This window comes from Streptomyces sp. 891-h (assembly GCF_022760275.1).
Classification (GTDB): domain Bacteria; phylum Actinomycetota; class Actinomycetes; order Streptomycetales; family Streptomycetaceae; genus Streptomyces; species Streptomyces spirodelae.
This window is the reverse complement of the sequence record NZ_CP050693.1, coordinates 2,522,055-2,974,456: the sequence shown is the minus strand read 5'-3', so window position 1 is coordinate 2,974,456 and position 452,402 is coordinate 2,522,055. Positions and strand designations below refer to the sequence as shown.

Sequence of the window (452,402 nt, the reverse complement as noted above, 5' to 3'; positions counted from 1 at the left end):
CCAGGTACCGCTGTGGTTCATGTGGGATGGGCGGGCAGTATGGATGTGCACCAGTGCCACTTCCGCGACTGCGCGAAACGTGCGCGAGGAGCCGCGCGTGCGCCTGGCGCTGCCGGACACCCTCGACGTGGTGCTTCTCCAGGGTGAGGCGGAATGCTTCCCGGACCAGGACGTGCCCGCAGACGCGGCCGAGGCGTTCGCCGCCAAGTTCGGGTGGGACCCGCGCGCGGAGGAAAGTTCCTTTCTGTATGTGCGCGTGGCTCCTAAGACCGTGCGCGCTTGGCGCGGTGAACCGGAACTACGCGGCAGAGTCATCATGCGCGATGGGACGTGGCTTGAATAGCGGCCGCCGCTGACCGACACCCCTCCCAACACCTGCGAGATCACGATCTACGGCTGGCTGGAGTACTAGCTGTATGAGGCCATGAGGTTGGTGACGCTTGCGTGGAGTCGGGAGGCCGGGGGCTGGTTCCCGGCGGCAGTGTGGGGCTGCTCGACCAGGCCGTCCCTCACCTGCAATAGACGAGCTCGCGCCTCGTCCAGCGAGAAGCACACGGGGAAGGCCCACTGACGCATCAGGCATAGGGCAGGGTGATGGGCAGGGACGTAGGCTCAGCGTGCGTGCCCTGCTGCTCTCTCCCCGTCGGTCATCCGCCCTGACCCTTGATCTTCCAGTGCGCAGAGGAGTCGGTCTCCTCGCGGAGCGAGTTTAGTTCGGCGTCACTCAGCGTGAACGGCGCGGCGCAGACCACCAGGAACTCAACTTTTTGCTCGTCGCTCCACTCATTCCAAACTGCAAGGTTGCTCACGTAGTCCCGAATCAGGGATCGCTCGTGTTCGCGCCCTTGCCAGCCTCGCCACTTGTCCCACCGTGCGGCCCGACCAATGTCTCCCTCCTCCCTGCTTGCCTCGATCAGAGAGCGCAAAATGCGTTCATGGGCGGCAGCCAAATGCGGACTTCCGAAGAACGGCTCTGGGGGTACATCGTCGAATTTCAGGCGAGTCAGCGCTGCAGACAGAACTTCCAGCTCCGTCAGGGAGAGCTCAATCTTCACTTTGCTCCTTGGCCACTCGAACTGATCGGAGCCTGTGTGTCATGACTTGGAAGAGGCGGTCTCACGTGCTCGGGCGTCTCCCGCCATTCCTACGCGAACCCGTCAGGAAAGTGCTCGTAGTAGTGGTCGATCCCTAACAGTGGCACTGTGCTAAAAGTGTCGATCGTTAGGTGGTGGACCCGCCTGCTTGAGGGTCGCTTCCGGGCAGGCCGTGAAGCGCGAGAACTGCTTGACGTTGCTGCTCTACTGTTCCTACTGACGCAAAGGGTGCGGGATCGAGAATATAGACTTCTTCCTGAGAAACCGCTCGAGTATGGGGATCGAAGGTGTATGCGTACAGGCCGTCGCGCATCTGGATTTGCGACCCACTCAACGTGACGTCTTTTCTTCCCCCCTGGCAGCACAGCAGTAGGCCTTCTTTTTCCAGATCCTCCCTCGCAAGAGCAAGACATCGAAAGAAATTTCCAGCTTCGTACTCCTTTCTCCTTCCGTCTTCTCTCGTGCACGCTAGACGATGCGGGTGCATGCCCAGCAGTTCGATTCGTAGGGATTCGGTCACGCCTGAACTGTTCTGGGTCGCCAGTGTGACGCTGTTCATCAATTCGCTCCCTTGTAGTTGGGGTTCGGGTGCCATGTATGGGATCGATACCACGCCCCGACTACGTCCTCTGCGTCAATTTTCCGAGGAAAGGCGTCTTGTTCGCGGAGGAGTTGATTCCTTGGTCCGGTGCCTCACAGGACGTCTCCAACTATGCAGGGTGCGATCCCGTCAGGAAGGCGTGGGGGGGGGGGCGAGATCGTCGCCGCTGCCTTTATTGGATGAGCCCTCTTTCCATGTAGTTCAGCGCCTCTTCGAAATCGATCAAGCGGCAGTGGCCAGTGCTCATGTCTACTTCGATAGGGGTGTTTCCGCCCAACTTCTGCCTTTCATCTCTGTGGTCCAGGTAGGCAATTGAGTCGTAATGTACAACAAATCTGGTGCCGTCGATGAAGGCTGCATCCGGGTCGATGCGGAGTTCACCCTCCTTCCCCCACTCCTTGCTTTTCTCTTCGAGGAACCTGCGAGCCTTGGAAAGGGTCGATTCTCTGTTCAGCATGTCAATTTGTTCTCATCAACCAGTAGTGCCGCCACGTTGAGACATGGCGCGTAGCTGACCCCGTTTGCCCGCCAAGGAAAACTATGTTATGCCATCGTTCACGACGTTGAATTGGTGGCCGACTCCTCGATTCGGCCGCGCGCTGACGACCCCGGGCTTCATTGCTGGCTTACTGCTCATGGCAAGAGAGGCAGTAAATTGAGCCACGACTGGATGTCCGCTTCATCCGAGCCGGGCTGATCGCGGAGCGTGCTCCGTATTCCTTCGAGGTGGAGGTACGAGCGGTCGTGCGGCGTTCCTCATGTCGAAGTCTCGCGAAGGGTCACGCCCTTCTGGAGAAGGCCAAGGGGGTCAGTTCCTGACAGGAGGATCTTCGCCCCGTGCGGCGGGTCAAAAAAGTCTACGTGCTGCCCATATCGGTCGATCCACTCGAGCTTCATTACAAGGCGAACCGAGCTGGCGGCCGACTCCTCTTCGAGAGTGAAGTGCTGCCCAACCCGCGGGGCTCCTCCCACGCAGCGGACCACACAAACGCATTCGTTGTTTGACCGTGATTCGACTGAGACGATTTGGATTAGTCCGGCACCCTGGCTATCCATGCTTGTATGCCTCTCGGAGGAATTGGGTTGTCTGTTCCGGGGTCAGTTTGGGTATGTCCCACTCCAAGGCGTCGGTGATTCCCTGATAGGAATTCACCTTCGGTACATGGATTCCCATGTCTGCGAGAATCTCACGCGCAGTATTGGCAGGCAGGGTGACGGTGGCGCGCTTTGCGAGTTCGGAAGCTGGTAGCTCTACCCCGACCTCGGCTTCCGCTCTGATGTACCCAGGATAGTTCGGCACGCCGTCGAGCGCGCTGCGTGGGATCAATTGGACTACAGCATCACCGTATTGCTCGGAATGCCTCGCAAACGCTGTAGCTACCCCGGGATCTGTTGATGTCGGCGTGACGCCGCTGGCTTGTGTACCGCTGCTCGCATCGTAACCGCGGGTGGTGCCACGAAAGAGGTGCTCTTCCTCCGGGCATCCGGACGGCGCCAGCCCCAGCGGGTCAATGACCGAGAGCGGGTTGGGAACATAGCCGACCGGATTCGGCGAGGGGGGCAATCCCAGGGGATCCGGAGTGGCATAGCGGCCGATTCCCGGGTCGTAGTACCGGAAGTAGTTGTAGTGGAGGCCCGTTTCGGGGTCGTGGTACTGGCCGGGGAAGCGGAGGGGGGTGTAGGTGGTGCTGGTGGTGGGCCAGGTGGTGGTGCCCCAGAGGGTGGAGCGGGTTCGCCAGGCGATGTCGCCCTGCTCGGAGACCAGTTCGGTGGGTCTGCCGACGAGGTCGGTGACGATCGCGTAGAAGCGGGAGTCGATTTCCTGTTGGGTTGATGCGTTGGTGAGGCGTTCGGTCTGGGTCAGGGGCGTGAAGCCCTTGTGGTCCCAGGTGAGGGTGACCGGGTGGGGGAGGTTCGGGGCGACCGTTGTCTGCTCGATGAGGATCGGGCCGTCCCAGGTGAACGTGACGGTTTCCGCCGGCTCATCGCCTGCCATGCGGTGTTTGGCCACCCGGCGACCCAAGGGGTCGTACTCGTAGCGCCACACCGTTCCGTCCGGAGTGGTGACCTCGGTGAGGCGGTCTTCGGCGTCCCAGGTATAGCGCCAGGTGTCCGGCTTCTTCGAGAGGCGCGATTTCTGGCGGAGGGTGATGCGGCCCGCTTCGTCGTGTTCATAGCGGACCTTGCCGGCCGAGGTGATCCGCGTGCCCTCGTACGTACGCGGGCCGATCGCCTCCGCAGAAGCGTGGGTGGTGGGCCACGACGCTTCCGTCTGGTTGCCCGCCTCGTCGTAGGCGTAGCGCTCCGTCCAGCCGCGGGCGTGGACCGCTGTGACGCGGCCGATCGTGTCCAGGTCGAAGGTGGCCCGGCCCGACAGCAGGTCGTCGACCTCCGTGAGATAGCCGTCGGGGCGGTACGTGTATGCGCGGTGCTGGACGGTCGCTTGCGTGGCGGTGAGCGACTGGGTCTGCAAGCGGCCTGCCGGGTCCCATACGTGAGCCAGGGTGAGGCCGTCGGCGCCGATACGGCGTTCCGTTTCGCGGCCTGCGGCGTCGTGGGTGAAGTCCAGTGTGTGACCGGAGGCCGTCAGCGAGATGCGGTTGCCCGCCACGTCGTAGGTGCTGGTGGAGATGGCGCCTGTAGGGGTGACGCGGCGGGTGCGGCGGCCCAGGGCGTCGTAGGTGTGGGTGAGGGCGCGGCCGTTGACCAGTTCCGTTTTGACGCGGCCGAGCTTGTCCCGTTGGTAGCGGAGGTCGGCGTCGGGGCCGATGGCCTCCAAGAGGCGGCCTGCCGGGTCGTAGGCGTATGTCGTCACCGCACCCGCAGCGTTCTTGCGCGCGGTGCGGCCGAGGGCGTCGCGCTCGTAGGTGATCTCGTCGCCAAGGGGCGTGACGCGGCGGACGAGTTCCCCGGCCGCGTTCAGCTCGTACCGCTGCGTACGGTCGTCGAAGTCCGTCTCCCCGACGAGGCGGCCTGCGGGGTCGTAGGTGTAATCCCAGGTGAGGCCCTGGGGATTGGTGACCTTCGTCAGGCGGAGTTGCGCGTCGTACGCGAACTCGTAGCGCACGCCGTCCGGGCCCGTACGGGCCTCCAGCATGTCGAAGTGGGTGTGCTGGTAGCGGGTCTCGCCGCCCGCGGCGTCGATGTGGCGGGTGCAGTTGCCCTCGCCGTCCCACTCCCAGCGTTCCGTCGCCCCGTCCGGGGTGGTGCGGGAGGTCAGCCAACCCTCGGTCGTCCAGGCCAGTGTCGTCACCGCGCCCAGCGGGTCGATCAGGCGCACCGGGCGGCCGAAGCCGTCGCGCTCGTAGCGGGTGACGCCGCCCAAGGGGTCGGTGATCTCGATCGGGAGGCCTGCCGCGTTGCAGCGGACTCGGGTTGTCGCGCCGAGGGCGTCCGTCACCGTCGACAGGTGGCCCCGGCCGTCGTAGGCGTAGCGGGTTGTGTTCCCTGCCGGGTCGGTGAGCGACGTGCGGTTGCCGTACTCGTCCCACTCATGGCGCCACACCGCCCCGTCGGGGTCGGTCGTGGTGACGGGGAGGCCCAGTTCGTTGCGGGTGGTCGCGGCTGTTGTGCCGTCGGGGCGGCGGACCGCAGCCAGGCGGCCCTCCTCGTCGTACGTGAACGTGGTGGTGCGGCCGAGGGCGTCGGTGTGGGAGAGCGGCCGGTTGCAGGCGTCTCGCTCGGTGGTGGTGCGGTGGCCGAGGGGGTCGATCTGGCCGACGGTCTGGCCCCGCTCGTCGAACAGGTGACGTGTCGCGTGTCCGGCGGCCGTTGACACCGTCGTCACTCTGTGGCCCGTGGCTTCGTCGACGCCGTCGTAGTCGATGCGGACCTGCAGGTGGCCCGCGGTGCCGCCTTCGGCGATGACGCGGTGCAGGTTGTCGTGGACGTAGTCGTAGCGGCGGTCGTTGGTGTCGGTCCAGGACACGACGCGCTGTTCGTCGTCGTATGCGAAGCGGAGGGGGAGATCGGAGGAGTTGGTGACCTCGGTCAGGTTGCCGTCGGCGTAGGCGTAGCGCATCACCGTGGTGTCGCCGTCCGCCCCCGCGAGAGTGAGGGCAGTCACGCGGTCGCCCTCGACGGCGAGCTCCACCACGTAGCCGCCGCTGTGGACGAGATGGGACGGCGTGCCCGTCTCCCCGTCGTACTCGAAGGTGATGCTGTGGCCGTTGCGGTCGGTGAGCTGCTCGATCCGGGCCGCGCCGTCGTCCGAAGCGCCGCCCTCCGGGGGCGCGAAGTGCCGCACCCACCCCGTGTCCGGCTCCGTCAGGGTGTAGCCGCCGTCCGGTGTGCGCTCCAGCGGCATCCGGGCGTCGCCCGACGACGGCAGGGTGGGGACGCCGGGGGCCGGGTGGGGGAACGTCAGCAGGCGGCCGTCCTCGGCGACGAAGACGACGCCCTCCGCGTCGATCTCCAGCCGTTGGTCCACGGTTGAGGTCCACGAGGGCCCGAACCAGTGTCCGAGGCGGTAGCCGGACTCGACATGGCGGGTGAAGACGAGAGGGAGCGCGCCCGGCAGTTCGAGGTCGGTCTGGGCCAGGAACATCCGACCGGTCGCCAGGTCGATGGGGTCCGTGTCACCGGTGCAGCGGCGATTCGGTGGGGTGTCCGACCCGCCCTTGCCTTTCCTCTTGAGCGCGTCCCGCACGCGGGACACCATCTTTCCGGCCTTTGCCCCCTTCGTCGCCGCGCCCACCCCCTTGGTGCCCAGCAGCTCCGGGATGAGGCGGCCCAGGCCCTCGGCGGGGTCCTTTTTGAAGGCGTCCACCATGGCTTTGCCGGTGCCGATGGGGTCGTTGGCGGCGCGCATGATGCCGGTGACGGTGGAGTTGAGGTTGGTGACGTACTCGGCGGGGTGGGTGATGTTGTAGGGGTCGGTGGGGTTGACGCTGCGCACGAAGCTGACCAGCCCCGCCGTGCCTTTGACGATGCCGCCGGAGACGTGGACGGCGTCCAGCTTCAGGCCCTCCAGGCCGTCGCCGGCCTGGTCCCAGTAGTCGGGCTTGGGCGGGGCCGCGTCGCGGGCGGCCTTGACGGCTGTCTGGGCGACACCGGCAGCCGTGTCGCGCTGTGAGCGGGCCCGGGAGAGCTGTTCCTGGGCCTCGTCCTTCTTGTCGTCCTTGTATTTGGCGACCGCCTCACGGGCCTGCGACTGGGCGCGCTCCACCGTGTGGGCGAAGTCCTCAAGAGCGCCTGCCGCCTTCTCGCAGGCGTCGGCCGCCTTGATCCACTTGGCCGGTTCCAGGCCGACCTTCTCCCAGAACGCGTCGGCGGCCTTGCCCTTCAACGTGCCTTCGGGCAGCTTCTTCAGGCCCTTGGCGACGTTGTCGAAGGCGGTCTTGAAGTCCTTGAGGTGCTTGGCCGTGGAACGGATCTTGCTGGGGCTGCCGAAGACCAGCTTCTTGGGGTCCTCGGTCTCGTCCAGCTGGAACTCGGCCGTCTCGGCGCCCATGCGGTTGGCGACCGAGCGGGATTTGTCCCGTACCCAGTCGCCGCCGGACTCCCAGCCGGCGTCGTCCATACGGTCGGCGGTCCAGTTGCCGAACCCCTCGACGCCGTCACCGACCTTCTCGGTCAGTTCCTCGGCCTTGTCCTCCCACGAGTCCGGGACCAGATCCCAGCCCATCAGCCCTGGCCCCCCTCGGCCCCCTCATGTCCTTGTTGCTGTGCCGCCGCGCGCTCTTCCGGTGACGGGCCGAACCACTTGTCCCGCTGGGCCTCGACCTGCTCGTCACTCATTCCGGTGGCGCTCTGCGCCATGTCCATGTACATGCCGCCCCGGCCCTTGGTGGTGAGCTCGCGGCCGGTGTCCTGCCAGTCCTGCTTGATGTCCTGACCGGCCTTCTGCCAGGACTCGGAGCTGTAGTCCGGCGCGTCCGGCTTCACGATGTCGCCCCAGCCCTGCTTGGTGATCTCCTCCTCGGTGGCGTGCGGGTTGCCCACCAGTGAGTTCAGGCCGACCTTCAGCGACCCGGCCGCGTACTGGTCCTCCTCGTAGGCCATGCCCGCCGACAGGCCGAGCTTCTGGGCCAGCGCGTTGGCGTTCTGCACCAGGGCCCGTACGCCCCACTCCCACTTCTCGCAGAAGTCCTCGAAGTCGACGGACAGGCCGTGGTGGCCCATCTCCATCCCGGTCAGGGACAGCTCCTCGAAGCCGGCGCCCTGGAGCGACGATGTCGCCGAGCTGCCCGACTCCTTCAGTTCGTTGATGGCGCCTTTGAGTCCCTTCTCGATCAGATCGAGGGACTCCTTGTTCCATTTGATGCCGTCCGCGCTCTTGCCGTCACCCATCAGGCGTCCTCCCCCCGCCCGGTGCCGTGCGCGGCCCCGGTGCCGTGCACGGCCACCTCGTCCGGGACGATTCCGGGCGCTGGCGGGAAGAGCATGGAGCCGTCCTGGTCCGCGATGTCGACGGCGACGCCCGTCGGTCCGTCGAACTCGGGCACGACGGCGTCCAGCAGCCGGGCGCCCAGTACAGAGGCGTACTCCCACTCCTCGCCGGGGTCGCCGCCCCCGGCCTCGCGGGCGAACCGCGCCAGCGCCGCCTCGTCCGTGAACGCGAGAATCCAGCGGACCCCGCCGAAGCTGCGCGTCAGCAGGCGATCCCCCGCCAGCTGCGGCACCAGCACCGCCGCCCGCCGGAACTCGCCCAGCAGCGCGCCGGGGTCCCCGTCCCCCGCACGCATCGCGGCAATCTCTTCCCGAAGCTCCATCCCCGGTCCCCCCTCGTGGTGCGCGATTCCCTCGTTACCGACCGGTCTTTTCACTGAAGCAGGACCCGGGGTCGTCACGCAACGCCACGCAGCGGCGGCGGTACGTGATCTTTCTCTTATTTGCGCACGTCAACCCGGGTGTCTGTGATAGGGGAGTGGGGGGCAGATATCCGCACATCGGTCCGTGCGCGTGAGCGTCCCATGTGCTAGTGGCCCGATTGGCGAGCGCTCTCACCTCTATGGCACACTGTCCAGGTTGCTCGGTTGAGTGCCGATGCTGCGCGCCTCCCGCCGGGAGGACCGGAAGCGAGTCCCAGGTATTCGTCGCCCCTCATCAGGGGCGGAAGTACGGGAATCTTCCGGGAAGCGTAGGAGGGGCTTCCAGCCAGGCACCCGGTGGGTTTCCTCCCCCGGCTCCTCCTCTCACGGAACCCCTGAGGTCCGCCACGGCCCTGAGGGGGCGCACTTTTGCGCGTCCGCATCCGTATGAGAAGGAAGCCGACACGCCCGACCGCGTGGGTCGAGTAGAGGGCTGGGGGCTGTGAGGCCAACGGGGTACCAGAGCGTTACGAGAGACAGGACTACGAAGTAGCCATGGCGGGACAGAAGATCCGCATCAGGCTCAAGGCCTACGACCACGAGGTCATCGACAACTCGGCGAAGAAGATCGTCGAGACGGTGACGCGTACTGGCGCGTCGGTCGCCGGCCCGGTGCCGCTGCCCACAGAGAAGAACGTGTACTGCGTCATCAAGTCGCCGCACAAGTACAAGGACTCGCGCGAGCACTTCGAGATGCGCACGCACAAGCGTCTGATCGACATCCTCGACCCGACCCCCAAGACCGTTGACTCGCTGATGCGCCTGGACCTTCCGGCCGGCGTCGACATCGAGATCAAGCTCTGAGGGGTGTCGTAGAGATGGCTAAGCAGATCAAGGGCGTCCTGGGCGAGAAGCTCGGCATGACCCAGGTCTGGGACGACAACAACCGCGTTGTCCCCGTGACCGTCGTCAAGGCCGGGCCGAACGTCGTGACCCAGGTCCGCACCGCAGACAAGGACGGCTACGAGGCCGTCCAGATCGCCTTCGGCGAGATCGACCCGCGCAAGGTGAACAAGCCCCTCAAGGGCCACTTCGCCAAGGCCGACGTCACCCCCCGCCGCCACCTGGTGGAGATCCGCACCTCCGACGCGTCCGAGTACACCCCGGGCCAGGAGCTGAACGCGGACACCTTCGAGGCCGGCGTCAAGGTGGATGTGACCGGCAAGTCGAAGGGCAAGGGCTTCGCCGGTGGCATGAAGCGCCACGGCTTCCACGGCGGCAAGGCCTCGCACGGTGCCCACCGTGTGCACCGCAAGCCGGGCGCCATCGGTGGCTGCGCCACCCCGGGCCGTGTCTTCAAGGGCACCCGCATGGCCGGCCGGATGGGCAACGAGCGGGTCACCACCCAGAACCTGACCGTCCACGCCGTTGACGCGGAGAAGGGCCTGCTGCTCATCAAGGGCGCAGTCCCCGGTCCGAACGGCGGCCTCGTCCTGGTCCGTACCGCGGCCAAGGGGGCCTGAGGAACCGATGAGCACCATTGACATCCTTTCGCCGGCCGGCGACAAGACCGGGACCGTCGAGCTCCCCGCGGAGATCTTCGACGCGCAGGTCAGCGTTCCGCTGATCCACCAGGTCGTCGTCGCCCAGCTGGCCGCGGCCCGCCAGGGCACGCACAAGACCAAGACCCGCGGCGAGGTCCGCGGCGGTGGCAAGAAGCCGTACCGCCAGAAGGGCACAGGCCGCGCCCGCCAGGGCTCGACCCGTGCGCCGCAGTTCGCCGGCGGTGGCGTCGTGCACGGCCCCGTGCCGCGCGACTACTCGCAGCGGACCCCGAAGAAGATGAAGGCCGCCGCGCTCCGCGGTGCCCTCTCCGACCGGGCCCGCCACGGCCGCGTCCACGTCGTCTCCGGCGTGGTCGAGGGCGACATCTCGACCAAGGCCGCGAAGAACCTGTTCGGCAAGATCAGCGAGCGGAAGAACCTGCTGCTCGTCGCCGAGCGCACCGACGAGGCCGCCTGGCTGTCCGCCCGCAACCTGCCCCAGGTGCACATCCTGGAGCCGGGCCAGCTCAACACCTACGACGTGCTCGTCTCGGACGACGTGGTCTTCACCCGGGCCGCGCTCGAGTCCTTCGTTGCTGGCCCGCAGGCCCACACCGAAGGGAGCGACGCCTGATGGCTACGCGACACCCGAGCATTGCCTCCAAGGCAGCGAAGGCCGCGAAGGCCGCCCGCGTCGCCAAGGCCGCCCGCAGGGCTGCCGACGGTCCGGGCCCGGTCGCGCCGGCCGACCCGAGCAAGACCTTCTCGGACCCGCGCGACCTGCTGCTGCGGCCGGTCGTCTCGGAGAAGAGCTACGCGCTGCTGGATGAGAACAAGTACACGTTCATCGTCGACCCGCGTGCGAACAAGACCCAGATCAAGCAGGCCGTCGAAGAGGTCTTCTCGGTCAAGGTCGCCGGGGTCAACACGATCAACCGCCAGGGCAAGCGCAAGCGCACCCGCACCGGTTACGGCAAGCGCGCCGACACCAAGCGCGCCATCGTGACCCTTGTCGAGGGCGACCGTATCGACATCTTCGGCGGCCCGGCCTCCTGACGGGGGCCAGGTCGTTCAGAAGTCCTGAATCTTCCGAGGACTGAGAAATGGGTATCCGCAAGTACAAGCCGACGACTCCGGGCCGTCGCGGCTCATCCGTCGCCGACTTCGTCGAGATCACGCGGGACACGCCGGAGAAGTCGCTGGTCCGCCCGCTGCACAGCAAGGGCGGCCGTAACAACGCCGGTCGTGTGACTGCACGCCACCAGGGCGGTGGCCACAAGCGCGCCTACCGTGTGATCGACTTCCGTCGGCACGACAAGGACGGCGTGCCGGCGAAGGTCGCGCACATCGAGTACGACCCGAACCGCACCGCGCGTATCGCGCTGCTGCACTACGTGGACGGCGAGAAGCGCTACATCCTCGCCCCCCGTGGCATCCAGCAGGGCGACCGCGTCGAGAACGGCCAGGGCGCCGACATCAAGCCGGGCAACAACCTGCCGCTGCGCTACATCCCCGTCGGTACCACGATCCACGCGATCGAGCTGAAGCCGGGCGGCGGCGCCAAGTTCGCCCGCTCCGCCGGTGCCTCGGTGCAGCTGCTGGCGAAGGAGGGCCGGATGGCCCACCTGCGTATGCCGTCCGGTGAGATCCGGCTGGTCGACGTCCGCTGCCGCGCCACCGTCGGCGAGGTCGGCAACGCCGAGCAGTCGAACATCAACTGGGGCAAGGCCGGCCGTATGCGCTGGAAGGGCGTCCGCCCGACCGTCCGCGGTGTGGTCATGAACCCGATCGACCACCCGCACGGTGGTGGTGAGGGTCGTACCTCCGGTGGCCGCCACCCGGTCTCGCCGTGGGGTCAGAAGGAGGGGCGTACGCGCTCGCCGAAGAAGGCCAGCAACAAGTACATCGTCCGCCGCCGCAAGACGAACAAGAAGCGCTAGGAGGCGGGTTTAGATGCCGCGCAGTCTCAAGAAGGGGCCCTTCGTCGACGACCACCTCGCCAAGAAGGTGGACAGCCAGAACGACGCGGGCACCAAGAACGTCATCAAGACCTGGTCTCGCCGCTCGATGATCGTCCCGGCCATGCTGGGCCACACGATCGCGGTGCACGACGGCCGCAAGCACGTCCCGGTGTTCGTCACCGAGTCGATGGTCGGCCACAAGCTCGGCGAGTTCGCGCCGACCCGCACCTTCCGCGGCCACGTCAAGGACGACCGCAAGTCGCGTCGTCGCTGACGGGCGGGGTGTGTAGATCATGACTGACACCGAAGGGACAACCATGGAAGCCAGGGCCTCAGCGCGCTATGTGCGCGTCACGCCCATGAAGGCCCGCCGGGTGGTGGACCTTGTTCGTGGCATGAACGCCACGGAGGCTCAGGCGGTCCTGCGTTTCGCCCCGCAGGCCGCGAGCGTGCCGGTGGGCAAGGTGCTCGACAGCGCCATCGCCAACGCCGCGCACAACTACGACCACACGGACGTCGACAGCCTCTACATCTCCGAGGCCTACGTCGACGAGGGCCCGACCCTGAAGCGGTTCCGGCCGCGCGCCCAGGGCCGCGCCTACCGGATCCGTAAGCGGACGAGCCACATCACCGTGGTCGTGAGCAGCAAGGAAGGAACCCGGTAATGGGCCAGAAGGTAAACCCGCACGGGTTCCGGCTCGGTGTGACCACCGACTTCAAGTCGCGCTGGTACGCCGACAAGCTCTACAAGGACTACGTCAAGGAAGACGTCTCGATCCGCCGCATGCTCACCCAGGGCATGGAGCGGGCGGGCATCTCCAAGGTGGAGATCGAGCGCACGCGTGACCGCGTCCGCGTCGACGTCCACACCGCCCGTCCGGGCATCGTCATCGGCCGCCGCGGCGCCGAGGCGGACCGGCTGCGCGGCAACCTGGAGAAGCTCACCGGCAAGCAGATCCAGTTCAACATCCTCGAGGTGAAGAACCCCGAGACGGACGCGCAGCTCGTGGCCCAGGCGGTCGCCGAGCAGCTCTCCTCCCGGGTCTCCTTCCGCCGCGCCATGCGCAAGAGCATGCAGACGGCGATGAAGGCCGGTGCCAAGGGCATCAAGATCCAGTGCGGCGGCCGTCTCGGCGGTGCCGAGATGTCGCGCTCGGAGTTCTACCGCGAGGGCCGGGTTCCGCTGCACACGCTGCGCGCCAATGTCGACTACGGCTTCTTCGAGGCCCGTACGACCTTCGGCCGCATCGGCGTGAAGGTGTGGATCTACAAGGGCGACGTCAAGAACATCGCCGAGGTGCGCGCCGAGAACGCCGCGGCCCGCGCGGGCAACCGCCCGTCGCGTGGTGGCAACGACCGTCCCCGTGGTCGGGGCGGCGAGCGCCGCGGCCGCAAGCCGCAGCAGGGCCAGGGTGGCGGCGAGACTCCGAAGCCGGAGTCCGTGCAGCCCGCCGGTGCCGCTGCCGAGCCGAGCGCTTCAGGAAAGGAGAGCTGACCCATGCTGATCCCGCGCAGGGTCAAGCACCGTAAGCAGCATCACCCGAAGCGCACGGGTATGGCCAAGGGCGGTACCGAGGTCGCGTTCGGTGAGTTCGGCATCCAGGCTGTGACCGGTGCCTACGTGACGAACCGGCAGATCGAGGCAGCTCGTATCTCCATGACCCGTCACATCAAGCGTGGCGGCAAGGTGTGGATCAACATCTACCCGGACCGTCCGCTGACCAAGAAGCCCGCCGAGACCCGCATGGGTTCCGGTAAGGGTTCGCCCGAGTGGTGGGTCGCGAACGTCAAGCCGGGGCGCGTGATGTTCGAGCTGTCCTACCCGAACGAGAAGATTGCTCGTGAGGCGCTCACCCGCGCTGCTCACAAGCTTCCGATGAAGTGCCGCATCGTGCGGCGCGAGGCAGGTGACGCGTGATGGCGGCCGGAACCAAGGCGTCCGAGCTGCGCGAGCTGGGTGACGAGGAGCTTGTCTCCAAGCTCCGCGAAGCCAAGGAAGAGCTGTTCAACCTCCGCTTCCAGGCGGCGACCGGGCAGCTCGAGAACCACGGCCGGCTCAAGGCCGTCCGCAAGGACATCGCCCGGATCTACACCCTGATGCGTGAGCGTGAGCTGGGCATCGAGACGGTGGAGAGCGCCTGATGAGCGAGACGAATGTGACCCAGAAGAACACTGAGCGCGGCTTCCGCAAGACCCGCCAGGGTCTTGTCGTCAGCGACAAGATGGACAAGACCGTCGTCGTCGCCGTCGAGGACCGCGTCACGCACGCGCTGTACGGCAAGGTCATCCGCCGTACCAACAAGCTCAAGGCGCACGACGAGCAGAACGCTGCCGGTGTCGGCGACCGCGTCCTCCTGATGGAGACCCGGCCGCTGTCCGCCACCAAGCGCTGGCGCATCGTCGAGATCCTCGAGAAGGCCAAGTAACTCCTTCGAGCCCGTCCTGGGCTCAAAGGTTCGTTCCGCCAGGCTCGGCAGGGATCGCGAGATCCCTGCCGGGAACCGGCAGACATACAGGAGATAGACGTGATCCAGCAGGAGTCCCGGCTTCGCGTCGCCGACAACACGGGTGCGAAGGAGATCCTCACCATCCGTGTCCTCGGCGGCTCGGGCCGGCGCTACGCGGGCATCGGTGACGTCGTCGTCGCTACCGTCAAGGACGCGATCCCCGGCGGGAACGTGAAGAAGGGCGACATCGTCAAGGCCGTCATCGTGCGCACCGTCAAGGAGCGCCGCCGCCCGGACGGCTCGTACATCCGGTTCGACGAAAACGCCGCCGTCATCCTCAAGAACGACGGCGACCCTCGCGGCACCCGCATCTTCGGTCCCGTGGGCCGCGAGCTGCGCGAGAAGAAGTTCATGAAGATCATCTCGCTCGCGCCGGAGGTGCTGTGACCATGAAGATCAAGAAGGGCGACCTGGTTCAGGTCATCACCGGCAAGGACAAGGGCAAGCAGGGCAAGGTCATCGTGGCCTACCCCCGCGAGGACCGCGTCCTGGTCGAGGGTGTCAACCGGGTCAAGAAGCACACGAAGGCCGGTCAGACGGCCCGCGGTTCGAAGACCGGCGGCATCGTGACGACCGAGGCCCCCATCCACGTCAGCAACGTATCGCTGGTCGTGGAGAAGGACGGCAAGAAGGTCGTGACCCGCGTCGGGTACCGCTTCGACGACGAAGGCAACAAGATCCGCGTTGCCAAGCGGACCGGTGAGGACATCTGATGACTGCCACCACCACTGAGGCCCCCCGCCTCAAGCAGCGCTACCGCGCCGAGATCCAGGGCAAGCTGCAGGACGAGTTCGCCTACGACAACGTCATGCGGATCCCCGGCCTGACCAAGATCGTGGTCAACATGGGTGTGGGCGACGCCGCCCGCGACTCCAAGCTGATCGAGGGTGCCATCAAGGACCTCGCCACGATCACCGGCCAGAAGCCCGCCGTCACCAAGGCCCGCAAGTCCATCGCGCAGTTCAAGCTGCGTGAGGGTCAGCCGATCGGCGCCCACGTGACGCTGCGCGGCGACCGGATGTGGGAGTTCCTGGACCGCCTACTGTCCCTCGCGCTGCCGCGCATCCGCGACTTCCGCGGACTGTCGCCCAAGCAGTTCGACGGCCGGGGCAACTACACCTTCGGTCTCACGGAGCAGGTCATGTTCCACGAGATCGACCAGGACAAGATCGACCGGGTCCGGGGCATGGACATCACCGTGGTCACCACGGCGACCACCGACGACGAGGGCCGGGCCCTGCTTCGTCACCTCGGCTTCCCGTTCAAGGAGAACTGATCATGGCGAAGAAGGCTCTGATCTCGAAGGCCAGCCGGAAGCCGAAGTTCTCGGTGCGTGCTTACACACGCTGCCAGCGCTGCGGCCGTCCGCACTCCGTCTACCGCAAGTTCGGCCTGTGCCGCGTGTGCCTTCGCCAGATGGCGCACCGTGGCGAGCTGCCGGGCGTGACCAAGAGCTCCTGGTAATCCCTTAGGGGACCAGCTGGGACTCTCGGTAAGCTGAAAAGTCGCTTACTACGCCGTAGGTCCCCCGCGACGCACCCGTCCTGTCGTCGGCCACTCGGCCGGCGGATGGGGAGAGGGACGACGCATACAGGGAAACCCCGGCGAGAGAGGCCGAAGGCCATCACATGACCATGACCGATCCCATCGCAGACATGCTGACGCGTCTGCGTAACGCGAACTCGGCGTACCACGACACCGTGGAGATGCCGCACAGCAAGATCAAGTCGCACATCGCGGAGATCCTCCAGCAGGAGGGTTACATCACCGGCTGGAAGACCGAGGACGCCAAGGTCGGCAAGAACCTCGTTCTCGAGCTGAAGTTCGGCCCGAACCGCGAGCGCTCGATCGCCGGCATCAAGCGGATCTCGAAGCCGGGTCTGCGGGTCTACGCAAAGTCCACCAACCTGCCGAAGGTGCTCGGCGGCCTGGGCGTGGCGATCATCTCCACGTCGCACGGTCTCCTCACCGACAAGCAGGCCAGCAAGAAGGGTGTGGGCGGGGAAGTCCTCGCCTACGTCTGGTAACGGAAGGGAACGGAGGTAAAGCAATGTCGCGTATCGGCAAGCTCCCCATCCAGGTTCCCGCCGGTGTGGACGTCACCATCGATGGCCAGACGGTCGCGGTGAAGGGCCCCAAGGGCTCTCTCTCGCACACCGTTGCCGCGCCCATCGAGATCGCCAAGGGCGAGGACGGCGCGCTCGTCGTCACCCGTCCGAACGACGAGAGCCGGAACAGGGCCCTGCACGGTCTGTCCCGCACGCTGGTGGCGAACATGATCACTGGCGTGACCCAGGGGTTCACCAAGGACCTCGAGATCAGCGGTGTCGGCTACCGGGTCCAGGCCAAGGGCTCCAACCTGGAGTTCTCGCTGGGCTACAGCCACCCGATCCTGGTGGAGGCGCCCGAGGGCATCTCCTTCAAGGTCGAGTCCCCGACCAAGTTCACGGTCGAGGGCATCGACAAGCAGCGGGTCGGCGAGGTCGCCGCGAAGATTCGCAAGCTGCGCAGGCCCGACCCCTACAAGGCCAAGGGCGTGAAGTACGCGGGCGAGGTCATCCGCCGCAAGGTCGGAAAGGCTGGTAAGTAAGCCATGGCATACGGCGTGAAGATCGCCAAGGGCGACGCCTACAAGCGCACCGCCACCAAGCGCCGTCACATCCGTATCCGCAAGAAGGTCTCGGGCACCCCCGAGCGCCCCCGTCTTGTGGTGACGCGCACCAACCGTGGTATCACCGCACAGGTGATCGACGACATCGCGGGCCACACGCTGGCCTCCGCCTCGCACCTGGACGGTTCGGTCCGCGGCGGCGAGGGTGACAAGAGCGCCCAGGCCAAGCAGGTCGGCGCCCTGGTCGCCGAGCGCGCCAAGGCCGCGGGCATCGAGGCCGTCGTGTTCGACCGCGGTGGCAACAAGTACGCAGGGCGGATTGCCGCTCTGGCTGACGCCGCCCGCGAGGCCGGGCTCAAGTTCTGAGCCCCGGTTCCGTGAGCTAGCGGACAAAGAGAGAGGTAATTCCAATGGCTGGACCCCAGCGCCGCGGTGGCGGCGCCGGTGGCGGCGAGCGGCGGGACCGTAAGGGCCGGGACGGCGGCGCTGCCGCCGAGAAGACCGCGTACGTTGAGCGCGTTGTCGCGATCAACCGCGTCGCCAAGGTTGTGAAGGGTGGTCGTCGCTTCAGCTTCACCGCGCTGGTCGTGGTGGGCGACGGTGACGGCACCGTCGGTGTCGGATACGGCAAGGCCAAGGAGGTGCCGGCCGCCATCGCCAAGGGCGTTGAGGAGGCCAAGAAGCACTTCTTCAAGGTCCCGCGTATCCAGGGCACCATTCCGCACCCGATCCAGGGTGAGGAAGCAGCGGGTGTCGTGCTGCTCAAGCCGGCCTCGCCCGGTACCGGTGTGATCGCCGGTGGCCCGGTGCGTGCCGTGCTGGAGTGCGCGGGCATCCACGACGTGCTCAGCAAGTCGCTCGGCTCGTCGAACCCGATCAACATCGTGCACGCCACGGTGGCCGCCCTCCGTGGCCTGCAGCGCCCGGAGGAGATCGCGGCCCGTCGTGGTCTGCCGCTCGAGGACGTGGCACCCGCCGCTCTGCTGCGGGCGCGTGCAGGGGTGAGCGCGTAATGGCTCGCCTGAAGATCACGCAGACCCGTTCCGTTATCGGGACCAAGCAGAACCACCGTGACACGCTGCGGACCCTCGGTCTCAAGCGCGTCAACGATGTGACCGTCCGCGAGGCCAGCGACATCGTTCGCGGTCAGGTGCACACCGTGCGCCACCTCGTGACGGTCGAGGAGGTCGACTGAGATGGCTGACTCTCAGGGCGAAAACCCGCTGAAGGTCCACAACCTCCGTCCTGCCCCCGGCGCCAAGACCGCCAAGACCCGCGTGGGTCGTGGTGAGGCGTCCAAGGGCAAGACCGCGGGTCGTGGCACCAAGGGCACCAAGGCCCGGTACCAGGTTCCGGAGCGCTTCGAGGGCGGGCAGATGCCGCTGCACATGCGGCTGCCCAAGCTCAAGGGCTTCAACAACCCAGCGCACAAGCAGTTCCAGGTCGTCAACCTGGAGAAGCTGGCCGCGCTCTACCCCGAGGGTGGCGAGGTCACGGTGGCCGACCTGGTCGGCAAGGGCGCTGTGCGCAAGAACGAGCTGGTCAAGGTGCTCGGTGACGGCGACATCTCGGTGGCGCTGACGGTGACCGTCGACAAGGTCTCCGGCTCCGCCAAGGAGAAGATCACCGCTGCCGGCGGCACCGTCACCGAACTTCTCTGAGTTCGTTGACCAGGTGAACGACAGGCCGGGGATGTCCCAACGGGACATCCCCGGCTGGTCGTTTGCACAGTTGGTCGTTTCTCGGTGGTGCACCGGCCGGTAAGGTGGCACCACGTTGATAACTGTCGATCCTCAAGACCGTCACCTCTCGCGCCAGTAGATCGCGGGGGGCGCAGGAGGCACCGTGCTCACCGCGTTCGCCCGGGCGTTCCAGACGCCCGACCTGCGCAAGAAGCTGCTCTTCACGCTCGGCATCATGGTGCTCTTCCGTATCGGAGCGCACGTTCCCGTGCCGGGCGTCAGCTACGAGAACGTCCAAGCCTGTATGGACGAGGCCAAGGGCGCGCAGGGCCTGTTCGGCCTGGTCAACATGTTCAGCGGTGGCGCGCTGCTGCAGATCACCATCTTCGCGCTCGGGATCATGCCGTACATCACGGCGAGCATCATCCTGCAACTTCTTGTCGTGGTCATTCCGCGGCTGGAGGCGCTGAAGAAGGAGGGGCAGGCCGGACAGGCGAAGATCACGCAGTACACGCGTTATCTGACCATCGCCCTCGCCATCCTCCAGGCCACCGGCCTGGTCGCCACCGCGCGCAGCGGCACCCTCTTCCAGAACTGCAGCGTCGGCAGCCAGATCATCCCCGACCAGTCCATCTTCGCCACCTCCGTGATGGTCATCACGATGACCGCCGGTACCGGTCTGATCATGTGGCTGGGTGAGCTGATCACCGACCGCGGTATCGGCAACGGCATGTCCATCCTGATGTTCGTCTCCATCGCGGCCGGCTTCCCCGGCGCGCTGTGGGCCATCAAGAAGCAGGGCAAGCTGGCCGACGGCTGGATCGAGTTCGGCGCCGTCATCCTCTGCGGACTGGCGATGGTCGCGCTCGTGGTCTTCGTCGAGCAGGCCCAGCGCCGTATTCCGGTGCAGTACGCGAAGCGGATGATCGGCCGTCGGAGTTACGGCGGAACCTCGACCTACATTCCGCTCAAGGTCAATCAGGCGGGTGTGATTCCCGTCATCTTCGCCTCGTCGCTGCTCTACATTCCCGCCCTGATTGTCCAGTTCAGTGGTTCCCAGGCGGGCTGGGCGCAGTGGATTCAGGCCCACTTCGTGAAGGGTGACCATCCTCTTTACATTGCGACCTACTTCCTGCTGATCGTCTTCTTCGCGTTCTTCTACGTGGCCATCTCCTTCAACCCCGAAGAAGTTGCCGACAACATGAAGAAGTATGGTGGCTTCATCCCGGGCATCCGGGCTGGTCGTCCCACCGCGGAGTACCTGAGCTACGTGCTGAACCGCATCACGTGGCCCGGCTCTCTGTACCTGGGTCTGATCGCACTGGTGCCGACCGTCGCGCTGATCATGTTCAACGCCAACCAGAACTTCCCGTTCGGCGGCACGAGCATTCTGATCATCGTGGGCGTCGGTCTCGAGACCGTGAAGCAGATCGAGAGCCAGCTTCAGCAGCGCCATTACGAAGGGTTCCTCCGCTGATGCGTATCGTCCTCGTCGGGCCGCCTGGTGCGGGCAAGGGAACACAGGCGGCGTTCCTCGCCAAGAACCTCGCGATCCCTCACATCGCCACCGGCGACCTCTTCCGCGCCAACATCAGCCAGGGCACCCCGCTCGGCCAGAAGGCGCAGGAGTACATGCGGGCCGGCCAGCTGGTACCCGACGAGGTCACCATCGGGATGGCCAAGAGCCGCATGGAGGAGCCGGACGCGGCAGCGGGTTTCCTGCTGGACGGCTTCCCGAGGAACATCGCGCAGGCCCAGGCGCTGGACGGCTACCTGGACGAGACCGGCCAGAAGCTGGACGCGGTCCTCGACCTGGAGGTCCCCGAGGACGAGGTCGTCAAGCGGATCGCGGGTCGCCGCATCTGCCGCAACGACAGCAGCCACGTCTTCCACGTCGAGTACAGCCCCGCCAAGCGGGAGGGTGTCTGCGACGTGTGCGGCGGGGAGCTCTACCAGCGCGAGGACGACCGCGAGGAGACCGTGCGCAAGCGGCTGGAGGTCTACCACAGTGAGACCGAGCCGATCATCGACCACTACAAGGCGCAGGGTCTGGTGACCACGATCTCCGCGCTGGGCGCGGTGAGCGAGGTCACGGAGCGCGCGATGACCGCGCTTTCGGCGGAGTAGGCGAACGTAGGGGCTCGGGCGCTGTGTGATGCGGCCGGACCCTGTGGCGCGGTGGCTGCTCGCCGTCACGGCCGTTCAAACTCTTCGAGGAGGGGCCGGGCTGACGCCCGGCCCCTCCTCGCGCATCGTCAGGGCCCGTGCCCCGTCGGGGTCGCGCCCCGTCAGGGGCGCGGGGAACTGCGCGAACGGCCAGAGCGAAGGCCGCAGCCCGCCGACGGCAGACAGGGGCAGCCTCTGACCGGAAGGCGCCCGCGTCAGGCCTCAGCGGCAGCGCGTCCGCAGGGGCTGGCAAACTGGTGAAGGCAATCATTCAGCGGCGAAGCCCGAGCGGCCGGCGGAGAGACAGAGGACGGCATGGTGGAGATCAAGACCCCGGAGCAGATCGCGAAGATGCGCGAGGCGGGGCTGGTCGTCGCCGCCATGCACGAGGCCTGCGCACAGGCCGCAGTGCCCGGCGCGACGACCAAGGACCTGGACGAGGTCGCGGCGAAGGTGCTGGCCGACCACGGCGCGAAGCCGAACTTCCTCGGATACGGCGGCTTCCCCGGCAACATCTGCACGTCGGTCAACGATGTCGTCGTCCACGGCATCCCCAGCAAGGACACCGTGCTCAAGGCCGGTGATCTGCTCTCCATCGACGCCGGCGCCATCATCGACGGCTGGCACGGCGACGCCGCGCTGACCGTCTTCGTCGGCGAGGGCCATTCGGCGGAGCTGCACGAGCTCAGCCGGGTGACGCAGGAGTCGATGTGGGCCGGGATCGCCGCCATGCGCAAGGGCAACAGGCTGGTCGACATCTCCAAGGCCATCGAGAGCTACATCCGCCGCCAGCCGCGCCCGGCGGGCGGCAAGTACGGGATCATCGAGGACTACGGCGGCCACGGCATCGGCTCCCAGATGCACATGGACCCGCACCTGCTGAACTACGTCGAGCGGCGGCGCGGCAGGGGCCCGAAGCTGGTGCCCGGGATGTGCCTGGCCATCGAGCCGATGGTGAGCCTGGGCACACCTCGCACGCATGTTCTGTCGGACGACTGGACGGTCAAGACGAACGACGGCACCTGGTCCTCACACTGGGAGCACTCCGTCGCACTGACCGAGCAGGGCCCGCTGGTGCTGACCGCACGGGACGGCGGCCGCGCCAAGCTGGCCGAGCTCGGCATCGAGGCGGCGCCCGACCCGCTGGGCTGAGCCGGCGGGCACCGGTCGCTTCCAGCCCGGTGGATTAACCCCCTCGCACGACGGGGAGACTCCCCGATTCGTCTATTCGGGGAGCGGTGTCGTAGACTGGCTCGTCGGCCCAGGTGTACCCGTATGCCACTCGGTGAAGCCAGGGCCTCCCAGGTAGCCGATCCCGGAAGGTGAAGCGCTCAAGCATGGCCAAAAAACAAGGGGCCATCGAGATCGAGGGCACCGTCGTCGAGTCTCTCCCGAACGCGATGTTCAAGGTTGAGCTCCAGAACGGGCACCAGGTCCTCGCGCACATCAGCGGCAAGATGCGGATGCACTACATCCGTATCCTTCCCGACGACCGGGTCGTGGTGGAGCTCTCTCCCTACGACCTGACGCGCGGACGGATCGTCTACCGCTACAAGTAGATCGACAGATCGTGCCGGCTTCCCGCTCCCGTGGGGAGAAGGCCAGACCCGGAGAACCTCACACCATGAAGGTCAAGCCGAGCGTCAAGAAGATCTGCGACAAGTGCAAGGTGATCCGCCGCCACGGCCGGGTCATGGTCATTTGCGACAACCTGCGCCACAAGCAGCGCCAGGGCTGAGTAACGACCTGCCTTTCGCAGTTCCTTCGCGCGACGCGAGCAACAGTTGTATAAGCAGGGCCCGACACCGCTGACGGTGTCGATACCCCCGGTCGGAGGCCGGGGACCCTCGGCCTCGTTCTTCGAGGCGACGGGAACGGCACTGCTGCAGACCTCCGACGGAATCAACAGGAGCCAATCCATGGCACGCCTCGCTGGCGTCGACCTCCCGCGCGAGAAGCGCGTCGAGGTCGCCCTCACCTACGTCTTCGGCATCGGCCGCACCCTTGCCCAGCAGACCCTGCGCGAGACCGGGGTCAACCCGGACACCCGCGTGCGGGACCTGGGCGAAGAGGAGATGGTCAAGCTCCGCGAGTACGTGGACAACAACCTTCGGGTCGAGGGTGACCTCCGCCGTGAGATCCAGGCCGACATCCGCCGCAAGGTGGAGATCGGCTGCTACGAGGGTCTGCGCCACCGGCGCGGCCTCCCGGTCCACGGCCAGCGCACCAAGACCAACGCTCGCACCCGTAAGGGCCCGCGTCGCGCCATCGCCGGCAAGAAGAAGCCGGGCAAGAAGTAGTCCACACCGGACACGCTGCAAGCGGTCCGCGTAGTAGGACCGACCACCTCACGGGAGTTATCTCTATATGCCTCCGAAGGGCCGTACGGCCGGCGCCAAGAAGGTGCGCCGCAAGGAGAAGAAGAACGTCGCCCACGGGCACGCTCACATCAAGAGCACGTTCAACAACACCATCGTCTCGATCACAGACCCCACCGGCAATGTGATCTCCTGGGCCTCCGCCGGCCACGTCGGCTTCAAGGGCTCGCGGAAGTCGACGCCGTTCGCCGCGCAGATGGCCGCCGAGAACGCGGCGCGCCGCGCGCAGGAGCACGGCATGCGGAAGGTGGACGTCTTCGTCAAGGGTCCCGGCTCCGGCCGTGAGACCGCGATCCGCTCCCTCCAGGCCACCGGCCTCGAGGTCGGCTCCATCCAGGACGTCACCCCCACCCCGCACAACGGCTGCCGCCCGCCGAAGCGTCGCCGGGTCTGAAACTGAAGTAGGAGATCACAGAACTATGGCGCGTTACACCGGGGCCGACTGCAAGCGTTGCCGTCGGGAGAAGCAGAAGCTCTTCCTCAAGGGAGCTAAGTGCGAGAGCGCGAAGTGCCCGATCGAGATCCGTCCTTACCCCCCGGGTGAGCACGGACGCGGGCGCACCAAGGACTCCGAGTACCTGCTGCAGAAGCGCGAGAAGCAGAAGGCCGCCCGTATCTACGGCGTGCTGGAGAAGCAGTTCCGCGGGTACTTCAACGAGGCCAACCGCCAGCAGGGCAAGACGGGTGAGAACCTGCTGCGCATTCTGGAGACCCGTCTGGACAACGTCGTGTACCGGGCCGGCTTCGCCAAGTCCCGTGACCACGCACGTCAGCTGGTCAAGCACGGCCACATCGCGCTGAACGGTCGCAAGACCGACATCCCCTCGGCGCGGGTGTCCGTCAACGACATCGTCGAGGTCCGCGAGTCCTCCCGTAACCTGACCCCCTTCCAGGTGGCGGCTGCGGAGGCCGGCGAGAAGACGGTCCCGGCCTGGCTGGAGGCCATCCCGTCGAAGCTGCGGATCCTCGTCCACTCGATGCCCGAGCGCCAGGTGATCGACACCCAGGTGCAGGAGCAGCTGATCGTCGAGCTGTACTCGAAGTAATCGGGTTCGGCTTGTGGCTCCGGCACCTGGCCTGTGGCTGCGCCGTGTGCGTGGCTTGGGGTCCGGGGATCATTCCCCGGGGGGTTGCAGCATCGACACCCAGGTGCAGGAGCAGCTGATCGTCGAGCTGTACTCGAAGTAATCGAGACAGTTGATCGTCGGGCTGTGCTCGGAATGATCGAGCACTGCTCGTAAGGGGTGCGGGGCGGTCTCGGCTGTGTTTCGGCCGGGCCGCCCGTACCCTTGCAGTACCGGCATCAAATAGCGGTTGCCGAAAACTGGAGGAACACATCTCATGCTGATCGCTCAGCGCCCTTCCCTGACCGAAGAGGTCGTCGACGAGTTCCGCTCCCGGTTCGTGATCGAACCGCTGGAGCCGGGGTTCGGCTACACCCTCGGTAACTCCCTGCGTCGTACGCTCCTCTCCTCGATCCCGGGCGCTGCTGTGACCAGCATCCGGATCGACGGTGTCCTGCACGAGTTCTCGACCGTGCCGGGCGTCAAGGAGGACGTCACCGACCTGATCCTCAACATCAAGTCCCTCGTCGTCTCCTCGGAGCACGACGAGCCGGTCGTGATGTACCTGCGCAAGCAGGGCCCCGGCCTGGTCACCGCAGCGGACATCGCGCCGCCGGCCGGTGTCGAGGTGCACAACCCCGACCTGGTCCTGGCCACCCTGAACGGCAAGGGCAAGCTGGAGATGGAGCTGACCGTCGAGCGCGGTCGCGGCTACGTCTCCGCCGTGCAGAACAAGCAGGTGGGCCAGGAGATCGGCCGGATTCCGGTCGACTCCATCTACTCGCCGGTTCTCAAGGTCACCTACAAGGTCGAGGCGACCCGTGTCGAGCAGCGCACCGACTTCGACAAGCTGATCGTCGACGTCGAGACCAAGCAGGCCATGCGGCCGCGCGACGCCATGGCGTCCGCCGGTAAGACGCTGGTCGAGCTGTTCGGTCTGGCGCGCGAGCTCAACGTCGACGCCGAGGGCATCGACATGGGCCCGTCGCCGACGGACGCCGCGCTCGCGGCGGACCTGGCGCTGCCGATCGAGGAGCTGGAGCTCACCGTTCGCTCGTACAACTGCCTCAAGCGTGAGGGCATCCACTCCGTGGGTGAGCTCGTGGCGCGCTCCGAGGCGGACCTGCTGGACATCCGCAACTTCGGTGCGAAGTCCATCGACGAGGTCAAGGCGAAGCTCGCCGGTATGGGCCTGGCGCTGAAGGACTCGCCTCCCGGGTTCGACCCGACGGCTGCGGCGGACGCCTTCGGCGCCGACGACGACGCCGATGCCGGGTTCGTGGAGACCGAGCAGTACTGAGGGGCTGCCCCTTGATGCTGTGGGGGGAGCTGCGGGCCGGTTGTGGCTGAGCGCGCAGTTCCCCGCGCCCCTGACGGGGCGCACCCTCGCTCCTGAGACGGGGCGCGGAACCGTACCCCCGGTACCTGATACGGCCGGGACTGCCGCCGGTGCCTGATACGGCCGGTGCAGGAACAACAAAGGAGAGACACCATGCCGAAGCCCACCAAGGGTCCCCGTCTGGGCGGCAGCGCCGCGCACCAGAAGGCGATGCTGGGCAACCTGGCGACCGCGCTGTTCGAGCACGGCCGCATCACGACGACCGAGGCGAAGGCCCGCCGCCTGCGTCCGGTCGCCGAGCGCCTGATCACCAAGGCGAAGAAGGGCGACCTTCACAACCGCCGTCAGGTCATGCGCACGATCCTGGACAAGGGCGTCGTCCACACGCTCTTCACCGAGATCGGCCCGCGGTACGAGAACCGTCCCGGTGGCTACACCCGCATCACCAAGATCGGCCCGCGTCGTGGCGACAACGCCCCGATGGCGGTCATCGAGCTGGTGGAGCCGCTGACGGTGCAGCAGCAGGCGGTCGGCGAGGCCGAGGCCGCGACCAAGCGTTCCGCGAAGGACGCCGCTGGTGACGAGGCCGTCGCCGAGCTGAAGAAGGAGTCGGCCGAGGAGTCCGCGGAGCCCGCCGAGGGCGAGTCCAAGGAAGCCTGAACCGGCAGACTGAGCGGGCCCGCCCCATCGGGGTGGGCCCGCTTTCGCTTTGGAGGGTGTCGCATGGTGCGGATTCGGCTGGACCTGGCCTATGACGGGCGGGAGTTTTCCGGGTGGGCGCGGCAGCGCGGACAGCGGACGGTCCAGGGGGAGATCGAGGACGCGCTGCGTGTCGTGCTGCGGCAGAGCGAGACGCCCGAGCTGACCGTCGCCGGGCGTACCGACGCCGGGGTGCACGCGCGGGGGCAGGTCGCCCACGTCGATCTGCCGGCCGAGGTGTGGGCCGAACACGGTGAGCACCTGCTGCGCCGTCTCGCGGGGCGGCTGCCGATGGATGTCCGGGTGTGGCGGCTGAGCGAGGCCCCGCCCCACTTCGACGCGCGCTTCTCGGCGGTCTGGCGCAGCTACGCGTACCGCGTCACCGACCATCCGGGCGGCGCCGACCCGCTGCTGCGCGGACATGTGCTGTGGCACAACTGGCCGCTGGACGTCGACGCCATGAACGAGGCGGCCCGCGGGCTGCTGGGGGAGCACGACTTCGCGGCGTACTGCAAGAAGCGCGAGGGAGCGACGACGATCCGTACGCTCCAGCGGCTGGAGTGGGTGCGCCGCCCCGACGGGGTGCTGGAGGCGACGGTGCAGGCGGACGCGTTCTGCCACAACATGGTCCGCTCCCTGGTGGGCGCCATGCTCTTCGTCGGCGACGGCCACCGCCCGCCGGAGTGGCCCGCGAAGGTGCTGGCCGCGGGCGTACGGGACTCGGCCGTCCATGTCGTACGCCCCCACGGCCTCACCTTGGAGGAGGTCGCCTACCCGCCGGACTCGGAGCTGGAGGCACGCAACCTGGCCTCCCGCAACAAGCGGACGCTGCCGGGCGTGGCGGGCTGCTGCTGAGAAGCTCCGGTCCCTGCCTCGCCCTGCTCCGGTCCTGCCTCAGTTGTCCTTCGCGGCCGCCTCCGACTGCTCCTTGCCGCGTTTGAGAACCCGCGCGTAGGCGTAGTTGGAGCCGTCCAGCGCGGCCTGCTGGGCCTTCTTGTCGCTCGCGCCCGAGGGCTGCCCGTTGGTGCGGCCCGCGATGGTGAAGTACGCGTACCGGCCCAGGGAGTTCGCCGTGGTGCGGCAGGTGACCGTGCGGCAGAAGTCGGGGACGCCGCCGCCGGGGAGCGCCACCAGGTTGGGCTGGTACTCCTTCTTCACCTTCTCGGCGGTCCTGGCGTCCTTGAAGACGGCGATACCGACCGTGACGGCGAGGCCCTTGTTCGTGTAGGTGGCGCGGTAGAGCGCCGTGCAGTTGTTACGCGTCAGTACGGGGCCCAGGCCCGCGTGGGCGGCCTCCGCGCAGTTCTTGCTGGTGTCCGTCTTGGCCAGCTTGTAGGGGTGGCCGTTGATGGTGACGCGCTCGGTGGGGTACAGCGTCTTCGCGCTGAGCGGCGCCTTGTCCCGCTTGACGTCCGAGATGAAGTCCCGGGGCGGCGGCGGGGGCGGCGGCTCGTCCTTGAAGGTGGGCTCGGGCGCGTCACCGCTCGGGGAGACGTCCTTGGCCGGGGGCAGCGAGTCCGAGGGCTTGTCGGAGGCGCCCGAGGAGCCGTCCTCGTTGACGACGGCCACCGCGACGATGCCCGCGATGGCGGCGGTGGCCAGCGCCCCGCCACCCGCCATCAGCCAGCGGCGGCGCCGGGCACGGCTGCGCTCGGCCTGCTCGGCGAGGGCCGCCCAGTCGGGGCCCGCACCACCGGGACCCGCGGAGTTCCAGCCCTCGGGGTTCCCTCCGGAGTTCCACCCGGGTCCGCCTTGGGACCCCCACCCGGGTCCCCCCTGCCCAAAGCTCATGAGCGCATCTTATTGCGCCTCGTACACGGTCTGCCCAGGCGTGGTCGGAACGTGACAATCGTGGGTACGGGCCGCCTCCGGGCGGGGGGCGTTTTGACCCTTGAGGGTGCGGGTCGGTACTCTACTGGTTCGTTGTGTGTATTGGCTTGCCTGTTCTCACGTGGGGGGCTATACACCGGCCTACCGGTCGATGACCAGCGATCAGCATGCGGATGCGTCACCGCATGCGATCTTGCCTGTCGTGATCTGCCTGGTTGGCCCTGTCAGGACCCAATCACTGAAGAAGCGAAGGCTACGACCGTGCGTACGTACAGCCCCAAGCCTGGCGACATTCAGCGCCAGTGGCACGTCATCGACGCCCAGGACGTCGTCCTCGGCCGTCTGGCCTCCCAGGCCGCCACCCTGCTGCGCGGTAAGCACAAGCCCGTGTACGCGCCTCACATCGACACCGGTGACTTCGTCATCATCATCAACGCCGACAAGGTGCACCTCTCGGGCAACAAGCGCATCCAGAAGATGGCCTACCGGCACTCCGGCTACCCGGGTGGTCTGCGGTCCGTCCGCTACGACGAGCTGCTGGAGAAGAACCCGGAGAAGGCCGTGGAGAAGGCCGTCAAGGGCATGCTCCCCAAGAACTCCCTGGGCCGTCAGATGCTCTCGAAGCTGAAGGTCTACGCGGGCGACCAGCACCCCCACGGTGCGCAGCAGCCCGTGCCGTTCGAGATCAGCCAGGTCGCGCAGTAAGTCCGGCCACCCCCTACGACTGAAGAGAAGCTGAGGAGAATCGTGGCCGAGACCACCGCTGAGACCCCCGTCGAGGGTGTCGAGGAGTACACGACCGAGACCCCCGAGGCCCCGGAGGAGTACACCTCCGAGTCCCTCGCCTCCCGGTTCGGCGACCCGCAGCCGGCCGCCGGCACCGGTCGCCGCAAGAACGCCATCGCCCGCGTCCGGATCATCCCGGGCTCGGGGCAGTGGAAGATCAACGGTCGCACCCTTGAGGGCTACTTCCCCAACAAGGTGCACCAGCAGGAAGTCAACGAGCCGTTCAAGGTCCTGGAGCTGGACGACCGCTACGACGTGGTCGCCCGTATCTCCGGCGGCGGCATCTCGGGTCAGGCCGGCGCCCTGCGCCTCGGTGTGGCCCGCGCGCTGAACGAGGCGGACGTGGACAACAACCGCGGCCCGCTCAAGAAGGCCGGCTTCCTCACGCGTGACGCCCGCGCGGTCGAGCGCAAGAAGGCCGGTCTCAAGAAGGCCCGCAAGGGCACGCAGTACAGCAAGCGCTGACCCGGCGCTCGCTGGAGCGAAAGACTGCATCCCGGATGCCCCGTCGGCACCTCACCTCGGTGCCGGCGGGGCATCGGTCGTTCGGGCCGTACGCCGTAGGAGTCGTACGGCACACGGCCCGACACCCGGTCTTGTGACGGCGGCGCACCCGCCGTCAGGCTGACAACGGGGCGTATACCTGGTGTGCCGGGCCTGATCAGGCCCGCCCGGTGAATGCCCGGAGAACGCCCCCAGAACTCGGAGGAACGACTGTGGCACGACTCTTCGGTACCGACGGTGTACGTGGTGTCGCCAATGAAGGGCTGACGGCCGAGCTGGCGCTCGGGCTGTCCGTCGCGGCGGCCCATGTGCTGACCGAGGCGAAGGCGGGAGCGGACGGCGGCCCTGAGGCGGCCGCCGACGGCGCCCGGCCGGTCGCCGTCGTCGGGCGGGACCCGCGGGCCTCCGGTGAGTTCCTGGAGGCCGCCGTCGTCGCCGGACTGGCCAGTGCCGGGGTGGACGTGCTGCGGGTCGGCGTGCTCCCGACACCCGCCGTCGCCTATCTGACCGGCTCCCTCGGTGCCGACCTGGGCGTGATGCTCTCGGCCAGCCACAACCCGATGCCCGACAACGGCATCAAGTTCTTCGCACGCGGCGGCCACAAGCTCGCCGACGAGCTGGAGGACCGGATCGAGGCCCTCCACCGCGAGCACGCCGCCGGTGAACCCTGGGCGCGGCCCACCGGGGCCGGGGTCGGCCGGGTCAGGGACTACGACGAGGGCTTCGACAACTACGTCGCCCACCTGGTCGGGGTGCTGCCGAACCGGCTCGACGGGCTGAAGGTCGTCATCGACGGGGCGCACGGCGCCGCGTCCCGTGTCTCGCCGGAGGCCTTCGCGCGCGCCGGTGCCGATGTGATCACCATCGGCACCGACCCCGACGGCCTCAACATCAACGACGACTGCGGCTCCACCCACATCGACGGGCTGCGCGACGCCGTCGTACGGCACGGCGCGGACCTCGGCGTCGCACACGACGGCGACGCCGACCGCTGCCTGGCCGTCGACGCCGACGGGCACGAGATCGACGGCGACCAGATCCTCGCCGTCCTCGCGTTCGCCATGAAGGAGGCGGGACAGCTCCGCAAGGACACCGTCGTCGCGACGGTGATGTCCAACCTCGGCTTCAAGCTGGCGCTGGAGCAGGCGGGCGTGGAACTGGTGCAGACCGCGGTCGGGGACCGCTATGTGCTGGAGGAGATGAAGCGCGGCGGCTTCTCGCTCGGCGGCGAGCAGTCAGGGCACGTGATCGTCCTGGACCACGCCACCACCGGCGACGGAACCCTGACAGGTCTGATGCTGGCCGCGCGCGTCGCCGCCACCGGGAAGCCGCTGGCTCAGCTGGCCGCGGTGATGGAGCGGCTTCCGCAGGTGCTGGTGAACGTGCCGGACGTGGACAAGTCGCGGGTGGGCACGGCGCCCGAGCTGATCTCCGCCGTCGCGGAGGCGGAGCGGGAGCTGGGGGAGACCGGGCGGGTGCTGCTGCGCTCCTCCGGGACCGAGCCGCTGGTGCGGGTGATGGTGGAGGCCGCCGACATCGAGCACGCGCGGGCCGTGGCCGGACGGCTGGCGGATGTGGTGAAGCGCGCGCTGGGATGACGCCGGTGCCGGCCGCCGCTACAGCTTCCTGAGTGAGAGCCGTCGAACCTTGTGGTCCGGGCCCTTGTGGAGCTGGAGGGTGGCCCGGCCACGGGTGGGCGCTATGTTCTGGCGGAGGTTGGGCTCGTTGATGGTGCGCCAGGTGGTGCGCGCGTAGTCGAGGGCCTCCTCCTCCGAGACCGCTGTGAAGCGGTGGAAGTAGGAACGCGGGTCCTGGAAGGCGGTTTCGCGCAGCTTGCGGAACCGCTCCAGGTACCAGCGCTCGACGTCGGCCGTACGGGCGTCCACGTACACCGAGAAGTCGAAGTAGTCGGCGACGGCCAGCCGGGTGCGGCCGTCCTTGCCGGGCAACGCGGGCTGGAGGACGTTGAGGCCCTCGACGATGAGGATGTCCGGCTGGTGCACGGTCAGCCGCTCGCCGGGCATGATGTCGTAGACCAGGTGCGAGTAGACCGGCGCCGTCACCTCCGGCTTGCCGGCCTTGACGTCGGCGACGAAGCGGGTGAGGGCTCGCCGGTCGTACGACTCGGGGAAGCCCTTGCGGGACATCAGACCGCGCCGCTCCAGCTCCGCCTTGGGCAGCAGGAAACCGTCCGTCGTCACCCTCTCCACCCGCGGGTGCTCCGGCCACCGGGCGAGGAGGGCCTGCAGCAGCCGGGAGACGGTGGACTTGCCGACGGCGACGCTGCCCGCGACGCCGATCACGAACGGGGTGCCGCGCTGTGGCGCGTTCCGGCCCGCGCGGTGCGGGTCCTCGAGAAAGGTGTTGAGCGCTCGGCGCAGCTCGTGCGTGGCTCCGACGTAGAGGTTCAGCAGCCGGGACAGCGGCAGGTAGATGTCCCGCACCTCGTCCAGGTCGATGACGTCACCGAGCCCCCGCAGGGCCTCCACCTCCGCAGCCGTCAGCGGGAGAGGGGTGCGCTCGCGCAGGGCGCTCCACTCCGAGCGGCCGAGGTCGACGTAGGGCTTCGTGGACACGGGGCCATTCTGCGCGGGCGCCCGGCAGCGCTCACCTCCGGGGCGGTCGACACCGGTGCTGTGCGTGCGGACGATCCACGGACAAGCCACGGACAAACGGTGTACGAGATGTGCCCACAGAAGCTATGTTCCGTTCCATGTCCTCCCCCCTGAGCCGCATACGCCGCCCCCGCATCACCCGGCGCACCTCCGGAACCGACCCGCTGGGCCCCGCGGGCCACGTCTACAGCGATCTGACCGACGGGCTCCCGGACGAGGATCTGACCGAGGACCTGACGGACTCCCTGGAGCTGTACGTCATGGGCAGCAAGCCACGCTGCGAGGAGTCGGAGTACCTGGAGCTCATGGAGGACGCCATAGAACGGATGGCGCGGGGTGAGTGAGCGAGTGAGCACGCGGGGAGCGCCCTGACGTGCGCGTACCCTCGGTCCGTCGATGACTGTCGATGACAACGGGCGACGGGACGAGGTGCGGAAGTGGGACAGCGGTGATCATCGGGGTGGGAATCGACGTCGCGGAGATCGACCGCTTCGCCGCCTCCCTGGCGCGGACACCCAGCCTGGCCGACCGGCTCTTCATCGACCGGGAGCTGTGGCTGCCCAGCGGCGAGCGGCGCGGAATCGCGTCCCTCGCGGCACGGTTCGCCGCCAAGGAGGCGCTGGCCAAGGCGCTGGGCGCCCCCGGCGGACTGCGGTGGACCGACGCCGAGGTGTGCACAGCGGATTCGGGACAGCCGTATCTGCGGGTACGCGGCACCGTGGCGGAGCGCGCCGCCGAGTTGGGGGTGCGCGGATGGCATGTGTCCCTCTCGCACGACGCGGGGGTCGCCTCGGCGGTCGTCGTGGCGGAGGGCTGAGCCCCGGGACGCGGCCCGGTGGGGCGGACGCCACACTGGGGGCATGAGGACTGGTTACGGCGTGGAGACCGTGCGTGCCGCCGAGCGGGCGCTGATGGCCCGGCTTCCGGAGGGCGCGCTGATGCGGCGCGCCGCCGCCGGGCTGGCGGCGGCGTGCGGACAGCTGCTGGGACGTATTTACGGGTCCCGCGTGGTGCTGCTCGTCGGCAGCGGCGACAACGGCGGGGACGCGCTCTACGCGGGTGCCCGGCTGGCCAGGCGCGGCGCCGGGGTGACGGCTGTGCTGCTGACGCCCGAACGCGCGCACGAGGGCGGGCTGGCCGCGCTGCGTGCCGCCGGAGGGCGCGTACGGGTGGCCCCGGGCGCCGTGGTCGAAGGCGCCGCCGAGCCGGTCGGCGACCTCATCGCACGTGCCGACCTGGTGGTGGACGGCATCGTCGGCATCGGCGGCAAGGGCGGACTGCGGCCCGCCGCCGTGGAGTTGGCCGACCTGGTACGGGACGCCGGGGTGCCGGTCGTCGCCGTCGACCTGCCCAGCGGGGTGGACGCCGACACCGGCGAGGTGCCGGGACCCGCGCTGCCCGCCGAGGCGACCGTCACCTTCGGCGCGTACAAGCCGGGGCTGCTGATCGACCCGGCCCGGGAGCACGCGGGAGCCGTCCGACTGATCGACATCGGGCTCGGACCGCACCTGCCGGGGACACCCGACGTGGAAGCCCTGCAGCACGCCGACGCGGCGCGTCTGCTGCCGAGGCCGAAGGCGGAGAGCGACAAGTACCGGCGCGGTGTCGTCGGTGTCGTGGCGGGCTCCGGGCGCTATCCGGGAGCCGCCGTGCTGGCCGTCTCCGGCGCGCTGCGCAGCGGTGCCGGTGCGGTGCGGTACGTGGGGCCCGGCGCGGAGGCGGTGATCGCCCGCTATCCGGAGACCCTCGTCTCCGAGGGGCCGCCCGGACACGCCGGGCGGGTGCAGGCATGGGCCGTCGGGCCGGGACTGGGCGACGAACCGGCGGCACGGCAGGCCGTCGACGAGGTGGTGGCCTCCGAGGTGCCGCTGCTCGTGGACGCGGACGGGCTGCGGCTGATGGACCTGGAGGCCGTACGCGCCCGGACGGCCCCCACCCTGCTGACCCCGCACGCCGGTGAGGCGGCCGCGCTGCTCGGCGTGGCACGCGAACAGGTCGAGGCGGGGCGCCTGGCGGCGGTACGGGACCTGGCGGAGCGGACGGGGGCCACCGTGCTGCTCAAGGGCTCCACGACGCTGATCGCCGAGCCGACAGCGCCCGGGGCCACGCCTTCCCCCGTACGAGTGAACGCCACCGGCACCGGCTGGCTGGCCACGGCGGGCAGCGGCGACGTCCTCACCGGACTGGCCGGCGGCCTCCTGGCGGCCGGCCTGTCCGCCCGCGACGCCGCTTCGGCCGCCGCCTACCTCCACGGCCTCGCCGGCCGCCTGGCCCCTGACCCGCCCGCCGCGATGGACGTCGCATCAGCCCTGGCCACGGCCTGGCAGGACGTGATGCGCGGCGAGTAGGGGGGACGGGACGCGCCCCGTCAAGGGCGCGGGGAACTGCGCGAGCAACCACCCACAACCCGCAGCCGCCGGACATGGCGCAGGGGCAGGACATCAGGCGCCCCCAGGGACATCAGGCGCCCCCGCAGGAACGTCAAACGCCCCCACTCACATCGACGGCTCCGGCGAAGCCGGAACAAGCGGTTTGCCGAACCAATGGTCGGCGTAGGGCGAATCGTTGAACGGCGCGATTTCCTCGTAGCCGAGCCGCGCGTACAACCGCCTGGCCTCCACCAGATCGTCCCGGGTGTCCAGCCGCACGGCCGTCGCGCCCATGCCGAGCGCGGCGTGCTCAGCGGTGTTGACCAGCAACTTGCCGAGGCCGCTCCGGCGCGCGTGCGGGGCGACCCAGACCCGGCGGATCTCGGCCGTCGTCCCGGTCACCATGAGGACGGCGACACAGCCACCGACGGCGCCGACGCCGCCGTCGCCATGGTCGCGGGCCAGCATGAAGACACCCTTGGGCGGAACGAGTCCGTCGTCCGGCTCCCCGGCCAGCGCGGCGTCGATCTCCTGCTCGGTCGCCGGGCGCCCGTAGTAGCGGCCGGCTATCTCGCGGATGTACGCGCGGACGGTGGCGACCGCGTCGGGGCTGTCGATGGGCTCTGGTCGGATGATCCACGTCACGCCAGTCATTGTCCGAACGCCCGCAACCGGTTTTCCGCCGACTGTCAGTGGCCGATGTCACACTCCGGTGCATGGCTGAGAAGAGCGCCGCGAGTACGAAGAGCACCATGAGCAGCAAGGGCACCAAGAGCACCAAGGCCACCATCAGCCGTACGCCGACCATCTTCGCCCCCGAGTGGCAGGGCGACACCCGGGAAGCGCTGCCCCTGGTGGGCGACGAGCGGGAACTGCTGACCCGACATCTCGACTGGCATCGCGAGACGCTGCTGCTCAAATGCGAGGGCGTGCCGCCCGAGGAGCTCTCGCAGCGCAAGGTCCCACCCTCGGGGTTGAGCCTGCACGGGCTCGTACGGCACCTCGCGGCGGTGGAGCGCTGGTGGTTCCGTATCCAGCTCGCGGGCGAGCAGGTGCCGTTGCTGTACTACACGGAGGACGATCCCGACCAGGACTTCGACTCCCTGGACGGTGACCCGGCCGAGGCGCTGGACGGATGGCGCGCCGAGTGCGAGCGCTCCCGCGGGATCGTCGCGGCGATGGGCCTGGACGCGACGGGAACACACGCCCGCACCGGCCGCCCCGTGTCGGTGCGCCGGGTGCTCATCCACATGGTCGCGGAGTACGCCCGGCACTGCGGCCACGCGGACCTGCTGCGCGAGCGCATCGACGGGGCGACCGGCCGCTGACGGACTCCCCGGGATCGGCACCTGCGACACTGAACCGGTGAACGACGTGTACCAGCACCCTGGCGGCGACATCCGGGCCCAGGACCACGGCCGGGCGCGCGCCGAGATCGACCTCGGCGCGCTGCGGGACAACGTGCGGACGCTGCGCGGGTACGCGCCGCGCGCCGAGTTGATGGCCGTCGTCAAGGCGGACGCGTACGGGCACGGAGCGGTGCCCTGCGCCCGGGCCGCGCGGCAGGCGGGGGCGAGCTGGCTTGGCACCGCCACCCCCCAGGAGGCGATCGCGCTGCGGGATGCCGGGGACCGCGGCCGGCTGATGTGCTGGCTGTGGACGCCGGGCGGCCCCTGGCGGGAGGCGATCGAACGGGACATCGACGTCTCGGCGAGCGGCACCTGGGCGCTGGACGAGATCGTGGCGGCGGCCCGCACCACCGGGCGCACCGCACGGGTGCACCTGAAGGCCGACACCGGGCTCGGCCGCAACGGCTGCCAGCCCGCCGACTGGCCGGGGCTGGTGGCTGCCGCGCGCGCCGCCGAGGCCGAGGGCGCGGTGCGGGTCACCGGCGTCTGGTCGCACTTCGCCTGCGCCGACGAACCGGGCCACCCCGCCAACGCCGCGCAGCTCGACGCCTTCCGGGAGGCCCTCGCCGTCGCCGAGCGCGCCGGGCTCGACCCCGAGGTGCGGCACCACGCCAACTCGCCGGCGACGCTCACCCTGCCCGAGTCCCACTTCGACCTGGTCAGGCCCGGCGTCTCCGTCTACGGCCTCTCCCCGTCCCCCGAGGTCGGCACGGCGGACAGCCTCGGGCTGCGCCCGGTGATGACGCTCAGCGCCTCGCTCGCGCTGGCCAAGCGCGTGCCCCGCGGCCATGGAGTGAGCTACGGACACGCCTACACCACCCCGGGCGAGACGACGCTCGGGCTGGTGCCCGTCGGATACGCCGACGGGCTGCCCAGGCACGCGTCCGGCACCGGTTCCGTGCTGGTGGCGGGCAAGTGGCGGACGGTCGCGGGGCGGGTGGCCATGGACCAGTTCGTCGTCGACCTCGGCGGCGACAGCGCTGCGGCGGGCGACCGCGTCGTCCTCTTCGGCCCCGGCGACCAGGGCGAGCCCACCGCCGAGGACTGGGCTCGCGCGGCGGGCACCATCTCCTACGAGATCGTCACCCGGATCAGTCCCCGGGTCCCGCGGGTATACGCCAAGGAGCAGGCCGACGGCTGAGCCGCCGCACCGGGGCACGGCGCTCGACCGCCGGGGCCGGTGACGGACAGGCGAGACCGGGCGGACGGGACAGACGGGGGCGGTCATGAGCGAGGACAGCAGGGCGCAGCGGGCGGCGGACGCACTGGAGGCCGCCGGCGCCGCACAGGCGGCCCGGAGCGCGTGGCGCACGGCGGCGGCAGCGGGGGAGTACGCGCAGGGTCCGCGCGCAGCGGGCGGTGCGGGCTGGCCGCGCCGGGCGGGGGTCGCGGGCGCCGCCCTCGGTGTCGTGGCGGCCGGCGTCGCGCTGGAACGCCTCACCGTGCACCGGACCGTACGCCGCAAGGCCCGGGTGGCGCTGGATGCCGCAGGCCCCTACGGCACGCTGCGCGGCACCTCGGGCCGGGCGCGTGCCGAGGACGGCACGGAGCTGTACTACGAGGTCGACGAGCCCGCCGACCACCCGCTCGGCTGCACGGACACCGAGGCGGCGGCCGCCGCCTCCGGTGACGGCCTGGGCGGTCCGGAAGTCGGCCCCGTACCCCTCCCGGAGGCTTCGCCTTGGCAGGGAAACCCCGACGACGAGGGCCCGGGCCGGCTCGCCGGGCGCTGGGCGCGGCTGCTGGGGCTGCTGCGGGGCCGCGGCACGAGCGACGCCGCGCCGCTGACCGTCGTCTTCTCGCACGGCTACTGCCTCAACCAGGACGTGTGGCACTTCCAGCGGGCCGCGCTGCGCGGCGCGGTCCGGTGCGTCTACTGGGACCAGCGCAGCCATGGCCGCTCCGGCCGGGCACCCGCCGGAGAGCCCGTCTCCATCGATCTGCTGGGCCGCGATCTGAAGGCCGTGCTCGACGCCGCCGCGCCCGAGGGCCCGGTGGTGCTGGTGGGGCATTCGATGGGCGGTATGACGCTGATGGCGCTGGCCGAGCAGTACCCGGAGTACGTCGCCGAGCGCGTCGCGGGCGTCGCCCTGCTGGGCACCAGCGCGGGGGGCCTCACCGAGGTGACATACGGCCTGCCGGCCGCCGGGGTGCGGGCCGTGCGTCGGGTGGTGCCCGGGGTGCTGCGGGCGCTGGCGTCCCAGTCCGAGCTGGTCGAGCGCGGGCGCCGGGTCACCGCCGACCTGTTCGCGGGCGTGGTGAAGCGCTACTCGTTCGGCAGCCCGCGCGAGGTGGACCCGGGGGTGGCCCGATTCGCCGAACGCCTCATCGAGTCGGTCCCGGTGGACGTGGTCGCGGAGTTCTACCCCGCCTTCGCCGAGCACGAGAAGAGCGGCGCGGTGCCCGCCTTCGACGGGCGCCCCTCCCTGGTGCTGGCCGGCGACCGGGACCTGATGACGCCGAGCGAGCACAGCGAGCGGATCGCGGCCGCGCTGCCCGACGCCGCGTTCGTGATCCTGGAGGCGACCGGTCACCTGGCCATGCTGGAGCGTCCCGAGCCGGTCAACGAGCACCTGGCCCGGCTGCTGACGCGTACCATCCGGACCCATGGAAGCACCGCACCACCAGCATCCTGTCCCGCCTCCTCAGGCTCGCTCCGGCGACCCTTCGGGCGGTGAGAGCGGCACCGGCGGCCCGCCGGACGCCCCCGCCGAGGGTGCCCGCGAGGTCACCGTCACCGTGCCCACCGCCGAGGCCATGCGCGCACTCGGCACCCGGCTCGCCGGGCTGCTGCGCGCCGGGGACCTCGTCCTTCTGACGGGTGAACTCGGCGCCGGGAAAACGACCCTGACGCGCGGCCTCGGGGAGGGCCTGGGCGTGCGCGGCGCGGTCACCTCGCCCACCTTCGTCATCGCGCGCGTCCATCCCTCGCTGACCGAAGGCCCGCCGCTGGTGCACGTGGACGCCTACCGGCTCGGCGGCGGCCTGGAGGAGATGGAGGACCTCGACCTGGACGTCTCGCTGCCCGAGTCGGTGGTCGTCGTGGAGTGGGGCGAGGGCAGGGTCGAGGAGCTGACGGAGGAGAGGCTGCACGTGGTCATCTCCCGTACGACGGGCGAGGGCGCCGAGGAGGGCGCCGACGACGTGCGGACCGTCACGTTCCTGGGAGTGGGGGAGCGCTGGGAGCGGGCGGACCTCGAAGCCCTCGGCTGACCGCGCGCCCCGCTGTTGCGACACGGTTCCGACATGGTGTCGGCAAGATGTTGCGCGGTCGGTGCGGGCCGTGGTCCCATGGGAGGTGAGAGCACGGTTAGGTATGCCTAAGTGCCGCCGTGCCGACGCCCCTGGAGGAGCCATGACCGCACAGCAGCAGCGAGCACCGCGGGTGCCGCACGCGCCCGCGCGGGATGAGGCGGCGTCCGCCGGCGGCCACCCCGCCACGTATGAGGGCACGCCGCCCATGAGCCAGCTGCTCGCATCCTGCGCCGCCGCGGCGGCCGTCTCTCGGCCCCCGCGAGACGAGCCCGACCCCGACTGACCCGTACCGGGCGCCCCGAAGGGGCGCGGGGAACTGCGCGAGCAAGCGCAACGCACCCGCAGCCTGCGACGGCGGGACAGGGGCACCCCCTCATCGGCACGAGGGGGCCTCAGTCAGCGGACGACCACCACACGCGTACCGATCGGCGCGTGCAACCACAGCGCCTCGCCGTCCTCCCGCTTCTCACGGATGCCGCCCGTCTTACGGGCGGCATCCGGCGTGGGCGTGGAGCCGTCCAACGCGGCGCTGAAGCCGATCGTCACGCCGTCGACGCCGGCGAACCGCACGACGTTCTCGACGGGGACGCCGTCCGAGCCGGTCACATGGGATGAGCGCGAGGTGACCTTGTAGGTGCCCGGCTCAGGGGTGACCGAGCTGGGGGAGACCGTGTAGGTCCTGGTGACCTTGGAATCCTTGTCGACCAGCCACACCCGCTGCCGCTTGAGCGAGTAGACGACGCGGTGGCCCTGGCCCGAGGCGTCGGGCAGCGCGGTCTCCTTCTGGGCGGGCTCGCGGTTCTTCCCGTCCGAGCTGCCGGGGGAGGGCTTGGCCGTCTTCCCCGTCGAGGGCTTCTCGGCGTGCTCCTGCGCGGCCGAGGCCTGGTACGCGAAGAAACCGATCACGGCGAGGGCCGCCGTCGTCAGCCCGGCGACGACCACTCCGGCGCTGCCGCCACTGCTCCGTGCCACCGTGCGCTGCCACCTCTCGTGCCCGCCGCGAATGCTGACTGTCCGGCCTGTGGTTGACGGTAGCAGGAGAGAGGCGGGTGGCCGGGGGGAGGCGGGAGGGGGAACTTGGAGTAACAGCCGCGCTTGTGTTCGCATAAGGCGATGACCCCCCACGGTTCATCGACAAACTCCACAACCCCCATACCGAAGGTTCCCCACCCCCACAGCCCGGCCAATCCGTACGAGGAACTGGCCGCGCTCGCCCCGCCGGACGAGGCCGCCCCGCCGCACGGCGCCGCCCCGCCGCAGGGCCCCGGCCCGAACCCGTACGAGGCGCTGGGGGACGGCGCGTCCGAGGAGCCATACGACAGCGGGCTGCGCGGCCTGGGTATCCGCTCGGACTACGACGAGCCCGCCTACGAGGACCGGATGCCGTATCTGCGCGCCGTGCGCAGGCGCCGCCGCTCCAGGCTGTCGCGCACCGTCAAGCTCGGCATCGCCTGCTGCGCCCTGCTGGCCTTCCTCGGGGTGGGGGACCGGTGGGCCGCGCTCTACGCCGAGGGGAAGGCGGCCGAGAAGGTGCAGGACTCGCTGCACCTGCACGCCCGTCCGGAGGTGCACATCAACGGCTTCCCCTTCCTCACCCAGGTGGCGAAGGGGCGCCTGGACCACGTGGAAGTAGCCGTCCCGGACGTGCCCGCGGGCCGGGTCTCGGTCGCCCAGGTCAGCGGCACCGTCAACGACGTCAGGATCGTCGGCGACGCGCCCTCCGCCATCCGGGGCGCCGTGCTCGGCCGGATGAAGGGCGACGTCCTGCTCGACTTCGACGACCTCGACCGCGAACTGGGCACCTCCCAGGTGAAGTTCACCGCGGGCGGTGAGCACACCGTGCGGGCCGCCGGTGAGCTGCCCGTCGCGGGCAGCAAGGTCAAGGTGCGCGCCCGCGCCCACCTCGAACGCACCGGCGACCACAGCGTGGGCACCACGGTGGACGACATGCGGCTGGTCGTCCCCGAGATGTTCAGCTTCACGCCCGGTACCGGCAAGCAGGCGGGCCTGCGGCTGTCCCGCCCCTTGGCCGAGCGCGTTCAGCACGACCGCGAGAAGGCGCGGGCGCTGTTCGGGGTGCGCTCCATCGCCCGGCGGTTCGGTATGACGCCCGAGCACGCGCGGCAGGTGCGAAGCAGCGACCGGGAGCTGCGCCGGGTGACCGGGACCCCGCGCTTCACGGAGAAGGTGATGCGGGTCAACCTCCTCGACGCTGTCGTCCAGCACCCGCAGGTGCTGAAGAAGATGGGAATCGACCCGGCGCTGGTCGAGGCGCTCAAGAAGATCGAGGAGCCGAAACTCGCCGACAAGCTCGCGCTCCACGTCGAGCTGCCCGAGATGCCGGGAGATGTCAGGCTGCGCGGCGTCTCCGTTGCCGACCAGGGCATCCGCGCCGAGGTCACCGGCGTCAACGTGCCGTTCGGCCGGGCGGCCCAGAAGGAGGGCAAGGCGGCGGGAAAGTGACCGACCCGGCCGCCCCGACGTGCGGCGGCGTCCAGCAGGGGGCCGAGCGGACCGCGCGGGCGCCGTAGGCTGGTCGGGTGTTGATGCTCGCACTGGATACCGCTACACCCGCCGTCACCGTCGCGCTCCACGACGCGGACGGCGACCGTACGCTCGCCGCCGCCCACAAGATCGACGCCCGTCGGCACGGCGAACTGCTGCTGCCCTGTGTCGACGCGGTGCTCACCGAGGCCGGGCGGAAACTCACCGAGGTCACGGACGTGGTGGTCGGCGTCGGCCCCGGCCCCTACACCGGGCTGCGGGTCGGCCTGGCGACGGCCGAGGCGTTCGCGGCGGCGCTCGGCCAGCGGGTGCACGGGGTGTGCACGCTGGACGGTATCGCCTTCGCCTCCGGGCTGACGGAGCCGTTCGTCGTCGCGACGGACGCCCGCCGCAAGGAGGTCTACTGGGCCCGGTACGCCGATGCGCGCACCCGGATCACCGAGCCGGCCGTCGACCGGCCGGCGGAGCTCGCCGCCCGCGACGAGGAAATCGCCGCCCTCCCGGCCGTGGGCGCGGGCGCGGTGCTGTACGACTCCGTCTTCGGCGGCGCACGGCCCGACCTGCCCACCGACCAGTCGGCCACGTCCCTCGCCCGACTCGCCACCGAACGGCTCGCACGCGGCGAGGAACTCCTGCCGCCCCGACCGCTGTACCTACGGCGACCGGACGCGCGCGTGCCCGCCGGCTACAAGGTGGTCACCCCGAAGTGAGCACTGCGGACGATCCGTCGCACCGCGGGGTGCCGAACGGCGAGCTCCAGCACGGCGAGGTCCCGCACGGCGGAGCGCCGCACGGCGGGGCGCCGCACGGCGGGGCGCCGCGTCGCCGGGGCCCCGGCGACGGCGTCACGCTGCGCGAGATGCGCTGGTGGGACATCGAGCCCGTGCTCGCGCTCGAGCAGCGGCTCTTTCCCGAGGACGCCTGGTCGGCCGGGATGTTCTGGTCCGAGCTGGCCCACGCGCGGGGCCCGGACGCAACCCGCCGCTATCTGGTCGCCGAGGAGCCGGACGGCTCCCTGGTCGGCTACGGCGGCCTCGCGGCCGTCGGCGGTACCGGCGACATCCAGACCATCGGCGTACTGCCCACCCACCGGGGCACCGGCCTCGGCTCCCGGCTGCTGCGCGCGCTGCTGCGGGCCGCGACCGACTTCGAGTGCGCGGAGGTGCTGCTGGAGGTGCGGGTGGACAACGCCCCGGCGCAGCGCCTCTACGAGCGCTTCGGCTTCGTGCCCATCGGTATCCGCCGCGGCTACTACCAGCCCGCGAACGTCGACGCGCTGGTGATGCGGCTGGCCGACCCGGCCTCGTACGCGGCCGCCGCCGACACCCCGGGGGACCTCCCCGCGAACACCCTTCCGCACACGCACCAAGGATCGAAGAGCCATGGCTGACGAACCGCTCGTTCTCGGCATCGAGACCTCCTGCGACGAGACCGGCGTCGGAATCGTGCGCGGCCACACGCTGCTGGCCGACGCCGTCGCCTCCAGCGTGGACACCCACGCGCGGTTCGGCGGTGTCGTCCCGGAGATCGCCAGCCGGGCGCACCTGGAGGCGATGGTCCCGACGATCGAACGCGCGCTGAAGGAGGCCGGGGTGGCCGCCTCCGACCTCGACGGCATCGCCGTCACCGCGGGGCCCGGACTCGCCGGTGCGCTGCTCGTCGGCGTCTCGGCGGCCAAGGCGTACGCCTACGCGCTGGGCAAGCCGCTCTACGGCGTCAACCACCTCGCCTCGCACATCTGCGTCGACCAGCTCGAACACGGTGCCCTGCCCGAGCCGACGATGGCGCTCCTCGTCTCCGGCGGCCACTCCTCGCTGCTGCTGGCCCCCGACATCACCGCCGACGTACGGCCCCTGGGCTCCACCATCGACGACGCGGCGGGCGAGGCCTTCGACAAGGTCGCCCGCGTACTGAACCTCGGCTTCCCCGGCGGCCCTGTCATCGACAAGTACGCCAAGCAGGGCGACCCCGAGGCCATCGCCTTCCCGCGCGGGCTGACGGGCCCGCGCGACGCCCCGTACGACTTCTCCTTCTCCGGCCTCAAGACCGCCGTGGCCCGCTGGATCGAGGCCAAGCGGAACGCGGGCGAGGAGGTGCCCGTCGCTCATGTCGCCGCCTCGTTCCAGGAGGCCGTCACCGATGTGCTCACCCGCAAGGCCGTCCGCGCCTGCCGCGACGAGGGCGTCGACCACCTGATGATCGGCGGCGGCGTCGCCGCCAACTCCCGGCTCCGCGCCATGGCCGAGGAGCGCTGCGCCGCCGCGGGCATCACCCTGCGGGTGCCCCGCCCCAAGCTGTGCACCGACAACGGAGCCATGGTCGCGGCACTCGGCGCCGAAATGGTGGCCCGCAACCGCGCCGCCTCCGCCTGGGACCTGCCGGCCGACTCCTCCCTGCCGGTGACCGAACCCCACGTGCCCGACCCCTCGGCGCCCGCGCACCCCACGGCCCACTCCCACTCCCACGATCACGTCCACGAGCTGAGCAGGAAGAACCTCTACACCTGATGCCGACCGTCGCACTGATGTGGGAGGCCAAGGCCGCTCCTGGCCGCGCGCCCGAACTGCTGTCCTGGGCCCGCGACCAGCACCTGCCCCCGTCCCCGGTTCCCTGTGAACGCCGCGAACACTTCACGGCACCCGGCGACCGGGTCCTCGTCATCACCTGGTGGCGGGGCGACTACGACACCGCCGTTCCCGAACTCCCGGACCCACCCCCAGCGCTGACCGCCCGCCCGGTGCACCGATGGCGCTTCGAGCGGGTGCACGGCTGAGGCGGATGTGGTGACGGTGGGTGAGGGGGCAGGATGGGGGCGTTGAGGTTGTAGTCGGGTACGGGGGGCCGGGATGGGCGGGGTCGTCGCGGCGGGTCGTGTGCGGTGGTGGGCGCGTTTCGGTGCGGTGCTGCTGGTCGCGGTGGTCGCGCTCGGCGGGGGCGCCGGGGCGGGCGTGGCGGCCGACGACGCGGATTCCCCTGCCGGCTACCTCGCCGCGCAGTTGCGCAAGAGTCCCGTCTACCTCTCGGACCAGCTTCCGCGTACCAACCCGCTCTCGGCCCGGCCCGCCTTCGTGAAGGAGGCGAAGCGGACCGGGGTGCCGACCTATGTGCTGGTGCTGCCCGGCTCCGGGGTCCGGTACGGGGACGGGCTGCTGGCGGCGGTGCACGACCGGCTCGGCAAGGACGGGCTCTATCTGCAGTTCGGCGGGGACGGCGGGAGACCCGAGGTGGCGACGTTCGGGGTGGACGTGCCCGCGCGGGCCGCCGCCTCCGCGACGACGTACGAACTGCCCTACGACGCGGGCACGCTGGAGACCTTCCGGCACTTCGTCGACGTTCTGCGCTCCGGGCAGGCGACCGAGCGGGCGGAGCGGGGCGGGGAGGCCGGCGAGGAGCCGGACAAGCTGTACACCAGCCGCACCGACCGCGCCAACCAGAGCTTTCTGACCGGCATCCTGCTGACCGGCGTACCGCTGCTGATCGTGGCCGTCGGCTGGTACACGCGCCGGTGGCGCGGCGGCAAGGGGCCGGGACTGCGGCTGCTGGTGCCGGTCGCCGCCGCCACAGCGCTGGCGATCGGCGTCGGTGCTCCGCTGGTCTTCGACGACACCCGCTCGGACGGCGACCCGGTGCCCACCGCCGCCGATATGCGGGCCAGGACCGACCGGCTGGCCCGCGCGATGCGCTCCGGCCCCGTCCATGTCGACCCGCTGGCGGCCGGGCTGTTGAGCCGCGGCGAGCTGGGCCGGCTGCGAAAGCGCGCCGAGCGGCTCGATGTGCCCGTACACCTCGCGGTCGTCCCCCTCGACACGGCGGACGAGTCGGCCGGCGACGGAGAACTGCTCGCCAAGAAGCTGCACAGCCGCCTGGGTTCGCGCGGTGACGGCGTCTACGTGATCGCGGACGCCGCCGCCGACGGCGAGCTGGAGATCGTCAACTACGGCGCCAAGGTGGACAGCGCGGCGCTCTACGACGCCACGGAAGACCTGCGCTTCGGTACGGACGAGGAGAGTCACGGGGCGAGTGACGAGGAGAGCGGCGAGGAGAGCGACGACGGTGGCGGTCGGCTGTTCTCGCGGCTGGACGAGGCGCTGCGAATCATCGACCGACTGCCCTCGGCGCCGCCCGGCGATCCATACCTGGACCCGCTGGCCCCGGACGACCCGGTCACGGAGGACGAACTGCCCGCCCTCTACTCCGGGGATCTCGTGCCCGGCACTCTCATGGGCGCAGTGGCAGCGCCGGCCGCGCTGGGAGTGACGGCGGCCGGACTGGGCATCGCCCGGCGCACCGGTCTGGGCAAGGCGTCGGCCGCCGCCCGCCGGGCCCCCGGTGGAGCGGGTCGGGGTGCGGCCTCCGGCGGCGGTACGGCCCCCCAGACCCCCGCCCGCCCCTCGACCGGCTGGCTGCGCAGAACCGCGCGGCGGGAACTGGACGAGCTGAACGACGAGTTCGAGCGGCTGTCCGACACGCTCCCGGACGCGGCACGCACCCGCGTGTGGGACTGTCTCGACGCCGCGACCCTCCTCCTCGACCAGGAGGGCGACAACAGGGTGGACGCCGACGCCGACGCGCCCACCCTCGCCGCCGGACTCGCCCTCATCCGCGCCGGCCGCGGGGCCCTCGACGACGGCCGCCACCACCGGGGAAGCGGCACCGGGCGCGTCCGGCTGTGCACACTCAACCCGCTCCACGGGCCCGCGACCGCCACCGGCAAGCTGAAGCTGCCCGGTGAGACCAGCGGGGCCCGGTCGCGTCCCGTCTGCGCCGGGTGCCGTGCCGCGCTCCACGTACGCGGCACCGCCTCGCCCAGCACGCGGGCAGCGCGGACCGCGGACGTCGTCGGGGCGCGTCTGCTGTGTCTGCGCGCCCCCGGCGCCGCCCGGTCCGCGCCGTACGAGCCCTACCACCGGGTTCCGGGCCCACTGGAGGCCCCGCAGGGCGTCGGCGGGGGCCAGGGGCCGACCACTGAAGAGATCGTCCGTCGTGTACGGGAGCAGCTAGGTGTCCACTGAGCTTCGCGCCACACCCGGCGCCCCCTCCGCCCGCCCCGCCCGTCCCGCTCGACTGGCGGCAGCCGTACTCGCGCTCGTCCTCGCCGCGCTCGCCCTGGCGCTCGGTACGGCGGGCCGCGCCGCTGCCGCCGACGACAGCCCCGCGCAGCGGATCGCCGACGGGCTCCGCGAGTCACCCGTCTACGTCGACCCGTCGTACGAGCAGGCGTTCCCGACCGACCAGCAGCGCCGGCTGGCGAAGAAGATCAAGGCGTCGGGCCTGCCGGTACGGGTCGTCGTCGTCCCGTTCGTCTCCGGGGACGCCTGGGACGGCGACCCGGAGAAGATGGTCGACGTCGTGCACCCCCGGATGGGCGAGGGGTCGGACAAGGAAGCCGTCTATATGACCCTCAGCAGGACCGAGGGCTTCCTGAACGGCTACGAGTTCCCCCGCAACGGCAAACACGAGGCATTCTGGGGCGTCGCGGCAGTGGGCCACCAGGAGGACATGAAGGGCAAGAGCCTCTACGCGAAGTTCTCCCGGGCGCTGGAGATCGTGAAATCCGGCGACGGCGACAAGGTGTACGAGAAAGCCACCAAGGATCTGCACGGCGACCGCCCCTCGTCGGGCGGCGGGCTGTCCCCGGTGCTGCTCACCGTGCTGATCGCCGCGGCGGCGGCCGTGCTCCTCGCCGCCGTACTGGGCTACCGCACCGTGCGCACCCACCGCGCCCGCACCTCGGCCCGCGCGCCGTTCACCTCGCCGCGCTCCGTCTTCGCGACCGCGCGCAAGACGGGCGTACGCGACCTGCGCAAGCGCGCCCAGCGCGAACTCCTCGCGTACAACAAGGAACTTCTCGCCCACGAGCCGAGCGAGGACGGCGCCGACAGCGACCTGCTCCAGCTCTCCCTCGACGCCTACGCCGCCGCAGGCAAGGTGCTGGACGAGGCACAGGACATACCCGACCTGGCCGGTGTCCTCGCGCTCATCCACGAGGGACGGGGCGCGCTGCACCGGTCCGAGCCGTCCGCGTCGGCCTCCGCGCTGCCGCTGTGCTTCTTCCACCCGCTGCACGGCCCCGCCGCCAAGCGGGTCACCTGGCGCCCGCTGGGCCGCCGCGAGTCGCTGGACGTGTCGGCCTGCGCCGACTGCGCCGCCGCTGTGGCCGCACGCCGCGCGCCGGAAGTCCTCACCCAGGCCCACGGGGACGTCCGCCAGGCCCACGGTGACGTTCGCATCCCGTACTTCGAAGTCCCGCCTGAGTCCAGCCTGTGGGCCGCCACCGGCTACGGCTCCCTCACCGCGGAAACCCTGACCGAACGAGTGATGCGCGGCGACTTCACCAGGACCTCGCGCAGGCCCTGATCCGGGTCAGCGCAGCGGGTGGCCCAGCAGCATGCTGGGCGCGCCCGCGACGCGGGTCAGGAACACGGTGCAGGAGCCGCTCGCCGCCTTCGGGTCCAGCTTCAGCTTCCGCCGCAGCTCCTCGGGCTCCACCGCCGAGCCGCGCTTCTTGACGGTGACGACGCCGACGCCGCGCTCCCGCAGCAGCGCGCGCAGCTTCTTGACGTTGAACGGCATGACGTCGGTGATCTCGTACCCGGTCGCGTACGGCGTGGAGTGCGCGGCGTCCGCCGTCACATAGGCGATCGTCGCGTCGATCAGCCGCCCCGCCACCTGCTCGGCCAGCTCGGCGACCAGGTGGGCGCGGATCACCGCGCCGTCCGGCTCGTAGAGGTAGCGGCCCACCTCGCCCACCTCGGGGTCGGGCAGCCCGCGCCCGGCCAGCGTGTCCCCGGCGGGCAGGAGGGTCGCCCGTACCCCGCCCGGGTCCACCCGGCCGGGGCCGAACCACAGCACCGCCTCCTTGACGTCCCCGCCGTACGAGACCCACTCGGCCTCCGCCTGCTCCGGCACCGCCTCGTGCGGAATACCCGGCGCCACCTTCAGCGCGGCCAACGGCGCCGCACCGGCCGTCTCCACGGCCCAGCTCAGCGGCGGGGAGTACGCCTCCGGGTCGAACACCCGGCCCCGCCCGGTACGGCGTGCCGGGTCGGCGAAGACCGCGTCGTAGCCGTCGGTGGCCACCTCGGTGACATCCGCGCAGCGCACCTCGACGAGACCGCCGAGCCCCAGCGCCTCGGCGTTGGCGCGGGCCACCGCGCACGTCACCGGCGAGCGGTCGACGGCCAGCACCCGGATGCCCTCCCGGGCGAGCGCCAGCGCGTCGGCGCCGATGCCGCAGCACAGGTCGACGGCGCTGCGGACGCCGAGCCGCCGCATCCGCCGGGCCCGGTGCGCCGCCACCGGGGTGCGGGTGGCCTGTTCGAGCCCGTCAGCGGTGAAGTACAGCTCGTGCGCCTCGGCGGGGCCGAACTTGGCCTCGGCGCGGCCGCGCAGCCGGCTCTGCGCCAGCGCCGCCGAGACGAGCGCGGGCTCGTACCGCTGCCGCAGCCGTGTCGCCACGGCCAGCTCCTGCGCCGGCTCGACACCCCGCACCTGGCGCAACAGCGCCTGCCCCTCGTCGGAGAGCAACCGCGCGAAAACCTCACCATCCACCCACCCATTGTCCCGCCCCACCAGAAGCGCCCCGCCAGGGGCGCCCCGTCAGGGGCGCGGGGAACTGCGCGATCAACCACAACGAAGGCGCGCCCGGCAAACGCCCGCAACCCCAACGGCGAATCCCCGCAGAAAACCGGGAGAGGGGGCGCCCCCTCACATCGCCACAAGCCGGTGCGGCTAGCACTCCGCTTGACCGAGTGCTAAGCCAGGCATAATCTCAACCTTGGCACTCTCCCCGTGGGAGTGCCAGCAGTACGCGACGGGCAGATCCGGCACCCGCGACGACGGATCTACCAGGTCGCCACCCCAGACATAAGACCCCGTTTTGAGATCTCCGAAGGGGGAGGTCGGATCGTGACGACCGCCAGCTCCAAGGTTGCCATCAAGCCGCTCGAGGACCGCATCGTGGTCCAGCCGCTCGACGCCGAGGAGACCACGGCCTCTGGCCTGGTCATCCCGGACACCGCCAAGGAGAAGCCCCAGGAGGGCACCGTCCTGGCCGTGGGCCCGGGTCGCTTCGAGGACGGCAACCGCCTGCCGCTCGACGTGTCCGTCGGCGACATCGTGCTGTACAGCAAGTACGGCGGCACCGAGGTGAAGTACAGCGGCGAGGAGTACCTCGTCCTCTCGGCCCGCGACGTTCTCGCGATCGTCGAGAAGTAACGGCGAGAAGCAGTACGGACTACGGACGCAGCCGCGCTCTCTCCAGCTTCCCAGCGGCAGCGTGCAGTCGAAACGCGCCCTGGTGCCCGCTCCTCGTGCGAGGTAGCAGGGACCAGGGCGCGGCTCGTACGGGCCGATACGCGCGCGTACGAGACGTGCGAGACGTGTGAGAGGACACAACAGCTTCCATGGCGAAGATCCTGAAGTTCGACGAGGACGCCCGTCGCGCCCTTGAGCGCGGTGTCAACAACCTCGCCGACACCGTGAAGGTGACCATCGGCCCCAAGGGCCGCAACGTCGTCATCGACAAGAAGTTCGGCGCCCCCACCATCACCAACGACGGCGTCACGATCGCCCGTGAGGTGGAGGTCGAGGACCCCTACGAGAACCTGGGCGCCCAGCTCCTGAAGGAGGTGGCGACCAAGACCAACGACATCGCGGGTGACGGCACCACCACCGCCACGGTGCTGGCTCAGGCGCTGGTCCGTGAGGGGCTGCGCAACGTCGCCGCCGGTGCCTCCCCGGCCGCCCTGAAGAAGGGCATCGACGCCGCCGTCAGCGCCGTCTCGGACGAGCTGGTCTCCACGGCCCGCCCGATCGACTCCAAGGAGGACATCGCCTCCGTCGCCGCCCTGTCCGCGCAGGACAAGCAGGTCGGTGAGCTGATCGCCGAGGCGATGGACAAGGTCGGCAAGGACGGCGTCATCACCGTCGAGGAGTCCCAGACCTTCGGCCTGGAGCTGGACTTCACCGAGGGCATGGCCTTCGACAAGGGCTACCTCTCGCCCTACTTCGTCACCGACCAGGAGCGGATGGAGGCCGTCCTCGACGACCCCTACATCCTGATCCACCAGGGCAAGATCAGCTCCATCCAGGACCTGCTGCCGCTGCTCGAGAAGATCATGCAGGCGGGTGGCTCCAGGCCGCTGCTGATCATCGCCGAGGACGTGGAGGGCGAGGCCCTCTCCACCCTCGTCGTCAACAAGATCCGCGGCACCTTCAACGCCGTCGCCGTCAAGGCGCCCGGCTTCGGTGACCGCCGCAAGGCCATGCTCGGCGACATGGCGACGCTGACCGGCGCCACCGTCATCGCCGAGGAGGTCGGCCTCAAGCTCGACCAGGCCGGTCTCGACGTGCTGGGCTCGGCCCGCCGCGTCACCGTCACCAAGGACGACACCACGATCGTCGACGGCGCCGGCAAGGCCGAGGACGTGCAGGGCCGCGTCGCCCAGATCAAGGCGGAGATCGAGACCACCGACTCCGACTGGGACCGCGAGAAGCTCCAGGAGCGCCTGGCCAAGCTGGCCGGCGGCGTGTGCGTCATCCGCGTCGGCGCCGCCACCGAGGTGGAGCTGAAGGAGAAGAAGCACCGCCTGGAGGACGCGATCTCCGCGACCCGCGCGGCCGTCGAGGAGGGCATCGTCTCCGGCGGTGGCTCCGCGCTCGTGCACGCGGCCAAGGTCCTGGAAGGCAGCCTCGGCAAGGAGGGCGACGAGGCGACCGGTGTCGCCACCGTCCGCCGCGCCGCCGTCGAGCCGCTGCGCTGGATCGCCGAGAACGCGGGCCTGGAGGGCTACGTCATCACCGCCAAGGTCGCGGAGCTGGAGGCCGGCCAGGGCTTCAACGCCGCCACCAGCGAGTACGGCGACCTGATCAAGGCCGGCGTCATCGACCCGGTCAAGGTGACGCGCTCCGCGCTGGAGAACGCCGCCTCGATCGCCTCGCTGCTGCTGACGACCGAGACGCTGGTCGTCGAGAAGCCGGCCGAGGAAGAAGAGTCCGCCGCGGGCCACGGCCACGGCCACGGTCACGCCCACTGAGGCACCTGGTCTCCTGGCGAGGGCGCACTCCACTGCGGGGTGCGCCCTCTCTGCTGCGCGGGGTGCGGTTCCCTACTTCGGGCCGTACTTCCGCCCCGTCGTCGACGAAGCCCGCGCCAGCACCCCGCGCGGCAGCAGCTTCGAAGCCCCCAGCAGCGCCTTGTAGCGCGGGTCCGGCACGGACAACGTGCGCCCCCGCGCAAGGTCCCGCAGTGCCGTCTCGACCACCTGGTCGGCATCCAGCCACATCCACTTGGGGATGTCCCCGGAGTCCATCCCGGCCCGCTCGTGGAACTCCGTACGGACGAATCCGGGGCACAGCGCCAGCAGCCGTACGCCCCGGCCGGCGAGGTCCTTCGCCGCTCCCTGGGTGAACTGGGTGACCCACGCCTTGGAGGCGCCGTACGTCCCGCGAGGGAAGAACGCGGCGACGGACGCGACGTTGACGACCCCGCCGCGTCCCCGTTCGCACATGGACTCCGTGGCGGCGGACGTCAGCCGCAGCACCGCTTCACAGTGCACCTTGAGCATCTTCAGCTCGTCGGCGAGGGGTACTTCCAGATAGCGGCCCTTGTTGCCGAACCCTGCGTTGTTGACCAGCAGATCGACCGGGTGTTCGCGGTCCTTCAGCCGGTCCTCGACGGCGGTGATGCCCTTCTCCGTCGCCAGGTCGGCGGTGACGACGTCGGCCTCAACGCCGTGCCGGTCGTGCAGTTCGGTCGCCTCGCGCCAGAGCCGGTCGGTGTCCCGTGCGACGAGCACGAGGTGGTAGCCGCGGCCCGCGAGCCGCCGGGCGAAGGCGGCGCCGATGCCGGCGGTGGCTCCCGTGATGAGTGCAGTGGTCATGCGGGCCACGCTATCGGCCTGCGCCGAGCCCGGACGCTCGTGCAAGCCCCGGACCCGGCAGTGGGCGTGGCACCACGTCAGGTGTGGCGAGCCGTCAGCTCCCGATACGCCGCAGCGCCTTCTCCCGTGCCTTGGGGTCCAATGCCTCGCCGGCCGCGAGGACACGCGGCAGCAGTTCGGGCTCCAGGGTCAGCGAGCGGAACAGCAGGCTGACCGAGACCTCGTGGTCCGGGCGGTGGACGACGGAGACCGGGTCGCCCGCGCGCACCTCGCCGGGCTCGACGACCCGCAGATACGCACCGGGCATGCGCCGGTTCATGAACCGCTTCATCCAGCCCTGTTCGCCGAGCCAGCCCGCGAACGTCCGGCAGGGGATGCGCATGGAGCAGACCTCCAGCAGCGGCCCGGTGCCGGGGGCGCCGAGCTGCCAGCGCTCGCCGATGAGGGCGTCGTCGACGGGGACGTCACGCGTGGTGAGGTTCTCCCCGAAGACCCCGTTGGGCAGCTTCCGGCCCAGCTCGCCCTCCCAGAAGTCGAGCTCTTCGCGGGCGAAGGCGTAGACCGCCTGCTCCTCCCCGCCGTGGTGGCGCAGATCGCCGATGGTGTCCCCGGCCAGCCCGCTGCCGCCGGTGCCGCGCGGTCCTGGCGCGGCGACGGCCACGGGGCCTTCGGTCGGCTGTTTGTCGATGCCGGTCCACTGGCCCTCGGCGTCGGTGTGCTCGGAGCGGTGGGGCTTGGCGAGGTTCACGGAAAGCAGCTGCATGTGCCGAGGCTATCGACGGCTTCCCCAAGCCGCTAACCGGAATTTCCGCCCGGTACCCAAGGCAGCCTTATGCTCGGTGTCATGATCGAGCCCCGTCATCTGCGTGTCCTGCGCGCGGTCGCCACCACCGGTTCCTTCTCGGCGGCGGCCCGCGAGCTGGGCTGCACCCAGCCCGCCGTCAGTCAGCAGATGAAGGCGCTGGAGGCCACCACCGGCACCCCGCTGCTGGTGCGTGCCGGACGGGAGATGCGGCTGACGGAGGCGGGGGAGGCGCTGGTACGGCACGCCACGGGGATTCTGGCGGGTCTGGCGGCGGCCGAGGAGGAGGTCGCGGCGTTGGCCGGGCTGCGCGCGGGGCGGGTGCGGCTGGTGTCCTTCCCGAGCGGGAGTTCGACCCTGGTGCCCACCGCTGTCGCGGCGATGCGGGCCGACCACCCGGGCACCCGGGTCTCGCTGGTGGAGGCCGAGCCGCCGCGCTCGGTGGAGATGCTGCAGGCCGGGGACTGCGAGATCGCGCTGGCCTTCCGCTACGAGGCGGCGCCCTGGGGGCACCTCCCGGCCGAAGGCCGGGGGAGGGAGGACCTGGTGGTACGGCCGCTGCTGACCGACCGGCTGGTGGGGCTGGTACCCGAGGGTCATCCGTTCGCGGACGCCGAGGAGGTCGACATCGGCACGCTGGCCGAGGAGCCCTGGGTCGCGGGGTGCCCGCGCTGCCGCCAGCACCTCGTGCAGGTGTGCGAGGCGGCGGGGTTCACGCCGCGGATCGACTTCGCGACCGACGACTACCCGGCGGTGGTGGGCCTGGTCGGCGCGGGCCTGGGGGTCGCCGTCCTGCCGGAGCTGGCCGTGGAGTCCGTACGGCCGCGGGGGACGCGGGCCGTGCGGGTTGTCCCCGCGGTGCAGCGCGAAGTGGTGGCCCTCACCTTGCCGGACCTCGCCCAGGTGCCGGCCGTCGCCGCAATGCTGGACCGCCTGGCGGCGGCCGCCCGCCGATGAGGCTGCTCGCCGCCGATGAGGGGCTGCCCCTGTTCGCTGTTTGCGGGCTGCGGGTGAGTTGTGGCTGTGGGGGCACCTCCCGGCCGGAGGCTGGGGGAGCAGTTCCCCGCGCCCCTGAGGGGCAGTCCCTCCCGCTGTGCTTGGGAGGTCTGCGCCTGGGGGCACCTCCCGGCCGGAGGCTGGGGAGCAGGGCTGGCAAGCGCAGCCCCCACGCCGGGTGCGCGGGGTGGGTGGACCAGCCCTAGTCCTCAGGGGGCGGGTCCGCCGTGTGGTGGGCGGTCACCAGGCGATTGCGGGCGCGGCCCAACAACTCTTCGCGCTCATCCTCGGTGAGCCCGCCCCAAACCCCGTAGGGCTCCCGCACCTGGAGCGCGTGCGCCGCGCACTCGGAGCGCACCGGGCAGCGCATGCACACCTCCTTGGCCGACGCCTCACGCGCACTGCGGGCGGCGCCGCGTTCCCCCTCGGGGTGGAAGAACAGCGAACTGTCCACCCCGCGGCAGGCTGCCAGAAGCTGCCAGTCCCACAGATCCGCGTTGGGGCCGGGAAGGCGGGAGAAGTCTGCCATCGCGTTTCTCCTGAGTGCTGCTGGGGTGATCTGACACTCGTGCGTAAATATGACTCTTTCGCGAATCTAGCGATCGATCTCACAAAACGGAAGGAATGCATCTGAATAGGGCACTTCGGGATGGAAGGGGCGTTGGGTCGAGGAAAGCCAGGATGTTGCTGCTCCGTGTGCGAGTGCTCACGTAGAGTGCTGATGTCGGTGACCGGAAGCCGTAACTCTTTCGGGTGACCGTCGTTGAGAGAGCGAAAGCGATTGGCTCGGAACCGGCCGGGCATGCACGTCCGAGGCCGTCAATCGCGCAGGTGACGATTCTCAAAGCAGCCTGGAGGCTCAAGGTGATGCGCATCAGCAGCGGAGGGCGGCCATGACATCCGTCCTCGTATGCGACGACTCCCCGCTCGCCCGAGAGGCCCTGCGCCGCGCGGTCGCGACCGTGCCCGGCGTCGAGCGTGTGACGACGGCGGCCAACGGCGAGGAAGTCCTCCGCCGCTGGGGCGCCGACCGGTCCGACCTGATCCTGATGGACGTGAGGATGCCCGGCCTGGGCGGAGTGGAGACCGTCCGCCGGCTGCTCTCCGCCGACCCCGGCGCCCGCATCATCATGCTGACGGTGGCCGAGGACCTCGACGGCGTCGCCCTGGCCGTCGCGGCAGGCGCCCGCGGCTATCTGCACAAGGACGCGTCCCGGGCCGAACTGCGCGCGACCGTCACCCAGGCCCTGGCCGACCCCACCTGGCGGCTCGCCCCGCGCCGGCTGCGCTCGGCCGAGATGGGCGCGGCGCCGACGCTGACAGCGCGCGAGATCCAGGTGCTGGAAGGCATGAGCCACGGCCGCTCCAACGCGGAGATCGGACGTGAGTTGTTTCTCTCCGAGGACACGGTCAAGACGCACGCCAGGCGGCTGTTCAAAAAACTCGGCGCCTCGGACCGCGCGCACGCGGTGGCGCTCGGCTTCCGCTGGGGTCTCGTCCGCTGACCAGGTTCGGGGCGCCCGTCAGGGGGCACTCCCCCAGCTGCTGCCGGGGGAACCCCCGCCCAGCCGGAGGCTGGGGGACGGCGGCCCGCAGCCTCGCCGGACTCCCGCTCGCCCGCCCGCTCGTCCGCGCCCGGCGCCGGTCGCAGACGGGTGGGACGGCGGCCCTCGGCCGGGTCGGGGTCCCCGCGGATTCCCCCGCGGCAGCCGGGAAATCTCGCGCGTGCCGCATGCTTGTTGTATGGAGTTCCTCGGGGACCGGTCGGTCAGGCGTGAGGGGAGGGCGTGGACATGAGGGCCAGTGCGCCTGCTCATAACGCTTCGGCTCACATCTACGAGCGCGGTGCGGCGAACCGCGCGGCATCGGTGCACCATGGACCGATGCGCGACGAGGAGAACGGGCCACAGCCCGCGGCCGCGGACGCGGCCGAGGTCGCGAAGGTCAGCAAGCTCGTCCAACGGGCGGTCGAGGGCGACCGCCAGGCCACGCACGATCTGCTCGCCCACGTTCATCCACTGGCTCTGCGCTACTGCCGTACCCGGCTGACGAGACTGCCGGGTGACGCGCGTCACTTCGTCGACGACCTCGCGCAGGAAGTCTGTATCGCGGTGCTCTGTGCCCTGCCGCGCTACCGCGACACCGGAAAGCCGTTCGAGGCGTTCGTCGTCGCCATCGCCCAGCACAAGGTCGCCGATCTGCAGCGGGCCGCCATGCGCGGGCCCGGTTCCACCGCCGTGCCCTCGGACGAGATGCCCGAGCGGCCCGACGACTCCCTCGGCCCTGAGGAGCGGGCGCTGCTCTCCAGCGACGCCGAGTGGGCCAAGAAACTGCTGGCCAACCTGCCCGAACACCAGCGCGAGCTGGTGCTGCTGCGGGTCGCCGTGGGGCTGACGGCCGAGGAGACCGGGCAGATGCTGGGAATGTCACCCGGAGCCGTCCGCGTTGCCCAGCACCGGGCGCTCAGCAGGCTGCGGGCCTTGGCCGAGCAGTAGTTCTCCGGCGTCGCGGGTGCCCGGAGGGGTTGTCCACAGGCGGTCCGGCGCACCTCGCCGGGCCGATAGCATGGACATCCGGCAGGGGCAAGGATTGGGAAAGGTGTCATGACTGAGAACGTCGACGGAGTGCCCGCGAAATTCGCCACTCTGGGCCTGACATACGACGATGTCCTGCTGCTGCCGGGCGAGTCGGACATGGCCCCGCAGGACATCGACACCGCCTCGTACGTCTCGCGCAACGTACGGGTCAACGTGCCGCTGCTGTCCGCCGCCATGGACAAGGTCACCGAGGGCCGGATGGCCATCGCGATGGCACGCCAGGGCGGGGTGGGCGTGCTGCACCGCAATCTGTCGATCGAGGACCAGGCCAACCAGGTCGACCAGGTCAAGCGGTCCGAGTCCGGCATGGTCACCGACCCCATCACCATCCGCCCCGACGCCACGCTGCAGGAGGCCGACGCGCTGTGCGGCCGGTTCCGCATCAGCGGCGTCCCGGTCACCGACCCGGCGGGCAAGCTGCTCGGCATCGTCACCAACCGCGACATGGCCTTCGAGCTGGACCGCAGCCGCCAGGTGCGGGACGTCATGACGCCGATGCCGCTGGTCACCGGCGAGGTCGGGATCTCGCGCGACGAGGCCATGGAGCTGCTGCGCCGCCACAAGATCGAGAAGCTGCCGCTGGTGGACGGCTCCGGCACCCTCAAGGGCCTCATCACCGTCAAGGACTTCGTCAAGGCCGAGCAGTACCCCAACGCCGCCAAGGACTCCGAGGGCCGGCTGGTCGTCGGCGCCGCCGTCGGCGTCGCGGGTGACGCCTACGACCGGGCACAGGCGCTGATCGAGGCGGGCGTCGACTTCATCGTCGTCGACACCGCGCACGGCCACTCGCGGCTCGTCGGAGACATGGTCGCCAAGATCAAGTCGAACCACCCGGGCGTCGACGTCGTCGGCGGCAACGTCGCCACCCGCGACGGCGCCAAGGCGCTGATCGACGCCGGGGTCGACGGCGTCAAGGTCGGCGTGGGCCCCGGCTCCATCTGCACCACCCGCGTCGTGGCCGGCATCGGCGTCCCGCAGGTCACCGCCATCTACGAGGCGTCGCTGGCAGCCCAGGAGGCGGGCGTGCCCGTCATCGGTGACGGCGGCCTCCAGTACAGCGGTGACATCGCCAAGGCCCTGGTCGCAGGCGCCGACACGGTCATGCTGGGCAGCCTGCTGGCGGGCTGCGAGGAGTCCCCTGGCGAGCTGCTGTTCATCAACGGCAAGCAGTTCAAGTCCTACCGCGGCATGGGCTCGCTCGGCGCGATGCAGACCCGCGGCGACGCCAAGTCCTACTCCAAGGACCGCTACTTCCAGGAGGGCGTCAGCGGCGACGACAAGCTGATCCCCGAGGGCGTCGAGGGCCAGGTCGCCTACCGCGGTCCGCTCTCCGCCGTCGTCCACCAGCTCGTCGGCGGCCTCAAGCAGTCGATGTTCTACGTCGGTGGCCGTACCGTCCCCGAGATGAAGGCCCGCGGCCGCTTCGTCCGCATCACCTCGGCCGGGCTCAAGGAGAGCCACCCGCACGATGTGCAGATGACGACGGAGGCGCCGAACTATTCGCGCCGCTGACCCCTCCGGGAGGGACGGCGACGAGGCGGCCCTCGCCCGTCGCCGGGTGCGGCGTGTCGGCGATACTGGTCGCGGCACACCAGAGTGAGAGGCAGTAGACGTGACTGAGATCGAGATCGGGCGCGGTAAGCGCGGGCGGCAGGCGTACGCCTTCGACGACATCGCCGTGGTGCCCAGCAGGCGCACCCGTGACCCGAAGGAGGTCTCGATCGCCTGGCAGATCGACGCCTACCGCTTCGAGCTGCCGTTCCTCGCAGCCCCCATGGACTCGGTCGTCTCGCCCGCCGCCGCCATCCGCATCGGAGAGCTCGGCGGCCTCGGTGTCCTCAACCTCGAGGGCCTGTGGACCCGCTACGAGGACCCCGAGCCGCTGCTGGCCGAGATCGCCGAACTCGACGAGGCCACCGCCAACCGCCGGATGCAGGAGATCTACGCCGAGCCGATCAAGGAAGAGCTGATCGGCCAGCGCATCAAGGAGGTCCGCGACTCCGGCGTGGTGACGGCCGCTGCGCTGTCGCCGCAACGTACGGCGCAGTTCTCCAAGGCCGTGGTGGACGCGGGCGTGGATCTGTTCGTGATCCGCGGCACGACGGTCTCTGCCGAGCACGTCTCCAGCGCGGCCGAGCCGCTGAACCTCAAGCAGTTCATCTACGAGCTGGACGTGCCGGTCATCGTGGGCGGCTGCGCCACGTACACCGCCGCGCTGCACCTGATGCGGACCGGCGCGGCCGGGGTGCTGGTCGGCTTCGGTGGGGGTGCCGCCCACACGACGCGGAACGTGCTGGGCATCCAGGTGCCGATGGCGACCGCCGTCGCGGATGTCGCCGCGGCGCGGCGGGACTACATGGACGAGTCCGGCGGCCGGTACGTCCATGTCATCGCCGACGGTGGCGTGGGCTGGTCCGGCGACCTCCCCAAGGCGATCGCCTGCGGCGCCGACGCCGTGATGATGGGCTCGCCCCTCGCGCGGGCCAGTGACGCTCCCGGGAGGGGGCACCACTGGGGCATGGAAGCCGTGCATCTCGATGTGCCGCGGGGCAGGGTGGTCGACCTCGGCGCGGTCGGCACCATGGAGGAGGTCCTCCTGGGGCCCTCCCACACCCCTGATGGGTCGATGAACTTCTTCGGGGCGCTGCGGCGGGCGATGGCCACCACGGGGTACTCCGATTTGAAGGAGTTCCAACGCGTAGAGGTAACCATCGCTCGCTCCCGTTGATCCCCGTCCCCATTGGCTGAGGGCCCATTCTTGGGCCCCCTCCCGTTCATGGGGGCTCCGCCCCCAAACCCCCGGGTCTCGCCGGACGGGCGTTGGGGGGCGGAGCCCCCCGACACGACCTGTCGGCGTAAGCCGGGACAGAAACGGGGCGTGCGTCCACAACCAGGGGCACCCCGCAGGGAGGGGGCGCCAAGGGAGGTGGCCCAGAGGGCGGAGCCCTCATAGGCGGTGGGCCGACCCGGAGGGGCTGGCTCCACGGGTGTCGAGCAGCAACTGCGCCTTCGCCGCAAGCCCCTGCAGGTCGTACACCCGATGGTTCTGCAACAGCAGAGTGAGGTCAGCCGCTGCGGCGGCTTCATAGAGGGAGTCCGCGCGGGGCACAGGCTGCCCCGCGACACGCCACTGCGGCACATAAGGATCGTGGTAGCTCAACTGCGCGCCCAGCTCCTTGAGGCGCCCGGCGACCTCACGGGCCGGCGCCCCCTCCTGACTGGCGAGGTCGGGCTTGTAGGTGACCCCCAACAAGAGAATCCGCGCCCCGCGCGCGGACTTGCCGTGCTCATTGAGCAGCACGGCCGCGCGCTGTGAAACATAGCGCGGCATCCGCTCGTTGACTTCCTGCGCGAGCTCCACCATGCGGAGCGGATAGCCCAGCGAACGGCTGTGGTAGGAGAGGTAGTTGGGGTCGACGGGGACACCCGGTCCGCCCACGCCCGGCCCCGGCCGGAAGGACTGGAAGCCGAAGGGCTTCGTCTCGGCGCACCGCACCACGTCCCACAGGTCGATGCCCAGGTCGTGGCAGAAGACCGCCATCTCGTTCATCAGCGCGATATTGATGTGCCGGTAGTTGGTCTCCAGCAGCTTGGTCGTCTCGGCCTCCCGCGGCCCCCGGGCCCGTACGACCTTGGTGAGCCGCCCGTAGAACGCGGCGGCCGCCTCCGTGCAGGCGGGGGTGAGGCCGCCGATCACCTTGGGGATGGCGGCGTAACCGTAGGCGCGGTTGCCGGGGTCGACCCGGGTGGGGGAGTAGGCGAGGTGGAAGTCCTGCCCGGCGCGCAGCCCGGAGCCCTCTTCCAGGAGCGGCCGTACGACGTCCTCGGTGCAGCCGGGGTAGACGCTGGATTCGACGATCACGGTGGTGCGCGGCCGCAGCCGGGCGGCGAGGGTACGCGCGGCGGTGCGCACAGCGCTCATATCGGGGGTGCGGTTGGGACCGAGCGAGGTGGGCGCGCAGATCACGGCGGTACGCACCCGGCCGAGGACGGCCGGGTCGCTGCTGGCGCTGAACCCCTTGGCGAGCATCCGCCGCACCTCGGCGGCGGTCAGCGGCGCGTCACCCGGTGGGCGGCCCGCGCCGATGTCGGCGACGGTCCCGTGGTCGGGGTCGTACCCGAGGGTGCTGATTCCGTTCGCCGTCGCTGCCTGGGCGAGCGGCAGCCCCGAATGGGCGAGTCCCAGCACGGCGAGATCTGCGGGCATGACAGCGGTCTTCCCTTCCCCTTATCGTCCCGGTTCCGTCCCCGGGCAGCACCGGGAGTGGCGAGCGGCGCGCATTAAGGTTAAGAGCCCATATGACAGATAAGTCGGATTGCGCGCTCAGCAGGGCCGACGGTCAGCCAAAGTCGCGGGAATGGGGGACCATCGACAGGGGGACCACGTGGGCGGTGTCCGAGATCTGACGGCGACAACCTGACAGCGAGCACCAGCGAGCAAGAGCGAGCAAAGCGAGAAACCGCGAGCACCAGCCGAGCACCCTGGGAGGCAGCAGTGAGGACAGCGGCACTGGGACCGGATCAGCGCGCGAACGCACTGGCGAGGATGGCCGAGACCGAACTGGACGTGCTGGTGGTCGGCGGCGGCATCGTCGGCGCGGGCACAGCGCTGGACGCGGTCACCCGCGGTCTGTCCACCGGCATCGTCGAGGCGCGCGACTGGGCCTCGGGCACCTCCAGTCGCTCCAGCAAGCTCATCCACGGCGGTCTGCGCTATCTGGAGATGCTGGACTTCGCACTGGTGCGCGAAGCACTCAAGGAGCGCGGACTGCTGCTGGAGCGGCTGGCGCCGCACCTGGTCAAGCCGGTGCCGTTTCTCTACCCGCTGCAGCACCGCGCCTGGGAGCGGCTGTACGCGGGCACGGGCGTGGCGATGTACGACGTCATGTCGGTCTCCTCCGGGCACGGCCGCGGGCTGCCGAGGCACCGTCACCTGTCCCGGCGTCACGCGCTCCAGGTGGCACCCGCGTTGCGGAAGGACGCACTCGTGGGCGCGCTGCAGTACTACGACGCACAGGTGGACGACGCGCGGTTCGTCGCCACGCTGGTGCGCACGGCGGCGGAGTACGGGGCGCTCGCGGCCAACCGCGCGCGGGTGGTCGGCTTCCTGCGGGAGGGTGAACGGGTCGTCGGGGCGCGCATCGAGGACCTGGAGCAGGGCGGCGAGTTCGAGGTGCGGGCTCGTCAGGTCGTCAACGCGACGGGCGTGTGGACGGACGACACCCAGGGGCTGATCGCGGAGCGCGGCCAGTTCCACGTACGAGCCTCCAAGGGCATCCACCTGGTGGTGCCGAAGGACCGCATCAACTCCACGACAGGGCTGATCCTCCGCACGGAGAAGAGCGTGCTGTTCGTCATCCCGTGGGGACGGCACTGGATCATCGGCACCACGGACACCGACTGGGACCTGGACAAGGCGCATCCGGCCGCCTCCAGCGCCGACATCGACTATCTGCTCGACCACGTCAACTCGGTGCTGGCCGTGCCGCTGACGCGGGACGACGTGGAGGGCGTCTACGCGGGGCTGCGGCCGCTGCTGGCGGGCGAGTCGGAGGCGACGAGCAAGCTGTCGCGCGAGCACACGGTCGCCCACCCGGTGCCGGGCCTGGTCGTCATCGCGGGCGGCAAGTACACGACGTACCGGGTGATGGCCAAGGACGCGGTGGACGAGGCGGTGCACGCGCTCGACCACCGGGTCGCCGACTGCGTCACCGAGGAGGTGCGGCTCGCCGGGGCCGAGGGCTACCACGCGCTGTGGAACGGCCGCGCCCGGCTCGCTCAGCGCGCCGGGCTGCACGTGGCGCGGGTCGAGCATCTGCTGGGCCGCTACGGCTCGATGACCGAAGAGGTGCTGGATCTGGTCGAGAAGGACCCCAAGCTGGGCGAGCCGCTGCCCGCGGCCGACGACTACCTCAAGGCCGAGGTCGTCTACGCCTGTACGCACGAGGGCGCCCGTCATCTGGACGACGTCCTCACCCGTCGGACACGCATCTCCATCGAGACGTTCGACCGGGGCGTACGCAGCGCGCGCGAGTGTGCCGAACTGATGGCGCCGGTGCTGGGCTGGGACTCGGATCAGATGGACCGGGAGGTCGAGCACTACGAGAAGCGGGTCGAGGCCGAGCGGGAGTCGCAGTTGCAGCCCGACGACCAGACGGCGGACGCGGCCCGGTTGGGAGCGCCCGACATCGTGCCGGTGTAGCCCCCTGAGGTGGGACCCCGCACAGTCGGGGTCCGGCCGTGGGTCCCCCGTTGGACTGGTCGTCCGGGCACGGGCTGTTGGGCGTGTGAACCCCGGTGAGAAGTGGTGGCGCTGTGGTGTAACCGTGCTGCCCCCGTACACGTCTTGTCAGAGCGATGGTTCACAATGAAGGCTCTGCCGGGGGCGGGCTCTCACCGCAGAGGGGACACAAGGGGATTCATGAGCGAGGACGCGGGACGGCTGGTAGGCGGCCGCTATCGGCTCGGGGGTGTCCTCGGGCGTGGCGGTATGGGCACCGTCTGGCGTGGCGAGGACGAAGTCCTGGGCCGGCGTGTCGCGGTGAAGGAGCTTCGGTTCCCCTCCAGTGTCGACGAGGAGGAGAAGCAGCGGCTCATCACCCGCACCCTGCGTGAAGCCAAGGCCATCGCCAGGATTCGCAGCGGCAGCGCGGTCACTGTCTTCGATGTCGTCAACGAGGACAGCCGCCCGTGGATCGTCATGGAACTGGTCGAGGGCCGCTCGCTCGCCGACAAGATCAAGACCGACGGCCCGCTGGACCCGCAGCGCGCCGCCGAGGTCGGCCTCGCCATCCTCGATGTGCTCCGCGCCGCGCACCGCGAGGGCATCCTGCACCGCGATGTGAAGCCCTCCAACGTGCTGCTGGAGGACGGTACGGGCCGGGTCGTCCTCACCGACTTCGGCATCGCCAAGGTCGAGGGCGACCCGTCGGTCACCTCCACCGGCATGCTCGTCGGCGCCCCTTCCTACATCTCGCCCGAGCGTGCGCGCGGCAAGCCGCCAGGGCCGCCGGCCGATCTGTGGTCGCTGGGCGGCCTGCTGTTCGCCGCCGTCGAGGGCCGTCCCCCCTACGACAAGGGCTCCGCCATCTCGACGCTGACCGCCGTGATGACCGAGCCCGTTCCCTACCCCGAACACGCGGGCGAGCTGAGCGAGGTCATCTCCGGACTGCTGGTCAAGGACCCGGAGAAGCGCCTCGACGTCAACGGTGCCCGGCTGCTGCTGGAGCCGGTCGCAGGTGGCCACAAGAGCCCGTCGGGACGGGCCGCCCGGGAGGCGGACGGTCCGGCGGAGCGCACGTCGATACTGCCTCCGGTGCCCTCCTCGCCCTCCGGCTCCTCGTCTTCGTCGGACCCGTCGGCCCCGTCGTCCTCGGGCAGCGGCGGTTCCCGCGCCGGCGGCCCCGCCTACAGTTCAGGCACCACCGGCGGCAGGCGCAAGCGGCGCTCCGAGGGCAGCGGTTCGGGCGAGCGGCTGCGCGGCGCCTTCAAGTCCGTGCGCAACGCGGCGGGCGCCGGTGGCGCCGCCGCGGGTACCGGCGCGGCCGGTACGCCGGGCCGTACGGGCACCGGCTCCGGCACGGGCCCGGGTTCCGGCTCCACCGGGCGACGCGAGGGCTCAGGCGGCGCGGCCTCCGGCACCGCACGCTCCGGCCCCAGGCACGGCGGCGGCTCCTCGGGCGGGGCCGCCTCCTCCGCGCGTGCCTCCTCGGTGCCGCCCGCGCCTGCGAGCCCGCCCAGCCCCGCAGGACCGCCCGCTTCCTCGCCGGGCCGGCACTCGGGCCGCAAGAGCGACGGCGCGAGCGGGTACGGCAGCGGCCAGGGCGCCCGTACGAGCAGCGGAACGGCGGCCGACAGCGGCGTGGCACCGGGCAGCGGCGCCCCCAGCGGCGGCGGGACGACGCCCGGGTCCGGTTCCGGCACCGGCGGCCCCGACGCCGGTGGCTCCGGCGGCGGCCCGCTGCCGGGCACCGGCAGTGGCGGCCGGGCGCTGCCCCCCGAGAGCGGCGGCAGCGGCGCGATCACCTCGCTGCGCGACCTGCGGGAGCTGCCCGAGCTGCGCAAGGGCCTCTCGCGGCGGACGCTGGCCATCGCGGCAGCGGCTCTGCTCGCCGTGATCCTCGTCATCGTCCTGATCGTGGTGAACCTCGGCGGCGAGGGCGGTGACTCGTCCAAGGGCGGCTCGGGCGGGACCGGGACCAGCGCCGAGGGGCAGGGCGGTGACCGGGAGGCCGAGGAGGCCGGCACGGCAGGCCAGTCGGACGGCAAGTCCGGCCAGGACGGGGACGGAGAGGCGGCGGACAAGGCCGACGACGGGAAGCCGGGCGACGCCAAGGGCGACTCCGCGCTGCCGGACGGCTATGCCAAGGTCTCCGACGGCCGGTTCCACTTCTCCGTCGCGCTGCCCGAGGGGTGGAAGCGCGCCGGAATAGCGGGCAAGAACTCCGGACGCAAGTACGCGGCGCCCGGCGGCGGTTATCCGCGTATCCAGATCGACCACACCAGCAGCCCCGGCCCCGACGCGGCCGCCGCCTGGCACCAGTTGGAGTCCGCCGTCAAGCGCTCCAGCCCCGGGTACAAGTCGCTGGGCATCAAGAAGGTCGAATGGCGCGGCTATCCGACCGTCGCCGACTGGCACTTCGTGCGCAAGGAGAACGGCAAGAAGGTCCGTGTCGTCAACCGGGGCTTCAAGGTCGACGGCAAGAACGGTTACGCCGTACTCATCACCTGCCGGGCCGACGCCTGGCAGGACAAGGCGTGCGTGACCCTCCGGAAGACCGCGTTCAAGACGTTCCGGCCGCGCGCCTGACAGACCTTCGGCGTCGGCGGGTTCGACGCCGGTAGTGGTGTGTCGTTGTCGGCGTCGGCAACGGCGTCGGTGCGTGATGCATCCGCCGGGCACGCCCCCGGCGCACACGGATCAGGCCCGCGCCCCTCGGTGCACGGACCGGACGAGCGTGCCGTACGCGTGCGTCGGCAGGCGGCACCGGGCGGCCGAGGCGCGGTGACGTAGCCCGTTCCCGGACGTATCGTGAGGGACGCGGACCGTGGCTATCCGCAAGGGGATGTGAAGAGCACGGTATTGGCGGTCTCGTGCGCGGTGGGGAGGGCGTCGTGGAGGAGAACGCGGAGTACGCGGGCCGACTGCTGGCCGATCGCTACCGCCTGCCCCTGCCGCCTGCCGACGCGTACGAACTGGTCGAGTCACTGGCGTTGGACGTGGCCAGCGGACAGGAGGTCTTCGTCCGGCAGGTGCCGCTGCCCGAGGTCGTCGAAGCGGAGGTGATCGGGGCCGAGGCAGCCGACGACGGCTACGGCCCCGGTTACGGCAACGGCTACGGCCACGCAGCCCCCGCACGGGGCGCGGGCGGAGGGCCGCGCGGCGCATCCGGGCGCATGAACCGTGGGCCCGCCGACCCCGCCGTGCGCAGAGCGATGGAGGCGGCCGTCGCCGCGGCGCAGTTGCCCGACCATCCACGGCTCGACCAGGTCTTCGACGTCTTCGTGGAGGACGACGGGCTGTGGATAGTGAGCGAACTGGTCCCCGCCCGCCCCCTCGCCAGCCTGCTGGCGGAGCGGCCACTGGGCGCGCACCGCGCCGCCGAGATCGCCGCCGATCTGCTCGCCGCGCTCCGCATCGTGCACGCGCACGGCTGGACCCACCGCAATGTGACCGCCCGTACCGTCCTCATCTGCGAGGACGGGCACGCCGTGCTGACCGGGCTGGCGGTCGGGGCCGCCGAGGAGGCGCTGTGCGGCTACGACCCGCTGCCCCCGCCCCCGCTCGACGGCTCCGCGACTGGAGCCGAGGCGGGCCACGGGGCCGCCGACCAGGACGGCCCCGGAGCCGCGGGCGGTCCGGCACCCGTCCCGGCACCCCGGCCGTCAGGGACGCCGACACCGAAACCGTCGCCCGAACAGCCACAGCAGGACCATCCGGCGCCCGCGACCTGGACCGGGCACCGGCTGCCCGAAGGCTTCACGGCACGCGAAGGCGACTCGTATCCCCCACAGCGGGACCGGCGGCACCAGCGGGACGAGGGGCACGGCGGGGGCGGCAGCCGGTACGGCGGCACGGAGAGCCGGTACGGGGATGTGGAGCGCCCCCGGGGCATCTTCGGCTTCGAGGGCATCGACCCCGAGGAGGACGTACGCGGACCGCGCGGGCAGGGCTTCCGAGGGCGGGACGAGCCCTCGGAGGACCTCTCCGCGCGGGCGGCGCGGCGCGGCGCCATCGCCGCTTACCGTGAGGGCGCCCAGCGCGCGGCGGCCGACTCCCGGGACGCCGGGCGGCGCGCCGGGGACGGCAGCGACGGCGCGGAAGCGGACGGGAGCGCGCGGCGGCCGCCCGTCACCGACTGGTGGTCGACGGGGGCCGGCGGCAGCACGGCCGGGCAGGACACCGAGGCCCGGCGCGGTCCCACCCACGCCCTCGACGACGACGTGCGGTGGCTGCCGTCCGACGAGGACGAGGTGCTGCCCGACGCGCTGACCGACGGCGGCGTACGCGAGGTCGAGCGCGGCGACATCTACGGCCCGCACGCGACCGGCCCCTACGGCACCCCACCGTCACCCCCGTCACACCACCGGCAGCCCGACAGCGCGTACGCCGAGGAGCTCGCCGAGGAGCCCGGCACGTCGTACGGCACCGGGACCGGCATCGAGGCAACAGGCGAGCCCACTGGCCAACTGCCAGGCGAACCGCCCGTCGAGCCGGACGGCGGACCCTGGGGCGGCCTCGAGGCGTCGCCCGGCCGCTACCGTGGCCCGGCCACGGCGCTGGCGGCGGAGCGCGCACGGCACGCCCGGATGACGGTGGTCGGCCCGGTCACCGAACGCTGGGCGCCGGAGCAGGCCGGACCGGTGTACGAGAACTGGCGGCTGGCCCCGCCCGTCGGCCCGGCCGCCGACCTGTGGGCGCTGGGCGTCCTGCTCTTCCGCGCGGTGCAGGGGCACGCCCCCTACCCCGAGGACAGCGCGGCAGAACTGGTGCAGATGGTGTGCGCCGAGCCGCCCGCGTTCGCCGAGGACTGCGGGCCGCTGCGCCCGGTGGTCGAGTCGCTGATGCGTCAGGACCCCACCGAGCGGCCTGACTTCGAGGAGCTGCGGGGCTGGCTGCGTTCGATCATCCGTTCGGCTCCGGAGCCGGACGTCGGGCTGCGTACCGTCACGGCGCCGCTCACCCTGGACGCGGGCGGCCCGGCCGATCCGCGCCGGCTGCCGATCCTGCGGCGGCGCGGCGAACTGGTGCGCAGGCGCCGAAGGGCCCGGCGGGCGGCCGCCGTCGACCAGCCGCCCCGCCGTGAGCGGGAGCAGCCCCCGGCCGAGCACGCGCCGGAGCCGGTGCGGCGGCACCGCAGCCCGGAGCGGAGCGGCGGTCCGCGGCGGCTGGGCCTGCTGGTGCTGGCGCTGATACTGCTCGGGATGGCGGCGGCGGTGGCGTTCGTCGCCCTGTTCCTGCCGGACAACGACGGAGGGAAGGGCGCCCAGAAGGGTTCGGTCGCGGTGCCGGAGGAGCACAGGTCCCGGCCGGGGTCCGAGCGGACGGGCGAGGGCGAGACCGGCGGCAGGTCCGACAGCGCGTCGGGCGGAAAGTCGGACGACAAGTCCGACGACAAGTCCGGCGGCAAGAGCGACAGCGACTCCGACGGCGGAGACGACGGGAACGACGGGAGCGGCGCCCGGAACGACCAGGGCCCCGAGGCTCCCAAGGGCTACCGGATCGCCCGCGACCCCGCCGGGTTCCGGATCGCCGTGCCGAAGGAGTGGGACCGCCGCTCGGCCAACGCACGCGGCCAGGTGCGCTTCAACGGCGGCGAGGTCGAGATGGTCGTCGTCAAGGGCCGGGACCGCACGGCCAAGTTCGGTGAGGACCCGATGGCCTACCAGAGCGAGGACGAGCCGGAGCTGTCCGCCTACCGTGCCTCCGACTGGGCGAGCACCGGCGGGCTGCGCCGTATCGACGTGGGGGACACGGCGATGGCCGAGGGCACCTTCAGCTGGCGCGAGGACGGCGGGCGCCAGGTGTACGCGCGCAACCGGGCGATGATCCTGGACGGGCGCTACCACGTGCTGCTCGTCCTCGGCTCCAAGAGCCACAAGGCGGAGATCGACCGGCACTTCGAGGCCGTCGCCGACACCTACCGTGTGACCCGGGCGCGCTGACGTCACAGCTGTGTGAACTCACTGGAAACCGCGCTGCTCAGTGCGTAAGGGTTGGGGCCATGAGCAACGAGGGGGACCGGTTGGACGAGTCGACGACCAGCTATGGACTGCAGCCGCCACGTCAGCCGGACCCGGCGGGGCTGCCCGGAGCGCGGCTCTCCTCCCCTCGTTCGTACGAGCCGACCGAGATCGCGCCCCCGGCCGCCGCCCCCGGCGGGGACCCGGGCACCGGACGGCTGATCGGCGGCCGCTACCGCCTCATGGCACGGCTGGGGCACGGCGGTATGGGCACCGTGTGGCGGGCGCACGACGAGGTGGTGGACCGGGATGTGGCGGTCAAGGAGCCACGGCTGCCCGACCATCTGTCCGAGCGTGAGCGCGAGACGATGTACACGCGGATGCGGCGCGAGGCGCGTACGGCCGCGCGGATCGACCACCCCTCCGTCGTCACCATCCATGACGTGGCGGTGGAGGACGAACAGCCGTGGATCGTCATGGAACTCGTGCAGGGGCGCTCACTGGCCGATGTGCTCGCCGAGGGCACCATCGATGTGCGTGAGGCCGCCAGGATCGGGCTCGCGGTGGCCGGGGCGCTGGACGCCGCGCACGAGAAGGGCGTGCTGCACCGTGACGTGAAGCCGGACAACGTCATGCTGGGCCGCTACGACCGGGTGGTGCTCACCGACTTCGGCATCGCCAAGGTCCAGGGCGAGCAGGGGCTCACGGAGACCGGCGCGTTCGTCGGTTCGCCGGAGTTCGTGGCGCCCGAGCGGGTGCTGGGCCAGCGGCCGGGACCGGAGTCGGACCTGTGGTCGCTCGGCGTCGTGCTGTACGCGGCTGTCGAGGGCGTGTCGCCGTTCCGCCGTTCCAACTCTCCCGCCACTCTCCAGGCGGTGCTCTCGGCCGAACCGCAGCGTCCGGCGCGCGCCTTGAGCGGCTCGGGTGCCTTCGGGATGCTGCTCACCCGGCTGCTCAGCAAGGAGCCTGCGCTGCGCCCGGATGCTGCCGAGGTCCGGCAGACGCTCGCCGATGTGGCCCGTCCGCCGCAGCAGTCGCCCCGGCCGGTGCCGGGCCCGGGCGGCGGCAACGGCCTCGCCCGTCTGCTGCGCGGCTTCGGCGGCAGGCTGCGGAGCAGCCGTCCCTGGCAGTTCGGCACGGGCGGCGCGGTGGTCGCCGCTGCGGCCGCGCTGGCGCTGTTCTTCGTCCACACCGCCGACCGGGCGCCGGAGGGCTATACGACGAAGAACGAGGACAAGCGGGTGCGGGCGTCTCTCGCTGTGCCGGAGGACTACAAGCGCAGCGCGAACGAGGACGAGGTGACCTTCATCGACCCCGGGAACGTCATCTCCCTCAAGCTGAGCCGCAGCAGCAAGGACATCAAGGAGAGCTCCCTGCTGGAGGCCAACTCCTGGAAGGGCTACTACGAGGAGGGGGCCAAGGAGGACGGCTACCGGGAGACGATGGAAGAGGTGGTCTCCCGGGTCACCGAGGCCAAGCAGCAGGGCAAGGAAGCGGCCGAGATCTCCACCGGCTACCGTCCTCGCGCCGACATCGGCGAGGACAAGGAGCCGAAGAAGTTCCGGCACGAGTTGGTGTACGTCAACAAGGACGGCGTCCGCTGGCGGCTGTATGTGGACATGCCCGCGGCGGGCAAGACCCGGAAGGACGGCGAGGCCGTCTACCAGGAGGCGAAGAAGTCCCTCAAGATCAACGATCTGTAGGCCGGGCTCCCGTGCGGGGAATCCGCCAGCAATCACTGGCAGATTCCGTGAAAAGGGGTTACCGCTGGGTATACGAGCCCGCTTCCGCAGTCGTACGCTCACTCGCATGACGGACTCGAAGGCTCCCCACGCGGGCTCGAAGGACAGCAACCCGGTCGCCCCCGCCCCCGCCGAGGCCCGGACGGCGGCCGACGTCGTCACCCCGGCGCTCGTCACCGAGCTGGCCAAGGGCGTGGTGGGCAGCGGCAGGACCAGCAGCCGTTCACCCCTCACCGGAAAGGTGCTGGCCGAGCTGCCCGAGTCCACCCCCGAGGACGTCGCCACCGCCTTCGAGAGGGCCCGCGCGGCGCAGCGGGCCTGGGCCGCCACCCCCGTGCGGCAGCGTGCCGCGGTCCTGCTGCGCTTCCACGATCTCGTGCTGTCCCGCCAGTCGGAGGTCCTGGACCTCATCCAGCTGGAGACCGGCAAGGCGCGGCTGCACGCGCACGAGGAGGTGCAGGCGGTCGCCGTCGCGGCGCGGCACTACGGGCGCAGGGCCGCCGCATATCTGCGGCCCAAGCGGCACACCGGCGCGATACCCGTACTGACCAAGGTCACCGAACTGCGCCACCCGCGCGGCGTCATCGGCCAGATCGCACCCTGGAACTACCCCTTCGAGCTGTCCGTCGGCGACGCGCTGCCCGCCTTCGTCGCGGGCAACGCCGTGGTGATGAAGCCCGACACCCAGACCGCGCTGACCGCCCTGTGGGCACGGCGACTGCTGGTCGAGGCCGGGCTGCCCGCCGACGTGTGGCAGGTCGTACTCGGCGAGGGGCCGGTGATCGGGCCGGAGGTCGCCGACCGCGGCGACTACATCTCCTTCACCGGCTCCACCCGCACCGGACGGGAGGTCGCCCAGCGCGCCGCCGCCCGCCTGGTCGGCAGCTCACTGGAGCTGGGCGGCAAGAACGCGATGCTCGTCCTGGAGGACGCCGACCTCGACAAGGCCGCGGCGGGCGCGGTGCGCGGCGCCTTCTCCTCCGCCGGGCAGCTGTGCATCTCCATCGAGCGCCTGTACGTCCACGAGTCCGTCGCCGACGCCTTCCTGGAGCGCTTCGTGGCCCGCGCCCGCGCCATGCGGCTGGGCGCCTCGCTGGCCTACGGCGCCGACATGGGCTCCCTGGTCTCCGAGCGGCAGCTGGAGACCGTCGAACAGCATGTGAAGGACGCCGTCGCCAAGGGCGCCACCGTACTGACGGGCGGCAGGGCGCGCCCCGACATCGGCCCGCTGTTCTACGAGCCCACCGTGCTGGAGGGCGTCGAGCCCGCGATGACCGTCTGCGGCGAGGAGACCTTCGGGCCCGTCGTCTCCGTCTACCGCTTCTCCGACGTCGACGAGGCCGTCGAACTGGCCAACGCCACCGCCTACGGCCTCAACTCCAGCGTCTGGAGCGGCAACGGCCGCCGGGCACGGCAGCTCGCCGCCCGGCTGCGCACCGGCACCGTCAACGTGAACGAGGGGTATGCCTCCGCTTACGGCAGCGCCCAGGCCCCCATGGGCGGCATGGGCGACTCGGGCCTCGGCCGCCGGCACGGCTCCGAGGGCATTCTCAAGTACACCGAGCCGCAGACGGTGGCGCACCAGCGGGTGCTGCCCATGGCTCCGTCGCTGGGCATGAGCGATGAGGGGTACGCCGCGTTCATGTCCCGCTCCCTCAAGGCGCTGAAGGTGCTCCGCTTCCGGTGAGGGGGTGCCCCTGGCCGTTGTCGCGGGGCGTGGGCCGTATGTGGCTGGTTGCGCCCACGCGGCGGAGCCGCATATCAGACCCAGCCCCGCGCCCCTTGGGGCGCTCCCGTCACCGTGGAACCGGAGGTATTCGTGACCCAGGAACGTTTCGACTACGACGTGCTCGTCGTCGGCTCCGGCTTCGGCGGCGCCGTCTCGGCGCTGCGGCTGACCGAGAAGGGCTACCGGGTGGGCGTGCTGGAGGCCGGGCGGCGCTTCACCCGTGAGGAGCTGCCCAAGAACTCCTGGGACCTGAAGAACTTCCTGTGGGCGCCCTCGCTCGGCCTCTACGGCATCCAGCGCATCCACCTGCTCGCCAATGTCATGATCCTGGCAGGCGCCGGGGTGGGCGGCGGCTCGCTGAACTACGCCAACACCCTGTACGTGCCCCCCAAGCCGTTCTTCGAGGACCGCCAGTGGGGCCACATCACCGACTGGCAGGCCGAACTCGCGCCCTACTACGAGCAGGCCAAACGGATGCTCGGCGTCCGGATCAACCCCACCACCACGCCCTCCGACGTCCATCTGAAGGCCGCCGCCGAGCGCCTCGGCTACGGCGACACCTTCCACCTCGCACCCGTCGGGGTCTTCTTCGGCGACGGTGACGACGCCGACGGCACCGTGCGGGCAGCCGCGGGCGAGACCGTCCCCGACCCCTACTTCGGCGGCGCGGGCCCGGACCGTACGGCCTGCGTGGAGTGCGGCGAGTGCATGACCGGCTGCCGCCGAGGCGCCAAGAACACCCTCAACGAGAACTACCTCCACCTCGCGGAGCGGGCCGGGGCCGAGATCCGCCCCCTGACCACCGTCGTCGGCATCCGGGAGCACACCCCGGGTACCGAAGAGGACGGTTACGACGTGCTGACCGTACGCACCGACAAACGGCGGGCGAAGCCGCACGTCCGGCGCGCCCGGCACGTCGTACTGGCCGCGGGCACCTACGGCACCCAGAAACTGCTGCACCGCATCAAGGAAGCCGGCACCCTCCCCGGGCTCTCGTCCCGCCTGGGGGAGCTGACGCGCACCAACTCCGAAGCGCTGGTCGGCGCGCAGACCGTGCCGCGCCGGTACCGCAAGAAGTGGGGCAAGGAAGCCGAGCTCGACTTCACCAAGGGCGTCGCCATCACCTCCTCGGTGCACCCCGACGCCAACACCCACATCGAGCCCGTCCGCTACGGCAAGGGCTCCAACTCCATGAGCGCGCTGACCACACTGCAGGTACGGCAGAACACGGTGCTGCCGCGCGCGCTCGCCCACGTGCTGACCTGCCTGCGCCACCCCACGCTCTTCCTGCGCTCGCTGTCCGCGCGCAAGTGGTCCGAGCGCATCATCATCGGCCTGGTCATGCAGACCCTCGACAACTCGCTGACCACCTACCGCAAGGACAAGGGCCTCGGCAAAGGGATGCTCACCGCGCGCCAGGGACACGGCGCGCCCAACCCGGTGCACATCCCCGAGAGCGCCGAGGCGGCGAGCGCGCTCGCCGAGGAGATCAACGGCTTCGCCGGCACCAACGTGGGCGAGCTGATGGGCACCCCGCTCACCGCGCACTTCCTCGGCGGCTGCCCCATCAGCGACAGCCCCGAGCGCGGGGTCATCGACCCGTACCACCGGCTGTACGGGCACCCGGGCATCTCCGTCGTGGACGGCTCGGCGGTCTCGGCCAACCTCGGCGTCAACCCGTCCCTCACCATCACGGCGCAGGCCGAACGTGCCATGGCGTTCTGGCCGAACCGCGGCGAGGAGGACCCGCGCCCGGCGCAGGGCGCCGCCTATCAGCGGCTGGACCCTGTCGCGCCCGCCAGGCCCGCCGTCCCCGAAGGTGCCTTCGGAGCGCTGCGGCTGCCGATCGTGCCGGTGCCGAAGGTTCCGGCGCGGGACTGACCGGCCGTGGGGTGGTAAGGGCACGCGACGAAGGGCCCCGGGCGCCGGCCGGGTGGGTGGCGGCAGCCGCGGGGCCCTCGGGTCAGCACCGGCGTCAGGGCAGCGCCTGTGCTGAGGGCGGCGCCGGGGGAAGCGCCGCCGGATTGGTCGAACCAATGGCAGAAAGTTGCCACGGTCCACCAACTGGCCTTGTGGTCAGGTGGCTTGGTTTCGTCGGTTCCCTGCATCGTGCTGGATACGTCACATCCCGCGCAACCGTTCCGACGGAGAGGGACTTCAGGTTCTCGCGAAGATCCCGTGTGGGTTCGGTGTGCGGGAGCCTCGGGAGAGCCGCGGAGCGGCCGGCCCAGAGCGTCCCCGGGACCGGCCGCTGTCGTGACCGGGCTGCTGTCCCCTGCCGTCCGGTCACAGCACCGGAGCGAGGTCCCACGACGCCCGGCGTCTCCCCTCCCGGGGAGGACGGGCGTCTCATCGCTCCGGTGACGCCGCCCCGCTCGCCGCCGGGCGCCCGGCGGAGATCAGGGACACCGGGTCCAACGAAGGCCCTGCGGGGCGGTCACGCGCCGTACGGGTGAGGCCCTCTCTCCTGTGCCGGTGAGTGGCTGCCCCTTCTTGTCCGTCGCGGGCTGCGGGCACGCTGTGGCCGGTCGCGCAGTTCCCCGCGCCCCTGAATCGCTGCCCCGCGAAGCTTGGGCAGTCTGCGCCTTGGGGGTACCTCCCGGACGGAGTCTGGGGGAGCAGGGCCGGCAGGCGCAGCCCCCACGCCGGGTGCGTGGAATGGGACCTGCCCTAATGGCCCCGGCACAGCCGCAACAGCGTCAGCGCAAGATCACGACCCGGGGCGCCGAGCGCGGCGCTGTAGTGGTCGAGGATCTTCATCTCGCGGGCCAACTGGACGCGCCGCCCGCCAATGCTCTCCGACAGCTCCATCCGCTCGCGCACCAGCGCGATCAGACGGGCGTCGAGCGCGTCGATCCGCTCCCGCATCGCCGCTTCCGTACCGGTGCTGGTGCTGGTGCTCGTGGTGCTCATCCGGCGTGTACTCCTCGACTCGCGGAGCCCACGGGCCCGGCGGCCCGGACACGCATCGCGGATGCACAAGCGCCCCGGGCCTGACCGGCCCGGGGCGCCTGGGGAAGTTCGTATGTGGCTTCTCTCACACGAAACGACGACCATGGCAGCCGGCCGGGCCGGTGCCATAGGTAAACCACGTGTTCCGCATGAGCATGCGCCCCAGTATGCCACCCGCCCGCGGCGGGGTGGGCCCCGCACGGGCACCGTTATCATCGGAGGTGAATCCCCGCTTCACCGCCGAAAGGCATCAGCTTCGTGGCTTCCAACCCGTCCGAGAGCAGCCCTCCGGACACCGTTCTCGTCGTCGACTTCGGCGCGCAGTACGCCCAGCTCATCGCGCGCCGCGTGCGCGAGGCGCGGGTGTACAGCGAGATCGTGCCGTCGACCATGCCGGCCGCCGAGATGCTCGCCAAGAATCCGAAGGCGATCATCCTCTCCGGCGGTCCCTCTTCCGTGTACGCGGAGGGCGCGCCCTCCCTCGACCGTGCGGTCTTCGAGGCCGGCGTCCCGGTCCTCGGCATCTGCTACGGCTTCCAGCTGATGGCCACCACGCTCGGCGGCAAGGTGGACAACACGGGCGGCCGGGAGTACGGCCGTACGCAGCTGACCGTCTCCAAGCCGTCCTCGGCGCTCTTCGAGGGCACACCGGACGAGCAGCAGGTGTGGATGTCGCACGGCGACGCCTGCTCGGCCGCGCCCGAGGGCTTCACCGTCACCGCGTCCACGGACCTGGTGCCGGTGGCGGCTTTCGAGAACGAGGAGCGGAAGCTGTACGGCATCCAGCACCACCCCGAGGTGATGCACTCCACATACGGCCAGCAGGTACTGGAGCACTTCCTGTACCGGGGCGCGGGGCTGGCCCCCTCGTGGACGACGGCGAGCATCGTCGACGAGCAGGTGGCGGCGATCCGCGCGCAGGTCGGCAGCAAGCGCGCCATCTGCGGACTGTCCGGCGGGGTGGACTCGGCGGTGGCGGCGGCCCTCGTGCAGCGCGCCATCGGTGATCAGCTCACCTGCGTGTACGTCGACCACGGGCTGATGCGCAAGGGCGAGACCGAGCAGGTCGAGAAGGACTTCGTGGCGGCGACCGGCGTCCAGCTCAAGGTCGTGGACGCGGCCGACCGCTTCATCGACGCGCTGGCCGGGGTGTCGGACCCGGAGCAGAAGCGCAAGATCATCGGCCGGGAGTTCATCCGGGTCTTCGAGCAGGCGCAGGCCGAGATCGTCGCCGAGGCGCCGAGCGACGAGCCGGTGGCCTTCCTGGTCCAGGGCACCCTCTACCCGGACGTGGTGGAGTCGGGCGGCGGCACCGGCGCGGCCAACATCAAGTCGCACCACAATGTGGGCGGGCTCCCCGAGGACCTCGAGTTCGAGTTGGTCGAACCGCTGCGCAAGCTGTTCAAGGACGAGGTGCGGATGGTCGGGCAGGAGCTCGGGCTGCCGGACGAGATCGTCCACCGCCAGCCGTTCCCGGGCCCGGGGCTGGGCATCCGGATCGTCGGCGAGGTCACCCGCGAGCGGCTGGATCTGCTGCGCGAGGCGGACGCCATCGCCCGCGAGGAGCTGACGGCCGCGGGCCTCGACCGGGACATCTGGCAGTGCCCGGTGGTGCTGCTCGCCGACGTGCGCAGCGTCGGTGTGCAGGGCGACGCGCGGACCTACGGTCACCCGGTGGTGCTGCGTCCGGTCTCCTCCGAGGACGCGATGACGGCCGACTGGTCGCGGCTGCCCTACGACGTGCTCGCCCGGATCTCGACGCGGATCACCAACGAGGTCTCCGAGGTCAACCGCGTCACGCTGGATGTGACCAGCAAGCCCCCGGGGACCATCGAGTGGGAGTGAGCCCCCGCCACGTGCGGCGCTCCGCCCGCTGAAGTACCCCTGTGTGCCCCGCGCTCGGTGCCGAGCGTGGGGCACACGTGTGTTCGGGTGCGGGGTGGGGCTGGGATACGGTGCCGGGGTGTCGGATGCGGAGGAACGACAGCCGGACGGGCCCGAGTCCCAGCCGGAGAGCGAGGACGAGCGGCGGGAGCGGTGGCGCCTGCTCCAGGAGCAGGCCGACCGGCGTCGGCGCCGTACGAGGATCGCCGTATGGTGCGGCCTCGGTGTGCTGGTACTGGGCGGGATCGGCTGGGCGCTCGAGCCCGCGGTCCAGGACAAGATGATCACGGCCGACGCCTGCGACGGCGCGCTGCCCGACGGCAGCATGGATACGCTGCGCGCCACGACCGGCGACTCCGACAGGCACCTGGGCGAGTCCGAGTCCGAGACCGACACCGATCTGGGGCGCTACTCCTGCGAGGTGACCGACGAGGAGGGCCACCGCGCCCTCGAAGTCCGCGTCTACAGCCGCCGCGACGACATCGACCGCCTGCTGGTACGGGAGTTCCAGGACAACGGAAGTCACCCGTGGTCCGCGCTGCCCGGCGGGCTGCCGGGCTTCGAGTCCCGGATGGCGGGTGTGATGCTGATGCCCGAGTGCCCTGGTCGGGGCAAGGACGCGGCAGGCCACCCCGGTCGGCTCCTGGTGGACGTGCTGGCCGGACACCTCTCCCAGCCGCACCAGTTGGTACGGGCCGGTGCGGCGGTCGCCGACAAGGCGGCCGAGAAGCTCGGCTGCGACGCGGACCCGCTGCCCGTCCCGCCGAAGGAGATCGAGGAGAAGGCACCCCGCGGGCTGCCGCCCTCCCGCGCGGCCGGTACGGCCTGTGCGGCGCTCGCCCGCGGTCCCTTCCGTGGCGCGGGCTGGACGGTGGACCTCAGAATCCCGGAGAAGGGCGCCGCTCCGCTGACCAGTTGTGTGGTGCGGCCGTCGGGGACCGACGAGGACGGGGAACCGCACGAACCGGTGGTCCGGCTCTACGGCCTGTACGGGGAAGGGGCGCAGCGGGTGATGTACGGCCGGGCCGGTCGAGTCGGCGCGCGCTCGGACAGCTCGCGGGTCCAGCCGTGGCTCACCGACAGCAGCGCCTGGGCCATGGCGCGGTGCGGCGGCCGGCCTGCGGGCTTCGAACTCCAGGTCAGCCGCCCGGACAAGGACTCCGACGAGTCGGAGGGTGAGGTGCTGGACAGCAAGGAGCTGGACCGGGAGGGGATGCGCGCGATGCTCGCCTCCTTCGCCGAGAAGGAGAGCGCCGCACGCGGCTGTACGGGGCTGCGGCTCCCCGCCGCGGACTGACCGGGCCCGACCAGGACCGACCCGGCCACGGGCTACAGCAGGTTGAGGGCGTTGGCGTACCGCGTGTCCATATCGGTACGGAGCCGTTCGACCGTCCCCGCGGGTATGTGGCGCTTCCGCGCCCACGCGTCGAACACCGTGAAGAGCTGGACCCTGCCGTCCATCAGCCGTTCTACGGCCCGTTTTCCGCTGCCTGCCGAGGCGTCGGGCCGGCGCTGTGCGAGCGTGGCGTCCGAGGGCCGGGTGCGTACCCGGTGGTCGGCAGGGTGGTAGAGGCCCCGGGTGTGCTCGAGCACAGCGCCGTCGAAGGCCGCCAGTGAGGGCGCGAGCGCGAACCCGTCCTTGACGGCGGCGGTGCGGGCGCCCATGAGTTCGGCGACGAAGGTGGCGCTGCGTTCGAGCTCCGTCTCGGTGGCCATCACGCCCTCCTTCGGCTCTTCCCCGGGCTCCTGCGCCTTGTCGGTCAGCCGCTCCAGGTACCAGGCGAAGCGGGCGCGTTCGGCGTCGTACAGCGTGGCGAACGCGCGTGGTGAGGCGGCCACCCGGCGCAGCACCTTCTCCGTCGTGCTGATCCCGGGGAAGACGGCATGGACGTCGCGCCCGGAGGGGAAGGGCGTGGCCCAGTTGCCGCTGTCGTCACCGTACTCGGCTTCCTCGTCGGTCGCCGTGGGGTGCTCCCAGTCCGACGGCGCCCCGCCCAGCACCGCCCTGCTGGTGTCCTGGATGTACGAGGCGAACATCTGGGCCAGATAGGGGCTCAGGCCCAGCGCGAAGTCCGGCTGGTAGCCGTCGCGGCCCCTGCCGAGCGCATCCACGACGGCGTACGCGACGAGGGCCTGGCGCTCGGTGTGCGGACGGGCGGGCTCGGCCTGGTCCTCGGCGGTGCGGCCGGTCGTCGCCGCGACCAGCACGCGGCCCGCGAGTTGGGTGCCCTCAGGGCCCTCGCACAGCGGGGCGCCGGTGACGCCCAGCAGCCGCCTGACCGGCTCGGTGCCTGCGTGGGTGACAACCTTCCCCGGATCGAGGGCTTTTGTGGCGCGCTCCGGGTCGCGGGCCAGTGCGCGGGCGGAGGCGGGCGCCTTGCGGCACGCTTCCGGATCGTCCCCGTCCAGCACCAGCCAGGGCACCAGAAAGGCGACGAGAGCGAGCGCCAGTACGCCGCCCACGACGAGGAACAGAACGCGCCGTGGGGCGTCGGCGCCGCGTATCCGGCCGAGGAGAGACACCGGGCGAGGGTACCCGTCCGTGCGGGGACCGCGGAGCGGGGCCGTCCGTCCGTCGCTGTCGGTCCGTTGCGGCCGGCGGCTCAGCGTTCCCAGGCGCGGGTCATTGCGGCGGCCTCGCCGCGGGTGGTCACGCCCAGCTTGGCCAGGATGTTGGAGACGTGGAACTTCACCGTCGACTCGCTGATGCCGAGCGCTCCGGCGATCTCCCGGTTGCGGCGCCCGAGAGCGACCTGTTCCAGTACGTGCAGCTCGCGCGGGTGGAGTGCGTTCAGCCCCTCCGGTGTGGCTTCGCCGGGGCGTTGGGGCTGCTGCAGCGCGGGGACGAGCGGCAGGGTGACAGTCACCGTCGTTCCCCAGTCCGGCACCGGGTCCACGTGCAGGGTGCCGCCGAGTGCCGCGACGCGTTCGGTGACGTTCGCGGTGACGGCTTCCCCGGCGCGCAGCCGCCCCGGGCCGTCGTCCCGCACGGCCGCCCGCAGCTCCCCGTCCTCCAGCCACCACCCCACATGCACCCGGCCCACCCCGTCCTGCTCCAGCAGGGCCAGGGTGGCGGCCCGTACGGCGGCGCGAGCGGTGTGCGCGGTGTCGGACGGGATGGAGCGCGTGCTGCCCGGCGCGCGCAGCACGAGCCGCGCCGTGTGGTGCCGGAACAGCGGCCGCAACTCGCGTGCCGCGCGGTGGAAGGCGTCGTCGGCCGGTTCCTCACTCAGCTCCCGGTTCCAGTACGGCGCCCGCCGCAGCACCGCCAGCGCCTCGACGGCCAGTTCGGTGGCCGTGGCGCGTGCCGCGGCGTCGTCGAGCGCGGGCGCACGCAGCGCGGCCAGTACGCCGGTGAGCGCCGCACCGTGTGCTTCCGCCAGCTCCGCGAGTGCGGTGGCCCGCGCCGCGGCGGCCGCACGGGAGACGGCGGTACGCTCCGGATATGCCTCGGCGTTGAGTTGGTAGGTGTAGGCGGTCACCAGGTCCCAGACCCGCTGGACAATGCTCAGCACCTCCGCCGACACGGCGGCCGGTTCGGCACCGAGACCGGTGAGGGCCAGCAGCGCGCCGCCCTTTCCCGGCGGGGACGAGGCGATGCCGAGCACAGCCCGGGGGGCGCCCGCCAGCACCGCCTCGCCCTGCCACGGCGTGCCCACGGGCACCCGGACGGCGAGCTGCCCGAGTTCGGCCGAGGTGATCCGCGACGCGAGCGCACTGTCCGTGCCGGCGGCCTGCCTCGGCGCGTACGCGCTCACCTCGCTGAGCTGCGCGGCGGCGGTGTGCGGCACCAGTACGCGCAGCGCGCGCGAGGTCCGCTGGAGCAGCTGGGGCAGCGGCGCGGCCACGATCTCCGTCACCCGGTCCAGCGCGTCCGCGCTGCTCGTCCAGCGGCGTTCACTCCTCGAGCGGCGTTCCACCCGGCCCACGGTACGGCGGCGCCGGGCCAGGTGTGCCTGGTCGTGAGGAGAGGTGCCGACCGGCCGTCCGACGGGTCCGGCGGCGGCGCGGCCCGGCACACAGTGGTGCGGCGCCGTCCGCCCGACGGTGCGGAACCGTCCTTACGACCAGGGAGCACCCACCGCATGCCCTTCACCACACACGCCATGGCCTTCGACCGCTTCGGCGCCGCCGACGTCCTCGCCCCGCGTGAGGTCGAACTGCCCGACCCCGGGCCCGGCCAGGTCCGTATCGCCGTACGGACGGCCGGGGTCAACCCACTGGACTGCAAGATCCGCAGCGGCGCGATGCAGGAGCTGTTCCCGCTGCCGCTGCCGCACGTGCCCGGACTGGAGGCGGCGGGCGTGGTCGAGTCCGTCGGCCCGGAAGTCGACGAACTGGCTGTCGGGGACGAGGTGTTCGGCTGGACGACCACCGGCAGCTACGCAGGACACGCGCTGGCCGAGGCGGGCCGTGTGGCCCGTCGCCCGTACCGGCTCGGCTGGGCCGAGGCCGCAGCCGTGCCGACCGCGGCCGAGACCGCGCTGCGCTGCTTCCGGCTGCTGGACCTCAAGCCGGGCGAGACCCTGCTGGTGCACGCTGCGGCCGGCGGCGTCGGCACGCTCGCCCTCCAGTTCGCGGCAGCTCGCGGAATCCGGGTCATCGGCACCGCGAGTGAGCGCAACCACGCCTACGTACGAGAGTTGGGCGCCGTGCCCGTCGCCTACGGAGAGGGGCTGGCTGAAAGGGTGCGGGCCGTCGCGCCGCAGGGGGTGGACGCGGCGCTCGACGGTGCGGGGCGAGGGGGCGCCATCGAGGCGTCCATCGAGCTGACGGGCGGCACCGAGCGCGTCGTCAACATGACGCACCCGGCCGAGGCGGCCCGGCACGGCGTGCTCTTCGCTGACGGCGATGCGAGCTCCGACGCCGCGGGTGCGCTGGCCGAGGCGAGTTCGCTGCACGTGGCGGACGGGCTCCGGCTTCCGGTGCACCGCCTCTACCCGCTGGCGGAGGCCGCCGAAGCGATGCGGGAGAGCGAAGCCGGCCATGTGCGGGGGAAGTTGGTGCTGGTGGTCCGGTGATCCGCGAAGGTCTCCCCGGGGAGTCGGTGATGTTGCGTGTGTGCTGCCAGATGTAGTACTTCTTATACATGAGCGAGCACGTACACAACAGGCTGGCGGTCGTCCGGGCGGAGCGGAAGGTCTCCCGGCAGGCGCTGGCCGAAGCGGTGGGCGCGCACTATCAGACGATCGGCTACATCGAGCGCGGGCAGTACAACCCGAGTCTCGATCTGGCGCTGCGCATAGCCGCCTACTTCCGGCTGCCCGTGGAGGCCCTGTTCTCCCTGGAGCCGTTCCGCCCGCTCACCGACGAGGTGTACGGCACGGGAGGCGCCGGCACCGCACGCACCACGGGGAGGACCACCACATGACCACCAGCACGAGCACCAGCCCCGGCCCCGGGCCCCTCGCGGCCGCCACCCGCTACGACAGGTGGCTGTTCAAGACGATGAACGACGCGCGCACCAAGCGATACCACGCGACCCGCGCCGCGCGGCGCCGCATCGTGCTGGCGCACATGGCGACCACCGCCGCAGGGCTGGCGGCCATGGTGGGCGCCTCCGCATGGGCCTCTCCCTGGCTGCTGGCGGCGCTGCCGGTGGCTCTCCTCGCCTGGGTCCCGCTCACCGGCTTCCTCAACTCCATGACCCGGGGGCTGCTGGAACTGCGGGTCCGAGTGCTGGACGAGCGGCAGGTGGCCGAGCGCGGCGAGGTGCACGCGAGGGCCCACCGGGCCGTTTCCTGGGTGCTGACCGCCGCGCTGCTCGGCTTCTACGTCGCCTGGCTCGCGGGCGCCACCGTCGCGGACCTGGCCGTTCCGCTCGCCGCCGCCGGGCTGTTCGTCTGGGCGCTGCACCGTCTGCTGCCGCTGTGGATCGCGGCCCTGCGGGTGCGGGACGAGCCGGAGGACGACGAGGTGGAGGCGCCGCCCGTCGCCTGAACGGGCCTCAGGTGAGCGGAAGACGCCTCCGTCAGGCGGAAGTGACTGTTCGTATCGCGCAAGCGGTGCGCCGTTCGAGGGGACTCCGGAAGCTGGGTGCGCGTGGCTTCCGGAGTCCTTCTTGTGCCGGTGCTAACCAGAAATCATGCGATCCGATAGTCATATTGTTTCGCGCAGGGCTCTGCTGTGCGTCGGTCTCGGTGTCGGTACGGCGACGGTCATGGGCGTCGGCGTGGGTTTCCTCACCCACCAGGGCACCGCCGGCGGCGCGGACCCCGGACTCCCGCACGGGGCCGGTGACGGTCCGGCCACCGCCTCGGCCTCCGCCTCGGCGCCCGCTGCCGGGGGTGCGGCACCCGGCAAGCGATCGGCGGGAAGAGCGCCCTCGCTGCGCCGAGCGACCCCCGACAGCTATCGGCTGCGCCCTCTCGCGGGCGAGACGTCCATGGGCGAGCCGGCCGCACACCCACCGGTGCGCACCCACGCCGAGACCCGGCTGCCCTCTCTGCACGGCCGCCACGTCATGGCCCTGACCTTCGACGACGGGCCGCACCCCGAACACACGCCCAGGCTGCTCGAAGTGCTGCGCCGCCACGGGGTGCAGGCCACGTTCTTCGTCGTCGGCCAGAACGCCGCCGCCTTCCCCGGGCTGCTGCACGCCATCGCCGCCGACGGCCATGTGGTGGGGAACCACTCCTACACCCACCGCCAACTGCCCCGGCTGCCCTCCACCGAGGTCCGCAGCGAACTGAGCCGCACCAGCGAACTGATCGACCGCGTCGTCGGAACCCCGCCCCGCTGGTGCCGCGCCCCCTACGGCGACTGGCACCCGCCCTCCCTGAAGATCTGCTCGGACCTGGGCATGGAGCCCATGGGCTGGTCCCTGGACACCCGCGACTGGGCCCGTCCTGGCACCGCCAGCATCGTGCGCGCCGTGACCGAGGACGCCTTCCCCGGCGCCATCGTCCTCCAGCACGACGGCGGTGGCCCCCGCCAGCAGACCGTCGCCGCGGTCGACCGCTACCTCCCCCTGCTGCAGGAACGCGGCTTCACCTGCGTACGGCCCCAACTGTGAACCCGCCGGGACCGTGCGCCGCTTGGGGCCGGTTACACCAGTCGCCGCGCCGTCGCCCAGCGGGTCAGCTCGTGGCGGTTGGACAGCTGGAGCTTGCGCAGCACCGCCGAGACGTGGGACTCCACCGTCTTGACGGAGATGAACAGCTGCTTGGCGACCTCCTTGTAGGCGTAGCCGCGCGCGATCAGGCGCAGCACCTCGCGTTCACGCTGGGTGAGGCGGTCCATGTCCTCGTCGACCGGCGGGGCGTCCGTGGAGGCGAAGGCGTCCAGCACGAAGCCGGCCAGCCGCGGGGAGAAGACCGCGTCGCCGTCCGAGACCCGGAAGATCGCGCCGACCAGGTCGTCGCCGGTGATGGTCTTGGTGACATAGCCCCGCGCGCCGCCCCGGATGACGCCGATCACGTCCTCGGCGGCGTCCGAGACGGACAGCGCCAGGAACCGCACCGGCTGCTCGGCGTCGCCCATCAGCGGGGCGCTGCGGCGCAGCACCTCCACGCCGCCGCCGCCCGGGAGGTGGACGTCCAGCAGCACGACATCGGGGCGGGTCGCCTCGATCACCGTCATCGCCTGGTCGACATCGCCCGCCTCGCCGACGACGTCCACGCCCGTCTCGTCCGTACGGCCGATCTCCGCCTGTACGCCCGCGCGGAACATCCGGTGGTCGTCCACCAGGACCACCCGGACCCGGCGGCGGCCGTCGGTGGCGTCACTGCCCTGGGGGGTGACGCCGCTCTGCGGGCCGCTGCCGCCGTCGCCCTGCTGCTCGTTCCCCGTCGCCTCGTCGGTCACGACTCCGCCGCCCTCTCCATCTCCAGTTCGACCTCTGTGCCCTCGCCCGGTGCGGTGCGCAGCCGCGCCGTGCCGCCGTTGCGCCGCATCCGCCCGACGATGGACTCGCGTACGCCCATCCTGTCCTCCGGAACGGCCTCCGGGTCGAAGCCCGGACCGCGGTCCCGTACGGAGATGAAGACGGTACGCCCCTCCACCTCGGCGAAGACCTGCACGGCGCCGCCCTCGCCACCGTACTTGGCGGCGTTGACCATCGCCTCGCGCGCGGCCTGAAGCTGGGCGCCCAGCGCCTCGTCGAGCGGACAGTCGCCCACGCAGACCACCTCGACGGGCACCCCGTGGTGGTCCTCGACCTCGGCGGCAGCAGCCCTGACGCCCTCGGCGAGGGTCTCGGGCTCGTCCTCCTCCTCGGCCGCCTTCCCCGCGGCGTCGGCGGGCTTGTACAGCCAGGCGCGCAGCTCCCGCTCCTGGGCGCGCGCGAGCCGGGCCACCTCGCGGGGCTTCTCGGCGTTGCGCTGGATCAGCGTGAGGGTGTGCAGCACCGAGTCGTGGACGTGCGCGGCCACTTCGGCCCGCTCCTGCGCGCGAATGCGCATCAGCCGTTCCTCGGACAGGTCCTGCATCATCCGTACGAGATAGGGGCCCGCCATCAGCGCGATGCCGACCAGCACCGCGAGCGCGGCCTGGAGCACCGAGCCCAGATGGCTGACCGAGCCCTGGACGACGACGATGCCCGTCACGCCGACCGCGACCAGCGCGACCCCCGCCGCGCTGCGGGCTATCGGCAGCAGCCGGGTGCGGCGGCCGACCTCCGCCCAGTGGGCGCGCCGCGAGTTGTCCGCCTGCCGCCACACCAGCGCGACACCGACGCCGATCAGGACGACGGGCCACAGATAGGTGTTGGCGGCGCCGAACTGGAGGTTGTCCGCCATCACCACCACGGCGGCGATCAGGGCCAGAACGGCGAAGATCTGGCCCTTCTCCGGCTTCCGGAGGAACCGGCGGCGCAACCCGTCCCGGTCCGTGACCACCTCCGTCAGCCCGGCAGCCCCGGCCCGGTGCCCGGCACCCACCCCGCCCGTACCGAGCGGCACCACGAACCAGAACGCCGCGTACAGCAGCACCCCCAGGCCGTTGGCCAGGCTGAGCGCGATGAGGACGATCCGCACCCAGGAGACGGGCAGCCCCAGGTGCCCCGCGAGCCCGCGCGCCACCCCGCCGAGCATCCGGCCCTCCGCGCTGCGGTACAGCTTGCGCAGAGGCGGTTCTTCCAGGGGCTCCGAGGAGACGGGACGGGGTCCGGTTCCGTGCGGGGCCGACTCGGGGGCGGGCGAGGCGGGCGCTGTCATGCTCCGATCGTCACACGGCTCGGGCCGCCGGACATCAGGGTTCGGCCCTGAGCCACCCCCGAAGCGGCCTCCGGGCCGCGCGCCGGATCTCAGGGATCGCTCGGGGTAGGCCCCCGATGCCTCGCCGTGCCAGGGGCGCGACCATAGGGGCCATGAGCGAGGAGGAGCAGCACGCGGCGGAGCCCGGCCACGGCCACGGCCACGGTCGCGGTCCCAGCCGTGGTCCCGGCGGCGGTCCGGGCGGTTCCGGCGGCCCGGGCGGTCCCGGCGGTCGGGGCGCGGAAGGCGGCAGCGGTCAGGCTTCCTCCTGGGGCGCGCACAATCCGGTGCCCGAACCCCGGCGGGGCCGGCTGCGGCGGAGCCGCAAGCACAAGGTCGCGGGCGGTGTGTGCGGAGGTCTGGGGCGGTACTTCGACCTCGATCCCGTGCTCTTCCGGGTGCCGCTGGTGGTGCTGTCCGTCGTCGGGGGACTGGGGCTCATCTTCTACGGGTTCGCCTGGCTGCTCATCCCCGCCGAGGGGGAGACACAGAACGAGGGGCGGCTGCTGCTGTCCGGCCGGGTGGAGGGCAGCGCACTCTCGGCGATCCTGATCGCGCTCGTCGGCTGCGGCCTCTTCCTCGCCTCGCTCGGCAGCCGCAGCGTGCCCTTCTCGGTGATGCTGATCGGCGCGGTGGCGGGCGCTGCCTACTGGTCGCAGCACCGGCGCCAGGTCGAGGCCGCCGGTGCCGAGGGCGCGCAGATCGACCCGGCGACGGCGCACGCGGTCGCGGACGCGCCCCCCGAGGCGCAGGCACCGCCCGTTCCCGTACCCGCCTCCTGGTGGCGTGAGCCGCTCACCAAGGACGCCGGGGCCACCAAGGGGAGCGGCGGCCCTGCCTGGGGGCGGCCAGGAGCCGCGACCGGCTACCTGTGGGGCCCCGAGGACGCCCTCCCGTACGCGGCGCCGCCCAGCGCCCACGAGCGCCCCGGCGGATACGGCCCGCCCAGGGCCCCCGTTCCCGCCGGAGCACCGGGCGGAGGTCCGCCGGCCCGCAGCGGCTCCGGAGGCTCGCTGGGCGGCCTCACCTTCCTGCTGGCGCTGCTGACCGGCGGCGTCACCACGGCCGTCTCCTGGAACATCAACCCGCTGGCCACCACCCTCACCCTCGCGCTGGCGTGCATGCTCGCCGTCTTCGGCCTCGGGCTCGCCCTCAGCGCGTTCGTCGGCCGTACGGGGCCGGGCACCATCGTCTGCGTCGTCCTGACAGCCGGGCTGCTGGCGGGCGCCGCAGCGCTGCCGAAGGACATCACGACGCACTTCCGCGACACCCGCTGGGTGCCGGCGTCGGTCGGCGAGGTCAAGCCGCGCTACGCGCTCGGCTCCGGCTCCGGAGAACTCGACCTGCGCGGGACGGGTCTGAAGGCGGGCCAGACGCTGCGTACCGAGACCCGGGTGGGCGCGGGCGAGATGAAGGTGGTGGTACCCGAGGACGCGCTGGTCAAGGTGAGCGCCGACGTCGACATGGGGGACATGCGGTTCCCCAAGACACTGGACGGCGACGGGGAGGTCGTCTTCGACCAGGCCAGCGGCCTGGGGACGAAGCGGAAGCTGACCCTGCGGCCGTTCGGCGGCAAGAAGGCGAAGGGCACCATCGTGGTGAAGCTCAGCGTGGGTGCTGGCCGCACCGAGATCGTACGGGAGCTGCCCTCGGGCGAGCGGTCCGACAACCAGTCGCTGCCGGGCGACGGACCGACCCCGACCCCGAGCCCGACCCCGACCCCGAGCCGGCCTCCGAGTCCGAGCACGGCACCGAGTACGGCACCGTCCACTCAGGAGGGAGGGACCCGATGAGGCACCGTTTCGAACCCTCCAGGCTGCTGCTCGGACTCGCCATGACCGCGGTCGCGGTGGTCTACCTGCTGGACGCGGCGGGCGAGGCGGAGGTCCCGTTCTGGGTGCTGCTGGTGGTGGTGCCGGTCTCGCTGGTGCTGGCCGGACTGACGGCACTGGCGACGTTCCTGGTCCGGCGCTCGGTCGCCCGGCGGCGCGAACTGCGGGGGTGAGGGTGCCGTGGCGGCGCGGGTGTCGCGGTGCCCGTCACAGTCGGCTAGCCGAAGATCTGCTGGCCTCTGCGGCGCCTGCGTACCGCCAGCAGCGCGTCCAGCGAGAACATCGGCGCTCCTGCCATCACCAGGGGCAGCCACGCCATCAGGTACGGCAGGTCGTTGCCGTAGTAGTACGGATCGCTGGACCAGCTCACCGTCATCCACAGGCAGAAGGAGAGCAGCGCGCCACCGGCCGCCGCCAGCCGGGCCCACAGTCCGCACAGCGTGCCGAGCCCCACGGCGATCTCGCCGACCGCGATGGCCGCGCCGAACCCCTGCGGGCTCCGCTGCGCCAGTTCGACCATCCATGTGGCCCCTGCCCCGTCGTGCACGGCAGCCAGCGTCCCGGCGAAGGAACCCGGCCCCTTCGCGGTGAGGAAACCTGGATCGGTGAGCTTGTCGATGCCCGCGTAGAGGAAGGTGATCCCGAGGAAGAGCCGCAGCGGGAGCAGCGCGTAGCGGGCCGCCGTACCGCGTATCCCGGCGGGTGCCCCGGCGACCGGCCCGGGATAGGCGCTGACGGCTTTGGGTCCGTCGTCGGCACGACCACCCGCCGGCCCTGTCACAGACATCCGTCGCTCCCGCCTTCCGCAAACGCGTTCGGTGTGCGGAGGCGATTCTTCCCCCAGTTCCCACCCGGCTGGCAAGTGCCCATCGGCCCCGTCGGAAATGCCGGTTCCAGCCCTGCTGTCACGGGCCTGCTCGGTACTCGGGGAGCCGGGCACGTCGGGCCCGCGGGCGCGCGGTCAGCGCCCCTACTCGACCACGTCGATGGGGTAGCGGTTGGTCTCCACACCCGCGGCGGTGACCACTTGGACCTCCACCCGGCCCGGCTCGACCTCCACCGGCACCGGAACCGTCAGCGCGGTGTCCGAGGGGCTGGTGAAACCGCCGGGTACGGGGATGAGGGGAGCGTGCACATGGACGGCGCCGATCCGGACGACCATCCGGGCCAGCCGGTCGGGCGCGGTGGCGCCGGGAGGCACGAAACCGGCGCCGCGGATCTCGATGTCGTCGCCGGTACGGATCGGGGAGTGCAGATCGCCCATCTCGCGCGCACGGACCACCGACAGCACCACGGGGCGGCCGCCCTCGGCGTACTTACCCGCCAGGTACGTCGCCGCCGAGACGACGACCAGCAGAGCCAGCCCCCAGGGCAGGTCGGGCAACTGGTCGGGCTGCCGGGCCAGCCGGACCGCGGCGAAGACCACCGCGACCGCGCTGATGAGCACGTACTGCACATCGGAGAACGCGCCACGGCCCGCGTCGTCCGTCAGCAGATCGGCGGCGTGCGGACGGTCGGCACGCACCTTCTGCAGCCGCCTGCCCTGCACCCGTACGGCCACCGTACGGCGCACCACGACGGCCACCGCACAGGTCAGCGCGAGCACCGTCACCACGCCCGCGCCGCGCGACAGATCCAGCCCCGCCAGCAGCGCCCGGCGCTCGTCGGGACCGGACGCCGTCGCCAGCTCCACGGCCAGGACCAGTACGGAGAAGACCGACAGCAGCACCCACCCGGCGGCCACCGTACGGGAGGTGGACAACCTGTTGTCCTCCCCGATGACGGGCGCCAGGACGCCACCGCGCGCCCGGTGCAGCCAGGCCGCGAGCGACAGCAGTGCGCCCGAGACGAAAGCCGCCACCAGTCCGGCCGTCCGCCCGCTCGACCAGCCGCCGGCGAGTGCGCACAGCAACTGCACCAGCAGCAGCACGCCGACAGCGGCCCATACGGCGAGCAGAGTGCGCCGCCACAGCCGCGCGACCCACACCTCGCCCTCCTCACGGCTGCGGTCGGCCACAGCCCGCGCAGCCTGGGTCAGCTCGTCGGAGACCCACTGGCGCGAGGCACCCGCTGAGTGCGCCAGTCCCACGGGGACGCCCTGGCCGGTGGCCAGTTCGTCCCTGCGCCGCACGAAAGCGGCCAGCGCCTTGCGGTACCCCTCCCGGGCGCTGTTGGGACAGTTCTCGCACTGGCAGGGCGACTTGGCGCCGCTGTCGGCGGGAGGGGAGTCGCTGTTGGTGGGGCGGCTGGTGGGAGAGGGTGGCGTGGGGGAGGGAGATGTGGGTGCGGTGGCGTGGGTGGAGGGAGTAGTGGCCGGGTCGGGGTGGTGCGGGGTGCGGCCGGCGGCGGGCGCGCTGGATCGTGCGCCGGGCACTCGGCCCGCGCTCGCGCCGGGGGCGGCGCCCGTTCCGGGGGAGGTGCCCTTCCCAGGGGCGGCGCTCTTCTCAGGGGTGGCGCTCTTCCCGGGAGAGGTGCTCTTCCCGGGTGCGGCACCTGGGGAGGGGATTCTCCCCCGTGCCGAGGGCCTTCCGGGGGTGGTTGACTGCTCCGCGCCGGGGCGCGTCCCCGGCGCAGTGCTCTCCCGGGGGACGGCACCCTTCCCGCCTGTGGCGCCCTTCTTCGGGACGGCGCCCGGGCCCGACGGGGTGCCCTTCCCCGGTTCGGGGCCCGTGCCGGACGTGCGGCGCGTGCCCTGCGTGCCGTCCGGCCCGTCCTCGTCGCCCGGGCCCCTCGAGCCGTCCTGAGCCGCATCCACGGCCACTGCGCAACCCCGCCTCTCAACTTCCATGGGATGGAAGGGGATTGTGCCTTACGTGAGCAGGTATCAGCTCAGCAGGGCGGACTCGTCCCGGGTGATCCTGAGGGAGAGAGGTTGATGGGTCGGCCATGTCGTACCTGAGCAGCGCCGTACGGCTGTGAGTGAAGGGGGCAACGCTCCGCCGCGCGCTGGGCACTTGTGAGTGAACGGCGAACGCGACTCGGTTGACGCTTCGGTGCCGCGCAGGCGTGCCGTTCTCACGCCGGGCGGACAGCCCCGGCGAAGGGCATCTGGTCGATGGGTGCGACCCGCACAGCGGTGCCGGGCCGGGGGGCGTGGATCATGCGGCCGCCTCCGATGTACAGGCCGACGTGGCTGACGCTGTCATAGAAGAAGACCAGATCGCCGGGGGCGAGGTCGCCACGTGAGACGCGCTTGCCCGCGTGGATCTGGCTGTAGGTGGTGCGCGGCAGTGAGACACCGGCCGCCTTCCAGGCGGCCTGGGTCAGCCCGGAACAGTCGTACCCGGAAGGACCCGTACCGCCCCACACGTACGGCTTGCCCAGTGCGCTGCGGGCGAAGGCGACCGCACGGGCGGACCGCCAGGTCGCCGGCTGCCCGGCCGTGGGCGCCGCGGGGCCTGCGCCGTGGTCCGCGCGCTCCTGTGACGTATGGCTCCGTGCCGCGTGACCGCGCCGGGGGGCAGCCTCTCGCGCAGTGGTGCGGTCCCGGTCCCCGTTGCGCGTGGGGTGGTGCTCGTCGAGGACGGCGGCGCGCTGCTTCGGCGTCAGCCTGTTGAGCAGGCGCTGCGCCTGGCCGAGCTTGCTCTGGACAGCGCGCTTGTGGCGGCGTGCCCTCCCCGCCGACTTTTCCAGCTCCGCGGAGACGTCCGCCGCCTCCTTGCGCACCTGTGCGAGCTGTCGGGTCCGTGCGGCGGTACGTTTCACCGCTGCCGCCTGAAGGTCCCCGGCGCGTTCGACGGTGGCGGCGCGGTCCAGGTAGTCCGAGGGGTGTGAGGAGAGTGCGAGCCGTACGGCGGGATCGATGCCGGTGCCGTCGCGGTACTGCGCCGCCGCGTAGGTCCCGAGTGCGTCCCGGGAGGCGTTGAGCTTCTCCTGGCGGCGTGCCGCCTCGTCGCGGAGCGATTCCAGCTCCCGCTGGGCCGCCCGCGCCTTGTCCCGCGCGCCGTTGTACGCCTCGGTGGCACGCTCGGCGTCCCGGTGCAGCCGGTCGACCTCGGCTTCCACGTCCGCTGTCCGGTCCGCAGTCCGGTCTGCAGTCCTGTCCGCTCTCTCGTTCGCCGACCTGTCCGCTGTGTCCGGTTGCGGGCGCGGCTGTGCGTGGCCGGAGCCCTGGAAGGAGGTGACGCCCGCCGTGCCCGCCAGTACGAGCGTGAAAGCGGCGCGGGCGAAAGGGACGGCGAGAGGGTAGGGCTTGGGCTTGCGGTGCGAGGCCATGGGCGGCCGTCACTCCCTTACTTGCGCTTGCTGATCGGTGCTTGCTGGTCCGATGCGTGCTGATCTGGTTGTGATCTCCACGAGCGCGGTGTTGTGCACATCACACCTGTCCCGGCGGCCGGGGTGGCCGCGCCGACCGGCAGGGCGCGGCCACCTGGCGAGGACGCTAGGCGAAGCGGTGACGGCCGGACGCGGGAATGATCACAAGTGAGCCCTTTCGGCGCGAAGCTGCCCGGATCGGCGCGCCTGACCGCGCAACGCGGGGGGCGTATGCGCAAGCACTGACCGGTACCGCGAGAGCCACCGCCAGGAAGCCGGGGGTGTGCTAAAGGCCCCGAAAACGCCCGGATACGCTCGCGCCATGGACGTTCTCATCAATGCTTTCGTCGGTCTGCACATCATCGGGATAGCCGCGCTGCTGGGCGGTTTCCTCACGCAGATGAAGGCGATGGGCAAGGGCGAGGCCCGGATCAGCCCCAGCATGCTGCACGGGGCGCTGACCATGCTGGTCACCGGCGTGGCACTGGTCGGGCTCAACCAGGCCGACGACAGCGCGGTGAACAACGTCAAGATCGGTCTGAAGCTGGCGCTGCTCGTGGTCGTCCTCGGTATCACCTATGTGAAGCGGGACGAGGAACGGCTGAGCGCCCCCCTCTTCGGCACCGTGGGACTGCTGACGACGGCGAACATCTTCATCGCCGTGCTCTGGGTCTGAGCCCCCGGCTCCCCGCGCCCTTGCCGGGCCGCCGTTCCCCGGCGCCCTCTCCGGCGGGCGGCCGGTTTTCCACAGGGCCTCCGGGGTGCCGGTGCGGCGGCCTAGACTCGTACGACGATGAGCAGCCTCTTCGACGACAGCTTCCTGGCGGACCTCGACGGTATGGCACCCGAGGCGGACGCGCCCCCGCCGCCCGACCCCGAGGGCTCCGCAGACCCGGGCCCCACGGAGGAGATCCCGGACGACCTGTTCGCGGGCACCTTCGCGGGCGGAGCGGGCGGTGCCGCGGGCACCGGCGGGCGTGACGCGTATCACCGCGACGGCGCACCCCGCTCCGTCGTCGACCCCGCCGCGCTGCTGGAGGGGATGAACGAGCAACAGCGGGACGCCGTCCTGCACGCGGGCTCCCCGCTGCTCATCGTCGCCGGCGCCGGCTCGGGCAAGACACGGGTGCTCACCCACCGCATCGCCTATCTGCTGGGCGCCCGCAGTGTGCACCCGGGCCAGATCCTCGCCATCACCTTCACCAACAAGGCGGCGGGCGAGATGAAGGAGCGCGTCGCCGAGCTGGTGGGGCCGCGCGCGCAGTCGATGTGGGTCTCCACCTTCCACAGCGCGTGCGTACGCATCCTTCGCCGCGAGAGCAAGAAGCTGGGCTTCACCTCGTCGTTCTCGATCTACGACGCCGCCGACTCCAAGCGCCTGATGGCCCTGGTCTGCCGCGATCTGGACCTGGACCCCAAGCGCTTCCCGCCCAAGTCGTTCAGCGCCAAGATCTCCAACCTCAAGAACGAGCTGATCGACGAGGAGGACTTCGCGGGGCAGGCGAGCGACGGTTTTGAGAAGACCCTCGCCGAGGCGTACGCCATGTACCAGGCGCGGCTGCGCGAGGCCAACGCGCTGGACTTCGACGACCTGATCATGACGACGGTCCATCTGCTCCAGGCGTTCCCCGACGTGGCCGAGCACTACCGCCGCCGCTTCCGGCACGTCCTCGTCGACGAGTACCAGGACACCAACCACGCGCAGTACCAGCTGGTGCGCGAGCTGGTCGGCCCCGCGGAGGACCAGGCCGAGCTGTGCGTCGTCGGCGACGCCGACCAGTCGATCTATGCCTTCCGCGGCGCCACCATCCGCAACATCCTCCAGTTCGAGGAGGACTACCCGAACGCGACCACGATCCTGCTGGAGCAGAACTACCGCTCCACGCAGACGATCCTGTCCGCCGCCAACGCCGTCATCGAGCGCAACGCCGACCGCCGCCCCAAGAACCTGTGGACCCAGGCGGGCTCGGGGCCCAGGATCACCGGCTATGTCGCCGACACCGAGCACGACGAGGCGCAGTTCGTCGCCGACGAGATCGACCGCCTCAGCGACGGGGAACACCACAAGGACGAGGAGGCGGGGGCCCAGGAGAAGGTCCGCCCCGGCGACATCGCCGTCTTCTACCGCACCAACGCCCAGTCCCGGGTCTTCGAAGAGGTCTTCATCCGCGTCGGCCTGCCGTACAAGGTCGTCGGCGGCGTGCGCTTCTACGAGCGCCGTGAGGTCCGCGACATCCTGGCCTATCTGCGGGTGCTGGCCAATCCGGAGGACGCGGTGCCGCTGCGCCGCATCCTGAACGTGCCCAAGCGGGGCATCGGCGATCGCGCCGAGGCCATGATCGAGGCGCTCGCCCTCCGCGAGAAGATCACCTTCCCGCAGGCGCTCGCCCGTGTGGACGAGGCGTACGGCATGGCCGCGCGCTCCCTCAACGCCGTCAAGCGGTTCAACGCGCTGATGGAGGAGCTGCGCACCGTCGTGGAGTCCGGCGCGGGGCCCGCCACGGTGCTGGAGGCGGTGCTGGAGCAGACCGGCTATCTGGCCGAGCTGCAGGCCTCCACCGACCCGCAGGACGAGACGCGAATCGAGAACCTCCAGGAACTCGCCGCCGTCGCACTGGAGTTCGAGCAGGAGCGCGGCGAGGCCGAGTCCCCCGGCACCCTCGCCGACTTCCTCGAACAGGTCGCCCTGGTCGCCGACTCCGACCAGATCCCCGAGGAGGGCGAGGACGAGGGCGTCGTCACGCTCATGACCCTGCACACCGCCAAGGGCCTCGAGTTCCCCGTGGTCTTCCTGACGGGCATGGAGGACGGCGTCTTCCCGCACATGCGCGCCCTGGGCCAGACCAAGGAGCTCGAGGAGGAGCGACGGCTCGCCTACGTCGGCATCACCCGCGCCCGGGAACGGCTCTATCTCACCCGGGCCGGGATGCGCAGTGCCTGGGGCCAGCCCTCCTACAACCCGCCCTCCCGCTTCCTGGAGGAGATCCCGGCCGAGTACATCGACTGGAAGCGCACGGGCAGCGGTGGCGGCGCCATGGGCGGTGCGGGCTCGGCCGGCACCGGGATCGGTGCGTCCCTCTCCTCGTCCGCGAGCGCCTCGGCCCGGCGCGGGGGGCCGTCGGGCTTCGCGACGCGCCGCGCGGGCGACCGGCCGGTCGTCTCCCTCCAGGTCGGCGACCGCGTCACCCACGACAGCTTCGGGCTCGGCACGGTGCAGGCGGTCAAGGGCAGCGGCGACAACGCCGAGGCGACGATCGACTTCGGTGGCGAGAAGCCCAAGCGGCTGCTGCTGCGCTATGCGCCGGTGGAGAAGCTGTGAGACGGCCGTCCATCCGGCCGGCCGTCCCGCTGTTGTGAGCTTCGGCTGATGCTGGGCCTCGGCTGATGTCGGGCCTCAGCTGAGGCCGGGTCTCAGCTGAGGCCGGGTCTCAGCTGATGTTGAGGCCCTTGCTCTGCAGCCACGGGATCGGGTCCACCGCCGAGCCGCCGCCCGGGTGCACCTCGAAGTGCAGGTGCGGCCCCGTGGAGTTGCCGGAGTTGCCGGAGTAGGCGATCACATCGCCCGCCTTGACCTCGCCCGAGCGGATCTTGTTGCTGCTCAGGTGGCAGTACCAGGTCTGGGTGCCGTCCTTCGCCGTCACGACGGCCATGTTCCCGTACGACACATCGTGCTTCGTGGTCACCGTGCCGTCCGTGGCCGCCATGACCGGGGTGCCGTAGCTGACGGGGAAGTCGATCCCGGTGTGGATCGACATCCAGTTGACGCCTGCCTGGCCGTAGCGCGCGCTGAGAGTGTGGTCCTTGACGGGGATCACGAACTTGGGGCGCATGGCCTCCTTGCGCGCCGCCTCCCTGGCCTTGCGCTCCTTCTCGGCCTCCTGGCGCTGCTTGAGGTCGATGCGCTCCTGGGTGCGGCTGGCGCGGTCGGCGAAGTCGTCGGCGTCGGCGGAGAGGCTCTGGAGCTGGGTGTCCAGCTTGCTGTTGACGCTCGACGGCTTGACGGGCGCGGCGTCCGGCGCGGCGACGGTGGTGGTGTCCTTGTCCTTGCCGTCGTCGCCCATCACACTCGCCGCGGCTGCGCCCGCGACACCCATGACGGCGACGGACGGAACCGCCACGGTCATCAAGGCCCGGCGGCGGGGGCGGGGTTTGGGGGAGCGGCGGCGTCCGCGTCCGTGCGGGCCGCCGACGGTGCCGAGGGCGGCGGGTGCGCCGGCTTCGTCGGGGCCGTCCCATTCGCTGTCCGGTGCGGACGCCTCGTGGGACGCGGGAGCGTCGTGGGGCGCGGGCGCCCCGGCGAAGTCGGCAGCCGCGGGGTCGAAGCCGTGCTCGTCCTGCGTGAGGGCGGAGAAGTCCCACTGGGCGGTGGTGTCCTGATCCTGGCCGTGCCCTGGGCGCTGGCCGTGCCCGCCCGGATCGCTGTAGCTGTCGAGGCCCTCGTAGCTCTCGTGGCCCTCGTAACCACCCTGGCCTTCGTAGGCGTCCTGGTCTTCGTAGACGCCCTGGCTGTCGTAGACGCCCTGGCTGGCGTAGGCGCCGTGACCTTCGTAGGCGTGGCCTTCATACGGGGCATAGCCGCCGGAGTCGGGCAGGCTGCCGTGCTGCGGGGCGTAACCGTCGTACGGGGAGGCGGTCTGCGCGTGCGCGTCATAGGCGGCGTGCTCGTAACCGCCGTAGCCGTCCTGACCGGCGTAGCCGTCCTGACTCTCGTAGCCGTACGCCGCGCCCTGGCCGTCCGTCGTCCAGCCGGCCGTCTCCGTCCCGGCCGTCTCCCAGCCGCCGGTGCCCCAGGTGGTCGAGTCCCAGCCGCCGGCCTCCTGCACCCCGAACGTCCACTGGCCGGTGCCGTCGTCCGCCGTGGGGAGTCCGGGCCCGTTCTGCGCGGGGACGTGCGGGGCGGCCGCCATGGCGTCGGGTGCGTAACTCCCGGTGCCCCAGGCGGTGGTGGCCTCCCAGGAAGCAGTCGGGTAGCTGCCGGTGTCGGTGCCGGGGAGGGTCCCGAAGAGGGGATCGTCGTCGCCGTAGGTGGTGTACGAACCATCGGCGTAGGAGCCGCCGGAGGTGTCGTAACCGCCGGTGGGGTACCCGTCGTACGAGCCGGCCTGGTAGCCGTCCTCGCTGTAAGCGCCGTACGCCGACTGCCCGTAGTCCGCGTTGTAGGAGCCGTACGAGAAGCCGGAACCGGGGTCGTCGGGATCGGGGACTCCCGACGGATGACGGTCGTTCACCACCAACTTCTCTTTCGCCTAGGCGACAGGGGCGGAGCAGTGCGGTGACTGTACCCGGCGGTATGCGACGGCGACAATCTTCGGGAGGTTTTAGCGGCGCAGGAAAAGGGCAATCGGCCGCCTTTCGGCGGACTACGGACTGGTAGCAGAGGTTGAGTTCGAAATTAGTTCGAAAGAGTGAGTCTCTCGGACGGAGCCGTCCGCCGTACCGGTGCCCGGCGTGACGCAGCCGGGCTCCAAGTGCCGTACGTCCCCAACTCCGCGCGGACTCGGGCAGAAACGCCGGAGTCCACCGGCAGCGCCATATGCCCGGCACCTCGCTCATCTCCCAGTGGAAACGCACAGGTCGGAACCGTCGCGCCAGTCTGCTCCGGTGTTTCCCGCGGGAAGATCGAGCACCGGAGAAGAAGATCAGCGCTTCCGGGTGGTCGGGGCGAGACGGCGGAGCGAGAGCGTTTCCACTGGGCGGTCCCGCCCTCCCGGCCTCCGACCGTGGCGCGGTTGGGCGCGTCCGGCGCGTGATGGCGTGCGACGGGGGGGCGCGTACGGGCCGGGCGCCGGGCGCGCACGTGAGGCCGGCGCCGCGTGTCGGGGCCTGGGCGCCCCGGGCAAGGGCGGCCCCGCGTGTGATTTCCCCCTCGCTTACCAGCACGGGACGGGACGGGTGCGGGATGCTGGAGATAACGTGCGTTCACACCCCGTGGCCCGTCCCGGCCCAGTGGTCGTCCTAGAGGGAGGCAGTGATGGATGTGACCGGTCCGATCCGCGTGGTGGTCGCCAAGCCGGGCCTCGACGGCCATGACCGCGGTGCCAAGGTCATCGCCCGTGCCCTGCGCGACGCCGGCATGGAGGTCATCTACACCGGTCTGCACCAGACGCCGGAGCAGGTCGTGGACACCGCCATCCAGGAGGATGCGCACGCCATCGGCCTCTCCATCCTCTCCGGCGCGCACAACACTCTCTTCGCCCGAGTGCTGGAGCTGCTGCGCGAGCGGGACGCCGCCGACATCAAGGTCTTCGGCGGCGGGATCATCCCTGAGGCGGACATCCCCCTGCTCAAGGAGCAGGGCGTGGCCGAGATCTTCACACCGGGCGCCAGCACCAGCGAGGTCGTCGACTGGATCCGCACCCACGTGGGCCCGGTGGCGGCCTGAGCCGCCACCCCCCCACCGCCGCCTCTCCCGTGGGGTGCGCCAGCGCCGGCGCCCACCTTGGCTCGCGTGTCGCCCCTTCGGCTCGCGTCACGCTTCTCCCGTCTGCGGTTCCCCCTCTCTCCGCTCGCCCCGTAGTTCCGCCAGCATCGAGGAGCGCAGCCGCAAGGTGGCGACCAGCCGCTGGAACGACTCCGCCCAGTAAGCGCCGGCGCCCGGCGACTCGCCCTCCTTCTCGTCGGGCACAGCAGCCAGTGGCGCGAGCCGCTCCGCGTCGGACGGGTCCAGACAGCGCTCGGCGAGCCCCATCACCCCGCTGAAGCTCCATGGGTAGCTGCCCGCGTCCCGTGCGATCTCCAGCGCGTCCACCACAGCGCGCCCCAGCGGCAGCGACCACGGCACGCCGCACACCCCGAGGATGCGGAACGCCTCCGACAGCCCGTGCGCGGCTATGAAGCGCGCCGCCCACTCGCCGCGCTCCTCCTCGGGCAGCACCGACAGCAGCTTGGCAGGGTCGCCCGGACCTTCGGAGAACGGCTCGGTGGGCTCCCCGATGAGGGCGCGCGCCCACTCCACATCCCGCTGGCGCACGGCCGCACCGCACCACGCCGCGTGCAGATCCTCCCGCCAGCCGTCGGCGACCGGCAGCGCCACGATCCGGGCCGGAGGGAGCCCGTCGAACTGCTCGCTCCACACCCGCAGCGGCGTCGCCTCCACCAACTGGACCAGCCACCAGGCCCGTTCCCCGCGGCCCGAGGGCGGTCGGGGCACGACACCGTCGCGCTGCATATCGGCATCGCACTCGTGCGGCGCCTCCACCGCGATGCCGCCCCGGCCGCCCATCCGGTCAGGGCCCACACAGGCACGGGCGCGCTTCGCCATCCGGGCGGCCAGCGCCGACCCGGGCAGCGCCGCCAGCAGCTCGGCCGCGGTCGCCCGTACGGTGCGGCTGCGGTCGGTCAGCGCCCGCTCCAGGAACGGCTCGTCGGCGGGACCGAGTCCCAGACGCAGCGAGTCCAGGAACATCAGCCTGTCCTCGGCCCGCTCGGTCTGCCAAGTGGAGGACAGCAGCGCCAGCGCCACCTGCGGGTCCCGCTGCCGCTGGGCCGTCAGCAGCGCCACCCGCTCGGCGAACAGCCCCTCCTGCCACAGCTGTTCGGCCTCCTCGGGGCGCTCGTCCGGCACCTGTCGGCGGACCCCGTCCCGCAGCGCGAACTTCCAGTCGGCGTTGTACCGCGCCAGCCACAGCGCCCGCGGACCGGCGAATGCCAGCGTCTCGGCCCGCAGATCGGTACGGGCCCGCGCCGCGTCCAGCAAAGCGGGCAGCAGCGCGGCGGGCGCCCGATAGCCCTGGGAGTTCGCCTCCGCGAGCCACTGCGGCAGCAGCTCTCCCAGGTCCGGACCCGAACCCCGGCGCCCGGCTGCGGCGCCCGACGGACTCGCCCCACCCAGCGCCCGGTCCGCCAGCAGCGTCGCCAGTCGCCGTTCGGCCGCCGCGGGCAGCGGCTTCCGCCCGTCCTGAGGCGCGGGCTCGGGCCGCTGCCGGGGGACGGCCGGCCGGGCACCGGCGCGCCGCCGGACCGTCTCGGCCGCCGCCGCGTCCAGCAGCGCCGTCACGCTTCCGCCCGGTGGACGCCGCCGCTCGGCTCCCAACAGCGCGGCAGCCACCAACTCCCCCCACCCTCCGACCCCACGGCCGCCCCCTTCGGCCGCTGCCACCGGTGGCTCGCCGCCGGGTATGCGCTGCTCTGCAACCGTCTCAGCCGTCACATCCGCCCCTCTCATTGCCGCCCCGCCTCTTCGCCTTCGGTCCGGGCCGCCGCTGTCACAGCGGGACGGCCTTGCCCTCGCTCCAAGCCGTGTACGGGCTGAAGCCGCGGTGCCCGCATTCGCCGAAGACCGTGACCGGACCGTCCCCGGAGATCGCCAGCAGCCTCCACAGCGCGGCCGTGCCGGTGCCCGGCGCCACCGGAAGGGCGGTCTCCTCGTCCGCTGCCGCGAGCTGCCACCCCTCCCCGCTGCCTCCTCCCGGCCGGCTCGCGGTGCTGCCCCCGGTTCCGCCGCCGGCGCGGCCCCCCACGCCGCGCTGCGGCCCCGCACTGCCGCCGGACGGGCCGGAGTCGGACGGCGGGACGGGTATCACGTCCCGCAGCACGCACGGCCACCCCTCCAGCCACGGGTCGTCTCGGAGCGCCCCCGCATAGGCGTCCAGGGCCTGCGGAATGCTGTGGCCCGGCGGCCGGAAGCCGAGCAGCGGAGCGTCGTGCCGTTCCCCGAGAGCCGCCCGCAGCGGGCTGGCGCCCGGGTAGTAGGCCAGCTCCGCGTCCAGCGTCGCGCCCACCGGCAGCGCCAGTTCCGGAGGGCGGCCGCCGACGCCGAAGGAGAGCAGCAGCGCCGGACGCCCCGTGGCACGGCCGTGCAGCCAGATGCGGCGGGCCGTCAGACGCCCCTCGTCGGTGTCCGACTGGGCCAGCACCAGCCACTCGTCGCGTACCAACCCCTGTTCGTCCGCCAGCAGTTCGGCCGCTTCCACCGTCAGACCCACCCGCGATCTGACCGTCTCGGCGAGCGGGCCGGGCAGTTCGTCGGCCCGCATCCAGCCGCGCGCCAGCAGATGGAGCAGTGCGCACTCCTCCAGCAGCCGTTCCGGCCAGCCTGCTCCCGAGCCGGGGACGGCACCCAGCTCCCGTATCCGGTTGGCCAGCCCGGGGGCCTGGGCGTCGACCATGCGGGCCGCCATCTCCTCCCACGGCGCGTACCCCGACTGCTCCGTACCGGCGAGACCGCCGCGCAGCAGGTCGGCCAGCCGCTGCTCCAACTCCTCGGCACCCGCCGTGATCCGTGCCGCGCGCTGCTCGGCGCGGCGGCGCGCTGCCTCGGCCCGCGACCGCGCGTCCCCCTCCTCGCCCTCCGCCGCTTCGGCTCCGGCCGCCCCCTCTCCGCCGTCCCGCGCCCCCGTCTCGCCGCCTGCGCGGCCCGCGCTCCTACCGCCCCCGGAGGCGGCCTCTCCACCCGGGCTCCTGCCCGCCTTCTTCTCCGCGCGCTGCCTGCGGCCGCTCAGCCAGCCCTCCGCCCACTGAGGAGGCTCGCCCTGCTCGGCGACGGCCGCCTCGTCGCCGGCCCACAGCAGAAGCAGGCCGAGAGCGTGCTTGCACGGGAACTTTCTGCTGGGGCACGAGCACTTGTAACCGATCCCCTGGCCCCCGTCGAGGTCCACCACCGTCTGGTACGGCTTGCTCCCGCTGCCCTTGCACAGCCCCCAGACCGCGCCGCCGCCCGACCCCGCCTCCGTCCAGGGGCCGGGCGCCGACAGCTTGCTCCCCGCGCGACGTGACGCCACGTCAGGCGCCAGCGCCATTACCTGCTCCGCTGTCCAGCGGACCGCCTGTCCACCCATGCCGAAAACGGTAGGCGGCGCCACTGACAACCAGCCCCCAACTGCCCATCTATGCAGGTCAGGGCGATTGTCAGTGGCGGCATGCAGAGTAGTTCACGGATCGGCCGAGGCGCTGCGGCGCGGGGGTTCCTTCCTTGGCCATCCCCTTGTCTTTTTCCGTACGAGAGCCCTGCGTTGAGGGGGAGTTGTGACCGAGAGCCATGTCGCAGACCCGGCCGCCGAGTCCGCCGCACAGCCGGCGCCAGGCACGCCTGCCGCGGCCGCTCCTGCAACCGCGCTGCGGCCGCACGCCGAGGACGCCTTCGCCGACGAGCTGACGGCCCTCGCCGAGGCCGACGACCGGCCGCGCCCCGCGCGCTGGCGGCTGTCCCCATGGGCGGTCGCGACGTATCTGCTCGGCGGCGAGCTGCCCGGGGGCAAGGTCATCACGCCCAAGTACGTGGGTCCGCGCCGCATCATCGAGGTCGCGGTCAGCACGCTGGCCACCGACCGCGCCCTGCTGCTGCTCGGTGTCCCCGGTACGGCGAAGACCTGGGTATCGGAGCACCTGGCCGCGGCCGTCAGCGGGGATTCGACGCTGCTCGTGCAGGGCACGGCGGGCACAGCGGAGGAGGCGATCCGTTACGGATGGAACTACGCGCAGCTGCTTGCGCAGGGGCCCAGCCGTGCGGCGCTGGTGCCGAGCCCGGTGATGCGCGCGATGGCCGAGGGCATGACGGCCCGGGTCGAGGAGCTGACCCGTATCCCGGCCGATGTGCAGGACACGCTGATCACCGTGCTCTCGGAGAAGACCCTCCCGATTCCCGAGCTGGGCGAGGAGGTCCAGGCGGTCAGCGGTTTCAACCTGATCGCGACGGCCAACGACCGGGACCGCGGGGTCAACGAGCTGTCCAGCGCGCTGCGCCGCCGCTTCAACACCGTGGTGCTCCCGCTGCCCGAGACGGCGGAGGCCGAGGTGGAGATCGTGGCGCGCCGGGTGGGGCAGCTCGGCAAGTCCCTCGACCTGCCGCCGGCGCCCGAGGGGTTCGACGAGATCCGCCGGGTGGTCACCGTCTTCCGCGAGCTGCGCGAAGGCGTCACCGACGACGGCCGTACGAAGCTGAAGTCACCCTCCGGCACGCTGTCGACGGCCGAGGCCATCTCCGTCGTCACCGGCGGCCTCGCACTGGCCGCGCACTTCGGTGACGGGGTGCTGCGCGCCGGGGATGTGGCGGCGGGCATTCTCGGCGCCGTCGTCCGCGACCCGTCCTCGGACCAGGTGGTGTGGCAGGAGTACCTCGAGGCGGTCGTCCGGGAGCGCGAGGGCTGGAAGGACTTCTACCGCGCCTGCCGAGAGGTGTCCGCATGACGGCTGTCCAAGAGGGCTCGGCAGGCCCGCCGGCGGGAGGGGACGCCGGGACCCCACACGTCCGGGAGCGCGCGGCAGGCCCGCTGCTGCTGGGGGTGCGGCACCACGGCCCCGGCTCGGCGCGCGCGGTCGCCGCCGTGCTGGAGGCGTACGAGCCGCGTGTCGTACTGATCGAGGGCCCGCCCGAGGGCGACGCGGTGGCCGAGCTGGCCGGGAGCGAGGAGATGGTCCCGCCGGTGGCGCTGCTGGCGCACGCCGTCAACGAGCCGGGGAAGGCCGCGTTCTGGCCGCTTGCCGAGTTCTCCCCGGAGTGGGTGGCGCTCCGCTGGGCGGTGCGGCGCGGCGTCCCGGTCCGCTTCATCGACCTGCCCGCCGCGCACACGCTCGCCCTGAGCGACGCGGACGAGCAGGTGTCCGGAAGCGGGGAGGAAAAGCCACAGGGAGAGGGGGAGGAGACGGTCCCCGGCGGCACCGACGGGGGTGGTGCCGCCGGGGACGTCGATCCAGCCTCCACATACCGGACGCGAGGGAGCGGGGACGGCGTGCGGCTCGACCCGCTGGCGGCGCTCGCGGAGGCGGCGGGATACGACGATCCTGAGCGCTGGTGGGAGGACGCCGTCGAACACCGCGGCGGCGGCCGGGGCGAGAGCCGGGAGGCCCGCCCCGCCGACCCCTACGAACCGTTCGCGGCGCTCGGTGAGGCCATGGCCGAGCTGCGGGCCGTGCACGGGGAGGGCGGCCATGAGCGGGACCTCGTCCGGGAGGCCCATATGCGGCTGCGGCTGCGCGAGGCACGAAAGGAGTTCGGGGACGCGGTGACGGCCGTGGTCTGCGGCGCCTGGCACGTCCCGGCACTCACCGAGACGACGACGGTGACCGCCGACCGGCAGGCGCTCAAGGGGCTCCCCAAGGTGAAGACGGAGGTCACCTGGGTTCCCTGGACACACCGGCGGCTGGCCCGTCGGTCCGGCTACGGCGCCGGAATAGCCTCCCCCGGGTGGTACGGGCACCTCTTCGCAGCGCCGGACCGGCCCGTGGAGCGGTGGATGACGAAGGTGGCCGGTCTGCTGCGGGCGCAGGACCACTCCGTCTCCTCGGCGCACCTCATCGAAGCGGTCCGGCTGTCCGAGACGCTGGCCGCGATGCGCGGCCGCCCCCTGGCGGGGCTGACCGAGACGACCGACGCCATACGGGCCGTGCTGTGCGAGGGCTCCGATGTGCCGCTGGAGCTCATCCGGGAAGAGCTGGTGGTCGGCGACGTACTGGGGGAGGTGCCCGAGGGGGCTCCCGCGGTGCCGCTCCAGCGCGACCTGGCACGGCAGCAGCGCGCCGTGCGGCTGAAGCCGGCCGCCGCGGAGCGCGAGCTGGATCTGGACCTGCGCAAGGAGACGGACGCGGCGCGCAGCCGTCTGCTGCACCGGCTCCGGCTGCTGGGCATCGGCTGGGGCGAGCCGGCCGGAGCCCGGAGCGGCAGCACCGGCACCTTCCGCGAGAGCTGGCGGCTGCGCTGGGAGCCGGAGCTGTCCGTACGGGTGGCCGAGGCCGGCATCTGGGGCACGACCGTCCGTGAGGCAGCCACGGCCAAGGCCCGTGCCCAGGCGACGGAGCAAGGCGGCGGCACCCTCGCCGAGGTGACGGCGCTGGCCGAGCTGTGCCTGCTGGCCCAACTGCCGGAGGCGCTCCCCGTGGTGATGCGGGTGCTGGCCGACCGGGCAGCACTGGAATCGGACGTCGGACACTTGGCGCAGGCCCTGCCCGCGCTGGTGCGCACGCTGCGCTACGGCGATGTGCGGGGCACCGACGCGGGGGCGCTGGCCGAGGTCGCCGGAGGGATGGCCGAGCGGGTCTGCGTCGGACTCCCGCCCGCCTGTGCGGGGCTGGACGACGAGGGGGCCCGCGAGATGCGGCGCCACCTGGACGCGGCACACCAGGCGGTGAACCTGCCCGCCCGGGACGACAAGGACGACACCGGTGCGGAGGGGGCGCGGCCGGAGTCGGCGGGACGGCCGTCGGGAGGGCTGCTGAGCAGATGGCGAGGAGTGCTGCGCACGCTCGCCGGACGGGACCGGATACCCGGCCTGCTGCGCGGCCGCTGCGCCCGACTGCTGCTGGACGACGGCCAGCTGGCGGACGACGAGGCCGAGCGGCTGATGAGCCTCGTGCTGTCACCCGGTACACCGCCGGGGGAGGCAGCGGCGTGGATCGAGGGCTTCCTCGCGGGCGGCGGGATGCTGCTGGTGCACGACGAACGGCTGCTCGCGCTCGTCGACCGCTGGCTGACGGAGGTCCCCGGCGAGGCGTTCACGGATGTGCTTCCGCTGCTGCGGCGGACGTTCGCGGAGTACGAGGCCGGGGTGCGGCGGACCCTGGGGGAACTGGTGCGGCGCGGCCCTGTGCGCGACGGCGACCGGCGGGGGAGCGGCGCCGGGGACGGGGTGCCCGGATTCGGGGCCGGCCTCGACAGAGAGCGGGCCGACGCAGTGCTGGAGACGGTGCGGCTGCTGCTCGGCGGGGCGCGGCGCGACGAGAGCGAGGGGGTGCGCGTATGACGGCCCAGGACATGGACGCGGAGGCCGCAGGCACGGAGACCACCGGGGCCGGGGTGGCGGAGGAGGAGCGGCTGCGCCGCTGGCGGCTGGTGCTGGGCGGCGGTGCGGCGGACGGCACCGGCTGCCTGCTGGGCGGCACCGACAGCGGGATGGACCGCACCCTGGAGGCCCTCTACGGGGACGGCGGGCCCGGCGGCAGGGGCACCGGCGGAGCCCAGGGCGGTGGCGGCAGCAGTGGTGGCGGCGGGCTCGGTGCCTCGGCGCCGCACGTCTCGCGCTGGCTGGGTGACATCCGCACCTACTTCCCCAGCTCCGTCGTGCAGGTGATGCAGCGGGACGCGATCGACCGGCTCGGGCTCTCCGCGTTGCTGCTGGAGCCGGAGATGCTGGAGGCGGTCGAGCCGGATGTGCACCTGGTGGGCACTCTGCTCTCGCTCAACAAGGCGATGCCGGAGACCAGCAGGGAGACGGCGCGGGCCGTGGTGCGCAAGGTGGTCGCCGAACTGGAGAAGCGGCTGGCCTCCAGGACGCGCTCGACCCTCACCGGCGCGCTCGACCGCTCCGCGAAGGTCAACCGGCCCCGGCACCGGGACATCGACTGGGACCGGACCATCCGCGCCAACCTCAAGAACTATCTGCCCGACCACGGCACGATCGTTCCCGAGCGGCTGATCGGATACGGGCGGGCGGCGCAGGCGGTCAAGAAGGACGTCATCCTGTGCATCGACCAGTCCGGTTCGATGGCGTCCTCCGTGGTCTACGCCTCCGTCTTCGGCGCGGTGCTGGCCTCCATGCGCACGCTCGACACCCGGCTCGTCGTCTTCGACACCAGCGTGGTGGATCTGACGGACGACCTGGACGACCCCGTCGACGTGCTCTTCGGCACCCAGCTGGGCGGTGGCACGGACATCAACCGGGCGCTGGCCTACTGCCAGTCCCGGATCAGCCGCCCCGCCGAGACGGTCGTCGTACTGATCAGCGATCTGTACGAGGGCGGGATACGGCAGGAGATGCTCAAGCGGGTCGCCGCGATGAAGGGGGCCGGTGTTCAGTTCGTCACCCTCCTCGCCCTGTCCGACGAAGGCGCGCCCTCCTACGACCGCGACCACGCGGCCGCGCTCGCCGCGATGGGCGCCCCCGCGTTCGCCTGCACCCCCGACCACTTCCCGGAGGTGATGGCAGCGGCAATCGAAAAGCGCCCCTTGCCGGTCCCGGACTGAGCCGGCCACCCGCCGTGAGAGGCGCGGGCCACCCCGCATCAGAAAACGACCGGCCGCGCTGTGACCGTTGTCACCGCGTATGTGTGAGGTGCGATTTAGGCAGCGCACGCACGCAGGGCTAACCTGCAAGGCGGACATGCCGCGCGACCCGTGGACGCCGCGGCCCTGCGGCACGCCCACGCTGACAACGACCGCGAGACCACTGATTAAGGGGACGGACGCGCGTGGACCTGTTCGAGTACCAGGCGAGGGACCTCTTCGCCAAGCATGACGTACCGGTGCTGGCCGGTGAAGTCATCGAGACACCTGAGGCGGCGCGCGAGCTGACCGAGCGGCTCGGCGGCAGGGCTGTCGTCAAGGCGCAGGTCAAGACCGGCGGCCGCGGCAAGGCCGGTGGCGTCAAGCTGGCCTCCGACCCGGCGGACGCGGTCGAGAAGGCCGGCCAGATCCTGGGCATGGACATCAAGGGCCACACGGTCCACAAGGTGATGCTCGCCCAGACCGCGGACATCCAGGAGGAGTACTACGTCTCCTTCCTGCTGGACCGCACCAACCGCACCTTCCTGGCGATGGCCTCCGTCGAGGGCGGCGTGGAGATCGAGGAGGTCGCGGCCACCAAGCCCGAGGCGCTGGCCAAGATCCCGGTCGACGCCATCGAGGGCGTGACCGAGGCGAAGGCCCGCGAGATCGCCGAGGCCGCCAAGTTCCCGGCCGAGCTGATCGACCAGATCAGCAACGTGCTGGTGAAGCTCTGGGACGTCTTCGTCAAGGAGGACGCCCTCCTCGTCGAGGTCAACCCGCTGGTCAAGACCGCCGACGGCAAGGTCATCGCGCTGGACGGCAAGGTGTCGCTGGACGCCAACGCCGACTTCCGCCAGCCCGAGCACGAGGCGCTGGAGGACAAGGCGGCGGCCAACCCGCTGGAGGCGGCGGCCAAGGCCAAGAACCTCAACTACGTCAAGCTGGACGGCCAGGTCGGCATCATCGGCAACGGCGCGGGTCTGGTCATGTCCACCCTCGACGTGGTGGCGTACGCGGGCGAGGCGCACAACAACGTCAAGCCCGCCAACTTCCTCGACATCGGTGGCGGCGCCTCCGCCGAGGTGATGGCCAACGGCCTGGAGATCATCCTCGGGGACCCCGACGTCAAGTCGGTCTTCGTGAACGTCTTCGGCGGCATCACCGCCTGCGACGCGGTCGCCAACGGCATCGTGCAGGCGCTCGAGCTGCTCAAGTCCAAGGGCGAGGACGTCAACAAGCCGCTGGTCGTCCGCCTCGACGGCAACAACGCCGAGCTGGGCCGCAAGATCCTGACCGACGCGGCGCACCCGCTCGTGCAGCAGGTGGACACCATGGACGGCGCGGCCGACAAGGCCGCCGAGCTGGCCGCCAAGTAAGCCCGGACGAGACCGAACGAGGACATCGACACACCATGGCTATCTTCCTCACCAAGGAGAGCAAGGTCATCGTCCAGGGGATGACCGGCTCGGAGGGCCAGAAGCACACCAAGCGGATGCTGGCCTCCGGCACCAACATCGTCGGCGGTGTGAACCCGCGCAAGGCGGGCACGACCGTTGACTTCGACGGCACCGAGGTGCCCGTCTTCGGCGGCGTCAAGGAGGCCATGGAGGCCACCGGCGCCGACGTCACCGTGATCTTCGTCCCGCCGAAGTTCACCAAGGACGCCGTGATCGAGGCGATCGACGCCGGGATCGGCCTCGCCGTCGTGATCACCGAGGGCATCGCAGTCCACGACACCGCCTACTTCTGGGACTACGCCACCCAGAAGGGGAACAAGACGCGGATCGTCGGCCCGAACTGCCCGGGTCTGATCACCCCCGGCCAGTCGAACGCCGGCATCATCCCGTCCGACATCACCAAGCCGGGCCGCATCGGTCTGGTCTCCAAGTCGGGCACGCTGACCTACCAGATGATGTACGAGCTGCGCGACATCGGCTTCTCGACCTGCGTCGGCATCGGCGGTGACCCGGTCATCGGCACCACGCACATCGACGCCCTCAAGGCGTTCGAGGCCGACCCGGACACCGACCTGATCGTCATGATCGGTGAGATCGGCGGTGACGCGGAGGAGCGTGCGGCCGACTTCATCAAGGAGAACGTGACCAAGCCGGTCGTCGGCTACGTCGCGGGCTTCACCGCTCCGGAGGGCAAGACGATGGGCCACGCGGGCGCCATCGTCTCCGGCTCCTCCGGCACCGCGCAGGCGAAGAAGGAGGCCCTCGAGGCCGCGGGCGTGAAGGTCGGCAAGACCCCGTCCGAGACCGCACGGCTCGCGCGGGAGCGCCTCAGCGCGTGACGCGTGGCCGCGCGCCGGCACCTGGCGCCTGGTGCCTGGTGCCTGATGCCTGATGCCTGGCGCCTGAGTGGGCGTTCGCGCGGCGGCTGATCGTCCGACGGGCCCGTACCCTCCGGGGGCGGGCCCGTCAGCCGTTCGGGGCGCGGTACCCGGGCGGCTGGAAGTCGCGCAGATTGCCGCGCTCGTTGGTGGAGCGGAGCTGGGGCAGGTAGGCCTGGCCGGGGCCGCCGGCCGGTTTCCGGTACGTACGTCCGGCCTTGCTCGCGTCACTCGTACGAGTGGTGACGGGGCCCTCACGCGTTCCCGAGACTGTGCCCGTTCCCGAGACTGTGCCCGTTCGCGGGGCCATGCCTGGTCCCGGGGCCGTGCCCGGGAACAGTCCCGCATCGGCGTTCGGTGCGCCCGGCAGCGTGGCGGGCGCGAAGGTGCGTGACGGTGCCCGGACGGGCTTGTCCGCCGGGCCGTCGCCGGTCTCGGCCGTCAGGAGCGTGAAAGCCGTCGCCGTCGCCACCGTCGCCGTCAGACCGATCGAGGCGCGGGTCCACAGCCGCGTCGTACGGAGGCTGCTGCGGCGCACCAGCTGTGGCGGCATCGGGCGTACCGGCTGCGCGGCGGCGAGCTCGCGCAGCGCGTGCGCCAGTACCGCACCGCACTGTCGCCGTGGTGCCCGCGCCAGCCGTGGCCAGCACTCCTCGAGTGCCGCCCGCCCGTGCGTGACCCGGCCTGCCGCTGCCTCGGTGCTGCACTCCACCTCGGCGGCCGTCTCCTGCAACGTCAGTCCCAGCCCGTAGTGCAGCAGCAGCGCGGCGCGGTAGCTGCGCGGCAGTCCCAGGAACGCCGCCAGCACCGTCCGGTGCTCCGGTGCGCCCCGGTACGTCTGCGGCCTGCGGTGCCGAGGGTGGAACTGGTGCCAGGGGGAGAGCGCGTACTCGTACACCGTCGCTCGCACCGTGCGCGTGGGCTCGCTCTCCGCCAGGACCTTCGGCCAGTGCTGCCATGCCTGGTGGAACGCCCAGCGAACGGCTCGTTCGGCCACTCGACGGTGCCCGCTCAGCACAAACGCCTGCCGGGTGAGCGCCCGCGCCTGCCACCGGTAGAGCTCGTCGAAGGCCTCGACCGGGTCGTCGGGGAGCGCCGTGCGCCGCCTGGCCGAACCCACGAAGTCCTCGACCGGACCTGGCACCGCTTCCACGACCTCGACCTGCGGCTCCGGCTCACCGGGCGGGGCGGGCGCCGGCACCCGTGGCGCCGGGCCGGAGCCCGGCTGCCCTTCGCTGCGCGGGGTCGGCGCGAGGGCCGCCGCGCCTTCGCCGTCCTGCGCTGCTTCCGCCTCTCCCGCCACATCTGCCGGGTCTGCCACGTCGGCCGCGTCAGGCACGTCTGCTGGGTCCGCCATGTCCGCCAGGGCAGGCGCGTCCAGCACATCCAAACCCTGCGACGCGGCAGAGGCATCCGACACATCAGCTCCGTCAGCCTTCGCTGCCGCGTCAGCCTCCTCCGCCTCGCCCGACGGGGTCTCATCCGGCACCGCTTCCGAGCCCGCGCCCGGCGCGGGCGCCGTTTCCGGTGCCGTTTCCGGTGCTGTGTCCGGTGCGGCCGCTGCCTCCGGCTCTTTCAGCGCGCTCGGCCCGCCCGACGACGCGTCCGGTGCCTCTTCCGCCTCGGAAGAGGCCTGGGCGGAAGGGCCGTCAGAAGCTGCGGGGGCACGGCGCTTCGCCGCACTCGCGGCCGCGTCGGCAGAGGCGGAAGAAAGTTGCATAGCCCATAGCTTGTGCGACACAGCGACAAAATGCCTGCTACTAGGGCAAAACGGGTGTTCTTGGCAGCATGGCGCCGTGAGCCAAGTGACGCACCGCGGTCCGTCGTTGTCCTCGGGCCGTGGCCACCCCCGCCCCCTGCCCCTCACCAGCGGCTGGTTGCTGGGCGGCGCCGTGGCCGCCGGGCTCGGGCTCGGCGCGTTCGCCGTCGTCGTCCTGCTGCTGTGGACCGTCTCGCCGTACCCCGACAGCGGGGCCGGCGGAGCCCTGCGTACGGCGGCGGACCTGTGGTTGCTGGCACACGGCACGCATCTCGTACGGCACGAGACGCTGTCCGGTGCCGCGGCACCCGTAGGGGTGACGCCGTTGCTGCTGACGGCGGTACCCGTGTGGCTGCTGTGGCGCGCTACGCGGGAAGGGCTGGACGCACGGCTCACCGCGGACGACGACGAGTACGGGCCGCTCGCCGTCGCGGGCTGGGTCTCGGGCGGCTATCTCCTCGTCACCGCAGCGGCGGTCGCCTACGCGTCGGACAGCCCGATCGAGGCCGATCCCGTCAGCACGATGTGGCGACTGCCGCTGTTCGTCGTCGGGGTGACCGGGCTGTGCGCGGCCCACGGCGCGCCGAACCGTTCGGGGGCGACTGCCGCCTCGGCGGCTGCGCTCACCGCCCGGCTGCCGGAGGCTGCCCGGACCGGGCTCAGGGCACTGCTCGGACACCTCACCCGGGACCGCGCCGCCGTCGCCGTCCAGGCGGCCGGTGCGGCGACAGTGGTCCTGTGCGCCGGGGGAGCCACGCTGCTCGCGGGCTCCCTCCTGTGGAACGTGCAGGCGGTGTTCAGTGCGTTTCCGGAGCTCACGAACAGCGTCTCGGGTCATCTCGGCGTCCTGCTGCTCACGGTTGCGCTGCTGCCCAACGCGGTGCTCTGGGCCACGTCGTACGGTCTAGGGCCCGGCTTCACGCTGGGTGCCGACAGCGTCGCCGCTCCGGCCGCCACGACGGCCATGCCGCAGTTGCCCCCGTTCCCGCTGCTGGCCACCGTTCCGGATGAGGGCACAGGCGGTGCTTTCGGATGGTGCCTGGCGGGCGTGGTCCCGCTGCTGGGCGGCCTGATCTGCGGCTGGTGGGTGGGCCGCTCGGAGGTGGCCGTCGGCGCCGGACCGGGCACAGCCCCCAGCAGGACCGGCAGCCGGCGCGCCGTCGTCGTGGCGGTGCCGCTCGCCGCGGTGCTGTGCGGCGCCGTGCTGGCGCTGCTCACCGCGTGCGCCAGCGGCCCGCTCGGCAACGAGGCACTCGCGCACCTGGGCCCCTGCTGGTGGCAGACCGGCGCCGCCGCGTGCGGGTGGCTGCTCGTCGTCGGCCTGCCGACCGCGCTGTGGGTCCGGTGGTGGACGCGGCGCAACGCGCATCGGTCGGCGCTCTTCGCCGCGCTGATGGCGGCGGTGGCGGCACCGACCGAGGAGGAGAGCGGCCCCGACGCCGCCTGGCACACGGACGAGGCCCGCCGTGAGCGCTGGACCGCGATGAAGGCGGCTTCCGGTGGCCTGATGCCCGCCTTCGAGCCGACCGCCCCGGCGGACGACGGGCCCGAGGCGGAGTCCGGGCCCGAGGCGGAGTCCGGGCCCGAGTCCGAGCCCGCCGCCGCTTCCGGCACCGAGCCCGCTTCCCAGCCCGACTTCGAGCCCGAGCCCGAGCCCGAGCCCGAACCCAAGCCCGAGCCCGAGCCCGGACCCGAGCCCGGACCTGGGCCCGAGCCCTCGTCCCCATCCGGTTCCGGACCCGCCCCGCAAGCGGACCCGGAACCCGCCCCCGAACCGGGCCCGGAGCCCGGCCCCGACGCCGACCTCAGCCGCGACCCCGACCTCAGCCCCGAGCCCGAACCCGACCCCGCGAACGTCAGCTCCTAGACAGGCGGCAGGAAGAACCCCGGAACGGCGCCCCCCGCAGCCCCAACGGCCCCGGCAACCTCAGTGCTCTCAGCGGCCCCGGCCGCAACGTCAGCTCAGCGGTCTTCCAGGAACGGCCGCAGGTCCTCGGGCAGGTGCCTCTTGCAGTCGTCGCGGGAGGACTGGGTCAGCGCGTCGTTCTGGCAGGTGAAGAAGTCGCTGTAGACGAATTGGAGCGCGAACGTCGCCGCCACGATCGTCAGCGTCAGACCGGCGGTGACCAGCCCGCCGATGGCCGCTGTCCGCTTGGCCTTGTCCGCCTGCGCCGGTGTCACGGCGAGCGGGATCGGGGGCCGGCCGTCGCCCGCCCCTTCGCGGGTGTCGGCGGCGTCCTCCCCCTCGGTGGCGCGGGAGGTGCCCGCGACGTCCTCCGCGGTCGCGGCTGCCCCACGGCGTCCGCGTTTGCCGCTTTTGCTCCCCTTCTCCCTCACGGACTTGGGCAGCTTGCCGCGCAGCGCGTTGATGCCCCAGTACAGCGAGAGCGCTCCGAGCAGCAGGGCGACCTGCGGCACGCTCAGCAGGGCGAAGAAGAGGCCCCAGATACCGGCGTGCAGGGAGTAGCGGGCGTGCCGTTGAAGGGGGTCGGTGGGGTCCCAGCGCATGCCGCGTGTGCCACCGGGTCCGGCCGCCGGTCCGCCAGGCCCACCCGGGCCGCCCGGGCCCTGGCCGCCGCCGCCCGGTCCCGCGCCACCGCCGTTGCCGCCGCCCGGTCCGCCGCCGAAGCCGCCACCGTGCCGCCCCGGCTGGCGGCTGCTCCACTGGCTGCCCCATGCCGACGGCTGCTGCTCGCCGTCCGAGGAGCCGGAATCATCGCCTCCGCCGTCCCCGGCGCTCTTCCCGTCGCCGTTGCCGCCGTCGCCCCCGCCGTTCCCGCTCCCGCTCCCGTGCGCGTTCCCGTCGGGGCTGCCGCCACCGCTGCCGGACGCCCCGCCCGGTCCTCCCGGCCCATCCGACCGGGACGAACCTGACGAATCACGCGAACCGGACGGCCCGAACACCCGCGGCTCCCACGGCTGGTCCGGCTGCCCCTCCGGCGGTGGCGCGAAGGGGTTGTCCTCGCGGGAGGAGCTGTCGGATGCGGCCGCACGGCGGCGTCGGTCGGTCATCTGGTGTGTGTCTTCCTCGTCGCTTCCGCGTCGCTTCCACGGCCCTGCGGCCCCCCAGCCCCCGCAGGAGCCCGAGGAGACCGTGTCCCTGACGCTACCTTCCGCGTGCGCCCCCGTCCCGTGGGGGCGGTTTCGAGTGCCGGTATCGTTGCCGACGGTCGGACGCTTCGTAGAGTTCCCCGGAATCCTCGGGTCCACGTACTTGTACGACCACACAATTCCGTCTCCCCCGAGAGAGAGCCCCGTCGTGGACGCGCAGTCCTTCCGTCCCGTCGCCCCCGTGCGCCTTGTCGTCCTGGTGTCCGGTTCCGGCACGAACCTCCAGGCGCTGATCGACGCCGCTGCCGACCCGGCGCTCGACACCCCGTACGAGATCGTCGCCGTCGGGGCCGACCGGAGCGGTGTCGAGGGGCTGGCGCGGGCCGAGCGGGCCGGGATCCCGACGTATGTGTGCCGGGTCAAGGACTACGGCAGCCGCGCGGAGTGGGACGCGGCGCTCGCCGAGGCGACGGCCGCCCACGCGCCGGACCTGGTGGTCTCCGCGGGCTTCATGAAGGTGGTCGGCAGCAGCTTCCTGGCGCGGTTCGGCGGGCGGTTCCTCAACACCCACCCCGCGCTGCTCCCCAGTTTTCCCGGTGCTCACGGCGTACGCGACGCGCTCGCGTACGGCGCGAAAGTGACCGGGTGCACCGTCCACTTCGTCGACGACGGCGTCGACACCGGACCCGTCATCGCGCAGCGCGCCGTCGAGGTCAAGGACGAGGACTACAACGACGAGGGTGTCGCCCTGCACGAGCGGATCAAGGAAGTCGAGCGACGGCTGCTCGTCGAGGTCGTGGTGCACATCGCACGCCACGGCTACACGCTCGAGGGGCCGAACATGAGAAGGGTACGACTGGGTCATGAGTGAGAGTGCTGCGCTGGGCGCCAAGCGGCCGATCCGCCGCGCGCTGGTCAGTGTGTTCGACAAGACGGGGCTCGAGGAGCTGGCGCGAGGGCTGCACGCCGCCGGTGTGCAGCTCGTCTCGACCGGTTCGACGGCGAAGCGCATCGCGGACGCCGGGGTTCCGGTCACCCCCGTCGAGGAGCTGACCGGCTTCCCCGAGTGCCTGGACGGGCGGGTCAAGACGCTGCACCCGCGCGTGCACGCGGGCATCCTCGCCGACCAGCGGCTCGAGGCACACCGCGAGCAGCTGGGCGAGCTGGGTGTCGAGCCGTTCGAGCTGGTCGTCGTCAACCTCTACCCGTTCGCGGAGACCGTCGCCTCCGGCGCCTCCGACGACGAGTGCGTGGAGCAGATCGACATCGGCGGCCCCTCCATGGTGCGCGCCGCTGCCAAGAACCACCCGTCCGTGGCGGTCGTGGTCAACCCCGACCGTTACGGCGAGGTGCTCAAGGCAGTCGAGAACGGCGGCTTCGACCTGGCGGCCCGCAAGCGGCTGGCGGGCGAGGCCTTCCAGCACACCGCCGCCTACGACGTGGCGGTGGCGGGCTGGTTCGCCACGTACGCCGAGAGCGACGCCGGGACCGGCGCCGAGGCCGGCTCGGCGGGGACGGGCGAATCCGCGGCCTCGTCGCAGTTCCCCTCCTTCCTCGGCACCACCTACGAGCGCAAGAACGTACTGCGCTACGGCGAGAACCCGCACCAGCCCGCCGCGCTCTACACCACGGGCGGCGGCGGTCTGGCCGAGGCGGAGCAGTTGCACGGCAAGGAGATGTCGTACAACAACTACGTCGACACCGATGCCGCGCGCCGTGCCGCCTACGACCACACCGAGCCGTGTGTCGCCGTCATCAAGCACACCAACCCCTGCGGCATCGCGGTCGGCGCCGACGTGGCCGAGGCGCACCGCAAGGCGCACGCCTGCGACCCGCTGTCCGCGTACGGCGGCGTGATCGCCGTCAACCGGCCGGTGTCCCTGGCGATGGCCGAGCAGGTCGCGGAGATCTTCACCGAGGTCATCGTCGCCCCCGGCTACGAGGACGGCGCGGTCGAGGCCCTCTCCCGGAAGAAGAACATCCGTGTGCTGCGCTGCCCCGAGGCGCCCACCGCACCGGCCGAGTTCCGTCCCATCGACGGCGGCGGTCTCGCGCAGGCCAAGGACGCCTTCCAGGCGGCGGGCGACGACCCGGCGAACTGGACGCTGGCGGCCGGCGAGGCCCTGTCCGACGACGAGCTCGCCGAACTGTCCTTCGCCTGGCGGGCCTGCCGCGCCGTGAAGTCCAACGCGATCCTGCTCGGCAAGGACCGCGCCACCGTCGGCGTCGGCATGGGGCAGGTCAACCGCGTCGACTCGGCCCGGCTCGCCGTTCAGCGGGCCGGTGCGGAGCGGGCACGCGGCTCGTACGCGGCCTCAGACGCGTTCTTCCCCTTCCCCGACGGCCTGGAGGTGCTGGCCGAGGCGGGCGTGCGCGCCGTGGTGCAGCCGGGCGGCTCGGTCCGGGACGAGCAGACCGTCGAGGCCGCCAACAAGGCGGGCGTGACGATGTATCTGACGGGGACGCGGCACTTCTTCCACTGAGCGCTGCGCGATGTCGCTACGGCACACGACGTCGCTACGGCACACAAGGACGGGCCCCTCATGTGAACCGTGAGGGGCCCGTTCCCGTTCTCGGCAGTGCCGACGGTCAGTACTGCGGCCGATTGAACCACTGGCCGGCGGCGCTCATCGAGCAGAAGACGATGGTCAGCACCGCGGTTGCCAGCCACAGCAGGCACATGAAGATGGTCCCGGCGACGTCGCTGTCCCCGCTGCCCATCGCGCCGAAGACGGCCACCAGCGGAATCAGCGCATTGAGCGAGCCCGCGATGATGGCGGTGACACGGGTGCCGATACGCCCCTTGCCGAACATGGCGGCCGGCACGATGTGCAGCGCCGCCATGCCGCCGAAGATCAGGAGCCCCACCAGCGCTCCGCCGAGCGCCGCGCTCCCCACGGAGTCCGCGACAGGGACGTCGTCGAGCGCGTCGTTCGCAGCCAAGCCGACCGTGAGCACAATGAACGCGAGCAGCGCCCACAGCGCTCCCGCGATGAACAGCAGCACGCGCGCGGTGACGACCACCCCCGGCATGCTGACGGTGGGCCGCATGGGGCCGCCCGGTCCTGCCGGGTACGCGGGTATGCCGCCGGGGTAGCCGTAGTTCGGCTGACCGGCGCCCTGCTGCGGGTAACCGTAGGGGGCGCCCGGGGCGCCGGGAGCGCCCTGCTGCGGTGCCGCATACGGGTTGTTCGGTTGCTGGCCGGGGGGCGGCGGGTAGCTCACGGGCTGTTTCCTCCGACGGTGTTGAGGAGCGGATGGGGCCGAGTGACTCCGGAGAATCACGGCCTGCCCTCAGCAATGTCGCTTCCCCCGGTCACGGCGCCGCACCGTCGGCCCTCCCTGCACTGCCCGACGCCGTTCACCCATGTTGATGGTCCGACTGTCAGGCTGTCCAGCCACGTTTCCCGGCTGTGGACAACCCACAACGCTCGGTCAACCCCTCGCGGAACCGTTCCGGACGGCTCTGACGTGCGCTTTCAGACCAGTTGCCCCTCCAGCACGGTCAGATGCCCTTCCTGTACGAGGTCGAACCGGAGCGCGAACCGCACCAGTGCCTCGCGGACGGTGTCCGGATCGTCCGGGGTGCGCAGCCGAAGCTTCAGCCGCAGGTAGTCGATGTTCCAGGCGACGGCAGCCGGGGAGACGTCGGGCCATACGGGGCGCAGCCGCTCAGTGAGCTCCGCGATGTCGGGCACCTGGGCGGGTGTCGCCTCCCCAGTGCGCAGACTCGCCTCGCACAGTGCCGCCAGAACGAGGAAGTAATGACAGGTGTGGTCGAGGGGGTAAGGGCGGGGGAACGGGTCGAAGGTCCAGTCCTCCGCGCCGTGTGCCCCTTCGGTGGCCGCACCGTCGCCGCCGATGCCCGTGCCCGCACCGGCGCTTGCGCCAGCGCCCGTGCCCTCGGCGAGCGCCCCGCCGAGCGGTGAGCCGCCCGGTGTGAGGTAGTCGTGGCGCGGCGCCAGTACGTCGAAACCGCAGCCGGGTCTGGACTCACCGGCGCACAGGTGCACGCGCGCGAACTCGAAGGGGACCGGCGCGTCGGCACGGCCGGGCGCGACCCTGATGTGCTCCCCCGCGCCCTCGGGATTCTCCACGATGTAGGTCTGGTCGCTGCTGAAGTTGGTCAGTATCCAGAAGGCACCGGTCGCCGTGATCTCCCCGGCCGCACACGCGACGGCGGGGTGGGAGATGGCCAGGCCGTTGCCTGCCGGTGCCGTGCGGCCGAAGCGCAGCGTATGGCCCGGCTCCAGCCGGTACTGCTCCTCGGGTCCCCGGCACCCGTCCGGGACGATGATCACGCTGAACACGCCCGGCACGCTACTGACTCTCCGTGCCTGTGCACAACGGAGCGTAGGGGTAGCAGAGAGGCACATGAACCGACCTTTGCCGTCCCGTTGCCAACGCGACGCCACGCGGGTGACACGGGCTCGCACAGCAGCCTGAGCGGATCGCACAGCAGCACCGGTCGCACCGGCCCGCGCCGGCGCGACCACAACAGCGCCCGGCGCGGTCCGGTGCGACCCCGCGCAGCCCCGGAGCGGCGCGGACGGTGCCCAAACGCCCCCGAACGGTGCCCGAGCCTCACTCGGTGCCGCTCGACGGAGCCCCGGAAGAAGTCGGCCACCCGCACCTGAGTGGAGAGCAGGGGCCCCGATCCGCGAGGATGGGCGTATGACCGCCCAGATTCTCGATGGCAAGGCCACCGCCGCCGCGATCAAGTCCGACCTCACCACGCGTGTCGAGGCGCTCAAGGCGAAGGGCATCACGCCCGGCCTGGGCACGCTGCTCGTCGGCGAGGACGTCGGCTCCCAGAAGTACGTCGCGGGCAAGCACCGCGACAGTCGGCAGATCGGCATCAACTCCATCCAGCGCGAGCTGCTCGCCACGGCGACGCAGGAGGAGATCGAGGCGGTCGTCCGCGAGCTGAACGAGGACCCGGCCTGCACCGGCTACATCGTCCAGCTCCCGCTCCCCAAGGGCATCGACGTCAACCGGGTGCTGGAGCTGATGGACCCGGCCAAGGACGCCGACGGCCTCCACCCGACCAACCTGGGCCGCCTGGTCCTCAACAAGCCCGCACCGCTGCCGTGCACCCCGCAGGGCATGCTCGTACTGCTGCGCCGGTACGGCGTCGAGTTGAACGGTGCGCACGTGGTGGTCGTCGGACGGGGTGTGACGGCTGGCCGTCCGCTGCCGTTGCTGCTGACCCGGCGCAGCGAGAACGCGACCGTGACGCAGTGCCACACCGGTACCCGCGATCTTCCGGGGGTGCTGCGGCAGGCGGACATCGTCGTCGCCGCCGCCGGTGTTCCCCACCTGATCAAGCCGGAGGACATCCGTCCGGGCGCCGCCGTGCTCGACGTGGGTGTCAGCCGGGACGAGAGCGGCAAGATCGTGGGCGATGTGCACCCGGGTGTCGCCGAGGTGGCCGGCTGGCTCAGCCCCAACCCGGGCGGCGTCGGACCGATGACGCGGGCCCAACTGCTGGTCAACGTGGTGGAGGCGGCCGAGGCCCAGGCGGCCGAGGCGGCCCGCTGAGCGCGGTCAGAGGGAGTGCCGTGAGGGACGAGGGTGACCGCGCCGAGACCGGCCCGGACCGCGACGACGGCGACCGCGCCGACGGCGACCGTGACCGTGCCCGTACGGGTGACCGGGGCGGCGAGGCGGGCGGCGCGGAGGACGGCGCCACGGCGGCTGCCACAGACGGTGACGTGAAGGGAGACTCCGCGATGGCCACGCAGGAGGCCGCACCACCGCGCAAGGCGTCGCGGCGCTTTCCGGTGCTGACCAGGGACACAGCGCGACCCGAGGGCGGGGGCCGCGCGATAGGAGGCGACCGCCCGGCACCCTACCGGCAGTGGCCGCTTCTGGTGGTGTCCGCCGGGGTGCTGGCCGGACTGCTGGTGACGGTCGCCCAGTTCCGCGCGGGCACCCTCATCATCGGCCTGTCGTTGCTGGGCGGTGCGGTGCTGCGCTGGGGCAAGCCCTCGGTCGGCATGCTGGCGGTGCGCTCGCGCTTCACCGACATGATCACCTATGGCGTACTCGGCCTCGCCATCGTGCTGTTGGCCATGATGGCGCAGCCGAGCCCGTGGCTCACGATCCCGTTCTTGGACACCATCGTGCACTTCACAGTGCGCTGACCTGCGCCTCGACGCCAGCACGCACTGCTGCGGCAGCTGTCGAAACAGCGCCGTGAAACTGTTGCGACAGTGCTGCGAAATGGGCGGCGGCCCGCCTTCCACCCGGAGGGCGGGCCCTTCCATGAGCGTTGGTGCGGGGTACGTAACCGTTGGTGTCCGGATGGGCTGGCAGACTAGGGGGCGTTTGCGCGGACGAGCACCCAAAGGCCGTGGCGCGACACGGGGGAAGGGAACAGTGAGAGCGCACTCGCGGACAAGGGGGAGGCTATGCCTCGTTGGAGGTCGCTACCGGAGGATCTGGACCCGCAGATCCGGGAGTTCGCGAGCCAGCTACGCCGGCTCGTCGACCGCAGCGGGCTGAGCGTCGCCACCATCGCGGACCGGACCGGGTACAGCAAATCCTCATGGGAGCGTTATCTGAACGGCCGTCTGTTGCCCCCGCGCGGCGCCACTCAGGCGCTCGCCGAGGTGACCGGGACGGACGTGCGGCATCTGGGCACCATGTGGGAGCTGGCCGAACGGGCGTGGAGCCGCAGCGAGATGCGGCACGACACCACCCTGGAGGCGATCCAGATCGCCCAGGCGCGCGCCGCGCTGAACGAGGAGCCCGAGGAGACCCGCGAAAAGGGACGCAGGCGGCGCAAGGGCAAGAGCACACCCGAAGGCGGCGAACCCCAGGGCGGCGCCCCCGGAGCGGCAGCGTCCGGCAGCGGCACGCCCGTCGCCGAGGGCGGCGGCCCCACCGTGCCGCACCAGGGCGCTCCGGAGGGTCGGACCGTGCCCTCCCAGCGGGCCGACCCGGAACAGGGCGTCCCGGAGGACGGCGATGTGGGCACCGCCATCCTGCGCAAGGACGCCATCCGCGCGGCGGGCGACGCCGCGACCGCGCGCGAGCGACGCCACCGGTCCGACGCGACCGAATGGGGCACCCCGGCGCCGGGCCTCGGCAAACCGGGGTCGACCGACCGGCCCGCCACCACCGGCCATCAGGGCACCACCGGCCACCCGGGCGCCACCGGCCACCCGGGCGCCGCCGTGGGCGGCCCGGAGAGCGACCGTACGGGCAGCGGCAAGGGCACGGGCAAGGGCACGGGCAAGGGCGGGGGCGGCCGCCGGAAGGTGACGGTCCTGCTGGCATCCCTCGTGGCCGTTCTCGTCGTCGCGGCGGGCGCCGTGCTCTTCTTCGACCTCGACGGCGGCAAGGAGAAATCCGCCGAGCCGAAACCCAGCCCGACCCGGAAGAGCTCGCCCCTCCCCGCGGGAGTGAAGTGCTCGGGCAAGAGCTGCTCTGGCAAGGACCCGGAGGCCATGGGGTGCGGCGGCAAGCACGTCGCCACCAGCAGCTCCGCCTGGGTGGGCACCAGCTTCGTCGAAGTGCGGTACAGCAAGGTGTGCAAGGCGTCCTGGGGACGGATCACCCGGGCGAGGACCGGTGACGCGCTGCGTATCACCGGACCGGGCGGGCAGGCGGAGAGCGACAAGGTGGCGACGACGAACGACGCCTACACAAAAATGGTCTCCGTAGCGGCCCCGGACGAGGCGCGCGCCTGTGCCACGCTGGCGGCGGGTGGCAAGGGCTGCACCGTTCCCGGCAAGAAGGCGCGGTGAGCGGGTCCGGGGTGACGTGAGCGGACCCGGGGGTGAGGCGGGCGCGGTGTCGGATAGCCTGGCCGGTGGGTCTCTTGACGTAGAGAGACTTCCGGCCACCCGCCAGCCACGTCGTCAAGTACTACGGAGAACGCATGACCCGCACTCCCGTGAACGTCACCGTCACCGGCGCCGCAGGCCAGATCGGCTACGCGCTGCTGTTCCGTATCGCCTCCGGCCAGCTGCTGGGCGCCGACGTGCCGGTCAGGCTGCGTCTGCTGGAGATCACCCCGGCTCTGAAGGCGGCCGAGGGCACCGCCATGGAGCTGGACGACTGCGCCTTCCCGCTGCTCCAGGGCATCGAGATCACCGACGACCCGAACGTCGCCTTCGACGGTGCCAACGTGGCGCTGCTCGTCGGCGCCCGGCCCCGCACCAAGGGCATGGAGCGCGGCGACCTGCTGGAGGCCAACGGCGGCATCTTCAAGCCGCAGGGCAAGGCGATCAACGACCACGCGGCTGACGACATCAAGGTGCTGGTCGTCGGCAACCCGGCCAACACCAACGCGCTGATCGCCCAGTCGGCGGCGCCGGACGTTCCTGCTGAGCGGTTCACCGCCATGACCCGCCTCGACCACAACCGCGCGCTCACCCAGCTCGCGAAGAAGACCGGCACCTCCGTCGCCGACATCAAGAAGCTGACGATCTGGGGCAACCACTCCGCCACGCAGTACCCGGACATCTTCCACGCCGAGGTCGGCGGCAAGAACGCCGCACAGGTCGTCAACGACGAGAAGTGGCTGGCCGACGAGTTCATTCCGACCGTCGCCAAGCGCGGTGCCGCCATCATCGAGGCGCGCGGCGCCTCCTCCGCCGCGTCCGCCGCGAACGCCGCCATCGACCACGTGCACACCTGGGTCAACGGCACCCCCGAGGGCGACTGGACCTCCATGGGCATCCCCTCGGACGGCTCCTACGGCGTACCGGAGGGCATCATCTCCTCCTTCCCGGTGACCACGAAGGACGGCAAGTACGAGATCGTCCAGGGCCTGGAGATCAACGAGTTCTCCCGCACCCGTATCGACGCCTCCGTCAAGGAGCTCACCGACGAGCGTGACGCGGTCCGCGGTCTCGGCCTCGTCTGAGAACCGACCGCGCCGGCTCCAGGTCGGCCGGTTCCCGGCCCTGTGAGCCCCCGTGCGCCCCGAGGGCCCGTACGGATCAGCTGATCCGTACGGGCCCTCGGGCGTTTCCGGGCGGGTGCGGCCGATCCCGGGCGGCGCGTGGGGTCAGTCCTCGTCACCGCCGTCCTCGTCGGCCATCGCGTCCTCGTAGGCGCGCAAGGTGGCGACGATCAGCGCGCGCTCGGCGGGCGAGAGCTCGGTCAGCACCTGGCGCCAGGCGCCGGCGCCGCGGGCGAGCCACCGCGAGATGGTGGGGCGGTGGGCCTCGGTGATGCTCACGATGCGACGGCGCCGGTCGTTCTCGTCCTCGTGCCGCTCCAGCACGCCCTTCCGGCTCAGCTCGCCCACCAGCAGGCTGACCGTGGTGGGGGCGACCTCCAACCGGGCGGCCAGGTCGTTGACGGTCATCGGGCCGTCGAAGAGAAGGAACGAGAGCAGGGAGAGATGGCGCGGGGCCAGCGCGAGCGCCTGCAGCTCCTCGGGTACCGGGATGCGCTTGACCCGGCCGACGATGCGCGGCATGAGCAGCAGGAGCGCGCGTACGGCGTCGTCCTCGGCGAGCTCATCCTGCCGGGTCGGCTGCGCCTTCGGGGCCGCGTGGCCCTGCTGTTCTTGGGGGCTCAGGGGCTTCTCCAGTCCCAGTAGCTCCTCCACTCCCTGCTGCTCCTCGTCTCTCTGTTGTCCCTTCTCCTTCCCCCGTCTCTCTCGGTGACCGTCCATTGACATGGCGGCGGGCCTCCTATTAGCTTTGGAACCAAAGATGCTTTGTGACTAAAGGTGAATCGGTCGCGATGTTAGCGATCCGGCTGTTCACCTTGCCGATTGGGTGGTGGCCATGCCGCACTTCGAGGTGCAGATTCATGAGGAAGCCCTGGGTGGGGAGGATTCCCCCGTCAGTGGGCAATTGATCAAAGAGCTGACAGAAGCCGCACTGACGGTGTATCCCGAGTCGTTCCGGAAACTGGTCGGGGTCGAGATCTTCGGCGTACCCAGCGGGAGGTGGGGCGTGGGCGGCAAGATCACGGATGAGCTCGCACCGATCGTGACCTTGCGCTCACGGGAGGGGCTCTTCCACCATCCCGACTTCGTCGGAGCGCCCGCCCGACTGATATCCGCGATCACCGACGCCGTCGTCGCTGTTCTCGGAGAGAGCGTGCGGGAGCGGGTGACGGTCCGGCTGCTGGGGGTTCCGACGGGCCGCTCGGGCGTCGGCGGCGAGCCGGCCTGATCAGGCGGCGCCGGCCGTTCCCGGGGACGAGGTCCTGCCGCCCTGCCCCTGCTCGGAGCCCGATGGAGAGGGCCGAGGTCACTGCCAGGGACAGCGCGGCGACCGAGGCCATGGCGGTGGCCGGGGACCTGAGTTCCGCGACGGCGCCCGCAAGTGCGGCACCCACCCCTTGCAGGGCCAGCATCCCCGACGCATGCAGGCCCAGCGCATGGCCGCTGAGCTCCTCCGGGGTCAGCTCCATCAACCGCTCCTGGAGCAGCAGACTGGCGCCGAAGCCGACGGACGCCAGCATCACCAGCCCCGCCGCCAAGGGCAGTGAGGGACGCAGTACGAAGAGGAGATAGGGGGAGGCCAGCAGAGCAAGCATCGGTACGGCCAGCCGCCTCCGCCAGCGAGGTGGCACAAAGCGGCCGACGACGGTGTCCCCGGCCAGCATGCCCGCCGCTCCGCAGGTGAAGAGGAGCCCGGCCTCTCGCGGGGCGAACGGTACGAAGAGGGACTCGCAACCGACCACCAGACCGTTGGGCACCCACAGCCCCAGATAGACCAACCGTCGGGAGGGGGACGACCACAGCAGAGAGTTGGTCCGCCAGGTCTGCGCCACCGAGGGCCTGCCCGTGGCCCGGGGCGGGCGCTCTCCGAGACCGAGCCGTGCGACGGCCGCACCCGTCAGATACAGCACGGCACCGATCAGCAGGGTGCCGCGCGCGGAGAGAACGGCGACAAGGACACCACCGAGCGCATAGCCGCAGATCTGCATGACGCCGTTGGACATATTGAGCACCGAACGACCGAGGAGATATCCGTCCTTGCGAAGGACCTCGTTGAGAAGCCCATAGCGCACCCCGCCCGCCAGCGAGGCGAACACACCGAGGACGAGCAGCACGGAGAACGAAGCGGCGACGGGCAGACCCGGTACGGCCTGCACAGCCGTACCCAGGGCGAACGTCAGAAGCAGCACGCTCATCGCAGCGCGCGGCCGCAGCCGGTCGGCAGCCGACAACAGGGTCGCAGCCCCGAGGAGTTGAGCCAGCGACGGCCCGAACATGGCAAGGGAGGACAGCAGCGGGGACCCGGTAGCGGCGTAGATGAGCGTGCCCAACGCCAGACCGCTCACCGTCTGCCCCGCCACCTGGAAGGTGCTGGTGAGAAAGAGAGGAGTGAACTCGGGCGCCCGGAAGAGCTCGCGATAGGTGTGCATGGCGGGGAGTCTCGGCCGGAACGAGCCAGCCGGTTACTGTTTCGCCCCAGCTCGAAAGGTCGCCGCAGCGCGACGCGGAACGCCGCGTTGGGCCTGAGCCGAACGCCGCGTTGGGCCTGAGTGGGTTTCCTTGGGCCCGCTGTCAGCTTGGGGCCCGGTTGCGGACCCGAGCGAGCCGGAAGCGTGGCCATGCGCCCGGACCAGCTCGGGCTGGTGCGGCCCATAGCTCGTGGCCGTGGCGGGGACCAGGCCTGTGGCGGAGTCGGACGAGGGCACGCGCCCCGGGGGCAAGATGGACATCGGGGTGAGAAGGAGCGCGCAGCGTGGGGTGGTGGCAGGTCAGTGCAGACACCTTGGCGGGCAGCCGGTTCGTGGTCTCGCCGCTCGCGGAGACGATCGCCGGTCTCAAGGTGCTGGAACGGGGGAGCGCCGCCCATCCCGGGGAACGCGCCTGGCTCGACGCGCATCGGCCCGCCTATCGCGCCCGCCAGGAGGCCGACCCGGTCACCGCGCAGCTGATACGGGCGGCTCTCGGTCCCACCTGGAACGCCGACTTCCTCACGCCCACGCCGGACCCCGAAGCGTACGACTCCGCCGGCCCCTCCTTCGAAGAGGAGGTCGCCCGGGTGCGGGATGCGCCGCCGGAGGCGGCCCGCGCCGATCTGTTGGTGTCGCTGGGCAGCAAGGGCCCGCTGCCCGCCCCGCTGCGCCGGGACGACTTGCCAGGGCGGATGGCGGACACCCTGGAGTGGGTGTGGCGGGAGACGGTGCGGCCGTACTGGGCGCGGCGGCGCCGGATCATCGAGGCCGATGTGGTGGCCCGTACGGCGCAGCTGAGCCGGGGTGGCTGGGCCGCCGCGCTCGACGACATGCGGCCGGGCATGCGCTGGCTCGGCGAGAGCAGGCTCCAGATCAACACCCGCACCTACCCGCCGCGCGAACTGGCGGGGGCACGGCTGATGTTCGTCCCGGTGACGCCGCATACGGGGTGGGTGTCCTGGGAGGCCGCCGTCGACCGGCCGTCCCGCTACGCCGTGGTGTACCCGTGCGCGGGAGCCCTCGCGGGGGCGCTCGGGGAGGCGGAAGGGGTGCCGGTGTCCGAGGCGTTGGGGGCCCTGCTCGGGCGTGCGCGGGCCACCGTGCTGGTGCTCCTCGACTCCCCGAAGAGCACCAGCCAACTCGTCGCGCTGACCGGTCAGGGGCTGGGCTCGGTGGGCCACCACCTCCGCGTCCTGCGGGAGGCGCGGCTGATACAGCGCCGCCGTGCGGGCCGTTCCGTCCTCTACTACCGCACCCCGGCCGGCGACTGCCTGCTCCGTGCCGTTCAGCGATGACCGGCGGTGGAGCGAGGGTCGGGCCGCAGCCAGGCAACCGTCACCGCGCCGAGCACCGCGAGCACCACTGCCGCGACGCGGAACCCGGCGGCCATGCCCGTGGTGAAGCCGCCGGTGTGGGAGGCCATCACGGTGCCCATCGCGGCGACGCCGAGTGCGCTGCCGAACTCCCTTGCCGCACCGTTGAGTCCGGAGCCGAGGCCCGCGCGGTCGGCGGGCAGGGAGCTGAGGACGGACAGGGAGAGCGGCGGCATCGACAGACCCATGCCGACGGCCATCACCAGCAGGACGGCGGCGTAGGGGAGATAGGGAGTGGAGCCGTCGACCAGTGAGAGCAGACCCAGTCCGACCGTCAGGGCGGCGAGCCCCGTCGCCACCATCGGGCGGGCGCCGAACCGGCGGGAGAGCCGGGGGCTGAGCCGGGAGAAGACCAGCATCCCGACGGCGACGGGTCCGACGGCGAGCCCGGCGACGGCGGGGGAGTAGCCCTTGGCGTACTGCAGATACTGGGCGTTGACGAAGAACAGCGCGAACAGCCCGAAGAAGGTGGCGCCTATCCCCAGTACCCCGGCCCGCAGCGGGCGGGCCAGGAACAGCCGCGGGTCCACCAGTGGGCGCGCCGAGCGCAGCCCGTGTCCGACGAACGCGCCCAGCAGGAGGGCGGCCAGTGCGAAGGAGACGAGGACCAGCGGTGAGCCCCAGCCGTGGCCGGGGCCCTCGATGAGGGCGGTGAGCAGCGCGAGCGAGCCGAGCACCAGCAGGGCGGTGCCCAGCGGGTCGGCGGGGCCCGCCGGGGCTCCGGCCGTACGGGGGGTCAGGCGCGCGGTCAGTGCGAGCAGGAGCAGCGCGGCAGGGGCTGTGACCCAGAACAGCCCCTGCCAGGGCAGGTATTGCAGGACGAGGCCGCCGCCGAGGTTGCCCAGCATGCCGGCGGCACCGGTCGCGCCCGTCCAGACGGCCACGGCGTGTGCCCGGCGCTCGGGCGGTGCGGTGCGGACCGCGAGGGAGAGGGACGCGGGCATCACCAGCGCGGCGCCCGCGCCGGCCAGGGCCCGGCCGGCGATGAGTACGGCGACGTTCGGTGCGAGCGCCGCCAGCAGACAGCCGGCGGCGAAGACGGCGAGACCGGCGAGCAGGGCGCCCTTGGGGCCGCGCCGGTCGCCCAGCGCCCCGGCGGGGATGAGGAGTCCGGCGAAGACGAGGACGTAGGAGTCGACGATCCACAGCAGTTGCGCCGAGGTGGGGTGCAGGTCTCCGGAACTGAGCTTGGGCAGCGCCAGGTTCACGGCGGCCACCAGAGCCACAGCGAGTACGACGCACGCCGACATCAGCCCGAGCACGGTCGCGTGCCGCGGGGCGTGGGAGCTGAGCGGCGGCGCCGTCTCGGGCTGGAGCGCTGCATCGGACGCGGTATCAGGCATGGGTGTATCCCCCGGGCGGTGAACGAAAAGACAGATGAACGAAAGACGGCTGAACGGAAGACCAGCGAGCGAGAGACGGGTGCCGGAGAACAGGTGCGGCGGAGCCCGGCGAGTGCTTGTACGGTAGGCGGGCCAGCTGGGTTAATTCAATTGCAACCTCTGCAAGGGGAAGTTGCTCCGCATGCAATCGACGTCCTCGTTGGACCTGAATCTGCTGATCGCCCTCGACGCGCTGCTCACCGAGGGCAGCGTCACCGACGCCGCGCAGCGCCTGCACCTGTCCACACCCGCGATGAGCCGGACCCTGGCCCGTATTCGGCGGGCGCTGGACGATCCGGTGCTGGTCCGCGCCGGGCGGCACATGGTGCCCACGCCACGGGCGCTGGAGCTCGCCGGGGAGGTGCGGGAGATCGTGGAGCGCGCCACGGCCGTCTTCACCCCGGGAGCGGGTACGGGCTCCGCCTTCGACCCGGCGACGCTGGAGCGCACCTTCACGCTGATCGCCGACGACGCGCTGCTGACCGGTATCGGGATGCGGCTGCTGGAACGGGTGCGGGCGCAGGCGCCGGGCGTCTCACTGCGGCTGCTCCCGGAGGGACCGGGGGAGCCGACCGCGCTGCGGGAGGGCGTCGCCGATCTGGAGCTGGGCGTGGTGAACGCGCCGGCGCCGGAGACGCGGGTCGAGCACGTCTTCACCGACACCAACGTCGGCGTCGTCCGCCGGGGGCATCCGCTGCTGGACGGGGAGATCACCCCGGAGCGGTTCGCCGCGGCGGACCATGTGACGGCGTCGCGCCGGGGCAGGATGCACGGCCCGATCGACGAGCTGCTGGCGGAGCGCGGGCTGCGGCGCCGGGTGGTCGCCTCCGTGCCGACGCTGGCCGCCACGCTGCTGGTGGTGGCGCAGACCGACCTGGTGGGCCGTACCGGGCTGCGGCTGGGCGCCGGACTGGTGGAGCGGCTGGACCTGGTCACCTTCCGGATTCCGCTGGAGCTGCCGGCGCTCCCCATCGCGCAGGCGTGGCACCCCCGCTACGAGAAGGACGCCGCGCACTGCTGGCTGCGCCGATGTGTGCGGGAGGTCGTTCGGGGCCTCGGCCCCTGTGACCCCCCGCCCGAGGCGCCAACCTGAGGCCACCTGAGGCCCCCGCCTGACGGGGCGCCGCCCCCTACACCGACTCCGACGGCGGCTCGCCCTGGCCCGAGTCCCCGCCCTGGCCGCCGCCGAAGTGGCGCCGGAGCTGGTCGACGGTGACCGTGCGGTCCTTGGGCGGGGTGGCGCGGGAGACGGGGCGGTCGAAGTGGCCGAGGTCGATCCGGTCGTGGTTGCTGCCCGCCCTGCGCTCCAGGCGCAGCGGGTAGGGCTTGCCCTCGGCCGAGACGTGCATGGTGACGCGGGCCTTCTTCTGGGCGCGGGTGACGAGGACGGAGCGGTGGCCCTGCACGCTGCTCTCGTGCCCTCGTTTCCAGCGCGGCCCCGGGGTGTCGCGCACTCCGGATGCGGCGCGGAAGGCGTCCAGGTCGCAGGCGGTGGTCAGGCCCTTGCCGCCGAGGTCGTCGTCCTTGGCGCTGCCCTTGATGTAGCGGCCCTTGAACTTCTGGGCGGCCTCCGCGCCCTGCTGGGGGCCGAGCTGGGCTTTCCAGAAGGCTGCATCGGGCTTGAGCCAGACGGTGTCGCCGTGTTTGATGAGCCGAACGGACCCTCTGCCTGGTACCGAGATTTTTCCGGAACAGTTCGCCTTTTCGTCCAGGGTGAGATGAATCCTCAGGTCGGGCGCCTTCATTCTGAGCCGGAGGGAGTGTGCGGAATTCAGCTCGTCGGACGCTTTCTCCGCTATTTCCTCTCCTGACAACTCTGCGATATCAGGGCCGTCACGCTGGGTTGCCGTGGGGGTGGCATGAGCCGGGGCCAGGAGCCCGCCGGAGGCCGTCGCCGCAGCGCATACGGCTACGAGCAGTGAGGTGCGGTGCTGCTTTCGCATCGATGGCTCCGATCCGCCGAGAGGGAAGGCGGGTGGCCGTGTGGCGGCACACCGATCTCCCAAATATGGACAAAGACGTACTCACCGTACGTTCCGTCGGGGGGTGGCGCACTTCGGCCAGTGATGAAGCCCACTTGTCATCGGTTTTTGGACATGAGACCGGGGGAACGGGGCAGGGTTCACGACTGCCATCTGCCCAGGGCTGTGGCAAAAGCCCCCAACGGGGGCACGGGGGCCACCCCGGAGAAAGCAGTAAGTAACGGAAGGCAGTACCGAAGGTGTCCGTTCTGGAGAGCATTCACATTGACGGCGAGTGGCGCACGGCCGCAGCCGGCGGTACGCGGGACGTGCTGGACCCCGCGGACGCCACCACGCTCGCCGTTGTCGCCGAGGGCGACACAGCGGACACCGACGCGGCCGTCGCCGCAGCGCGTCGCGCGTTCGACGAGGGCCCTTGGCGGCACACCCCCACCGCCGAGCGTGCCGCGCTGCTGCGCCGGGTCGCCGACCTCCTCCAGCGCGACCGCGAGGAGATCGCACTGACCGAGTCCCGGGACACCGGAAAGACCCTCGAAGAGGGCCGGGTGGACGTGGACGACGTCACCAATGCGTTCCGCTACTTCGCCGACCTGGTGATGAACGAGTCCGGCGGCCGGGTCGTGGACGCGGGCAGCGCCGATGTGCACAGCGTGGTCGTGCACGAGCCCGTCGGTGTCTGCGCCATGATCACCCCCTGGAACTACCCCCTGCTCCAGGCCAGCTGGAAGGTCGCCCCGGCGCTCGCCGCCGGCAACAGCTTCGTGATCAAGCCGAGCGAGATCACCCCGCTGTCCACCGTCCACCTGGTGAAGCTGCTGGTGGAGGCCGGTCTCCCGGCGGGCGTCGCCAACCTCGTCACCGGCGCCGGCGCCCCGGTCGGTGCCCGGCTGTCCGAGCACCCCGACGTCGACCTGGTCTCCTTCACCGGCGGGCTGGTCAGCGGCACCAAGGTTGCGCAGGCCGCGGCGCCCACCGTGAAGAAGGTCGCCCTGGAACTCGGCGGCAAGAACCCCAATGTCGTCTTCGCCGACGCCTGCGCCACCGAGGAGGGCTTCGACACCGCCGTCGACCAGGCCCTGAACGCCGCGTTCATCCACAGCGGCCAGGTGTGCTCGGCCGGTGCCCGGCTGATCATCGAGGAGTCCGTCAAGGAACGCTTCGTGGCCGAGCTGGTCTCCCGCGCCCAGCGCATCAAGCTCGGGCGCGGCACCGAGGAGGGCGTCGAGTGCGGTCCGCTCGTCTCCCAGCAGCAGCTGGAGAAGACGGAGGGCTATGTCGCCTCGGCGCTGGAGGAGGGCGCCCGGCTGCGGTGCGGCGGCGAGCGCCCGAAGCCGTCCGAGGTACGGCCCGAGGGCGGCTACTTCTACGCGCCGACCGTGCTGGACGACTGCCACCGCGGGATGCGGGTCATCCGCGAGGAGACCTTTGGCCCAATCTTGACGGTAGAGAGCTTCAGCACCGAGGACGAAGCTGTAACCCTGGCCAACGACACCGAGTACGGCCTCGCGGGCGCCGTCTTCTCCGGCGACACCGCACGCGCGCGCAGGGTTGCCGCGCGGCTGCGCCACGGCACGGTGTGGATCAACGACTTCCACCCGTACCTGCCGCAGGCCGAGTGGGGAGGCTTCGGCAAGTCCGGCGTCGGCCGGGAGCTGGGCCCCCACGGTCTGGCCGAGTACCGCGAGACCAAGCACGTGTACGAGAACCTGCGCCCGGCACCGGTCCGCTGGTTCGGCGGCTGAGCCGACGGAGCGAAGGAGACCGGCAACCGGCCACACCCACCTCGCAGACACCCGAACAGGGCGCCGCGGCGGCTCGTCCCCGAGCCGCCGGGGCGCACCCGTACCAACCGCCAGCCCCCTCCCCGGAAGTTCCCAAGGAGCAGTACCCCTATGTCCAGCTATGACTACGTGATCGTCGGAGGTGGGACGGCCGGCTCGGTGATCGCCTCCCGGCTCGCCGAGGACCCGGACGTCACCGTCGCCCTGATCGAAGGCGGTCCCTCGGACGTCGACCGGCCCGAGGTGCTCACCCTCCGTAAGTGGCTGGGCCTGCTGGGCGGTGAGCTCGACTACGAGTACACGACCACCGAACAGCCCCGCGGGAACTCGCACATCCTGCACAGCCGCGCCAAGGTGCTCGGCGGCTGCTCGTCGCACAACACCCTCATCTCCTTCAAGCCGCTGCCCTCGGACTGGGACGAGTGGGAGGCGGCCGGGGCCACCGGCTGGGGCGCCGAGGCCATGGAGCCCTACTTCGGCAAGCTGCGCAACAACGTCGTCCGCGTCGCCAAGAAGGACCAGAACGCGATCGCGCAGGACTGGATCGACGCCGCCAAGGAGGCCCTCGACATCCCCGAGGTGGTCGGCTTCAACGACCAGCCCTTCGAGGAGGGCGTCGGCTTCTTCGACCTGTCCTACCACCCGGAGAACAACAAGCGGTCCTCCGCCTCGGTCGCCTATCTGCACCCGCACATGGAGGCCGGTGACCGCCCCAACCTGCACATCCTGCTGGAGACCTGGGCCTTCAAGCTGGAGCTGGGCGGCGAGGACGGCAAGACCGTCACCGGTGTGCACGTACGCGGCAAGGACGGCACCGAGCAGCTGCTGACCGCGGGCCGTGAGGTGCTGGTGTGCGCCGGTGCCGTCGACACGCCGCGGCTGCTGATGCACTCGGGCATCGGCCCGAAGGAGGACCTGGAGGCGCTGGGCATCCCCGTTCTCCACGACCTGCCGGGCGTCGGCGAGAACCTCATCGACCACCCCGAGTCGGTGATCGTGTGGGAGACCAACGGGCCGATCCCGGACAACTCCGCGATGGACTCGGACGCGGGCCTGTTCGTCAAGCGGGACCCGGACCACAAGGGCCCCGACCTGATGTTCCACTTCTACCAGATCCCCTTCACCGACAACCCCGAGCGACTGGGGTACGAACGCCCCGAGTACGGCGTGTCGATGACGCCCAACATCCCCAAGTCCCGCAGCCGCGGCCGGGTGTACCTGACCTCAGCCGACCCCGAGGTCAAGCCGGCGCTGGACTTCAAGTACTTCGAGGACGAGGACGACTACGACGGCAGGACCCTGGTGGACGGCATCAAGCTCGCCCGCAAGGTCGCCCAGGCCGAACCGTTCGCCAAGTGGCTCAAGCGGGAGGTCTTCCCCGGCCCCGAGGTGACGGACGACGAGGAGATCAGCGAGCTGGTGCGCAAGGCCGCGCACACCGTCTACCACCCGGCGGGCACCTGCCGGATGGGTGCCGAGGACGACGCGCTCGCCGTCGTCGACCCGCGGCTGCGCGTGCGCGGCCTGTCGGGCATCCGCATCGCGGACGCCTCCGTCTTCCCGACCATGCCCGCCGTCAACCCGATGATCGGCGTGCTGATGCTCGGCGAGAAGGCGGTCGATCTCATCCGACCCACTGTGTCCGACAACCGAGCTACTACGGCACCGGGAGGTGTTGCGTGATGTCCGAGGCCGCTGAAACCACCGCCACCGCCGAGAACGAGGACGCGCAGACGAACGTGAAGGCGAACGACAACGACAGCCAGACGGGTCCCGTCTTCTCGGTCCGCAACCTGTGGAAGGTCTTCGGGCCCAAGGCGGACCGGGTACCGGGCGACCCGGAGCACGCCGCGCTCTCGCAGACCGAGCTGCGCGAGAAGACGGGCTGCACCGCCGCTGTCCGCGACGTCTCCTTCGACGTGCACAAGGGCGAGGTCTTCGTCGTCATGGGCCTGTCGGGCTCCGGAAAGTCCACCCTGGTGCGCTGCCTGACCCGGCTGATCGAACCCACAGCGGGCACGCTGGAGTTCAACGGCGAGGACGTCATCTCCATGGGCAAGGACGCCCTGCGCGAGCTGCGCCGGCACCGCGCCTCCATGGTGTTCCAGAACTTCGGCCTGCTGCCGCACCGCAGCGTGCTGGACAACGTGGCCTACGGCCTGGAGATCCAGGGCATGGCCAAGGCCGTACGCCGTGAGCGCGCCGCCGAGATGGTGGCCAAGGTCGGCCTGGAGGGCCTGGGCGAGCGCCGCCCCGGGCAGCTGTCCGGCGGCCAGCAGCAGCGCGTCGGTCTCGCCCGCGCGCTCGCCGTCGACCCGCAGGTCCTGCTCTTCGACGAGCCGTTCAGCGCGCTGGACCCGCTGATCCGCCGCGACATGCAGGAGGAGGTCATCCGGCTGCACCGCGAGGAGGGCCGCACGATGGTCTTCATCACCCACGACCTGTCCGAGGCGCTGCGCCTCGGCGACCGCATCGCGCTGATGCGGGACGGCGAGATCGTCCAGCTGGGGACCCCCGAGGAGATCGTCGCCAACCCGGCCGACGACTACGTACGTGACTTCGTCCGCGACGTCCCGCGCGAGCAGGTCATCTCGGTGCGCCGTGCCATGCGCCCCGCGGACGCAGCCGAGGCCACGACGGGCACCGAGATCGCCCCCGAGACGCTCGTCTCGGACGCGATCGCGACCGTCGCGCGCACCGGCGAGCACTGCCGCGTCGTCGAGGACGGCCGGATGCTCGGCGTCGTCGACCACGCGAGCCTGCTGACCGTCGTGGCCGGTCTCGACAAGGACTCCGCCGGCGAGGACGGCATGGAACGGGAGGTGGCCGCCGTATGAGCACGGCAAGCTGGAGGAGCACCACACGCCACGGCGCCGCGCAGGCGGCCCATACCGGCGGGGGGCTGATATGAGTTCCCCGACCCTCACCAAGGACGAGACCACTCAGTCCTCGCCGCCGAGCAGCGGCTCGTCCGGGCCCCGGACCACACCCGAGGCACCCTCGGCGCTCGCCCGCTTCGCGGCGAACCCCAAGGCCGTCGCGCTGGTCGTCGCCGCACTCGTGGTGATCGTCAGCGGGCTGGTCTCCGGCGACGGCACCTGGCCGCACTCGCTGACCGCCGATGTGAAGTCGCCGCTGAACGACCTGGACAACTGGCTGGTCGACAACCGCGACACGCACTGGATCTTCCTGTACTTCCTGCTGCACCTCAGCAACACCGCGCAGGTCTGCTACGACACGCTGCTGAGTCTGCTGGAGTCGATGAGCTACGTCGGCGTCATCGTCGTCGGCACGCTGATCGCCTGGGCCGCCGGCGGGGCCGACCTGTCCCGGCGTGCGCTGCGCACCGGCGGCACGGCACTCGCGGTCTTCGTGGTGTGCGGTGTGCTGGACGTGTGGGAGCCGACGATGGAGACGCTGGCGCTGATGATCGTCGCCGTCGTCTTCGCCGCGCTCCTGGGCGCCCTGCTGGGTCTGGCCTCCGGGCTCTCGGACCGCTGCGAGAAGATTCTGCGGCCCGTCTTCGACACCATGCAGGTGATGCCGGCGTTCGCCTACCTGCTGCCGCTCATCCTGATGTTCGACATCGGCGTCCCCTCCGCGCTCATCGCGACGGTGATCTACGCGGCCCCGCCGATGGCCCGCCTCACCTCGCTCGGCCTGCGCCAGGCCGACCCGACCGCGCTGGAGGCCGCCACCTCGCTGGGCGCCGATGCCCGGCAGCGGCTGCTGACGGCACGGCTGCCGCTGGCCCGCAAGCAGATGATGCTGGGCCTCAACCAGACGATCATGATGTGTCTGTCCATGGTCGTGCTGGCATCCCTCATCGGCGCCGGCGGCCTGGGTTCCGAGGTCTACCAGGCGCTCGGCGCTCTGAAGATCGGCGACGCGCTGGTCGCGGGCATCGCCGTGGTCCTGCTGGCCGTGGTGCTGGACCGTACGACGGCCGCTGCCGGTGAGCGGCTCGACGACGTCGCCACCTCGGGCGTCTCGCGCACCGTGGAGCGGCTGCGGCTGGCCGTCTGGGGCGGCATCGTCGCGCTGATCGGCGTCTTCGCGGCCGTCGGCACCGCCATCGCCGGAAACGAGTGGCCCGAGGGCTGGGTCGTCGACTTCTCCAACTCCGTGGACACCGCCGTCGACTGGTTCACCGACCACCTCGGCTCCGGCATCCCCGTCCTCGGCGGCACCATCACCTGGGCCCAGGGCTTCACCGAGTACATCCTCAACCCGCTGCGCAGCGGCCTGCTGGCCACCCCCTGGTGGGCGCTGGCCCTGCTGGTCGCCGTCATCGGGTGGATCGTCGGCACCTGGCGCGCCGCGCTGACCGGCGTGGTCTGCCTGGCGCTCATCGGCTGGATGCGGCTGTGGGACGTGGCCATGGACACCCTCTCGCAGGTGCTCTCGGGCCTCATCCTGACGATCGTCGTCGGCGTGCTGGTCGGCATCCTGTGCGCACGGGTGCAGCGGGTGGACCGGATCATGCGGCCGGTGCTGGACACCATGCAGACGATGCCGCAGTTCGTCTACCTGATCCCCGTGATCGCGCTGGTCGGCCAGAACCGCACCGGCGGCATCCTCGCCGCGGTCATCTACGCGGCTCCGGCGGTCATCCGCATCACCGCGCAGGGGCTGCGCACCGTCGACCCGGCGGCGATGGAGGCCTCCACCTCCCTCGGTGCCACCGGCAAGCAGCAGCTGTTCGGCGTCCAGCTCCCGCTGGCGCGCAAGTCCATGCTGGTCGCGCTCAACCAGGGCGTCGTCCTGGTGCTGTCCATGGTCGTCATCGCCGGACTCATCGGCGGCGGCGCGCTCGGCTACATGGTGGTGCAGGGCCTCTCGAAGGGTGACCTCTCGCAGGGCTTCCCGGCCGGTATCGCCATCGTCTGCCTCGGCATCATGCTCGACCGCCTCTCCCAGCCGGTCGGAAAGCGCGTCCGCGACTGAGGCTTTCCCCCCAGGAAAGAATCCCCGCCCGACGGATCTTCCCCGTCCGTCCCTTGAGAAAGAGAAATTCACATGAGAATGAAGCGCATAGGCACCATCGGCGTCGCCGGCGCCGGCATCCTGGGCGTCCTCGCCCTCACCGGCTGCGCCGCCGACACCAAGGCGAGCGGTGGCGGCGACGACAAGGTCGTCCTGGCCGAGCCGTCCTGGGTCGGCGCGACCGCCAACGCGGCCGTCGTCAAGAAGCTCCTCGAGGACGAGCTCGATGTGAAGGTCGAAGCCAAGCAGATGGACGAGCCCGTCGCCTTCGACGCGCTCAACAGCGGCAAGGCCGACGCCATTCTCGAGGACTGGCACGGTGTTCCCAAGAAGGAAGACCTTTACGTCAACAAGAAGAAGACCGTGGTCTCCGGCGGCGACCTGGGCGTGGTCGGCCACATCGGCTGGTTCGTGCCGAAGTACTGGGCCGACAAGCACCCGGACGCCGTCAAGGACTTCAAGAAGCTCAACAAGTACTACAAGGACTTCAGGACCTCCGAGAGCGGCAAGCTGGGCCACTTCATCGGCGCAGCGCCGTCGTACTCGCAGCACGACAAGGAGCTCATCAAGAACTTCGACATGAAGTTCAAGCACATCCCCTCCGGTGCCGAGGCGGCCCAGCTCAAGGAGCTGAAGCGGCTGTACGACGCCAAGAAGCCCTTCCTCACCTACTGGTGGCAGCCCCAGTGGATGAACGAGAAGATGGACCTGGTGGAGGTGAAGCTGCCCAAGTACACCAAGGGCTGCGAGATCCCCGCGTCCAAGGCGAAGTGCGGCTACGAGAAGAACCAGCTGGAGAAGTTCCTCAACAAGGACTTCGCGGACAGCGACAGCAAGGCCGCGAAGTTCATCAAGAACTTCCACTGGACCACCAAGGACCAGAACGAGGTCGCCGGAATGATCGCCGGGCAGAAGATGGACCCGGAGGACGCCGCCGCCAAGTGGATCAAGGAGAACAAGTCCACCTGGAAGAAGTGGATCCCCAAGAAGTAAGGCTCAGCCTCGCTATGAGGCGCTGTCTCTCTTCGAGGCTCAGCCTCTCTCCCTGAGGCAGCCGCTTCCACCGATACGCCCCCGCCCCCGTGACGCCCACCGTCACGGGGGCGGGGGCGTACTGGGGCAGAATGACCGGTATGAGTCAGCGCCCTTCGTCCGCCCCGGCCCCCGTGGGACGCGGGCGGCACCGGGCGTCGCGGGGCGGGCGGCGAAGACCCCTGCTGCCGCTGCTGCTGGTCACCGGCTGCGCCGCGGTCCTCGTCGCCGTCGCGCTCACCGGCACCGATCTGGCAACGGACAGCACCGACGACCCGCGGATACCCGGCGGCGGTACGACCACGCTGCTGCGGTCCGTGCTGCTGGCCGCGCTGTGCGTGCAACTGGGCGAGCTGGCCGGGCGGCGGCTGGCCCGCGATGTCGCCCGCGCCCTCCCCGGCACACAGCTCCCCGGCACCCCGGCCGACGGCCCCCGACAGCCCCCGGAATGGGCCGCGGGCGCGGCCCTCGCCGGGATGCTCGCCGCACTGGGCCTCGCCTCCATGGCCGCCGCCGGGGACGGCCGACTGGCCGCGGGGCTCCCCGAACTGAGCGAGATCTACGCCACCCGTGACGGACTGCTGGCCTTCAGCGAGGCCAACGGCTTCCTGCTGGCGGCCCTGAGCGTCTTCCTCGGCCGGCCGGTGTGGGCGGCAGCACCACTGTCCGCCGTCCTCGCCGCCGAAGCCGTACGGGCGCACCCGGAGTCCGGGACCCCGGCCGTCGGCGTCGCCCTCACCCTCGTCCACCTCACCTGCACGGTGCTGTGGACCGGCGGGCTCATCCAGGTGCTGCGCACCATGCGCGCCTGGCACGGCGAACCGGGCGCGGCCCGCGCCCTGCTGGCGGCCTACGCCCGCCGCGCCTTCTGGCTGTTCGCGGCCCTGTGCGTGACGGGCACCCTCAGCACCCTGCGGAAGCTGCCGTCACCCGCCGCGCTCACCTCTTCCGCGTGGGGCCGCACGCTGCTGGTGAAGCTGGCGGTGGTGGCGGCGGTCGCGGCGTGCGCCGTCGCGGCCCGGCGGGTCCTGATGCGCGACCGCACCCGCACGACCTACGCGCACGTCCTGCGCCCCACCGCCTGGGAACTGGCCGCGCTGGGCGGGGTGCTGGCGCTGTCGGCTCTGCTGACGGTGGCACCGGCGCCGCGACCGTAGGGCCCCCGCGCAACCCCGCTCCCCGCGAGTAGCAGACAGCGGCATCCCGCAGCCCGCGAACAGCAGACAGCGGCACCCTCACCGGCGCAGCTCGGCCGCCATCTCCCGTACGCCCTTGTACGCGTGCTCCGCGAGCCCGCCCCCGAAGGTGACCCGCGCGCAGCCGGCCGCCGCCAGTTCGGCCACGGAGGGCCCGCCGTCCGCGAACCGGGCCAGCCCGTTGACCGGCACCGGCAGCTCGCGGGCCAGCACGGCGAGGTCGTCGAGGGGCGCGCCGATCGGATACACCCCGTCAGCGCCCGCGGCGACATACGCGCGGCCCCGCGCCAGCGCCTCCTCCAGGGGCTTCTCGCTGCCACGCAGATAGACATCGACGCGGGCGTTGAGGAACGGACCGTCCGGGCCGTCCCCCAGCGCCTCGCGTACGGCGGCCAGGAACTCGGCCTGTTCCCCGGCCGCCACCAGCTCGCCGGCCACCGAGTCCTCCAGGTTGCAGCCGACGGCCCCGGCGTCCCGCAGCCGCCCGGCGATCTCGGACGGCGGGAGCCCGTATCCGCGTTCGATGTCGGCGCTCACCGGGATTCCCACCACTCGGACGATCCGGGCGACGGCGGCGAACATCTCGTCGGCTGGGCACTCGCCGTCGGCGTATCCGAGTGAAGCGGCCACGCCCGCGCTGGGCGTGGCCAGCGCGGTGAACCCCGCCTGGGCGAAGACGCGCGCGGCGGCCGGGTCCCAGGCGCCCGGCAGCACCAGCGCCTCGCCCGGCTTCCTGTCGAGGTGCAGCTCCCGGAGCCGGGCGGCGGCGGTGCCGGTCATCCCGCTGAGCCGCGCGCGCCGTCGAGCATGCTCTGCGGCAGGCCCCGCACCGCCACGTTGAAGCGGTTCCAGGCGTTGATCGCCACGATCTGCCCGATCAGTGCGGCCATTTCGCGCTCGTCGAAGTGCTTGGCGGCCCGCTCGTAGACCTCGTCGGGCACGAAGCCGTCCGTCAGTTCGGTGATGGCCTCGGTCAGCGCCAGCGCGGCCCGCTCGCGCTCGGTGAACAGGTCGCCGACCTCCTCCCAGGCCGCCAGCAGGTCCAGTCGCTGCTGCGTCTCGCCCTTCTTGCGGGCGTCGGCGATGTGCATGTCCAGGCAGTAGGCGCAGCGGTTGATCTGCGAGGCCCGGATCTTGACCAGTTCAGCGATCACGGAGTCGAGTTCTTCGGCGGAAGCGGCCTGCTGGAAGCCGTACATCCCCTTCATCATGCTGGGGGCGACCTTCCAGATGTCCATACGCGGTGTCGTCGTCATGTCCCTGAGCCTATGCCGGAGTGGGTCATCGGTATGGTCCACTTTCATGGCAGATTCGTGGGCCAATTCAAGCCCGTCCGGACAGCAGAGCTCAGCCCCGTCCGGGCGTCAGCGGCACCGGCACCGGCAGCGGCACCGGCAGGCGCGCCGAAGCGGCAGCGACCTCCACCTCGACCTACCGCCGTCCGCAGGCCCCCGGCCCCGCGCCGCGCTGCTGGCCGCCCTGCGCGAGGCCGTCCGCACCGGGCGCCTCGCCCCGGGAACCCGGCTGCCCTCGTCCCGTACCCTCGCCGCCGACCTGGGCCTGGCCCGCAACACCGTGGCGGGCGCGTACGCCGAACTCGTCGCGGAGGGCTGGCTGACGGCGCGGCAGGGCTCCGGTACCCGGGTCGCGGACCGCGCCGAACCGGCACCCCCGCGCCGCCCGCGCCCCCGGGCCGGCGCCGAGCAGCCCTCCCCGCTCTCGCTCAGCCGCCATCTGCGCCAGCAGCACCGCCCCGCCCACGATCTGCGCACCGGCGCGCCCGACGTCTCCGCCTTCCCCCGTTCGGCGTGGCTGACCTCGGCCCGCCGCGCGCTCACCGCGGCACCCGCGCACGCCTTCTCGCACGGTGACCTGCGCGGGGCCGCCGAACTGCGGCGGGCACTGGCCGCCTACCTGGCCCGGGCGCGCGGCGTACGAGCCGACCCGGAGCGCATCGTCGTCTGCGCGGGCTTCGCCCAAGGGGTCGCGCTGCTGGCGCGGGTGGTCGCGGGGGACGTCGCCGTGGAGGAGTACGGCCTGCCTTTCCACCGCGAGCTGCTGGAGACGACACCGGACCGCACCCGTCCCCTTCCCGTGGACGCACACGGCACCCGTACGCACCTCCTGGACACCGACCCGCACTTCGGCGACGTACGCGCGGTGCTGCTCACCCCGGCGCACCAGTACCCCCTCGGCGTCCCCCTGCACCCCGACCGCAGGGCGGCCGTCGTCGACTGGGCGGGACGCACCGGCGGTCTGGTGGTGGAGGACGACTACGACGGCGAGTTCCGCTACGACCGCCAGCCGGTGGGCGCGCTCCAGGGACTCGACCCCGAGCGCGTCGTCTACCTCGGCACCGCCAGCAAAGCACTGGCCCCCGCACTCCGGTTGGCCTGGATGGTGCTGCCCGAACACCTGGTGGAGCCGGTCCTGGCGGCCAAGACCCCCGCCGAGTGGACCACCGGCGCTCTCGACCAGCTCACCCTCGCGGACTTCCTGGAGTGCGGAGCCTACGACCGCCATGTACGGACCATGCGGCAGCGGTACCGGCGCCGCCGTGACCGGCTGGTCGAACACCTGGCGGCGCACGTCCCCGAGGCCCGCGCAACCGGCATCGCCGCAGGCCTCCACGCCGTCCTCCGCCTCCCACCCGGCGTCACCGAGGTCGCGGCCCTCCGCGCCCTCGACCGGGCCGGCACGGCGCTCGATCCCCTCACGGCCTTCCGCCACCCCGCCGCACCCGGCGAACCGCCGCCCCCCTCCCTGGTCGTCGGCTACGGCACCCCGCCCGAACACGCCTACACAGCCGCCCTCGACGCCCTGTGCGGCACGCTGGCGCGCTGCCGTCACTCGTGACGGGGGCCTGACCGCGCCGATCCGGAAACCGGCCACGAGCCGGGCATACGCCGTCCCCTTGCACAGATGGCCAACTAGGGGAGAGTTCGAGGAATTTGCCGCGATGCGGTGGCTGATACCTCACTTGCGGGGTATTCGTTGCCGGTTCTCGAGAAATTCACGGTCGCTGCCGACCGCAGCCCTGAGAGGCGCCCAGCCCGCCCCGACAGGAAGTCGCAAAAGGCGCCCCAAATTCCTTCGATGCCGACCACACAGCCAAGTTGGCCATGTACTCTTCAACTTCGACGCGCGGCGAACAGCGGCGTCTCGCGTTTCAAACGGGAGGAAGAGAAATTGAAGGTCAGGAAACTGATCGGTGTCGTGGTCGCAGCACTGGCGATGACCGCCATGGCATCCGCACCGGCATCCGCCGATGAGGCGGTCACCGGCGGCAACGTGGAAATGGTGATTTTCGGCAGCGGCTACCACGTCAGCTCGGTCACGATCCACGGGGTCCCCGAACCCCAGGGCCCGGCCCAGTACGAGTTCATTTACTACGCCACGACCTCGCCGACCAAGACGCACACAATGATTTGCGGCGGCAGCAGCACCGGGGGCAGTTGCAGTCACAAATTCAGCATCAACGCCACCTATGCGGGCGGAGTGGGAATCCGAAGCTGCGGATCGATCAAGCGCGTCGACAACCAGCAGATCCTCGGAACCGCCTGCAAGAAGTGGTGACGGACAAAGGCCCGCAGAACTGAGACCGACGCCGAGCCGAGTCCAACCCGACGGCCGACCCAACCGTTGGGCGACTCGACGACGGGATGAAGCTCCTGGCAGCAGGCGCCACGACCAAGACCCGCCGCGCCCTGCCAGGAGCTTCTCGCGCTTGTGTCCACCGGGCGTCACCGAGGCCGCAGCCCTGCGCACCCTCCGCGGGGCGCCGGCGCGCTGCCGTCACTCCGGCGGACGGCTGTAGCGCTCCAACGTCGCCTTGCTGGTGGAGGTGTCCTGGAAGATCAGCTCCCAGGGGCCGGAGTTGACGTCGAAGTCCTTGCCGAAGCCGATCCACTTGCCGGTCATCCGACGCCCTGTCGGCTCGACGAGGAGTTGGAGAGCGCCGTGGTAACGGGCTCCCGCGTAGTAGCCGTCGGACGAGGTCTGCTCGGTCCAGGTGCCGGTGACCACGTTGCGGTCCACGGTCAGTTCGAGAGTGAGGGGTGAATCCGGATTGGCGGAGGCGCCGGGCAGCGACTGTCCGGTAAGGCGTTCCCCGTGCTGGACGAGCACCAGGTGGTGCGACCCGGTGAAGGTGTCGCCCCGTCCGGAGCTGTAGTACTCGTAACGGCTCAGCCAGATACCGCCATAGTGGGGGGACGGTACGGCGGACGGCTGTTGCCGGGTGGCGTCGTCCGGTTCCGCGCCTTCGGCCTCCACGTCGTGTCCACCGTGCCCGTCGTCGGTGACTCGTAGCCGGGGCACCGCAAGGGCGAAACCGAGAGCTTCCACCGGGCGGCCGGTGACCCGCTCCAGCGCACGTGCGTACACCGGGCGGGGCGTACGGCTGATGCCGGACTCCCAGCGCTGTACCAGCCGCTTGCTCGCGTCGTTCGGCTCTCCGATCTCCTCGCCTGCTCGTCGCAGCGCCCTGGCCATGTCGTCCTGGCTGAACCGCAGCCCGATGCGCACGGCGCGGAGCATGTCGTTCGGTACCTGCTGCGCAGTCGTCATACCGACACGTTAGAGCCGAAGACCCACCCTGTGACACCGGTTTGACGCCTTCGGCGACGCTGATCAGACACCCGCGATGTCGTCGCAGTAACTGATAGTCATCGGCGACGCTCGGTCGCGCCACGAAAGGAGCGCACCTTGACCGAAAAGCGCGAACCCCTCTTCCAGGAAGACCTCCGGCTGTTGCCGTGGACGTCCGACACGGGCAAGCCCTGCTATCTGGCACCCGGCGCCGACGACGGGATGATCTCCGCGTTGGCCGACGCGGCCGAGGACCGGCAGATCGGCGATGCCGCGCGGGTGCTGAGGGAGTGCGAGGCCGTCCTGGCTCAACCAGCCGCAGGCGCCCTCGCCTTACGGCTGGCCTTGACGGCGTCGGCTCGCGCCCTCCGCGACGTGGCGCGCGTCGCGCACAGCCGGGGGTTGCGGCTCGGAATCTGTGACGACGAGTAGTCGCACTGCGGCATGATCGGCGGTGATCCGTCCATCGGACCGAGAACGGAGAGAGCCGCTGTGTCACGCCTGCGCTGTGCCCTGCTCGACGACTTCCAGGCCGTCGGGACCACCGTGGCCGACTGGTCCCTCGTCGAGGACCGGGTAGAAATCGTCAGCTTCCAGGAACACCCGGTCGACGAGGACGCGTTGGTGGCCATGCTCGACGGGTTCGACATCGCGGTGACACTGCGGGAGCGGATCGCCTTCCCCGCGGCCGTCTTCGCGCGGCTGCCGCGGCTGGAACTGCTGATCGCCTCAGGGATGCGGAACTCCGTCATCGACTACGCGGCGGCGAAGGAGCACGGGGTGACCGTCTGCGGAACGGCGAGCTCGCAGACTCCGCCGCTCGAACTGACGTGGGCGCTGCTGCTGGGCCTCGCACGCGGGATCGGAACGGAGAGCACAGCCATCCGCGAGGGCGGCCCCTGGCAGCAGACAGTGGGCGCCGACCTGCGCGGGCGGCGCCTCGGCCTGCTCGGACTCGGCAAGATCGGCGCGCGGATGGCGCCCGTCGCCGCCGCGTTCGGCATGGAGGTGGCTGCCTGGAGCCAGAACCTCACCCAGGAGCGGGCCGACGAGGTGGGCGTGGAGCGAGCCGCCTCACTCCACGAACTGCTGCGCGGCAGCGACTTCGTCTCCGTGCACCTCGCACTGAGCGACCGTACGCGCGGACTGATGGGCGCCGCCGAGCTCGCGGCGATGAAGCCGGACGCCTACCTCGTCAACACCTCCCGGGCCGCCATCGTCGACCAGGACGCGCTGCTGGAAGCACTGCGCAGCGGCACCATCGCCGGCGCCGCCACCGACGTCTTCGACACGGAGCCCCTCCCCGCCGACCACCCGCTGCGCACGGCCCCCCGCCTGCTGGCCACCCCGCACCTGGGCTACGTCACCCGCGACAACTACCGCCGCTACTACGGCCAGGCCGTCGAAAACATCCACGCCTACCTGACAGGCACCCCACTGCGCCGCCTCCCGTGAAGCACGCACTCGGCGTGCGGGTCGGCGAGCGCAGCAGGGGCCGAACCTCTACTTCGCCAGAACCGCCCGCAACTGCTCCAGGCCCCAGTCCAGGTCTTCCTTGGAGATGGACAGGGGCGGGGCGAGCCGGACGGTGGAGCCGTGGGTGTCCTTGACCAGGACGCCCTTGGTCAGGAGCTGTTCGGAGATCTGGCGGCCGGTGCCGTGGGAGGGGTCGATGTCGACGCCGGCCCACAGGCCGCGGCCCCGGACCTCGCGGACCGCCGAGCCGGGCAGCAGCCGCAGCTCGCGGTGGAGGTGTTCGCCCAGTTCCCTGGCGCGCTCCTGGTACTCGCCGCTGCGCAGCATGGCGAGGACTTCCAGGGCGACCGCGCAGGCCAGTGGGTTGCCGCCGAAGGTGGAGCCGTGTTCGCCGGGTCGGTACACGCCCAGCACCTCGCGGTTGGAGACGACGGCGGAGACCGGCACCACACCGCCGCCGAGCGCCTTGCCGAGGACGTACATGTCGGGGACGACGTCCTCGTGCTCGCAGGCGAAGGTGGCGCCCGTGCGGCCGAGCCCCGACTGGATCTCGTCGGCGATGAACAGCACCTGGCGCGAGCGGGTCAGCTCGCGGACGCCCGCGAGGTAGCCGGGCGGCGGGACCAGTACACCGGCCTCGCCCTGGATGGGCTCCAGGAGCACGGCGACGGTGTGCTCGTCGACGGCCGCCTCCAGCGCCGCGAGATCGCCGTAGGGGACGATCTCGAAGCCGGGCGTGTACGGCCCGTAGTCGGCGCGGGCCTCCTCGTCCGTGGAGAAGCTGATGATCGTCGTCGTACGGCCGTGGAAGTTGTTGTCCGCGACGACGATCTTGGCCCGGCCGTCGGGGACGCCCTTGACCTTGTAACCCCACTTGCGTGCCGTCTTGACGGCCGTCTCCACCGCCTCGGCGCCGGTGTTCATCGGCAGCACCATCTCCATGCCGCACAGGTCGGCCAGCTGCGCGGCGAAGTCGGCGAAGCGGTCGTGGTGGAAGGCGCGGGAGGTGAGGGTGACCCGGTCGAGCTGGGCCTTGGCCGCCTCGATGAGCCGCGGGTTGCGGTGGCCGAAGTTCAGGGCCGAGTAACCGGCCAGCATGTCGAGAAAGCGGCGCCCCTCGACATCGGTCACCCACGCGCCGTCCGCTGTGGCGATGACGACGGGGAGCGGGTGGTAGTTGTGCGCGCTGTGAGCTTCCGCTGTGGCGATGCTCTGGGCGCTCGAAGCACCCGTGGCGCTGGAGGGGCTTGAGAGGGTGGACATCGTCGTCTCCGTTCCTCTGTGCATACCGGCGTGCCTGCCCGGTGGGGCCGCACCTTTCTATCCTCTGTCGACCAGGGGCGTCTGCTCCGGCGCCCGGCGTATTTCCCCGCGCCCCTCGCCCGGCCCATGTGCTCCCACGGGCCGGGCCCCGTGCCCCAGCTCACCCGAAACCGGGGCGCAGGCGGGTCCGGACACCTGAGAGAATGGCCGCATGGCCAATGATCGTCCCCGTGTGCTCTCCGGAATCCAGCCCACCGCCGGTTCGTTCCACCTCGGCAACTACCTCGGCGCCGTACGCCAGTGGGTGGCGCTCCAGGAGACACACGACGCGTACTACATGGTCGTCGACCTGCACGCCATGACGATCCCGAAGGACCCGGCCGACCTGCGCAACAACTCGCGGATGGCCGCGGCGCAGCTGCTGGCCGCCGGGCTGGACCCGGAGCGCTGCACGCTCTTCCTGCAGAGCCATGTGCCCGAGCACACCCAGCTGAGCTGGATCGTGGAGTGCCTCACCGGCTTCGGCGAGGCCGCGCGGATGACGCAGTTCAAGGACAAGTCCGCCAAGCAGGGCACCGACCACACCAGCGTCGGGCTGTTCACCTATCCCGCGCTGATGGTCGCCGACATCCTGGTCTACCAGGCGCACCAGGTCCCGGTCGGCGAGGACCAGCGCCAGCACCTGGAGCTCACCCGCACCATCGCGGAGCGGTTCAACGGGCGCTACGGCGCCACCTTCCCCGTCCCGGAGGCGTACATCCTCAAGGAGACGGCGAAGATCTACGACCTGCAGGACCCGGCGGTCAAGATGAGCAAGTCAGCGTCCACCCCCAAGGGCATCATCGAGCTGCTGGACGAGCCGAAGACCACCGCCAAGAAGATCAAGAGCGCGGTCACCGACACCGACACCGTCATCCGGTTCGACCGGGACAAGAAGCCCGGTATCAGCAACCTGCTGACGATCTACTCGACACTCACCGGCGCCGGAATCCAGGAACTGGAAGATAAGTACGCGGGCAAGGGCTACGGTGCGCTGAAGACGGATCTCGCCGAGATCGTCACGGACTGGGTGACGCCTTATCGTGACCGGACGCAGGAGTACATGGACGACCCGGCGACGCTGGACAAGATCCTGGCCGACGGCGCCGAGAAGGCCAGGGCCGTGGCGAGCGAGACACTGCGGACCGTGTACGACAAGGTGGGCCTTGTGCCCGGCAGGCGGTGAAGGGAGAACCTATGGGCGCGGGAGCGACCGTCACCCTCGGCGTATCGCTCGCCGTCCCGGAGCCGTACGGCACACTGCTCCAGGCGCGGCGGGCCTCCTTCGGCGACGCCGCGGCCCACAGCATCCCCACCCACATCACCCTGCTGCCGCCCACCGAGGTGGCGGCCTCCGCGCGGCCGGCCGTCGAGGCGCACCTGGCGGGCGTGGCCATGTCCGGCCGCGCCTTCCCGGTACGGCTGTCGGGTACGGGCACGTTCCGGCCGCTGTCCCCGGTGGTCTTCGTACAGGTCGTGGAGGGCGCCACGGCCTGCTCCCGGCTCCAGGAGCGGGTCCGCGACCCGGAGGGCCCGCTCGACCGGGAGCTGCACTTCCCGTACCACCCGCATGTGACGGTCGCGCACGGCATCCCTGAGCCGGCCCTGGACCGTGCCTACCAGGAGCTGTCCGAGTTCGAGTGCGCGTGGACGGCCACCGGCTTCGCCCTCTACGAGCAGGGCGGCGACCAGGTGTGGCGGCTCAAGCGGGAGTTCCCCTTCGCGCAGCACCCGAGCCCGAGCCCGAGCCCCGGCTACCCGCAGGGCGGCCCCGCGCTCGACGGCCCGCCGTCCCTGGAGATCCCGGCCCCGGCCCCGGCCCCGGCCGCGCCCTGCCGCCCGCCGCACCAGCGCCGCTCGTCCCTGCGGCCGCCCGCCGCCACGCTCTGACGGCTGTCTGTCGCCACGCGCCGCCACACCCTGACGGGCTGCCCCGCACCCGCTCCGGCCGCGGCCACGCTCCGACGCCGCCCGCGGCAGACGGCAGGGGACGCCGGCAGGCGGTAACGTCCAGCAACGGCTGAAGATCGCTGGGCTGGGCAGGTGGCTGGTGTGGAGAGACTGAAGAAGCTGCCGCTGGTGGGCCCGCTGCTCGGGCCGCTTGCGGCCTGGTTCCGCGCGGTGCTCGGACGGCTCCGCGCGCTGCTCGGACGGCTCCGCACCACCCGCGTCTGGCGGATCTACCAGCACCTGGACGAGCGCAAGTGGACGCGGCTGGCCGCCGCCATCACCTTCACCAGCTTCCTGGCGCTGTTCCCGATGCTCGCCGTGGGCGTGGCCGTCGCCGCCGCGCTGCTGTCACACGACCAGACGAACCGGCTCCAGGACACCCTCACCGACCAGGTGCCCGGCATCTCCGACCAGCTGGAACTCCAGTCGCTGGTGGACAACGCGGGCACCGTCGGAGGCGTCGCCGGCGCTGTGCTGCTGTTCACCGGCGGACGCTGGGTCGGCACCCTGCGCGAGAGCCTGCGCGCCCTGTGGGACCTGGAGGAGGACCCCGGAAACCTCGTCGTCCGCCGGGCGGTCGACATCGGCATCCTGCTCGGCCTCGGCGTCGTCGGACTGGTCTCCTTCGGCGGCTCGGCGTTCGCGATGACCGCGGCGCGGTGGGTCGCCGAGCAGCTGGGAGCAGCCCAGGGCAGCGCGGGGACGGTACTGCTGCGCGCCGCCGCCTACGCCGCCGCCGTGGCCGCCGACTTCCTCCTGCTGTGGTACGTGCTCACGCTGCTGCCCCGCGTACGGCCGCCGCGCCGCGCGACCCTGGCGGCGGCCCTCCAGGGCGCGGTCGGCTTCGAACTGCTGAAGCTGCTGCTGGGCGGCTACCTCCAGCAGGTCGCAGCGAAGAACATCTACGGCGCCTTCGGCGTGCCCATCGCCCTGCTGCTGTGGATCAGCTTCATGGCCAAGCTGCTGCTCTGGTGCGCCGCCTGGACGGCGACGGCCCCCGCGCCCGGCGGGGGCCCCGATGCCCAGCCGCCCGTCGAGGACCTCGCCGTGGGCGGGAGGGACACCTCACCCGACGGCGAGGACGCCGGCGGCGGCGAGGACGTCAGCGGCGGCGACGACGCGCCAGCTCCGGGAGCGGCCAACGGCGATGCACCCCGTACGCCACCAGAGCCAGGGCCACCAGAGCACCGGCAGTGACTGCCAGCGCCGTCCCGGCACCGCCCGAGGGCTTGCTGTGGGTGTGCGCCGCCGCGTGGGTGTCCGAGCCGCCGGCCTCACCGCCCTTGCCCGCGGGTGCGCCCCCGCCTGCGGCGGCATTGCCGGGCGCCGCCAGCTCGCCGACCGGCTGCACCTTGCCGTCCGCCGCGAAGCCCCAGTCCAGCAGCCTTGCCGCCTCCTTGTAGACGCCGTGTGCCTCGCCGCCCTCCGGATGCATGACCGTCACCAGCAGCACCCGGTCGCCGCGCTGCGCCACACCGGTGAAGGTGTTGCCCGCGTTGGTCGTCGAGCCGTTCTTCACCCCGGCGATGCCCGGGTACGGCTTGATCCCGACATCACCGGTCAGCAGCCGGTTGGTGTTCTGGATCTGGAAGCTCCCGCGCTTCTTCTTGCCGGTCTTCTTGTCCTTCTTCGTCTCACCGGGGAACTTCGCGGTGGCGGTGGCCGCGTACTCGCGGAAGTCCTCGTTCTGCAGCCCGGACCGCGCGAACAGCGTCAGGTCGTACGCCGAGGAGACCTGGCCCTTGTGGTCGTAGCCGTCCGGGCTGACCACCTTGGTGTCGTTGGCGTGCAGAGTGCGAGCCCGCTCGTTCATCTCACGGACCGACTTCTCCTTGCCGCCGTTCATGGCCGCCAGCACGTGCACGGCGTCGTTCCCGGAGCGCAGGAAGACACCGAGCCACAGATCGTGCACCGAGTACGTCTCGCCCTCCTTGACGCCGACGAGACTGCTGCCCTCACCCATCCCCTCCAGGTCCGCGGGGACCACCTTGTGGGTGCGGTCCTTGGGCAGCTTCGGCAGCACCGTGTCGGCGAAGAGCATCTTCAGCGTGCTGGCCGGAGGCAGCCGCCAGTGCGCGTTGTGCGAGGCCAGCACCTCGCCCGACTCCGCGTCCGTGACGATCCAGGAGCGCGCCGAGACCTTGGTGGGCAGCTCGGGAGCGCCCGGCTCGAGGTCCACCTGGGTCCCGGGACGGCCCAGCCGCTCGCCGCCGATGGTCGACATCTGCGCCGGCGGCTTGGGCTCCTTGCCGGCCGGTTTGTTGTCGTCGGCGTACGAGGGCTGGGTCCCCGCCGCGGTCACCAGACAGAGGACGAGTGCGGTGGAGGCGAGGCCACCGAGCGTGGTCGCGCGGCGCCTGCGCAAGACGCCGCGCCGGTAAGGGCGCGCGGCGTGGTCTGAATAATGCGAAGAAATGGGCACCCTGCGAACGTACAGGCCCTTCGGCGCGTTGGGGATGTCGAGCCCCTCCATGCGCGGCTTCTCGTCGCCCAACTCGCCCAGCCCGCTAGCCCAATGGGGGGTGGCCCGGACGCCCTGCCCCCGCCGCGTGACGGCCACGGGACCCCGCCGGACAGCGGATCCGGCCTACGCCCGGCTTCGCCGCTTCCGATGGTCGCGAGGCCCGGGGTCCCGGCGGCCGGGGTTCCGGGCACGGCGGTCATACTGGACAGCATGCGCGACACCTCCACCGCACCCCCCACCGCGGACTCCGCCGCCCCGGGGACGGAACCCCCGGCGGGACGGCGGGCGGGCCTGGTGCTCTCCCGGCGTACCTCCTGGTTCCTGCTGGCCTTCGGGGTCTGGTCCTGGTTCGTCTGGATCACCTTCGTCAAGAACCTCTGGAAGGACAGCAGCGGACTGGCTTTCGACGACGCCGGTGATCCGACGGGTTATTTTTGGATCCACCTGCTGCTGGCGATCACCTCGTTCCTGCTGGGGACGGCGATCGGTCTGCTCGGGCTGCGCGGAGTGCGCGCTGCCCGGCGCACCTGAGGCCGCCCGGGCAGGTCCGGGAGCGGGGGAGAGCGAGGGGGAGGGACGGCCGTGATGGTGGCTGTGTTCGTACTGATCGGACTGGTGGTGCTGGGCCTGCTGGCCGGCAACCATCTGTATCTGTGGCGGCGCTTCGTACGTGACGTGTCCGCGCCCGGGAGCTGGTGGCGCCGGCTGGGCACGGTGCTGGCGGTGGTGCTGCCCGTCACCCTGTTCGGCGCGCTGATCTCCGGCCGCGCGAACGCCCCCTTCACGGTGGAGCGCGTACTGGCCTGGCCCGGCTTCCTGTGGCTGGCCTGCCTGCTCTATCTGACGCTGGCGCTGCTCGCCGGGGAACTGGTGCGGTTCGTGGTGCGCCGCACGCCGTGGGGGAGGGAGCGGCAGGCACGGTCACGCGCGGCGGAGCCGCCTGCGGCAGCCGAGGCGGCGGAGGTGCCGGATGCGGAGGGGGTGCCGGAGGCGGCCGAGGTGCCCGCAACGGCGGAGGTCTCCGCGGCGGCGGCAGCGGAGTCGGGCGGCGGCACCGGCACAGGCGGCGTCGCCACCGAGCCCGGCGCTGCCACGCGTACCGATGCGCGCACCGACACGCGCACCGACCCGCGTGCCGGCCAGGCCACCGTCCCCCTCTCAGCGCCCGTCCCCACCCGCCGGGTCTTCCTCGCGCGCACCCTCGCCGTGACCGCCGCCACAGCCGGTCTCGGCACCACGGCGGCCGGGGCCTACAGCGTGCTGAACGGGCCGACCCTCAAACACGTCACCGTTCCGCTGACCAAGCTGGGCCGCCGTACGCACGGCTACCGCATCGCCGTCGTCAGCGACATCCACCTCGGGCCGATCCTGGGACGCGCCCACACCCGGCGGATCGTCGACACCATCAACAGCACGCAGCCGGACCTGGTGACGATAGTCGGCGACCTGGTCGACGGCAGCGTCGCGCACCTGGGCCCGGCCGCCGAACCGCTGCGCGAGCTGCGGTCCCGCCACGGCTCGTTCTTCGTGACGGGCAACCACGAGTACTTCGGGGACGCCCGCGAGTGGATCGACCACCTGCGCGAGCTGAACGTCCACCCGCTGGAGAACGCCCGGCGCGAGCTGCCGGGCTTCGACCTCGCCGGGGTCAACGACCTCGCGGGCGAGGACCAGGGCGAGGGCCCCGATTTCACCAAGGCGCTCCGCGACCGGGACACCGCACGCGCCTGCGTCCTGCTGGCGCACCAGCCGGTCCAGATCCACGAAGCCGTCGACCACGACGTCGACCTCCAGCTGTCCGGCCATACACACGGCGGCCAGCTGTGGCCCGGCAACTACCTCGCCGCCCTCGCCAACCCGACCGTCGCGGGGCTGGAGCGCTACGGCGACACCCAGCTGTATGTCACCCGGGGCGCCGGCGCGTGGGGCCCACCCGTCCGGGTGGGCGCCGAGTCGGACATCACCATCGTGACGCTGGCAGCGAAGCGGGCGTAACAGCAGCCCTCAGCCCTCAGTCCTCCAGCAGTCGCAGCACCCGCCGCCAGGAGTCGGCCCGTGCGGCCTGGTCGGCACGGGAGGTGCTGACCACGGCGCCGTTGCGGCCGCCCTCCTGGCCGGGCTGGCCGAGTGGGAACCAGTTCACGTGGTGGCCGGCGTCCGGGTGGACCAGTTTTTTCGCGCCCTGCCGGGCCATGGCGGCAGCCGAGGCGGCCGAGCCCCACATCTTGTCGTTGCCGCCCGCGACGGCGAGCACCGTGCCGCGTACGCGGTCCAGCGGGATGGGTCCGGTCGGGATCGGCTCGCCGTGGTCGGTCCAGGCAGTGGTGCCGCTCAGATAGGGGCCGTTGACCTTGGAGGAGGGCGCGTAGGCGATCACGTCGTGGAAGACGGACGGGCGGCGCTGTCCGAGGAGCTGTGCCGCCTCGCTCCCGCGCGAGTTGCCCATCACGGCCAGCCGTCCGGGATCGGCGCCCTCCTGCTTGCGGAGCAGGTTCCCGGCGCGGGTGAAGTAGTCCAGGTCGATGTCGTCGATCCCGTTCGGGCGCCCGGAGCCCTTGCCGCAGCGGAAGTAGCACACCGACATCGCCGGGTGCCCGTGCGAGGCGAGCAGCGCGGCCGTGTACGTTCCGGCGTTGCCGCCCTCGGAGCCGCCGAACACCAGCACGGGAGCCTTGCGGTCGCCGCCCTTCGGCGGCAGGTACAGATCGCCTGCGATCTCGTCCTTGGCGACGGTGAGTTCGCGGTGCTCGGTGCCCTTCCTCAGCCATTGCCGTACCAGGTCGCGGCGGGCGACGCGCTCGCCCTTGTCCTTGCCGGACAGGGCGGTGGCGCTGAGCCTGAGCTTGTAGGAGCGCTGCTGTCCGGGCGGGCCCGGGTGGTAGGAGAACGCCTTGCCACTGCCGATCAGCTTGTGTGCGCGTCCGCTCGTCGGCAGCATGCTCCCCAGCAGCCGCGCGCTTCCCTTCTCACCCAGGTCGACAGTGCCCTCGCTGTCCGCCGTACGGGAGACCGAGGCCGCCCAGGGGGTGCCGTGCCGGTCCTCGGCCCGGGCGCCGATCTCGACCCGGGTGCGGGGCGCGAGTCCCTCGAGCCGTATCCGCACCGGTGCGTCCGCGAGAGCGACCGTCCCGCCGGACTCGAAGCGCACCGCGTGCTGCCCCGAGGGCTTGGCCGGGCCGCCCTTGTCCGCGCCGTCGCTGACCGAGCAGCCCGCCGCGGTGAGCGCAAGAGCGAGGGCCGCCGTTGCCGTCGGTACCATCCGCATCCGTCCCATCGGCCGCACGATACGCACACCACGGCGTCGGCGTCGGCGCAGGGTCCGGCGGCACCTTCGAGCGCTTCTTCGAAACCCTGGGCGAACCCACCGCCCAGTACGACGTACGCTTCCTGCCCGACCACCGATGGAGGACCCGGTGACCGCTCCCAGCCCGGACCTGCTGCGACAACTGCCCGCGCCGCATCCGGACGTCGCCCCTCTGCCGCCCGCCGTACGCCTCGGCGGCGTACGGCTGCTGCGTGGCGTGCCCTACGCGGTCTCCGAAGGAAGCCGCCCCCTCGAACTGGACCTGTGGCTCCCCGAGGGGCCGGCCGCTGTCCCCGCCCCTGTGGTGCTGTACGTCCACGGGGGCGCGTGGCGGCGCGGGCGTCGCGACGACATGGGTATGCGCACCCGCGACTGGGACCCCGGCCCCTTCGCCCGGATCGCCGCCGCGGGCTTCGCCGTCGCCTGCGTCGACTACCGCCTCAGCGGCGAGGCCCGCTTTCCCGCTCCACTGGACGATCTGCGTGAGGCGCTGCGCTGGCTTGCGCTGCGGGCGGAGGAGATCGGTGTCGACCCTGGACGGGTGGTCGCCTGGGGAGACTCCGCGGGCGGACACCTGGCGGCGTTGCTGGCGCTGACGCCGATGCCCGCGGCGCCCTTGGCGGGGGTTGTGGTCTGGTACGGGCCCGCGGATCTGACCACCGCGCGGGGAGGGTTCCGCCCGGATGACACGGCCACCCCTGAGGCCGCGCTCCTGGGGGCCGCCCCCGCTGAGGCGCCCGCCCTGGCGCGGGACGCCAGCCCCTTGCACCAGGTGCGAGCTGGGGCCCCGCCGTTCTTCCTCGCCCATGGGGAGCAGGACACGATGGTGGATCGCTCCCACACCGAGGATTTGGCCGCCGCGTTGAGGGAACTCGGCGTACGGGTCGAGCTCCGGCTTGTACCCGGCGCCGACCATGGCTGGTACGGCGCCCCGAACGCGGAGGTCTCCGCCCTCTTCGCCGCCTCCCTGGATTTCATCCAGACCCTGTGAGACTTGGGGCGCCCCCGCCGGTTGTGGACGCACGCCCCGTTTGTTGCTTCGGCTTGCCGCCGAGTGGTCGTGTTGGGGGGCGAGCCCCTCACGGGGTGGCCCCCGGTTGTGGACGCACGCCCCGTTTGTTGCTTCGGCTTGCGCCGACAGGTCGTGTCGGGGGGCTCCGCCCCCCAACGGCCCCCCGCTAGGTGTGTTGTTCGGGGAGGTTGGTGACAGGTGACACGCTGTGGGTGGTCCTTGAACGGGGTGAGGGCCTTCTGGCTCGGTGTGGATTGCGACATCTACCGCCGAGTGCAGGAGGCCCTCGTGATCCACCGTAATGCCCCGCTGACCCCGACCGGGCGTCTGCGTCTGGCTCGCTGTGTCGTGGAGGAGGGCTGGCCGCTGCGCCAGGCTGCCGAACGTTTCCAGGTCAGTCACACCACCGCTGCCCGGTGGGCTTCCCGCTACCGGCAGCGGGGAGAGGCCGGCTTGTACGACCGCTCCAGCCGTCCGCGTCACTGCCCTGGACAGACCCCGCCCGCCACAGAAGCGCAGGTGGTGCGCATGCGCCGCGAGCACCGTATCGGGCCCCTGCGCCTGGCCGCCCGCACCGGGCCGGCCGCCTCCACCTGCCACCGCATCCTGGCCCGCTGCGGCATGCCTCCCCTGGCCGCCCTGGACCGGGCCACCGGCGAGCCCGTCCGCCGCTACGAACGCTCCCGCCCCGGCGAACTCGTCCATATCGATGTCAAGAAACTCGGCCGTATCCCCGACGGCGGCGGCCACAAGGTCCACGGCCGGGCCGACAGCCCGAACAAGGACCGCCGCCACGGAAAGGGATACGCCTGCCTCCACACCGCCCTGGACGACCACTCCCGCCTCGCCTACACCGAGAACCTGCCCGATGAGAAGGCCCCCACCTGCGCCGCCTTCCTCCGACGGGCCACCGCCTGGTTCGCACGCCACGGCATCACCATCGAACGGGTCCTGACCGACAACGCCTGGGCCTACACCCAGAAAACCTGGAAGACCACCTGCCACGACCTGGGCATCCGCCCCCGCTACACCCGCCCCTGGCGCCCCCAGACCAACGGCAAAGTCGAACGCTTCCACCGCACCCTGCTCGAAGAATGGGCCTACCAGCGGCCCTACACCTCAGAAACCGAACGACAAGCAGCGTTTCCCGGCTGGCTCGACTGGTACAACCACCACCGACCCCACACCGGCATCAAAGGCCAAACCCCCGCCAGCCGCGTCACCAACCTCCCCGAACAACACAGCTAGGTGGGCTTCGCCCCCCTAGAACCCCCCTGCCGCAATCCCGAACCCCATTGCCTTTCAAGCCCACCCTCAGTGGGGCGGGTCCTTGGACCGGCCGGTGACGACCCTGCGGGAGTCACCGACAGGTCCAAGGGCCTCAGGCATGAGCCGGGACGAGGGAACGTGAACAGGGGTGCCCTTTTGCGGAAGGGGGCTCCTAGGGGGGCGAAGCCCCCGTAGCGGGGGGTGGTTGGGGGGCGGAGCCCCCCAACGCCCGTCCGGCGAGGACTCGGGGGTTTGGGGGCGGAGCCCCCATGAACGGAAGAGGGTCAGAGGGCTGAGCCCTCAGCCATTAGAAGCGGCGAGTAATCAATGCTCGCTTGACCTCTTGAATGGCCTTGGTCACCTCAATACCCCGCGGACACGCATCCGTACAGTTGAACGTGGTCCGGCAACGCCACACCCCGTCCCGGTCATTGAGAATCTCCAGCCGCTGCTCCCCGGCCTCGTCCCGCGAGTCGAAGATGAACCGGTGCGCGTTCACAATGGCCGCAGGCCCGAAGTACTGGCCGTCGTTCCAGAAGACGGGGCAGGACGACGTGCACGCCGCGCACAGAATGCACTTGGTGGTGTCGTCGAACCGCTCGCGGTCCTCCGCGGACTGGTACCGCTCACGGGTCGGCTCGTTCCCCTTCGTCACCAGGAACGGCATGACGTCCCGGTACGCCTGGAAGAACGGCTCCATGTCGACCACGAGATCCTTCAGCACCGTGAGCCCCTTGATGGGCTCCACGGTGATCGGCTTCTCGGGCGAGATGTCCTTCAGCAGCGTCTTGCAGGCGAGCCGGTTGCGCCCGTTGATCCGCATGGCGTCCGAGCCGCAGATGCCGTGCGCGCAGGAGCGGCGGAAGGTGAGGGTTCCGTCCACCTCCCACTTGATCTTGTGCAGCGCGTCCAGGACGCGCTCCTTGGGGTCGATCTCCAGCGTGAAGTCCTGCCACTGCGGCTCAGCGGCGACCTCCGGGTTGAACCGGCGGATCCGCAGCGTCACGGTGATCAGGTGCGCGGCAGCGGCGTTCTCGCCCGAGCCGGCGGGTCCGGCGGAGTCGTTCTTCTCAAGGGTCGCGGTGCTCATCAGTACTTACGCTCCATCGGCTGGTAGCGGGTCTGTACGACCGGCTTGTAGTCCAGCCGGATCGACTCGGTGCCGTCGTCGCCGACCTCGCGGTACGCCATGGTGTGCCGCATGAAGTTGACGTCGTCGCGGTTGGGGAAGTCCTCGCGGTAGTGGCCGCCGCGCGACTCCTTGCGGGCGAGCGCGGAGACCGCCGTGACCTCGGCCAGGTCGAGCAGGTTGCCCAGCTCGAGGGCCTCCAGGAGGTCGGTGTTGAAGCGCTTGCCCTTGTCCTGGACGCTGATGTCGCGGAAGCGCTTCCGCAGGGCGCCGATCTCCTCGACGGCCTCCTTGAGCGTCTGCTCCGTGCGGAAGACCATCACGTTCTTGTCCATGCACTCCTGGAGCGCCTTGCGGATCTCGAACACCCGCTCGTTGCCGGTGGCGTCGCGCAGGTTCTCGATCTCGTCGAGCACGAACTTCGCGGGCTCCTCGGGGAGTTCCACGTACTCGGCGGTGTCCGCGTACTCGGCGGCGGCGATGCCGGCCCGGCGGCCGAAGACGTTGATGTCCAGCAGCGAGTTGGTGCCCAGCCGGTTCGCGCCGTGCACGGAGACGCAGGCCACCTCGCCGGCCGCGTACAGGCCAGGGACCGGGGTCTCGTTGTCGGCCAGCACCTGGCCCCGCACGTTGGTGGGGATGCCGCCCATCGCGTAGTGCGCGGTCGGCTGGATCGGCACCGGGTCGGTGTAGGGCTCGATGCCGAGGTAGGTGCGGGCGAACTCGGTGATGTCGGGCAGCTTGGCGTCCAGCTGCTCCGGCGGCAGGTGGGTGAGGTCCAGGTAGACGTGGTCGCCCTCGGGGCCGCAGCCGCGGCCCTCGCGGATCTCGGTGTAGATCGCTCGGGAGACGACGTCGCGGGAGGCGAGGTCCTTCATGACGGGCGCGTACTTCTCCATGAAGCGCTCGCCGTCCTTGTTGCGCAGGATGCCGCCCTCACCGCGGGCGCCCTCCGTGAGCAGGATGCCCATCTTCCAGATGCCGGTGGGGTGGAACTGGAAGAACTCCATGTCCTCCAGCGGCAGCCCGCGCCGGAAGGCGGCGGCCTGGCCGTCACCGGTGAGGGTGTGCGCGTTGGAGGTGACCTTGAAGAACTTGCCGTTGCCGCCCGAGGCGAAGACGACGGCCTTGGCCTGGAAGACGTGCACATCCCCGGTGGCCAGCTCGTAGGCGACGACGCCGGCGGTCTTCTTGATGCCGTCGACCTCGTTGAGCAGCAGGTCCAGGACGTAGAACTCGTTGAAGAACTCCACGCCCTCCTTGACGCAGTTCTGGTACAGCGTCTGGAGGATCATGTGGCCCGTACGGTCGGCCGCGTAGCAGGAGCGGCGCACCGGGGCCTCACCGTGGTTGCGCGAGTGCCCGCCGAACCGGCGCTGGTCGATGGTGCCGTTCGGGGTGCGGTTGAAGGGCAGGCCCATCTTCTCCAGGTCGAGGACGGAGTCGATGGCCTCCTTCGCCAGGATCTCGGCGGCGTCCTGGTCGACCAGGTAGTCGCCGCCCTTGATCGTGTCGAAGGTGTGCCACTCCCAGTTGTCCTCCTCGACGTTGGCCAGGGCAGCGGCCATGCCGCCCTGGGCAGCGCCGGTGTGGGAGCGGGTGGGGTAGAGCTTCGTCAGCACCGCGGTGCGGCTGCGCTTGGTCGACTCGATGGCCGCGCGCATACCGGCGCCGCCCGCGCCGACGATGACGGTGTCGTACTTGTGGATCTTGACGTTGTTCACGTTGCTCATCGGGAAAACCTCAGCCTTCAGCCCCGGTACGTCAGCGGATGTTCGGGTCGAAGGTGAAGATCACCAGCGTGCCCAGCAGGACGGTGAAGACGGTGGCGGTGTACAGCAGCATCTTCAGCCAGAAGCGGGTGTTGTCGCGCTCGGCGTAGTCGTTGATCACCGTGCGCAGCCCGTTGGCGCCGTGCAGCATCGCCAGCCACAGCATCAGCAGGTCCCACACCTGCCAGAACGGCGAGGCCCAGCGGCCCGCGACGAACGCGAAGCCGATCTTGCTCACGCCGCCGTCCAGGACGAGCTGGATCAGCAGATGGCCCAGGACGAGGACCACCAGCACGATGCCCGACAGCCGCATGAACAGCCATGCCTGCATCTCGAAATTGCCGCGCGACGCCTTCGGCGTCTTCGCGGTCCGCTTGCGCGGCGGCTCGATCACGGGCGCGGGGTGGTCCACGTCGAACAGCGCGACCTCGTCAGTGGGCTCTGTGGCGCCGTCGTTCTTGGCGGCCTCGGTCGTCTCGGTCGTCGACATCACGCATCAGCTCCCGAACAGCTCGCGCAGCGTGTGCTGCAGGACCGGATAGAAGGCACCGGCCATGAGGACGATCCACACGCCCAGCACGGTCCACAGCATTTGCTTCTGGTACCTCGCGCCCTTCGACCAGAAGTCCACGGCGATGACCCGCAGGCCGTTGAGCGCGTGGAAGAGGATGGCGGCCACCAGGCCGTACTCCATCAGGTTGACGAGCGGAGTCTTGTAGATCGCGACAGTGTCGTCGTACGCCTCGGGCGAGACGCGCACGAGCGCGGTGTCGAGGACGTGCACGAACAGGAAGAAGAAGATGAGGACGCCGGTGACTCGGTGAGCCACCCAGGACCACATTCCTTCCCGGCCGCGGTACAGCGTTCCAGCCGGCACGGATAAACCCTCCGGGAGCGGATATTGGGGCCTGCCGGCTTCGGTAGGTCGGGCGGGCCCGGCCGGGTACGGTCCACCGGCCTCGGTCATCGTAGCGACGGGGTGTCGGCACGTTCGCCCAGGGGTATGCAGGTGTGATCAATCAGGCACGGACGGCCTATGCGCGGTGTGAGGGGTGACACACGGTCTGCCCGGGTCGTGTGCCGCTATTGGCCTCTTCCATCGTTTACTCGGGCGAATCGGACCCGACCAGCCGCCCCAGTCGGCCCCGTGTGAGCCGCCGCAGTTCCTCGGCGGTCACACACAACTCGTCCTCCGCATCGTTCTCCAACCGCAACCGGATGCCGGCCAGCACCTGGTCCAGCCGCTCCTCAACGGCGAAGCCGTCCAGGCAGCACAGGAAGGCGTGCCCGAACTTCCGCTCGTAGGCGCCGTGAGCGGCCCGCAGCGCTGTGTGCGCGGCCAGGATGCCCAGCTGCGGCTCGCCCTCCAGAGGGTGCACTGCCGACTCGCCGACCAGCGCCTCGCGCAGGTCGGCCGAGGTCAGGTCGTAGCTGGCCTCGTCGGCGGCCGCCAGCAGCGCCTCCACGTCCGGATAGGGGCGGTGCGCCACGATCCGGCGCGCCCAGCGGCGGCTGCCGCAGCAGCGCAGCAGCAGGGGCTCGACCGTCGCGACGGCAGCGGTGTTGAGCCGGTCCAGAGACATTCGCCGTGTTCGCGGCTGCGACGGTGAAGGAGTGGGAAAGCTCATGCGCTCCGTAAAGTCCGAAGGATCCCGATGTCGGCCCGGCTTCGTCACCGTAGTGGCGAGCAGGGAAGATCGTCCGTTGGCACCGTGTTTTTCACCCGGAAGGGAACGCGTGGGAGCGCATAGCTGACGGGGAAGGGTTGAGAAGGGGAAATACCGTAGTCGTATGGGACGAAACTGGTCGAAGAAGTCCGGACGGGCCGGTGCCGGGGCAGCTCGCCGCCCCGGCAGCCTGGCAGTCACCCTCGGTACCGCTCTTCTCGGGCTGACCGGGCTCACCGGGCTGACCGCCTGCGGCTCGAACGGCGACGGAGGCGGCGACGGCGACCGGGACACGCCCTCCTCCACCGCCTCCCAGCGCGACGGCGATCGGCCGCCCAAGGGGCCCGACCGGCTCGGCCCGTCCCCCGTCGCGGTTCCCTCCGTACGCGAATGGAAAGCCGTACGCGGCCCCGGCTGGCAGCTCACGAAGCACAGCCGCGTCATCGCCGCGCACGACTCGCTCCGCGACGAGGCGAAGCTGCTCGCCGACGAGCTGAAGACGAAGGTCGCCAAGGGTCCCGCCCGCACCGGCGACATCGAACTGGACCGCGCCAAGGGCGGCGAGCAGGGCAAGCCGGGCGGCGGCCCCGAGGGCTACCGGCTCGTCAGCCGCGACGGCAAGGTCACCATCACCGGCGGCGACGACGCCGGGGTCTTCTACGGCACCCGCACCCTGCTGCAGACCTACCGCGCACAGGGCCGCTTCGCCGAGGGCACGGTGCGCGACGCGCCGGACCGCCCGCAGCGCGGCTTCTCCCTCGACATCGCCCGCAAGAACTTCAGCGCCGACTGGATCAAGGCCCGTATCCGCGAGATGGGCGACCTCAAGCTCAACCAGCTCCAGCTGCACCTCTCCGACGACCAGGCGTTCCGCGTCGAGAGCGACACCCACCCCGAGATCGTCTCCGACCCCCACCTGACCAAGGCCCAGGTGCGGGACATCGTCGAGCTGGCCTCCTCCCGGCACATCACCGTCATCCCCGAGATCGACTCGCCCGGCCACCTCGGCGCCGTACTGAAGGCCCACCCCGACCTCCAGCTGCGCAGCGCCTCGGGCCGCACCCCGCGCGGCGCCATCGACATCAGCAACCCCGCGGCGGCCGAACTCGTCGACGACCTGCTGGTCGAGTTCGCCGACCTGTTCCCCGGCAAGTACGCGCACGCCGGCGGCGACGAGTACCAGGCGCTGATGACGGAGAACCCGGAGCAGACCTACCCGGGCCTCGCCGAGGAGGCGCGGAAGCGGTTCGGCAAGGACGCCAAGGTCCAGGACCTGGCCACCGCCTGGCTCAACGACCGCACCGAGACCCTGCGCAAACACGGCAAGACCCCGCAGGTGTGGAACGACGGCATGCACCGCGGCGGAGTCGTCAAGCCGGACAAGTCCCGCCAGGTCGCCTACTGGACCGGGCGTGAGGCGGGGGAGCGGCAGCCGGCCGAGTACCTGGAGGGCGGCTGGGAGGTCGTCAACCTCAACGACGAGTACCTGTACTACGTCCTCGGCCAGCCCAACAATTTCACCTACCCGACGGGCCGCCGCATCTACGAGCACTGGACGCCCGCGGTGGTGCGCGGCACCGAGCCGGTCCCCGGGAAGTGGGCCGACCGCAAACACATCGTCGGCGGCCGGTTCGCCGTCTGGGGCGACCTCGCCGACGCGCAGACCACCGAGCAGGTCGCCCGCGGCATCCGGCTGCCGCTCGCCGCCACGGCCCAGAAGCTGTGGGACCCCGCAAAGCCGGAGCGCTCCTGGTCCGACTTCGTGAAGCTGGTCGACCAGGTGGACTGACCGCGCCCACTCGCTGCTCCAGCGAAGACCGCACCTGGCGCCTTTTGGCCCCCTTTGTCCCGGCATGCGGGACAAAGGGGGCCAGGAGCACCATGGAAGGAGGAATGTCCACCACAGGAGCAGCGATGACACGGTTCATGGACGTACACCGCGGCCTCAAGGGCATCACGGCCGAGCAGCTCAAGGCCGCCCACCAGGCCGACCAGGAGATCGAGGGCGACGAAGGAGTCCACTTCGAGCGGGCCTGGGCGGACCCGGACTCGGGGATCGTCTACTGCCTCTCGGAAGCGCCCTCGGCGGACGCCGTGCAGCGCGTGCACGACCGCGCAGGGCACCCGGCAGACGAGATCCACCCGCTGCCCCTGGTCGTTTGAGACCTGGGTGTGCGGCTCCGGTAGGACCGGGGCGTGGGCGCTCCGGCAGCTGAGCCGGAGCGGAAAAGCCGAAGACGACCGGGGTCGCCACCCCCCACAGGAGAGACCCCGGTCGCCGTCGGACACGGGCTCACTACGCCAGCGGCTTGCCCGTACTCCCCTCAGCGTCACTGCCGCGCAATCTGTTACGCCCTCATCCCGCACCACTCCGCGCGCGCGTCACCCACGCGAGCCCCGGCGCGCGCGACGCCCACTCCGCGGCACGCGCGACGTTCCATCCGCGCGTGCCTCGCGCGGGCACAGCGGGCGTCCCCCACCCGGCTCCGTGCCCGCGTCACGGCCCGCACCGCGCAGCGACGGCGGGCGACCGGGCCCTCACACACAGCGCCCGGGCCGTCCACCACTGACTCCGGCATGGACGAGCGAGCACACTTGGCCTTAGCGTGCTCCTCGCGCCGCGCCAGGTAGACCGAGCCTGGCAGCCGGGACGCTGACCCGCGGCAACGGCGCACGGCACAGACACCTTCGCGGAGTGGGGCGAGACACGAGCGTGCAGGGGGACGACGCGGAGCTGACCGCTGCGGTACGCGCGGCGCAGGAGGGGGACGAAGCCGCCTTCCGCACCGTCTACCGCTCCGTGCACCCGCGCCTGCTCGGCTACGTCCGCACACTGGTGCCGGACGCCGACGCGGAGGATGTGGCCTCCGAGGCGTGGCTGCAGATCGCCCGCGATCTGCCCCGCTTCAAGGGCGACGCGGACCGGTTCCGCGGCTGGGCGGCACGGATCGCCCGCAACCGGGCGCTCGACCATCTGCGGATGCGCGGGCGCCGTCCCGCCGTCGGCGGCGACGAGAGCGAACTGACCGGCCTGCCCGCGGGAGCCGACACAGCGGACGAGGCGCTGGAGGCCCTGGGCACGAGCAGCACGATGGCCCTCATATCCCAACTCCCGCGCGACCAGGCCGAGGCGGTCGTGCTGCGGGTGGTGGTCGGCCTCGACGCCAAGAGCGCCGCGCAGGTGCTCGGCAAGCGGTCCGGCGCCGTACGGACGGCCGCGCACCGCGGACTGCGCAAACTCGCCGAACTGCTGGAAGAGGGAACCCCCGGGCAACCCGGGAGCGCCGCCGACGGCGCGTCCGGCGGCGCGGTGGAGGACCCGATCGGCGGCTCCGGAAAGCGCGGCGCGGGGCCGAGGCCGGGCGGGGGCGTGGCCAAGGGCCGTGCTCGTGGAATGGCGCGCGGTGTGACGCAGAAAGCCACACGAACGCTGAGGGAAACGTGATGGCGGACGACCGGTACAGCTGGCTGGATGAGGAAACCGCGGAGCGTTTGCTGCGCGGGCTGCCGGTCGACGCCTGCGAGGGCGACGACCCGGGAACGGGCTTCGCGCCGGGCTCCGAGCCGGGTGCCGGATCCCGTGCACACACGGTCGAAGGGGCGGCCGAGGAGCAGAACGCGGGGCCAGGGGCTGCCGGGCCAGGAGCCGCCGGATCAAGGGCTGCCGGGCCAGGGCCCGCAAGGTCACAGGCCGCCGGTCGGCCGGAAGGGTACGAGCCCTCCGCCCTGCCGGAGGAGTCCACGGTGCCGGGCGAGCCCCGCGAGGCCGCCGTGGCGGGACGTATGGGCCGGGCCCGCAGGAACGGGCGACCCGGTCGAAGAGCCGAGGGCCGTCTCGACGTGCCCTCCCACGACTGGTCCCGCGAAGCCGACCGCCGTACGGTTGTCCGGCTCGCCGCCGCGCTGGACGAACTGTCCACCGCCTGCACCGCACCCACATCCACCTCCACCGCACCCGGTGCCACCCCCGTCGAACTCCCCGGGGAGGCCGCGGCGCTGGACGCGTTCCGCGCCGCGCGGGTCGGCGCACCGCGCGGCGTACCCGGTGCGGCGACGGTGACCCCGCTCGGGGGCGGCGGGGCACCGGGCGGCGCCCGCAGCCGGGCCCGCAACCTGCTGACCGGCAGGCCCCTGCGCGCGGGTTTCGCCGTCGCCCTCGCGGGCTGCGCGCTCGGCGGCGTGGCCGTCGCGGCCGGTACGGGCATGCTGCCCACCCCCTTCTCCAACGGTGAAGCACCGTCGGTCAGCGTCTCGCCCGGCGACACCTCCCAGGGGAAGACCCCCACCAGCGGAGGCGCCAGCAGCGACGACGAGACGCCGGGCAGCGACGGCAAGGGCGACCGGCACAACGGCGCCGGCCTGGCCGGCGGCCACGACGGCGACGGCAAGGGCGGCGACGGGGACAAGTCGCGGGACGGCTCCCGCGACCTGGCCGACTCCGGCGGCGCCGGGCGTGACAAGAGCGGCAAGGGCCGGGACAACGACAAGCCGGCCGGTAAGCAGCCCGGCTCCGGCGGTCATCTCGACGACTCCCAGAAGGACGCCATCGCCACCGCGCTGTGCAAGGCGTACGCGGCCGACAAACTCGATGTCGACGACCGCAGGAAGCTGGAGCGCGCGGCAGGCGGCCGCACGGTGGTACGGAAGTTCTGCGCCCAGCACGGCAACTCGGGCTCCGGCGACGGAGGCAGCCGTGGTGGCGCGTCGGACGGCGGGGGCCAGGGCAGCGGCGACTCCGGCGGCGACGGCGGCGGACAGGGCAGTGGCAGTGACAGTGGTGGTGGCGGAGGGGGCGGCGGATCGACCGGTGGTGACGGCGACCCTCCACCCCCGGGTGACTCCGGCGGATCGGCCACCGGCGGCTCCGGCGCGGCGGACGGCGACGCGTCGTCCCCCTCCAGCGCGCCCTCGCCCAGCTCCACCTCCAGCGGCACGCGGCCGTGACGGGCGCCACAGCAGAACACTGAGCCGACGGTGTGACACTTTCGCCGGGCACGGCGCTGAAGAGAGTGAGCCGACTGGTCATCGGCGGCGCGGTAAGCCCGAGGTTCCCCCCGTACCTCTGGGTTCGCGCGATGGCGCGGGTGGGACACGTTCCCCCGGTCCCACCCGCGCCCCCTTCATTCCGGGGGCAGGCCTTTCTTCCGGGCGCCCCGAGGGTTACTTGTAGACGATGACCTTGTCGCCCGGGTGGATCTCGGCGAAGACCTTGGCGATCTTCTTCTTGTCGCGGACGTTCACGCAGCCGTGTGAGGCTCCGGCGTAGCCGCGCGCCGCGAAGTCGGCCGAGTAGTGCACCGCCTGGCCGCGGCTGAAGAACATCGCGTAGGGCATCGGGCTGTCGTAGAGGGTCGAATGGTGGTGCCGGCTCTTGAAGTCGACCTTGAACTGGCCTTCCCGGGTCGGCGTGTACGCCGACCCGAACCGCACGTCCATGGCCGTCCGCACCTTCCCGTCGACCATCCACGCCGCCGTGCGGCTCGTCTTGCTGATGCACAGCGCGCGCCCCGTCAGACAGCGCGGGTCGGGCTTGGCGAGCGGCCGGCTGGTGGGCGGGTACAGCTCGGTGCGGGTGGGCTGGTGGGTACGCGCGCGCAGCGCGCTCAGCACCGCGTCGGTGACCTTGCCCGTACGGGCCATTCCGCGCTGCTGCTGGAACGCGGAGACCGAGGCGGCCGTCACCGGGCCGTAGTAGCCGGTCGGGTTCCGGTGGAAGAGGCCGAGCTGCCGCAGCCGCGCCTGGAGTTCGCGTACGTGTGCGCCGCGCGCGCCGGGCGCCATCCGTACGCTCTGTGCCACCGGCTGTGCCGCCTCGGGCTTGCGCGGTGGTGGCTCCGGCTGCGCGGGCTGCTGCACCGGATTCGGCGGTGCGTTCGTGTGCGCGGGCGCCGTCGACGGTCTCGACGGTGGTTTCCCCGGCACCTGCTGCGGCGCCTTGGAAACGCGGACAGCCGGCCCGCCCGCGCCCTCCTCGACCTGGCACCCGGCGAGGGCGCCCGCCGACAGCAGTACCGCCGTCGAGGCCGCGACGCCGCGCCAGGCTGCTGATCCCCTCCTGTGCATCCCCCCACCCCCGGAAGGTTCAACGGATCTACGTGTCCATCAATGCCCAGCGTGCCGCCCTCGCGAACCTGCGGCGTGCCGGGTGATGCTGGGTGGGACGCCCGCCGTGCGCCCACGCGTCCCCTGGAGGCTCTTGATGACACGTCCCACCGATTCCGGCCGTCGGCTGTCCGAGTCGGGGCTGCCCGTCGAGCCCGTCTACGGACCGGACGCGCTGGCGGGCTGGGATCCCGCCGTCCGGCTGGGCGAGCCGGGCGGCTACCCGTTCACGCGGGGTGTCTACCCGACGATGTACACGGGACGGCCGTGGACGGTGCGGCAGTACGCGGGTTTCGGTACGGCGGCCGAGTCCAACGCGCGCTACCGGCAGTTGATCCAGCACGGCACCACAGGGCTGTCCGTCGCCTTCGATCTGCCCACCCAGATGGGGTACGACAGCGACGCTCCGCAGGCCGCCGGTGAGGTGGGCAAGGTGGGGGTGGCGATCGACTCCGTGGAGGACATGCGGGCGCTGTTCGACGGCATCCCGCTGGGCGAGGTCTCCACCTCCATGACCATCAACGCGCCCGCCGCGCCGCTGCTGTTGCTCTACCAGCTCGTGGCCGAGGAGCAGGGGGTGGCGCCGGGTGCCCTGACCGGCACCGTGCAGAACGACATCCTCAAGGAGTACATCGCGCGCGGCACCTACATCTTCCCGCCGAAGCCGTCGCTGCGCCTGACGGCGGACATCTTCCGCTACTGCGGCGCCGAGATGCCCCGCTGGAACACCATCTCCATCTCCGGCTACCACATGGCCGAGGCAGGCGCGACGCCCGCGCAGGAGATCGCCTTCACGCTGGCCAACGGCATCGCGTACGTACGCGCCGCGGTGGCGGCGGGGATGGACGTGGACGCGTTCGCACCCCGGCTGTCGTTCTTCTTCGTGGCCCGCACGACGCTGCTGGAGGAGGTGGCCAAGTTCCGTGCGGCGCGCCGGATCTGGGCGCGGGTGATGCGCGAGGAGTTCGGCGCGCGCAACCCCAAGTCGCAGATGCTGCGGTTCCACACGCAGACCGCGGGGGTGCAACTGACCGCGCAGCAGCCGCAGGTGAACGTCGCGCGGGTCACGGTGCAGGCGCTGGCCGCCGTACTGGGCGGCACCCAGTCGCTGCACACCAACTCCTACGACGAGGCGCTGGCGCTGCCGTCGGAGTCGGCGGCCCGGTTGGCGCTGCGCACCCAGCAGGTGCTGGCGCACGAGACGGATGTGACCGCGACGGTCGACCCGTTCGCCGGCTCGTACGCCGTCGAGTCGCTGACCGACGGCGTGGAGGAGGCGGCCCTCGACCTGATGCGGCGGGTCGAGGACCGGGGCGGCGCGGTGGCCGCCGTCGAACAGGGCTTCCAGAAGAACGAGATCGAACGCAGCGCCTACGCGGTCGCGCAGGAGATCGAGCACGCCGAGCGGGTGGTCGTCGGCGTCAACCGCTTCCGCACCGAGGGGCAGGAGGAGCCGTATGTGCCGCTCACCGTGGACCCGGGGCTGGAGGAGGCGCAGGCCGGCAAGCTGGAGCGGCTGCGCGCCGGACGGGACGGCGCCGCCGTACGCTCCGCGCTGGACGCGCTGCGCACCGCCGCCGAGACGGAGGAGGAGAACGTGCTCCACCCGATGAGGGAGGCACTGCGCGCCCGGGCGACGCTGGGCGAGGTGTGCGACGCGCTGCGCGAGGTGTGGGGCGCCTACACCCCGTCGGACGCCTTCTGAGGCGCGCCTCCCCCGTGCGCCGCCCGCGCGCCCCCACCAAGTTGTTACTCACGGGTTTCAACGCGGCCGGGGATCGGGGACAGTAGGCGCAGGCGTGACCGACGACCGACGAGCAGCCTGCGAGGTGTCCGTGGCGACCGATATCAGGACGGGGTCCGCCGACGAGCCCGGCGCGCACGGGGAAGGAGCAGCCCGGCCGCTGCCCGGCCTCGCCCGCGCCGCGGCGGCGCTGGCGGCGGGCGAGACGACCTCCCGCGCGCTGACCGAGCGGGCGCTGGCCCGTATCGAGGCGACCCAGCCCACGCTGAACGCCTTCCGCCTGCTGCGCGCGGAGGCGGCGCGGGCCGAGGCCGACGCCGCTGACCGTGCGCTGGCCGGCGGCGAGCGGCGGCCGCTGCTGGGTGTGCCGGTCGCGGTCAAGGACGACACGGACGTGTGCGGCGAGCCCACCGCGTTCGGCTGCGCCGGGACCTTCCCGCTCAAGACGGCCGACGCGGAGGTGGTGCGCAGACTGCGGGCCGCCGGAGCGGTCATCGTCGGCAAGACCAACAGCCCGGAGCTGGGCCAGTGGCCGTTCACCGAGGGCAGCGCCTTCGGCGACACCCGCAACCCCTGGAACGTGGCCCACACCCCGGGCGGCTCCTCCGGCGGCGCGGCAGCGGCCGTCGCGGCCGGGCTGGTACCCGCGGCGCTGGGCTCGGACGGCGCGGGCTCGGTGCGCATCCCCGCGGCATGGACGCACCTGGTGGGCATCAAACCGCAGCGCGGCCGCATCTCCACCTGGCCGGACCCCGAGGCGTTCAACGGCATAACGGTCTTCGGCCCGCTGGCCCGTACCGTCGAGGACGCGGCGCTGCTGCTCGACGTCGCAGCGGGCAACCGGGAGGGCGACCTGCACCGGCCGCCGCCGGTGGATGTGCGGTCAGCGGTGGGCCGGGACCCGGGGCGGCTGCGGATCGCGCTGTCCACCAGATGGGCGTTCACCGCCACCCCGAAGCGGCTGGACACGCGGGTGGAGGCCGCCGTACGCGCGCTGGCCGAACGGCTCGCCGCGCTGGGGCACGAGGTGGAGGAGGCCGATCCGCACTACGGCCCGATCGGACTGACGTTCGTACCGCGCGCCACGGCGGGCATCCGCACCTGGGCGCAGCGCACCCCCGAACCGGGCCTGCTCGACCCCCGCACCCGGGCCGCGGCCCGCACCGGACGGCTGCTGGGCGGCCCGGTGCTCCGCGCCGCACGCGCTGCCGAGGGGCCGCTGCGCCGCCACACCGGCCGGATCTTCCGCCGCTACGACGTCGTCCTCACCCCCACCACCGCCACCCCGCCGCCCCGGATCGGCGACCTGGCGCGGCTCTCCGGCTGGCAGACCGACCGCCGCATGATCGCGCACTGCCCGTACGCCTGGCCGTGGAACGTGCTGGGCTGGCCCGGCGTCAACGTCCCCGCCGGGTTCACCCGCCCTGACCACCTCCCCGTTGGAGCCCAACTCCTCGGCCCGGCCCACAGCGAACCCCTGCTGATCTCCCTCGCCGCCCACCTGGAAGCCGACCAGCGCTGGTACGAACAGCGCCCGCCGGAGCAGCGCCTCAGCCCAGGGCGGCGCGCTTGAGGGCGCGGGCGCGGCGGGCGACGCGGCGGACCGCGCGATTGCGGGGCACGAACGCGAACTGCCGGGGCACCGCGCCGGGCAGCGCCAGCGCGGTCAGCCGGCGGCGCTTGAAGTAGCGGCGGGTCGCCGGGGACAGACTGGTCGCCAGATACCGCTCGGCCTCCTCGCGCAGCTGCGGATGGATCTGCGGCTGCATGCAGAAGCCGACAGCGCGGATCAGGCCCGTCAGCTCGCGGGCCGAGGGCGGAGCGAAACCGGCTCCGGCGGCCTCCGCCTCCAAGTCGGGCAGCAGCGCGTCCACCAGCGTCACCGGTACGCGATTGCTGTTCTGGTACGGCGTCACCCGCTCCAGCAGCAGCTCGGTGCCGGTGCGCGCAACCGGCAGGCCGTAGAACGCCGAGGCGGTCAGCAGCGCCGTCGAGAAACACCCCACCACCAGCGCCGGACGCATCCGCTCGTACAGCGCCTCGGCCAGCACAGGCGAGTCCAGCACCGTCAGGTCGACGCCCAGCTCGCCCGCCTCCTTCTCCAGCGCGCGGGACCAGCGGGCCGGAGCCACCGGATGCGGCTTGAAGACCACCTCGCGGTGCCCGCGCGCGGCGGCACCCCGCAGCATCCGCAGGTGCAGCCGCTCCTCCTCGTCAGGGGAGAGGATGTCCAGCGCCGAGAGGTACTGGCCCAGCAGCAGCGCCGCGCCCGTGGGCGCCTCGGTCACCGCAGCCGGCACGTCCCGCGCCACCTCGGCAAGCACCGCGCGGAAGGCGTCGGTGGAGACGATCTCGGGCTCCACGCCGAACTCCGAGAGCAGCATCGGCGTCAGGCCCGGCACCAGGTCCAGATGGAGCAGCCGTCGCGCCCGCGAACCCACCAGCGGGTCCAGCTTGTTGCGGGTGGGCCCGTAGCTCATCAGCCCGTCCGCGTACACCTCGATCGGCGCGTCGGGGAACAGCCGTGCCACCGCCAGCGCGGGCTCCACCTGGATCGACTCCAGGACGAGCGTGATCTCGTCCTCAGGGCCTTCGCCCAGGCCCCACAGCAGCCGCAGATACCGCTCCCACAGCGGGACGTCGTCCCCGCGCGGCGACCAGCCGGCCGGGTGGAGGGGCCGGATCGTCTCGTTCCACGACAGCAGGCGGTCGAAGCGGCCGCGCAGCCGCGCGAAGCCCGGCATGGTGTCGAGCGACGGCGCCGTCTCCGGATTGCCCGCGTTGTTGCTGACCAGCAGCAGCCGCTGGTCGGCGGGTTCGAAATGGCCGGCGTCGATGGCCGCGGCGAGGGTGGCGGCGCCGTAGAGGGTGGAGGCGAAGAAGATCTGCGTACGCATCAGGCCGCCACCTCCGTGTCGCCGGTGCTGCCAGTGCTGCCGGAGCTGCCGGTGCTGCCGGTGCTGCCGGTGCTGTGCGGGCCGTGCGCGGTCGCGGGGCGGGCCGGGCGCCTGCGGAGCCGCCGCAGCCGGGCGGCGCGCTCGTGGTCCATGGAATCCAGCGCCTCGGTCAGCAGATCCGCCGGCAGCCGCTTGAGCGCCGCCGCGCCCATGGCCCGCAGCTTGCGCGCCACCTGCGGCTCGAACCTGTCGCTGCTCAGATGGTGCGCGAGGATCGCGCAGTAGGTGCGGATCGCCTTCGGCAGCAGCTGCTCGGCGTCCCGGTCCTGGGCCGTCTCCTCGATCACCTGGTCGAAGGCGCGGATGAAGTCCAGCTGCCTCACGTCACCGATCTGGGTCAGCGAGGAGGCGACCCCGCGCCGGTAGAAGACGCCCAGCAGGCCCACGGCGGCGAACGAGCGGGCCTCGCGGTGCAGCCGCCAGATCCACGGCCGGTCCTCGGCCGTGCGCAGCCCGTCGGTGAAGTGCAGCAGCCCCTCGTCCAGCAGTCTGCGGTGGTAGATCCCGGCCCAGGCGTAGGCGTAGTCCACCGAGGTGCTGCGGGTGGCGGGCAGGATCGCCGCACGCGGGTCCTGCACCACGCCCCTGCGGCCGTGCGGCACCCGCGCCAGGGTGCGGGAGCGGGCCGTGCACTGCACATGGTCCGTACGGACGAAGTCGCAGCCCAGCCGCTCGATGCAGGCGACCAGCTCCTCGTAGTAGCCGGGCGCCAGCCAGTCGTCACCGTCCAGGAAGGTGACGAATTCGCCGCTCGCCCGGTCCAGCCCCGTATTGCGCGCGGTCGCCAGGCCGCCGTTGCGCGAGTGCCGGGTCCGGATCACTCGTGCGACGTCTCTGAGCTCGCTTTCTGCTCGTTCGAGAATCTCCGGCGTCTCGTCCTTGGAAGCGTCGTCGACGAGAATGAACTCGAAATCCTGACGCGCGTTGGCTCGGAGACTCCGCAGGGTTTCCGGGGCGTATGACTGCACGTTGTAAAACGGCACGATGACGGAGAGCTTGACCACCCGAGGGACCTTAGAGTTCGCGCCCCGCCCCGTCTTGACCTCGGGCGGACCCGGGGGTGAACGACGCGTGGCGGGATGATGAACGGACCGCCGACGCCAGCGGGTTGGGCATTCGTCGGTGTGCTGTTAACCGGCTGTTGCCTTTACGTTGGGCCGCCTTCCCCAATCCCTTCCTAGCGTCGACGACGTGTCCTCCCGAGAAATCCTCTCCGCCTCCACCGACGCGCAGACCGCCGCCTCCGAACTCGTCTCGAACGAGCGGTCGGCACACGTTTCGCGCGAGCGGTCGGAGTTCGTCGTTTCGCGCGAACGGTCGGAATCCGCTTCGCGCGAGCGGCCGGTGCCCGGCCGGGTGGCCGTGCTGGCGGATTCCGACACCCGGTGGAAGTGGGGTGTGCTGACCGCGCGCAGGCTGGCCCCCGAGGCCGCCATCGACGGCCTGCTGCTGCGGGGCCGCGCCACGCCCACGCCGCGCCAGCTCGCGGAGGTCGGTGTCACCGTGGACACCCTGCGTGAGGTCACCACCGCCGAGTTCCTCGCTGCGGCCACCGCGCCCGGCGCCTACGACATGATCGTCCTCGCCTGCGTCGGCGGCGCCGTCCAGGCCATGCTGCACGGACTGGGGCGGGCCGTGACGGGAGCCGCCGGGGACTCGGGAGCCGCCGGGGAAGCTGTCGCTGAGGGCGTCGGGGGAGCCGTCGGGGGGCGGCTTGCGCGTCGTCCCGTGATCGTCACCGGGTATGTGGGTGTCGTCTACGAGAAGCTCACCGACGGGCTGCTGCTGCGGCACGGCGCCGATCTCGTCCTCGCCAACTCGCCCTACGACGCGGACCGGTTCCGCGCCGTGTACGAGGGGGTGGGCACGGACGCGAGGAGCGTGGTGGAGTGCGCGCTGCCGTTCCTGGAGGGGACCGGCGGGACGGATGACGCGTCGGGGCCGGAAGGTGCGGCGGGGGATGCGGCGAAGGCTGCTGTGCCTGCTGCGGACGCTGCGGATGCTGCTGTGGGGGGCGCTGCGGACGGCGCGGCCGGTGACGGTCGGTTCACCGTCGTCTTCGCCGTACAGCCGTCCGTCCCGGCCGGCCGCGCCGACCGTGCGTACCTGCTGCGCCGGGCCGTCGGCCACGCGCTGCGGCACCCCGAGCGCGACGTACTGATCAAACTTCGCAGCAAGCCCGGCGAGCACACCACGCACATCGAGGAACTCCCGTACCAGAAGCTCGTCCGTAAGCTGCCGGGCGCCGGTGGTGGTGAGGGTGGCGGGCTGCCGCCCAACTGCCGCCTCGTCTACGGCAACATGGGCGAGATCCTCGACCGGGCGCAGCGCACCGGCGGGCTGCTGGTGACCGTCAGCTCCACCGCGGCGCTCGAGTCCCTGCACCGGTCGCTGCCCACCGCGATCCTCACCGACCTCGGCGTCCGCGAGGCCCTGGGCAACCACTACTTCACCGGCTCCGGCTGCCTCGCCTCCTGGGACGAGCTCGACGACGGCCTGCTGCCGCAAGCCGACGAGAAGTGGGCGCTGCGGCAGGGAGTACGCGGCGGCGACGGCTTCGCGGCCGCGCGTGACCGGGTCGCCGCGCTCGCAGCGCGCGCCGCGAGCACCGGGCTGCCGCCGCTCGCGCCGTACTACACCGTCCGCACAGCGCCCGGCTATCTGCCCGGCATCCTGCGCCGCTACGGGCTCGCACCGGACGGCACACCGGTCGGCGGCCCCGCCGGTGACGCGGCGGCGGGGCAGGGCGCGGCCGGGCGCGGGGTGGTGCGGCGCGTCGTCCGCGAAGCCGCCCGGGGCGCCTACCGGCACGGGGTCCAGCGGGTCGCCCCGCTGATCCGGAAGGCGGGCGAACTGTGATGCCGCGCGTCGTCCGGCCGGTGTCGGTCCCCTCCGGGGCGGCCTCGTCCCGTTCCGGGTCGTCCTCGTCCGGCTCGTCTCTTCCCGCTTCCGCGTCGGCTGAGGGCCTCTCCGCATCGACGTCCGATCTGTCCGAGTTCCAGCCTCACTCAGGAGCCAGCATGTCCCCAGCCCCCGCCGTGCTCGCGGTGATACCCGCCCGGGGCGGGTCGAAGGGCGTGGCCGCGAAGAACCTCGCCCCGGTCGCGGGCGTTCCGCTGGTCGCCCGCGCCGCCCGCGAGTGCCTGGCAGCGCGGAACGTGACCGACGTCGTCGTCTCCACCGACGACACCGCCATCGCCGAGGCAGCCCGCTCGGCGGGCGCCGAGGTGGTCGAACGGCCCGCCGACATCGCCGGGGACCTGGCCACGAGCGAGGCAGCGGTGCTGCACGCCATGGACGTGTACGAGAAGCGGCACCGCAGACCGCTGCAGACGGTGCTGCTCGTGCAGTGCACCAGCCCCTTCCTCGTACGGGAGGACGTCGAGCGAGTGGCGGCGGCCGTCATCGACGACGGCGCGGACAGCGCGCTGACGGTGGCGCCCTTCCACGGCTTCGTATGGCGGGACGGCGCCGCGGCCGGTGAGGGGGCTGTCGAGGGGGCGGCCGGAGCGGCGGCCGCAGGAGGCGCGGGCGCGGGCGCGGGTGCAGGCGCGGCGCACAGCGCGTACGGCGTCAATCACGACCGTGCCGTGCGCCCCCGGCGCCAGGACCGGCCCGAGGACCTGCTGGAGACCGGCGCCGCATACGCCATGGACGCCATGGGGTTCCGCGAGTCGGGCCACCGGTTCTTCGGGCGGACGGCCGTCGTCCGTACCGACCCGGCGCGCGTCCTGGAGATCGACGACCCGCACGACCTCGACCGCGCCCGCGCGCTGGCACCCCTGCTCGACGCCCACCGCGACGGGCCGGGCGCGCTGCCGACGCGGGACGACGTGGACGCGGTCGTACTGGACTTCGACGGCACCCAGACCGACGACCGGGTCTACATCGACGCGGAGGGGCGGGAGACCGTCGCCGTGCACCGCGGTGACGGACTCGGCATCGCCGCGCTCCGGCGCTCGGGTCTTGAGGTGCTGATCCTCTCGACCGAGACCAACCCGGTCGTGGCGGCCCGCGCCGCCAAGCTGAAGCTGCCCGTACTGCACGGCATCGACCGCAAGGACCTCGCGCTCAAACAGTGGTGCGAGGAGAAGGGCATCGCGCCCGAGCGTGTGCTGTACGCGGGCAACGACGCGAACGACCTGCCGTGCTTCGCGCTCGCGGGCTGGCCCGTCGCCGTCGCCGACGCCCACGACGTGGTGCGCGCCGCCGCCCGGGCCGTCACCACGCGGGGCGGGGGAGCGGGGGCCGTCCGCGAGATCGCGGGGTGGTTGGTGGGGGCGGAGTTGTGAGGGGGCGGAGTTACGAGGGGGCGCGTGCGCGTACCGCCGCAGCTCCTTGGTTGGGCCCACCCATAAAGGGAGCCCGCCGGAGCCCGACGCCCACACCCGCCACCTCCTGACCTGCGAAAACCCTACCCCGCCCACCCACCACCTCCCCCTGCAAACCACCCACCGACCTTCTGCACCCACCCAAGAACGAAACCCCCGGAAATGGTGAACATGTCCAGCAACGCCCAGCACTTCAGCACCCAGCACAGCAACGCCCGCACCCGCACCCTCGGCACCAAGACCGTCGGCCCGGGCCACCCCGTCTACGTCACCGGCGAGATCGGCATCAACCACAACGGCGACCTCGACAACGCGTTCGCCCTCATCGACGCCGCGGCCGAGGCCGGCTGCGACGCGGTCAAGTTCCAGAAGCGGACCCCCGAGATCTGCACCCCGCGCGACCAGTGGGACCTCGAGCGCGACACCCCCTGGGGCCGGATGACGTACATCGACTACCGGCACCGCGTCGAGTTCGGCGAGGACGACTACCGCGCCATCAGCGAGCACTGCGCCGAGCGCGGCATCGCCTGGTTCGCCTCCCCGTGGGACGAGGAGGCCGTGGCCTTCCTGGAGAAGTTCGACGTCCCCGCGCACAAGGTGGCCTCCGCCTCGCTCACCGACGACGACCTGCTGCGGTCCCTGCGCGCCACCGGCCGCACGATCATCCTCTCCACCGGCATGTCCACCCCGAAGCAGATACGGCACGCGGTGGAGGTGCTGGGCAGCGAGAACATCGTGCTCTGCCACGCGACGTCCACCTACCCGGCCAAGGCCGAGGAGCTGAACCTGCGGGTCATCCACACCCTCCAGGACGAGTTCCCGAACGTGCCGATCGGCTACAGCGGTCACGAGACCGGCCTGCAGACCACCCTGGCAGCCGTCGCGCTCGGCGCCGTCTTCGTCGAACGCCACATCACCCTCGACCGCGCCATGTGGGGCTCCGACCAGGCTGCCTCCGTCGAGCCCCAGGGCCTCCAGCGCCTGGTGCGGGACATCCGCACCATCGAGGAGTCCCTCGGCGACGGCGTGAAGAAGGTCTACGACAGCGAGCTGGCGCCCATGCGCAAGCTGCGCCGCGTCAAGGGCGTCGTCGCGGAGGAAGCCGAAACCGCACAGAACCGCGAGCCGGTGACGGTCTGACGTCTGACGCAGCAACCCTGCCGCCCGCCCGAGCGGGCAACCCCGCAACCCCCACAGCGGAACGGAGCGTATGCGCACATGTCCCGTAGCCGCTCCGCACAAGGAGCGATGAGCCGCTCCCTCCAAGGAGCCACAGCGCCCAAGGCGCAGCCCGCGGGCCTCGGCAGCCCCTCCCAGGGGGCCGCAGCCCCCAAGCCGCGGCCCGCGGGCCCGGGCTCCTCTCAAGGAGCCGCACCCCCCGAAGCACCCACCTCGGGCGCCGGTGGCCCCTCTCAAGGGCCGAAAGCGCCCCAGGCGCGGCCCGCGGGCACCGGCGGTCCCTCCCGAGGAGCCGTAGCGCCCGAGGCGTGCCCCGGGGCGCATCCCGCGGCGCCGAACGCTCCCCAAGGAGCCGAGCCGCCCAAGCCACAACCCCCGAGCCCCAGCGATTCCTCCCCACCACCCGAGGGGTCCGCGGCTCGATCCGCGGCCGTCCCGGGGGCCGGAGCCACCCTTGGGACGCCCACGCAGGACGGGGCTCTCGCATTCGTCGAGAGCCCCGTCCAGCTCCTCAACGTCCTCGAGTGGGCGCACAATCACCCCGCCCCCGACACCGCGACCCCGCTCACCCTCGTCGTGCTGCCCCCGAACGACCCCATGACCCGGGGCCAGCTGCGCCGGATGGCCGAGCTGGCCCGCGACGAGGGCATCACGGTCAGCTGGCAGGAGGCCCGTGACGGCATGGGGGGCGCCGTCAGCAGTCTGCTGTCCCTCGCCCGCAGACTGCGCAGGGCCCGCACCCTGGTCATCGGCGACCCCTTCTCGCGCTACGTCCAACTCCTGCTCGCCCTCACACCCGCCCGCGCCGAGCGGCAGATCACCGTCGTGGACGACGGCACCGCGACCATGGAGTTCGTCTCCCAACTTGCCCGTGGCGAACGCTTCGTACGCTGGCACCGACGCGGCGTACGCGGAGGAGCGCGCGGCCTCCTCTTCGCGCCGGTCTCCCGTCGCGCACGCCGCCGCCTCACTCCGCGCCCGGACGGCAAGCGCCCCGTCGAGGTCTTCAGCTCGATGCCGGTGGAGCCGCCCGAGAACGTGACCGTCACGGCCAACGAGTTCGCCTGGACCCGCGCCAGGTTCGGTCCGCCCCGTCTCACCCAGGGCGCCGACCTGGTGGGCACCTCACTGGTGGAGACGGGCGTGGTGGACACCGAGCGCTATCTGGAGGCTGTCGCCTCACTGGCCCGCGAGTACGGCGCCACCCGCTACTTCGCCCACCGCCGCGAGAGCAGCGAGAAGCTCCAGCGGGTCAGCGCCGCCACCGGCCTGGAGATCGTCCGTCCGGACCTGCCGCTCGAACTGGTGGCCCGCCGTGGCCCCGTCGGCCGTACGATCCTCAGCTTCCCCTCCACCGTCGTCCACACCCTCCCCCTCGCCCTCGCGGGCACCGCCGTGACCGTCGCCGTATGCGACGTCGACCCGGCATGGCTCACCCGCAACGCCTCCCCCCGCGCCCAAGGCTTCCTGGCCGGCGTCACCGGCACAGCCACCGGCGCCCACCGCCTCCCCAACGGCCCCACCAGGTCGCCTGGCTGACCTTCCGAGGCCCGGGACGCCCGTGCGGCTGATCACTGGGTGACGGCCGTGATCGTGCCGACGCCGCCCGCTCGTTGGTTCGCGGCTTCGGCTTCCTGGTAGGTGACGTACCGGCGGATCGTGCCGTCGGGCAGGTTCAACTGGTAGAGGATGACGGTCTGCGGGGTTCCCCCGCCGCAGTTGCACGGCATGGCTGCAGTCCTTTCAGTCTTCCGTTCTTCAGTGCCGGAATGTGTCCGGAAGTACCTCGCGTCCGCGATTCGACGGGAATTCGGACGGGAAGTGGGTCAGGTCAGTCCAGCCACCGGGAAGCGATTCCCGTCAGGTACGAGAGGGTCAGTGCACTCGCCGGGACCTGGAACCATGGGGAGTCGCCCATGGAGGAGGCGCACGAGGCCGTGGCGGCGGCGACCCAGATGCTCGTGCACCATCCGCAGCTGGCCAGGTAGTCGGCGCGGGAGCCATCACCGAAGCGCGCGGCAATCCACGATCTGAACCCCGCCGCCAGTGTGTCCTTGGTGAGGAAACGGGTGAGGCGACACGTAGCGCCGAGGGCGAGAAGGAACTCGGCAAGGCTCATGGAGACCATGCGTTCACCTGCTGGGTTGGATTCGGGGGAGGTGTCGGCGGTACCGGAGATACGGAGGCATGCGCTGACCGGCCGCCCGGTGACCAATCTGTTCGTCCGGCCGACGGATGTGGTCCCGACTGACTCATCGATAGGCTTGCGCCGGGCCGCCCCCCGTCCTTCCACGACGGGGGACGGCCCTTGAGGGAAGCTGCTCAGCGGAGGACCGTCAGGTCAGGAGCTGGACCCCAAGCTGCGCGTGAGCGCGGTTCCCGTGAGTACGACAGCCGGACCTGTCACGCGGTCCCTGGGCGATCCGGCCTTGGCCGGTCACACCACGCAGGGCAGCAGGGAGCCGGTCGCCTGCAGCGTGGTGCCGCCGACGTTGGCGACCGCCGTGTAGCTGCTGGCGCCGACCTGCATCAGCGAGAGGCCGGCGGTGAGAGTGGCCACACCGCTGGCGTTGGTCACCGCGGTGCCCACCAGCTGGTTTGCCACATAGAAGCTGACCGTGACTCCTGCCTGGGCCGGCGTCAGGGTTGCCGTGAAGGTCGCCGTGAACAGGTTCGGCAGCGGGAAGGGCAGGTTGAACCGCCAGCAGGCGGTGGCCGCCGTCAGCGCGGGGGTCGTCGTCGGCGGGGTCACCCTGATGCTGATGGGCGCGGAGACGACGCCGGTGCACGAGCACGCCCCGCCGGCCGGGCCGTTGGCGGTGGCGGTGACGGTGGCGGTTCCGGCGGTGTTGAAGGTCAGCGTGGCGGTGGCGATGCCGACGGCGTTGGTGGTGGCGGTCACCGGGGCGGCGCCGCCGGTGAAGGTGACCGAGGCACCGGAGACCGGCGTACCGCCGCACAGCACCACCGCGGTCACGGTGGTCGGCTGACCGACGACCGTCGGCCCCGCCGGGAGCAGCAGCACCTGGCAGACCCCGGTCACGGCGACGGTCACGGGCGCGGAGACGACGCCGGTGCACGAGCACGCCCCGTCGGCCGGGCCGTTGGCGGTGGCGGTGACGGTGGCGGTTCCGGCGGTGTTGAAGGTCAGCGTGGCGGTGGCGATGCCGGCTGCGTTGGTGGTGGCGGTCACCGGGGCGGCGCCGCCGGTGAAGGTGACCGAGGCACCGGAGACCGGCGTACCGTCGCAGAGCACGAGTGCGGTCACGGTGGTCGGCTGACCGGCGATCACGGGCCCGACCACCGGCTGGACCACCACGGAGCAGGTGGGCAGCGGCGGCACGGTGACGGTGATCGACGCCAGCGTGCAGGCGGGGCAGGTGCCGTCCGCCGGGGTGAAGGAGACGCCGACCGCCTGGCCCGGCGTCAGCGTCACACCCAGGTCGACCGGTGCCACAACGCCGTTGGTCACCGTCGCGGTGACCGTGCCCCCGCCGGGCAGGGTGTAGGTCACTGTCCCGTTGATGGAGGTGAGGTCACCAGTACAGGCAATGACGGTGGTGGCTGAAGTGGTCCCGCCGACCGGGGTGGTCAGCGTGGTGGACAGCGTTCCGGCCGGCGCCGCGGTGACGGTCACCGTGCCGTTCTCCGCACCCACGACCGCGTTTGCGGCGTCGAGGTACACCACGGAAATCGTCTGGACTCCGGATCCGGTGGCGGTGAACGTGGCGACGGCCGAACCAGCCGTGAGGGCCACGGTCTGGGTGGGCTCGCCGTCATAGGTGAAGGCGGCCTGAGTGGCTGTGACGGGGGCGCCGGTGGCGGTGACGGTGAACACCTGACACGCGGCGACGCTGCTGGGAATGACGGTTACTGCCATGGAGAGCCCCTTTGGTGAGGTTCAGGGTGGGGCTGCCCGAGCGGCCGCGACACGGCGCAGCTCGCATATCCACGTGCCGGGGTGCCCATAGAAACAGGACTACGACCGTCAAAGATCGCTGTCCCGACTCCCCGACAGGGATGGGCACCCCACAATCGGTAGGGACTATTAGATCCATGGTGTCTACCGCAGGCCATACCAGAGCCGGGAATTCCCCCGTATGGCAGAGCATTTGTAGTGAAATCACATGAACGGCGTTGCCGTTGCCGGGCATTGCGGCGTCCCTGTCAGAGAGCAGGACGAGCCGCGAGCGCAGCGCCTCCTCTTCCGGGCCGGTCAGCGCCCAACTGTGTTCCCCCTCATGCCCGTTGAAGAGCAGACATTCCTCGTCGGGGTCGGTGGGCGACTTCCGGCCCGTTCCCGGCATCGGCCGTGCAGCCCCCACCGGCCCCCAGGCCCCCCGCCCCACCCCCTCAGCCGGTCAGCCCTCGCCCCCTCCCGACTCCGGCCCCGTCGCATACGCCAACGGCGGCGCTATCGCCTGCGCGTCCGCGCCCTCGCCCACCCACAGCCCGATGAACAGCGCGGCCGTCGCCTCCAGCAGCCCGGCCCGTTCGAGTCCGCCCCTGGCCACCGGCTCGCAGCCCACGTCCCGCACCAGTTCGCCGACGAGCGCGCAAGCCCCCGGATCGTCGCCGCAGACCGGCACCGCCAACGGTCGTCCGTCGAAGACCGGCGGGTCCATCCGCCATACGTCCTCGTGGCACAGGTTGAACGCCTTGACGGCCCGTGCGCCCGGTGCGGCGGCTGCCAGCCGTTGCGCTGCCGAGGGGCCGCCGTCGGTCAGCAGCCGGAAGCCGGGTCCCACCGGGTTGGAGCAGTCGACCAGCACCTTCCCGTCCAGGTCCGCGCCCAGCTCAGCGGCCACCTCCTGGCCTGCGCCGTACGGCAGCGCGGCCAGCGCCGCCTCGCCGAATCCGGCCGCCGCACGCAGGCTCCCGTGGCGTGCGCCGCCGATACGCGCCGCGAGCCGCCGCGCCTTTCCCTCGTCCCGTCCTCCGATCAGCACCTCGTGACCGGCACGCGCCCAGTGCGTGGCGAGTGCGTCCGCCATGTTGCCTGTTCCCAGTACGCCGATGCGCATCAAAAGCCCTCCTCGTCAGCTGGGTCAGCTTGCTTCGGTAAGGACACTAGGAAGCCGCTCAGGCACCATTTGGTACGTGACGACCGACGCCTTCCTCGCCGACTGCCGGGCCCGCCTCGCCTTCGATCTGCTCTCCAACACCTGGAACGCCGTGGTCCTGTGGGCGCTGCGCGAGGGCCCGTATCGCCATGGCGAGCTGCGCGAGCGCATCGGCGGCATCAGCTCGAAGGTGCTGACCGAGACGCTTCGGCGCCTGGAGTTCAACGGCCTGGTGGAGCGCCGTGCCCACGCGGAGACCCCGCCCCGCGTCACATACGAGCTCACCCCGCTCGGCCTCACCCTGCTCGGCCCCATCAACACCATCGGCGCCTGGGCCTTCGCACACGGTGACGAAGTCATGGCGGCCCAGGACCGGGCGACCGGGCTCGAGTGACCCCGTGGCCGTCCACGGGGCGTGGGCAAAGCGCGTAGGTATACCCATCCGCATCTGGACATAACCGCCGCCCAGCCTAGATTTTCTTCCCCTGGGAGGTTGAACTTTGGTGGATCTCTAGTGAGTTGCGGTGTCAAGGGGCCTACTCTTCGGACCATGAACGAACTCCTGTCCCCTGCAGCACCGGAGGTAGACGCACGCGGGGCCGCCGGCGTACTTCCCGAGCTGCCCGGCCGGCTGACCGAATCCCTCCGCCGTGAGCTCATCGCTTTCCGTCGCGACCTCCATATGCACCCAGAGCTGGGCAACCAGGAGTTCCGCACGACCACGGCCATCAAGACGAGGCTCGAACGCGCGGGCCTGCGTCCCCGAGTGCTGGCCATGGGCACAGGACTCATCTGCGACATCCACCCCGAGGCGGAGGCAGGGGAGGGGACGGGCGAGCAGGGTGCCGCCCCCGAGAGCCCCGGCCCCGGCCCCGGCGAGAGCGCGGCGCCGCCGCCCATGCTGGCCCTCCGGGCCGACATCGACGCGCTGCCCATTCCGGACACCAAGGAGGTGCCCTACCGCTCCACGGTCCCGGACCGGGCCCACGCCTGCGGGCACGATGTGCACACCACGGTCGTGCTCGGTGCCGGACTGGTGCTGGCCGAGCTGGCCCGCGCGGGCGTGCTGCACCGCCCGGTGCGGCTGCTGTTCCAGCCGGCCGAGGAGGTGCTGCCGGGCGGCGCTGCCGACGCGGTGGACTGCGGGGTGCTGGACGGGGTCGGGTCGATCCTCGCCGTGCACTGCGACCCACGGGTGGACGTGGGCCGGATCGGGCTGCGCGCGGGGCCGATCACCTCGGCCTGCGACCGGCTGGAGGTGGTGCTCAGCGGCGCGGGCGGGCACACCGCGCGCCCGCATCTGACCACCGATCTGGTCACGGCGGCCGCCAAGCTGGTCACCGAGGCGCCGGCGCTGCTGGCCCGCCGGGCGGACGCGCGCTCCGGGCTGTCGCTGACCTGGGGCCGGATCGAGTCCGGGCACGCGCCGAACGTGATCCCGCAGCGCGCGGAGCTGTCCGGCACACTGCGCTGCCTGGATCTGCAGACCTGGCGGGAGGCCCCCGACCTGGTGCACGCGGCCATCGACGAGCTGGCGACGCTGCACCGGGCCAAGTGCGAGCTGACGTACGTACGAGGCGTTCCGCCGGTGGTCAACGAGCCGTCGGCGACGGCGCTGCTGCGGGAGGCGATGGCGGCGCGCTCGGGCGCGGCGTCGGTGGAGACGACGGAGCAGAGCCTGGGCGGCGAGGACTTCTCCTGGTATCTGGAGCATGTGCCCGGCGCGATGGCCCGGCTGGGGGTGCGGCCCGTCGGCGACCGCCGCAGCCGCGATCTGCACCAGGGGGACTTCGACGCGGACGAGACCGCGATCACCACCGGCGTCGAACTGTTCACCGCCGCCGCACTGCTGCACCGTTCGTAACGAGGCCGATACGGACGCGTACGGCGCCGCACGACCGACACCCGGTGCGGCGCCGCACACCGTCACCGCCCTCCACGCCCCCGGTAACACCGGGACAAAAGGGGCGGTAGCGCGGAAGTCGGCGCCGTTCGCGACGATCCGATAACAGCGGTTCCCGTCTTCTTCTGCTGGTTATCTACGCGCGTTAATCTGTGGCCGTCTCAAGGGCCGGAACCCTACTGCGGTGCCGGAACCGGTGCTCCACGACTCGTAAGGGGACTCCTGTTGCGTCGGGTAACAAAGCTGGCTGCCGCGGTCACCGCCACCGCGGCTCTCGCACTGACGGCCACCGCGTGCGGTGAGAGCTCTACGGAGTCGGGTGGCAAGAAGAACAAGGGCGTCGGGCTCGCCTTCGACGTCGGCGGCCGCGACGACCACTCGTTCAACGAGGCGGCCGCCCGCGGTACGGACAAGGCCGAGAAGGAACTCGGCGTCAAGACCAAGGAGATGACCGCCGGCAACAACGAGACGGAGGAGACCCGCGAGCAGCGTCTCACCTCCCTCGCCAAGGCCGGCTACAACCCGGTCATCGGTGTCGGCTTCAACTACGGCAAGTCCGTCAACAAGGTCGCCAAGGAGTTCCCCGACACCACCTTCGGTGTGGTGGACGAGCAGTCCCACGCCAAGAACGTGGTCGGGATGACGTTCGCCGAGAACGAGGCGTCCTACCTGGTCGGCGTGGCCGCGGCCAAGAAGACCAAGACCAACAAGGTCTCCTTCATCGGCGGCGTGGACAACGCGCTCATCCAGAAGTTCGAGGCCGGCTACGTCAAGGGCGTCAAGGACACCAACCCCAAGGTCAAGGTCGAGGTCGACTACCTCTACAAGGAGTCCGACAAGGGCTTCAACGACCCGGCGCGCGCCAAGAACATGGCCAAGGGCATGCTCGCCCGCGGCAACGACGTGATCTACACGGCGGCCGGCCAGTCCGGCGCCGGCTCCATCGAGCAGATCAGCAAGAAGAAGGGCGCCTGGGCCATCGGGGTCGACTCCGACCAGTACCGGCAGAAGGGCCTGGAGAAGTACAAGGACGCCATCCTGACCTCCTCGGTCAAGAACGTCGACGTCGCCGTCTACGAACTGATCAAGAGCGTCAAGGACGGCAAGCCGCTGAAGGGCAACCAGACCTTCTCCCTCAAGGAGAAGGGCGTCTCGGTCGCCACCTCCGGTGGGTTCATCGATGACATCAAGGACGACATCGACAAGGCCACCGAGAAGATCGTCTCCGGCGAGATCAAGGTCCCGACCAGGCCCTGACCCGGACCTGCCCTGAGCGGCACCGTACGCAGCGCGGCACGCGAGAGCCGCGGCGCGTACGGTGCCGCCCGTAGTCCCTCACCAAGAGCCGCCGCGCCCGCACGCGGAAACCAGACCGCGTGCCGGAACGCACACGCGGAACCAGACCGCGGCCGGTGCCGTACGTCAGCGGCCTCAGCGCCAGCAAGGGAGCGCGTCAGTCAAGTGTCCAGCGAGTCCAGCGGCAGCAGCGGCGCGCCGTCCGGTTCGGGCCAGGAGTCCGCGGCGGCCGTCGAACTGCGCGGCATCACCAAGCGGTTTCCCGGCGTCGTCGCCAACCGCGACATCGACATCCGGGTCGAGCGCGGCACCGTGCACGCCCTTGTGGGCGAGAACGGCGCCGGCAAGTCCACCCTCATGAAGATCCTCTACGGCATGCAGCGGCCGGACGAGGGCACCATCAGCGTCGATGGCGAGGACGTCACCCTGCACAGCCCCGCGGACGCCATCGCCCGCGGCATCGGCATGGTCCACCAGCACTTCATGCTGGCCGACAACCTCACGGTGCTGGAGAACACCGTCCTGGGTGCGGAGAAGCTGTACGGCATCGGCTCCCGCGCCCGTAAGAAGGTCATGGAGCTGTCGGACGCCTACCAGCTCGGTATCCGTCCCGACGCCCTCGTCGAGGACCTGGGCGTGGCCGACCGGCAGCGGGTGGAGATCCTCAAGGCCCTCTACCGCGGCGCCCGCATCCTCATCCTCGACGAGCCGACGGCCGTCCTCGTCCCGCAGGAGGTCGACGCGCTCTTCGCCAACCTCCGCGAGCTCAAGTCCGAGGGTCTGACGGTGCTGTTCATCTCGCACAAGCTGGGCGAGGTGCTCTCGGTCGCCGACGCGATCACCGTCATCCGACGCGGTACGACGGTCGCCTCCGTACGGCCTCAGGAGACGACGCCCAAGCAGCTCGCCGAGCTGATGGTGGGCAGCGAACTGCCGTCGGCCGAGACCCGCGAGTCGACCGTCACCGACCAGCCGCTGCTGCGCGTCACGGACCTGCACCTGTCGGCCGCCGACCCCGACGGCGGCCTGCGCACCGTGCTGGACGGGATCTCCTTCACCATCCACAAGGGCGAGGTGCTCGGCGTGGCCGGTGTGGAGGGCAACGGGCAGGCCGAACTGGTCGAGGCCATCATGGGCATGAGCGACCCGGACGGCGGCACCGTCACCCTCGACGGCCAGGACATCTCCCACGCGTCCACCCGCAACCGGCGCGAGAGCGGCATCGGCTACATCCCCGAGGACCGCCACCGGCACGGGCTGCTGCTGGAGGCCCCGCTGTGGGAGAACCGCATCCTGGGCCACGTCACCGAGAAGCCCAACACCAAGGGCCCGGCGTTCGGCATCCCCGGCGCGCCGCACCTGCTCGCGCTCAAGGAGGCGCGGGCCGACGCCGAGCGGATCGTCGAGGAGTACGACGTACGCACCCCCGGCATCGAGGTGTCGGCGGCCAGCCTCTCGGGCGGCAACCAGCAGAAGTTCATCGTCGGCCGCGAGATGAGCCACGACCCCAAGCTGCTGATCGCCGCGCACCCCACCCGGGGCGTGGACGTCGGGGCCCAGGCGCAGATCTGGGACCAGATACGCGCGGCCCGCCGTGAGGGCCTGGCCGTGCTGCTGATCTCCGCCGACCTGGACGAGCTGATCGGACTCTCGGACACCCTGCGGGTGATGTACCGGGGCAAGCTGGTGGCGGACGCCGACCCGGCGACCGTCACTCCGCAAGAGCTGGGCTCGGCGATGACCGGCGCGGCCAGCGGCCACCTGGAGCACCGCGAGGACGACCCGGCGCCGGGCGCCGAGGACGCGCGGGACTCCGACAGCGACAACTCCGAGAGGGGAGGCGACAAGTGAGCCGTCTCAAGGACAAGTTCAGCGCCCAGGCCGTGCTGCAGGCGCTGGCGGCGCCCGCGCTCGCCCTCCTCACGGCGTTCGTGCTCTCCTCCGCCGTCATCGCGGCGACCGGCAAGGACCCGTTCCACGCCTTCTACGTGATGATCGACTTCGGCTCGAAGAGCGACAGCCAGGTCTGGATCATCAACAAGGCGATCCCCTACTACCTGTCAGCGGCGGCCGTGGCCATCGGCTTCCGGATGAACCTCTTCAACATCGGCGTGGACGGGCAGTACCGGGTGGCCGCGTTCTTCGCCGCGGTCGTCGGCGGCGCCCTCGCGCTCCCCGGCGTGCTGCAGATCGGCGTGATCATCCTCGTCGCCATGGCGGTCGGCGCCCTGTGGGCGGGCATCGCGGGCGTACTGAAGACCACGCGCGGGGTCAGCGAGGTCATCACCACGATCATGCTGAACTCCATCGCGGGTTCGCTGATCGGCTACTTCCTCTCCGAGGACAAGCTGGCCGTCAAGGACGGCAACCTCTTCCACACCCCGACCATCCCTGAAGCCGCCCGCTTCTTCCTCATCCCGACCTCGCCCGACCCGATCTACGGCACCGTGGTCATCGCCGCCGTGATCGGACTGGCCTACTGGTTCGTGCTCGGCCGCACCCGCTTCGGCTTCGACCTGCGCGCCGTGGGACGCAGCGAGTCGGCGGCCTCCGCCAGCGGCGTCAGCGTCCGCCGGATGGTCGTCACCAGCATGGTGCTCTCCGGCGCCGTCGCCGGTCTGGTCGGTATGCCCACGCTGCTGAACAAGTCCTTCAGCTACGGCACCGACTTCCCCACCGGCGTCGGCTTCACCGGCATCGCCATCGCCCTGCTGGGCCGCAACCACCCCATCGGCATGGCGCTGGCCGCGCTGCTGTGGGGCTTCCTGGAGCGCACCGGCATCCAGCTGGAGTTCGAGGGATACGCGCAGGAGATCGTCGGCGTCATGCAGGGGATCATCGTGCTGTGCGTCGTCATCGCGTACGAGATCGTCCGCCGCGCGGTGCTGCGCAGGCAGCAGAGCGCGGTCGGCGCCGAACTGAGCGCACGGGGCACACCGGGCGCCCCCGGCGGCCCGGACGCCGCGGAGGCGGAGGACGGAAAGAGCGCACAGAGCACCCAGTCCAAGAAGGCGGGGACCACCGCATGAGCACCACTACGTCCGCGTCGTCTGCGTCGAAGAGCGCCCCCGCGGCGCCCGCCGCCCCGCGCGGCAAGCGCAAGCTCTCCTACCCGCTCGTCCTGCTGCTCATCGCGGGCGGTCTGCTGCTGCTCTCCCTCGTCCGCGTCATCACCGGTGACGAGCAGCTCAGCAACAGCGACCAGTTCTCCTCCGCGCTGGGCGCCGCCGTCCCCATCGGCCTGGCCGGACTCGGCGGGCTGTGGGCCGAACGCGCCGGCGTCATCAACATCGGCCTCGAAGGCATGATGATGCTCGGCACCTTCGCCGCCGGCTGGATGGGCTGGCAGCACGGGCCGTGGGCCGCCATCCTGGCCGGCATCGTCGGCGGCGCGCTGGGGGGACTGCTGCACGCGCTTGCCACCGTCACCTTCGGTGTCGACCACATCGTCTCCGGTGTCGCCATCAACATCCTCGCGCTCGGCCTCGTCCGCTATCTGGCCAAGCTGTGGTTCGGCGCCGAGGGCAGCGAGGCGGCCGCGGCGGGCGGCAACGACAAGCAGTCCCCGCCCATGGACAGCATGCCCACCTTCACCGTCCCCGGCCTCGCCGACGGACTGGCCGCCATCGAGAAGCATCACTGGTTCCTCGTCTCCGACCTGGCGGGCATCCTGCGCGCCCTGGTCGACGACGTCTCCTGGGTGACGGTGCTGACGGTGCTGCTGTTCGTCGGCAGCTTCTACGTCCTGTGGCGCTCCTCGTTCGGACTGCGGCTGCGCTCCTGCGGCGAGAACCCGGTCGCCGCCGAGTCGCTGGGTGTGAACGTCTACACCTACAAGTACGCGGCGCTGGCCGTCTCCGGCGCGCTGGCCGGACTCGGCGGCGCGTTCCTCGCGGTGGGCGTGCACATCTACCAGGAGAACCAGACCGGCGGCCGCGGCTACATCGGCCTGGCCACCATGATCTTCGGCAACTGGCGCCCCGGCGGCGTGGCCATGGGCGCCGGACTCTTCGGCTTCATGGACGCGCTGCGCGTCGTCGGAGGCGGCACCACGGTGCACGCCATGCTGCTGCTGATGGCCGTCCTGCTGGTCGTCCTCGCCGTCTGGAAGCTCCGCGCGGGCCTGCGCGGTGCCCGCGGCGCCCGTATCCAGGCCGCCGTCAGCTTCGTCATCGCCGTACTGCTCGTGCTGTGGTACACGCTGACCGACACCGTGGCACTGGAGTTCGTCGAGATGACGCCGTACGTCACGACGCTGCTGGTGCTCTCACTCGCGGCCCAACGCCTCCGCGCGCCACGCGCGATCGGCAAACCGTACCGCCGGGGCGAGGGAACGTAGCGTGGAGGCCGTGCACAAAGCGGATACCGAGACCGGCACTGGCACCGGCATCGACTGGAACACCCTGCGCGAACAGGCACGGCAAGCCATGTCCCGCGCGTACGCCCCCTACTCCGGCTTCTCCGTCGGCGCCGCCGCGCTGGTCGACGACGGGCGCACGGTGACCGGCTGCAACGTGGAGAACGCCTCCTACGGAGTCGGCCTGTGCGCCGAATGCGGCCTGGTCTCCGAGCTCTTCGCCACCGGCGGCGGCCGGCTGGTCGCCTTCACCTGCGTCGGCGGCGACGGCTCCGTCGTCGCCCCCTGCGGGCGCTGCCGCCAACTGCTGTGGGAACACGGGGGCGGCGCGCTGCTGGTGGAGGCGCCCTCGGGCGTACGCCCCCTGTCGGAACTGCTGGCCGAAGCGTTCGGCCCGGAGCAGCTGGCCCGCTGACCTGCCCGCTGAACAGGCACCCTCCGGGCCGGTCGAAAGAAAGAGGTACTCAGGCATGGACGCCATCTCCGTCATCCGCGCCAAGCGCGACCGCCACGAGCTGACCGGCGAACAGATCGACTGGATCATCGACGCCTACACCCGCGGAGTGGTCGCCGACGAGCAGATGTCGGCACTCGCCATGGCCGTCTACCTCAACGGCATGACCCGCGCCGAGATCTCCCGCTGGACCGCCGCGATGATCGCCTCCGGCGAGCGGATGGACTTCGGCGCGCTGGAGCGCCCCACCGCCGACAAGCACTCGACGGGCGGGGTCGGCGACAAGATCACCCTGCCGCTGGCCCCGCTGGTGGCCGCCTGCGGCGCTGCCGTACCCCAGCTCTCAGGCCGGGGCCTGGGCCACACCGGCGGCACCCTGGACAAACTGGAGTCCATCCCCGGCTGGCGCGCCTCGCTGACCAACGCGGAGATGATGAACGTCCTACGGGACACCGGCTCCGTCATCTGCGCGGCCGGCGACGGCCTGGCCCCCGCCGACAAGCGCCTCTACGCGCTCCGCGACGTCACAGGCACCGTGGAGTCCCTCCCCCTGATCGCCTCGTCCATCATGTCCAAGAAGATCGCCGAGGGCACGGGCGCACTGGTCCTGGACGTCAAGGCGGGCTCCGGCGCCTTCATGAAGAACGTCGACGACGCCCGCGAACTGGCCGCCACCATGGTGGAACTCGGCGCCGACCACGGCGTCCGCACGGTCGCGCTCCTCACCGACATGAACACCCCTCTCGGCCTGACGGCGGGCAACGCGCTGGAGGTCCGCGAGTCGGTGGAGGTCCTGGCGGGCGGCGGCCCCGCCGACGTCGTGGAACTCACCCTCGCCCTGGCGAGGGAAATGCTCGACGCGGCGGGCCTGCCGGACGCCGACCCCGCGAAGGCGTTGGCCGACGGCTCCGCCATGGACGTCTGGCGCCGCATGATCACCGCCCAGGGCGGCGACCCGGACGCGGAGCTGCCGACAGCGCGCGAGCACCACGTGGTGAAGGCGGAAGCCTCCGGCGTACTGACCCGCCTGGACGCCTACGCCGTCGGCCTCGCCGCCTGGCGCCTCGGCGCGGGCCGCGCCCGCAAGGAGGACCCGGTCCAGGCCGGTGCGGGCGTGGAACTCCACGCCCGCGTGGGCGACCACATCACCGCGGGCGCCCCTCTCCTCACGTTGCACACGGACACCCCGGAGGCCTTCGCCTACGCGGAGCAGGCCCTGACGGACGCCTGGGACATCACCGACTCGCCCTCGTACGAGCCGACACCGCTGATCCTGGACCGCATCGGGTAGTACGGGCGGGCTGGTCCGTCCCCCGGGGTCATCCGCGCAGTCCGGCGGTGTCGGTCAGGGACGGGCTCAGCAGGCGGCCCACCCTGGCCATCACGTCCGGGCGGCCCATGGCCGAGTGGGTGCAGGGGAGGTCGTGGAGGGTGAGGGTGCCGGTGAGGTAGGGGTGCCAGGCTCCGGGGGTGCGGGCGTCGAGGGCCGGAGGGTCCTCCGGTGCGGTCTCGGTGGCGCGGAAGTAGTGGGCGTCGCCCCGGTAGACGGCCGGGGTGTAGCTGGGGCGCAGGGCGGCGTAGTGGCCCAGCATGCGGGTGACCGCGTTCAGTTGGGCGTCGTCGGCCAGGTCGTGGCCCACGGCCTCGGTGACCAGGCGGTGGACGACGGCCGGGTCGGCGTCGGGGTCGAGGGGCGGTGTCCGGTCCAGGGGCGCCGAGTCCAGCAGCGCCAGGGTGTCGACGTTCTCGCCCTCCTCCTGGAGGCGCGCGGCCACGGCGTGTGCCAGCGCGCCGCCCAGCGACCAGCCCAGCAGCCGGTAGGGGCCGTGCGGCTGTACGGAGCGGATGCGTGCCGCGTACTGGGCGATCAGCTCCGGGAAGGTGCCGACGGGCTCGTCCGTCGGGCGCAGGCCCTGCGCCTGGAGGGCGTAGACGGGGACGGACGGCGGCAGGTGCGGCGGGAGGGTGGCGTAGCACCAGCCGAGGCCGCCTGCCGGATGGACGCAGAAGAGCGGCGCCGCCTCACCGGCCGTACGCAGCGGCAGCAGCATGTCGTACGCGTGCTCGGCCGGCGGGCCCGGTTCGGCGGCCACGTCCAGCAATTTGGCCAGCTGCGCCACGGTGGGCGCCTGGTAGAGCGCGCCGAGTGAGAGTTCCGTGTCCAGCTCCGCGTGGACGCGGGCCAGCAGCCGGGTCGCGGACAGCGAGTGGCCGCCCAGTGCGAAGAAGTCGTCGTCGAGGCCCACTTCGGGTACCTCCAGGACCTCGGCGAAGAGCGCGCAGAGGGTCCGCTCCCGGCCGGTGGCCGCCGTACGCGGCTGCGCGTCCCTGGACGCGCGGGTGGCCTGGGCGGGCAGCGCGGTGGCCAGCAGCGCCGCACGGTCCAGCTTGCCCTGCGGCGTCATGGGCAGCGTCTCGTGGGTGTAGAAGGCGGCGGGCACCATCGCCGAGGGCAGCCGGGAAGCGGCCCAGGAGCGCAGCTCGGCGGGGTCCAGCTCGGCCGGCTCCGGCGGCGGGGGCGTGGGGGAGGGGCTGCCCTCCCGGGGTGCGGAGGGGCGGCTCTCAAGGGGTGCGGAGGGGCGGCTCTCAAGGGGCGCGCGCCGGCCGGGCTCGGGCGCCCGCCGACCAGCTTCGGGCGCGCGCCGCTCCGCGTCGGCGGCCCGTCCCGCTTCGGCCGTCAGTTCCGCGTCGGCCGTCCGCTGCGCCGGCACCACATGCGCCGGCACCACATGTGCCGCCAGATGGACCGGCCCGCCGGCCGGATCGTCCCCGGACCGCTGTGCCGCGACGGCGACCTGCGCCACGTGCGGGTGCCGGGCCAGCACGGTCTCGACCTCCTGGGGTTCGATGCGTACGCCGTGCACCTTCAGCTGGGTGTCGGTGCGGCCGAGGTACTCCAGTACGCCGTCCCGGGTCCACCGCACCCGGTCCCCGGTGCGGTACATGCGCCCGTTCCGGCCAGGGACGGTGGTGGCGTCGGCGAACGGGTCCCGGACGAACTTCTCCTCCGTCAGCTCGGGAGCGCCCAGATAGCCGCGGGCCACCTGGGCCCCGCCCAGGTGGAGTTCGCCGGGTACGCCCGGGGGCACCAGGTGGCCGTGCCGGTCGAGTACGTAGGCGCGCAGGTTGTGGCCGGGGCGGCCGATGACCGGGTCGGGTCCCTCGGCGTCCAGCCGGCACCACACGGCGTCCACCGCGCACTCGGCGGGGCCGTAGCAGTTGTACGCGGCGACGCCGGGCAGGGCGCGCAGCCGCTGCCACAGGGCGGGATCGAGGGCCTCTCCGCCGACCAGCAGGGTGCCGGGGTGATGGCTTCGTCCGGGGTCGAAGAGGCCCGCGGCGAGCAGGGCCCGCACATGGGTGGGGGTGAGGGCGAGCAGGTCGATGCGCTGCTCCTCGACGCGGGCGGCCAGGGCTGCCGGATCGTGGCGCACCTCGTCCTCGATGAGGTGCAGTTCGTGCCCGGCGGCCAGGCACAGCCAGGCCTCCCAGGAGGCGTCGAAGCAGAACGAGGCGGTCTGCGCGGCCCGCAGCCGGCGTCCGGTCGTCCCGGCGACCTCGGCGGCCGCGGGGGACAGCAGCGCGGTGCGGTGGTCGTGGTACAGGTTGGCGAGCTGCCGGTGCTCGACCTCCACGCCCTTGGGCCGCCCGGTGGTGCCGGAGGTGAAGGCGAGGTAGGCCACGTCGTGCGGCCGCAGGGCGCGAGGCCGGTCGCCGTCGCCGGGGTCGGTCGCGGGGCAGTGCGCCAACTCGGCTTCGGTTGCCGCCGTGTCGACGAGCAGCACGGGCGCCCCGCCGGACGGGTCGGCTGCGGCCGTCCGGCCGCCCCGGGCGGCCAGCACGCACACCGGTGCGGCGTCGGCGAGCATCTGCCGGGTGCGTTCGACCGGGTGGTCGGCGTCGAGTGTCAGACAGGCGGAGCCCGTCTTGAGTACGGCGAGCAGCGCGACGGCGTAGTCGGCCGAGCGCGACAGCGCGAGTGCGACGGTGGTGCCGGGGCCCGCGCCCCGCGCCAGCAGCAGGTGCGCGAGCCGGTTGGCCCGCGCGTTGACGTCGCCGCGCGAGAGGCTGACCGCGTCGGCGCCGGACCCGCACACCAGCGCGGTGGCCCGGGGCTCCTGGCGGGCCCGCTCCTCGAAGGCGGCGTGCAACGGCAGGTGGGGCAGCGCGCGTTCGGGCCCGCGCCCCCAGGCCAGTACGCGCTCCCGCTCCGCCGCCGTCACCAGCTCCACGTCCTCGACCGCTGTCGTCTCCGTGGTGGCGGTGAGGGTGCGCAGCAGGCCGAGGAAGCGGCGTTGGTGTGCGGCGATCGTCTCGGCCGGGTAGATGTCCGGGTCGGCCTGGAAGTCGATGCGCAGGGAGCCGTCGCTGGGGCGGTCGTAGACGTTGACGGCCATACCGGTGACGGGGCCGTTGGACAGGTTGTGCAGGGTGGCCGGGTGGCGGCCGAAGCTGATCTGCGGATCGTGGAGCATCACATTGAGGCCCCAGTCCTCCATCCGACCGGCGGCCGGGCGCCGCGCGTGCGGGCCGCGCACCAGGTTGACGTACGAGTAACGCTGGTGCCGCAGCAGGGCCTTGGCCTGCGTCGCGGTCTTGCGCAGCAGATCCCCCACCGTCCCGGACGACGGCTGCGGGACGCGCAGCGGCAGCACGTTGGCGACCATGCACGGTACGTCGCGGGTCGCCGGGCCGCGCGCCGCGACGGTCACATCCACGACGGCGTCCTCCCGCTCGTCGTCGGACAGCCGGTGCACATACAGCGCCAGCGCGGCCATGGTCACCGTCGCCAGTCCGGTACGTGCGGTGCGGGCCAGTGCCCGCAGCGCGTCGGCGGTCTCCGCGTCCAGGTGGCCGGTCTCGCGTACGAAGGACGGCGCCGGCTTGGGCAGCCGGGCCGAGGTGGCGGGCGCGGAGACGGCGCACCTGGCCAGCTCCTCGGCCCAGTAGGCGCGGTCGCGCTCCTCGCGTTCGGAGTGCGCGTAGGCGGCTTCGTCCTCCAGCGCCTGCCGCAGCGGGCCCAGCCGCGAGGGCGGCACCGCCTCGCCGCTCTCCAACGCGGTGTAGATCTCCGCGACCCGCGGCACGAACAGGCTGGTGGCGTAGCCGTCCATGAGGATGTGGTGGCTGCACATGTAGAACAGGAAGCGCTCGTCGGCGACGCGCAGCACGGCGAACGAGAAGAGCCCGGCCCGGTGCATGTCCATCGGGGTGCGCAGGTCCTCCCACATCCAGGCCAGCGCCGCCGCATCGGGATCGGCCTCGCCCCGCAGGTCGACCCGCGGGAACCGCCAGTCGGCGCAGGGGTCGATGATCTGCCGTACGCCGTCCTCGCCGTTCGGGCCGGTGGGCACGAACCGTACGCGGAGCGCCTCCGTCTCGGTGACGGCCTGGCGCAGCGCCCGCTCCAGCAGCTCCACCTCGACGGCGCCGTGGATCTCGATCACCTCGGCGGGCCGCAGGCAGGGGCTGTCCGGAGCGAGCTGCTGCGTGAACCACATCCCCGACTGCGCCGCCGTCAACGGCAGACCCTCACCGATGTCGAACCTGGCCATCCGTACCAACTCCCGATCGCAGCCTCACGTCTGGGAGCACAACGAGAGGGGCAGGCGAGAGGGCACCTTCCCGGTGGGGACCCCAGCTCAGGCGCGTGCCGGAGAGCTCAGGCGCGTGCCAGAGCCGCCGCGCGCCGGGTCGCGTACAGGGTGATTCCGGCGGCGAGCACCATGGCGCCCAGCGCCAGCGCCACGGTGGCGGCCCAGCCGCCGGCCGCGAACGCCACGGCGCCGAGCGCCCCGCCCAGCGAGCTGCCGATGTAGTAGCTCATCTGGTACAGGGCCGAGGCCTGCGCCGTCCCGTGGGCGGCGGTGTGGCTCACCGAGCCGGAGGCGACGGCGTGTCCCGCGAAGAACCCGGCGGTGATCAGGACGAGGCCCGCGACGACGGCCACGATGCTGTCGGCGAGGCTGATCAGCAGCCCGGCCGAGGCGGTGCCGATGCCCAGGTAGAGCGTGCCGCGCCGGCCGAGCCGCGCGTTGAGCCGGCCCGCCGTCGCCGAGGCGGCCGTCCCCACCAGGTAGATGACGAAGATGGAGCCCACCAGACCCTGGGAGAGTCCGAACGGCTCGGCCACCAGCCGGTAGCCGATGACGGTGTAGACGGCGCCGAACACCGTCATGAACAGCAGCCCGATCGCGTACAGCCGCAGCAGCAGCGGGTTGCCCAGGTGTGCCCGTACGGTCGCGGCGACCCGGCGCGGGTGCAGGGGCGCGGGGGTGAAGTGCCGGGCCGGCGGTACGAGGATCCGGAAGGCGACCGCGCACAGCAGCGAGGTGACGGCGACGGCGCCCAGTCCGGCCCGCCAGCCCCACGCCTCGGTGATCCAGCCGGTGAGGATGCGCCCGCTCATGCCGCCGACGCTGTTGCCCGCGACGAACAGCCCGACGGCGCCCACCAGGTGCCTGGCCCGCACCTCGTCGGAGAGGAACGCCATCGCCGAGGCGGGCACCCCGGCGACCGCGGCGCCCTGCAGCGTCCGGAGCGCGATCAGCACCGGCAGGCTGGGCGCGAACGGGATGACGAGGGCGAGTGTGACCGCGACAGCCATGGAGACGGTCAGCATCCGGCGCCGTCCGAAGCGTTCGGAGAGCGCGGCCAGTGGCAGCACGGCGACGGCCAGTCCGATGGTCGCGCCGGAGACCGTCCAGCTCGCCTGCGCGGGCGCCGCGTGCAGGGCCCGGGAGATCTCGGGGAGGAGTGCTTGGGTGGAGTAGAGCAGCGCGAACGTGGACAGACCGGCGGCGAACAGCGCCAGCCGCATCCGCCCGTGCCCGGGGTCACCCGGGCTCAGCTTCGTCGCGTCGGAGGTCGCGGGTACGGCGTCGGAGGTCGCGGATACGGCGGGGGCGACAGCTGAGGCGTCCACCTGCTCGGTGGACGCCCCGGTATCAACAGCGGGCATGCCTCGAACGTACGACCCGGCATTTCATCCGTCCAATGCATGAAAGTGCGACAATCGATCCCCTGATGCATCACCGCAGCTAGCCGCCTTCCGTGGGAGCCTCGTGTCACCGTCACGCAACAAGAAAGACACCTCCGTCACACCGTCACCAGGCACCGCGGCGCTCTCCGCCTTCTCCCTCGCCCCACGTCTGGCACAGTTCGCCGCCGTGGCCCGCCACGAGCACGTCACCCGCGCCGCGGGCGAACTGGGCATCCCGCAGTCCTCGCTCAGCCGTGCACTCGCCCGGCTGGAGGAGGACCTGGGCGTCGCCCTGTTCGCCCGGCACGGCCGTACGCTCTCCCTCACCCCCGCGGGACGGACCTTCCTCGCCTCGGCCGAACGCGCGCTGACCGCCCTCGAACAGGGCGCCGAGGCCGTACGGTCCGACGCCGACCCCGCCACCGGCAAGGTCGCCTTCGGCTTTCTGCACACCCTCGGCTGGGAGACGGTCCCCGAACTGCTGCGCGCCTTCCGGGCCGACCACCCGCGGGTCCGCTTCGCGCTGGTGCAGAACTACGGTGACGCCATGCTCGAGCGACTCCGCGCCGGCGAACTGGATCTGTGCCTCACCTCGCCCATCCCCGAGGCCCCCGACCTGGTCGCCCGGCGCCTGGACGAACAGCGGCTGCGGCTGGTCGTACCGGACGACCACCGGCTCGCGGCCCGCAAGCGGGTGCGGCTGGCCGAGGCGGCCGAGGAGTCCTTCGTGACCCTGGAGCCCGGCTACGGCATGCGGCGCATCCTCGACACCCTGTGCGCCGAGGCCGGGTTCACGCCCCGGATCGCCTTCGAGGGCGAGGAGGCCGAGACCATCCGCGGCCTGGTCGCAGCCGGGCTCGGCGTCGCCCTGCTGCCACCGCCCGTCTTCCCCCGGCCCGGGGTGCGCGAGCTGACCGTCACCGCGCCGCGCGCCGTCCGCGAGATCGGGCTCGCCTGGCCGGCCGGGCGCCCCGACACCCCGCCGGTCGCCGCCTTCAAGAAGTTCCTGCTCAGCCGCAGAGGCCAGCTCCTGCGCACCCAGTCGGCCTCCGGCCCCGATTCCGCACCTGCCCACCCCGCCGGTCCACGCCCCCAGGAGGCACCGTGACCCCGCACGAGCACTCGCACCCCCACCCCCACCCCCACTCCCACGGGGCCGGGCCCGGATCCGGGCCCGGTTCCGCCACCGAACCCGACTGGGAGGCGCTCGGCACCCACCTCGAACGCGAGGCCGAGCTGCAGGCGGCGTTCATCGAGGAGGCGGCCGCCTGGCTGCGCGACCTGCTCTGCCATCGGGACGTCACCCGGGTCCTGGACCTGGGCAGCGGCCCCGGTGTCACCACCACCGCGCTGGCCCACGCCTTCCCCGGTGCGGAGACGGTCGCCGTCGACAGCACCCCAGGGCTGCTGGAGCGGGCCCGTGCCCGCGCCGAACGCGAGGGACTGGCCTCCCGTATCGCCCTCCGGGAGGGCGAACTCCCCGCCGACCTGCCCGGCCTGGGTACCGCCGACCTCATCTGGACCAGCAACGTCGTCCACCACCTCGGTGACCAGCGCGCGGCCCTGGAGAGCTTCGCCTCGGCGCTGCGCCCGGGCGGCGTACTGGCGGTGCGCGAACGGGGACTGCCCACCCGCTTCCTGCCCCGCGACATCGGCATCGGCCGCCCCGGACTGCAGGCGCGGCTGGACGCCGCCGAGGAGGACCGGTTCAGCGAGATGCGCGCCCAACTGCCCGGCCACACCCGCACCGTCGAGGACTGGCCCGCGCTGCTCGTCGCCGCGGGGCTCGCACCCACCGGCAGCCGTACGTTCCTGACCGACCTGTCCGCACCGCTGGACCCCGTGGCCCGCGCCCACGTACGCGACCGGGTCGAACGCTCCCGTGAGGGCCTGGCCGACAGCCTCTCCGCCGAGGACCTGGACACCCTCGACGCCCTGTTGGACGACGCGTCCCCGGACGGCATCCTGCGCCGCCCGGACGTCTTCTTCCTGACGGCGACGACGGTCCACACGGCGGCCCGCACGTAGGGCTCGGGCGACCCGTCAGGGGCGCGGGGAACTGCTCCCCCCGGACTCCGTCAGGGAGGTGCCTCCACAGCCACCACGCACGGGCGGCCTGCGGTCGGCGGAGGAGGCACCCCCGTACCAGCGCACTGGGAGGGGGGAGTGAGCCGAAGCGTCCCGTAGCGCGCTGTGGCGCGCCGCAGCGCCTACCGCAGGTTCTTGCCGAAGCCGCTGGCCAGCGGCATCCGCAGCCCCAGGGGCGGGGGAGCGGCCAACGCGTCGGTCAGCGGGCGGCACAGATCGCCACCGCAGAGGGTGCCCAGGACGAAGTCCTGGGTGAGCGCCGCGACTTCGGCGGCGTACCCGCGCAGCCCGTGTCCGTCGGTGTGCACCTCGAAACGGCACACCTGCGCGTTGACCTTCTTCGCGCGCTCGGCGAGGCGGAAGGAGAGCTCGGGTTCGCACCGGGTGTCGTTCGTCCCGTGCACGATCAGCACATGGCGGCCCCGCAACTGCTGCACCGGCTCCTCGTCTCCGCCGTCCACGGGCACGGTTCCGGCCCCCTCCGCGGGCTCGCACAGCAGGGGTCCCAGGGCCGCCACCGAGGCCACCGCCTCGTGGCCGGCCGTGCGCAGCGCCGCCAGGGCACCGATATCGGTGCCGACCAGGCAGACGGGTACATCCCCGTACCGCCGTGCCACCTCCTCCACAGCGCTGAGCGCGTCGGCCGCGCACTCGGCCGCCGCTCGGCTCACGGCCCCGCTCCCGTTCCCGCCCCGGCCGCCGTGCCGGTAGTGCACGATGTGGGTGACCACGGGGTCGTCGTCCGAGGTGGCGCGCGCCAGCCGGCGGGCCAGCGGTACCGCGGAGACCGTGGCGGCCAGCGCCGCGCCCCGGCGCGTTCCGCCCGTCCGCCCACCGCCCGGCAGTACGAGGACGACGGCGTGCGGGGCCCTTCCCACGGCCCCCCGGGGCCGTCCCAGTCGTGTCTCCCTCTCGGGCAACGCTCGCTGAGCCATGGCGCAACAATGGCACGCCCTCGCGCGTTCGTAAGGCGGTTCGCAAAGCACATGCGTTCTACGCGCGTAGGCGCTACAGTGCCGTGATGGCAAGCGATTCCCCGAACACCGTCCCCACCCGGGAGCAGATCCGCCGCGCACCCAAGGTCCTGCTCCACGATCACCTCGACGGCGGGCTGCGCCCCGCGACCATCGTCGAGCTGGCCCGCGAGACCGGCTACGACGCGCTGCCGGAGACCGACGCGGAGCGGTTGGAGGTCTGGTTCCGCGAGTCCGCCGACTCCGGCTCGCTGGAGCGCTATCTGGAGACGTTCACGCACACGGTCGGCGTGCTGCAGACGCGTGACGCGCTCTTCAGGGTGGCCGCCGAGTGCGCCGAGGACCTGGCAGCCGACGGCGTGGTCTACGCAGAGATCCGCTACGCGCCCGAGCAGCACCTGCTCGGCGGGCTGACCCTCGAGCAGGTCGTCGAGGCCGTCGACGAGGGCTTCCGCGAGGGCGAGCGCCGCGCCCGCGCCGCCGGCAACCGCATCCGGGTCGGCGCGCTGCTGACCGCCATGCGGCACGCGGCCCGCGCCCTGGAGATCGCCGAGTTGGCCAACCGCTACCGCGATCTGGGCGTCGTCGGCTTCGACATCGCCGGGGCCGAGGCGGGCCACCCGCCCACCCGCCACCTGGACGCCTTCGAGTACCTCAAGCGCGAGAACAACCACTTCACCATCCACGCGGGCGAGGCGTTCGGTCTCCCGTCCATCTGGCAGGCCCTGCAGTGGTGCGGCGCCGACCGGCTCGGGCACGGGGTGCGCATCATCGACGACATCCAGGTCGCCGAGGACGGCACCGTCAAGCTGGGCCGGCTGGCCTCCTACGTACGGGACAAGCGCATCCCGCTGGAGCTGTGCCCCACCTCCAACCTGCAGACCGGCGCCGCGCCGTCCTACGCCGAGCACCCCATCGGGCTGCTGCGCAGGCTGCACTTCCGTACGACGGTGAACACGGACAACCGGCTGATGAGCGGGACGAGCATGAGCAACGAATTCGAGCAGCTCGTGCACACATTCGGCTACACGCTGGACGACATGCAGTGGTTCACGGTCAATGCGATGAAGTCCGCGTTCATTCCTTTCGATGAACGTCTCGCCATGATCAATGACGTGGTCAAGCCCGGATACGCCGCGCTCAAATCCGAATGGCTTTTTCAGGAAAACCCCCGCTGACCCCGGGTGACCAGCGGTTCAGCCGTCGTCGCGCCTCGCGCGCGGGGCGGCTGAACTCACTCGGAAGGCCCCTTTGAAGCAGTGTGAAACGACGACTTACGGCGCCGTCGGCGTGTTTGCGGCTCCTCGGAATTCCTGGCTACGTTCGCCGGGCTGCTCAAGCCCCCTCCGGGCTGCTCAAGCCCCCGTTCCGAGGACGTAAACACTGATGAAGCAGGTAGCCAAGAAGACCCTGGGTGTCGCCGCGATGAGCGCGGCGGTCGTCGCGGCGGGCGCCGGTACCGCCAACGCGCTCCCCCTCGACACGCTCGGTACCCCCACCGATGTGCTCGGCTCCAAGGCGGTCAGTGCCAGCGGCCGCGCCCTCGGCCCGGTCGCCAAGAGCGCCGCCATGACCGCCGGCAAGACCCTCAAGGAACTCCCCCTGGAGGAGGCCACCCAGGGCCTCCCGGGCGGCCTCTCCCAGCCGGTGGGCGTCGCACAGGAGGCCCTGGCCGGGACGCTGACCGGCACCCCGCTCGACGGCACCGAGACGGTGGCCAAGCACGCCCGCAAGGCGGCCAAGGGCAAGAGCTCCAGCCCGGGCGGCGGCATGATCGGCGGCCTCCCGCTGGGCAAGGCCCTGCCGATCGGCGGTTCGCACTGAGCGAGCGCCCCGTGTGTTCCTGAAGCGCGGACGGCGGGTGCCCTGTGGGCCACCCGCCGTCCGCGCTGCCCTCACTCCCGGGCGCCGGCCACCAGGAGCCGTTATGAGGAGTCCGCTACCAGGCGGAACTGTGGGTGCGGCCCTCCTCCGGGAGCAGAATCCACAGCGCCAGGTAGACGAGGAACTGCGGCCCCGGCAGCAGACACGAGGCGAGGAAGATCACCCGCATCGTGGTGGGTGTGGTGCCGAACCGGCGGGCGAGCGCGGCGCACACGCCGCCGATCATCCGGCCTTCGGTGGGGCGGGCAAGGGTGGACATCAGGACGGCTCCTTCGCTGTCCGGTCTGTACGGCGCTTCGGGTTCGCCGCGCGGTACGGCTGTCGTCGCCGTACCACCTTCGACGGTAGACCGGACTTCCCGGGCGAAACCTCGCCTCAGGGTGCCATTCCGACCCTGGTCGTCCTCGGGGTCGAACCCTGACTTTTCTCCTTCCGCGCGCCGGGCCCGCCCCGGGGCGCGGCGGCATTCGACCGCTGCTCCCGCTCGCCGAGCCGCTCGCCGAGTCGTTCGCCGTGGCCCCCGTAGTCGCCGTCCCGGTGCCGCAGCCAGCGGCGCAGCGGCGGGAAGAGCAGACCGGCCGAGAGCGCCACGCCCGTGGTGTTCAGCAGCACCGAGTCGATGTTGGCCACATGCCCCGGCACCCCCGTCTGCGCCAGGGTGAGGACGACCGACACCATCGCCCCCGCGAAGACCGTACGTGCCACGGTGCCCGGCAGCCGTCGATGCAGCCGCCCGGTGGCCAGCGGCAACAGCACCCCGAACGGCGCCAGCAGCAGCAGTCCGCCGCCGATCCCCTCCAGCGTCGCGCGGGGCCCCTCGGCCAGGTCCGAGCGGATGGTGGCCAGCGGCTGCAGGTTGGCCGGCGCCACCCAGGGCACCGCCAGTGGGCGCAGCGTCAGCCAGCCGACGAGACACAGATGCGCCGCCAGCAGGAGGAGTCCCGCGAGGCGGATTCGGGTGGCGGAGGAGGTCGGGCCGCCGGAGCCTAGGCGCTGCACGTCATGGAGGACGCCGACGTGTTCCGCTGTGGTTCCGGGGCGGTGTGCCGAGCAGGTCATGGCTGTGTCACACGACGGTTCCGCACCGTGCTCCACCCGGCGCCCCGTGACGCGTGCGGCGCGTGCGACGCATGCGACGCATGCGTCACAGGTGGGTGCCCGCCGTCTCGGCGGACTGGGGGTGGGTGCGCAGCGCGGAGCCGCACTCGTAACGCCGGAGCGGCGAGCCGTCCCCGTCGTTCCCGCTCCCGTCCCCGTTCCCGTCCCGCTCGCCGCTGTCGGCGGGTCCGCCCAGGACCACACCGCCCTCGGCGTCGGCGGCCGAGGTGTCCGCGTAGGTGCACACGATCTGCGCCAGCGCGTACGGCGGCAGCTCGTCCAGCGGCTCGCTCAGCCGCAGCGCCTCGTCCGGGTCGTCGGTCGTGCCCTTGCTGATCGTCAGCCTCCTGGGGACGGCCGTCTCGAAGCCCGCCGACTTCTCGACGGTCTGCGGCGGCTTCCTCAGCTCGTTCAGCAGCTTGCGGGCCACCGGAAGCCGCTCCGCGGAGGAGCGCCCGCCCGGCATCCGCACCTCCCGCTCGACGGGCGAGACGCGCGAGCCGCACACCAGATAGACCCGGACGACGGAGGCGGAGCCGCCTCCGTCGGGGCTCTCGCGGTCGTCCGGCAGCACACAACCCACTCGGGAGGGCGCCGCGCCGGCGTCCACCGGTACGGAAGTGGCGCGGATGCCGCAGCCGGTGGCCAGCGAGGCCAGGACACCCAGCAGCGCGAGCGCGGCAACACGGCCCTTCATCGCTCGTCCCCCTCCCCGCGATCCCGCGCCTGCGGGTCGCCCGGTTCGTCGTCCGGCCCGCTGTCCGGCCGGCCGTCCGGGCCTACGCCGCTGCCACCGCTGCCGCTGTCGTTCCCGTCGTCGTCGCCGTTGTCGTCGCCGTCGCGATTGCGGCGGCCGCTCCCGCTGTTCTCACCGTTGTCGCCGTTCTCGCCGTTCTCGTGTTCCTCGGCGATGCGGCGGGCGTCGCGGGGGAGGCGGAGGGTGAAGACCGCGCCGCCCTCGCCCTCGGGTGCGTTGTGCGCGGTGATCTCGCCGCCGTGGATGTGGGCGTTCTCCAGCGCGATGGACAGGCCCAGGCCGCTGCCCTCGGAGCGGGGGCGGGAGGCGCTGGCCTTGTAGAAGCGGTCGAAGACATGCGGAAGCACGTCCTCCGGGATGCCGGGCCCCTGGTCGGCGACCTCGATCAGCAGCGCGTCGTCCTCGGTGCGCACCGAGACCCGCACCGGGGAGCCGCCGTGCTTGAGGGCGTTGCCGATGAGGTTGGCGAGGATGACATCCAGGCGGCGCGGGTCGAGCCGCGCCATGATCCCGCGGTCCGCGTCCAGTTCGACCGCGTCCAGCCAGGCGCGGGCGTCGATGCAGGCGGTCACCTGGTCCGCCACGTCCACGTCGTCCAGCACCAGCTTGGCCGTACCCGCGTCGAAGCGGGTGACCTCCATCAGGTTCTCCACCAGGTCGTTGAGCCGCCGGGTCTCGCTCACCACCAGCTGTACGGCGGGCGCGATCATCGGGTCGAGGTTGTCCTGCTCCTCCTCCAGCACCTCGGTGACCGCGGAGATCGCCGTCATGGGCGTACGCAGCTCGTGCGACATATCGGCGACGAAGCGCCTGCTGGACGCCTCCCGGGCGCTCAGCTCCGCGACCCGCTGCTCCAGCGAGGCCGCCGCGTCGTTGAACGTACGGGACAGCTCCGCCAGCTCGTCCGTGCCCGAGACCCGCAACCGGGTCTCCAGCTTGCCCTCGCCCAGCCTGCGCGCCGCCTCGCCCAGCCGCCGTACGGGCCGCAGTACGGTCGTGGCGGCGGCCTGCGCCAGCAGCATCGCGCCGATCAGCGCCAGCGCGGTGGCGATACCCAGCGACCAGGCCAGCGAGTTGAGGTCGTCACGCTCGGGCCGTAGGGACTTGAGCAGATAGCCGGTGGGCGTCGGCTCCTCGCCGATCACCTTGGCGCCGCCGACCAGGTACGGGTCGCCGTCCAGCGTGATCCGCTGCCAGTACAGGTGGTACGGGTGCTTGTTCTTCTTGTCGACGGAACGCTTCTTGGCGACGGCGCTGCGCAGCCGCTCGGGGACGTCCCCAAGGGTGAAGTCGTCCTCGTTGGAGGCCGCGGCGCACCTCTTGCCGTCCTCGGTGCGGTCGATGAGCAGCACCTGGTAGTTCTGCGAGCTGCGCGCCATCTTCGCGGCCGCCTCGCGCAACTCCTGGCAGCTGAGCTTGCGGGGGAGGTTGCCCGCGTTGTCCTCCATGGCCTTGCGGAAGTCGTTGAGGGCCGCGTTCTGGGCACGGGTGAGGACCGCGTCGCGGTTGAGCCAGTAGGCGATACCGGAGGCGGAGACGGCGGCGGTGAGCGCCACCAGCGCGAAGACGACGACCAGGCGCAGCCGCAGGGTGGGCAGTACCCCGGCGAGCCGGGTGCGCAGGCGCTCGCCGAGAGAGGGAGCGTCGGTCACTCGCCGGTCCCGTCCGCCGCGGCGGCGTACGCCTTGTCCCCGTACGCCCTGTCCCGGCACGCCGTGGTCCCGTTGGCCGTACGCGCCGACACGGAGGTTCCGGCCGACACCGCTGTTCCCGTCGGCACCAGGGCCCCCGTTGTTCCCGTCGACACCACTGCCCCTATTGCTCCCGTCGACACCGCTGTCCCCGTCGGCACCGCGATTCCGTTCGTACGTCGGGTCACTGCGGGGCGTCCAGTCGGTAGCCGACGCCGCGCACGGTGCGGATCAGGGTGGGGGAGGAGGGCACGTCCTCGACCTTGGCGCGCAGCCGCTGCACACAGGCGTCAACCAGCCGCGAGTCGCCGAGGTAGTCGTGCTCCCACACCAGCCGGAGCAACTGCTGCCGGGAGAGGGCCTGCCCCGGCCGTCTGCTCAGCTCCAGCAGCAACCGCAGCTCGGTCGGCGTCAGTTGCAGGTCCTCGCCGTTCTTGGTGACCGTCATCGCCGAGCGGTCGATCACCAGCGAGCCGAACGTCGCCGAGTCGTTGGACTCCCGTTCGCCGCGCCGCATCACGGCACGGATGCGCGCGTCGAGCACCCGGCCCTGGACGGGCTTGACGACGTAGTCGTCCGCGCCCGACTCCAGGCCCACCACGACGTCGATGTCGTCGCTGCGCGCCGTCAGCAGAATGATCGGCAACTGGTCCGTGCGGCGGATGCGGCGGCACACTTCGAAGCCGTCGATGCCGGGCAGCATCACGTCCAGCACGATCAGGTCGGGGCGCTGCTCGCGCAGCAGTTTCAGGCCGTCCTCGCCGGACGCGGCGGTCACCACGCGGTGCCCCTGGCGGGTCAGACCCATCTCCAGGGCGGTACGGACAGCGTCATCGTCCTCGATCAGCAACAGGAAAGGCACGCGCGCCATTCTGGCCCATGGCGCCCCCATACTTCGACCGGCGGTCGTCGCAGGGCAGCGACACGCCCCCCGGCCTGCGCGTTGTGTGGCTCGCCGTCCCTTGTGACACCGCTGTGACAGACGGGGGACCTGGCGATGAAATCAGGACGGCAGTGTGTACGGGGTCAAGCAAGCGATCGGGTTCTGCTCCGAGGGGGCGCGAGATGAACACACTGCACGGCACCAACACGAGCGCAGTCCTTCACACGCGTCTGCACCTCCCTTCGGTTCCCGCTTCTTCGAACCGGTCCGGTTCGCAGAGCCGGCCGGGCGAGAAGTCCGGCGCCGAGACGGGTACCGCCCTGCTGGAGCGGGGCCGGGAGCTTGTAGGTGGGCGAGGATGCGCTCGCGGTGCCGGACGTGTGCGGCCGCGGACCGTCTTCGGCCCCGCCGTCGAGGGGCTCCGGGGGGACGCTCCTGGGGGGAACACGGGGGAACAGAGGGAAACCCGAGGGGAGACGGGGAACACGGGGGACACGGGGGAGAACGGGAGCGAGGGGAACTCCCGTAGGAGTGGCGATTACAGGGAGGCGGCCGTTCTCGGCACCGCCGGGGCATACGTGGGGGACGCTGCCTCGAACGGGGAGACGGACGCGGACGCCGAGGCGGCGTTCACCGCGTACGTACGCGAACGCCGGGCCTCCCTGTACGCCACCGCCTACCACCTGACCGGCGACCGGTACGAGGCCGAGGACCTGCTGCAGAGCGCGCTGTTCTCCACGTACCGGGCCTGGGGCCGGATCAGCGACAAGGCCGCCGTCGGCGGCTACCTGCGGCGCACCATGACCAACCTGCACATCAGCGCCTGGCGCCGCCGCAAGCTGAACGAGTACCCGACCGAGGAACTGCCCGAGACGGCCGGCGAGCAGGACGCGATGCGCGGCACCGAACTGCGCACCGTCCTGTGGCAGGCTCTGGCCCGCCTGCCCGAACTCCAGCGCACCATGCTGGTGCTCCGCTACTACGAGGGCCGGACCGACCCGGAGATCGCGGACATACTCGACATCAGCGTCGGCACGGTCAAGAGCAGCATCTGGCGCTCCCTGCGCCGCCTCCGCGACGACGAGGTCCTCAGCTTCGGCCGCAACCAGGAAGAAAGCTTCGACGAACTGGTCGCCTGACCGCGACCACTTCGCCGAGAACGATCGCCCGCCCCCGCGGGGACACGGGGCCGGGCGATACGGGGGAAAACGGGGGAAGGGGAAAGGGAAAAGGGGAAACAGGGGGCAACGGGGAACACTGGGGGGACAAAAGGAGCGGTTCCGGCGAGGGTCACACCCTCCCCGGAACCGCTCTCGTCTTTGGCAGACCTCAGTATTCCGAAGCTTCTATGGCGCAGAGCCCGAAGGGTTCGAAAACCGGGACAAGTCGTCGGAGATACCAGCCGAAGTCGCAGAAGGTGGAGCCCGACAGAACCCTGCGATTCACCTCCGCCGCGAAGGAAATCGTCTTCCGTCCCGGCTGGAAGAGGAAATCGCCGCCCGTGCCGTGTCGGTCGAGGATTCCGGTGATCCCGAAAGTGGTGGCGGACCGGTCCGCCTCAGCTGCCAGTTCCACCACCCGGCCCAGCCGTTCCACGTCGGTACGCCGCCAGTCGAACATGCCGTCCTCGTCCAAGACGTACGAGACGGCGCCCTCAAAGTCGAAACACACCCCGTGTTGGAGGAGTTGATGGACTCCGGCGTACACTCCGACTTCTTCGGCGAACGTGAAGTCGATATCCGCTGAACGACTCATCTCTAATCCTGGGGAGAATGAACCCCTGCTGGAAGTGGATATGTTGGCGAGGTCGAATTCAACCTCGCAGTGCTTTCGGTCATGGAGTGAGAATCGATGGTCCTCGTCCACGGCCATTGCCGTGCTGCGGATCGAGAGGCTAACTTGGCGAGGACTTGCGCACGAACTCCTCGAGCCACTCTTCAAACTGTTTTTTCCCGTGCAGTGGAGTATCGGGACTCATGAGAAGATCAGCCCCGCTGAGTTGGTCCAAAGCAGTCCACACGGCTTCGTCGTCGAGTTCCGGCGAGTCGCTCTCCATTATTTCGAGCGCCCAAGTAGAGACCTCTTCAGCCGAACATTCACCGCTTGCCAATTGCTGAAGCCTGCGTTTCAGTTCGGGGACGGCGATCCCCAGCACTTCGCCGCCCTTGCCGGCACCCGGTCCGTAGTCGGAGCTGGTGGCGTGATTCACGCGGGTGTGAACCGGGCGTTCGGAAGAGGACATCGGGGCGGCCTCCGGCGGCTCGACTGACGCGGAACTGTTGTACCGCGAAAGCATCTGAGTGTAGTTGCCCCGTCACCCGAAAGAGTGTGAACTGGTCGGCGGAGCGCGACCGCGAGGGAGCGCACAGTCAGGAACGTGGGGTTCCGTCTGGGGGCAGGGAGGTCGCTGCGCGGAGGTCGGTGATGCGCGCTGCGGCTTGGGGGTGGGCGCAGGGGTGGGCGCCCAGGGCGTGGTGGCGGGCGACGATGGCGGGTTCGGCGCGCAGGAGGCGGAGGCCGCGGGTGAGGAGGGTGGGGAGGGGCTTGCGGGACTCGCGGATGTCACGGACCAGCCGGCGGCGGAAGGTCGTCAGGGGGTGGCCGCGCAGGCAGATGGCGTCGGCGAGCAGGCCGAGGGCGGCGCAGCGTGCGGTGATGTCGGCGGCGAAGATGCCCTCGGCGATGAAGAGCGGGGAGCCGGCGAGATCCAGCTGCTCCTCGCCGGTACGGGTGCTGCGGGAGATGTCGTAGAGGGGGACCGTGGCGGTGCCTTCGCCGCAGAGGCGGGTGATGGCGCGTATGGCGGCGTCCGCGTCCCAGGAGAGCGGCGAGTCCCAGTCGACCTCGGTTCCGACGAGGGGGAGGGTCGGGTCGTCACCCTCCTTGTAGAAGTCGTCCAGGCGCAGGACGGGGAGCCCGCTGCGCGCCGCCAGTCGGGTCTTGCCGGAGCCGGAGGGGCCCGTGAGCAGGATGACCCGGGCGGTGGTGGCGGGGGCCGCAGCGGGTGCCGGGACCGCGGGGGTCGCTCGCTCGGGTACGTCGCATACGTCGCTGGAGTCGGTCACGGGCAACCATTGTCCGGCATCCACCGGGTGGAATCGAAGGCGCGTGCGGCAACCCAGGGGAAGCGTGTGCGGCGATCGCGGGTAGCGGTCCGTGAGATGGACGCGGCTGAAAATCGTCCGCACCGACGCGCGTCCGCCCCTCCCGGAAACCGTTCCCGAACAGCGAGAATGGCGCCCCACAGCAACCCGATGGAAGAGGGAGGCCCGCACGTATGGCTCAGGAAGTACGCGGGGTCGTCGCGCCGGGTAGGAACGAGGCGGTGCGGGTCGAGACGATCGTCGTCCCCGACCCGGGCCCCGGCGAGGCAGTCGTTCAGGTACAGGCATGCGGCGTGTGCCACACGGACCTGCACTACAAGCAGGGCGGAATCAGCGACGACTATCCCTTCCTCCTCGGACACGAGGCGGCGGGCGTCGTGGAGGCGGTCGGCGACGGGGTGACGGACGTCGAGCCGGGCGATTTCGTGATCCTCAACTGGCGTGCCGTGTGCGGACAGTGCCGGGCCTGCAAGCGCGGGCGGCCGTGGTACTGCTTCGACACCCACAACGCCGAGCAGAAGATGACCCTCAAGAGTGACGGGCGCGCGCTGGAGCCGGCCCTGGGCATCGGCGCCTTCGTGGAGAAGACGCTGGTAGCCGCCGGGCAGTGCACCAAGGTGGACCCGGCCGTCTCGCCCGCTGTCGCCGGGCTGCTGGGGTGCGGCGTGATGGCCGGGATCGGCGCGGCGATCAACACCGGGCAGGTGACCCGCGGGGACACCGTCGCCGTCATCGGGTGTGGCGGCGTCGGGGACGCGGCCATCGCGGGGGCGCGGCTCGCGGGCGCGGCGAAGATCATCGCCGTGGACATCGACGACCGCAAGCTCACCACGGCGGAGAAGATCGGCGCCACGCACGTCGTCAACTCCGCCACCGCCGACCCGGTCGCAGCCATCCGCGAGCTGACCGGCGGCTTCGGCGCCGATGTCGTCATCGAGGCGGTGGGCCGTCCGGAGACGTACAAGCAGGCGTTCTACGCCCGCGATCTGGCCGGCACCGTCGTTCTCGTCGGCGTACCGACGCCGGAGATGAAGCTGGAGCTGCCGCTGCTGGACGTCTTCGGCCGGGGCGGCTCGCTCAAGTCCTCCTGGTACGGCGACTGTCTGCCCTCCCGGGACTTCCCGATGCTGGTCGACCTCCATCTGCAGGGGCGGCTCGACCTGGGCGCCTTCGTCACCGAGACGATCGCGCTGGACGAGGTCGAGAAGGCGTTCGAGCGCATGCACGGCGGCGATGTGCTGCGTTCGGTGGTGATGCTGTGATGGCGGCCCGTATCGATCACCTCGTCACCAGCGGGGAGTTCCGGCTGGACGGGGAGACGCACCAGGTCGACAACAACGTGTGGCTCGTCGGCGACGACCGGGAAGTCGTCGTCATCGACGCGGCGCACGACGCGGACGCCATCGCGGCGGCCGTGGGCGAGCGGACGCTGCGCGCGATCGTGTGCACCCACGCGCACAACGACCACATCGACGCGGCGCCGGAGCTCGCGGAGCGTACGGGCGCGCCCATTCTGCTGCACCCGGACGACCTGCCGCTGTGGAAGATGACCCACCCGGAACGGTCTCCCGACGGCGAGCTGGCGGACGGCCAGGTGGTGTCGGTGGCCGGTACGGAGCTGACCGTGCTGCACACTCCGGGCCACGCGCCGGGTGCCGTCTGTCTGTACGCGCCGACGCTGGGCACCGTCTTCACCGGCGACACGCTCTTCCAGGGCGGCCCGGGAGCGACGGGGCGGTCCTTCTCCGACCATCCGACCATCGTCCGCTCGATCAAGGAGCGGCTGCTGACGCTGCCGCTGGAGACCGTCGTACGGACGGGGCACGGGGACAGCACGACGGTGGGGGAGGAGACCGCGAACGTCTGATACCCGGCCGGCCGCCGTTGTCCGTCATGGGCAGCGGCGGCCGGGCCCTCGAACGGGGGGAGAACCAGGCCCTCGATGAGGGCGGGAAAGGGGTCACCAGCCGTTCGCCCGAGCAGCCGTCACGATGCCGCCTGTCTTGCCGGCTCGGGCGCAGGGCGCGCCGACGCCTGTGACGGATGGTCCTTGAGCCAGTCCTGCAACTCCCGGTGCCGGAATTGGTAGGCGAGACCTTCGACCCTCATCAGCCCCGCGTCGCAGCACCAGTCGAGGAACGGTCCGAGTCGCCACGGCAGCCCCTCCATGTGCATACGGAACGCGAGGTATCTGCGGCAGCCGCGGGTGGCGAAGACGAACGCCGGAAACCCGATGATGCCGATGCCGTAGCCGTAGCCCGACCACGACTGGAATGACTGGGACAGCAGCGCGCCCAACGCCAGGGAGGCGGCCACCATCGTCATCACACCGAGGCGGAATTCCGCGCGCAGCGGGTCACGGGGTCCGGTCACCGCGGACTGCGGATGTTCGGCCACCGGCCTCGAGGCGAAGAAGACGGCCAGCAGCAGGAGATAGCTCACCGCGGCGGCCAGGCCCAACTCGAGTCGCTCGAAACCGAAGACGTACGTCCACAAGGGCACGCCGAGGACCACGCCGACGCAGCCGAAAAGGAAGTTGATGTGCTGCGGTGGCCGTAGCAGCCGTCGCCATTCGAGGCGGCGCGGCATGACGCCGTAGACGCCGCCGGACAGGAAGTAGCCGAACTGGGCCGTGAGAAGGACTCCCACCGCAGCGTACGTGGTGTCGGGGATACGAGTGCCGTACCTGCTCGTGACCACGATACTGACCAGCGGAGCCAGCATCCACAGAACCGCGTCGTTGGTGAAGGACTTCTTGTCGAACAGCCAGAGCCGGTGCAGCACCAGGTCGGTACCGGACACGACGTGGTCGCCGACGTGTCTGCCGCTGTTCTCCCGCAGGTAGCGGGCGAGGGTGGCCAGCCACGCCTCCACCTTCACGGCGTCGCCCTTACGGCTCGTCCATAACCGTACGCCGGGCGGGCGGACGGCCTGGTTCGCGGTCGCCGCCCGGGTGTAGAGGCCGAGCAGATGGTCGGGGACCTGGTGTTCCGGCATCGACAGCAGTGCGTCCGGGGAGGGAACGGGCCCGTTCCCGTCGTCCCTCGCGGCATAGACGGTGGTCAGCAGTGCCATGCGCCATGGGGTATCCAGCACATGGGCCAGACCTCGCGGCCCACCGCTTTCCTCGTCCCAGGTCAGCGCCTCGGCCACGGCGCGCCATTCCGGTAGCCACTGGCCCGTCTCGTCCTGGAGCCCCGCATCCCGCAGAAAGGCGAGTTGCCGGGCGCTGTCGAGGCGTTGCAGCGTGACCACGGTTGCGTGGGTGAGCCGTGCCGTCCGAGGGAGAGCCCGGTACCTGTCGGAGCGGCACACGACGACCAGCGGGAACTTGCCGACCGTGTCGTCGTATTCCTTCTCGATCTTCCTGAGGGCTTCGCGGGCACGTGACTTCCGCTCGGGTGTGCCCGGCGGGTCCATCTCGTCCAGGCCGTCGAGGATCGGCAGGACCAGCCCGTCCTCCAGCAGTTCTCGTGCGACGGCCCGGCTCGGAACCAGCCTTCGGTCGGCCAGTTCCTCTGCCAGCCACTTCTGGAACGGCCTATCCGTGTTCCACTTCGTCAGGGAGACGAGCACCGGCACCGGCGCCCCCTCGCCGCGGGTCTTGAGGAGGTGATCCATGAGCTGGATGACCGCCACCGTCTTGCCTGCCCCGGCCTTGCCCAGAACGACCAGACGCTTGCGGTGCGCGGGCAGATTCGCGAAGTACTCGCCGAGTGGTTTCTCGGGCTTCGCTTCTGGATCCGCCGCGTCCCGGAAGTCCACCGAGATGGCGTTGCCGGAGCCGGGAAAATAGCCCCTTGGTGCGCCTTTGAGGACTTTTCCGACCTGACGGGTGAAGTCCCGAAGCCGTCGTTCCTGGTCCGTTTCCTCCGCGCGCCTGGCAAGGAGCAGACTGTAGATGCTGGCGGCACCCAGGAGCAGAGCGACCAATGTCGCGATGAGGTCCATGCTCGGAGTTCCGTGCAGCGGGCCGCTGTCACGCAGAAACCAGAGCGCGATCGCGGCGCCGATCGCCGCGATACTCAGGACTTTCCAGATGATTCCGCGGTAGGCGTTCCCTCGTGGGCTCACAATCCTCAAGTGTGGCGGTCGGCGTACGGAGAGTCACCCGGTTTCGCGCAATCGGAACGCCGGCCGCCTCACGGAACGCCGGCCGAGCCGCGGTACAAATCTACTGTTTGTAGCTCTCCAGGAAGCGGCCGATGCGGGAGATCGCCGCGTCGAGGTCGTCCGCACGCGGCAGTGTGAGGATGCGGAAGTGGTCGGGGTGGGCCCAGTTGAAGCCGGTGCCCTGGACGACCTGGATCTTTTCGCGGAGCAGCAGGTCGAGGACGAAGCGCTCGTCGTCGTAGATCTTGTGGACCTCGGGGTCCAGCCGGGGGAACGCGTACAGGGCGCCCTTGGGCTTCACGCAGCTGACGCCGGGGATCTCGTTCAGCTTCCGCCAGGCCACGTCACGCTGCTCGTGCAGCCGCCCGCCGGGCAGTACCAGGTCCTCGATCGACTGGCGGCCGCCCAGTGCGGCCTGGATGGCGTACTGGGCAGGCGCGTTGGGGCACAGCCGCATGGAGGCGAGCATGCCCAGGCCCTCCAGGTAGTCGCGGGCGTGCTGTTTGGGCCCTGAGACCAGCAGCCAGCCGGAGCGGAAGCCCGCCACCCGGTACGCCTTGGAAAGGCCGCTGAAGGTGAGGCAGACCAGGTCCGGGGCCAACGCCCCCACATGGTGGTGGACGGCGTCGTCGTAGAGGATCTTGTCGTAGATCTCGTCGGAGAAGACCATCAGCCCGTTGCGGCGGGCCAGGTCGAGGATGCCTTCCAGCAGCTCGCGCGGGTAGACGGCGCCGGTGGGGTTGTTGGGGCTGATGATGACGACGGCCTTGGTACGGGGCGTGATCTTCGCCGCCATGTCGTCCAGGTCGGGCAGCCAGTCGGCCTGCTCGTCGCAGACGTAGTGCACGGCCTTGCCGCCGGCCATCGTCGTCACGGCCGTCCACAGGGGGAAGTCCGGTGCGGGGATCAGGATTTCGTCGCCGTCCTCGACCAGGGCCTGTACGGCCATGGAGACGAGTTCCGAGACGCCGTTGCCGAGGTGGACGTCGTCCACGTCGGCCTCGGGGAAGCCGCGCTGCTGGTAGTGCTGGGCCACCGCGCGGCGGGCCGGGAGGATGCCGCGCGACTCGGTGTAGCCGTGTGCCTGGGGGAGCATCCGCACCATGTCCTGGATGATCTCCTCCGGCGCCTCGAACCCGAACAGCGCTGGATTGCCGGTGTTGAGGCGGAGCACGCTGTGGCCTGCCTCCTCCAGCGCGTCGGCCTGTTCGATCACCGGGCCGCGGATCTCGTAACAGACCTCGCTGAGCTTGTTCGACTGCCGGAACTCCATGGTGCCCCGCCCTCCTGGTCCACATCTGGCTACTTGGTTCTACCAAGCTGGCACTTGGAAAGTCCAACTTAATGTCTAGACTGAGCGGCATGCCGAGCCACGCGAGTACGAGCGAGAGAACGACGAACGCCGGGCGGTCCCGGCGCAGTTACGACCAGTTCTGCGCCATGGCGCGCGCCCTCGACTCCGTGGGGGACCGCTGGACCCTGCTCATCGTCCGCGAACTGCTGGCCGGCCCGCGCCGCTACACCGATCTGCACGCCGACCTGCCCGGCGTCAGCACCGACGTACTGGCCGCGCGGCTCAAGCACATGGAGGGCGAAGGGCTGGCCGAACGCCGCCGCCAGCCCCGCCCGGCATCCGGTTACGTCTACGAACTCACCGAGCGCGGCCGCGCGCTGCTGCCCGTACTGACGGCCCTCGCCGACTGGGGCGCCCCCGCGCTGGGCAAGCCGCGCGCCACCGACGCCGTGCGCGCCCACTGGTGGGCACTGCCCCTGCGGGAAGCGGTACGCCGCGCCCTCGGACACGAGACGGCGGCGCTGGTCGACGTCGTACTCCCCGAAGGGGCCTTCCATCTGCGGCTGGGCACCGGCGAGATCCAGGACGCGCCCCTCTACGGCGAGGGCCCGGCCCCGGAAGGCGCACAGCTGCGCCTGGAGCTGGACGCGGAGACCTGTGCGGCCCTGGCCGACGGCTCCCTGACCCTGCCGGACGGCGTACGAACGGGAACGGTACGGGTGGCGGGGGTGGAGCGGCTGGCGCGTGCGGTGACGGCGGCCGGGTAGGGGGTCGCTCACGGAGAGGGGGTCGCCGGACCCGGGGCGCGCAGGCCCTCGAGGATGAACCGCAGACTGCGCTCCCACTGTCGTTCCCCGGCGTGGAGGCCGAGCGTGTGCTCGCCCGTCGCGGCGGCGGCGAAGAGGAAGGCGACGTCCTGCCAGGCGGTGTCCGGACGTACGACTCCGGCCTCCTGAGCCCGTGTCACCAGGCGGCGTACCGCCCTGCGCAGCGCTTCCAGCGAGGGAATCCGCCTGGCGTCGGCGCGCGGCGCTGCCCCGACGCGTCGGTCAGCAGGCGGTCCACTGCGCGGCTCGGCCGGCTCATGGGCCGACTCCAGCGACAACTGGACCACTCCTGTCCGGTTGGCTGGGGCCGCGACAGCTCAACCGGACAACACCTGTCCACCTGTACTTCGCCACCCCGTCCCGGACTCCGCAACCGGCATGCGGTTGCACCGTCTTCTCGGCACGATCAGCCACCCGGCAGCCACCGGCACCCGCCAGACACCGGCCTGACGGGAGCCGATGCCGACGAAGGCCACCCGGCGAGGCGGCCGACAGCCGGGGCGGCCCCCGCCCGGCTCAGGCGCCGATCGGGTGCCAGACCGTTTTGGTCTCCAGGAAGGCCGTCATCCGCTCCAGTCCCGGCTCGGCCGCCCAGTCGTGGCCGTCGTCCGGCCGCAGCACACGCTTCAGGTTCTCCGCCGCGGCGCCCTCCAACTCGGCGGCAAGCTCGGCGTCCGGGCCCGCGCCCGCCAGGTCGATGGCGTTCACGTCCTGGTGCGCGGCCAGCGGGCGGGCGAGTTCGGCCGTGTCACCGGAGAGCACGTTGACCACGCCCCCTGGCAGGTCCGAGGTGGCCAGCACCTCGCCGAGGGAGAGCGCGGGCAGCGGCGCGGCGTGCGAGGCGACGACGACCGCCGTGTTACCGCTGACGATCACCGGTGCCAGCACCGACACCAGCCCGAGCAGCGACGAGCCCTGCGGTGCCAGCACGGCCACCACACCTGTCGGCTCCGGCGTCGAGAGGTTGAAGAACGGCCCCGCGACCGGGTTGCCGCCGCCCACCACCTGGGCGAGCTTGTCCGACCAGCCCGCGTACCAGACCCAGCGGTCGATCGCCGCGTCCGTCCGCGCCTGTGCCTTCGCCTTCGACAGCCCCTCGGCCGCCGCCACCTCGGCGGTGAACTGCTCGCGGCGGCCCTCCAGCATCTCCGCGATCCGGTAGAGGATCTGCCCCCGGTTGTAGGCCGTCGCGCCCGACCAGCCGCCGAACGCCTTACGGGCCGCGACCACCGCGTCCCGCGCGTCCTTGCGGGAGGCGAGCGGGGCATTGGCCAGCCACTGGCCGCTCTTCGCGTCCGTCACCTCGTACACCCTGCCGCTCTCGCTGCGGGGGAACTTGCCCCCGACGTACAGCTTGTAGGTCTTCAGCACGGACAGCCGCGCGCTGCTCCGCGTTTCAGGCGTGCTCAAGGTAAGCCTCCAGACCGTGCCTGCCACCCTCGCGGCCGTAGCCGGACTCCTTGTAACCGCCGAACGGCGAGGTCGGATCGAACTTGTTGAACGTGTTGGCCCACACCACACCGGCCCGCAGCTGGTTGGCCAGCTTCAGGATGCGCGAGCCCTTCTCCGTCCAGATACCGGCGGAGAGGCCGTAGGGCGTGTTGTTGGCCTTGGCGACCGCCTCGTCCGGCGTACGGAAGGTGAGCACCGACAGCACAGGGCCGAAGATCTCCTCACGGGCGATGCGATGCGCCTGGCTGACGCCCGTGAAGACCGTGGGCGCGAACCAGTAGCCCTCACCCGGCAGCTCGCACGGCGGCGACCAGCGCTGGGCACCCTCCGCCTCGCCCGCCTCGGCCAGCTCGGTGATCCGGGCCAGCTGCTCGGCGGAGTTGATGGCGCCCACATCGGTGTTCTTGTCCAGCGGATCACCCACCCGCAACGTCCCCAGCCGCCGCTTGAGCGCGTCCAGCAGCTCCTCCTGGACCGACTCCTGGACCAGCAGCCGGGAGCCGGCGCAGCACACCTGCCCCTGGTTGAAGAAGATCCCGCCGACGATGCCCTCCACCGCCTGGTCGAGGGGCGCGTCCTCGAACACGATGTTCGCGCCCTTCCCGCCCAGCTCCAGCGTCAGCCGCTTCTCCGTCCCGGCCACCGTCCTGGCGATCTGCTTCCCCACGGCGGTCGACCCGGTGAACGCCACCTTGTTCACATCCGGGTGCCCGACCAGCGCCGCACCGGTCGCACCATCACCCGTGACGATGTTGACGACGCCCTTGGGCAGCCCCGCCTGCCGGCAGATGTCCGCGAAGAACAGCGCCGACAGCGGCGTCGTCTCGGCGGGCTTGAGCACCACCGTGTTGCCGGCGGCCAGCGCCGGAGCGACCTTCCAGGCCAGCATCAACAGCGGAAAGTTCCACGGGATGACCTGCGCTGCGACCCCCAGCGGACGCGGCTCCGGCCCACAGCCCGCATACGCCAGCTTGTCGGCCCACCCCGCGTAGTAGAAGAAGTGCGCCGCCACCAACGGCAGATCGGCGTCCCGCGTCTCCCGGATCGGCTTCCCGTTGTCCAGCGTCTCCAGCACCGCCAGCTCACGCGCACGCTCTTGCACGATCCGCGCGATCCGGAACAGATACTTCGCCCGCTCGGCCCCCGGCAACGCCGACCACGCCCCGAACGCGGCCCGCGCAGCCCGCACCGCCGCGTCGACATCATCCGCGTCCCCGTAGGCGACCTCGGACAACACTTCCTCACTCGCCGGCGCCAGCGTCTTGAACACCTTCCCGGCCGCCGCCTCCCGGAACTCCCCGTCCACGAAGAGCCCGTACGACGACGCGATCTCGACGACGGACCGGGACTCGGGCGCGGGCGCGTAAGCGAACAACTTTGCGTTCATCGGCTCAGTCCACCGTTACGTAGTCGGGACCGGAGTAGCGCCCGGTCGAGAGCTTCTGGCGCTGCATCAGCAGATCATTGAGCAGACTTGATGCCCCGAACCGGAACCAGTCCGGACTGAGCCAGTCGTCTCCCACCGTCTCGTTCACCATCACCAGGTACTTGATCGCGTCCTTCGCCGTCCGGATTCCACCCGCGGGCTTGACCCCCACCTGACGCCCCGTGGCAGCCCGGAAGTCCCGTACGGCCTCCAGCATCAGCAAGGTGTTGGGCGGCGTGGCGTTCACCGCCACCTTCCCCGTCGAGGTCTTGATGAAGTCGGCCCCGGCGAGCATCGCCAGCCAGGAGGCCCGCCGGATGTTGTCGTAGGTGGCCAGCTCCCCGTTCTCGAAGATCACCTTCAGATGAGCCGCGCCGCAGGCGGCCTTCACCTCCCGGATCTCCTCGAACACCTGCATGTACCGACCGGCCAGAAAGGCACCACGGTCGATCACCATGTCGATCTCATCGGCCCCGGCGGCAACCGCATCCCGCGTATCGGCCAGCTTCACCGACATCGCGGCCCGCCCGGACGGGAACGCCGTGGCCACGGACGCCACATTGATCTCACCCGCCCCCAACTCGGCCAGCGCCTCCTTGGCGACAGCCGCCATGTCCCCGTACACACAGATGGCGGCCACCCGGGGCGTCGAACGATCCCCCGGATCCGGCCGGGCACCCTTGGCACACAGGGACCGCACCTTGCCCGGCGTATCGGCCCCCTCCAGCGTCGTCAGGTCGATCATCGAGATCGCCAGATCGAGCGCGTACGCCTTGGCGGTCGTCTTGATGGAACGGGTCCCCAGCGCGGCGGCCCGGGCCTCCAGCCCGACCGCGTCGACACCGGGAAGCCCCTGCAGAAAGCGACGGAGAGCGGCATCGGAAGTCACGACGTCGGAGAGGGAGCCCCTCCCCGCGTCGCGAGGGGCCGCATCGGTAGGCATGCTCACCAGAGCACCATATCTACGCGCGTAGTGACTGTCACCCCTCCCCACCCGACCACCCACCAAAAACGTCACCCCCTGAACAGGTAACGAAAAAAACCAAGCCCCTCACCTCAACGCCCTCCCCATGGCCACCGAACCCTGGGCCCACCCCGGGGAGGGGCTGCCCCTTGCTGTCGTTCGCGGGCTGCGGGTGCGTTGTGGTTTGTCGCGCCGTCCCCCGCGCCCCCTGACGGGGCGCTCCTCTCAGCCCCGGCTAGCCCGTGGCCAGGAGGACGGCCAGGAGGACGGCGCCTGCCGCGGAGGGCGCGAGGACCTCGAAGGACCAGCGGACGGCGACCGCGCCCCGGGACTCCTCCTTCTCGCCGTGCGTCTCCAGCAGCTCCCGGAGCTCGTCGATGGTCTGGTCGGAAGGGGCCCGCTTCTCCGCCATGTCGGCGTCCCCCGCGGCGATCTGCGGCACCCCGCGTCCGCCGAACAGTCCACCGGGTCCGGCCGCGGGCGGGCGCCCCGAGGCGATCCGCTCGTTGTGCCGGGTCGCCTTCTTGCGGGCACGGAGGGAGACCGGGACGGCCCAGAGCTGGTACTTCTTGCCGTCGGCGACGACCTCGCTGGAGTATCCGGCGCGTACGGCCTCCACGGCTCCCCAGGGCACCTCGATCGTCCTGAAGGGGTTGCGGACCCGCATCCGGCGCTCCCCAGCGAAGACGGCGGGGCGCAGGGTGAATGCCACTACGAGCGGTACGGCGAACAGCAGACCGGCCAGCGCGAGCCATGGCGTGCGGCCCTCGCCGCCGATGATCGCGTCGATGGAGAGCCACAGGCCGATGGCCAGCAGTGCGATGCCGCCCGCCATTCCGGCGGGCGAGCGGTACACCCGGTCGGGGAACTCCTGCCCGCCGCTTCCCGCGCCGTCGCCCCGGCCCTTGTCCTCGCTGTCCTCACTGTCCTCGCTCGTCATGCGAACGATTGTGCCGGACCGTCCGCATGACGGACATTGCGGTACGGCATCGAAGAGCCCGAACAGCGGAAGTGGCGGCGCCTCAGCACTCGGGTACCCGGTCGGGGGACACCTCGCCGTCGTCGCTGATGATCGACGTGCTCGCGTCGACATAGCCCGATCCGCCGTCGTAGGAGACCTTGTATGTCGCGCCGTAGCCGTATCCGGACGCATCCGTTTTGCCCGGTGTGTAGCACTCGACCGTCACCGGCGTGAGCGTGGTCAGATTGGCGATCGGCTGCCGGCCCCGGGGATCGGCTGCCGGCCATACCGCGACGTTGTCGTAGTTTCCGATCTTCCCCTTCACCTCGCCGCATCCCGTCAGCACAGCCGTCGACAACCCGGCCGCCGCAAGCGACACCACCACTCGCTGTGTGCCGTTCACACCCACCTCTCTTCCTGCCATTGCGCGTATGTCGTTGGGGATTCACCGGCACCCGCCTCGGCCGTTCGGCCTGCCAGGGGTTGATCCGGCCGGGGCGGGAGTCGTTGCGCTGGTCACCCCGTGCGCCGCTCACCGCCCCCCGTGTTGCCCGCGGTGTCGGGCAGGGGTGACTCCTCGAGACGGTGCTTCAGGCGCTTCAGGGTCGTACTGATGTGGCGCTCGTTGACGCCTATGCGGTCGAAGACGCCCGTGATCAGGATGGCGAAGGGAATGAACCACAGCGGCACCCGCAGCCAGTTGGTCTCGGTGACGGTGCAGCAGCCCTCCGGAACGGGCGCGATGTCGTACTGCCACCGGGAGATGGGGACTCCGAGCGGCGCCGCCACCTCGTAGGCGAACCGCCGGTTCGGATCCGCGTCCGTGATGCGGCAGTTGGTGGACCAGCGTCTGAGGCCGTTGCGGTTGTAGCCGCGGAAACGGGCACCCACGGCGGGGGTGGTGGCGCCGCCCAGCCAGCGGGCGCGGTGGGCTTCTTCGCCGAGCCGTGTCAGCAGAAGCGGATCACTGAGGATGCGGTACGCGGCAGCCGGGGTCGCCTTGATGGTGACCGTGCCGGTGGCCGCCGGGTTCGGGAAACGCGGTATGCGGGACGGGCGTGGCACGCGCATGGCGCCTCCTCGGCTGATGTAATCATCGATTACATCAGCGGTCGGAGCGCGGGTCAAGGTTTGGAGCGCGGGTCGGCCATGGGGCAACCGCGGGGCGACCGCGTGTCAACCCTCCGTGGAATCGGGGAGGTTGGCGATGCCCAGGCCGAAGGTGTCCAGTACCTGCTCGGCGAGCTGCTCGGCGCGGTCCGGCGGCAGGTAGCCGTCGACGATCATCTGGGACAGGCCGTAGACAACGGCCTGTCCCGCGAGACCCACGATCTCGGGGTCACCGGGCCGCAGCACCCCGGCCTCCTGGTCGGCGACGATGATCTCGGTGAAGACCCGCTCGATGTCCGAGAGGCGCTGGTGCAACTCGGCGGGCTGACTGCCACCGAACACCCTGGTCCTGATCAGCTCGAAGCGGCGTGGGTGGCGGATCGCGTAACGGACGAAGCCCAGACCCAGAGCGCGCATCATCGACCACTCGGCCTCCGCGACCGTGCGGAGCTGGTGCTCCGCGAAGTCGGCCAGAACGCGGTCGGCCACCGCCGTCAGCAGTGCTTGGCGGTCGGCGAAGTGGCGGAACGGGGCGCCCGGTGACACCCCTGCGCGGCGCGCCACTTCTCGTACGGTCACCTGGTCCATTCCGCGCTCGTCGAGGAGCTCGATGGCCGCCGTGGTGAGGGCGGCGGGGAGGTCGCCATGGTGGTAGCCGGCACGGTCGCTGGGCTTGCCCTTCATGGACGCAGTGCTACCACACCAGCCACACGGGTGCCCGACCCCCGCGTCTCCTTCGGACCGAAGTGCCCCTGCGGTGGTCCGGTACTCGCCTGTACGACGGTCACTGCTGGGGTTGGGACTGGGTGCGGGGCCGGATTAGGACCGGGATTTGGGTGGGGCGGGACGTCGGCCATACGAGGTCGGCCCAGACCGCTTTGCCCATGGGCCGTTCCTCGGTCCCCCACGACTCCGCCAGCGCAGCAACGACCAAGAGGCCGCGCCCCCGGGTGCGCTCGCTCGATACCGGCCGAGGTCGGGGGCGGCGCCGCACCGGATCACGCACCTCCACTCGTACGCGAGCGGCACCGATGACAAGTGCGAAGCCGATCCTGTCACCTGGCTCCGTGCCGTAGCGGATGGCGTTGCTCACCAACTCCGAGACGACGAGGCACAGGTCGTCGATGCGGTCGGCGGGCATGGCGGGGGCGTAGTGGGCGATCGTACGTCGCGCGTAGTCACGAGCAGCCGCCGCGGTCTGCGGCGTGGCCGGCAGTGTTGTCTTGATCGTCGGTTCGAGTGGCGTGCGCATTGGTCTCCTTCGAGAGCTGTGCCCACAGCCCGCAGCCGTCCGTTGTCACACCGGAGCGGACGGACAGAGCGCCGACGATGCGTCGGCCGAGTCCCCGCTGGGCGCATAGTGCGGTCGAGCCGGTGGCCGTGATCCGTAACTGCTGGCCCGCTGTCGAGAGCGTGATCTCGACAGCGGGGGGCCTGGCGCCCAGCAGGGCGACGAACAGCTCATGTGCGACCAGTGGCGCGTCTTCGTGGTCCACGCGTGCGGCTGTCCATTGCCGCAAGGCGCGCCCCTGCTTGGGCGAGCCAGGGAAGACCACTTGCCATGATTGGCCCACATTGGCCATGGTTCGTCGCCCGCTTCCTGCGTACGGATAGTGGGTATCTGCTTACAGATTGGCGGGAGAGTTGACGACGGTCAAGCCAGTCCGGGCATTATGTGTGCACAGAAAAGGGTGATCTTTCGGGAGGTGGTCATGGCGGCGGCTCGCGACGCCGAATACGTGCGCATCGCCGAGGAGTTGCGAAGCGCCATCACCGGTGGCGGTTACCCGCCCGGATCCCGGCTCCCCACGCTGCCTGAGCTGTCCACCCAGTACGGGGTCTCCCAGACGACGATCAGGCAGGCACTTGGCATTCTCCGGAGCGAAGGTCTGATCGAGACGCGCGCACGGGCCGGTACCCGGGTGAGGAAACGTCCGCCGGTTCACCGGTTGCAAGCTGACCGGTACCGACGCTCCGGGGACCGCTCGACCCCCTACACCCGGGATGAGGGCATCACCTGGTCCGAGTACCGGCTCGACAAGCGGTTCGAGCGGGTCGAGGCCGATGCCGAACTAGCCGCCCTGTTCGAAGGAGAACCAGGCGAACCGCTGCTCGCCCGGCACTTCATCTTTCACGACAACGACGTGCCGACTCAGATGAGCACAAGTTATGTGCGCTGGAGTGACGTTGCGGGGACGCCCGTCGCAGACCCGATCAACGAGCCCTGGCCCGGCGGGACCCGCGCGCAGATGGAGTCGCTCGGCTTCCGGGTTGCCCGTGTGACGGAAGCCCTGACCGGCGGCATGCCGACCCCCGAAGAGGTGGAGGCTCTGCGGATAGGCGAGGGGGTGCCTGTGCTACGGCTCACCCGGCGGCACATCTCGGCGGACGGGCGGGTGGTCGAGGTGGCGCATCCGATTGTCCGGCGAGCGGATACGACGGTCGTCGAGTACGAGGTGGAACTGGACGATCGTTGAGGAAGCGAGCGTCGGATGTGCGGGCGGAACGGAGCATGCGTGACGCTTCTACGGGCCGCGCGCCTTCGGTGCTTTGGTGGCGGCTCTAGCCCTGCTGCTGCGCCTCCACCTTCTCGACCACCAGCTCCGCCTCCCGCTCCGAGAGCGTCAACCCGAACGTGCCGGACAGCAGCCCGGGCAGCTCCTGCGGCTGCACGGTGCGCTTCTCGTCCGGCTCCGTGCCGGTACTGGTGGCGGCGTACGTCGTCCACGTGAGGCCGTCGAGCTGGTCGGTGCGCTCGGGGCGGATGCGCTGGATGAAAGGGCGGCGGTTGAAGGGGGAGTGGTCGCTGGTGGCGATGAAGTGGTTGCCGAGCTGGTAGTCCACCGGGTACTGGGGGTTCTCGGTGAAGTTGTGCCGCACCATCCAGCCGCCCTGCCCGTCCGGCTGGTGCAGCGCCCAGCCGTCCGCGCCCGGAGTGATCTCGGTGCGGCGCAGCAGGAAGGGCCGGCCCTCGATGGTCACCTCGTTGCCGGCCTCGCCCTCGACCAGCTCGATCGGGGCGAGGGGGCTGCCGCCGTAGCCGACATCGCTCAGCCAGCGCCGCCCGTCGATGTCGACGAGCAGCATGGCGTGCGTCGCCGGAAGGATCTTCTCCGCGCCCAGCTGCACCCGCCCGCTCACCGCGGTGAAGCGGAAACCCAGCCGCTCCAGCGCCGCCGCGTACAGCATGACGTGCTCGTAGCAGTAGCCACCGCGGCCCCGCCGTACGAGCTTGGCCTGGAGGTCGGCCAGGTCGAGCGAGACCGACTGGTACAGAAAGCTGTCCAGGTTGTCCCAGCGCACCGAGAGCACATGTGCCCGGTGCAGTGCCCGCAAGGTCTCCAGTGAGGGGGCGCGCTCCCCCTCGTACCCGAGTCTGTCGAGGTACGCCTCAAGATCGAGCTGCTCACCGTGCCACATGGTTGTCGACCCTTCCAGCCTGCGATTCCGTGCGGGCGGCGATCCGCCTGTCCGGGCAACTCACCTACGGCGGAGGCTATTCCATACGAAGGGCGGCTGTTCCCGGTCCCACCGGGAACAGCCGCCCTCGTCCACTCACCGCCCAGCCGGCCGCGAGACCCCCTTGAGGCTTCGCCGAGTGGCTTCCGCTCAGAGGCCCGTAGCCCGCTTCAGGTCCGCCTTGAACCGGTCCAGCACCTCGGCCGCCCGCTTCCGCGCGGCGGCCAGCTCCGCTTTTCCGCCGACCGGGACGACGACCTCCAGATAGCACTTGAGCTTGGGCTCCGTGCCGCTGGGCCGTACGACGACGCGGCCGCCCTCGATCCCCTCAGCGCCCGCCAGGCGGTAGCGCAGCCCGTCCGTGGGCGGCAGTGCCGCGCTGCCCTCGGTCAGGTCCTCGGCCTGTGCCACGGCCAGCCCGCCCAGCGCCGCGGGCGGTTCCGCGCGCAGCCGCCGCATCCCCGAGGCGATCAGCGACAGGTCGGCGACCCGCACCGAGAGCTGGTCGGTCGCGTGGACGCCGTACTCGACGTCCAGGTCGTCCAGCAGCACGGACAGCGTGCGCCCGGTCTGCTTCAGCCCGGCCGCCAGCTCGGCGACGAGCAGCGCCGCCGTGATGCCGTCCTTGTCGCGGACCCCCTCGGGGTCCACGCAGTAGCCCAGCGCCTCCTCGTAGCCGTACCGCAGCCCCTCGACCCGGGCCAGCCACTTGAAGCCGGTCAGCGTCTCGGTGTACGGCAGCTTCGCGGCCTCGGCGATCCGGGAGAGCAGCGAGGAGGAGACGATGGTCGTCGCGAACGTGCCCTCGGCGTGCTTGTGGATCAGGTGGGTGGCCAGCAGGGCGCCCACCTGGTCGCCGCGCAGCATCCGCCACCCGCTCTCCGCCGCCGCGTCGGGTACGGCGACGGCGCAGCGGTCCGCGTCCGGGTCGTTGGCGATGATCACGTCTGGCCGCTCGCCGTGCTCGGCCTCCCAGGCGCGCGCGGTCGCGTACGCGCGGTCCATCGCGCCGGGCTCCTCCGGGTTGGGGAAGGCGACGGTGGAGAAGTCGGGGTCCGGCTCGGCCTGCTCGGGCACCGGGACGATCGCGGGGAAGCCCGCACGCTCGAAGGCGAGCTGTGCCGTACGGTGCCCGACCCCGTGCATGGCGGTGTGCACGACCCGCACCTCGCGCGGCGAACCCTCGGTGAGCACGGCGCCGGTCCGCGCGAGGTAGGCGTTCAGTACGTCGTCGCCGAGCACCTGCCAGCCCGACTCGGGACGCGGTACGCCGTCCAGCGGGCCGACGGACGCGATCTCGCCGGCGATCTCCGCGTCCGCGGGCGGCACGATCTGCAGCCCGTCGTCCAGATAGACCTTGTAACCGTTGTCGCGTGGCGGGTTGTGGCTGGCGGTGACCATGATCCCGGCGGCGGCGCCCAGATGCCGTACGGCGAACGCCAGCACCGGCGTGGGCAGCGGCTCGGGCAGCATCGCCGCACGCAGCCCCGCGCCGACCACCACGGCAGCGGTGTCCCGCGCGAAGTCGGCGCTCTTGTGCCGCGCGTCGTACCCGATCACCACCAGCGGCGCCTCGTCCCCGGTCGCGCGGCCCCGCAGATACGCGGTGATCCCGGCGGCCGCACGGATGACGACAGCGCGGTTCATCCGCATCGGACCCGCACCGAGCTCGCCGCGCAGGCCCGCGGTGCCGAACTGGAGGGTGCCGGAGAACCGGTCCCGCAACTCGGCCAGCTCCTCGGCCTCGACCAGCTTGGCGAGCTCCTCACGGGTCTCCGGGTCCGGGTCCTCGGCCAGCCAGTCACGGGCCCGGGCGAGCAGCGCTTCGTCGTCCCGCAGGCCGTCGCTCATCTTCTTGATCCTGCCTTTCAGGGTGGGAGGGGCACGGGGGGAGCCGCGTGGGGAGAACCGGACGGGAGGGCTGGGGCTAGAGCCGCTTCAGCACCTCGCCGAGCAGCGTCCCCATCCGCACCGCCGAGTCCCGGCCCGCCTGGAGGACCTCTTCGTGGTTGAGGGGCTCACCCGTCATCCCGGCGGCGAGGTTGGTCACCAGGGAGACACCCAGCACCTCGGCCCCGGCCTCACGTGCGGCGATGGCCTCCAGAACGGTGGACATGCCCACCAGGTCTCCGCCGATCGTCCGGACGAAACCGATCTCGGCCGGCGTCTCGTAGTGCGGCCCGGGGAACTGGACGTAGACGCCCTCTTCGAGCGTCGGGTCGATCTCCTTGCACAGCGCCCGCAGCCGGGGCGAGTACAGGTCGGTCAGGTCGACGAAGTTGGCGCCGACGATGGGGGAGCTGGCGGTCAGATTGATGTGGTCGCTGATCAGTACCGGCTGGCCCGGCCGCATACCAGGGCGCAGCCCGCCGCAGCCGTTGGTCAGGACGATCGTCTTGCAACCCGCCGCCACGGCCGTGCGCACCCCGTGCGCGACGGCCGCGACACCGCGGCCCTCGTACGCGTGCGTACGGCCGAGGAAGACGAGCGCGCGCTTGTCGCCCACCCGGTGCGAGCGGATCTTGCCGGCATGTCCGGCCGCGGTCGGGGGCGGGAACCCCGGCAGCTCGGTGACCGCGAGTTCGTGGTCGGCCACTCCGAGCGTGTCGGCGGCGGGCACCCAGCCCGAGCCCATGACGAGGGCCACATCGTGACTGTCCTCGCCGGTCAGGGCCCGCAGCTTGGCCGCGGCCTCCTCGGCGGAGCGGTAAGGGTCGTCGGCGTTGTGCGTCGTGGCAGAAGCGTTCACGCGACGAGGGTAGCCCGTTATCGCCTACGCGCGTAGACGTGGGACGCAAGTCCGGACGAACACACGGCCGAACCGCGTCCGCGGCGGTGCCATCTGCCAGGCGCCATCCCCAGGCGCGGACTGCCCAAGCGCAAGAGGGTGGCTCTTCAGGGGCGCGGGGAACGGCGCGACAAGCCACCACACACCCGCAGCCTGCAACGAGCAGCAAGGGGCACCCCCTCATCAGCCCATCGGCACCAGCCGGCGCAGCGCCTCAGCAGGGGCGCTTACGGATCTCCATCACATAGTCGTGCGGCGCCCCCGCCGACTCCGCGGCGTCCGCGATGTCCCCCAGGTAGCGGGCCGAGGGCAGACCGCCCTCGTAACCGTTGAGGACGAAACACCACGCGGGCTCCTCGCCCTCCATGGTGTGCACCCGAACCCGCATCCGCCGGTATATGTCCAGCCCGACGCCCTCCCACCGGTCCACGGAGTCCTCGTCCATCGGCGCGATGTCGTACAGCGCCACAAAGGTCTGGCAGCGCGGCGCCTCCACGATCGTGGCCAGCGCCCCGTCCCACCCCATGTGCTCGCCCCCGAAGGTGAGCCGCCAGTCCGTGAGCCAGCCGGTGCCCCGCAGCGGAGAGTGCGGAGCACGGCGAGCCATCAGACGGGCGTCGAGATTGCCGGCGTACGCGGCGTAGAGCGACATCCTTCGAGAGTAGCGGCGCCCCTCGTCCCGGAAGGTTCCCCCTCACGGAGAGCCTCACGGGGAGCCGGGCCCGCGCCGCCCCACGGGGAGGGAGCCCCCACCGCGCGGGAGTCATGACGGGTGCGGGACAATGGACCATGTGACTCGGATCGTGATCATCGGCGGCGGCCCTGGCGGATACGAAGCAGCCCTGGTGGCTGCGCAGCTCGGCGCGGAAGTCTCCGTCGTCGACTGCGACGGCCTCGGCGGTGCCTCGGTGCTCACCGACTGCGTACCGTCCAAGACGCTGATCGCCACCGCCGAGGTGATGACCAACTTCGACTCCTCGTACGAGGAGCTCGGCATCCGGGTCGAGGACAAGACCCACGACCCCGACGACCCGGCCCGCGTCGTCGGCGTCGACATCCGCAAGGTCAACCGCCGGGTCAAACGCCTCGCCCTCGCCCAGTCGCACGACATCACCGCCTCGGTCACCCGCGCGGGCGGCCGCGTCGTGCGCGGCCGCGGCAGGCTGGAGCCAGGCCAGGCGGCCGACGGCTCCCGCGTCGTCACCGTTACGGCGGCCGACGGCAGCCAGGAGCAGCTCACCGCTGACGCCGTGCTGATCGCCACCGGGGGCCACCCGCGCGAGATCCCGGACGCCCGCCCGGACGGCGAGCGCATTCTGAACTGGACGCAGCTCTACGACCTCACCGAGCAGCCCGAGGAGCTCATCGTCATCGGTTCCGGCGTCACCGGAGCCGAGTTCGCCGGCGCCTACCAGGCCCTCGGCTCCCAGGTCACCCTGGTCTCCTCGCGCGAGAGGGTGCTGCCGGGCGAGGACCCGGACGCGGCAGCGGTGCTGGAGGACGTCTTCCGGCGGCGCGGGATGAACGTGATGAGCCGCTCCCGTGCGGCCTCCGCCAAGAGGACCGAGGACGACCGGGTGGAGGTCACGCTCCAGGACGGCCGGACGATCACCGGTACCCACTGCCTGGTGGCGGTCGGCGCCATTCCGAACACCGCGGACATGGGCCTGGAGGAGGCCGGGGTCCGGCTCAAGGAGTCGGGCCACATCTGGACCGACAAGGTCTCCCGCACCTCGGCCCCCGGCGTCTACGCGGCGGGCGACTGCACCGGTGTCCTCGCGCTGGCCTCTGTCGCGGCCATGCAGGGCAGGATCGCGATGTACCACTTCCTCGGCGACACGGTGAACCCGCTCGACCTCAGGACGGTCTCGGCGAACGTGTTCACCGACCCCGAGATCGCGACCGTCGGCTACTCCCAGGCGGACGTCGACAAGGGCGCGATCGAGGCGCGGGTCGTCAAGCTGCCGCTGCTGCGCAACCCGCGCGCGAAGATGCAGGGCATCAGGGACGGCTTCGTGAAGCTGTTCTGCCGCCCGGGCACCGGGATCATCGTCGGCGGTGTGGTCGTCGCACCGCGGGCCAGCGAGCTGATCCATCCGATCTCGATCGCGGTTGACAACAATCTGACCGTCGAGCAGATCGCGAACACGTTCACGGTCTACCCCTCGCTCACCGGCTCCATCGCCGAGGTGGCCCGCCAACTGCACACTCGCAAGATGGCCGAGCTGCACTGACGCCGGGCGCCCGGAGCCGAACGAAAAGGCTCTGTCCGGAACGATCCCCTATACCACGTTGAGCGCCGCCGTACGAACAACTTCTGTTAATCGGCGCATAGCGCTGAAAGCAGACGGTCGTCCGCGTTACTGTCAGTTCCGTGTTCGCTGCGGAACGTCGTCAATTGATCCTTGAAATGGTGCGCGCCAACGGAGCGGTCTCGCTCCGCGAGCTCGCCCGCGTCGTCCAGACCTCCGAGGTGACCGTGCGCCGTGACGTACGGGCGCTGGAGGCCGAAGGACTCCTCGACCGCCGTCACGGCGGAGCCGTGCTGCCGGGAGGCTTCACCCGGGAGTCCGGCTTCCCCCAGAAATCGCACCTGGCCACCGCGGAGAAAACGGCCATCGCCGACCTCGCCGCGGGCCTCGTACAGGAGGGCGAGGCCGTCGTCGTCGGAGCCGGTACGACGACCCAGGAACTCGCACGACGGCTCGCAAGAGTGCCAGGACTGACCGTCGTCACCAACTCGCTGCTGGTTGCGCAGGCCCTGGCGCACGCCAACCGGGTCGAGGTGGTGATGACCGGCGGCACCCTGCGCGGCTCCAACTACGCGCTGGTCGGCAGCGGCGCCGAGCAGTCGCTGCAGGGGCTGCGGGTCTCCCGCGCTTTCCTGTCCGGCAGCGGGCTGACGGCCGAGCGCGGCCTGTCCACCTCCAACATGCTCTCCGCAAGCGTGGACCGGGCACTGGTGCAGGCGGCCGGCGAGGTGGTGGTCCTCGCCGACCACACCAAGCTGGGGACCGACACCATGTTCCAGACGGTGCCCACGGATGTGATCACCCGGCTGGTGACGGACGAGCCGCCGCCGCACGACGACCGTGCCGAGACCGAGTTGCAGGCGCTGGCCGACCACGGCGTGCAGATCGCCGTGGCCGGAACCTCCCCCGCCGCGCCCGAGAGGGGGCGCTCCGAGGTCCCCATGCCGACCCCGCGCCGGGCCGCAGCGCAGGGAGGGAGCCCGAACCAGGGCGCCCCCACCCATCTGCGCTCAGCCGCCGGGGGTCCGCCTCGGGTGGCGGACCTGGCGCCCAGACGGCGGTAGAGCCCGCCGGAGTTTTACCGTGGGAAACGTGTCCGGGAACGTGGTGACACTCGCCCTGACCGGCGACGTCATGCTGGGGCGCGGCGTCGACCAGATCCTGCCGTACCCCGGCGACCCCGCACTGCGAGAACCCTGCGTGCGGGACGCCGGGGTCTATCTGGAACTCGCCGAGACGGAGAACGGCCCCGTACCGCGCCCGGCTGACTTCGGCCGGCCCTGGGGCGAGGCCCTGCGTGCGCTCGACGAGCTGGCTCCCGACGTGCGGATCTGCAACCTGGAGACCAGCGTCACGCGCAGCGGCGACTTCGCCCCGTGCAAGGACGTGCACTACCGGATGAGCCCCGCCAATGTGGCGGCGCTCGCCGTCGCCCGGCCCGAGGTGACCGTACTGGCCAACAACCACGTGCTCGACTTCGGCGTCGCAGGTCTGCTGGAAACCCTCGACACCCTCACCGAGGCCGGGCTGCGGACAGCGGGCGCGGGCCGGAACGCGGCCGAGGCCCGGACCCCGGCGACAGCGCCGCTCGGCGCGGACGGCGGCCGGGTGCTCGTCACCTCGATGGGATCACCGTCCAGCGGCATCCCCGGACACTGGGCCGCGACGGACCAGCGGCCGGGCCTGCGTCTCGTACTGGAGGCGTCACCGGCTGACGCGGCGGACGTCAGCGGCCAGTTGGCCGGGTCGAAAGGCCCCGGCGACCTCGCCGTCGCCTCGGTCCACTGGGGCTCGAACTGGGGCTACGAGGTGCCGCCCGAGCAGGTGCGGTTCGCACACGCGCTGATCGACGGCGGCGTGGACCTGGTCCACGGCCACTCCTCGCACCACCCGCGCCCCGTCGAGCTCTACCGGGGCAGGCTCGTCCTCTACGGCTGCGGGGACTTCATCGACGACTACGAGGGCATCAGCGGCCACGCCGCCTACCGCGACGATCTGCGCCTGCTCCACGCCGTCACGCTCGACACGGAGACCGGAACGGCGTCCGCAGTACGGCTGATCCCCTTCCAGGCGCGCCGGATGCGTCTGGTGCGGGCCTCGCCCGCGGACACCGAGTGGCTGCGAGCCACCCTGGACCGGATCAGCGCCCCCTTCGGAGCCCGGGTCGAAACGGCCCCCACCGGCACCCTCGTCGTGCGCCCCCGCTGACCCGTCCCGCCGCCTGCCTCTTCGCGCCGCGCTCCCTTCCCGCCGCAGCGGTGATCAGCCACAGTCTGCGTGACCGGCGGTGCCGAACTCACCGGCTGAGGCCGGTTCGGCACCGCCGATTGCGTCCGTTGCGCACCTCGCCGCTGCGGCGGAAAGAAGGCAGCGGCGGGAAGAAGGGGGCAGCGGCGCCCGCGAAAAGGCACCGCCGCACCAGAGGCCGACGCGTCAGTCCTTGATCTCGCAGATGACGGCGCCCGACGTCACGGAGGCGCCGATCTCCGCGCGGAGGTCCTTCACCGTGCCGGCGCGGTGCGCGTTCAGCGGCTGCTCCATCTTCATCGCCTCCAGGACGATGATGAGTTCACCCTCCTCGACCTGCTGGCCCTCCTCGACGGCGACCTTGACGATGGTGCCCTGCATGGGAGAGGCGAGCGCGTCGCCCGAGGCGGCCGAGCCGGACTTCTTGGCGGCCTTCCGCCGCGGCTTGCGCGCCCCGCCCTCGACGGCGGCCCGCGCCAGCGGCATGCCCAGCGAGGACGGCAGGGAGACCTCCAGACGCTTGCCGCCGACCTCGACCACCACGGTCTCGCGGCCCCCGGCCTCGTCCTCGTCGGCGGCCTCGCCGGCACCGGGCGCGGCGAACGGCTTGATGTCGTTGACGAACTCCGTCTCGATCCACCGCGTGTGGACGTCGAAGGGCGCGCCCTCGCGGCCGTTGACCTCGGGTGCGAAGGCGGCGTCCCGAACCACCGTGCGGTGGAAGGGGATCGCGGTGGCCATACCGGTCACCTCGAACTCGTCCAGCGCCCGCGCGGCCCGCTGCAGGGCCTGCTGTCGGGTGGAGCCGGAGACGATGAGCTTGGCCAGCAGCGAGTCCCACGCCGGGCCGATCACCGAGCCGGACTCCACACCGGCGTCGAGCCGGACGCCGGGCCCGGACGGCGGCGCGAACGTGGTGACGGTGCCGGGCGCCGGGAGGAAGTTGCGGCCCGGGTCCTCGCCGTTGATACGGAACTCGAAGGAGTGACCGCGCAGCGGGGGATCGTCGTAGCCGAGCTCCTCGCCGTCGGCGATCCGGAACATCTCGCGGACCAGGTCGATGCCGGTGACCTCCTCGGTGACCGGGTGCTCGACCTGGAGGCGGGTGTTGACCTCCAGGAAGGAGATGGCGCCGTCCTGGCCGACGAGGAACTCGCAGGTGCCGGCGCCCTCGTAGCCGGCCTCGCGCAGGATGGCCTTGGAGGCGCGGTAGAGCTCGGCGTTCTGCTCGTCCGTCAGATACGGCGCCGGGGCCTCCTCGACCAGCTTCTGGTGGCGGCGCTGGAGGGAGCAGTCACGGGTGGAGACGACGACCACGTTGCCGTGCTTGTCGGCCAGGCACTGGGTCTCCACGTGCCGGGGGCGGTCCAGGTAGCGCTCGACGAAGCACTCGCCGCGGCCGAAGGCGGCCACGGCCTCGCGCACCGCCGAGTCGTACAGCTCGGGGACCTCCTCCAGCGTGCGGGCGACCTTCAGACCGCGCCCGCCGCCGCCGAAGGCGGCCTTGATGGCGATGGGCAGGCCGTGCTCCTCGGCGAACGCGACGACTTCCTCGGCGCCCGAGACCGGGTCCTTGGTACCCGCGACCAGCGGCGCGCCGGCGCGCTGCGCGATGTGCCGAGCCGCGACCTTGTCGCCCAGGTCGCGGATGGCCTGCGGGGGCGGGCCGATCCAGTTGAGGCCCGCGTCGATGACGGCCTGCGCGAAGTCGGCGTTCTCGGAGAGGAATCCGTAGCCGGGGTGTACGGCGTCGGCGCCCGAGTCGGCGGCGGCCTTGAGTACCTTGTCGAAGTCCAGATAACTCGCCGCCGGGGTGTCACCGCCCAGGGCGAATGCCTCGTCGGCCACGCGGACGTGCAGCGCGTCCCGGTCCGGCTCGGCGTAAACGGCGACGCTCGCGATTCCCGCATCCCGGCACGCGCGGGCGACGCGGACGGCGATTTCGCCGCGGTTGGCGATGAGCACCTTGCGCACGATGGCTCCCTCCTTGAAACAAGCTGAGTTTAGGTACAGGCGACACCTGACGCCGAGCCGCCAAGGGGGGTGAGCTTGCCCACACGGAGTGTCACCCGTGGGTCGCGCAGAACCGGATCTCCCCTCGTTGTCCCACGGTACGCCGCATTCGGGCTCGGTTCGCCCGCCTCAGGCATGTGGGCTAGCTCTCTGTCGGAGTCGTACGTCTCAACGTCTCGTCTTTGTGGAGTCCCTACGACTGGAAGGGAGAAATTTTGCTTTGCGTCGTTTCCCTTGCCCCGGCTTGTACCCGTGAGTAGCGTTCGCCCTGCCAAGAGCACGTACCTGGAGTAACGACCGAACCGACAGCACGACAGGCACCAGCACGCAACACACGGCGAAAAACGGCGGAACGCGACGGAACGCGGCGGAACACGACGGAAGAGGTGGCCAAGTGGCAGGGCGCAGACGGGCGGTGGCCGCGGTGACCGCGCTGGTCCTCACGGTGGAGGCGGCCGTACTCGTGGGCCTCAATCTCTTCCTCGGCAAGGTCGCCGACGCGCAGCAGATGTCCCTGGCGGGCATCGAGCCGCGCGCCATGACGATATCCGCGGTGATCGGCGCCGTACTCGTCGGCGGCTACGTCCTCGGCTGCGCGCTGATCCTCGTCCGTACGGCGGTCCGTGACGTGCCGCCACGCGGCTTTCTGCGCATCGCGCTGATCAGCTGCGCGGTGGTGCACGGGGTGCTCGGCGCCTTCTCCGTCGGCCTCGTCGGCTGGCTCGCCTTCGTGGTGATGATGGGCGTCCTCGGACTGATCGTCTGGTCGTTGACCTGGTACGGCGAGCCTGCCGGGCAACCCGCCGAGCCCGCCGCCGGCCCGCCGGCCGACGGCTCCGGGGTCAGCGCGGAGCCCACAGGTCCGTGATCCGCACGCCCAAGTCCCGCAGCAGCCTGCGCAGCGTGGGCAGCGACAGACCCAGCACATTGCCGTGGTCGCCCTCGATGCCGTCGACGAACGGCCCCGAGCGGCCGTCCAGCGTGAACGCGCCCGCCACGTGCAGCGGTTCACCGCTGGCCACGTAGGCGGCGATCTCCTCGTCGCTCGGCTCCCCGAAGTGCACCGCCGTCGACGCCGTCACCGAGCGGCGCCCCTCCTCGCCCGAGGCGCGCGTGTCCACCACACAGTGCCCGGTGTGCAGCACCCCCGAGCGGCCCCGCATGTCCTTCCAGCGCGCCGTCGCCTCCTCCGCGTCCGCCGGCTTGCCCAGCGGCCGCCCGTCCAGCTCCAGGACCGAGTCGCAGCCGACGACCAGCGCCCCCGCGGCCTCGGCACGCGCGGCGACCGCGGTGGCCTTCGCCTCGGCGAGCACCAGGGCCAACTGCGCGGGGGTCGGGGCGCTCAGCGCCTCCTCGTCCACCCCGCTGACCACCACCTCGGGATCCATCCCCGCCTGCCGCAGCAGCGCGAGACGGGCAGGGGAAGCGGAGGCCAGGACAAGACGCGGAGCACTCATGCGGGCCATCGTAGGGAGTCGGCGCACGCCTCGCGCACCCTGCTCCCGACTACGCGACCGACCGCGACTACGAGTACGCCACCGACAAGAGCAGCAGCATCACCACTCCGGTGACCACCAATAACACCCAGCCGAGGCGGTTGACCTTCTCCTGGGTCCTGCTCAGCTCCGGCGGCGGCTCATCTCGGGGATCGGACCACAGCATGCGCCCATGGTGGCCGCGCCGGGGCGCCTGCGCCTGAGTACGCGTACTCAGGCGCAGGCGCCCCGCGGACGCGCCGCTGCGCGCCGAATGCGTCAGCCCGGCCAGAACGTTCGGCGCCAGGCGCCGGGAGCGGGCGCCGGCAGCGGCCCCGGCACGGTGCGCGCCGGATCGGACCAGGCGCTCGGCGCCTCACGGGTCGGCTCACCGGCCGAAGCGGCCGAAGCGCGCACCCGTACCACCGCCAGCGCGGCGGCCAGCTCCTCGGGCGTCGGATTGCCCCGTACGACCCGAATGGGCTGTTCGCCGGGTGCGGCCGGGCCCGCGGCGTCCGCGGGCCCGGTCCCGATGGACTCCGTCGTCATCGCGGCCTCCTCACAGCGGGATGTTGCCGTGCTTCTTCGGCGGGAGCTGTTCCCGCTTGGTGCGCAGCGTGCGCAGACCGCGGGTGATGTGCCGGCGGGTCTCCGCCGGACGGATCACCGCGTCCACATAGCCGCGCTCGGCCGCCACATACGGGTTGAGCAGCGCGTCCTCGTACTCCTGGGTGAGCCGGGCACGCAGCTCCTCGGTCTCCTCCGGCGTACCGGCAGCGGCCAGCTTCTTGCGGTGCAGGATGTTTACCGCGCCCTGCGCCCCCATCACCGCGATCTGCGCCGTCGGCCAGGCGAAGTTGAGATCGGCGCCCAGATGCTTGGACCCCATCACGTCGTACGCGCCACCGAACGCCTTCCGCGTGATCACCGTGATCAGCGGCACCGTCGCCTCCGCGTACGCGTAGATCAGCTTGGCGCCGCGCCGGATGATCCCGTCGTACTCCTGGTCGGTACCGGGCAGGAAGCCGGGCACATCCACGAAGGTCAGCACCGGAATGTTGAACGCGTCGCAGGTACGCACGAACCGCGCCGCCTTCTCGGACGCGTCGATGTTGAGACAGCCCGCGAACTGCAGCGGCTGATTGGCCACCACACCCACCGACTGGCCCTCGATACGGCCGAACCCGGTGACGATGTTCGGCGCGAACAGCGCCTGCGTCTCCAGGAACTCACCGTCGTCCAGCACGTGCTCGATCACCGTGTGCATGTCGTACGGCTGGTTCGCCGAGTCCGGGATCAGCGCGTCGAGCTCCCGGTCCTCCTCCGAGGTCTCCAGATCCGCGTCCTCCGGGTAGCCCGGCGGCTCGGAGAGGTTGTTGGAGGGGAGGTAGGACAGCAGCGCCTTCACGTACTCGATGGCGTCCTTCTCGTCCCCCGCCATGTGGTGCGCGACGCCGGAGGTCGCGTTGTGCGTGCGGGCTCCGCCCAGCTCCTCGAACCCGACGTCCTCACCGGTGACCGTCTTGATCACGTCAGGGCCGGTGATGAACATGTGCGAGGTCTGGTCCACCATCACCGTGAAGTCCGTGATGGCCGGGGAGTAGACGGCTCCGCCGGCGCACGGGCCCAGGATCAGCGAGACCTGCGGGATCACCCCGGAGGCGTGCGTATTACGGCGGAAGATCTCCGCGAACAGGCCGAGCGCCGCCACGCCCTCCTGGATACGGGCACCGCCGCCGTCGTTGATACCGACGACGGGACAGCCCGTCTTCAGCGCGAAGTCCATGACCTTCACGATCTTCTCGCCGTACACCTCGCCCAGCGCGCCGCCGAAGATGGTGAAGTCCTGCGAGAAGACGCAGACGGGGCGGCCGTCGACGGTGCCGTAGCCGGTGACCACGCCGTCCCCGTACGGGCGGTTCTGCTCCAGCCCGAAATTGGTCGACCGGTGCCGCGCGAACTCGTCCAGCTCGGTGAACGAGCCCTCGTCGAGGAGCAGCTCGATGCGCTCGCGCGCGGTCAGCTTGCCCTTCGCGTGCTGCTTCTCCACTGCTCGTTCGGAGCCCGCGTGGACGGCTTCCTGGGTGCGGCGTTCGAAATCCGCGAGCTTGCCCGCGGTGGTGTGGATGTCGAGGTCGTCGATGTCGGGACTGGGCGTCTCGCTGGGCGAGGACATCTCGGAGGGCTCCTTACCGTCGCGGGTTGGCTACCGACCCGTAGGCTATCTGCGACCTGCCGCTTACGGAGTGCGTCGTTGACCACACTGAAGCCTCCGGCGGTTGCGCCGCCCCACCATCGGGATGAGGGCCCGACGCCGGCTGGGCGCCGCCTCCATTGGCTGAGGGCCCGGCCCTCTGACCCTCTGTCGTTGATGGGGGCTCCGCCCCCAAACCCCCGGGTCCTCGCCGGACGGGCGTTGGGGGGCTCCTCCCCCAGACTCCGTCCGGGGGGACCCCCACCCAACCACCCCCCGCTACGGGGGCTTCGCCCCCCTAGGAGCCCCCTTCCGCAACAGCACATTCCCGTAGACGTTCACCCACTCCAACCCATCGTTGAGGCCCTTGGTCCGGCCGGTGACTCCCGCAGGGTCGTCACCGGCCGGTCCAAGGACCCGCACCACTGAGGGTGGCCTTGAAAGGCAATAGGGTGGTCCCATGCGGCAGGGGGGTCCTAGGGGGGCGAAGCCCACCTAGCGGGGGGCTGTTGGGGGGCGGAGCCCTCCAACACGACCACTCGGCGGCGAGCCGAAGCAACAAACGGGGCGTGCGTCCACAAGCGGGGGGCCACCCCGTGAGGGGTTCGCCCCTCGACACGACCACTCGGCGGCGAGCCGGGACGCAAACGGGGCGTGCGTCCACAACCGGCGGGGCCACCCCGCAGGGACGGGTACCAATAGCCTGGCGGTATGACGTCCAAGCGTTGGTCCGACCTGGACCGCCCCCCGCTCAACCAGACGGCCCTCCGCAAAGCCCTCCTCGGCGAGGACTCCCTCTGGACCGACCTGGAGGTCGTCGAGTCGATCGGCTCGACCAACACGGAACTGGCCGACCGCGCCAGAAAAGGCACAGCCGCACCGGGCAGCGTCCTCGTCGCGGAGGAGCAGACGGCGGGCAAGGGCCGCCTCGACCGAGCCTGGACGGCCCCGCCCCGCTCAGGACTGTTCTTCTCGGTGCTGTTCCGGCCGGAGCCCCCGCCGGAGCGCTGGGGATGGATTCCGCTGCTGGCCGGGGTCGCCACGGCGAGCGCCGTCGCCCGGACGGCGGGCGTCGACACCGGCCTGAAGTGGCCGAACGACGTGCTGACCACAGGAAAGGGCGGCGAGCGCAAGATCGGCGGCATTCTGGCGGAGCGCGTCGACGCGGAGTCCGTCGTCCTCGGTATCGGCCTGAACGTGACGCTCCGCGAGGACGAGCTGCCCGTGCCGACCGCCGGTTCCCTGGCCATCGCCGGTGCCCGGGGCACGGACCGCGATCCACTGCTGCGCGCGGTGCTGCGCGCCGTGGCGGACTGGTACGGCCGCTGGACGGCCGTGAACGGCGACCCGACGGCCACAGCCACCGGCCAGGCGACCCCTACCGCCCTCCTCGACGCCTACGCCGCGGGCTGCGTAACGCTCGGCAGAACCGTACGGGCAACCCTGCCGGGCGGCGGCACCAGCAGCGGCGGCACCAGCAGCGGCGGCGAAGCCCTCGTCGGGGAGGCCGTCGCGGTGGACGGCGACGGCCGACTCGTCATCGCCACGGAACAGGGTGTACAGCGTCCGGTCGCTGCCGGTGACATCGTCCATCTGCGCCCCGCGACGGAAGAGTGAGGTAGCGCACAACTGCCGTATGGTGGGCAAGCGGCGGTGACATCGGGTGCCATCCGGCATCGGTGTTCCGGCCGTGAGCAGGTTGGGCAAGAGGAACGGAAGGGCTGTGCGCAGGGACGACGCGAGGCCGCGACACCACGCCGCGGAGGGTGCGGGGAGCCCGCGGTGACCGTGGACGAACCGGGCATGCCCGAACGCAGAGCGGCCTCGGATTCCGATGGCGGCGGCCGCGCCCAGGCGCCCGACCCCGGCACCCAGGAGCCCCCCGAACCGGCCCCGGCCGGGGAGTCGGCTCCGGGTCCAGGACCGGCGGCCACGGACCCGCCCCCAGGAGTGGACCTCTCACCGGCCGAGGGCCCGCAACCGGGGGCCTCACCGGGCACCCCACCGACGGCCCCGCCCACCGCCGAGGTCTCGACCCCGGCGCCCGGCGCCGGCACACCCGGCGCCGACGCACAAGGCATCAGCGCGGCCAACGCCGGCGCACCCGGCGGCCCCGGTGGTGAGGGACCCGACGACCCGCCCCCACCCCCGGAGGGCCCCGGTGGGGACCCGGAGGACGACGAGCCCGACCCCAGCGCGCTGCGGATCGAGGAGCTGATCCTGGGCTCGCCACGGCAGTACACGCCGTTCCAGGCGGCCCGCGCTGCTGGTGTCTCGATGGAGCTGGCCTCCCGGTTCTGGCGGGCGATGGGCTTCGCCGACGTGGGGCAGGCCCGCGCGCTGACCGAGGCGGACGTACTGGCGCTGCGGCGGCTGTCCGGCCTGGTTGAGGCGGGGCTGCTGAGCGAGTCGATGGCCGTGCAGGTGGCGCGTTCGACCGGGCAGACGACGGCGCGGCTGGCGGACTGGCAGATCGACTCGTTCCTGATGGGTCTGACGGAGCCGCCCGAGCCGGGAATGACGCGTAACGAGGTCACCTTTCCACTGGTGCAGCTGCTCCTGCCCGAGCTGGAGGAGTTCCTGGTCTATGTGTGGCGCCGCCAGCTCGCCGCCGCTACGGGGCGGGTCGTCCAGGCACAGGACGACGACGAGATGGTCAACCGGCGGCAGGCCATCGGCTTCGCCGATCTGGTGGGCTTCACCCGGCTGACGCGACGACTGGAGGACGAGGAGCTCGGCGAGCTGGTGGAGGCGTTCGAGACGACCTCCGCCGACCTGGTCGCCGCGCACGGCGGGCGGCTGATCAAGGCGCTCGGTGACGAGATCCTCTACGTCGCCGAAGACGCGAGCACGGCGGCGGAGATCGGGCTGCGGCTGATCGAGACGATGGCGAACGACGAGACGATGCCGGAGCTGCGGGTCGGCATCGCGTTCGGCACGATGACGACCCGGATGGGTGACGTGTTCGGCAACACGGTCAACCTCGCCAGCCGGCTGACCTCGATAGCGCCCAAGGACACGGTGCTGGTGGACGGCGCCTTCCGCGCCGAGCTGACCGCCTCGGGCGCCGCTCCGGAGTCGGAGAAGGAGAGCGAGGACCTGTCCGGCTACCGGTTCGCGCTCCAGCCGCTCTACCAGCGTCCGGTACGTGGCCTGGGCGTGGTGGAGCCGTGGCTGCTGCGGCGCCGTACCCAAGAGAGTTAACCATCGTTATCGTGCTCCTCATGGATCACAGTGCACAGAGCGAGCAGACGTTCGGAGAGTGGGTGCGGGTCCGCAAGGACGGGCACGTCGCGGAGCTGGTGATGGACCGGCACGGCGCGATGAACGCCGTCTCGACGGCGTTCGCCGGGGCGCTCACGGACGCGTGTGTCGTGCTCGCGCGGGACGGCGAGGTACGCGCGACGGTGCTGACCTCCACGCACGAGCGCGCGTTCTGCGTCGGCGCCGACCTCAAGGAGCGCAACTCCTTCAGCGACGCCGAGCTGGCGGCGCAGCGTCCGCGCGCCCGTGCGGCCTACACCGGGGTGCTGGAGCTGCCGATGCCCACCATCGCCGCCGTGCACGGCTACGCGCTGGGCGGCGGGTACGAACTGGCGCTCTCCTGCGATCTGATCGTCGCCGACGCGAGCGCCGTGGTGGGGCTGCCCGAGGTGTCGGTCGGAGTGGTGCCCGGCGGGGGCGGCACCCAGCTGCTGCCGCGCCGGGTGGGTGCCGCACGCGCCGCCGAGCTGATCTTCTCGGCGCGCCGGGTGGGCGCGGCCGAGGCGCACGCGCTGGGCATGGTCGACCTGCTCACCGAGCAGGGTGAGGACCGTACGGAGGCGCTGGCGCTGGCCCAGCGGATCGCCGCCAACTCGCCGGTCGGGCTGCGCGCCGCCAAGCGGGCGCTGCGCACCGGATGGGGCATGGACCTGCGGGCGGGGCTCGAGGTGGAGGAGGCCGCCTGGCGTACGGTCGCCTTCTCGGGTGACCGCGCCGAGGGAGTGGCGGCGTTCAACGAGAAGCGGAAGCCGGACTGGCCGGGGGAGTGAAAGGGGAATCGGACCGGCCGGGGGAGTGCGGACGGACCGGCCGGGGAGTGGGGTTCTTCGAACTCGGGGGAGAGTTGCGATTCCCCGGCGGGGCGACGGCTTTCTTCGTAGAGTGAAGCTCTCCGCAAGGGGTCGCACGGCAGAACGGGGCGAAGCCTCCTAATCTTGGCGGTATGGGCGGAACGGGAGAGGGCGGCGAGGACGCCGACGCGCGCCTCAGCGCTGTCGTAGGGCTGTCCCAGGCGATGGCGGCGGCACAGACGGCCGCGCCCGCGACGGCCCGCCCGCACCCGTACGACGAGGACGAGCCGGAGGCGACCGCCGCGCTCTCCCACCGGGACATAGCCCAGGCGGCCGCCTGGGGTGCCTGCGAGGCGATGGGCGGCGCGTTCGCGTCGATATCCGTCTGGGAGCGTGCGCGCGGCCGGCTGCGGGTGCTGGTCAACGTGGGGGAACGGGCCGCCGAGGAGGCCGAGTTCCCCTCCGACGAGTCGTATCCCGTGCATGACTTCCCGCAGGTCGCAGCGTTGCTGCACGAGTGGTGGGCGGGCGGCGGCCGGCCCCAGGCGTGGGTGGAGGGCGACGGCCCGGAGGAGACCGCCGAGGCCGAGGGCGAGGCCGCGCACAGCTACCGGCGGGTGGCGGCGCTGCGCCGCAGGGGGCGGGGGTCCTGTGTGATCGCCCCGATCGTGCTGCACGGCCGGGCCTGGGGCGAGCTGTATGTGGCACGCGCCGCCGCCGCGCCGCCCTTCACCCGGGACGACGCCGACTTCGCCGCGGTGCTCGCCGCGCTCATAGCCTCCGGCATAGCGCAGAACGAGCGTCTCGAGGAGGTACGCCGCCTCGCCTACACCGACCCGCTGACCGGGCTCGCCAACCGCCGCGCCGTCGAGACCCGGCTGGACGAGGCCGTCGAGCTGCACCGCGAGCTGGGCACCGTCGTCAGCCTCGTCGTCTGCGACATCAACGGCCTCAAGGGCGTCAACGACGCGCAGGGGCACGAGGCGGGCGACCGGCTGCTGGAACGGTTCGCCGCGGTCCTGTCGGCGGGCGCGGCGACCCTGCCCGGAGCGCTGGCCGGGCGGCTGGGGGGCGACGAGTTCTGTCTGCTGGCCGTCGGGCCCACGGCCGACGAGGTGGTACGCGCCGCCGACGAGCTGTGCCGGGGCGCGGCCGAGCTGGAGCTGGGCGAGGGCGTGGCCTGCGGGGTCGCCTCCACCGGTGACCCGGTCGGCGAAGTGCGCTCGGCGCACCGGATCTTCCGGCTGGCGGACGCGGCCCAGTACCGCGCCAAGGCGCTGCGCTCCGGCAAGCCCGTGGTGGCGGGCCGGGAAGGCGGACCCGAGGACCCCACGCTCCGGCTGGCCGCCGCTGCCGACCCCCTCCCACCCTCCCCTGACCGCCGCCGCTTCCGCCGCGGCCGGGGAGGATGAGCCGTCAGCTGAGGTCGAGGGTGACGCGGAGCGAGGCGGAGATCCTTTCCATCGCCTCCGCATCGACGGTGCCGAGGAACTCACCGGCGGTCAGGCGCTTGTCGCTGAGGGCGGTGAGGTCGACGGCGACGGCGGCACCGCGCACCGGGTGCGTCAGCGGGATGGTGACGACGGTGTCCGGGGCGCCCTGCGTCTCGTCGATCATCATGCACACGGCGGTGCCGGGCAGGGCGTCCAGGGCGGCGTCCGACTCGACGATGACTACGACCCGGCTCTTGGTGGCGAGCTGGACCCGCCAGACCTGGCCGCGAGCGAGAGGCGTCACGCGACGTCCTCACCGAAGACGTCGGCGAACTCCTCGGCGTCCGCAGCGCCCCGCTCCCCGCGCCAGGCTTGCACCGCGGGCGCCGCGTCGCGCAGTTGCTGCGCTCTGAGCGCGTGCTCGACGTAGGCCGACAGGTTGCCGCCGGAGGCGGCGCGGGCGTGGGCGACGAGATCCGCCGGCAGGCTGACCGTCGTCCGCATACGTGAGCTCATACGGGAGAGCATACGTCGCGTACGACTTGGGCGATACGGATGTGCGCACCTTGGTCGCCTGCACACTCGTGACAGATGGCAATTCACTCATTAGGGTTCGTGAATATGAATATGCACACTGTGGTGGTCGGAAGCTCGGGCACCAGCCCTGAGGAGGTCATCGCCGTCGCCCGGGACGGTGCCCGTGTCGAGCTGCACCGAGAGGCTCTGGACGCGCTGCGCACCGCGCGCCGCTTCATCGACGACCTCGCCGCCAAGCCCGACCCCGTCTACGGCGTCTCCACCGGCTTCGGCGCCCTCGCCGTCCGCCACATCGGCCCCGATCTGCGGGCCCGGCTCCAGCGCAACATCGTCCGCTCGCACGCCGCCGGGATGGGGCCCCGGGTGGAGCGCGAGGTGGTGCGCGCGCTGATGTTCCTGCGGCTTAAGACGCTCGCCTCCGGCCGCACCGGAGTGCGCCCCGAGGTCGCCCAGGCCATGGCCGACCTGCTGAACGCGGGCATCACCCCCGTGGTGCACGAGTACGGCTCCCTGGGCTGCTCCGGAGACCTCGCCCCCCTCTCGCACTGCGCCCTCGCACTGATGGGCGAGGGCGAGGCGGAAGGTCCCGACGGTGAGCTGCGGCCCGCCGCCGAACTCCTGGCCGAGCACGGCATCACCCCCGTCGAGCTGCGCGAGAAGGAGGGCCTGGCCCTCCTCAACGGCACCGACGGGATGCTCGGCATGCTGCTGATGGCCTGCGCCGACCTCGCGCGCCTGTTCACCTCGGCCGACATCGCCGCCGCGCTGTCGCTGGAGGCCCTGCTGGGCACCGACCGGGTGCTCGCACCTGAGCTGCACGCCATCCGGCCGCACCCCGGGCAGGCCGCCAGCGCCGCCAACATGCTCAAGGTGCTGGACGGCTCGGGCCTGACCGGGCACCACCAGGACGACGCGCCTCGCGTGCAGGACGCCTACTCGGTGCGGTGCGCGCCCCAGGTCGCCGGTGCGGGCCGCGACACGCTGGCGCACGCCCGTACGGTCGCCGAGCGGGAGCTGGCGTCGGCCGTGGACAACCCCGTCGTGCTGCCCGACGGACGGGTCGAGTCCAACGGGAACTTCCACGGCGCTCCGGTCGCCTACGTCCTGGACTTCCTGGCCGTCGCCGCCGCCGATCTGGCCTCCATCGCCGAGCGCCGTACCGACCGGCTGCTGGACAAGAACCGCTCGCACGGCCTGCCGCCGTTCCTCGCCCACGACGCGGGGGTCGACTCCGGGCTGATGATCGCCCAGTACACGCAGGCGGCGCTGGTCAGCGAGTTGAAGCGGCTCGCCGTCCCGGCCTCCGTCGACTCCATCCCGTCCTCCGCGATGCAGGAGGACCACGTCTCCATGGGCTGGTCGGCGGCGCGGAAGCTGCGTACGGCGGTGGACGGGCTGGCGCGGGTGATCGCCGTGGAGGTGTACGCGGCCACCCGCGCCGTGGAGCTGCGCTCCGCCACGGCCGGGCTGGCGCCGGGGCCCGCCGCCGGGGCCGTGGTCGCCGCGCTGCGGGCGGCTGGTGCCGAGGGCCCGGGCGAGGACCGCTACCTGGCGCCGGACCTGGCGGCTACCGAGACCTTCGTACGGTCCGGCGCGCTGGTGTCCGCCGCGGAAGCGGTCACGGGGCCGTTGGCCTAGGTGTGACCTGGGGTTGCTGACGCCGAGTTGTCATGCGGTGACAGAACGGTGCTTACTCGGCGTCGGCACCCCGGTCATGTTCCAACCGCGTCACAGTGTTGCTGTGATGGGTGGGATGGTCAGCTTTTTCGGGGGTAGCGTTGGCCGTGGGCACGAACCAGAGGGCGCACAGGACGCCGCCGGCTGCCGCTGCGGTGGCCAGAGGACGGCGGTGGACTGACAGCTTCGAGGGTCCGGCCTCGGACACGAAACGCCCTCCTGGGTGCGTGGGTACGACGTGCGGCTCGGGGGATCAGTAGTGAACTGACCGTACGCGGGCCGATGTTACTGAGTGGTGGAGGCGAGGGGGAAGGCATGCTTCCGCTTTTCCTGGGAACCAGGAGAGGTTACAAACCAGGCGGATAGGTGTCCTAGACCACAGTTTTACCGAAAGTGGAACCGGTCATAGTCCCCGATGCGTTCTTATGCGTGGAGCTGGAGCGCACATGTCCGATTTCGGGCGCTGTGGGGGCTACGCAGCTTTTACCGGGGAGACATGGGGTTCCGAAGGCAGATGGAGAAGCCAGTGATGACGGTGGGGAAGCACCGCAAGGGTCTCGCGGTCACGGCCGCGCTGCTCGGTGGGGTGCTCACGCTGAGCGCCTGCAGCGGTGGTGACGACGGCGGCGACAAGGAGAAGTCCGCCGCGAAGAACGACATAGCCGCCGGCAAGGACAGCTCGGCCGCCCGAATAAAGATCGCGGCCAAGGACGGCGCGGACAACGCCAGCATCAACAACGGCGCCAATGTCTCCGTCAAGGGCGGGAAGCTCACCGAGGTGACCCTGAAGGCGGCGCAGAGCGGCGCCACCGTGGAGGGCGCCCTCTCCTCCGACGGCAAGTCCTGGAAGCCCAAGCAGCAGCTCGAACGCGCCACCAAGTACGAGATCAGCGCGACAGCCAAGGACAGCGACGGCCGCAAGGCCGTGGAGAACCGCACCTTCACCACCGTCGCCCCTGAGCACAGCTTCATCGGCACCTACGCCGGTGAGGACGGTGCCAAGGTCGGCGTCGGCATGCCGGTCTCCATCACCTTCGACAAGCAGATCCAGAACAAGAAGGCCGTCCAGTCCGCGATCAAGGTCAGCTCGACCAGCGGTCAGGAGGTCGTCGGCCACTGGTTCGGCAACGACCGGCTCGACTTCCGCCCCGAGGAGTACTGGAAGCCCAACTCCAAGATCACCCTCGACCTCAAGCTCGACGGGGTGAACGCGGGCAACGGCAACGTCGGCGTCCAGGACAAGACGGTCACCTTCAACGTCGGCCGCCAGCAGATCAGCACGGTCGACGTCAAGTCGCACCAGATGAAGGTCGAGCGCGACGGCAAGGTCATCAAGACCATCCCGATCTCCGCCGGAAGCGCCTCCAACCCGACGTACAACGGCAAGATGGTGATCTCCGAGAAGCACAAGGAGACCCGGATGGACGGGAACACCGTCGGGTTCGGCCGCAAGGGCGCCGAGGGCTACGACATCCCCGACGTCCCGCACGCCATGCGGCTGTCCACCTCGGGCACCTTCATCCACGGCAACTACTGGGGCGCACCCTTCGGCTCCGGCAACACCAGCCACGGCTGCGTCGGCCTGAAGGACTCCCGTGGGGCCAACAACCCCGACACCGACGGTGCCTGGTTCTACAACAACTCGCTGATCGGTGACGTCGTCGAGGTCAAGGGCTCGCCCGACAAGACGATCCAGCCCGACAACGGCCTCAACGGCTGGAACATGAGCTGGTCGCAGTGGAAGGCCGGCTCCGCCGTCTGACACCTCCACCGCACTGTGGGCCCCGCCATCGGCGGGGCCCACACGCATGTACGGCCACGAAGCGGGCGACCGCCCCCCGTATCCCGCTGTTCCGGCTATTCCAGCTGTTCCAGCCCCAGGATCTTCGGGTCCGTCGCCAGCTCGCGCAACGCCCCGCCCGGATCGGCCACCAGCCGCCGCGCCCCCAGATCCATGATCCCGCCCACGCCGGTCAGCTCAGCAGCCACCGCGCCGTCCGCCTTGACGATCAGCTGGCGCATCCCGAAGATCTTCCGCTCCCCCCACTCGAAGGCACAGCTGACGGTCACCTCGTCCCCGGCCCGCAACTCCCGCCTGTAGCGCAGCGTCTGCTCCAGCACCACGGGACCGACCCCCGAAGCCACCAGCGCGCTCTGCTCGATACCGGCCGCCTGCAACAGCGACCAGCGCGCATGCTCCGCGTACTGGAGATACACGGCCTGGTTCAAATGCCCCTGGGTGTCCGTCTCATAGCCCCGTACCGTCACCGGAACAGTGAACGGCCCGCCCTCCGCCTGCGCCTGCGGCTCCGCCGGTCCTGCCTGCGCCATCGCGCTCCTCCATCTCGCGGAGCGCCCGGTGGGCGGCCCCGCCATTACCCACGACGTCATCGACGCCTTCCGCCCGACGCGACGACACTGCTCACGTCGGAAGCGCTCCATCTGCCCAGCGCTTCCTATCCCGCTTCGTCTCGCGGTTCCACCGATTTACCTCTCGAGGAGGCCCCAGATGACCGCCTATGCCGTCGCCCGGCTGCTCAACCGTGAGGTCCACGCCGACCTGATCACCTACGTCGAACGCCTCCAGGCCAGCCTCGACCCCTACCGGGGCCGCTTCCTCGTCCACGGCGGCGCCCCCGAGGTGGTGGAGGGCACCTGGAACGGCGGCGTCGTCATCATCGCCTTCCCCGACCGCGAGTCGGTCCACGCCTGGTACGCCTCGCCCGCCTACCAGGAACTGCTGCCGCTGCGGACGGCACACATCGACGGGGATGTCGTCATCGTCGACGGCGTCCCCGACGACTACGACCCCGCGAGCATGGCCACGGTCTTCCGCCGGGCCGGGGCCGGGGCCGGGGCGGGGGCGGGGGCCTAGCCGGCCGGGCGGTCGATCACGTAGCGCCACACCCCGTCGGCACCCCGCCTGGCCACATCGGTCGCCGTGCCCTCGATATGCGTCGGGCGCCCGTCCGGGGCCGTACCGTCGATCACCCAGTCCACGATGAGCAGCGCCGTATCGCCCGCCGCGTACACCTGCCGGGGCCGCACCGTGATCGGCAGACCCAGCGCGAGGAAGCTCGCGTTGGCCCGGGCGATGCTCTCGGGGGAGTCGGCGACGGTGCCGTCCGGCGACACGAAGACGGCCCCCGCCTCGTACATCTCCGCCACTGCCTGCGGCTGCCCGGAGTTGAACCGCTCGGCGAACACCGCCGGCACGTCGGCTGCTTCACGGGCCACGGGGAGCGGGATCGCCGCGCTCTTTCCGCTGCTCATCTCGCTGCTCATCGTCGAGTTCTCCTCAGGTTCGGTACGGCGCCGTAGGCTCGGCGCGTACGGACGCTCCCGACGTTAGGACCCGCCGACGTGGCTCACCGAACGGTCAGTTGCGGCCCCGGCCATCACCGGCCCGGCCTGCCCGACGATCCGCGCGCCCGGACCCTCGCACCCACGGCCTCCTGCCCGGTCGAGATCACCCTCCACGCGCTGCGGGGCCGCTGGACGACGCTGGTCATCCGCGAGTTGCTGCGCGGGCCCCATACGTTCAGTGAGTTGGAGGCCGCGCTGCCTGAGCTCTCCGCGAAGGTCCTCACGGATCGGCTGCGCCAGCTCGTCGAGGTGGGGGTTGTGCATCGTGAGCGGTTTGTGGGGTGGCCGACGTCGGTTCGGTACCGTTTGACTGAGCGCGGCCATGCGTTGGGGCCCGTCCTCCAGGCCCTCTGGAACTGGGGCGCCAATGGTTGAGGCCGCCCCCAATGGTTGAGGGCCCATTCTTGGGCCCCCTCCCGTTCATGGGGGCTCCGCCCCCAAACCCCCGGGTCCTCGCCGGACGGGCGTTGGGGCGGCTCCGCCCCCCAACGGCCCCCCGCTACGGGGGCTTCGCCCCCCTAGGAGCCCCCTTCCGCAAAAGGGCACCCCGGTTCACGTTCCCTCGTCCCGGCTCATGCCCCAGGCCCTTGGTCCGGCCGGTGACTCCCGCAGGGTCGTCACCGGCCGGTCCAAGGACCCGCACCAATGAGGGGATGCTTGAAAGGCAATGGGATGGTCCCATGCGGCAGGGGGGTCCTAGGGGGGGCGAAGCCCACCTAGCTGTGTTGTTCGGGGAGGTTGGTGACAGGTGACACGCTGTGGGTGGTCCTTGAACGGGGTGAGGGCCTTCTGGCTCGGTGTGGATTGCGACATCTACCGCCGAGTGCAGGAGGCCCTCGTGATCCACCGTAATGCCCCGCTGACCCCGACCGGCCGTCTGCGTCTGGCTCGCTGTGTCGTGGAGGAGGGCTGGCCGCTGCGCCAGGCTGCCGAACGCTTCCAGGTCAGTCACACCACCGCCGCCCGGTGGGCTTCCCGCTACCGGCAGCGGGGAGAGGCCGGCTTGTACGACCGCTCCAGCCGTCCGCGTCACTGCCCTGGACAGACCCCGCCCGCCACAGAAGCGCAGGTGGTGCGCATGCGCCGCGAGCACCGTATCGGGCCCCTGCGCCTGGCCGCCCGCACCGGGCCGGCCGCCTCCACCTGCCACCGCATCCTGGCCCGCTGCGGCATGCCTCCCCTGGCCGCCCTGGACCGGGCCACCGGCGAGCCCGTCCGCCGCTACGAACGCTCCCGCCCCGGCGAACTCGTCCATATCGATGTCAAGAAACTCGGCCGTATCCCCGACGGCGGCGGCCACAAGGTCCACGGCCGGGCCGACAGCCCGAACAAGGACCGCCGCCACGGAAAGGGATACGCCTGCCTCCACACCGCCCTGGACGACCACTCCCGCCTCGCCTACACCGAGAACCTGCCCGATGAGAAGGCCCCCACCTGCGCCGCCTTCCTCCGACGGGCCACCGCCTGGTTCGCACGCCACGGCATCACCATCGAACGGGTCCTGACCGACAACGCCTGGGCCTACACCCAGAAAACCTGGAAGACCACCTGCCACGACCTGGGCATCCGCCCCCGCTACACCCGCCCCTGGCGCCCCCAGACCAACGGCAAAGTCGAACGCTTCCACCGCACCCTGCTCGAAGAATGGGCCTACCAGCGGCCCTACACCTCAGAAACCGAACGACAAGCAACGTTTCCCGGCTGGCTCGACTGGTACAACCACCACCGACCCCACACCGGCATCAAAGGCCAAACCCCCGCCAGCCGCGTCACCAACCTCCCCGAACAACACACCTAGCGGGGGGCGTTGGGGGGCGGAGCCCCCCGACACGACCACTCGGCGGCGAGCCGAAGCAACAAACGGGGCGTGCGTCCACAAGCGGGGGGCCACCCCGTGAGGGGTTCGCCCCTCGACACGACCACTCGGCGGCGAGCCGGGACACAAACGGGGCGTGCGTCCACAAGCGGGGGCACCCCGAAGGGAGGGGGCCACCCCGGGCGTGGCCTACCCAAACCCGCGCCGCACCGGCGAAAAGATGACGCCATGTCATCATTTGTGCGGGTTGATCAGCGATGGCTGGCCGCAGCGTGCGCCGCATTCGGAGCGCTCTCCTTGGCCCTCGTACCGCCCGAACTCCCCCTCGGCTGGGACGAGCTCGTCTACGCCAGCCGCTTCCCCGCGTTCGGGCCGGAAACGCCGTTCAGCGCGCCCCGGACGAGGGGAGTCCCGCTGCTGATCGCCCCGGTGGCAGCCGTCAGCGACTCCGTAGTGCTGTTGCGCTGCTACCTGACCGTCGCGGCGTCGGTCGCGCTCTACCTGGGGTATCTGCCATGGGTCAGGGCGGTCGGGCGCCGCGGGGTCGTGCCGTTGGCGGCCGCGCTGTACTCCAGCGTGTGGTTCGCGCTGTTCTACGCGGGTGCGGCGATGCCCAACCACTACGTGGCGATGGGTCTGACCGGCGCGGTCGGCTGCTTCCTGCGCGCCCCCGCGGACGCGGACCGGTCCTCGGCGCGGAAGCGCACGTACGCCGCCATGGCGCTGGCGCTCGGCGGGGCCACACTGATGCGGCCCAACGACGCAGTGGGGCCCGCCGCCGTGCTCCTGGCAGCAGCATTGTGGGCCGGCGCGGCCGGTGGCAACCACGCGAAGGGGCGGTCACCCAGCGCCGCCTGGGCCCTGCGGTGCGCCGCAGCCCTCACCGGCGGCCTCCTCCTCGGCCTGCTCCCCTGGGCCGTGGAGGCCCGCCTCCGTTTCGGTGGCGTACTGGAGCGCGTGCGGGAGGCGGGCGAGATCCAGGGTGGGATGCGGCCCCATCTCTCCCTCCACACCCTGTGGCAGCACGCGGCCGCCCTCGACGGGCCGCTGCTGTGCCGCCCCTGCACGGGCGTGGACGTCGACTGGGCGTCCGCAGGCTGGTGGCTGCTGGTCCCGCCGCTGGTGGCCCTCGGCATCCGTGCGGCGCGCCGGGACGGCCGTACGGTGCTCGCGCTGCTCCCGGTCCTGGCGGCCGTGGCCGTGGCCGTGCCGTACCTCTTCCTCATGAACTACGCGGCCCCGCGCTTCCTGCTGCCCTGCTACGCGCTGCTGGCGCCGGTCGCGGCGCTGGGGGTGAGCAGCGCTCTGCGGTGGGCGCGCGGGACGCGCCGGGCGGCACGGCTGCGGGTGCTCGTACCACTCGGCGCAGCGCTGGTACTGCCGCACCTCGCCTTCCAGCTGCACCAGTTGCAGCTGCACTCGGGCATCCAGGCGGCGGCCCGCCACGACTGGCAGCGCATGGAAGGGGTGCTGCGCGCCCACGGCGTACGCCCGCCCTGTCGGCTGGCCGGGAACAGCTCCACCGTTCCCGTCGCCCACACCGCCGGCTGCCGCCCCGCCTCCGTGGGCCGTCCGCACGCCCTCGTGCTGCGCCAGGTGCCGCTCCCCGCCTGGGCGGCCCGGGCGGGCTGGCACCTCCACCCTGTGCCGGGCACCTACAACCCGGGCTGGCACGTCGCCGTACCGCCCCGCCGGGTGGTCAGCCCCGCAGCACTGTCAGCGGTCCCGGCACCCGCCCTGCCCCCGGCTCCGGCTCCAGCTCCGGACGGCCGAGCAGCAGCCGCCGATAGCGGTCCGCACGACCGGCCAGCTCCTCGTCCGTGAGCACATGCGTGCCGTGGACCAGGAACGGCTCCTGGAAGCGCATCCCCGTCAGCCGTGCCGTCGAGGCGAAGGGGCGCAGCAGGTCGGGGACGGGGAATCCGTGCATGCCGTCCGCACGGTACTCGTGGGCGCCGCTGCCGATCGTGGTGGCGATCCGCAGCGACTTGCCGTGCAGCGCCGTGCCTTTCGACCCGTACGCGAAGCCGTGCTCGAACACCTCGTCCAGCCACTGCTTCAGCAGGGGAGGCGCGGAGTACCAGTAGAACGGGAACTGGAGGACGATGCGGTCATGGGTGCGCAGGAGCTGCTGCTCGCGCCCGACATCCAGCGAGCGGGGCAGCGGCTCGGGATAGGCGGCGTACAGCTCGTGGACGGTGACGCCTTCGACGGAACGCGCGGCGCGTGCGAGGGCCGCGTTGACCCGGGAGGCGGCCAGGTCGGGGTGGGCGAGGACGACAAGGGTGTTCATGGGGGAGTCCTTTGATCCAGGTCTTGCGTCTTGTGTCGTGTGCGTGACGTCGGTCACGCGTCCTGACGTCTTCTCTCTCGCGGCGGGACCGGTCCGGCCCCCGCGACACCCAGACTCGGCCGACGCTCGGCGGCCAACCAGCCCTCTGCCACTGGCACCCCTGCCGCTGACACCACTGCCGTGGGTACCACTGCCGTGGGTACCACTGCCGTGCCTGCCCCTGACAGGTGCAGGCACGTCGGCTCGGCGTACCGCAGACTTGCTGCCATGGACACAGACGGCGAGCTCGGGGCCTTCCTGCGGGCGAAACGTGCGCGGGTGCGGCCCGAGGATCTGGGACTGCCCACATACGGCAGCCGTCGGCGGGTGCCCGGGCTGCGGCGCGAGGAGCTGGCGCAGCTCGCCGGGGTGAGCGCCGGGTACTACACACGGCTGGAGCAGGGCCTGAGCCCCAACGCCTCGGACGCCGTGCTGGACGCCGTAGCGCGGGTGCTCGGCCTGGACGACGCCGAGCACGCCCACCTGTACACCCTGGCCAGGCCCCGGCCGCGCGCCCGGCGGCAGGCGCTGGAGCCGGAGCGGGTGCGGCCCGCCGTCCGGTCCATGGTCGAGTCGTTCGGAGGGGTACCGGCGCTGGTGCTGGGCCGCTTTCTCGACGTGCTGGCCTGGAACCATGCCGCCCATGCGCTGCTCGCCGGCCACCTGCCCTTCGACGCGCCCGATGGCGACGCACCCGCTGACGACGAGCCCGACCGCGCCCCCGCCGACCGCCCCAATATCGCCCGGCTGCTCTTCCTCGACCCGCACACCCGCGAGTTGTACGAGGACTGGCACGGCAAGACGCACTCGACCGTGGCGGATCTTCGCCTGATCGCGGGCCGCTACCCCGACGCACCGCAGCTCGCCTCGCTGATCGGCGACCTCTCGCTGCACAGCCCCCAGTTCGCCGCGTTGTGGGCCGATCACACGGTGGCCGACTGCGGAGCGGCCACCCGGACCTTCCGCCACCCTCTGGTCGGCAAGCTCACCCTCGCCGTGGAGTTCCTGGCCCTCCCCGACGACGGCCAGCGGGTGGTGATCCACCACGCCGTCCCGGGCACCCCGTCACAGGCGGCGCTGAGCTTGCTCGTCGACCTGGCGGACGACGGCGGAAGGGCACCGTCCGGGCACGGCGGTCAGGCGCCTCAAGAGTTCCAGATCCGGCGGTAGGCCTGGCGGTAGCCCTCGGAGTCCCAGGAGAGCGCTCCGCCGCTGTTGGCGGCGGTGGAGATGTGGACCGGGGCGACGTAGCCGCTGGCCGGTGCGTCGACGAAGGCGCGGTTGAACTCGTCGACGATCTGCCAGCCCTGTTCGGACAGCGGCTCGGGCACGGTGGCGGCCTGGTACTTCTTGCCGTTGATGCGCTCGAAGGCGGACGGGTCGCCGTCACCGGCGCCGATGTTGTGCGGGGCGCCGGCTCCGTCCTTGCCGGCCGCGCGTAGCGCCGGCGCCGCGTGGCCGAAGTACAGGTCGTTGATGGCGGCCGAGTAGGTCCATTTGTCCCCGAACCGGGACAGCAGGGCCGAGACCTCCTTGGTGGAGCGGGCGTTGGCCTTGGGGATGGGGAGGTTCTTGTAGCTCAGCAGCTTGACGTCGGAGCAGTCGTCGAGCCGCTTCTTGATCAGGTCGGACTTGCGCTTGGCGAACGGTATCGAGGCGTCCGTGAACAGCACGACGCCTGCGCGCCCCCTGGACTCGGCGATGATCCAGTCCGCGCTGATACGGGCGACGTCCTCCACCCGTGAGGTGACGTTGGTGAACAGGTGCAGCTTTTCGTTGGGGCCGGGGGCCGGGGTCGCGTGCCAGCCGATCACCGGGATGCCGCGCCTTTCGGCCTGCTCGACCTGTTTCTTGACGATTCCCGGGTCGAAGCCGCCGACGACGATGCCGTCCGGATCGAGGGCCAGGGCCTTGTCGAAGGCGGCCTTGAAGCCTTCGGGTGTTCCCTTGCCGTTCAGGGTGCGGGCGCGCCATCCCACGACCTTGGCGGCCTCCTGGACGCCCTGGGCGACCCCGGTGACGCCGGGGTTGCTGAGGGTCTGTGCGAGGTAGACGATGCTCTTTCCCCGGACGGCCCCGGGCCCCGAAGTGGGGCCGGTCCAGGGCGCGTCGACGTCCTCGGCCTTCTTGACCGCCCGTTCGGCTCTGGCCAGGGCGGTGGGGCACCCGGGCTCGACGGTGCGGCTGGGGGACGCGGTGGTGTCGGGCTCGCAGCCGGCGGTGGCGGCCACGGCCATGAGCGCGACGGCCGTGACGACCGCCTTGCGGGATACAACCGCCTTGGGGGTGGGGTACACAGTTCTCCTCGCAGGGCAAGAGAGGATACGGACGGCTTGGCCGGAGGCGCGGGGGGAGGGACAGCGTACGGGTGGTGGCGGCTCGACGGGCAGCCGTGGGCACCCGGTCTCCGGGGCCGAGCGGTTTCCCCGTGCACGAAAACGCCATAAACGGCGCAGACTTCGTGCCACGATGTGAGCGATGTCTTGCATGTGCGCGCCCGGACGGTAGTGTTCACCGCCCCCGGGCATGTGGCGCGATCTTTTCGCTCGCATGCGCTGTGCGTTCGGCTCGCCTCGGGCTGCGCGCTCGTATGCGCTGTGCGCTCGCAGGAACGTGCGCCCGCAGGGATGTGCGCCGCCGCGCGCCCCGGGGGGCGGCGGCCGACGACAGCCACACCTCGGTCATCGCTCGAAGTGCACGGAAGGAGGCCAGGGGCGTCTGTGGACACAGTGGACCCACCGCGCGAACGAGACCTCTCCTCGCGCGCACCCCTGACACCGAGGTTCCGCCGACGGGCGGGAGTCCTCCTGGACCGGTGGCCGTTCCGGCGGAAGCTCAACGTCCTGGTGATCGTGCCCGTCGTGGCGGTCGGCGTACTGCTCGGCCTCAGCGTCAACAGCCAGGTGCAGCGCGCTCAGGACGCCGACCGCATCGCGGATCTGGTGCGTGACAGCAAGCAGGTCACCCAGCTGATCAACGAGCTCCAGGCCGAGCAGCGGCAGGCGCTCCTGCTGTCCGTACGGCACGAGTCGACCCGGCCCGGCGGCACCCTGCCGTCCACCACCGCCTACCGCCGGGCGCAGCGGACCACCGACAAGCAGGCCGAAGCCGTCCGCTCGGCGTTCGGTGCCGGCCTGCCGAAGGACGAGAAGCGGGCGCTGGAGTACATCCAGGGCCTGGCCGTACTCCGCGACAAGGTCGAACGGGGCTCGGTCCCCGCGGCCGGTATCTCCCCCGCGTACGCCGCTGCGGTCGGCTACCTGATCGACGGCGTCGGACTCGACCGCTACTCCGGCACCGAGGCGTCCACGGTCACCGGTCTGCTGGACGCGGTACTGCGCGCCGACGCGGCCCACGCGGCCTTCGAGAGCGGGGTGTTCTCCGCGCAGACCCAGGACGCCAACGCGCTCACCGAGTACACCCGCGCCGTCGGAGCACACGAGCTCTTCCAGCACCAGGCGGAGCGCTTCAGCAGACTCGCCACCCGGAAACAGGTCCTCACCCTCAGCGGGATCGAGCGCCAGTCCGAGGAGAACGGCGTGGACGCCCAGTTCGCCGAGCTGCGGATCGACCCCAGCTCGCTGCAGGGCCAGTCCCCGCGCGCACTGCGCAAGTCGATGGCCGCCGGTACGCGGCAGGCCGAGGCCCGGCTGGAGATCACCGGCTCGCTGATCGAACAGACCGCGGCCCGCGCCGACGAGCTCTCCGAGAGCGCCCTGCGCAAGGCGCTGGCCCTGCTCGGTCTCGCGCTGCTCGGGTTCGTGGCCTGGCTGACGTTCTCCGTCCTGGTCCGGCGCTCGGTGGTCCGCCCCCTCACGGCGCTGACCGGTGCCGCCCAGGAGGTCGTCGAGGTGACCGGGGAGGAGCTCGCCCGGGTCGACGAGGACGACGACGAGTCGGCGGACAGCACCCCGCTGCGGCCGCACCCGATCCCCGTCCCGGTCCGCGACGAGGTCGGCGACCTGGCCGAGGCGTTCAACCAGGTGCAGGTCACCGCCGCGGCGCTGCTGGAGCGGCAGGTGCTCAGCCGCCGCAACGTCGCCGAGATGTTCGGCAACGTCGGGCGCCGCGTCAGCAACCTCACCTCCCGTCAGCTGATGCTGATCGACGCCGTCGAACGCGAGGAGACCGACCCCGAGGTGCTGGAGCGGCTCTACCGCATCGACCACCTCGCCGTACGGCTCCAGCGCAACGCGGACAGCCTGATGCTGCTCGCCGGAATCCGCGAGACCGAGGTGGAGGCCCGGCCGACCACCCTGGCCAACGTCCTGCGGGCCGGGCTCAGCCAGATCGAGGCCTACCAGCGGGTGTCCCTGCGGGCCGAGGCCGATCCGACCGTCGCGCCCGACGTCACCGGCGACCTGACGCTGATGCTCGCCGAACTGCTGGAGAACGCGGTCACCTTCTCCCCGTCCAACACCCCCGTCGAGGTCGTCGTCCGGCCCGGAACCGATGTCACCTCCGACGGCGGCGCGCTGATCGAGGTCATCGACCACGGCCTCGGCATGAGCGCGGAACGCCTCGCCGAGGAGAACGCCCGGCTGATCCGCCGCGAACGGCTCGACCTCGTGCCGACCAAGGTGCTCGGCCTCTTCGTGGTCGGAAGCCTCGCCCGGCGCTGGGGCATCCGCGTCACGCTCAGCCGCACACCGGGCGGCGGCATCACCGGCACCGTATGGGTGCCCTCGGCGCTGCTGCTGAGCCCGAGCCCCACGGAGCCCGCGCCGGTACGGCCCATGGACGGCGCGGTCGGCGCGGTCGGCACGGTCAAGGCCGCGCCGGAAGTCCCGGCCACGTCGGGGCGGGGGGCGGCGGAACAGGGTGCCGCCACGGGGCTCGCCGTCGCGCCCGCGCCGGGGGTGGTGCCTGTGGCCACTGAGGCTGGTGTGCCCGGTGAGCCCCCCGAGTCCGCTGAGCCCGGCAAGTCCGGCGCCCCCGTTCCGGCCCCCTCCGGCACGCCCCGGCGGCGGGTGGCGGCCCCGGCGCGGGACGGTGGCCTTCCCCGGCGTATCCCGTCCGGGCAGGACCAGCAGGACCAGCAGGGCCAGCAGGGCCCGGCCGGCGAGGAGCAGCAGCTCCCGGCAGGCCAGGGGCCGCAGCCCGCTGAAGCGCAGTCCCCCAGGCCACTGCGACGGCGAGTACGAGGAGCAACCCTTCCCATGACGACCCCACCGGCCGACCGGGGCATCCCGGCCGTACGCCAACCCGTCGACGCCGAAGCGGTCCGCTCGGAACTCGACGAGTTCGAGGCGGCCGTGCACAGGGCGGAGCAGGACAGTGCCTCCGCCCCGGCACAGCCGCCGACGCAGCAACACCAGCAACCCCCGAAGGAGCCGGGCAGTGAGCACGCCGACAGGTAACAGCAGTTCCGAGCGGGCCGAGGCCACCGACCTGCGAGCCGCGGTGGCCGACTTCACCTGGCTGCTCGACAGGTTCGCCACCCAGACCGCAGGTGTCGTCGACGCCATCGCGGTCTCCTCGGACGGCCTGTTGATCGCCGTCTCCCAGCCGCGCGAACAGGACGCCTCAGAACGGCTCGCCGCGATCGTCTCGGGCATCACCAGCCTGGCCGCCGGAGCCTCCGGCAACTACGGCCTCGGTGGCCTGAACAAGGTCATCATCGACCTGGAGGGCGGCCACGTCCTCGTCTCGGCCATCGGCTGCGGCGCCGTCCTCGGCGTGGTGGCTTCCAAGGAGGCGAAGCTGGGCAACATCGCCTACGAGATGACCCTCTTCGCCAACCGGGCCGGGTCCGCGCTCACCCCCCAACTGGTGCTGGAGCTCAAGAAGACCGCCGGTGCGGCACCGGCCGGCTGACCGGCAGGCCGGACCGGGACACGACGCGGAGACAGGGGTGCAGGCACTCGGGAGGGATCGTGATGGCCGCCGGTGAACCAGTACCGCACGAGGCTGCGGACAGCGCGGCGGACGGTATGCCGGACGGCGTGCCGGGCAGCGTGGCGGGCACCCCCGGTCCGGTCGACGAGCCGGTCGGCCGCGCCCCCGCCATCCGGCCGTTCCTGCTGACCGCAGGCCGCGTCTCGGGGCGCGGCGCGGCGACACCGCTCCCGGTCGAGACCCAGGTCGTGGCGACGTCGGCCGGACTGGCCGCCCTCCCCTCGCTCACCTTCGAGCACCACGACATCGTGGCCGCCTGCCGACGGCCGCAGTCGGTGGCGGAACTGGCCTCCCGGCTGCGGCTGCACCTGAACGTGGTCCGCGTACTGGCCGACGACCTGCGTACCGCGGGGCATCTGACGGTCCACGTGCCGAACGCGAAGACAGCCCAGGACATCTCCGTACTGCGAAGGGTTATCGATGGTCTCCGTGCCGTCCCCGACTCACGGGGCTCACTCCGGGACAGCGGTTGAACAGCCGCCGCTGCCGGTCAAACTGGTCGTCGCCGGTGGCTTCGGGGTCGGCAAGACGACGGCCGTCGGCGCGATCTCCGAGATACGCCCCCTGACCACCGAGGCGGCGATCACGGAGGTCGCGGCGGGTGTGGACGACCTCACCCACACGCCCGGCAAGACCACCACCACGGTCGCGATGGACTTCGGCTGCATCACCATCTCCCCGACCCTGAAGCTCTACCTGTTCGGCACACCCGGCCAGGACAGGTTCGGCTTCATGTGGGACGACGTGACCGAGGGTGCCCTCGGCGGCCTGGTGATCGTGGACACCCGCCGCCTCGACGACTGCTACGCGGCGGTGGACTACTTCGAGCACAAGGACATCCCCTTCGCCGTCGCCGTCAACGCCTTCGACGGGGAGCTCCAGCACGACCTCGACCAGGTGCGCTGGGCGTTGGACATCTCCGACCACGTCCCGCTGATCGTCTTCGACGCCCGCGAAACCGGCTCGGTCCGCGACGCCCTCCTCGTCGTCCTGGAGGTGGCCCTCACCCGAGCCCAGAACGCCGCCGCGAACTGAGGCCCGGCCTCGGCGCCGCAGCCGGAAGCCGAACGGCTGGCTCCGACCGGCAGCAGCTCTTCAGGCCCGCACGGTGCCCCCGCCCCCGCTCGACGGGAACCACCGCGCGCGCCGGTTCCGTGATCAGGCGGGGCCGGGCCGGTCCTGGTACAGCCGAGGCTCGTACACCGCGGGGCTGACGCCCGCGGAGGCGAAGTTGTCCTCGACGGCGGCCCGTTCGCCGGCGTCGGGCTGGGCGTTGGTGCACTCGACACCGGCCGAGGCCCCGGACATGAGGCTGCTGCAGGGTCCTGGCTTCATGTCGGGAAGCCCCAGAATGTGGCCGAGTTCGTGCGCGGCGATACGGATGGAGTCGTGACCCTCGTCAACCGCCTGCCGCCCCATCCATATGGTGCCGTTGCCCAGGCTGGTGGTTCGCGCACGCGGCCAGCCGTCGTCGGCGAGTATCTCGATGTTGGCCCGGTCGCCCGACGCGGCCGGTTTCAGCCGGACGTTCTCCACGCTGCCGTTCCAGACCGCCGCGCCCTTGTCGACCGCGTCGACGAACTCCGCGGCTCCCGAGGTGTCGTACGTGAGGACAACCGCGGCGGCGGTGTGCGTTGCGGACGCGGGTACGGGTGCGGGTGCGGCGGACGCCTGGCTGACGGTCCAGGACAGAGCCACCACAAGCATGGTGATCAACACCCGCGCGGCGCTTCTGAGTGTCACGGTGATCCTCCTGTGGGGGAAGGAGTGGGGGGAATCATGCTCATGACAGTGCATCAGTGCACTGACGCCCCTGCCCCCTCCGCACCCATCTCAATCCACCACCGCTGGATGAGGAACGCCGCCACCGTCGTGCCCACGCACGTGAGTCGGCCCGCCTCTCGTCAGAGGGGCCGCCCGTCGAGGCGGCCGCCGGAGCCGGGCTTGAACGTCACGCCGAGGTCGTACTGTGCGATCCCGAAAGGTTGGAACTCGGCATCGGCAAGGACGCGGTAGAGGAACTCGGAGGTGGACATGTCGTACCGGTGCCATGGTCCTCCGTCATGGGACCGCGCGAGGACGGGGTAATCGCCTGGCCGCTCGGCATCGATCAGCCAGCTGTACTCGTCGGCCCATTCGGTGGAGCCCCATACAGCCACCCCCTTGCGGCCCGGCGCATAGACCGCATAGGGCTCGACGGCGGAGCCGCTTCCGAGGTTGCTGTCCTGATCGACCGACAGGGAGACCCGCCACTGTGTCAGGAAATCGAACGAGACGCCCTCATCGCGCCCCAGGAAGTAAACGGAATCACTGAAGACGCCGCCGCCGAAAGCCTCGTAGAGCTTCTTGTAGTCCGCCGGCAGCGGGACCCCCAGCTCTCCTTCGATCGCCGCCCAGTCGGCGGAGAGCCCGAGCGGTTTCCACCCGGTCGATTCGATCACTCGCTGAACCCACGTAGAACCATCTTCGGGCAGTTCTGTGACACGGAGAAAAGGGTCCACCCAGCAAGCTTCTTCCGGCGGTGCATCCGGCGAGGGCGCAGCCCGCTCCGCCACGAGCGCCACCAGCCGTTCGCCGTCCCCGGCACGGACCACACCGCAGCCGATCCACCGACTGCCGTACGCCCATCCGCGCATCTCGACCAGCTCCCCGGCGAACGGAGCAAGGAGCGGCAGCCCGGTCCGCTCGGTCACCGTCGGATCGGTACAACCGCCCATGGCGAGGTTACGCAGCTGCCCGTACCGACGGCTGAACTCCTTGACGAGAGTCGACAGGTCGATTGCGCCGGAGACAGCCAGGCACACATGCCCCGCCGGGTGCCCGGACCGGCCGCACACCAATTCTCGCCCGCCCGGCCGAACCAAGGAGGTAACGGCTTCGAGCAGTTCCCGTTCGTCCATGGCCAGAGAGTGAAACACATGCCACAGACAACGAGCCTGGACCGCGACCCGGCTGACATCCACGACTGACATCAAGGAGGACGAATGGCGCCGGACACAAGCGTCCTTCTTCGGAGTTGGCCGGGCGGCGACCGCAGCCCAGGACTGACAGACGACAGGAGCTCATGCGCCGCACTCGCCGGTGGTCGTGATCCCGGTGGGGCAGGAGCCGCCCCCGGCGGGCCACTTGGTTCGACGCCCGGTCCGCCGTCAGCCCTGGGGGGCGACCGGTTCGACGTCCTTGGACAGCGGCACCTGTCCGGTGTTGTCGACGTGCCGGGCGGCGACCCACGCCGCCTTGTCGCGCAGCAGGTACCAGATGCTGTTGCCGTCGATGTTCTGGGCGTTCACCTTGCTGCGCAGACCGACCTCGGTGCCGTGGCTCAGGGCGCCGACGATGGAGGAGTCGGTGCTCGGATACTTGCGCAGGTTGACGCCGTTGTCGCTGACGACGGTGCCGAACGGCTTGGGCGGGCTGGGCATCGTGGCCTCCAGGGGAACGTCGGAGTGACGAGACGTCGTCCGGTATCCGGACGGATTGCTCGTACGGTAAGACCGATTCCCGCCGGAGAGCCGGAGGCGTGCGGGGCATGCCACGTCCGGCGCCCGGGCGTCATTCCGATGGTTGCGTCCGGCAGCTCACTCCTCAGGGAAGTCCGCAACCCCGATCGGGCAGCTCACGCCCGTGCCGCCGATCCCGCAGTAGCCGCCGGGGTTCTTGTCCAGGTACTGCTGGTGGTAGCCCTCGGCGGGGTAGAAGGGGCGGTCGGTGGCGGGGAGGATCTCGGTGGTGATCTCGCCCAGGCCGGAGGAGGTCAGTACCTGCTGGTAGGCGGTACGGGAGGCTTCGGCGGTGGCGGCCTGTGCGGGGGAGTGGGTGTAGACCGCCGAACGGTACTGGGTACCGGTGTCGTTGCCCTGGCGGAAGCCCTGGGTGGGGTCGTGGGCCTCCCAGAAGCGCTTGAGCAGGGCTTCGTAGGAGATCTCCGACGGGTCGAAGACGACGCGTACGACCTCGGTGTGCCCGGTGAGACCCGAGCAGACCTCCTCGTACGTCGGGTTGGGGGTGGAGCCGCCCTGGTAGCCGACCAGAGTCGTCCAGACACCGTCGGTCGTCCAGAAGACCCGTTCGGCGCCCCAGAAGCAGCCCATGCCGAAGTCGGCGATCTCCAGGCCCTCCGGGTACGGGCCCTGCAGCGCCGTACCGAGCACGGTGTGGCGTTCGGGCACCGGGTACTCCGGCTCCGGGCGGCCCTTGAGGGCCTCATCGGGGGAGGGGACGCGGTTTTTGAACCTGCCGAACAGCATGTCGTTCTCCAGACGGACGGAGGGCGGACGGCGGGTGGGCAGCGGCCGGGCGTCAGCCCTTGCGCTTCGGTGGTGCCGAGGCGGCGGCCTCGGCGGAGGCGGAGGCCTCAGCGGCGGAGTCGTCCGCCGCGGTCTTCGCAGCCTTCGCGGACTTCGCGGAGCTCTCATCCGGGGACTCACCCGGCGCGGGCTCGCCCTCCGCCGGCCGCTCCTCGAAGTCGACGCGCTTCATGTGCTTGTTCATGGACTTCATCAGCATCCACACGGCAGCGCCTATCACCGCGAAGACGATGAAGCCGAGCACACCGGGGGTCACCTTGTTCTCGTCCAGGTCCTTCGCCAGCGGGAGGACCTGGACGAGCGTTGTCTGCGTGGGGCTCATACCGTCAATTCTCGCGGATCCCCGCGAAGAGGTCGTCCTCGGGGAGGGAGGTCTCCACCCGGGACTTGGCCAGCTCGTACTCCTCGGTCGGCCAGACCTCCTTCTGGATCTCCATCGGGACGCGGAACCAGCCGCCGTCGGGGTCGATCTGCGTGGCGTGCGCGATCAGCGCCTTGTCGCGGATCTCGAAGAACTCGCCGCAGGGCACGTAGGTGGTGATCTGGCGCTCCTTGATCCCCATCTTCTCCCAGCGCTCGAGCCACTCGGTGTACGGCGAGTCCAGGCCGCGCTCCAGCATGGCGTTGTGCATCGCCATGGTCCGCTGCCGGTTGAAGCCCTGGTTGTAGTAGAGCTTCTGCGGCTGCCACGCGGGGCCGAACTCCGCCTCCGGGTACTTCTCGGTGTCGGCGGCGTGCTCGAAGGCGACCATCGAGATCTTGTGGGTCATGATGTGGTCGGGGTGCGGGTAGCCGCCGTTCTCGTCGTAGGTGGTGATCACCTGGGGACGGAACTCGCGGATGAGCCGCACCAGCGCACCGGCGGCCTCGTCCACGTCCTGGAGGGCGAAGCAGCCCTCCGGCAGCGGCGGCAGCGGGTCGCCCTCGGGCAGCCCCGAGTCGACGAAGCCCAGCCACGCCTGCTTCACGCCCAGGATCTCCCGGGCCTCGTCCATCTCCTTGCGGCGCACCTCGTGGATGTGCTCCTCGACGTAGGTGTCGCCCTGGAGCTTCGGGTTGAGGATGGAGCCCCGCTCTCCCCCCGTGCACGTGGCGACGAGCACGTCCACCCCCTCGTCGACGTACTTCGCCATGGTGGCCGCGCCCTTGCTCGACTCGTCGTCGGGGTGCGCGTGCACGGCCATCAGTCGCAGTTGCTCAGTCACAACTCAATCCTCATAGGTCAAAGCGGCTCCGCCATCGGCCCGGCCCGCCCTCGGCGGTTTCGCGAGCGGCTTCTATAGTGACCGAATCAGCACCGCGATGTATTCCCGGTACACCCCGCTCGGCTCCGACCGGGCCCGCAAGGAGCCGCCGGAGCCCATGCCGAGAGGAACGGACCATGGTTGACCTGCGCCAACAGGTCCCCGAAGGGCGTTACGGGCGTACGTCGGGCGGCGCCGGGGGTGGGACAGCGGGCGCCGAGGCGCGTACGGACCGTCGACTGAAGATCACCGGCGGTGTGCTGGGTGTGCTGCTGCTCGCGCTGGTCGGCTGGATCGGGATCTCCTACGTCTCGGGCCAGGACGTCAGCGGCGAGGTGATCAAGTGGCGGGTCGCCTCCGACAGCGCGGTTCAAGTGCATCTGGAGGTGCGCAAGGACGCGGACGTGGCCGGTGTGTGCACGCTGCGTGCTCGCGCAGAGAACGGCAGCGAGGTCGCCCGCAAGGACGCGGAGTTCCCCGCGGGGGCCTCCCGCGTGGACAAGGTGGTCCCGATGCGCTCGACGGACCGCGCCACGAGCGTGGAGCTGGTGGGCTGCCAGAAGAAGTGAGCCCGGTGCCGGCGGGGGCAGGGCTCACCGGTATGTCCGGTCGACCACGCTGACCTGCGGCGGAGTCCGGGTCTTCTTCCCTTTTCCGCCGAAATTGTTAAGCTCGTGGTTTCGCCCACCAGTGAAGGCGCACCCTTTCTGGTAGGGCGTTTGCTGCATCAGCTGATATCCCAGTACCGACGAGGAGCACCTGTGACCCAGACCAGCGACAACGTCACCTGGCTGACCCAGGAGGCGTACGCCCAGCTCAAGGCCGAGCTGGAGTACCTGTCGGGTCCTGCACGCACCGAGATCTCCAAGAAGATCGAGGCGGCTCGCGAGGAGGGCGACCTCCGCGAGAACGGCGGGTACCACGCGGCCAAGGAGGAACAGGGCAAGCAGGAGCTGCGGATCCGCCAGCTTCAGCAGCTCCTGGAGAACGCCAAGGTCGGTGAGGCTCCGGCGGACGACGGTGTGGTCGAGCCCGGCATGGTGGTCAAGATCGCTTTCGACGGCGACGAGGACGACACCATCACCTTCCTGCTGGCGTCCCGCGAGTACGCCAGCTCGGAGATCGAGACGTACTCCCCGCAGTCGCCGTTGGGCTCCGGTGTGATGGGCAAGAAGGTCGGTCAGGACGCCGAGTACGAGCTGCCGAACGGCAAGATGGCCTCCGTCCGCATCCTGGAGGCCAAGCCCTACCGGAGCTGAGTCGCAGGGGGCGGGCCCCACGGGGAGCCCCGGAGCACCAAGAGACCGACGGCGGACGGCCCGCGCGCAGAGCGCGGGCCGTCCGCCGTTCGCGGGTCGGGGGCCCCTCCGGGGGTCTGCCCCGGGGGGCCTATCCCGTCGCCGAGCGGTACTTGCGTACCGCCAGGGTGCGGAAGACCACGATGATGGCGACCGACCAGAGCAGCGAGGCCCACGCCGGGTGCTGCATCGGCCAGGCGTCCGGGACCGGGTAGCGGGGCGGCAGGTTGCCGAACAGCTCGCGGCAGGCGACCACCGTCGCGCTGAACGGGTTCCACTCCGCGACGTGCTGCAGGAACGCGGGCATGTTCTGCGAGGGCACGAACGCGACGGAGATGAAGGTCAGCGGGAACAGCCAGATCAGCCCGCCGGAGGTGGCGGCCTCCGGAGTGCGTACGGAGAGTCCGATCAGGGCGCCGATCCAGGTGAAGGCGTACCCGAGAAGGAGCAGCAGGCCGAAGCCGGCGAGGGCGTCGAGCAGGCCGTGGTGCGGGGCCCAGCCGACGATCGCCGCGACGACGGCGAGGACGACCAAGGTCAGCGCCGTCTGCACGAGGTCGGCGAGGGTGCGCCCGGTCAGTACGGCGCCGCGGGTCATCGGCAGTGAGCGGAAGCGGTCGACGAGGCCCTTGTGCATGTCCTCGGCGATGCCCGCGCTGGCCCCCGCCGTCGCGAAGGTGACGGTCTGCGCGAAGATGCCCGCCATCAGGAACTCGCGGTAGGAACTGGCGCTGGTCCCGGCCCCGGGGACCTTGATGGAGCCGCCGAAGACATAGCTGAACAGCACCACGAACATGATCGGCTGGATCAGCCCGAAGATGACGACCTCGGGGATGCGCACCATGCGGATCAGGTTGCGCTTGGCCATCACGAGTGAGTCGGTGACCGACTGTGCGATGCCGCCCCGGCCGCGGGGCGCTGTGGGCGAGGCGGCCTGTGCTGTGGCCGTCACTTGGTGGCCTCCTGGGGCTCGGGGGAATCCTCGGGGGGTTCCTCGGTCGTGTTCCGGCCGGCCGCCCCCGGGTCCCGCTCGCCCTCGGCCGCGTGGCCGGTCAGGGAGATGAAGACGTCGTCGAGGGTGGGGCGGCGCAGGCCGATGTCGTCGATCTCGATGCCGCGGGTGTCCAGCTCCCTGATGACCTCGGCCAGCAGCTTGGCGCCGCCGGTGACCGGGACGGTCAGCTTGCGGGTGTGCTGCTCGACGGTGCACCCCTCGTGCGCCGTACCGCGTATCCCGTAGCTGTTGAGGACCTCCTCGGCGGTGGGGATGTGCTCGCGCTCGTGGACGACGACCTCGATGCGCTCGCCGCCGGTCTGCGCCTTGAGCTGGTCGGAGGTGCCGCGCGCGATGACCTTGCCGTGGTCGACGACGGCGATGTCGTGCGCGAGCCGGTCGGCCTCCTCCAGGTACTGCGTCGTCAGCAGCAGCGTCGTACCGCCCGCGACCAGCTCCTCGATGACCTCCCACAGCTGCTGCCTGTTGCGCGGGTCCAGGCCCGTGGTCGGCTCGTCCATGAACATCACGGGCGGGCTGACGACCAGCGCGGCGGCGAGGTCGAGGCGCCGGCGCATACCGCCCGAGTAGGTCTTGGTCGTACGGGTGGCGGCGTCGGCCAGGTTGAAGCGCTCCAGCAGCTCGTCAGCGCGTTTCTTCGCGTCCCGCGCGGACATCTGGTAGAGCCGCCCGACCATCTGCAGGTTCTCGCGACCTGTCAGATACTCGTCCACGGCGGCGAACTGGCCCGAGAGGCCGATGGAACGGCGCACCTTGGTGGGGTCCTTGAGTACGTCGACACCCGCGACGACGGCGCGGCCCGCGTCCGGCCGCAAGAGGGTGGTCAGCACGCGGACCGTGGTGGTCTTGCCCGCGCCGTTGGGCCCCAGCAGGCCGAGCACGGTGGATTCGGGGACGTCGAGATCGACGCCGTCCAGAGCCCTGACCTCGCCGAAGGTCTTCACCAGCCCCTCGGCGTAAATGGCACCTGGCATGGATGGACTCCCAGAGTGTGGAGCGTGAGAGCTCTACGAAGATGCTAGATCCGCCGGACAGGTCCGGCAGTCCGGCGGGTACGGCGACGTGGTCGGGACGTGTTCGCCGCGCCGCGCGGGTCGCCACGCGGCGATCGCGTCACGGATCGCGTCACGCGGCAGTATGGAATAACGCGATGTATCGCGTCAACCGCTTTTTGAGGGCGGCGCCGGCGGCCCACTCGCGATAGTGCGCGTTCCCGCGTGGCGGTCGGCGCTCACCGCCGGCCGCCGGAGCGGCTCCGTCAGCTCATGACCGTGTACCCCGCCGCACGCAGTCCCGAGGCGACGTCCACGCAGTGTTCCGGGCCCTTCGTCTCCAGGTGCAGCTCCACCTCCGCCTCGTCCAGGCCCAGCCGCGGATCGGTGCGCACATGGCCCACGTCCAGCACGTTGGCGTCCATCACCGACAGCTCCCCCAGCAGCGCCGCGAGCGCCCCGGGCCGGTCCGAGAGGCGCAGCCGCAGCGACAGATAGCGCCCCGCAGCCGCCATCCCGTGGCGCAGCGTCCGCTGCAGGACCAGCGGGTCGACGTTCCCGCCCGAGAGCACCGCCGCGACCGGCCCCTCGAAGCTGTGCGGAGCCGACAGCAGGGCCGCGACCGAGCTCGCCCCGGCCGGCTCGACCACCAGCTTGGCCCGCTCCAGGCACAGCAACAGGGCGCTGGAGAGGGCGTCTTCGGAGACCGTGCGGATGTCGTCGACCAGCGTGCGGATGATCTCGAACGGCACCTCGCCCGGCTTGCCGACCTTGATGCCGTCCGCCATCGTCGAGACCGAGTCCAGCGCCACCGGGCGTCCGGCCCGCAGCGACGGTGGATACGCGGCCGAGCCCTCGGCCTGCACACCGATGAGCCGGACATCGGGCCGCAGTTCCTTGATGGCCACCGCCATCCCGGCGAGCAGCCCGCCGCCGCCGACGCCCACCACGACGGTCCGCACCTCGGGGCACTGCTCCAGCAGCTCCAGGCCCAGCGTGCCCTGGCCCGCCACCACGTCCGGGTGGTCGAAGGGATGGATGAGGACGGCGCCGGTGGCGTGCGCGTACTCCTTGGCGGCCTCCAGTGTCTCGTCCACGACCTGGCCGTGCATCCGCACCCGTGCCCCGTACTCGCGGGTCGCCGCCACCTTCGGCAGCGGCGCCCCCACCGGCATGAACACCGTGGAGGGGACCCCGAGCAGGGAGGCCGCCAGCGCGACGCCCTGCGCGTGGTTGCCCGCGCTGGCCGCGACCACCCCGCGCTGCCGCTCCTCGGCGGAGAGCCCGGCGATCCGTACGTAGGCGCCGCGCAGCTTGAACGACCCGGTGCGCTGGAGGTTCTCGCACTTGAGGTGGACGGGGGAGCCGACCAGCGAGGAGAGGTGCCGGCTGCCCTCCACGGCCGTCGTACGGGCCACGCCCGCGAGGGTCTTGCGGGCGAGGCGCACGTCGTCCAGCGAGACGGGAAGTCCGTGGTGGTGGGGGGAGGAAGGGGGTGTTGCACTGGTGACCATTCCGCCAGTCTGGCAGTCGGCGGGCGGGCTGGCGGGCCCACGGGCGGGCAGCGTCGCCGCGCGCCCCCGCGCGGGCGCGGGGTGGTACGCGTCACTGGTTTGTGCACTGGAGGTACGTCTACGCCCCGCTCCGCGTACTCTGTGCCCACCACCTCACGTCGACGTATTCAACAGACCACCCCAGAACTGTCAAAACTCCACAAAAAATCCCGCAGACCGACGAAGTGAGCGCACCTGCCATGCCCACGCACCCGGACATGACGACAGACACCCCCGACGCGCCGGACGAAAACCCCGCGGTGCCTGCCGACGGTGCCTCCGGAACCGCCCCCGAAGCCGCTTCCGGAACCGCCGTACTGGACGCCATGCAGCACCAGCTCGCCGTATACGCGCGCCGTGCGGAGCAGACCCGGCTCGGCGGGCTCGGCCAGGCACGCAACTCCATGGACCGTGCGGCCTACCTCCTGCTCAACCGCCTCGACCAGGAGGGGCCGATGGGCGTCAAGGCGCTCGCAGCCGGCATGGGCATCGACTCCTCGACGGTGACCCGGCAGGTCGCACCGCTCGTCGAGTCCGGCCTGGTCAAGCGGACCTCGCACCCCGAGGACGGGCGTGCCGTCGTCCTCCAGCTCTCGCCGCGCGGTGAGGCCAGGCTGGAGGAGGTCCGCTCCTCGCGCCGCAACCTGATGCAGCTGATCACCAAGGACTGGACGGAAGAGGAACGCGGGACCTTCTGCAAGCTGCTGACCCGGTTCAACAACGCGATGCTCGAACTGAACCCGAGCAGCCTCGCGCAGCCCCCCGGGTCCGGCTCCTGACACCTCCCGCCGTTCGGGAAACCGGTCCTTGCCGCGCCTCTTGATTTGATCTGCCCGCCTGCCGTCCTATAGGCGGCACGGGAGGCGGCGTGCGAGAGCATCAGGCACGGCAGGAGCGCCTCCGCGCCCGGGAGTTCGAGGCGTTCGTCGCGGGCGCGGGTGGCCGGCTGCTGCATGCCGCCACACTGCTGACCGCCGAGCCCCCGGGCGCCGCGCCCGAGGCCGAACGGCTGCTGGTGTGGGCGCTCGCGCGCACCCGCGCCGACTGGGGGCGGCTGCACGGCGAGGACCCCTACGAGCGCACCCGGCAGCTGCTGGCAGCGCGCTTCGCCCACACCGGCTGGCGGTACCGCCGCTCGCGTGGTGGCCTGCTGGGCGTGCTGTCACCGCAGGAACGGCTGGTGCTGGTGCTGCGGCTGCACGAGGGCGTGGGCGAGGAACAGGTCGCAGCCGGGCTGGGCCTGCCCGTCGAACGGGTGCGCGCGCTGCACACCCGGGCCATGGCGACGGTGCTCAGCCGCCCTCGCGAGGATGCGAGGGCGGCGCATGAGCCTGCCTGACCGCAAGGAAGCCGAGGTGCGGCGCCTGTTGGTGCAGCACACCGCCGAGCCCGTACCCGCCGACCTCGCCGAACGGGCCCTCGCGGACGGGGCTCGGCTGCTGCGGCGCCGCCGGGTACTGCGTACGGCGCTGTGGGGCGTGGTGCTGGCGGGCCTGCTGGTGCTGGCCGCGTGGTCCCTCACCGCCCGCCCCTGGTCGGAACCGCCCCCGACGACGACGCCTCCTGCGGTGGACTGGTGAGGCGGTGCCCCTTGCCGCCCGACCGGAGGCCGGGGAGCAGTTCCCCGCGCCCCTGAGAGCCGGCCCCTCAGTCCAGCGCCTGGGTCAGATCGGCCAGCAGGTCGTCGGCGGACTCGATGCCCACCGACAGCCGGACCAGGTCGGCGGGCACCTCGAGCGCCGAGCCCGCCGCCGAGGCGTGCGTCATCCGGCCCGGGTGCTCGATCAGCGACTCGACGCCGCCCAGCGACTCACCCAGCGTGAACAGCCGCGCCTTGTCGCACACCCGCACAGCGGCCTCCTCGCCGCCCTCGACCCGGAAGGAGACCATCCCGCCGAAGCCCCGCATCTGCTTGGCGGCGATCTCGTGCCCGGGGTGGGTGGGCAGGCCGGGGTAGAAGACCTCGGTGACCTTCGGGTGCGCGGTCAGCAGCTGCACCACGCGGGCCGCGTTCTCGCCGTGCCGGTCCATGCGCACGCCCAGCGTCTTGATGCCGCGCATCACCAGCCAGGAGTCGAAGGGCCCGGCGATGCCGCCCATCGCGTTCTGGTGGAAGGCCAGTTCGTCGCCGAGCGCCGGATCGGTGACGACCAGCGCACCGCCGACCACGTCGGAGTGGCCGCCCATGTACTTCGTCGTCGAGTGGACGACGACATCGGCGCCGAGCGCGAGCGGCTGCTGGAGGTAGGGGCTGGCGAAGGTGTTGTCGACCACGAGCCGTGCGCCCGCCTCGTGCGCCACCTGGGCGACCGCGGCGATGTCGGTGATGCCCAGCAGCGGGTTGGAGGGCGTCTCGACCCACACGGCCTTGGTGCGCTCGCGCATCACGGCCCGTACGGCGGCCGGGTCGGAGGAGTCGGCAACCGACCACTGCACGCCCCACCGCTCGGCGACCCGGGCGAACAGCCGGAAGGTGCCGCCGTACGCGTCGTCGGGGATCACCACATGGTCGCCGGGCGTGAGCAGCGTACGCAGCAGGCAGTCCTCGGCCGCCAGCCCGGAGGCGAAGGCCAGCCCGCGCCTGCCGCCCTCCAGCGCCGCCAGGTTCTCCTCCAGCGCCGTGCGGGTCGGATTGGCGGAGCGGCTGTACTCGTAGCCGCCGCGCAGCGCGCCGACGCCGTCCTGTTTGTAGGTGGACACCTGGTGGATGGGCGGTACGACCGCCCCCGTGCTCTTGTCGGCGGCCTGCCCCGCGTGGATGGCGAGGGTCTCGAAGCCGCGCTGTTCCTGATGCGGGGTTCCCGGGGTCTCCGGGGTGCTTTCCGCCCCGCTGCCGTTGCTGTTGTCGCGCTGCTCACTCATGGGGGCGAGACTAATGGGCCGTACGGTGGAGTGGGACCTGTGCGGCGAGCTCCGCCCCCCTCGTACGACCCGTACGGCCCGACCCAGCCTCTCCCGGCCCCCGGCCGGGAGGTGCCCCCCAGCCCGTCACAGCGTGGAGACCCGACGCCATGGAAGCCCTGCTCGTCCTGATCGCACTCGTCGCCATCTTCGGCGTGGCCGTCTACCCCGCGATGCGCCGCAGGCGGCTGCGCCAGGGCGGGAGCCCGGGGCTGACCCAGGGGCCCGACCCGACGGCAGGGTACGGCTTCGTCCCCTCCGAGCAGCTCGACGTACGGCTGCCCGGCCCCGACCGGGAGCTCGTCGAGGCGCTGGAGGAGACCCAGCGGACCCAGGACTGGCAGCCGGTAGCACGGCTGCTGGCCTTCACCGGCGACGAGTACGAGCTGCGCTGGCAGCGGGTGCAGTCCATCGCCGGAGCGGCCGCCATGGAACTGGCGCGCTCCCGGGCGCACGGCTCGGCCGTCGAGGCGCCGCAGGAAGCGGTCTCCTTCAGCAAGGAACAGCCCGCCGCGCAGGTGCGGGACGCCCGGTGGCTGCGGGAGTGGCGCGCCCAGCAGCCGCGCGACCACGGGGGCGCCCAGGTCTACGCGCAGTTCCTGGTCTTCCAGGCGCTGGCCGAGTCCGGCTCCGACTCGGGCTCCGACGCCGGCTCCGGCTCCGGCTCCCGGCAGATCATCCTGGAAGAGGCCCGCAAGGTCGCGCACGACGCCGCCGAGCTCGCCCCGGCCGACCCGACGCCGCACCTCACCGAACTGGTCATCGCCCGCCACCTCGGCTACCGCGCGGCCGACTTCGAGGCCCTGTGGGCCACCGTCCGCCGCCTGGCCCCCGACCACATGGGCGCCCACCTGGCGGCGCTGCCCTACTGGTCGTCGAAGGGAAGCGGCTCCGACGAGCAGGTCGACACCTTCGCCCGCACCGCCGCGGCGCAGGCCCCGGAGGGCTCCCTGCTGCCCGCGCTGCCGCTGTTCGCGATCTACGACCACCTGCCCGACGTGAACATGGTCCGCAGCCTCTACCGGAGCGAGGAGATCAGCAAGGCGATCGAAGCCGCCGAGTACGCCGTCGACCAGGTGGAGGACGACCACCCGGTGCGCCCCCACGTCCTGCACCTGCTGGTCTGGTTCCTCGTCCGCGCCGAGCGCTACGGCGAGGCCATGGAAGCCCTCGCCGCCGTGGACGGCCACGTGGGCGCCATCCCCTGGGTGGACGAGGGCGACCCCGCCGCCGCGTACACCGCCTACCGCGCCCTGGCGGTGGCCGGCTGGGAAGCCACGGGCGGCGCCCACGCCCCGCACTGATGACCGTCGGTCACTCTTTCGGGCGGCCGCTGTGGGGAGCTGTCCCGGTACCGTGAGGGGGCGTGCAGGATCCCGTCCATGGGAGGAACCATGACCGCTGAACCGGCTCCCCAGATGAACGAGATCAACTGGCCGGTGCCGCCGCCGGACGGCTACACCGTGGACGACCTGCTGACTTTGCCGGACCTCCCGCCGCACACCGAGCTGATCGACGGGAGCCTGGTTTTCGTGAGCCCGCAACGCAATTTCCACGCGGACGTGATCGACCTCCTGGTGAGCGGGCTCCGGGCAACCGCGCCCTGGGACCGGCTCCGTGTGAAGCGGGAGATGACGGTTGTCCTCAACCGACGCAACGGGCCCGAACCTGACATCTCCGTCGTCAAGGCCGACGCGGTGGTTGGGCCGGACCAGTCCCGCTACCAGGCCGCCGACGTCGTCCTCGCCGTCGAGGTCGTCTCGCCGGACTCCGAGGCACGGGACCGCGACACCAAGCCCCGCAAGTACGCCGCCGCAGGCATCCCGCACTTCTGGCTCGTGGAGCGCGCCGGGGAAGGCATGCACCCCGTGGTCCGGGTCTACGAGCTGGACCCCGTGGCCAAGGGCTACACGCTGCGCGGGAACTTCCACGGCCGGCTCACGCTCGACGAGCCGTTCGGTATCGACATCGACCTCACGGCGGTGGACGACCTGTAGCGGCGGGTGTCCGGGGTGTGCGTCACCATGGCCGTATGGCGAATCGACTCGCGGAAGAGACCTCTCCGTATCTGCTCCAGCACGCGGAGAACCCCGTCGACTGGTGGCCCTGGCGGGAAGGGGCGTTCGAGGAGGCGCGGCGGCGGGGGGTGCCGGTGCTGCTGAGTGTGGGGTATGCGAGCTGCCACTGGTGCCATGTGATGGCGCACGAGAGCTTCGAGGACGAGGCGACGGCGCGGCTGATGAACGAGAACTTCGTCAGCGTCAAGGTGGACCGCGAGGAGCGTCCGGATGTGGACGCCGTCTATATGGAGGCCGTGCAGGCGGCGACCGGGCAGGGCGGCTGGCCCATGACGGTGTTTCTGACGCCTGATGCGGAGCCGTTCTACTTCGGTACCTACTTTCCGCCCGAGCCGCGGCACGGGATGCCCTCCTTCCGGCAGATCCTGGAGGGCGTGCGGACCGCCTGGCAGGACCGGCGGGACGAGGTCGCCGACGTTGCTTCGCGCATCAGTGCGGATCTGGCGCAGCGCAGTATCCAACTGGCCGCGCCGCAGACGCCCGGCGCCGAGGAGATGGGCGCCGCGCTGCTCGGGCTGACCAAGGACTTCGACGCGCGGCGGGGAGGCTTCGGCGGGGCGCCGAAGTTCCCGCCGTCGATGGTGCTGGAGTTCCTGCTGCGCCACCACGCCCGCACCGGCTCGGAGGGCGCGCTGCAGATGGTCGAGGCGACCTGTGAGGCGATGGCCAGGGGCGGCATCTACGACCAACTGGGAGGCGGGTTCGCCCGCTACTCGGTCGATGCGGAATGGGTCGTTCCGCACTTTGAGAAGATGCTGTACGACAACGCGCTGCTGTGCCGCGTGTACGCGCACCTGTGGCGCTCGACGGGTTCGGAGCGGGCCCGCCGCGTCGCCCTGGAGACGGCGGACTTCCTGGTCCGCGAACTGGGCACCGCCGAGGGCGGCTTCGCCTCCGCGCTGGACGCCGACAGCGACGACGGGCACGGCGGCCACGCCGAGGGCGCCTACTACGTCTGGACCCCGGCGCAGCTCGCCGAGGTGCTGGGGGAGGCCGACGCCGAACTGGCCGCCGAGTGCTTCCACGTCACCGAGGAAGGCACCTTCGAAGGCGGCGCCTCCGTGCTGCAACTCCCCGACCGGGCCTCCCCGCTGCTGGACGCCGCCCGCTTCGAGTCCCTGCGGCGCAGGCTGTTCGAGGCGCGCGCAGCGCGGCCCCGGCCCGAGCGCGACGACAAGGTCGTCACCGCCTGGAACGGCCTGGGCGTCGCCGCGCTCGCCGAGACCGGCGCCTGCTTCGAGCGGCCCGACCTGGTCGAGGCCGCCGTCGGCGCCGCCCGGCTGCTCGCCGACGTGCACACCTTCGACCAGGGCCGCAGACTGGTGCGCACCTCCCGCGACGGGGTGCCGGGCGGCAGCGCCGGCGTACTGGAGGACTACGGCGACACCGCCGAGGGCTATCTGACGCTGTACGCGGTGACCGGCGAGACGGAATGGCTCCAGCGGGCCGGCACCCTCCTGGACACCGTGCTGGAGCGGTTCACCGGCGAGGACGGCACGCTGTACGACACGGCCGACGACGCCGAACAGCTCATCCGCCGCCCCCAGGACCCCACCGACAACGCGGTGCCCTCCGGCTGGAACGCCGCCGCCGGTGCGCTCCTCTCCTACGGCGCCTACACCGGGGAGCACCGGTACCGGGAGGCTGCCGAGCAGGCGCTCGGCGTCGTCCGCGAACTGGCCTCGCGTGCGCCGCGGTTCATCGGGTGGGGGCTCGCGGTGGGCGAGGCGCTGCTGGACGGACCGCGGGAGGTCGCCGTGGTGGGGGAGGAGCGCTTCGGCCCGCTGCATCGGGCTGCCCTGCTGGCCGGTGCGCCGGGGGCCGTGGTGGCCGTGGGCGCGCCGGGCACGTCCGATGTTCCGCTGCTGCGGGACCGGGGGCTGGTGGACGGGCGGCCCGCCGCCTATGTGTGCCGCGGGTTCGTGTGTACGGCGCCGGTCACGGAGCCGGAGGCGTTGGAGGCCGCCCTGCGCGGGTGACGGCGAGGCAGCGCACCCTCGCGCTGTGCCCGGGCCGCCCCGCTACAGCGTCAGGCCGCGCTCCAGTACGCCCAGCGCGCGCGTCACCAGTGCGCGCAGGTCCTCCAGCGTGCCCGCCATGCCGGTGTCCACCCAGGCGTACATGGCCTCGGTCAGAGCCCCCAGCATGGCGCCGGTCACGATCCGCAGCTCCAGGTCGTCCGGGGAGCGGCCGGTGCGCTCGGCGAGGGCGCGCCGCAGCAGCCAGGCCGTCTCGGCGGAGTGCTCGCTCATCCGGCCGCGCAGCGCGGGCACGTCCCGGATGAGGCGGATGCGCTGGAGGGTCTCGGCGGCGTCGGCCTGGTAGATGCGGGTGATCGAGGAGTACAGCGCCTCGCGCAGCGCGGCGACCGGCGGCTCACCCGCCGGTCGCTCCCGCAGCGCCTGCTCGATCAGCGGGTCGTACTCGTCGGTCAGCACGATGTCTTCCTTGGTGGGGAAGTAGCGGAAGACGGTGCTGGGGGAGACCTCCGCCTCGGCGGCGATCTGGTCGACGGGTGTCGCGTCGTACCCCTGGACCTCGAAGAGGCGGTAGGCGGTCCGCCGGATGGCCTGGCGGGTCTGGAGCTTCTTGCGCTCGCGCAGGCTCGGCTTGGCTGGGGGCAGATCTGTGTCCGCTGCGGCGTCGTCGGCGGCATCTGTACGTGCGGGGGCCATGCATCTATTGTCGGGCATCGTCCCCGGGCAGGGCCATCTTCGGGACGCTGCCGCTCTCCACGCCGTGCCGCCGCGGCAGCGCCCTGGGGGCCGCCACCAGCTCTCAAATGAGAGTGTCTGTCAATCGTGTAGGACGTCCGGGCGATCCCCGAGGTGAGGGAAAACACGAGGCGGCCTGTCAAAGGCGCCCGTAGGGTTGCGTTATGCAGGTCATCCAGTCGACGAAGCTCGCCAACGTCTGTTACGAGATCCGGGGCCCGGTCCTGGAGGAGGCGACGCGGCTGGAAGCGGCAGGCCACCAGATCCTCAAGCTCAACACCGGCAACCCCGCGGCGTTCGGCTTCGACTGCCCGCCGGAGATCCTCGAGGACATGCTGCGCAACGTCGGCACCGCGCACGGCTACGGTGACGCGAAGGGGCTGCTCTCGGCGCGCCGCGCGGTGATGCAGCACTACCAGAAGCAGGGCATCGAACTGTCGGTCGACGACATCTATCTGGGCAACGGCGTCTCCGAGCTGATCCAGATGTCGATGCAGGCGCTGCTGGACGACGGCGACGAGGTGCTGGTACCGGCGCCCGACTACCCGCTGTGGACCGCCTCGGTCTCCCTGGCCGGCGGCACGGCGGTGCACTACCGCTGCGACGAGCAGTCCGACTGGATGCCCGACCTCGCGGACGTCGAGCGCAAGATCACCGACCGCACCAAGGCGCTCGTGATCATCAACCCGAACAACCCCACAGGCGCGGTCTACGACGAGGAGGTCCTGCGTGGCCTCACCGAGATCGCCCGCCGCCACGACCTGGTCGTGTGCTCCGACGAGATCTACGACAAGATCCTCTACGACGGCGCCACGCACACCCCGACGACGGTCATCGCGCCCGATCTGCTGACGCTGACGTTCAACGGCCTGTCGAAGTCCTACCGCGTCGCCGGCTACCGCAGCGGCTGGCTCGCCGTCTGCGGCCCCAAGACGCACGCCGAGAGCTATATCGAGGGCCTGACCATCCTCGCCAATATGCGGCTGTGCGCCAATATGCCGGCGCAGCACGCGGTCGCCGCCGCGCTGGGCGGCCGGCAGTCGATCGAGGACCTGGTACTGCCGGGCGGCCGGCTGTGCGAGCAGCGCGACGCGGCGTACGAACTCCTGACGCAGATCCCCGGCGTCACCTGTGTACGGCCCAAGGGTGCGATCTACGCCTTCCCCCGGCTGGACCCCAAGGTCTACAAGGTCAAGGACGACCGGCAGATGGTGATCGACCTGCTGCGCGCCGAGAAGATCATGATCGTGCACGGCACCGGGTTCAACTGGCCCGAGCCCGACCACTTCCGGATCGTCAATCTCCCCGGCGTCACCGAACTGCGGGACGCGGTGACCAGGATCGGCCGCTTCCTGGACGGCTACAGCCAGCCGTGACTGTTCGTGATCATCTGTGATCGATCGATGAACATGGGACAACTTTAGACGTTGTCCAAGTTAGGATGGCCTCCTGAAGCATCAGGAGGCCATCCATGTACGAACCGATCCGCACCAAATCGGTCCACACCGTGGCCGAGGGCACCCAGCCAGGGCTGCCGCGCCGCACCCGCGAGGAGGAGCTGGACATCCGCCTCGCCGGGCACCTGACCGCACTGCTGACGGTGACCGACGAGCTGCGGGTTCTGACGCCGAGCGCTTCGCTGGATGCCGCCGCGCAGGAGCTCGCCGCCCATGCGGGGCGCCTGGCCGGCGGGAGGGTGCCGTTGCGGGCCGAGCCTTCCGCTGTGCGGGACGACGCCGCGCATGTGGCCTCCCTCCATGCGCGGGCGCGCACCCTTGCGGGTAACGCGCTCGCTGTCGCCTCATCGCGCGGCGACGAGGCGGTCACCGCCCTGATGACAGCGCGCCTGGCGGCGCACGCCGATGTGGAGGGCGCGCTGGTTTAGGTCCCTCACTGCGCTTGGGCAGTCTGCTCCCGCTGCGCTTGCCCACCCTGCGCCCCTGCGGAACGACTGCCCACAAGTGGGCAGGTGCCGCTGCCCAAGTGCAGCAGGTTGGGCCCGCGCAGCGTGGCGGCGTCAGCCCAGGCGGCGTACCAGGGCGTGGTACTCGTCCCACAGGGCACGCGGCGTGTGGTCGCCGAAGGTCTCAAGGTGCTCAGGGACGAGCGCCGCTTCGTCGCGCCAGACGTCGCGGTCGACGGCGAGGATGAAGTCCAGCTCGGCCTCGGACAGGCCGAGCCCCTCGGTGTCGAGGTCCTCCTTCCGCGGCAGGAGGCCGATGGGGGTCTCGACGCCCTCGACCTCCCCGTTCAGCCGCTGGACGATCCACTTCAGGACGCGGCTGTTCTCCCCGAAGCCGGGCCAGACGAACTTGCCGTTCTCGTCCTTCTTGAACCAGTTGACGTAGTAGATCTTCGGCAGCTTGGCGGGGTCGGCGCCCTCGCCGACCTCCAGCCAGTGGCCGAAGTAGTCGCCCATGTTGTAGCCGCAGAACGGCAGCATCGCGAACGGGTCGCGGCGCAGTTCGCCGACCTTGCCCTCGGCGGCCGCGGTCTTCTCGCTGGCGACGTTGGCGCCGAGGAAGACGCCGTGCTGCCAGTCGAAGGACTCGGTCACCAGCGGGACGGCGGTGGCGCGGCGGCCGCCGAAGAGGATGGCGGAGATCGGCACTCCGCGCGGGTCCTCCCACTCGGGGGCGATGATGGGGCACTGCCCGGCGGGGACGGTGAACCGCGCGTTGGGGTGGGCCGCCGGGGTCTCCGACTCCGGCGTCCAGTCGTTGCCCTTCCAGTCGGTGAGGTGCGCGGGGGGCTCTTCCGTCATGCCCTCCCACCACACGTCGTTGTCGTCGGTGAGGGCGACGTTGGTGAAGACCGCGTTGCCCCACAGGGTCTTCATCGCGTTGGCGTTGGTGTCCTCGCCGGTGCCGGGGGCGACGCCGAAGAAGCCGGCCTCGGGGTTGATCGCGTAGAGGCGGCCGTCCTCGCCGAACCGCATCCAGGCGATGTCGTCGCCGATCGTCTCGACCGTCCAGCCGGGGATGGTGGGCTGGAGCATGGCGAGGTTGGTCTTGCCGCAGGCGGACGGGAAGGCGGCGGCCACGTACTTGGACTCCCCACGCGGCGGCGTCAGCTTGAGCACCAGCATGTGCTCGGCCAGCCAGCCCTCGTCGCGCGCCATCACGGAGGCGATGCGCAGCGCGTAGCACTTCTTGCCGAGCAGCGCGTTGCCGCCGTAGCCCGAGCCGTAGGACCAGATCTCGCGGGTCTCGGGGAAGTGCGAGATGTACTTGGTCGGGTTGCACGGCCACGGCACGTCGTGCTCGCCCTCGGAGAGCGGGGCGCCGACGGTGTGCACGGCCTTGACGAAGAAGCCGTCCTCGCCCAGTTCGTCCAGCACCGGCTGTCCCATGCGGGTCATCGTGCGCATGGCGACGGCCACGTAAGCGGAGTCGGTGATCTCCACACCGAGCGCGGAGAGCGGGGAGCCCAGGGGGCCCATGCAGAACGGGACGACGTACATCGTGCGGCCGCGCATCGAACCGCGGAAGATGCCCTCCTCCCCGGCGAAGATCTCCTTCATCTCCGCGGGATCCTTCCAGTGGTTCGTCGGCCCCGCGTCCTCCTCCTTCTCGGAGCAGATGAAGGTGCGGTCCTCGACCCGGGCGACGTCGGACGGGTCGGAGGCGGCGTAGTAGGAGTTGGGCCGTTTGACGGGGTCGAGCTTTGTGAACGTGCCCTTGGCGACCAGCTCTTCGCACAAGCGGTCGTATTCGGCCTCGGAGCCGTCGCACCACACGATGCGGTCGGGCTGGGTCAGCTCGGCGATCCCGTCGACCCAGGAGAGCAACTCCTGGTGACGGGTGGGGGCGTCCCCGGTGGTCGAAGGGTTCGAGGAAGACGGGACAGAGGTGAGGGGAGCCGCAGAACTGCGCGCCACGATCGCTCCAGACGTTTGAGGGTTTTGTGCCTGCTGTCAGCGCGCCCCTTGGGGGCCACGACCCGGATGCTTTCGTGGCAGTTTGTCTTGTCGCTCATCCGGTGCCGCTTATGCTCATCTGATCATGCGGTGTGAATGGTTGTCTGTCCAGACGGGGGATGTGTGGCCGTCGACACGTAGGGTCTTCCCATCTGGCACGCAGGGTCATTCCGCCTGCTGGCGGCCCGTAACCTACGCATCCGTAGGTCATACAAGTGTCGTGGGTACGATGGCCTGATGACCGACTCCGCGTCCCCGTCTTCGGAGCCTGCCGCTGTGATCTCCCCGTCGTCCAGCGCGTCACCGTCCAGCCCCGGCACCTCGACCGCGCCCGACTCCCCCTCCGCGGGCGCCCCCTCGCCCCACTCGGCCGCCGCCACGGCCTCCCACGCGGCCTCCCACTCCGCCGCCTCACGGCTGTCCGCCTCGGCGCACTCAGCTGCGCAGGCCCTCAAGCCCAAGCTGCGCGGCTGGCTGCACCTGGGCATGTTCCCCGCCGTACTGGTGTCCGGAATGTTCCTGACCGCGCTCGCCGACAGCAGCCGCGGCCGGATCGCCTGCGCCATCTACACCTTGACGGCGTGTCTGCTGTTCGGCGTCAGCGCGCTCTACCACCGCGGTGACTGGAGCCCCCGGATCAACGCCCTGCTGCGGCGCCTCGATCACGCCAACATCTTTCTGATCATCGCCGGCACCTACACCCCGCTGACGATCCTGCTGCTGCCCGACGGCCGCCGTGACCTGCTGCTGTGGGGCATCTGGATAGCTGCAGGTCTCGGCATCGCCTTCCGCGTCTTCTGGGTCGGCGCACCCCGCTGGCTCTACACCCCCTGCTACATCGCCATGGGCTGGGCGGCCGTCTTCTTCCTGCCCGACTTCCTGCGGAAGGGCGGGATCGCCGTCCTGGTGTGCGTCATCGTCGGCGGCGTCCTCTACAGCGTGGGCGGCGTCATCTACGGCATCAAGCGCCCCAACCCCTCACCCCGCTGGTTCGGCTTCCACGAGGTCTTCCACTCCTTCACCCTGGCCGCCTTCGCCGTCCACTACGTGGGCATCTCCTTGGTGGCCTACACCCACGCGTAGGCCCTCCGGGCTGGTGGAGATCGCGCATAATGGGCGCAGACAGGAGGTGAGCGGCCGTGACGGTGATGGATGATCTGCTCGCGCGTGACGCTGTTCCTGAGGGATACCGGGTCGAGATTTTCGACGGGGAAGTGATCATGACTCCGCAGAGCCCGGAGCAGGACTGGACGGTGAACGAGGTGCGTTCGGCCGTCCGGAAAGCTGCCGTCCCCAGGGAGCGTGTGTTCGGTGACGTGTTGGTGAGATTCCCCGGCGAGAACGACGCGGCACCCGACCTCACAATCCTCGCCGAGGGAGCCGAGCGGCACGGCGACAGCTACGACTGCATGGATGTTCTTGCTGCCGTCGAGGTCACTTCTCGGCCCGACGACGACAAGGACTACGTCCGCAACGTCGCCAAGTACGCGCGCTTCGGGATCGAGCTCTACCTGATCGCCGACCCCTTCAAGAAGCTCTGCACGCTGATGACCGAGCCGCACGCGACGGGATACGCCAAGGTCAAGGAGATCCCTTACGGGGAGCCCCTCACGCTGACGCTCAGCAGCGGGGAGCGGATCGAAATCGACACCTCCGACTTCCCCGTACGGGACTGAGCCCTCACCCCGTACGCCGCACTGCCCGTCCGGCCAGGACGTCCGTGCGGTGGCCGTCCTCGATGACCGGGCGCCCCGCGACGAAGACGTGGGGGATGCCCGTCGGGAGGGAGCGCGGTTCGGCGAAGGTGGCGGTGGCGGCGACCGTCTCGGGGTCGAAGAGGACCAGGTCGGCCACATAGCCCTCGCGGATCAGGCCGCGATCGGGCAGGCGGAGGCGGGCTGCCGGGCGGCCGGAGAGGTGGGCGACGCACTCCTCCAGGGAGAGGACGCCCAACTCGCGTACGTAGTGGCCGAGGTAGTGCGGAAACGTACCGTAGGCGCGGGGGTGCGGTTTCGCGCCTTGGAGGATGCCGTCGCTGCCCCCGGTGTGCACCCGGTGCCGCATGATCGCCCGGACGTTCTCCTCGTGGCCGACGTGTTGCAGGATCGTCGAGCCGAGCCGGTCCTCGGTCAGCAGCCGCAGCGCCGTGACCCACGGCTCCTCGCCGCGCAGCTCGGCGGACTCGGCGACCGTACGGCCCACATGGTCCGCCAGCGCCGGATCGCTGACACCGGAGATCTCGATGGTGTCCCACTCGATCGGTACCCCGTGGCAGCCGTCGGCGCCCTCGACCTCCAGCACGTGCCGGATACGGGCCGCCGTCGCCGGGTCGGCCAGCCGCGCCAGCGTCGCCTCGGGGCCGCCCTCGTTGGCCCAGCTCGGCAGCATGGCGGCCAGCGTGGTGCAGCCCGGTGTGTAGGGGTAGGTGTCGAGCGTGATGTCGGCGCCGTCCGCCAGCGCCGCGTCCAGGAGGGCGAGAAGCTCGGGCGCGCGGCCCTGGTTGACGCCGAAGTTCATGGTGGCGTGCGCGAGGTGGAGCGGGCAGCCCGCCTCGCGGGTGAGCGCCACCATCTCCGCGTACGCCTCCAGCGCGCCGGCGCCGTAGGAGCGGTGGTGCGGGCAGTAGTAGCCGCCCCACGCGGCCACCACCCGGCACAGTTCGGTCAGCTCGGCGTCGGAGGCGTACATGCCCGGGGTGTAGGTCAGCCCGGAGGACAGGCCCATGGCGCCCTGCTCCATCCCCTCGGCGACCAGGCGTTTCATGGTGGCCAGCTCGTCCGGCGCCGCCGGGCGGTCCTCCCAGCCCATGGCCAGCATCCGGACGCTGCCCTGCGGGATCAGATACGCCGCGTTGACGGCCGTGCCCTGGCGGTCGATGCGGTCCAGATAGCCGCCGACCGTACGCCAGTCGAAGTCGATGTCGCCGCCGTCGCCGTTCCAGCCGGTGATGGCCTCCCGGATCGCGGCGAGGGTGGTGTCGTCGGTGGGCGCGTACGACAGCCCGTCCTGGCCGAGCACTTCCAGGGTGACGCCCTGCGCCGCCTTGGCGGTGTGCGCCGGGTCCCGGAGGATCGCCAGGTCGGAGTGGGCGTGCATGTCGAGGAAGCCGGGAGCCAGTGCGAGACCGTCGGCGTCGATGGTGCGGGCGCCGCCGGGGCGCGGGGCCCCTTCCGGAGCCAGATGCGCGATACGGCCCTCGCGGAGGGCGACGTCGGCCCGGTAGGAGGGTGCGCCCGTGCCGTCGATGACGCGGGCGCCGCGGATGACGGTGTCCATGGGGGAGCGCGCCTCAGAAGAAGGTGCGGATCAGGTCGGTGACCGTGCCTTCGGCGTCCACCACGGGGATCACCTGCCACTTGTCGAAGATGGTGCACGGGTGGGACATCCCCAGGCCCACCCACTCGCCGATCTCCAGCTCGGTGCCGTCGGCCACCCGCAGCCAGGCGTGCTGGTCGCTGAGCCCTGTGACGGTAAGCCCTGTGGCGTCCCGCATGGTGCCCTCGCCGGACCCGGGCCGGGCGGTGCCACGCACCACGTGCGGCTCGGGGAGTTCCAGGTCGAAGGCGGCGTCCCGCTTGCCCCCGTTGAGGAACGCCTGCCCCGGCTCAGGACGGGAGACGACCTGGGTCCACAGCGTGAAGGCGGCCTGCAGTCCCCCTTCGTCGGGGTGCCGGTTGAACGGCGTCAGGCGGCGGTAGTGACCGTCGTCGTGGGAGACGTAGGCACCCGAGCGCAGCAGCTTCAGCGTCGGCGCCGAGAGTGTGGGCAGTTCGGCGAAGGCTTCGGCGACCGCGTCGAACCAGGCGCTGCCGCCCGCGCTGACCACGATCTCGTCCAGGTCCGCGAAATGGCCGGCGGCGTCCAGTGATACGGCCAGTCCGGTCAGCCGCCGCAGCCACCCGCGTACCGCCTCCAGCTCGGCGCCCGGCACTTCGCCCTCGTATCCGGCGACGCCCACCAGGCGCAGGGTGCCGGTCGCGGCCACCGCGTCCGCGATGGCGGCGCACTCGGCCTCTGTCCGCGCCCCGGTGCGTGCGCCGTCGCCAGCGCCCAGCTCCACCACCACCTCCACGGGACGCCGGGCCCCGGCGGCGCGCAGCGCCTCGTCCATCAGCGCGACGCCCTGCGGCGAGTCGACGTAGCAGATGAAGCGGAAGTCCGGGTCGGCGTCCAGTTCGGCGGCGAGCCAGCGCAGCGCCGCGGCGTCCACCAGCTCGTTGGCGAGGAAGATCCGCGGGACGCCGAAGGCGCGCGCCACCCGCGCCTGGTGCGGTACGGCGAGCGTGATGCCCCAGGCGCCGTGCTCCAGCTGACGGTTGAACAGCTGCGGCGCCATGGTCGTTTTGCCGTGCGGGGCGAAGGCGAGGCCGTGGCGCGCCGAGTAGTCGGCGAGCGCGGCCAGATTGTGCTCCAGGCGCTCGGCGGAGAGGGCGAGGACGGGGGTGGTGAAGCCGCCGGTGAACAGGGAGCGGCGTTCGGCGGCCAGCTCGCCCAGGGTGGTACCGGCGGCGGCAGCGTCCGGGGGCAGCCCCTTGAAGCGGTGGTCGGCCGGCTCGTCGGCGATGCGGGCCACAGCCGTTGCGTGGGCGACGTCACCGGTGGAGGCGGTTCCGGGGGAAGGGGTTGGGGCTGCCATGCGGTCTCCGTGGTAGCAGTAGCGACGTTGCTTGCTGTGCTGTTGCAAGCTGTGCAACGACCATTGCGTATAACGCTGAAAGCTGTCTAGCATCCCGCGGAACAGCCGGTCAATGGTGCCGGGAGCCGGCCGCCGGGCTCCCGGGCACCGACCGGGACACCGCAGCGAGGAGCAGCATCCCCGTGACCACCACCCGCCAAGTCGACGTCGTCTGCCTCGGCGAATCCATGGTCACGTTCCTGCCCGGCAGCACCGGCCCGCTCGCCGACGTGCCCTCCTTCGACCGGGCGATCGGCGGCGCCGAGTCCAACGTCGCCTGCACCCTGGCCCGCGCCGGTCACCGCGCCGCCTGGGTCAGCCGGGTCGGCACCGACGGCTTCGGCGACCACCTGGTCCGTACGATCGCCGCGCACGGCGTGGACACCAGCGCGGTCGAGCGCGACCCGGAGCGGCCCACCGGCATCTACTTCCGCACGAACGGCGAGCGCGCCACCGGTGCCGGGGAAGGAACCGGCCCCGCCGAAGGGACCGGCCCGCTCTCCGAAGTGCTCTACTACCGCGCCGGGTCGGCCGCCTCGGCCATGTCACCCGCCAACGTCCCGCGCCGGGCGCTCCACGCAGGCAAGGTGCTGCACCTGACCGGGATCACCGCCGCCCTCTCCACCGACTGCCTGGCCCTGCTGCGTGAGCTCACCTCGGCGCGCACCTCCGCGGAACGAGGCGGCGGCACCGGGCCGCTGGTCTCCTTCGACGTCAACTACCGCGTCGGCCTGTGGCGTACGCCCACCGTCGCGGAACCCGGCGCCGAGGTGCTGCGCGAACTCGCCCGGCACAGCGACCTCGTCTTCGTCGGCGAGGACGAGGCGGCCGCCGCCTGGGGAGTCACGGGCGGGCCCGATGCCGTACGGGAGGCGCTGCCCGAGCCGGCGGTGCTCGTCGTCAAACAGGGGGCGACGGGAGCCACCGCGTTCACCCGGGACGGGACAGCCGTCTTCGCGCCCGCGCTGCGGGTGGACGTCGTCTCCCCCGTGGGCGCGGGAGACGCCTTCGCCGCCGGCTTCCTGGCCGGCACCCTGCGCGGGCTGCCGGTCGACCAACGGCTGCGGCACGGGCATCTGATGGCCGCCGCCGCGCTCACGGACGCCGGTGACCTCGCCGCGCCGCCGGACCGCGACCTCGCCGACCGGCTGGCGGCCCTCGACGAGGGGAGCTGGGCGGGACTGCGGCTGGGCCCCGGCTGGACGACGCACGGGCCGCGAACCGCGCCAGCCGCCGGGCGGCCCGCCGAGCCGGCCCAGCCTGCCGAGCCCGCCGAGCCCGACCAGCCCGGCCATCGGGAGCCGGAGGTGCGTTCCGTATGAGCCAGACCGTCGACCGCGCCCTGAGCATCCTGCCGCTGCTCGCCGAGGGGCCCGCCAACCTGGAGCAGGTCGCCTCCCGGCTGCAGGTCCACAAGTCGACAGCGCTGCGGCTGCTGCGCACCCTGCACGAGCACGGCATGGTCTACCGCCAGCCCGACCAGCGCTACCGGCTCGGCGCGCGGCTGTTCGCGCTGGCGCAGCAGGCCATGGAGAGCCTCGACATCCGCGACATCGCCCACCCGCACCTGGCCGGGCTCAACGCCGCCTGCGGACACACGGTGCACCTGGCCGTCTACGAGGAGTACGCCGAGGACCAGGTCCTCTACATCGACAAGGTCGAGAGCCGCTACCCGGTCCGGATGTACTCGCGCATCGGCAAGCCCGTCGCCATCACCGTCGCCGCCGTGGCCAAGCTGCTGCTGGCCGACCTGCCGGAGCCGGAACGGCGCGCCGTCGCCGAACGGCTCGACTACCCCCGCTACACGCCCCGTTCCACACCCGACGCCGCCGCGTTCCTCGCGGAGCTCGCCAAGGTGCGCGAACAGGGCTGGGCCACCGACTTCGGTGGCCACGAGGAGTCCATCAACTGCGTCGCGGCGCCCATCCGCGGCGCCGACGGACGGGTGGTGGCGGCCATGTCGGTCTCCGCGCCCAACGTCGTCGTCTCAGCGGACGAACTCCTCGCCCTGCTGCCCCGCCTGCGACGGACCGCCGAGGCCATCAGCGCCGAGTACACGGGGCAGCCGCCCATTCACCCCGACCGGAACGACGAGTAAGAGAGCCGCACCATGAGCGAAAAGCCGGCCAAGACCGCCCTCACCCCGGCCACCCACACCACGCCGCCCGCGAAGTTCTCGCACGGCGTGCGCAAGGGCAACATCCTCCAGGTCGCAGGGCAGGTGGGCTTCGGCCCCGCCGTCGAAGGCCAGGCGCCGACGCCTGTCGGCCCCGGGCTGCGCGAGCAGACCCTGCAGACCCTCGCCAATGTGGAGGCCATCCTCGAGGAGGGCGGCGCCAGTTGGGAGGACGCGATGATGATCCGCGTCTATCTGACGGACACCGCGCACTTCGCGGAGTTCAACGAGATCTACAACGAGTACTTCGCCTCCCTCCAGCAGGCCCCGGCGGCGCGGACGACGGTGTACGTGGGGCTTCCGGCCGGACTCCTGGTCGAGATCGACGCGCTGGCCGTCCTCGGCTGAGGTACCCCCACCCCCGCTCAGGGGGTGGGGCTCCGCCCAGCACCGAACAACGGAGTTCTCATGCTGCTCGCCGCCGAAAGGACACCGCCCCACACGGGCGGCCTCCTCGCGCTCATACCCGGCACCGGGGGCCTGCTCACCGTGGCGGCCCTCGGTATCGCCCTGCTGCTCGTGCTCATCATCAAGGTCCGCCTCCAGCCGTTCGTCGCGCTGCTCGCCGTCTCCATCGCGGTGGGTCTCGGGGCCGGACTGTCCGTCACCGAACTCTTCGGCACCGTCCAGAAGTCCGACGCCGTCTCGATGATCGAGTCGGGGATGGGCGGCATCCTCGGCCACGTCGCGATCATCATCGGCCTCGGCACCATGCTGGGGGCGATCCTGGAGGTCAGCGGGGGCGCCGAGGCGCTCTCGGCCCGGCTGCTGGGGCTGTTCGGCGAGCGGCGCGCACCGCTCGCCATGGGGCTGACCGGCCTGATCTTCGGCATCCCCGTCTTCTTCGACGTCGGCATCTTCGTGCTGGCGCCCATCATCTACGCGGCGGCCAAGAGGAGCGGCAAGTCGATCCTCCTCTACTGCATGCCGATGCTCGCCGGGCTGTCGATGACGCACGCGTTCCTGCCCCCGCACCCGGGTCCGGTGGCCGCCGCCGGGCTGCTGGACGTGGAGCTGGGCTGGGTCATCCTGATGGGCGTCGTCTGCGGTGTCCCCGCGGTGCTCGCCGCCTGGGGGTACGCGGCGTGGATCGGCAACCGGATCTTCGTCGAGGTGCCGCAGGACATGCTGGAGGCCGCCGAGGAGGCCAAGCGTGCCGTAGCGGCGGAGAAGCGCGCGCATGCCACCGGCGGCGCCGGCGCGAGCGGCACCGACAGCACCGGCGGCGCCGACAGCACCGGCGGCGCCGACGCCGAGGAGCAGCCGGTCGCCCTCGGTACGGTGCTGGCCATCATCGGTACGCCGCTGGTGCTGATCCTCGCCGCCACCTTCTCCTCCCTCGCGCTCGACCCCTCCACCGTCCGCTCGGTCATCGAGTTCGTGGGCCACCCGTTCGTGGCGCTGACCGTCGCCCTGCTGCTGGCGTACTACCTGCTGGGGCTGCGCCGGGGCTGGACCCGTAAGTCGCTGGAGACGGTCTCAACGGCCTCGCTCAAGCCGGTCGGCAACATCCTGCTGGTCGTCGGCGCGGGCGGGGTCTTCGGTGCCGTACTCCAGGGCTCGGGCGTCGCGCAGGCCCTCGCCGACGTGTTCGGGGACGCCGGGCTGCCGGTGGTCGTGCTGGCGTATCTGATCTCGCTGGTGCTGCGGGTGGCGCAGGGCTCGGCGACGGTCGCCATCGTCACCACGGCCGGCATCGTGGCGCCGCTGCTGGCGCAGGGAGATCCCTCGCAGGCGCACCTGGCGCTGGTCATCATGGCGATCTCGGCCGGGTCCATCTTCGCCTCGCACGTCAACGACGGCGGATTCTGGATGGTCGCCAAGTACTTCGGCATCTCAGAGCGCGACACGCTCGCGTCCTGGACGGTGCTGGAGTCCGTGCTGTCGGTCGCCGGCTTCGCGGTGGCGGCGGTGCTGAGCATCTTCGTCTGACGCGCCCGCCCGGCGCGCAGGCGGGCGCGGCCCCGGGCGGGAAAATCCACATACGACACAACACCCCCGGAATCGGCTCTCCCGATTCCGGGGGTGCTCTTGTGGTGGGCCCCAACTGGTCCAAGAATGCACGGCGTCGGACCGAACGAACCTTCGGTATCAAGAGAGGAACCCCCACCCGTGAACAGACCTCTCGCAACCTCCCTCTCCGCCGCGCTCTTCGGCGCCGCGGCACTCACCGGCATCGCCGCGGCACCCGTGGCGGCCGCCGACAGCGGCAAGGCGAACCCCAAGGCCCCCAAGGCCGAGGCCGTACCCTCCTTCGAGGGCACCGTGGCGCTCAGCAACTGCTCGGGCTCGGTGGTCAAGATGCCCACCTCGCAGCCCGACGACCCCGCGCTGGTCCTCTCCAACGGCCACTGCCTGGAGACGGGCATGCCCCAGCCGGGGCAGGTCGTCAAGGACCAGGCATCCAGGCGCTCCTTCACCCTGCTGAGGGCGAACGGCGGCTACGCCGGCACCATCCGCGCCACCAAGGTCGCCTACGCGACGATGACCGACACCGACGTCTCGCTGTACCAGGTCGGCTCCACCTACCGGCAGATCGAGTCCCGGTTCGGCATCAAGGCGCTCGACGTCGAGGCGGCACACCCCACCAAGGGCCGGGACATCACCGTCGTGTCCGGGTACTGGCGCGAGAAGTTCGGCTGCTCGCTCGACGGCTTCGCCTACCGGCTCAAGGAGGCCGGCTGGACGATGAAGGACTCCCTGCGCTACACCGCCGACTGTCGTACCAAGGGCGGTACGTCCGGCTCCCCCGTCATCGACAACGCCACCGGCAAGGTCGTCGGGGTCAACAACACCCGCAACGAGGACGGCGAGCGGTGCACGCTCAACAACCCCTGTGAGGTGGACGAGAACGGCCAGGTCACCGTCCGCTACGGGATCGGCTACGGCCAGCAGACCTACATCATCGCGCCGTGCGTGGGAGCGGGGAACAAGATCGACCTCGACCGTACGGGCTGCACGCTCCCCAAGCCGTAACGCGACACCGCTGTACGGACGTTGGGGCCCTCCTGTCCCTGTCGTCAAACCGGAAGAATGAGGAGTACATGAGAAAGCCCCTCGTCAGTACGCTCGCGGCGGCGCTGTTCGGCGCCGCCGCTCTCACGGGCATAGCCGCGGCACCGGCGGTGGCCGCCGCCGACAGCGGCCAGGCGGCGGCCCACCGCGGCACCCCCTCCTTCGAGGGCACCGTGGCGCTCAGCAACTGCTCCGGCTCCGTCGTCAAGCTCAAGCACTCCAGGGCCAGTGACCCGGCGCTCGTCCTGTCCAACGGCCACTGCCTCCAGGAGGGCATGCCCGGCGCGGGCGAGGTCGTGGTCGACAAGAAGACCAGCCGCGACTTCACGCTGCTCAACGCGGACGGCAGCGACGCCGGGAAGATCCACTCCGACAAGATCGCCTACGCGACCATGACGGACACCGACATCTCCCTGTACGAGACGACCTCCACGTACAAGGAGATCAAGAAGAAGTACGGCATCGACGCGCTGACGCTGGATGCCAGGCACCCGCGCCAGGGCCGGGACATCACTGTCGTCTCCGGCTACTGGAAGGAGAAGTTCGGCTGCGCCGTCGACGGGTTCGCCTACCGGCTGAAGGAGGCGGACTGGACCTGGAAGGACTCCATCCGCTACACCATGGCCTGCCAGACCAAGGGCGGCACCTCCGGCTCCCCGGTGATCGACAACCGCACCGGCAAGGTCATCGGCGTCAACAACACCCACAACGAGGACGGCGAGCGGTGCACGCTCAACAACCCGTGTGAGGTGGACAAGAGCGGCAACGTCACCGTCCGCTACCTCAACGCCTACGGCCAGCAGACCTATCTGATCAACTCCTGCTTCGGCCGCGGGAACCAGCTCAACCTCGATGCGCGGCGCTGCGTGCTGCCGGAGCCGACGAAGTAGTTCTGTCCCCGCGCCCCGTCAGGGGCGCGGGGAACTGCCCGAGGGTCAGGGCAAGCCGTGGACGTGGGGGCCCACCGTGCTCGACCACTTGTTGCCGTTGCTCGCGTCCCACGCCGTTGACCAGGTCATCGCGCCGCGGATGCCGGGCCACTTCTCGTCGGGCGTGAAGCTGCCGCAGCCGGTGCCCTTGGCCAGGCAGTCCAGCGCGTTGTTGACCACGCCCGGGTCGACGTAGCCGGAGCCCGCGGCGCGCGGTGAGGCGGGGGTGCCGATGCCGACCTGGGAGGGGTCGAGGCCGCCCTTGATCTGTACGCAGGCGAGCGCGGTGAGGAAGTCGACGGTGCCGGCCGAGTAGACCTTGCCGTCGCAGCCGTTCATCGAGCCGCTGTTGTAGTACTGCGTGTGGACGACGGTCAGATAGCTCTTGATGTTGAGCGCCGTCTTGAAGTACGCGTTGCCCGGCGACTGCATGTCGATCGTCTGCGGCGCCATCGTCACCACCACGTCGCTCTTGGCGGCGTGGATCGCGTCGAGGGCCTTGGTCATATAGGTCGCGTCGAGGCCGTTCTCCAGGTCGATGTCGACGCCGTCGAAGCCGTACTCGTCCATCAGCGAGACGATGCTCGTGGCGAAGGCGTCAGCCGAGGCGCCGTCGTTGACCGAGACCGCGCCCTTCTCGCCGCCCACGGAGACGACGACGGACTTGCCGGCGGCCTGTTTGGCGGCGATGTCCGCCTTGAACTGCTGCTCGGAGTAGTTGAGCGCAGGGTCGAGGTGGAAGTCGACCTGGCCCGGTGTGCCGGTCGCGTCCGCGAAGGCGACGGCGATGATGTCGTACTCGTCCTGCACGTCGGCGAGGGTCTGCACGGTCGCGCCGTTGTCGAAGTTCTGCCAGTAGCCGGTGACGGCGTGCGCGGGCACCTGGGAGGCGCCGACCCGGGGCCCGGGTCCTGTGGGGTCCTCGGCGTGCGCGGCGGCCGGGCCGAAGGCGAACAGACCGCCCGCCGCAAGAGCCGAGGCGGCGAGAGCGACGAGTGCGCGGGGGAACGGGATACGTCTGGAGTGGGAACGTGCCACAACTGCCTCCGGTGTGGGGGGAAAGGGAGGTGTGGTGCGCGTGCGCCGTACAACCTGGTCCAGACCAATAAGGATGTCAAGGCGTCGGACGGTGATCGCCCGGTGACCGCGCCGGGAAAGCGGGCCCGTTCCGTGGCCCGCACCCCCTTGTGCTGATCGTCCGCAGGCGGTTACATCACCTGCGACCTGCACGGTCGCCCCCCGGGGACCGGCACGGTCGCCCACCCTCGAAGCGCGCGTACGGCGGAGGTCGGCATGGCAGCGGAGGACATCACACCCGGTACGGCCGACGGCGCCACGCCCCCGGTTCGCAGGCCCAGTTGGAAGATGATCGGCCCCGGCATCGTGGTCGCGGCCACCGGCGTCGGCGCCGGGGACCTGGTCGCCACGCTCATCGCGGGCAGCAAGTTCGGCTACACCCTGCTGTGGGCCGCCGTCATCGGCTGCATCGTCAAGATCGCCCTCGCCGAGGCGACCGGCCGCTGGCACCTGGCCACCGGCCGCACCATCTTCGACGGCTGGCGCAGCCTCGGGCCCTGGACCACGGTCTACTTCGCGGTCTACGTCGTCATCTGGGGCTTCGTCTACGGTGCGACCGCCATGTCCTCCAGTGCGCTGCCGCTCCAGGCGCTCTTCGGCGATGCGCTGCCGCTCAAGGCCTGGGCGATCATCACGGGGCTGACAGGGCTGCTGTTCGTATGGACGAACCGCTACGCCATCGTCGAGAAGATCATGATGCTCTTCGTCGGCGTGATGTTCCTGGTCGTGGTCTACGTCGCGATCCGGGTCAGCCCCGACCTGGGCGACGCCTTCGCCGGACTGCTGCCCGTCCTGCCGTCCGGCTCCATGATCTACACCCTCGGCCTGATCGGCGGCGTCGGCGGCACCATCACCATGGCCGCGTACGGCTACTGGATCAACGCCAAGGGCTGGGCCGACAGCAGCTGGATGAAGATGATGCGGCTCGACAACCGCGTCGCCTACCTCACCACGGGCATCTTCGTCGTGGCCATGCTGATCATCGGCGCCGAGCTGCTGCACTCCACGAACCTGGCACTCGCCTCCGGCGACAAGGGCCTCCTGGACCTGGACGACGTCCTGGAGAAGCGCTTCGGCAGCTCCACCTCCACCCTCTTCCTGGTCGGCTTCTTCGCCGCCTCCTTCTCCTCGCTGGTGGGCGTCTGGCACGGCGTGAGCCTGATGTTCGCCGACTTCGTGGAGCGGCTGAAGGCCGCACGCGGCCTGACACCGGACGCCGGTGTCGCGCCGCTCACCCGTGGCGAGCGGGAGCGCTCGATACCCTTCCGCGGCTACCTGCTGTGGCTGACCTTCCCTCCGATGACCCTGCTCTGGCTGGACCAGCCCTTCGGCCTCGTCGTCGCCTACGGCGTGCTGGGCGCCTTCTTCATGCCCTTCCTCGCCGCCACCCTCCTGTGGCTCCTCAACAGCGGCCGCACCCCCCGCGAGTGGCGCAACGGCTGGCTCAGCAACCTCCTGCTGGCCGCCTCCTGCGTCCTGTTCCTCATCCTGTGCGTCGAACAGGTCCGCGACCTCCCCTGGTGACGCCTGATGCCCCCTGGCGCCTCTTGGTGCCTCTGGTGCGGGGATCGGTGTACGGGGACCGGTGTGGGGGATTGATGTGCGGGGTCGGGCGGGTAGTGGTGTCGCTGGTCCGGTTTCGGGGGACGGTGCACGTTTCGGCGAACGGTTCACGGTGCGGGGGGCCATGGCTACTGTGGTAGGCCGGTGGCGGCCCCGGGGGAGGCGGATGTGTCTACGGCGTTAGCGGTCACCAGCCCCGACCACCTGCTCGCCGCCACCGACCGGCACACCCCGCACGCCCATGTGTTCCCCCCGCCGGACGAGCAGCCGCTGGCGGAAGCCCTCGCGCAGACGCAGGCCCTGCTGGAACAGCACGGCTATCTCCTGACCGTCTTCCCCGCGACCCTGCCCACCCCGTTCCGGCACCGGCTGCACACCGTCCGCTCGCTGCTGGAGAGCCGGCGCATCGCGCTGTTGCCGGTGGAGCTGCCGCCGCTGGCCTGCGGGATGCTCGTACGGCAGCTGCGGCAGCTGTCCCTGTGCGACTTCACGCCCGGAGTGCTGGGCGCGGCGGCGCGGCTGCTGACGCACTATCTGTACGCCGGTGCCGTGCTCGGCTCGGTCGCCAAGCTGGACCGGGTGCCGGTCGCGGTCGGCTCGCACGCCCGCTCCTGGCTGCCCGGCACCCAGTTCGCCGTCCTCGCCGCGCCCACGCCCGAACTGATCAGGCTGGGGACGCCAGGCTCCGAAGGAGGGCTGACCGGGCCGAGGTTCGCCACGGAGCTGACCGTCGCGCCCGGGCAGCTCTCCGCCGACTGGGCCCTGCGCACCCTGCCGGCCCGCTGGCGGGTGGCGCGGGTGCACGAGACCCCGCTGCCCCGGGACTCGGCGGCCTGGTGGGGTACGGCCAAGCTGACGGAGTTCGTGGCGGCCATCCCCGATGTCTCGGTCCTCTACCAGCTCGTCGCCTCCGTACGGCGTGACGAGTGCCCCGGCTGCGGCCTCGAACTCATCGGCGACCGGTGCGCGTTCTGTGCCACCCCGCTGCCACCCGCGCCGACCGCGTCCTCCGTACCACCGGCACCTCGCGCCCCGGCACCTCGCGCGCCTTCCACTCCGCCGCCCGTGCCCTCCGCAGCCCCCTCGGCCCCCGCCACGTCCGAGCCCGTCGTCGCCGACCCCAGAGGTATCCGTCCATGAACTCACGCCAGCGCCGCGGCGTCCTCCTGCTGGTCCTCTCGGTCCTGTGCGCCCTCGCCGCGTTCGCCGGGGTGCTCGCCGTCGTCAGGAACGTGGAGTCCAAGGTGGGCGACGAGACGACGGCCTACAAGCTGAAGGAGGACGTGCCCGCCTACCGGTCGCTGGACAGCTCGCAGTTCACCGAGGTCTCCATGCCCCGGCGGTGGCTGCCCAGCACCGCCGTCACGGATCTGAGCGACATCCGCCGCAAGATCGCCGTGAACCCGCTCGAGAAGGGCTCGCTCCTCCAGTCCGACATGATGGCCGAGCGGCCCGAACTGAAGGCGGGCGAGCAGGAGCTCGCCATCATGATCGACGCGGAGACCGGCGTCGCCGGGAAGATCAACCCTGGCAACCGCGTCAACATCTACGCCACCTTCGAGGGCGAGCAGCGCCCCGGTGGCAAGGGTGACGGAGAAACCAAGGCGCCGTCCGAGTCCCGCGTCATCGTCAGCCGCGCCAAGGTCATCGACGTCGGCAAGCTGACCCCGCTGGAGGACGACGGCGACCGCGACGAGCGCACCCGGCAGCGCGAACGCGACGGCGTGCCCATCACCTTCGCGCTCACCGCCAAGGACGCCCAGCGGGTGGCCTACGCGGAGTCGTTCGCCGAGCACGTCAGGCTCGCCCTGGTGGCGCCGGGTGACGACACCGAGGTCCCCGAGGAGGACCGCATCTACACGCTCCCCGGAGACAAGTGAGGCCACGATGGTGATCCGCATCCAGCCGGCTGTCAGCGACCCGGACGCGGCGCGCCCGCTGGTCACCCTGCTCAGCCAGCTCCCCGACGCCGAGCCCGTGCCGCCCGCCGTCGACTCGACCCAGCTGCTGGACTCGCTGGCCCAGCAGGCCGGCGAGGCACCCGCCGAGCTGCCCGAGGTGGTCCTCGTCCACGAGCTGATCGGTCCGGTGCCCGCGCTGGAGCTGATCAGCCAGGTGGCCCTCCAGTTCCCCGCCGTGGGCGTCGTCCTGGTCACCCAGGACACCAGCCCGGCGCTGTACGCGGCCGCCATGGACGCCGGAGCGCGCGGAGTCGCCGGGCTGCCGCTCGGTTACGACGAGCTGGCGGCGCGGGTCGGCGCCGCCGCGGCCTGGGCCACCGGTGTCCGCCGCCATCTGGGCGGTTACGAGGACGCCGGGTACGGGAGCGAACCGTACGGTCCCGGTGGGCAGGGCGGCGGCACCGTCGTCACCGTCGCGGGCGCCAAGGGCGGTGTCGGCACCACCCTGGCCGCCGTCCAGCTCGCCCTCGCCGCGCGGGCCTCCGGCCGGGCCACGGTGCTGGTGGACCTCGACCTCCAGGCCGGGGACGTCGCCTCCTATCTGGACGTGCGCTTCCGCAGGTCCGTCGCCGACCTGGCCGGGATCAAGGACCTGACCCCACGGGTCCTCCAGGACGCCGTCTACGTGCACGAGACCGGCCTGGCGCTGCTGCTGGCACCGGAGGAGGGGGAGCGCGGCGAGGACGTGGACGAGCGGGCAGCGCGCCAACTGGTGGCCGCGCTGCGCTCCCGCTACGAGCTCGTCGTCCTCGACTGCGGCACCCAGATGCACGCGGCCAACGCCGCGGCCGTCGAGGCGGCCGACCTCGCGCTGCTGCTGACCACCCCCGATGTGATCGCCGTACGCGGTGCGAAGCGGATGGTGCGGCTGTGGGAACGGCTCCAGATCCGCAAGGCGGAGGAGACGGTCACCGTCGTCAACCGGGCCTCCCGGCACACCGAGATCCAGCCGGACCTCATCGCCCGTATCACCGGCAGCCCGGTGGCCCGCACGGCCGTGCCCGCGGGCTTCAAGGAGCTCCAGTCCGCGCTGGACGCCGGGCGGATGCAGGATCTGGACGCCAAGGGCAGCGTACGGCAGGCACTGTGGGGGCTGGCGGGCGAACTCGGCCTGGCGGCGGACGTGGACGGGGAGCAGCAGCGCTTCCCCGCCCGGCGGCGCGGGGGCGGACGGCAGGGCGGCGGACGGCACCAGGGGCGCGTCGGCGCCGTCGGTGCCGGCGGCTCGGGCAGGGCCGGCGGCTCCGGCAGCGCTGCGGGCTCCGGTGGGCCCGGCGCGGCCGGGGCAGCCGGGCACAGACCCGCGCTCGCCGCGCAGCCGCAGCACGCCCTGCCACCCGGCGCGACACCTGGTCCGGGGTCGGGACCGGGTCCGGCTCAGGGCCAGGGCCAGGCCACTTCCCCCCTCGGCTCGGACCGTGGGGCCGTCGGGTTCCTGCGCCGCCGGGTGTCGCCCCACCTGCGGGAGGGTGGTGACCGGGGGGCGCTGAGCGTGGAGTTCGCCGGGATGGTGCCCATCGTGCTGGTGACCCTGGTGCTGCTGTGGCAGTGCGTGCTGATCGGCTACACCTTCTCCCTCGCGGGCAACTCCGCCGACGAGGCCGCACGCGCCGCCACCGCGGCCGCCGCCTACGGGGACCCGCAGGGCGCGTGCGAGGCGGCGGCGCGCGCGCACCTGCCCGCCAAGTGGCGCGCGGGCGCCGAAGTCGACTGCTCGCGCGGCGGCACCGTCTGGAAGGCACACGTCGACCTGCGGACGCCACTGCTCTTCCCGGGCGGCGCCGACCTGCCGTTCGCGGTCGGCGGCAAGGCGGGCGCCGCGGAGGAGGGGTGAGGGGACATGGCTGCCGCGCGTACCCGTGCGAGCGAGCGCGACCGCGGCTCCAGCGCGCTGGAGTTCGCCGGAATGCTGCCGCTGCTGCTGCTCGTCGCGATGGCGGCCATCCAGCTCGGCATCGTCGGCTACGCGGTGCAGCAGGCGGGCACCGGCGCCCGGGCCGCTGCCCGGGTGGCCTCCCAGGAGGAGATCGCCGACCGGTACGAGGCGAGCGGGCGCGCCGCGATGTCCGACTGGACGGCGCGCCGCAGCAGTTTCGCGCTCGCGGACAGCGGGGACGAGGTGAAGGTCACCGCCACCGTGACCATCCCCTCCCTCCTCCCCGGCATCGACAGCATGGGCACCGCCTCCCGCTCCGCGACCATGCCGAGCGACAGCCGCCAACCAGGGGGAGACGAATGAGCGAGGTCGGTCCATGAGTCTGCGCTCCCGTATCACCACGCACGAGAGCAGCGCGGCGGCAGCCGGCGGCCCGGGCGCGTCCGGGCCCTCCGTGGACAGCACCGGCCATCTGGTGGCGGCCTACCGCACCAAGCTGCTGGAGGAGATCGACCTCGCCGAGATGTCGGCGCTCAGCCCCGCCGAGCGCCGCGCCCGCCTCGAACGCGTCCTGGGCCACATCATCAGCCGCGAGGGCCCGGTACTGGCCACCGGGGACCGGACGCTGCTGATCCGCCGGGTGGTGGACGAGGCGCTCGGCCTCGGGGTCCTCGAACCGCTGCTGGAGGACGGCTCGATCACCGAGATCATGGTCAACGGGCCCGACCACATCTTCGTCGAGCGCGGCGGCCGTGTCGAACAGGTACCCGTCCGCTTCGCCTCCGAAGAGCAGCTGATGCAGACCATCGAGCGCATCGTCTCCACCGTCAACCGCCGCGTGGACGAGTCCAATCCGATGGTGGACGCCCGGCTGCCGTCCGGCGAGCGGGTCAACGTCATCATCCCGCCGCTCTCGCTGACCGGCGCGACGCTCACCATCCGCCGCTTCCCCCGCGCCTACACCCTCGGCGAGCTGATCGGACTCGGCACCCTGGACGAGCACATGCTCTCGCTGCTGTCCGGGTTCGTACGGGCCCGCTTCAACCTGATCGTCTCGGGCGGTACGGGCAGCGGCAAGACGACCCTCCTCAACGCCCAGTCCGCGCTCATCCCCGAGCACGAGCGCATCATCACCGTCGAGGACGCCGCCGAACTCCAGCTCCAGCAGCAGCACGTCATCCGGCTGGAGACCCGGCCGCCCAACGTCGAGGGCAAGGGCCAGGTGACCGTGCGCGACCTGGTCCGCAACTCGCTGCGGATGCGCCCCGACCGGATCATCGTCGGCGAGGTGCGCGGCGGTGAGACCCTCGACATGCTCCAGGCCATGTCCACCGGGCACGACGGCTCACTCGCCACCGTGCACGCCAACAGCGCCGAGGACGCCCTGATGCGGCTGCAGACCCTCGCCTCCATGTCCGAGGTCGACGTACCCTTCGCGGCCCTCCAGGACCAGATCAACTCGGCGGTCGACGTGATCATCCAGCTCGCGCGGCTGGCCGACGGCTCCCGCAAGATCGTGGAGATCGCCCTGCTGGCCTCGCACGGCCGCGAGACCTTCCAGCTCGCGACCGTCTCCCGGTTCGCGCCCCGGCCCATGGGCCCCGACGGCCGGGTGCACGGCACGTTCGAACATCTGCCGCTGCCGCGCCGCGCCGCCGACCGGCTCTATCTGGCGGGCGAACCGGTACCCGCCGCCTTCGGCGTGGCCCGCTCCGACGACCAGCTCGCCACCAGAGAGGCGGTGTGAACCCCGTGCCGCACACACCACGCGCGACCGTCGCGCTGGAGGCCACCGCAGCGGCGCAGTTCGCACTCGGCGCCACCCTGGCCGCCTGCGCGCTGGCCACCGCCGGAGTGTTCCTGTTCGCCTCGGGCCGCGCCCGCCGCCAGGCGCTCCTCGAACGGCTCGGGCGGCACGAAGGCGCCCCGCCCGCACTGCCGTCCGGCAGCGGCGGCAGACGGCGCCGCTTCACCGGCGTCGACCGGCGGGTCCGCGCCACCGGACCCGGCCGCCGCCTCCAGGCCAGACTGGCCACCACAGGGCTCGACCTCACACCCGGCGAGTACGTCGTCTACCTGACCGGCCTGGTGGCCGTCCTGTGGATGCTGGCCTCGTCCGTCCTCGCCCCGTTCTTCGGGCCGATAGCCGGGCTCGTCGGTGTACTGGCCGCCAACGCCCTGCTGAACCACCAGCGTCAGCGCCGTACTGAGCAGTTCATCAACCAGCTGCCCGAACTCGCCCGTATCCTCGCCAACGCCACCTCGGCCGGGCTCGCGCTGCGTACGGCGCTGGGCATGGCAGCCGAGGAGCTGGAGGCCCCGGCCGGTGACGAGCTGCGGATCGTCACCAACCAGCTCGCCGTCGGCCGCTCCATCGACGACGCGCTCGGCGAACTCGCCCAGCGGCTGCCCTCCCGCGAACTCGTCGTCCTGGTCACCACCCTGGTCCTCGCCAACCGCGCGGGCGGCACCATCGTCGCCTCCCTGCGCAATCTCACCACCACGCTGGAGGAGCGCAAGGAGACCCGGCGCGAGGTGCGCACCATGCTCGCCGAGGTCAACGCGACGGCGTTCACCATCCCGCTGCTCGGCCTCGGCGCGATGCTGATGATGAACTCGATGATGCCGGGCGCCCTCGCACGGGTCACCGGCAGCCCGGTGGGGCAGGTCGCCATGGTCGTCGCCGTCGCCCTGTTCGCCGCCGGGTTCCTCGTCATCCGCCGCCTCGGCCGGATCGAGGTGTGAACCCGTGATCGCCCTCGCACTAGCCGTGCTGAGCGCACTCGCCGTGTACGGCGCGTTCGCCGGCCTGCGGATGTACCGCGCCGAGACCAAGCTGCCGCCCGACCTCGCCGTCGCCCTGGAAGTCGGCGCCACCCGCACCACCAAGGGCGAGGCCGCCGTCGACCGGCTCGGCATGCGCCTCGCACCGCTGGTGCTGCGGCTGATGGGGCCGGGACAGGTCGCCGCCAAACGCCGCAGGATCGACCAGGCGGGCAACCCGGGCGGCCTCACCCTCCAGCGGTACGCGGCTCGGCGCGCCGTCTACGGAATCTTCGGCATTGCCATGGCACTGGTGGGGCTCTCGGCCGGCAGCCTGTTCTTCACCGCGCTCGCGCTGGCCTTCGGCTGGTTCGCGGCCGACCTCGCCATCCGGCAGGCGATCAAGGACCGGCGGCGCGTCATCGAACGCACCCTGCCCGATTTCCTCGACGTCCTCGCCGTCGTCGTCTCCGCCGGACTCGGCTTCCGGCAGGCCCTGGAGCGCGTCGCGGACCGCTACCAGGGCCCTTGGGCCGACGAGTTGCGCATCACCCTGCGCCAGATGGACATGGGCGTCAGCCGCAGGCAGGCATTCGACGAGCTGCGCCGGCGCAACGCCAGCGACCAGGTCGACCAGTTCGTCACAGCCCTCCAGCAGGGCGAGGAGCTCGGCGCGCCCATCGCCGAGACACTCATCCAGATCGCCACCGACATGCGCCGCACCGACGCGCAGAACGCGCGGCGCAAGGCGGCCAAGACGGTGCCCAAAGCCACCATGACCACCATCGCCTTCCTGCTCCCCGGCACCCTCATCCTCATCGTCGCCACCTTCATCCTGGGCTCCGACACGGACTTCGGCGCGGTGCTGGGTGGCTGACCGCTTCCGGCGCGGACACCCAACGCGCCGCCCGCGCACAGCGGTTCAGCCGAACTGGTTCTCCCCCTTCCCATCGCCCTCCGCTGAGAGATATGGCACAGTCTGCATTCGGGTAACGACTGTTAGCTACACCGCGGAGTGGCAACGGGAGGGGGCACGCGCACGTGACGTCACTATCCCGCGGCGGCCCCCGAGGGGGCGGCTCCGAGTCAGCCAGCAACGGAGGAGAACCCGATGTCGAACGCCACGCGCGGGCGCGTCCGCACCCGCCTCGCTCTCATGCGAGGGCGCCCCTCGGACCGGGGCGCGAGCTCCATCGAATACGCCGGCATCGTCATCCTCGTCGCGGGCATCATCCTGGCCATTCGCGGCCTGGGACTGGACCAGGCGATCTCCGGCGCCATCTCGAGGGCCGTGAACAGCATCCTGGGCGGCTGAGGGCGCACCCGCGCGCGGGTGACCAGGGCGCGACCGTCATCCTCTTCGGAGCGGTGATCGCCGGACTGCTCTTCTGCGCCTTCGCCTTCTTCGCGGTGGCCCAGGCCGGAACCGTACGGAACTCGGGCCAGACCGCGGCCGACGCCGCGGCCCTGGCGGCCGCGATGGACGACAGGGACGAACTGTTCGAGGGCTTCCTCGAAGCCGTCGACGACGACGATGCGTGGCAGGACTGGCTGGACGGGGCGGGCGCCCTCACCTCGGACGGCTGCGGAGCGGCGGAGCACTTCGCAGGCCGCAACCGGTCCGACGTACTGAGCTGCGAGCAGACGGCGCGGAACGGCGACAGCGGTTACACCGTGCGGATCAGAACGCGGTTCGACACGGGCAAGAGCATCATCCCCGGCGCGAGCGACAAGAAGGCGAAGGCCACGGCGACCGCGGTGATCAAGCCCCGCTGCGACTTCGACCCGGAAGCGGACACCGAGGAGATCGAGCTCGACTGCGACGGCGACGAGATCACCGTCGATCCGGACGACGTCGACCCGGACGGGAAAGAGCCGGACCTGAAACCCGCAGACCTCTTCTCGGTCGTCCTGGCCGACTGAGAAGACACCGACGACGAGGGAAGAACGAGTCATGACGATGCGGCGCACCAGAAATGCGCGTAGGGGCGTGGCCGCTGCGGCGCTGGTGACCGGCCTCGCGCTCACGGCGGCCGGCTGCGGGGGCGGCGACGGCGGAGGCGAGGACGACAAGAAGCCCGCCCCCTCATCCGGGAAGGAGCGGGGAGACACCGGCAGCGGCAGCGGCCAGGACGAGACCGAGGGCGAGCCGCTCGCACAGGTGAAGGGAGGCAAGGACGGCACCCTCACGCTCACCATCACCTCGGCCGTACGGGACGACGGCGGTTTCGCCACGCTCAAGGGCACGGTGACCAACAGCGGGCCGTCCGTGGTGACGCTCCCCGACTGGCAGAGCGACGAGACGGAACTGAAGAAGAACGGGCTGTCCATGGCGGGGGCCACCATGGTCGACAAGAAGGAGAAGAAGCGCTACCTGGTGCTTCGCGACACCACTGGCCGCTGCCTGTGCACCCGTTTCCGGTCCGGATTCCCCGAGGGCAAGTCCACCCACTGGTACGCCCAGTTCCCCGCGCCGCCGCCGTCCACCGACAAGGTGGACTTCCAGGTTGCGGACCTGCCCAGCGCCACGGTCGAGCTGTCGGGAGAGTGACGAGATGGCCGCCCCTGGGTCCCCCACCTCCCGTATCGCCCTGACCACCTCGGTGTGCGCCGTCCTGCTCGTGGCGGCCGGCGGGGCTCCGGCCGCCGCGGACGACCCCACCCCCCAGCCGACGCTCTCGGCGCCGGGCGTGCCCACCCCCCTGCCCACCGACGACCCCACCGGGATTCCTACCGGGCTGGCGCCCTCACTGCCGGGGGAGAAGGGGCCCGGGGACCCGGGGTTCAGCGAGCCGCCGGACAACATCGGCGACTCGGAGACGCCGGTGAAGGTGGACGCCGAGGCGGACGGGCTGCGGCTCGCGAGCGGCGCGAAGCTGGCGGAGCCCAAGGTGCTGGACATCAAGTTCGTGACCGAGGACCTGGGCGGCGAGCAGCGCCGCGAGGACAGCACGGCCAAGACGAAGTTCACCCTCCAGGCCGAGGTGCTCTTCTCCAAGAACAGCGCCGAGCTCAACAGCGGGGCCAAGGCCCGCATCAAGACGATCGCGGACGAGATCGAGAAGCAGGGGAGCACCGAGGTCAACGTCTTCGGCTTCACCGACGACCTCGGCTCCTACGAGCACGGCAGGACGCTGTCCAAGAAGCGGGCCACGGCCGTCCAGGCGGCGCTGGCCCAGCAGCTGGGGTCCGACGTCAGCTTCAATGTGCGGGGCTACAGCGAGGACTACCCGGTCGCCGACAACAGCACCGAGGAGGGCCGGGCGAAGAACCGCCGGGTCGAGGTCTCGTTCCCGAAGAAGGACTGACTTCTTGCGGGCGGGTCCTGCTGCCCGGATCATGAACGGGAGTTGAGCCGGGCTGAGCGGAGCCGTCGTGAGCCGGGCGATGACCGAGGGGGCGGTGCAGGGGTGGGGAGCGCGGCGACGGAAGCGGAGCCGGTGCCCGGCGAGCCGGCCGCGGCGGACGGCGGCGCCGGCGGTGACGCGAGCGGCGCCCTGAGCGGCAACGCGCACGGTGACGCGTACGCCGACGCGCACGGCGTCGGCCCCGACGGCACCGCGCCCCCGGGCGGTTCCCGGCTCCGGGCCTGGAGCGTCGGCTGGGTGACGGGTCTCGCGCAGGCACTCGGTGCGGCGGTGCTGCTGATCACCGAGTTCGTACGGCAGGACGTGGCGGCGCTGGACGGCGAGGTGCCGAAGGGGGCCCGGCTGCCCGGCTACGCCGACAGCTTCCCGCAGTTGGTGGACACGCTGGACGGTCAGTGGTGGTTCAGGGCGGTCGAAGCGGTACGGGACGCCGCCGGCTTCGGTGAGCCCCGCGCCGCGCTGTGGGCGGCCGTCTGCGCCGCGCTGGTCGTCAGACTCAATGGGGACGGGCCGCCGCGCACCCAGTGCTTCCTCTCCCTGGCCGGCGCCTTCTACTGCCTGGTGGCCGCGCTGTCGGCGATCCCGTTCCTGGCCCTGGCGGGCGCTGCTCTGCCGGGCGCGCTGGTCGTCGGCGTACTGGCAGTCGTGTCGGCGACCGCCGCCCCGGAGGCGTGGGGCAGGGTCAGGGCGCGCTATTCGGTCGCGTCGGCCGTGCACAGGGTGCGGCTGCCGCCGTCCACCTTCCACGACCAGTAGCGGGAGTGCCCGCCGTCGTCGCCCTGCCGGCAGGGAGTGGGCTCGTCGTGGACGCCGGTGATGGTCAGCAGCCGGTCGTACCGCCCCTGGCCCGAGGGCGCCTGCTTGGAGCAGGCGGGCGCCGACATCAGCGCGGCACGCATGTCGCCGCCGCTCCACTCGGCCAGCAGGCACTGGCCGGTGCGGAACTGGCGGGTGACGCACAGCGTGGTGTCGCCGTGCGTCCAGGTGGCGCGCCCGTTGCCGGTGGGGCAGGCGCGTCCCTCCCCGCCGTCCGCGCCCGTGCGGCGTACAGCGGTGACCCGGGTGTAGGCGCGGTCGTCACCGCACGCCACATGGGTGGCCTTGGTGGGCGCCGGCCGGCTCCACCCGGAGCCGTTCCCGTGCACGGTCAGGCACTGTCCCGCACGCACCGAACGGAAGACGCCCGCGACGGAGTCGGTACCGGGCCCTGTCGCAGGCCCCGGGGTACCGGGCGTGGGTGCGCCGCCGGGCGGGCTCGGCAGTGCGCTGCCGGGCCCGGGTCCGGAGCCGGGGCGGGAAGGTGCGGGCGAGGGGAGGGAGCCGTCGCCCGGGTGGCGGGGTGACGGGCCGGGCGAGACGTTGCCGGACTGGGAGGGTCGGGCGGCCTCGGCGCGGTCCGAAGCGTCCACGTATCCGGGGGTTCCGGTGACCCTGGGCAGGACCAGCGTCGCGAACAGCGCTCCGGCGATCAGCAGCCGCCGCCGTCCGCGCCGGGCGCGCGCTTTCGAACCGTCGTCGTCTGGTGTCACGCGTACATGCTTGCGGATCAACAGGCGGCTGACGAGACCCCGTTCAGGAGTCGGTTCGACAGGGGGGAGGGGGAGAGGGGGGAGGTGGTCAAGGCAGCGGCCCTCACGCTGCCTTGACCACCTCGGCACGAACGGCGCGCTGCCACTGCCCGCGCAGCCGGTCCAGTTCGGCGAGTGCTTCCTTCGACCAGAGGGTGCGGCCCGCGACGAACTGCCGGATGGCGTCGTTGGCCGCGGTGGCGGATACCTCGGGCGAGGGCGCCCGGCCCGCGCCGGCCGCCTGGGACCGTCCGGGCTCTCCGGGCCCGGTGGGAGTCGATGTCATACGGACTACAGTACGGCCCCCCTCTGACAACGACAGCTGGTTAACGAGGGGCCGGGGAGGGCCGGTTGGTGCTGCGTCGCAGGTGTCGGCGCTGTCCCGCTCCGAGATGCTCCGACCGGGTGTGAGATGAATCGCTCCCGAACCCCTCCCTACGGGCGAGTAGGGAGCCGTCCCGTAAGTCCGGGGCAAGGGCGGGGCAAGGACGCGTCAAGACGGACGTAAGCTCGCGGTGTGCCGCTGGAGTGGATAGCGATCGTGGCCGCCGCCGCTTACGGCGCCGTGGCGGGTTCCCTCCTGCCGCGTGCCGTCTACCGCCTCTCGGTGGAGCCCGGACAGCCGTGGCGCAGCGGCTGTCCGCAGGGACATCCGCTCGGCGGGGGAGTGCGCGGCGTTCTGGGGCCCGCCGTGTGCGGCCCGTGCGCCGGAAGCCAGGAGCCGCCAGGGGCGTACGGGCGCGGGCGGCGCGTCCCCGCGGCGCTGGGTGCGCTGATCTGCGCGGGCCTGACGGCCACCGTAGGCCTCCGTCCCGAACTGGCGGTCTGGCTGCTCGTCGTCCCCGTCGCGCTGCTGCTCGCGACGGTCGACCTCGCGGTGATGCGGCTGCCGGACATGCTGACCCTGCCACTGGCGGCCGGAACCGCCGCGCTGCTGGGGCTCGCCGCGCTGCTGCCGGGAGCGGGCGGCAGCTGGGCCCGGGCGCTGCTGGGCGGTCTGGCGCTGGCCGGGGCGTTCTTCGTGCTGTTCCTGATCAGCCCGCGAGCGGTGGCCTTCGGCGACGTCAAGCTGGCGCTGTCGGTCGGGGTAGCCCTTGGGTGGTACGGGTGGGGGGTGCTGTTCGCCGGAGCCTTTCTGGGCTTTCTGTCGGCAGCCGGCTATGGCTTCGCGCTGATGGCGACCGGGCGCGCCCGTCGCAACAGCGCCATGGCCTTCGGACCCTTCATGGTGCTCGGAGCGCTGGCGGGTGTCGTCCTGGGCGGGCTGGCCGTCTGACGGCGTGCCCGGGGGCACCGGATCCGCTTGTGCGACACGGTTGTTGGTGTGCGGAACATCGTGCCCGAGGGGCTATGGTGGAGACCCCCCCTCGGGCCGGTCCGTATCCCCCCACGGACCGGCCCGCTTTGCGTTCCCGCCGAGGGCCGCGCGCCGCCTCGGTCCCCGTCTGAGTCCCGCCTGAGCCCCGGCTCAGGAGTTGCTGCTGGCGGCCCAGATGTTGGTGCCGGGCTCCGAGACGGCGAGCTCGTCGATCTCGCGCAGCTCCTCCTCGGTGAGCCGGGCCCCGCGCAGGGCCGCCACATTGGCCTCCAGCTGCGCCACGGAGCTGGCCCCGATGAGCGCCGAGGTCATCCGGGGGTCGCGCAGCACCCAGCGGAGCGCCAGCTGGGCCAGCGACTGCCCGCGCCGCTCGGCGACGCTGTTCAGCCCGCGCAGCCGCCGTACGACCTCCTCGGTCAGCAGCGCCGGGTCCAGGGACTTGCCCTGGCTGGCCCGGGAACCCTCGGGGATGCCGTCGAGGTACTTGTCGGTGAGCAGCCCCTGGGCGAGCGGCGCGAAGGAGATGCAGCCCATGCCCTCGCTCTCCAGCGTGTCGAGCAGCCCGTCCTCCTCGGTCCAGCGGTTGATCATCGAGTAGGAGGGCTGGTGGATGAGCGCGGGGACCCCCATCTCGCGCAGCAGCGCGGCGGCCTGGCGGGTGCGTGCCGCGCTGTAGGAGGAGATACCGGCGTAGAGCGCCTTGCCCTGGTGGACGGCGGTGGCGAGCGCGCCCATGGTCTCTTCGAGCGGGGTATCGGGGTCGTAGCGGTGCGAGTAGAAGATGTCGACGTACTCCAGGCCCATCCGGCTCAGTGAGGCGTCGAGCGAGGAGAGCAGATACTTGCGCGAGCCCCACTCCCCGTACGGGCCCGGGTGCATGAGGTAGCCCGCCTTGGTGGAAATGACCAGTTCGTCACGGTAGGGCCGGAAGTCCTGGGCGAAGATACGGCCGAAGTTCAGCTCGGCCGAGCCGGCCGGCGGTCCGTAGTTGTTGGCCAGGTCGAAGTGGGTCACACCCAGGTCGAAGGCGCGGCGCAGGATCGCCCGCTGGGTGGCCGGCGGGCGGTCGTCGCCGAAGTTGTGCCACAGGCCGAGCGAGATCGCGGGCAGCTTCAGGCCGGAGCGCCCGGTGCGGCGGTACTCCATGGCGTCGTACCGCGTCGGCTCCGCGCGGTAGAGCGTGTCGGACGGGACGGCCGTGGGGACGGGGACGGGGGTCGTGGTGCGATGTGTGCCGTGTGACATACGCCTTTTCCTATCACCGCCGCGCCACCGGTCCCCTCGCACCCGTGGGGGGCGGGGTTCGCACCCGTGACCGGCCCGGTTCGTACGCTCGGGCGAACGGCAGTAAGGTGCTGGGAATCCCGACTCGGCACGGAGAGGCTGGCCGTTCCCATGAAGTTGCGCGACCTGGTGTACAAGCTCTATGCGCGCCGGGTGGAGGACCGTCTCGACCACGACCAGGTGCCCAAGCACATCGGCGTCATCCTGGACGGCAACAGGCGGTGGGCCCGTGCGGCCGGGGGGACGACCGAACAGGGGCACAAGGCCGGCGCTTCCAAGATCCAGGAACTGCTCGGCTGGTGCGCCGAGACGGATGTCGAGGTCGTCACACTGTGGCTGCTCTCGACGGACAACCTCAACCGCCCCGAGAGCGAGCTGCTCCCGCTGGTCGGGATCATCGAGGACACCGTGCGGGACCTGGCGGCAGACGGCCGCTGGCGGGTGCACCACGTGGGCCAGCTCGACCTGCTGCCCGCCGGCACCCAGAAGGTGCTCAAGGAAGCCGAGCAGCAGGCGGGCGAGGTCGACGGGATATTGGTGAACGTCGCCGTCGGCTACGGGGGCCGGCAGGAGATCACCGACGCCGTCCGCTCGCTGCTGATGGACCGCGCCTCGCGTGGGATAAGCCTCGACGAGTGCGCGGAGCGGCTCACCGTCGAGGACATCTCGGAGCACCTCTACACGCGGGGGCAGCCCGACCCCGACCTGATCATCCGTACCAGCGGGGAGACCCGGCTGTCCGGCTTCATGCTCTGGCAGAGCGCGCACTCCGAGTACTACTTCTGCGAAGTGCTGTGGCCCGGGTTCCGCAAGGTCGACTTCTTGCGGGCCCTCCGCGACTACGCCGCCCGCCACCGCCGCTACGGCGGCTGACGCCGCCCCACGCCGCCCCCGCTTGGTGCAGCACCCTGCGCTGGCCTGCGCTGTGCTTGCCCACCCTGCGCCAGGGGCGCAGGGTGGGCAAGCGCAGCCCACCGGGCCGCAGACGGCAACGAAACGGTGCGCCCTCCCGAGCGGCGGCTGCCCGTCGTGGGCCTGACTGCATCGTCGCCGGGCGCGAGCCGGTGCGCTGAGCTTGCCGGCCCTGCTCCCCCAGACTCCGTCCGGGAGGTACCCCCACGCGCAGACCTCCCAAGCACAGCGAGGAGCTGCCCGAGCACAGCACAGCACAGCTCGCGCGGCGCGCAGTGCGGGAGCACAAGAAAAAGAGGCCCGCGAGTTGGTTGGGCGGCGGGGCGGAGCGCAGCGGTATTGCATGGGGGAGCACTCCAGAGGGAATATCCCTCACGACCGTGCCCCTTCCACGGGTCGCGGTCGCCGGGAGGCCCTTTGGACACCACGGATGCCTCCGGCCCGCGCGGCGCAGTACTCCCGCACGGGCCGGACGCAGGACGCGGAGGGCCGGAGTCCGGCCCGTGTGGTGCGGGTCTTCTCCGGTCTCTTCCCCCGCGACGCCGTCGCTCCCCGACCTCATCCGAGGGGGTTCGTCCCACCGTGGTGATCAGCAAGAAGCGCAGTGAGTCCGACCGACGCACGTACGTCATCGACACGAGCGTGCTGCTGGCGGATCCGGCCGCCATGGACCGGTTCGACGAGCACGAGATCGTGCTTCCCGTGGTCGTCGTCACCGAGTTGGAGGCCAAGCGCAACCACCCAGAGCTGGGCTACTTCGCCCGGCAGGCCCTCCGTCGGCTCGACGAGTACCGCGTGCGGCACGGCCGCCTCGATGCGCCGATCCCGATCGGCGACACGGGCGGCACGCTCCGCGTCGAGCTGAACCACTCGGATCCGGCGGTGCTCCCGGCCGCCTTCCTGAACCAGCACGGCCGGCTGGGGGACAACGACTCGCGGATTCTCGCCGTCGCCCGGAACCTCCAGGCCGAGGGGTACGACGTCACGGTGGTCTCCAAGGACCTGCCGCTGCGCATCAAGGCGTCGTCCGTCGGGCTGCTGGCCGAGGAGTACCGCGCGGAGCTGGCCATCACCGACTCCGGCTGGACGGGGATGGCGGAACTCACGCTGCCGGGCGAGGACATCGACGAGCTGTTCGCCACGGAGTGCGTGGCCATGCCGTACGACGCTCCCGAACTGCCTGTGCACACCGGACTGGTGCTCCAGTCGGAGAAGGGCAAGGCGCTCGGCCGGGTGACACCGGACGGCAAGATCAAGCTGGTGCGCGGCGACCGTGAGGCGTTCGGCATCAAGGGCCGCAGCGCCGAGCAGCGGATCGCGCTCGACCTGCTGCTCGATCCGGAGGTCGGCATCATGTCGATGGGCGGCCGCGCGGGCACGGGCAAGAGCGCGCTGGCGCTGTGCGCCGGGCTGGAGGCGGTGCTGGAGCGCAGGCAGCACAGCAAGGTGATGGTCTTCCGGCCGCTGTACGCCGTCGGGGGCCAGGACCTGGGGTATCTGCCGGGCACCGAGGCGGAGAAGATGAGCCCCTGGGCGCAGGCCGTCTTCGACACCCTCTCGGCGGTCACCAGCCGGGAGGTGATCGAGGAGGTGGTGGCCCGGGGCATGCTGGAGGTGCTGCCGCTCACCCACATCAGGGGCCGTTCGCTGCACGACGCGTTCGTCATCGTCGACGAGGCGCAGTCGTTGGAGCGGAACGTGCTGCTGACCGTGCTCTCGCGGATCGGTACCGACTCGCGGGTGGTGCTCACCCACGATGTGGCGCAGCGGGACAATCTGCGGGTGGGGCGGTACGACGGAGTCGTCGCCGTGGTCGAGCGGTTGAAGGGTCATCCGCTCTTCTCGCACATCACCCTGACGCGTTCCGAGCGTTCTCCGATTGCCGCACTGGTGACCGAAATGCTCGAGGAGGGCCGCGTTTGACCGGCAACAGCCCGGGCGTAATGCTCAACTGAGCGCCATAACTGCCTTCTCGACCGGGCCCCGTGCGAAAAGGGCACAGCACCCTAGCCGTACGGGGCCCGGTCGCGCGCCTATTTCCGGGATTCCCGTGCCCCAAACGCCGTGTGAGCTTTCCCACTCAACGCAGAATTGCTTCGGCGCGTCCGGTTCCGGCAGGGTGTGGGTCCTGTCAGGCCCCGCATACGGCACACCCGCACCACCAACGGTGCGACACCGCAGAGCAGTACAGAACTGAACAGCAGTTGCGCCGTATGCCGCCCGAAAGCACCACGCGGGCTCTCCCTGTGCGGGAGACCCACCGGGCCCGTGCCTCCCGTGGCCAGAACGAGGGAGGCCAGTGTCAGGGGCACGATTGCGTCCGCGAGGTCACCCCAGCGGGCATGTTGGAAGGAAACCGTGTGACTGCTCGGATTTCGGTCCGGGGATTCGCCGTGGCGTCCGCCACCGCGGTCACCACCGTCGGCGCCGTCGTCGGTGTTGCCGCAGGCGCCGACCAGGGCCAGGCGTCCGGCGACGCCGAGGCCACCGCCGCCCAGGCGACGCTCCTAGAGGACATACCAGCCGGTTCACAGACCCAGGCGCAGACGGCAGCCCTCACGCAGCAGGCGGACGCCGCGTCGTCCGCAGCGGACGCCGAGGCGAGGAAGTCCGCCGAGGAGGCAGCCCGCAAGCAGGCCGCCAAGGCCGCAGCGGAGAAGAAGGCCAAGGCTGAGGCAGCCAAGAAGGCAGCCGCCGAGAAGGCCAAGGAGCGCGAGAAGCTCAAGTCGGCCGCCAGCCGTTCCGCCGAACGCGGCGCCGGTGACTTCGCCCAGAAGTCGTCGTACTCCACTGCTGAGATCCAGTCGATGGCCCGGCAGATCGTCGGCAGCGGTCAGTACCAGTGCTTCGCGAACATAATCGAGCGTGAGTCCGGCTGGAACTACCGGGCGACCAACCCCTCGTCCGGTGCGTACGGACTCGTCCAGGCGCTGCCCGGCTCCAAGATGGCCTCGGCCGGCGCCGACTGGCGGACCAACCCGGCGACCCAGATCAAGTGGGGCCTCAACTACATGAACGACCGGTACGGAAGCCCCTGCGACGCATGGGACTTCTGGCAGGTCAACCACCACTACTGAGCCCCGCCGTCGGCAGACGCCGACGCGACCGTACGCGATGCCCCTCGTGGCGATCTTCCGAGATCGGCACGAGGGGCATCGCGCGTTACGCGGCAGGCGGGGCGGCGGCCTGCGGAGCACCTCTCCGTCCGTCCGTGATGTGGACCACCTACCTATCGGGCGCGGGAAGCAACCTTCGGCACGGGTAACGTCGTCCCTCACACGGCGAAGGCACTGGCCCGGGGGCGGAGGAAGCGGAATGACGAGCAGCATTGACAGGCTCAGAGCGGCCGCGGGCCGCTGGGCCGCGAAGGCCGCCGAGCGGCGTGCCGAGGCGGCACGCAACGCCGAGGCCGCCCGCAGGGCCGACGGCATCGACCCCAGGCTCTCCAACACCGAGGCGGGCCGTGCCCAGGCCGAGGCCGAGGCGGGCGGCGAGACCCAGGGCAGCGGCTACGTCCCCCCGCCCCCGCAGTACGCGCCCGCCATAGCCGCCAAACCGGAACCGGCCGCCGCCGTGCCGTGGGGCGTGCGGGTCGCAGCCGAGGCGGGCTGGCGGCTGCTGGTGCTCGCCGGAGTCATCTGGGTGCTGATGAAGGTCGTCAGCACCATCAGCCTGGTGATCATCGCCTTCTCCGCCGGCCTGCTGATCACCGCGCTGCTCCAGCCCACCGTCGCCCGGCTCAGAAGGCTCGGCCTGGGGCGCGGCCTGGCCACCGCCATCACCTTCATCAGCGGCTTCGTGATCATGGGGCTGGTCGGCTGGTTCGTGGTGTGGCAGGTCATGGAGAACCTGGACACCCTCACCGACAAGGTGCAGGACGGTATCCAGGAGCTGAAGAACTGGGCACTCAACGGCCCCTTCCACGTCTCAGAGGACCAGATCAACGAGATCGCACAGAATCTCAGCGACTGGATCGGCGACAACAGCAAGGAGCTGACCTCGGCGGGCATCGAGGGTGTCACCGTCATCCTGGAGTTCCTCTCCGGCGCGCTGCTGGCGATGTTCGTGACGCTCTTCCTGCTCTACGACGGCCGCCGCATCTGGGAGTGGACGCTCAAGTTCGTGCCCGCGGCGGCGCGGGACGGTGTGGCGGGCGCCGGTCCGCGCGCCTGGGCGACGCTGACCGGCTATGTGCGCGGAACGGTGATAGTCGCGCTGATCGATGCCGTCTTCATCGGTATCGGGCTGTATTTCCTCAATGTCCCGATGGCGGTGCCACTCGCGGTCTTCATCTTCCTCTTCGCGTTCATCCCGATCATCGGTGCCGTGGTCTCCGGGGCGCTGGCCGTCGTCGTGGCGCTGGTGACCGACGGCATCGTCACGGCGCTGCTCGCGCTGGCCGTCGTCCTGGCCGTCCAGCAGATCGAGAGCCACATCCTGCAGCCGTTCATCCTCGGCCGCCTGGTGCGGGTCCATCCGCTGGCCGTGGTGCTCGCCGTGACCGGCGGCAGCCTGATCGCCGGTATCCCCGGCGCGGTGGTGGCGGTTCCGCTGGTCGCCGTCGTCAACACCGTCGTCGGCTATCTGCGCGGCTACGCGCAGGAACAGACCCTGCGCAGACTGCGGGAGGCAGCGCCGCAGCAGGCCGGTACGGGCACCGGGGAGGGCCCCGCCGACCAGCCGGGTCCGGCGTCCGGGGAATGAGGCTTGGGCCGGGGCCCGGAGCCCCGCCGTCCGCCTCAGTACGGCGCTTCGCGCTGGTCCATGAAGCGCCGTAGCTGCTCGGTGTCCTGCTTCGTCCAGCCCTTGTCGGGCGCGACGGCCGCCCACGCCTCCACGGATCCGTTGCCGTAGCGGTGGCCGTGCGGGGCGCCGACGCCGTAGGAGACGGCCATGTCCACCGTCGTCTGCCAGAAGGTGACCAGCGGGAACCAGTTGACCTCGTCCGTGATGTCGGGGCCGAGCGGCTCGCGCAGCCAGCGGGGCGGCTGGAAGGCCAGCTCGGGCGACCACCACACGATGGCGTCCGAGGCGTTCTGCAGATAGACCACGCGCGGCCCCTTCCACCCGGAGGCCGGGCCCGGTCGCGCGAGATCCCTCTTCGGCCACTGCGCGAAGCGGAAGTGGCGCCCCTTGTCGTACTCGGGGCGCCAGACGGGGCTGCCCCGGTCGCGGTGCGCGGTCAGCCGGCGGCGGATGGGGGAGAAGTTGGGCGTCCCGGCCAGCACCGCACCGTCCACCTTGGCCAGCATGTCGTCGGGCCCGTCGAAGGACGCCTCGATCCCGTAGGCGCCCAGGGACTCACCGAAGACGACCAGTTTCGGCCGCTCGGCGGCGGGGATGCGCAGCCAGCGGGCACGTACGGCCTCGACCAGGGCCCGGGTGGCGCGGCCCGCCTGTTCCTTGTCCACCAGGAACGAGGCCCAGCTGGGCAGGTAGGAGTACTGCACGGCGACGATCGCGGTGTCGCCGCCGTGGATGTACTCCAGCGGCTCGGCGTCCGTGGAGTTGACCCAGCCCCGCCCGGTGGTCCCGGCGATGGCCAGCACCTCCCGGTCGAAGGCGCCGGTACGCTCCAGCTCCCGCACCGCCAGCTTCGCGCGGGAGGCGAAGGTGGGCGCGGACTCCTGGCCGATGTAGACGCGGATCGGCTGCACGGCGTGCTTGCCGGTGACGGTGCTGATCTGGTGCGGCGTCAGCGATGACCCGGTGAAGTTCCGGCCCTCGTAGCCGAGTTCCTCCCAGCGCACCAGTGAGGCCCGGCTGCCGGAGACCAGCCGCGAGGTGGGCTGGACGATGCCGTCCTTGGTGCTCTGGTCGGTCTTCTCGGCCAGCCGGGCGGCGACGTCGATGACCCCGCGGTCGAAGACCACGTCGCGGGTGCCGAAGACCACGACGGTGGCGCTGACCAGCAGCCCCACGCCGATCGCCAGCGGACGCGGCACGAAGCGGCCCAGCACCCGGATGAGAACGCGGGTACCGAGCCGTACCGCGCGGCCGATCGCCACCAGCGCGAAGCAGATCCCCATGGCGAGCAGGGCGATCATCATGGAGTGCCAGGTGAGGGTCTCCGGCATCTCCTGGAGTCGGCGCAGCTCCCGTTGCGCGTCGGCGCTCCAGGAGAGCGCGGCGATGGTCAGCCCGGTGCTGAGCACGTAGTACGCCAGCCAGGCGCGCGCCCGCCAGTGCGGGCCCGGCCGCCCCGGCAGCCGGCGCAGGAGGGGCTGCCGGTAGCGGCGGTACAGCGGGCCGAGCGTGAGCCGGACCAGCCACTGGGCCAGCCCGCCTATCGCGTACCCGATGGCGGCGGTTATCCCGCCGATCACCCCCTGCAACAGCCAGGGCCGGGGCACCAGGGACGGCGTCAGCGACAGCCAGAAGAACAGGGTGGCGCAGCACATGGCCGTCAGCCCCGGCCAGCGCCGTATGACGTACGCGGAGCTGGGTGCCTGCCAGTACGGGCGGCGGAGCAGGCGCCGGGCCAGGCCGAGCGCGCGACGGCGTATCCGGCGCAGCGCCGGGGTGCCGCTCGGCGGGCTGTCCTCGCCTGTGCCGTCGCCCGTACCGGCCGGGCGGGCGCTTCCGGAGCGGGGGCGCTGCCGGGTGCCGCGGTGCGGCCGGGTGCGGTGGTGTGGTGCGGCGCGGGGCCGCGGCGGCTTGCCGGGGCGGGGTGAGCGGGCGTCGCCGGGTGGCTCGGGTGTGTCGAGCGGCTCCGCGGGTGGTGGCGGTGCGAGCCGGTCGTCCGCTGCCTGTCCCATCGCCCACTTTCCCGCTCGGTGTCCGCACCCGCTCCCGAGGACCGTCCGGCTACGACCGTCCCGTTGGCTGACGCAGAGACGGGCGGGCGGGTTGCTTCCGCCCGGGCCGCGCAGCCGGCGCATCCCGGCCGCGCAGCGGGTGCGGCCGGGGGCTGGCGGGCAGATTGCGGAGGAGTTAAAGTGATAGCACTTTGATAGGCGCGGCGCTTCCCGGAACGGGCACGCGCCGGACCACAGACAGAGCGGGGGGATCGCGATGAGCCTTGACCAGCCGACCGACGCACCTGAAATGCCCACGCCGGAAGTGCGGGAGACGACAGCGCACAGCATTCCGGGCGGACTCGCCCTGCTGCTGGGGCTGATCGGCTTCCTGCTCGGCGTCGGCGCCGTCATCACGGGCGGCGGCCTCGCCTCGGACGGCAGCGGCGCGGGCGGCGGGGCGCTGATCGTGCTCGGCGTGGTGCTGGTGATCGCCTCCGTCTTCGGCATGGCGGGGCTGAACATGGTGGCGCCGGGCGAGGCCCGCGTCGTCCAGCTCTTCGGCCGCTACACCGGCACCATCCGCGCCGACGGGTTGCGCTGGGTCAACCCGCTGACGAGCCGTACCAAGATCTCCACCAGGGTCCGCAACCACGAGACGGCCGTCCTCAAGGTCAACGACGCCTACGGCAACCCGATCGAGCTCGCGGCCGTCGTCGTCTGGCAGGTCCGGGACACCGCGCAGGCCACCTTCTCCGTCGACGACTATGTGGAGTTCGTCTCCACCCAGACGGAGGCGGCCGTGCGGCACATCGCCATCGAGTACCCGTACGACGCGCACGACGAGGCGGGCCTCTCGCTGCGGGGCAACGCGGAGGAGATCACCGAGAAGCTGGCCGCCGAGCTCACCGCCCGGGTGCGCGCCGCCGGGGTGTCGGTCATCGAGTCCCGCTTCACGCATCTGGCCTACGCGTCCGAGATCGCCTCCGCGATGCTCCAGCGGCAGCAGGCGGGCGCGGTTGTCGCGGCCCGCAAGCAGATCGTGGAGGGCGCCTGCGGAATGGTCGAGGACGCGCTGGCCAGGATCACGGCCCAGGACTTCGTGGAGCTGGACGAGGAGCGCAGGGCCAGCATGGTCAGCAACCTGCTGGTGGTGCTGTGCGGCGACCGCTCCCCGCAGCCCGTACTGAACACGGGGTCGCTCTACCAGTGAGCGCCGTCGGCGAGGGCGAGGGCGGCGCCCCGGACCCCGAGCGGCCGTCCTCCGGGCAGCCCGCGGCGGGCGGCCAGGGAAGTGCGACGGGCAAGGGCAGGTCGCAGCAGCGCAAACAGGTGCTGCTGCGGCTCGACCCCGCGATGCACGACGCACTCGCCCGCTGGGCCGCCGACGAGCTGCGCTCCACCAACGCGCAGATCGATTACCTGCTGCGCCGGGCGCTGAAGGAGGCGGGCCGGCTGCCCAAGGAGGCACGCGCCCACCCGCGCAGGGGCCGCCCGCCACGCGAGGGCTGAGCCGACGTCACCGCCGTACCGCCGGATGGCTGGCGGTACGGCTCGTCCACGGCAGCACGGGCAGGAGCCCTCCTACGGCAGCACGGCAGGCCGCCTCCTAAGGCAGCACGGGGCGGACGGGCAGGGAGCGCATGGCGGCCCGCAGGGCGTCGCCGAACGCGCGGAACTCCTCCTCGCGTGCCGCGCCCTCCCGCATCGCCAGCGCGATCCGGCGGGAGGGCGCGGGGTCGGCGAAGTACGCCGTGCGCAGCGACTCGTTGCGCCCCGCCTCCACCCGGACAGCCGTACGCGGCAGCAGGGTCACCCCCATGCCTCCGGCCACCAGCTGGACCAGCGTCGAGAGTCCGGCGGCTGTGGTCGTCACACTGCCCGACTCGGCACGCCCCGCCTCGCGGCAGATGTCGAGCGCCTGGTCGCGCAGGCAGTGGCCCTCGTCGAGCAGCAGCAGATCCAGTTCGCGCAGCATGGAGCGTGGCAGGTCCGAGCGCCCGGCAGCCGGGTGGTCGTCCGGGGTGACCAGCACGAAGTCCTCGTCGAACAGCGGCACCTCGAGTATCCGGGGCGCCTGCGCGTATCCCATGGCCGCGGTCTTCGGGGTGGGTACCGCGCACAGCAGCAGATCCAGCCGTCCCTGTCCCAGCCCTTCCAGCAGCGAGGCGGTCTGCTCCTCGTGCACCTGCAGGTCCAGATCGGGATAGCGCTGGTGGACGAGACCGAGCACGGTGGGCAGCAGATACGGCGCGGCCGTCGGGATCACCCCCAGCCGCAGCACCCCCGTGAACGGTGCCTGGGCGGCCTCCGCCTCCTCCATCAGCTCGCCCACGGCGTGCAGCACTGTCCTGGTGCGGGCGGCCATGCGCTCACCCGCCGGGGAGAGCAGCACCTTGCGGGTGGTTCTCTCCAGCAGTTGCACCCCCAGCGTCTCCTCCAGGGCCGCGACGGCGCCGGAGAGCGCGGGCTGGCTCATCCCGAGCGCCGCCGCGGCTTCCCGGAAGTGCAGGTGCTCGGCCACGGCGGCGAAGGCGCGCAGCTGCGAGAGGCTCGGCTGCCGGGCACGCGCTCCACGCGCCGGCTGCGCGGGGCCGCGCGTCGGCTGCGCCGGTACGTCGGTGGCGGAGGCGGGGGTCACTGATAACTCACTCCAATCAACCCTCCTCACTCTAACCATTTCCGCGATCAAGCTCCGTGAGCGCGGGCGCCGCCGGGGCCGATGGTGCCGCCTGACAGGTGAATGTCCGTCATGAATTGCGTAAAGCTCGCACAAAGTCGATAAGACTAATGTCGTACAAACTCCGCGAAACAGACATCAACGAGGAGGAGTCAGCAATGAAGACATGCGCGCGCGCCGCGGCCGTGGTCGGCCTCACTGTCGCACTCGGTGGTCTCTCCGCTCCGGCCGCCATGGCCGACATGAACCTGAACTTCGCTGCTTCGGTCAACCAGCAGGAGATCAGCGAAAGCGGCCCCGGTGATCTCGGCTACGCCAACGTCGAGGACTCCTACGGAGTGGATCTGTCGCAGCTGAACAAGTCGGTGAAGGCGGGCGACATCATCACCAAGATCTTCGGCAAGGTCGGCCAGGCCAACGTCACCAACGAGGTCGAGGGCGCCGAGCAGGACCAGGGCGACGAGTCCTGAATCCAGCCCCCGCCTGAGCTGCCCGCGGGCGGCCCGGACCGTACGCCGGTCCGGGCCGCCGCGCCTGTCTCCGCTCCTGACTCCCCGCCTTCCGGGCGAAACTCCCCGCCTCCCGGACCGGACGGCCCCTCACCGGCTGATAACTTCAGCCGATCAAATGACTCGACGCGGGCTATTTCCGCGATCAATAGCGTATGTGGTTAGGTGGTGGTGACCAACCTCCAGGAATGCATGCAATACGGGCATCCTGGCCGCAAGTGCAAGGAGTGTGTACGTGCTCACTGTCGGTGACAAGTTCCCTGAGTTCGAGCTGACCGCCTGCGTCTCTCTGGAGAAGGGCAAGGAGTTCGAGACGATCAACCACAAGACCTACGAAGGCAAGTGGAAGGTCGTTTTTGCTTGGCCCAAGGACTTCACCTTCGTCTGTCCGACGGAAATCTCCGCGTTCGGCAAGCTGAACGAGGAGTTCGCCGACCGCGACGCGCAGATCCTCGGCTTCTCCGGTGACTCGGAGTTCGTGCACCACGCCTGGCGCAAGGACCACCCGGACCTGACCGACCTGCCCTTCCCGATGATGGCCGACTCCAAGCACGAGCTGATGCGCGCGCTCGGCATCGAGGGCGAGGACGGCTTCGCGCAGCGTGCCGTCTTCATCGTTGACCAGAACAACGAGATCCAGTTCACGATGGTGACCGCCGGCTCCGTCGGCCGTAACCCCAAGGAGGTCCTGCGGGTCCTCGACGCGCTCCAGACCGACGAGCTGTGCCCCTGCAACTGGAGCAAGGGCGAGGAGACCCTCGACCCGGTCGCGCTGCTGGCTGGTGAGTGAGCGACATGGCCCTCACTGACCTCAAGTCGGCCCTTCCGGACTACGCGAAGGACCTCAAGCTCAACCTCGGCTCCGTCATAGGCAACTCGGAGCTGCCCAAGCAGCAGCTCTGGGGCACCGTGCTGGCCTGCGCCATCGCCTCCCGCTCCGGGATCGTGCTGCGCGCGCTGGAGCCGGAGGCCAAGGAGAACCTGACCGACGAGGCGTACACCGCCGCGAAGTCGGCTGCCGCCGTGATGGCGATGAACAACGTCTTCTACCGCACCCGGCACCTGCTGTCGGACCCGGAGTACGGCACGCTGCGCGCCGGACTGCGGATGAACGTCATCGGCAACCCCGGTGTCGAGAAGACGGACTTCGAGCTGTGGTCGCTCGCCGTCTCCGCCGTCAACGGCTGCGGACAGTGCCTCGACTCGCACGAGCAGGTGCTGCGCAAGGCCGGTGTCGACCGCGAGACGATCCAGGAAGCGTTCAAGATCGCTTCCGTGGTCCAGGCCGTCGCCACCACCCTCGACGCCGAGGCCCAGCTGAGCTGAGCCGCGCCTTCAACTGCGCGCTGCTGTGCTTGGGCAGTCTGCTCCCCCGGACTCCGTCCGGGAGGTACCCCAGGCGCAGACCTCCCAAGCACAGCAGCGCGCAGCCCGCGCAGCTCAGCCCGGCGCAGCCGGAACGGGTGGCGCAGGGTCACAAGTCCGGGTCGGGCTCCGGGACGGGGAGTTCGAACCAGACGACTTTTCCGGTGGAGAGCCGCGTCGCACCCCACCGGCGGGCCAGCCGGTTGACCAGATACAACCCGCGTCCACCCTCATCGGTGGCGCGGGCCTGCCGCAACCGCGGCAACTGCGGCACATCGTCCCCCACCTCACACCGCAACGTATCGGTGCGCAACAGCCGCAATGTGATGGGACGCTCCGCGTACCGCACGGCGTTCGTCACGATCTCGCTCACCAGCAGTTCCACCGAGTCCGACAGCTCGTCGAGCCCCCAGCGTGCCAGCGCTCTGCGCGCCAGCCGCCGTGCCTGACGCGCGGTCTGGGCGCGCGGGTCCAGGAACCAGTACGCCACGTCGCTGGGTGCGATCCCGTCGAACCGGGCGGCCAGCAGGGCGATGTCGTCGTCCCGGTCGCCGGGGCCGAGAATGTCCAGCACCTCGTCGCACAGCGGCTCCAGCGGGGCCGAGGCGCCCGGCCGGGTGAGCCGCGCGGTCGCGGCCAGCTTCTCGCGCAGGTGCTCGATGCCGGTCCACACGTCGCGCTGCCGCGACTCGACCAGCCCGTCGGTGTACAGCAGCAGCGTGGCACCGGCGGGCGCGTCCAGTTCGACGGCCTCGAAGTCGACCCCGCCCACCCCGATCGGCGCACCGGCCGGTATCCGCAGGACCTCGGCGCGCCCGCTGCGGTGCAGCATGACGGGCGGCGGATGGCCCGCGTTGGCGACGACGATACGATGCGCGACCGGGTCGTAGACGGCGTACAGGCAGGTGGCCATCCGGTCGCTGCCGAGCCGCTGCGCCTGCTCGTCCAGGTGGTGCAGCACCTCCTGGGGCGGCAGGTCGAGACCGGCCAGGGTCTGCGCGGTCGTCCGCAGCTGCCCCATGATCGCCGCCGAGGTCATCGAGTGGCCCATCACATCGCCGACCACCAGCGCCACTCGGGAGCCGGGCAGCGGGATGGCGTCGTACCAGTCGCCGCCGACCCGGGCCGTCTCGGCGGCGGGCAGATAGCGGCTGGCGAGGGTGACGCCGGTGGGCTGCGGAAGCTCGTCGGGCAGCATGGTGCGCTGCAACTCGTCGGCGATGTAGGCCTCGCGCCCGTAGAGCACTGCCTTGTCCACGCCGAGTGCCGTATGGGTGGCGAGTTGGGCCGCGATGAGCAGATCGTCCGGCTCGAAGGCGGGCCGGTCCGGGCGGCGCAGGAAGACGGCGGCGCCGATCACCCGGCGGCGGCCGCGCAGCGGCGCGAGGATGGCGCGGTGCCCGGTGGGCACCTCGCGGTCGGGGCCGAGGAGTTCGGGGAGCGCGGCGCTGGCCGCAGCCGAGTCCGCGAAGACCGGCCGTACCCCGCGCAGCACTTCGGCCAGCGGGCCGCCCGGACGCACCTCGGTGAGCTTGGCCGCTGTCGTGCTCGTCGCGCCGGCCGCCATACCCGCCGCCATCCCCAGCGAGAGGCCCGCGGCCTCCGCGGCGCTGTGTCCGGGGTACTCGGCGGCCTCCGTCGGATGCCCGGTGGCCTCCGCCGTCAGCACGCCGGGCGCCGTCGCCTGCGCCGCCTGCAGGGCCTGGGCTGCCAGCGGGTCCTCGGGGATCCGGTCGCTGCGGCGCAGCCGCAGGACGAAGGGCCCGGTGGGCCGCTCGTCGCCGACCGGCAGCGGATCGCGCAGATAGACCAGGATCGCGTCCGAGTACGCGGGCACACTGGCGCGGCACAGGCCCAGCACCGTCTCGTCCAGGTCGACACCGCGGGCGATGCGCCGCGTCGCCGCGCCGACGAACCGCAGCCGGTCCCCGCCCCGGCGCTCGCGCTCGGAGCGCTCGCTGTTGGGGTCACCGCCCAGCGGCGGCTCGGCGGACCCACCGGTCTCGGCGGACCCACCGGCCCCGGTGGGCACGCCGGTCTCCGCGGCATCCGTCTCCGGGGACACACCCGTCTCCCCGCGTACACCGGACTCGCCGGGCAGCCCCGACTCGGGGCGCGGGGCCCGCTCGCCGGGCTGCGGGGGGTGCTGCCGCGGCCGCGGCGTGGCGGCGTCGCGGCCACGCGGGGCCGGCTGTCTCTCGTCGCCGCCGGGGCCGGTGCGGGCGTTCCCCGACGGTGTGGGGTGCGCCGGTTCGGTGGTGCTGCTCGCCGCAGGTTTCTCGTGCTCCGTCACGCGTTCGGTTTCCATCCATCCGGGGCTGCGCGTCGGCGCACGCCCTGCGCTGGGTGCTCGCGGTCTATGGGCGTCGTCGGCACTGCAAGAAGAGCTGAATCTCGGGAGGTACGTCCGTGCTCGCAGGAGCGTACGCGCGCGCGTCCTCTCCTACGACATCGAATCCCGCGTCCTGGACCACCCCGCGCAATTCGTCCCGCAGATAGCCGGATACCCGGATCGTGTTGCCCAGGAACGGGATCGCGAAATCGTTCACGTCCGCCTCCACCATGCCCAGCACCAGTGGGCCCTCGGCGCGCAGCCGGCTGTGCAGGGCCCGCAGCGCGAACGGGATCTCCGGTCGGGGCAGCATCAGCAGGGAGAAGAAGGCCACGGCGCCGTCGAACGGGCCCAGACCCGACGACTCCAGATCTGCCACGTCCAGTTTGCGGCACTCGCTCTCCGGTACGTTGTCGCGGCACAGTTTCAGCATCGAGGACGACAGGTCGACGCCGACGACCTTGTGCCCGGCGTCGGTGAGCTGACGTGCCGTCGGCAGTCCGGTCCCACAGCCCACGTCCAGCACCCGGGAGCCGGGCGGCAGCTGGTCGGACAGCCAGGCGGCGCCGGCGATCTGGCCTTCCTTGTGGGGGAAGGCCTCGTCGTAGCGGTCCCCGATGGCGTCGAACGCCTCGGCCTGGCCCGATCTGTCGATGCTCGTACGGTCAAATCCGTCATATGCCCCGACACCTGCCCCGGACCTCCCGCTAGCCCCAAAACCCGCAGAGCTGCTCACGGCTGGGCTCCTTCCTGGCTGCCGGTCAAGTCCCCGGGGGGTGAGGGGAGTTGTGCAGCGTACGTTTACGGATGTTGATCCTACGTTTGCAGTATGGGGGCGTATCAAGGGGCATCGGGAGGTCGGTGCGGACACACGTTGAACGGCGTCCCGTCCACCGCGTCGGACGTTTCGAACGGCGGCCGGTCCCAGTCGTCCGGCAGCCCGGGCACCGGCCAGGCCGGGTCGGGCCGCCACCGCTCCCAGCCGTCCGCGAACGGCGAGCCCCACGCCCGCACCGCCTCGACGGCCCGCAGGCCCGCCGTGCGGATCCGGTCGGCCTGCACCGCGTCCAGCAGCCCCACGCGCTGCGCCTGGGCGAACTCGTCCTCGTCCAGCCATCTCCAGCTGCCGTCCGGGCGCACCTCGATGTCCAGGAAGTGGTCCTCGGAGTCCACCCCGCCAGGCCAGCGCAGCAGTGGTTCCTCGAGGTTCACATAGAAGTTCCTGAACTGCCAGCCGGGATCCCAGAACAGCCACACCGACCACGGCTCGCCCTCCCGTGCCAGCTTCAACACGCCCATTCCGGACCAGTGGGTGAAGGCGACCGTGCGCGGTCTGGTGTAGCGGGTCGCCAGTGGCTCCCGGTGCAGCGGGGTGCCGTCGGCCAGTTCGGGCTTGACGCACGGTGTGCCGGGCGCCATCCAGGCCGCCAGCAGCTCGGCCGTGTCACTGACGACGGTGACGGGGCGACAGATGTGCGGGTGCCCCGAGCCGTTGGCGCGGTAGCGCCACAGGATCTGGGTGCCGCTGGGCCAGCGCTGCTGTGACGACGTCGCCTGTTCCGCTGTCATGACGGGATCTTAGGTGCCATGCCCCCAGGACCGCCGTGAGCTGTGCCGCAGCGTGCCGACGATGGGCCGGGGAGAGTTTTCCCGGCCCGCCGTCGAGGTCCCCTCGGCCCATCGGACCCCCTCGGATCAAGGGTGTGTCATCCGCAGCACGTCCAGCGCCTCGTCGAGCTGCTCCAGCGTCAACTCGCCACGCTCGACATGGCCGCTCGCCAGTACGGCCTCGCGGATGGTGAGCTGCTCGGCCATCGCCTTCTTGGCGACGGCCGCCGCGCTCTCGTATCCGATGTACTTGTTGAGCGGAGTGACGACAGAGGGGGAGGACTCCGCGTACTGGCGCGCCCGCTCGGTGTTCGCCGTGATGCCGTCGACGGTGCGGTCGGCCAGCAGCCGGGCCGCGTTGGCCAGCAGCCGCACCGACTCCAGCAGGTTCTTGGCGATCACGGGCAACATCACGTTCAGCTCGAAATTGCCCGCGGCGCCCGCCGCCGCGACCGTCGCGTCGTTCCCGGTGACCTGAGCGGCGACCATCAGCACCGCCTCCGGAACGACGGGGTTGACCTTGCCCGGCATGATCGACGAGCCCGGCTGGAGGTCGGGCAGCGCGATCTCCGCCAGCCCGGTGCGCGGCCCGGAGGCCATCCAGCGCAGATCGTTGCAGATCTTGGTGAGCCCCACCGCGACGGTGCGCAGCTGCCCTGAGGTCTCCACCAGCGCGTCCCTGGCGCCCTGCGCCTCGAAGTGGTCCCGCGCCTCGGTCAGCGGCAGCCCTGTGGAGCGGGCCACCTCCTCGATGACGGCGGGGGCGAAGCCGGGCGGCGTATTGATCCCGGTGCCCACCGCCGTACCGCCAAGCGGCAGTTCGGCGAGCCGGGGCAGCGCGTCGCGCAGCCGTTCGACGCCGTACCGCATCTGTGCGGCGTAGCCCCCGAACTCCTGGCCCAGCGTCACGGGAGTGGCGTCCATCAGATGGGTGCGCCCGCTCTTCACCACGGCGGCGAACTCGCTCGCCTTGCCCTCCAGCGACCGCACGAGATGTTCCAGCGCCGGGATCAGATCGGCGGTCACGGCGGCGGTCGCGGCGATGTGGATGGAGGACGGGAAGACGTCGTTGGACGACTGGCTGGCGTTGACCTGGTCGTTCGGATGCACGGACGGGGCTTCGGCACCGGCAGCCGCCAGCCGCTCGGTGGCCAGCGTCGCCAGCACCTCGTTCATGTTCATGTTGGACGAGGTGCCCGAGCCGGTCTGGAACACATCGACGGGGAAGTGCTCGTCCCACCGCCCCTCCGCGACCTCCTCCGCCGCGGCCCGCACGGCGTCGGCCCGCTCCTGGTCGAGCACCCCCAGCCGGGCGTTCACCACGGCCGCCGCCGCCTTGATCCGGGCCAGCGCCTCGATGTGCGCCCGCTCCAGCCGCTGCCCGCTGAGGGGGAAGTTCTCCACGGCACGCTGCGTCTGCGCCCGCCACTTGGCCTGCGCGGGCACCCGGACCTCACCCATCGAGTCGTGCTCGACGCGGTAGCCGGACCCGTTCTCACCGGTGCTGTCGGTCATTGTGCGTACACCTCCATACGGTTCAGCATCCCGTACGGCCGCACACATTCCCGCCAGCACGACGCCGGTCCGCCGAGGGTGGGGCCCTCGGCGGACCTTGTGGGTAGGGGGTCCGCTACTGCGGGGTGGCGGACTGCTCGGCGAAGATCTCGTCAGGGGTGGTGGCCGTCGCCGCGTTGCCCAACCACTTCCCGAGTACGTCGCTGTCTTCGCAGGCGGCGATGCGCTCCTTGTCGTTCTCCGAGAGGGAGAGGTGCCGAGCTGCGCAGACCATCAGCAGGATCTCCCTCGCCTTCCGAAGCGCCCCCAATTCGCGGTAGTACTCGGCGAACCCGGTCTTGCTGCTGGGGTCAGGGAACAGCAAGGTCACTTCTCCGTGTCTTCGGCGAAGACTTCCTCAGCGGTGGTGGCTGTGAGTGCGTTGTTGTGCCACCTGTCGAGCTGATCGTTGTCGTTGCACGTGGTGATGCGTTCCCTGTCCGCCGGCGTAAGGGCGATGCGTCGTTTCGCGCAGACTTGCAGCAGGGCTTTCACCCACACCTGGTTGCGGTAGTACTCCGTGAACCACGTCTTGCTGTTCGGGTCCAAGGTCAGTGCGCCCATGAGGTTCCTCCACAGGTCGGCCGAAGGGGAGCCGGAGAGTCCGGCGGAGATCAGTTCGGTGGAGAGCTCGGTCGGAAACTCCTCGGGGGCCTTCTGCAGGGCCGTCGCCAGGATTTCCAGTATGTCATTGATACGGGCGTCCTCGACGTGTGTCACCGCGGAGAGAACGGCCAGTTCCAGGTCCGCGAGGGCCTGGTCGACGTCCCTGACGACGGGGACGTCGTCGGGGCCGAGGACGAAGGGGGTGACGTGCAGATTGGCCTGGGAGCCGTGGCCGATCCGGAAGGGGCCCTTCGCCCAGCGTGCGGTGTGCCGGTTGCGGCAGACCACCAGCAGCATCGGGTGGGCTTCCGGATGCTTGTTGGCCAGATACGTCAGGTAGTAGCCCCAGCTGCGTGCTTTGGCCGGGTCCTTCTTCGTCTGGGATTCGACGATCAGCAGGTATGTGCGTGAGCCGGCGCACCGCAGGCGCAGCAGCGAGTCGACGCGGCGCTCCACCGGCTGGATCTCCGTCAGGTCGCAGTTGAGCGACTCGGCCTCGGTCGGCCCGGGATCGGGTAAGCCGAGGAGGGAGAAGGCGCGCCGGTAGAGACCGGGGAATTCCCGGAATGTACGGTGATGCGCCTCATGGGATGAGTTGACCATGGCCAGGACGCTACGGCGCCGAACGCCGCCATGGCGTACGTATGAATGACGTTCGCCCGTTCGAGCGAGCGCGAAAAAGGCCCCGTGCGCCGATCGGTTCACCGAGCGGCGCACGGGCAAGCGCTTGGCGCGTCAGGACCCGGCCCGCACCGGGATCGACGTCACAAACGGCTGCTCCGGCGCCGGGTCGGCGAAGAAGTCGTTGCCCTTGTCGTCGACGACGATGAACGCGGGGAAGTCCTCCACCTCGATCTTCCAGACCGCCTCCATGCCCAGCTCCTCGTACTCGAGGACCTCCACCTTCTTGATGCAGTCCTGGGCCAGCCGGGCCGCCGGGCCGCCGATGGAGCCGAGGTAGAAGCCGCCGTGCGCCGCGCACGCGTCGGTGACCTGCTTGCTGCGGTTCCCCTTGGCGAGCATCACCTTGGAGCCGCCGGCCGCCTGGAACTGTTCGACGTAGGCGTCCATCCGGCCCGCCGTGGTGGGTCCGAAGGAGCCGGAGGCGTAGCCCTCGGGCGTCTTGGCCGGGCCCGCGTAGTAGACGGGGTGGTCCTTGAGGTACTGCGGCATCTCCTCGCCCGCGTCCAGCCGCTCCTTGATCTTCGCGTGGGCGATGTCGCGGGCGACGACCAGCGTGCCGGTCAGCGACAGCCGGGTCTTGACCGGGTGCTTGGTCAGCTCGGCCAGGATCTCGTCCATCGGGCGGGACAGATCGATCTTGACGGCGTCGAGGTCGGCGCCCGCACCCTCGGTCAGCTCGGACTCCGTCGTCTCCGGCAGGAAGCGCGCCGGGTCGGTCTCCAGCTGCTCCAGGAAGACGCCCTCGGCGGTGATCTTCGCCTTGGCCTGGCGGTCGGCCGAGCAGGACACCGCGATGGCGACCGGGCAGGAGGCCCCGTGCCTCGGCAGCCGCACCACGCGTACGTCGTGGCAGAAGTACTTGCCGCCGAACTGGGCGCCGATGCCGATCCGCTGCGTCAGCTCGAAGACCTTCTCCTCCAGCTCCTTGTCCCGGAAGCCGTGCCCGGAGGGCGAGCCGGAGGCCGGCAGCTCGTCCAGGTAGTGCGCCGAGGCGTACTTGGCGGTCTTGAGCGCGTACTCGGCACTGGTGCCGCCGACGACGATCGCCAGGTGGTACGGCGGGCAGGCTGCCGTGCCCAGCGAACGGATCTTCTCCTCCAGGAACTTCATCATGGAGGCCTCGTTCAGCACCGCCTTCGTCTCCTGGTAGAGGAAGGACTTGTTGGCGCTGCCGCCGCCCTTGGCCATGAACAGGAACTTGTAGGCGTCGCCGTCCGTCGCGTACAGCTCGATCTGCGCGGGCAGATTGGTGCCGGTGTTCTTCTCCTCCCACATGGTGAGCGGAGCCATCTGCGAGTAGCGCAGATTGAGCTGTGTGTAGGCGTCGTGGATACCGCGCGAGAGCGCCTCCTCGTCGCCGCCCGCCGTCAGCACCTGCTGGCCGCGCTTGCCCATCACGATCGCCGTACCGGTGTCCTGGCACATGGGCAGCACGCCCGCCGCCGCGATGTTGGCGTTCTTGAGCAGGTCGAGGGCCACGAAGCGGTCGTTGGCGCTGGCCTCGGGGTCGTCCAGGATGCGGCGCAGCTGCGCCAGGTGCTCCGGCCGCAGATAGTGCTGGATGTCGTGGATCGCCTCGGCGGCCAGCTTGCGCAGCGCCTCCGGCTCGACCTTGAGGAAGGTGCGTCCGTCCGCCTCGAAGGTGCTCACGCCCTCGCTGGTGATCAGGCGGTACGGCGTGGGGTCCTCACCGGTGGGGAGCAGGTCCGTGTAGGAGAACTCCGGGCTGGCCGGTTGGGAGCTGGCAGACATACGGGGACTCTTCCTCTCACACTCGCGGCTCTCGACGATGGGAGCCCGGCTCTCGACGATGGGAGCGCGTCTCACAGCGTAGAACCCGTCGGCAAGGGAGCGCTGCGGGGGTAGTCGCGATCTATCGCGTTTGGGTACGCTGCCCCTGTGACTGAAGACTCTTCGCAGCGCGCCTCGCTCCAGAAGCAGCCGTCCGCCGAGCCGGCCCCCCAACCGGCGGCCGCGGCCGCGGCCGCGCCCGCGCCCGCGCCCGCTCCGGTGGCGGAGCCGGAGGTGCGCGCCTCGGACGCCGACCGGGACCGGGTCGCCGACATCCTCCGCGAAGCTCTCGCCGAGGGCAGGCTGGACGCGGAGGAGCACAGCGAGCGCGTCGAAGCCGTCTACGCGGCCAAGACGATGGGTGAGCTGCAGCCGCTCGTCCGCGATCTCCCGGCGGGCCGTTCGGTCACCGCCGAGGCCGAGGAGGGCGGGAACGCCGGTGCGAGCGGTCAGCGCTCCTACGGCACCGCGTTCGCGACCTTCGCCGCCTCGCACACCTCCGGCCCCACCCATCCGGCATACGGGCCCAAGGAGAACCTGGTCGCCATCTTCAGCGGCACCGGACGCAAGGGACGCTGGCGGGTGCCTCGGAAGATCAACGCGTTCGCCTGCTTCGGCGGCATCGAGATCGATCTGACCGAGGCGCTGTTCGAGCACCCGCACGTGCAGATCAACGCCACTGCGATCTTCGGGGGAATCGAGATCCGGGTCCCGGAGAACGTCACTCTGCAGCAGAAGGGCGCCGGGATCTTCGGCGGGTTCGACGTTCAGGTCAGCGACTCCCCGGACCCGACCGCGCCGACGGTGCTGGTCGAGGGAGCCGCCATTTTCGGGGGTGTGGACGCCAAGCCGAAGCGTGGACGCGTCATTCAGAACCTGCGCGACCGGTTCCGCAAGGAGCCGTGAGAGGGCGGGCGCACGCGGCGTTCACTGCGCGCCGGGGAGCGCACGCCTGGGCGCGTATCGGACGACACGCAATGCATACCGGCGCGTACAGCGGGTAGGGCTCGGGCATCGTCTTTCGTACGGCGAGAGTTCGCGGAGCGGCGCCCCAGTGGCCCGTGGGGGACCGGGAACTGCCGTGCGCTGCAAGACGGGTGAAGGGGAAACAAACCTCCGTCGTCGCGTCAGGAGCAGACCGTGCTGCACACGCCGCATCAGTCCCTGCAGGCCGCCGCCACCATCCCCGTACAGCGAACGCCTGAGCGAGATGACCAAGCGGGCCCCTGGCACGCGGACGCCGTCTGCCGCCGCGACGAGGCGGGCCTCTTCTTCGCACCCTCCAAGGAGCCCACGGCGGCGCGGCTCTCCCGCGAGCAGGCGGCCAAGCGCGTCTGCGCCCGCTGCCCCGTGCTGGTCGAGTGCCGCGAGCACGCCTTGGTGATGCCGGAGCCGTACGGTGTCTGGGGCGGCCTCACCGCGGCCGAGCGGCGCGTGGTGCTCTCCCGCCGCCGTAAGACGGCCTCCGCGTCTGCGGGGCAGTCCACTGCGGAGGTCCCCCGCATCGCGTAGCGCCTTGCCTTGGGGACTTGGCTCGTGGCGCGCCTGCGGGTAGTGCTGTGGCTGGTCGCGCAGTTCCCCGCGCCCCTGAATTGCTACCCGCGCAGCTTGGGTAGTCTGCGCCAGGGGCGCAGGGTGGGCAAGCGCAGCGTCCCATGCCGGGCAACAGGACTTACGGGGTCACCAATGGAAGCGGCCCAGGCGCGGCGCAGCCGTCAGCGGGCGCGGTCGAAGTCGACCGCGCTGTAAGCGCGGAGCTTCGAGAGCCGGTGCACGGACTCGATCTGCCGGATGGTGCCCGACTTCGACCGCATCACCAGCGACTGCGTGAACGCCCGCTCCCCGCGGTAGTGGACCCCCCGCAGCAGATCGCCGTCGGTGATACCGGTCGCGACGAAGAACACGTTCTCGCCGCCGACCAGGTCGTCGGTGAACAGCACCTGGTCCAAGTCGTGACCCGCGTCGAGGGCACGCTGCCGCTCCTCGTCGTCCTTGGGCCACAACTTGCCCTGTATCGTCCCGCCGAGGCACTTGATCGCGCAGGCGGCGATGATGCCCTCGGGGGTGCCGCCCACGCCCAGCAGCAGGTCGACGCCGGTCTCCTCGCGTACGGTCATCACGGCGCCCGCGACATCGCCGTCCGAGATGAACTTGATCCGGGCGCCGGCCTCGCGGATCTCCTTCACCAGCCCCTCGTGGCGCGGCCGGTCGAGCACCACGACGGTGACGTCCTCCACGCCGCAGCCCTTGGCCTTGGCGATCCGCCGGATGTTCACCGCGGGCGGCGCCGTGATGTCCACGAACTCCGCCGCCTCGGGGCCGGTCACGAGCTTGTCCATGTAGAAGACCGCGCTCGGGTCGAACATCGAGCCCCGCTCGGCGACCGCCAGCACCGAGACGGCGTTGCCCATGCCCTTGGCGGTGAGCGTCGTGCCGTCGACCGGGTCGACGGCGACATCGCACTCGGCGCCCGTTCCGTCACCGACGCGCTCGCCGTTGTAGAGCATCGGGGCCTCGTCCTTCTCGCCCTCGCCGATCACCACGACACCGTTCATGGAGACCGTCGAGACGAGGGTGCGCATCGCCTTGACGGCAGCCCCGTCCGCGCCGTTCTTGTCGCCCTTGCCGACCCAGCGGCCCGATGCCATGGCCCCCGCCTCGGTGACCCGGACCAGCTCCAGCGCCAGGTTGCGGTCCGGGGCCTCCGGGCTGACTTCGAGCTGGGAGGGCAGGTGGTTGTGTTCGGTCATCGGAACACACCTTTCTGTACGGCGACTCTTGACGGCCACTGCGGCGACGTGAGCTGTGCCGATTCGGCGAGGGTGAGCAAGATTTTACCTGTACGCCTCAGACTGAGCAGGGGCGCCCACGGATGAGCAGCGCGTACCCTCGCCCCGCCCCCTCACGCAGGGCGCCGAGCGGCATAAGGGACGATGGGGGCGTGGCAGCAGACAAGAAGCGCGGCGCGCAGGCTGTGCGCGACATGGTGATCTCGCTGGCGGTGATCCTCCTCGCCGCCGGGGTGATCTACCTGTTCGTTCCGCACGACGACAAGAAGGACCCGGTCAAGACGGTCGGCTACCGCGTGGAGCTGGCGTCGGCGCGGCGCGCGGCACCGTACCCGGTGGCCGCGCCCGAGGGGCTTTCCAAGGAGTGGCGTGCCACCTCCGTCCGCTACACGGCCGACGGCCCCAAGGGCTCCGTCTGGCACCTGGGATTCATGACGCCGGACAACGAGTACGCCGCCGTCGAGCAGAGTGACCAGAAGCGGCCCGCACGCTTCATCGACGACGTCACCCAGGGCGCCGAGAAGACGGCGAAGAAGCAGCGCGTCAAGGGTGAGGAGTGGACCCGCTACACCGGCGAGAAGTACGACGCGCTGGTGCGTACGGCCAAGGACGGCAAGTCGGTGACGGTCGTGACGGGAACGGCGAACTTCCGGCAGCTGGGCGAGCTGGCCGAGGCGCTCCGCGCCGAGTCGACGAAGCCGCAGCCCCGCGATTCCGCGAAGCCCTGACCGGGGCCACTTCCGGTCGATCGAACGGAAGACTCCCCTCACGCGCACAGCCAACAGCCACAACTCACCCGCCCCGCACCGGCGAAAGGGAAGCCCCCCGCGCGAGGGGGGACACGCGCGGGGGGCGGTCAGGGGGGCGACGGCTTCCCGTGTGGGGCTCGACAGCAGCGCCGCCCGAAGGGCCGGCCGCCGGCCTCAGAGGACGGTGACCACGTCGTCGTAGGAGAGGCGGGGCGAGCGGGGGGCGAACGCGTCGGGGCCCGGCTTGCCGATGTTGACGACGAGCAGTACCCGCTGGCGGCCGTCGCCGAAGAACTCCTTGTTGACGCCCTCCGGGTCGAAGCCGGTCATCGGCCCCGCGGCGAGCCCGGCCGCGCGTATGCCCAGGATGAAGTACCCGGCCTGGAGCGTGGCGTTGAGCGCGCCGGCGCCCTCGCGGGCGCTCTCCTCGGCGAAGAACGCGTCCTTGATGTTCGGGGCGTGCGGGAACAGCTCGGGCAGCCGCTCGTGGAAGTCCAGGTCGTAGGAGAGGACCGCGGTCAGCGGTGCGGTGCGGGTCTTGGGCACATTGCCCTCGGCCATGTGAGTCAGCAGCCGCTCGCGGGCCTCGGGGGAGCGCAGCAGCGTCAGGCGCAGCGGCGACTGGTTGAACGCCGTGGGGCCGTACTTCACCAGGTCGTAGATCGCCTGGACCTGCTCCTCGGTGACCGGCTCGTCCGTGAAGGTGTTGGCGGTGCGGGCCTCACGGAAGAGGAGATCCTGGGCTGCGGGGTCGAGGGCGAGAGCCATGGGGGAGTGCCTTGCCTTTTCGTGCGACGTTCAGGTGCACGGGCAAGTGTAACCAGCACTAGTTCAAGCTTGAACAAAGCCCCTCAGGAGCCGCTCCGGACCCGGCCCGGCCCCCGCCGGATCGCCGCTACGCCTCTCTCTCCTCAGCCTCTTCCTCTTCTTCCTCCTCCAGCACCGCGTCCAGCCGGGCCCTGGCCCCCTCCAGCCAGGCGCGGCAGATGCCCGCGAGCTCCTCGCCGCGCTCCCACAGCGCCAGCGACTCCTCCAGCGTCGAGCCGCCGGACTCCAGCCGCTGGACGACCTCCACCAGCTCAGCGCGCGCCTGCTCGTAGCTGAGCGCGTCCGCCGTGGCCAGCTCCGCCTGGGAGGCGCCCGCAGCGCCGCCCGCCGAGCCGTCCGCCGTGGCCTCGGCCGTGACCTCCGCCGGGCCGCCCCCGGCCGCCTGACCTTCCGTTTCCGTCGTCATACCCGCCAGCCTATGCGTGGGGTCCGACAGCGACGCCGAACTCTCCCTGTGCCACCCGGGCGCGCAGCAGGTCGCCCTCCGCGACCTCGGCGGCGTCCCGGACCACGGCTCCGTCCTCCCGCTGGAGCACCGCGTAGCCCCGCTGCAACGTCGCGGCCGGTGACAGCGCGACGACCCGGGCCCGGGTGTGCGTCAGCTCGTCCTCCGCGCGGGCCAGCCGGTGGTCGAGCACCCGCCGGGAGCGGTCGAGCAGCGCGGCGATCTCCTCCTCGCGGTCCTCCACCATCACATGCGGGTCGGCCATCGCCGGGCGGCTCATCACCTCGGCCAGGCCGCGTTCCTCGCGCTCCAGCAGTCCGTTGATCACTCGCCACGCGCGCTCCCGCAGCACCCGCACCCGCTCGTGCTCCTCACCGACATCCGGCACGGTGTCCTTCGCCGCGTGGGTGGGCGTACGGGAGCGGAGGTCGGCCACCAGATCCAGCAGCGGCGAGTCCGCCTCGTGCCCGATCGCGGAGACCACCGGGGTGCGCGCCGCCGCCATGGCACGCACCAGGCGCTCGTCCGAGAAGGGCAGCAGATCCTCCATCCCGCCGCCGCCCCGGGTCACGATGATCACGTCCACATCCTCGCGGGCGTCCAGCTCGCCCAGCGCCTCGATGATCTGCGAGACGGCATAGGCGCCCTGCACGGCCGTGTTGCGCACCTCGAAGCGGACCGCCGGCCAGCGCTCCCGTGCGGTGTGCAGCACATCCCGCTCGGCGTCCGACGCCCGGCCGGTGATCAGCCCTATCTTCTGCGGCAGGAACGGCAGCCGCTTCTTGCGCTCGGACGCGAAAAGGCCCTCCGCCGCCAGCGTCTTGCGCAGCCGCTCCAGCCGCGCCAGCAGCTCGCCCACACCCACCGGGCGGATCTCCGCGGCACGCAGCGAGAGCCGCCCCGTCTTCTCGTACCACTCCGGCTTCGCGTGGACGACCACCCGCGTGCCCTCGCTGATGACGTCCTTGACCTGCTCGTACACCTGCCTGAAGCAGGTCACGCTCAACGAGACCTCGCGGGAGGGGTCGCGCAGCGTCAGAAAGACCATCCCGGCGCCCGGCCGGGGCGAGAGCTGGATGATCTGCCCCTCGACCCAGACGGCGCCCAGCCGGTCGATCCAGCCGCGGATCAGCCGGGAGACCTCGCTGACGGGGATCGGGGATTCGGCGGAGGTGGTGAGAGCCATGCGAGAAGGCTAGGCCCTGGCACCGACAGTTCCCCCTTCCGGGCGGAAGCGCCCTTGACGGAGCGCTCAGCCCTCGGGCGGTCTGCCCCGCCCCCCCCGGGCGGTCTGCCCCGCCCCCGCCGGGAGGCTCAGCCCGCCGCCTCTCGGCTGTCCCGGCGGTGCAGTACAGCCAGTGCCACCAGCGCGATCACCAGCCACACCAGCCCCACCCAGTGCGCCTCGCGGTTCGCGGTGACGATGACCGCGACGTTGATCCCCAGGCCCACCAGCGGCACCGCCCAGTCCCACAGCACACTCATCCCGCGCCGGTCGCCGCCGCTCCCTGCCGCCGCGCCCCGCCCCGGCCGCCTGCCCCCGCGCAGCCCCAGCCCGTGGTAGCCCATGACCGACAGGTGGAGCATGCCGAAGCCGAACAGGGCGCCGATGTCCACGATCGAGACCAGCCGGTCCAGCCCTTCGGCGGCGCGCGCTGCCCACACCGCCGCACACAGGGTCAGCACCGCGCTCAGCAGCAGCGCCCTCCCCGGTACGCCGGTACGCGAGCTGACGCTGCCCAGCACGCGCGGCAGCCGCCGGTCCCGCGCCATGGCGTACAGCAGCCGGGCGGCCGCCGCCTGCCCGGCCAGCGCCGCGAACGCCGCACCGATCGCCTTGCTGACCGCCACCGTCGTCTGGAGCCAGCCGCCGACCGCTGTCTTGGCCGCCGTGTAGAAGGCGGCACCCTGCGAGGCGGGGTCCTCGGCCAGCTCGCGAGAGGAGTCCGGGGACAGCAGCGCGGCCAGGTACGTCTGGACGACGAAGAGCACACCGGTCACCAGCAGGCACCACACCACAGCGCGGGCGACCAGGGTGGCACTGTCCCCCTTGGCACCCCCGAGGCCCCCCACGGCACCCCCGCCACCCGCTCCGGCACCCCTGCCGTCCTTTCCGCCCATCGCCTCCTCGGCGAAGTTGGCGATGGCGTCGAAGCCCAGGAAGGACAGCACAGCCACCGAAACCGCGCCCAGCAGTGCCGTCAGCGAGAAGGCGCGGTCCCCGGTGAGCGGGGAGAGCCAGCCGCGCTGGGGTCCGTCCTGTACCAGTACGACAAGTGCGGCGGCGACGAAGACCAGCAGCACCAGGATCTCCATGGCCAGCACCAGAAAACCCACCACTGCCGCACGGCGGACACCCGAGAGATTGAGCGCTGTCGTCACCACGACCGCGATCGCCGTCCAGACCCACTGATCCACCTCCGGCACGAGCTGCGCCATGGCGATCCCGGAGAAGAGGTAGGCGACAGCCGGGATGAGCAGATAGTCGAGCATCATCATCCACCCGGCCAGGAAGCCCGCCCAGTTTCCGAGGCTCACGCGCGCGTACGCGTACACGGAGCCCGCCTGCGGCGCCGTACGGATCATCCGGGCGTACGAGTAGGCCGTGAACGACATGGCCACCGTCGCGACCACGTACACCAGCGGCACCACGCCGTGGCTGCGCGCGTCGAGCGCACCGTAGATGCCCACCGGCGCCATCGGCGCGATGAACAGCAGCCCGTAGACGATCAGGTCGCGCAGGGTCAGACTGCGCCGCAGGGCACCGCCCGGACTGTCCCCGAGAATCTCGGCTGTGTGCGAGCGAGCCGTGTGCGAGCGAGCTGCAGACATGGGGCCAGCTTGCCGCAGACCGGCACGGCGGACAGCGGGCAACGCGCGCCTCCGCCCCGCGCCGCCCGCGCCGCGCCGTGCACGCCCGGCACCGCACGCCCGGCACCGGCACCGCAGCCCGCCGCGCTTCCGTACCCCCGGGCCCGGTGGTGCTCCCGGTGGTCCCGATGCTCCCCAGGACGACACGAGCGAGGCCCTTACGATGGAGCCATGACTGGTTCGCCCGACCGCAGGCCCGACGACGCACCGGAAGCCACCGCACCGCAATCCACCGCTCCGGGCCGCCGCCGCGTCCTGCTCGCGGCCCCCCGCGGCTACTGCGCGGGCGTGGACCGCGCGGTGATCGCCGTGGAGAAGGCGCTGGAGCAGTACGGCGCTCCCATCTACGTACGGCACGAGATCGTGCACAACAAGTACGTGGTGCAGACCCTGGAGAAGAAGGGCGCCATCTTCGTCGAGGAGACGGACGAGGTGCCCGAGGGCGAGATCGTCATCTTCTCCGCGCACGGCGTGGCCCCCACCGTCCACCAGGAGGCCGAGCGCGGAAAACTGGCCACCATCGACGCCACCTGCCCCCTGGTCACCAAGGTGCACAAGGAGGCCGTCCGGTACGCCAAGGAGGACTACGACATCCTCCTGATCGGTCACGAGGGCCACGAGGAGGTCATCGGCACCAGCGGCGAGGCGCCCGACCACATCACCCTGGTCGACGGCCCCGGGGATGTGGAGAACGTCGAGGTCCGCGACCCGGAGAAGGTGGTGTGGCTCTCCCAGACCACCCTTTCGGTGGACGAGACGATGGAGACGGTCGACGCGCTCAAGGGCCGCTACCCCAACCTTCTCTCGCCGCCCAGCGACGACATCTGCTACGCCACCCAGAACCGGCAGACCGCCATCAAGCAGGTCGCCGCCGATGCCGACCTCGTGCTGGTGGTCGGCTCCAAGAACTCCTCCAACTCCGTCCGCCTGGTCGAGACGGCCCTCACGCACGGCGCCAAGGACGGCCACCTGGTCGACAACGCGGAGGAGATCGACGAGGCATGGCTGGAGGGAGTCGAGACGATCGGCCTGTCCTCCGGTGCCTCCGTCCCCGAGGTCCTGGTCGACGGCGTCCTGGAGTGGCTGGCCCAGCGCGGCTGGGACGAGGTGGAGATCGTCAAGCCGGTCGACGAGCACATGCAGTTCTCACTCCCGAAGGAACTGCGGCGCGACCTGCGGGCCGAGGCGGAACAGCGCCTCCGCGCCTGACCCCTGCGGGGCACCGGCCCTTTTTGGGTGCTGTTGCCGGGCCGGCCCCCGGCCCGGTCCCGGCGGCCCCGGCCCGGGTCGGGAGATCTCTCACCCGGCCTGGCGTCCGCCCTCGCGTCCGCCGCTCTCCGCGCGCCGCTGGTTGCGGCGGTGCTCCAGGCTGAGGGACGCCTTGCGGATGAGGGTGATCAGTACGGCGGCCAGCGTGCCCGCGTACAGCCACACCGCGTGCAGGGCGAGGCCGGTGAAGACGTTCTGGAGCACTCCGCCGAAGCCGTCACCGGTCCCTCCGGCGAAGAACAGCCCGATCGTGTAGGCGAGAGGAAGGGCGACCGGCGCGGCGTACAGCTCCGTGGGCCGCACCCAGACCGCGGCGGCCATGGCGACCAGCAGGAAGCCGATGCCGTAGAACGCAGGCGCCCCACCGGGCATCAGCGACACCAGGCCGCCCATCAGCACCATCAGCAGTGAGGCGAACACCCCGACGCCGAGGCCCGTCAGCCGCGGCGCCCGCTGGGCCGATCCGCCCCGGACCGTTCGGTTCCGGCCAGCGGCAGGCCCACCGGCCGCTGGCCGGGCTCCTGCCCCGCGCGGTGCGGCTCCCGCCCCTGCATCCGCGGCGGGCCGCGCCGAAGCCGGCGCCTGGGTCCGGGCCGAGCCCTGCGCCTGGGCCCGGCCACCGGGTGCCGAGGCCGCCGGTGCCGAGGCTGCCGGTGCCGAGGCCGCTTGTGCCGAGGCCGCTGGTGCGGGAGGGGCCGGGTGCGGGAGCCGCGGGCTGTGCCGGGTGGCAGCCCCGCCACCGTCGGAGCCGCTGCCCGGGGAAGCGGCCCCGTACCGCTCGTACGGGTCGTGCTGGGTCGTGCGCGCGCTGCGTTGCTCCACCTGGCCACGGTAGGTGGTACGGGCCCGCACTCGCCGTCATGAACACGCGGATTCCGCCAATGCCACCGATCCGCCACGGTCCGTTCGGGGCACGGGGCACGGGGCACGGGGCACGGGGCACGGGGCAGCCGGAGGCGCGAAGATACGGGGACAGCGGACGGTACCAGGACACCCGTCCGAGAAATCGGACACCCGTCCGACAAGCCCATCCGACAAACCCATCCGGGAAACCCGTCCGGGCGCGCCCGTAGACTGGGTGGTCGGCCTCCGGGCCGGCTGTCCGCGAAGAGACCCCACCAGGGAGAACCCCCGCCGGGGGCAACGGGAAGTAGTCGCAACGTGTCGCTCACGATCGGAATCGTCGGCCTGCCGAACGTCGGCAAGTCGACCCTTTTCAACGCCCTGACCAAGAACGAGGTGCTGGCGGCCAACTACCCGTTCGCCACCATCGAGCCCAACGTCGGCGTCGTGGGCGTTCCCGATCCCCGGCTCGGAAAGCTGGCCGAGCTCTTCAACTCCCAGCGCGTCCTCCCCGCCACCGTCGACTTCGTCGACATCGCGGGCATCGTGCGCGGAGCGAGCGAGGGCGAGGGGCTGGGCAACAAGTTCCTGGCGAACATCCGTGAGTCCGACGCCATCTGCCAGGTCATCCGCGCGTTCAAGGACGACAACGTCGTGCACGTCGACGGAAAGATCTCGCCCAAGGACGACATCGAGACGATCAACACCGAGCTGATCCTGGCCGACCTGCAGACGATCGAGAAGGTCCTGCCCCGGCTGGAGAAGGAAGCGCGGGTCAAGAAGGACAAGCAGCCGCAGGTCAAGGCCGTCCAGGAGGCCAAGGACATCCTGGAGGAGGGCCGCACCCTCTTCTCCGCGGGCATCGCGCAGGGCACCGAGCGCGCCGAGCCGCTGCACGAGCTGCACCTGCTGACCACCAAGCCGTTCATCTACGTCTTCAACGTGGACGAGGACGAGCTGACGGACGAGTCCTTCAAGGAGGAGCAGCGCGCCCTGGTGGCCCCCGCCGAGGCGGTCTTCCTCAACGCCAAGCTGGAGGCCGACCTCACCGAACTGGACGAGGACGAGGCGCTGGAACTCCTGCAGACGGTCGGCCAGGAAGAGCCCGGCCTGGCCACCCTCGCCCACGTCGGCTTCCGCACCCTCGGCCTGCAGACCTACCTCACGGCAGGCCCCAAGGAAGCCCGCGCCTGGACCATCAAGCAGGGCGCCACCGCACCCGAGGCCGCCGGCGTCATCCACACCGACTTCCAGAAGGGCTTCATCAAGGCCGAGGTCATCTCCTACGCGGACCTCCTGGAAACCGGCTCGGTAGCCGAAGCCCGCGCCAAGGGCAAGGCCCGCATGGAGGGCAAGGACTACGTCATGCAGGACGGTGACGTGGTGGAGTTCCGCTTCAACGTGTGAGTCGTTCGACCAGAGGCCCTCCTACTTGCCTTGCTGCGGGTCAGGGCGTTTCTCGTCGGCATGTGTGGTGGAATTCTGCTGGAACGTGACACGGGGGCGGTCGGTTCGGGGGCCTGGCCCTGGGGCGGGACTGGCAGAAAGAAGGGCAGTGGCAGCGGCCGGCCCGGTGCGTTCGGCTGGGTGCCGTCAACCTCACGGCACCTGCGCACCACCCAACTGGAGCCACGCGAGCCAGCTGCAGCGAGCTGAGAACGTGGTCGAGGGACGCGCCTCTGAGAGGAGTTGCTGCCCGGTGGGCGCGAGGTCGGCGAAACTGGTTGTGACGTGCGGGAGGACCGTCATTGGGTACTTCTTCGAGGCCGGGTGCGACATGCCCTGGCAACTGGGGCGCTTCGAGGCGTCCGAACACTTCGATGCGGTAAAGCCGCTCTTCGACGCCCAGAACGCGGCAAAGGAGCAGGGTTTCACCCCCGAGACTGTCTGGGCGCTGCGCGCAGTCAAAGAGCTTCCGATCCTCCTGACGCCGAGTGACGGACGCGCGCCCATCAAACCGGATTACTTCTACATCGCCGACGACAGGGCCAGCTACCGGTGTTAGCCTCGCGCTTTCCTGTTGCAACTGCCTTGCTGGATCGGCCCCGTCGTCTCGTGCTGCCCCCGACCGCTGCCGCCCCACGGGCCAAACCTGAACCCTCATCTGGGCGGCTGCCTCCGGTATGCCTCTGCCAGTCGCTGGGCCATCATGTGGGGGTTCCACAGTTGGCCCGGGTCGTTGGGCATTGCCGCGTCGTACAGCTCCAGGCGGGCTTCGGTGGGGATCCGGTGCAGTCTGTCGCACGCGTCGGCCGCCGCCGTCGCCTTCAGGCCCAAGGCGGTGCGGGTTGCGGGTGACAGGGATTTGTCGGTGCGGACACCGCTGGCGTCGATTCCGGGCAGGCCGGTCAGCCACAAGGCCGCCTCCGCGTGGTCGATGTCGGCGGCCTTGGCGAGGCAGGCTGCCGCGTCGGGGTCGAACGGCACCGGTTCGCGTCGCTCCAGCTCATCGGCCAGCAAGCGCAGCCGCTTGACGGTGGCCCAGCCTCGGGGCACCGGCCGGGTGTCGACGTAGCCTTCCGGCCGGGGCATGTCGCCCTGTTGCAGAAAGGCCTTGATTCTGTGGTTTCCGTCTGCTTGCGAGTGGGCCCAGTCGCCGAAGTGCATGGCGATGTCCAGCGGCAGCAGCTTGCCCTCCGCGGTGGACAGGGCCACCGGGGGTTCCTCGTCCCCGTCCTCGCCGGGGTCCAACAGGCCGCGGTGCAGTGCCGGATCGGTCAGCGGTGAGGAGGCCCAGAACCGCAGCAGTCCGATCACCGCCGCGCGGTGCTCGGCAGGGGTGACGGCGCTGGCCGCGCGGATGGCGAGGCCGCCGATGCGGCCGAGGAGCTCCGTCCAGTCGTAATGACTGCCGTGGACCGCCCAGTGGGCCATGGCCGTCTCGCCGTCGATCGAGCCGGTGAGGAACGCCGAGGCCAGCTCGATCTGCCGTACCGTGCCGCCGGTTCCCTCGTGGTAGTAGCTCACCAACCCGTCCACTGCGCCGTCCAGGTCCTGTTCCGGGACCTCCAGCAGCCGTGGGGCCTGCTGGTCGAGCACTTTCAGGAGCCGGTCCCGGTGCCGTATCCGGCGGTTGGTCTCCTCGAAGAACCCCTCCAGGCCGTCCAGCAGCAGGCGGTGGCTGACCTCGGGCAGCAGGGAGCCGAGGGCGCTCCGCAGCGCCGATGTGGAGGTGGCCGTCGCCGCCAGGAGGGCCCGCACGGTGTCCTCGGAGATCTCCCGCAGCGCCCGCGAGCCGGGAAGGTCACGGGGCGTCAGGAAGTGCCAGAACGCCTTCGGCGGCATGCGCCGGGTGCCCGCGGCCATCGGGGACGCGTGGTTGACGATCCAGTCCTGGTCCATCATGTAGACCCGCCAGTGCGCCGCACCGGTTTCCGGATCGCGTGCGGTGACGTCGTAGCCGCCGTCCAGCAGCAGTCGTCCGTCCGAGCCGGGAACGTCGAGGAGCCCCCAGGGTATCGAGGGCCTGGACGACCAGCGAGCGTGCGGCAGGGAACCGGTCGTCGGGAGAGCGGTGCCGTGGACGCCGTCGATACGGTGGTAGCGAACCCGGCCCGTCACGCGGTCGTAGGCGACCCTGAAGCCCAGGTGGGTCCCGTCGGTACCCAGGGGCGAGGTGGCCGTTCCGGCGGTGACCGGGGCCAGCGACGAATGCTCGATCAGCCAGCCCTCGTCCTCACCCAGCAGCGACGGATCGAGGAACGCGGGCAGGCCGGGCTCGCCGAGTTCCTCGGTGGCCAGGTCGATGGGGCGCACCACCCGGGATTCCTTGTCCACACCGGTGTACCACCAGTACGTACGGCCGTCGTGGAACATGTGGCCCTCGGGGCCGACCCGGCGATCGCCCCCGGTAAGGAGCCGGGGACCTACGAACCGCCGGGCGCGAGGCCCCAGAAAGGTGTAGCCGGGGCGCGTCTTCTCGCCGTACCGCCACTTCCACGAGGTTTCGCGCTCCGTATGGATCTCGTCCGGTGCGCCGGACCAGTACACGCTCTGGTCCTGGTTGACGGCGTGGAAGACCTGGAACTCCCCTTCGGAGAAGAACGCCCGCACGTCGTAGGTGAATCGGTTGGCGCCCTTCGGCACCACCAGCCGGTGCTCGGCGATCCGGCCGCCGGGGCCGATCGCGATGGCCTTGCGGCGGTCGTGCACGGTCAGGACGGGCCAGCTGGCCCGGCACCAGTTGTCCTTGCCCTTCAGCTCGCGGGCTGCCTCGTCCAGGGCGTCCCAGCCCAGTTCGTCGAGGATGCCCGCGCGCAGCGTCCTGGTCAGCGGGGTCACCAAGTCGATACCGGCGAGCCGGTCGAGGAGGTCGGGCAGTTCCGCCACCGCCTGCAGGGACAGCGTGTCGTAGAGCCAGTCGAACGCGTCGAGAGCGCTTTGGAGAGTGCCGGAAGTGGCGCACGTCAACCGGTCGTCGATGATCCTGCGCAGGAAGGGCCGCAGTGGCTCGATCGCCCATTCCCTCTTCCAGCGTTTGTCGGACCGCTTGTCCTCGAGGAGGGAACGGACCAACGGGTCGGTGAATCGGTCGTCGGCGGTCAGCACCTCCAGATCGACGCGGTCGTGCTCCCACCAGTGCCCCAGCAGCAGCTTCGGGTCCGGGTCCGGCACCGGGATGCCCGCCGCCAGGCAGCCCCCGATGACCGCCGCGTCGATGCGGTACTCCTTCGCTGTGCCGTTGCCGAGGCGCAGCGGGCCCTCTTCCGGGTCGATCCGTGCGGCCAGGCGTGGCAGCAGGTCCAGCAGCTCCTTGGGGGCCTTGGGGGGACGTGCTCCGGGTCCGCGGTAGCGGCGGAGCATCGCGGTGAGCCACCGGCCGGTGTCCTCGCCGAGCTGGTCGAGGGCGCCCGCCTCGTCGAGGAAGGCGACCCACCAGGCGTCCATGTCCGAGTGCGGGAGGTCGACCAGTTGCCACACCAGTCGCCTCTTCACTGCATCCGAGGCGGCGACGGCGGCCAGCCAGGTCTTGCGCTGCGAGGTCCAGAAGCCGTCCGCGGCCCGCCAGAGCGCGGGGGCTTCCACGAGGGCTTCCAGCATGGACGCGTGTTCGGCCGCCACGTCGAGGCCGGCGGCCTTGGCCAGTCTGGTGAGCTGCTTGAGCATCTCGGGCCAGGGCGGCAGGCCGCCGAGCGTACGGCGGACGGCCAGCTCTCGCAGCTCCCGGTAGGCCTCGACGGGGTCGCTCCGGCGCTTGCCGAGGTCCGCGACGTAAGCCTTGATGTCCTTGACCGACAGCGCCCCCGCGAGGGCGAACTCCAGGAACACCGTGCGCTGCCTGGCCGGATCGACGGACGGCAGGTACTGATCGGCCTGGCGTGCCCGGCCGAACATCATCGCCGCCTGCCGGTGGCGGTCGGCGGCGATGAACGCCCGGCCGACCTGTTCCCAGTAGGCGGGAAGGTGGGAGTCCGGCAGCGTCGCGGCGATCTGTCCGTACAGGTCGAGCGCTGGTCCGGGCCTGGGTCTGGCCAGCCGCTCGGCGCGCGCCATCTCGGGCGCCGCTGCCAGGGCCGCATCGGCGTGTGCGGGGTCGTGCAGCAGGGCCCACGCCGGGTAGCCGGGCTCCTGGCGGTACCCGGCTGCCACCGGTGCACCGATGTCGGGTGCGGAGAACCCGGCGGCGGCCAGTACCCGGTCCTCGCCGGGCGCGGCAGCCTGCCCGCTCAGCCGGACCACGGGGCGGGTGCCGAGCAGCGGGTGGGTGTAGCGGCGCGCGGTGACCGGCTCGCCGCCCGAGGTACCGGCGGGCGCCAGGCTCTTGTCCAGCGCGATCCGGTCACTGCTCATCGGTCGTCCTTCCCGCGTGGATCAGCTCTGCCATGCGTACGCCTTCGGACCAGGCCACCGGACCGACCGCGCCCAGTGCGACGGGCCGTTCGGACGCGTCCACCCACAACAGTCGTCCGGTCTCGATGGACAGGCCGGGATCGTCGGCCCCCAGCCAGTAGCGGGCCTGCAGACCGACGCCACCGTCCACGATCGGGACCATCGCGAATCCACCGCGCATGACGAAGCCGTACCGGGCGGCGCGGGCGGTGGCGTGACGCAGCTCCTCGAACTCGCCCCCGGCGTAGTCGTCAAGGCTGGTGGCTTCGGGGTCGATATTGTCGGGCCGGTGGTGGATCTCGCGGGCGAGCTGCGGGACGCCCTGCGTGGCGTCACGGCTGTCGAGCAGTTTCCGCCACTTCTCCACGTCGGACAGCAGGATCGGATGCGGCAGGGACACAGGGCCCACCGGCGGGGTGTGCGGAGCACCGTCCTGGTCCAGCAAGGCAGTACGCCCCTCCTCGGTCACCTCCGTCAGCAAGCCCGTCCGCCCGTCGACGACCACGACGAGGTGCGCCAGCGCCGACCGCCAGCTCGGGTCCGGCCATACGCGGGCCAGCAGGGCGGCGGGCACCGGAACGCCGGCCAGCAGCCAGGACTCCACGGTGGACCGGCATTCCTCCTCGTGCCGCAGCAACTGCTCGCGCAACTCGGCCAGTTTCTCGCCCATCGAGCTGCTGCGCACGGCTCTGGGGACTGACCGCAGCACGCGACCGTCGGACTTACGGCATCTGAGAGTGGTCCCGTCCAGAGCCAGTTCGTGGCCATGGGTGGCGGGCAACCACACAGGGAGGGTTGACATGCTTCGCATCGTGTCAGCCCCCTGTGACAATCCTCCTGGAGGTGTGACGATCAGCGTGGATGAGGTCCCGGTGGCGTGGTGGTCATTTGCCGGAGCCGACGGGGCCGACCGTGATCGGGGTACCGGAGCCGTCGGTGACGGGCAGGTTGATGCTGACGGGCAGGGTGCGGGACTGGGTCTCGTTGGGTGGGGTGACCACGAGGCTGGTGATGTTCACACCGCTGCCACCGGAGTTGTTGGGCGGGTAGCTGAGGGTGAAGCGGGTTGTCTCACCGGGCTGCAGGGTGACCGTCGAGGGCGTGAAGTTGTTGTTGCGGGTGGCGTGGAGGGAGCCTGCCTCGCCCCTGAGATCGACGCCCGGGAAGCCCTTCAGGGTGCAGGCGGCGGAGCCGGAGTTCCTGAGGTTCACCAGAAGAGTGCCCTCGGCCATGCCGTGCGAGGTGCTGAAGGCGAGCCCGGAGGTCTTGCAGGAGTTGGACTCGGGCGTCCCGGCCCCGGAGCCGCCCTTCGCGCCGGAGGAGGAGCTGCTCCCGCCGCTGTCCTGTGAGGAAGCGGACGGTCTCTTGTCGTTGTCGGCGCCCCCGTCGCGTGATTTCGACGACGACGAAGGCGAGGAACCGCCCTTCCGTGACGGGCGACTGGGGGAGTCGGCGGGTGCGGGTGCCGCTTCTCCGGCCACCTTCTTGGGCCCGGAGTCGCCCGGCCGCTCCGTACCGCATCCGGTCAGCACGGCAGCCGCCAGTCCCGCTGCCAGTCCCACCGCGGCAACCGCCGCCGGGCGCGCGTTCTTGTCCGTGCGCCTGTCCGTGCGCCTGTTCCTGCGCCTGTCCCTGTGTCTGTCCATGCGTCGTCGTCCGGTCCCCGCCCCTTCGGGCCGTCCGGGCGCGCCCGTCGCGTGCTGCTGCGGTTGTTTTCTCGCTACCGTCACTACCGTCACTTCCCGCCGTTCATCGCCACCGTGCACCGGATGCGGAGTGCCAGGCTCTCGCACCCGCACTCCTGTGCTGTACACAGTCTGATGACATGCACGCCGCGAAAGTTCACGGTGGGTCTCCGTTTTCGGCACGGTGTCCCGACGGGTTCTGGCGCAGGGGAGGGCCACAGTGCTGACTGACATGGCGGGACGGCCACAGAGACGGTCACGGAGACGGCCGCGGAGCGGGCGAGGGAGGGGGCGACGGAGTCGGATACGGATGGCCGCTGTCGCCGCCGCGTCGGCGTTCTGCGTGCTGACACCGGGGCTCACCGGGTGCGGCGCGTCCGGCGGTTCCCCGGGCGGTCCGGACAGCTCCTCGGGCCCGGTCTCGGGCACTCGCCCGCCTGCCGGGCAGGCGGCCGAGGGTGAGGACGGCCCGGACAGCGGGGACTTCAACGGCGACGGCCATGACGACTACGCCACCGTCGTCCGCTCCGAGGCCCGGGGCGGGAACCGCGGCGGGGAGACCCTGCTGGTGGTCTACGGCTCCCGGAAGGGGCTCAACCACGCCTGGACGACGCGGGCCCGCGGCACCTTCTCGTACGCGCCGCTGCGTACGGATCTGAACGGCGACGGCTTCACCGACCTGGTCGGTGGCCGCGCGCGTGGCACCGGGACGGAGACCTTCGCGATGTTCGGCGGGCCGCGGGGACTGACCGGTCCCCGCGCGCTCGACGTGCCACGGGGGTTCGGCCCGAAGGCGGCCGGTGACTTCGACGGGGACGGGAAGACCGATCTGTTCGATGCGGGAGGGGGAGCCGGCGGTGGAGGGGGCGGCCGGTCCGCCCGTATCGTCCACGGTCCCTTCGACCCCGCGGGAAAGCCGTCCCACGAGCATGCGCGCGAGCCCGTCTCCCTCGATCTGAGTCAGCACGGATACACGCACCCGGAGGGTGTGGCGGCGGGCGACTTCGACGCAGACGGCCGCACCGACCTTGTCCTTACCTACGGCTACGACGCGGAGGAGGACGAGACCGCCCCCGACGACCTCACCCCGGTCGCGTACTACCGGGGCACCCGGCGTGGCCTGTCCCGCGAGCGCGGCGTCGAACCGGCGTTGCGCGAGGCGCTGGCGGGCGGCGAGGACGGCCCCCGTACACCGTCCACCGGTGACGTGGACGGCGACGGAACCTACGACCTGCTGATGCCGCTCGCCGTTCCGACGTCGTACGAGGAGGAGAAGGCGGGCAAGGGAGGCGGCGTCGGCGTGCTCTTCGGTGCTCGCTCGGGACTGGGCACCGGAAAACGCACTCTGCGGATCACCGGCGGACGCGACTCCAGCTTTGGCGACTCCCCGGCGGTCGGCGAGGTGAACGGCGACCACCGCCCCGACATCGTCGTCAACACCCCCGACTTCCGCCGCCACGACGGCCTGGTCACCCTCCTTCCCGGGGGCCCGGGTGGCCCCTCTGCGAAGGGAGCCCAGGAGATCGACGTCACGGCCGAGGGGCTGCCCGGCACCCCCAATTCGCATCGCTGGAACCGCTTCACCGCCCGGCCCCCGCTCCTCGACACCAACGGCGACGGTCACGACGACGTCCTGGTCTTCGTCCCCCTCTACGACGCTCGCAAGGGCGCTTTTCTGGAGATCCCCGGCACCGGGAACGGCTTCGCTCCTGCCCGGGCTCGCCGGCTCACCCCGTCCGACATCGGCCTTCCGTCGGGGTGGCGGTGAGGCCCGAGGACGCCCGTCTTGCTGACGGCGAGCCCGCAGACCTAGCCTGCTATTAGGGTATATCTGTGCATATCGGGAGGAAGTGGTGATCATGGCCGGCCGCAGCCGCTCCGAGGTCGAGGCGGAGATCAAGGAGACTCTGGGCCTGGTTCCGCACTTCTTCGGTGCCATACCCGACGACCTCCTGGACGCCGAGTGGGAGGTCTTCAAGAAACTGGAACTCGGCGAGACGCTGATCCCGAACAAGTACAAGGAGCTGATCGGGATCGCTCTGCACTCCGAGACGAAGTGCCGTTACTGCACTCTCTTCCACACCGAGGCCGCGAAGCTCTTCGGAGCCACGGACGAGGAGATCCAGGAGGCCGTGCACTACGCGAAGTCCAGCCTGGGCTGGAGCGCTTACCTGAACGGTATGCGCGAGGACTACGACGACTTCGAACGCGAACTGGCCGAAGTCAAGAACTACCTGGCGTCGAAGGGCTGACCCGATGCGTCTGGAGTGGGCTCGCCCCGGGGTGCTGCACGCGACCGCGCACGTCTACGAGTTCTCGGCGCTGGTGGCCGCCGCCCGCCACGTGGTCGAGTCCGCCCCACCCGAGATCCCGCCCGAGGCGCTGGAAGGGCTGCGCAAGGTCCTCGCCGACTATGACGGGCAGGCGGAACAGTTGCGGGAGACGGGCGCGGCGAAGCCCCAGGGCCGCTGAAGCCGGGTCACGGTGAGCCGTCCGTGACCACGGGCGGCTGGTCGCGGCCGAAGATCCAGGGGGCCAGCACCACGTGCCAGCCGTCCGGGTCCTGGAAGAGGGTGGCTCCACGGTCGGGCCAGTAGGGGTTGGCGGCGGGGACGGGGCGGTGGCCGCGGGAGCGCAGCTGGGCGACGGCGCGGTCGTGGGCCGCCTGATCCGCGAGGTAGAGGACCAGCTGGTTCTCGGGGTGCGGGGCCGGGATACGGGGCGGATCGCCGTGCTGGGTGAGCTCCATATGGACGGGGGAACCGGGCAGGCCCAGGACGACTCCGTCGTAGTCGGCGTGATCGCGCCACTCGGCGAGGACGGGCAGGCCGAGGTCGTCGCGATAGAAGGCGCGTACGGCCTCGAAGCGGGCCGTCGGGCGGGCGAAGCGGACGGCGCCTACGGACAGGTGCTCGGGCCAGGTGTGGGCGAGTGGGCTGCTCATTGAGCAACCGTGCCATTCGGGAGCGCGGCAGGTCCTCGGGCGTGCGGCGGGAGTGCTCTGCGGCGTCGGACGTAGGACGTTCCGGCGGTGAGGTCGGTGAGGTCGGTGAGGTCGGTGAGGGGTGGGTGATGGCAACCCTCAAAGAAGTGTTTGACGGTTGGCTTCAGCTGCCGCACACTCCCTTCATGACTTCTCCCGTACCGGCCCGCCCCGACCGCGCCGCGCTCCGCGGCCTCCTGCGGCGGCGCGGCTTCCGCGACCTCGCGCTGGGCAGGGCGCTCACCTTCTTCGGCAACTCCATGGCGCCGGTCGTGCTCGCCTTCGCCGTACTGGATCTGGGCGGCTCGGCGGTGGACGTGGGGTTGGTCGTCGGGGCCCGGTCGGTCAGCAACGTGGCGCTGCTGCTGTTCGGCGGGCTGCTCGCCGACCGGATGCCGCGTGCGCTGGTGCTCCAGGGTGCCGCGCTGTCCGCCGCGCTGGTGCAGAGCGGGGTCGGCCTAGCGGTGCTGCTGGACCGGGCGCCGATCAGCGTGCTGCTGATCCTCAGCGTGGTGCAGGGCGCCGTGGCAGCCGTCTCCATTCCCGCCTCGGCGGCGCTGGTGCCGCTCACCGTGGAGCCGGGCGAGCTGCGTCCCGCCAACGCGCTGTCCCGGATGGGGATCAACACCGGGATGATCGCGGGCACCTCGATGGGCGGACTGCTGGCCGCCGTGGCGGGGCCGGGCTGGGGGATGGTGCTCAACGGCGCGGCGTTCCTGGGGGCGGCGTACGCCTACCGGCTTGCGGGACGCGAGCTCGCCCGGCGGACCACCGGCGCGGAGGCGGCGGCCTCCGCCGATCCGGCCGCCTCCGGCTCTGTCGCTCCGGCCGCCTCCGCCGGTCCGTCGGCTCCCATCCAGCCGGCCCGCCCCTGGCGGGAACTGCGCGAGGGCTGGGAGGAGTTCGTCTCCCGCACCTGGGTGTGGGTGGTGGTGCTCCAGTTCTTCGTGGTGAACGCAGTCTCGGCCGGGGGCATCCAAGTGCTGGGACCCACGGTCGCCGACGACACGATCGGCCGTACCGCCTGGGGTTTCGTCCTGGCGACCCAGATGGCCGGGGCGCTGATCGGCGGGCTGCTGGTGGCGCGCTCCAGATCGCGGCACGCGCTGCGCACAGGTGTCGCCGTCGTCGCGCTGGACGCGCTTCCGCTCCTCGCCCTCGCGCAATCGGCCGACGTGGCGCTCCTGCTGGCGGCGATGTTCGTGAACGGCGTTGCCATCGAGCAGTTCAGCGTCGCCTGGGACCTCTCGCTCCAGGAGAACGTGCCACAGGAGAAGCTGGCCCGGGTCTACTCCTACGACGCGCTCGGCTCCACCCTCGCCCTTCCGCTGGGCGAAATGGCGGCCGGACCGCTGGCCGAACGGTTCGGAGTGCGCCCGACGCTGCTGTGCGGGGTCGCGCTCGTCGCGCTGGTGACGGTGGGCTCGCTGTGCAGCAGTCAGGTGCGGGGGCTGACGACGGGCGATCCGGCCCCGGCCCCCGGCACCGATCCGGGTCCGGGCCTCGCCCCCGCCCCGGCCGTCGACGCTGCGGAGCGTGCGGGGAGGTGAGGCAGACTGGCCGGGTGCAGCCCGAACCCCGTACCGACCCGCCCGACCGCTCCCAAGACACCGAAGCCTCGGTCGCGGATCTACGGGTGCTCGCGCACCCGCTGCGGCTGCGCCTGCTCTCGCTGCTGACCGGGCAGGCGTACAGCGCGGCCGAGGCGGCGCGCGTCCTCGACCAGTCACAGGCCAACGTCAGCTACCACCTGCGCAGACTGCACGCGGCCGGACTTGTCGACGCGGTGGGCGAGGTTCCCGTACGCGGCGGTACGGCCAAGCGGTACCGCCACGATCCCGACAGCGGTGAACGTGTCGGACGCGGGGTCCCGCAAGGCGTCGACGCCTACCTCGCGCTGGCCGGCGCGCTGGGCGAGGAACTGCGGCGGCGTACGGCGCAGCGCGACACCGAGGTGCGGGGCGAGATGACGGACGCCGAGGTCTGGCTGGAGCCCCAGGTGTGGGAGCGGGTGCGCCGGTGCGTCCATGAGCTGGGCGACGAAGTGCACCGGCACGCGCTGCCGCCCGGTACCGAGGACGCCGTCCGGGTGAGCGCCACCCTGGTGCTGTTCGCGATGAAGGCCCAGGAGGAGACGAAGACCCAGGAGAAGGAGAAGGAGAAGGAGAAAGGTAAGGGCTGACTCACCCGGCGCAGTCGGCGCTCTCGTCGTCTGCGCTGAGGAAGTCGGCGACCAACTCGGGCGGGTTGGCGGCTCGGGTGAGTGCGAACATCGCGTCCGGGTCGAACATGTCGTAGAGGATCACCGGCAGCGGCCGCCCCAGCGCACGTACCAGGTCGCCGTCGGTGTGGAGTTGCCGCGCCAGGTCGACGCACAGCTCGTGGAAATGTGCGTCCAGGCGCTCCGCCCGCTCGTCCCGTACGTGCTCGGGCTCGTCGTCCTCGAACCAGAGGCCGGCCGCGCGTGCCTCCTGGCGGTGCAACTCGGCGCCGCGCGGATCGGCTTGCTCGTCGTGACCGATGACGCGGACGCCCTCCAGACCGGAGGGCGGAAAGTAGGCGTAGCTCCAGCGGGCTTCCCACGGTTCGGGCGAGCTCGGTTCCGCGAGCAGCCGCGCCACCTCGGCCTCGGTGTTGTAGCCGAGGGCCAGATAGGGGAAGCGGGGGTCCTGGTCGACGCTGTCGATCCGGAAGGTCACGGTGTAGAGGCCGGATTCCGGTCCGGTGGGGAACTCGGACAGGGCGCGCGCCGCCTGCTGCCTCATGTGCTGCCGGAACGTCATCGAGCGTTCTCCCAGGGGCCCGTGATGGCTCGTGGTGGCCGGTGGTTGCGGGTGGTTGCTGGTGGTGACCGGTCGCACTCTGTGGCCGGTTGAGGCCGGTTGAGGCCGGTTGTGGCCGGTGGTGCGGAACTCTAGTGGTCCGCCCGCGCGGCGGAGAGGCGAGGGGCGCGTGGGGCCTGAGCAGGTGCTCATCACATCGGGTGAAACTTTGGCCGACCGTTGCGGCCAACAACCCTCTGTTGTCAAGCTGTTGCTGACCGTCAGCATGACTCTGCACATGACTCTGCACCAGTCGGCTTCTCTCAGCATCTGTCCGAAACGGGGAGGGCACACGTGCCATTCGGTGAGCAGCCCGCGTATCTGCGTGTGGCCTCGGATCTCCGCAAGAAGATCGCGGACGGCTCGCTGCCGCCGCACGCGCGCCTCCCCTCGCAGGCCCGGATCCGCGAGGAGTACGGCGTCTCGGACACGGTCGCCCTGGAGGCCCGCAAGGTGCTGATGGCCGAGGGCCTGGTCGAGGGCCGCTCCGGCTCCGGGACGTACGTACGCGAGCTGCCGGCCGCCCGCCGGGTCTCGCGTACGGGCTACCGCTCGCTCGGCGAGTGCACCCCCTTCCGTCAGGAGCAGTCGGACGAGCGGGTCCGGGGCACCTGGGAGTCGCAGAGCGAGCAGGAGGACGCCTCGGACGACATCGCCGAGCGGCTGTTCGTCGAGCGCGGCGACCGGGTGATGCGTACCCGCTATGTCTTCCACGTCGACGGTGACCCGGTGATGCTCTCCACATCCTGGGAGCCGCTGGCGGTGACGGGACGGACACCGGTGATGCTCCCGGAGGAGGGGCCGCTGGGCGGCCGGGGGGTGGTGGAGCGCATGGCGGCGATCGATCTCGTGGTGGACAACGTCACCGAGGAGGTCGGCAGCCGCCCCGGGCGCGCCGAGGAGATGATGGCGTTGGGCGGCGTCCCCGGGCATGCGGTGCTGGTCATCGCGCGTACGTACTTCGCGGGCAAGCGGCCCGTGGAGACGGCGGACGTGGTGGTGCCCGCCGACCGCTTCAAGCTGGCGTACCACCTTCCGGTGAAGTAGCGCCGCTCCCTCCGTCGAGTGCGGGCGATCCCTGAGGGCGATTCGCGCCCCCGGTTCACGCCCCCGGTTCGCGCGCCGGTTCACGCCCCGGTTCACGCCCCGTCCGTGCTCCGGTTCACGCTCCGTGGGGAGCGAACACGTGGCCGAAAAATTTTGCCCCATGTGCAAAGCCGAATGCGGTGAGTGAAGGCCGGGCGTAAGCTCCGGCATATGCGAAGTGCGAGCGGCGACAGCGATGCGGTGCTGCCCTGGCAGCTCATCCGCCAGGACTGCCACGGCAACCGCTACCGCGTCGGCAGTTATGCCACCCGGGACGAGGCGCAGCATCTCGCCGAACGGCTGAGCGAACACCGGTTGAACGAACAGGGTGAGGGCTACCTGGTGGAGCACCGCGACCGCGTGGCCGCTCACGGTGAGCGCGGCGACAGCCGCACCTGATCCCAGACCTCACCCCTCATTCCGACCTCATCTGGCCCCTCCCTCTCCGCGTGCGCCCGATCGCGCAGTGTGTCGGGTATATGGATAATTGATCCATCTTGGACGTATCCAGATCCCGACCAGGGGCGTGGGCCGTGTGAGCACCGAACCCGCCGACGGGGCGACCTCGCTCCTCGACACCCTCCGCGTCGGGATCGTCATGCTGGACGGCTACGGCACCGTCCTGGTGTGGAGCCCGACCACCGAGGAGATCCTGGGCTGGCCGGCGGACGACGTGGTCGGGAGGTCCATCGAGGACTTCGTGGTCAGCGACGAGGCCGAGCGCCGGGCCCGCCGCAACAGCCTCGGCCGCACCGGAAGGTGGCGCGGCATCCTGCGCATCCGCCACCGCGCCGGACATGTGGTCGAGGTCGAGGGGCGCGGCTCGATGCTGCGGGACACCGATCAGCGGCCGTTCGTGCTCGCGAACATCATGGAGACCAGCAGGCTCCGTGCAGTCGAGCACGATCTGGCCGCGCTGGACGCGCTGTTCGCCTCGTCGCCGCTGGGCATCGCCGTCTTCGACACCGAGAAGCGCTTCGTCCGCTTCAACGACGCCCTCGTCCGGCTCAACAACGCCACCCGCACCGATCTGCTGGGCCGTACGGTCGCCGAGCTGCTGCCCGCCGAGATGGCCGAGGAGGTGATGGAGATCCAGTCCAGTGTGCTGGAGACCGGGCGCTCGGTCGTGGACGTGGTGACCGCCTCGCCGAACGGGCAGGGCGCGCGCTCCGTGTCGTACTCCCGTATCACCGACCGCAGTGGCAAGGTGCTCGGCGTCAGCTGCACCGTCATGGACATCACCGAGCGGCTGGAGGCCCTCAACAAGGCCGAGGCGGCGCGGCAGCGGCTCGCGCTGCTGGACGAGGTGGGGGTGGCCCTCGGCGATCTGCTCGACGTCCGGGCCATCTCGCAGGCGCTGGCCGAGGTGCTGGTGCCGAGATTCGCCGACTACGCGGGGGTCATGCTGCGCGGCGAGGTCGCCGTCGGCGGGGAGCTGCCCGAGCCGGTCATCTCCGTGGGGACGCCGCTGCACCTGTTCGGCTTCGCGGCGCGGGAGGCCGGGGAGCGGGTGGAGAGGCTGCTCCGGCTCGGAGGCGAGATCATCTACGAGCGCGAGTCGCTGCTCGGCCGCGCGCTGGACAGCGGAACCCCCCAACTGGCCTCCACGCCCGAGGAGATCCTGCGCGCCACCCGGCCCGGCGACCCCAAGGTGGAGGCCACCTTCGAGCTGGGGGTGCACTCGCTGATGGCGGTGCCGTTGCGGGCCCGCGGCACGGTGCTCGGGCTGCTGCTGATGAGCCGGGCGCACGGGGACGAGCCGTACGCGAGTGACGACCGGGCGCTCGCGGTCGAGCTGGCGGACCGGGCCGGCACCTTTCTCGACAACGCGCGGCTGTACGCGCGGGAGCGCGAGGGGGCCCTGATGCTCCAGCGGAGCCTGCTGCCGCAGCACATCGCCGAGCCGCCCGGGGTCAGCCTCGCCTACCGGTACGTGCCGGGCAGCAGCGGCACCGAGGTGGGCGGCGACTGGTTCGACGTCATCCCGCTGCCCGGCGGCCGGGTCGCCTTCGTGGTCGGTGACGTGATGGGGCACGGGCTGCACTCCGCCGTCACCATGGGACGGCTGCGTACCGCCGTCCGTACGCTGGCCGGCCTCGACCTGCCCCCGGACGAACTGCTCGCCCGTGTCAGCACCGTCGGGGACGATCTGTCGCACGGCCCCGACGACCCGCTGATGGCCACTTGCCTGTACGCGGTCTACGAGCCGGCGCCCACCTCGGCCGGCAGCCGGTGCGGGGTGCTCACCATGGCCAGCGCGGGCCATGTGCCGCCGCTGCTGATCTCCCGAGAGGAGGGCGGCTGCCGGGCCCGGCCCGTCGACATCCCCTCAGGCACCCCCCTCGGTGTCGTCGGAGCCGCGCTGGACGGCGGGTTCGAGCTGGCGGAGGTGGAGATCGAGGAGGGCAGCGTCTTCGTCCTCTACACCGACGGACTCGTCGAGAGCAGGGGCGAGGACATCACCGAGGGCATCGACCGGGTCTGCTCACTGCTGGCCGGGCCCGGCTGCTACCGGGCGGAGCCGGAGGAAGGGCTCGTCTGGAACGGCGCGGGCGCGTATGTCTCGCCCGGACCGGTGGAGGAGACCGGGTGCGGCGGCATCGAGCACGCGTGCGACGTGCTGATCGACTCGCTGCGCGCGCACGGCTCCAGCGTCCACGGCCACCTCAGCACTGGGGACGATGTCGCGCTGCTGATGGCCAGGCTCGGCGGGCTGCCGGGGGACACCGCCGCCTCCTGGTCGTTCACCACCGGCAGCTACGCCGTGCGGCGGGCGAGGGAGGCCGTACGCAAGACGCTGCGCGAGTGGGAGCTCTCGGTTCTGGAGGACATCACTGTGCTGCTGGTGAGCGAACTGGTCACCAACGCACTGCGCTACGCGCACGGCCCCATCGGCGTGCGGGTGGTGCGCGACACCAGCCGGGACCCGGCGGGTCGCGAAGGGGTGCTGGTCGTGGAGGTCTCGGACCCGCTGCCCGAGCCGCCGAGGGAACGCGTCGTCACCGAGGAGCAGGAGGGCGGCAGGGGGATTCAGATGGTGGCGAGCGAGGCGCGCAGGTGGGGCACCCGGCACGGTCCCGAGGGCAAGACGGTGTGGTTCGAACTGTCCCTGCCGTGAACGGACATACGGCCCCGTCCGGACAACCTGCCGCGGTGGCGCGGGGTGGCGTGGGTCCGGGCAGGTGAGCCTGTCCGGGCCGGAGAGCACTCCTGGGGTTCGACCCGGCATTACCTGGTTAGGAGTCAGGGGGTGACCCCCGTGAACAACGGGGGTACGCGCATGTTGCCTCGTCGTGACAAGGAAGACTTGTGGCGATCGGGAAGAGCGGGCTCCGGATGGCACTCCGGGCTGCCACACTGCTCGGACCGGAGGCGAGCACCGGCAGTGGAAGGGGCGGCATTGAGCGATATTCCGGTGGAGGCGGCCGGTAAGCAGGACGACGTACGTCGTGCCCTGGCCCTGCTGAACGCCGCGGGCGCGCGGATCGGCAACTCGCTGGATCTGGAGACCACGGCCCGCGAGCTGCTGGACGTGGCGGTGCCGCAGTTCTGCGACCTGGCCTCTGTCGACCTCTACGAGAGTGTGCTGGCCGGGGACGAGCCCCGCCCCGTCGGACCGACGAGCCCCCAGGAGGGCGAGCAGGCCGGCTTCCACGAGGCGGACGCCGCCCGGCGCCAGGGGCCCGAGGTGCGCCTCGCCGGCGAGCTGCCCCGGCGCCGCCGCAAACCGATCGGCTCGCCGCGCGGTGAACTGCGCAGGGTGGCCTTCGCCAGCGCCGTCTCCAACACCCCGTACGAGTACGGCCTCCCGGACGAGGAGGCCCGCACCGGCGAGTCGGTGATCCGCCCGCGCGACGCCGCCGGGGAGGGCGCGCGAGGGGGCGCGCGAGCCCGCGCCAACGGCGTACCGTCCGCCGCGGTGGCGCAGCCGGGCCAGCCCGCAGAGGTGGGTTCCACCCACTGCTACGCCGAGCACTCCCCGTTCGCCACCGCGCTGCGCACCGGCCGGGTGCAGAACATCGCCAGCCAGGACGGCAGCGTGCCCGCGCAGTTCGGCACCGTCGTCCAGTCGACGCTCGCCGTACCGATGGTCGCCAGGGACCGGGTGCTGGGGCTGGCACAGTTCTCGCGCGCCAAGGGCAGCGAGCCGTTCGGCGAGCGGGACGGGGCGCTCGCCGCCGAGCTGGCCGCCCGCGCCGCCGTCTGCATCGACAACGCCCGTCTCTACCGCAGGGAACACGAGCGGGCGCTCATCCTCCAGCGCAGCCTGCTGCCGCCCGGTGACCCGGAGGCGGCGGGGCTGGAGATCGCCTGCCGCTACCTTCCGGGCAACCCGGCCACCGAGGTGGGCGGTGACTGGTTCGACGTCATCGAACTGCCGGGCCACCGCACCGCCATCGTCGTCGGCGACGTGATGGGCCGAGGGCTGCGCGCGGCCGTCGCCATGGGCGAACTGCGCACCGCTGTACGCACGCTGGCCCTCACCGACATGGAACCGGCCGAAGTGCTCGGCGCGCTGGACGAGATCGCGCGCGGCCTCGGTGACCCCCGCAGGCAGCACCCGCAACGGGGAAACCGGAGCAGTGACACCGACCTGTCCGAGGTGTACCTGGCCACCTGCATCTACGCCGTCTACGACCCGGTCTCACGGCGCTGCACGTTCGCCAACGCGGGTCACCTGCCGCCCATCATGGTCGAGCCGGGCGAGTCCGCGCTGCTGCTGGAGGTCCCCAAGGGGGTGCCGCTGGGGGTGGGCGGCGAGCCGTTCGAGGAGATCGAGATCGAGTTGCCGGAGGGCGCGATGCTCGCCCTCTACACCGACGGCCTGGTCGAGTCCCGCGACCACCCGCTCGACGAGGGCCTCGACCGGTTCCGCTCGGCGCTCACCGACGCCACCGAGCCGCTGGAGGACACCGCCGACCGGGTGCTGCGCACTCTCAACGTGCACCACGGCGAGGACGACATCGCGCTGCTCGTCGCCCGCGTACAGGGCCTGGACCCCGAGCACGTCGGAGACTGGACACTGCCGCCCGAGCCGCGCTCGGTCGCCCGGGCACGGGAGCTGACCTGCGAACAGCTCTCAGCGTGGGGTCTGGACGCGCTCAGCGACACCGCGGAGCTGCTGGTGAGCGAGCTGGTCACCAACGCGCTGCGGTACGGCGAGGGCAACATCAGGCTGCGGCTGCTGCTGGAGCGCACGCTGGTGTGCGAGGTGTGGGACGCGGGCCAGGTCCAGCCGCGCAGGCGCCGGGCCCGGGACACCGACGAGGGCGGCCGCGGCCTGCAGTTGGTCGATCTGCTCAGCACCGGCTGGGGGAGCCGCCGGGTGCCCTCAGGGAAGGCCGTCTGGTTCCAGATGCCGCGCCCTGAGGAGGGCAAGGCGGCACCGGATCCGACCGAGGCGTTGCTGAAATTGTTCTGACGATGCGCCGGAAGCTTTCCGGGTGGCGCTCCCGGAAGCTTTCCGGAGGAATCTCCGGAGAGCAAGCGCCGGATTCGGGAAAGTGGCCGAAGGCAGCGCCCAAATTCCACGGCGCTGCCCGGCGCCCTTGCATATGTCTGGATTCCCCTTTTTTCCAGGGCTCCGCCCCGATAAGATTTCCGCTCGGGGATCAGTGATTCTTGAAACGGGGGTGCTGTGTGGGCGTGCGGCTCATAATCTTTGATGACGACCCGGTGTACCGGATGGGCGTCGCGGCGGCGGCCGAAATCGACAACGCCGTCACCGTCGTGGCCCAGCAGGGGCTGCCGGAGCGGTGCGCCGGACGAATGCCGGCCCCGCCCGCCGAGTTGGTGGCGCAGGCGGACGTGGTGCTCGTCGGCGGCCCGGGCCCGGCCCGGCTGGCCCGTACGGTACGGCTGCTGACCGCCACCGATCCGGCGGTACGGGTGCTGGTGGCCTCCGACGACGGCAGCACTGCCGCTGTCCTCTCGGTGATCCGGTCAGGGGCCATGGGCTATGTGATGAAGAGCGTCAGCGCCCGTACGCTGCTCAGGTCGGTGCATCTGCTGGCCGAGGGCGGTGCGGCGTTCGGGGCGGGGGTCGCCGAGGGGCTGCGCGGCCGGCTGGGGATGCTGCCGCAGCTGTCCAGCCGGCTGGCCTTCCCCACGCTGACGGAGCGGGAGCGGGACATCCTCGAACTGCTGGCGCTCGGCTGGGAGAACAAGCGCATCGCCCGTCGCCTGGTGCTCGCGGAGAAGACGGTGCGCAACCACATCACGGGCCTCTTCAGAAAGCTGGAAGTCCCCGACCGGAACGCCGCGATGATGCGGGCACGGGCCGCCGGGATAGGGCTGGAACACAAAGCTGCCGAGGTCTGAATTCCTGGCGCGGTGCTCATCCCGCGCCAGGAATTCACGGACAGTGAAAAATCCGAAGTCGGTCGTTCGGAAAATCCAGGGCCCCGGAACTACATGTGGTTACTTCTCCGGCTCGGTGTGACAAGGCCGTGCTCATAACCTGTGATCACCAGCTGGACGCGGTCCCGGGCCCCCAGCTTGTCGAAGAGCCGCCCGATGTAGGTCTTCACCGTCGCCATCGACACATGCAGTTCGGCGGCGATCTCCGTATTCGACAGACCCTTGGTCACCAGCAGCAGCACCTCGCGTTCCCGGCCCGTCAGCGGATCGAGGCTGGCGGAGACCTCGGGGGTGGCCTGCGGCTGCCGGCAGAACTCGGCGATCAGCCGGGCGGTGACGCTCGGCGCCAACAGCCCCTGCCCCGCCGCCACCGTACGGATGGCACGCACCAGATCGGCGGGCGCGACATCCTTCAGGAGGAAGCCGCTGGCCCCCGAACGCAGCGCAGCGAACACATACGAGTCCAGGTCGAACATGGTCAGCACCAGCACCCGCACCCCCTCGGCCTGGGGATGCGAACGGATCAGCCGCGTCGCCTCGATCCCGTCGAGACCGGGCATCCGTACGTCCATCAGCACCACGTCAGGACGCTCCCGCACCGCCAGCCGGACCGCGGCGTCACCGTCCTCGGCCAGCCCGACGACCTCGAGGCCGGGCTCCGCGTTCACCAGCACCCGGAAGCTCTCCCGCAGCAACTCCTGATCGTCGGCGATCAGCACCCTGACCGGCGCGGAGGATTGGCTCATCTCGACTGCGACGCTCCTCGACTCGTGTCCCCTGCTGCCGCCCCGGCGGCCTCCTCAGGTGCAACCGGCGGTGCGGACAGCGGGATACGGGCACGCACCACGAACCCTCCGCCCGGCACCGGGCCGGCCGTCAGCTCCCCGCCGTACATCGCGACCCGCTCCCGCATGCCGATCAGGCCGTGCCCGGCGCCGCCTCCGACAGCCCCGGAGTTCCCGACGGCTCCGGCGGCCCTGGAAGTCCCGGCGGCTCCGGCAGCCCCGGCCGCCATCCGGTGAGCCAGGCTCTTCCTGCTGTAGCTCTCCTGGCGGCCGCCGTCGTCGAGAACCTCCAGCCGCAACTGCTCCGGCCCGGCCGTCAGGGCGAGCCGGCAGTAGCAGGGGGCGGCGTGCTTGATGACGTTCGTCAGCGCCTCCTGCACCACCCGGTGCCCGGCCCTGGCCACCCCGTCGGGAAGCCCTGTGAGCCCCACCGCTGTCAGGTGCACATCCACGCCCGCCTCGCCCGCCCGGCGCACCAGCGCCTGGAGGTCGGACTCGTCGGCCAGGCTGCGGTCCGGGTGGCGCGGCTCCTCCTCGCCGTCGGGCTCGTTGCGCAGCAGGCCGAGGATGCCCCGCATCTCCTGGAGCGCCGTACGGCTCTCCTGGTCGATCACCCGCAGTGCCTCGGCCGCCTCCTGGGGCGCCACCGCGGCCACATGGCGGGCGACGCCCGCCTTGACGGCGATCACCCCCACGTGGTGCGCCACCACGTCGTGCAGCTCGCGGGCGATGCGCAGCCGCTCCTGGGCCACCGCGTTGAGCGCCAGCTGCCGGGCCGCCCGTTCGGCGTAGGCGCGACGCTCCTTGATGGCCTGTCCGGAGACCCAGGTCAGCCCGCAGACGGTGAGGCCGGACAGCCAGGTGGGCAGCCCGGTGCCGATGGCGGCGGACGGTGTGCCACCGGCGACGAGGACGAGCAGGATCAGCGCGCTGCCTCCGACGACGGCCCACCGCACCGCGCGGCCGGCGCTGGTGGTGGACACGGCGACCGCGTACAGCGCGTACGCCACGGCCAGGAACGGCTCCAGGAGCGCTCCCGACACCGCCGCCGTGGCCGACGCCGCGGCGACGACCAGCAGCACGGTGCGCGGCCACAGGCGGCGCACGGCCAGCGGCAGACCCATCGCGAGGAACAGCGGCACCCGGAGCGCTGCCGCGGCTCCCCCGGCCGAGTCCTGCAGGGGGGACAGCACGGCGTACAGCACCGGGAAGGCGAGCGCCGCTGCACCGTCCCAGGCCACGAGCTGCCGCCGGGTCAGACCGCCCGGCATCCAGCCGCGGCGCTGCCCGTCCTCGAGCTGGAAGGAGTCACCGGCCACTCGCACACGGTAGCCCGCACCTGGCCTCGCGCACCTCCGACCACGGTCGGTCAGACCACGGTAGGAAACCCGGCGGGTGCTGGGGGCCCGCGTCCACCCAGGGGTAGGGCGGAAACTTCGGAGCCCGGTCCGATGTGCGCCGACCGTGCCCGCGGCCATGCTCGATACGTGATTGAAGTCCAGCATCTGACCAAGTCCTACGGCCCGGCCCGGGCCGTCGACGACCTGAGCTTCGTGGTGCGGCCGGGAAAGGTCACCGGCTTCCTCGGCCCCAACGGCGCGGGCAAGTCGACCACGCTGCGGTTGCTGCTCGGCCTCGGCGAGCCCGACGCGGGCCGGGCCCTGCTCTTCGGCAAGCCCTACCGGGAGCTGTCCGACCCGCTGCTGCGCGTCGGGGGCCTGCTGGAGGCCGGATCGACCCAGCGCACCCGCAGCGCCTACCACCATCTGCTGTGGCTGGCCCACACCCACCGCATCCCACGCTCCCGGGTGCGGGAGGTCCTGGAGATGGTCGGCCTCTCCGATGTGGCGGCGCGCGCCTCGGGCGGCTTCTCGCTCGGTATGTCCCAGCGACTGGGCATCGCCGCCGCGCTGCTGGGCGACCCGGAGGTACTGCTGCTGGACGAGCCGGTCAACGGCCTCGACCCCGAGGGCGTGCACTGGCTGCGCAACCTGCTCAAGGAGCGGGCCGCCGCCGGGCGCACGGTGCTGCTCTCCAGCCATCTGATGAACGAGATGGCCGTCACCGCCGACCATCTGGTCGTCATCGGGCGCGGCAGGCTGCTGTCCGACAGCAGCTTGGCCGACTTCACCGCCGAGCACTGCCGCAGCGTGGTCCGCGTCCGCGCTCACGAGCCGGAGCGGCTGCGCGCCCTGCTGCGCGAGTCCGGGGCAGTGGCCGAGATCGAGCCGGACGGCACCCTGCGGGTGACCGGTATGGAGAGCCGCGAGGTGGCGAAGCTGGCCCGCGCCCACGACATCGGATTCGACGAGCTGGCGGGGGAGTCGACCTCGCTGGAGGAGGCGTTCTTGGAGATGACGGCACGCGAGACGCAGTTCACGGCCGGCAGCGGCTTCGGCTTGCGGGGAGGTGCCGGTCATGGCGTCCTCTGAGACCGCCGCCACCCCTTCGGGCCCCGCGCGCGGCCCCGACTCCCCGGCGGGTTCCGGTGGCGCCGCGCCCGTCGCCGTGCCCGCCCCCGCGCGCGGTGGCGGGATGGCGGCGGCGATCCGCGCGGAGTGGACGAAGGTCCGCACGCTGCGCTCCACCCTCGCCCTGCTGGTGGGCACTTTCCTGGTGAGCACCGGGCTCGCGCTGCTCTCGGGCGTCTCGGTCGGCAACGCTCTCGCGGCGGACAACGGCAGGGTGCGCCCGGACTTCCATCCGGTGGACTCCGGCTTCAACATCGTCTGGTACACGCAACTGGGACTCGTCGCGTTCGGAGTGCTGCTGATCAGCGGGGAGTTCGGCAGCGGCATGATCCGGGTCTCCCTCGCCGCGGTGCCCCGGCGCGCCCGGCTGTATCTGGCCAAGGCAGGCGTGTGCGCCGCTGTGACGCTGCCACTGGCGGCGCTCACCGTGGTGCTCTCCTTCCTCATCGACCAGGCGGGGCTGGGTGAGTACGGCGTAGGGGTGGACGAGCCGGGCGTGCTGCGGGGCATGCTGCTCGGGGCGGTGTATCTGACGCTGATCGCCCTGTTGGCGTTCGGAGTGGCCACAGCGGTCCGCTCCACGGCCATCGCCCTGGGGGCGATGTACGTCTTCCTGTTCGCCCTCTCGCCCCTGAGCCAGGCGGTGCCCGGCCTCAAGGAGGTCGCGCGCTATCTGCCCGACAAGGCGGGCATCCAGGCGCTGAAGGTGGGTGCCGACGCGGACCCGGCCCTCGGCCCGTGGGGCGGCATCCTCGTGGTCGCCGGCTGGACGGCGCTGGCCCTGCTCGCCGGCTGGTTCGCCTTCCGTCGCAGGGAGGTGTGAGCGGGAATCTGGAAGAACGGGACACTTCAGGGACAACTGTCCCAACTCATAGGGACATAAGGGGCCTTAACTTCGGTGGTGTTCACAGGTACGGCGGTGCATCGGCCGACATCGCCCGACCGACCGACGACTCTCTCAACGGAGGATCCCATGGAGCACACCTACGAGCCCCCGGCCCTGATCGAACTCGGCGAGTTCGAGGAGCTGACGCAGTGCCTGCCGTCCGGCGACTGCCCCGACTTCCTCGGCTGCGGCCGCGCGCTCTGGTGCATCTGACGCCTGCCCGGCCACACGGCTGAGTCGACATGAGGAAGTGGCCGGGGCGAAAGCACGCCCCGGCCACTTACCAGCGGCCACCGCCCCGCCCCGTCCCCACTCGTCCGCCCTCCCTCGTCCGCCCCGGGCGTCCCGGGGGCCTCGGCGCCCCACCGCGCGACCGGCGCGAAGGCGGCAGGGCTGCCGCCGCATCTGAGGAGACGCGCAGCACATGGACTTTCTCGTTCTTCCCGACCACCCCGCCGCCCACGACCTCATCGCCCGCACTCCCGCACTGGCCGAAGCCGCGGTGATTCCGCACGCTTCCGGCCGCCCCTGGATCGTCGGCTGTGCGGCGGACGGGGAGGGGATACGGGTGCTCGGCCCGCCGTCGCGGCGGCTGGTGGTGGCCGGGCACACCCGGACCGCGGCCGGACACCTCCAGCGACTGGTGGACCGGGCCGGATCGCTGTCCGAGCTCGACCAGGCCGCCCGGTCGCTGGCGGGCTGCTGCCATCTGATGGCCAGCTTCGACGGGTGGGTGCGCGCTCAGGGGTCGCTGTCCACGGCTCGGCAGATCTTCACCGTGCGCCTGGCGGGGATCACGGTCGCCGCCAGTGGGCCCGCGCCACTCGCCGCGCTCGCGAAGGCGCCCTGCGACGAGGCGGCGCTCGCCGGCAGGCTGCTGACGCCGTATCTGCCCTGGCCGCTGTCCCGGCGATCGGTCTGGCGCGGGGTGGAGGCGGTCACCCCCGGGCACTGGCTGGAGCTCACACCCGACGGCGCCGCGCGTGAACGGCGCTGGTGGCAGCGACCGGCACCCAGGACGCCGCTGCCGCAGGCCGCGGGGGCGCTGCGGGAGGCGCTGCGGGAGGCCGTACGCGTACGGGCCGAGTCGGCGGGCACGCTCAGTGCGGATCTGTCCGGCGGACTGGACTCCACCTCGCTGTGCTTCGTCGCGGACGACCTGGCCGTACGCACCCACACGTACCACGCGGTACCCCTCGACCCGCGCAACCCCGACCACCGCTGGGCCCGGCGGGCCGCCGCGCACTTCGGCCCGTCCGTGCACCACACCGACCTGCCGCACGACCACTCGGAGCGGCTGTTCGGCCTCCCCGCCGACGCCGCCGTGCAGGGCGGCGTCGAGGAGGAGCCCGACGGGGGTGAGGGACCGCTCAACTGGCGCTGGGGAGGCCCCCACCTTCGGGCGTTGTCCCGGACGGCGGCCGCGGCGGGCTCCCGGCTGCATCTGATGGGGCTCGGCGGCGACGAACTGTTCGGGCCCCTGCCCAACGGGCTGTGGACGATGCTCCGCACCGAGCCCCGCGCGGCCCTCCCGCAGATCCGCCGCCGCCGTCTCCTCAACCGGTGGCCGCTGACCGGCACCGTGCGGGGGCTGGCGGACCGGGCGGGCTTCCCGGAAGCGCTGCGCGCTTTGGCCGGGCGGCTGACCAGCCCGCCGCCGCAGCGCTGGCAGGTCGGCTTCGGCTGGACGGGGGAGCTGCGGATGCCCGCGTGGAGCACCCCGGAGGCCGTCGCGCTCGTGCGCGGCGCGCTGCTGGACGAGGCCGACGCGGGAACTCCACCGCTGGACGCGGACCGGTTCGGGCACCAGGTGCTGGAGTACCTGGCCTTCGAGGGCACCACCATGCGGCAGACCGCGCGGGCCATGGCGCGGTACGGCGTCGGCTGGGAGGCGCCGTTCCTCGACGACCGGGTGATCGAGGCGGCGCTGTCGGTGCGCCTGTCCGAGCGGATGCCGTCAGGGCGCTTCAAGCCGCTGCTGACGGAGGCGATGCGCGGCATCGTCCCGCCCGAGATCCTCGGCCGCACCGACAAGGGCGAGTTCAGCGCCGAGCTCTACGAAGGGCTGGCTCGCGGCAGGGAGCCGGCCGTCGCCCTGTGCGCCGGGCTGCGGCTGGGCGAACGCGGTCTCGCCGACGCCGATGTGCTGCGTGCCGCGCTGCTCAGCCCGTCCGACGAGGGTCGCTACGCGGCCCATCTGGAGCGGACCGTTGCGGTCGAGGCCTGGCTCCGCTCCCCGCACACCACCCCGGCGCCACGACTGCCGGCCGCCCCGCGGACAGCCGGTCCGGCAACCTCGCCGCTCCCGTCCGCGACCGAGCTGAAGGAGGCATCATGACGCTCGCCCTGCCCCGCGAGGTCGTCCTGACCGAAACCGAATCCGGAGTGGTGCTGCTCAACGAGAAGGACGGCCGCTTCTGGCGGCTGAACGGCTCCGGTGCCACCGTGCTGCGGCTGCTGCTGGAGGGCAGTACGCCGCAGGAGGCGGCCGAGCGGTTGAGCGCCGCGAGCCCCCAGTTCCTCGAGCGGGCCACCGCCGATGTGCACGGGCTTGTGGACGCGCTGCGCGGCGCCGGTCTGCTGGTGGCGCGATGAGTCTGCCGGGGGTGGGGGAGCGCGCGGTGCGGCTCGCGCCGCACCGGCAGGCGGAGGCGCGGCTGGCGGTCGGCATCGCCCGGCTGCTGGTCAAGCTGAAGCCGGGGCGGCTGCGCCGGGTGCTGACGGTGCTCAGCCGGGGCGCCAGGCCCGCAGGACGGGAACGCGCGCTGCGGGCACGGCAGGCGGCCGTCGCCGTGAGTGTGCGCTGCGCCGGGCTCGGCTGTCTGCAGCGGTCCGTGGCAGCGGCGCTGCTGTGCCGGCTGCACGGCGAATGGCCGGACTGGTGCTCGGGGTTCCGTACCAGGCCGTTCGGGGCGCATGCCTGGATCGAGGTGGACGGTGAGCCGGTCGGCGAGGGCGAGGCCATCGGCGCCTTCCGCACGGTGATCGCGGTCCGCGCGAAAGCGGCGCGGACGGGGGAGGGAGCGAGTGATGGCCACGGCAACGGCTGAGGACCTGGCGGTCCGCACCGAGGACCTGGGCAGGACGTACGGAGACAGGCCGGTGGTCATCGGTCTGGATCTGGCGGTGCCACGGGGGGTGACGTTCGGCTTTCTCGGGCCGAACGGCGCCGGCAAGACGACGACTCTCAGCATGTTGTGCACGCTGCTGCGGCCCACCGCGGGGCGGGCCTTCGTGGGCGGGCACGACGTGGTGAGGGAGCCGCACGCGGTACGGGAGCGGATCGGGCTGGTGTTCCAGGAGACGACGCTGGACCTGGACCTGACGGCGCGGGAGGCGCTGCGCTTCCACGCCGAGCTGTTCGGCACCCCCTGGCGGCAGAGCCGCCGTACGGTGGCGGCGCTGCTGGAGCTGGTGGGGCTGACCGAGTCGCAAGACCGTCCGGTCCGGGAGTTCTCCGGCGGCATGCGGCGCAGGCTGGAGATCGCCAGGGCGCTGCTCACCGCGCCGCAGGTGCTCTTCCTGGACGAGCCGACCACCGGTCTGGACCCGCAGACGCGCACCGTGATCTGGGAGCATCTGCACCGCCTCCGCCGGGAGCGAGGAATCACCCTGTTCCTGACGACCCACCACCTGGAGGAGGCCGAGCACTGCGACCGGCTCGCCATCATCGACAACGGCCAGATCGAGGTGGAGGGCAGCCCCGCCGAGCTGAAGGCCGAGGTGGGCGACGACACGGTGGTGCTGCGTACCCGCGACGACGCGGGAGCGGCGCTCCTCGTGCGGGAGCGCTTCGGTGTGGAGGCGTCCTCGGGCCCCGACGGGGTGCGGCTGAGCGTGCCGGACGGCGCGGCGTTCGTGCCGAAGTTCTGCGCCGAGGCGGGCATTGCCGTGCTGTCGGCGACCGTCACCCCGCCCTCGCTCGACGATGTGTTCCTGCACCACACCGGCCGGACCATCCGCGCCGAGCGCGGCGGGCCGCTGACCGTGGACGACGTGGGGAGGCGGCGATGAGCGCCGTGGAGACGGTACCGCAGGGGCCGGGGGCCGGACCGAAGGCGTCCCCGTCGGCCGGAGGAACGGGCGCGGCCGGAGGGACGGGCGGGGTGTGGGGCGCGGGCGGCGCGCGGGGAGCCCGGCCCGGCCGTCTGGTCCGCGAGGCGCGGGCGGTCCGCGTGCTGTGGCATCGCGAGATGGTGCGGCTGCTGCGTACGAAGGTGCAGATCGTCATGGGACTGGTGACGCCCGTGATGTTCCTGCTGGTGATGGGCACCGGGCTGGAGTCGATGGGCACCACGGCAGGGGACGCCTTCGAGCAGTTCCGCAGCTTCCTCTTCCCCGGCGTCCTGGTGATGGCGACCCAGGCCCCGGCGCTGGCGGTCGGCCTTTCCGTGGTGATGGACCGGCAGAGCGGCATGCTGCGGCAGGCGATGGTCGCGCCCGTGCACCGGGTCAGTCTCCTGCTGGGCCTCTCGCTGGGCGGCGCCACCTGCGGTGCGGTCTACGGCGGTCTGGTGCTCGCCATCTCCGGCACGGTCGGCATCGCCTACCACCCGCTGCTGCTGGTCGCGCTGCTCGAAGTCGCGCTCATCGCACTGCTGTTCACCGCGGGGGGCATGCTGGCGGCCGTCACCATCCAGCGCATCCAGACCTTCCAGGTGCTGATGGGGCTCGCCCTGATGCCGCTGATGTTCCTGTCCGGGGCGATGTTCTCGCCCAGCGGGCTGCCCCGCTGGCTGGGCATCGTGGTCCACCTCAACCCGCTCACCTACGCCGTCGACGCGGTACGCCGCACGCTGCCGGGCGAGCTCGACATGGGCGGTTACGCCGGGCCGCCGCAGATTGCGGGCTGGACCCCACCGGTCGCCGTGGAGGTCTGCTTCGTCACCGTGCTCGCGGTGCTGATGCTGGTGGCGGCGGCCCGCCGGTTCGCGCGCAGGGGGTGAACGCCGCAGGCGACATGAACGCTCCGAGCCGGCATGTCAACCCTGACGAACGGCCAACCGCCCGGCCGACTTTAGGGCCGGGCCGCGGGCCGGGTGCCGTCCGTAGCTTCCGTGCCATGTCCACGGAACGGAAAATACGACGGCGGTCGCCTGTGCGCGGGCCGCTCGGTGCGGTGGCGGCGTTGGCGGCCGGCGGGGCGGGGGTCTGGGTGCTGGCACCCGGCGGGCTCGGCCACCAGGATCCCGTACGGATCACCAGCGGAGCCTCGGCCTCCGGCTACCGGGAGCTGAGCGGGCTCGCCGGGGACGGTCCCGGCTGGCTGGGCGGCCTCCTGGAACTGGCCACGGAAGGCACCCTGGTCGCCCTCGGGCTCCTGCTGCTCTGGGTGGGATGGCGGGGCTGGCGCGACGGCCGTACGAAGGACCCGCGAGTGGTGGGCACGGTGCTGACGGGCGTCGGCACCGTGGTGGCCTATGCGGCGAGCGAGGCGCTGAAGCTGGTGGTGGACGAGGAGCGGCCGTGCCGGGCGCTGTCCGGGGCCCATCCGGTGGCGGAGTGCCCGCCGACGGGGGATTGGTCCTTCCCGAGCAACCACGCCACGCTCGCCGCCGCGCTGGCCGTGGGCCTCGCCATGACGCTGCCCCGCCTCGCGGCGGTGACGCTGCCACTGGCCGGCGCCGCGGCGCTGCTGCGCGTGCTGGTGGGAGTGCACTATCCGCACGATGTGCTGGCGGGCGCGCTGTTGGGTTCCGCGTGTGCGGTCGCGGCGGTGCTGATGAGGGGGCTGCTCCTGGCTGTCGTGTGCGGACCTCGGGTGAGTGGGGGCCGAGCGCCCAGTTCTCCCTGACGGGGCGCCCCTAGCGCGGCACCAGCCCTGCCTCGTACGCCACCACGGCCGCCGCCGCGCGGTTGTCCACGCCCAGACCCGCGAGGACGGCGCTGACGTGGGCCTTCACCGTGCCCTCCACCACGCGCAGGCGCCGTGCGATCTGTGCGTTGGACAGTCCGGCTCCCAGGTGGGAGAGGACCTCCCGCTCGCGGTCGGTCAGCGCGTCGACCCGGGCCCGCGCGGAGGAGCGGCGGCCGGCTGCGGCTCCGGCGCCGGTTGCCGCCAGGTGGGCGACGACGCGGGCCGCCACCTTGGGCGAGAGGTAGGCGGCGCCGTCGGCCACCGCCCGTACGCCTGCGAGCAGTTCCTCCGGTTCTCCGGCCTTGACCAGGAAGCCCGCCGCGCCTTCGCCCAGCGCCCGGAGGATGTAGTCGTCCTCCCCGAACGTCGTCAGGATGACGGCACGGGTGCCGGGCACGGCCCGGCCGAGCGCGGTCAGCGCCTCGATGCCGTCGGCCTTGGGCATCCGGATGTCGAGCACGGCCACGTCTGGGCGGTGCCTGCGCGCCAGCTCCACGGCCTCGTGCCCGTCGCCCGCCTCGGCGACGACCTCGATGGCGGGGTCCGTGGCCAGAATGGTGCGCACTCCGGTACGGACCATGGGCTCGTCGTCGGCGATCAGTACCCGGATCGTCGGCGCGGTCATCGGGCGGCGTCCCTCATCCCGGCGCCCCTCACCGCGGCGTCCCTCATCGCGGCGTCCCTCACGGCCGCAGCGCCTCGGCCGAGACCAGGGTGTCCGAGCGGAAGCAGAGCCGGTAGACATCTCCTGAGCGGTCGTCGAACGGGTTGGCTGTCATCGCGTAGAACTCGCATGTGGTTCCGGCTCCCTGTGGCGGCGGCGGGGTGTGTGCGGGCCGGTGCCGGGTCTGCTCGGCGGGCAGATGCGGGGCGATCTGCTCCCGCTGCTGCCCGGCACGGAGTCGGCCGAAGTCCTCGGCCGCCAGCACAGCGCGCTTGGTCACCAGCATGTCCCACCAGGTCAGCGCCCCGCCCAGCAGGGCGCCCAGCGTCAGGCAGGCGGTGACGGCGGCGAGTGCCGTACGCCCCAGTCTGCGGCGGGCGTGCCGCTGCTCCTGGAAGGGCGCGGGTGGCGCGGCCGGGGCGCTCGGCGGCTGGGATGCGCGGGTGTGCGGAAGCGTGGCCCGCACGGTGAAGCCGCCGTCAGGACGCGGCCCCCAGCGGAAGGTCCCGCCTGCCAGCCGCACCCGCTCGTCGAGCCCGATCAGCCCGCGCCCGCCGACCCCCGGCCGGGCGCTCGCCCTGTCGGACGGCCTGTCGGACGGCCAGTCGGACAGCCTGTGGGACGCCCGGTCGGACAGCGCGGCGGCGGGGCCGTTCTCCACCACCACCCGTGTCTCGTCCGCCCCGTACTCCACCGTGACCGTGGCGGTGGCGCCGGGCGCGTGCTTGACCACGTTCGTCAGCGACTCCTGCACCACGCGGTGCGCGGCGCGCAGGGCGTGCGGCGGCGGGGCGTTGCGTGCGTCCTCCGGGTCGCCCTCGATCCGCGCGGTGACGGCCAGCCCTGCGGCCGACGCTTCCTCGACCAGGTCGGTGACGCCGGTGTCCTGTGGCCGGGTGGGGGCGTCCTGTTCCGTCTCGCGCAGGACACCGATGACTTCGCCGAGCCGGTCGACCGCCGTCTCGGCGCGGCCTCTGATCTCCTCGGCCGCCGTGCGGTGTTCCGCGCTCAGACCGTCGGCAAGTTTGAGGGCGCTCGCGGAGAGGGCGAGCAGGCTCAGTTCGTGGCCGAGGGCGTCGTGCATGTCCTGTGCGATACGGGACCGCTCGCGCAGCCGGGCCTGGCCGGCCACCAGCTCGCGTTCCCGTGCGAGCTGTTCGGCCCGCTCCCAGCCGGCGCGGGCCAGCTCCTGGTACTGCCGCCAGAAGCGGCCGGCGCACCAGGAGAGCGCACCCGCTGTGAGCGCCACCGCCACGAACCGGGTGCCCGGCGTGAGCCAGGCGGGGTGGGTGAGGGCCGCCGTCATGCTCGCGGCGAGGGAGCCGGCCAGGAAGAGCGCCGGTATCAGGGCTCCCCCGGCCTCCTGCTGGGAGGGGCCCCCGCCCGGGCGCCGCCCCGCGAGGAACGAGCAGCAGGCGGTCACCGCGGTCCACCACGGCGAGGTGAGCACCCCGAGGAGCGCCGCCGCACCCGCGGCGGCGGTGAGGGCGCTGGTGAGGAGCTGACTGCGTCTTTCGGTCACGTATGCGACGGTAAGAGGGCCGGGCGGCCGGTGACACTGCCGAAAGTCGAATGTCACCGGCCGCTGGACCGCTCAGCCCGGCGCCTTGCCGCCCTGACCTGCGATCCGGCGCCGTGCTGCGTCGTGCTGCGTCGTGCTATGTCGTACGGCGGCGGATCTTGTTGCCGAGCCAGACCAGCGGGTCGTACTTGCGGTCGGCGGCCCGTTCCTTGAGCGGGATCAGGGCGTTGTCGGTGATCTTGATGTTCTCCGGGCAGACCTCCGTGCAGCACTTGGTGATGTTGCAGTAGCCGAGGCCGTGCTCGTCCTGCGCGGTGGACTTGCGGTCGAGACCGGCGTCTTCGGCGGCGTCCAGCGGGTGCATGTCCAGCTCGGCGACCCGCATCAGGAAGCGCGGTCCGGCGAAGGCCCGCTTGTTCTCCTCGTGGTCCCGCACCACATGGCAGGTGTCCTGGCACAGGAAGCACTCGATGCACTTGCGGAACTCCTGGGAGCGCCCGACGTCCTCCTGCTGCATCCGGTACTCGCCGGGCCCCAGGTCCGGCGGCGGCACGAAGGACGGGACCTGCCTGGCCTTCTCGTAGTTGAAGCCGACGTCGGTCACCAGGTCCCTGACCACGGGGAAGGTCCGCAGCGGGGTGACGGTGACGGTCTCGGCGCGGTCGAAGACCGACATGCGCGTCATGCACAGCAGCCGGGGCCGGCCGTTGATCTCCGCGCTGCACGAGCCGCACTTGCCCGCCTTGCAGTTCCAGCGGACCGCGAGGTCGGGGGCCTGGGTGGCCTGGAGGCGGTGGATGATGTCGAGGACGACCTCGCCCTCGTTCACCTCGACGGTGAAGTCCTCCAGACCGCCGCCGTCCACATCGCCGCGCCAGACCTTGAAGTGCGCGTCGTAGCTGGTCTCCGGCCGCGTCGCGTCGGGGGCCTCGCCGCTCACCGCGCCGCCGACGCCCTCGGTGCCCGGGCCTGCGCCATGGTGTGCCTGGGTAGTCACTCGCTCGTCAGCTCCTCGTCGGTCAGGTACTTGATCAACTCCTCCTTCTCGAACAGCTCAAGGAGGTCCTTGCGGATCGGCGGCATCTCACGGCGCCGCAGCGCGATCCGCCCGGCGCGGCCGGCCTCCGCGTCCCCGCCCGCTGCCCCGGCCGTGCTCTCGGCGGCCGCCAGCGTGCAGACGAGGTTGGCGCGCCGCCACTCGCGGTCCATCTCGGGGAAGTCGTCGCGGGTGTGGCCGCCGCGCGACTCCGTACGGTTCAGCGCGGCGCGGGCCACGCACTCGCTCACCAGCAGCATGTTGCGCAGGTCGAGGGCGAGGTGCCAGCCCGGGTTGAACTGCCGGTGGCCCTCCACCTTGGCGCGGCGGGCGCGCTCCCGCAGTTCGGCCAGCCGCTCCAGCGCCTCGGACATCTCCTCCTCGCGGCGGATGATGCCCACCAGGTCGTTCATGGACCGCTGGAGCTCCTGGTGGACCGTGTACGGGTTCTCGGCCGGGCCCTGCGCCTCCTCGTCGGCCGCCGCGGAGCCGACGCCGAAGGGACGCAGCGCCTCGGCGGCCGCCCCGTCGATCTGCTCGTCACCCACCCGGGGGCGCGATCCGGCGTGCTCCCGCGCGTACTGGGCCGCGTACAGCCCCGCGCGGCGGCCGAAGACCAGCAGGTCGGAGAGGGAGTTGCCGCCCAGCCGGTTGGAGCCGTGCATACCGCCCGCGACCTCCCCGGCGGCGAACAGCCCCGGTACGCCGCGGGCTGCCGCGGTGTCCGAGTCGACGTCCACGCCGCCCATCACGTAGTGGCAGGTGGGGCCGACCTCCATGGGTTCGGCCGTGATGTCGACATCCGCCAGCTCCCGGAACTGGTGGTGCATGGAGGGCAGCCGCCGTTTGATCGTCTCGGCGGGCATCCGGGTGGAGACGTCCAGGAAGACACCGCCGTGCGGGGATCCGCGCCCGGCCTTGACCTCCGCGTTGATGGCGCGCGCCACCTCGTCGCGGGGCAGCAGCTCGGGCGGGCGGCGGTGGTTGTCGGGGTCCTCGTACCAGCCGTCGGCCTCCTGCTCGGACTCGGCGTACTTCTCCTTGAAGACGTCCGGGACGTAGTCGAACATGAAGCGCTTGCCCTCGGAGTTGCGCAGCACCCCGCCGTCGCCGCGCACCGACTCGGTGACCAGGATGCCCTTCACCGACGGCGGCCAGACCATCCCGGTGGGGTGGAACTGGACGAACTCCATGTTGATCAGCGAGGCCCCGGCCAGCAGCGCCAGCGCGTGGCCGTCCCCGGTGTACTCCCAGGAGTTGGAGGTCACCTTGAACGACTTGCCGATACCGCCGGTGGCCAGCACCACCGCCGGCGCCTCCAGTACGAAGAACCGGCCGCTCTCCCGCTCGTAGCAGAAGACCCCGGAGACCCGGTCCGGCTCCCCCTCCTCCGGGTTGGGCTCCTTCAGGATCTGGGTGACGGTGCACTCCTGGAAGACCTTGATCCGGGCTTCGTAGTCGCCGCTCTCCTTGAAGTCCTCCTGCTGGAGGGAGACGACCTTCTGCTGGAGCGTACGGATCAGCTCCAGGCCGGTGCGGTCGCCGACGTGGGCCAGCCGCGGGTACTCGTGCCCGCCGAAGTTGCGCTGCGAGATCCGGCCGTCCGGCGTGCGGTCGAACAGCGCGCCCCAGGTCTCCAGCTCCCACACCCGCTCGGGGGCCTCGCGTGCGTGCAGTTCGGCCATCCGCCACTGGTTGAGGAACTTGCCGCCGCGCATGGTGTCGCGGAAGTGCACCTGCCAGTTGTCGCCCTCGTTGACGTTGCCCATGCTGGCGGCGATGCCGCCCTCGGCCATCACCGTGTGGGCCTTGCCGAAGAGGGACTTGCAGATCACCGCGGTGCGCAGGCCCTGCTCCCGGGCCTCGATCGCGGCCCGCAGTCCGGCGCCGCCCGCGCCGACGATGACGACGTCCCACTGGTGTCGTTCGACGTGTGCCATGTCGCTCAAGTCCCTCTCAGAAGAGCCGCGGGTCGGTGATGGTGCCGGTGGCCAGCAGGTAGACGTAGAAGTCCGCCAGCGCCACGCTGAGCAACGAGGCCCAGGCGAGCAGCATGTGCCGCTCGTTGAGCTTTCCGACCCAGCCCCACAGCCGGTAGCGCACCGGGTGCTTGGAGAAGTGCCGCAGCCTGCCGCCGACGATGTGCCGGCAGGAGTGGCAGGAGAGGGTGTACGCCCAGATCAGCCCGATGTTGGCGAGGAAGACCAGTGTGCCCAGACCCATGTGGCCCCACTCGTACTTCTCGTTCCGGAAGCCGAGCACGGTGTCCCAGGTGAGGATCACCGCGACCAGCATCGCCGCGTAGAAGAAGTAGCGGTGGATGTTCTGCAGGATCAGCGGGAAGCGGGTCTCGCCGGTGTACTTCTTGTGCGGTTCGGCCACAGCGCAGGCCGGGGGTGAGGCCCAGAAGCCGCGGTAGTAGGCCTTGCGGTAGTAGTAGCAGGTGAGCCGGAAGCCCAGCGGGAAGATCAGGATGATCAGTGCGGGCGACAGGCCCCACCACTCGCCGAACAGACCCCAGTTGGGCCCGCCCTTCATGGTCGCGCAGTTGTCCGCCAGACAGGGCGAGTAGAACGGCGAGACGTACGGCGCGTGGTAGTAGTCGGTGTTCGCGAACGCGCGCCAGGTCGAGTAGACGACGAACGCCAGCAGACCGAACACGGTCGCGGCTGGCGCGAGCCACCAGCGGTCCTTGCGCAGATGCGGCTCGGCGATGGCGGCGCGTGTGCTGGTGTGCACGCCCGCGGGCCGGGAGCCCGCGGGGGGTGTCTTGTGTTGGGGTTCGGTGCCAGTGGCCAACGGATTCTCCGGATGAGACGGCTGGGTCAGGGCGGGCCCGGGCAGCAAGGGCCTGCCTTCAACGACTCGTTGTCCAACGAGTCACGGTGCGTGCCGGTCGCGCGCTCCGAGCCCCTCGTCGTCGACGTCCGTCCACAGGCCCGGGTCGTAGGGCTGGTCGGAGATGGTCACCATCTCGGCGTGCGGCTCGGGCCGAGGCCGCGGAGCTGTGGCCGACAGCAGGGCGAGCGACTCCTTCAGATGCTCGGTGTCGCTGCGTACCCGCCGGATCTCCAGGCTGCTGCCGACGTGCTTCTCCAGTCGGCTGACGCAGCGCGCGAGATCGTCCAGACAGCGCTGAGCGGCTGTCAGTTCGTCGTGCAAGGAATTGTGCAGAGACATGACTTGCCCACCTCCGCGGTGGTGCGGCTGGCGTGGTCGATGCGCGTGGCGAGTGTTGCGCGTCACACTCCCGCTTGTGAAGGGTGCGACACGCCTTTCCGCCGTACGAGACCCTGCGGGGCGGCTTCAGCCGCGGAGCAGTGCGGAGGTGTCGAGGGCCGGGTAGGGGGAGGGGAGGGGGAGCGGGTCCCCGAGCTTGACCTTGGTCGTCGTCTTGTAGTGCGCATCGCCGTCATCGCCTTCGTGCGAGACCGGGTCGGAGAAGGCGTAGGCCTTGCCTTCCTGGCGGTGGATCAGCACGCAGACGGGGACACCGGCAGCGGCATAGGCGCGATACTTCGGGCCGGAGTCCATCTCGTGGTTGCTTGAGGTGACTTCGCCGACGAGAGCAAGCAGATCAGCTGAGTACCAGCCACGGTTCGCCTTGCGGTACGCCTCGTCCACCTCGCTGGGCCGTCGGTGCAGCACGAAGAAGTCCGGGACGACGAGGCTCTGGGTGACGGACCCCTCAGTGGTGGCCTGGAAGCCGTTGCCGAACCCGCTGTGACGGTAACCGGATTCACGGAGCTGGAAGACGAGACCGAGTACCACATCGTTGTGCTGGTAATCCGGTTGCGGTGGCACGATGACCATTCCCTCGAGGTATTCGGGCCGAGTTGCCTCCTCGGAGACACCTTCGACCTCGATCAGCATGTCGATGGGGTTCTCCACGGCCATCACCGGCTCCATCACAGGTTCGGCGGTCATCGCTGGTCCTCTCGCTGGTCTCCAGATTACGCCGGGGCCGGACACCCCCGGGAGCATCGTGCGGCGCTGCCCGAAGCCATGTGCGGGGTTTCCTCGCGGGTTACTCCATACGAGTGGCACGGATGTACGAATGCCGCGGCGTGCGCCCCCACGCCCCGCCGCGGAACTGCTCCGCATGGGTGGCAAATGTGCTCCGTACGTCGTGTCTGTCCGGTCTCCGGTGTGGGCTCCTCTTCAGTGGTGTGAAAAGTCGAAAAGAGTGATGAGCCGCCAAAGCCGCCAATAGTGGACAGACACGGGCACGCGGCCAGCCCCGGAGGTTTTCAGCATGCGAGCCGTCTCAGCCGAATCTCGAAGGCCCCCGAGGCCGCCACAGCCAGGCGAGCCCCCGTGCCGCGACGCCACCGTCCGGCCCCGCCGGAACCGGCGTCGCACCCGGCGCTGGGCGGCGATGTTCGTGGCCGGTGTGCTGCTGCCAGTGCCGCTGGCCGCGTGCGGCGACTCGGACTCGCAGGACGCCGAGGCCCGCACCGGTTCCGGCGAGGCGGGCGGCGAGGTACGGGCCACCCCGCGGCAGCGGATCGACTCCGGCGGCACCCTGCGCTGGGCGGTGGACGCGGCCCCCACCACCTTCAACGTCTTCCAGCCGGACTCGACCGACGCCACCAAGCGGGTCGCGGCCGCCACCCTGCCCGCGCTGTTCACCCTCGACAAGCGCGGGCGGCCGCAGATCGACGAGGACTTCCTGCGCGAAGCCGAGGTGACCGAGACCGAGCCGCGGCAGACCGTCGTCTACAAGCTCAACCCGAAGGCCCGCTGGAGCGACGGCCGACGGCTGGGCGCTGCGGACTTCCGCGCCCAGTGGAAGGCGCTGCGCGGCAAGAACAACGCCTACTGGACGGCGCGGAACGCCGGATACGACCGTATCCGCAAGATCACCAAGGGTGACGAAGCCGACGAGGTCAAGGTCGTCTTCGCCAAGCCCTACGCGGACTGGCGCTCGCTGTTCACGCCGCTCTACCCGAAGCAGGCGATGAGGAGCCCGAAGGTCTTCAACGACGGGGTCCGCACCTCGCTGCCCGCCGCCGCCGGACCGTTCCGGGTCGTCAAGGCGGGCAAGGACCGCTCCCGTACGGTCCTCAAGCGCAACCCCCGCTGGTGGGGCGAGAAGGCCAAGCTCGACCGCATCGTGCTGACGGCCGTACCCCGCGACGAGCGGGCCAAGGCCCTGGCCGAGGGCAAGGTGGACGTGGCCGACGTCAGCGCCTCGACGGCCAGGCGGATCGGCTCGGCCAACGGGCTGGGCGGCCCCCAGCGCCCGGACGCGGCCAAGGGCGCCAAGGACGCGAAGGACGCCAAGGAGGCCCGCAAGCGCGAGGCGGAGCTGCGCGAGGCCCGCAAGCGGGAGGCCCGCAAGCGCCTCGGCGTCTCGGCGGCGCGGCACCTGAGCAAGTACGAGGTGCGGCGCGCGCTCGACCCCGCCTACACCCAGCTGACACTCAACGGCGCGAGCGGGCCGCTGGCCGATGAGCGGGTGCGCCGCGCGGTGGCCAACGCCATCGACCGCGAGGAGCTGGCCGAGAAGGCGCTGGCGGGGACCGGCCTGTCGAGCGAGCCGCTCGGCAGCCACCTGCGGATGGTCAACCAGGACGGCTACCGGGACAACAGCGGTGCCTTCGGCAAGGCGGACGTGGACTCGGCGCAGTCCATGCTGGCCGACGCGGGCTGGAAGCCGGGCGGCCTCGGCGGCTCGGCTGCCGACGAGCGGGCCGAGAGCGCTCACGACAAGGACAAAGGCAAGGACAAGGGCAAGGACGACGAGGAGAAGAAGAAGCGGGCCGACGGCGGGCCCGCCGAGCCCGGTACGGCGGACTCGCCCGAGGCCGGGGGCCGCTCGCCCCACCGCGCCGAGGCCGAGGCATCCGTCGTCCGGCTGACCGCCGCCCAGATCGCCCGGGTCGTCGACAAGCCGCTGGGCCTCTCCGTCTCGGCCACGGCCCAGCGTGGCGCCATCCTCGCGCAGTCCGCGCACTCCAGCCTCGCCTCCGCCAGACAGGCCGGCTCCGAGCGCAAGCTCAGCCGCGCCAAGGCGGCGCTGGAGACGGCGGAGAGGGTGCAGGCGACGGCCCGGGAACTGCGACTGCTGGCCGGTGACCCGGCCAGCGCCGTACGCAGCAAGGAGGGCAAGCCGCTGGCGCTGCGCTTCGTCCTGCCGGGCGGCAAGGGCACCGCGCAGCTGAGGGACACCGGCAAGCGGATCGCCCGGATGCTCAACGAGGTCGGCATCCGCACGCAGATCAAGGAAGTGCCCGACGACAGCTACTTCAAGGACCACATCGCCACCGGCGACTACGACCTGGCGCTCTACTCCTGGCCCGCGACGGCCTTCCCCGCCACCGAGGCCCGGCCGATCTTCGCCAAGCCGCAGGCCGCCTCCGACGGCTCGCTGCTGGTCGAGCAGAACTACGCCAGGGTCGGCACCGACCGGATCGACCAGCTCTTCGAGCAGGCCGCGGGCGAGCTGGACGACGGGCGGCGCCGGGAGCTGATGGAGAAGGCCGACCAGCGGATCTGGGCGGTGGCCGGTTCGCTCCCGCTCTACCAGCGGCCCCAGCTGGTGGCGGCCAAGCGCGGCCTGGCCAATGTGGGTGCCTTCGGCTTCACCACCCCGGTGTACGAGGACATGGGGTACCGCAAGAGCTGATCGTCCCCTGCCGTCACCGGAGCGCCGGACGGACCGCACAGCGGCCCCGTCCGGCGCTTCGCGAGCGGGCCCGTACCATGGTTGACGAGGCCGCGGCGAGCCATGCCCGGCGTCAGGGAGCGCGGACCGCCCGCCGAGGGCCGGAGCGCGGCCCGATCCGTCAACCCGGGAGACACCCCTCAGTGCCCACGCGCCACGACATCCGTAACGTCGCCATCGTCGCCCACGTCGACCACGGAAAGACGACCCTGGTCGACGCCATGCTCAAGCAGGCCGGAGCCTTCGCGGCCCACCAGCTCGAATCCGTCGACGACCGGGTGATGGACTCCAACGACCTGGAGCGCGAGAAGGGCATCACCATTCTCGCCAAGAACACCGCGGTCCGGTATCACCCCAAGGACGGTGGCGAGCCGGTCACCATCAACATCATCGACACCCCGGGCCACGCCGACTTCGGCGGCGAGGTCGAGCGCGGTCTGTCGATGGTGGACGCGGTGGTGCTGCTGGTCGACGCCTCCGAGGGCCCGCTGCCGCAGACCCGCTTCGTGCTCCGCAAGGCGCTCCAGGCGCGGCTCCCGGTCATCCTCTGCGTCAACAAGACGGACCGGCCCGACGCCCGGATCTCCGAGGTCGTGGACGAGACCTACGACCTCTTCCTCGACCTGGACGCGGACGAGGAGCAGATCGAGTTCCCCATCGTCTACGCCTGCGCCCGGGACGGCATCGCCTCGCTGACCCAGCCGGCGGACGGCGCGGTGCCCGCCGACAGCGACAGCCTGGAGCCGTTCTTCACCACGCTGCTGGAGACGGTGCCCGCGCCCACGTACGAGGAGGGCGCGCCGCTCCAGGCGCACGTCACCAACCTGGACGCCGACAACTTCCTGGGCCGTATCGCGCTGCTGCGGGTCAAGGAGGGCTCGCTGAAGAAGGGCCAGACCGTGGCCTGGATGAAGCGGGACGGCTCCGTGCAGAACGTGCGGATCACCGAGCTGCTGATGACCGAGGCGCTGACCCGCAAGCCCGCCGCCGAGGCCGGTCCCGGCGACATCTGCGCGGTCGCCGGCATCCCGGACATCATGATCGGTGAGACGCTCGCGGACGCCGAGAACCCGGTGGCGCTGCCGCTGATCACCGTGGACGAGCCGGCCATCTCCATGACCATCGGCACCAACACCTCGCCGCTGGTGGGCAAGGGCGGCAAGGGCCACAAGGTGACCGCGCGGCTGGTCAAGGACCGGCTGGACCGCGAGCTGATCGGTAACGTCTCGCTGCGGGTGCTGCCCACCGAGCGTCCCGACGCCTGGGAGGTGCAGGGCCGCGGTGAGCTGGCGCTGGCCATCCTGGTGGAGACGATGCGCCGCGAGGGCTTCGAGCTGACCGTGGGCAAGCCGGAGGTCGTCACCCGCGAGATCGACGGGAAGCTCCACGAGCCGGTGGAGCGGATGACCATCGACGCGCCCGAGGAGCACCTGGGCGCCATCACCCAGCTGATGGCGACCCGCAAGGGCCGGATGGAGACCATGACCAACCACGGCTCCGGCTGGGTGCGCATGGAGTGGCTGGTCCCCTCGCGCGGGCTGATCGGCTTCCGTACCGAGTTCCTGACCGAGACCCGGGGCACCGGTATCGCGCACTCGATCTTCGAGGGGCACGAGCCGTGGTTCGGCGAGCTGCGCACCCGGCGCAGCGGCTCGCTGGTGGCGGACCGTTCCGGTACGGCGACGCCGTTCGCGATGATGAACCTCCAGGAGCGGGGCGTCATCTTCATCGAGCCGGGCACCGAGGTGTACGAGGGCATGATCGTCGGGGAGAACTCCCGCTCCGACGACATGGACGTCAACATCACCAAGGAGAAGAAGCTCACCAATATGCGCGCCGCCTCCGCCGATACGACGGAGAACCTGGTGCCGCCGCGGAAGCTCTCGCTGGAGCAGGCGCTGGAGTTCTGCCGCGAGGACGAGTGCATCGAGGTGACGCCGGAGACGGTACGCATCCGGAAGGTCAACCTCGACATGAAGGAGCGCGCGCGGGCCGCCGCACGCGCCAAGCGGTAGCCGATCCCCTTGCACGGTCGTTACGCACCGTAGCGATCAGCGCGCCGACAAAGGGCCCCACCCTCGCGGGTGGGGCCCTTTGTGCGTTCCCGGTCCGGGCACTCTGAGTCCCCGTTCTCCAGCGCGCTGTGCACGCCTGAGGGGCGCGGTGTCCGGAAAACAGGGCAACCACCCTGAGTGATGCCCCTCTTGTGCCGTTTTGGGGGCTCCAGCTCTCCGGATAACGGATAAGAAGTTGTATGTGTAACCAAAATGAAATCCCTTGACTCTGGTTCAACAGGGGGGTGAGGGCTGATAGTGAATCCATCGAGCTCGGGTTAAAGGGTCACGCACCGTCAAATGGGCGCCGACTCCGCGAGCGTGGGGGCGTGTTGCAGAAGATCCGGCAGAGCTGCTGCCGGATCTGGCACCGCCCCTTTTCTCTTGGCGACATCTTTGAGGAGGACGGGCCCATGCGTGGCGCGAAGACGATGAAGTGGTCCGCTCTCGCGGCGGCCGTGGCCCTGGCGGCTACGGCCTGCGGCGGGTCGGGCGGCGACGGCGACTCGGCCTCCGGGAAGCCCGCCGGGTACGTCTCGATGTTCAACGGCGAGCCCCAGCACCCGCTGCTTCCCTCCAACACGAACGAGAAGTTCGGCGGCTACGTCATCGACGCGCTGTTCACCGGGCTCGTCGGCTACGACGCCAAGGGCGGCCTGATCGACATGAACGCCGCCTCGGTCGACTCCAAGGACAACAAGACCTGGACCGTCAAGCTCAAGAAGGGCTGGAAGTTCCACGACGGCACGGACGTGACCGCCGAGTCGTACGTCAAGGCCTGGAACTGGATGGCCAACGTCAAGAACAAGCAGGCCAACAGCTACTGGTTCGACGACATCGAGGGCTACAAGGACGTCCACCCGGAGAAGGGCGAGCCCAAGAAGGACGAGATGTCCGGGCTGAAGGTCGTCGACGACCACACCTTCACCATCGAGCTGTCCAAGCCCGTGCCGTACTTCGAGTACAAGCTGGGCTACAAGACCTTCACCCCGCTGCCCGAGTCGTTCTACAAGGACCCCAAGGGCTTCGGCCAGAAGCCGGTCGGCAACGGCCCCTACAAGTTCCAGAAGTGGACCCACAACAAGCTGATCCAGGTCAAGGCCGTCAGCAGCTACAAGGGTTCCAACAAGGCCAAGAACAAGGGCATCCAGTTCAAGAACTACTCCAACCTGGAGTCCGCCTACCAGGACGCCCTCTCCGGCAACCTCGACCTGGTCGACGGCGTCGGTCCCAAGGACCTGCCCAAGCGCAAGGCCGACTTCGGTGACCGGGCCCTGGACGTGCCCTACGCCGGCACCCAGAGCATCGTGCCGGTCTTCTACTCCAAGCCGTTCAAGGACGTCGACCCCAAGGTGATCCAGGGTCTGTCGATGGCGATCGACCGCAAGACGATCACCAAGACGGTGCTCCAGGGCACCCGGATCCCCTCCAAGGGCTTCACCCCGCCGCAGGTCAAGGGCTACCAGAAGCTCGACACCGATGTGCTGTCCTTCAACCCGAAGAAGGCCAAGAAGTACATCAAGGAAGGCGGCGGGATCCCGGGCAACAAGATCTGGATCCAGTACAACGCCGACGGCGGCCACAAGGAATGGGTGACGGCTGTCTGCAACAGCATCACCAAGACCACCGGCGTCAAGTGCGTGGGCGACTCCAAGCCGGACTTCCAGACCGACCTGCAGGCCCGCCAGAACAACAAGGTCAAGGGCATGTACCGGGGCGGCTGGCTCGCGGACTACCCGCTGAACGTCAACTTCATGCAGGACCTGTACAAGACCGGCGCCTCCACCAACTACGGCCGGTTCTCCGACAAGAAGGTCGACGAGCTCTTCGAGAAGGGCGACCACGCCGCGTCCCTCGACGCCTCCGTCAAGGACTACCAGAAGGCGGAGAAGGAACTGCTGCAGAAGATGCCGGCCATCCCGCTGTGGGACTACGCGGCCAACATCGTGCACGGCGAGGACATCGACGGCGTCAAGGTCGGCTTCGACGGCAACGTCCTGGTGACCGACATCACCGTCAAGTAGCAGCACGCCGCCGACGCCGGGCCGCCCGCACCGACGCGGGCGGCCCCGGCCGTCGCCTGATCTCCCTTTCCGTTACGGAGGCACTATGGGGCGCTACGTCGCGCGGCGACTGCTCCAGATGATCCCGGTCTTCATCGGGTCGACTCTGCTGATCTTCTGCATGATGTACGCGCTGCCCGGCGACCCGGTGGCGGCACTGTACGGCGAGAAGAAGCCCGACCCCGCGCAGATCCTGGCGATCAAACACCAGCTCGGACTGGACCTGCCCCTGTGGCACCAGTACTGGAACTACCTCACCGGGCTCTTCCAAGGGGACTTCGGAACCCAGATAGCCACCCAGCGCCCGGTGGCCGACGTGATCGCGCAGGCGTTCCCCGTCACCATCCGGCTCACCCTCTTCGCGTTCGTCTTCACCGTCGTCGTCGGTGTGCTGCTGGGCCTGGTATCGGGCCTGTTCGCCGACAAGGCGTTCGACCGGATCGTGCTCGTCTTCACGCTGCTGCTGATCTCGGTGCCCAGCTTCGTCCTCGGCTACCTCTTCCAGTACCTGTTCGCCTTCCAGCTCGACTGGCTCACCCCCACCGTCCAGGACTCGCGAGATCCGGGACAGCTGCTGCTGCCCGCCATCGTGCTGGCCGCGCTCTCGCTGGCGTACGTCACCCGGCTGACCCGTACCTCGGTGGCGGAGAACCTGCGTGCCGACTACATCCGCACCGCCGTCGCCAAGGGACTGCCCCGGCGCCGAGTGGTCGGCGTCCACCTGCTGCGCAACTCGCTGATCCCGGTGGTCACCTTCCTCGGTACCGACATCGGTGCGCTGATGGCCGGCGCGGTCGTCACCGAAGGCATCTTCAACGTGCACGGCGTCGGCAACACCATCTTCGAAGCGCTCAACCGGCGTGAGGGCTCCACGGTCGTCGGCATCGCCACGCTGATCGTCATCGTCTATCTCGTCGCCAGCCTGCTCGTCGACCTGCTTTACGCGGTCCTGGACCCGAGGATCCGTTATGACTGAGACCCTGAACGTGCCCGCGTCGGCGTCCACGGAACCGCAGCCGGCCCCGCCGGGCGCGGACGCCAAGCCGGCCAAGGGCCGCAGCCTGTGGTCCGACGCCTGGCACGACCTGCGGCGCAACCCGCTGTTCCTCATCTCCGCCGTACTGATCGTGGTACTGCTGGCGATGGTCGCCTTCCCCGGCTGGTTCACCTCCGCGTCCCCGACGGTGGGCGACCTGACGCACCACTACCAGGGCAAGCCCAACTACGGACACTTCTTCGCCGAGGACTGGTTCGGATACGACACCCAGGGCCGCTCCGTATGGGCCCGGATGGTGCACGGCGCGCGCGCCTCCGTGCTCGTCGGCGTCCTGGTGACGCTCTTCGTCACCATCCTCGGCGGTCTCGTCGGCCTGGTCGCCGGCTACTTCGGCGGCTGGCTGGACAGCGTGCTCTCCCGGATCACCGACATCTTCCAGGGCATCCCCTTCTTGCTGGGCGCCATGGTCGTGCTGACCACCTTCACCAAGTCCAACCTGTGGGTGGTCATCGCGGCGCTGCTCTTCCTCGGCTGGACGCAGATCGCCAGGGTCGCGCGCGGCTCGGTGATCACCGTCAAGCAGAGCGACTATGTTCAGGCGGCCAAATCCCTGGGCGCGAGCACCGTACGGATCATGTTCCGGCACATCGTGCCCAACGCGCTCGCCCCTGTGGTGGTCGTCGCCACCACGGCGCTGGGCGGCTACATCGCCGCCGAGGCGACCCTCTCCTACCTGGGCATCGGCCTGGCCGCGCCCACGGTCTCCTGGGGTGTGGACGTCTCCAACGGCAAGGACGCCCTGCGCACGGCGCCGCACATCCTGATATCCCCGGCCGTCATGGTGTCCCTCACCGTGCTGGCGTTCATCATGCTCGGCGATGCGGTCCGCAACGCCCTCGATCCGAAGAGCCGTTGAGGGAGGCGGGTAAAGCCATGACCCTGCTCGAAGTGCGCGACCTGCACGTCGACTTCAAGACCCGGGACGGCCTGGTCAAGGCCGTCAACGGCGTCAACTACAGCGTCGAGGCCGGCGAGACCCTCGCGGTGCTCGGCGAGTCCGGCTCCGGCAAGTCGGTGACCGCCCAGGCGATCATGGGCATCCTCGACATGCCGCCCGGCCGGATCCCTCAGGGCGAGATCCTCTTCCACGGCAAGGACATGCTGGCCATGTCCAAGGAGGAGCGGCGGAAGATCCGCGGCGCCAAGATCGCCATGATCTTCCAGGACGCGCTCTCCTCGTTGAACCCTGTGCTGACGGTGGGCTACCAGCTGGCCGAGATGTTCCGCGTCCACCAGGGGCTGCGCCGCAAGGAGGCCAAGGCCAAGGCCGTCGAGCTGATGGAACGGGTGAGGATCCCGGCGGCCAAGGCCCGGGTGAACGACTACCCGCATCAGTTCAGTGGGGGTATGCGGCAGCGGATCATGATTGCGATGGCGTTGGCGCTGGAGCCCGATCTGATCATCGCGGATGAGCCGACGACGGCGCTGGATGTCACTGTGCAGGCGCAGGTGATGGAGCTGTTGGCGGATCTTCAGCGTGAGTACAACATGGGTCTGATTCTGATCACGCACGATCTGGGTGTGGTCGCGGATGTGGCCGACAAGATCGCCGTGATGTACGCGGGCCGCATCGTGGAGACAGCACCGGTCAAGGAGCTGTACCGGACACCGGCACATCCCTACACCAGGGGCCTGCTCGACTCCATCCCCCGTCTGGACCGCAAGGGCCAGGAGCTGTACGCGATCCAGGGCCTGCCGCCCAACATGGCCAAGGTGCCCGGCGGCTGCGCCTTCCACCCGCGCTGCCCCGCCGCCCGGGACGTCTGCCGCACCGAGCTGCCCCCGCTCGCCGAGGTCGGCGACGGACGCGGCAGCGCGTGCCACTTCTGGAAGGAGACGATCGATGACCGAGCGGCATGAGCAGGGCGGCCGGGGTGAGCCGATCCTCGAGGTGCGGGACCTGGCCAAGCACTTCCCGTTGACCCAGGGCGTCCTCTTCAAGCGGCAGATCGGTGCGGTCAAGGCCGTGGACGGCATCTCCTTCGACCTCTACCCGGGGGAGACACTGGGCATCGTGGGGGAGTCGGGCTGCGGCAAGTCGACCGTGGCCAAGCTGCTGATGAATCTGGAGCAGCCGACGTCCGGCACGATCCGTTACAAGGGTGAGGACATCACCCGGCTGTCGGGCCGTGCTTTGAAGGCGGTGCGGCGGAACATCCAGATGGTGTTCCAGGACCCTTATACGTCGTTGAATCCGCGGATGACGGTGGGGGACATCGTGGGGGAGCCGTTCGACATCCATCCGGAGGTGGCGCCGAAGGGGGACCGGCGGCGGAAGGTGCAGGAGTTGCTGGATGTGGTCGGGTTGAATCCGGAGTACATCAACCGGTATCCGCATCAGTTCAGTGGTGGTCAGCGGCAGCGGATCGGTATCGCGCGTGGGCTGGCGCTGCGGCCTGAGGTGATCGTGGCGGACGAGCCGGTGTCGGCGCTGGATGTGTCGGTGCAGGCGCAGGTGGTGAATCTGATGGAGCGACTGCAGGACGAGTTCGGGCTCTCCTACATGTTCATCGCCCACGACCTGTCCATCGTCCGCCACATCTCCGACCGCGTCGGTGTGATGTACCTCGGCAAGATGGCCGAGATCGGGACCGACGAGCAGATCTACGAGCACCCCACGCACCCCTACACCCAGGCGCTGCTGTCGGCTGTTCCGGTGCCCGACCCGGAGTCGGAGGGGAAGCGGGAGCGGATCGTGCTGGAGGGCGACGTCCCCTCACCGGCCAACCCGCCGTCCGGCTGCCGGTTCCGCACCCGCTGCTGGAAGGCGCAGCAACGCTGCGCCGACGAGGTGCCGCTGCTGGCTGTTCCCACCCTGTTCGAGGGCTCGGGATCGGGTGCGGCGCACCCGTCGGCCTGCCACTTCGCCGAGGAGCGCGCGGCGGTGGTCGCGGCCTGACGCGGCCGCTGCCCGCGGTGTCCCCCAAACGGGTTCCGGCCCGTTCCGCGGCGGGCAAGGCGGCCAGGCATATGGTGTCAAAAGGTGTTATGTGGGTTCGAGGCGTACTCGGACCCACAGCGCACCCAGGAGGCACCCATGCGTGGAGCCACCCGCACCACCATGACCAGGCGGGCGCTCGCCGCCGCCGGCGCTGTCGCTCTGACGGCGACGGCCTGCGGCGGCGGCTCGACCGCCAGCGGTGCCGCCGGCGGCGCGCAGAGCGGGGTCGTACGCGCGTTCTGGACCGATCCGCAGCACCCGGTCGAGCCCGCCAACACCAACGAGGTGCAGGGCGGCAAGGTCCTCGACATGATTTCCCGGGGCCTGATGAAGTACAACCCCACCACGGGGAAGGCCGAGAACGCCGTCGCCGAGTCCATCGAGACCGACGACCAGCAGAACTTCACCATCAAGCTGGAGAAGGGCTGGAAGTTCTCCGACGGCACCCCCGTGACGGCCAAGTCCTTCGTGGACGCTTGGAACTACGGAGCGCTGGTCACCAACAAGCAGATCAACTCCTACTTCTTCCAGTACATCGAGGGCTACGAGGACGTCCACCCCGAGAGGGGGAAGCCCAAGGCGAAGAAGCTGGCCGGGCTGAAGGTGAAGGACGACCACACCTTCACGGTGAAGCTCAACCAGAAGTTCTCCCTCTGGCCGCAGACGCTCGGCTACAGCGCCTACGCCCCGCTGCCCAAGTCGTTCTTCACCGACCACGACGCCTGGCTCGAGAAGCCCGTCGGAAACGGCCCCTACAAGGTGGACTCCTACACCAAGGGCCAGTCGATGAAGCTGTCCCGGAACAAGTACTACGCCGGGGAGGACACGCCGAAGAACAAGGGCGTCGAGCTGAAGGTCTACACCGACCAGAACACCGGCTACACCGACCTCCAGGCCGGAAACCTCGACGTGGTCGACGAACTGCCGGCCGGACAGCTCAAGAACGCGAAACGGGACCTGGACGGGCGGTACATCAACCAGCCTGCGGGCATCACCCAGACCATCTCCTTCCCGATGTACGACAAGAAGTGGCAGAGCAAGAAGGCCGCCATGGTGCGCCGCGGCCTCTCCAGGGCGATCGACCGGAAAGAGGTGACCGAGAAGATCTACCACGGCACCCGCGAACCGGCGACCGACCTGACCTCACCCGTGCTGAAGACCGCCGGCGGCTACAAGCCCGGACTCTGCGGTGACGCCTGCGAATACGACCCCGAGGAAGCCAAGAAACTCATCAAGCAGGGCGGCGGGCTGCCCGGCGGGAAGATCACCCTGACCTCCAATGTGGACACCGGCTCCCACCGGCAGTGGATGGAGGCCGTCTGCAACAGCATCAACCGCACGCTCGGCAAGAACAACGCCTGCACCATCAACCCCGTGCCGACGTTCAGCAAATTCCGCTCCGACATCTCGGACAAGGAGATGAAGGGGATGTTCAGGACCGGCTGGCAGATGGACTACCCGCTCATCCAGAACTTCATCCAGCCCATCTACTACACCGACGCCTCCTCCAACGACTCGGGCTTCTCCGATCCCCAGGTCGACAAGCTCATCGACCAGGCGAACGCCGCCACCGACGAGAAGTCCGCCGTCCGCCTCTTCCAGCAGGCCGAGAAGCGCATTCTGGAGACCTTCCCCGCGATCCCGCTGTGGTACCAGAACGGGAACGCCGGGTATTCCAGCCGGGTCAGTAATGTGAAGCTCAACCCCTTCTCCGTACCGGTCTTCACGGACATCAAGGTCAAGTGAGCCGCCGTGGGGCGCTACGTCATCAGGCGACTGCTCCAGATGATCCCGGTCTTCATCGGGACCACCTTCCTCATCTTCGTGATGGTGTACGCGGTCGGAGACCCGGTCAACGCGATGTTCGGAGAACGGGCGCCAGACCCGGCGACCGCTGAGCAGCTGCGCGCGGAATTCAACCTCGACAAGCCCGTCTGGCAGCAGTACGTGCTCTACATGGGAAAGATCTTCTCCGGTGACTTCGGGAACGCGTTCAACGGCCGCCCGGTGACCGAGCTGATGGCGACGGCCTTTCCCATCACCATCCGGCTGACCCTGCTGGCCGTCGTCTTCGAGATCATCGTCGGCATCGTGCTGGGTGTGATCACCGGGCTGCGACGCGGGCGGCCGGTCGACTCCGGGGTGCTGATGATGACCCTCGTCGTCATCTCCGTACCGACGTTCGTGACCGGCAGCCTCGCGCAGTATCTGCTCGGCGTGAAATGGGGCTGGATCGCGCCCGCGGTCTCGCCCGCCGCGCCGGCGGGCGAGCTGCTGCTGCCCGCGCTGGTCCTCGCGCTCGTCTCGCTCGCCTACGTCACCAGGTTGACCCGCACCTCGATCGCGGAGAACGCCCGCGCCGACTACGTACGGACCGCTGTCGCCAAAGGGCTGTCGAGGGGGCGGGTGACGGTACGGCACCTGCTGCGGAACTCGCTGATCCCCGTCGTCACCTTCCTCGGCACCGACGTCGGCAACCTGATGGCCGGAGCACTGGTGACCGAACGGATCTTCAACATCCAGGGCGTGGGCTTTCAGCTGTGGCAGGGCATCGTCCGGCAGAACTCGCCCACCGTGGTCGGTTTCGTGACCATCCTCGTCATCGTCTTCCTCCTCGCCAACCTGCTCGTCGACCTGTTGTACGCGGTGCTTGACCCGAGGATCCGCTATGCGTAACCCACCCCCCCACCCTGACTCCGCCGACGGCGGCGTACCCCCTCACGCGTGGGCGCGCCTGCTCGCGGATGAGCCCTCTTGCCGGGCGGAGCCCTTTTGCCGCCGGCACGGTGCGCAACCACGGCGGACAGGGGCCGGCGGAATGTGCGGCGGCCGGTACCGCAACGCGCCCTCGGCCGAGCTCCGTTCGGCACCGCCGGTCTCCGCTCACGGGCTTCTCGCCGTTGCGGCGGACATGAATTCGGAGGGGCCGTGAGCGGGGCTTCTGCGTTCGAGGGGGGCCGCGGTCCGGTAGAGGGCGGGGTGACGGACGAACTCACGGTGGAGGGCGCGCCGCCCCCGGGCGGGGAGCCCGGCCAACGGGAACCGGGCCGGCCGCCTCAGAAGCGGGAGTCCCAGGAGCGCACGCGGAGCCTGTGGTCCGACGCGTGGCACGACCTGCGGCGCAACCCCGTCTTCGTGATCGCGGGACTGCTCATCAGCTTTCTGGTGCTCATCTCGGTCTGGCCGGGGCTGATCACCAGCCAGGACCCGCTCTCCTGCCGGCTCGGCCGCTCCCTCGACCCCTCCTCGGCGGGACACTGGTTCGGCTTCGACACCCAGGGCTGCGACGTCTATACGCGAGTGGTCCACGGGGCCCGCACCTCGGTGACCGTCGGGGTCTGCGCCACGGCGGGCGTCGCGGCGCTGGGCAGCGTGCTGGGCGGACTGGCGGGGTTCTTCGGCGGGGTGTGGGACGCGATCCTCTCCCGCGTCACGGACATCTTCTTCGGTATTCCGATCGTCCTCGGCGGGCTGGTCTTCCTCTCCATGACCGGCAGCCGCTCGGTGTGGACGGTGGTCACCTTCATCGTCCTGCTCGGCTGGCCGCAGGTCGCCCGTATCGCGCGCGGCTCGGTGATCACCGTCAAGCAGAACGACTATGTGCTGGCGGCACGGGCGCTGGGCGCGGGCCATGTGCGGATGATGGCGCGCCACATCCTCCCGAACGCCGTCGCTCCCGTGATCGTGACCGCGACCATCGCGCTGGGGACGTACATCTCGCTGGAGGCGACACTCAGCTATCTCGGCGTCGGGCTCCAGCCGCCCACCGTCTCCTGGGGCGCCGATATCTCGGCGGCCTCGCAGGGCATGCAGTTCCGCAACGCGCCGCACATCCTGCTCTATCCGGCCGCCGCGCTCAGCCTCACCGTACTGGCCTTCATCATGCTCGGCGACGCGGTCCGCGACGCCCTCGACCCGAAGCTGAGGTGAGTGCGGGTGAGCCTGCTGGACGTCCGTGACCTGGCCGTGGAGTTCCGTACCCGGGACGGTGTGGCCCAGGCCGTCAACGGGGTGAGCTACAGCGTCGAGGCGGGCGAGACACTCGCGGTGCTGGGCGAGTCGGGATCGGGCAAGTCGGTGACAGCGCAGGCGGTCATGGGCATCCTCGACATGCCGCCGGGTCGGATCACCGGGGGAGAGATCCTCTTCCAGGGCCGGGACCTGCTGACGCTTCCGGAGGAGGAGCGGCGGAAGATCCGCGGTTCGAAGATGGCGATGATCTTCCAGGACGCGCTCTCCTCGTTGAACCCTGTGCTGACGGTGGGCTACCAGCTGGCCGAGATGTTCCGCGTCCACCAGGGGCTGGGCCGCAAGGAGGCGAGGGCGCGGGCCGTGGAGCTGATGGAGCGGGTGCGCATTCCGGCGGCCCGCCAGCGGGTGGGGGACTTCCCGCATCAGTTCAGTGGGGGTATGCGGCAGCGGATCATGATTGCGATGGCGTTGGCGCTGGAGCCTGATCTGATCATCGCGGATGAGCCGACGACGGCGCTGGATGTCACTGTGCAGGCGCAGGTGATGGAGCTGTTGGCGGATCTTCAGCGTGAGTACAACATGGGTCTGATTCTGATCACGCACGATCTGGGTGTGGTCGCGGATGTGGCCGACAAGATCGCCGTGATGTACGCGGGCCGCATCGTGGAGACAGCCCCCGTCGGCAACCTCTACCGGACGCCGGCGCACCCCTACACCAAGGGCCTGCTCGACTCGATCCCGCGCCTGGACCAGAAGGGGCAACAGCTCAGCGTCATCCGGGGGATGCCGCCCAGCCTGCTGGAGATCCCGCCCGGCTGCGCCTACAACCCGCGCTGTCCCATGGCGCGCACCGTGTGCCGTACGGACGAACCACCGCTCTACGAGGTCGTCGACGAGCGGCGCAGCGCCTGCCACTTCTGGAAGGAGATGTTCGATGCGAGCTGACCACTCGGGGCGCACCCCGGCCCGGGGGGACGGCTGGAAGGCGCTCTTGGAGGTGCGGGACCTGGTCAAGCACTTCCCGTTGACCCAGGGCGTCCTCTTCAAGCGGCAGATCGGTGCGGTCAAGGCCGTGGACGGCATCTCCTTCGACCTGCACAAAGGGGAGACGCTGGGCATCGTGGGGGAGTCGGGCTGCGGCAAGTCGACCGTGGCCAAGCTGGTCACCCATCTCGAACAGCCGACGTCCGGCACGATCCGTTACAAGGGTGAGGACATCACCCGGCTGTCGGGCCGTGCTTTGAAGGCGGTGCGGCGGAACATCCAGATGGTGTTCCAGGACCCTTATACGTCGTTGAATCCGCGGATGACGGTGGGGGACATCGTGGGGGAGCCGTTCGACATCCATCCGGAGGTGGCGCCGAAGGGGGACCGGCGGCGGAAGGTGCAGGAGCTGCTGGATGTGGTCGGGTTGAATCCGGAGTACATCAACCGGTATCCGCATCAGTTCAGTGGTGGTCAGCGGCAGCGGATCGGTATCGCGCGTGGGCTGGCGCTGCGGCCTGAGGTGATCGTGGCGGACGAGCCGGTCTCGGCGCTGGATGTGTCGGTGCAGGCGCAGGTGGTGAATCTGATGGAGCGGCTGCAGGACGAGTTCGGGCTCTCCTACATGTTCATCGCCCACGACCTGTCCATCGTCCGCCACATCTCCGACCGCGTCGCAGTGATGTACCTCGGCAAGATCGTGGAGATCGGCACCGAGACCGAGATCTACGACCATCCCACGCACCCCTACACCCAGGCGCTGCTGTCGGCTGTTCCGGTGCCCGATCCGGAGTCGGAGGGGAAGCGGGAGCGGATCGTGCTGGAGGGCGACGTCCCCTCACCGGCCAACCCGCCGTCCGGCTGCCGGTTCCGCACCCGCTGCTGGAAGGCGCAGCAACGCTGCGCCGAGGAGGAACCGGTCCTGGCCGTCCCGGAGAACTTCGCCGCCACCCTGCCGGACGAGCCGGTGCACCACCCCTCGGCCTGTCACTTCGCCGCCGAGCGCGCCACGGTGATCCCGCCGGTGGGCTGACCCCGCCGAGGGGGCTGACCCCTTGGTGGGCTGACGGCCGCGGATCACCAGGTCCGCGGCGGGGCTCCGTAGGACGCGGTGCCGCCCTGGTACGAGGGGACGGTGGAGGAGTCGCGGCGCTCGCCGCGGGAGAGGGCCACCAGCAGCGCGCAGCCGACGGCCACCTCGAAGGCGTCGGTCAGTATGTGCAGTTGCGCCTCGATGCCGAGTTCGCCGAAGTGCTCGATCAGTTCCGTCTTGAGATCGAAGGCCATGGCGAACAGGCCGAGAGCGAGCAGGGGCGCGGCCGCGATCAGGCCGAAGGGCCGGGAGAAGGCGGCTCCGGCGAGTGCGGCGACGGCGGCGACCAGGGTGAGCAGGACGACGGCCCACAGCACCCAGCCGGAGGGAGCGTCCAGCAGCCGCACGATGGTCCGCTCGCCGGTCAGCGTCATCTCGTACCGGTCCCAGCCGTTCTGCTGCCAGGTGCGTATCTCCCAGGCGGCCAGCACCACACCGCAGGCGCCCAGCAGCAGGAAGGCGGCCACGGCGCCGCCCCGGGTGGGGCCGGCGGGCGGTTCGTCGGCGGGGTCGGGGGCGGCCCGTGCGCCGTATCCGGAGGGGCCGTACCCGGAGACGGACTGCGCAGGGCGGCGTCCGGCGACGGCCGTGACCACCAGCACGGCCCCGATGACGACGGTCGCGATGGTGCTGAAGAGAACCTTGCTCAGCAGCCCGTCCGGGACGCCCTGCATCCAGTCGGCGTTGAGGTTCCACAGGCCGGGGGTGCGCACGGCCACGGTCAGCAGTCCTGTGCAGGTGAGTATCGCCGCGGACGAGGAGGAGCGGAATGCCGTCACCGCGGCGACCGAGTACAGCAGCACCAGCGTCGGCTCCAGGAACGAGGTCACCCACACCCCGTCCTCGGCGCGGGCGGGCAGGCCGGCCCAGTTCCACCAGACGTCGACGACCTCGTGCGCCTTGGTGAAGTCCCTGATGATCCAGGCGAGACTGATCAGCGCGAGCGCGGCGGTCAGCAGTGCTCCGAAGGCCCGCGCCCCGCGCGCGAGCGTCCTGTCCTGGCCCATGGCTCGGCCCCCCCGTTATGTGCGGTGTCGCGACGTCCCGGATCCACCCGTGTCTACCCGTGATCGCCGTGCGGCTACAAGCGCCCCCCGGTGCCGCGACGCACGCCGATGCGTCCGCGCGCCCATGTTCGCACGATGCAGACCGCTCGCGCATGGGAACGCCATCAAACCAGCCGTTCGAGGGAGTTGGGAGCCGTACGCACTTCGCAGCGGCGGCTTCGGATATCGGTGAGGAGTCGGCCGTGTTGCGGGTCTGTTAAGACGTTTCCCTAGGATTTATTCAGCTATGTCCACTGGGCTGCTGTGATGTCAAGCACGTTGCGACCTCGATCTGCGCAACGTTCGCTCAAGAAAGCGGTGAACGGCGTTCAGCCCGGTCAACACCCCTTGACTGGTACGTAATTGGCTTGCGAAAGTCCGGCTCAACCCACCCGCATCACGCCCCAACGATTCGGGTTCCGGCGAGATTTGAGCGCGGGAGCACACACGCGATGACGAGTACTTCCCAGACTGCTGCGGCGGACGGGGCCGACACCCCTGGTCCCGACGGCGCCGGTCTGAGTTCTACGCGAGTTGCCAAAGAGGCCGACCTCGCGGGCCGATCCCCCGGCCAGCTCATGTGGATGCGCTTCAAGCGTGACCGCACAGGCGTGATCTCGGCGTGCATCGTGCTCGCCTTCTTCCTGATCGCGGCGCTGGCCCCGCTGATCGCCAAGCTGTACGGCAAGGATCCGTACACCCGCTACGGGCAGCTGAGGCCCGGCCTGCTGAACGACAACTTCTACCCGGTGAAGCCCAACGGCGGCATCGACGGCGAGTTCTGGTTCGGGCTGGAGCCGGGGCTGGGCCGGGACGTGTTCACCCAACTGCTCTACGGAATCCGCAACTCGCTGGCGCTCGCGGTGATCATCACCCTGCTGTCGGTGCTGACGGCCATCGTCATCGGCGTCGCGGGGGGCTACTTCGGCGGCAAGGTCGACTACTTCCTCGGCCGGTTCACCGACCTGATGATGTCCTTCCCCAACCAGCTGTTCTTCGTGGCCTTCACGCCTGTCGTCGCGGCGCTCCTGGTGGACCCGCGGGACGAGATGCCGACGTGGCTGCGGGCCGGCGTGCTGGTCTATGTGATGTGGCTGCTGGGCTGGATGACGCTGGCGCGGCTGCTGCGCGGACAGACGCTGTCGCTGCGGGAGCGGGAGTTCATCGAGGCGGCGCGGGTCGCCGGCACCCCCTCGGGCCGCATCGTCCGCAAGGAGCTGCTGCCGAACCTCGTCACGCCCATCCTGGTGCAGGCCACCTACATGCTGCCCAACAACGTCACCGCCATCGCGGGGCTCTCGTTCCTCGGTGTCGGTCTGCTGGAGCCCACCCCCGACTGGGGCCGGATGTTCGCCAAGGGCGCCGAGATCTATCAGAGCGACATCACCTACATGTTCTTCCCGGGCGGCGCGATGGTGATCTTCATCCTCGCATTCAACCTGCTCGGAGACTCGGTCAGGGACGCGTTCGACCCCAAGTCCGGCCGATGAGGGCCAGGCGCGACCGAGTGGTGGGGGGTGCTGCCACCCCGTACGGCATCAGTCAGGCAGCGACGGACAACCGACAGGCAGGTGCAGACACCACCATGAGCAGAGTGAGCATACGCACGGCGCGTGCCTCCCTCGCGGCGCTCGCCGCCGGCGCACTGTTCCTCACCGGGTGCAGCAGCGGCGGTGGGGGCGACGACAAGGAGAAGGACGAGAAGGCCAAGCAGCAGGGCCAGGACGTCTCCTACACCTTCGCCGACGAAGCCGCCTCCAAGGGCCCGGCCGCCGAGGTCGAGGGCGGCCGCAAGGGCGGCACCATCAAGGTGCTGCAGCGTGACAGCTTCGCGCACCTGGACCCCGCGCAGATCTACGTCAGCGACGAGGGCGCGCTCGCCGAGCTGATCCACCGCGGTCTGACCACCTACAAGAAGGTCAGCGACGACAAGTACGAGGTCGTCGGCGACCTGGCCACCAACAGCGGCACCAAGTCCGACGGTGGCAAGACCTGGACGTACAAGCTCAAGGACGGGATCAAGTTCGAGGACGGCTCGGCCATCACCTCGAAGGACATCCGGCACTCCATCGAGCGCACGTTCGCCCCCTTCATCACCGAGGGCCCCACCTTCATCCAGCAGTGGCTGGCCGACACCGGTGGCACCGACTACCGCAAGATGCTCAAGGACGGCCCCTACAAGGGCAAGCACCTGCCGGACGACGTCCTGGAGACGCCGGACGACAAGACCATCGTCTTCCACTTCAAGAAGCCGCAGGCCGAGCTGCCGTACGCGCTGGCGATGGCCGGCTATGGCGTGGTGTCTGAGAAGAAGGACACCAAGGAGAAGTACGACAAGAAGCCGCTCTGCTCCGGCCCGTACAAGATCGCCTCGTTCAAGTCCGGCAAGAGCATGAAGCTGGTCCGCAACTCCGAGTGGGACCCGAAGACGGACCCGGCCCGGCACCAGTACCCGGACGCGTTCAACATCCAGTTCGGAGTCTCCTTCGAGGACTCCACCAAGCGGCTGATGTCCGACGCGGGTGAGAACCAGACCGCCACCAGCTTCACCAACCAGGTCGACGCCTCCAGCTTGCAGAAGGTGCGCACCGACCCGGAGATCAAGAAGCGCACCGTCGGCGGCTTCCAGTCGTACGTCAGCTACCTGAACATCAACATGGACCGGATCAAGAACAAGAAGGTCCGGCAGGCCATCGCCTACGCGGTCCCGAACCAGTCCATCGTCTCGGCCTTCGGTGGCGCAGGCGGCGGTGAGATGGCGGGCAACTACATCAGCCCCACGCTGGTCGGCCACAAGAAGACCGACCCCTTCAACAAGCTGAAGAACCCGCAGGGTGACGTCGAGAAGGCGGCCAAGCTCCTCAAGGAGTCCGGCAAGAAGGGCATGAAGCTCACCTTCGCCTACCAGAACGCGCCCGAGTGGCAGCAGTTCGCGGTGGCCGCGACCCAGAACCTGGAGAAGGCCGGGTTCGACGTCCAGAAGAAGGACATCATCGCGGACACGTACTACGACCAGATCGGCAAGGTCAAGAACGGCTACGACATCTACCACAACTCGTGGGGTGCCGACTGGCCCAGCGCTTCGACCGTCGTGCCCAACCTGTTCGACGGACGCCAGGTCCAGGACGGTGCCGCCAACTACTCGCACCACAAGAACCCGAAGTTCGAGAAGGAGATGGACCGTATCCGCTCCATGTCCGACGCGAACAAGGCCGCCGATGAGTGGCAGAAGCTCGCGGACAAGATCCTCACCGAGGACGTGCCCGCCGTGCCGATGCACTACTACAAGGCGATCCAGATCTCCGGTTCGAAGATCGGCGGTATGTACTTCGACGAGCGGCTGCACGACATCAACCCGACGTCGCTCTACGTGAAGAAGTAACCCACCGCGCCCTCAGGCGCCGAATCCGCCGCCCGGCCCGCTGAGGCCGGGCGGCGGAGCCCCGGGGAGGCAAGCCCCCGGTCGTCCCGCACGTCTCGATCCCGCTGTCGCACGAGAGCTGCGTTCCGTCATGCTGCGATTTCTCATCCGCCGGTCGCTCGGCGCCGTGGTGATCCTGCTGATCATCAGCGCCGTCACCTTCTTCCTCTTCTACGCCGTCCCACGGGACCCGGCGATGCTGGCCTGCGGCAAGAACTGCACGCCGGACGCGCTCGCGGTCATCCGCAAGAACATGGGGATCGACGAGCCGGTCCCGGTCCAGTACTTCCACTTCATGGTCGGCATCGTCGCCGGGCGCCAGTTCAACGTGGGAAACTGCCCGGCGCCCTGCTTCGGCTACTCCTTCGCCAACCAGGACCCCGTGTGGGAGACCATCCTGGACCGCTTCCCGACCACCGTCTCGCTGACCGTCGGCGGTGCCGTGGTCTTCCTGACCATCGGTCTGAGCGCGGGCATGATCGCCGCCTGGAAGAAGGGCACGGTCATCGACAAGGCGTTCAGTTCGATGTCGCTGGTGCTCTCCTCGATGCAGATCTACTTCATCGGCCCGCTGGTACTGGCGCTGGTGGTCTACAACCTGGAGCTGCTCGACCAGCCCAAGTACGTACCGCTCACCCAGGATCCGGTCGGCTGGTTCCTGGGTCTGCTGATCCCATGGATGGTCGTCCAGATCATCTTCACCGCGAACTACACCCGTCTGTCCCGGTCCTCGATGATCGAACAGCTGCAGGAGGACCACGTCAGAGCGGCCAGAGCCAAGGGCATGTCGGGGAAGTACGTCTTCTTCCGCTACGCCTGGCGCGGCTCGCTGATCCCGATCATCACCATCTTCGGCGTCGACCTGGGCTCGCTGTTCGGCGGCGCGATGATCACCGAGTGGACGTTCTCACTGCCAGGGCTGGGCACCCTCGCGGTCAACTCGGTGCAGAACACCGACCTGCCCATGGTGATGGGCGTGATGCTCTTCGCGGCCACTTTCATCATCCTCTTCAACATCATCGTGGACGCCGCCTACGCGTTCATCGACCCGCGCGTACGGCTGTCCTAGGAGAACCGGCACATGACCACCCTGACCAAGGAAGCGGACGTACCGGCCCCGCGCGACGGCGGCAGCGGGGACGCCTTCCTCTCGGTGCGCGATCTGTACGTGCACTTCGACACCGAGGACGGCACCGTCAAGGCAGTCGACGGGCTCTCCTTCGACGTCGAACGCGGCCGCACCCTCGGCATCGTCGGCGAGTCCGGCTCCGGCAAGTCGGTCACCAACCTGTCCATCCTCGGACTGCACAACCCGCGGACCACCGACGTCTCCGGCGAGATCCTGCTGGACGGGCAGGAGCTGACCGGCGCGCGGGAGAAGACGCTGGAGACGCTGCGCGGCAACAAGATGGCGATGATCTTCCAGGACGCGCTCACCGCGCTCTCGCCGTACTACACGATCGGACGGCAGATCGCCGAGCCGTACCGCAAGCACATGGGGGTCTCCAAGCGGGAGGCGCACCTGCGGGCCATCGAGATGCTGGAGAAGGTCGGCATCCCGAACCCGAAGACCCGGGTCAACGACTACCCGCACCAGTTCTCCGGCGGTATGCGGCAGCGCGCGATGATCGCCATGGCGCTGGTGTGCAACCCGGACCTGCTGATCGCGGACGAGCCCACCACCGCGCTCGACGTCACCGTGCAGGCGCAGATCCTCGACCTGCTCAAGGACCTCCAGCAGGAGTTCGGTTCCGCCATCATCTTCATCACCCACGACCTCGGCGTCATCGCCAACGTGGCCGACGACATCCTGGTGATGTACGGCGGGCGCGCCGTCGAGCGGGGCACGGTCTCCGAGGTGCTGCGCTCGCCCCAGCACCCCTACACCTGGGGCCTGCTCACCTCCATGCCCCGGCTGAGCGGGAACGTCAACGAGGAGCTGACACCGATCCACGGCTCCCCGCCCAGCCTGCTGGCGCCCCCGCCCGGCTGCCCCTTCCACCCGCGCTGCGGCTACGTCGACGAGGTGGCCGGCAAGTCCTGCACCGCCGACCGGCCGCTGCTGCCGGACGGCCGGGGCGCCGCCTGTCATCTGACGGCGGAGCAGAAGCGGACGTTCTTCGTCGAGCAGATCAAGCCCAGGCTGAGCTAGGACAGGCAGAGGGAGAACCGGACCAATGAGCGATGACCTCACCCTGACCGAGCAAGGCGAGGGCGAGCCGCAGGACATACGGCCCGCACGGACGGGAGAGCCGCTGCTGAAGGCGGAGAACCTGGCCAAACACTTCCCGATCATGGGGGGCTTCCCCTTCAAACGGAAGGTGGGCGAGGTCCAGGCCGTCTCCGGCGTCGACCTGGCGGTGCACCCGGGCGAGAGCTTCGGCCTCGTCGGCGAGTCGGGCTGCGGCAAGTCCACCACGGGACGGCTGCTGACCCGGCTGCTGGAGCCGACCGGCGGCTCCCTCAGCTACGCCGGGCAGGACATCACCCACGCGACGCGCAAGCAGATGGCGCCGATCCGCTCCGAGATCCAGATGATCTTCCAGGACCCGTACTCGTCGCTCAATCCGCGGCAGACGGTCGGCACCATCATCGGCGGCCCCATGGAGGTCAACGGGATCAACCCGCCCGGCGGGCGCGAGCGGCGCATCCGCGAGCTGCTGGAGACGGTCGGCCTCAACCCCGAGCACTACAACCGGTTCCCGCACGAGTTCTCCGGCGGCCAGCGCCAGCGCATCGGCGTGGCCCGTGCCCTGGCGCTGGAACCGAAGCTGATCATCGCCGACGAGCCGGTCTCCGCGCTGGACGTCTCCATTCAGGCGCAGGTGGTCAACCTGCTCCAGCAGGTGCAGCGGGAGATGGGCATCGCCTTTGTGTTCATCGCCCATGACCTGGCGATCGTGCGGCACTTCTCCGAGCGGGTCGCGGTGATGTACCTCGGCAAGATCGTCGAGGTGGGGGAGCGGGAGGCGATCTACAACCGCCCCCGCCACCCCTATACGCACGCGCTGCTGTCGGCGGTGCCCGAGGCCGTGCTCCACGAGGAGGAGCAGGCGGACACCGGGGCGGCCAGGGAGCGCATCCGGCTGGCCGGTGACGTGCCCTCGCCGATCAACCCGCCCTCGGGCTGCCGCTTCCGCACCCGCTGCTGGAAGGCGCAGGACAAGTGCGCCAGCGAGGAGCCGCCGCTGGTGCAGTTCCCCGGGAATACGGCAGGCCATCTGACGGCCTGCCACTTCCCGGAGGAGCCGACGACTGCTGCTCGCGCGGAGGACGTCGTGATGGATGAGGCCCTCCGCACCATGGAGGACAGCTCGCATTAGTGCCTGCCCGGCATGGGGGCTGCGCCTTGGCCGCCGTTCCGGGCCGCGGGTGCGCTGTGGCTTGTCGCGCAGTTCCCCGCGCCCCTGACGGAGCGCAGCCCCCATGCGGGGTACGCAACTGTCAGTCGGCCACCCCCAACGACCGCTTCAGGAAGCCGACCTGCAGCAGCAACAGGTTCTCCGCCACCTCCGGGCCGGTGGCCATGTGGGTGACCCCGGACAAGGGGAGCACCTCATGGGGGCGGCCGGCGGCCAGCAGCGCGGAGGACAGCCGCAACGCATGGGCGACCACCACATTGTCGTCGGCGAGTCCGTGAATGATCATCAGCGGCCGATGGGGGCTGTCCGGGTCCACCAGGGACAGCCCCTCATCGGTGAGCAAGGAGGACTCGGCGTAGACATCGGCGTCCTCCTGCGGGGTGCCGCAGTACCGCTCCGTGTAGTGGGTGTCGTACAGCCGCCAGTCGGTCACCGGCGCACCGGCGACCGCGGCGTGGAAGACATCGGGCCGCCGCAGCACCGCGAGGGCCGCCAGGTAACCGCCGTACGACCAGCCGCGGATGCCGACCCGGGACAGGTCCAGCGGGAAGTCCTCGGCGAGCGCGTGCAGCGCCTCGACCTGGTCGTCCAGCGTGACGGAGGCGAGCCGGCGTGAGACGGCCTTCTCCCAGCCGGGGCTGTGCCCCGGCGTCCCGCGCCCGTCAGCGGTGACCACGGCGAAGCCCTGGTCGGCGAACCACTGCGCGGTCAGATGCGCGTTGTGCGCCGCGACGACCCGCTGCCCGTGCGGCCCGCCGTAGGGGTCCATCAGCACCGGCAGTGGCCCGTCCGACTCCCGGTAGCCGGCCGGCAGGACGACGGCGGCCGGGATGCGCCGCTTCCCGGCGTGCAGCAGCCGCGGCGCGGTGGCCAGCACCGGCGTCTCCGCGTAGGAGGCGACGGCACCGAGCGGGGCCGAGTCGCCCTCGCGCAGCAGTACCACCCGCGTGCCGGGCCGGGAGGGGACCGCGGTCGAGAGCACCAGCGTCCCTCCGCCGCGTACGGCGGAGGCGAGGTGCGGCGTGTCCTCGTCGGCGATCCGCACCGCCTCCCCGCCGCCGAGCGGCACCCGGTAGACGCCGATGTCCCCGGGCGCGCTGCGCCCCGCCGGGCCACTCGCGGCGCCCGCCTGTGCTTCGTCGGAGGCGGCACCGTCGCCTTCCGAGGCGGAGAAGAGGATGTCCCGCTCCCCGATGTCGAGCACGGCCCGCACGTGCAGTGCGGAGGTGGTGAGCCGCCGTGCGCCCGCCATCAGCACCCGTGCGCCCGGGGTGCCGGGAGCCCCGGGTGTTTCACCGCCCTCCCCGGCTTCCCCGGCCTCCGTCGCCGCGTCGGCCTCGTCAGTGATCCGCACCAGGCTGCCGTCCGGCGCCCACGCCGGGACTCCGCCGAAGAGTTCAAGCCAGATTGCATCCCGCTCGGTGAGTGTGACGGAAGTCGCACCCGTGGCGGTGTCGACGCTCAGATACGCGGCCTCGCGCTGGTCCCTGCTCTGGACGAGCAGCAGCGGCGGCCCGGCCGACGACCAGTGCACACGCGCCAGATACGGGTAGCGCTCCCGGTCCCACGCGACCTCGGTCCGGGAGCCGTCGAGGCCGAGCAGATACAGGGTGACCTCGGCGTTCTCGGTGCCGGCTGCCGGATAGGCGACCCTGGTGGACTCCTCCTGCGGGTTGGCCGGATCGGCGATGGTCCAGCGGCGTACGGGAGCGTCGTCCACCCTGGCGACCAGCAGCCGGTCCGAGTCCGGGGACCACCAGTGACCCCGGGTACGGGACATCTCCTCGGCGGCGATGAACTCGGCCAGGCCCCAGGTGACCGTCCCGGCCTCGGGCTCGGCCAGCGCCCGGTCGTCCTCACCCGTGGCCGCCACGACCCGCAGCGCACCGGCCGCCACATAGGCCACATGCCGCCCGTCCGGGGAAGGGCGCGGGTCCACCACGGGGGTCGGCACCGGCAGCTCCACCGCCCTACCGCCGTTGGAATCGGCCGCGCCGCTCAGATCAGCCGTGAAGAGCCGACCCGAAAGGGCGAACGCGGCCATCCGCAGGGAAGTGTCGGTGGCATATCCGACCACGCCCGCTGTCCCCTCACGGCTCCGCTCGCGCCGGGCGCGCTCCTCGGGGGAGAGCTCCTCGGCCGCGCCGCCCAGCAGCGCCTCGGGATCGGCCGCGATGCGCTCCTCGCCGCTGGCCACATCCCGCACCCAGAGGAGATGTGCCCGGTCGGAGCCGCTACGGGAGCGCAGGAACGCCACCCGTGTGCCGTCAGGGGCGACAGTGAAGGACCTGGGGGAGCCAAGTGTGAATCGGTGGGTACGCGCGTGCTGCCGCGGGAAAGTCGTAGCCATGCGGCCGACCGTACTTCGCTCGAGCCGGGCTGTGATCCGCTCCGGGTGCCCGCCGGGACGATCGTCGGGTGGTGTGCAGTTGGCTGGAACTGAATATGCGCCCCTCCTCTGCACCTGTGCACCGAGCCGTGCGGTCGTGCGGATAATTATGATCCGTTGCGCATGGTGAGTGCTGGGTATGAAGCCGGTGGCTCCTCCATGCCGGAGGCGTGCTGCCGTGTCCGTGTGACCCGTACCGATCCCGTACCGACCGTGCGTACTTGGAGGTGAACCGCCGTGGCACTCTCGATTTCGGCGGTGGTGCTGCTGGCGATCATCGTCATCCTGCTCGTCAGGAAATCCGGGCTCAAAGCCGGACACGCGGTGATCTGCGTGCTGTTGGGCTTCTATCTGGCCAGTTCCTCGATGGCGCCCACCATCAACGACTTGACCACCAACGTCGCCGGGATGATCGGCGAGCTGAAGTTCTGACCCGAACCCTTTACGGCACTCCGGCCTCACCGGCCTCACCTCGTACAGCGCATCCACCCCGAGCCCGCAACGGCCGCCCGCGGCGTCCGTCGTAGGCTCGGGGCATGACCGCTGCGTTTCCCCCGGGGGCGGCCCCCGGCTCACCGGCCGCCCCCGAGCGCCGCCTGCTGCTGGTGCACGCGCACCCCGACGACGAGTCGATCACCACCGGCGCCACCATGGCCAAGTACGCGGCGGAGGGCGCACACGTCACCCTCGTCACCTGCACCCTGGGCGAGGAGGGCGAGGTCATCCCGGACGGGCTGGCGCATCTGGCACCCGACCAGGACGACACCCTGGGCCCGCACCGCATCGGCGAACTCCGCGCCGCCATGCGCGCCTTGGGCGTCGGAGACCACCGCTTCCTCGGCGGCCCTGGGCGCTACCGGGACTCCGGCATGATGGGCGCCCCGACCAACGACCGCCCGGGCTGCTTCTGGCAGGCCGACCTGGACGAGGCGGCGCACCTGCTGGCCGCCGTGGTACGCGAGGTCCGCCCCCAGGTGCTGGTCACCTACGGCCCCGACGGCGGTTACGGCCATCCGGACCACATCAAGGCGCACCGCGTCGCCATGCGCGCCGTCGAGCTCGCCGCGCTGGACGGGCGCCGTGCCGGGGGCGAGCCGCACCGGGTGCGGCGCGTCTACTGGAACGTCGTGCCGCGCCCCGTGCTCGACGAGGGATTCGCCCGGCTGCATGCCGCCGCCGACGACGGTGAGGTGTTTCCCTTTCCGGGCTTCTCGGGCACAACGGGCTTCGCGCAGCCGGACGATGTACCGGGGGTGGTGGAGAGCGCGGCCGAGGTCGATGTCACGGTGCAGGCCGAGGCGTACGAGGAGGCGAAGGCCGAAGCGATGGCAGCACACGAGACCCAGGTGTCGGTACGGCGCACCTCCCGCGGCCACTTCTTCGCACTCTCCAACGGCGCGGCCCAGCCGCTGACCGGAACGGAGTTCTTCCAGCGCGCCGACCGGGCCGACCGCGGCGACGCGGCACCGGCCGGAGCCGACGATCTGTTCGCCGGGGTGGACGCATGACAGCGGCGGGCGCGAACACGGCAGTGGAGAAGGACGCGGGGGGCTGGGGGCCGTATCCGCGGGCGCTGGGGGGCCGGGTCGCCGTCTACGTGGCACTGGCCGTCCTCGGCGTGCTGACCGGAACCGCCGGAACCCTCGTCCAGGGCGGCTGGTTTCCGCTCGGGCTGCTGCTGGCGCTGGCGGCCGCCGTGGGACTCTTCTGGGGCGGCGCCAAGCTGTGCCGTACCAAGGTGGGGGCAGCGGCGCCGGGTGCCGGGTGGGTGCTGGCCGTGGTGCTGATGACGCCCTCGCGCTCCGAGGGCGACTTTCTGTTCGCCGCCGGAATCGCCAGCTATGTCTACCTGTTCGGCGGCATGCTCGCGGCTGTGATGTGTACCACCATCGCGTTGCCCGCACCCCCCGTGCGGCCCGGTAAAAACCGCTGAGAGAGCCGCCACCGGGCGATTCGGCGGTCGCGGGGCCCCAGCCCCGCGCCCCAAGTACAGTGGTGCGCGCCGGCGAGCCGCCTTCAGGCCGACAGGAAGACGGCGAATCCATCCGGGAGTACCTGCTTTGAGTCGTGAAACTGACAGTTCGTCCTCCGGGCCCAAGCGGCGCGGCGGTTCGTCGTACCCCTCGGGGACCGAGCCGTACGGCACCTCGGGCTCCGGCGCGGGCCAGGGCGACCGGAAAGCCGAACCTTCGGCCGGGTCCAAGCCGGACGAGCCGAAGACGGAGACGACGCTCACCACCCGCATCCGTATCAACATCCCCGGCTCTCGGCCGATCCCGCCCGTTGTGATGCGGACGCCGGTGGCCGACGACAGCGATGACGGCGCGTCCGACAGCACGGACAAGGGGACCGGCGGCCAGGAGTCGAAGGGCACCCCGGACCTCGGCGCGGGCAAGCGCGCGACCGGCGGCGGCCCCGGTGCCGCTGTCCCGCCGCCGGGAGGCCCGGCCGGCGGCCCGGCAGGCCCGCCGTCCGCCGCCTCGGGCCCGTCCCCGGCCTTCGGCAGCGGGAAGGGCGCCGGCGCCGACGACGCGTCCGGTGGCGAGGAGAAGTTCACCCAGCAGACCAGCGACTGGTTCGCGCCCCGCAAACCACCCCGCAGCACTTCGGCGCCGTCCGGCCCGGCCGCCGCCGGCCCGGGCGCGGGTGCGGGTCCCGGTACGGGCTCGGGTCCCGGCGCTGCCGGGGGCCGTGGCGATCTGCCGTACGTCTCCGGGCCGGGGCCCGAGACGACGGGTACGCACGGGCGGCCCGAGACGACGGGCACGCACGGAATGCCGGAGACGACCGGTACATACGGAATCCCCGAGTCGACGGGTACGCACGGGATTCCCGAGTCGACCGGCACCCACGGCATCCCGCAGGCGTCCGGGAGCGGGTCGCCGTTCCCCGGGGGGGCCGGTCCGATGGACACACCCCCCGATGGCGTGCCCCATCTCGGCGCCACCCCGCCGGGGGGTCCCGCGGGCCCCACCACGGGCCCGGCGACCGGCGACATGCCCGTACCGCCCACCCGGGGCGGCGGAGCGCCCGGCTCCCTGGCGGCGCCCGGCGCGGGCCAGGACCCGGGCGGAGGCCAGGACGTCGGCGCGGGCCCCGATTTCGGCGCGGGCCAGGTGCCCGGCGCACCGGCTCCCGGTGCGCGGTCCCCGGGTGACCAGGGGCGTGGAGCCTCCGCCCTGGACGCGTTCGACCGGGGGCACTCCGACCGCGACGGCGGTCCCGGCGTGGGCCCCGGCGGAACACCGCCGGACGGCACCCCGATGGTGCCGGCCACCGGCAGCTCCCCCTTCGGCGCGGGCGGCGCGCAGTCGCCGGGCGCGCCCGGCGAGGGGCGGCTGTCGAGCGACACGATGGTCAGCGGCGTTCCGCAGGCGGGTGGCCCGGGTGGCCCGGGTGGCCCGGGCGGACCCGGCGACTCCGCCGTGCCGTCGCCCGGCTCCTCGTCCAACGCGCCCGGCACGGGCCCCGCGGGCTCGCAGTCGGCACCGAGCGGCGCCAAGCCCGCGAAGCCGGCCAAGAAGGGCGGCCGTTCCAAGCTGGTGCTGGCGGGCGTGGCCGTCGTCGGCGTCCTCGGCGTGGCCTACGGCACGGGGCTGCTGCTCGACCACGCCGACGTACCCAAGGGCACCACGGTGCTCGGGGTGGAGATCGGCGGGCTGACCAAGCACGAGGCCGTCAACAAGCTGGACGACGAACTGGGCGACCGGACCAAGGAGCCGTTCCGGATCAAGACGAGCGGTGGCCGGACGGAGCTGAAGCCCAGCGTGGCGGGGGTGACCCTCGACACCGAGGCCACCGTCCGCTCCGCCGCGGGCCGTGACTACAACCCGGTCTCCGTCATCGGCTCCCTCATGGGCGGCACCCGCGAGGCGGACCCCGCCGTCGAGGTGGACGATGCCAAGGTGCGCGCCGCACTCAAGCCCCTGATCGCGAAGGCCGAGGCCAAGTCGCCGTCCGAGGGGATGGTCAAGTTCACCGGCGGCAAGCCGGTCGCGGTCAAGGGCAGCCCGCACAAGGTCATCGATGTCGACAAGGCTCCGGGCGCGCTGAAGAAGGCGTTCATCCAGCGGGCGGTCTCGGGCAAGAACGAACCGGTCGAACTGCCCGGCACCGTACGCAAGCCCAAGGTGACCTCTGCCGAGCTGAACAAGGCGGTGGACGGCTTCGGCCGGACCGCGATGTCCGGCTGGGTCTATCTGAAGGCAGGGGATGTGGAGGTCCCCTACAGCCAGAAGACGATCGGGACGTTCCTGACGATGCGGCCCTCGGCGAACGGGAAGCTCCAGCCGTACATCGACACCGCGAAGCTGAAGGAGACCTACGGGTCGGCGTTCGACAACGTGGTGATCCAGGGCGGTGCCGGCACGGTCAGGATGACGCCGCAGCACGCGGCCGCCGCCATGGTCGAGGCCCTCAAGAAGAAGGCACCGGCTGAGCCCGCCAAGCGCGTCGCCGAGGTCCCGGGAGCCAGGTCCCGCTGACGGACGGGTCCAGACGGAGACGAACGGAGACGAACGGAGACGAGGGGCGCCCCACCGGCACGGTGGGGCGCCCCTCGTCTCCGTGCCACCCGTCCGTGCCACCCGCGTTCGCGGCGCGGACTGTCATCGGGCGGGGATGACATCTGTCAGCCCCAGGTCACGACCGTCGGCACTGCCGCTGCCACCTGCCGGTCGGCGAGCCTTGGGGCATGACGACGACCCATCACACGGCCCCGGCCGTGGAGTTCACCTCGGCCTCCAAGACCTACGGCTCCGTGCGGGCGCTCGACGGGCTGACCGTCAGCCTGCACCCGGGCGAGACCGTCGCCCTCCTCGGCCCCAACGGGGCCGGCAAGTCCACCACGCTCGACCTGCTGCTCGGACTGCGCACCCCGGATGCGGGCGGCCGGGTGCGGCTGTTCGGTACGACGCCGAGGCGCGCGGTCACCGAGGGCCGGGTGGGGGCCATGCTGCAGTCCGGCGGGCTGATGGAAGGGGTACGGGTACGGGAACTGGTCGAGCTCGCCTGCGCGCTCCATCCGAAGGGCTACCCGGCCGAGCGGGTGCTGGCGACCGCGGGGATCGCCGAACTGGCCGAGAGGACGGTCGGCAAGCTGTCCGGCGGTCAGGAACAGCGGGTGCGGTTCGCGCTGGCGACCGCGGGTGACAGCGACCTGATCGTGCTGGACGAGCCCACCACCGGCATGGACGTCACCGCGCGCCGCTCCTTCTGGTCGGCCATGCGGGCACAGGCGGCCCAGGGCCGCACCGTACTGTTCGCCACCCACTATCTGGAAGAGGCCGACGAGGTCGCCGACCGGGTGCTGGTGCTGCACCGCGGGCGGCTGCTCGCCGACGGCAGCGCAGCCGAGATCAAGGCCATGGCGGGTGTGCGCCGGGTCGGCTTCACGCTGGAGGCGGTCCCCGACGGGGTGCTGGAGGCGCAGCTGCGCGCCCTGCCGGGAGTCGGTGAGATGCACTTGGCCGGCTCCGCCGTACGGCTGCGCTCCACCGACGCCGACGCCACCGTGCAGGCCCTCTACGCGCTGGGGCTGTATCCGCGCGGCCTGGAGGTGACCGGGCTCGGCCTGGAGGAGGCCTTCGTCGCCCTCACCTCGCGCGCCGAGGAGCGCGCCGACAAGACCGACCAGCGGCCTGCGGGCCAGAAGGCAGGCATCAAGTGAAGACCCTCGTCAAGCTGGAGATCACGCGCTCGCTGCGCAACAAGAAGTTCATGTTCTTCTCGGTGATCTACCCGCCGCTGCTGTATCTGATCATCGCCGGACGGAACATACCGGGGAACATGCCGGGCCTCCGCGTCGACATGAAGCTGTACTACATGGTCGCGATGGCCGCTTTCGGCGCGATGACGGCCGTGCTGATGGGCAACAGCGAACGCATCGCCAAGGAGCGCGAGGCCGGCTGGGTGCGGCAGCTGCGGCTCACCGCGCTGCCGGGACGGGGCTATGTCGCCGCGAAGATCGCCTCGGCCGCGGTCGTCAGCCTGCCCGTCATTCTGCTCGTCCTGCTGACCGGCGCCACCGTCATGGGCGTACGGCTGGAAGCGTGGCAGTGGGCCGCCGTGGCACTGTGCTCCTGGGCGGGCAGCTTCGTCTTCGCCGCGCTGGGGGTGGCCATCGGCTACCTGGCGACAGGGGACGCGGTGCGGCCGCTCACCATGCTGTGCTACTTCGGGCTGGCGTTCCTGGGCGGACTGTGGCTGCCGAGCTCCAGCCTGCCCGACTGGGCACAGCGCATCGGGGAGTGGACGCCCACCCACGCCTACACCGGTCTGGGGCGGGCCGTGGAGGTCGGCGAGGCACCGCACCTGTCGGACGCGGGGCTGCTGCTGGGCTATCTCCTGCTCTTCGCGGGGGCCGCGGCCTGGCTCTACCGCAAGGACACCCGCAAGGCATGATGCGGTCGTGCGAGAGATGAGAACGCCGGTCGTCGCGGACAGTACCGAGACCCCGCGGCAGAAGTGGTCGAAGGCGGCCATGATCGCCGTCTGGCTGGTCTTCCTCGGGGGTGCCGTCCGCGACCTGTGGTCCGGCGACTACAGCCACCGGACCGTCGCTCTGGCGGCCACCGGACTGGCCGCGTTCCTGGCGGTGTACTGCTCCCTGGTCTTCCGGCACACCAGGCGGCCGCTTCCCCAGCGGCTCGTGTACTCGATGCTCGCCGTCCTCTTCGCCCTCGCTCTCGCGCTCTCCATGAGCATGAGCCAGGAGTGGCTGGTGCTGTTCGTGTACATCTCGGTGGCGAGCGGTGCCGTGCTGCCGGTGCGGTTCGCGATACCGGCCGTCGTGGTCTGTGTGCTGGCGATGGCGCTGGTCGGTACCGACTTCGGGGAGCTGCCCTGGTGGAACGAGTGGACCTCGTTCGTCATCCCCAGCCTGCTGGGCGGGTTCGCGCTGATGTCCGCGCGGCAGACGGTACGGACCATGCGCGAGCTGCGCCAGGCCCGCGCGGCGGTGGCCCAGCTCGCGGCGAACGAGGAGCGGCTGCGGCTCGCCCGCGATCTGCACGACCTGCTGGGGCACTCCCTCTCCGTCATCACGCTCAAGAGCGAGCTGGCGGGCCGGATGCTGCCCGCGCACCCGGAGCGGGCCGCCGAACAGGTCGCCGACATCGAACGGGTCAGCCGCCAGGCCCTCGTCGACGTACGCGAGGCGGTCAGCGACTACCGCCGTCCGACGCTCGCCGTCGAACTCGCCGGTGCCCGCACCGCGCTCGACTCCGCGGGGATAGCCGCCGACCTGCCGCAGGAGCCGCCCGCCGTGCGGCCCGAGCCCGAGCAGGAGGGCGCACTGGCGTGGGCCCTGCGCGAGGCCGTCACCAACGTGGTGCGGCACAGCGGCGCTGCGCGCTGCACGGTGACCCTCGACGCATCGCGGGAGGGCAGCCTCGCCCTCACCGTCACCGACGACGGCAAGGGCCCCTCGGGCGCGGGGGAGGGCAACGGGCTCAGCGGGCTGCGGGAGCGGCTGGCGCTGGTGGACGGCGCGCTGTCCACCTCGGCGGGCGTGGAAGGGGGCTTCACGCTGCGCGCCACCGTGCCCTCAGTACCCTGAGGCGGTGATCAGACTGCTGCTCGCCGAGGACCAGGCGATGGTCCGCGAGGCACTCGCCGCGCTGCTGAGCCTGGAACCGGACATCGAGATCGCCGCCCAGGTCGGCAGGGGCGACGAGGTACTCGACGCGGTCGCGGCCCACCAGGTGGACGTGGCGCTGCTGGACATCGAGATGCCGGGTCTGACGGGGCTCGACGCGCTGGAGGGGCTGCGTGCCGCACACCCGGGGCTGAAGGTCGTCATCCTCACCACGTTCGGCAGGCCCGGCTATCTGCGCCGGGCGATGGAGTCGGGCGCGGACGCGTTCCTCGTCAAGGACGCGCCCGCCGCGCAGCTCGCCGACGCGGTACGCCGGGTACGGGCGGGCGAGCGCGTCATCGACCCGGCGCTGGCCGCCGCCGCGCTCGCCGAGGGCGCCAGTCCGCTCACGGATCGGGAGCGCGATGTGCTGGCCGCTGCCCGCGAGGGGGCGGGCAACGCGGAGATCGCCTCCGCGCTGCACCTTTCGCATGGCACGGTTCGCAATTACCTCTCCACGGCCATCCAGAAGACGGGGGCCCGCAACCGCGCGGAGGCGGTCCGCATCGCCCGCGACAAGGGCTGGCTCTGACTCGTGCGCCCTGAGCTTGCGGGGTAGCCATTCAGGGGCGCGGGGAACTGCGCGACCAGCCAACAAGGCAGCCGCAGACTGCAGCGGCGGGGCAGGGGCAGCCCCTCAGCAGCCCAACTGACGCGGGGCACCCATTCCTCAGTTCAAACGAGCCCTCGCAGCCCGCGCAGCGCGCCGTACGTTCTCCGCGGCGTTCGGCTCCATCGTCGCGACGACGTCCGCGTACTCCTCCATCTCCCGTGCGCCCCGTATGAAGTCGCCCCGCTCCACCAGCAGTTGGGCCCGCTCGAAGCGGAGCCTGCCGGGGTGGTGCGGCAGCAGCAGCGACAGCTCGACCGCCCACAGCCGTACCCCGGACTGCTCGGGCCGCGGACCGGCCCAGGCCCGGATGTTGTTCAGGACGCGCAGCACCGTCTCCAGCGGCCCGGCAGGGCGCAGCGAGGCGGCCGACAGCGGTGTCCCGCCGGTGGCCCCGGCGACCATCGCGGACAGCTCTTCCTCGTCGAGCCGTTTCCCTCCGCCGAACGGGTCGGCCAGTACGTGCTCGCCGACAGGATCGCCGAAGCCCACGACGAAGTGCCCCGGCAGCGCCACCCCGTACACCGGGGCTCCGGCGCGTCTGGCCACCTCCGTCCAGACCACCGACAGCAGGATCGGCAGCCCGCGCCGCCGCCGCAGCACTCCGGGCAGCAGCGAGGACTCCAGCCGCTGGTAGTCCGAGGCGGCGCCGTGGAACCCCAGCTCCCCGCCCAGGGTCCGCTCCAGCGCCCGCGCCCACTGTGCGGGGGTACGGCCTCGTTCGTACGGCAACAGTCCGGCCAGCCGGTCGAGTTCCGCCTGGCCCTCGTCCACGATCCGGTCGACGGCCGGCTCCTCGTCCACGCCCGGCTCCCGTCCGCCGTGCGCGTGCCCGGCGGCCTCCGCGCCGATCAGCAGACACAGCAGCGCCAGATCGGGGCGCTCCTCGCGGGCCGCCTCGGCGAACCGCCGCCTGGCCGTCCCGCCCTCGCCCTCCACACCGTTTCCCGCCTCGTTCGGCCCGCCCATCTCAGTCCTGCGGGGCGCGGAGGTAGAAGTAGGCGTGGTGGTCGGCGAACCCCAGCTTCGCGTAGAGGGCGCGTGCGGGTGCGTTGTCCCGCTCCACCTGGAGGTAGGCGGCCGAGGCGCCCTCCGCCAGCGCGGCACGCGCCAGCTCGCCCGTCACCGCCTGCGCGAGCCCCTGCCTGCGCCGCTCGGGGGCGACCTCTATGGCGGCGAACCCGGCCCACCGGCCGTCCACCACGCACCGCCCGATCGCCATGGGGGAGCCGGCCTCGTCCCGTACCGTCGCGAACCACACCGAGGGCCCGCCGGTGAGCACCTTCATGGCGGCTTCCGCCAGTCGCTCGCCGTCCGCACGGTTGTAGAGCGAGAGCCACCTCTCGTCCGGCGCGCGCTCCAGCACCACCCTGCCGTCCGGCTCCCGGTCGGCCAGCGGCGCCAGCGCGCCGACCTGTATCAGCCCGTGCCGCTCCGCCGTCCAGCCGCGCTCCCGCAGCCGCGCGGCGAGCAGCGCGTTCTCCTCCACGGCGACCTGCATCCGGGCCGGCAGATCCCGCTGCGCGTACCAGGCCGTGACCCGCGCCAGCGCCTCGTCCAGTGGCAGCCCGGGCTCGTCCAGCGGCAGCACGGAGTTGGCACGCGCGGTGAAGCCTCCGGCCGCCCGCAGGGTCCATCCGCCCAAGTGACCGGACTCCACCGGTGGCCAGCCCCGCGCCGCTACGGTGACAAGTTCCCGCACGTCGGCGGCGGGCAGCCCCCGGCGGCGGGCCGGCGTGTGCGGTACGACCTTTCCAGCGACCATCGACGCCTCCTCGATCTCGACCTGCTCACCATCGCGGCGGGTGATTCCGAGCAGACCTCCGGTCCACGATGTGAGAATGCCGATCGTGTCCGTGAATCGTCCGCGCTGCTCCCCAGCCGCCGTCAGCGACCGCACCGAGACACGTTTGCCCACGTCGGAAGGGGTGATGCGGACCTCCAGACGTCCGCCCGTGGTGAATTCCACAGTTCTGACCGCCCCTCCTGTTCGTCTTGTCTCCGCGAACGGAGATACTAGGTGTGGGCATCGCCGCCGTCCGAAGCGAAAGAGCGCTCCCGCGCGCCCGCGGCGGAGCCGGGCACCGGCCCGCCAGCCCTAACGAGGAGGAACGACAGCGTGACTTACGTCATCGCGGAGCCTTGTGTCGACCTGAAGGACAAGGCTTGCATCGAGGAGTGCCCGGTCGACTGCATCTACGAGGGCCAGCGGTCCTTGTACATCCACCCGGACGAGTGCGTCGACTGCGGTGCCTGCGAGCCCGTCTGCCCGGTCGAGGCCATCTTCTACGAAGATGACACTCCTGAGGAGTGGAAGGACTACTACAAGGCCAACGTCGAGTTCTTCGACGACCTCGGCTCGCCCGGCGGTGCCAGCAAGCTCGGCCTGATCGAGAAGGACCACCCGCTCATCGCCGCGCTTCCGCCGCAGGAGCACGACGAGTGACCCACGGGTGACCCCCGACAAGTGAGCCACTCGCCCCACGAGTGGCCCCACCGCAGTCCCGTACGGCGACCCTGGCGTCCTGTCGTACGGGGCTGCGGCGTTTTCCGCGCCGCGCCGCACCGGTCGGCCGCCTTCCGAAAGCGAGCACCATGCCCTCCGAGTCCCCCGTCTCCGGCCGCCTGCCCACCTTCCCCTGGGACCGGCTCGAGCCGTACAAGACCACCGCCGCCGGCCACCCCGACGGCATCGTCGACCTGTCCGTCGGCACCCCCGTCGACCCGGTCCCGCCGCTGGTGCGGCGCGCGCTGACCGAGGCGGCCGACAGCCCCGGCTACCCCACCGTGTGGGGGACCCGGGCGCTGCGGGACGCGCTCACCGGCTGGTGCGAGCGCCGACTGGGCGCCCAGGGCCTCACCGAACGGAACGTCCTGCCAGTCGTCGGCTCCAAGGAACTGGTGGCCTGGCTGCCGACCCAGCTCGGCCTGGGCCCCGGCGACCGGGTGGCCTTCCCCCGGCTCGCCTACCCCACCTACGAGGTCGGCGCCCGGCTGGCGCGCGCCGACCACATCGCCTACGACGACCCCCTGGAGCTGGACCCCACCGGGCTCAAGCTGCTGTGGCTCAACTCGCCCTCCAACCCCACCGGGCAGGTGCTGCCACCGGAGAAGCTGCGCGCCGTCGTCGCCTGGGCGCGCGAGCACGGCGTACTGGTCTTCAGCGACGAGTGCTACCTGGAGCTCGGCTGGGAGACCGATCCCGTCTCCGTGCTGCACCCCGAGGTGTGCGGCGGCTCCACCGACGGGCTGGTGGCCGTCCACTCCCTCTCCAAGCGCTCCAACCTCGCCGGCTACCGGGCCGCCTTCATCGCGGGGGACAGCGAGGTGCTGGGCGAGCTGCTGGCGGTCCGCAAGCACGGCGGGATGATGACGCCGGCGCCCGTGCAGGCCGCGACCGTCGCCGCACTCGGTGACGACACCCATGTGGCCGAGCAGCGCGAGCGCTACCGCGCCCGCCGCACACAGCTGCGCGGGGCGCTGGAGGCGGCGGGCTTCCGGATCGAGCACAGCGAGGCCTCGCTGTACCTGTGGGCGACCCGGGACGAGTCCTGCTGGGACACGGTCGCCGACCTCGCCAAGCACGGGGTGCTCGTCGCCCCGGGCGACTTCTACGGCCCCGCCGGAGCGCGGCACGTGCGCGTCGCGCTCACGGCCACGGACGAGCGCGTCGCCGCGGCCGCACAGCGACTGAGGGCGTAACGGCGGCCGGGCGTACGGAATCGGAGGGCGGGCCGCGCGACTGGCGGCCCGCCCTCCGACCTGAGGCGGCACGGACGGCAGGCCCCCGGCCCGCCGGCTGTCACGCCGGGCGCGACCCGGTCCAGGTGCGTACGGCCTCTTCCAGGTCGGCTTCCGAGGGGGCGTGAGAAGCCCAGGCGATATAGCCGTCGGGACGGACCAGCAGGGTCTGGGGGGTCTCCTCCGCGGGCGAGACCCGCACCAACCGGTCCTCGCGGCCCTTGACCGCCGCGGTGTCCTCCGTGGCGACCAGCACGAACTTGCCCTCGCGCAGCGCCTCGTAGAGCCGCCGGCCGTCGGACAGCGTCAGGTCGGCCGCCCGGTGCCCGGCCGGTTTGTGGGCGCCGGACGGCGCGGGGTAGGTGTAGCCGATACCGGAGATCTGGCCGAGGGCCTTGGCCTTGGCCGCCGAGGAGTGGCCGATGGCGGACGAGGCCACCGTGCGGACGGCTCGCAGCACCGCGCTCTGTGCCCGTGCCAGCCGGACGATGGCACCGCTGCTGCGCAACACCGCCTTGCCGACGGGATGGCGCTCGGCCTGGTAGGTGTCCAGGAGCGTCTCGGGTGCCCAGCCGTGCAGCACACCGGCCAGCTTCCAGCCGAGGTTGGCGGCGTCCTGCAGACCGGTGTTCATGCCCTGGCCGCCGGCGGGCGAGTGGACGTGCGCCGCGTCCCCGGCCAGGAAGATGCGCCCTTCGCGGTAGGAGGGCGCCTGGCGTTCGTCGCTGTGGAAGCGGGAGAGCCAGCGCGCGTCGTGCATGCCGAAGTCGGTTCCCAGCGCCCGGCGGGTGACCTCCTTGACCTCCTCCAGGTCGATCGGTGTGTCGTCGGGGACCTCGTGGCGCCGGTTCCAGCCCATGACGCGGTACCAGCCGTCTCCGAAGGAGGCGATCATCGCGAAGGCGTCGTCGGCGCCGTTGACGGTGAGGACACCGTCGGGCCGCTCGGCGAGGCGGACGTCCGCCAGGAAGAGGGACTTGATGACGGACACCCCGGGGAAGGGCAGCCCCAGCGCGGTGCGGACGGCGCTGCGGTGGCCGTCGGCTCCCACGACGTAGGCGGCACGGCGGGTCTCGGTGCCGCCGATCTCGACCTGCACGCCGTCGGCGTCCTGGGTCAGTCCGGTGACCTCGGCCTCGTGGACGAATTCGACCCCGAGGTCGCGGGCGCGGGCCTCCAGCACCTTTTCCACCTCGTACTGCGGGGTTATCAGCAGGTAGGGGAAGCGGCTGGGCAGGGTGGTCAGATCGAGGCTCAGCCGGCCGAAGAGTTGGAGATCCGTGATGGTGCTGCCGACGGAGATCAGGTCGTCGGCGAGGCCGCGGGCGTCCAGCTGCTCCAGGGTGCGGGCGTGGACGCCGAAGGCGCGGGAGAGGTTGCTGATCGTGTTCGGACGGCGCTCCAGGACCGTGACCTCGATCCCGGCCGCGGCGAGGTCTCCGGCGAGCAGCAGGCCGGTGGGGCCTGCACCGATGACGATGACATTGCGCTGAACGGCGTGCGGCCGGGCGTTCATACAGCCACCTCCTGGGGTGTCAACGCTCGTTGGCCAACGGTTGTTGGTGCGGCGTTGAGAGGAATGTAGCGACTGCCGCCCGGAGAGGTCAACGGTTGTTGGCCAACAATTGTTGGCATAGACTCGGGTCATGACTGAAGGGCCCCGCCGCTCCGACTCCACCCGGGCGAAGATCCTGGCCGCCGCACGTGAACGGTTCGCCGCGCGCGGGTACGAGCGGGCGACGATCCGGGCGATCGCCCGGGACGCCGGGATCGACCCCTCGATGGTGATGCGCTACTTCGGCAGCAAGGAGGGGCTGTTCGCCGCCGCGTCGGAGTTCGACCTCAGGCTGCCCGAGCTGTCCCGCCTGCCCCCCGAATCCGTGGGCAAGGCCCTCGTCGAGCACTTCCTCGACCGCTGGGAGGAGGACGAGGTCCTCACCGCGCTGCTCCGCGCCGGGGTCACCAACACCGCCGCGGCGGAGCGGATGCAGGGCATCCTCCGCGAGCAGGTCGCCCCCATCGCCGCCGCCGTCTCCCCCGACCCGCACGAGGCCGCTCGGCGTGCCGTACTCGTCGCGTCCCAGATCCTCGGTATGGCCATGACGCGCTACGTCCTGCGCTTCCCCCCTGCCGTGGCGATGACGCGAGGGGAACTCGTCGAATGGGTCGCGCCGACCGTCCAGCGCTATCTGACCGCACCCCGTGCGCAGCCATGGGACTCCGCGCAGGAGGACGGAGATGTCCCGGGACGCGGGGCGCCGGAGGAGGCGCCGCACCCTGCGCCCGGCCCACGACCGGGCAACTGACCTCCACCGCGCGGCGCACACACAAAGGCCGCCCGGACCTCGATGGTCCGGGCGGCCCTTGGCGTGCCGGGGGTTCCAGGGGCGGCCCCTGGAGAACCGTCAGTGGAGGGGCAGGCCCCCCAGGTTGGCGGTGCGGGGCAGGTGGGTGTCAGCGGCGGCGGCAGCCACCTGGCCCAGCATGTCGCCGGCCTCGCCGACGGCGCTGCCGGCGAGGTGCTGGGCCGCGGGCGCCGCGGTCTTGCCGGCCTTGCCCACGGTCCGGCCCGCGGCGGGCACGGTCTTCTTGACCGCGTTGCCGCCGGTGTGACCGGCGAGCGAGGTGGTGTCGCGGGCCGTCTTGTCCAGCGTGTTGCCGACGCCCTCGCCGTCCAGGTTGCTGACCCCGCCCACGGGGCTCGCGGGCAGTTCCACGGCGCTCGCGGCTCCGGCGGCACCGACGACGGTGGCGGCGCCGGCTGCCGTCAGCAGCGCGGTGCGGGCGATCCGGCGCGTGAGGGGGTTGGACATGGTGCTCCTTTGACGGAGAGGGGTTCTTGGCGTGTCAGCCGGGGTCCCCCGGTCAGACGCAGTGCCTATCGGGCCAAGTGCCGTGGAGGTTGCGGGCGGCGCGGGTAAAGGATTGGCAATCCAGGTTTGCCGCGCGAGCCGTCAAACTGGGCATTCCTCGCAGCCGGTTGACCTGTACCGGAGGAGCCGAACCGGCCGCTGCCAGGCACGATTCGCCCGGCGGGTTCACCCGTGGCGGGGACCGTCACGCGAGGGAGGAAACGTCCATCCTGTGGACCGGCTTCCCCCTCGCGGGGTAGCGGCTGGACTAGTGACCGGGGGCCAGCCGAAGCTCCACGGCACCGTCCCCGGAACCCTTGGCCTCGCCGCTCTTCGCGTCCCCCGTGCCGACCTTGAGCCAGCCCTCCTCGGAGCGCTCCGCTGTCCACTGCAGGCCCGCGTACGAGATCCGCTCGATGTGCAGCCCGGCGGCGTTGGCGACCGCCCAGTGGGCCAGCTCCCAGCCCTGACGGCGGCCGTGCGCGGGCACCGAGACGGTGGGCCCGGCACCGGCCCGCGCGGCGGCGGCCCGCATCTCGGCGGGCGCCCCGGTGGCAGGCGCCCCGGCGGGCGCGGGGGTGTGCAGGGGGTTGCGGGCGGCGCTGTGTGCGCCTGGCTGCGCCCCGGAGTGCGGCTCGCGTGGTGCGGCGCTCCCGCGCGGGGACGCCGCGGTCAGCGTGCCGGTGCCGTCGGCCAGTACGTCCCGGCCGAACTCCCGCACCAGGCGCTTGCGTACGACTTCCGGGTCGCCCGCCTCGCCGAGGCCCTGTGCGCCCGTGGTGCAGGAGAGCGTGGCCGGACGGCGGCCGGTGAGCGCGCCGGTCAGCAGCGCCGCGTTCATCTCGTGCTTGGCGTACGCCTGCGGGAAGCCGCTGCGCTGCACCCGCTGGGCCGCGACGGTCAGCGGCAGCCGGGAGTAGCCGGGGACCTTCACCAGGTGGTCGTAGAACCGGCTCGCCGAGTAGACCGGGTCCCCGATCTGGTCGGCGGTGCCCCAGCCCTGCGAGGGGCGCTGCTGGAAGAGGCCGATCGAGTCGCGGTCCCCGTGGCCGATGTTGCGCAGCTTCGACTCCTGCATGGCGGTGGCCAAGGCTATGGTCACCGCCCGTTCGGGCAGCCCGCGCCGGGAGGCGACGGCGGCGATCGTCGCGGCGTTGGCGGCCTGCTCGGGGGCGAGTTCGTAGGTCTGCGAGGCGCCGGAGGCGTCCTGCGAGCCGCGCGAGCCGCCGGAGCCGGCGTCCTTGCCTCCGGTCGCGCGTACGGTGCACATCGCGCCGTCCTGGCCCGACAGCCCGCGCACCGCGACATAGGCGGCGACGGCGAGCAGCACGAGGCAGGCCACGGCGACCCTGAAGAGCCTGCCGCGGCCCTTGGGTGGGGACATGCGCCCGGGCATGCGTGGCGAGCGGGCCGATCGTGAGTGGGGCACGGACCCAAAGGTAGCCGCTGGGCCGGACAGCGCCGCAGGGCCCGGGGCACGCCGCGCGGTGCCGCACGGTCGCCGTAGGCTGGGGCCATGCCCCACAGCGCACTCGACCTGCACCAGGACGCCGCCCTGCTCACCGCGCGGCTGGTGGACTTCCCTTCCGAGAGCGGAAGCGAGAAGGCCCTCGCCGACGCCGTCGAGGAGGCACTGTCCGAGCTGCCTCATCTGAACGTCGAGAGGTACGGCAACAACGTGGTGGCCCGCACCGCGCTGGGCCGGGCCGAGCGCGTCGTTCTCGCGGGCCACATCGACACCGTGCCGATCGCGGACAACGTGCCCTCCCGGCTGGACGAGGACGGGCTGCTGTGGGGCTGCGGCACCAGTGACATGAAATCCGGTGTCGCGGTGCAGTTGCGGATCGCCGCGACGGTGCCCGAGCCGAACCGCGATCTGACGTTCGTCTTCTACGACAACGAGGAGGTCGCGGCCCACCTCAACGGGCTGGGCCATGTCGCCGCCGCCCACCCCGACTGGCTGGAGGGCGATTTCGCCGTACTGCTGGAACCCTCCGAGGGCCGGGTCGAGGGCGGCTGCCAGGGCACGCTGCGGGTGAAGCTGCGGCTGGGCGGCACCCGTGCGCACTCCGCGCGCGGCTGGATGGGCGCCAACGCGATCCACGCGGCCGGGCCGGTGCTGGCGCGGCTGGCGGACTACCAGCCGCTGCGGCCGGTGATCGACGGTCTCGAGTACCGGGAGGGTCTCAACGCCGTCGGTATCGAGGGCGGCGTCGCCGGCAACGTCATCCCGGACCTGTGCACCGTCACCGTCAACTTCCGCTATGCGCCGAACCGGAGCGAGCAGGAGGCGCTGGACCATGTGCGCGAGGTGTTCGCCGGGTGCGGTGTGGAGGAGTTCGAGGTGGACGACAGCTCGCCGGGAGCGCTGCCCGGCCTCTCGCACCCCGCGGCGCGTGCCTTCCTCGACGCGGTGGGCGGCGAGCCGCTTCCCAAGTACGGCTGGACCGACGTGTCCCGGTTCAGCGCCCTGGGGGTACCCGCCGTCAACTACGGTCCCGGTGACCCCAATCTCGCCCACAAGAGGGACGAACGGGTCGAGACCGCGCTCATCACCCGGTGCGAGGAGCGGCTGCGGCACTGGCTGACCGCCTGACCCGCGGACACCTGCCGGTAAGACAGCCGACAGTTGCCGTCCGTGTGAATTCCCGACAGCCCTCTTCGCCGTCCGCATACCCTGAGGCGGAAAGATCGCAGGCGGAAGGAGTGCCGTAAATGACCGACGGACCCGGCAAGGAGCCGAAGGAACAGCGGCTGGGCCCTGTCGTGCGCCGCCGCGACCAGGTGCAGCCGGGGACCACGGACCAGCGGCTGCTGGACACCGCGGGCCCCTCCGACTTCATCCACCAGGACCCCTGGCGGGTGATGCGCATCCAGTCCGAGTTCGTCGAGGGCTTCGGCGCCCTGGCCGAACTGGGCCCCGCCGTCAGCGTCTTCGGCTCGGCCCGCACCCCGGTGGAATCCCCGGAGTACGACAGCGGAGTGCGGATCGGCCGGGCGCTGGCTGAAGCGGGGTTCGCCGTCATCACCGGCGGCGGCCCCGGCGCCATGGAGGCGGCCAACAAGGGCGCCCTGGAGGCGGGCGGCACCTCGGTGGGGCTCGGTATCGAGCTCCCCTTCGAGCAGGGCATGAACAGTTACGTCGACATCGGCGTCAACTTCCGGTATTTCTTCGTCCGCAAGACGATGTTCGTGAAGTACGCCAGCGGCTTCGTCGTCCTGCCGGGCGGACTGGGCACGCTGGACGAGCTGTTCGAGGCGCTGACCCTGGTGCAGACCCAGAAGGTCACCCGCTTCCCGATCGTGCTGTACGGCACGGAGTACTGGAAGGGCCTCATCGACTGGGTGCGCGGCTCGGTCGTCGCCGGCGGCAAGGCCTCCGAGCGCGACCTGGAGCTCTTCCACGTCACCGACGACATCGAGGAGGCCGTCGCACTGGTCACCAAGGAGGTAGGCGGCTAGCCACGGCGCCCCGAAGGGGCGCGCCCCGCCAGGGGCGCGGGGAACTGGGCGAGCGACCACCCCCGAACCGCAGCCCGCGGGGGCTAGGCCAGCCCGCGCCGAGCCACCGCAGGGGAACGGTGCCCCGCGATGGAAGACACCATGTCCAGCACCTGCTTGGTCTCGGCGACCTCGTGCACGCGGTAGACCCGCGCCCCCAGCCAGGCGGAGACGGCGGTGGTGGCCAGGGTGCCGACCAACCGCTCCTTGACCGGCCGGTCCAGGGTCTCGCCCACGAAGTCCTTGTTGGACAGCGAGACCAGCACCGGCCACCCGGTCCCGGCCAGCCGGTCCAGCCGACGCGTCGCCTCCAGCGAGTGCCGGGTGGACTTGCCGAAGTCGTGCCCGGGGTCGATGAGGATGCCGTCCCTGCGCACCCCGAGCTCCACAGCGCGCTCGGCCAGCCCGCACGTGACCCGCAGGATGTCCTCGACGACGCCGCTGGTGTCCTCGGAGCCCTGTCCGTCCGCTGTCGGCTCGTACGCCACCCGGTGCGGCCGGGTACGCGGCTCGACGCCCCCGGCGTGGGTGCACACCAGCCCCGCGCCGTACCGCGCCGCGACCTCGGCCAGCCGGGGGTCGACCCCGCCCCAGGCGTCGTTGAGCAGGTCGGCACCCGCCTCGCACACGGCCTCACCCACCTCGTGCCGCCAGGTGTCGACGCTGATCACCACGTCCGGCCAGCGCCGCCGCACCTCCGCGACGAAGCCGACCGTGCGCCGCGCCTCCTCCTCGGCCGTGACCTCGTCACCCGGGCCCGCCTTCACCCCGCCTATGTCGATGATGGCGGCGCCCTCGGCGACCGCCTGCTCGACCCGGTCGAGCGCGGGTTCGTCGCGGAAAGTGGCGCCGCGGTCGTAGAAGGAATCCGGGGTCCGGTTCACGATCGCCATGATCACCGGTTCGTGTTCACCGAACTCGCGCGTGCCCAGGCGCAGCATCAACCATCCTCTTCCTCTCGGCGGTGCCCGGCTGCTGCCCGCACCCGCGTGGCCCGTGCACCGACCTCTGCCGCCGACCCTAGCTGTCACCGTGCCGTGGCACGATCAGGGTCGGCCCACATCCGGCAACCACTCGGGGAGTCGATCCGTGTTCGTGTTCCTGCTGATCTCGCTTGTCGCGGTCGTCGCCGCGGTGACGCTCGCCGTCGTCGGGAGCGGAGACCGGCCCGGCGGCGACGGCCACGGCGCGGCGGGCGGGCTCACCGACGCGCCGCCCGATCTGCTGGACGAGCCGCTGCCGCCCGAGCGCCCCGTCACCCACGCGGATGTGGCGGGCCTGCGGCTGGCGGTCGGGGTCCGCGGCTACCGCATGGAGCAGGTCGACGACGTCCTCGACCGGCTCGGCGCGGAGCTCGCCGAGCGCGACGCGCGGATCGCCGAACTGGAGTCCGCGCTGGCCGGTGCACAGGCTGTCGCGATGGGCCGCGCTGCCGAGGCGGGCCGCCACCGGCCGGAGGGACCGCACGACCACGGTCCGGGGCAGGACAGCGCCCTGGACCACGAGCGCGGCCGGGACGTGGAAGGCCAGGACGTGGAAGGCCAGGAGGGTGATGCCCGATGACCACCGAGACCGCGACGGCCGCGGCCGCCGCTGCCGGCCCGGCTGCCCCCGCGCCGCCCGAGGGTGGTGCGCTGCCGGGCCCCGACGGGCGGCTGCGCTGCCCCTGGGGGATCACGCCGGAGGACTACGCGGCCTACCACGACAACGAGTGGGGCAGGCCGGTGCACGGCGACGACGCGCTCTACGAGCGGCTGTGCCTGGAGGCCTTCCAGTCCGGCCTGTCCTGGCTGACGATCCTGCGCAAGCGGGAGGCCTTCCGTGCCGCCTTCGCGGACTTCCACATCCCAGCGGTCGCGCGGTTCACCGAGGCCGACGAGCAGCGGCTGCTCGCCGACAGCGGCATCGTCCGCAACCGCGCGAAGATCAGCGCGGCGCTCAACAACGCCCGCGTCGCCGCCGCGTGGGAGCCCGGCGAACTGGACCGCCTGGTGTGGTCGTACGCCCCCGATCCGGCAGCGCGGCGGGCCCCCACCACGTTGGCGGAGGTGCCCGGCAGCACCCCCGAGTCCACGGCGCTGGCCAAGGAGCTCAAGAAGCGCGGCTTCCGCTTCGTCGGCCCCACGACCGCCTACGCCCTGATGCAGGCCTGCGGCCTGGTCGACGACCACCTGGCCGACTGCTGGTGCCGCTGACCGCGCCCCGAAGGGGTGCGGGGAACTGCGCGCCGAACCACAAGGGAGGGGGCGACACAACACTCGCCGAGCAACCCCTAGCGCCCCGAAAACCGCGGCTGCTCCTTCTTGACGAACGCCTCCACCGCAGCGCGGTGATCCGCGGAATCGCCCAGCCGCACCTGGAGTTCGGACTCCTTGCCGAGGGTCTCGGCGAGCGAGTGCGAGGCACCGAACGCGAGGGACTCCTTGAGCGCCGCGTACGCCGCCGTGGGCCCCTTGGCGAGCTTGCGGGCGACGGCCTCGGCCTCGGCGGCGAGCTCGGCGGCAGGCACCACCCGGTTGGCCAGTCCCAGCTCCAGCGCCTCATCGGCCTTGACGTTGCGCGGGAAGAGCAGCAGATCCGTGGCCCTTCCCGGGCCCACCAGCCGGGGAAGCGTCCAGGAGACGCCGGAGTCCGCGGTCAGCGCCACCCCGGCGAACGAGGTGTTGAACGCCGCGGTGTCCGCCACCACGCGGTAGTCGCAGGCGAACGCGAAACCGGCGCCGGCGCCGGCCGCCACCCCGTTCACCCCCGCCACCACCGGCTTGGGCATGCCGGCGAGCGCCAGGGTGATCGGGTTGTAGTGCTCCTCGACCGTGTTCAGGGCGCTCCCGCCGCGCTCCTCGAGGGCCCCGGTGTGCTCCTTGAGGTCCTGGCCCACGCAGAAGGCGCGGCCGCTGCCGGTGAGCAGCACGGCGCGCACCCCGTCGTCGGCCGCGGCCCGCTGGAGGGTGTCGCGCAGGGCGGTCTTCGTCCCGTTGTCGAGGGCGTTCATCGCGTCGGGGCGGTTGAGGGTGACCGTCGCGAGCCCCTCGTTCACTTCGTAACGCACGGTGTCGGACATGTGCTCAGCATGGCCCAGATCGTCGGGGCCCGACAGGGCAGGCGCCCGCTTGTCCCGGCCCCGCGGATGTGACCTGCGTCAAACCGGGGGGTACCGGCGAATGAGCGGAAGCCGGGCGGTACCGCAGGGTGATCGCCACATTGGGTGGTTTTGTGTGCGGTCGAGGAAGAAGAGATGTGGACCGATGTTGGTCATCGGGTCCTGCGATGCGGGATAATGGCTGGGAAGCAATGTGTTCGATGCCGGTGAAACTGTGCCCGCTTACGGGACCCCCGGCGCGATCGGCTGGTTTCAGGAAGGGGAACGAGCATGGCGGCCATGAAGCCGCGGACGGGTGACGGCCCGCTCGAGGTGACCAAAGAGGGGCGGGGCATCGTCATGCGCGTTCCGCTCGAAGGCGGTGGGCGACTCGTCGTCGAGCTGACACCGGATGAGGCAACGGCGCTTGGCGAGGAACTGAAGAAGGTCTGCGGCTGATCACTCCGCGGGCCGCCGCCCCGGCCGGTACGCGCAGCGCGTACCGGCCGGGGCGGCGTCGTTTCCCGCTCGCAGCACAAGCGCCCCGTCACTCACCGCGTTTGACCGCGCACAGCAGGCCGTCGCCGACCGGCAGCAGCGAGGGCACCAGCACCTTGCTCTCCCGTACCGTGCGCAACAGCTCGCGCAGCCGCAGCACTTCGGGGGAGTGCGCTGTCGGCTCGCCGGTACGGCCCTCGGCGAAGACCCCGGCGAAGCAGATCAGTCCGCCGTCGCGCAGCAGCCGCAACGCTTCGGCGAGATAGTCCAGGCACTCCGTCCGGTCGCCGTCGCAGAAGACCAGGTCGTAGCCGCCGTCCGCGAGCCGGGGCAGCACGTCCAGGGCCCGGCCGGGGATGAACCGCACCCTGTTGCCCCCGTTGCCGATGAACCCGGCGGCCCGGAACGCCTCGCGCGCGAACTGCTGCCGCTCCGGTTCGGTGTCGACCGTGGTGAGCACCCCGTCTGGCCGCATCCCGTGCAGCAGGTGCAGCCCGGAGACGCCGGTGCCGGTGCCGATCTCCGCGACGGCCTTGGCTCCGGCGGCCGCCGCCAGCAGCCGCAGCGCCGCTCCGGTGGCAGGCGAGACCGTGCGCAGCCCGGCGTCCTGGGCCCGGTCGCGGGCCCAGCGCAGTGCTTCGCTCTCGGCGTTCTCGACCAGCTCGGCGCCGTACGCGTCGGCGAACCCCCAGCTCGTCTGCCGGTTGCCGGTAATGGCCCTCTCCTGTCCCCGTCCTCCACGCAATCGTGACTGTATCCGTTGGCCCGGGAACCTGCTGATGGGACCGGGCGTTGAGGAGGCAGGGACCGCACGGGAGCGGTCGGCAAAGCCGGGCAATTTTTCTTATCCGGAGCTAACGGGAGATGTGGCTATGGTAGGGGCTCCAGTGGACACCACCAGAGCCGACAGGGGAGGTGCGGCTGCGAGCCGGGACCGCGGCGTCTTCTCGAGATTCCGCAGGTCGACGGCACAGCCGAAATCCGTGACCGACACCGCTGACCAGTCCCGCACCGCCGACTCCGCGACCACGGCGACTTTCGCGACCGATGCGGACGCGCAGGCGTGGACCCCTCCCTCCTGGGAGGAGATCGTCAGCACCCACAGCGCCCGGGTCTACCGGCTCGCCTACCGTCTGACCGGTAACCAGCACGACGCGGAGGACCTCACCCAGGAGGTCTTCGTCCGCGTCTTCCGCTCGCTGTCGACGTACACGCCTGGCACCTTCGAGGGCTGGCTGCACCGCATCACCACCAACCTCTTCCTGGACACGGTCCGGCGCAAGCAGCGCATCCGCTTCGACGCGCTCGCCGACGACGCCGCCGAGCGGCTCCCCAGCCGCGAGCCCACCCCGCAGCAGCACTTCAACGACACCCACTTCGACGCGGACGTCCAGCAGGCCCTGGACACCCTCGCGCCCGAGTTCCGCGCCGCCGTGGTCCTCTGCGACATCGAGGGCCTCTCCTACGAGGAGATCGCCGCCACCCTCGGCGTGAAGCTGGGCACGGTCCGCAGCCGTATCCACCGTGGCCGCTCCCACCTGCGCAAGGCGCTCCAGCACCGCTCGCCCGCCGCCAGGGCCGAGCAGCAGCGCACCCTGAGCGCGGTGGTGCCGACGGCCCGGACGGGCGAGGTGAGCGCCGGGTGACCTCCGCCGAACACCACCTCGGAGACCGCCTCGCCGCCCTCGTGGACGGCGAGCTGGGCCATGACGCGCGCGAGCGGGTCCTCGCCCATCTGGCGACCTGCCAGGGGTGCAAGGCCGAGGCCGACGCGCAGCGCCGGCTCAAGAACGTCTTCGCCGACGCACCGCCGCCCCCGCCCTCGGCCGGGCTCCTCGCCCGGCTGCAACGGCTGCCCGCCGACAGCGGACTGGGCCCGGGCCCGCTCGACGACATGGACGGCGGCCCCGGCTCGGGAGGTCCCTCGGACGGGGAACCAGCGCGGGGCAGTGCGTTCACCAGAACGGCACTGCCCGGTGGCCGGGACAGCTCCCCCTGGGTGTTCGACCACCTGCCGGGCGGCGGGCGCAGCCCGCTCACCCCGCAGCGCGGCTTCCGGATACATGAGATCCCCGCTCCGGACGGGCCCGAGCAGGCCGCCGAGCGGGCCGTGGACCGCGCCGAGCGGGAGCGCTCCGCCTCCCGCGGGCGGCGGCGCTTCGCCTTCGCCGCCGCGGGCGCCTTCTCGCTCGCAGCCCTCGCCCTCGGTGGCACCTTCGCCTCCGGCGCGGCGAGCTCCTCCGGCTCCGGGGGAGGCGGCGACAACCCGTCGGCCAACTCGGTACGCAGCGCGGGCTCCGGCTCCGGTGCCGTCCGGGACACCAGGCGGCGCGGCGGCGAGCACCGCGGCGGAGCGCAGAGCGGCCGCACCTCGAACTCCGGGCCCACCTTCGCCCCTCTCGCCTCGCACGGCGCGGCGGCACCCAGCAGTCGGCTGACTGCACCGGTGAGCCTGCTGCGGCGCTCCTCCGCGCCGCTGTCGCTGTTCGAGCGGCCGCACGTCTCGCCCGCCACCAACGCCACCGGCTGGTACGGGCGGGACGGCGGCGAGGGGACCTTGACCTCGCTGCGCGGTTCGGCGTCGCTGCTACCCGGCGCCCTGCGGGAGCCTGCTGCCGAGGTGCGGTCGGCCCAGGGCCCGGTCCGGCACGACCCCTCGGTGCTGCGGTCCTTCCCCGGCAGAGCCCCGGTGGCCACCAGCTCCCTGACGGCCTCGACACCCGCGGTGGGTCCGGCCGGGCAGTGACCGGGCACTGCTGCGGACCCGGGCACTGACGCGCTGGCGGGTTGACGCCCGCTGTGCGGTGCTCCGCGTTCCTGGTTGAATCCTCTCGACAATCTGAAGCCCGGCAGGGACCCCCGGGGGCCTCCCGAGCCGTGGGCCGCGGGAGGCAGCCGGGCGAGGCGGGCAGTGCGGGTGACCAACTGGAGAGGGCATGGACGAGCCGAAGGCCACCGGGCAGCAGCCGAAGTGGTGGAGCCGCCCACGCTGGGCTCCCGGCGGCCGGCCGACGCCCGGGGCCGAGGCGGCTCCCCGGGCGGAGGCCGGTGAGGCGGCGGCTGTGCCGGTTCCCGCCGCCCGTCCTGAGCCGCTGCACGGCGTGGACCCGTACTCGACACCCCCGTACGGGGGACCGGGCCCCTGGGCCCTCGCACCGCCCGTCCAGCGCCCGTCCGTCACCCCGCCACAGGGCGTCGCCCTCCCGCCCGGCAGTACGACGCCGCCCTACGGCGTGCCCACCGGCAGCCCGGACGGCGCCCCAGGAGCGCCCGGCGGCGGTCCGGGGGCGCCCGGCAACGCTCCCGACGCCCCCGGTAACGCTCTCGGCGCCCCCGGTAACGCTCCCGGGGCCCCAGGCGGCACTCCGGCCGCTCCGCCGCCCCAGCCGCCCCTCACAGCCCTTGATGCTCCCTCGTTCCCCGAGGCCCCCCGAGCCCCCGAGGCACCCCGAGCCCCCGAGGAACCCCAAGCCCTCCAGGTCCCTCCAGCCCCCGAGGTCCCCGAAGTTCCCCAGGTCTCCGTTCAGCCCTCCCGGCGCAGGTCCCGGATCGTCGTCGGCGGCCTGGTGCTGGCCCTGGTGGCGGGCGGTGCGGGGGGACTCATCGGCGCTTACGTCGAGCGGAACGGCAATGTCAGCGATGTGGAGCTGCCCCAGATCGCCGCCGGACCGGCGGCCGAGGGCGGTGAGCGCCCCGAGGGCAGCATCGCGGGCATCGCCCGCCGGACCCTGCCCGGTGTCGTCACGCTGCACACGCGCGGCGGCGGCGCGGAGGCGACGGGGACCGGTTTCGTGCTGGACCGGCGGGGCCACATCCTGACCAACAACCATGTGGTCGAGTCCGCCGAGGGCAATGACGCGGTGCGGGTCACCTTCGACGGCGGTCAGACCGCTACCGGCGAGGTGATCGGCAGTGACAGCGGCTACGACCTGGCCGTGATCAAGGTCTCCCATGTCTCGGGCCTGACCCCGCTGCCGCTGGGCGACTCCGACTCCGTCCGCGTCGGCGACCCGGTCATCGCGTTCGGCGCACCCTTCGACCTGGACGGCACGGTCACCACCGGCATCGTCAGCGCCAAGGAACGGCCCATCACGGCGGGCGGCGAGGAGCCGGGCAGCGAGCTGAGCTATGTGGACGCGCTCCAGACGGACGCTCCGATAAACCCGGGCAACTCCGGCGGTCCGCTGGTGGACAGCCGCGGCCGGGTCATCGGGGTGAACAGCGCGATCAAGGGCGGGGGCAGCGACTCGGTGCTGCCCGACGGCGAGGGCGGTGGCGGCGGCAGCGTCGGTCTGGGCTTCGCCATCCCCGTCAACCAGGCCCGCCGGGTGGCCGAGGAGCTGATCAACGAGGGCCGGGCCACCCACCCGGTGATCGGGATCTCACTCGACATGGAGTACGAGGGCGAGGGTGCGCGGATCGGCGGTGCCGGCGGCAACGGCGAGGCGGTCGTACGGGGCGGACCGGCCGACAAGGCGGGGCTGAAGGAGGGCGACGTGATCACCAAGGTCGGCGACAAGCTGGTGGCCGGCGGCGAGGAGCTGATCGTCCGTATCCGCAGCCACCGTCCCGGCGACAAGCTGAAGCTGACCGTACGCCGGGGCGGCTCCGGCGGCGCGGAGCGGACCGTGCCGGTGACGCTCGGCTCGGCCACCGGCTGACGGCGGAGGAGGGGAGCGGGTGACAGGGCGGGCTCCCGCTCGCGGGCCGTGGGCGGGTACCGTGACATCTGGCTGCAAGAGCCGTGGACGGAGTGAGGGAGCTGCACGGTGTTCTTCGATATAGGACCACTGGAGCTGGTCGCGCTCATCGTGCTCGCAGTGCTGGTGTTCGGCCCGGACAAGCTCCCCAAGGTGATCCAGGACGTCGCCGCGTTCATCCGCAAGGTGCGGCAGTTCTCCGACAGCGCGAAAGAGGACATCAGGAGCGAGCTGGGGCCGGAGTTCAAGGACTTCGAGTTCGAGGACCTGAATCCGAAGACGTTCGCGCGCAAGCATCTGCTCGACAACGACGATCTGGGCATCAAGGAGATCACCAACAGCTTCGACCTGCGCAAGGATCTGGCCGAAGTCACCGACGCGGTCAACGGAACCGACCGCGGGAGCAGCGACAACGGGCACGGGAGCGGCTCCGAGGGGGCCGGCGCCCCGGCAGGCAAGAGCATCCAGCCTGCCGGGAAGCAGGGACCCGACCTGACCAAGCACACCGCCGACGGGGTGAACGGCCGTCCGGTCCAAGGGGATGTGCTGCGCAAGAGTGACCCGCCGCCGTTCGACGCGGACGCCACCTGAGACCCGCCTGACGGCTCATCAGGCAACGATCGCGTCACCTCGGGCTTCGCCTCACTGGGACATCTACGGCTTTTGCTGTCCATCTCGCCACCCGCACCGCGTCCTGATCCACCGGGCATGACCGACACGGCGGACCGGTGTGGCTATCCTCCCAGTGTCGGGGGTCGCCGTCCGAGGAGCTCGGCTGCCCGGGCAACAGGGCAATGAGGAGGCGTCGCACAGATGGAGACGACGAGTCGGCCAGCCGGTGAAACCGAGCCCGCCGCACAGGGAGTACCCGGCGCGCGGCGGGCGGTGGACGACTATCTGATGGCAGCCTTTCCGTGGTACGGCCTGGATGCGGCCTTCACCGGACCACGCTGGCTGATGCAGGTGGGCACGGCGGCCGACGGCACGGTCGAGCACGGTTCGACCGGCCACGGTGAGGAGCCCTCCCTTCGCGCCGAGACCTCCTCCGAGAACCAGAGTTTCGCCGTCGTCGTCACGCTCGCCAGCCGCCCGGTGCGGCGCAGCGCGGACGGCACCGGCACGCTGGAGGCCACCTCCGTCTCCACAGCCGCCTGGCTGGCGGGCTCGGGGCTGCTCTCGTGCAGCTTCCCGATGGAGATGGACCGCAGCCTGCGCCAGGACTGGCTCGACCAGCAGACCAGCGTCGCCTGGGAGCTCGCCGACGACCTGGAAGGGTCCGGCTGGAGCACCCTCTCGCTCCCCGTGGACGGCATCCCCACCGACTTCCACTACCGGGAGTCCGAGTACGGCTGGGTGCTCGCGGGATCGACCCAGGAGGGCGTCCACCTGGGCGCCTACGGGCGCGGGATGAGCGCCTACGGCCTCGGCTTCGCCGTGGTCAAGGACATCACCGAGTACGAGCAGGGCTGAGCGCCCCGCCGGACGCAGAGGGACCCCCGTACGGAGAGATTCCGTACGGGGGTCCGTGCGCTGTGCTGGGTGCGGCTCAGAACTTGTTGCTCGGGGTGAGGCCCAGCGACATGCCCGAGAGGCCGCGCTGGCGCGAGGAGAGCTTGTCGGCGACCGTGCGCAGCGCCTTGCCCGCGGGGGAGTCCGGGTCACTGAGGACGACCGGCTTGCCCTCGTCGCCGCCCTCGCGCAGCCGGATGTCGATCGGGATACCGCCCAGCACCGGCACCTCGGCGCCGGTGGTGCGGGTGAGGCCCTCGGCGACCTGCTGGCCGCCGCCGGTGCCGAAGACGTCGACCATCTCGTCGCAGTGCGGGCAGGGCATGCCGGACATGTTCTCGATCACGCCGACGATCTTCTGGTGGGTCTGCACCGCGATGGAGCCCGCACGCTCGGCGACCTCGGCCGCCGCCTGCTGCGGAGTCGTCACCACCAGGATCTCCGCGTTGGGGACCAGCTGGGCGACCGAGATGGCGATGTCGCCGGTGCCGGGCGGCAGGTCGAGCAGCAGCACGTCCAGGTCGCCCCAGTACACGTCGGCGAGGAACTGCTGGAGCGCACGGTGCAGCATGGGGCCGCGCCAGACGACCGGGGCGTTGCCCGGGGTGAACATCCCGATCGAGATGACCTTCACGCCGTGCGCGGACGGCGGCATGATCATGTCCTCGACCTGGGTGGGCCGCCCGTCCGTGCCCAGCATCCGGGGGACGGAGTGGCCGTAGATGTCGGCGTCCACCACGCCGACCTTCATTCCATCGGCGGCCAGCGCGGCGGCCAGGTTCACGGTGACCGAGGACTTGCCGACGCCGCCCTTGCCGGACGCCACGCAGTAGACGCGGGTGAGTGAGCCGGGCTGGGCGAAGGGGATCTCGCGCTCGGCCTTGCCGCCGCGCAGGGACGCGGCCAGCTCGCGGCGCTGCTCGTCGCTCATCACGTCCAGCTCGACGCTGACGGAGGTGACCCCGGGCACACGCTGGACGGCCTCGGTCACGTTCGCGGTGATGGTCTCGCGCAGCGGACAGCCGGAGACCGTCAGATAGACCCCGACGTCGACCGCGCCGCCGGGCGCGATGCCGATGGATTTGACCATCCCCAGGTCGGTGATCGGCCGGTGGATCTCCGGGTCGTTCACCGTCGCGAGCGCCGCACGCACCGCGTCTTCGGTGGGGGTGGTTTCCTGGGTCTCGGTAGCCATGAATGCATGGTACGGCCGAGTAAGGGGGCTTTCCTAAGCGGCCGGTCAGCGGTTTTGGTCACTCTCCCGGGACTGGCCCGGCTCCCGGGCCCCCGCGGCCTCGCGGTCGTTCTGCTCCAGCTCTCTGACCAGCTCGGCCAGCTCCGAGCGGATCCAGTCGCGGGTGGCGACCTCGCCCAGGCCCATCCGCAGCGCCGCGATCTCACGGGTGAGGAACTCGGTGTCGGCGATGCTGCGCTCGTTGCGCTTGCGGTCCTGCTCCAGATTGACCCGGTCCCGGTCGTCCTGGCGGTTCTGCGCGAGCAGGATGAGCGGGGCCGCGTAGGACGCCTGGAGGGAGAGGGCCAGGGTCAGGAAGATGAACGGGTACTCGTCGAACTTCCAGCCCACCGGCGCGACGATGTTCCAGGCGATCCACACGATGATCACGACCGTCATCCACAGCAGGAAGCGGCCGGTGCCGATGAAGCGGGCGATCCGCTCCGAGAACTGCCCGAACACCTCCGGGTCGTAGGTCGGCAGCAGCGTACGCCGGGGCGTACGCGGTACATCCAGCCGCGGTCCCTCCCGCTCAGCCATCGCCGCTCCCTTGTGCCCGGCCTTCCCCGGGCTCCTCGCCCGCGCCCGGCGGGAAGCCGGGCAGCCCGCTGACGGCCGCGGCCTCGCGCCAGTCCTCCGGCAGCAGGTCGTCCAGTACGTCGTCGACCGTCACGGCGCCCAGCAGATGGCCGCCCTCGTCCACCACGGGCGCCGAGACGATGTTGTAGGCCGCCAGATAGCTCGTCAGCGCCGGCACCGAGGCGGTGGGCGGCAGCGGGCGCAGATCGGTGTCCACGAGGGCGCCCACGAGCGCGAACGGCGGTTCCCGCAGCAGCCGTTGGAAGTGCACGATGCCCAGGTACTTCCCGGTCGGTGTCTCGTCCGGCGGGCGGCACACGTAGACCTGCGCGGCCAGCGGCGCGGACAGATCCTCGTTGCGCACCCGGGCCAGCGCCTCGGCGACGCTCGCGTCCGGACGCAGCACGATCGGTTCGGTCGTCATCAGGCTGCCGGCCGTGCCCTCCTCGTAGCTGAGCAGCCGCCGCACCGGTGCCGCCTCCTCGGGCTGCATCAGGTCCAGCAGGCGCTCCTTGTCGGCCTCGGGGAGCTCGCCGAGGAGGTCGGCCGCGTCGTCGGGGTCCATGGCCTCCAGCACGAGCGCGGCCCGCTCGTCCGCGAGCTTGTTGATGATCTCCACCTGGTCGTCGTCCGGCAGCTCCTCCAGTACGTCCGCCAGCCGGTCGTCGTGGAGCGCCGCGGCCACCTCGGCCCGGCGCTTCTCCGAGAGGTGGTGCAGCACATTGGCCAGGTCCGCGGGGCGCAGTTGTTCGAAGGTGGCCAGCAGATTGGCGGTGCCCTGCTCGGGCTCCTCCAGCGAGAAGCCGGTCACCGCCTCCCAGTCGACGGTGAGCGTCTCACCGCGCCTGCCGCGCAGCCCCCCGCCCTTGCGCCCCTTGCGGACGAACAGCCGGTCGATCTCCCAGTCGCGGCGTGCGGGCAGCCGCTGCAGGCCCACGTCGAGCACGGTCACCTCTTCGCCGGTCTCCTTGAGGGTGACCTGGCGGTCCAGCAGTTCGCCGAGGACCAGGCGCTCGTTGGGGCGCTGCTCGAAGCGCCGGATGTTGAGCACCCCGGTGGTGATGACCTGGCCGGACTCCACCCCCGTCACCCGCGTCATCGGAAGGAAGACCCGGCGCCTGCTGACGACCTCCACCACCAGCCCGAGGACGCTGGGCACCCGCCGCCGGCCGCCCAGCAGGGCGACAACGTCGCGGACCCTGCCGAGCTGGTCGCCGTTGGGGTCGAAGACGGCGACACCGGCCAGGTGGGAGACGAAGACCCGGGGAGCGCTCGCTGCCATGAGCTGCCTGCCCTCCTCGGCCGTACCGACCGTTCGCCACCACGTCGAGACCCTTTGCGGCCTTACATCACTCTTGCACGTATATGCCGTTTTCAGGCTAGCGTGACCGGCGCCACAGCCGGTGCAGCCGGGTGCTCCGGACGGCTGCCTTCCGGAGGGCCTTCCCGGGCCGGGTAGGGTGCCCTCTGCCGCCGCCGAGCACAGGAGGAACCGCCCGTGACTGGACGCGTCCGCGCACCCCGGAGTGCAGCGCTGCTGACTCTCTTCTGCGTCGGAGCGAGCACGGCACTGAGCGGGTGCGGAGGCGGGGGCGGTGACGACCCCGACGCGGGCACCAACGGGGTGGGCAAGCTGTCCGCTGCCAAGATCGAGCGGAAGGCGAAGACGGCGGCGGGGCGGGCCAAGGCCGTACGGGTCTCCGGCAACGTCGTCAGCAAGGGCGAGACCTACCGCCTCAAGATGCGGCTGAAGGACAGCGGCGGCATCGGTGAGGTCTCGGCCGAGGGCGGCTCCACCTTCCAGCTCCTGCGCACCGGCCGCGACCTCTACCTCAAGGCCGGCACCGACTTCTGGGCCCGGCAGGAGGGCGGCAAGAAGCCCGGCAAGAGCGATATCGCCGCGGCGGCCAAACTCAAGGGCAAGTACGTCAAGGTCCCCGAACAGGACCCGGCCTACAAGCAGTTGAGCGTCTTCACCGACATGGACACCCTCCTGGACGGACTGCTGGCCATGCAGGGCAAGCGCGAGACGGGGGAGCGCACCACGGTGGCCGGCACCCGGACGATCCGTATCACGGCCGGCAAGGGCCGCGGCGGCACCATGGACGTCTCCCTGGAGGACACGCCCTTCCCCCTGCGGCTGCGCCGCGCGGGCGGCGCCGGGACGGTACGGCTGAGCGACTGGAACGACAGCTTCACCCTGCACGCCCCGAAGAAGGAGGAGACCGTCGACTACGGCAAAAAGATCTCCCCCGAACGCCAAGGCGGCTGACCGACACGCGCCCCGTCAGGGGCGCGGGGCTGTGCCGATGTGCGGCTCCGCCGCGCGGGCGCGTCTACAGCGCGGGGGAGGGGGCACCCCGTCAGGGGCGCGAGGAACTGCGCGACCAGCCCCGACGAACCCGCAGCCTGCAGACAACAACCAGGGGCAGCCCCTTCCCAGCCCCAGCAACGCCCTCAACCGCGGCGGCGTCGCCGAAAAAGCAGCCGCGGCAACCCCGCGGGCTGGGCCCGCCTCGTCGTGGCGGAGGTCACCATAGGCGGCGCGGCCTGCAAATCGTGCGGCATCGCGCCGGGCCGCTCCACCGACGCCCCCACCGGCTCCAGCCGCAGCACCCTGCTCTCACGTGCCCACCGCTCGGTCATGGTGTCGGCATCCGGCGCATTGAGCCGCTTGCCTTTCAGCTCACCGACGGCCGCCTCCCACTGCTCCCCGTGCGGTGGCAGTTCCACCACCCGTGCCGGCCAGACGACGAGCCGGGCGCCCTTGTCCTTGCCGCGCACGGTGACGGTGGCGTTGCCGCCGTCCGTCAGGTCGAGCCCGGCGAGCGGCTGTTCGAGCGAGCCGTCGCCGACCAGGCAGACCGCGCCCTCGTGCCATACGTGCCACAGGGCGCGGGCCGGGCCCTGGGGACCGCGCACCCACACGAGTCCTGACTTCTTGGCCGTCTCCTCGATCAGCGCGCTGTCCAGATGGCTGTCGGGTGCCGAACGGTTGTCGGGCTGCTGCGGCGTCACGCTCATGGCCGCAGGTTACAGCCAGCCGTTCCGCTTGAAGCCCCGGTGGATGCCGTAGCAGATGGCGACGATCAGCAGCAGTACCGCCGGGTAGCCGTACTTCCAGTCCGTCTCGGGCATGTAGTCGAAGTTCATGCCGTAGATTCCGGCGATCATCGTCGGCACCGCGAAGATGGCGGCCCAAGCGGTGATCTTCCGCATGTCCTCGTTCTGCGCGACCGTCGCCTGGGCGAGGTTCGCCTGCAGGATCGAGTTGAGCAGATCGTCGAAGCCCAGCACCTGCTCGTTGACGCGGGTGAGGTGGTCGGCCACGTCGCGGAAGTACTTCTGGATGTCCGGGTCGATCAGCCGCACCGGCCGCTCGCTGAGCGTCTGCATCGGCCGCATCAGCGGCGAGACGGCACGCTTGAACTCCAGCACCTCGCGCTTGAGCTGATAGATCCGACCGGCGTCACCGCCGCGCTTGCCGCTGCCCGAGCGGTCGGAGAAGACATCGATCTCGACCTCGTCGATGTCGTCCTGCACGGCGTCGGCCACCGCAAGATAGCCGTCAACGGTCTGGTCGGCGATGGCGTGCAGCACGGCGGAGGGTCCCTTGCTCAGCAGCTCGGGGTCGTCCTCGAGCCGGTGCCGCAGCGCGCGCAGCGAGCCCTGACCGCCGTGCCGGACGGTGATGATGTAGTCCCGGCCGGTGAAGCACATCACCTCGCCGGTCTCCACCACCTCGCTGCTGGCGGTCAGTTCGGCGTGCTCCACGTAGTGCACCGTCTTGAAGACGGTGAACAGGCTCTCGTCGTACCGCTCCAGCTTGGGGCGCTGGTGGGCGTGGACCGCGTCCTCGACGGCCAGCGGGTGCAGGCCGTACTCCTGTGCGATCCCGGAGAACTCCTCCTCGGTGGGCTCGTGCAGACCGATCCACACGAACCCGTTCCTGCTCTGCCCTTCGGGCGAGCGGACCTCGCGCAGTGCCTCGGCCGGGGTGAGTTGGGCGGGGTCCCGGCGGCCGTCCAGATAGGCGCCGCAGTCCACGACCGCACTGCTGGTGCCGGCCGCGCTGACACGCTCGTAACCGTACCCCGGACGGTTGTCCCTGCGCAGCGCCGGGCGCACAGCGGCGCGCAGCTCTCGGATCATCGACATGAGGCCCTCCACGGTGCCGTGCCATGCCGCCGCGACAGACCGGGGCGTCGTGCTGCCCGGAACGGGGGCCTACGGGCCACCACCCGGAGGTCCGCAAAGCGGGCACCACACGCAAGCCGTGACGACGGCGAATGCTGACAGACGGAACAATGCGAAACTGCGAAACGCGGACGCTCTTCCGCCGTGCGCACCCCGGGAGAACCGGTGCTCGGTCCTCGGAACAAGTGCGCCCCATGGCCGCGAGGAGATCAGGTCCGAAAGAAGCTCAGGGCTTCAGTGGCGTGGTCGCTGCCGGGCAGGAAGAGCGGCTGGTACTGCACGGTCGACTCGGATCCATGTCAGTCCCACCTCCTCCGGCCGGGCCCCTGTGGGGGACGATGTGTACACGCCTTGACCGGCAGCCAACGGTAGCACTGCAACAACGGTCCCCGTGCCCATCGCGCCCGTTCGCGACAGGGCTTTGCCGCCTTCTTACATACCGGTGCCCCACCGGGACGTGCTCGTACCGCGCTCTATGCTCGCCGGATGAACGACGTCCTGACTCTGGTCGACTCCCGGCTGCGCAGGGCGTTCGGCGAACCCGACGCCCGTGCCTCGGTCACCTTTCTGGGTACCGAGCGCATCGAGGTGCTGCGGTTCCTGGACGCCGATGCGGGCACTGTGCGTTACGCCACCCTGGGTATGTCGGCCGCACCGATGACCGATCCCGCGCAGGCGCTCGCCGACCCTGAGGTGGGACCGCGCGCCGAGCTGCTGCTGACCGTACGCGCCGGGACGGCCGACACGGACAAGGTCCTGCGGCCGCTGGCCGTGCTGGCTGCCTCGCCGCAGGTGGAGGGCGTCGTGGTCGCCCCGGGCGCCTCTTTGGACACCGGGGAGCCGCTGTGGCCCGGAGCGCCCTTCACCTCCGTGCTGGTGGCCGAACCCGGCGGTCTGGTCGAGGACTTGCCGCTGGAGGCGCCCCGGGACCCGGTCCGCTTCCTGCCGCTGCTGCCCATGACGCCGACGGAGGCCGCGTGGAAGCGCGTCCATGGCGCGGAAGCGCTCCGCCGGCGGTGGCTCAGCCACGAGACGGACCTCCGCGATCCACTGCGCGGGGCGGTTCCACTGGGGGACTGACCCATCGGCCGCCCCTTCGGCCGCAGAACGTGAAGAGGTCAGACCTTCGCGGGCTGCGCTTCCACGGGTGAGGGCAGCAATTCCTCGGCCTGCGTCGTCAGGGCTCCGCGCCGCGCTGCCACGACGCCGGCGCCCACCAGCGCGGCGAGCGCTGCGACCAGGAACGGGACGTGGATGTCCGTCCACTCCTCGATCTTCGGTGCCAGGAACGGCGCCGCTGCGGCCGCGAACCAGCGGACGAAGTTGTAGCCCGCGCTGGCGACCGGGCGGGGCGCGTCCGAGACGCCGAGCGCGAGCTCGGTGTAGACGGTGTTGTTGAGCCCGATGAACGCGCCGGAGACGACGGTGCAGGCGATGGCCGCCGTGTGGTTGCCGTATCCCAGCACCACCAGGTCGACGGCCATCAGGACCAGCGAGGCGCCCAGTACCCGGAGCGACCCGAAGCGCTCCTGGAGCCGCGGCGCGATCAGTACCGAGAAGACCGCCAGCAGCACGCCCCAGGCGAAGAACACCGCACCGGAGCGGTACGGCGACATGTCGAGTACGAACGGGGTGAACGCCAGCACCGTGAAGAAGGCGTAGTTGTAGAAGAACGCCGAGACGGCAGCCGAGGCCAGTCCGCCGTGGCCGAGCGCCTTGACCGGGTCCAGCAGCGAGGTCTTCCGCGCGGGCCTGGGCTGTTCCTTGAGGAACGCCGTGATGGCGAGGAAGCCGATGGCCATCAGCACGGCCGTGCCGAAGAACGGGAAGCGCCAGCTGGCGTCGCCCAGGACGGCTCCCAGCAGTGGCCCGCAGGCCATGCCCAGGCCCAGCGCCGACTCGTACAGCAGGATCGCCGCGGCGCTTCCCCCCGCTGCCGCGCCGACGATCACCGCGAGCGCGGTGGAGACGAACAGGGCGTTGCCCAGGCCCCAGCCGGCGCGGAAGCCGACCAGTTCGCCGACGGAGTGCGAGGAGCCGGAGAGCCCGGCGAAGACCACCACCAGCGCCAGTCCCAGCAGGAGCGTCCTGCGGCCGCCGATCCTGCTGGAGACGAAGCCGGTGACCAGCATCGCCACGGCGGTGATCAGGAAGTAGGAGGTGAACAGAAGGGAGACCTGGCTCGGGGTCGCCTCCAGGCCCTTCGCGATGGAGGGGAGGATCGGGTCGACCAGGCCGATGCCCATGAAGGCGACGACGGACGCGCCCGCCGTCGCCCATACGGCCTTCGGCTGGCGGAGGATACTGCCGCCGCCCTCGTCGAACGGATCACCACTCATGCCTGCCGCTCCTTACCTGTTCTCGTCGGGGAGAAATGGTTGGTGTGTGCACACGATAAGTTAGACAGGCTAATTAATGCAAATGACATCTATAGGATCAGCAGGTCATCGCCTCTTCTTCCGAGGACCTCACGCACCGTGCGGCTCAGGCCCCAGGTCCAGGTGGGTGATCGTCCTTGACGGGAAGGCGACCCGGTAGGACCGTTAGGCCCCATGAGGGGCGAACCCAGTTGCCCGAAGTGCGGTGGCCGGGTCAGGGCGCCCGGACTCTTCGCCGACACCTGGCAGTGCGGCGTGCACGGCGCCGTGCACCCGCTCCAGCCGGTCCTCCCGCCCAGCGTTGAAGCGCTCGCCGTCGTGGTGGGCCGGACGCAGGTGCCCGTATGGATGCCGTGGCCGCTCCCCGTCGGGTGGCTGTTCACCGGCGTCGCCTGCGCCGGTGACGACAGAAGCGGCGGCCGGGCCACCGCTGTGGCCTGTTCCGGACCCGCACCGCTCGGCGGCCCCGGTGAGCTGCTGCTGATCGCCGAGGAACTGGGGGTCGGACTCGGCGCCCGGTACGCCGGAATCGAGGGCCCGGACCCCGGCCCCGCCATCTGCGCGGGCAAACCGCCGCAGGCCAAGCTCCACGCCGCCGGGCACCCCACCCCGCTCTGGCACGTCGGTGGCGCACCCGAGGACCGCGCCGTCTTCGCGGGCGAGGCGTACGGGCTGTGGCTGTGGGCCATCGTCTGGCCCCAGGAGTCGGGACTGCTGCTCTACGACGAACTGGTGCTGACCGATCTGCGGGACGCGGGCGCCGAAGTGGAACTGGTGCCCTGCGGCGCGCTCTCGCCCCGGCTGATCTCCACCTGACCCGGGAGAACGCCGGAAGGGACTCGGGAAGGGGCGCCTGAAGGGGCGCGGGAAGGAGTGCCGGGCGCCGGAGGGGACGCCGGACGCCGGAAGGGATGCCGGACGGTGCGGCTATCCTGGTGAGCGCTCGCCATGAGCCCGTCATGTCCCGCCGTCCACCTTTCGGAGTCCGTCGAAGTGCGCATCGACCTGCACACCCACTCCACCGCCTCGGACGGCACCGACACCCCCGCCGAGCTGGTGCGCAACGCGGCGGCCGCCGGGCTGGACGTGGTGGCGCTCACCGATCACGACACCGTGGCCGGGCACGCCGAGGCCGCCGCCGCGCTGCCCGCCGGACTCACCCTGGTGACCGGCGCCGAGCTCTCCTGCCGGCTGGGGGACATCAGCCTCCATATGCTCGCTTACCTCTTCGACCCGGCCGAGCCCGAACTGGCGCGCGAACGCGAACTGGTGCGCGACGACCGGATACCGCGTGCTCGCGCCATGGTCGGCAAGCTGCGCGAGCTGGGGGTGCCCGTCACCTGGGAGCAGGTCCAGCGCATCGCGGGCGACGGCTCGGTCGGCCGCCCGCACATCGCGGCGGCCATGGTCGAGGAAGGCGTCGTCGAGACCGTCTCCGACGCCTTCACCCAGGAGTGGATCGCGGGGGACGGACGGGCCTACGTCAGCAAGCACGAACTGGACCCGTTCGAGGCCGTGCGGCTGATCAAGGGCGCCGGTGGGGTCGCCGTCTTCGCCCATCCGCTGGCCGTCAAGCGCGGCCAGTGTGTCCCGGAGAGCGCCATAGCGGAGCTCGCAGCGGCCGGACTCGACGGCATCGAGGCCGACCACGCCGACCACACCCCCGAGACCCGTGAGCGGCTGCACGGGCTCGCCGCCGACCTCGGTCTGCTGGCCACCGGCTCCAGCGACTACCACGGCAGCCGCAAAACCCTCGCACTCGGCGAGTTCACCACCGCGCCCGACGTATACGCCGAGATCGCGGCGCGCGGCTCAGGCGCGGCACCCGTCACCGGCTGAACGGCCGCCCTCCGGCACCCTTCCAGGCAAGCGCGCCTTCCCCCCCGGTGAGGCCGCGCGCCGCTTCCGCGGGCACCGCGCGCGCAGCGCGCGAGCGCTGTGCGCCGCGCCGAGTCCGCGCCGCCGCACGCCCGTGCGCCTCAGCCCACTCCCTTCGGGGCACCCCGCTCCCTCCTTCGGGGGTCGCACCGCGCCCCCCTCCCGTTCCGTTCCGTCTCAGCAAGGCACAGGCAACACCGTGTTCGATTTCGCCCTGTTCGGGTCCGTCTTCCTCACTCTCTTCGTCATCATGGACCCGCCCGGCATCACGCCGATCTTCCTCGGGCTCACCTCCGGTCGGCCGGTCAAGGTCCGGCGCAGGATGGCGTGGCAGGCGGCAGCCGTCGCCTTCGGGGTGATCACCCTGTTCGGGATCTGCGGCAAGCAGATCCTCGACTATGTGCACGTCTCCATCCCGGCGCTGATGGTCGCGGGCGGGCTGCTGCTCCTGCTCGTCGCGCTCGATCTGCTGACCGGCAAGTCCGACGAGCCCACCCAGACCAAGGACGTCAACGTGGCGCTCGTACCGCTGGGGATGCCGCTGCTCGCGGGGCCGGGGGCGATCGTCTCCGTCATCCTGGCCGTCCAGCGCGCGGACGGCTGGGGCGGTCAGCTCTCGGTCTGGACGGCGATCCTGGCCATGCACCTGGTGCTGTGGCTGGTGATGCGGTACTCGCTGCTGATCATCCGCGTCATCAAGGACGGTGGCGTGGTGCTCGTCACGCGGCTGTCGGGCATGCTGCTGTCGGCCATCGCCGTCCAGCAGATCGCCGGCGGCATCACCCAGTTCATCCAGGGCAAGGGCTGAATGTCAGCCGGAGGAGAGGCCGAGCCAGAAGTCCGTGAGGGCGCGCGCGGTCTCCTCCGGCCGCTCGGCGTTGGGGGAGTGGCCCGTGCCGGTGACGACCGTACGGCGGGCGCCGAGTCGCCCGGCCATCCCGTCCAGCAGCGGCACCGGCCAGGCGTCGTCCTCCGCGCCGGAGACGACGTGGCACGGCAGCCCCCGTGCGGCCAGTTCGGTCACCCGGTCCCGCTCGGCGAGCAGCTGCTGTCCCGTCGCGGCGAGCTGTTCGGGCACGTTGGCGAGCCAGCGGCGGCGCAGGAAGTCCTCCATCGCAGCGGACGCCTCCTCGACCTCACGTCGCGAGTAGGGCGCCTCGCCAGCCGAGCCCACCGACTGGTCGAGCTGCTGCATGATCTCCCAGATCGCCGCCATGCTCATGGTCCGCATCGCGTCCAGCAGCATTCTGACGCGCTGCTGCTGAGAGGGTGAGACTGCGGCGGGGCCGCTGCTCATCAGGGTCAGCGAGGCGAACGGCGCGGCGTCCGCGAGCACAGCGGCGCGCGCGACCAGGCCGCCCAGCGAGTGGCCCAGCAGATGCACCGTGCCGGGCCGCTCGGGCTCCAGCACGGTCGCGATCGCGTGCACGTCCCGCGCCAGTTCCCGCTGCGTGTAGGCGGACTCCTCCGGCGGCCCGCCCGTCTCGAACTGCCCCCGTCCGTCCACGGCCACGGCCCGGAACCCGGCCCGCGCCAGCGGCTCCAGCAGCCCGATGAAGTCCTCCTTGCTGCCGGTGAACCCGGGCAGCAGCAGGGCCGTACGACCGGCCCGGCCGCTGCCGCCCGTGTCGTGCACGGCGAACTCCCCACGCTCGGTGGCCATCCGGTACGCGCGCACACCCGGGGGCAGCGCGAGAAAGGGGGGCTTGCTCATGCCAGGACGCTACCCGCCACGCGCTCCCGACCACCAACGACCCACGAGCACCTGACGGAACCCGGCTTCCGGCCCACTCCGGCCGCTGGCCACCAGCCCTGCGCGGCGCCGCAGCCCCGACCAACGGATACCTGGCGGCCCGGCTCGGCCTCCGGAGCCTGCGGGGCGCCCGGTGGTCGGGGTCGGACAGCGCGCGGCCCGGCGCCCCTGTGGGGTGCCGGGCCGCGCGCTGTCGCCGAAGGGGCGTGGGGGGTCAGCCCTCCGCGGGCTGCTGTGCTGTGCCGGTGGAACGGCTGCTCGCGGCGCCGGAGCGGGTCCTGCGACGGCGGGGCTTGCGGGGCGCCTCGTCGGTGGCGACGGCCGCCTGCCCCCGCTCGCCGCTCTCCTGGGCGGCGGGTGCCTGCGCACCGGCCTCGGCCGACGCGGCGCCCGCGCGGGTGCGCCGACGGCGGCGCGGCTTGCGCGCGGTGCCGCCCTCGCCGGACTCGGCGCCCGGGGCGCCCTCGGCCGTGGCGGCGGCCTGCTCCGCGGCACTGCCGGCCGGAGCGGCGGACTTGGGGCCGGTCCCGGCGGTCTCACCGGCGCGCAGCGCCCCCCGCGTGCGCCGCCGCTGGCGCGGCTTGCGCGCCGGGCGCGTGCGCTCGGCGGACGACGCGGCGGGCTTGCCGTGCGAACGGCCACCCGGCTCGCCGAGGTCCTCGATCTCCTCGGCCGCGAGCCCGGCGCGGGTGCGCTCGGTACGCGGCAGGATGCCCTTGGCCTCCTTGGGGATGCCCAGCGCCTCGTACAGGTGCGGCGAGGTGGAGTAGGTCTCCTCCGGGTCGTTGAAGTCCAGCTCCAGCGCCTTGTTGATCAGCTGCCAGCGCGGGATGTCGTCCCAGTCGACCAGCGTGACCGCGATGCCCGAGTTGCCCGCGCGGCCGGTGCGGCCGATGCGGTGCAGATAGGTCTTCTCGTCCTCGGGCGTCTGGTAGTTGATCACGTGCGTGACGTTGTCGACGTCGATACCGCGCGCGGCGACGTCCGTGCACACCAGCACGTCGACCTTGCCGTTGCGGAACGCGCGCAGCGCCTGCTCGCGGGCGCCCTGGCCCAGGTCGCCGTGGACCGCGCCGGCCGCGAAGCCGCGCCGCGAGAGCTGCTCGGCGACATCGGCCGCCGTGCGCTTCGTACGGCAGAAGACCATCGCCAGGCCCCGGCCCTCGGCCTGGAGGATGCGGGCGACCATCTCCGGCTTGTCCATCGAGTGGGCGCGGAAGACGTGCTGCGTCGTGTTCGCCACCGTCTGGCCCTCGTCGTCCGGCGCGGTGGCGCGGATGTGCGTGGGCTGGCTCATGTAGCGCCGGGCGAGCGAGATGACCTGGCCGGGCATCGTCGCGGAGAAGAGCATCGTCTGGCGCCGTGTGGGCAGCATCTCGATGATCTTCTCGACGTCGGGCAGGAAGCCCAGGTCGAGCATTTCGTCGGCCTCGTCCAGGACGAGCGTCCTGATCTGCGAGAGCCGCAGCTTCTTCTGGCCGGCCAGGTCCAGCAGCCGCCCGGGCGTGCCGACGACCACGTCGACGCCCTTCTTCAGCGCCTCGACCTGCGGCTCGTAGGCGCGGCCGCCGTAGATCGACAGAACCCGGACATTGCGTACCTTGCCCGCGGTGAGCAGGTCGTTGGTCACCTGCTGGCACAGCTCACGGGTGGGGACGACGACGAGCGCCTGCGGCGCCTCGGTCAGCTCCTCGGGCTTGGCGCGGCCCAGCTCGACGTCCGCGGGGACGGTGACCGACTCCAGCAGCGGCAGCCCGAACCCCAGCGTCTTGCCGGTGCCGGTCTTCGCCTGGCCGATGACGTCGGTGCCGGCGAGGGCGACCGGGAGCGTCATCTCCTGGATCGGAAAGGGGGATGTGATGCCGACGGCTTCGAGTGCCTCGGCGGTCTCGGGGAGAATCCCGAGATCTCTGAACGTAGTGGACAGGATGCTTGCCTCTTCTGTGTGACGCGCGAATGCGGCTACGGCGTCCGGCCGACCCAGCTTCTGGGTGGGCCGACGGAGCGAGGAGAGGATCTACCGCGACCAGGCGGCCGTCGTTGCGGCCCGCCTAGCGGTGCGGGACCACTGTCTCCCGCTCAAGCGCCTCACTTGCGCGAGCGGTCCCTCTCAGCGCGGTCCGCGCGGGGAGCACGGTCCGGCGGAAGGCTGTCGGGTCGGAGCCGATCGGGCCACCGACCGGGCATCCGCATTTCATGCATGCAGCGAGTCCACGCCATCCGGTGGACCCAATATCACTGTACCCCGGATCCGCGCATCTGTACCGGGGCAATCGTTGTGTACGAGCTCACCTGCGGCCTGGTGGGACGGCTGAGGCCGGGAGGGGTCCTGTCCGACCTGCGGTTGCGGGCTATCGTGCGAGGTATGGAGACGCCTGACAAGACCGCCGCCGAAGCCCAGTCTTCCGACGACAGCGGGGCCGCCCAGTCCGCCCCCGCCACCTCGATCGCCACCCAGAGCTGGGAGCGCGCTTCGGCGGACCCGACCTACCGTGCCGCGGTCGTCGACCTGCTGGGCGCGCTGGCCTACGGAGAGCTGGCGGCCTTCGAGCGGCTGGCCGAGGACGCCAAGCTGGCGCCCTCCCTCGCGGACAAGGCCGAGCTGGCCTCGATGGCGTCCGCCGAGTTCCACCACTTCGAGAAGCTGCGCGAGCGGCTGGCGCGTATCGACGAGGACCCCACGGCGGCCATGGAGCCGTTCGCCGAGGCGCTGGACGAGTTCCACCGTCTCACCGCCCCGTCCGACTGGCTGGAGGGGCTGATCAAGGCGTATGTCGGTGATTCCATCGCCTCCGACTTCTACCGCGAGGTGGCCGCCAGGCTCGACGCCGACACGCGTGCACTGGTGCTGAGCGTGCTGGACGACACCGGGCACTCCAGCTTCGCGGTGGAGAAGGTGCGCGCCGCCATCGAGGCGGACCCGCGCGTGGGCGGGCGGCTGGCCCTGTGGGCGCGGCGGCTGATGGGAGAGGCGCTCTCCCAGGCCCAGCGGGTGGTGGCCGACCGCGACGCGCTCTCCACGATGCTGGTCGGCGGGGTCGCCGACGGCTTCGACCTCGCGGAGGTCGGCAAGATGTTCTCCAGGATCACCGAGGCCCATACGAAGCGGATGGCCGCCCTCGGTCTCGCTGCCTGAAGGCGACGCCGGCGCCCGCCGGGCCTTGCGCGGCGGGCAAGGCGTCCTGGCGCCACTGGCGGCGCCCCGGTGACTCGTCCCGCAGCAGCAGCGAGAGCAGGGCCGTGCTGAAGCCCAGCGCCACGCACCAGGTCACCACCAGGTGGCCGGGGCCGAGCACGGTGTGACAGATCAGTCCGCCGACCAGTGCGGCGACCGGGCCCGTCGCGAGCACCAGCCGCCGGTCGGGAAGCCGCTCGGTCAAGCGCCGGGTCGCGGCGAGCGCGAGGGCGAATCCGAGGGCTGCGGAGCCGAGAGCCTCCCAGATCATGAGGACCTCCTCGGTTGGGGCCGGATGCGGGACCGCGCTCCGGCGGTCCGGGGTCGTCCCCGTCCTCCCCTCGGGTACGGAAGCTGAAACGGCGGCCGCGGGAGGAATCCCCGCGGCCGCCGTCAGTCGCGTACACCGGTTCCGCTACCCGCGTGCACCTGTGCGTTTCTCGTACGTGTGTGCGTACGTGTCTGCGTCATGTCTCTCGTGCGTGCGCCCGGGTGGCGCCGCCCGGTCAGATCGCGCCGAAGCCCACCTTGCGGCCCGATGCCTCACCGATCTCGACGTAGGCGATGCGGTCCGAGGGGACCAGGATCTTCCGGCCGTGCTCGTCCATGAGGCTGAGCAGCCCGGAGCCCTTCTCCAGTGCCGCCGCGACCGTGCTCTCGACCTCGTCCGGAGTCTGCTTGCTCTCCATGACGATCTCGCGAGGCGCGTGCTGCACGCCGATCTTGACCTCCACGGCTATGTCCCTCCGACGGTCCTGGTATCCCATGGCGGTGCCCGGGATGCGAATGCGCGGCCAGCCGCGCCGTACGGAGCAACCCTAGCTCTCAGCAGGGACGCGGAGGGGGCGCGGTCGCACGCCAGCAGCGAACAACCGCGCCCCGCGCGCTGCCGCACCGGTCCGTCACTGCATCGGGAACCCGGCGATGCCGCGCCAGGAGAGCGAGGAGATCAGCTTGGCCGCGGCGTCCCGCGGAATCTGCTGTCCCGCGCCCAGCCAGTAGCGGGCGGTGATCTGCGCCATTCCGCACAGCCCCACGGCCAGCAGCATCGACTGCTCCGACGGCAGCTTGGTGTCCTCCGAGATGACCTCGCTGACGGCCTCGGCGCAGTCCAGGCTCACCTTGTCCACGCGCTCGCGCACCGCGGGCTCGTTGGTCAGGTCGGACTCGAAGACCAGCCGGAAGGCGCCGCCCTCGTTCTCCACGAAGGCGAAGTACGCGTCCATGGTCGCCGCCACCCGCTGCTTGTTGTCCGTGGTGGACTCCAAAGCCGTGCGCACGGCTTGCAGCAGCGCCTCGCAGTGCTGGTCCAAAAGCGCGAGGTACAGCTCGAGCTTTCCCGGAAAGTGCTGGTAGAGCACCGGCTTGCTGACTCCGGCACGGTCGGCGATGTCGTCCATCGCCGCCGCGTGGTAGCCCTGCGCGACGAAGACCTCCTGAGCTGCGCCCAGCAGTTGGTTACGTCGCGCCCGGCGGGGCAGACGCGTGCCACGCGGGCGCGCCTCGGTCTGCTCGATGGCTGTCACGCCGCCTCCCTGAATGTTCCTGAGCGCGAGCTGCGCTGCGCCGCCATCGTACTTTTCGGTAACGGAGGTGGTAGCTTCCCGGCCCATCAAATTTCGCTCCGGTGTCCGGTTCCGCTCTCCGTTGAGTCCCGGCCCGATGGCGCTTTGGCGGTACTCGTCCTGATTCCGTACTCGTCATCAGTGTGCTCCGCCAACCGGTACTCGATCGGCTCGCTCTAGCGGTAGTCGTCCTCGTTCAGCTCCACCACACGCGCCTGCTCCGCCGCGTCGGCCGGGTCCACCTCGTGGTAGCTGCGCCCGGTCAGCGGGTCGTCACGCTGCACCAGCAGGTCGGCCTGCTGCTCCGCCGCGTCCGCCTCGGGGGCCTCGGGGGCCCCGGTTCCTTCCGGTTCCTCCTCGTAGGCGTCATAGGCGTCGTAGGCGTCATAGGGGTCGAAGGTCTCCGGATCGGTCGGATTGACAGACATGCCGACTCCCCTTTCCAGGCGGGGCCCGAGAGCAGGGCCCTACTTACGAGACTAGGAGCGGGTCACCCGGGGCGCACGCCCTGATGCATCCCGCTCCGCACTGCATGCTCCACCGCGTACTTCCCGATGCGTCCCGGCGGGGTCGCACGGGCACAGGGGCGCGACGACCCCGGCCGCGAGCCCGTGCTCTCCCTGTACACCAGTGTGCTTCTTCTTGTGACGGTGAACACGTGAGGGCGCGCGTGATCGTCTCGTAACATTGCTCCATGTCCTCAACCGAGCAGCCGGGAGCCCCCGCCTCCGCGGCCCGAACCGCTGCCCCGTCCGCCTCTCTCACGCGGTCCCGCGTCGGGCGGCAGGAGACGTTGCGGACGGTCTCGTTGCCGGGACTGACACTCGCCGTGCGCGGCAGGCGCGAGGACTCCGTGGACCCCGCGCGGGACACCCGTCCGCGCGCGCTGTACGTGCACGGGCTGGGCGGCTCCTCCCTCAACTGGTCGGCGCTGATGCACCAGCTGGCCCCTGACGTGCGCGGCGAGGCGATCGACCTGCCCGGCTTCGGCGACTCCCCGCCGCCCGACAGCGGCGACTACGCGGTCTCGGCGCACGCCCGCGCCGTCATCCGCTATCTGGACTCCTGCGGCCACGCACCCGTGCACCTGCTGGGCAACTCCCTGGGCGGCGCCGTGACCACCCGGGTGGCCGCCGTACGGCCCGACCTCGTACGGACGCTGACACTTGTCTCACCCGCGCTGCCCGAGATACCCCCGCAGCGCACCGCCTGGCCGACCGCGATGCTGGCGGTCCCCGGGATCGCCTCGCTGTTCTGCAGGCTGACCAAGGACTGGCCGCCCGAGCGACGCACGGGCGGCGTGCTCGGGCTCTGCTACGGCGACCCCGCGCGGGTGACGCCCGAGGACTTCGCGGTGGCCGTCGAGGAGTACGCACGCAGGGAGAAGCTGCCGTATTTCTGGGACGCCATGGTCCGCTCGACACGGGGCATCGTCGACGCCTACACATTGGGCGGGCAGCACGCGCTGTGGCGGCAGGCGGAACGGGTGCTGGCGCCCACCCTTCTGGTCTACGGTGGGCGCGACCAGCTGGTCGCCTTCCGTATGGCGCGGCGGGCCTCGGCCGCCTTCCGCGACTCCCGGCTGCTGGCACTGCCGGACGCGGGCCACGTCGCCATGATGGAGTACCCCGAGATCGTCGCGGGCGCGGTCCGTGAGCTGATCGACGAAGCGGAACCGGCGACACGGCGGCTGAACGACTCCTCGGCCGGAGGCCGCACGCACGCGGGCCCCGGCAACCCCGAAAGGTGACAAGTGGGACGCCATAGCCGCAAGGGCAAGGCCGGACTCGGGCGCAGAGAGGAACGCGCCCGGATATCGGAGGACCCCGGTCCCGCCGCCGCTGCCCGCACCCGCCCCCGGAACGCTCCGCACGAGCGGGGCGGTACCGGCGTACAGGGATACGGTGTGCCCACGCAGAGCGGTCCCGGCGGCCCCGCAGGGCAGTC

General features: G+C 71.2%; 423 protein-coding genes and 1 pseudogene (2 of these 424 cut by a window edge). 264 read left to right on the top strand and 160 right to left on the bottom strand.

Annotation, left to right across the window (positions count from 1 at the left end):
• Nucleotides 1-343 carry the 3' portion of a pyridoxamine 5'-phosphate oxidase family protein gene (locus HC362_RS12795; RefSeq protein WP_243084061.1) on the top strand. Its footprint begins 119 nt before the window's first position, so only the last 343 of its 462 coding nucleotides appear in the window; its start codon lies beyond the left edge, outside the window; the stop codon is at nt 341-343.
• A gap of 304 nt (nt 344-647) precedes the next feature.
• Here the strand turns inward: HC362_RS12795 and HC362_RS12790 are convergent, their stop codons facing one another.
• The 6 genes from HC362_RS12790 to HC362_RS12765 all read right to left on the bottom strand — a co-directional run bounded on the left by HC362_RS12790 (nt 648) and on the right by HC362_RS12765 (nt 8,408).
• Nucleotides 648-1,055, bottom strand: coding sequence for a hypothetical protein (locus HC362_RS12790; protein WP_243084060.1), 408 nt, complete (start codon nt 1,053-1,055; stop codon nt 648-650).
• A 166-nt stretch (nt 1,056-1,221) separates the two neighbouring features.
• Entirely contained in the window at nt 1,222-1,653 is a 432-nt protein-coding gene (locus tag HC362_RS12785; RefSeq protein ID WP_243084059.1) for a hypothetical protein, read from the bottom strand.
• A 214-nt stretch (nt 1,654-1,867) separates the two neighbouring features.
• Nucleotides 1,868-2,152 (bottom strand): hypothetical protein, encoded by a 285-nt coding sequence (locus tag HC362_RS12780; RefSeq protein ID WP_243084058.1) that lies wholly within the window; start codon nt 2,150-2,152, stop codon nt 1,868-1,870.
• A gap of 591 nt (nt 2,153-2,743) precedes the next feature.
• On the bottom strand, nt 2,744-7,321 hold the full coding sequence (locus HC362_RS12775) for a putative T7SS-secreted protein (RefSeq protein ID WP_243084057.1): 4,578 nt from the start codon (nt 7,319-7,321) through the stop codon (nt 2,744-2,746).
• Nucleotides 7,321-7,986 (bottom strand): hypothetical protein, encoded by a 666-nt coding sequence (locus tag HC362_RS12770; protein ID WP_243084056.1) that lies wholly within the window; start codon nt 7,984-7,986, stop codon nt 7,321-7,323. The genes HC362_RS12775 and HC362_RS12770 overlap by 1 nt, the downstream gene beginning before the upstream one ends.
• A complete protein-coding gene (locus HC362_RS12765; RefSeq protein WP_243084055.1) occupies nt 7,986-8,408 on the bottom strand; it encodes a hypothetical protein in 423 nt (140 codons plus the stop codon). The genes HC362_RS12770 and HC362_RS12765 overlap by 1 nt, the downstream gene beginning before the upstream one ends.
• A 594-nt stretch (nt 8,409-9,002) precedes the next feature.
• Here HC362_RS12765 and rpsJ point away from each other — a divergent pair.
• The 32 genes from rpsJ (at nt 9,003) to truA (ending at nt 27,253) form a co-directional block, all read left to right on the top strand.
• Nucleotides 9,003-9,311, top strand: coding sequence for a 30S ribosomal protein S10 (gene rpsJ / locus HC362_RS12760; protein WP_016473429.1), 309 nt, complete (start codon nt 9,003-9,005; stop codon nt 9,309-9,311).
• Nucleotides 9,312-9,325: 14 nt separating this feature from the next.
• On the top strand, nt 9,326-9,970 hold the full coding sequence (gene rplC, locus HC362_RS12755) for a 50S ribosomal protein L3 (RefSeq protein WP_209266971.1): 645 nt from the start codon (nt 9,326-9,328) through the stop codon (nt 9,968-9,970).
• Between the two features lie 7 nt (nt 9,971-9,977).
• The gene (rplD, locus tag HC362_RS12750) at nt 9,978-10,625 is read left to right on the top strand and encodes a 50S ribosomal protein L4 (RefSeq protein ID WP_243084054.1); all 648 of its coding nucleotides are present in this window, start codon (nt 9,978-9,980) and stop codon (nt 10,623-10,625) included.
• Nucleotides 10,625-11,047: a 50S ribosomal protein L23 gene (rplW, locus tag HC362_RS12745; RefSeq protein WP_099883472.1), complete on the top strand. Its 423-nt coding sequence runs from the start codon at nt 10,625-10,627 to the stop codon at nt 11,045-11,047. The genes rplD and rplW overlap by 1 nt, the downstream gene beginning before the upstream one ends.
• Nucleotides 11,048-11,094: 47 nt before the next feature.
• Nucleotides 11,095-11,931: a 50S ribosomal protein L2 gene (rplB, locus tag HC362_RS12740; protein ID WP_099883473.1), complete on the top strand. Its 837-nt coding sequence runs from the start codon at nt 11,095-11,097 to the stop codon at nt 11,929-11,931.
• Between the two features lie 13 nt (nt 11,932-11,944).
• A complete protein-coding gene (gene rpsS, locus HC362_RS12735) occupies nt 11,945-12,226 on the top strand; it encodes a 30S ribosomal protein S19 (RefSeq protein WP_030883866.1) in 282 nt (93 codons plus the stop codon).
• A gap of 43 nt (nt 12,227-12,269) precedes the next feature.
• Nucleotides 12,270-12,617 carry a 50S ribosomal protein L22 gene (rplV, locus tag HC362_RS12730; RefSeq protein WP_099883475.1) on the top strand — a complete coding sequence of 116 codons (348 nt, stop codon included), beginning with the start codon at nt 12,270-12,272 and terminating at the stop codon, nt 12,615-12,617.
• Nucleotides 12,617-13,447 (top strand): 30S ribosomal protein S3, encoded by an 831-nt coding sequence (gene rpsC, locus HC362_RS12725; RefSeq protein WP_243084053.1) that lies wholly within the window; start codon nt 12,617-12,619, stop codon nt 13,445-13,447. Before rplV ends, rpsC begins: the two co-directional genes overlap by 1 nt.
• A 3-nt stretch (nt 13,448-13,450) precedes the next feature.
• On the top strand, nt 13,451-13,870 hold the full coding sequence (gene rplP, locus HC362_RS12720) for a 50S ribosomal protein L16 (RefSeq protein ID WP_209266968.1): 420 nt from the start codon (nt 13,451-13,453) through the stop codon (nt 13,868-13,870).
• The gene (gene rpmC, locus HC362_RS12715; RefSeq protein WP_016473420.1) at nt 13,870-14,094 is read left to right on the top strand and encodes a 50S ribosomal protein L29; all 225 of its coding nucleotides are present in this window, start codon (nt 13,870-13,872) and stop codon (nt 14,092-14,094) included. Before rplP ends, rpmC begins: the two co-directional genes overlap by 1 nt.
• Nucleotides 14,094-14,378, top strand: a complete 285-nt coding sequence (gene rpsQ / locus HC362_RS12710; RefSeq protein ID WP_099883478.1) for a 30S ribosomal protein S17 — start codon at nt 14,094-14,096, stop codon at nt 14,376-14,378. Before rpmC ends, rpsQ begins: the two co-directional genes overlap by 1 nt.
• A gap of 99 nt (nt 14,379-14,477) precedes the next feature.
• The gene (gene rplN, locus HC362_RS12705) at nt 14,478-14,846 is read left to right on the top strand and encodes a 50S ribosomal protein L14 (protein WP_019354942.1); all 369 of its coding nucleotides are present in this window, start codon (nt 14,478-14,480) and stop codon (nt 14,844-14,846) included.
• A gap of 2 nt (nt 14,847-14,848) precedes the next feature.
• Nucleotides 14,849-15,172: a 50S ribosomal protein L24 gene (gene rplX, locus HC362_RS12700; RefSeq protein WP_243084052.1), complete on the top strand. Its 324-nt coding sequence runs from the start codon at nt 14,849-14,851 to the stop codon at nt 15,170-15,172.
• The gene (gene rplE / locus HC362_RS12695) at nt 15,172-15,735 is read left to right on the top strand and encodes a 50S ribosomal protein L5 (RefSeq protein ID WP_209266966.1); all 564 of its coding nucleotides are present in this window, start codon (nt 15,172-15,174) and stop codon (nt 15,733-15,735) included. The genes rplX and rplE overlap by 1 nt, the downstream gene beginning before the upstream one ends.
• Before the next feature lie 2 nt (nt 15,736-15,737).
• A complete protein-coding gene (locus HC362_RS12690) occupies nt 15,738-15,923 on the top strand; it encodes a type Z 30S ribosomal protein S14 (RefSeq protein ID WP_027738922.1) in 186 nt (61 codons plus the stop codon).
• A 164-nt stretch (nt 15,924-16,087) separates the two neighbouring features.
• Nucleotides 16,088-16,486, top strand: a complete 399-nt coding sequence (gene rpsH, locus HC362_RS12685) for a 30S ribosomal protein S8 (protein ID WP_099883481.1) — start codon at nt 16,088-16,090, stop codon at nt 16,484-16,486.
• A 23-nt stretch (nt 16,487-16,509) separates the two neighbouring features.
• Nucleotides 16,510-17,049, top strand: coding sequence for a 50S ribosomal protein L6 (gene rplF / locus HC362_RS12680; protein ID WP_209266965.1), 540 nt, complete (start codon nt 16,510-16,512; stop codon nt 17,047-17,049).
• Between the two features lie 3 nt (nt 17,050-17,052).
• On the top strand, nt 17,053-17,436 hold the full coding sequence (gene rplR, locus HC362_RS12675; RefSeq protein ID WP_209266964.1) for a 50S ribosomal protein L18: 384 nt from the start codon (nt 17,053-17,055) through the stop codon (nt 17,434-17,436).
• A 44-nt stretch (nt 17,437-17,480) separates the two neighbouring features.
• On the top strand, nt 17,481-18,083 hold the full coding sequence (gene rpsE / locus HC362_RS12670; protein WP_016473411.1) for a 30S ribosomal protein S5: 603 nt from the start codon (nt 17,481-17,483) through the stop codon (nt 18,081-18,083).
• A complete protein-coding gene (rpmD, locus tag HC362_RS12665; RefSeq protein WP_209239895.1) occupies nt 18,083-18,265 on the top strand; it encodes a 50S ribosomal protein L30 in 183 nt (60 codons plus the stop codon). Before rpsE ends, rpmD begins: the two co-directional genes overlap by 1 nt.
• A 1-nt stretch (nt 18,266) precedes the next feature.
• Entirely contained in the window at nt 18,267-18,731 is a 465-nt protein-coding gene (rplO, locus tag HC362_RS12660; RefSeq protein WP_243084051.1) for a 50S ribosomal protein L15, read from the top strand.
• A 184-nt stretch (nt 18,732-18,915) separates the two neighbouring features.
• On the top strand, nt 18,916-20,229 hold the full coding sequence (gene secY / locus HC362_RS12655) for a preprotein translocase subunit SecY (protein ID WP_243084050.1): 1,314 nt from the start codon (nt 18,916-18,918) through the stop codon (nt 20,227-20,229).
• Complete coding sequence (locus tag HC362_RS12650; RefSeq protein ID WP_243084049.1) at nt 20,229-20,879, top strand: adenylate kinase; 651 nt, start codon at nt 20,229-20,231, stop codon at nt 20,877-20,879. The genes secY and HC362_RS12650 overlap by 1 nt, the downstream gene beginning before the upstream one ends.
• 354 nt (nt 20,880-21,233) lie before the next feature.
• A complete protein-coding gene (gene map / locus HC362_RS12645; protein ID WP_243084048.1) occupies nt 21,234-22,070 on the top strand; it encodes a type I methionyl aminopeptidase in 837 nt (278 codons plus the stop codon).
• Nucleotides 22,071-22,255: 185 nt separating this feature from the next.
• The gene (infA, locus tag HC362_RS12640) at nt 22,256-22,477 is read left to right on the top strand and encodes a translation initiation factor IF-1 (RefSeq protein WP_003948620.1); all 222 of its coding nucleotides are present in this window, start codon (nt 22,256-22,258) and stop codon (nt 22,475-22,477) included.
• Between the two features lie 65 nt (nt 22,478-22,542).
• Nucleotides 22,543-22,656, top strand: a complete 114-nt coding sequence (rpmJ, locus tag HC362_RS12635) for a 50S ribosomal protein L36 (RefSeq protein WP_003956441.1) — start codon at nt 22,543-22,545, stop codon at nt 22,654-22,656.
• Nucleotides 22,657-22,837: 181 nt separating this feature from the next.
• Nucleotides 22,838-23,218 carry a 30S ribosomal protein S13 gene (rpsM, locus tag HC362_RS12630; RefSeq protein WP_099883489.1) on the top strand — a complete coding sequence of 127 codons (381 nt, stop codon included), beginning with the start codon at nt 22,838-22,840 and terminating at the stop codon, nt 23,216-23,218.
• 67 nt (nt 23,219-23,285) lie between these two features.
• On the top strand, nt 23,286-23,690 hold the full coding sequence (rpsK, locus tag HC362_RS12625) for a 30S ribosomal protein S11 (RefSeq protein WP_016473404.1): 405 nt from the start codon (nt 23,286-23,288) through the stop codon (nt 23,688-23,690).
• 25 nt (nt 23,691-23,715) lie between these two features.
• Entirely contained in the window at nt 23,716-24,342 is a 627-nt protein-coding gene (gene rpsD / locus HC362_RS12620; protein WP_209265500.1) for a 30S ribosomal protein S4, read from the top strand.
• Nucleotides 24,343-24,637: 295 nt separating this feature from the next.
• Nucleotides 24,638-25,660, top strand: coding sequence for a DNA-directed RNA polymerase subunit alpha (locus HC362_RS12615; protein ID WP_019354927.1), 1,023 nt, complete (start codon nt 24,638-24,640; stop codon nt 25,658-25,660).
• Between the two features lie 192 nt (nt 25,661-25,852).
• On the top strand, nt 25,853-26,359 hold the full coding sequence (gene rplQ, locus HC362_RS12610) for a 50S ribosomal protein L17 (RefSeq protein WP_209265501.1): 507 nt from the start codon (nt 25,853-25,855) through the stop codon (nt 26,357-26,359).
• 63 nt (nt 26,360-26,422) lie between these two features.
• The gene (truA, locus tag HC362_RS12605; RefSeq protein ID WP_243084047.1) at nt 26,423-27,253 is read left to right on the top strand and encodes a tRNA pseudouridine(38-40) synthase TruA; all 831 of its coding nucleotides are present in this window, start codon (nt 26,423-26,425) and stop codon (nt 27,251-27,253) included.
• Between the two features lie 39 nt (nt 27,254-27,292).
• Here truA and HC362_RS12600 read toward each other — a convergent pair whose 3' ends face one another.
• Nucleotides 27,293-28,189, bottom strand: a complete 897-nt coding sequence (locus tag HC362_RS12600; protein ID WP_243084046.1) for a hypothetical protein — start codon at nt 28,187-28,189, stop codon at nt 27,293-27,295.
• A 300-nt stretch (nt 28,190-28,489) separates the two neighbouring features.
• On the opposite strand from HC362_RS12600, the gene rplM reads away from it, so the two are divergent.
• From rplM to glmM, 3 genes are all read left to right on the top strand, one after another.
• Nucleotides 28,490-28,933, top strand: coding sequence for a 50S ribosomal protein L13 (gene rplM / locus HC362_RS12595; protein ID WP_209265504.1), 444 nt, complete (start codon nt 28,490-28,492; stop codon nt 28,931-28,933).
• A 42-nt stretch (nt 28,934-28,975) separates the two neighbouring features.
• Nucleotides 28,976-29,479, top strand: coding sequence for a 30S ribosomal protein S9 (rpsI, locus tag HC362_RS12590; protein WP_099883495.1), 504 nt, complete (start codon nt 28,976-28,978; stop codon nt 29,477-29,479).
• A gap of 251 nt (nt 29,480-29,730) precedes the next feature.
• A complete protein-coding gene (gene glmM / locus HC362_RS12585; RefSeq protein WP_243084045.1) occupies nt 29,731-31,116 on the top strand; it encodes a phosphoglucosamine mutase in 1,386 nt (461 codons plus the stop codon).
• Nucleotides 31,117-31,134: 18 nt separating this feature from the next.
• Here glmM and coaA read toward each other — a convergent pair whose 3' ends face one another.
• Nucleotides 31,135-32,094 carry a type I pantothenate kinase gene (coaA, locus tag HC362_RS12580; RefSeq protein ID WP_243084044.1) on the bottom strand — a complete coding sequence of 320 codons (960 nt, stop codon included), beginning with the start codon at nt 32,092-32,094 and terminating at the stop codon, nt 31,135-31,137.
• 137 nt (nt 32,095-32,231) lie between these two features.
• Here coaA and HC362_RS12575 point away from each other — a divergent pair, with 137 nt between their 5' ends.
• The 3 genes from HC362_RS12575 (at nt 32,232) to HC362_RS12565 (ending at nt 34,481) form a co-directional block, all read left to right on the top strand.
• The gene (locus tag HC362_RS12575) at nt 32,232-32,477 is read left to right on the top strand and encodes a hypothetical protein (RefSeq protein WP_243084043.1); all 246 of its coding nucleotides are present in this window, start codon (nt 32,232-32,234) and stop codon (nt 32,475-32,477) included.
• 62 nt (nt 32,478-32,539) lie between these two features.
• Nucleotides 32,540-32,950: a holo-ACP synthase gene (locus HC362_RS12570; protein ID WP_243084042.1), complete on the top strand. Its 411-nt coding sequence runs from the start codon at nt 32,540-32,542 to the stop codon at nt 32,948-32,950.
• Between the two features lie 43 nt (nt 32,951-32,993).
• Nucleotides 32,994-34,481, top strand: a complete 1,488-nt coding sequence (locus HC362_RS12565) for an NAD(P)H-hydrate dehydratase (protein WP_243084041.1) — start codon at nt 32,994-32,996, stop codon at nt 34,479-34,481.
• A 147-nt stretch (nt 34,482-34,628) separates the two neighbouring features.
• On the opposite strand, the gene HC362_RS12560 is transcribed toward HC362_RS12565, so the two are convergent.
• Nucleotides 34,629-35,156 carry a GNAT family N-acetyltransferase gene (locus tag HC362_RS12560; RefSeq protein ID WP_243084040.1) on the bottom strand — a complete coding sequence of 176 codons (528 nt, stop codon included), beginning with the start codon at nt 35,154-35,156 and terminating at the stop codon, nt 34,629-34,631.
• Between the two features lie 62 nt (nt 35,157-35,218).
• Between HC362_RS12560 and HC362_RS12555 the strand changes: the two genes are divergently transcribed.
• The 5 genes from HC362_RS12555 (at nt 35,219) to HC362_RS12535 (ending at nt 39,449) form a co-directional block, all read left to right on the top strand.
• A complete protein-coding gene (locus HC362_RS12555) occupies nt 35,219-35,830 on the top strand; it encodes a DinB family protein (RefSeq protein ID WP_243084039.1) in 612 nt (203 codons plus the stop codon).
• A 37-nt stretch (nt 35,831-35,867) separates the two neighbouring features.
• Nucleotides 35,868-37,052 (top strand): alanine racemase, encoded by a 1,185-nt coding sequence (alr, locus tag HC362_RS12550; RefSeq protein WP_243084038.1) that lies wholly within the window; start codon nt 35,868-35,870, stop codon nt 37,050-37,052.
• Nucleotides 37,053-37,137: 85 nt separating this feature from the next.
• Entirely contained in the window at nt 37,138-38,589 is a 1,452-nt protein-coding gene (locus tag HC362_RS12545; RefSeq protein WP_243084037.1) for an alpha/beta hydrolase, read from the top strand.
• Nucleotides 38,519-39,124, top strand: coding sequence for a tRNA (adenosine(37)-N6)-threonylcarbamoyltransferase complex ATPase subunit type 1 TsaE (tsaE, locus tag HC362_RS12540; protein WP_279240096.1), 606 nt, complete (start codon nt 38,519-38,521; stop codon nt 39,122-39,124). Before HC362_RS12545 ends, tsaE begins: the two co-directional genes overlap by 71 nt.
• A gap of 142 nt (nt 39,125-39,266) precedes the next feature.
• Entirely contained in the window at nt 39,267-39,449 is a 183-nt protein-coding gene (locus HC362_RS12535) for a hypothetical protein (protein ID WP_243084036.1), read from the top strand.
• A 113-nt stretch (nt 39,450-39,562) separates the two neighbouring features.
• On the opposite strand, the gene HC362_RS12530 is transcribed toward HC362_RS12535, so the two are convergent.
• The gene (locus HC362_RS12530) at nt 39,563-40,138 is read right to left on the bottom strand and encodes a L,D-transpeptidase (RefSeq protein WP_243084035.1); all 576 of its coding nucleotides are present in this window, start codon (nt 40,136-40,138) and stop codon (nt 39,563-39,565) included.
• 141 nt (nt 40,139-40,279) lie between these two features.
• Between HC362_RS12530 and HC362_RS12525 the strand changes: the two genes are divergently transcribed.
• The 7 genes from HC362_RS12525 to HC362_RS12495 all read left to right on the top strand — a co-directional run bounded on the left by HC362_RS12525 (nt 40,280) and on the right by HC362_RS12495 (nt 48,028).
• Nucleotides 40,280-41,629 (top strand): DUF2993 domain-containing protein, encoded by a 1,350-nt coding sequence (locus tag HC362_RS12525; RefSeq protein WP_243084034.1) that lies wholly within the window; start codon nt 40,280-40,282, stop codon nt 41,627-41,629.
• Nucleotides 41,630-41,712: 83 nt separating this feature from the next.
• Entirely contained in the window at nt 41,713-42,381 is a 669-nt protein-coding gene (gene tsaB / locus HC362_RS12520) for a tRNA (adenosine(37)-N6)-threonylcarbamoyltransferase complex dimerization subunit type 1 TsaB (RefSeq protein ID WP_243088526.1), read from the top strand.
• Nucleotides 42,382-42,530: 149 nt separating this feature from the next.
• Nucleotides 42,531-43,061, top strand: a complete 531-nt coding sequence (rimI, locus tag HC362_RS12515; RefSeq protein ID WP_243088523.1) for a ribosomal protein S18-alanine N-acetyltransferase — start codon at nt 42,531-42,533, stop codon at nt 43,059-43,061.
• Entirely contained in the window at nt 43,054-44,178 is a 1,125-nt protein-coding gene (tsaD, locus tag HC362_RS12510) for a tRNA (adenosine(37)-N6)-threonylcarbamoyltransferase complex transferase subunit TsaD (RefSeq protein WP_243084033.1), read from the top strand. Before rimI ends, tsaD begins: the two co-directional genes overlap by 8 nt.
• On the top strand, nt 44,178-44,444 hold the full coding sequence (locus tag HC362_RS12505) for a hypothetical protein (protein ID WP_243084032.1): 267 nt from the start codon (nt 44,178-44,180) through the stop codon (nt 44,442-44,444). The genes tsaD and HC362_RS12505 overlap by 1 nt, the downstream gene beginning before the upstream one ends.
• 73 nt (nt 44,445-44,517) lie before the next feature.
• On the top strand, nt 44,518-46,683 hold the full coding sequence (locus tag HC362_RS12500; protein WP_243084031.1) for a hypothetical protein: 2,166 nt from the start codon (nt 44,518-44,520) through the stop codon (nt 46,681-46,683).
• A complete protein-coding gene (locus HC362_RS12495) occupies nt 46,673-48,028 on the top strand; it encodes a hypothetical protein (protein ID WP_243084030.1) in 1,356 nt (451 codons plus the stop codon). Before HC362_RS12500 ends, HC362_RS12495 begins: the two co-directional genes overlap by 11 nt.
• A 6-nt stretch (nt 48,029-48,034) precedes the next feature.
• On the opposite strand, the gene HC362_RS12490 is transcribed toward HC362_RS12495, so the two are convergent.
• On the bottom strand, nt 48,035-49,222 hold the full coding sequence (locus HC362_RS12490) for a class I SAM-dependent methyltransferase (RefSeq protein ID WP_243084029.1): 1,188 nt from the start codon (nt 49,220-49,222) through the stop codon (nt 48,035-48,037).
• Nucleotides 49,223-49,579: 357 nt separating this feature from the next.
• On the opposite strand from HC362_RS12490, the gene groES reads away from it, so the two are divergent.
• Both groES and groL read left to right on the top strand, forming a co-directional pair.
• Nucleotides 49,580-49,888, top strand: a complete 309-nt coding sequence (gene groES / locus HC362_RS12485; protein WP_099883511.1) for a co-chaperone GroES — start codon at nt 49,580-49,582, stop codon at nt 49,886-49,888.
• 188 nt (nt 49,889-50,076) lie between these two features.
• Entirely contained in the window at nt 50,077-51,708 is a 1,632-nt protein-coding gene (groL, locus tag HC362_RS12480) for a chaperonin GroEL (protein ID WP_243084028.1), read from the top strand.
• A gap of 72 nt (nt 51,709-51,780) precedes the next feature.
• Here groL and HC362_RS12475 read toward each other — a convergent pair whose 3' ends face one another.
• Both HC362_RS12475 and HC362_RS12470 read right to left on the bottom strand, forming a co-directional pair.
• Nucleotides 51,781-52,554, bottom strand: coding sequence for an SDR family oxidoreductase (locus HC362_RS12475; RefSeq protein WP_243084027.1), 774 nt, complete (start codon nt 52,552-52,554; stop codon nt 51,781-51,783).
• 94 nt (nt 52,555-52,648) lie between these two features.
• Nucleotides 52,649-53,317, bottom strand: coding sequence for an MOSC domain-containing protein (locus tag HC362_RS12470; protein WP_243084026.1), 669 nt, complete (start codon nt 53,315-53,317; stop codon nt 52,649-52,651).
• An 81-nt stretch (nt 53,318-53,398) separates the two neighbouring features.
• Between HC362_RS12470 and HC362_RS12465 the strand changes: the two genes are divergently transcribed.
• Entirely contained in the window at nt 53,399-54,313 is a 915-nt protein-coding gene (locus HC362_RS12465; RefSeq protein ID WP_243084025.1) for a LysR family transcriptional regulator, read from the top strand.
• Between the two features lie 241 nt (nt 54,314-54,554).
• Here the strand turns inward: HC362_RS12465 and HC362_RS12460 are convergent, their stop codons facing one another.
• Nucleotides 54,555-54,881 carry a WhiB family transcriptional regulator gene (locus HC362_RS12460; protein WP_243084024.1) on the bottom strand — a complete coding sequence of 109 codons (327 nt, stop codon included), beginning with the start codon at nt 54,879-54,881 and terminating at the stop codon, nt 54,555-54,557.
• A 364-nt stretch (nt 54,882-55,245) separates the two neighbouring features.
• On the opposite strand from HC362_RS12460, the gene HC362_RS12455 reads away from it, so the two are divergent.
• The 4 genes from HC362_RS12455 (at nt 55,246) to HC362_RS12440 (ending at nt 59,677) form a co-directional block, all read left to right on the top strand.
• Nucleotides 55,246-55,857, top strand: a complete 612-nt coding sequence (locus HC362_RS12455; protein ID WP_003948568.1) for a response regulator transcription factor — start codon at nt 55,246-55,248, stop codon at nt 55,855-55,857.
• 378 nt (nt 55,858-56,235) lie between these two features.
• Complete coding sequence (locus HC362_RS12450; RefSeq protein ID WP_229376048.1) at nt 56,236-56,847, top strand: sigma-70 family RNA polymerase sigma factor; 612 nt, start codon at nt 56,236-56,238, stop codon at nt 56,845-56,847.
• A gap of 108 nt (nt 56,848-56,955) precedes the next feature.
• Nucleotides 56,956-58,461 (top strand): IMP dehydrogenase, encoded by a 1,506-nt coding sequence (guaB, locus tag HC362_RS12445; RefSeq protein WP_243084023.1) that lies wholly within the window; start codon nt 56,956-56,958, stop codon nt 58,459-58,461.
• A 100-nt stretch (nt 58,462-58,561) separates the two neighbouring features.
• Nucleotides 58,562-59,677, top strand: coding sequence for a GuaB3 family IMP dehydrogenase-related protein (locus tag HC362_RS12440; protein WP_243084022.1), 1,116 nt, complete (start codon nt 58,562-58,564; stop codon nt 59,675-59,677).
• 219 nt (nt 59,678-59,896) lie between these two features.
• Here HC362_RS12440 and HC362_RS12435 read toward each other — a convergent pair whose 3' ends face one another.
• Nucleotides 59,897-61,156: a nucleotide sugar dehydrogenase gene (locus HC362_RS12435; RefSeq protein WP_243084021.1), complete on the bottom strand. Its 1,260-nt coding sequence runs from the start codon at nt 61,154-61,156 to the stop codon at nt 59,897-59,899.
• A gap of 288 nt (nt 61,157-61,444) precedes the next feature.
• Between HC362_RS12435 and HC362_RS12430 the strand changes: the two genes are divergently transcribed.
• From HC362_RS12430 to HC362_RS12405, 6 genes are all read left to right on the top strand, one after another.
• Nucleotides 61,445-63,151: a glycerol-3-phosphate dehydrogenase/oxidase gene (locus HC362_RS12430; RefSeq protein WP_243084020.1), complete on the top strand. Its 1,707-nt coding sequence runs from the start codon at nt 61,445-61,447 to the stop codon at nt 63,149-63,151.
• A gap of 219 nt (nt 63,152-63,370) precedes the next feature.
• A complete protein-coding gene (locus HC362_RS12425) occupies nt 63,371-65,758 on the top strand; it encodes a serine/threonine-protein kinase (protein ID WP_243084019.1) in 2,388 nt (795 codons plus the stop codon).
• 305 nt (nt 65,759-66,063) lie between these two features.
• Complete coding sequence (locus HC362_RS12420; RefSeq protein ID WP_243084018.1) at nt 66,064-69,114, top strand: protein kinase; 3,051 nt, start codon at nt 66,064-66,066, stop codon at nt 69,112-69,114.
• A 59-nt stretch (nt 69,115-69,173) separates the two neighbouring features.
• Nucleotides 69,174-70,835, top strand: a complete 1,662-nt coding sequence (locus HC362_RS12415; RefSeq protein ID WP_243084017.1) for a serine/threonine-protein kinase — start codon at nt 69,174-69,176, stop codon at nt 70,833-70,835.
• 106 nt (nt 70,836-70,941) lie between these two features.
• Nucleotides 70,942-72,561, top strand: coding sequence for a succinic semialdehyde dehydrogenase (locus tag HC362_RS12410; RefSeq protein WP_243084016.1), 1,620 nt, complete (start codon nt 70,942-70,944; stop codon nt 72,559-72,561).
• 132 nt (nt 72,562-72,693) lie between these two features.
• The gene (locus HC362_RS12405) at nt 72,694-74,484 is read left to right on the top strand and encodes a GMC family oxidoreductase (protein WP_243084015.1); all 1,791 of its coding nucleotides are present in this window, start codon (nt 72,694-72,696) and stop codon (nt 74,482-74,484) included.
• A 789-nt stretch (nt 74,485-75,273) separates the two neighbouring features.
• On the opposite strand, the gene HC362_RS12400 is transcribed toward HC362_RS12405, so the two are convergent.
• Nucleotides 75,274-75,516, bottom strand: a complete 243-nt coding sequence (locus HC362_RS12400; RefSeq protein ID WP_243084014.1) for a chorismate mutase — start codon at nt 75,514-75,516, stop codon at nt 75,274-75,276.
• A 297-nt stretch (nt 75,517-75,813) separates the two neighbouring features.
• Here HC362_RS12400 and guaA point away from each other — a divergent pair, with 297 nt between their 5' ends.
• Both guaA and HC362_RS12390 read left to right on the top strand, forming a co-directional pair.
• Nucleotides 75,814-77,400, top strand: a complete 1,587-nt coding sequence (gene guaA, locus HC362_RS12395) for a glutamine-hydrolyzing GMP synthase (protein WP_243084013.1) — start codon at nt 75,814-75,816, stop codon at nt 77,398-77,400.
• A 118-nt stretch (nt 77,401-77,518) separates the two neighbouring features.
• A complete protein-coding gene (locus HC362_RS12390; protein WP_243084012.1) occupies nt 77,519-78,736 on the top strand; it encodes a hypothetical protein in 1,218 nt (405 codons plus the stop codon).
• A gap of 32 nt (nt 78,737-78,768) precedes the next feature.
• Here the strand turns inward: HC362_RS12390 and HC362_RS12385 are convergent, their stop codons facing one another.
• Together HC362_RS12385 and HC362_RS34900 are read right to left on the bottom strand one after the other, a co-directional pair.
• A complete protein-coding gene (locus HC362_RS12385; RefSeq protein ID WP_243084011.1) occupies nt 78,769-79,962 on the bottom strand; it encodes a hypothetical protein in 1,194 nt (397 codons plus the stop codon).
• 80 nt (nt 79,963-80,042) lie between these two features.
• Nucleotides 80,043-81,359, bottom strand: coding sequence for a LuxR C-terminal-related transcriptional regulator (locus tag HC362_RS34900; protein WP_279240095.1), 1,317 nt, complete (start codon nt 81,357-81,359; stop codon nt 80,043-80,045).
• A gap of 165 nt (nt 81,360-81,524) precedes the next feature.
• On the opposite strand from HC362_RS34900, the gene HC362_RS12375 reads away from it, so the two are divergent.
• From HC362_RS12375 to HC362_RS12360, 4 genes are all read left to right on the top strand, one after another.
• Nucleotides 81,525-82,460, top strand: a complete 936-nt coding sequence (locus tag HC362_RS12375; protein ID WP_243084010.1) for an NADP-dependent oxidoreductase — start codon at nt 81,525-81,527, stop codon at nt 82,458-82,460.
• 68 nt (nt 82,461-82,528) lie between these two features.
• Complete coding sequence (locus HC362_RS12370) at nt 82,529-82,810, top strand: helix-turn-helix transcriptional regulator (protein WP_209265539.1); 282 nt, start codon at nt 82,529-82,531, stop codon at nt 82,808-82,810.
• Nucleotides 82,807-83,379: a hypothetical protein gene (locus HC362_RS12365; protein WP_243084009.1), complete on the top strand. Its 573-nt coding sequence runs from the start codon at nt 82,807-82,809 to the stop codon at nt 83,377-83,379. The genes HC362_RS12370 and HC362_RS12365 overlap by 4 nt, the downstream gene beginning before the upstream one ends.
• 145 nt (nt 83,380-83,524) lie before the next feature.
• Nucleotides 83,525-84,454 carry a polysaccharide deacetylase family protein gene (locus HC362_RS12360; protein ID WP_243084008.1) on the top strand — a complete coding sequence of 310 codons (930 nt, stop codon included), beginning with the start codon at nt 83,525-83,527 and terminating at the stop codon, nt 84,452-84,454.
• 32 nt (nt 84,455-84,486) lie between these two features.
• Here the strand turns inward: HC362_RS12360 and HC362_RS12355 are convergent, their stop codons facing one another.
• Both HC362_RS12355 and HC362_RS12350 read right to left on the bottom strand, forming a co-directional pair.
• Nucleotides 84,487-85,134: a response regulator transcription factor gene (locus HC362_RS12355; protein ID WP_209265644.1), complete on the bottom strand. Its 648-nt coding sequence runs from the start codon at nt 85,132-85,134 to the stop codon at nt 84,487-84,489.
• Between the two features lie 107 nt (nt 85,135-85,241).
• Nucleotides 85,242-86,594, bottom strand: a complete 1,353-nt coding sequence (locus tag HC362_RS12350) for an ATP-binding protein (protein WP_243084007.1) — start codon at nt 86,592-86,594, stop codon at nt 85,242-85,244.
• Between the two features lie 152 nt (nt 86,595-86,746).
• On the opposite strand from HC362_RS12350, the gene HC362_RS12345 reads away from it, so the two are divergent.
• Nucleotides 86,747-88,426, top strand: a complete 1,680-nt coding sequence (locus HC362_RS12345; protein ID WP_243084006.1) for a PspC domain-containing protein — start codon at nt 86,747-86,749, stop codon at nt 88,424-88,426.
• Nucleotides 88,423-88,638 (top strand): hypothetical protein, encoded by a 216-nt coding sequence (locus HC362_RS12340; RefSeq protein ID WP_209265548.1) that lies wholly within the window; start codon nt 88,423-88,425, stop codon nt 88,636-88,638. The genes HC362_RS12345 and HC362_RS12340 overlap by 4 nt, the downstream gene beginning before the upstream one ends.
• Before the next feature lie 44 nt (nt 88,639-88,682).
• Here HC362_RS12340 and HC362_RS12335 read toward each other — a convergent pair whose 3' ends face one another.
• The 3 genes from HC362_RS12335 to HC362_RS12325 form a co-directional block, all read right to left on the bottom strand.
• The gene (locus tag HC362_RS12335; RefSeq protein ID WP_243084005.1) at nt 88,683-89,252 is read right to left on the bottom strand and encodes a DoxX family membrane protein; all 570 of its coding nucleotides are present in this window, start codon (nt 89,250-89,252) and stop codon (nt 88,683-88,685) included.
• Nucleotides 89,253-89,435: 183 nt separating this feature from the next.
• On the bottom strand, nt 89,436-90,608 hold the full coding sequence (locus tag HC362_RS12330; RefSeq protein ID WP_243088521.1) for a hypothetical protein: 1,173 nt from the start codon (nt 90,606-90,608) through the stop codon (nt 89,436-89,438).
• A gap of 872 nt (nt 90,609-91,480) precedes the next feature.
• Nucleotides 91,481-92,680, bottom strand: coding sequence for an NlpC/P60 family protein (locus HC362_RS12325; RefSeq protein WP_243084004.1), 1,200 nt, complete (start codon nt 92,678-92,680; stop codon nt 91,481-91,483).
• A gap of 361 nt (nt 92,681-93,041) precedes the next feature.
• Here HC362_RS12325 and HC362_RS12320 point away from each other — a divergent pair, with 361 nt between their 5' ends.
• Both HC362_RS12320 and pcrA read left to right on the top strand, forming a co-directional pair.
• Entirely contained in the window at nt 93,042-93,395 is a 354-nt protein-coding gene (locus tag HC362_RS12320; RefSeq protein WP_243084003.1) for a hypothetical protein, read from the top strand.
• Nucleotides 93,396-93,512: 117 nt separating this feature from the next.
• Entirely contained in the window at nt 93,513-96,038 is a 2,526-nt protein-coding gene (gene pcrA / locus HC362_RS12315) for a DNA helicase PcrA (RefSeq protein WP_243084002.1), read from the top strand.
• A gap of 109 nt (nt 96,039-96,147) precedes the next feature.
• On the opposite strand, the gene HC362_RS12310 is transcribed toward pcrA, so the two are convergent.
• Nucleotides 96,148-97,950: a M23 family metallopeptidase gene (locus HC362_RS12310; RefSeq protein ID WP_243084001.1), complete on the bottom strand. Its 1,803-nt coding sequence runs from the start codon at nt 97,948-97,950 to the stop codon at nt 96,148-96,150.
• 740 nt (nt 97,951-98,690) lie between these two features.
• Here HC362_RS12310 and HC362_RS12305 point away from each other — a divergent pair.
• Nucleotides 98,691-99,101 carry a cobalamin B12-binding domain-containing protein gene (locus HC362_RS12305; protein ID WP_243084000.1) on the top strand — a complete coding sequence of 137 codons (411 nt, stop codon included), beginning with the start codon at nt 98,691-98,693 and terminating at the stop codon, nt 99,099-99,101.
• 87 nt (nt 99,102-99,188) lie between these two features.
• Here HC362_RS12305 and HC362_RS12300 read toward each other — a convergent pair whose 3' ends face one another.
• Together HC362_RS12300 and HC362_RS12295 are read right to left on the bottom strand one after the other, a co-directional pair.
• Nucleotides 99,189-100,817 (bottom strand): DUF5691 domain-containing protein, encoded by a 1,629-nt coding sequence (locus HC362_RS12300; RefSeq protein WP_243088520.1) that lies wholly within the window; start codon nt 100,815-100,817, stop codon nt 99,189-99,191.
• Nucleotides 100,818-100,923: 106 nt separating this feature from the next.
• The gene (locus HC362_RS12295) at nt 100,924-102,495 is read right to left on the bottom strand and encodes an SWIM zinc finger family protein (RefSeq protein WP_243083999.1); all 1,572 of its coding nucleotides are present in this window, start codon (nt 102,493-102,495) and stop codon (nt 100,924-100,926) included.
• A 277-nt stretch (nt 102,496-102,772) separates the two neighbouring features.
• Here HC362_RS12295 and HC362_RS12290 point away from each other — a divergent pair, with 277 nt between their 5' ends.
• The 5 genes from HC362_RS12290 to sucD all read left to right on the top strand — a co-directional run bounded on the left by HC362_RS12290 (nt 102,773) and on the right by sucD (nt 109,929).
• Nucleotides 102,773-103,843, top strand: coding sequence for an AAA family ATPase (locus HC362_RS12290; protein ID WP_243088518.1), 1,071 nt, complete (start codon nt 102,773-102,775; stop codon nt 103,841-103,843).
• The gene (locus HC362_RS12285) at nt 103,840-106,392 is read left to right on the top strand and encodes a DUF5682 family protein (RefSeq protein WP_243083998.1); all 2,553 of its coding nucleotides are present in this window, start codon (nt 103,840-103,842) and stop codon (nt 106,390-106,392) included. The genes HC362_RS12290 and HC362_RS12285 overlap by 4 nt, the downstream gene beginning before the upstream one ends.
• A gap of 11 nt (nt 106,393-106,403) precedes the next feature.
• The gene (locus HC362_RS12280; protein WP_243088517.1) at nt 106,404-107,612 is read left to right on the top strand and encodes a VWA domain-containing protein; all 1,209 of its coding nucleotides are present in this window, start codon (nt 106,404-106,406) and stop codon (nt 107,610-107,612) included.
• A gap of 224 nt (nt 107,613-107,836) precedes the next feature.
• Nucleotides 107,837-109,009, top strand: a complete 1,173-nt coding sequence (gene sucC / locus HC362_RS12275; RefSeq protein ID WP_209265557.1) for an ADP-forming succinate--CoA ligase subunit beta — start codon at nt 107,837-107,839, stop codon at nt 109,007-109,009.
• Between the two features lie 35 nt (nt 109,010-109,044).
• Nucleotides 109,045-109,929, top strand: coding sequence for a succinate--CoA ligase subunit alpha (gene sucD / locus HC362_RS12270; RefSeq protein WP_243083997.1), 885 nt, complete (start codon nt 109,045-109,047; stop codon nt 109,927-109,929).
• Nucleotides 109,930-110,056: 127 nt separating this feature from the next.
• On the opposite strand, the gene HC362_RS12265 is transcribed toward sucD, so the two are convergent.
• Complete coding sequence (locus HC362_RS12265; RefSeq protein ID WP_243083996.1) at nt 110,057-111,325, bottom strand: sigma-70 family RNA polymerase sigma factor; 1,269 nt, start codon at nt 111,323-111,325, stop codon at nt 110,057-110,059.
• A 439-nt stretch (nt 111,326-111,764) separates the two neighbouring features.
• Here HC362_RS12265 and HC362_RS12260 point away from each other — a divergent pair, with 439 nt between their 5' ends.
• Complete coding sequence (locus HC362_RS12260; RefSeq protein WP_279240094.1) at nt 111,765-113,594, top strand: DUF6350 family protein; 1,830 nt, start codon at nt 111,765-111,767, stop codon at nt 113,592-113,594.
• A gap of 95 nt (nt 113,595-113,689) precedes the next feature.
• Here HC362_RS12260 and HC362_RS12255 read toward each other — a convergent pair whose 3' ends face one another.
• The gene (locus HC362_RS12255; protein ID WP_243083995.1) at nt 113,690-114,739 is read right to left on the bottom strand and encodes a hypothetical protein; all 1,050 of its coding nucleotides are present in this window, start codon (nt 114,737-114,739) and stop codon (nt 113,690-113,692) included.
• A gap of 247 nt (nt 114,740-114,986) precedes the next feature.
• On the opposite strand from HC362_RS12255, the gene purN reads away from it, so the two are divergent.
• Together purN and purH are read left to right on the top strand one after the other, a co-directional pair.
• Nucleotides 114,987-115,649 (top strand): phosphoribosylglycinamide formyltransferase, encoded by a 663-nt coding sequence (gene purN, locus HC362_RS12250; protein ID WP_243083994.1) that lies wholly within the window; start codon nt 114,987-114,989, stop codon nt 115,647-115,649.
• The gene (gene purH, locus HC362_RS12245; RefSeq protein ID WP_243083993.1) at nt 115,642-117,261 is read left to right on the top strand and encodes a bifunctional phosphoribosylaminoimidazolecarboxamide formyltransferase/IMP cyclohydrolase; all 1,620 of its coding nucleotides are present in this window, start codon (nt 115,642-115,644) and stop codon (nt 117,259-117,261) included. The genes purN and purH overlap by 8 nt, the downstream gene beginning before the upstream one ends.
• A 106-nt stretch (nt 117,262-117,367) precedes the next feature.
• Here purH and HC362_RS12240 read toward each other — a convergent pair whose 3' ends face one another.
• Together HC362_RS12240 and HC362_RS12235 are read right to left on the bottom strand one after the other, a co-directional pair.
• Nucleotides 117,368-118,003: a proline-rich domain-containing protein gene (locus tag HC362_RS12240; RefSeq protein ID WP_243083992.1), complete on the bottom strand. Its 636-nt coding sequence runs from the start codon at nt 118,001-118,003 to the stop codon at nt 117,368-117,370.
• Between the two features lie 254 nt (nt 118,004-118,257).
• A complete protein-coding gene (locus HC362_RS12235) occupies nt 118,258-119,088 on the bottom strand; it encodes a hypothetical protein (protein ID WP_243083991.1) in 831 nt (276 codons plus the stop codon).
• Nucleotides 119,089-119,452: 364 nt separating this feature from the next.
• Here HC362_RS12235 and HC362_RS12230 point away from each other — a divergent pair, with 364 nt between their 5' ends.
• The 4 genes from HC362_RS12230 to HC362_RS12215 all read left to right on the top strand — a co-directional run bounded on the left by HC362_RS12230 (nt 119,453) and on the right by HC362_RS12215 (nt 123,656).
• Nucleotides 119,453-120,319 (top strand): bifunctional methylenetetrahydrofolate dehydrogenase/methenyltetrahydrofolate cyclohydrolase, encoded by an 867-nt coding sequence (locus HC362_RS12230; RefSeq protein ID WP_243083990.1) that lies wholly within the window; start codon nt 119,453-119,455, stop codon nt 120,317-120,319.
• Between the two features lie 20 nt (nt 120,320-120,339).
• Nucleotides 120,340-120,924, top strand: coding sequence for a DUF3017 domain-containing protein (locus HC362_RS12225; protein ID WP_243083989.1), 585 nt, complete (start codon nt 120,340-120,342; stop codon nt 120,922-120,924).
• A gap of 267 nt (nt 120,925-121,191) precedes the next feature.
• The gene (locus HC362_RS12220) at nt 121,192-122,532 is read left to right on the top strand and encodes an XRE family transcriptional regulator (RefSeq protein WP_243083988.1); all 1,341 of its coding nucleotides are present in this window, start codon (nt 121,192-121,194) and stop codon (nt 122,530-122,532) included.
• A 134-nt stretch (nt 122,533-122,666) separates the two neighbouring features.
• Complete coding sequence (locus HC362_RS12215; protein ID WP_209265568.1) at nt 122,667-123,656, top strand: malate dehydrogenase; 990 nt, start codon at nt 122,667-122,669, stop codon at nt 123,654-123,656.
• Between the two features lie 144 nt (nt 123,657-123,800).
• Here the strand turns inward: HC362_RS12215 and HC362_RS12210 are convergent, their stop codons facing one another.
• Nucleotides 123,801-124,217 (bottom strand): MarR family transcriptional regulator, encoded by a 417-nt coding sequence (locus HC362_RS12210; protein ID WP_243088516.1) that lies wholly within the window; start codon nt 124,215-124,217, stop codon nt 123,801-123,803.
• 313 nt (nt 124,218-124,530) lie between these two features.
• Here HC362_RS12210 and HC362_RS12205 point away from each other — a divergent pair, with 313 nt between their 5' ends.
• Entirely contained in the window at nt 124,531-124,923 is a 393-nt protein-coding gene (locus tag HC362_RS12205) for a hypothetical protein (RefSeq protein WP_243083987.1), read from the top strand.
• On the opposite strand, the gene HC362_RS12200 is transcribed toward HC362_RS12205, so the two are convergent.
• A complete protein-coding gene (locus HC362_RS12200; protein ID WP_243083986.1) occupies nt 124,814-126,124 on the bottom strand; it encodes an MFS transporter in 1,311 nt (436 codons plus the stop codon). The genes HC362_RS12205 and HC362_RS12200 overlap by 110 nt on opposite strands.
• A gap of 323 nt (nt 126,125-126,447) precedes the next feature.
• Between HC362_RS12200 and HC362_RS12195 the strand changes: the two genes are divergently transcribed.
• Nucleotides 126,448-127,458 (top strand): helix-turn-helix domain-containing protein, encoded by a 1,011-nt coding sequence (locus HC362_RS12195; protein ID WP_243083985.1) that lies wholly within the window; start codon nt 126,448-126,450, stop codon nt 127,456-127,458.
• Here the strand turns inward: HC362_RS12195 and HC362_RS12190 are convergent.
• Nucleotides 127,449-128,879: an MFS transporter gene (locus HC362_RS12190; RefSeq protein WP_243083984.1), complete on the bottom strand. Its 1,431-nt coding sequence runs from the start codon at nt 128,877-128,879 to the stop codon at nt 127,449-127,451. The two genes, HC362_RS12195 and HC362_RS12190, sit on opposite strands and share 10 nt — an antisense overlap.
• A gap of 181 nt (nt 128,880-129,060) precedes the next feature.
• On the opposite strand from HC362_RS12190, the gene HC362_RS12185 reads away from it, so the two are divergent.
• On the top strand, nt 129,061-130,011 hold the full coding sequence (locus HC362_RS12185; RefSeq protein WP_243083983.1) for a LysR family transcriptional regulator: 951 nt from the start codon (nt 129,061-129,063) through the stop codon (nt 130,009-130,011).
• A gap of 37 nt (nt 130,012-130,048) precedes the next feature.
• Here the strand turns inward: HC362_RS12185 and HC362_RS12180 are convergent, their stop codons facing one another.
• Nucleotides 130,049-130,663: a hypothetical protein gene (locus HC362_RS12180; RefSeq protein ID WP_243083982.1), complete on the bottom strand. Its 615-nt coding sequence runs from the start codon at nt 130,661-130,663 to the stop codon at nt 130,049-130,051.
• A gap of 476 nt (nt 130,664-131,139) precedes the next feature.
• Between HC362_RS12180 and HC362_RS12175 the strand changes: the two genes are divergently transcribed.
• The 6 genes from HC362_RS12175 to HC362_RS12150 all read left to right on the top strand — a co-directional run bounded on the left by HC362_RS12175 (nt 131,140) and on the right by HC362_RS12150 (nt 139,856).
• The gene (locus HC362_RS12175) at nt 131,140-132,642 is read left to right on the top strand and encodes an aldehyde dehydrogenase family protein (protein WP_243083981.1); all 1,503 of its coding nucleotides are present in this window, start codon (nt 131,140-131,142) and stop codon (nt 132,640-132,642) included.
• Nucleotides 132,643-132,792: 150 nt separating this feature from the next.
• A complete protein-coding gene (locus HC362_RS12170) occupies nt 132,793-134,364 on the top strand; it encodes a GMC oxidoreductase (protein WP_243083980.1) in 1,572 nt (523 codons plus the stop codon).
• Nucleotides 134,364-135,518 carry a glycine betaine/L-proline ABC transporter ATP-binding protein gene (locus tag HC362_RS12165; RefSeq protein ID WP_243083979.1) on the top strand — a complete coding sequence of 385 codons (1,155 nt, stop codon included), beginning with the start codon at nt 134,364-134,366 and terminating at the stop codon, nt 135,516-135,518. Before HC362_RS12170 ends, HC362_RS12165 begins: the two co-directional genes overlap by 1 nt.
• A 70-nt stretch (nt 135,519-135,588) precedes the next feature.
• Nucleotides 135,589-137,628 carry an ABC transporter permease subunit gene (locus HC362_RS12160; RefSeq protein WP_243083978.1) on the top strand — a complete coding sequence of 680 codons (2,040 nt, stop codon included), beginning with the start codon at nt 135,589-135,591 and terminating at the stop codon, nt 137,626-137,628.
• Nucleotides 137,629-137,700: 72 nt separating this feature from the next.
• Complete coding sequence (locus HC362_RS12155) at nt 137,701-138,660, top strand: glycine betaine ABC transporter substrate-binding protein (protein WP_243083977.1); 960 nt, start codon at nt 137,701-137,703, stop codon at nt 138,658-138,660.
• Between the two features lie 140 nt (nt 138,661-138,800).
• Entirely contained in the window at nt 138,801-139,856 is a 1,056-nt protein-coding gene (locus HC362_RS12150; protein WP_243083976.1) for a CopD family protein, read from the top strand.
• A 78-nt stretch (nt 139,857-139,934) separates the two neighbouring features.
• Here the strand turns inward: HC362_RS12150 and HC362_RS12145 are convergent, their stop codons facing one another.
• Both HC362_RS12145 and HC362_RS12140 read right to left on the bottom strand, forming a co-directional pair.
• Nucleotides 139,935-140,675, bottom strand: a complete 741-nt coding sequence (locus tag HC362_RS12145; protein WP_243083975.1) for an isocitrate lyase/phosphoenolpyruvate mutase family protein — start codon at nt 140,673-140,675, stop codon at nt 139,935-139,937.
• Nucleotides 140,672-141,151 (bottom strand): carboxymuconolactone decarboxylase family protein, encoded by a 480-nt coding sequence (locus tag HC362_RS12140; protein WP_243083974.1) that lies wholly within the window; start codon nt 141,149-141,151, stop codon nt 140,672-140,674. The genes HC362_RS12145 and HC362_RS12140 overlap by 4 nt, the downstream gene beginning before the upstream one ends.
• Nucleotides 141,152-141,197: 46 nt before the next feature.
• On the opposite strand from HC362_RS12140, the gene HC362_RS12135 reads away from it, so the two are divergent.
• Nucleotides 141,198-142,751, top strand: a complete 1,554-nt coding sequence (locus HC362_RS12135) for a PLP-dependent aminotransferase family protein (RefSeq protein ID WP_243083973.1) — start codon at nt 141,198-141,200, stop codon at nt 142,749-142,751.
• 240 nt (nt 142,752-142,991) lie between these two features.
• On the top strand, nt 142,992-143,471 hold the full coding sequence (locus HC362_RS12130; RefSeq protein WP_243083972.1) for a hypothetical protein: 480 nt from the start codon (nt 142,992-142,994) through the stop codon (nt 143,469-143,471).
• Nucleotides 143,472-143,690: 219 nt separating this feature from the next.
• Here the strand turns inward: HC362_RS12130 and HC362_RS12125 are convergent, their stop codons facing one another.
• Nucleotides 143,691-144,464 carry a DUF1456 family protein gene (locus HC362_RS12125; RefSeq protein WP_243083971.1) on the bottom strand — a complete coding sequence of 258 codons (774 nt, stop codon included), beginning with the start codon at nt 144,462-144,464 and terminating at the stop codon, nt 143,691-143,693.
• Nucleotides 144,465-144,602: 138 nt separating this feature from the next.
• Between HC362_RS12125 and HC362_RS12120 the strand changes: the two genes are divergently transcribed.
• Nucleotides 144,603-144,917 carry a hypothetical protein gene (locus HC362_RS12120; RefSeq protein WP_243083970.1) on the top strand — a complete coding sequence of 105 codons (315 nt, stop codon included), beginning with the start codon at nt 144,603-144,605 and terminating at the stop codon, nt 144,915-144,917.
• Nucleotides 144,918-144,977: 60 nt separating this feature from the next.
• Entirely contained in the window at nt 144,978-145,940 is a 963-nt protein-coding gene (locus HC362_RS12115) for a D-2-hydroxyacid dehydrogenase family protein (protein ID WP_243083969.1), read from the top strand.
• A 48-nt stretch (nt 145,941-145,988) separates the two neighbouring features.
• On the opposite strand, the gene rocD is transcribed toward HC362_RS12115, so the two are convergent.
• Entirely contained in the window at nt 145,989-147,224 is a 1,236-nt protein-coding gene (rocD, locus tag HC362_RS12110; protein WP_243083968.1) for an ornithine--oxo-acid transaminase, read from the bottom strand.
• Between the two features lie 211 nt (nt 147,225-147,435).
• Between rocD and trpS the strand changes: the two genes are divergently transcribed.
• The 3 genes from trpS to HC362_RS12095 all read left to right on the top strand — a co-directional run bounded on the left by trpS (nt 147,436) and on the right by HC362_RS12095 (nt 150,410).
• Entirely contained in the window at nt 147,436-148,449 is a 1,014-nt protein-coding gene (gene trpS / locus HC362_RS12105) for a tryptophan--tRNA ligase (protein ID WP_243083967.1), read from the top strand.
• A gap of 11 nt (nt 148,450-148,460) precedes the next feature.
• The gene (locus tag HC362_RS12100; protein ID WP_243083966.1) at nt 148,461-149,153 is read left to right on the top strand and encodes a 2'-5' RNA ligase family protein; all 693 of its coding nucleotides are present in this window, start codon (nt 148,461-148,463) and stop codon (nt 149,151-149,153) included.
• Between the two features lie 162 nt (nt 149,154-149,315).
• On the top strand, nt 149,316-150,410 hold the full coding sequence (locus HC362_RS12095) for a YihY/virulence factor BrkB family protein (protein WP_243083965.1): 1,095 nt from the start codon (nt 149,316-149,318) through the stop codon (nt 150,408-150,410).
• Here the strand turns inward: HC362_RS12095 and HC362_RS12090 are convergent.
• A complete protein-coding gene (locus tag HC362_RS12090; RefSeq protein ID WP_243083964.1) occupies nt 150,316-151,578 on the bottom strand; it encodes a D-alanyl-D-alanine carboxypeptidase in 1,263 nt (420 codons plus the stop codon). The two genes, HC362_RS12095 and HC362_RS12090, sit on opposite strands and share 95 nt — an antisense overlap.
• A gap of 390 nt (nt 151,579-151,968) precedes the next feature.
• Here HC362_RS12090 and HC362_RS12085 point away from each other — a divergent pair, with 390 nt between their 5' ends.
• Together HC362_RS12085 and HC362_RS12080 are read left to right on the top strand one after the other, a co-directional pair.
• The gene (locus tag HC362_RS12085) at nt 151,969-152,208 is read left to right on the top strand and encodes a hypothetical protein (RefSeq protein ID WP_347568538.1); all 240 of its coding nucleotides are present in this window, start codon (nt 151,969-151,971) and stop codon (nt 152,206-152,208) included.
• A 54-nt stretch (nt 152,209-152,262) separates the two neighbouring features.
• Nucleotides 152,263-153,672: a metallophosphoesterase gene (locus HC362_RS12080; protein ID WP_243083962.1), complete on the top strand. Its 1,410-nt coding sequence runs from the start codon at nt 152,263-152,265 to the stop codon at nt 153,670-153,672.
• Between the two features lie 16 nt (nt 153,673-153,688).
• Here the strand turns inward: HC362_RS12080 and HC362_RS12075 are convergent, their stop codons facing one another.
• Nucleotides 153,689-154,951, bottom strand: coding sequence for an acyl-CoA thioesterase/BAAT N-terminal domain-containing protein (locus tag HC362_RS12075; protein WP_243083961.1), 1,263 nt, complete (start codon nt 154,949-154,951; stop codon nt 153,689-153,691).
• Between the two features lie 139 nt (nt 154,952-155,090).
• On the opposite strand from HC362_RS12075, the gene HC362_RS12070 reads away from it, so the two are divergent.
• Entirely contained in the window at nt 155,091-155,972 is an 882-nt protein-coding gene (locus HC362_RS12070) for an alpha/beta hydrolase (RefSeq protein WP_243083960.1), read from the top strand.
• A 309-nt stretch (nt 155,973-156,281) separates the two neighbouring features.
• Nucleotides 156,282-157,241 (top strand): IS481 family transposase, encoded by a 960-nt coding sequence (locus HC362_RS12065; protein ID WP_243083959.1) that lies wholly within the window; start codon nt 156,282-156,284, stop codon nt 157,239-157,241.
• A 328-nt stretch (nt 157,242-157,569) separates the two neighbouring features.
• Here HC362_RS12065 and HC362_RS12060 read toward each other — a convergent pair whose 3' ends face one another.
• The 5 genes from HC362_RS12060 to HC362_RS12040 all read right to left on the bottom strand — a co-directional run bounded on the left by HC362_RS12060 (nt 157,570) and on the right by HC362_RS12040 (nt 161,746).
• Nucleotides 157,570-158,352 (bottom strand): succinate dehydrogenase iron-sulfur subunit, encoded by a 783-nt coding sequence (locus tag HC362_RS12060; protein ID WP_209265592.1) that lies wholly within the window; start codon nt 158,350-158,352, stop codon nt 157,570-157,572.
• Nucleotides 158,352-160,124, bottom strand: coding sequence for a succinate dehydrogenase flavoprotein subunit (gene sdhA, locus HC362_RS12055; RefSeq protein WP_243083958.1), 1,773 nt, complete (start codon nt 160,122-160,124; stop codon nt 158,352-158,354). Before sdhA ends, HC362_RS12060 begins: the two co-directional genes overlap by 1 nt.
• Before the next feature lie 31 nt (nt 160,125-160,155).
• A complete protein-coding gene (locus tag HC362_RS12050; protein WP_243083957.1) occupies nt 160,156-160,653 on the bottom strand; it encodes a succinate dehydrogenase hydrophobic membrane anchor subunit in 498 nt (165 codons plus the stop codon).
• A 6-nt stretch (nt 160,654-160,659) separates the two neighbouring features.
• Entirely contained in the window at nt 160,660-161,040 is a 381-nt protein-coding gene (sdhC, locus tag HC362_RS12045; protein ID WP_037706945.1) for a succinate dehydrogenase, cytochrome b556 subunit, read from the bottom strand.
• A gap of 226 nt (nt 161,041-161,266) precedes the next feature.
• Nucleotides 161,267-161,746, bottom strand: a complete 480-nt coding sequence (locus HC362_RS12040; RefSeq protein ID WP_243083956.1) for a 2-oxo-4-hydroxy-4-carboxy-5-ureidoimidazoline decarboxylase — start codon at nt 161,744-161,746, stop codon at nt 161,267-161,269.
• A 208-nt stretch (nt 161,747-161,954) separates the two neighbouring features.
• Here HC362_RS12040 and HC362_RS12035 point away from each other — a divergent pair, with 208 nt between their 5' ends.
• The 4 genes from HC362_RS12035 (at nt 161,955) to HC362_RS12020 (ending at nt 166,774) form a co-directional block, all read left to right on the top strand.
• On the top strand, nt 161,955-163,619 hold the full coding sequence (locus HC362_RS12035; protein WP_243083955.1) for a glycoside hydrolase family 20 protein: 1,665 nt from the start codon (nt 161,955-161,957) through the stop codon (nt 163,617-163,619).
• 125 nt (nt 163,620-163,744) lie between these two features.
• Nucleotides 163,745-163,993, top strand: a complete 249-nt coding sequence (locus tag HC362_RS12030; protein WP_209265597.1) for an SCO4226 family nickel-binding protein — start codon at nt 163,745-163,747, stop codon at nt 163,991-163,993.
• A gap of 550 nt (nt 163,994-164,543) precedes the next feature.
• Nucleotides 164,544-165,275, top strand: coding sequence for an RNA polymerase sigma factor (locus HC362_RS12025; protein WP_243088515.1), 732 nt, complete (start codon nt 164,544-164,546; stop codon nt 165,273-165,275).
• The gene (locus HC362_RS12020; RefSeq protein ID WP_243083954.1) at nt 165,275-166,774 is read left to right on the top strand and encodes a hypothetical protein; all 1,500 of its coding nucleotides are present in this window, start codon (nt 165,275-165,277) and stop codon (nt 166,772-166,774) included. Before HC362_RS12025 ends, HC362_RS12020 begins: the two co-directional genes overlap by 1 nt.
• Before the next feature lie 216 nt (nt 166,775-166,990).
• Here the strand turns inward: HC362_RS12020 and HC362_RS12015 are convergent, their stop codons facing one another.
• On the bottom strand, nt 166,991-167,893 hold the full coding sequence (locus HC362_RS12015; protein ID WP_243083953.1) for a L,D-transpeptidase family protein: 903 nt from the start codon (nt 167,891-167,893) through the stop codon (nt 166,991-166,993).
• A gap of 136 nt (nt 167,894-168,029) precedes the next feature.
• Here HC362_RS12015 and HC362_RS12010 point away from each other — a divergent pair, with 136 nt between their 5' ends.
• Both HC362_RS12010 and HC362_RS12005 read left to right on the top strand, forming a co-directional pair.
• Entirely contained in the window at nt 168,030-169,637 is a 1,608-nt protein-coding gene (locus HC362_RS12010) for a methylmalonyl-CoA mutase family protein (RefSeq protein WP_243083952.1), read from the top strand.
• Between the two features lie 199 nt (nt 169,638-169,836).
• Nucleotides 169,837-171,249, top strand: a complete 1,413-nt coding sequence (locus tag HC362_RS12005; RefSeq protein ID WP_243088514.1) for an amidase — start codon at nt 169,837-169,839, stop codon at nt 171,247-171,249.
• On the opposite strand, the gene HC362_RS12000 is transcribed toward HC362_RS12005, so the two are convergent.
• Nucleotides 171,227-172,573 (bottom strand): alpha-2,8-polysialyltransferase family protein, encoded by a 1,347-nt coding sequence (locus HC362_RS12000; RefSeq protein ID WP_243083951.1) that lies wholly within the window; start codon nt 172,571-172,573, stop codon nt 171,227-171,229. The genes HC362_RS12005 and HC362_RS12000 overlap by 23 nt on opposite strands.
• The gene (locus tag HC362_RS11995) at nt 172,573-173,637 is read right to left on the bottom strand and encodes a glycosyltransferase family 2 protein (protein ID WP_243083950.1); all 1,065 of its coding nucleotides are present in this window, start codon (nt 173,635-173,637) and stop codon (nt 172,573-172,575) included. The genes HC362_RS12000 and HC362_RS11995 overlap by 1 nt, the downstream gene beginning before the upstream one ends.
• A 358-nt stretch (nt 173,638-173,995) precedes the next feature.
• On the opposite strand from HC362_RS11995, the gene HC362_RS11990 reads away from it, so the two are divergent.
• From HC362_RS11990 to HC362_RS11975, 4 genes are all read left to right on the top strand, one after another.
• Entirely contained in the window at nt 173,996-175,492 is a 1,497-nt protein-coding gene (locus tag HC362_RS11990) for a DUF6716 putative glycosyltransferase (protein WP_243088513.1), read from the top strand.
• A gap of 161 nt (nt 175,493-175,653) precedes the next feature.
• Entirely contained in the window at nt 175,654-176,925 is a 1,272-nt protein-coding gene (locus tag HC362_RS11985; protein ID WP_243083949.1) for an acylneuraminate cytidylyltransferase, read from the top strand.
• 201 nt (nt 176,926-177,126) lie between these two features.
• Nucleotides 177,127-178,104 (top strand): N-acetylneuraminate synthase family protein, encoded by a 978-nt coding sequence (locus HC362_RS11980; protein WP_243083948.1) that lies wholly within the window; start codon nt 177,127-177,129, stop codon nt 178,102-178,104.
• A 636-nt stretch (nt 178,105-178,740) separates the two neighbouring features.
• Complete coding sequence (locus tag HC362_RS11975) at nt 178,741-179,682, top strand: hypothetical protein (protein ID WP_243083947.1); 942 nt, start codon at nt 178,741-178,743, stop codon at nt 179,680-179,682.
• Between the two features lie 32 nt (nt 179,683-179,714).
• On the opposite strand, the gene HC362_RS11970 is transcribed toward HC362_RS11975, so the two are convergent.
• The 4 genes from HC362_RS11970 to HC362_RS11955 form a co-directional block, all read right to left on the bottom strand.
• Nucleotides 179,715-179,873 carry a hypothetical protein gene (locus HC362_RS11970; protein WP_243083946.1) on the bottom strand — a complete coding sequence of 53 codons (159 nt, stop codon included), beginning with the start codon at nt 179,871-179,873 and terminating at the stop codon, nt 179,715-179,717.
• A 101-nt stretch (nt 179,874-179,974) separates the two neighbouring features.
• Complete coding sequence (locus HC362_RS11965) at nt 179,975-180,271, bottom strand: hypothetical protein (protein WP_243083945.1); 297 nt, start codon at nt 180,269-180,271, stop codon at nt 179,975-179,977.
• A 309-nt stretch (nt 180,272-180,580) separates the two neighbouring features.
• Nucleotides 180,581-182,023 carry a hypothetical protein gene (locus HC362_RS11960; protein WP_243088946.1) on the bottom strand — a complete coding sequence of 481 codons (1,443 nt, stop codon included), beginning with the start codon at nt 182,021-182,023 and terminating at the stop codon, nt 180,581-180,583.
• Between the two features lie 481 nt (nt 182,024-182,504).
• The gene (locus tag HC362_RS11955; protein WP_243083944.1) at nt 182,505-183,167 is read right to left on the bottom strand and encodes an NAD(P)-binding domain-containing protein; all 663 of its coding nucleotides are present in this window, start codon (nt 183,165-183,167) and stop codon (nt 182,505-182,507) included.
• A gap of 76 nt (nt 183,168-183,243) precedes the next feature.
• Here HC362_RS11955 and HC362_RS11950 point away from each other — a divergent pair, with 76 nt between their 5' ends.
• The 8 genes from HC362_RS11950 (at nt 183,244) to HC362_RS11915 (ending at nt 192,507) form a co-directional block, all read left to right on the top strand.
• On the top strand, nt 183,244-183,600 hold the full coding sequence (locus HC362_RS11950) for a helix-turn-helix domain-containing protein (protein ID WP_243083943.1): 357 nt from the start codon (nt 183,244-183,246) through the stop codon (nt 183,598-183,600).
• Between the two features lie 156 nt (nt 183,601-183,756).
• Nucleotides 183,757-185,070, top strand: coding sequence for an amidohydrolase (locus HC362_RS11945; protein WP_243083942.1), 1,314 nt, complete (start codon nt 183,757-183,759; stop codon nt 185,068-185,070).
• A 264-nt stretch (nt 185,071-185,334) separates the two neighbouring features.
• Nucleotides 185,335-186,366 (top strand): BMP family ABC transporter substrate-binding protein, encoded by a 1,032-nt coding sequence (locus HC362_RS11940; RefSeq protein WP_243083941.1) that lies wholly within the window; start codon nt 185,335-185,337, stop codon nt 186,364-186,366.
• 276 nt (nt 186,367-186,642) lie between these two features.
• Nucleotides 186,643-188,256, top strand: a complete 1,614-nt coding sequence (locus HC362_RS11935; protein WP_243088512.1) for an ABC transporter ATP-binding protein — start codon at nt 186,643-186,645, stop codon at nt 188,254-188,256.
• Complete coding sequence (locus tag HC362_RS11930; protein WP_243083940.1) at nt 188,253-189,434, top strand: ABC transporter permease; 1,182 nt, start codon at nt 188,253-188,255, stop codon at nt 189,432-189,434. The genes HC362_RS11935 and HC362_RS11930 overlap by 4 nt, the downstream gene beginning before the upstream one ends.
• A complete protein-coding gene (locus HC362_RS11925; protein ID WP_243083939.1) occupies nt 189,431-190,744 on the top strand; it encodes an ABC transporter permease in 1,314 nt (437 codons plus the stop codon). Before HC362_RS11930 ends, HC362_RS11925 begins: the two co-directional genes overlap by 4 nt.
• A 10-nt stretch (nt 190,745-190,754) precedes the next feature.
• The gene (locus HC362_RS11920) at nt 190,755-191,177 is read left to right on the top strand and encodes a cytidine deaminase (RefSeq protein WP_243083938.1); all 423 of its coding nucleotides are present in this window, start codon (nt 190,755-190,757) and stop codon (nt 191,175-191,177) included.
• 55 nt (nt 191,178-191,232) lie between these two features.
• Nucleotides 191,233-192,507, top strand: coding sequence for a thymidine phosphorylase (locus HC362_RS11915; RefSeq protein WP_243083937.1), 1,275 nt, complete (start codon nt 191,233-191,235; stop codon nt 192,505-192,507).
• 28 nt (nt 192,508-192,535) lie between these two features.
• Here HC362_RS11915 and HC362_RS11910 read toward each other — a convergent pair whose 3' ends face one another.
• Together HC362_RS11910 and HC362_RS11905 are read right to left on the bottom strand one after the other, a co-directional pair.
• Entirely contained in the window at nt 192,536-196,771 is a 4,236-nt protein-coding gene (locus HC362_RS11910) for an amino acid adenylation domain-containing protein (RefSeq protein ID WP_243083936.1), read from the bottom strand.
• 107 nt (nt 196,772-196,878) lie between these two features.
• On the bottom strand, nt 196,879-198,177 hold the full coding sequence (locus tag HC362_RS11905) for an MFS transporter (protein WP_243083935.1): 1,299 nt from the start codon (nt 198,175-198,177) through the stop codon (nt 196,879-196,881).
• A gap of 190 nt (nt 198,178-198,367) precedes the next feature.
• Between HC362_RS11905 and HC362_RS11900 the strand changes: the two genes are divergently transcribed.
• Nucleotides 198,368-199,306: a LysR family transcriptional regulator gene (locus HC362_RS11900; RefSeq protein WP_243088511.1), complete on the top strand. Its 939-nt coding sequence runs from the start codon at nt 198,368-198,370 to the stop codon at nt 199,304-199,306.
• A complete protein-coding gene (locus HC362_RS11895) occupies nt 199,303-200,226 on the top strand; it encodes a class I SAM-dependent methyltransferase (RefSeq protein WP_243083934.1) in 924 nt (307 codons plus the stop codon). The genes HC362_RS11900 and HC362_RS11895 overlap by 4 nt, the downstream gene beginning before the upstream one ends.
• 182 nt (nt 200,227-200,408) lie before the next feature.
• Here HC362_RS11895 and HC362_RS11890 read toward each other — a convergent pair whose 3' ends face one another.
• The gene (locus HC362_RS11890) at nt 200,409-201,221 is read right to left on the bottom strand and encodes an alpha/beta hydrolase (RefSeq protein WP_243083933.1); all 813 of its coding nucleotides are present in this window, start codon (nt 201,219-201,221) and stop codon (nt 200,409-200,411) included.
• Between the two features lie 86 nt (nt 201,222-201,307).
• Between HC362_RS11890 and HC362_RS11885 the strand changes: the two genes are divergently transcribed.
• Nucleotides 201,308-202,438 carry an adenosine deaminase gene (locus tag HC362_RS11885; protein ID WP_243083932.1) on the top strand — a complete coding sequence of 377 codons (1,131 nt, stop codon included), beginning with the start codon at nt 201,308-201,310 and terminating at the stop codon, nt 202,436-202,438.
• Between the two features lie 208 nt (nt 202,439-202,646).
• Nucleotides 202,647-203,084 (top strand): hypothetical protein, encoded by a 438-nt coding sequence (locus HC362_RS11880; RefSeq protein WP_243083931.1) that lies wholly within the window; start codon nt 202,647-202,649, stop codon nt 203,082-203,084.
• A gap of 115 nt (nt 203,085-203,199) precedes the next feature.
• On the opposite strand, the gene HC362_RS11875 is transcribed toward HC362_RS11880, so the two are convergent.
• From HC362_RS11875 to afsQ1, 6 genes are all read right to left on the bottom strand, one after another.
• Entirely contained in the window at nt 203,200-203,403 is a 204-nt protein-coding gene (locus HC362_RS11875) for a PspC domain-containing protein (protein WP_209265624.1), read from the bottom strand.
• A 116-nt stretch (nt 203,404-203,519) separates the two neighbouring features.
• Nucleotides 203,520-204,143, bottom strand: a complete 624-nt coding sequence (locus HC362_RS11870; protein WP_243083930.1) for a VanZ family protein — start codon at nt 204,141-204,143, stop codon at nt 203,520-203,522.
• A 145-nt stretch (nt 204,144-204,288) separates the two neighbouring features.
• Nucleotides 204,289-204,939: a hypothetical protein gene (locus HC362_RS11865; protein ID WP_243083929.1), complete on the bottom strand. Its 651-nt coding sequence runs from the start codon at nt 204,937-204,939 to the stop codon at nt 204,289-204,291.
• On the bottom strand, nt 204,936-206,651 hold the full coding sequence (locus HC362_RS11860) for a HAMP domain-containing sensor histidine kinase (RefSeq protein ID WP_243083928.1): 1,716 nt from the start codon (nt 206,649-206,651) through the stop codon (nt 204,936-204,938). The genes HC362_RS11865 and HC362_RS11860 overlap by 4 nt, the downstream gene beginning before the upstream one ends.
• A complete protein-coding gene (locus HC362_RS11855; RefSeq protein ID WP_243083927.1) occupies nt 206,648-206,806 on the bottom strand; it encodes a hypothetical protein in 159 nt (52 codons plus the stop codon). The genes HC362_RS11860 and HC362_RS11855 overlap by 4 nt, the downstream gene beginning before the upstream one ends.
• 68 nt (nt 206,807-206,874) lie before the next feature.
• Nucleotides 206,875-207,552, bottom strand: a complete 678-nt coding sequence (afsQ1, locus tag HC362_RS11850) for a response regulator transcription factor (RefSeq protein ID WP_209243345.1) — start codon at nt 207,550-207,552, stop codon at nt 206,875-206,877.
• Nucleotides 207,553-207,755: 203 nt separating this feature from the next.
• On the opposite strand from afsQ1, the gene HC362_RS11845 reads away from it, so the two are divergent.
• Nucleotides 207,756-208,712 (top strand): SigE family RNA polymerase sigma factor, encoded by a 957-nt coding sequence (locus tag HC362_RS11845; RefSeq protein ID WP_243083926.1) that lies wholly within the window; start codon nt 207,756-207,758, stop codon nt 208,710-208,712.
• 190 nt (nt 208,713-208,902) lie between these two features.
• On the opposite strand, the gene HC362_RS11840 is transcribed toward HC362_RS11845, so the two are convergent.
• The 3 genes from HC362_RS11840 to HC362_RS11830 all read right to left on the bottom strand — a co-directional run bounded on the left by HC362_RS11840 (nt 208,903) and on the right by HC362_RS11830 (nt 210,545).
• Complete coding sequence (locus HC362_RS11840) at nt 208,903-209,439, bottom strand: hypothetical protein (RefSeq protein WP_243083925.1); 537 nt, start codon at nt 209,437-209,439, stop codon at nt 208,903-208,905.
• A 28-nt stretch (nt 209,440-209,467) separates the two neighbouring features.
• Nucleotides 209,468-209,815, bottom strand: a complete 348-nt coding sequence (locus HC362_RS11835; protein WP_243083924.1) for a hypothetical protein — start codon at nt 209,813-209,815, stop codon at nt 209,468-209,470.
• A 127-nt stretch (nt 209,816-209,942) separates the two neighbouring features.
• Complete coding sequence (locus HC362_RS11830) at nt 209,943-210,545, bottom strand: ATP-binding protein (protein ID WP_243088510.1); 603 nt, start codon at nt 210,543-210,545, stop codon at nt 209,943-209,945.
• A 305-nt stretch (nt 210,546-210,850) separates the two neighbouring features.
• Here HC362_RS11830 and HC362_RS11825 point away from each other — a divergent pair, with 305 nt between their 5' ends.
• Nucleotides 210,851-211,939 (top strand): S-(hydroxymethyl)mycothiol dehydrogenase, encoded by a 1,089-nt coding sequence (locus tag HC362_RS11825; RefSeq protein ID WP_243083923.1) that lies wholly within the window; start codon nt 210,851-210,853, stop codon nt 211,937-211,939.
• The gene (locus HC362_RS11820) at nt 211,939-212,544 is read left to right on the top strand and encodes an MBL fold metallo-hydrolase (RefSeq protein ID WP_243083922.1); all 606 of its coding nucleotides are present in this window, start codon (nt 211,939-211,941) and stop codon (nt 212,542-212,544) included. The genes HC362_RS11825 and HC362_RS11820 overlap by 1 nt, the downstream gene beginning before the upstream one ends.
• Before the next feature lie 119 nt (nt 212,545-212,663).
• On the opposite strand, the gene HC362_RS11815 is transcribed toward HC362_RS11820, so the two are convergent.
• Both HC362_RS11815 and HC362_RS11810 read right to left on the bottom strand, forming a co-directional pair.
• On the bottom strand, nt 212,664-214,751 hold the full coding sequence (locus HC362_RS11815) for an NACHT domain-containing protein (protein ID WP_243083921.1): 2,088 nt from the start codon (nt 214,749-214,751) through the stop codon (nt 212,664-212,666).
• A gap of 100 nt (nt 214,752-214,851) precedes the next feature.
• Nucleotides 214,852-216,063, bottom strand: a complete 1,212-nt coding sequence (locus tag HC362_RS11810; RefSeq protein ID WP_243083920.1) for a pyridoxal phosphate-dependent aminotransferase — start codon at nt 216,061-216,063, stop codon at nt 214,852-214,854.
• A gap of 89 nt (nt 216,064-216,152) precedes the next feature.
• Here HC362_RS11810 and HC362_RS11805 point away from each other — a divergent pair, with 89 nt between their 5' ends.
• Nucleotides 216,153-216,851 carry a helix-turn-helix domain-containing protein gene (locus tag HC362_RS11805; protein ID WP_243083919.1) on the top strand — a complete coding sequence of 233 codons (699 nt, stop codon included), beginning with the start codon at nt 216,153-216,155 and terminating at the stop codon, nt 216,849-216,851.
• An 8-nt stretch (nt 216,852-216,859) separates the two neighbouring features.
• Here the strand turns inward: HC362_RS11805 and HC362_RS11800 are convergent, their stop codons facing one another.
• The 10 genes from HC362_RS11800 to HC362_RS11755 form a co-directional block, all read right to left on the bottom strand.
• Nucleotides 216,860-217,189, bottom strand: coding sequence for a hypothetical protein (locus HC362_RS11800; RefSeq protein WP_243083918.1), 330 nt, complete (start codon nt 217,187-217,189; stop codon nt 216,860-216,862).
• A 238-nt stretch (nt 217,190-217,427) separates the two neighbouring features.
• Entirely contained in the window at nt 217,428-218,321 is an 894-nt protein-coding gene (locus tag HC362_RS11795) for an aldehyde dehydrogenase family protein (protein WP_243083917.1), read from the bottom strand.
• Nucleotides 218,308-219,750, bottom strand: a complete 1,443-nt coding sequence (locus HC362_RS11790) for an aldehyde dehydrogenase family protein (protein ID WP_243083916.1) — start codon at nt 219,748-219,750, stop codon at nt 218,308-218,310. The genes HC362_RS11795 and HC362_RS11790 overlap by 14 nt, the downstream gene beginning before the upstream one ends.
• Before the next feature lie 4 nt (nt 219,751-219,754).
• Nucleotides 219,755-220,732, bottom strand: coding sequence for a deoxyribose-phosphate aldolase (gene deoC, locus HC362_RS11785; RefSeq protein ID WP_243088509.1), 978 nt, complete (start codon nt 220,730-220,732; stop codon nt 219,755-219,757).
• A gap of 256 nt (nt 220,733-220,988) precedes the next feature.
• Nucleotides 220,989-221,693, bottom strand: coding sequence for a PH domain-containing protein (locus HC362_RS11780; RefSeq protein ID WP_243083915.1), 705 nt, complete (start codon nt 221,691-221,693; stop codon nt 220,989-220,991).
• Between the two features lie 82 nt (nt 221,694-221,775).
• Nucleotides 221,776-222,117 carry a hypothetical protein gene (locus tag HC362_RS11775; protein ID WP_243083914.1) on the bottom strand — a complete coding sequence of 114 codons (342 nt, stop codon included), beginning with the start codon at nt 222,115-222,117 and terminating at the stop codon, nt 221,776-221,778.
• A gap of 113 nt (nt 222,118-222,230) precedes the next feature.
• Entirely contained in the window at nt 222,231-222,785 is a 555-nt protein-coding gene (locus HC362_RS11770; RefSeq protein WP_243083913.1) for an SRPBCC family protein, read from the bottom strand.
• A 105-nt stretch (nt 222,786-222,890) separates the two neighbouring features.
• Entirely contained in the window at nt 222,891-223,508 is a 618-nt protein-coding gene (locus HC362_RS11765; protein WP_243083912.1) for a TetR/AcrR family transcriptional regulator, read from the bottom strand.
• 100 nt (nt 223,509-223,608) lie between these two features.
• Nucleotides 223,609-224,076, bottom strand: a complete 468-nt coding sequence (locus HC362_RS11760) for an ATP-binding protein (RefSeq protein WP_243083911.1) — start codon at nt 224,074-224,076, stop codon at nt 223,609-223,611.
• Nucleotides 224,003-224,320 (bottom strand): hypothetical protein, encoded by a 318-nt coding sequence (locus HC362_RS11755; protein WP_243083910.1) that lies wholly within the window; start codon nt 224,318-224,320, stop codon nt 224,003-224,005. The genes HC362_RS11760 and HC362_RS11755 overlap by 74 nt, the downstream gene beginning before the upstream one ends.
• Nucleotides 224,321-224,536: 216 nt before the next feature.
• Between HC362_RS11755 and HC362_RS11750 the strand changes: the two genes are divergently transcribed.
• Complete coding sequence (locus HC362_RS11750; RefSeq protein ID WP_243083909.1) at nt 224,537-225,301, top strand: GntR family transcriptional regulator; 765 nt, start codon at nt 224,537-224,539, stop codon at nt 225,299-225,301.
• An 85-nt stretch (nt 225,302-225,386) separates the two neighbouring features.
• Here HC362_RS11750 and HC362_RS11745 read toward each other — a convergent pair whose 3' ends face one another.
• The 4 genes from HC362_RS11745 to HC362_RS11730 form a co-directional block, all read right to left on the bottom strand.
• Nucleotides 225,387-226,244, bottom strand: a complete 858-nt coding sequence (locus HC362_RS11745) for an arylamine N-acetyltransferase (RefSeq protein ID WP_243083908.1) — start codon at nt 226,242-226,244, stop codon at nt 225,387-225,389.
• 189 nt (nt 226,245-226,433) lie between these two features.
• Nucleotides 226,434-228,134 (bottom strand): phospho-sugar mutase, encoded by a 1,701-nt coding sequence (locus tag HC362_RS11740; RefSeq protein WP_243083907.1) that lies wholly within the window; start codon nt 228,132-228,134, stop codon nt 226,434-226,436.
• A 76-nt stretch (nt 228,135-228,210) separates the two neighbouring features.
• On the bottom strand, nt 228,211-229,032 hold the full coding sequence (locus HC362_RS11735; protein WP_243083906.1) for a purine-nucleoside phosphorylase: 822 nt from the start codon (nt 229,030-229,032) through the stop codon (nt 228,211-228,213).
• A 253-nt stretch (nt 229,033-229,285) separates the two neighbouring features.
• Complete coding sequence (locus HC362_RS11730) at nt 229,286-229,723, bottom strand: gamma-glutamylcyclotransferase (RefSeq protein WP_209268712.1); 438 nt, start codon at nt 229,721-229,723, stop codon at nt 229,286-229,288.
• A 130-nt stretch (nt 229,724-229,853) separates the two neighbouring features.
• Between HC362_RS11730 and HC362_RS11725 the strand changes: the two genes are divergently transcribed.
• From HC362_RS11725 to HC362_RS11715, 3 genes are all read left to right on the top strand, one after another.
• Nucleotides 229,854-231,305: an NAD(P)H-quinone dehydrogenase gene (locus tag HC362_RS11725; protein WP_243083905.1), complete on the top strand. Its 1,452-nt coding sequence runs from the start codon at nt 229,854-229,856 to the stop codon at nt 231,303-231,305.
• Nucleotides 231,306-231,445: 140 nt separating this feature from the next.
• The gene (locus HC362_RS11720) at nt 231,446-232,387 is read left to right on the top strand and encodes a DeoR/GlpR family DNA-binding transcription regulator (protein ID WP_279240093.1); all 942 of its coding nucleotides are present in this window, start codon (nt 231,446-231,448) and stop codon (nt 232,385-232,387) included.
• Nucleotides 232,388-232,415: 28 nt separating this feature from the next.
• The gene (locus HC362_RS11715; RefSeq protein ID WP_243083904.1) at nt 232,416-233,531 is read left to right on the top strand and encodes a CapA family protein; all 1,116 of its coding nucleotides are present in this window, start codon (nt 232,416-232,418) and stop codon (nt 233,529-233,531) included.
• A 225-nt stretch (nt 233,532-233,756) separates the two neighbouring features.
• On the opposite strand, the gene HC362_RS11710 is transcribed toward HC362_RS11715, so the two are convergent.
• Entirely contained in the window at nt 233,757-235,544 is a 1,788-nt protein-coding gene (locus HC362_RS11710) for a biotin carboxylase N-terminal domain-containing protein (RefSeq protein WP_243083903.1), read from the bottom strand.
• A gap of 433 nt (nt 235,545-235,977) precedes the next feature.
• On the opposite strand from HC362_RS11710, the gene HC362_RS11705 reads away from it, so the two are divergent.
• Nucleotides 235,978-236,451, top strand: a complete 474-nt coding sequence (locus tag HC362_RS11705) for a hypothetical protein (protein WP_243083902.1) — start codon at nt 235,978-235,980, stop codon at nt 236,449-236,451.
• On the opposite strand, the gene HC362_RS11700 is transcribed toward HC362_RS11705, so the two are convergent.
• The 4 genes from HC362_RS11700 to HC362_RS11685 all read right to left on the bottom strand — a co-directional run bounded on the left by HC362_RS11700 (nt 236,426) and on the right by HC362_RS11685 (nt 239,234).
• Nucleotides 236,426-237,049, bottom strand: a complete 624-nt coding sequence (locus tag HC362_RS11700) for a nucleoside triphosphate pyrophosphatase (protein WP_243083901.1) — start codon at nt 237,047-237,049, stop codon at nt 236,426-236,428. The two genes, HC362_RS11705 and HC362_RS11700, sit on opposite strands and share 26 nt — an antisense overlap.
• A 58-nt stretch (nt 237,050-237,107) precedes the next feature.
• On the bottom strand, nt 237,108-237,245 hold the full coding sequence (locus HC362_RS11695; protein ID WP_243083900.1) for a hypothetical protein: 138 nt from the start codon (nt 237,243-237,245) through the stop codon (nt 237,108-237,110).
• 92 nt (nt 237,246-237,337) lie between these two features.
• Nucleotides 237,338-237,538 carry an acyl-CoA carboxylase subunit epsilon gene (locus HC362_RS11690; RefSeq protein WP_243088506.1) on the bottom strand — a complete coding sequence of 67 codons (201 nt, stop codon included), beginning with the start codon at nt 237,536-237,538 and terminating at the stop codon, nt 237,338-237,340.
• A gap of 79 nt (nt 237,539-237,617) precedes the next feature.
• Nucleotides 237,618-239,234: an acyl-CoA carboxylase subunit beta gene (locus HC362_RS11685; RefSeq protein WP_243083899.1), complete on the bottom strand. Its 1,617-nt coding sequence runs from the start codon at nt 239,232-239,234 to the stop codon at nt 237,618-237,620.
• A gap of 729 nt (nt 239,235-239,963) precedes the next feature.
• Here HC362_RS11685 and HC362_RS11680 point away from each other — a divergent pair.
• The 4 genes from HC362_RS11680 to HC362_RS11665 all read left to right on the top strand — a co-directional run bounded on the left by HC362_RS11680 (nt 239,964) and on the right by HC362_RS11665 (nt 244,719).
• Nucleotides 239,964-240,869 carry a biotin--[acetyl-CoA-carboxylase] ligase gene (locus HC362_RS11680; RefSeq protein WP_243083898.1) on the top strand — a complete coding sequence of 302 codons (906 nt, stop codon included), beginning with the start codon at nt 239,964-239,966 and terminating at the stop codon, nt 240,867-240,869.
• A gap of 165 nt (nt 240,870-241,034) precedes the next feature.
• Nucleotides 241,035-242,456, top strand: a complete 1,422-nt coding sequence (locus HC362_RS11675) for an adenylate/guanylate cyclase domain-containing protein (RefSeq protein ID WP_243083897.1) — start codon at nt 241,035-241,037, stop codon at nt 242,454-242,456.
• Between the two features lie 20 nt (nt 242,457-242,476).
• Nucleotides 242,477-243,286 carry an enoyl-CoA hydratase-related protein gene (locus HC362_RS11670; RefSeq protein WP_243083896.1) on the top strand — a complete coding sequence of 270 codons (810 nt, stop codon included), beginning with the start codon at nt 242,477-242,479 and terminating at the stop codon, nt 243,284-243,286.
• A gap of 173 nt (nt 243,287-243,459) precedes the next feature.
• Nucleotides 243,460-244,719 carry a diguanylate cyclase gene (locus tag HC362_RS11665; protein ID WP_243083895.1) on the top strand — a complete coding sequence of 420 codons (1,260 nt, stop codon included), beginning with the start codon at nt 243,460-243,462 and terminating at the stop codon, nt 244,717-244,719.
• Between the two features lie 4 nt (nt 244,720-244,723).
• On the opposite strand, the gene HC362_RS11660 is transcribed toward HC362_RS11665, so the two are convergent.
• Together HC362_RS11660 and HC362_RS11655 are read right to left on the bottom strand one after the other, a co-directional pair.
• Nucleotides 244,724-245,044, bottom strand: a complete 321-nt coding sequence (locus tag HC362_RS11660; protein ID WP_243083894.1) for a type II toxin-antitoxin system PemK/MazF family toxin — start codon at nt 245,042-245,044, stop codon at nt 244,724-244,726.
• Nucleotides 245,041-245,256: a type II toxin-antitoxin system CcdA family antitoxin gene (locus HC362_RS11655; RefSeq protein ID WP_243083893.1), complete on the bottom strand. Its 216-nt coding sequence runs from the start codon at nt 245,254-245,256 to the stop codon at nt 245,041-245,043. Before HC362_RS11655 ends, HC362_RS11660 begins: the two co-directional genes overlap by 4 nt.
• Nucleotides 245,257-245,361: 105 nt before the next feature.
• Here HC362_RS11655 and hutH point away from each other — a divergent pair, with 105 nt between their 5' ends.
• Together hutH and HC362_RS11645 are read left to right on the top strand one after the other, a co-directional pair.
• Nucleotides 245,362-246,915: a histidine ammonia-lyase gene (gene hutH, locus HC362_RS11650; protein ID WP_243083892.1), complete on the top strand. Its 1,554-nt coding sequence runs from the start codon at nt 245,362-245,364 to the stop codon at nt 246,913-246,915.
• Nucleotides 246,916-247,468: 553 nt separating this feature from the next.
• Nucleotides 247,469-248,716 carry an Ig-like domain-containing protein gene (locus tag HC362_RS11645; protein ID WP_243083891.1) on the top strand — a complete coding sequence of 416 codons (1,248 nt, stop codon included), beginning with the start codon at nt 247,469-247,471 and terminating at the stop codon, nt 248,714-248,716.
• Between the two features lie 95 nt (nt 248,717-248,811).
• On the opposite strand, the gene HC362_RS11640 is transcribed toward HC362_RS11645, so the two are convergent.
• Nucleotides 248,812-249,285, bottom strand: a complete 474-nt coding sequence (locus HC362_RS11640) for an acyl-CoA thioesterase (RefSeq protein WP_243083890.1) — start codon at nt 249,283-249,285, stop codon at nt 248,812-248,814.
• A gap of 178 nt (nt 249,286-249,463) precedes the next feature.
• Here HC362_RS11640 and HC362_RS11635 point away from each other — a divergent pair, with 178 nt between their 5' ends.
• The gene (locus HC362_RS11635; RefSeq protein ID WP_243083889.1) at nt 249,464-249,829 is read left to right on the top strand and encodes a DUF1330 domain-containing protein; all 366 of its coding nucleotides are present in this window, start codon (nt 249,464-249,466) and stop codon (nt 249,827-249,829) included.
• On the opposite strand, the gene HC362_RS11630 is transcribed toward HC362_RS11635, so the two are convergent.
• On the bottom strand, nt 249,826-250,239 hold the full coding sequence (locus HC362_RS11630; RefSeq protein ID WP_243083888.1) for a DUF4440 domain-containing protein: 414 nt from the start codon (nt 250,237-250,239) through the stop codon (nt 249,826-249,828). The genes HC362_RS11635 and HC362_RS11630 overlap by 4 nt on opposite strands.
• Before the next feature lie 78 nt (nt 250,240-250,317).
• Between HC362_RS11630 and HC362_RS11625 the strand changes: the two genes are divergently transcribed.
• Entirely contained in the window at nt 250,318-250,695 is a 378-nt protein-coding gene (locus HC362_RS11625) for a helix-turn-helix domain-containing protein (protein WP_243083887.1), read from the top strand.
• 463 nt (nt 250,696-251,158) lie between these two features.
• Nucleotides 251,159-252,118 carry an IS481 family transposase gene (locus HC362_RS11620; protein ID WP_243083886.1) on the top strand — a complete coding sequence of 320 codons (960 nt, stop codon included), beginning with the start codon at nt 251,159-251,161 and terminating at the stop codon, nt 252,116-252,118.
• A gap of 1,717 nt (nt 252,119-253,835) precedes the next feature.
• Here HC362_RS11620 and HC362_RS11615 read toward each other — a convergent pair.
• Nucleotides 253,836-254,429 carry an NAD(P)H-dependent oxidoreductase gene (locus HC362_RS11615; RefSeq protein WP_243083885.1) on the bottom strand — a complete coding sequence of 198 codons (594 nt, stop codon included), beginning with the start codon at nt 254,427-254,429 and terminating at the stop codon, nt 253,836-253,838.
• A 267-nt stretch (nt 254,430-254,696) separates the two neighbouring features.
• On the opposite strand from HC362_RS11615, the gene HC362_RS11610 reads away from it, so the two are divergent.
• Nucleotides 254,697-255,638 carry a helix-turn-helix transcriptional regulator gene (locus HC362_RS11610; RefSeq protein WP_243083884.1) on the top strand — a complete coding sequence of 314 codons (942 nt, stop codon included), beginning with the start codon at nt 254,697-254,699 and terminating at the stop codon, nt 255,636-255,638.
• On the opposite strand, the gene HC362_RS11605 is transcribed toward HC362_RS11610, so the two are convergent.
• Nucleotides 255,614-256,705 carry a substrate-binding domain-containing protein gene (locus HC362_RS11605; RefSeq protein WP_243088504.1) on the bottom strand — a complete coding sequence of 364 codons (1,092 nt, stop codon included), beginning with the start codon at nt 256,703-256,705 and terminating at the stop codon, nt 255,614-255,616. The genes HC362_RS11610 and HC362_RS11605 overlap by 25 nt on opposite strands.
• Before the next feature lie 492 nt (nt 256,706-257,197).
• On the opposite strand from HC362_RS11605, the gene HC362_RS11600 reads away from it, so the two are divergent.
• The 4 genes from HC362_RS11600 (at nt 257,198) to HC362_RS11585 (ending at nt 261,401) form a co-directional block, all read left to right on the top strand.
• Nucleotides 257,198-259,828: an ATP-binding protein gene (locus tag HC362_RS11600; protein WP_243088503.1), complete on the top strand. Its 2,631-nt coding sequence runs from the start codon at nt 257,198-257,200 to the stop codon at nt 259,826-259,828.
• Entirely contained in the window at nt 259,809-260,285 is a 477-nt protein-coding gene (locus HC362_RS11595; RefSeq protein WP_243083883.1) for a roadblock/LC7 domain-containing protein, read from the top strand. The genes HC362_RS11600 and HC362_RS11595 overlap by 20 nt, the downstream gene beginning before the upstream one ends.
• Nucleotides 260,286-260,401: 116 nt before the next feature.
• Nucleotides 260,402-260,839, top strand: a complete 438-nt coding sequence (locus HC362_RS11590; RefSeq protein WP_243088502.1) for a DUF742 domain-containing protein — start codon at nt 260,402-260,404, stop codon at nt 260,837-260,839.
• Nucleotides 260,787-261,401 carry an ATP/GTP-binding protein gene (locus tag HC362_RS11585; protein ID WP_243083882.1) on the top strand — a complete coding sequence of 205 codons (615 nt, stop codon included), beginning with the start codon at nt 260,787-260,789 and terminating at the stop codon, nt 261,399-261,401. The genes HC362_RS11590 and HC362_RS11585 overlap by 53 nt, the downstream gene beginning before the upstream one ends.
• Nucleotides 261,402-261,524: 123 nt before the next feature.
• On the opposite strand, the gene HC362_RS11580 is transcribed toward HC362_RS11585, so the two are convergent.
• The 6 genes from HC362_RS11580 to mca form a co-directional block, all read right to left on the bottom strand.
• Nucleotides 261,525-262,109 carry a snapalysin family zinc-dependent metalloprotease gene (locus HC362_RS11580; RefSeq protein ID WP_243083881.1) on the bottom strand — a complete coding sequence of 195 codons (585 nt, stop codon included), beginning with the start codon at nt 262,107-262,109 and terminating at the stop codon, nt 261,525-261,527.
• 161 nt (nt 262,110-262,270) lie between these two features.
• Entirely contained in the window at nt 262,271-263,266 is a 996-nt protein-coding gene (locus HC362_RS11575; RefSeq protein ID WP_243083880.1) for an SMI1/KNR4 family protein, read from the bottom strand.
• A gap of 249 nt (nt 263,267-263,515) precedes the next feature.
• On the bottom strand, nt 263,516-263,788 hold the full coding sequence (locus HC362_RS11570; protein WP_243083879.1) for an SH3 domain-containing protein: 273 nt from the start codon (nt 263,786-263,788) through the stop codon (nt 263,516-263,518).
• 156 nt (nt 263,789-263,944) lie between these two features.
• The gene (msrA, locus tag HC362_RS11565; RefSeq protein WP_243083878.1) at nt 263,945-264,613 is read right to left on the bottom strand and encodes a peptide-methionine (S)-S-oxide reductase MsrA; all 669 of its coding nucleotides are present in this window, start codon (nt 264,611-264,613) and stop codon (nt 263,945-263,947) included.
• A 52-nt stretch (nt 264,614-264,665) separates the two neighbouring features.
• The gene (locus tag HC362_RS11560) at nt 264,666-264,995 is read right to left on the bottom strand and encodes a hypothetical protein (RefSeq protein ID WP_243083877.1); all 330 of its coding nucleotides are present in this window, start codon (nt 264,993-264,995) and stop codon (nt 264,666-264,668) included.
• Nucleotides 264,996-264,999: 4 nt separating this feature from the next.
• Nucleotides 265,000-265,878, bottom strand: coding sequence for a mycothiol conjugate amidase Mca (mca, locus tag HC362_RS11555; protein ID WP_243083876.1), 879 nt, complete (start codon nt 265,876-265,878; stop codon nt 265,000-265,002).
• A 176-nt stretch (nt 265,879-266,054) separates the two neighbouring features.
• On the opposite strand from mca, the gene HC362_RS11550 reads away from it, so the two are divergent.
• Nucleotides 266,055-266,486 (top strand): DUF4307 domain-containing protein, encoded by a 432-nt coding sequence (locus HC362_RS11550; RefSeq protein ID WP_243083875.1) that lies wholly within the window; start codon nt 266,055-266,057, stop codon nt 266,484-266,486.
• 192 nt (nt 266,487-266,678) lie between these two features.
• Nucleotides 266,679-267,176, top strand: a complete 498-nt coding sequence (gene greA / locus HC362_RS11545) for a transcription elongation factor GreA (protein ID WP_243083874.1) — start codon at nt 266,679-266,681, stop codon at nt 267,174-267,176.
• A gap of 130 nt (nt 267,177-267,306) precedes the next feature.
• Here greA and HC362_RS11540 read toward each other — a convergent pair whose 3' ends face one another.
• The 3 genes from HC362_RS11540 to ilvA form a co-directional block, all read right to left on the bottom strand.
• Nucleotides 267,307-268,167 carry an ABC transporter permease gene (locus tag HC362_RS11540; protein WP_243083873.1) on the bottom strand — a complete coding sequence of 287 codons (861 nt, stop codon included), beginning with the start codon at nt 268,165-268,167 and terminating at the stop codon, nt 267,307-267,309.
• A complete protein-coding gene (locus HC362_RS11535; RefSeq protein WP_243083872.1) occupies nt 268,164-269,204 on the bottom strand; it encodes an ATP-binding cassette domain-containing protein in 1,041 nt (346 codons plus the stop codon). The genes HC362_RS11540 and HC362_RS11535 overlap by 4 nt, the downstream gene beginning before the upstream one ends.
• A gap of 284 nt (nt 269,205-269,488) precedes the next feature.
• Nucleotides 269,489-270,736: a threonine ammonia-lyase gene (ilvA, locus tag HC362_RS11530; protein ID WP_243083871.1), complete on the bottom strand. Its 1,248-nt coding sequence runs from the start codon at nt 270,734-270,736 to the stop codon at nt 269,489-269,491.
• Nucleotides 270,737-271,101: 365 nt separating this feature from the next.
• Here ilvA and HC362_RS11525 point away from each other — a divergent pair, with 365 nt between their 5' ends.
• The 3 genes from HC362_RS11525 to HC362_RS11515 all read left to right on the top strand — a co-directional run bounded on the left by HC362_RS11525 (nt 271,102) and on the right by HC362_RS11515 (nt 272,355).
• Nucleotides 271,102-271,554 carry a MarR family transcriptional regulator gene (locus tag HC362_RS11525; protein WP_243088501.1) on the top strand — a complete coding sequence of 151 codons (453 nt, stop codon included), beginning with the start codon at nt 271,102-271,104 and terminating at the stop codon, nt 271,552-271,554.
• Between the two features lie 89 nt (nt 271,555-271,643).
• The gene (locus HC362_RS11520) at nt 271,644-272,114 is read left to right on the top strand and encodes a sigma factor-like helix-turn-helix DNA-binding protein (RefSeq protein ID WP_243083870.1); all 471 of its coding nucleotides are present in this window, start codon (nt 271,644-271,646) and stop codon (nt 272,112-272,114) included.
• Nucleotides 272,101-272,355, top strand: a complete 255-nt coding sequence (locus HC362_RS11515) for a hypothetical protein (protein WP_243083869.1) — start codon at nt 272,101-272,103, stop codon at nt 272,353-272,355. Before HC362_RS11520 ends, HC362_RS11515 begins: the two co-directional genes overlap by 14 nt.
• 67 nt (nt 272,356-272,422) lie before the next feature.
• On the opposite strand, the gene HC362_RS11510 is transcribed toward HC362_RS11515, so the two are convergent.
• Entirely contained in the window at nt 272,423-273,637 is a 1,215-nt protein-coding gene (locus HC362_RS11510; protein WP_243083868.1) for a cystathionine gamma-synthase, read from the bottom strand.
• Nucleotides 273,638-273,786: 149 nt separating this feature from the next.
• Here HC362_RS11510 and HC362_RS11505 point away from each other — a divergent pair, with 149 nt between their 5' ends.
• The 3 genes from HC362_RS11505 (at nt 273,787) to HC362_RS11495 (ending at nt 277,733) form a co-directional block, all read left to right on the top strand.
• Nucleotides 273,787-274,980, top strand: a complete 1,194-nt coding sequence (locus HC362_RS11505; protein ID WP_243083867.1) for a hypothetical protein — start codon at nt 273,787-273,789, stop codon at nt 274,978-274,980.
• Nucleotides 274,981-275,058: 78 nt separating this feature from the next.
• On the top strand, nt 275,059-275,673 hold the full coding sequence (locus HC362_RS11500) for a Uma2 family endonuclease (RefSeq protein ID WP_243083866.1): 615 nt from the start codon (nt 275,059-275,061) through the stop codon (nt 275,671-275,673).
• A 35-nt stretch (nt 275,674-275,708) separates the two neighbouring features.
• A complete protein-coding gene (locus tag HC362_RS11495) occupies nt 275,709-277,733 on the top strand; it encodes a thioredoxin domain-containing protein (RefSeq protein ID WP_243083865.1) in 2,025 nt (674 codons plus the stop codon).
• A 42-nt stretch (nt 277,734-277,775) separates the two neighbouring features.
• Here the strand turns inward: HC362_RS11495 and HC362_RS11490 are convergent, their stop codons facing one another.
• Nucleotides 277,776-278,429: a TetR family transcriptional regulator gene (locus HC362_RS11490; protein WP_243083864.1), complete on the bottom strand. Its 654-nt coding sequence runs from the start codon at nt 278,427-278,429 to the stop codon at nt 277,776-277,778.
• 203 nt (nt 278,430-278,632) lie between these two features.
• Here HC362_RS11490 and HC362_RS11485 point away from each other — a divergent pair, with 203 nt between their 5' ends.
• Nucleotides 278,633-279,844 (top strand): pyridoxal phosphate-dependent aminotransferase, encoded by a 1,212-nt coding sequence (locus HC362_RS11485; protein ID WP_243083863.1) that lies wholly within the window; start codon nt 278,633-278,635, stop codon nt 279,842-279,844.
• Nucleotides 279,845-279,939: 95 nt separating this feature from the next.
• Entirely contained in the window at nt 279,940-280,353 is a 414-nt protein-coding gene (locus HC362_RS11480; RefSeq protein WP_243083862.1) for a hypothetical protein, read from the top strand.
• A gap of 132 nt (nt 280,354-280,485) precedes the next feature.
• Here the strand turns inward: HC362_RS11480 and HC362_RS11475 are convergent, their stop codons facing one another.
• Nucleotides 280,486-282,258 (bottom strand): phosphoenolpyruvate carboxykinase (GTP), encoded by a 1,773-nt coding sequence (locus tag HC362_RS11475; RefSeq protein ID WP_243088500.1) that lies wholly within the window; start codon nt 282,256-282,258, stop codon nt 280,486-280,488.
• Between the two features lie 366 nt (nt 282,259-282,624).
• On the opposite strand from HC362_RS11475, the gene HC362_RS11470 reads away from it, so the two are divergent.
• Together HC362_RS11470 and HC362_RS11465 are read left to right on the top strand one after the other, a co-directional pair.
• Nucleotides 282,625-283,470: a hemolysin III family protein gene (locus HC362_RS11470; protein WP_243083861.1), complete on the top strand. Its 846-nt coding sequence runs from the start codon at nt 282,625-282,627 to the stop codon at nt 283,468-283,470.
• A gap of 65 nt (nt 283,471-283,535) precedes the next feature.
• A complete protein-coding gene (locus HC362_RS11465; RefSeq protein ID WP_243088499.1) occupies nt 283,536-284,063 on the top strand; it encodes a Uma2 family endonuclease in 528 nt (175 codons plus the stop codon).
• A 4-nt stretch (nt 284,064-284,067) separates the two neighbouring features.
• Here HC362_RS11465 and HC362_RS11460 read toward each other — a convergent pair whose 3' ends face one another.
• Together HC362_RS11460 and HC362_RS11455 are read right to left on the bottom strand one after the other, a co-directional pair.
• Nucleotides 284,068-285,663 (bottom strand): D-aminoacylase, encoded by a 1,596-nt coding sequence (locus HC362_RS11460; RefSeq protein WP_243083860.1) that lies wholly within the window; start codon nt 285,661-285,663, stop codon nt 284,068-284,070.
• Nucleotides 285,664-285,676: 13 nt separating this feature from the next.
• Nucleotides 285,677-287,023, bottom strand: coding sequence for an alanine racemase (locus HC362_RS11455; RefSeq protein WP_243083859.1), 1,347 nt, complete (start codon nt 287,021-287,023; stop codon nt 285,677-285,679).
• Between the two features lie 182 nt (nt 287,024-287,205).
• Between HC362_RS11455 and HC362_RS11450 the strand changes: the two genes are divergently transcribed.
• The 6 genes from HC362_RS11450 to HC362_RS11425 all read left to right on the top strand — a co-directional run bounded on the left by HC362_RS11450 (nt 287,206) and on the right by HC362_RS11425 (nt 293,143).
• On the top strand, nt 287,206-288,384 hold the full coding sequence (locus tag HC362_RS11450) for a sugar kinase (RefSeq protein WP_279240092.1): 1,179 nt from the start codon (nt 287,206-287,208) through the stop codon (nt 288,382-288,384).
• Entirely contained in the window at nt 288,381-289,160 is a 780-nt protein-coding gene (locus HC362_RS11445; protein WP_243083858.1) for an IclR family transcriptional regulator, read from the top strand. Before HC362_RS11450 ends, HC362_RS11445 begins: the two co-directional genes overlap by 4 nt.
• 12 nt (nt 289,161-289,172) lie before the next feature.
• Nucleotides 289,173-289,586, top strand: coding sequence for a RidA family protein (locus HC362_RS11440; RefSeq protein WP_243083857.1), 414 nt, complete (start codon nt 289,173-289,175; stop codon nt 289,584-289,586).
• A gap of 60 nt (nt 289,587-289,646) precedes the next feature.
• Nucleotides 289,647-291,170 carry an SLC13 family permease gene (locus tag HC362_RS11435; RefSeq protein ID WP_243083856.1) on the top strand — a complete coding sequence of 508 codons (1,524 nt, stop codon included), beginning with the start codon at nt 289,647-289,649 and terminating at the stop codon, nt 291,168-291,170.
• Nucleotides 291,171-291,350: 180 nt separating this feature from the next.
• Nucleotides 291,351-292,214: a serine protease gene (locus HC362_RS11430; protein WP_243083855.1), complete on the top strand. Its 864-nt coding sequence runs from the start codon at nt 291,351-291,353 to the stop codon at nt 292,212-292,214.
• 68 nt (nt 292,215-292,282) lie between these two features.
• On the top strand, nt 292,283-293,143 hold the full coding sequence (locus HC362_RS11425; protein WP_243083854.1) for a serine protease: 861 nt from the start codon (nt 292,283-292,285) through the stop codon (nt 293,141-293,143).
• Between the two features lie 45 nt (nt 293,144-293,188).
• Here the strand turns inward: HC362_RS11425 and HC362_RS11420 are convergent, their stop codons facing one another.
• Nucleotides 293,189-294,220, bottom strand: coding sequence for a chitinase (locus HC362_RS11420; protein ID WP_243083853.1), 1,032 nt, complete (start codon nt 294,218-294,220; stop codon nt 293,189-293,191).
• A gap of 255 nt (nt 294,221-294,475) precedes the next feature.
• Between HC362_RS11420 and HC362_RS11415 the strand changes: the two genes are divergently transcribed.
• From HC362_RS11415 to HC362_RS11355, 13 genes are all read left to right on the top strand, one after another.
• Entirely contained in the window at nt 294,476-295,783 is a 1,308-nt protein-coding gene (locus HC362_RS11415; protein WP_243083852.1) for an Nramp family divalent metal transporter, read from the top strand.
• Nucleotides 295,784-295,990: 207 nt separating this feature from the next.
• Nucleotides 295,991-296,962 carry a hypothetical protein gene (locus HC362_RS11410; protein WP_243083851.1) on the top strand — a complete coding sequence of 324 codons (972 nt, stop codon included), beginning with the start codon at nt 295,991-295,993 and terminating at the stop codon, nt 296,960-296,962.
• Nucleotides 296,959-297,702 (top strand): Flp pilus assembly protein CpaB, encoded by a 744-nt coding sequence (cpaB, locus tag HC362_RS11405; RefSeq protein WP_243083850.1) that lies wholly within the window; start codon nt 296,959-296,961, stop codon nt 297,700-297,702. The genes HC362_RS11410 and cpaB overlap by 4 nt, the downstream gene beginning before the upstream one ends.
• Before the next feature lie 7 nt (nt 297,703-297,709).
• A complete protein-coding gene (locus HC362_RS11400; RefSeq protein WP_243083849.1) occupies nt 297,710-299,617 on the top strand; it encodes an AAA family ATPase in 1,908 nt (635 codons plus the stop codon).
• 6 nt (nt 299,618-299,623) lie between these two features.
• Nucleotides 299,624-300,022: a TadE family protein gene (locus HC362_RS11395; protein ID WP_243083848.1), complete on the top strand. Its 399-nt coding sequence runs from the start codon at nt 299,624-299,626 to the stop codon at nt 300,020-300,022.
• Between the two features lie 13 nt (nt 300,023-300,035).
• On the top strand, nt 300,036-301,406 hold the full coding sequence (locus HC362_RS11390; protein WP_243083847.1) for a CpaF family protein: 1,371 nt from the start codon (nt 300,036-300,038) through the stop codon (nt 301,404-301,406).
• A gap of 5 nt (nt 301,407-301,411) precedes the next feature.
• Entirely contained in the window at nt 301,412-302,404 is a 993-nt protein-coding gene (locus HC362_RS11385; RefSeq protein ID WP_243083846.1) for a type II secretion system F family protein, read from the top strand.
• Between the two features lie 4 nt (nt 302,405-302,408).
• A complete protein-coding gene (locus tag HC362_RS11380) occupies nt 302,409-303,299 on the top strand; it encodes a DUF5936 domain-containing protein (protein ID WP_243083845.1) in 891 nt (296 codons plus the stop codon).
• A 234-nt stretch (nt 303,300-303,533) separates the two neighbouring features.
• Entirely contained in the window at nt 303,534-303,737 is a 204-nt protein-coding gene (locus HC362_RS11375) for a hypothetical protein (RefSeq protein ID WP_243083844.1), read from the top strand.
• A 53-nt stretch (nt 303,738-303,790) separates the two neighbouring features.
• A complete protein-coding gene (locus HC362_RS11370) occupies nt 303,791-304,345 on the top strand; it encodes a hypothetical protein (protein ID WP_243083843.1) in 555 nt (184 codons plus the stop codon).
• Nucleotides 304,346-304,376: 31 nt separating this feature from the next.
• Nucleotides 304,377-304,973 (top strand): hypothetical protein, encoded by a 597-nt coding sequence (locus HC362_RS11365; RefSeq protein ID WP_243083842.1) that lies wholly within the window; start codon nt 304,377-304,379, stop codon nt 304,971-304,973.
• 4 nt (nt 304,974-304,977) lie between these two features.
• On the top strand, nt 304,978-305,730 hold the full coding sequence (locus tag HC362_RS11360; RefSeq protein ID WP_243083841.1) for an OmpA family protein: 753 nt from the start codon (nt 304,978-304,980) through the stop codon (nt 305,728-305,730).
• 102 nt (nt 305,731-305,832) lie between these two features.
• Entirely contained in the window at nt 305,833-306,546 is a 714-nt protein-coding gene (locus tag HC362_RS11355; protein WP_243083840.1) for a hypothetical protein, read from the top strand.
• Here the strand turns inward: HC362_RS11355 and HC362_RS11350 are convergent.
• Both HC362_RS11350 and HC362_RS11345 read right to left on the bottom strand, forming a co-directional pair.
• On the bottom strand, nt 306,483-307,319 hold the full coding sequence (locus HC362_RS11350) for a hypothetical protein (protein ID WP_243083839.1): 837 nt from the start codon (nt 307,317-307,319) through the stop codon (nt 306,483-306,485). The genes HC362_RS11355 and HC362_RS11350 overlap by 64 nt on opposite strands.
• Nucleotides 307,320-307,422: 103 nt before the next feature.
• Nucleotides 307,423-307,644 (bottom strand): hypothetical protein, encoded by a 222-nt coding sequence (locus HC362_RS11345; RefSeq protein WP_243083838.1) that lies wholly within the window; start codon nt 307,642-307,644, stop codon nt 307,423-307,425.
• A 231-nt stretch (nt 307,645-307,875) separates the two neighbouring features.
• Here HC362_RS11345 and HC362_RS11340 point away from each other — a divergent pair, with 231 nt between their 5' ends.
• Nucleotides 307,876-308,634, top strand: a complete 759-nt coding sequence (locus HC362_RS11340) for an A24 family peptidase (protein ID WP_243083837.1) — start codon at nt 307,876-307,878, stop codon at nt 308,632-308,634.
• Nucleotides 308,635-308,826: 192 nt separating this feature from the next.
• On the opposite strand, the gene mgrA is transcribed toward HC362_RS11340, so the two are convergent.
• Complete coding sequence (gene mgrA / locus HC362_RS11335; RefSeq protein ID WP_279240091.1) at nt 308,827-309,921, bottom strand: L-glyceraldehyde 3-phosphate reductase; 1,095 nt, start codon at nt 309,919-309,921, stop codon at nt 308,827-308,829.
• A 150-nt stretch (nt 309,922-310,071) separates the two neighbouring features.
• Between mgrA and HC362_RS11330 the strand changes: the two genes are divergently transcribed.
• From HC362_RS11330 to HC362_RS11315, 4 genes are all read left to right on the top strand, one after another.
• On the top strand, nt 310,072-310,833 hold the full coding sequence (locus HC362_RS11330) for an isoprenyl transferase (RefSeq protein ID WP_209266376.1): 762 nt from the start codon (nt 310,072-310,074) through the stop codon (nt 310,831-310,833).
• Between the two features lie 621 nt (nt 310,834-311,454).
• Nucleotides 311,455-312,795 (top strand): PhoH family protein, encoded by a 1,341-nt coding sequence (locus HC362_RS11325; protein ID WP_243083836.1) that lies wholly within the window; start codon nt 311,455-311,457, stop codon nt 312,793-312,795.
• 419 nt (nt 312,796-313,214) lie between these two features.
• Nucleotides 313,215-313,949, top strand: a complete 735-nt coding sequence (locus HC362_RS11320; protein ID WP_243083835.1) for a transglycosylase SLT domain-containing protein — start codon at nt 313,215-313,217, stop codon at nt 313,947-313,949.
• A gap of 238 nt (nt 313,950-314,187) precedes the next feature.
• A complete protein-coding gene (locus HC362_RS11315; RefSeq protein WP_243083834.1) occupies nt 314,188-315,576 on the top strand; it encodes an AI-2E family transporter in 1,389 nt (462 codons plus the stop codon).
• A 35-nt stretch (nt 315,577-315,611) separates the two neighbouring features.
• On the opposite strand, the gene HC362_RS11310 is transcribed toward HC362_RS11315, so the two are convergent.
• Nucleotides 315,612-317,630, bottom strand: coding sequence for an alpha/beta-hydrolase family protein (locus tag HC362_RS11310; RefSeq protein WP_243083833.1), 2,019 nt, complete (start codon nt 317,628-317,630; stop codon nt 315,612-315,614).
• Nucleotides 317,631-317,886: 256 nt separating this feature from the next.
• Here HC362_RS11310 and HC362_RS11305 point away from each other — a divergent pair, with 256 nt between their 5' ends.
• Together HC362_RS11305 and HC362_RS35040 are read left to right on the top strand one after the other, a co-directional pair.
• A complete protein-coding gene (locus HC362_RS11305) occupies nt 317,887-318,822 on the top strand; it encodes an SPFH domain-containing protein (RefSeq protein ID WP_243083832.1) in 936 nt (311 codons plus the stop codon).
• A gap of 119 nt (nt 318,823-318,941) precedes the next feature.
• Nucleotides 318,942-319,121 (top strand): hypothetical protein, encoded by a 180-nt coding sequence (locus tag HC362_RS35040; RefSeq protein ID WP_347568537.1) that lies wholly within the window; start codon nt 318,942-318,944, stop codon nt 319,119-319,121.
• Nucleotides 319,122-319,218: 97 nt separating this feature from the next.
• Here HC362_RS35040 and HC362_RS11295 read toward each other — a convergent pair whose 3' ends face one another.
• Nucleotides 319,219-320,151: a LysR substrate-binding domain-containing protein gene (locus HC362_RS11295; protein WP_243088496.1), complete on the bottom strand. Its 933-nt coding sequence runs from the start codon at nt 320,149-320,151 to the stop codon at nt 319,219-319,221.
• Between the two features lie 296 nt (nt 320,152-320,447).
• On the opposite strand from HC362_RS11295, the gene HC362_RS11290 reads away from it, so the two are divergent.
• The 3 genes from HC362_RS11290 (at nt 320,448) to HC362_RS11280 (ending at nt 322,124) form a co-directional block, all read left to right on the top strand.
• Entirely contained in the window at nt 320,448-320,759 is a 312-nt protein-coding gene (locus HC362_RS11290) for a hypothetical protein (protein ID WP_243083830.1), read from the top strand.
• Nucleotides 320,760-321,033: 274 nt separating this feature from the next.
• On the top strand, nt 321,034-321,588 hold the full coding sequence (locus HC362_RS11285) for a peroxiredoxin (protein ID WP_243083829.1): 555 nt from the start codon (nt 321,034-321,036) through the stop codon (nt 321,586-321,588).
• 5 nt (nt 321,589-321,593) lie between these two features.
• Complete coding sequence (locus HC362_RS11280; RefSeq protein WP_209266367.1) at nt 321,594-322,124, top strand: alkyl hydroperoxide reductase; 531 nt, start codon at nt 321,594-321,596, stop codon at nt 322,122-322,124.
• 148 nt (nt 322,125-322,272) lie between these two features.
• Here HC362_RS11280 and HC362_RS11275 read toward each other — a convergent pair whose 3' ends face one another.
• The 7 genes from HC362_RS11275 to HC362_RS11245 form a co-directional block, all read right to left on the bottom strand.
• A complete protein-coding gene (locus HC362_RS11275) occupies nt 322,273-324,471 on the bottom strand; it encodes an ATP-binding SpoIIE family protein phosphatase (RefSeq protein WP_243083828.1) in 2,199 nt (732 codons plus the stop codon).
• Nucleotides 324,472-324,520: 49 nt separating this feature from the next.
• Nucleotides 324,521-325,231, bottom strand: a complete 711-nt coding sequence (locus HC362_RS11270) for a class I SAM-dependent methyltransferase (protein ID WP_243083827.1) — start codon at nt 325,229-325,231, stop codon at nt 324,521-324,523.
• 104 nt (nt 325,232-325,335) lie between these two features.
• Complete coding sequence (locus HC362_RS11265; RefSeq protein ID WP_243083826.1) at nt 325,336-326,064, bottom strand: DUF402 domain-containing protein; 729 nt, start codon at nt 326,062-326,064, stop codon at nt 325,336-325,338.
• Between the two features lie 126 nt (nt 326,065-326,190).
• A complete protein-coding gene (locus tag HC362_RS11260) occupies nt 326,191-327,618 on the bottom strand; it encodes a class II fumarate hydratase (protein WP_243083825.1) in 1,428 nt (475 codons plus the stop codon).
• Nucleotides 327,619-327,733: 115 nt separating this feature from the next.
• On the bottom strand, nt 327,734-327,982 hold the full coding sequence (locus HC362_RS11255) for a hypothetical protein (protein WP_243083824.1): 249 nt from the start codon (nt 327,980-327,982) through the stop codon (nt 327,734-327,736).
• Between the two features lie 2 nt (nt 327,983-327,984).
• Nucleotides 327,985-328,866 carry a hypothetical protein gene (locus tag HC362_RS11250; RefSeq protein WP_243083823.1) on the bottom strand — a complete coding sequence of 294 codons (882 nt, stop codon included), beginning with the start codon at nt 328,864-328,866 and terminating at the stop codon, nt 327,985-327,987.
• A 132-nt stretch (nt 328,867-328,998) separates the two neighbouring features.
• Nucleotides 328,999-330,699 carry a fumarate hydratase gene (locus HC362_RS11245; RefSeq protein ID WP_243083822.1) on the bottom strand — a complete coding sequence of 567 codons (1,701 nt, stop codon included), beginning with the start codon at nt 330,697-330,699 and terminating at the stop codon, nt 328,999-329,001.
• Nucleotides 330,700-330,846: 147 nt separating this feature from the next.
• Here HC362_RS11245 and HC362_RS11240 point away from each other — a divergent pair, with 147 nt between their 5' ends.
• A complete protein-coding gene (locus tag HC362_RS11240; protein ID WP_243083821.1) occupies nt 330,847-331,644 on the top strand; it encodes a DUF1707 domain-containing protein in 798 nt (265 codons plus the stop codon).
• 234 nt (nt 331,645-331,878) lie between these two features.
• On the top strand, nt 331,879-332,250 hold the full coding sequence (locus HC362_RS11235) for a WhiB family transcriptional regulator (RefSeq protein WP_243083820.1): 372 nt from the start codon (nt 331,879-331,881) through the stop codon (nt 332,248-332,250).
• Between the two features lie 203 nt (nt 332,251-332,453).
• Here the strand turns inward: HC362_RS11235 and glpX are convergent, their stop codons facing one another.
• The gene (gene glpX, locus HC362_RS11230; protein ID WP_209266358.1) at nt 332,454-333,488 is read right to left on the bottom strand and encodes a class II fructose-bisphosphatase; all 1,035 of its coding nucleotides are present in this window, start codon (nt 333,486-333,488) and stop codon (nt 332,454-332,456) included.
• A gap of 191 nt (nt 333,489-333,679) precedes the next feature.
• On the opposite strand from glpX, the gene HC362_RS11225 reads away from it, so the two are divergent.
• Entirely contained in the window at nt 333,680-334,255 is a 576-nt protein-coding gene (locus HC362_RS11225) for a DUF4245 domain-containing protein (RefSeq protein ID WP_279240090.1), read from the top strand.
• A gap of 195 nt (nt 334,256-334,450) precedes the next feature.
• Here the strand turns inward: HC362_RS11225 and HC362_RS11220 are convergent, their stop codons facing one another.
• From HC362_RS11220 to HC362_RS11205, 4 genes are all read right to left on the bottom strand, one after another.
• Nucleotides 334,451-335,044, bottom strand: a complete 594-nt coding sequence (locus tag HC362_RS11220) for a malonic semialdehyde reductase (RefSeq protein ID WP_243083819.1) — start codon at nt 335,042-335,044, stop codon at nt 334,451-334,453.
• A gap of 127 nt (nt 335,045-335,171) precedes the next feature.
• Nucleotides 335,172-335,399 carry an exodeoxyribonuclease VII small subunit gene (locus HC362_RS11215; protein WP_243088493.1) on the bottom strand — a complete coding sequence of 76 codons (228 nt, stop codon included), beginning with the start codon at nt 335,397-335,399 and terminating at the stop codon, nt 335,172-335,174.
• Between the two features lie 121 nt (nt 335,400-335,520).
• A complete protein-coding gene (gene xseA, locus HC362_RS11210; protein WP_243083818.1) occupies nt 335,521-336,735 on the bottom strand; it encodes an exodeoxyribonuclease VII large subunit in 1,215 nt (404 codons plus the stop codon).
• Between the two features lie 128 nt (nt 336,736-336,863).
• Nucleotides 336,864-338,381, bottom strand: coding sequence for an APC family permease (locus HC362_RS11205; protein WP_243083817.1), 1,518 nt, complete (start codon nt 338,379-338,381; stop codon nt 336,864-336,866).
• A gap of 210 nt (nt 338,382-338,591) precedes the next feature.
• Here HC362_RS11205 and HC362_RS11200 point away from each other — a divergent pair, with 210 nt between their 5' ends.
• Nucleotides 338,592-339,629: a 4-hydroxy-3-methylbut-2-enyl diphosphate reductase gene (locus tag HC362_RS11200; RefSeq protein ID WP_243083816.1), complete on the top strand. Its 1,038-nt coding sequence runs from the start codon at nt 338,592-338,594 to the stop codon at nt 339,627-339,629.
• Between the two features lie 90 nt (nt 339,630-339,719).
• Here HC362_RS11200 and HC362_RS11195 read toward each other — a convergent pair whose 3' ends face one another.
• Nucleotides 339,720-340,511: a DUF6542 domain-containing protein gene (locus HC362_RS11195; RefSeq protein WP_243088945.1), complete on the bottom strand. Its 792-nt coding sequence runs from the start codon at nt 340,509-340,511 to the stop codon at nt 339,720-339,722.
• 339 nt (nt 340,512-340,850) lie between these two features.
• Between HC362_RS11195 and ychF the strand changes: the two genes are divergently transcribed.
• Together ychF and HC362_RS11185 are read left to right on the top strand one after the other, a co-directional pair.
• On the top strand, nt 340,851-341,939 hold the full coding sequence (ychF, locus tag HC362_RS11190; RefSeq protein ID WP_243083815.1) for a redox-regulated ATPase YchF: 1,089 nt from the start codon (nt 340,851-340,853) through the stop codon (nt 341,937-341,939).
• Between the two features lie 253 nt (nt 341,940-342,192).
• A complete protein-coding gene (locus HC362_RS11185; RefSeq protein ID WP_243083814.1) occupies nt 342,193-342,537 on the top strand; it encodes a hypothetical protein in 345 nt (114 codons plus the stop codon).
• 95 nt (nt 342,538-342,632) lie between these two features.
• Here the strand turns inward: HC362_RS11185 and HC362_RS11180 are convergent, their stop codons facing one another.
• The 3 genes from HC362_RS11180 to HC362_RS11170 all read right to left on the bottom strand — a co-directional run bounded on the left by HC362_RS11180 (nt 342,633) and on the right by HC362_RS11170 (nt 348,007).
• Nucleotides 342,633-346,322, bottom strand: coding sequence for a hypothetical protein (locus HC362_RS11180; protein WP_243083813.1), 3,690 nt, complete (start codon nt 346,320-346,322; stop codon nt 342,633-342,635).
• Nucleotides 346,312-347,163, bottom strand: a complete 852-nt coding sequence (locus tag HC362_RS11175; RefSeq protein WP_243083812.1) for a DUF4132 domain-containing protein — start codon at nt 347,161-347,163, stop codon at nt 346,312-346,314. Before HC362_RS11175 ends, HC362_RS11180 begins: the two co-directional genes overlap by 11 nt.
• 82 nt (nt 347,164-347,245) lie before the next feature.
• Nucleotides 347,246-348,007 carry a DUF4232 domain-containing protein gene (locus tag HC362_RS11170; protein ID WP_243083811.1) on the bottom strand — a complete coding sequence of 254 codons (762 nt, stop codon included), beginning with the start codon at nt 348,005-348,007 and terminating at the stop codon, nt 347,246-347,248.
• Nucleotides 348,008-348,356: 349 nt separating this feature from the next.
• Here HC362_RS11170 and HC362_RS11165 point away from each other — a divergent pair, with 349 nt between their 5' ends.
• From HC362_RS11165 to HC362_RS11155, 3 genes are all read left to right on the top strand, one after another.
• Entirely contained in the window at nt 348,357-349,814 is a 1,458-nt protein-coding gene (locus tag HC362_RS11165) for an FG-GAP and VCBS repeat-containing protein (protein ID WP_243083810.1), read from the top strand.
• Between the two features lie 91 nt (nt 349,815-349,905).
• Nucleotides 349,906-350,298: a carboxymuconolactone decarboxylase family protein gene (locus HC362_RS11160; RefSeq protein ID WP_243083809.1), complete on the top strand. Its 393-nt coding sequence runs from the start codon at nt 349,906-349,908 to the stop codon at nt 350,296-350,298.
• A gap of 4 nt (nt 350,299-350,302) precedes the next feature.
• Entirely contained in the window at nt 350,303-350,518 is a 216-nt protein-coding gene (locus HC362_RS11155; RefSeq protein ID WP_243083808.1) for a hypothetical protein, read from the top strand.
• 7 nt (nt 350,519-350,525) lie between these two features.
• Here HC362_RS11155 and HC362_RS11150 read toward each other — a convergent pair whose 3' ends face one another.
• Nucleotides 350,526-350,990: a VOC family protein gene (locus HC362_RS11150; RefSeq protein WP_243083807.1), complete on the bottom strand. Its 465-nt coding sequence runs from the start codon at nt 350,988-350,990 to the stop codon at nt 350,526-350,528.
• A 185-nt stretch (nt 350,991-351,175) separates the two neighbouring features.
• Here HC362_RS11150 and HC362_RS11145 point away from each other — a divergent pair, with 185 nt between their 5' ends.
• Nucleotides 351,176-352,579, top strand: coding sequence for an MFS transporter (locus HC362_RS11145; RefSeq protein ID WP_243083806.1), 1,404 nt, complete (start codon nt 351,176-351,178; stop codon nt 352,577-352,579).
• Nucleotides 352,580-352,593: 14 nt separating this feature from the next.
• On the top strand, nt 352,594-353,211 hold the full coding sequence (locus tag HC362_RS11140) for a helix-turn-helix domain-containing protein (RefSeq protein ID WP_243083805.1): 618 nt from the start codon (nt 352,594-352,596) through the stop codon (nt 353,209-353,211).
• A gap of 1 nt (nt 353,212) precedes the next feature.
• Here HC362_RS11140 and HC362_RS11135 read toward each other — a convergent pair whose 3' ends face one another.
• Nucleotides 353,213-353,812 carry a hypothetical protein gene (locus tag HC362_RS11135; RefSeq protein WP_243083804.1) on the bottom strand — a complete coding sequence of 200 codons (600 nt, stop codon included), beginning with the start codon at nt 353,810-353,812 and terminating at the stop codon, nt 353,213-353,215.
• Between the two features lie 333 nt (nt 353,813-354,145).
• On the opposite strand from HC362_RS11135, the gene HC362_RS11130 reads away from it, so the two are divergent.
• The 5 genes from HC362_RS11130 to HC362_RS11110 all read left to right on the top strand — a co-directional run bounded on the left by HC362_RS11130 (nt 354,146) and on the right by HC362_RS11110 (nt 361,258).
• Nucleotides 354,146-354,898 (top strand): GntR family transcriptional regulator, encoded by a 753-nt coding sequence (locus HC362_RS11130; RefSeq protein ID WP_243083803.1) that lies wholly within the window; start codon nt 354,146-354,148, stop codon nt 354,896-354,898.
• A gap of 210 nt (nt 354,899-355,108) precedes the next feature.
• Complete coding sequence (locus HC362_RS11125; RefSeq protein WP_243083802.1) at nt 355,109-355,336, top strand: SPOR domain-containing protein; 228 nt, start codon at nt 355,109-355,111, stop codon at nt 355,334-355,336.
• A 136-nt stretch (nt 355,337-355,472) separates the two neighbouring features.
• Entirely contained in the window at nt 355,473-358,055 is a 2,583-nt protein-coding gene (locus tag HC362_RS11120) for a SpoIIE family protein phosphatase (RefSeq protein WP_243083801.1), read from the top strand.
• Between the two features lie 231 nt (nt 358,056-358,286).
• Complete coding sequence (locus HC362_RS11115) at nt 358,287-360,359, top strand: SpoIIE family protein phosphatase (RefSeq protein ID WP_243088491.1); 2,073 nt, start codon at nt 358,287-358,289, stop codon at nt 360,357-360,359.
• 224 nt (nt 360,360-360,583) lie between these two features.
• Nucleotides 360,584-361,258, top strand: a complete 675-nt coding sequence (locus tag HC362_RS11110; RefSeq protein WP_243083800.1) for a response regulator transcription factor — start codon at nt 360,584-360,586, stop codon at nt 361,256-361,258.
• An 89-nt stretch (nt 361,259-361,347) separates the two neighbouring features.
• Here the strand turns inward: HC362_RS11110 and HC362_RS11105 are convergent, their stop codons facing one another.
• Nucleotides 361,348-362,043 (bottom strand): response regulator transcription factor, encoded by a 696-nt coding sequence (locus tag HC362_RS11105; RefSeq protein ID WP_243083799.1) that lies wholly within the window; start codon nt 362,041-362,043, stop codon nt 361,348-361,350.
• Nucleotides 362,040-363,401, bottom strand: coding sequence for a histidine kinase (locus HC362_RS11100; protein WP_243083798.1), 1,362 nt, complete (start codon nt 363,399-363,401; stop codon nt 362,040-362,042). Before HC362_RS11100 ends, HC362_RS11105 begins: the two co-directional genes overlap by 4 nt.
• Before the next feature lie 168 nt (nt 363,402-363,569).
• Here HC362_RS11100 and HC362_RS11095 point away from each other — a divergent pair, with 168 nt between their 5' ends.
• From HC362_RS11095 to HC362_RS11055, 9 genes are all read left to right on the top strand, one after another.
• Nucleotides 363,570-364,514, top strand: a complete 945-nt coding sequence (locus HC362_RS11095) for an ATP-binding cassette domain-containing protein (RefSeq protein WP_243083797.1) — start codon at nt 363,570-363,572, stop codon at nt 364,512-364,514.
• Nucleotides 364,501-365,376 (top strand): ABC transporter permease, encoded by an 876-nt coding sequence (locus tag HC362_RS11090; protein WP_243083796.1) that lies wholly within the window; start codon nt 364,501-364,503, stop codon nt 365,374-365,376. The genes HC362_RS11095 and HC362_RS11090 overlap by 14 nt, the downstream gene beginning before the upstream one ends.
• 150 nt (nt 365,377-365,526) lie before the next feature.
• Nucleotides 365,527-365,652 carry a lasso RiPP family leader peptide-containing protein gene (locus tag HC362_RS11085; protein WP_209266321.1) on the top strand — a complete coding sequence of 42 codons (126 nt, stop codon included), beginning with the start codon at nt 365,527-365,529 and terminating at the stop codon, nt 365,650-365,652.
• A gap of 211 nt (nt 365,653-365,863) precedes the next feature.
• Nucleotides 365,864-367,777: an asparagine synthase-related protein gene (locus HC362_RS11080; RefSeq protein WP_243083795.1), complete on the top strand. Its 1,914-nt coding sequence runs from the start codon at nt 365,864-365,866 to the stop codon at nt 367,775-367,777.
• Nucleotides 367,774-368,034, top strand: coding sequence for a lasso peptide biosynthesis PqqD family chaperone (locus tag HC362_RS11075; RefSeq protein ID WP_243083794.1), 261 nt, complete (start codon nt 367,774-367,776; stop codon nt 368,032-368,034). Before HC362_RS11080 ends, HC362_RS11075 begins: the two co-directional genes overlap by 4 nt.
• Nucleotides 368,031-368,489, top strand: a complete 459-nt coding sequence (locus tag HC362_RS11070) for a lasso peptide biosynthesis B2 protein (protein ID WP_243083793.1) — start codon at nt 368,031-368,033, stop codon at nt 368,487-368,489. Before HC362_RS11075 ends, HC362_RS11070 begins: the two co-directional genes overlap by 4 nt.
• Nucleotides 368,470-369,453 (top strand): ATP-binding cassette domain-containing protein, encoded by a 984-nt coding sequence (locus HC362_RS11065; protein WP_243083792.1) that lies wholly within the window; start codon nt 368,470-368,472, stop codon nt 369,451-369,453. The genes HC362_RS11070 and HC362_RS11065 overlap by 20 nt, the downstream gene beginning before the upstream one ends.
• Nucleotides 369,450-370,385, top strand: coding sequence for an ABC transporter permease (locus HC362_RS11060; protein ID WP_243083791.1), 936 nt, complete (start codon nt 369,450-369,452; stop codon nt 370,383-370,385). The genes HC362_RS11065 and HC362_RS11060 overlap by 4 nt, the downstream gene beginning before the upstream one ends.
• A gap of 116 nt (nt 370,386-370,501) precedes the next feature.
• On the top strand, nt 370,502-371,233 hold the full coding sequence (locus HC362_RS11055) for a phosphatase PAP2 family protein (protein WP_243083790.1): 732 nt from the start codon (nt 370,502-370,504) through the stop codon (nt 371,231-371,233).
• A 10-nt stretch (nt 371,234-371,243) separates the two neighbouring features.
• On the opposite strand, the gene HC362_RS11050 is transcribed toward HC362_RS11055, so the two are convergent.
• The 7 genes from HC362_RS11050 to HC362_RS11020 all read right to left on the bottom strand — a co-directional run bounded on the left by HC362_RS11050 (nt 371,244) and on the right by HC362_RS11020 (nt 378,445).
• Nucleotides 371,244-371,921 carry a response regulator transcription factor gene (locus HC362_RS11050; protein ID WP_243083789.1) on the bottom strand — a complete coding sequence of 226 codons (678 nt, stop codon included), beginning with the start codon at nt 371,919-371,921 and terminating at the stop codon, nt 371,244-371,246.
• A 58-nt stretch (nt 371,922-371,979) separates the two neighbouring features.
• Nucleotides 371,980-373,482 (bottom strand): sensor histidine kinase, encoded by a 1,503-nt coding sequence (locus HC362_RS11045; protein ID WP_243083788.1) that lies wholly within the window; start codon nt 373,480-373,482, stop codon nt 371,980-371,982.
• Nucleotides 373,483-373,618: 136 nt separating this feature from the next.
• The gene (locus HC362_RS11040) at nt 373,619-374,422 is read right to left on the bottom strand and encodes a succinate dehydrogenase/fumarate reductase iron-sulfur subunit (RefSeq protein WP_243088489.1); all 804 of its coding nucleotides are present in this window, start codon (nt 374,420-374,422) and stop codon (nt 373,619-373,621) included.
• A 53-nt stretch (nt 374,423-374,475) separates the two neighbouring features.
• Entirely contained in the window at nt 374,476-376,458 is a 1,983-nt protein-coding gene (locus HC362_RS11035; protein WP_243083787.1) for a fumarate reductase/succinate dehydrogenase flavoprotein subunit, read from the bottom strand.
• Between the two features lie 16 nt (nt 376,459-376,474).
• Nucleotides 376,475-377,317: a hypothetical protein gene (locus tag HC362_RS11030; RefSeq protein WP_243083786.1), complete on the bottom strand. Its 843-nt coding sequence runs from the start codon at nt 377,315-377,317 to the stop codon at nt 376,475-376,477.
• An 81-nt stretch (nt 377,318-377,398) separates the two neighbouring features.
• The gene (locus HC362_RS11025; protein ID WP_243083785.1) at nt 377,399-377,698 is read right to left on the bottom strand and encodes a hypothetical protein; all 300 of its coding nucleotides are present in this window, start codon (nt 377,696-377,698) and stop codon (nt 377,399-377,401) included.
• 126 nt (nt 377,699-377,824) lie between these two features.
• On the bottom strand, nt 377,825-378,445 hold the full coding sequence (locus tag HC362_RS11020; RefSeq protein ID WP_243083784.1) for a Uma2 family endonuclease: 621 nt from the start codon (nt 378,443-378,445) through the stop codon (nt 377,825-377,827).
• Between the two features lie 466 nt (nt 378,446-378,911).
• Between HC362_RS11020 and HC362_RS11015 the strand changes: the two genes are divergently transcribed.
• From HC362_RS11015 to HC362_RS10960, 12 genes are all read left to right on the top strand, one after another.
• The gene (locus HC362_RS11015; RefSeq protein ID WP_243083783.1) at nt 378,912-381,149 is read left to right on the top strand and encodes an ABC transporter family substrate-binding protein; all 2,238 of its coding nucleotides are present in this window, start codon (nt 378,912-378,914) and stop codon (nt 381,147-381,149) included.
• A 182-nt stretch (nt 381,150-381,331) separates the two neighbouring features.
• Nucleotides 381,332-383,203: a translational GTPase TypA gene (gene typA / locus HC362_RS11010; protein ID WP_243083782.1), complete on the top strand. Its 1,872-nt coding sequence runs from the start codon at nt 381,332-381,334 to the stop codon at nt 383,201-383,203.
• Between the two features lie 452 nt (nt 383,204-383,655).
• A complete protein-coding gene (locus HC362_RS11005; RefSeq protein WP_243083781.1) occupies nt 383,656-385,266 on the top strand; it encodes an ABC transporter substrate-binding protein in 1,611 nt (536 codons plus the stop codon).
• A gap of 85 nt (nt 385,267-385,351) precedes the next feature.
• Nucleotides 385,352-386,281 (top strand): ABC transporter permease, encoded by a 930-nt coding sequence (locus HC362_RS11000; RefSeq protein WP_209266307.1) that lies wholly within the window; start codon nt 385,352-385,354, stop codon nt 386,279-386,281.
• Complete coding sequence (locus tag HC362_RS10995; protein WP_243083780.1) at nt 386,274-387,218, top strand: ABC transporter permease; 945 nt, start codon at nt 386,274-386,276, stop codon at nt 387,216-387,218. The genes HC362_RS11000 and HC362_RS10995 overlap by 8 nt, the downstream gene beginning before the upstream one ends.
• A 17-nt stretch (nt 387,219-387,235) precedes the next feature.
• On the top strand, nt 387,236-388,222 hold the full coding sequence (locus tag HC362_RS10990; protein ID WP_243083779.1) for an ABC transporter ATP-binding protein: 987 nt from the start codon (nt 387,236-387,238) through the stop codon (nt 388,220-388,222).
• Nucleotides 388,206-389,261, top strand: a complete 1,056-nt coding sequence (locus HC362_RS10985) for a dipeptide ABC transporter ATP-binding protein (protein WP_243083778.1) — start codon at nt 388,206-388,208, stop codon at nt 389,259-389,261. The genes HC362_RS10990 and HC362_RS10985 overlap by 17 nt, the downstream gene beginning before the upstream one ends.
• A 138-nt stretch (nt 389,262-389,399) precedes the next feature.
• Nucleotides 389,400-391,049, top strand: a complete 1,650-nt coding sequence (locus tag HC362_RS10980; RefSeq protein WP_243083777.1) for an ABC transporter substrate-binding protein — start codon at nt 389,400-389,402, stop codon at nt 391,047-391,049.
• A gap of 6 nt (nt 391,050-391,055) precedes the next feature.
• Nucleotides 391,056-391,979, top strand: a complete 924-nt coding sequence (locus tag HC362_RS10975) for an ABC transporter permease (RefSeq protein ID WP_243083776.1) — start codon at nt 391,056-391,058, stop codon at nt 391,977-391,979.
• A 303-nt stretch (nt 391,980-392,282) separates the two neighbouring features.
• The gene (locus HC362_RS10970) at nt 392,283-393,233 is read left to right on the top strand and encodes an ABC transporter permease (RefSeq protein ID WP_243083775.1); all 951 of its coding nucleotides are present in this window, start codon (nt 392,283-392,285) and stop codon (nt 393,231-393,233) included.
• A 6-nt stretch (nt 393,234-393,239) separates the two neighbouring features.
• Entirely contained in the window at nt 393,240-394,220 is a 981-nt protein-coding gene (locus HC362_RS10965; RefSeq protein WP_243083774.1) for an ABC transporter ATP-binding protein, read from the top strand.
• The gene (locus tag HC362_RS10960) at nt 394,210-395,292 is read left to right on the top strand and encodes a dipeptide ABC transporter ATP-binding protein (protein WP_243083773.1); all 1,083 of its coding nucleotides are present in this window, start codon (nt 394,210-394,212) and stop codon (nt 395,290-395,292) included. Before HC362_RS10965 ends, HC362_RS10960 begins: the two co-directional genes overlap by 11 nt.
• A 44-nt stretch (nt 395,293-395,336) precedes the next feature.
• Here the strand turns inward: HC362_RS10960 and HC362_RS10955 are convergent, their stop codons facing one another.
• Nucleotides 395,337-396,359 (bottom strand): hypothetical protein, encoded by a 1,023-nt coding sequence (locus tag HC362_RS10955; RefSeq protein WP_243083772.1) that lies wholly within the window; start codon nt 396,357-396,359, stop codon nt 395,337-395,339.
• Nucleotides 396,360-396,850: 491 nt separating this feature from the next.
• On the opposite strand from HC362_RS10955, the gene HC362_RS10950 reads away from it, so the two are divergent.
• The 5 genes from HC362_RS10950 to HC362_RS10930 all read left to right on the top strand — a co-directional run bounded on the left by HC362_RS10950 (nt 396,851) and on the right by HC362_RS10930 (nt 403,142).
• Complete coding sequence (locus HC362_RS10950) at nt 396,851-397,888, top strand: ABC transporter permease (RefSeq protein WP_243083771.1); 1,038 nt, start codon at nt 396,851-396,853, stop codon at nt 397,886-397,888.
• A gap of 95 nt (nt 397,889-397,983) precedes the next feature.
• Complete coding sequence (locus tag HC362_RS10945) at nt 397,984-399,780, top strand: ABC transporter substrate-binding protein (protein WP_243083770.1); 1,797 nt, start codon at nt 397,984-397,986, stop codon at nt 399,778-399,780.
• Between the two features lie 130 nt (nt 399,781-399,910).
• A complete protein-coding gene (locus HC362_RS10940; RefSeq protein WP_243083769.1) occupies nt 399,911-400,888 on the top strand; it encodes an ABC transporter permease in 978 nt (325 codons plus the stop codon).
• Between the two features lie 12 nt (nt 400,889-400,900).
• Nucleotides 400,901-401,971, top strand: a complete 1,071-nt coding sequence (locus HC362_RS10935; protein ID WP_243083768.1) for an ABC transporter ATP-binding protein — start codon at nt 400,901-400,903, stop codon at nt 401,969-401,971.
• Between the two features lie 25 nt (nt 401,972-401,996).
• Nucleotides 401,997-403,142 carry a dipeptide ABC transporter ATP-binding protein gene (locus HC362_RS10930; protein WP_243083767.1) on the top strand — a complete coding sequence of 382 codons (1,146 nt, stop codon included), beginning with the start codon at nt 401,997-401,999 and terminating at the stop codon, nt 403,140-403,142.
• Nucleotides 403,143-403,263: 121 nt separating this feature from the next.
• Here HC362_RS10930 and HC362_RS10925 read toward each other — a convergent pair whose 3' ends face one another.
• Nucleotides 403,264-405,531 carry a prolyl oligopeptidase family serine peptidase gene (locus tag HC362_RS10925; RefSeq protein ID WP_243083766.1) on the bottom strand — a complete coding sequence of 756 codons (2,268 nt, stop codon included), beginning with the start codon at nt 405,529-405,531 and terminating at the stop codon, nt 403,264-403,266.
• A gap of 276 nt (nt 405,532-405,807) precedes the next feature.
• On the opposite strand from HC362_RS10925, the gene HC362_RS10920 reads away from it, so the two are divergent.
• The 8 genes from HC362_RS10920 to HC362_RS10885 all read left to right on the top strand — a co-directional run bounded on the left by HC362_RS10920 (nt 405,808) and on the right by HC362_RS10885 (nt 413,738).
• On the top strand, nt 405,808-406,002 hold the full coding sequence (locus HC362_RS10920) for a hypothetical protein (RefSeq protein WP_099883855.1): 195 nt from the start codon (nt 405,808-405,810) through the stop codon (nt 406,000-406,002).
• A gap of 104 nt (nt 406,003-406,106) precedes the next feature.
• Nucleotides 406,107-407,078, top strand: a complete 972-nt coding sequence (gene mshB, locus HC362_RS10915) for an N-acetyl-1-D-myo-inositol-2-amino-2-deoxy-alpha-D-glucopyranoside deacetylase (protein WP_243083765.1) — start codon at nt 406,107-406,109, stop codon at nt 407,076-407,078.
• Nucleotides 407,075-407,503, top strand: a complete 429-nt coding sequence (locus HC362_RS10910) for a DUF6113 family protein (protein WP_243083764.1) — start codon at nt 407,075-407,077, stop codon at nt 407,501-407,503. The genes mshB and HC362_RS10910 overlap by 4 nt, the downstream gene beginning before the upstream one ends.
• A gap of 127 nt (nt 407,504-407,630) precedes the next feature.
• Nucleotides 407,631-410,054, top strand: a complete 2,424-nt coding sequence (locus tag HC362_RS10905) for a hypothetical protein (RefSeq protein WP_243088944.1) — start codon at nt 407,631-407,633, stop codon at nt 410,052-410,054.
• A 209-nt stretch (nt 410,055-410,263) separates the two neighbouring features.
• Nucleotides 410,264-411,238 carry an ABC transporter ATP-binding protein gene (locus tag HC362_RS10900; RefSeq protein ID WP_243083763.1) on the top strand — a complete coding sequence of 325 codons (975 nt, stop codon included), beginning with the start codon at nt 410,264-410,266 and terminating at the stop codon, nt 411,236-411,238.
• Nucleotides 411,235-411,972, top strand: a complete 738-nt coding sequence (locus tag HC362_RS10895) for an ABC transporter permease (RefSeq protein ID WP_243083762.1) — start codon at nt 411,235-411,237, stop codon at nt 411,970-411,972. Before HC362_RS10900 ends, HC362_RS10895 begins: the two co-directional genes overlap by 4 nt.
• 16 nt (nt 411,973-411,988) lie before the next feature.
• Nucleotides 411,989-413,128, top strand: a complete 1,140-nt coding sequence (locus HC362_RS10890; protein ID WP_243088488.1) for a sensor histidine kinase — start codon at nt 411,989-411,991, stop codon at nt 413,126-413,128.
• A 37-nt stretch (nt 413,129-413,165) separates the two neighbouring features.
• Entirely contained in the window at nt 413,166-413,738 is a 573-nt protein-coding gene (locus HC362_RS10885) for a response regulator transcription factor (RefSeq protein ID WP_243088484.1), read from the top strand.
• A gap of 138 nt (nt 413,739-413,876) precedes the next feature.
• Here the strand turns inward: HC362_RS10885 and HC362_RS10880 are convergent, their stop codons facing one another.
• Together HC362_RS10880 and HC362_RS10875 are read right to left on the bottom strand one after the other, a co-directional pair.
• A complete protein-coding gene (locus tag HC362_RS10880; RefSeq protein WP_243083761.1) occupies nt 413,877-414,785 on the bottom strand; it encodes a transglutaminase-like domain-containing protein in 909 nt (302 codons plus the stop codon).
• Nucleotide 414,786: 1 nt separating this feature from the next.
• Nucleotides 414,787-415,785, bottom strand: coding sequence for a GNAT family N-acetyltransferase (locus HC362_RS10875; protein WP_243083760.1), 999 nt, complete (start codon nt 415,783-415,785; stop codon nt 414,787-414,789).
• Nucleotides 415,786-415,935: 150 nt separating this feature from the next.
• Between HC362_RS10875 and fdxA the strand changes: the two genes are divergently transcribed.
• Both fdxA and dapC read left to right on the top strand, forming a co-directional pair.
• Nucleotides 415,936-416,262: a ferredoxin gene (gene fdxA / locus HC362_RS10870; RefSeq protein ID WP_016469573.1), complete on the top strand. Its 327-nt coding sequence runs from the start codon at nt 415,936-415,938 to the stop codon at nt 416,260-416,262.
• 149 nt (nt 416,263-416,411) lie between these two features.
• Nucleotides 416,412-417,518, top strand: coding sequence for a succinyldiaminopimelate transaminase (dapC, locus tag HC362_RS10865; RefSeq protein WP_243083759.1), 1,107 nt, complete (start codon nt 416,412-416,414; stop codon nt 417,516-417,518).
• Nucleotides 417,519-417,618: 100 nt separating this feature from the next.
• On the opposite strand, the gene HC362_RS10860 is transcribed toward dapC, so the two are convergent.
• A complete protein-coding gene (locus tag HC362_RS10860) occupies nt 417,619-419,073 on the bottom strand; it encodes an FAD-dependent monooxygenase (protein ID WP_243083758.1) in 1,455 nt (484 codons plus the stop codon).
• Nucleotides 419,074-419,203: 130 nt separating this feature from the next.
• Between HC362_RS10860 and HC362_RS10855 the strand changes: the two are divergent.
• A pseudogene (locus HC362_RS10855) lies at nt 419,204-419,758 on the top strand (TetR family transcriptional regulator); the annotation flags it as partial.
• 204 nt (nt 419,759-419,962) lie between these two features.
• On the opposite strand, the gene HC362_RS10850 reads toward HC362_RS10855, so the two are convergent.
• Both HC362_RS10850 and HC362_RS10845 read right to left on the bottom strand, forming a co-directional pair.
• Nucleotides 419,963-420,370: an ATP-binding protein gene (locus HC362_RS10850; RefSeq protein WP_243083757.1), complete on the bottom strand. Its 408-nt coding sequence runs from the start codon at nt 420,368-420,370 to the stop codon at nt 419,963-419,965.
• 307 nt (nt 420,371-420,677) lie between these two features.
• Nucleotides 420,678-421,793 (bottom strand): heavy metal transporter, encoded by a 1,116-nt coding sequence (locus HC362_RS10845; protein ID WP_243083756.1) that lies wholly within the window; start codon nt 421,791-421,793, stop codon nt 420,678-420,680.
• Between the two features lie 132 nt (nt 421,794-421,925).
• On the opposite strand from HC362_RS10845, the gene dapE reads away from it, so the two are divergent.
• Together dapE and HC362_RS10835 are read left to right on the top strand one after the other, a co-directional pair.
• Nucleotides 421,926-423,005, top strand: coding sequence for a succinyl-diaminopimelate desuccinylase (gene dapE / locus HC362_RS10840; RefSeq protein ID WP_243083755.1), 1,080 nt, complete (start codon nt 421,926-421,928; stop codon nt 423,003-423,005).
• 119 nt (nt 423,006-423,124) lie between these two features.
• Nucleotides 423,125-423,871 (top strand): TIGR00730 family Rossman fold protein, encoded by a 747-nt coding sequence (locus tag HC362_RS10835; protein WP_243083754.1) that lies wholly within the window; start codon nt 423,125-423,127, stop codon nt 423,869-423,871.
• Between the two features lie 83 nt (nt 423,872-423,954).
• On the opposite strand, the gene folP is transcribed toward HC362_RS10835, so the two are convergent.
• The gene (folP, locus tag HC362_RS10830) at nt 423,955-424,851 is read right to left on the bottom strand and encodes a dihydropteroate synthase (protein ID WP_243083753.1); all 897 of its coding nucleotides are present in this window, start codon (nt 424,849-424,851) and stop codon (nt 423,955-423,957) included.
• 148 nt (nt 424,852-424,999) lie between these two features.
• Between folP and HC362_RS10825 the strand changes: the two genes are divergently transcribed.
• Nucleotides 425,000-425,473, top strand: a complete 474-nt coding sequence (locus HC362_RS10825; protein WP_243083752.1) for a DivIVA domain-containing protein — start codon at nt 425,000-425,002, stop codon at nt 425,471-425,473.
• Nucleotides 425,470-426,105, top strand: coding sequence for a DNA-3-methyladenine glycosylase I (locus HC362_RS10820; RefSeq protein WP_243083751.1), 636 nt, complete (start codon nt 425,470-425,472; stop codon nt 426,103-426,105). Before HC362_RS10825 ends, HC362_RS10820 begins: the two co-directional genes overlap by 4 nt.
• Before the next feature lie 77 nt (nt 426,106-426,182).
• On the opposite strand, the gene HC362_RS10815 is transcribed toward HC362_RS10820, so the two are convergent.
• On the bottom strand, nt 426,183-426,971 hold the full coding sequence (locus HC362_RS10815) for an enoyl-CoA hydratase-related protein (protein WP_243083750.1): 789 nt from the start codon (nt 426,969-426,971) through the stop codon (nt 426,183-426,185).
• Nucleotides 426,972-427,280: 309 nt separating this feature from the next.
• Here HC362_RS10815 and HC362_RS10810 point away from each other — a divergent pair, with 309 nt between their 5' ends.
• Nucleotides 427,281-427,448: a DUF3117 domain-containing protein gene (locus HC362_RS10810; RefSeq protein WP_016469583.1), complete on the top strand. Its 168-nt coding sequence runs from the start codon at nt 427,281-427,283 to the stop codon at nt 427,446-427,448.
• An 88-nt stretch (nt 427,449-427,536) separates the two neighbouring features.
• Here HC362_RS10810 and HC362_RS10805 read toward each other — a convergent pair whose 3' ends face one another.
• Entirely contained in the window at nt 427,537-428,232 is a 696-nt protein-coding gene (locus HC362_RS10805) for a class I SAM-dependent methyltransferase (RefSeq protein ID WP_209265794.1), read from the bottom strand.
• A 127-nt stretch (nt 428,233-428,359) separates the two neighbouring features.
• On the opposite strand from HC362_RS10805, the gene sigE reads away from it, so the two are divergent.
• The 5 genes from sigE (at nt 428,360) to HC362_RS10780 (ending at nt 433,657) form a co-directional block, all read left to right on the top strand.
• Nucleotides 428,360-429,133: an RNA polymerase sigma factor SigE gene (gene sigE, locus HC362_RS10800; RefSeq protein WP_209265793.1), complete on the top strand. Its 774-nt coding sequence runs from the start codon at nt 428,360-428,362 to the stop codon at nt 429,131-429,133.
• Entirely contained in the window at nt 429,130-430,233 is a 1,104-nt protein-coding gene (locus HC362_RS10795; RefSeq protein ID WP_243083749.1) for a zf-HC2 domain-containing protein, read from the top strand. The genes sigE and HC362_RS10795 overlap by 4 nt, the downstream gene beginning before the upstream one ends.
• Before the next feature lie 190 nt (nt 430,234-430,423).
• Nucleotides 430,424-432,148 (top strand): trypsin-like peptidase domain-containing protein, encoded by a 1,725-nt coding sequence (locus tag HC362_RS10790; RefSeq protein WP_243083748.1) that lies wholly within the window; start codon nt 430,424-430,426, stop codon nt 432,146-432,148.
• A gap of 108 nt (nt 432,149-432,256) precedes the next feature.
• Nucleotides 432,257-432,778 (top strand): sec-independent translocase, encoded by a 522-nt coding sequence (locus HC362_RS10785; protein WP_243083747.1) that lies wholly within the window; start codon nt 432,257-432,259, stop codon nt 432,776-432,778.
• Between the two features lie 222 nt (nt 432,779-433,000).
• Nucleotides 433,001-433,657, top strand: coding sequence for a hypothetical protein (locus HC362_RS10780; RefSeq protein WP_243083746.1), 657 nt, complete (start codon nt 433,001-433,003; stop codon nt 433,655-433,657).
• Nucleotides 433,658-433,733: 76 nt separating this feature from the next.
• Here the strand turns inward: HC362_RS10780 and HC362_RS10775 are convergent, their stop codons facing one another.
• From HC362_RS10775 to HC362_RS10765, 3 genes are read right to left on the bottom strand one after another with little or no spacing between them, the layout of a single operon-like run.
• Complete coding sequence (locus HC362_RS10775) at nt 433,734-434,891, bottom strand: Mrp/NBP35 family ATP-binding protein (RefSeq protein WP_243083745.1); 1,158 nt, start codon at nt 434,889-434,891, stop codon at nt 433,734-433,736.
• 45 nt (nt 434,892-434,936) lie between these two features.
• Nucleotides 434,937-435,470, bottom strand: coding sequence for a DUF1003 domain-containing protein (locus HC362_RS10770; protein ID WP_243083744.1), 534 nt, complete (start codon nt 435,468-435,470; stop codon nt 434,937-434,939).
• Nucleotides 435,463-436,791 (bottom strand): CBS domain-containing protein, encoded by a 1,329-nt coding sequence (locus HC362_RS10765; RefSeq protein ID WP_243083743.1) that lies wholly within the window; start codon nt 436,789-436,791, stop codon nt 435,463-435,465. The genes HC362_RS10770 and HC362_RS10765 overlap by 8 nt, the downstream gene beginning before the upstream one ends.
• 216 nt (nt 436,792-437,007) lie before the next feature.
• On the opposite strand from HC362_RS10765, the gene HC362_RS10760 reads away from it, so the two are divergent.
• Nucleotides 437,008-437,781: a hypothetical protein gene (locus tag HC362_RS10760; protein ID WP_243083742.1), complete on the top strand. Its 774-nt coding sequence runs from the start codon at nt 437,008-437,010 to the stop codon at nt 437,779-437,781.
• 185 nt (nt 437,782-437,966) lie between these two features.
• Here HC362_RS10760 and HC362_RS10755 read toward each other — a convergent pair whose 3' ends face one another.
• Complete coding sequence (locus tag HC362_RS10755) at nt 437,967-438,533, bottom strand: hypothetical protein (RefSeq protein ID WP_243083741.1); 567 nt, start codon at nt 438,531-438,533, stop codon at nt 437,967-437,969.
• Nucleotides 438,534-438,542: 9 nt separating this feature from the next.
• Nucleotides 438,543-439,667 carry a magnesium and cobalt transport protein CorA gene (locus HC362_RS10750; RefSeq protein ID WP_243083740.1) on the bottom strand — a complete coding sequence of 375 codons (1,125 nt, stop codon included), beginning with the start codon at nt 439,665-439,667 and terminating at the stop codon, nt 438,543-438,545.
• 525 nt (nt 439,668-440,192) lie between these two features.
• Here HC362_RS10750 and HC362_RS10745 point away from each other — a divergent pair.
• The gene (locus HC362_RS10745) at nt 440,193-440,786 is read left to right on the top strand and encodes a suppressor of fused domain protein (protein WP_243083739.1); all 594 of its coding nucleotides are present in this window, start codon (nt 440,193-440,195) and stop codon (nt 440,784-440,786) included.
• A gap of 38 nt (nt 440,787-440,824) precedes the next feature.
• Here the strand turns inward: HC362_RS10745 and HC362_RS10740 are convergent, their stop codons facing one another.
• A complete protein-coding gene (locus HC362_RS10740; protein WP_243083738.1) occupies nt 440,825-442,045 on the bottom strand; it encodes an MFS transporter in 1,221 nt (406 codons plus the stop codon).
• Nucleotides 442,046-442,258: 213 nt separating this feature from the next.
• Between HC362_RS10740 and HC362_RS10735 the strand changes: the two genes are divergently transcribed.
• From HC362_RS10735 to HC362_RS10725, 3 genes are all read left to right on the top strand, one after another.
• Nucleotides 442,259-442,900: a DUF6758 family protein gene (locus HC362_RS10735; RefSeq protein ID WP_243083737.1), complete on the top strand. Its 642-nt coding sequence runs from the start codon at nt 442,259-442,261 to the stop codon at nt 442,898-442,900.
• Between the two features lie 177 nt (nt 442,901-443,077).
• Entirely contained in the window at nt 443,078-443,923 is an 846-nt protein-coding gene (locus HC362_RS10730; protein ID WP_243088483.1) for a PHP domain-containing protein, read from the top strand.
• Between the two features lie 238 nt (nt 443,924-444,161).
• Nucleotides 444,162-444,770: a MarC family protein gene (locus HC362_RS10725; RefSeq protein ID WP_243083736.1), complete on the top strand. Its 609-nt coding sequence runs from the start codon at nt 444,162-444,164 to the stop codon at nt 444,768-444,770.
• Between the two features lie 3 nt (nt 444,771-444,773).
• On the opposite strand, the gene HC362_RS10720 is transcribed toward HC362_RS10725, so the two are convergent.
• Both HC362_RS10720 and HC362_RS10715 read right to left on the bottom strand, forming a co-directional pair.
• Nucleotides 444,774-445,676, bottom strand: coding sequence for an alpha/beta hydrolase (locus HC362_RS10720; protein ID WP_243083735.1), 903 nt, complete (start codon nt 445,674-445,676; stop codon nt 444,774-444,776).
• Nucleotides 445,677-445,929: 253 nt separating this feature from the next.
• Nucleotides 445,930-447,549, bottom strand: coding sequence for a DEAD/DEAH box helicase (locus HC362_RS10715; protein WP_243083734.1), 1,620 nt, complete (start codon nt 447,547-447,549; stop codon nt 445,930-445,932).
• Nucleotides 447,550-448,080: 531 nt separating this feature from the next.
• On the opposite strand from HC362_RS10715, the gene HC362_RS10710 reads away from it, so the two are divergent.
• Entirely contained in the window at nt 448,081-448,851 is a 771-nt protein-coding gene (locus HC362_RS10710) for a ferritin-like fold-containing protein (protein WP_243083733.1), read from the top strand.
• Here HC362_RS10710 and HC362_RS10705 read toward each other — a convergent pair.
• The 4 genes from HC362_RS10705 to HC362_RS10690 form a co-directional block, all read right to left on the bottom strand.
• Nucleotides 448,802-449,161: a hypothetical protein gene (locus HC362_RS10705; RefSeq protein ID WP_243083732.1), complete on the bottom strand. Its 360-nt coding sequence runs from the start codon at nt 449,159-449,161 to the stop codon at nt 448,802-448,804. The genes HC362_RS10710 and HC362_RS10705 overlap by 50 nt on opposite strands.
• Before the next feature lie 235 nt (nt 449,162-449,396).
• The gene (locus HC362_RS10700) at nt 449,397-449,624 is read right to left on the bottom strand and encodes a DUF3107 domain-containing protein (protein ID WP_243083731.1); all 228 of its coding nucleotides are present in this window, start codon (nt 449,622-449,624) and stop codon (nt 449,397-449,399) included.
• A 168-nt stretch (nt 449,625-449,792) separates the two neighbouring features.
• The gene (locus HC362_RS10695) at nt 449,793-450,416 is read right to left on the bottom strand and encodes a TetR/AcrR family transcriptional regulator (RefSeq protein ID WP_209265774.1); all 624 of its coding nucleotides are present in this window, start codon (nt 450,414-450,416) and stop codon (nt 449,793-449,795) included.
• Nucleotides 450,417-450,631: 215 nt separating this feature from the next.
• A complete protein-coding gene (locus tag HC362_RS10690; RefSeq protein ID WP_243083730.1) occupies nt 450,632-450,883 on the bottom strand; it encodes a hypothetical protein in 252 nt (83 codons plus the stop codon).
• Nucleotides 450,884-451,149: 266 nt separating this feature from the next.
• Here HC362_RS10690 and HC362_RS10685 point away from each other — a divergent pair, with 266 nt between their 5' ends.
• Both HC362_RS10685 and HC362_RS10680 read left to right on the top strand, forming a co-directional pair.
• Nucleotides 451,150-452,205, top strand: coding sequence for an alpha/beta hydrolase (locus tag HC362_RS10685; RefSeq protein WP_243083729.1), 1,056 nt, complete (start codon nt 451,150-451,152; stop codon nt 452,203-452,205).
• A 3-nt stretch (nt 452,206-452,208) separates the two neighbouring features.
• Nucleotides 452,209-452,402, top strand: partial view of a DUF3152 domain-containing protein gene (locus HC362_RS10680; protein ID WP_243083728.1) — the 5' end (the start) only. 1,285 nt of this gene lie beyond the right edge of the window; the window shows 194 of its 1,479 coding nt (coding positions 1-194); its start codon is at nt 452,209-452,211; its stop codon lies beyond the right edge, outside the window.

Coding starts and splice junctions, on each gene's coding strand:
- HC362_RS12100 (WP_243083966.1), top strand. CDS start 148,461: ATGGGCGCGGGAGCGACCGTCACCCTCGGCGTATCGCTCGCCGTCCCG.
- HC362_RS10820 (WP_243083751.1), top strand. CDS start 425,470: ATGACCACCGAGACCGCGACGGCCGCGGCCGCCGCTGCCGGCCCGGCT.
- guaB (WP_243084023.1), top strand. CDS start 56,956: ATGACTGAGAACGTCGACGGAGTGCCCGCGAAATTCGCCACTCTGGGC.
- HC362_RS12335 (WP_243084005.1), bottom strand. CDS start 89,252: ATGTCTGTGACAGGGCCGGCGGGTGGTCGTGCCGACGACGGACCCAAA.
- dapC (WP_243083759.1), top strand. CDS start 416,412: ATGCCCTCCGAGTCCCCCGTCTCCGGCCGCCTGCCCACCTTCCCCTGG.
- HC362_RS12295 (WP_243083999.1), bottom strand. CDS start 102,495: ATGGGTGGACAGGCGGTCCGCTGGACAGCGGAGCAGGTAATGGCGCTG.
- HC362_RS12425 (WP_243084019.1), top strand. CDS start 63,371: ATGAGCGAGGACGCGGGACGGCTGGTAGGCGGCCGCTATCGGCTCGGG.
- HC362_RS11820 (WP_243083922.1), top strand. CDS start 211,939: ATGGCGGCCCGTATCGATCACCTCGTCACCAGCGGGGAGTTCCGGCTG.
- cpaB (WP_243083850.1), top strand. CDS start 296,959: ATGAACTCACGCCAGCGCCGCGGCGTCCTCCTGCTGGTCCTCTCGGTC.
- HC362_RS11455 (WP_243083859.1), bottom strand. CDS start 287,023: ATGGCAGCCCCAACCCCTTCCCCCGGAACCGCCTCCACCGGTGACGTC.
- HC362_RS11360 (WP_243083841.1), top strand. CDS start 304,978: ATGGCCGCCCCTGGGTCCCCCACCTCCCGTATCGCCCTGACCACCTCG.
- HC362_RS11160 (WP_243083809.1), top strand. CDS start 349,906: ATGGCCGGCCGCAGCCGCTCCGAGGTCGAGGCGGAGATCAAGGAGACT.
- HC362_RS11425 (WP_243083854.1), top strand. CDS start 292,283: ATGAGAAAGCCCCTCGTCAGTACGCTCGCGGCGGCGCTGTTCGGCGCC.
- HC362_RS11875 (WP_209265624.1), bottom strand. CDS start 203,403: ATGTCCACCCTTGCCCGCCCCACCGAAGGCCGGATGATCGGCGGCGTG.
- rplR (WP_209266964.1), top strand. CDS start 17,053: ATGGCATACGGCGTGAAGATCGCCAAGGGCGACGCCTACAAGCGCACC.
- HC362_RS11975 (WP_243083947.1), top strand. CDS start 178,741: ATGACCCGGGGCCAGCTGCGCCGGATGGCCGAGCTGGCCCGCGACGAG.
- rpsH (WP_099883481.1), top strand. CDS start 16,088: ATGACCATGACCGATCCCATCGCAGACATGCTGACGCGTCTGCGTAAC.
- HC362_RS10985 (WP_243083778.1), top strand. CDS start 388,206: ATGACCGAGCGGCATGAGCAGGGCGGCCGGGGTGAGCCGATCCTCGAG.
- HC362_RS11280 (WP_209266367.1), top strand. CDS start 321,594: ATGGCCCTCACTGACCTCAAGTCGGCCCTTCCGGACTACGCGAAGGAC.
- HC362_RS10860 (WP_243083758.1), bottom strand. CDS start 419,073: ATGAACGCCCGGCCGCACGCCGTTCAGCGCAATGTCATCGTCATCGGT.
- HC362_RS12505 (WP_243084032.1), top strand. CDS start 44,178: ATGCCGACCGTCGCACTGATGTGGGAGGCCAAGGCCGCTCCTGGCCGC.
- HC362_RS11575 (WP_243083880.1), bottom strand. CDS start 263,266: ATGGACGAACGGGAACTGCTCGAAGCCGTTACCTCCTTGGTTCGGCCG.
- HC362_RS11155 (WP_243083808.1), top strand. CDS start 350,303: ATGCGTCTGGAGTGGGCTCGCCCCGGGGTGCTGCACGCGACCGCGCAC.
- HC362_RS12215 (WP_209265568.1), top strand. CDS start 122,667: ATGACCCGCACTCCCGTGAACGTCACCGTCACCGGCGCCGCAGGCCAG.
- truA (WP_243084047.1), top strand. CDS start 26,423: ATGGTGCGGATTCGGCTGGACCTGGCCTATGACGGGCGGGAGTTTTCC.
- HC362_RS12785 (WP_243084059.1), bottom strand. CDS start 1,653: ATGAACAGCGTCACACTGGCGACCCAGAACAGTTCAGGCGTGACCGAA.
- HC362_RS10685 (WP_243083729.1), top strand. CDS start 451,150: ATGTCCTCAACCGAGCAGCCGGGAGCCCCCGCCTCCGCGGCCCGAACC.
- HC362_RS10845 (WP_243083756.1), bottom strand. CDS start 421,793: ATGTCCCCACCCAAGGGCCGCGGCAGGCTCTTCAGGGTCGCCGTGGCC.
- ilvA (WP_243083871.1), bottom strand. CDS start 270,736: ATGGTCACCAGTGCAACACCCCCTTCCTCCCCCCACCACCACGGACTT.
- HC362_RS10940 (WP_243083769.1), top strand. CDS start 399,911: ATGCTGCGATTTCTCATCCGCCGGTCGCTCGGCGCCGTGGTGATCCTG.
- HC362_RS11970 (WP_243083946.1), bottom strand. CDS start 179,873: ATGCCGTGCAACTGCGGCGGGGGAACCCCGCAGACCGTCATCCTCTAC.
- HC362_RS11645 (WP_243083891.1), top strand. CDS start 247,469: ATGGAGAAGCCAGTGATGACGGTGGGGAAGCACCGCAAGGGTCTCGCG.
- HC362_RS12140 (WP_243083974.1), bottom strand. CDS start 141,151: ATGACGACGACACCGCGTATGGACATCTGGAAGGTCGCCCCCAGCATG.
- glpX (WP_209266358.1), bottom strand. CDS start 333,488: ATGACCGAACACAACCACCTGCCCTCCCAGCTCGAAGTCAGCCCGGAG.
- HC362_RS10815 (WP_243083750.1), bottom strand. CDS start 426,971: ATGTCCGACACCGTGCGTTACGAAGTGAACGAGGGGCTCGCGACGGTC.
- HC362_RS11025 (WP_243083785.1), bottom strand. CDS start 377,698: ATGTCTCTGCACAATTCCTTGCACGACGAACTGACAGCCGCTCAGCGC.
- rocD (WP_243083968.1), bottom strand. CDS start 147,224: ATGTCCACCCTCTCAAGCCCCTCCAGCGCCACGGGTGCTTCGAGCGCC.
- HC362_RS11585 (WP_243083882.1), top strand. CDS start 260,787: ATGGTCTCCGTGCCGTCCCCGACTCACGGGGCTCACTCCGGGACAGCG.
- HC362_RS11060 (WP_243083791.1), top strand. CDS start 369,450: ATGAGCGCCGTGGAGACGGTACCGCAGGGGCCGGGGGCCGGACCGAAG.
- HC362_RS11835 (WP_243083924.1), bottom strand. CDS start 209,815: ATGTCCTCTTCCGAACGCCCGGTTCACACCCGCGTGAATCACGCCACC.
- HC362_RS11135 (WP_243083804.1), bottom strand. CDS start 353,812: ATGACGTTCCGGCAGCACATGAGGCAGCAGGCGGCGCGCGCCCTGTCC.
- HC362_RS11125 (WP_243083802.1), top strand. CDS start 355,109: ATGCGAAGTGCGAGCGGCGACAGCGATGCGGTGCTGCCCTGGCAGCTC.
- HC362_RS11515 (WP_243083869.1), top strand. CDS start 272,101: ATGAGCCTGCCTGACCGCAAGGAAGCCGAGGTGCGGCGCCTGTTGGTG.
- rplO (WP_243084051.1), top strand. CDS start 18,267: ATGGCTGACTCTCAGGGCGAAAACCCGCTGAAGGTCCACAACCTCCGT.
- HC362_RS12035 (WP_243083955.1), top strand. CDS start 161,955: ATGGGACGAAACTGGTCGAAGAAGTCCGGACGGGCCGGTGCCGGGGCA.
- HC362_RS10885 (WP_243088484.1), top strand. CDS start 413,166: ATGGTCCGCGAGGCACTCGCCGCGCTGCTGAGCCTGGAACCGGACATC.
- HC362_RS11290 (WP_243083830.1), top strand. CDS start 320,448: ATGAAGACATGCGCGCGCGCCGCGGCCGTGGTCGGCCTCACTGTCGCA.
- purH (WP_243083993.1), top strand. CDS start 115,642: ATGAGTGAGAGTGCTGCGCTGGGCGCCAAGCGGCCGATCCGCCGCGCG.
- HC362_RS10710 (WP_243083733.1), top strand. CDS start 448,081: ATGGAGACGCCTGACAAGACCGCCGCCGAAGCCCAGTCTTCCGACGAC.
- HC362_RS12350 (WP_243084007.1), bottom strand. CDS start 86,594: ATGACAGCGCCCGCCTCGCCCGCCCCCGAGTCGGCCCCGCACGGAACC.
- HC362_RS11655 (WP_243083893.1), bottom strand. CDS start 245,256: ATGAGCTCACGTATGCGGACGACGGTCAGCCTGCCGGCGGATCTCGTC.
- HC362_RS11680 (WP_243083898.1), top strand. CDS start 239,964: ATGACGTCCAAGCGTTGGTCCGACCTGGACCGCCCCCCGCTCAACCAG.
- HC362_RS11505 (WP_243083867.1), top strand. CDS start 273,787: ATGGAAGCCCTGCTCGTCCTGATCGCACTCGTCGCCATCTTCGGCGTG.
- HC362_RS10745 (WP_243083739.1), top strand. CDS start 440,193: ATGAACGACGTCCTGACTCTGGTCGACTCCCGGCTGCGCAGGGCGTTC.
- HC362_RS11395 (WP_243083848.1), top strand. CDS start 299,624: ATGGCTGCCGCGCGTACCCGTGCGAGCGAGCGCGACCGCGGCTCCAGC.
- HC362_RS11845 (WP_243083926.1), top strand. CDS start 207,756: ATGAACACACTGCACGGCACCAACACGAGCGCAGTCCTTCACACGCGT.
- HC362_RS11415 (WP_243083852.1), top strand. CDS start 294,476: ATGGCAGCGGAGGACATCACACCCGGTACGGCCGACGGCGCCACGCCC.
- HC362_RS10850 (WP_243083757.1), bottom strand. CDS start 420,370: ATGTCCAACCCCCTCACGCGCCGGATCGCCCGCACCGCGCTGCTGACG.
- HC362_RS10980 (WP_243083777.1), top strand. CDS start 389,400: ATGCGTGGAGCCACCCGCACCACCATGACCAGGCGGGCGCTCGCCGCC.
- HC362_RS12775 (WP_243084057.1), bottom strand. CDS start 7,321: ATGGGCTGGGATCTGGTCCCGGACTCGTGGGAGGACAAGGCCGAGGAA.
- HC362_RS11220 (WP_243083819.1), bottom strand. CDS start 335,044: ATGGCTCTCGCCCTCGACCCCGCAGCCCAGGATCTCCTCTTCCGTGAG.
- HC362_RS12770 (WP_243084056.1), bottom strand. CDS start 7,986: ATGGGTGACGGCAAGAGCGCGGACGGCATCAAATGGAACAAGGAGTCC.
- infA (WP_003948620.1), top strand. CDS start 22,256: ATGGCCAAAAAACAAGGGGCCATCGAGATCGAGGGCACCGTCGTCGAG.
- rpsS (WP_030883866.1), top strand. CDS start 11,945: ATGCCGCGCAGTCTCAAGAAGGGGCCCTTCGTCGACGACCACCTCGCC.
- HC362_RS12190 (WP_243083984.1), bottom strand. CDS start 128,879: ATGCCTGATACCGCGTCCGATGCAGCGCTCCAGCCCGAGACGGCGCCG.
- HC362_RS12255 (WP_243083995.1), bottom strand. CDS start 114,739: ATGACCGACCGACGCCGCCGTGCGGCCGCATCCGACAGCTCCTCCCGC.
- HC362_RS12370 (WP_209265539.1), top strand. CDS start 82,529: ATGAGCGAGCACGTACACAACAGGCTGGCGGTCGTCCGGGCGGAGCGG.
- HC362_RS12535 (WP_243084036.1), top strand. CDS start 39,267: ATGACCGCACAGCAGCAGCGAGCACCGCGGGTGCCGCACGCGCCCGCG.
- HC362_RS11485 (WP_243083863.1), top strand. CDS start 278,633: ATGCAGGTCATCCAGTCGACGAAGCTCGCCAACGTCTGTTACGAGATC.
- HC362_RS12450 (WP_229376048.1), top strand. CDS start 56,236: ATGCGCGACGAGGAGAACGGGCCACAGCCCGCGGCCGCGGACGCGGCC.
- HC362_RS12570 (WP_243084042.1), top strand. CDS start 32,540: ATGACAACGGGCGACGGGACGAGGTGCGGAAGTGGGACAGCGGTGATC.
- HC362_RS11745 (WP_243083908.1), bottom strand. CDS start 226,244: ATGTGGCACGGTGAGCAGCTCGATCTTGAGGCGTACCTCGACAGACTC.
- HC362_RS10715 (WP_243083734.1), bottom strand. CDS start 447,549: ATGACGCTCCCGGTCGCCCTCGCCGGCACCGACGTCATCGGCCAGGCG.
- rplE (WP_209266966.1), top strand. CDS start 15,172: ATGACTGCCACCACCACTGAGGCCCCCCGCCTCAAGCAGCGCTACCGC.
- rpsM (WP_099883489.1), top strand. CDS start 22,838: ATGGCACGCCTCGCTGGCGTCGACCTCCCGCGCGAGAAGCGCGTCGAG.
- HC362_RS12690 (WP_027738922.1), top strand. CDS start 15,738: ATGGCGAAGAAGGCTCTGATCTCGAAGGCCAGCCGGAAGCCGAAGTTC.
- HC362_RS11315 (WP_243083834.1), top strand. CDS start 314,188: ATGACGAGCAGCATTGACAGGCTCAGAGCGGCCGCGGGCCGCTGGGCC.
- rpsC (WP_243084053.1), top strand. CDS start 12,617: ATGGGCCAGAAGGTAAACCCGCACGGGTTCCGGCTCGGTGTGACCACC.
- HC362_RS11365 (WP_243083842.1), top strand. CDS start 304,377: ATGACGATGCGGCGCACCAGAAATGCGCGTAGGGGCGTGGCCGCTGCG.
- HC362_RS11260 (WP_243083825.1), bottom strand. CDS start 327,618: ATGACCGACAGCACCGGTGAGAACGGGTCCGGCTACCGCGTCGAGCAC.
- HC362_RS12345 (WP_243084006.1), top strand. CDS start 86,747: ATGAGCGAGGAGGAGCAGCACGCGGCGGAGCCCGGCCACGGCCACGGC.
- mshB (WP_243083765.1), top strand. CDS start 406,107: ATGACCGCTGCGTTTCCCCCGGGGGCGGCCCCCGGCTCACCGGCCGCC.
- HC362_RS11960 (WP_243088946.1), bottom strand. CDS start 182,023: ATGGCAGTAACCGTCATTCCCAGCAGCGTCGCCGCGTGTCAGGTGTTC.
- HC362_RS11510 (WP_243083868.1), bottom strand. CDS start 273,637: ATGAGTGAGCAGCGCGACAACAGCAACGGCAGCGGGGCGGAAAGCACC.
- rimI (WP_243088523.1), top strand. CDS start 42,531: ATGCGCTGGTGGGACATCGAGCCCGTGCTCGCGCTCGAGCAGCGGCTC.
- dapE (WP_243083755.1), top strand. CDS start 421,926: ATGCCCCACAGCGCACTCGACCTGCACCAGGACGCCGCCCTGCTCACC.
- HC362_RS10690 (WP_243083730.1), bottom strand. CDS start 450,883: ATGTCTGTCAATCCGACCGATCCGGAGACCTTCGACCCCTATGACGCC.
- HC362_RS11310 (WP_243083833.1), bottom strand. CDS start 317,630: ATGGGACAGGCAGCGGACGACCGGCTCGCACCGCCACCACCCGCGGAG.
- HC362_RS12130 (WP_243083972.1), top strand. CDS start 142,992: ATGCCGACCACACAGCCAAGTTGGCCATGTACTCTTCAACTTCGACGC.
- HC362_RS11495 (WP_243083865.1), top strand. CDS start 275,709: ATGGCGAATCGACTCGCGGAAGAGACCTCTCCGTATCTGCTCCAGCAC.
- HC362_RS11465 (WP_243088499.1), top strand. CDS start 283,536: ATGGATGATCTGCTCGCGCGTGACGCTGTTCCTGAGGGATACCGGGTC.
- HC362_RS11070 (WP_243083793.1), top strand. CDS start 368,031: ATGAGTCTGCCGGGGGTGGGGGAGCGCGCGGTGCGGCTCGCGCCGCAC.
- HC362_RS11055 (WP_243083790.1), top strand. CDS start 370,502: ATGTCCACGGAACGGAAAATACGACGGCGGTCGCCTGTGCGCGGGCCG.
- HC362_RS10900 (WP_243083763.1), top strand. CDS start 410,264: ATGACGACGACCCATCACACGGCCCCGGCCGTGGAGTTCACCTCGGCC.
- HC362_RS12150 (WP_243083976.1), top strand. CDS start 138,801: ATGAGTCAGCGCCCTTCGTCCGCCCCGGCCCCCGTGGGACGCGGGCGG.
- HC362_RS11345 (WP_243083838.1), bottom strand. CDS start 307,644: ATGACATCGACTCCCACCGGGCCCGGAGAGCCCGGACGGTCCCAGGCG.
- HC362_RS10880 (WP_243083761.1), bottom strand. CDS start 414,785: ATGGGCGGGCCGAACGAGGCGGGAAACGGTGTGGAGGGCGAGGGCGGG.
- msrA (WP_243083878.1), bottom strand. CDS start 264,613: ATGCTGTTCGGCAGGTTCAAAAACCGCGTCCCCTCCCCCGATGAGGCC.
- HC362_RS12525 (WP_243084034.1), top strand. CDS start 40,280: ATGACCCCCCACGGTTCATCGACAAACTCCACAACCCCCATACCGAAG.
- HC362_RS11250 (WP_243083823.1), bottom strand. CDS start 328,866: ATGGTCAACTCATCCCATGAGGCGCATCACCGTACATTCCGGGAATTC.
- HC362_RS12575 (WP_243084043.1), top strand. CDS start 32,232: ATGTCCTCCCCCCTGAGCCGCATACGCCGCCCCCGCATCACCCGGCGC.
- HC362_RS11390 (WP_243083847.1), top strand. CDS start 300,036: ATGAGTCTGCGCTCCCGTATCACCACGCACGAGAGCAGCGCGGCGGCA.
- HC362_RS12050 (WP_243083957.1), bottom strand. CDS start 160,653: ATGTCGACGACCGAGACGACCGAGGCCGCCAAGAACGACGGCGCCACA.
- HC362_RS12205 (WP_243083987.1), top strand. CDS start 124,531: ATGCCGCACTTCGAGGTGCAGATTCATGAGGAAGCCCTGGGTGGGGAG.
- HC362_RS10790 (WP_243083748.1), top strand. CDS start 430,424: ATGGACGAGCCGAAGGCCACCGGGCAGCAGCCGAAGTGGTGGAGCCGC.
- HC362_RS11075 (WP_243083794.1), top strand. CDS start 367,774: ATGACGCTCGCCCTGCCCCGCGAGGTCGTCCTGACCGAAACCGAATCC.
- HC362_RS12400 (WP_243084014.1), bottom strand. CDS start 75,516: ATGAGCACCACGAGCACCAGCACCAGCACCGGTACGGAAGCGGCGATG.
- HC362_RS10720 (WP_243083735.1), bottom strand. CDS start 445,676: ATGAGCAAGCCCCCCTTTCTCGCGCTGCCCCCGGGTGTGCGCGCGTAC.
- HC362_RS12200 (WP_243083986.1), bottom strand. CDS start 126,124: ATGCACACCTATCGCGAGCTCTTCCGGGCGCCCGAGTTCACTCCTCTC.
- HC362_RS11180 (WP_243083813.1), bottom strand. CDS start 346,322: ATGAGCAGTGACCGGATCGCGCTGGACAAGAGCCTGGCGCCCGCCGGT.
- HC362_RS11750 (WP_243083909.1), top strand. CDS start 224,537: ATGGCGGCGGCTCGCGACGCCGAATACGTGCGCATCGCCGAGGAGTTG.
- HC362_RS11460 (WP_243083860.1), bottom strand. CDS start 285,663: ATGGACACCGTCATCCGCGGCGCCCGCGTCATCGACGGCACGGGCGCA.
- hutH (WP_243083892.1), top strand. CDS start 245,362: ATGAATATGCACACTGTGGTGGTCGGAAGCTCGGGCACCAGCCCTGAG.
- HC362_RS12545 (WP_243084037.1), top strand. CDS start 37,138: ATGAGCGAGGACAGCAGGGCGCAGCGGGCGGCGGACGCACTGGAGGCC.
- mgrA (WP_279240091.1), bottom strand. CDS start 309,921: ATGTCACACGGCACACATCGCACCACGACCCCCGTCCCCGTCCCCACG.
- HC362_RS11740 (WP_243083907.1), bottom strand. CDS start 228,134: ATGAGCGACGGCCTGCGGGACGACGAAGCGCTGCTCGCCCGGGCCCGT.
- HC362_RS12375 (WP_243084010.1), top strand. CDS start 81,525: ATGCCCTTCACCACACACGCCATGGCCTTCGACCGCTTCGGCGCCGCC.
- HC362_RS11670 (WP_243083896.1), top strand. CDS start 242,477: ATGGATCACAGTGCACAGAGCGAGCAGACGTTCGGAGAGTGGGTGCGG.
- HC362_RS12305 (WP_243084000.1), top strand. CDS start 98,691: ATGGATGTGACCGGTCCGATCCGCGTGGTGGTCGCCAAGCCGGGCCTC.
- HC362_RS12340 (WP_209265548.1), top strand. CDS start 88,423: ATGAGGCACCGTTTCGAACCCTCCAGGCTGCTGCTCGGACTCGCCATG.
- HC362_RS11020 (WP_243083784.1), bottom strand. CDS start 378,445: ATGACCGCCGAACCTGTGATGGAGCCGGTGATGGCCGTGGAGAACCCC.
- rpsQ (WP_099883478.1), top strand. CDS start 14,094: ATGAGCGAGACGAATGTGACCCAGAAGAACACTGAGCGCGGCTTCCGC.
- HC362_RS11470 (WP_243083861.1), top strand. CDS start 282,625: ATGACCGACTCCGCGTCCCCGTCTTCGGAGCCTGCCGCTGTGATCTCC.
- HC362_RS11175 (WP_243083812.1), bottom strand. CDS start 347,163: ATGTCAACCCTCCCTGTGTGGTTGCCCGCCACCCATGGCCACGAACTG.
- rpmJ (WP_003956441.1), top strand. CDS start 22,543: ATGAAGGTCAAGCCGAGCGTCAAGAAGATCTGCGACAAGTGCAAGGTG.
- HC362_RS11630 (WP_243083888.1), bottom strand. CDS start 250,239: ATGAGCAGCGAGATGAGCAGCGGAAAGAGCGCGGCGATCCCGCTCCCC.
- HC362_RS10890 (WP_243088488.1), top strand. CDS start 411,989: ATGAGAACGCCGGTCGTCGCGGACAGTACCGAGACCCCGCGGCAGAAG.
- folP (WP_243083753.1), bottom strand. CDS start 424,851: ATGCTGCGCCTGGGCACGCGCGAGTTCGGTGAACACGAACCGGTGATC.
- HC362_RS10950 (WP_243083771.1), top strand. CDS start 396,851: ATGACGAGTACTTCCCAGACTGCTGCGGCGGACGGGGCCGACACCCCT.
- HC362_RS12170 (WP_243083980.1), top strand. CDS start 132,793: ATGTCCAGCTATGACTACGTGATCGTCGGAGGTGGGACGGCCGGCTCG.
- rplF (WP_209266965.1), top strand. CDS start 16,510: ATGTCGCGTATCGGCAAGCTCCCCATCCAGGTTCCCGCCGGTGTGGAC.
- HC362_RS10765 (WP_243083743.1), bottom strand. CDS start 436,791: ATGGCAGCGAGCGCTCCCCGGGTCTTCGTCTCCCACCTGGCCGGTGTC.
- HC362_RS12265 (WP_243083996.1), bottom strand. CDS start 111,325: ATGGCGGACCCAGCAGACGTGCCTGACGCGGCCGACGTGGCAGACCCG.
- HC362_RS11105 (WP_243083799.1), bottom strand. CDS start 362,043: ATGAGCCAATCCTCCGCGCCGGTCAGGGTGCTGATCGCCGACGATCAG.
- HC362_RS11610 (WP_243083884.1), top strand. CDS start 254,697: ATGGACACAGACGGCGAGCTCGGGGCCTTCCTGCGGGCGAAACGTGCG.
- HC362_RS11150 (WP_243083807.1), bottom strand. CDS start 350,990: ATGAGCAGCCCACTCGCCCACACCTGGCCCGAGCACCTGTCCGTAGGC.
- HC362_RS11955 (WP_243083944.1), bottom strand. CDS start 183,167: ATGCGCATCGGCGTACTGGGAACAGGCAACATGGCGGACGCACTCGCC.
- HC362_RS11965 (WP_243083945.1), bottom strand. CDS start 180,271: ATGGTCTCCATGAGCCTTGCCGAGTTCCTTCTCGCCCTCGGCGCTACG.
- HC362_RS10945 (WP_243083770.1), top strand. CDS start 397,984: ATGAGCAGAGTGAGCATACGCACGGCGCGTGCCTCCCTCGCGGCGCTC.
- HC362_RS12185 (WP_243083983.1), top strand. CDS start 129,061: ATGCAATCGACGTCCTCGTTGGACCTGAATCTGCTGATCGCCCTCGAC.
- rpsJ (WP_016473429.1), top strand. CDS start 9,003: ATGGCGGGACAGAAGATCCGCATCAGGCTCAAGGCCTACGACCACGAG.
- HC362_RS12415 (WP_243084017.1), top strand. CDS start 69,174: ATGAGCAACGAGGGGGACCGGTTGGACGAGTCGACGACCAGCTATGGA.
- HC362_RS11400 (WP_243083849.1), top strand. CDS start 297,710: ATGGTGATCCGCATCCAGCCGGCTGTCAGCGACCCGGACGCGGCGCGC.
- HC362_RS11730 (WP_209268712.1), bottom strand. CDS start 229,723: ATGTCGCTCTACGCCGCGTACGCCGGCAATCTCGACGCCCGTCTGATG.
- rplB (WP_099883473.1), top strand. CDS start 11,095: ATGGGTATCCGCAAGTACAAGCCGACGACTCCGGGCCGTCGCGGCTCA.
- HC362_RS12010 (WP_243083952.1), top strand. CDS start 168,030: ATGACACGTCCCACCGATTCCGGCCGTCGGCTGTCCGAGTCGGGGCTG.
- HC362_RS11880 (WP_243083931.1), top strand. CDS start 202,647: ATGAAGCAGGTAGCCAAGAAGACCCTGGGTGTCGCCGCGATGAGCGCG.
- HC362_RS11890 (WP_243083933.1), bottom strand. CDS start 201,221: ATGGCTCAGCGAGCGTTGCCCGAGAGGGAGACACGACTGGGACGGCCC.
- HC362_RS11245 (WP_243083822.1), bottom strand. CDS start 330,699: ATGTCTGCCAGCTCCCAACCGGCCAGCCCGGAGTTCTCCTACACGGAC.
- rplQ (WP_209265501.1), top strand. CDS start 25,853: ATGCCGAAGCCCACCAAGGGTCCCCGTCTGGGCGGCAGCGCCGCGCAC.
- HC362_RS11205 (WP_243083817.1), bottom strand. CDS start 338,381: ATGTCTGCAGCTCGCTCGCACACGGCTCGCTCGCACACAGCCGAGATT.
- HC362_RS12475 (WP_243084027.1), bottom strand. CDS start 52,554: ATGACCACTGCACTCATCACGGGAGCCACCGCCGGCATCGGCGCCGCC.
- xseA (WP_243083818.1), bottom strand. CDS start 336,735: ATGGCTCTCACCACCTCCGCCGAATCCCCGATCCCCGTCAGCGAGGTC.
- HC362_RS11035 (WP_243083787.1), bottom strand. CDS start 376,458: ATGGCACACGTCGAACGACACCAGTGGGACGTCGTCATCGTCGGCGCG.
- HC362_RS10740 (WP_243083738.1), bottom strand. CDS start 442,045: ATGAGTGGTGATCCGTTCGACGAGGGCGGCGGCAGTATCCTCCGCCAG.
- HC362_RS11480 (WP_243083862.1), top strand. CDS start 279,940: ATGTACGAACCGATCCGCACCAAATCGGTCCACACCGTGGCCGAGGGC.
- HC362_RS12780 (WP_243084058.1), bottom strand. CDS start 2,152: ATGCTGAACAGAGAATCGACCCTTTCCAAGGCTCGCAGGTTCCTCGAA.
- HC362_RS12470 (WP_243084026.1), bottom strand. CDS start 53,317: ATGCAGCTGCTTTCCGTGAACCTCGCCAAGCCCCACCGCTCCGAGCAC.
- HC362_RS11760 (WP_243083911.1), bottom strand. CDS start 224,076: ATGCGCACGCCACTCGAACCGACGATCAAGACAACACTGCCGGCCACG.
- HC362_RS11770 (WP_243083913.1), bottom strand. CDS start 222,785: ATGCGCGTGCCACGCCCGTCCCGCATACCGCGTTTCCCGAACCCGGCG.
- HC362_RS12765 (WP_243084055.1), bottom strand. CDS start 8,408: ATGGAGCTTCGGGAAGAGATTGCCGCGATGCGTGCGGGGGACGGGGAC.
- HC362_RS11915 (WP_243083937.1), top strand. CDS start 191,233: ATGGACGCCATCTCCGTCATCCGCGCCAAGCGCGACCGCCACGAGCTG.
- HC362_RS11200 (WP_243083816.1), top strand. CDS start 338,592: ATGACTGGTTCGCCCGACCGCAGGCCCGACGACGCACCGGAAGCCACC.
- HC362_RS10910 (WP_243083764.1), top strand. CDS start 407,075: ATGACAGCGGCGGGCGCGAACACGGCAGTGGAGAAGGACGCGGGGGGC.
- rpsE (WP_016473411.1), top strand. CDS start 17,481: ATGGCTGGACCCCAGCGCCGCGGTGGCGGCGCCGGTGGCGGCGAGCGG.
- HC362_RS11980 (WP_243083948.1), top strand. CDS start 177,127: ATGGTGAACATGTCCAGCAACGCCCAGCACTTCAGCACCCAGCACAGC.
- HC362_RS12180 (WP_243083982.1), bottom strand. CDS start 130,663: ATGAAGGCGCCCGACCTGAGGATTCATCTCACCCTGGACGAAAAGGCG.
- rplD (WP_243084054.1), top strand. CDS start 9,978: ATGAGCACCATTGACATCCTTTCGCCGGCCGGCGACAAGACCGGGACC.
- HC362_RS11170 (WP_243083811.1), bottom strand. CDS start 348,007: ATGGACAGACACAGGGACAGGCGCAGGAACAGGCGCACGGACAGGCGC.
- groL (WP_243084028.1), top strand. CDS start 50,077: ATGGCGAAGATCCTGAAGTTCGACGAGGACGCCCGTCGCGCCCTTGAG.
- tsaB (WP_243088526.1), top strand. CDS start 41,713: ATGCTCGCACTGGATACCGCTACACCCGCCGTCACCGTCGCGCTCCAC.
- HC362_RS11165 (WP_243083810.1), top strand. CDS start 348,357: ATGGCCGCTGTCGCCGCCGCGTCGGCGTTCTGCGTGCTGACACCGGGG.
- sucD (WP_243083997.1), top strand. CDS start 109,045: ATGGCTATCTTCCTCACCAAGGAGAGCAAGGTCATCGTCCAGGGGATG.
- HC362_RS11440 (WP_243083857.1), top strand. CDS start 289,173: ATGAGCGAAAAGCCGGCCAAGACCGCCCTCACCCCGGCCACCCACACC.
- HC362_RS12000 (WP_243083951.1), bottom strand. CDS start 172,573: ATGCGTACGCAGATCTTCTTCGCCTCCACCCTCTACGGCGCCGCCACC.
- HC362_RS10935 (WP_243083768.1), top strand. CDS start 400,901: ATGACCACCCTGACCAAGGAAGCGGACGTACCGGCCCCGCGCGACGGC.
- HC362_RS12650 (WP_243084049.1), top strand. CDS start 20,229: ATGCGTATCGTCCTCGTCGGGCCGCCTGGTGCGGGCAAGGGAACACAG.
- HC362_RS11265 (WP_243083826.1), bottom strand. CDS start 326,064: ATGACAGCGGAACAGGCGACGTCGTCACAGCAGCGCTGGCCCAGCGGC.
- HC362_RS11725 (WP_243083905.1), top strand. CDS start 229,854: ATGGACCATGTGACTCGGATCGTGATCATCGGCGGCGGCCCTGGCGGA.
- HC362_RS11865 (WP_243083929.1), bottom strand. CDS start 204,939: ATGAAGGGCCGTGTTGCCGCGCTCGCGCTGCTGGGTGTCCTGGCCTCG.
- HC362_RS12230 (WP_243083990.1), top strand. CDS start 119,453: ATGACCGCCCAGATTCTCGATGGCAAGGCCACCGCCGCCGCGATCAAG.
- HC362_RS11065 (WP_243083792.1), top strand. CDS start 368,470: ATGGCCACGGCAACGGCTGAGGACCTGGCGGTCCGCACCGAGGACCTG.
- HC362_RS12285 (WP_243083998.1), top strand. CDS start 103,840: ATGACGGCTGTCCAAGAGGGCTCGGCAGGCCCGCCGGCGGGAGGGGAC.
- HC362_RS12145 (WP_243083975.1), bottom strand. CDS start 140,675: ATGACCGGCACCGCCGCCGCCCGGCTCCGGGAGCTGCACCTCGACAGG.
- HC362_RS12325 (WP_243084004.1), bottom strand. CDS start 92,680: ATGGCCTCGCACCGCAAGCCCAAGCCCTACCCTCTCGCCGTCCCTTTC.
- HC362_RS12360 (WP_243084008.1), top strand. CDS start 83,525: ATGCGATCCGATAGTCATATTGTTTCGCGCAGGGCTCTGCTGTGCGTC.
- HC362_RS12080 (WP_243083962.1), top strand. CDS start 152,263: ATGGTGGCTGTGTTCGTACTGATCGGACTGGTGGTGCTGGGCCTGCTG.
- HC362_RS11945 (WP_243083942.1), top strand. CDS start 183,757: ATGAACGAACTCCTGTCCCCTGCAGCACCGGAGGTAGACGCACGCGGG.
- rplW (WP_099883472.1), top strand. CDS start 10,625: ATGGCTACGCGACACCCGAGCATTGCCTCCAAGGCAGCGAAGGCCGCG.
- HC362_RS12220 (WP_243083988.1), top strand. CDS start 121,192: ATGCCTCGTTGGAGGTCGCTACCGGAGGATCTGGACCCGCAGATCCGG.
- HC362_RS12165 (WP_243083979.1), top strand. CDS start 134,364: ATGTCCGAGGCCGCTGAAACCACCGCCACCGCCGAGAACGAGGACGCG.
- HC362_RS11810 (WP_243083920.1), bottom strand. CDS start 216,063: ATGGAGTTCCGGCAGTCGAACAAGCTCAGCGAGGTCTGTTACGAGATC.
- HC362_RS11145 (WP_243083806.1), top strand. CDS start 351,176: ATGACTTCTCCCGTACCGGCCCGCCCCGACCGCGCCGCGCTCCGCGGC.
- HC362_RS11640 (WP_243083890.1), bottom strand. CDS start 249,285: ATGGCGCAGGCAGGACCGGCGGAGCCGCAGGCGCAGGCGGAGGGCGGG.
- HC362_RS11550 (WP_243083875.1), top strand. CDS start 266,055: ATGGTTGACCTGCGCCAACAGGTCCCCGAAGGGCGTTACGGGCGTACG.
- HC362_RS12435 (WP_243084021.1), bottom strand. CDS start 61,156: ATGCCCGCAGATCTCGCCGTGCTGGGACTCGCCCATTCGGGGCTGCCG.
- HC362_RS11000 (WP_209266307.1), top strand. CDS start 385,352: ATGGGGCGCTACGTCGCGCGGCGACTGCTCCAGATGATCCCGGTCTTC.
- HC362_RS10735 (WP_243083737.1), top strand. CDS start 442,259: ATGAGGGGCGAACCCAGTTGCCCGAAGTGCGGTGGCCGGGTCAGGGCG.
- HC362_RS12155 (WP_243083977.1), top strand. CDS start 137,701: ATGAGAATGAAGCGCATAGGCACCATCGGCGTCGCCGGCGCCGGCATC.
- HC362_RS11500 (WP_243083866.1), top strand. CDS start 275,059: ATGGGAGGAACCATGACCGCTGAACCGGCTCCCCAGATGAACGAGATC.
- HC362_RS11825 (WP_243083923.1), top strand. CDS start 210,851: ATGGCTCAGGAAGTACGCGGGGTCGTCGCGCCGGGTAGGAACGAGGCG.
- HC362_RS12210 (WP_243088516.1), bottom strand. CDS start 124,217: ATGCCGCGCATCGTCGGCCGGGTCAAGCGCATCCCGGTACCCGAGGAG.
- rpmC (WP_016473420.1), top strand. CDS start 13,870: ATGGCGGCCGGAACCAAGGCGTCCGAGCTGCGCGAGCTGGGTGACGAG.
- rplX (WP_243084052.1), top strand. CDS start 14,849: ATGAAGATCAAGAAGGGCGACCTGGTTCAGGTCATCACCGGCAAGGAC.
- HC362_RS12040 (WP_243083956.1), bottom strand. CDS start 161,746: ATGTCTCTGGACCGGCTCAACACCGCTGCCGTCGCGACGGTCGAGCCC.
- HC362_RS11330 (WP_209266376.1), top strand. CDS start 310,072: ATGAAGTTGCGCGACCTGGTGTACAAGCTCTATGCGCGCCGGGTGGAG.
- HC362_RS10990 (WP_243083779.1), top strand. CDS start 387,236: ATGACCCTGCTCGAAGTGCGCGACCTGCACGTCGACTTCAAGACCCGG.
- HC362_RS12015 (WP_243083953.1), bottom strand. CDS start 167,893: ATGCACAGGAGGGGATCAGCAGCCTGGCGCGGCGTCGCGGCCTCGACG.
- HC362_RS11090 (WP_243083796.1), top strand. CDS start 364,501: ATGGCGTCCTCTGAGACCGCCGCCACCCCTTCGGGCCCCGCGCGCGGC.
- HC362_RS12410 (WP_243084016.1), top strand. CDS start 70,942: ATGACGGACTCGAAGGCTCCCCACGCGGGCTCGAAGGACAGCAACCCG.
- HC362_RS11085 (WP_209266321.1), top strand. CDS start 365,527: ATGGAGCACACCTACGAGCCCCCGGCCCTGATCGAACTCGGCGAGTTC.
- HC362_RS12455 (WP_003948568.1), top strand. CDS start 55,246: ATGACATCCGTCCTCGTATGCGACGACTCCCCGCTCGCCCGAGAGGCC.
- HC362_RS12320 (WP_243084003.1), top strand. CDS start 93,042: ATGGACGTTCTCATCAATGCTTTCGTCGGTCTGCACATCATCGGGATA.
- pcrA (WP_243084002.1), top strand. CDS start 93,513: ATGAGCAGCCTCTTCGACGACAGCTTCCTGGCGGACCTCGACGGTATG.
- HC362_RS11080 (WP_243083795.1), top strand. CDS start 365,864: ATGGACTTTCTCGTTCTTCCCGACCACCCCGCCGCCCACGACCTCATC.
- HC362_RS11375 (WP_243083844.1), top strand. CDS start 303,534: ATGTCGAACGCCACGCGCGGGCGCGTCCGCACCCGCCTCGCTCTCATG.
- HC362_RS11615 (WP_243083885.1), bottom strand. CDS start 254,429: ATGAACACCCTTGTCGTCCTCGCCCACCCCGACCTGGCCGCCTCCCGG.
- HC362_RS12600 (WP_243084046.1), bottom strand. CDS start 28,189: ATGAGCTTTGGGCAGGGGGGACCCGGGTGGGGGTCCCAAGGCGGACCC.
- HC362_RS10750 (WP_243083740.1), bottom strand. CDS start 439,667: ATGTCGATGATCCGAGAGCTGCGCGCCGCTGTGCGCCCGGCGCTGCGC.
- rpmD (WP_209239895.1), top strand. CDS start 18,083: ATGGCTCGCCTGAAGATCACGCAGACCCGTTCCGTTATCGGGACCAAG.
- rplC (WP_209266971.1), top strand. CDS start 9,326: ATGGCTAAGCAGATCAAGGGCGTCCTGGGCGAGAAGCTCGGCATGACC.
- HC362_RS11885 (WP_243083932.1), top strand. CDS start 201,308: ATGGCAAGCGATTCCCCGAACACCGTCCCCACCCGGGAGCAGATCCGC.
- HC362_RS11790 (WP_243083916.1), bottom strand. CDS start 219,750: ATGAACGCAAAGTTGTTCGCTTACGCGCCCGCGCCCGAGTCCCGGTCC.
- HC362_RS11050 (WP_243083789.1), bottom strand. CDS start 371,921: ATGACCGCGCCGACGATCCGGGTACTGATCGCCGACGACGAGCCCATG.
- HC362_RS12280 (WP_243088517.1), top strand. CDS start 106,404: ATGGACGCGGAGGCCGCAGGCACGGAGACCACCGGGGCCGGGGTGGCG.
- HC362_RS11780 (WP_243083915.1), bottom strand. CDS start 221,693: ATGACGAGCGAGGACAGTGAGGACAGCGAGGACAAGGGCCGGGGCGAC.
- tsaE (WP_279240096.1), top strand. CDS start 38,519: ATGGAAGCACCGCACCACCAGCATCCTGTCCCGCCTCCTCAGGCTCGC.
- deoC (WP_243088509.1), bottom strand. CDS start 220,732: ATGCCTACCGATGCGGCCCCTCGCGACGCGGGGAGGGGCTCCCTCTCC.
- HC362_RS11685 (WP_243083899.1), bottom strand. CDS start 239,234: ATGTCCTCGCCCAGCGAGACGCCCAGTCCCGACATCGACGACCTCGAC.
- HC362_RS11445 (WP_243083858.1), top strand. CDS start 288,381: ATGAGCCAGACCGTCGACCGCGCCCTGAGCATCCTGCCGCTGCTCGCC.
- HC362_RS11490 (WP_243083864.1), bottom strand. CDS start 278,429: ATGGCCCCCGCACGTACAGATGCCGCCGACGACGCCGCAGCGGACACA.
- HC362_RS11005 (WP_243083781.1), top strand. CDS start 383,656: ATGCGTGGCGCGAAGACGATGAAGTGGTCCGCTCTCGCGGCGGCCGTG.
- HC362_RS11560 (WP_243083877.1), bottom strand. CDS start 264,995: ATGAGCCCCACGCAGACAACGCTCGTCCAGGTCCTCCCGCTGGCGAAG.
- HC362_RS12160 (WP_243083978.1), top strand. CDS start 135,589: ATGAGTTCCCCGACCCTCACCAAGGACGAGACCACTCAGTCCTCGCCG.
- HC362_RS12020 (WP_243083954.1), top strand. CDS start 165,275: ATGGCGGACGACCGGTACAGCTGGCTGGATGAGGAAACCGCGGAGCGT.
- rplV (WP_099883475.1), top strand. CDS start 12,270: ATGGAAGCCAGGGCCTCAGCGCGCTATGTGCGCGTCACGCCCATGAAG.
- HC362_RS11695 (WP_243083900.1), bottom strand. CDS start 237,245: ATGCTGTGGTCCGATCCCCGAGATGAGCCGCCGCCGGAGCTGAGCAGG.
- HC362_RS12560 (WP_243084040.1), bottom strand. CDS start 35,156: ATGACTGGCGTGACGTGGATCATCCGACCAGAGCCCATCGACAGCCCC.
- HC362_RS11700 (WP_243083901.1), bottom strand. CDS start 237,049: ATGGCCCGCATGAGTGCTCCGCGTCTTGTCCTGGCCTCCGCTTCCCCT.
- HC362_RS10925 (WP_243083766.1), bottom strand. CDS start 405,531: ATGGCTACGACTTTCCCGCGGCAGCACGCGCGTACCCACCGATTCACA.
- HC362_RS10995 (WP_243083780.1), top strand. CDS start 386,274: ATGACTGAGACCCTGAACGTGCCCGCGTCGGCGTCCACGGAACCGCAG.
- HC362_RS10930 (WP_243083767.1), top strand. CDS start 401,997: ATGAGCGATGACCTCACCCTGACCGAGCAAGGCGAGGGCGAGCCGCAG.
- rplP (WP_209266968.1), top strand. CDS start 13,451: ATGCTGATCCCGCGCAGGGTCAAGCACCGTAAGCAGCATCACCCGAAG.
- HC362_RS12125 (WP_243083971.1), bottom strand. CDS start 144,464: ATGACGACTGCGCAGCAGGTACCGAACGACATGCTCCGCGCCGTGCGC.
- HC362_RS11635 (WP_243083889.1), top strand. CDS start 249,464: ATGACCGCCTATGCCGTCGCCCGGCTGCTCAACCGTGAGGTCCACGCC.
- HC362_RS11305 (WP_243083832.1), top strand. CDS start 317,887: ATGAGCCTTGACCAGCCGACCGACGCACCTGAAATGCCCACGCCGGAA.
- HC362_RS11985 (WP_243083949.1), top strand. CDS start 175,654: ATGTCCCCAGCCCCCGCCGTGCTCGCGGTGATACCCGCCCGGGGCGGG.
- HC362_RS12460 (WP_243084024.1), bottom strand. CDS start 54,881: ATGGCAGACTTCTCCCGCCTTCCCGGCCCCAACGCGGATCTGTGGGAC.
- HC362_RS11905 (WP_243083935.1), bottom strand. CDS start 198,177: ATGCCCGCTGTTGATACCGGGGCGTCCACCGAGCAGGTGGACGCCTCA.
- HC362_RS12500 (WP_243084031.1), top strand. CDS start 44,518: ATGGGCGGGGTCGTCGCGGCGGGTCGTGTGCGGTGGTGGGCGCGTTTC.
- HC362_RS11765 (WP_243083912.1), bottom strand. CDS start 223,508: ATGAAGGGCAAGCCCAGCGACCGTGCCGGCTACCACCATGGCGACCTC.
- HC362_RS12075 (WP_243083961.1), bottom strand. CDS start 154,951: ATGGGACGGATGCGGATGGTACCGACGGCAACGGCGGCCCTCGCTCTT.
- HC362_RS11805 (WP_243083919.1), top strand. CDS start 216,153: ATGCCGAGCCACGCGAGTACGAGCGAGAGAACGACGAACGCCGGGCGG.
- sigE (WP_209265793.1), top strand. CDS start 428,360: ATGGTAGGGGCTCCAGTGGACACCACCAGAGCCGACAGGGGAGGTGCG.
- HC362_RS11525 (WP_243088501.1), top strand. CDS start 271,102: ATGCAGCACCAGCTCGCCGTATACGCGCGCCGTGCGGAGCAGACCCGG.
- HC362_RS10775 (WP_243083745.1), bottom strand. CDS start 434,891: ATGGCTACCGAGACCCAGGAAACCACCCCCACCGAAGACGCGGTGCGT.
- tsaD (WP_243084033.1), top strand. CDS start 43,054: ATGGCTGACGAACCGCTCGTTCTCGGCATCGAGACCTCCTGCGACGAG.
- HC362_RS11605 (WP_243088504.1), bottom strand. CDS start 256,705: ATGGCCGTGGCCGCCACCGCCGGCTGCGAGCCCGACACCACCGCGTCC.
- HC362_RS11590 (WP_243088502.1), top strand. CDS start 260,402: ATGCCGGACGGCGTGCCGGGCAGCGTGGCGGGCACCCCCGGTCCGGTC.
- HC362_RS12030 (WP_209265597.1), top strand. CDS start 163,745: ATGACACGGTTCATGGACGTACACCGCGGCCTCAAGGGCATCACGGCC.
- rpsD (WP_209265500.1), top strand. CDS start 23,716: ATGGCGCGTTACACCGGGGCCGACTGCAAGCGTTGCCGTCGGGAGAAG.
- HC362_RS12365 (WP_243084009.1), top strand. CDS start 82,807: ATGACCACCAGCACGAGCACCAGCCCCGGCCCCGGGCCCCTCGCGGCC.
- HC362_RS10810 (WP_016469583.1), top strand. CDS start 427,281: ATGGCGGCCATGAAGCCGCGGACGGGTGACGGCCCGCTCGAGGTGACC.
- HC362_RS10770 (WP_243083744.1), bottom strand. CDS start 435,470: ATGGCTGAGCGGGAGGGACCGCGGCTGGATGTACCGCGTACGCCCCGG.
- HC362_RS11925 (WP_243083939.1), top strand. CDS start 189,431: ATGAGCACCACTACGTCCGCGTCGTCTGCGTCGAAGAGCGCCCCCGCG.
- HC362_RS11435 (WP_243083856.1), top strand. CDS start 289,647: ATGCTGCTCGCCGCCGAAAGGACACCGCCCCACACGGGCGGCCTCCTC.
- HC362_RS10955 (WP_243083772.1), bottom strand. CDS start 396,359: ATGGGCCAGGACAGGACGCTCGCGCGCGGGGCGCGGGCCTTCGGAGCA.
- map (WP_243084048.1), top strand. CDS start 21,234: ATGGTGGAGATCAAGACCCCGGAGCAGATCGCGAAGATGCGCGAGGCG.
- HC362_RS11910 (WP_243083936.1), bottom strand. CDS start 196,771: ATGGCCAGGTTCGACATCGGTGAGGGTCTGCCGTTGACGGCGGCGCAG.
- HC362_RS12060 (WP_209265592.1), bottom strand. CDS start 158,352: ATGAGCACCGCGACCCTTGAGAAGAACGACTCCGCCGGACCCGCCGGC.
- HC362_RS10755 (WP_243083741.1), bottom strand. CDS start 438,533: ATGAGCGTGACGCCGCAGCAGCCCGACAACCGTTCGGCACCCGACAGC.
- HC362_RS12135 (WP_243083973.1), top strand. CDS start 141,198: ATGGCAGATTCGTGGGCCAATTCAAGCCCGTCCGGACAGCAGAGCTCA.
- HC362_RS12565 (WP_243084041.1), top strand. CDS start 32,994: ATGAGGACTGGTTACGGCGTGGAGACCGTGCGTGCCGCCGAGCGGGCG.
- rpsK (WP_016473404.1), top strand. CDS start 23,286: ATGCCTCCGAAGGGCCGTACGGCCGGCGCCAAGAAGGTGCGCCGCAAG.
- HC362_RS11665 (WP_243083895.1), top strand. CDS start 243,460: ATGGGCGGAACGGGAGAGGGCGGCGAGGACGCCGACGCGCGCCTCAGC.
- HC362_RS11320 (WP_243083835.1), top strand. CDS start 313,215: ATGTTGGAAGGAAACCGTGTGACTGCTCGGATTTCGGTCCGGGGATTC.
- HC362_RS12555 (WP_243084039.1), top strand. CDS start 35,219: ATGGCTGAGAAGAGCGCCGCGAGTACGAAGAGCACCATGAGCAGCAAG.
- HC362_RS11535 (WP_243083872.1), bottom strand. CDS start 269,204: ATGCCAGGTGCCATTTACGCCGAGGGGCTGGTGAAGACCTTCGGCGAG.
- HC362_RS11275 (WP_243083828.1), bottom strand. CDS start 324,471: ATGGAAACCGAACGCGTGACGGAGCACGAGAAACCTGCGGCGAGCAGC.
- trpS (WP_243083967.1), top strand. CDS start 147,436: ATGGCCAATGATCGTCCCCGTGTGCTCTCCGGAATCCAGCCCACCGCC.
- HC362_RS10705 (WP_243083732.1), bottom strand. CDS start 449,161: ATGATCTGGGAGGCTCTCGGCTCCGCAGCCCTCGGATTCGCCCTCGCG.
- HC362_RS10835 (WP_243083754.1), top strand. CDS start 423,125: ATGACCGACGGACCCGGCAAGGAGCCGAAGGAACAGCGGCTGGGCCCT.
- HC362_RS11570 (WP_243083879.1), bottom strand. CDS start 263,788: ATGCCCAGCCCGCCCAAGCCGTTCGGCACCGTCGTCAGCGACAACGGC.
- sdhA (WP_243083958.1), bottom strand. CDS start 160,124: ATGAGCAACGTGAACAACGTCAAGATCCACAAGTACGACACCGTCATC.
- HC362_RS10960 (WP_243083773.1), top strand. CDS start 394,210: ATGCGAGCTGACCACTCGGGGCGCACCCCGGCCCGGGGGGACGGCTGG.
- HC362_RS10780 (WP_243083746.1), top strand. CDS start 433,001: ATGGAGACGACGAGTCGGCCAGCCGGTGAAACCGAGCCCGCCGCACAG.
- HC362_RS12615 (WP_019354927.1), top strand. CDS start 24,638: ATGCTGATCGCTCAGCGCCCTTCCCTGACCGAAGAGGTCGTCGACGAG.
- HC362_RS12465 (WP_243084025.1), top strand. CDS start 53,399: ATGATCGAGCCCCGTCATCTGCGTGTCCTGCGCGCGGTCGCCACCACC.